Origin of the sequence: Amycolatopsis sp. FDAARGOS 1241, from assembly GCF_016889705.1 — a bacterium.
Taxonomy (GTDB): Bacteria; Actinomycetota; Actinomycetes; order Mycobacteriales; family Pseudonocardiaceae; genus Amycolatopsis.
The window spans coordinates 2591977-3053349 of record NZ_CP069526.1; the positions used below are offsets into that span (position 1 = coordinate 2591977).

Annotated in this window: 426 protein-coding genes, 1 tRNA gene, 3 rRNA genes, 26 pseudogenes and 1 riboswitch (2 of these 457 cut by a window edge); of the genes and pseudogenes, 274 read left to right on the top strand and 182 right to left on the bottom strand. The window is 70.9% G+C overall.

All coding sequences use genetic code 11. The features are described 5' to 3' along the window. From I6J71_RS12865 to I6J71_RS12875, 3 genes are all read left to right on the top strand, one after another. Positions 1-389: the 3' portion of a TetR/AcrR family transcriptional regulator gene (locus I6J71_RS12865; RefSeq protein ID WP_204094928.1), read on the top strand. The gene continues 241 nt to the left of window position 1, outside the view; 389 of the gene's 630 nt are visible here — the last part of the coding sequence; its start codon lies off the left edge, out of view; the stop codon is at positions 387-389. Between the two features lie 436 nt (positions 390-825). Continuing rightward, positions 826-1215 carry a DUF488 domain-containing protein gene (locus I6J71_RS12870; protein ID WP_239154742.1) on the top strand — a complete coding sequence of 130 codons (390 nt, stop codon included), beginning with the start codon at positions 826-828 and terminating at the stop codon, positions 1213-1215. A 61-nt stretch (positions 1216-1276) separates the two neighbouring features. Continuing rightward, positions 1277-1903 carry a TetR/AcrR family transcriptional regulator gene (locus I6J71_RS12875; protein ID WP_239154744.1) on the top strand — a complete coding sequence of 209 codons (627 nt, stop codon included), beginning with the start codon at positions 1277-1279 and terminating at the stop codon, positions 1901-1903. Between the two features lie 207 nt (positions 1904-2110). Here I6J71_RS12875 and msrA read toward each other — a convergent pair whose 3' ends face one another. After that, positions 2111-2656 carry a peptide-methionine (S)-S-oxide reductase MsrA gene (msrA, locus tag I6J71_RS12880; RefSeq protein ID WP_204097021.1) on the bottom strand — a complete coding sequence of 182 codons (546 nt, stop codon included), beginning with the start codon at positions 2654-2656 and terminating at the stop codon, positions 2111-2113. Positions 2657-2923: 267 nt separating this feature from the next. Next, positions 2924-4321, bottom strand: a complete 1398-nt coding sequence (locus tag I6J71_RS12885; RefSeq protein ID WP_204094929.1) for a PLP-dependent aminotransferase family protein — start codon at positions 4319-4321, stop codon at positions 2924-2926. A 73-nt stretch (positions 4322-4394) separates the two neighbouring features. Between I6J71_RS12885 and I6J71_RS12890 the strand changes: the two genes are divergently transcribed. The 4 genes from I6J71_RS12890 to I6J71_RS12905 all read left to right on the top strand — a co-directional run bounded on the left by I6J71_RS12890 (position 4395) and on the right by I6J71_RS12905 (position 7492). After that, a complete protein-coding gene (locus I6J71_RS12890; protein ID WP_204094930.1) occupies positions 4395-4898 on the top strand; it encodes a GNAT family N-acetyltransferase in 504 nt (167 codons plus the stop codon). Continuing rightward, positions 4885-5355 (top strand): pyridoxamine 5'-phosphate oxidase family protein, encoded by a 471-nt coding sequence (locus tag I6J71_RS12895; protein WP_204094931.1) that lies wholly within the window; start codon positions 4885-4887, stop codon positions 5353-5355. The genes I6J71_RS12890 and I6J71_RS12895 overlap by 14 nt, the downstream gene beginning before the upstream one ends. After that, positions 5355-6293 carry an NADP-dependent oxidoreductase gene (locus tag I6J71_RS12900; protein WP_204094932.1) on the top strand — a complete coding sequence of 313 codons (939 nt, stop codon included), beginning with the start codon at positions 5355-5357 and terminating at the stop codon, positions 6291-6293. The genes I6J71_RS12895 and I6J71_RS12900 overlap by 1 nt, the downstream gene beginning before the upstream one ends. Positions 6294-6676: 383 nt before the next feature. Beyond that, positions 6677-7492 carry a class I SAM-dependent methyltransferase gene (locus I6J71_RS12905; RefSeq protein ID WP_204094933.1) on the top strand — a complete coding sequence of 272 codons (816 nt, stop codon included), beginning with the start codon at positions 6677-6679 and terminating at the stop codon, positions 7490-7492. A 197-nt stretch (positions 7493-7689) separates the two neighbouring features. On the opposite strand, the gene I6J71_RS48100 is transcribed toward I6J71_RS12905, so the two are convergent. Beyond that, entirely contained in the window at positions 7690-7905 is a 216-nt protein-coding gene (locus I6J71_RS48100) for a hypothetical protein (protein ID WP_239154746.1), read from the bottom strand. Between the two features lie 398 nt (positions 7906-8303). Here I6J71_RS48100 and I6J71_RS48105 point away from each other — a divergent pair, with 398 nt between their 5' ends. Beyond that, positions 8304-9206 (top strand): hypothetical protein, encoded by a 903-nt coding sequence (locus I6J71_RS48105; protein WP_239154748.1) that lies wholly within the window; start codon positions 8304-8306, stop codon positions 9204-9206. Positions 9207-9317: 111 nt separating this feature from the next. Then, positions 9318-10148: an alpha/beta fold hydrolase gene (locus tag I6J71_RS12915; RefSeq protein ID WP_204094934.1), complete on the top strand. Its 831-nt coding sequence runs from the start codon at positions 9318-9320 to the stop codon at positions 10146-10148. A 211-nt stretch (positions 10149-10359) separates the two neighbouring features. On the opposite strand, the gene I6J71_RS12920 is transcribed toward I6J71_RS12915, so the two are convergent. Further along, positions 10360-10908 carry an NAD(P)-dependent oxidoreductase gene (locus I6J71_RS12920; protein WP_239154750.1) on the bottom strand — a complete coding sequence of 183 codons (549 nt, stop codon included), beginning with the start codon at positions 10906-10908 and terminating at the stop codon, positions 10360-10362. Beyond that, positions 10905-11816 (bottom strand): EamA family transporter, encoded by a 912-nt coding sequence (locus tag I6J71_RS12925; RefSeq protein ID WP_239154753.1) that lies wholly within the window; start codon positions 11814-11816, stop codon positions 10905-10907. Before I6J71_RS12925 ends, I6J71_RS12920 begins: the two co-directional genes overlap by 4 nt. 94 nt (positions 11817-11910) lie before the next feature. Here I6J71_RS12925 and I6J71_RS50640 point away from each other — a divergent pair, with 94 nt between their 5' ends. From I6J71_RS50640 to I6J71_RS12945, 5 genes and pseudogenes are all read left to right on the top strand, one after another. Continuing rightward, complete coding sequence (locus I6J71_RS50640; protein ID WP_370542129.1) at positions 11911-12453, top strand: LysR family transcriptional regulator; 543 nt, start codon at positions 11911-11913, stop codon at positions 12451-12453. Next, positions 12450-12665 (top strand): LysR substrate-binding domain-containing protein, encoded by a 216-nt coding sequence (locus tag I6J71_RS50645; RefSeq protein ID WP_370542130.1) that lies wholly within the window; start codon positions 12450-12452, stop codon positions 12663-12665. Before I6J71_RS50640 ends, I6J71_RS50645 begins: the two co-directional genes overlap by 4 nt. 203 nt (positions 12666-12868) lie before the next feature. Next, positions 12869-14410: an amidase gene (locus I6J71_RS12935; RefSeq protein ID WP_204094936.1), complete on the top strand. Its 1542-nt coding sequence runs from the start codon at positions 12869-12871 to the stop codon at positions 14408-14410. Between the two features lie 127 nt (positions 14411-14537). Beyond that, on the top strand, positions 14538-14924 hold the full coding sequence (locus tag I6J71_RS12940; RefSeq protein WP_239155345.1) for an acyl-CoA dehydrogenase family protein: 387 nt from the start codon (positions 14538-14540) through the stop codon (positions 14922-14924). Beyond that, positions 14924-15254 (top strand): annotated as a pseudogene (locus I6J71_RS12945) (CoA transferase); the annotation flags it as partial. The gene I6J71_RS12940 and the pseudogene I6J71_RS12945, both read left to right, overlap by 1 nt. Before the next feature lie 159 nt (positions 15255-15413). Here the strand turns inward: I6J71_RS12945 and I6J71_RS48110 are convergent. The 3 genes and pseudogenes from I6J71_RS48110 to I6J71_RS12965 form a co-directional block, all read right to left on the bottom strand. Continuing rightward, positions 15414-16247: pseudogene (locus I6J71_RS48110) on the bottom strand (thiamine pyrophosphate-binding protein); the annotation flags it as partial. A 69-nt stretch (positions 16248-16316) separates the two neighbouring features. Beyond that, positions 16317-17030, bottom strand: a complete 714-nt coding sequence (locus I6J71_RS12960) for a flavodoxin family protein (RefSeq protein WP_204094937.1) — start codon at positions 17028-17030, stop codon at positions 16317-16319. A 117-nt stretch (positions 17031-17147) separates the two neighbouring features. Further along, entirely contained in the window at positions 17148-17441 is a 294-nt protein-coding gene (locus I6J71_RS12965; protein WP_204094938.1) for a hypothetical protein, read from the bottom strand. Positions 17442-17776: 335 nt separating this feature from the next. Here I6J71_RS12965 and I6J71_RS12970 point away from each other — a divergent pair, with 335 nt between their 5' ends. The 3 genes from I6J71_RS12970 (at position 17777) to I6J71_RS12980 (ending at position 20651) form a co-directional block, all read left to right on the top strand. Further along, positions 17777-18691, top strand: a complete 915-nt coding sequence (locus I6J71_RS12970) for an ABC transporter substrate-binding protein (protein WP_239154755.1) — start codon at positions 17777-17779, stop codon at positions 18689-18691. Positions 18692-18827: 136 nt separating this feature from the next. Further along, positions 18828-20150: an NtaA/DmoA family FMN-dependent monooxygenase gene (locus I6J71_RS12975; RefSeq protein WP_204094939.1), complete on the top strand. Its 1323-nt coding sequence runs from the start codon at positions 18828-18830 to the stop codon at positions 20148-20150. Between the two features lie 255 nt (positions 20151-20405). Continuing rightward, positions 20406-20651 (top strand): hypothetical protein, encoded by a 246-nt coding sequence (locus I6J71_RS12980; RefSeq protein ID WP_204094940.1) that lies wholly within the window; start codon positions 20406-20408, stop codon positions 20649-20651. An 875-nt stretch (positions 20652-21526) separates the two neighbouring features. On the opposite strand, the gene I6J71_RS12985 is transcribed toward I6J71_RS12980, so the two are convergent. From I6J71_RS12985 to I6J71_RS13010, 6 genes are all read right to left on the bottom strand, one after another. Beyond that, positions 21527-22255, bottom strand: coding sequence for a GntR family transcriptional regulator (locus I6J71_RS12985; RefSeq protein ID WP_204094941.1), 729 nt, complete (start codon positions 22253-22255; stop codon positions 21527-21529). Between the two features lie 70 nt (positions 22256-22325). Next, complete coding sequence (locus I6J71_RS12990) at positions 22326-24626, bottom strand: xanthine dehydrogenase family protein molybdopterin-binding subunit (protein WP_204094942.1); 2301 nt, start codon at positions 24624-24626, stop codon at positions 22326-22328. Then, entirely contained in the window at positions 24626-25108 is a 483-nt protein-coding gene (locus I6J71_RS12995) for a (2Fe-2S)-binding protein (protein WP_204094943.1), read from the bottom strand. Before I6J71_RS12995 ends, I6J71_RS12990 begins: the two co-directional genes overlap by 1 nt. Next, the gene (locus I6J71_RS13000) at positions 25105-25896 is read right to left on the bottom strand and encodes a xanthine dehydrogenase family protein subunit M (RefSeq protein ID WP_204094944.1); all 792 of its coding nucleotides are present in this window, start codon (positions 25894-25896) and stop codon (positions 25105-25107) included. The genes I6J71_RS12995 and I6J71_RS13000 overlap by 4 nt, the downstream gene beginning before the upstream one ends. Beyond that, positions 25896-26357: a CoxG family protein gene (locus I6J71_RS13005; protein WP_204094945.1), complete on the bottom strand. Its 462-nt coding sequence runs from the start codon at positions 26355-26357 to the stop codon at positions 25896-25898. Before I6J71_RS13005 ends, I6J71_RS13000 begins: the two co-directional genes overlap by 1 nt. Positions 26358-26422: 65 nt before the next feature. Continuing rightward, on the bottom strand, positions 26423-27445 hold the full coding sequence (locus tag I6J71_RS13010) for an LLM class flavin-dependent oxidoreductase (protein ID WP_204094946.1): 1023 nt from the start codon (positions 27443-27445) through the stop codon (positions 26423-26425). 426 nt (positions 27446-27871) lie between these two features. Here I6J71_RS13010 and I6J71_RS13015 point away from each other — a divergent pair, with 426 nt between their 5' ends. The 4 genes from I6J71_RS13015 to I6J71_RS50650 all read left to right on the top strand — a co-directional run bounded on the left by I6J71_RS13015 (position 27872) and on the right by I6J71_RS50650 (position 31383). Beyond that, complete coding sequence (locus tag I6J71_RS13015) at positions 27872-28720, top strand: ABC transporter permease (protein WP_204094947.1); 849 nt, start codon at positions 27872-27874, stop codon at positions 28718-28720. Positions 28721-28763: 43 nt separating this feature from the next. Continuing rightward, positions 28764-29804, top strand: coding sequence for an ABC transporter substrate-binding protein (locus I6J71_RS13020; RefSeq protein ID WP_204094948.1), 1041 nt, complete (start codon positions 28764-28766; stop codon positions 29802-29804). Next, the gene (locus tag I6J71_RS13025) at positions 29801-30619 is read left to right on the top strand and encodes an ABC transporter ATP-binding protein (protein ID WP_204094949.1); all 819 of its coding nucleotides are present in this window, start codon (positions 29801-29803) and stop codon (positions 30617-30619) included. Before I6J71_RS13020 ends, I6J71_RS13025 begins: the two co-directional genes overlap by 4 nt. 365 nt (positions 30620-30984) lie before the next feature. Then, positions 30985-31383, top strand: coding sequence for an acyl-CoA dehydrogenase family protein (locus I6J71_RS50650; protein WP_204094950.1), 399 nt, complete (start codon positions 30985-30987; stop codon positions 31381-31383). 45 nt (positions 31384-31428) lie between these two features. Here the strand turns inward: I6J71_RS50650 and I6J71_RS13035 are convergent, their stop codons facing one another. Beyond that, the gene (locus I6J71_RS13035) at positions 31429-37179 is read right to left on the bottom strand and encodes an RHS repeat-associated core domain-containing protein (protein ID WP_204094951.1); all 5751 of its coding nucleotides are present in this window, start codon (positions 37177-37179) and stop codon (positions 31429-31431) included. A 220-nt stretch (positions 37180-37399) separates the two neighbouring features. Between I6J71_RS13035 and I6J71_RS13040 the strand changes: the two genes are divergently transcribed. After that, the gene (locus tag I6J71_RS13040; protein WP_204094952.1) at positions 37400-38362 is read left to right on the top strand and encodes a teichoic acid biosynthesis protein C; all 963 of its coding nucleotides are present in this window, start codon (positions 37400-37402) and stop codon (positions 38360-38362) included. A 24-nt stretch (positions 38363-38386) separates the two neighbouring features. Here I6J71_RS13040 and I6J71_RS48115 read toward each other — a convergent pair whose 3' ends face one another. The 3 genes from I6J71_RS48115 to I6J71_RS13050 all read right to left on the bottom strand — a co-directional run bounded on the left by I6J71_RS48115 (position 38387) and on the right by I6J71_RS13050 (position 40012). Beyond that, on the bottom strand, positions 38387-38677 hold the full coding sequence (locus I6J71_RS48115) for a dihydrofolate reductase family protein (protein ID WP_239154757.1): 291 nt from the start codon (positions 38675-38677) through the stop codon (positions 38387-38389). Between the two features lie 76 nt (positions 38678-38753). Then, positions 38754-38900: a hypothetical protein gene (locus I6J71_RS48120; RefSeq protein ID WP_239154760.1), complete on the bottom strand. Its 147-nt coding sequence runs from the start codon at positions 38898-38900 to the stop codon at positions 38754-38756. 62 nt (positions 38901-38962) lie between these two features. Further along, the gene (locus I6J71_RS13050) at positions 38963-40012 is read right to left on the bottom strand and encodes a bile acid:sodium symporter family protein (protein WP_204094953.1); all 1050 of its coding nucleotides are present in this window, start codon (positions 40010-40012) and stop codon (positions 38963-38965) included. 97 nt (positions 40013-40109) lie between these two features. Between I6J71_RS13050 and I6J71_RS13055 the strand changes: the two genes are divergently transcribed. Continuing rightward, positions 40110-40958 carry a LysR substrate-binding domain-containing protein gene (locus I6J71_RS13055; protein ID WP_204094954.1) on the top strand — a complete coding sequence of 283 codons (849 nt, stop codon included), beginning with the start codon at positions 40110-40112 and terminating at the stop codon, positions 40956-40958. Positions 40959-41005: 47 nt separating this feature from the next. Here I6J71_RS13055 and shbA read toward each other — a convergent pair whose 3' ends face one another. After that, the gene (gene shbA / locus I6J71_RS13060) at positions 41006-41566 is read right to left on the bottom strand and encodes an RNA polymerase sigma factor ShbA (RefSeq protein ID WP_204097024.1); all 561 of its coding nucleotides are present in this window, start codon (positions 41564-41566) and stop codon (positions 41006-41008) included. 209 nt (positions 41567-41775) lie between these two features. Next, positions 41776-42267 (bottom strand): annotated as a pseudogene (locus I6J71_RS13065) (hypothetical protein); the annotation flags it as partial. A gap of 210 nt (positions 42268-42477) precedes the next feature. On the opposite strand from I6J71_RS13065, the gene I6J71_RS13070 reads away from it, so the two are divergent. Further along, the gene (locus I6J71_RS13070) at positions 42478-42747 is read left to right on the top strand and encodes a WhiB family transcriptional regulator (protein ID WP_204094955.1); all 270 of its coding nucleotides are present in this window, start codon (positions 42478-42480) and stop codon (positions 42745-42747) included. Between the two features lie 292 nt (positions 42748-43039). On the opposite strand, the gene I6J71_RS13075 is transcribed toward I6J71_RS13070, so the two are convergent. Genes I6J71_RS13075 through I6J71_RS13085 form a run of 3 tightly spaced genes read right to left on the bottom strand, consistent with a single transcriptional unit; the run spans position 43040 to position 46245 of the window. Next, positions 43040-44050 (bottom strand): RNA polymerase subunit sigma-70, encoded by a 1011-nt coding sequence (locus tag I6J71_RS13075; protein ID WP_239154762.1) that lies wholly within the window; start codon positions 44048-44050, stop codon positions 43040-43042. Then, positions 44047-45603: an MDR family MFS transporter gene (locus I6J71_RS13080; protein ID WP_239154764.1), complete on the bottom strand. Its 1557-nt coding sequence runs from the start codon at positions 45601-45603 to the stop codon at positions 44047-44049. Before I6J71_RS13080 ends, I6J71_RS13075 begins: the two co-directional genes overlap by 4 nt. A gap of 33 nt (positions 45604-45636) precedes the next feature. Next, a complete protein-coding gene (locus I6J71_RS13085) occupies positions 45637-46245 on the bottom strand; it encodes a TetR/AcrR family transcriptional regulator (RefSeq protein WP_204094956.1) in 609 nt (202 codons plus the stop codon). A 100-nt stretch (positions 46246-46345) separates the two neighbouring features. On the opposite strand from I6J71_RS13085, the gene I6J71_RS13090 reads away from it, so the two are divergent. Both I6J71_RS13090 and I6J71_RS13095 read left to right on the top strand, forming a co-directional pair. Beyond that, positions 46346-47089 carry an SDR family NAD(P)-dependent oxidoreductase gene (locus I6J71_RS13090; protein ID WP_204094957.1) on the top strand — a complete coding sequence of 248 codons (744 nt, stop codon included), beginning with the start codon at positions 46346-46348 and terminating at the stop codon, positions 47087-47089. Positions 47090-47295: 206 nt separating this feature from the next. Next, complete coding sequence (locus I6J71_RS13095) at positions 47296-48531, top strand: LCP family protein (RefSeq protein ID WP_204094958.1); 1236 nt, start codon at positions 47296-47298, stop codon at positions 48529-48531. Positions 48532-48546: 15 nt separating this feature from the next. Here I6J71_RS13095 and I6J71_RS13100 read toward each other — a convergent pair. From I6J71_RS13100 to I6J71_RS13110, 3 genes and pseudogenes are all read right to left on the bottom strand, one after another. Further along, positions 48547-49531 (bottom strand): annotated as a pseudogene (locus I6J71_RS13100) (acyl-CoA dehydrogenase family protein); the annotation flags it as partial. 205 nt (positions 49532-49736) lie between these two features. Beyond that, positions 49737-49835 (bottom strand): annotated as a pseudogene (locus I6J71_RS13105) (LysR family transcriptional regulator); the annotation flags it as partial. 9 nt (positions 49836-49844) lie between these two features. After that, the gene (locus I6J71_RS13110; RefSeq protein WP_204094959.1) at positions 49845-50375 is read right to left on the bottom strand and encodes a TetR/AcrR family transcriptional regulator; all 531 of its coding nucleotides are present in this window, start codon (positions 50373-50375) and stop codon (positions 49845-49847) included. Positions 50376-50434: 59 nt separating this feature from the next. Here I6J71_RS13110 and I6J71_RS13115 point away from each other — a divergent pair, with 59 nt between their 5' ends. Further along, a complete protein-coding gene (locus tag I6J71_RS13115; RefSeq protein WP_204094960.1) occupies positions 50435-50836 on the top strand; it encodes an ester cyclase in 402 nt (133 codons plus the stop codon). Here I6J71_RS13115 and I6J71_RS13120 read toward each other — a convergent pair. From I6J71_RS13120 to I6J71_RS13170, 11 genes are all read right to left on the bottom strand, one after another. Then, positions 50799-52172, bottom strand: coding sequence for a HAMP domain-containing sensor histidine kinase (locus I6J71_RS13120; RefSeq protein WP_204094961.1), 1374 nt, complete (start codon positions 52170-52172; stop codon positions 50799-50801). The genes I6J71_RS13115 and I6J71_RS13120 overlap by 38 nt on opposite strands. After that, positions 52169-52855, bottom strand: a complete 687-nt coding sequence (locus tag I6J71_RS13125) for a response regulator transcription factor (RefSeq protein WP_204094962.1) — start codon at positions 52853-52855, stop codon at positions 52169-52171. The genes I6J71_RS13120 and I6J71_RS13125 overlap by 4 nt, the downstream gene beginning before the upstream one ends. A 244-nt stretch (positions 52856-53099) precedes the next feature. Beyond that, complete coding sequence (locus I6J71_RS13130) at positions 53100-53288, bottom strand: hypothetical protein (RefSeq protein ID WP_204094963.1); 189 nt, start codon at positions 53286-53288, stop codon at positions 53100-53102. Then, positions 53285-53713: a hypothetical protein gene (locus I6J71_RS13135; protein ID WP_204094964.1), complete on the bottom strand. Its 429-nt coding sequence runs from the start codon at positions 53711-53713 to the stop codon at positions 53285-53287. Before I6J71_RS13135 ends, I6J71_RS13130 begins: the two co-directional genes overlap by 4 nt. Before the next feature lie 106 nt (positions 53714-53819). Next, entirely contained in the window at positions 53820-54971 is a 1152-nt protein-coding gene (locus tag I6J71_RS13140) for a M20 family metallopeptidase (RefSeq protein WP_204094965.1), read from the bottom strand. Next, positions 54968-55966, bottom strand: a complete 999-nt coding sequence (locus I6J71_RS13145; protein ID WP_204094966.1) for a ketopantoate reductase family protein — start codon at positions 55964-55966, stop codon at positions 54968-54970. The genes I6J71_RS13140 and I6J71_RS13145 overlap by 4 nt, the downstream gene beginning before the upstream one ends. Then, on the bottom strand, positions 55959-56771 hold the full coding sequence (locus I6J71_RS13150; protein ID WP_204094967.1) for an SDR family NAD(P)-dependent oxidoreductase: 813 nt from the start codon (positions 56769-56771) through the stop codon (positions 55959-55961). The genes I6J71_RS13145 and I6J71_RS13150 overlap by 8 nt, the downstream gene beginning before the upstream one ends. Then, positions 56772-58079, bottom strand: a complete 1308-nt coding sequence (locus I6J71_RS13155; protein ID WP_204094968.1) for an MFS transporter — start codon at positions 58077-58079, stop codon at positions 56772-56774. It abuts the gene before it with no gap. After that, complete coding sequence (locus I6J71_RS13160) at positions 58076-58972, bottom strand: polysaccharide deacetylase (protein ID WP_204094969.1); 897 nt, start codon at positions 58970-58972, stop codon at positions 58076-58078. Before I6J71_RS13160 ends, I6J71_RS13155 begins: the two co-directional genes overlap by 4 nt. Beyond that, positions 58969-59979, bottom strand: a complete 1011-nt coding sequence (locus tag I6J71_RS13165; protein WP_204094970.1) for an Lrp/AsnC family transcriptional regulator — start codon at positions 59977-59979, stop codon at positions 58969-58971. Before I6J71_RS13165 ends, I6J71_RS13160 begins: the two co-directional genes overlap by 4 nt. Positions 59980-60034: 55 nt before the next feature. Then, on the bottom strand, positions 60035-60586 hold the full coding sequence (locus I6J71_RS13170) for a TetR/AcrR family transcriptional regulator (RefSeq protein WP_204094971.1): 552 nt from the start codon (positions 60584-60586) through the stop codon (positions 60035-60037). A 51-nt stretch (positions 60587-60637) separates the two neighbouring features. Between I6J71_RS13170 and I6J71_RS13175 the strand changes: the two genes are divergently transcribed. The 3 genes from I6J71_RS13175 (at position 60638) to I6J71_RS50655 (ending at position 61804) form a co-directional block, all read left to right on the top strand. Continuing rightward, positions 60638-61078, top strand: a complete 441-nt coding sequence (locus tag I6J71_RS13175) for an SRPBCC family protein (protein ID WP_204094972.1) — start codon at positions 60638-60640, stop codon at positions 61076-61078. Between the two features lie 71 nt (positions 61079-61149). After that, positions 61150-61524, top strand: a complete 375-nt coding sequence (locus tag I6J71_RS13180; protein WP_204094973.1) for a helix-turn-helix domain-containing protein — start codon at positions 61150-61152, stop codon at positions 61522-61524. Between the two features lie 10 nt (positions 61525-61534). After that, entirely contained in the window at positions 61535-61804 is a 270-nt protein-coding gene (locus tag I6J71_RS50655) for a LytTR family DNA-binding domain-containing protein (RefSeq protein ID WP_204094974.1), read from the top strand. Between the two features lie 8 nt (positions 61805-61812). On the opposite strand, the gene I6J71_RS13190 is transcribed toward I6J71_RS50655, so the two are convergent. From I6J71_RS13190 to I6J71_RS13195, 3 genes are read right to left on the bottom strand one after another with little or no spacing between them, the layout of a single operon-like run. Continuing rightward, a complete protein-coding gene (locus I6J71_RS13190) occupies positions 61813-62460 on the bottom strand; it encodes a response regulator transcription factor (protein WP_204094975.1) in 648 nt (215 codons plus the stop codon). Continuing rightward, complete coding sequence (locus I6J71_RS50660; RefSeq protein WP_370542131.1) at positions 62457-62750, bottom strand: ATP-binding protein; 294 nt, start codon at positions 62748-62750, stop codon at positions 62457-62459. Before I6J71_RS50660 ends, I6J71_RS13190 begins: the two co-directional genes overlap by 4 nt. Before the next feature lie 3 nt (positions 62751-62753). Next, a complete protein-coding gene (locus tag I6J71_RS13195) occupies positions 62754-63659 on the bottom strand; it encodes a sensor histidine kinase (protein WP_370542132.1) in 906 nt (301 codons plus the stop codon). 159 nt (positions 63660-63818) lie between these two features. Here I6J71_RS13195 and I6J71_RS13200 point away from each other — a divergent pair, with 159 nt between their 5' ends. Together I6J71_RS13200 and I6J71_RS13205 are read left to right on the top strand one after the other, a co-directional pair. Further along, the gene (locus I6J71_RS13200; RefSeq protein ID WP_204094976.1) at positions 63819-65297 is read left to right on the top strand and encodes a glycosyltransferase family 39 protein; all 1479 of its coding nucleotides are present in this window, start codon (positions 63819-63821) and stop codon (positions 65295-65297) included. Next, entirely contained in the window at positions 65294-65917 is a 624-nt protein-coding gene (locus I6J71_RS13205; protein WP_204094977.1) for a GPP34 family phosphoprotein, read from the top strand. The genes I6J71_RS13200 and I6J71_RS13205 overlap by 4 nt, the downstream gene beginning before the upstream one ends. A 1-nt stretch (position 65918) precedes the next feature. On the opposite strand, the gene I6J71_RS13210 is transcribed toward I6J71_RS13205, so the two are convergent. After that, positions 65919-66515: a TetR/AcrR family transcriptional regulator gene (locus I6J71_RS13210; protein ID WP_239154766.1), complete on the bottom strand. Its 597-nt coding sequence runs from the start codon at positions 66513-66515 to the stop codon at positions 65919-65921. 104 nt (positions 66516-66619) lie between these two features. On the opposite strand from I6J71_RS13210, the pseudogene I6J71_RS13215 reads away from it, so the two are divergent. The 5 genes and pseudogenes from I6J71_RS13215 to I6J71_RS13230 all read left to right on the top strand — a co-directional run bounded on the left by I6J71_RS13215 (position 66620) and on the right by I6J71_RS13230 (position 69756). Next, a pseudogene (locus tag I6J71_RS13215) lies at positions 66620-67014 on the top strand (PH domain-containing protein). A 48-nt stretch (positions 67015-67062) separates the two neighbouring features. Then, positions 67063-67362 carry a hypothetical protein gene (locus tag I6J71_RS48130; RefSeq protein ID WP_239154768.1) on the top strand — a complete coding sequence of 100 codons (300 nt, stop codon included), beginning with the start codon at positions 67063-67065 and terminating at the stop codon, positions 67360-67362. A 452-nt stretch (positions 67363-67814) separates the two neighbouring features. After that, complete coding sequence (locus tag I6J71_RS48135; protein WP_239154770.1) at positions 67815-68219, top strand: PH domain-containing protein; 405 nt, start codon at positions 67815-67817, stop codon at positions 68217-68219. 9 nt (positions 68220-68228) lie between these two features. Continuing rightward, positions 68229-69002, top strand: coding sequence for an isocitrate lyase/phosphoenolpyruvate mutase family protein (locus I6J71_RS13225; protein WP_204094978.1), 774 nt, complete (start codon positions 68229-68231; stop codon positions 69000-69002). A 91-nt stretch (positions 69003-69093) separates the two neighbouring features. Next, positions 69094-69756 carry an HAD family hydrolase gene (locus I6J71_RS13230; RefSeq protein WP_239154771.1) on the top strand — a complete coding sequence of 221 codons (663 nt, stop codon included), beginning with the start codon at positions 69094-69096 and terminating at the stop codon, positions 69754-69756. A gap of 244 nt (positions 69757-70000) precedes the next feature. Here the strand turns inward: I6J71_RS13230 and I6J71_RS13235 are convergent, their stop codons facing one another. After that, on the bottom strand, positions 70001-70393 hold the full coding sequence (locus I6J71_RS13235) for a hypothetical protein (protein WP_204094980.1): 393 nt from the start codon (positions 70391-70393) through the stop codon (positions 70001-70003). A gap of 84 nt (positions 70394-70477) precedes the next feature. On the opposite strand from I6J71_RS13235, the gene I6J71_RS13240 reads away from it, so the two are divergent. Continuing rightward, positions 70478-71146, top strand: coding sequence for a hypothetical protein (locus tag I6J71_RS13240; RefSeq protein WP_239154774.1), 669 nt, complete (start codon positions 70478-70480; stop codon positions 71144-71146). 66 nt (positions 71147-71212) lie between these two features. On the opposite strand, the gene I6J71_RS13245 is transcribed toward I6J71_RS13240, so the two are convergent. After that, entirely contained in the window at positions 71213-72130 is a 918-nt protein-coding gene (locus I6J71_RS13245; RefSeq protein WP_204097029.1) for a ferritin-like domain-containing protein, read from the bottom strand. A 134-nt stretch (positions 72131-72264) separates the two neighbouring features. Between I6J71_RS13245 and rimP the strand changes: the two genes are divergently transcribed. The 6 genes from rimP (at position 72265) to rbfA (ending at position 78334) form a co-directional block, all read left to right on the top strand. Then, entirely contained in the window at positions 72265-72813 is a 549-nt protein-coding gene (rimP, locus tag I6J71_RS13250; protein ID WP_204094981.1) for a ribosome maturation factor RimP, read from the top strand. Further along, on the top strand, positions 72810-73856 hold the full coding sequence (gene nusA / locus I6J71_RS13255) for a transcription termination factor NusA (protein ID WP_204094982.1): 1047 nt from the start codon (positions 72810-72812) through the stop codon (positions 73854-73856). The genes rimP and nusA overlap by 4 nt, the downstream gene beginning before the upstream one ends. Before the next feature lie 89 nt (positions 73857-73945). Continuing rightward, positions 73946-74221: a YlxR family protein gene (locus I6J71_RS13260; protein WP_239154776.1), complete on the top strand. Its 276-nt coding sequence runs from the start codon at positions 73946-73948 to the stop codon at positions 74219-74221. A gap of 121 nt (positions 74222-74342) precedes the next feature. Further along, positions 74343-77312, top strand: coding sequence for a translation initiation factor IF-2 (gene infB, locus I6J71_RS13265; protein WP_204094984.1), 2970 nt, complete (start codon positions 74343-74345; stop codon positions 77310-77312). Between the two features lie 190 nt (positions 77313-77502). Further along, a complete protein-coding gene (locus I6J71_RS13270) occupies positions 77503-77796 on the top strand; it encodes a DUF503 domain-containing protein (RefSeq protein ID WP_204094985.1) in 294 nt (97 codons plus the stop codon). 31 nt (positions 77797-77827) lie between these two features. Beyond that, on the top strand, positions 77828-78334 hold the full coding sequence (gene rbfA / locus I6J71_RS13275; protein ID WP_204094986.1) for a 30S ribosome-binding factor RbfA: 507 nt from the start codon (positions 77828-77830) through the stop codon (positions 78332-78334). A 358-nt stretch (positions 78335-78692) separates the two neighbouring features. On the opposite strand, the gene I6J71_RS13280 is transcribed toward rbfA, so the two are convergent. Further along, a complete protein-coding gene (locus tag I6J71_RS13280; RefSeq protein ID WP_204094987.1) occupies positions 78693-78908 on the bottom strand; it encodes a MarR family transcriptional regulator in 216 nt (71 codons plus the stop codon). Positions 78909-79029: 121 nt separating this feature from the next. Between I6J71_RS13280 and I6J71_RS13285 the strand changes: the two genes are divergently transcribed. Together I6J71_RS13285 and I6J71_RS13290 are read left to right on the top strand one after the other, a co-directional pair. Then, positions 79030-79386 (top strand): amidohydrolase family protein, encoded by a 357-nt coding sequence (locus tag I6J71_RS13285; RefSeq protein WP_204094988.1) that lies wholly within the window; start codon positions 79030-79032, stop codon positions 79384-79386. Positions 79387-79552: 166 nt separating this feature from the next. Beyond that, positions 79553-79999, top strand: a complete 447-nt coding sequence (locus tag I6J71_RS13290) for an amidohydrolase family protein (RefSeq protein WP_204094989.1) — start codon at positions 79553-79555, stop codon at positions 79997-79999. Positions 80000-80061: 62 nt separating this feature from the next. On the opposite strand, the gene I6J71_RS13295 is transcribed toward I6J71_RS13290, so the two are convergent. Beyond that, a complete protein-coding gene (locus tag I6J71_RS13295) occupies positions 80062-81099 on the bottom strand; it encodes a TRM11 family methyltransferase (RefSeq protein ID WP_204094990.1) in 1038 nt (345 codons plus the stop codon). A 25-nt stretch (positions 81100-81124) separates the two neighbouring features. Here I6J71_RS13295 and I6J71_RS13300 point away from each other — a divergent pair, with 25 nt between their 5' ends. The 13 genes from I6J71_RS13300 to I6J71_RS13360 all read left to right on the top strand — a co-directional run bounded on the left by I6J71_RS13300 (position 81125) and on the right by I6J71_RS13360 (position 94819). Then, complete coding sequence (locus I6J71_RS13300; protein ID WP_204094991.1) at positions 81125-82147, top strand: bifunctional oligoribonuclease/PAP phosphatase NrnA; 1023 nt, start codon at positions 81125-81127, stop codon at positions 82145-82147. A 356-nt stretch (positions 82148-82503) separates the two neighbouring features. Continuing rightward, entirely contained in the window at positions 82504-83835 is a 1332-nt protein-coding gene (locus tag I6J71_RS13305; RefSeq protein ID WP_239154778.1) for an MATE family efflux transporter, read from the top strand. Between the two features lie 43 nt (positions 83836-83878). Continuing rightward, a complete protein-coding gene (locus I6J71_RS13310; protein WP_204094992.1) occupies positions 83879-84688 on the top strand; it encodes a PhzF family phenazine biosynthesis protein in 810 nt (269 codons plus the stop codon). Between the two features lie 119 nt (positions 84689-84807). Beyond that, positions 84808-86136, top strand: a complete 1329-nt coding sequence (locus tag I6J71_RS13315) for a nitrate/nitrite transporter (protein ID WP_204097031.1) — start codon at positions 84808-84810, stop codon at positions 86134-86136. Positions 86137-86254: 118 nt separating this feature from the next. Next, on the top strand, positions 86255-87097 hold the full coding sequence (gene truB / locus I6J71_RS13320; protein WP_370542208.1) for a tRNA pseudouridine(55) synthase TruB: 843 nt from the start codon (positions 86255-86257) through the stop codon (positions 87095-87097). A 48-nt stretch (positions 87098-87145) separates the two neighbouring features. After that, positions 87146-88114 (top strand): bifunctional riboflavin kinase/FAD synthetase, encoded by a 969-nt coding sequence (locus I6J71_RS13325; protein ID WP_204097032.1) that lies wholly within the window; start codon positions 87146-87148, stop codon positions 88112-88114. Between the two features lie 127 nt (positions 88115-88241). Next, positions 88242-88715 (top strand): helix-turn-helix transcriptional regulator, encoded by a 474-nt coding sequence (locus I6J71_RS13330; protein WP_204094994.1) that lies wholly within the window; start codon positions 88242-88244, stop codon positions 88713-88715. Positions 88716-88718: 3 nt separating this feature from the next. Next, on the top strand, positions 88719-89222 hold the full coding sequence (gene thpR, locus I6J71_RS13335) for an RNA 2',3'-cyclic phosphodiesterase (protein ID WP_204094995.1): 504 nt from the start codon (positions 88719-88721) through the stop codon (positions 89220-89222). A gap of 129 nt (positions 89223-89351) precedes the next feature. Beyond that, a complete protein-coding gene (gene rpsO / locus I6J71_RS13340; RefSeq protein WP_204094996.1) occupies positions 89352-89621 on the top strand; it encodes a 30S ribosomal protein S15 in 270 nt (89 codons plus the stop codon). Between the two features lie 253 nt (positions 89622-89874). Continuing rightward, a complete protein-coding gene (locus I6J71_RS13345) occupies positions 89875-92172 on the top strand; it encodes a polyribonucleotide nucleotidyltransferase (protein WP_204094997.1) in 2298 nt (765 codons plus the stop codon). 93 nt (positions 92173-92265) lie between these two features. Beyond that, a complete protein-coding gene (locus I6J71_RS13350; protein WP_204097033.1) occupies positions 92266-93630 on the top strand; it encodes a pitrilysin family protein in 1365 nt (454 codons plus the stop codon). Continuing rightward, the gene (dapB, locus tag I6J71_RS13355; protein WP_204094998.1) at positions 93627-94376 is read left to right on the top strand and encodes a 4-hydroxy-tetrahydrodipicolinate reductase; all 750 of its coding nucleotides are present in this window, start codon (positions 93627-93629) and stop codon (positions 94374-94376) included. Before I6J71_RS13350 ends, dapB begins: the two co-directional genes overlap by 4 nt. Beyond that, the gene (locus I6J71_RS13360) at positions 94373-94819 is read left to right on the top strand and encodes a tetratricopeptide repeat protein (RefSeq protein ID WP_204094999.1); all 447 of its coding nucleotides are present in this window, start codon (positions 94373-94375) and stop codon (positions 94817-94819) included. Before dapB ends, I6J71_RS13360 begins: the two co-directional genes overlap by 4 nt. A 96-nt stretch (positions 94820-94915) precedes the next feature. On the opposite strand, the gene I6J71_RS13365 is transcribed toward I6J71_RS13360, so the two are convergent. Next, complete coding sequence (locus tag I6J71_RS13365; protein WP_204095000.1) at positions 94916-95242, bottom strand: hypothetical protein; 327 nt, start codon at positions 95240-95242, stop codon at positions 94916-94918. 5 nt (positions 95243-95247) lie between these two features. Next, positions 95248-95763 (bottom strand): hypothetical protein, encoded by a 516-nt coding sequence (locus I6J71_RS13370; protein WP_204095001.1) that lies wholly within the window; start codon positions 95761-95763, stop codon positions 95248-95250. A 151-nt stretch (positions 95764-95914) separates the two neighbouring features. On the opposite strand from I6J71_RS13370, the gene I6J71_RS13375 reads away from it, so the two are divergent. Beyond that, entirely contained in the window at positions 95915-96391 is a 477-nt protein-coding gene (locus tag I6J71_RS13375; RefSeq protein ID WP_204095002.1) for a GtrA family protein, read from the top strand. On the opposite strand, the gene I6J71_RS13380 is transcribed toward I6J71_RS13375, so the two are convergent. Further along, positions 96381-96941, bottom strand: coding sequence for a GNAT family N-acetyltransferase (locus I6J71_RS13380; RefSeq protein ID WP_204095003.1), 561 nt, complete (start codon positions 96939-96941; stop codon positions 96381-96383). The two genes, I6J71_RS13375 and I6J71_RS13380, sit on opposite strands and share 11 nt — an antisense overlap. A gap of 61 nt (positions 96942-97002) precedes the next feature. Here I6J71_RS13380 and I6J71_RS13385 point away from each other — a divergent pair, with 61 nt between their 5' ends. Beyond that, complete coding sequence (locus tag I6J71_RS13385) at positions 97003-98217, top strand: winged helix-turn-helix domain-containing protein (RefSeq protein WP_204095004.1); 1215 nt, start codon at positions 97003-97005, stop codon at positions 98215-98217. Positions 98218-98618: 401 nt separating this feature from the next. Here the strand turns inward: I6J71_RS13385 and I6J71_RS13390 are convergent, their stop codons facing one another. Together I6J71_RS13390 and I6J71_RS13395 are read right to left on the bottom strand one after the other, a co-directional pair. Next, a complete protein-coding gene (locus tag I6J71_RS13390) occupies positions 98619-99692 on the bottom strand; it encodes a DUF4097 family beta strand repeat-containing protein (RefSeq protein WP_204095005.1) in 1074 nt (357 codons plus the stop codon). 18 nt (positions 99693-99710) lie between these two features. Continuing rightward, positions 99711-100217: a toxin-antitoxin system HicB family antitoxin gene (locus I6J71_RS13395; protein ID WP_204095006.1), complete on the bottom strand. Its 507-nt coding sequence runs from the start codon at positions 100215-100217 to the stop codon at positions 99711-99713. A 110-nt stretch (positions 100218-100327) separates the two neighbouring features. Between I6J71_RS13395 and thyX the strand changes: the two genes are divergently transcribed. The 9 genes and pseudogenes from thyX to I6J71_RS13440 all read left to right on the top strand — a co-directional run bounded on the left by thyX (position 100328) and on the right by I6J71_RS13440 (position 110859). After that, positions 100328-101080: an FAD-dependent thymidylate synthase gene (gene thyX / locus I6J71_RS13400; RefSeq protein ID WP_204095007.1), complete on the top strand. Its 753-nt coding sequence runs from the start codon at positions 100328-100330 to the stop codon at positions 101078-101080. Further along, complete coding sequence (locus I6J71_RS13405; RefSeq protein WP_204095008.1) at positions 101080-101478, top strand: ACT domain-containing protein; 399 nt, start codon at positions 101080-101082, stop codon at positions 101476-101478. The genes thyX and I6J71_RS13405 overlap by 1 nt, the downstream gene beginning before the upstream one ends. Positions 101479-101596: 118 nt before the next feature. Beyond that, on the top strand, positions 101597-102838 hold the full coding sequence (locus I6J71_RS13410) for an Nramp family divalent metal transporter (protein ID WP_204095009.1): 1242 nt from the start codon (positions 101597-101599) through the stop codon (positions 102836-102838). Positions 102839-102912: 74 nt separating this feature from the next. Further along, positions 102913-103221, top strand: a pseudogene (locus I6J71_RS13415) (serine/threonine protein kinase); the annotation flags it as partial. Positions 103222-103531: 310 nt separating this feature from the next. Further along, positions 103532-104908, top strand: coding sequence for an IS110 family transposase (locus tag I6J71_RS13420; protein ID WP_204094591.1), 1377 nt, complete (start codon positions 103532-103534; stop codon positions 104906-104908). A 19-nt stretch (positions 104909-104927) separates the two neighbouring features. Next, positions 104928-106136: pseudogene (locus I6J71_RS13425) on the top strand (protein kinase); the annotation flags it as partial. Between the two features lie 103 nt (positions 106137-106239). Next, on the top strand, positions 106240-107253 hold the full coding sequence (dapA, locus tag I6J71_RS13430) for a 4-hydroxy-tetrahydrodipicolinate synthase (protein WP_204095011.1): 1014 nt from the start codon (positions 106240-106242) through the stop codon (positions 107251-107253). Beyond that, complete coding sequence (locus tag I6J71_RS13435) at positions 107250-108947, top strand: ribonuclease J (RefSeq protein ID WP_204095012.1); 1698 nt, start codon at positions 107250-107252, stop codon at positions 108945-108947. Before dapA ends, I6J71_RS13435 begins: the two co-directional genes overlap by 4 nt. Positions 108948-109296: 349 nt before the next feature. Beyond that, positions 109297-110859: a substrate-binding domain-containing protein gene (locus I6J71_RS13440; protein WP_239154781.1), complete on the top strand. Its 1563-nt coding sequence runs from the start codon at positions 109297-109299 to the stop codon at positions 110857-110859. On the opposite strand, the gene I6J71_RS13445 is transcribed toward I6J71_RS13440, so the two are convergent. The 3 genes from I6J71_RS13445 to I6J71_RS13455 are packed head-to-tail and all read right to left on the bottom strand — an operon-like array spanning position 110856 to position 113332. Continuing rightward, positions 110856-111800, bottom strand: a complete 945-nt coding sequence (locus tag I6J71_RS13445) for a DMT family transporter (protein WP_204095014.1) — start codon at positions 111798-111800, stop codon at positions 110856-110858. The two genes, I6J71_RS13440 and I6J71_RS13445, sit on opposite strands and share 4 nt — an antisense overlap. Before the next feature lie 42 nt (positions 111801-111842). Continuing rightward, entirely contained in the window at positions 111843-112463 is a 621-nt protein-coding gene (wrbA, locus tag I6J71_RS13450; protein WP_204095015.1) for an NAD(P)H:quinone oxidoreductase, read from the bottom strand. 29 nt (positions 112464-112492) lie between these two features. Further along, entirely contained in the window at positions 112493-113332 is an 840-nt protein-coding gene (locus I6J71_RS13455; RefSeq protein ID WP_204095016.1) for a 1-acyl-sn-glycerol-3-phosphate acyltransferase, read from the bottom strand. Positions 113333-113805: 473 nt separating this feature from the next. Here I6J71_RS13455 and I6J71_RS13460 point away from each other — a divergent pair, with 473 nt between their 5' ends. Both I6J71_RS13460 and I6J71_RS13465 read left to right on the top strand, forming a co-directional pair. Continuing rightward, positions 113806-116337, top strand: a complete 2532-nt coding sequence (locus I6J71_RS13460) for a DNA translocase FtsK (RefSeq protein ID WP_204095017.1) — start codon at positions 113806-113808, stop codon at positions 116335-116337. A gap of 36 nt (positions 116338-116373) precedes the next feature. Next, positions 116374-116811: a hypothetical protein gene (locus I6J71_RS13465; RefSeq protein ID WP_204095018.1), complete on the top strand. Its 438-nt coding sequence runs from the start codon at positions 116374-116376 to the stop codon at positions 116809-116811. Here the strand turns inward: I6J71_RS13465 and I6J71_RS13470 are convergent. Further along, positions 116792-117373: an amino-acid N-acetyltransferase gene (locus I6J71_RS13470; protein WP_204095019.1), complete on the bottom strand. Its 582-nt coding sequence runs from the start codon at positions 117371-117373 to the stop codon at positions 116792-116794. The genes I6J71_RS13465 and I6J71_RS13470 overlap by 20 nt on opposite strands. 168 nt (positions 117374-117541) lie before the next feature. On the opposite strand from I6J71_RS13470, the gene I6J71_RS13475 reads away from it, so the two are divergent. The 9 genes from I6J71_RS13475 to atzF all read left to right on the top strand — a co-directional run bounded on the left by I6J71_RS13475 (position 117542) and on the right by atzF (position 128020). Continuing rightward, complete coding sequence (locus tag I6J71_RS13475; RefSeq protein ID WP_204095020.1) at positions 117542-119590, top strand: acyltransferase family protein; 2049 nt, start codon at positions 117542-117544, stop codon at positions 119588-119590. A 711-nt stretch (positions 119591-120301) separates the two neighbouring features. Beyond that, entirely contained in the window at positions 120302-120568 is a 267-nt protein-coding gene (locus I6J71_RS13480) for a hypothetical protein (protein WP_204095021.1), read from the top strand. Continuing rightward, positions 120549-121997: a 30S ribosomal protein S12 methylthiotransferase RimO gene (gene rimO / locus I6J71_RS13485; RefSeq protein WP_204095022.1), complete on the top strand. Its 1449-nt coding sequence runs from the start codon at positions 120549-120551 to the stop codon at positions 121995-121997. The genes I6J71_RS13480 and rimO overlap by 20 nt, the downstream gene beginning before the upstream one ends. Next, on the top strand, positions 121994-122677 hold the full coding sequence (gene pgsA / locus I6J71_RS13490) for a CDP-diacylglycerol--glycerol-3-phosphate 3-phosphatidyltransferase (protein ID WP_239154783.1): 684 nt from the start codon (positions 121994-121996) through the stop codon (positions 122675-122677). Before rimO ends, pgsA begins: the two co-directional genes overlap by 4 nt. After that, the gene (locus I6J71_RS13495) at positions 122677-123153 is read left to right on the top strand and encodes a CinA family protein (RefSeq protein WP_204095024.1); all 477 of its coding nucleotides are present in this window, start codon (positions 122677-122679) and stop codon (positions 123151-123153) included. Before pgsA ends, I6J71_RS13495 begins: the two co-directional genes overlap by 1 nt. Before the next feature lie 100 nt (positions 123154-123253). Then, positions 123254-123724, top strand: coding sequence for a helix-turn-helix domain-containing protein (locus tag I6J71_RS13500; protein WP_204095025.1), 471 nt, complete (start codon positions 123254-123256; stop codon positions 123722-123724). A 332-nt stretch (positions 123725-124056) separates the two neighbouring features. Then, positions 124057-124902 (top strand): PspA/IM30 family protein, encoded by an 846-nt coding sequence (locus I6J71_RS13505; protein ID WP_204095026.1) that lies wholly within the window; start codon positions 124057-124059, stop codon positions 124900-124902. Between the two features lie 35 nt (positions 124903-124937). Beyond that, positions 124938-125924 (top strand): hypothetical protein, encoded by a 987-nt coding sequence (locus I6J71_RS13510; RefSeq protein WP_204095027.1) that lies wholly within the window; start codon positions 124938-124940, stop codon positions 125922-125924. Between the two features lie 353 nt (positions 125925-126277). Continuing rightward, the gene (gene atzF, locus I6J71_RS13515) at positions 126278-128020 is read left to right on the top strand and encodes an allophanate hydrolase (protein WP_204095028.1); all 1743 of its coding nucleotides are present in this window, start codon (positions 126278-126280) and stop codon (positions 128018-128020) included. Here atzF and I6J71_RS13520 read toward each other — a convergent pair. From I6J71_RS13520 to I6J71_RS13535, 4 genes are all read right to left on the bottom strand, one after another. Continuing rightward, positions 127989-129020 carry a quinone-dependent dihydroorotate dehydrogenase gene (locus I6J71_RS13520; protein ID WP_204095029.1) on the bottom strand — a complete coding sequence of 344 codons (1032 nt, stop codon included), beginning with the start codon at positions 129018-129020 and terminating at the stop codon, positions 127989-127991. The genes atzF and I6J71_RS13520 overlap by 32 nt on opposite strands. A 174-nt stretch (positions 129021-129194) precedes the next feature. Next, on the bottom strand, positions 129195-129761 hold the full coding sequence (locus I6J71_RS13525; protein ID WP_204095030.1) for a GNAT family N-acetyltransferase: 567 nt from the start codon (positions 129759-129761) through the stop codon (positions 129195-129197). A gap of 489 nt (positions 129762-130250) precedes the next feature. Continuing rightward, entirely contained in the window at positions 130251-131054 is an 804-nt protein-coding gene (locus I6J71_RS13530; protein ID WP_204095031.1) for an Fpg/Nei family DNA glycosylase, read from the bottom strand. Positions 131055-131057: 3 nt separating this feature from the next. After that, positions 131058-131945, bottom strand: coding sequence for a ParA family protein (locus I6J71_RS13535; RefSeq protein ID WP_204095032.1), 888 nt, complete (start codon positions 131943-131945; stop codon positions 131058-131060). Positions 131946-132062: 117 nt separating this feature from the next. On the opposite strand from I6J71_RS13535, the gene I6J71_RS13540 reads away from it, so the two are divergent. The 3 genes from I6J71_RS13540 to I6J71_RS13550 all read left to right on the top strand — a co-directional run bounded on the left by I6J71_RS13540 (position 132063) and on the right by I6J71_RS13550 (position 134703). Beyond that, positions 132063-132803, top strand: a complete 741-nt coding sequence (locus I6J71_RS13540) for a methyltransferase domain-containing protein (RefSeq protein ID WP_204095033.1) — start codon at positions 132063-132065, stop codon at positions 132801-132803. Positions 132804-132884: 81 nt separating this feature from the next. After that, a complete protein-coding gene (locus tag I6J71_RS13545; RefSeq protein ID WP_204097034.1) occupies positions 132885-134102 on the top strand; it encodes a DNA polymerase IV in 1218 nt (405 codons plus the stop codon). A 196-nt stretch (positions 134103-134298) separates the two neighbouring features. Beyond that, complete coding sequence (locus I6J71_RS13550; RefSeq protein WP_204095034.1) at positions 134299-134703, top strand: DUF3040 domain-containing protein; 405 nt, start codon at positions 134299-134301, stop codon at positions 134701-134703. 916 nt (positions 134704-135619) lie between these two features. Here the strand turns inward: I6J71_RS13550 and I6J71_RS13555 are convergent. From I6J71_RS13555 to I6J71_RS13565, 3 genes are read right to left on the bottom strand one after another with little or no spacing between them, the layout of a single operon-like run. Beyond that, positions 135620-138196, bottom strand: a complete 2577-nt coding sequence (locus I6J71_RS13555) for a DUF3488 and transglutaminase-like domain-containing protein (RefSeq protein ID WP_204095035.1) — start codon at positions 138194-138196, stop codon at positions 135620-135622. After that, positions 138193-139464, bottom strand: a complete 1272-nt coding sequence (locus tag I6J71_RS13560) for a DUF58 domain-containing protein (RefSeq protein WP_204095036.1) — start codon at positions 139462-139464, stop codon at positions 138193-138195. The genes I6J71_RS13555 and I6J71_RS13560 overlap by 4 nt, the downstream gene beginning before the upstream one ends. A 33-nt stretch (positions 139465-139497) precedes the next feature. Then, positions 139498-140574 (bottom strand): MoxR family ATPase, encoded by a 1077-nt coding sequence (locus I6J71_RS13565; protein WP_204095037.1) that lies wholly within the window; start codon positions 140572-140574, stop codon positions 139498-139500. 269 nt (positions 140575-140843) lie between these two features. Here I6J71_RS13565 and I6J71_RS13570 point away from each other — a divergent pair, with 269 nt between their 5' ends. From I6J71_RS13570 to I6J71_RS13585, 4 genes are read left to right on the top strand one after another with little or no spacing between them, the layout of a single operon-like run. Beyond that, complete coding sequence (locus I6J71_RS13570) at positions 140844-141224, top strand: hypothetical protein (protein ID WP_239154785.1); 381 nt, start codon at positions 140844-140846, stop codon at positions 141222-141224. Beyond that, entirely contained in the window at positions 141217-141765 is a 549-nt protein-coding gene (locus I6J71_RS13575; protein ID WP_239154787.1) for a DUF3558 family protein, read from the top strand. The genes I6J71_RS13570 and I6J71_RS13575 overlap by 8 nt, the downstream gene beginning before the upstream one ends. 29 nt (positions 141766-141794) lie before the next feature. Further along, positions 141795-142361, top strand: coding sequence for a PPE domain-containing protein (locus I6J71_RS13580; RefSeq protein WP_204095038.1), 567 nt, complete (start codon positions 141795-141797; stop codon positions 142359-142361). Then, positions 142358-143065 (top strand): ESX secretion-associated protein EspG, encoded by a 708-nt coding sequence (locus I6J71_RS13585; protein ID WP_204095039.1) that lies wholly within the window; start codon positions 142358-142360, stop codon positions 143063-143065. The genes I6J71_RS13580 and I6J71_RS13585 overlap by 4 nt, the downstream gene beginning before the upstream one ends. Before the next feature lie 22 nt (positions 143066-143087). Here the strand turns inward: I6J71_RS13585 and I6J71_RS13590 are convergent, their stop codons facing one another. Further along, complete coding sequence (locus I6J71_RS13590) at positions 143088-143576, bottom strand: Lrp/AsnC family transcriptional regulator (RefSeq protein WP_239154789.1); 489 nt, start codon at positions 143574-143576, stop codon at positions 143088-143090. Between the two features lie 527 nt (positions 143577-144103). Between I6J71_RS13590 and I6J71_RS13595 the strand changes: the two genes are divergently transcribed. The 15 genes from I6J71_RS13595 (at position 144104) to I6J71_RS13665 (ending at position 162011) form a co-directional block, all read left to right on the top strand. After that, positions 144104-144451 carry a hypothetical protein gene (locus I6J71_RS13595; protein WP_204095040.1) on the top strand — a complete coding sequence of 116 codons (348 nt, stop codon included), beginning with the start codon at positions 144104-144106 and terminating at the stop codon, positions 144449-144451. Between the two features lie 95 nt (positions 144452-144546). Continuing rightward, positions 144547-145656 carry a lysylphosphatidylglycerol synthase transmembrane domain-containing protein gene (locus I6J71_RS13600; RefSeq protein WP_204095041.1) on the top strand — a complete coding sequence of 370 codons (1110 nt, stop codon included), beginning with the start codon at positions 144547-144549 and terminating at the stop codon, positions 145654-145656. A gap of 465 nt (positions 145657-146121) precedes the next feature. Then, entirely contained in the window at positions 146122-146553 is a 432-nt protein-coding gene (gene mraZ / locus I6J71_RS13605) for a division/cell wall cluster transcriptional repressor MraZ (RefSeq protein ID WP_204095042.1), read from the top strand. Positions 146554-146765: 212 nt separating this feature from the next. Next, complete coding sequence (gene rsmH / locus I6J71_RS13610) at positions 146766-147722, top strand: 16S rRNA (cytosine(1402)-N(4))-methyltransferase RsmH (protein ID WP_204095043.1); 957 nt, start codon at positions 146766-146768, stop codon at positions 147720-147722. Next, a complete protein-coding gene (locus I6J71_RS13615; protein WP_204095044.1) occupies positions 147719-148423 on the top strand; it encodes a hypothetical protein in 705 nt (234 codons plus the stop codon). The genes rsmH and I6J71_RS13615 overlap by 4 nt, the downstream gene beginning before the upstream one ends. Further along, entirely contained in the window at positions 148423-150336 is a 1914-nt protein-coding gene (locus I6J71_RS13620; RefSeq protein WP_204095045.1) for a penicillin-binding protein 2, read from the top strand. Before I6J71_RS13615 ends, I6J71_RS13620 begins: the two co-directional genes overlap by 1 nt. Before the next feature lie 299 nt (positions 150337-150635). Continuing rightward, on the top strand, positions 150636-152195 hold the full coding sequence (locus I6J71_RS13625) for a UDP-N-acetylmuramoyl-L-alanyl-D-glutamate--2,6-diaminopimelate ligase (RefSeq protein ID WP_204097038.1): 1560 nt from the start codon (positions 150636-150638) through the stop codon (positions 152193-152195). Continuing rightward, positions 152192-153715, top strand: a complete 1524-nt coding sequence (gene murF, locus I6J71_RS13630) for a UDP-N-acetylmuramoyl-tripeptide--D-alanyl-D-alanine ligase (protein ID WP_204095046.1) — start codon at positions 152192-152194, stop codon at positions 153713-153715. The genes I6J71_RS13625 and murF overlap by 4 nt, the downstream gene beginning before the upstream one ends. Continuing rightward, entirely contained in the window at positions 153712-154794 is a 1083-nt protein-coding gene (gene mraY / locus I6J71_RS13635; RefSeq protein ID WP_204095047.1) for a phospho-N-acetylmuramoyl-pentapeptide-transferase, read from the top strand. The genes murF and mraY overlap by 4 nt, the downstream gene beginning before the upstream one ends. A 31-nt stretch (positions 154795-154825) precedes the next feature. After that, on the top strand, positions 154826-156229 hold the full coding sequence (murD, locus tag I6J71_RS13640) for a UDP-N-acetylmuramoyl-L-alanine--D-glutamate ligase (protein ID WP_239155350.1): 1404 nt from the start codon (positions 154826-154828) through the stop codon (positions 156227-156229). Continuing rightward, on the top strand, positions 156216-157724 hold the full coding sequence (gene ftsW / locus I6J71_RS13645) for a putative lipid II flippase FtsW (RefSeq protein WP_204095049.1): 1509 nt from the start codon (positions 156216-156218) through the stop codon (positions 157722-157724). Before murD ends, ftsW begins: the two co-directional genes overlap by 14 nt. Further along, entirely contained in the window at positions 157721-158845 is a 1125-nt protein-coding gene (gene murG / locus I6J71_RS13650) for an undecaprenyldiphospho-muramoylpentapeptide beta-N-acetylglucosaminyltransferase (protein ID WP_204095050.1), read from the top strand. The genes ftsW and murG overlap by 4 nt, the downstream gene beginning before the upstream one ends. Before the next feature lie 52 nt (positions 158846-158897). Continuing rightward, on the top strand, positions 158898-160259 hold the full coding sequence (gene murC, locus I6J71_RS13655; RefSeq protein WP_370542209.1) for a UDP-N-acetylmuramate--L-alanine ligase: 1362 nt from the start codon (positions 158898-158900) through the stop codon (positions 160257-160259). Beyond that, a complete protein-coding gene (locus I6J71_RS13660) occupies positions 160256-161098 on the top strand; it encodes a cell division protein FtsQ/DivIB (protein ID WP_204095052.1) in 843 nt (280 codons plus the stop codon). The genes murC and I6J71_RS13660 overlap by 4 nt, the downstream gene beginning before the upstream one ends. 79 nt (positions 161099-161177) lie before the next feature. Beyond that, complete coding sequence (locus I6J71_RS13665; RefSeq protein WP_204095053.1) at positions 161178-162011, top strand: NAD(P)H-binding protein; 834 nt, start codon at positions 161178-161180, stop codon at positions 162009-162011. A gap of 1 nt (position 162012) precedes the next feature. On the opposite strand, the gene I6J71_RS13670 is transcribed toward I6J71_RS13665, so the two are convergent. Further along, the gene (locus tag I6J71_RS13670; protein ID WP_239154790.1) at positions 162013-163227 is read right to left on the bottom strand and encodes an MFS transporter; all 1215 of its coding nucleotides are present in this window, start codon (positions 163225-163227) and stop codon (positions 162013-162015) included. Positions 163228-163454: 227 nt separating this feature from the next. Further along, the gene (locus I6J71_RS13675; RefSeq protein WP_204095054.1) at positions 163455-163889 is read right to left on the bottom strand and encodes an OsmC family peroxiredoxin; all 435 of its coding nucleotides are present in this window, start codon (positions 163887-163889) and stop codon (positions 163455-163457) included. Between the two features lie 124 nt (positions 163890-164013). On the opposite strand from I6J71_RS13675, the gene I6J71_RS13680 reads away from it, so the two are divergent. Next, positions 164014-164523: a DinB family protein gene (locus I6J71_RS13680; protein ID WP_204095055.1), complete on the top strand. Its 510-nt coding sequence runs from the start codon at positions 164014-164016 to the stop codon at positions 164521-164523. On the opposite strand, the gene I6J71_RS13685 is transcribed toward I6J71_RS13680, so the two are convergent. Further along, on the bottom strand, positions 164510-164650 hold the full coding sequence (locus I6J71_RS13685) for a hypothetical protein (RefSeq protein WP_370542133.1): 141 nt from the start codon (positions 164648-164650) through the stop codon (positions 164510-164512). The genes I6J71_RS13680 and I6J71_RS13685 overlap by 14 nt on opposite strands. Positions 164651-165010: 360 nt before the next feature. On the opposite strand from I6J71_RS13685, the gene ftsZ reads away from it, so the two are divergent. From ftsZ to I6J71_RS13720, 7 genes are all read left to right on the top strand, one after another. Then, positions 165011-166321 (top strand): cell division protein FtsZ, encoded by a 1311-nt coding sequence (gene ftsZ, locus I6J71_RS13690; protein WP_204095056.1) that lies wholly within the window; start codon positions 165011-165013, stop codon positions 166319-166321. A gap of 78 nt (positions 166322-166399) precedes the next feature. After that, complete coding sequence (gene pgeF, locus I6J71_RS13695; protein ID WP_204095057.1) at positions 166400-167107, top strand: peptidoglycan editing factor PgeF; 708 nt, start codon at positions 166400-166402, stop codon at positions 167105-167107. Further along, positions 167104-167835, top strand: coding sequence for a YggS family pyridoxal phosphate-dependent enzyme (locus tag I6J71_RS13700; protein ID WP_204095058.1), 732 nt, complete (start codon positions 167104-167106; stop codon positions 167833-167835). Before pgeF ends, I6J71_RS13700 begins: the two co-directional genes overlap by 4 nt. An 81-nt stretch (positions 167836-167916) precedes the next feature. Further along, positions 167917-168510: a cell division protein SepF gene (locus I6J71_RS13705; protein WP_204095059.1), complete on the top strand. Its 594-nt coding sequence runs from the start codon at positions 167917-167919 to the stop codon at positions 168508-168510. A gap of 114 nt (positions 168511-168624) precedes the next feature. After that, positions 168625-168900 carry a YggT family protein gene (locus I6J71_RS13710; RefSeq protein ID WP_204097040.1) on the top strand — a complete coding sequence of 92 codons (276 nt, stop codon included), beginning with the start codon at positions 168625-168627 and terminating at the stop codon, positions 168898-168900. A 52-nt stretch (positions 168901-168952) separates the two neighbouring features. Continuing rightward, positions 168953-169801, top strand: a complete 849-nt coding sequence (locus tag I6J71_RS13715; RefSeq protein ID WP_204095060.1) for a DivIVA domain-containing protein — start codon at positions 168953-168955, stop codon at positions 169799-169801. Positions 169802-171348: 1547 nt separating this feature from the next. Continuing rightward, positions 171349-172032: a hypothetical protein gene (locus tag I6J71_RS13720; RefSeq protein ID WP_204095061.1), complete on the top strand. Its 684-nt coding sequence runs from the start codon at positions 171349-171351 to the stop codon at positions 172030-172032. On the opposite strand, the gene I6J71_RS13725 is transcribed toward I6J71_RS13720, so the two are convergent. Beyond that, a complete protein-coding gene (locus I6J71_RS13725; RefSeq protein ID WP_204095062.1) occupies positions 172029-172772 on the bottom strand; it encodes a helix-turn-helix transcriptional regulator in 744 nt (247 codons plus the stop codon). The genes I6J71_RS13720 and I6J71_RS13725 overlap by 4 nt on opposite strands. Before the next feature lie 65 nt (positions 172773-172837). Here I6J71_RS13725 and I6J71_RS13730 point away from each other — a divergent pair, with 65 nt between their 5' ends. The 5 genes from I6J71_RS13730 to I6J71_RS13750 all read left to right on the top strand — a co-directional run bounded on the left by I6J71_RS13730 (position 172838) and on the right by I6J71_RS13750 (position 181691). Continuing rightward, positions 172838-174139 carry an MFS transporter gene (locus I6J71_RS13730; protein WP_204095063.1) on the top strand — a complete coding sequence of 434 codons (1302 nt, stop codon included), beginning with the start codon at positions 172838-172840 and terminating at the stop codon, positions 174137-174139. Positions 174140-174423: 284 nt separating this feature from the next. After that, positions 174424-177594, top strand: coding sequence for an isoleucine--tRNA ligase (gene ileS / locus I6J71_RS13735; RefSeq protein ID WP_204095064.1), 3171 nt, complete (start codon positions 174424-174426; stop codon positions 177592-177594). 136 nt (positions 177595-177730) lie between these two features. Further along, on the top strand, positions 177731-179377 hold the full coding sequence (locus I6J71_RS13740; RefSeq protein ID WP_204095065.1) for a penicillin-binding transpeptidase domain-containing protein: 1647 nt from the start codon (positions 177731-177733) through the stop codon (positions 179375-179377). Between the two features lie 43 nt (positions 179378-179420). Next, positions 179421-180107 (top strand): helix-turn-helix transcriptional regulator, encoded by a 687-nt coding sequence (locus I6J71_RS13745; RefSeq protein WP_204095066.1) that lies wholly within the window; start codon positions 179421-179423, stop codon positions 180105-180107. 105 nt (positions 180108-180212) lie between these two features. Then, positions 180213-181691 (top strand): potassium/proton antiporter, encoded by a 1479-nt coding sequence (locus I6J71_RS13750; protein ID WP_204095067.1) that lies wholly within the window; start codon positions 180213-180215, stop codon positions 181689-181691. A 10-nt stretch (positions 181692-181701) separates the two neighbouring features. On the opposite strand, the gene I6J71_RS13755 is transcribed toward I6J71_RS13750, so the two are convergent. Continuing rightward, the gene (locus I6J71_RS13755; protein ID WP_204095068.1) at positions 181702-183192 is read right to left on the bottom strand and encodes a PLP-dependent aminotransferase family protein; all 1491 of its coding nucleotides are present in this window, start codon (positions 183190-183192) and stop codon (positions 181702-181704) included. Here I6J71_RS13755 and I6J71_RS13760 point away from each other — a divergent pair. The 5 genes from I6J71_RS13760 (at position 183167) to I6J71_RS13780 (ending at position 188464) form a co-directional block, all read left to right on the top strand. Next, positions 183167-184378, top strand: a complete 1212-nt coding sequence (locus I6J71_RS13760) for a Tm-1-like ATP-binding domain-containing protein (RefSeq protein ID WP_204095069.1) — start codon at positions 183167-183169, stop codon at positions 184376-184378. The genes I6J71_RS13755 and I6J71_RS13760 overlap by 26 nt on opposite strands. A gap of 1 nt (position 184379) precedes the next feature. Then, positions 184380-185201: a phosphoenolpyruvate hydrolase family protein gene (locus I6J71_RS13765; protein WP_204095070.1), complete on the top strand. Its 822-nt coding sequence runs from the start codon at positions 184380-184382 to the stop codon at positions 185199-185201. A gap of 79 nt (positions 185202-185280) precedes the next feature. Further along, a riboswitch (SAM riboswitch) is annotated at positions 185281-185395 on the top strand. Between the two features lie 39 nt (positions 185396-185434). Next, a complete protein-coding gene (locus tag I6J71_RS13770; RefSeq protein WP_204095071.1) occupies positions 185435-186778 on the top strand; it encodes an aminotransferase class V-fold PLP-dependent enzyme in 1344 nt (447 codons plus the stop codon). 91 nt (positions 186779-186869) lie between these two features. Beyond that, entirely contained in the window at positions 186870-187538 is a 669-nt protein-coding gene (gene lspA / locus I6J71_RS13775) for a signal peptidase II (RefSeq protein ID WP_239154791.1), read from the top strand. Continuing rightward, positions 187535-188464: an RluA family pseudouridine synthase gene (locus I6J71_RS13780; protein ID WP_204095073.1), complete on the top strand. Its 930-nt coding sequence runs from the start codon at positions 187535-187537 to the stop codon at positions 188462-188464. The genes lspA and I6J71_RS13780 overlap by 4 nt, the downstream gene beginning before the upstream one ends. On the opposite strand, the gene I6J71_RS13785 is transcribed toward I6J71_RS13780, so the two are convergent. Next, positions 188461-189588 carry an AsnC family protein gene (locus tag I6J71_RS13785; RefSeq protein WP_204095074.1) on the bottom strand — a complete coding sequence of 376 codons (1128 nt, stop codon included), beginning with the start codon at positions 189586-189588 and terminating at the stop codon, positions 188461-188463. The two genes, I6J71_RS13780 and I6J71_RS13785, sit on opposite strands and share 4 nt — an antisense overlap. Before the next feature lie 269 nt (positions 189589-189857). On the opposite strand from I6J71_RS13785, the gene I6J71_RS13790 reads away from it, so the two are divergent. From I6J71_RS13790 to I6J71_RS13810, 5 genes are all read left to right on the top strand, one after another. After that, complete coding sequence (locus I6J71_RS13790; RefSeq protein WP_204095075.1) at positions 189858-193181, top strand: DUF885 family protein; 3324 nt, start codon at positions 189858-189860, stop codon at positions 193179-193181. Continuing rightward, on the top strand, positions 193178-194383 hold the full coding sequence (gene fahA, locus I6J71_RS13795; protein ID WP_204095076.1) for a fumarylacetoacetase: 1206 nt from the start codon (positions 193178-193180) through the stop codon (positions 194381-194383). Before I6J71_RS13790 ends, fahA begins: the two co-directional genes overlap by 4 nt. 64 nt (positions 194384-194447) lie before the next feature. After that, entirely contained in the window at positions 194448-195488 is a 1041-nt protein-coding gene (locus tag I6J71_RS13800; protein WP_204095077.1) for an LLM class F420-dependent oxidoreductase, read from the top strand. A gap of 210 nt (positions 195489-195698) precedes the next feature. Then, a complete protein-coding gene (locus tag I6J71_RS13805) occupies positions 195699-196673 on the top strand; it encodes a Ppx/GppA phosphatase family protein (protein ID WP_204095078.1) in 975 nt (324 codons plus the stop codon). 41 nt (positions 196674-196714) lie between these two features. Next, the gene (locus I6J71_RS13810) at positions 196715-196894 is read left to right on the top strand and encodes a hypothetical protein (protein ID WP_204095079.1); all 180 of its coding nucleotides are present in this window, start codon (positions 196715-196717) and stop codon (positions 196892-196894) included. A gap of 30 nt (positions 196895-196924) precedes the next feature. Here the strand turns inward: I6J71_RS13810 and I6J71_RS13815 are convergent, their stop codons facing one another. From I6J71_RS13815 to I6J71_RS13825, 3 genes are read right to left on the bottom strand one after another with little or no spacing between them, the layout of a single operon-like run. Then, positions 196925-199306, bottom strand: coding sequence for a glycoside hydrolase family 65 protein (locus I6J71_RS13815; RefSeq protein WP_204095080.1), 2382 nt, complete (start codon positions 199304-199306; stop codon positions 196925-196927). Next, positions 199303-200034, bottom strand: a complete 732-nt coding sequence (locus I6J71_RS13820; RefSeq protein WP_204095081.1) for an HAD family phosphatase — start codon at positions 200032-200034, stop codon at positions 199303-199305. Before I6J71_RS13820 ends, I6J71_RS13815 begins: the two co-directional genes overlap by 4 nt. Positions 200035-200043: 9 nt before the next feature. Beyond that, a complete protein-coding gene (locus I6J71_RS13825; protein WP_204097041.1) occupies positions 200044-200412 on the bottom strand; it encodes a helix-turn-helix transcriptional regulator in 369 nt (122 codons plus the stop codon). Positions 200413-200589: 177 nt separating this feature from the next. On the opposite strand from I6J71_RS13825, the gene I6J71_RS13830 reads away from it, so the two are divergent. Then, positions 200590-201078 carry an SRPBCC family protein gene (locus tag I6J71_RS13830; protein WP_204095082.1) on the top strand — a complete coding sequence of 163 codons (489 nt, stop codon included), beginning with the start codon at positions 200590-200592 and terminating at the stop codon, positions 201076-201078. Between the two features lie 3 nt (positions 201079-201081). Here I6J71_RS13830 and I6J71_RS13835 read toward each other — a convergent pair whose 3' ends face one another. Beyond that, a complete protein-coding gene (locus tag I6J71_RS13835) occupies positions 201082-202230 on the bottom strand; it encodes an ROK family protein (RefSeq protein ID WP_204097042.1) in 1149 nt (382 codons plus the stop codon). Positions 202231-202619: 389 nt separating this feature from the next. On the opposite strand from I6J71_RS13835, the pseudogene I6J71_RS13840 reads away from it, so the two are divergent. Both I6J71_RS13840 and I6J71_RS13845 read left to right on the top strand, forming a co-directional pair. Next, positions 202620-204235 (top strand): annotated as a pseudogene (locus I6J71_RS13840) (molybdopterin cofactor-binding domain-containing protein); the annotation flags it as partial. Next, positions 204227-204781, top strand: a pseudogene (locus tag I6J71_RS13845) (PucR family transcriptional regulator); the annotation flags it as partial. The pseudogenes I6J71_RS13840 and I6J71_RS13845, both read left to right, overlap by 9 nt. Before the next feature lie 101 nt (positions 204782-204882). On the opposite strand, the gene mgrA reads toward I6J71_RS13845, so the two are convergent. Then, positions 204883-205911: an L-glyceraldehyde 3-phosphate reductase gene (gene mgrA, locus I6J71_RS13850; protein ID WP_204095083.1), complete on the bottom strand. Its 1029-nt coding sequence runs from the start codon at positions 205909-205911 to the stop codon at positions 204883-204885. A gap of 11 nt (positions 205912-205922) precedes the next feature. After that, positions 205923-206546 carry a maleylpyruvate isomerase N-terminal domain-containing protein gene (locus I6J71_RS13855; protein ID WP_204095084.1) on the bottom strand — a complete coding sequence of 208 codons (624 nt, stop codon included), beginning with the start codon at positions 206544-206546 and terminating at the stop codon, positions 205923-205925. Between the two features lie 63 nt (positions 206547-206609). On the opposite strand from I6J71_RS13855, the gene I6J71_RS13860 reads away from it, so the two are divergent. Genes I6J71_RS13860 through I6J71_RS13870 form a run of 3 tightly spaced genes read left to right on the top strand, consistent with a single transcriptional unit; the run spans position 206610 to position 209349 of the window. Next, on the top strand, positions 206610-207077 hold the full coding sequence (locus I6J71_RS13860) for a MarR family winged helix-turn-helix transcriptional regulator (protein WP_204095085.1): 468 nt from the start codon (positions 206610-206612) through the stop codon (positions 207075-207077). Positions 207078-207097: 20 nt separating this feature from the next. Beyond that, the gene (locus I6J71_RS13865) at positions 207098-207979 is read left to right on the top strand and encodes a MoxR family ATPase (RefSeq protein WP_204095086.1); all 882 of its coding nucleotides are present in this window, start codon (positions 207098-207100) and stop codon (positions 207977-207979) included. After that, positions 207976-209349 (top strand): VWA domain-containing protein, encoded by a 1374-nt coding sequence (locus tag I6J71_RS13870; protein WP_204095087.1) that lies wholly within the window; start codon positions 207976-207978, stop codon positions 209347-209349. The genes I6J71_RS13865 and I6J71_RS13870 overlap by 4 nt, the downstream gene beginning before the upstream one ends. On the opposite strand, the gene add is transcribed toward I6J71_RS13870, so the two are convergent. Beyond that, complete coding sequence (gene add / locus I6J71_RS13875; RefSeq protein WP_204095088.1) at positions 209327-210304, bottom strand: adenosine deaminase; 978 nt, start codon at positions 210302-210304, stop codon at positions 209327-209329. The two genes, I6J71_RS13870 and add, sit on opposite strands and share 23 nt — an antisense overlap. A gap of 136 nt (positions 210305-210440) precedes the next feature. On the opposite strand from add, the gene I6J71_RS13880 reads away from it, so the two are divergent. After that, the gene (locus I6J71_RS13880; protein WP_204095089.1) at positions 210441-210659 is read left to right on the top strand and encodes an antitoxin; all 219 of its coding nucleotides are present in this window, start codon (positions 210441-210443) and stop codon (positions 210657-210659) included. 1068 nt (positions 210660-211727) lie between these two features. Here I6J71_RS13880 and recQ read toward each other — a convergent pair. Further along, positions 211728-213566 carry a DNA helicase RecQ gene (gene recQ, locus I6J71_RS13885; protein ID WP_204095090.1) on the bottom strand — a complete coding sequence of 613 codons (1839 nt, stop codon included), beginning with the start codon at positions 213564-213566 and terminating at the stop codon, positions 211728-211730. 158 nt (positions 213567-213724) lie between these two features. Between recQ and I6J71_RS13890 the strand changes: the two genes are divergently transcribed. Beyond that, positions 213725-214150, top strand: coding sequence for a DUF6314 family protein (locus I6J71_RS13890; RefSeq protein ID WP_204095091.1), 426 nt, complete (start codon positions 213725-213727; stop codon positions 214148-214150). Between the two features lie 16 nt (positions 214151-214166). Next, the gene (locus I6J71_RS13895; protein ID WP_204095092.1) at positions 214167-214550 is read left to right on the top strand and encodes a VOC family protein; all 384 of its coding nucleotides are present in this window, start codon (positions 214167-214169) and stop codon (positions 214548-214550) included. A gap of 2 nt (positions 214551-214552) precedes the next feature. Here I6J71_RS13895 and I6J71_RS13900 read toward each other — a convergent pair whose 3' ends face one another. Continuing rightward, positions 214553-214708 (bottom strand): hypothetical protein, encoded by a 156-nt coding sequence (locus I6J71_RS13900; RefSeq protein ID WP_204095093.1) that lies wholly within the window; start codon positions 214706-214708, stop codon positions 214553-214555. Positions 214709-214887: 179 nt separating this feature from the next. On the opposite strand from I6J71_RS13900, the gene I6J71_RS13905 reads away from it, so the two are divergent. The 3 genes from I6J71_RS13905 (at position 214888) to I6J71_RS13915 (ending at position 216492) form a co-directional block, all read left to right on the top strand. Continuing rightward, on the top strand, positions 214888-215481 hold the full coding sequence (locus I6J71_RS13905; protein ID WP_204095094.1) for a hypothetical protein: 594 nt from the start codon (positions 214888-214890) through the stop codon (positions 215479-215481). A gap of 1 nt (position 215482) precedes the next feature. Then, positions 215483-215863 (top strand): hypothetical protein, encoded by a 381-nt coding sequence (locus tag I6J71_RS13910; RefSeq protein WP_239154794.1) that lies wholly within the window; start codon positions 215483-215485, stop codon positions 215861-215863. Between the two features lie 122 nt (positions 215864-215985). Further along, complete coding sequence (locus tag I6J71_RS13915) at positions 215986-216492, top strand: DUF664 domain-containing protein (protein WP_204095095.1); 507 nt, start codon at positions 215986-215988, stop codon at positions 216490-216492. 13 nt (positions 216493-216505) lie between these two features. Here the strand turns inward: I6J71_RS13915 and soxR are convergent, their stop codons facing one another. Continuing rightward, entirely contained in the window at positions 216506-216976 is a 471-nt protein-coding gene (soxR, locus tag I6J71_RS13920) for a redox-sensitive transcriptional activator SoxR (protein ID WP_204095096.1), read from the bottom strand. A 96-nt stretch (positions 216977-217072) separates the two neighbouring features. Between soxR and I6J71_RS13925 the strand changes: the two genes are divergently transcribed. Next, positions 217073-217654, top strand: a complete 582-nt coding sequence (locus I6J71_RS13925) for an NADPH-dependent FMN reductase (protein WP_204095097.1) — start codon at positions 217073-217075, stop codon at positions 217652-217654. Positions 217655-217975: 321 nt separating this feature from the next. On the opposite strand, the gene I6J71_RS13930 is transcribed toward I6J71_RS13925, so the two are convergent. Then, a complete protein-coding gene (locus tag I6J71_RS13930) occupies positions 217976-218290 on the bottom strand; it encodes a hypothetical protein (protein ID WP_239154796.1) in 315 nt (104 codons plus the stop codon). A 294-nt stretch (positions 218291-218584) separates the two neighbouring features. Between I6J71_RS13930 and I6J71_RS13935 the strand changes: the two genes are divergently transcribed. Continuing rightward, entirely contained in the window at positions 218585-219979 is a 1395-nt protein-coding gene (locus I6J71_RS13935) for a pyridoxal-dependent decarboxylase (protein ID WP_204095098.1), read from the top strand. On the opposite strand, the gene I6J71_RS13940 is transcribed toward I6J71_RS13935, so the two are convergent. Both I6J71_RS13940 and I6J71_RS13945 read right to left on the bottom strand, forming a co-directional pair. Further along, the gene (locus tag I6J71_RS13940; protein WP_204095099.1) at positions 219957-220931 is read right to left on the bottom strand and encodes a pirin family protein; all 975 of its coding nucleotides are present in this window, start codon (positions 220929-220931) and stop codon (positions 219957-219959) included. The two genes, I6J71_RS13935 and I6J71_RS13940, sit on opposite strands and share 23 nt — an antisense overlap. Positions 220932-220998: 67 nt before the next feature. Further along, positions 220999-221454: a hypothetical protein gene (locus I6J71_RS13945; protein ID WP_204095100.1), complete on the bottom strand. Its 456-nt coding sequence runs from the start codon at positions 221452-221454 to the stop codon at positions 220999-221001. A 63-nt stretch (positions 221455-221517) separates the two neighbouring features. Here I6J71_RS13945 and I6J71_RS13950 point away from each other — a divergent pair, with 63 nt between their 5' ends. Then, positions 221518-222345 (top strand): alpha/beta fold hydrolase, encoded by an 828-nt coding sequence (locus tag I6J71_RS13950; protein ID WP_204095101.1) that lies wholly within the window; start codon positions 221518-221520, stop codon positions 222343-222345. Positions 222346-222357: 12 nt separating this feature from the next. Here the strand turns inward: I6J71_RS13950 and I6J71_RS13955 are convergent, their stop codons facing one another. The 8 genes from I6J71_RS13955 to I6J71_RS13990 all read right to left on the bottom strand — a co-directional run bounded on the left by I6J71_RS13955 (position 222358) and on the right by I6J71_RS13990 (position 229380). Then, positions 222358-223404 (bottom strand): Ku protein, encoded by a 1047-nt coding sequence (locus I6J71_RS13955; RefSeq protein WP_204095102.1) that lies wholly within the window; start codon positions 223402-223404, stop codon positions 222358-222360. Between the two features lie 53 nt (positions 223405-223457). Next, positions 223458-223877 (bottom strand): DUF6292 family protein, encoded by a 420-nt coding sequence (locus I6J71_RS13960; protein ID WP_204095103.1) that lies wholly within the window; start codon positions 223875-223877, stop codon positions 223458-223460. 253 nt (positions 223878-224130) lie between these two features. Then, a complete protein-coding gene (locus tag I6J71_RS13965; RefSeq protein WP_239154798.1) occupies positions 224131-224514 on the bottom strand; it encodes a response regulator transcription factor in 384 nt (127 codons plus the stop codon). Next, complete coding sequence (locus I6J71_RS13970; RefSeq protein WP_204095104.1) at positions 224511-225938, bottom strand: PAS domain-containing sensor histidine kinase; 1428 nt, start codon at positions 225936-225938, stop codon at positions 224511-224513. The genes I6J71_RS13965 and I6J71_RS13970 overlap by 4 nt, the downstream gene beginning before the upstream one ends. A 43-nt stretch (positions 225939-225981) precedes the next feature. Further along, entirely contained in the window at positions 225982-226371 is a 390-nt protein-coding gene (locus tag I6J71_RS13975; protein ID WP_204095105.1) for an ATP-binding protein, read from the bottom strand. 70 nt (positions 226372-226441) lie between these two features. Then, complete coding sequence (locus tag I6J71_RS13980; protein ID WP_204095106.1) at positions 226442-227089, bottom strand: response regulator transcription factor; 648 nt, start codon at positions 227087-227089, stop codon at positions 226442-226444. Positions 227090-227164: 75 nt separating this feature from the next. Continuing rightward, a complete protein-coding gene (locus I6J71_RS13985; protein ID WP_204095107.1) occupies positions 227165-228238 on the bottom strand; it encodes a glutamate--cysteine ligase in 1074 nt (357 codons plus the stop codon). Beyond that, a complete protein-coding gene (locus I6J71_RS13990; RefSeq protein WP_204095108.1) occupies positions 228235-229380 on the bottom strand; it encodes an amidohydrolase in 1146 nt (381 codons plus the stop codon). The genes I6J71_RS13985 and I6J71_RS13990 overlap by 4 nt, the downstream gene beginning before the upstream one ends. A gap of 123 nt (positions 229381-229503) precedes the next feature. Between I6J71_RS13990 and I6J71_RS48140 the strand changes: the two genes are divergently transcribed. Together I6J71_RS48140 and I6J71_RS48145 are read left to right on the top strand one after the other, a co-directional pair. Then, positions 229504-230037 (top strand): hypothetical protein, encoded by a 534-nt coding sequence (locus tag I6J71_RS48140; RefSeq protein WP_239154800.1) that lies wholly within the window; start codon positions 229504-229506, stop codon positions 230035-230037. A gap of 81 nt (positions 230038-230118) precedes the next feature. After that, positions 230119-230421 (top strand): hypothetical protein, encoded by a 303-nt coding sequence (locus tag I6J71_RS48145; RefSeq protein WP_239155655.1) that lies wholly within the window; start codon positions 230119-230121, stop codon positions 230419-230421. A 251-nt stretch (positions 230422-230672) separates the two neighbouring features. Here the strand turns inward: I6J71_RS48145 and I6J71_RS14005 are convergent, their stop codons facing one another. Then, positions 230673-230918, bottom strand: coding sequence for an SDR family oxidoreductase (locus I6J71_RS14005; RefSeq protein ID WP_204095109.1), 246 nt, complete (start codon positions 230916-230918; stop codon positions 230673-230675). Positions 230919-231030: 112 nt separating this feature from the next. On the opposite strand from I6J71_RS14005, the gene I6J71_RS14010 reads away from it, so the two are divergent. After that, complete coding sequence (locus tag I6J71_RS14010) at positions 231031-231261, top strand: hypothetical protein (protein ID WP_204095110.1); 231 nt, start codon at positions 231031-231033, stop codon at positions 231259-231261. A 49-nt stretch (positions 231262-231310) separates the two neighbouring features. Beyond that, positions 231311-231712 (top strand): hypothetical protein, encoded by a 402-nt coding sequence (locus I6J71_RS50665; protein WP_370542210.1) that lies wholly within the window; start codon positions 231311-231313, stop codon positions 231710-231712. On the opposite strand, the gene I6J71_RS14020 is transcribed toward I6J71_RS50665, so the two are convergent. Beyond that, positions 231652-232143, bottom strand: coding sequence for an N-acetyltransferase (locus I6J71_RS14020; RefSeq protein ID WP_204095112.1), 492 nt, complete (start codon positions 232141-232143; stop codon positions 231652-231654). The two genes, I6J71_RS50665 and I6J71_RS14020, sit on opposite strands and share 61 nt — an antisense overlap. A 74-nt stretch (positions 232144-232217) precedes the next feature. Then, entirely contained in the window at positions 232218-232658 is a 441-nt protein-coding gene (locus tag I6J71_RS14025) for an Lrp/AsnC family transcriptional regulator (protein ID WP_204095113.1), read from the bottom strand. 161 nt (positions 232659-232819) lie between these two features. Between I6J71_RS14025 and I6J71_RS14030 the strand changes: the two genes are divergently transcribed. Together I6J71_RS14030 and I6J71_RS14035 are read left to right on the top strand one after the other, a co-directional pair. Continuing rightward, positions 232820-236278 carry an indolepyruvate ferredoxin oxidoreductase family protein gene (locus I6J71_RS14030; RefSeq protein ID WP_204095114.1) on the top strand — a complete coding sequence of 1153 codons (3459 nt, stop codon included), beginning with the start codon at positions 232820-232822 and terminating at the stop codon, positions 236276-236278. A gap of 1012 nt (positions 236279-237290) precedes the next feature. Next, the gene (locus I6J71_RS14035; RefSeq protein ID WP_204095115.1) at positions 237291-237707 is read left to right on the top strand and encodes a hypothetical protein; all 417 of its coding nucleotides are present in this window, start codon (positions 237291-237293) and stop codon (positions 237705-237707) included. A 48-nt stretch (positions 237708-237755) separates the two neighbouring features. Here the strand turns inward: I6J71_RS14035 and I6J71_RS14040 are convergent, their stop codons facing one another. Beyond that, positions 237756-238994: an MFS transporter gene (locus I6J71_RS14040; RefSeq protein WP_239155354.1), complete on the bottom strand. Its 1239-nt coding sequence runs from the start codon at positions 238992-238994 to the stop codon at positions 237756-237758. A gap of 109 nt (positions 238995-239103) precedes the next feature. Then, on the bottom strand, positions 239104-240033 hold the full coding sequence (locus tag I6J71_RS14045; protein ID WP_204095117.1) for a dihydrodipicolinate synthase family protein: 930 nt from the start codon (positions 240031-240033) through the stop codon (positions 239104-239106). A gap of 106 nt (positions 240034-240139) precedes the next feature. On the opposite strand from I6J71_RS14045, the gene I6J71_RS14050 reads away from it, so the two are divergent. The 4 genes from I6J71_RS14050 (at position 240140) to I6J71_RS14065 (ending at position 242869) form a co-directional block, all read left to right on the top strand. Further along, positions 240140-241150, top strand: a complete 1011-nt coding sequence (locus I6J71_RS14050) for a LacI family DNA-binding transcriptional regulator (RefSeq protein WP_204095118.1) — start codon at positions 240140-240142, stop codon at positions 241148-241150. Between the two features lie 99 nt (positions 241151-241249). Further along, positions 241250-241948, top strand: a complete 699-nt coding sequence (locus tag I6J71_RS14055) for a phosphatase PAP2 family protein (RefSeq protein ID WP_204095119.1) — start codon at positions 241250-241252, stop codon at positions 241946-241948. A gap of 202 nt (positions 241949-242150) precedes the next feature. Then, the gene (locus I6J71_RS14060; protein WP_204095120.1) at positions 242151-242639 is read left to right on the top strand and encodes a Mur ligase domain-containing protein; all 489 of its coding nucleotides are present in this window, start codon (positions 242151-242153) and stop codon (positions 242637-242639) included. Between the two features lie 26 nt (positions 242640-242665). After that, positions 242666-242869: a hypothetical protein gene (locus I6J71_RS14065; protein WP_204095121.1), complete on the top strand. Its 204-nt coding sequence runs from the start codon at positions 242666-242668 to the stop codon at positions 242867-242869. 624 nt (positions 242870-243493) lie between these two features. On the opposite strand, the gene I6J71_RS14070 is transcribed toward I6J71_RS14065, so the two are convergent. The 5 genes from I6J71_RS14070 to I6J71_RS14090 are packed head-to-tail and all read right to left on the bottom strand — an operon-like array spanning position 243494 to position 248215. Next, entirely contained in the window at positions 243494-243862 is a 369-nt protein-coding gene (locus I6J71_RS14070; protein WP_204095122.1) for a DUF5313 family protein, read from the bottom strand. Positions 243863-243883: 21 nt separating this feature from the next. Further along, positions 243884-245827, bottom strand: a complete 1944-nt coding sequence (locus tag I6J71_RS14075; RefSeq protein WP_204095123.1) for an aconitate hydratase — start codon at positions 245825-245827, stop codon at positions 243884-243886. 20 nt (positions 245828-245847) lie between these two features. Next, positions 245848-246711: a non-homologous end-joining DNA ligase gene (gene ligD, locus I6J71_RS14080; protein ID WP_204095124.1), complete on the bottom strand. Its 864-nt coding sequence runs from the start codon at positions 246709-246711 to the stop codon at positions 245848-245850. Continuing rightward, positions 246708-247652 (bottom strand): non-homologous end-joining DNA ligase, encoded by a 945-nt coding sequence (gene ligD, locus I6J71_RS14085; RefSeq protein WP_204095125.1) that lies wholly within the window; start codon positions 247650-247652, stop codon positions 246708-246710. Before ligD (I6J71_RS14085) ends, ligD (I6J71_RS14080) begins: the two co-directional genes overlap by 4 nt. Beyond that, entirely contained in the window at positions 247649-248215 is a 567-nt protein-coding gene (locus I6J71_RS14090) for a DNA polymerase ligase N-terminal domain-containing protein (RefSeq protein WP_204095126.1), read from the bottom strand. The genes ligD (I6J71_RS14085) and I6J71_RS14090 overlap by 4 nt, the downstream gene beginning before the upstream one ends. Positions 248216-248344: 129 nt before the next feature. Here I6J71_RS14090 and I6J71_RS14095 point away from each other — a divergent pair, with 129 nt between their 5' ends. Next, on the top strand, positions 248345-249535 hold the full coding sequence (locus tag I6J71_RS14095; protein WP_204095127.1) for a zinc-dependent alcohol dehydrogenase: 1191 nt from the start codon (positions 248345-248347) through the stop codon (positions 249533-249535). A gap of 16 nt (positions 249536-249551) precedes the next feature. Beyond that, positions 249552-250145, top strand: a complete 594-nt coding sequence (locus I6J71_RS14100) for a hypothetical protein (RefSeq protein WP_239154802.1) — start codon at positions 249552-249554, stop codon at positions 250143-250145. 310 nt (positions 250146-250455) lie between these two features. Here I6J71_RS14100 and I6J71_RS14105 read toward each other — a convergent pair whose 3' ends face one another. From I6J71_RS14105 to I6J71_RS14115, 3 genes are all read right to left on the bottom strand, one after another. Further along, positions 250456-250923, bottom strand: coding sequence for a GNAT family N-acetyltransferase (locus tag I6J71_RS14105; protein ID WP_204095128.1), 468 nt, complete (start codon positions 250921-250923; stop codon positions 250456-250458). A 628-nt stretch (positions 250924-251551) separates the two neighbouring features. After that, on the bottom strand, positions 251552-251713 hold the full coding sequence (locus I6J71_RS14110; protein WP_204095129.1) for a hypothetical protein: 162 nt from the start codon (positions 251711-251713) through the stop codon (positions 251552-251554). 117 nt (positions 251714-251830) lie between these two features. Next, entirely contained in the window at positions 251831-252472 is a 642-nt protein-coding gene (locus I6J71_RS14115; RefSeq protein WP_204095130.1) for a cyclodeaminase/cyclohydrolase family protein, read from the bottom strand. Positions 252473-252979: 507 nt separating this feature from the next. On the opposite strand from I6J71_RS14115, the pseudogene I6J71_RS50670 reads away from it, so the two are divergent. The 7 genes and pseudogenes from I6J71_RS50670 to folP all read left to right on the top strand — a co-directional run. After that, positions 252980-253093, top strand: a pseudogene (locus I6J71_RS50670) (hypothetical protein); the annotation flags it as partial. A 5-nt stretch (positions 253094-253098) separates the two neighbouring features. Then, positions 253099-253551: a hypothetical protein gene (locus I6J71_RS14120; RefSeq protein WP_239154804.1), complete on the top strand. Its 453-nt coding sequence runs from the start codon at positions 253099-253101 to the stop codon at positions 253549-253551. A 366-nt stretch (positions 253552-253917) separates the two neighbouring features. Continuing rightward, positions 253918-255351, top strand: coding sequence for an aminomethyl transferase family protein (locus I6J71_RS14125; RefSeq protein WP_204095132.1), 1434 nt, complete (start codon positions 253918-253920; stop codon positions 255349-255351). A 35-nt stretch (positions 255352-255386) separates the two neighbouring features. Beyond that, positions 255387-256250 carry a methylenetetrahydrofolate reductase gene (locus I6J71_RS14130; RefSeq protein WP_204095133.1) on the top strand — a complete coding sequence of 288 codons (864 nt, stop codon included), beginning with the start codon at positions 255387-255389 and terminating at the stop codon, positions 256248-256250. Positions 256251-256460: 210 nt separating this feature from the next. Further along, positions 256461-257309: a bifunctional 5,10-methylenetetrahydrofolate dehydrogenase/5,10-methenyltetrahydrofolate cyclohydrolase gene (locus I6J71_RS14135; RefSeq protein ID WP_204095134.1), complete on the top strand. Its 849-nt coding sequence runs from the start codon at positions 256461-256463 to the stop codon at positions 257307-257309. Positions 257310-257328: 19 nt separating this feature from the next. After that, positions 257329-258219 (top strand): formyltetrahydrofolate deformylase, encoded by an 891-nt coding sequence (gene purU, locus I6J71_RS14140; RefSeq protein ID WP_204097045.1) that lies wholly within the window; start codon positions 257329-257331, stop codon positions 258217-258219. Between the two features lie 88 nt (positions 258220-258307). Beyond that, positions 258308-259108 (top strand): dihydropteroate synthase, encoded by an 801-nt coding sequence (folP, locus tag I6J71_RS14145; RefSeq protein WP_204097046.1) that lies wholly within the window; start codon positions 258308-258310, stop codon positions 259106-259108. A 467-nt stretch (positions 259109-259575) separates the two neighbouring features. Here folP and I6J71_RS14150 read toward each other — a convergent pair. Both I6J71_RS14150 and I6J71_RS14155 read right to left on the bottom strand, forming a co-directional pair. Continuing rightward, positions 259576-260385, bottom strand: a pseudogene (locus tag I6J71_RS14150) (IS5 family transposase). A gap of 70 nt (positions 260386-260455) precedes the next feature. Next, complete coding sequence (locus I6J71_RS14155) at positions 260456-261295, bottom strand: dioxygenase (RefSeq protein ID WP_204095135.1); 840 nt, start codon at positions 261293-261295, stop codon at positions 260456-260458. A 169-nt stretch (positions 261296-261464) separates the two neighbouring features. On the opposite strand from I6J71_RS14155, the gene I6J71_RS14160 reads away from it, so the two are divergent. Further along, entirely contained in the window at positions 261465-262994 is a 1530-nt protein-coding gene (locus I6J71_RS14160) for a 4-hydroxyphenylacetate 3-hydroxylase family protein (protein WP_204095136.1), read from the top strand. Between the two features lie 95 nt (positions 262995-263089). On the opposite strand, the gene I6J71_RS14165 is transcribed toward I6J71_RS14160, so the two are convergent. From I6J71_RS14165 to I6J71_RS14180, 4 genes are all read right to left on the bottom strand, one after another. Beyond that, positions 263090-265249 carry a LuxR C-terminal-related transcriptional regulator gene (locus I6J71_RS14165; RefSeq protein WP_204095137.1) on the bottom strand — a complete coding sequence of 720 codons (2160 nt, stop codon included), beginning with the start codon at positions 265247-265249 and terminating at the stop codon, positions 263090-263092. Further along, on the bottom strand, positions 265246-265806 hold the full coding sequence (locus tag I6J71_RS14170; protein WP_204095138.1) for a flavin reductase family protein: 561 nt from the start codon (positions 265804-265806) through the stop codon (positions 265246-265248). Before I6J71_RS14170 ends, I6J71_RS14165 begins: the two co-directional genes overlap by 4 nt. An 83-nt stretch (positions 265807-265889) precedes the next feature. Then, entirely contained in the window at positions 265890-268817 is a 2928-nt protein-coding gene (locus I6J71_RS14175; protein ID WP_239154806.1) for a BTAD domain-containing putative transcriptional regulator, read from the bottom strand. Between the two features lie 225 nt (positions 268818-269042). After that, a complete protein-coding gene (locus I6J71_RS14180; protein ID WP_204095139.1) occupies positions 269043-269708 on the bottom strand; it encodes an FAD synthetase family protein in 666 nt (221 codons plus the stop codon). 327 nt (positions 269709-270035) lie between these two features. Here I6J71_RS14180 and I6J71_RS14185 point away from each other — a divergent pair, with 327 nt between their 5' ends. The 7 genes from I6J71_RS14185 to I6J71_RS14215 all read left to right on the top strand — a co-directional run bounded on the left by I6J71_RS14185 (position 270036) and on the right by I6J71_RS14215 (position 277927). Next, positions 270036-270782: an SDR family NAD(P)-dependent oxidoreductase gene (locus I6J71_RS14185; protein ID WP_239154808.1), complete on the top strand. Its 747-nt coding sequence runs from the start codon at positions 270036-270038 to the stop codon at positions 270780-270782. Further along, positions 270782-270988 (top strand): tautomerase family protein, encoded by a 207-nt coding sequence (locus I6J71_RS14190; protein WP_204095141.1) that lies wholly within the window; start codon positions 270782-270784, stop codon positions 270986-270988. Before I6J71_RS14185 ends, I6J71_RS14190 begins: the two co-directional genes overlap by 1 nt. Continuing rightward, positions 270985-272064 carry a maleylacetate reductase gene (locus I6J71_RS14195; RefSeq protein WP_204095142.1) on the top strand — a complete coding sequence of 360 codons (1080 nt, stop codon included), beginning with the start codon at positions 270985-270987 and terminating at the stop codon, positions 272062-272064. The genes I6J71_RS14190 and I6J71_RS14195 overlap by 4 nt, the downstream gene beginning before the upstream one ends. A gap of 287 nt (positions 272065-272351) precedes the next feature. Further along, positions 272352-272894 (top strand): DUF421 domain-containing protein, encoded by a 543-nt coding sequence (locus I6J71_RS14200; protein WP_204095143.1) that lies wholly within the window; start codon positions 272352-272354, stop codon positions 272892-272894. Continuing rightward, positions 272891-273139, top strand: a complete 249-nt coding sequence (locus I6J71_RS14205) for a hypothetical protein (RefSeq protein ID WP_204095144.1) — start codon at positions 272891-272893, stop codon at positions 273137-273139. The genes I6J71_RS14200 and I6J71_RS14205 overlap by 4 nt, the downstream gene beginning before the upstream one ends. 1463 nt (positions 273140-274602) lie before the next feature. Next, a complete protein-coding gene (locus tag I6J71_RS14210; RefSeq protein ID WP_204095145.1) occupies positions 274603-275538 on the top strand; it encodes a hypothetical protein in 936 nt (311 codons plus the stop codon). A 748-nt stretch (positions 275539-276286) separates the two neighbouring features. After that, the gene (locus tag I6J71_RS14215) at positions 276287-277927 is read left to right on the top strand and encodes a protease pro-enzyme activation domain-containing protein (RefSeq protein ID WP_239154811.1); all 1641 of its coding nucleotides are present in this window, start codon (positions 276287-276289) and stop codon (positions 277925-277927) included. Here I6J71_RS14215 and I6J71_RS14220 read toward each other — a convergent pair. The 3 genes from I6J71_RS14220 to I6J71_RS14230 all read right to left on the bottom strand — a co-directional run bounded on the left by I6J71_RS14220 (position 277917) and on the right by I6J71_RS14230 (position 280129). Next, positions 277917-278210, bottom strand: a complete 294-nt coding sequence (locus tag I6J71_RS14220) for a hypothetical protein (protein ID WP_204095146.1) — start codon at positions 278208-278210, stop codon at positions 277917-277919. The two genes, I6J71_RS14215 and I6J71_RS14220, sit on opposite strands and share 11 nt — an antisense overlap. A 66-nt stretch (positions 278211-278276) precedes the next feature. Then, on the bottom strand, positions 278277-279509 hold the full coding sequence (locus tag I6J71_RS14225) for a helix-turn-helix transcriptional regulator (RefSeq protein WP_204095147.1): 1233 nt from the start codon (positions 279507-279509) through the stop codon (positions 278277-278279). 260 nt (positions 279510-279769) lie between these two features. Further along, positions 279770-280129, bottom strand: a complete 360-nt coding sequence (locus I6J71_RS14230) for a GntR family transcriptional regulator (RefSeq protein WP_204095148.1) — start codon at positions 280127-280129, stop codon at positions 279770-279772. Between the two features lie 180 nt (positions 280130-280309). On the opposite strand from I6J71_RS14230, the gene I6J71_RS14235 reads away from it, so the two are divergent. The 7 genes from I6J71_RS14235 to mobF all read left to right on the top strand — a co-directional run bounded on the left by I6J71_RS14235 (position 280310) and on the right by mobF (position 290768). After that, on the top strand, positions 280310-280567 hold the full coding sequence (locus I6J71_RS14235) for a helix-turn-helix domain-containing protein (protein ID WP_204095149.1): 258 nt from the start codon (positions 280310-280312) through the stop codon (positions 280565-280567). After that, the gene (locus I6J71_RS14240; protein WP_204095150.1) at positions 280567-282672 is read left to right on the top strand and encodes a type IV secretory system conjugative DNA transfer family protein; all 2106 of its coding nucleotides are present in this window, start codon (positions 280567-280569) and stop codon (positions 282670-282672) included. Before I6J71_RS14235 ends, I6J71_RS14240 begins: the two co-directional genes overlap by 1 nt. Beyond that, a complete protein-coding gene (locus tag I6J71_RS14245; RefSeq protein WP_204095151.1) occupies positions 282669-283052 on the top strand; it encodes an SsgA family sporulation/cell division regulator in 384 nt (127 codons plus the stop codon). The genes I6J71_RS14240 and I6J71_RS14245 overlap by 4 nt, the downstream gene beginning before the upstream one ends. Further along, entirely contained in the window at positions 283052-284287 is a 1236-nt protein-coding gene (locus tag I6J71_RS14250) for an RNA polymerase sigma factor (protein WP_204095152.1), read from the top strand. The genes I6J71_RS14245 and I6J71_RS14250 overlap by 1 nt, the downstream gene beginning before the upstream one ends. A gap of 88 nt (positions 284288-284375) precedes the next feature. Further along, entirely contained in the window at positions 284376-285194 is an 819-nt protein-coding gene (locus I6J71_RS14255) for a hypothetical protein (protein ID WP_204095153.1), read from the top strand. Beyond that, positions 285191-286096, top strand: coding sequence for a hypothetical protein (locus tag I6J71_RS14260; RefSeq protein ID WP_204095154.1), 906 nt, complete (start codon positions 285191-285193; stop codon positions 286094-286096). The genes I6J71_RS14255 and I6J71_RS14260 overlap by 4 nt, the downstream gene beginning before the upstream one ends. Positions 286097-286316: 220 nt before the next feature. Then, the gene (gene mobF / locus I6J71_RS14265; protein ID WP_204095155.1) at positions 286317-290768 is read left to right on the top strand and encodes a MobF family relaxase; all 4452 of its coding nucleotides are present in this window, start codon (positions 286317-286319) and stop codon (positions 290766-290768) included. A 4-nt stretch (positions 290769-290772) separates the two neighbouring features. Here the strand turns inward: mobF and I6J71_RS14270 are convergent, their stop codons facing one another. Then, positions 290773-291195 carry a hypothetical protein gene (locus I6J71_RS14270; protein WP_204095156.1) on the bottom strand — a complete coding sequence of 141 codons (423 nt, stop codon included), beginning with the start codon at positions 291193-291195 and terminating at the stop codon, positions 290773-290775. A gap of 498 nt (positions 291196-291693) precedes the next feature. On the opposite strand from I6J71_RS14270, the gene I6J71_RS14275 reads away from it, so the two are divergent. Together I6J71_RS14275 and I6J71_RS14280 are read left to right on the top strand one after the other, a co-directional pair. Beyond that, entirely contained in the window at positions 291694-291867 is a 174-nt protein-coding gene (locus tag I6J71_RS14275; protein ID WP_204097049.1) for an AlpA family transcriptional regulator, read from the top strand. Then, the gene (locus I6J71_RS14280) at positions 291867-293309 is read left to right on the top strand and encodes an integrase (protein ID WP_204095157.1); all 1443 of its coding nucleotides are present in this window, start codon (positions 291867-291869) and stop codon (positions 293307-293309) included. Before I6J71_RS14275 ends, I6J71_RS14280 begins: the two co-directional genes overlap by 1 nt. Before the next feature lie 184 nt (positions 293310-293493). Here the strand turns inward: I6J71_RS14280 and I6J71_RS14285 are convergent, their stop codons facing one another. From I6J71_RS14285 to I6J71_RS14295, 3 genes are all read right to left on the bottom strand, one after another. Then, positions 293494-294525: a hypothetical protein gene (locus I6J71_RS14285; protein WP_204095158.1), complete on the bottom strand. Its 1032-nt coding sequence runs from the start codon at positions 294523-294525 to the stop codon at positions 293494-293496. 523 nt (positions 294526-295048) lie between these two features. Then, positions 295049-295516: a GNAT family N-acetyltransferase gene (locus I6J71_RS14290; RefSeq protein ID WP_204095128.1), complete on the bottom strand. Its 468-nt coding sequence runs from the start codon at positions 295514-295516 to the stop codon at positions 295049-295051. Positions 295517-295931: 415 nt separating this feature from the next. Next, positions 295932-296008 (bottom strand) — tRNA-Leu (locus I6J71_RS14295). 172 nt (positions 296009-296180) lie between these two features. Between I6J71_RS14295 and I6J71_RS14300 the strand changes: the two genes are divergently transcribed. The 6 genes from I6J71_RS14300 to I6J71_RS14325 all read left to right on the top strand — a co-directional run bounded on the left by I6J71_RS14300 (position 296181) and on the right by I6J71_RS14325 (position 302296). Next, positions 296181-296792 (top strand): ANTAR domain-containing response regulator, encoded by a 612-nt coding sequence (locus tag I6J71_RS14300; RefSeq protein ID WP_204095159.1) that lies wholly within the window; start codon positions 296181-296183, stop codon positions 296790-296792. A 451-nt stretch (positions 296793-297243) separates the two neighbouring features. Next, positions 297244-298422, top strand: a complete 1179-nt coding sequence (locus I6J71_RS14305) for a branched-chain amino acid ABC transporter substrate-binding protein (RefSeq protein WP_204097050.1) — start codon at positions 297244-297246, stop codon at positions 298420-298422. A gap of 92 nt (positions 298423-298514) precedes the next feature. Next, complete coding sequence (locus I6J71_RS14310; RefSeq protein WP_204095160.1) at positions 298515-299525, top strand: branched-chain amino acid ABC transporter permease; 1011 nt, start codon at positions 298515-298517, stop codon at positions 299523-299525. Continuing rightward, positions 299522-300670: a branched-chain amino acid ABC transporter permease gene (locus I6J71_RS14315; protein WP_204095161.1), complete on the top strand. Its 1149-nt coding sequence runs from the start codon at positions 299522-299524 to the stop codon at positions 300668-300670. Before I6J71_RS14310 ends, I6J71_RS14315 begins: the two co-directional genes overlap by 4 nt. Further along, positions 300667-301596, top strand: coding sequence for an ABC transporter ATP-binding protein (locus tag I6J71_RS14320; protein ID WP_204095162.1), 930 nt, complete (start codon positions 300667-300669; stop codon positions 301594-301596). Before I6J71_RS14315 ends, I6J71_RS14320 begins: the two co-directional genes overlap by 4 nt. Then, positions 301583-302296 (top strand): ABC transporter ATP-binding protein, encoded by a 714-nt coding sequence (locus I6J71_RS14325; RefSeq protein ID WP_204095163.1) that lies wholly within the window; start codon positions 301583-301585, stop codon positions 302294-302296. The genes I6J71_RS14320 and I6J71_RS14325 overlap by 14 nt, the downstream gene beginning before the upstream one ends. A gap of 220 nt (positions 302297-302516) precedes the next feature. On the opposite strand, the gene I6J71_RS14330 is transcribed toward I6J71_RS14325, so the two are convergent. After that, the gene (locus I6J71_RS14330) at positions 302517-302954 is read right to left on the bottom strand and encodes a PaaI family thioesterase (protein ID WP_204095164.1); all 438 of its coding nucleotides are present in this window, start codon (positions 302952-302954) and stop codon (positions 302517-302519) included. A 62-nt stretch (positions 302955-303016) separates the two neighbouring features. On the opposite strand from I6J71_RS14330, the gene polA reads away from it, so the two are divergent. Then, positions 303017-305752 carry a DNA polymerase I gene (polA, locus tag I6J71_RS14335; protein WP_204095165.1) on the top strand — a complete coding sequence of 912 codons (2736 nt, stop codon included), beginning with the start codon at positions 303017-303019 and terminating at the stop codon, positions 305750-305752. Between the two features lie 196 nt (positions 305753-305948). Further along, positions 305949-306503 (top strand): EF-hand domain-containing protein, encoded by a 555-nt coding sequence (locus tag I6J71_RS14340; RefSeq protein WP_204095166.1) that lies wholly within the window; start codon positions 305949-305951, stop codon positions 306501-306503. A 746-nt stretch (positions 306504-307249) separates the two neighbouring features. Here I6J71_RS14340 and I6J71_RS14345 read toward each other — a convergent pair. The 6 genes from I6J71_RS14345 to I6J71_RS14370 form a co-directional block, all read right to left on the bottom strand. Continuing rightward, the gene (locus tag I6J71_RS14345; RefSeq protein WP_204097051.1) at positions 307250-308077 is read right to left on the bottom strand and encodes a DUF72 domain-containing protein; all 828 of its coding nucleotides are present in this window, start codon (positions 308075-308077) and stop codon (positions 307250-307252) included. Between the two features lie 315 nt (positions 308078-308392). Next, complete coding sequence (locus I6J71_RS14350; RefSeq protein WP_204095167.1) at positions 308393-308965, bottom strand: TetR/AcrR family transcriptional regulator; 573 nt, start codon at positions 308963-308965, stop codon at positions 308393-308395. Continuing rightward, on the bottom strand, positions 308962-310887 hold the full coding sequence (locus I6J71_RS14355) for a YhgE/Pip domain-containing protein (protein WP_204095168.1): 1926 nt from the start codon (positions 310885-310887) through the stop codon (positions 308962-308964). The genes I6J71_RS14350 and I6J71_RS14355 overlap by 4 nt, the downstream gene beginning before the upstream one ends. Next, positions 310884-311600, bottom strand: coding sequence for an ABC transporter ATP-binding protein (locus I6J71_RS14360; protein ID WP_204095169.1), 717 nt, complete (start codon positions 311598-311600; stop codon positions 310884-310886). The genes I6J71_RS14355 and I6J71_RS14360 overlap by 4 nt, the downstream gene beginning before the upstream one ends. A 131-nt stretch (positions 311601-311731) precedes the next feature. Further along, on the bottom strand, positions 311732-312643 hold the full coding sequence (locus I6J71_RS14365; RefSeq protein ID WP_204095170.1) for a GNAT family N-acetyltransferase: 912 nt from the start codon (positions 312641-312643) through the stop codon (positions 311732-311734). A 19-nt stretch (positions 312644-312662) separates the two neighbouring features. Next, positions 312663-313517, bottom strand: coding sequence for a class I SAM-dependent methyltransferase (locus I6J71_RS14370; RefSeq protein ID WP_204095171.1), 855 nt, complete (start codon positions 313515-313517; stop codon positions 312663-312665). Positions 313518-313819: 302 nt separating this feature from the next. Here I6J71_RS14370 and rpsA point away from each other — a divergent pair, with 302 nt between their 5' ends. Continuing rightward, on the top strand, positions 313820-315310 hold the full coding sequence (gene rpsA, locus I6J71_RS14375) for a 30S ribosomal protein S1 (protein WP_204095172.1): 1491 nt from the start codon (positions 313820-313822) through the stop codon (positions 315308-315310). 165 nt (positions 315311-315475) lie between these two features. Here rpsA and I6J71_RS14380 read toward each other — a convergent pair whose 3' ends face one another. Further along, positions 315476-316111, bottom strand: a complete 636-nt coding sequence (locus tag I6J71_RS14380; protein ID WP_204095173.1) for a TetR/AcrR family transcriptional regulator — start codon at positions 316109-316111, stop codon at positions 315476-315478. Between the two features lie 211 nt (positions 316112-316322). Here I6J71_RS14380 and I6J71_RS14385 point away from each other — a divergent pair, with 211 nt between their 5' ends. Then, a complete protein-coding gene (locus tag I6J71_RS14385) occupies positions 316323-316763 on the top strand; it encodes an OsmC family protein (protein ID WP_204095174.1) in 441 nt (146 codons plus the stop codon). Positions 316764-316775: 12 nt separating this feature from the next. Continuing rightward, positions 316776-317774 (top strand): GlxA family transcriptional regulator, encoded by a 999-nt coding sequence (locus I6J71_RS14390; protein ID WP_204095175.1) that lies wholly within the window; start codon positions 316776-316778, stop codon positions 317772-317774. Positions 317775-317847: 73 nt separating this feature from the next. On the opposite strand, the gene I6J71_RS14395 is transcribed toward I6J71_RS14390, so the two are convergent. After that, complete coding sequence (locus I6J71_RS14395; RefSeq protein WP_204095176.1) at positions 317848-318063, bottom strand: hypothetical protein; 216 nt, start codon at positions 318061-318063, stop codon at positions 317848-317850. Between the two features lie 205 nt (positions 318064-318268). On the opposite strand from I6J71_RS14395, the gene coaE reads away from it, so the two are divergent. Continuing rightward, positions 318269-319456, top strand: a complete 1188-nt coding sequence (coaE, locus tag I6J71_RS14400) for a dephospho-CoA kinase (RefSeq protein WP_204095177.1) — start codon at positions 318269-318271, stop codon at positions 319454-319456. Positions 319457-319644: 188 nt separating this feature from the next. Further along, complete coding sequence (thrS, locus tag I6J71_RS14405) at positions 319645-320841, top strand: threonine--tRNA ligase (RefSeq protein WP_204095178.1); 1197 nt, start codon at positions 319645-319647, stop codon at positions 320839-320841. A 13-nt stretch (positions 320842-320854) separates the two neighbouring features. Here thrS and I6J71_RS14410 read toward each other — a convergent pair whose 3' ends face one another. The 6 genes from I6J71_RS14410 to I6J71_RS14435 all read right to left on the bottom strand — a co-directional run bounded on the left by I6J71_RS14410 (position 320855) and on the right by I6J71_RS14435 (position 326096). Then, positions 320855-321430 (bottom strand): HD domain-containing protein, encoded by a 576-nt coding sequence (locus I6J71_RS14410; RefSeq protein ID WP_204095179.1) that lies wholly within the window; start codon positions 321428-321430, stop codon positions 320855-320857. 22 nt (positions 321431-321452) lie between these two features. Continuing rightward, the gene (locus I6J71_RS14415; protein ID WP_204095180.1) at positions 321453-322079 is read right to left on the bottom strand and encodes a response regulator transcription factor; all 627 of its coding nucleotides are present in this window, start codon (positions 322077-322079) and stop codon (positions 321453-321455) included. Further along, complete coding sequence (locus tag I6J71_RS14420; protein ID WP_204095181.1) at positions 322076-323407, bottom strand: sensor histidine kinase; 1332 nt, start codon at positions 323405-323407, stop codon at positions 322076-322078. Before I6J71_RS14420 ends, I6J71_RS14415 begins: the two co-directional genes overlap by 4 nt. Then, entirely contained in the window at positions 323404-324513 is a 1110-nt protein-coding gene (locus I6J71_RS14425) for an ABC transporter permease (RefSeq protein WP_204095182.1), read from the bottom strand. The genes I6J71_RS14420 and I6J71_RS14425 overlap by 4 nt, the downstream gene beginning before the upstream one ends. A 24-nt stretch (positions 324514-324537) precedes the next feature. Continuing rightward, complete coding sequence (locus tag I6J71_RS14430; protein WP_204095183.1) at positions 324538-325443, bottom strand: ABC transporter ATP-binding protein; 906 nt, start codon at positions 325441-325443, stop codon at positions 324538-324540. A 134-nt stretch (positions 325444-325577) separates the two neighbouring features. Beyond that, on the bottom strand, positions 325578-326096 hold the full coding sequence (locus I6J71_RS14435) for a DUF402 domain-containing protein (protein ID WP_204095184.1): 519 nt from the start codon (positions 326094-326096) through the stop codon (positions 325578-325580). Between the two features lie 824 nt (positions 326097-326920). Here I6J71_RS14435 and uvrB point away from each other — a divergent pair. Beyond that, positions 326921-329080 carry an excinuclease ABC subunit UvrB gene (gene uvrB, locus I6J71_RS14440; protein ID WP_304503274.1) on the top strand — a complete coding sequence of 720 codons (2160 nt, stop codon included), beginning with the start codon at positions 326921-326923 and terminating at the stop codon, positions 329078-329080. A gap of 934 nt (positions 329081-330014) precedes the next feature. Beyond that, complete coding sequence (locus I6J71_RS14445; protein ID WP_239154813.1) at positions 330015-330377, top strand: MmcQ/YjbR family DNA-binding protein; 363 nt, start codon at positions 330015-330017, stop codon at positions 330375-330377. Positions 330378-330581: 204 nt separating this feature from the next. Here the strand turns inward: I6J71_RS14445 and I6J71_RS14450 are convergent, their stop codons facing one another. The 5 genes and pseudogenes from I6J71_RS14450 to I6J71_RS14470 all read right to left on the bottom strand — a co-directional run bounded on the left by I6J71_RS14450 (position 330582) and on the right by I6J71_RS14470 (position 337409). Beyond that, positions 330582-330971: a VOC family protein gene (locus tag I6J71_RS14450; RefSeq protein ID WP_204095185.1), complete on the bottom strand. Its 390-nt coding sequence runs from the start codon at positions 330969-330971 to the stop codon at positions 330582-330584. 307 nt (positions 330972-331278) lie between these two features. After that, positions 331279-332682, bottom strand: a pseudogene (locus I6J71_RS14455) (S28 family serine protease). Between the two features lie 102 nt (positions 332683-332784). Continuing rightward, a complete protein-coding gene (locus I6J71_RS14460) occupies positions 332785-333537 on the bottom strand; it encodes an enoyl-CoA hydratase/isomerase family protein (protein WP_204095186.1) in 753 nt (250 codons plus the stop codon). A 57-nt stretch (positions 333538-333594) separates the two neighbouring features. After that, complete coding sequence (locus I6J71_RS14465) at positions 333595-334533, bottom strand: ABC transporter permease (protein ID WP_204095187.1); 939 nt, start codon at positions 334531-334533, stop codon at positions 333595-333597. Next, positions 334530-337409, bottom strand: coding sequence for an alpha/beta fold hydrolase (locus I6J71_RS14470; protein ID WP_204095188.1), 2880 nt, complete (start codon positions 337407-337409; stop codon positions 334530-334532). The genes I6J71_RS14465 and I6J71_RS14470 overlap by 4 nt, the downstream gene beginning before the upstream one ends. A gap of 313 nt (positions 337410-337722) precedes the next feature. On the opposite strand from I6J71_RS14470, the gene I6J71_RS14475 reads away from it, so the two are divergent. Continuing rightward, positions 337723-338688 (top strand): TerC family protein, encoded by a 966-nt coding sequence (locus tag I6J71_RS14475; protein ID WP_204095189.1) that lies wholly within the window; start codon positions 337723-337725, stop codon positions 338686-338688. A 38-nt stretch (positions 338689-338726) separates the two neighbouring features. After that, on the top strand, positions 338727-340691 hold the full coding sequence (locus I6J71_RS14480) for a S9 family peptidase (RefSeq protein WP_204095190.1): 1965 nt from the start codon (positions 338727-338729) through the stop codon (positions 340689-340691). A 7-nt stretch (positions 340692-340698) separates the two neighbouring features. On the opposite strand, the gene I6J71_RS14485 is transcribed toward I6J71_RS14480, so the two are convergent. The 6 genes and pseudogenes from I6J71_RS14485 to I6J71_RS14505 form a co-directional block, all read right to left on the bottom strand. Continuing rightward, on the bottom strand, positions 340699-341355 hold the full coding sequence (locus tag I6J71_RS14485) for an RES family NAD+ phosphorylase (protein ID WP_204095191.1): 657 nt from the start codon (positions 341353-341355) through the stop codon (positions 340699-340701). A gap of 50 nt (positions 341356-341405) precedes the next feature. Continuing rightward, a complete protein-coding gene (locus I6J71_RS14490; RefSeq protein WP_204095192.1) occupies positions 341406-341987 on the bottom strand; it encodes a DNA-binding protein in 582 nt (193 codons plus the stop codon). 452 nt (positions 341988-342439) lie between these two features. Continuing rightward, positions 342440-342588 (bottom strand): annotated as a pseudogene (locus I6J71_RS48160) (IS481 family transposase); the annotation flags it as partial. Positions 342589-342647: 59 nt separating this feature from the next. Next, on the bottom strand, positions 342648-342815 hold the full coding sequence (locus I6J71_RS14495; RefSeq protein ID WP_204095193.1) for a hypothetical protein: 168 nt from the start codon (positions 342813-342815) through the stop codon (positions 342648-342650). Between the two features lie 236 nt (positions 342816-343051). Next, positions 343052-343318: a hypothetical protein gene (locus I6J71_RS14500; RefSeq protein ID WP_204095194.1), complete on the bottom strand. Its 267-nt coding sequence runs from the start codon at positions 343316-343318 to the stop codon at positions 343052-343054. A 485-nt stretch (positions 343319-343803) separates the two neighbouring features. Continuing rightward, positions 343804-344781, bottom strand: coding sequence for a LacI family DNA-binding transcriptional regulator (locus I6J71_RS14505; RefSeq protein WP_204095195.1), 978 nt, complete (start codon positions 344779-344781; stop codon positions 343804-343806). Between the two features lie 93 nt (positions 344782-344874). Here I6J71_RS14505 and I6J71_RS14510 point away from each other — a divergent pair, with 93 nt between their 5' ends. After that, positions 344875-346371 carry an FGGY-family carbohydrate kinase gene (locus I6J71_RS14510; protein WP_204095196.1) on the top strand — a complete coding sequence of 499 codons (1497 nt, stop codon included), beginning with the start codon at positions 344875-344877 and terminating at the stop codon, positions 346369-346371. Between the two features lie 28 nt (positions 346372-346399). Here I6J71_RS14510 and I6J71_RS14515 read toward each other — a convergent pair whose 3' ends face one another. Continuing rightward, positions 346400-347065, bottom strand: a complete 666-nt coding sequence (locus I6J71_RS14515; protein ID WP_370542134.1) for a helix-turn-helix domain-containing protein — start codon at positions 347063-347065, stop codon at positions 346400-346402. Positions 347066-347104: 39 nt separating this feature from the next. Between I6J71_RS14515 and I6J71_RS14520 the strand changes: the two are divergent. The 3 genes and pseudogenes from I6J71_RS14520 to I6J71_RS14530 all read left to right on the top strand — a co-directional run bounded on the left by I6J71_RS14520 (position 347105) and on the right by I6J71_RS14530 (position 349235). Then, positions 347105-347498 (top strand): annotated as a pseudogene (locus I6J71_RS14520) (NUDIX domain-containing protein). A gap of 208 nt (positions 347499-347706) precedes the next feature. Next, a complete protein-coding gene (locus I6J71_RS14525) occupies positions 347707-348201 on the top strand; it encodes an MmpS family transport accessory protein (protein WP_204095197.1) in 495 nt (164 codons plus the stop codon). Between the two features lie 227 nt (positions 348202-348428). After that, a complete protein-coding gene (locus I6J71_RS14530) occupies positions 348429-349235 on the top strand; it encodes an ABC transporter permease (protein ID WP_204095198.1) in 807 nt (268 codons plus the stop codon). Here I6J71_RS14530 and I6J71_RS14535 read toward each other — a convergent pair. After that, the gene (locus tag I6J71_RS14535) at positions 349211-349897 is read right to left on the bottom strand and encodes a histidine phosphatase family protein (RefSeq protein ID WP_204095199.1); all 687 of its coding nucleotides are present in this window, start codon (positions 349895-349897) and stop codon (positions 349211-349213) included. The two genes, I6J71_RS14530 and I6J71_RS14535, sit on opposite strands and share 25 nt — an antisense overlap. A 28-nt stretch (positions 349898-349925) precedes the next feature. Further along, the gene (locus I6J71_RS14540) at positions 349926-351812 is read right to left on the bottom strand and encodes a Na+/H+ antiporter (RefSeq protein WP_204095200.1); all 1887 of its coding nucleotides are present in this window, start codon (positions 351810-351812) and stop codon (positions 349926-349928) included. Positions 351813-351882: 70 nt separating this feature from the next. On the opposite strand from I6J71_RS14540, the gene I6J71_RS14545 reads away from it, so the two are divergent. Beyond that, a complete protein-coding gene (locus I6J71_RS14545) occupies positions 351883-353304 on the top strand; it encodes a carboxylesterase/lipase family protein (RefSeq protein WP_204095201.1) in 1422 nt (473 codons plus the stop codon). A gap of 7 nt (positions 353305-353311) precedes the next feature. Here the strand turns inward: I6J71_RS14545 and I6J71_RS14550 are convergent, their stop codons facing one another. The 3 genes from I6J71_RS14550 to I6J71_RS14560 are packed head-to-tail and all read right to left on the bottom strand — an operon-like array spanning position 353312 to position 355649. After that, positions 353312-353692, bottom strand: coding sequence for a YchJ family protein (locus tag I6J71_RS14550; protein ID WP_204095202.1), 381 nt, complete (start codon positions 353690-353692; stop codon positions 353312-353314). Further along, entirely contained in the window at positions 353679-354149 is a 471-nt protein-coding gene (gene rnhA, locus I6J71_RS14555) for a ribonuclease HI (protein WP_204095203.1), read from the bottom strand. The genes I6J71_RS14550 and rnhA overlap by 14 nt, the downstream gene beginning before the upstream one ends. Before the next feature lie 21 nt (positions 354150-354170). Further along, complete coding sequence (locus tag I6J71_RS14560; protein ID WP_204095204.1) at positions 354171-355649, bottom strand: glycosyltransferase family 39 protein; 1479 nt, start codon at positions 355647-355649, stop codon at positions 354171-354173. 164 nt (positions 355650-355813) lie between these two features. Between I6J71_RS14560 and I6J71_RS14565 the strand changes: the two genes are divergently transcribed. Next, positions 355814-356611 carry a DUF1684 domain-containing protein gene (locus tag I6J71_RS14565; RefSeq protein WP_204095205.1) on the top strand — a complete coding sequence of 266 codons (798 nt, stop codon included), beginning with the start codon at positions 355814-355816 and terminating at the stop codon, positions 356609-356611. A gap of 15 nt (positions 356612-356626) precedes the next feature. On the opposite strand, the gene I6J71_RS14570 is transcribed toward I6J71_RS14565, so the two are convergent. From I6J71_RS14570 to I6J71_RS50685, 4 genes and pseudogenes are all read right to left on the bottom strand, one after another. After that, positions 356627-357406, bottom strand: a complete 780-nt coding sequence (locus tag I6J71_RS14570) for an enoyl-CoA hydratase (protein WP_204095206.1) — start codon at positions 357404-357406, stop codon at positions 356627-356629. A 33-nt stretch (positions 357407-357439) separates the two neighbouring features. Then, positions 357440-357907 carry a 4-hydroxyphenylacetate 3-hydroxylase C-terminal domain-containing protein gene (locus I6J71_RS50675; RefSeq protein WP_370542211.1) on the bottom strand — a complete coding sequence of 156 codons (468 nt, stop codon included), beginning with the start codon at positions 357905-357907 and terminating at the stop codon, positions 357440-357442. 35 nt (positions 357908-357942) lie between these two features. Further along, entirely contained in the window at positions 357943-358185 is a 243-nt protein-coding gene (locus tag I6J71_RS50680; RefSeq protein ID WP_370542212.1) for a hypothetical protein, read from the bottom strand. A gap of 64 nt (positions 358186-358249) precedes the next feature. Next, positions 358250-358840 (bottom strand): annotated as a pseudogene (locus I6J71_RS50685) (4-hydroxyphenylacetate 3-hydroxylase N-terminal domain-containing protein); the annotation flags it as partial. Between the two features lie 246 nt (positions 358841-359086). Between I6J71_RS50685 and I6J71_RS14580 the strand changes: the two are divergent. After that, positions 359087-359842, top strand: coding sequence for a 3-hydroxyacyl-CoA dehydrogenase (locus I6J71_RS14580; protein WP_204095208.1), 756 nt, complete (start codon positions 359087-359089; stop codon positions 359840-359842). A 43-nt stretch (positions 359843-359885) separates the two neighbouring features. Further along, the gene (locus I6J71_RS14585) at positions 359886-360566 is read left to right on the top strand and encodes a TetR/AcrR family transcriptional regulator (protein WP_204095209.1); all 681 of its coding nucleotides are present in this window, start codon (positions 359886-359888) and stop codon (positions 360564-360566) included. Positions 360567-360570: 4 nt separating this feature from the next. On the opposite strand, the gene I6J71_RS14590 is transcribed toward I6J71_RS14585, so the two are convergent. Continuing rightward, positions 360571-361209, bottom strand: coding sequence for a TetR/AcrR family transcriptional regulator (locus I6J71_RS14590; protein WP_204095210.1), 639 nt, complete (start codon positions 361207-361209; stop codon positions 360571-360573). Between the two features lie 212 nt (positions 361210-361421). On the opposite strand from I6J71_RS14590, the gene I6J71_RS14595 reads away from it, so the two are divergent. The 5 genes and pseudogenes from I6J71_RS14595 to I6J71_RS14615 all read left to right on the top strand — a co-directional run bounded on the left by I6J71_RS14595 (position 361422) and on the right by I6J71_RS14615 (position 365342). Then, the gene (locus I6J71_RS14595) at positions 361422-362933 is read left to right on the top strand and encodes an acyl-CoA synthetase (RefSeq protein ID WP_204095211.1); all 1512 of its coding nucleotides are present in this window, start codon (positions 361422-361424) and stop codon (positions 362931-362933) included. An 81-nt stretch (positions 362934-363014) separates the two neighbouring features. Next, positions 363015-363500: an alcohol dehydrogenase catalytic domain-containing protein gene (locus tag I6J71_RS14600; protein WP_204095212.1), complete on the top strand. Its 486-nt coding sequence runs from the start codon at positions 363015-363017 to the stop codon at positions 363498-363500. Then, positions 363470-363637, top strand: a pseudogene (locus tag I6J71_RS14605) (aldehyde dehydrogenase family protein); the annotation flags it as partial. The gene I6J71_RS14600 and the pseudogene I6J71_RS14605, both read left to right, overlap by 31 nt. 120 nt (positions 363638-363757) lie before the next feature. Continuing rightward, positions 363758-364894 (top strand): cytochrome P450, encoded by a 1137-nt coding sequence (locus I6J71_RS14610; RefSeq protein WP_239154815.1) that lies wholly within the window; start codon positions 363758-363760, stop codon positions 364892-364894. 40 nt (positions 364895-364934) lie between these two features. Further along, on the top strand, positions 364935-365342 hold the full coding sequence (locus I6J71_RS14615; protein ID WP_204095213.1) for an SCP2 sterol-binding domain-containing protein: 408 nt from the start codon (positions 364935-364937) through the stop codon (positions 365340-365342). Positions 365343-365550: 208 nt separating this feature from the next. On the opposite strand, the gene I6J71_RS14620 is transcribed toward I6J71_RS14615, so the two are convergent. Continuing rightward, the gene (locus tag I6J71_RS14620) at positions 365551-366228 is read right to left on the bottom strand and encodes an MBL fold metallo-hydrolase (protein WP_204095214.1); all 678 of its coding nucleotides are present in this window, start codon (positions 366226-366228) and stop codon (positions 365551-365553) included. Positions 366229-366464: 236 nt separating this feature from the next. On the opposite strand from I6J71_RS14620, the gene I6J71_RS14625 reads away from it, so the two are divergent. Beyond that, entirely contained in the window at positions 366465-367223 is a 759-nt protein-coding gene (locus I6J71_RS14625) for a hypothetical protein (RefSeq protein ID WP_204095215.1), read from the top strand. Continuing rightward, positions 367216-370077: an excinuclease ABC subunit UvrA gene (gene uvrA, locus I6J71_RS14630; protein ID WP_204095216.1), complete on the top strand. Its 2862-nt coding sequence runs from the start codon at positions 367216-367218 to the stop codon at positions 370075-370077. Before I6J71_RS14625 ends, uvrA begins: the two co-directional genes overlap by 8 nt. A gap of 65 nt (positions 370078-370142) precedes the next feature. Here uvrA and I6J71_RS14635 read toward each other — a convergent pair whose 3' ends face one another. After that, positions 370143-370832, bottom strand: coding sequence for a fibronectin type III domain-containing protein (locus tag I6J71_RS14635; protein ID WP_370542135.1), 690 nt, complete (start codon positions 370830-370832; stop codon positions 370143-370145). 339 nt (positions 370833-371171) lie between these two features. Between I6J71_RS14635 and I6J71_RS14640 the strand changes: the two genes are divergently transcribed. Genes I6J71_RS14640 through I6J71_RS14650 form a run of 3 tightly spaced genes read left to right on the top strand, consistent with a single transcriptional unit; the run spans position 371172 to position 372870 of the window. Further along, complete coding sequence (locus I6J71_RS14640) at positions 371172-371717, top strand: sigma-70 family RNA polymerase sigma factor (RefSeq protein ID WP_204095217.1); 546 nt, start codon at positions 371172-371174, stop codon at positions 371715-371717. Then, positions 371714-372424, top strand: a complete 711-nt coding sequence (locus I6J71_RS14645; RefSeq protein WP_204095218.1) for a zf-HC2 domain-containing protein — start codon at positions 371714-371716, stop codon at positions 372422-372424. Before I6J71_RS14640 ends, I6J71_RS14645 begins: the two co-directional genes overlap by 4 nt. A gap of 2 nt (positions 372425-372426) precedes the next feature. Then, positions 372427-372870: an SRPBCC family protein gene (locus I6J71_RS14650; protein ID WP_204095219.1), complete on the top strand. Its 444-nt coding sequence runs from the start codon at positions 372427-372429 to the stop codon at positions 372868-372870. Here the strand turns inward: I6J71_RS14650 and I6J71_RS50690 are convergent. Both I6J71_RS50690 and I6J71_RS50695 read right to left on the bottom strand, forming a co-directional pair. Beyond that, positions 372858-373541, bottom strand: coding sequence for an MFS transporter (locus I6J71_RS50690; RefSeq protein WP_370542136.1), 684 nt, complete (start codon positions 373539-373541; stop codon positions 372858-372860). The two genes, I6J71_RS14650 and I6J71_RS50690, sit on opposite strands and share 13 nt — an antisense overlap. After that, positions 373463-374266, bottom strand: coding sequence for an MFS transporter (locus I6J71_RS50695; RefSeq protein WP_370542137.1), 804 nt, complete (start codon positions 374264-374266; stop codon positions 373463-373465). The genes I6J71_RS50690 and I6J71_RS50695 overlap by 79 nt, the downstream gene beginning before the upstream one ends. A 115-nt stretch (positions 374267-374381) precedes the next feature. Here I6J71_RS50695 and I6J71_RS14660 point away from each other — a divergent pair. After that, positions 374382-374772 (top strand): annotated as a pseudogene (locus I6J71_RS14660) (winged helix-turn-helix transcriptional regulator). A 117-nt stretch (positions 374773-374889) separates the two neighbouring features. Here the strand turns inward: I6J71_RS14660 and I6J71_RS14665 are convergent. Continuing rightward, a complete protein-coding gene (locus I6J71_RS14665; protein WP_204095220.1) occupies positions 374890-376260 on the bottom strand; it encodes a cation:dicarboxylate symporter family transporter in 1371 nt (456 codons plus the stop codon). A 179-nt stretch (positions 376261-376439) separates the two neighbouring features. Between I6J71_RS14665 and I6J71_RS14670 the strand changes: the two genes are divergently transcribed. From I6J71_RS14670 to I6J71_RS14680, 3 genes are all read left to right on the top strand, one after another. Next, positions 376440-378044 (top strand): sensor histidine kinase, encoded by a 1605-nt coding sequence (locus tag I6J71_RS14670; RefSeq protein ID WP_204095221.1) that lies wholly within the window; start codon positions 376440-376442, stop codon positions 378042-378044. Beyond that, positions 378041-378709: a response regulator gene (locus I6J71_RS14675; protein WP_204095222.1), complete on the top strand. Its 669-nt coding sequence runs from the start codon at positions 378041-378043 to the stop codon at positions 378707-378709. Before I6J71_RS14670 ends, I6J71_RS14675 begins: the two co-directional genes overlap by 4 nt. Positions 378710-378785: 76 nt before the next feature. After that, positions 378786-379214 (top strand): hypothetical protein, encoded by a 429-nt coding sequence (locus tag I6J71_RS14680; protein ID WP_204095223.1) that lies wholly within the window; start codon positions 378786-378788, stop codon positions 379212-379214. Positions 379215-379244: 30 nt separating this feature from the next. Here the strand turns inward: I6J71_RS14680 and I6J71_RS14685 are convergent. The 6 genes and pseudogenes from I6J71_RS14685 to I6J71_RS14705 form a co-directional block, all read right to left on the bottom strand. Further along, positions 379245-380632 (bottom strand): annotated as a pseudogene (locus tag I6J71_RS14685) (beta-N-acetylhexosaminidase). A 94-nt stretch (positions 380633-380726) separates the two neighbouring features. Next, positions 380727-381221, bottom strand: a pseudogene (locus tag I6J71_RS49730) (lactonase family protein); the annotation flags it as partial. Positions 381222-381294: 73 nt separating this feature from the next. Beyond that, positions 381295-381624 (bottom strand): annotated as a pseudogene (locus tag I6J71_RS49735) (beta-propeller fold lactonase family protein); the annotation flags it as partial. Between the two features lie 132 nt (positions 381625-381756). Beyond that, positions 381757-383147, bottom strand: a pseudogene (locus tag I6J71_RS14695) (GntP family permease). Beyond that, the gene (locus I6J71_RS14700) at positions 383144-384739 is read right to left on the bottom strand and encodes an amidohydrolase family protein (protein ID WP_204095224.1); all 1596 of its coding nucleotides are present in this window, start codon (positions 384737-384739) and stop codon (positions 383144-383146) included. The pseudogene I6J71_RS14695 and the gene I6J71_RS14700 overlap by 4 nt, the downstream one beginning before the upstream one ends. Then, positions 384739-386043 carry an amino acid deaminase gene (locus I6J71_RS14705; protein WP_204095225.1) on the bottom strand — a complete coding sequence of 435 codons (1305 nt, stop codon included), beginning with the start codon at positions 386041-386043 and terminating at the stop codon, positions 384739-384741. The genes I6J71_RS14700 and I6J71_RS14705 overlap by 1 nt, the downstream gene beginning before the upstream one ends. Positions 386044-386169: 126 nt before the next feature. On the opposite strand from I6J71_RS14705, the gene I6J71_RS14710 reads away from it, so the two are divergent. The 3 genes from I6J71_RS14710 to I6J71_RS14720 are packed head-to-tail and all read left to right on the top strand — an operon-like array spanning position 386170 to position 388282. After that, a complete protein-coding gene (locus tag I6J71_RS14710; RefSeq protein WP_204095226.1) occupies positions 386170-387144 on the top strand; it encodes a sugar kinase in 975 nt (324 codons plus the stop codon). Then, complete coding sequence (locus I6J71_RS14715; RefSeq protein WP_204095227.1) at positions 387141-387899, top strand: IclR family transcriptional regulator; 759 nt, start codon at positions 387141-387143, stop codon at positions 387897-387899. The genes I6J71_RS14710 and I6J71_RS14715 overlap by 4 nt, the downstream gene beginning before the upstream one ends. Continuing rightward, complete coding sequence (locus tag I6J71_RS14720; protein WP_204097056.1) at positions 387899-388282, top strand: RidA family protein; 384 nt, start codon at positions 387899-387901, stop codon at positions 388280-388282. Before I6J71_RS14715 ends, I6J71_RS14720 begins: the two co-directional genes overlap by 1 nt. A 46-nt stretch (positions 388283-388328) precedes the next feature. Here I6J71_RS14720 and I6J71_RS14725 read toward each other — a convergent pair whose 3' ends face one another. The 3 genes from I6J71_RS14725 to I6J71_RS14735 all read right to left on the bottom strand — a co-directional run bounded on the left by I6J71_RS14725 (position 388329) and on the right by I6J71_RS14735 (position 390483). Next, positions 388329-389333, bottom strand: coding sequence for a 1-aminocyclopropane-1-carboxylate deaminase (locus I6J71_RS14725; protein ID WP_204095228.1), 1005 nt, complete (start codon positions 389331-389333; stop codon positions 388329-388331). Beyond that, positions 389330-390004 carry a GntR family transcriptional regulator gene (locus I6J71_RS14730; RefSeq protein WP_370542138.1) on the bottom strand — a complete coding sequence of 225 codons (675 nt, stop codon included), beginning with the start codon at positions 390002-390004 and terminating at the stop codon, positions 389330-389332. Before I6J71_RS14730 ends, I6J71_RS14725 begins: the two co-directional genes overlap by 4 nt. Before the next feature lie 119 nt (positions 390005-390123). Beyond that, on the bottom strand, positions 390124-390483 hold the full coding sequence (locus tag I6J71_RS14735) for a DUF1844 domain-containing protein (protein WP_204095230.1): 360 nt from the start codon (positions 390481-390483) through the stop codon (positions 390124-390126). 202 nt (positions 390484-390685) lie between these two features. Between I6J71_RS14735 and infC the strand changes: the two genes are divergently transcribed. The 6 genes from infC (at position 390686) to pheT (ending at position 396641) form a co-directional block, all read left to right on the top strand. After that, entirely contained in the window at positions 390686-391315 is a 630-nt protein-coding gene (gene infC, locus I6J71_RS14740) for a translation initiation factor IF-3 (protein WP_204095231.1), read from the top strand. A 79-nt stretch (positions 391316-391394) separates the two neighbouring features. Further along, positions 391395-391589, top strand: a complete 195-nt coding sequence (gene rpmI / locus I6J71_RS14745; RefSeq protein WP_204095232.1) for a 50S ribosomal protein L35 — start codon at positions 391395-391397, stop codon at positions 391587-391589. Positions 391590-391661: 72 nt separating this feature from the next. Further along, positions 391662-392039: a 50S ribosomal protein L20 gene (gene rplT, locus I6J71_RS14750; protein ID WP_009079612.1), complete on the top strand. Its 378-nt coding sequence runs from the start codon at positions 391662-391664 to the stop codon at positions 392037-392039. Positions 392040-392197: 158 nt separating this feature from the next. Continuing rightward, a complete protein-coding gene (locus I6J71_RS14755; RefSeq protein WP_239154818.1) occupies positions 392198-392848 on the top strand; it encodes an RNA methyltransferase in 651 nt (216 codons plus the stop codon). Positions 392849-393021: 173 nt separating this feature from the next. Continuing rightward, on the top strand, positions 393022-394077 hold the full coding sequence (gene pheS, locus I6J71_RS14760; RefSeq protein ID WP_204095233.1) for a phenylalanine--tRNA ligase subunit alpha: 1056 nt from the start codon (positions 393022-393024) through the stop codon (positions 394075-394077). Continuing rightward, positions 394077-396641, top strand: a complete 2565-nt coding sequence (gene pheT / locus I6J71_RS14765) for a phenylalanine--tRNA ligase subunit beta (RefSeq protein WP_204095234.1) — start codon at positions 394077-394079, stop codon at positions 396639-396641. Before pheS ends, pheT begins: the two co-directional genes overlap by 1 nt. A gap of 113 nt (positions 396642-396754) precedes the next feature. Here the strand turns inward: pheT and I6J71_RS14770 are convergent, their stop codons facing one another. The 4 genes from I6J71_RS14770 to I6J71_RS14785 all read right to left on the bottom strand — a co-directional run bounded on the left by I6J71_RS14770 (position 396755) and on the right by I6J71_RS14785 (position 399751). After that, positions 396755-397090, bottom strand: coding sequence for a hypothetical protein (locus I6J71_RS14770; RefSeq protein WP_204095235.1), 336 nt, complete (start codon positions 397088-397090; stop codon positions 396755-396757). A gap of 36 nt (positions 397091-397126) precedes the next feature. Next, positions 397127-397459 carry a hypothetical protein gene (locus I6J71_RS14775; protein WP_204095236.1) on the bottom strand — a complete coding sequence of 111 codons (333 nt, stop codon included), beginning with the start codon at positions 397457-397459 and terminating at the stop codon, positions 397127-397129. Positions 397460-398071: 612 nt separating this feature from the next. Further along, the gene (locus I6J71_RS14780; protein ID WP_204095237.1) at positions 398072-398968 is read right to left on the bottom strand and encodes an alpha/beta fold hydrolase; all 897 of its coding nucleotides are present in this window, start codon (positions 398966-398968) and stop codon (positions 398072-398074) included. A 93-nt stretch (positions 398969-399061) separates the two neighbouring features. After that, positions 399062-399751 (bottom strand): DNA alkylation repair protein, encoded by a 690-nt coding sequence (locus tag I6J71_RS14785; RefSeq protein WP_204095238.1) that lies wholly within the window; start codon positions 399749-399751, stop codon positions 399062-399064. A 457-nt stretch (positions 399752-400208) separates the two neighbouring features. On the opposite strand from I6J71_RS14785, the gene I6J71_RS50700 reads away from it, so the two are divergent. The 16 genes and pseudogenes from I6J71_RS50700 (at position 400209) to rrf (ending at position 418009) form a co-directional block, all read left to right on the top strand. Continuing rightward, positions 400209-401024 (top strand): alpha/beta fold hydrolase, encoded by an 816-nt coding sequence (locus I6J71_RS50700; protein ID WP_370542139.1) that lies wholly within the window; start codon positions 400209-400211, stop codon positions 401022-401024. Next, positions 401012-401182, top strand: a pseudogene (locus I6J71_RS50705) (alpha/beta hydrolase); the annotation flags it as partial. The gene I6J71_RS50700 and the pseudogene I6J71_RS50705, both read left to right, overlap by 13 nt. Before the next feature lie 405 nt (positions 401183-401587). After that, entirely contained in the window at positions 401588-402073 is a 486-nt protein-coding gene (locus tag I6J71_RS14795) for a helix-turn-helix domain containing protein (protein ID WP_204097058.1), read from the top strand. Between the two features lie 284 nt (positions 402074-402357). After that, positions 402358-403386, top strand: coding sequence for an N-acetyl-gamma-glutamyl-phosphate reductase (gene argC, locus I6J71_RS14800; RefSeq protein WP_204095239.1), 1029 nt, complete (start codon positions 402358-402360; stop codon positions 403384-403386). After that, entirely contained in the window at positions 403383-404543 is a 1161-nt protein-coding gene (gene argJ / locus I6J71_RS14805) for a bifunctional glutamate N-acetyltransferase/amino-acid acetyltransferase ArgJ (RefSeq protein WP_204095240.1), read from the top strand. Before argC ends, argJ begins: the two co-directional genes overlap by 4 nt. Then, positions 404540-405463 carry an acetylglutamate kinase gene (gene argB, locus I6J71_RS14810; protein WP_204095241.1) on the top strand — a complete coding sequence of 308 codons (924 nt, stop codon included), beginning with the start codon at positions 404540-404542 and terminating at the stop codon, positions 405461-405463. Before argJ ends, argB begins: the two co-directional genes overlap by 4 nt. Beyond that, on the top strand, positions 405460-406665 hold the full coding sequence (locus I6J71_RS14815; RefSeq protein ID WP_204095242.1) for an acetylornithine transaminase: 1206 nt from the start codon (positions 405460-405462) through the stop codon (positions 406663-406665). The genes argB and I6J71_RS14815 overlap by 4 nt, the downstream gene beginning before the upstream one ends. After that, the gene (argF, locus tag I6J71_RS14820; protein WP_204095243.1) at positions 406665-407591 is read left to right on the top strand and encodes an ornithine carbamoyltransferase; all 927 of its coding nucleotides are present in this window, start codon (positions 406665-406667) and stop codon (positions 407589-407591) included. Before I6J71_RS14815 ends, argF begins: the two co-directional genes overlap by 1 nt. After that, the gene (locus tag I6J71_RS14825) at positions 407588-408085 is read left to right on the top strand and encodes an arginine repressor (protein ID WP_204095244.1); all 498 of its coding nucleotides are present in this window, start codon (positions 407588-407590) and stop codon (positions 408083-408085) included. Before argF ends, I6J71_RS14825 begins: the two co-directional genes overlap by 4 nt. Next, positions 408082-409044 carry an argininosuccinate synthase domain-containing protein gene (locus I6J71_RS14830; protein ID WP_204095245.1) on the top strand — a complete coding sequence of 321 codons (963 nt, stop codon included), beginning with the start codon at positions 408082-408084 and terminating at the stop codon, positions 409042-409044. Before I6J71_RS14825 ends, I6J71_RS14830 begins: the two co-directional genes overlap by 4 nt. 25 nt (positions 409045-409069) lie before the next feature. Further along, complete coding sequence (gene argH / locus I6J71_RS14835) at positions 409070-410485, top strand: argininosuccinate lyase (protein ID WP_204095246.1); 1416 nt, start codon at positions 409070-409072, stop codon at positions 410483-410485. Positions 410486-410569: 84 nt separating this feature from the next. Beyond that, complete coding sequence (locus I6J71_RS14840) at positions 410570-411199, top strand: DNA-3-methyladenine glycosylase (protein WP_204095247.1); 630 nt, start codon at positions 410570-410572, stop codon at positions 411197-411199. 32 nt (positions 411200-411231) lie between these two features. Further along, positions 411232-412500, top strand: coding sequence for a tyrosine--tRNA ligase (tyrS, locus tag I6J71_RS14845; protein ID WP_204095248.1), 1269 nt, complete (start codon positions 411232-411234; stop codon positions 412498-412500). Positions 412501-412854: 354 nt separating this feature from the next. After that, positions 412855-414374 (top strand): 16S ribosomal RNA (locus I6J71_RS14850). 324 nt (positions 414375-414698) lie between these two features. Further along, positions 414699-417811, top strand: a 23S ribosomal RNA gene (locus I6J71_RS14855). Between the two features lie 81 nt (positions 417812-417892). After that, positions 417893-418009, top strand: a 5S ribosomal RNA gene (gene rrf, locus I6J71_RS14860). The 16S, 23S and 5S rRNA genes sit together here, the layout of an rRNA operon. Positions 418010-418216: 207 nt before the next feature. Here the strand turns inward: rrf and I6J71_RS14865 are convergent. Next, a complete protein-coding gene (locus I6J71_RS14865) occupies positions 418217-420841 on the bottom strand; it encodes a hypothetical protein (protein ID WP_239154820.1) in 2625 nt (874 codons plus the stop codon). Here I6J71_RS14865 and I6J71_RS14870 point away from each other — a divergent pair. The 9 genes from I6J71_RS14870 (at position 420806) to I6J71_RS14910 (ending at position 429653) form a co-directional block, all read left to right on the top strand. After that, positions 420806-421345, top strand: a complete 540-nt coding sequence (locus tag I6J71_RS14870) for a tetratricopeptide repeat protein (RefSeq protein WP_239154822.1) — start codon at positions 420806-420808, stop codon at positions 421343-421345. The two genes, I6J71_RS14865 and I6J71_RS14870, sit on opposite strands and share 36 nt — an antisense overlap. Beyond that, positions 421338-422324 carry an HAD-IIA family hydrolase gene (locus I6J71_RS14875; RefSeq protein WP_204095250.1) on the top strand — a complete coding sequence of 329 codons (987 nt, stop codon included), beginning with the start codon at positions 421338-421340 and terminating at the stop codon, positions 422322-422324. Before I6J71_RS14870 ends, I6J71_RS14875 begins: the two co-directional genes overlap by 8 nt. A gap of 16 nt (positions 422325-422340) precedes the next feature. Next, entirely contained in the window at positions 422341-422547 is a 207-nt protein-coding gene (locus tag I6J71_RS14880; protein ID WP_239154825.1) for a hypothetical protein, read from the top strand. Between the two features lie 5 nt (positions 422548-422552). Further along, on the top strand, positions 422553-423431 hold the full coding sequence (locus I6J71_RS14885) for a TlyA family RNA methyltransferase (RefSeq protein WP_204095251.1): 879 nt from the start codon (positions 422553-422555) through the stop codon (positions 423429-423431). Continuing rightward, entirely contained in the window at positions 423428-424354 is a 927-nt protein-coding gene (locus I6J71_RS14890) for an NAD kinase (RefSeq protein WP_204095252.1), read from the top strand. The genes I6J71_RS14885 and I6J71_RS14890 overlap by 4 nt, the downstream gene beginning before the upstream one ends. 134 nt (positions 424355-424488) lie before the next feature. After that, a complete protein-coding gene (recN, locus tag I6J71_RS14895; protein WP_204095253.1) occupies positions 424489-426270 on the top strand; it encodes a DNA repair protein RecN in 1782 nt (593 codons plus the stop codon). A 9-nt stretch (positions 426271-426279) separates the two neighbouring features. After that, on the top strand, positions 426280-427425 hold the full coding sequence (locus I6J71_RS14900) for a DUF1266 domain-containing protein (protein ID WP_204095254.1): 1146 nt from the start codon (positions 426280-426282) through the stop codon (positions 427423-427425). A 96-nt stretch (positions 427426-427521) separates the two neighbouring features. Further along, the gene (steA, locus tag I6J71_RS14905; RefSeq protein ID WP_204095255.1) at positions 427522-428706 is read left to right on the top strand and encodes a putative cytokinetic ring protein SteA; all 1185 of its coding nucleotides are present in this window, start codon (positions 427522-427524) and stop codon (positions 428704-428706) included. After that, the gene (locus I6J71_RS14910) at positions 428703-429653 is read left to right on the top strand and encodes a copper transporter (protein WP_204095256.1); all 951 of its coding nucleotides are present in this window, start codon (positions 428703-428705) and stop codon (positions 429651-429653) included. The genes steA and I6J71_RS14910 overlap by 4 nt, the downstream gene beginning before the upstream one ends. Before the next feature lie 74 nt (positions 429654-429727). On the opposite strand, the gene I6J71_RS14915 is transcribed toward I6J71_RS14910, so the two are convergent. Further along, on the bottom strand, positions 429728-431503 hold the full coding sequence (locus tag I6J71_RS14915; protein ID WP_204095257.1) for a glycosyl hydrolase family 18 protein: 1776 nt from the start codon (positions 431501-431503) through the stop codon (positions 429728-429730). Here I6J71_RS14915 and I6J71_RS50710 point away from each other — a divergent pair. The 7 genes from I6J71_RS50710 to I6J71_RS50715 all read left to right on the top strand — a co-directional run bounded on the left by I6J71_RS50710 (position 431454) and on the right by I6J71_RS50715 (position 438382). Continuing rightward, positions 431454-432083 (top strand): NUMOD4 domain-containing protein, encoded by a 630-nt coding sequence (locus tag I6J71_RS50710; protein ID WP_370542140.1) that lies wholly within the window; start codon positions 431454-431456, stop codon positions 432081-432083. The genes I6J71_RS14915 and I6J71_RS50710 overlap by 50 nt on opposite strands. Beyond that, positions 432083-432661: a hypothetical protein gene (locus I6J71_RS14925; RefSeq protein WP_204095259.1), complete on the top strand. Its 579-nt coding sequence runs from the start codon at positions 432083-432085 to the stop codon at positions 432659-432661. The genes I6J71_RS50710 and I6J71_RS14925 overlap by 1 nt, the downstream gene beginning before the upstream one ends. Positions 432662-433666: 1005 nt before the next feature. Continuing rightward, positions 433667-434413, top strand: coding sequence for a hypothetical protein (locus I6J71_RS14930; protein ID WP_204095260.1), 747 nt, complete (start codon positions 433667-433669; stop codon positions 434411-434413). An 11-nt stretch (positions 434414-434424) separates the two neighbouring features. Further along, positions 434425-434778: a hypothetical protein gene (locus I6J71_RS14935; RefSeq protein WP_204095261.1), complete on the top strand. Its 354-nt coding sequence runs from the start codon at positions 434425-434427 to the stop codon at positions 434776-434778. 134 nt (positions 434779-434912) lie between these two features. Then, entirely contained in the window at positions 434913-435077 is a 165-nt protein-coding gene (locus tag I6J71_RS14940) for a hypothetical protein (RefSeq protein WP_204095262.1), read from the top strand. 2 nt (positions 435078-435079) lie between these two features. Then, positions 435080-435934, top strand: coding sequence for a hypothetical protein (locus tag I6J71_RS14945; protein ID WP_204095263.1), 855 nt, complete (start codon positions 435080-435082; stop codon positions 435932-435934). A gap of 1689 nt (positions 435935-437623) precedes the next feature. Next, complete coding sequence (locus tag I6J71_RS50715) at positions 437624-438382, top strand: DeoR family transcriptional regulator (protein ID WP_370542141.1); 759 nt, start codon at positions 437624-437626, stop codon at positions 438380-438382. A gap of 1076 nt (positions 438383-439458) precedes the next feature. Here the strand turns inward: I6J71_RS50715 and I6J71_RS14955 are convergent. The 4 genes from I6J71_RS14955 to I6J71_RS14970 all read right to left on the bottom strand — a co-directional run bounded on the left by I6J71_RS14955 (position 439459) and on the right by I6J71_RS14970 (position 443035). Beyond that, on the bottom strand, positions 439459-439647 hold the full coding sequence (locus tag I6J71_RS14955) for a hypothetical protein (protein ID WP_204095265.1): 189 nt from the start codon (positions 439645-439647) through the stop codon (positions 439459-439461). A gap of 23 nt (positions 439648-439670) precedes the next feature. Beyond that, positions 439671-441359, bottom strand: coding sequence for a recombinase family protein (locus I6J71_RS14960; protein ID WP_204095266.1), 1689 nt, complete (start codon positions 441357-441359; stop codon positions 439671-439673). A 3-nt stretch (positions 441360-441362) separates the two neighbouring features. After that, positions 441363-441560, bottom strand: coding sequence for a hypothetical protein (locus tag I6J71_RS14965; protein WP_204095267.1), 198 nt, complete (start codon positions 441558-441560; stop codon positions 441363-441365). A 209-nt stretch (positions 441561-441769) separates the two neighbouring features. Beyond that, positions 441770-443035 (bottom strand): alginate lyase family protein, encoded by a 1266-nt coding sequence (locus I6J71_RS14970; protein WP_204095268.1) that lies wholly within the window; start codon positions 443033-443035, stop codon positions 441770-441772. 82 nt (positions 443036-443117) lie between these two features. Here I6J71_RS14970 and I6J71_RS14975 point away from each other — a divergent pair, with 82 nt between their 5' ends. Then, entirely contained in the window at positions 443118-443486 is a 369-nt protein-coding gene (locus I6J71_RS14975; protein ID WP_204095269.1) for a hypothetical protein, read from the top strand. A gap of 121 nt (positions 443487-443607) precedes the next feature. After that, positions 443608-444768, top strand: coding sequence for an acyltransferase (locus tag I6J71_RS14980; RefSeq protein ID WP_204095270.1), 1161 nt, complete (start codon positions 443608-443610; stop codon positions 444766-444768). Here the strand turns inward: I6J71_RS14980 and I6J71_RS48165 are convergent. Further along, positions 444721-445145 (bottom strand): annotated as a pseudogene (locus tag I6J71_RS48165) (aspartate/glutamate racemase family protein); the annotation flags it as partial. The gene I6J71_RS14980 and the pseudogene I6J71_RS48165 sit on opposite strands and share 48 nt — an antisense overlap. On the opposite strand from I6J71_RS48165, the pseudogene I6J71_RS14985 reads away from it, so the two are divergent. Together I6J71_RS14985 and I6J71_RS49740 are read left to right on the top strand one after the other, a co-directional pair. Then, positions 445127-445509: pseudogene (locus I6J71_RS14985) on the top strand (GntR family transcriptional regulator); the annotation flags it as partial. The pseudogenes I6J71_RS48165 and I6J71_RS14985 overlap by 19 nt on opposite strands. A gap of 53 nt (positions 445510-445562) precedes the next feature. Then, a complete protein-coding gene (locus I6J71_RS49740) occupies positions 445563-445688 on the top strand; it encodes a hypothetical protein (protein ID WP_255570871.1) in 126 nt (41 codons plus the stop codon). Positions 445689-445746: 58 nt separating this feature from the next. Here I6J71_RS49740 and aroA read toward each other — a convergent pair whose 3' ends face one another. Beyond that, on the bottom strand, positions 445747-447045 hold the full coding sequence (aroA, locus tag I6J71_RS14990) for a 3-phosphoshikimate 1-carboxyvinyltransferase (RefSeq protein ID WP_204095271.1): 1299 nt from the start codon (positions 447043-447045) through the stop codon (positions 445747-445749). Positions 447046-447140: 95 nt separating this feature from the next. Here aroA and I6J71_RS14995 point away from each other — a divergent pair, with 95 nt between their 5' ends. From I6J71_RS14995 to I6J71_RS15035, 9 genes are all read left to right on the top strand, one after another. Further along, positions 447141-448841, top strand: a complete 1701-nt coding sequence (locus tag I6J71_RS14995; protein WP_204095272.1) for a CTP synthase — start codon at positions 447141-447143, stop codon at positions 448839-448841. Next, positions 448838-449470, top strand: a complete 633-nt coding sequence (locus I6J71_RS15000) for an NUDIX domain-containing protein (protein WP_204095273.1) — start codon at positions 448838-448840, stop codon at positions 449468-449470. The genes I6J71_RS14995 and I6J71_RS15000 overlap by 4 nt, the downstream gene beginning before the upstream one ends. Before the next feature lie 99 nt (positions 449471-449569). Next, positions 449570-450472, top strand: coding sequence for a site-specific tyrosine recombinase XerD (xerD, locus tag I6J71_RS15005; RefSeq protein ID WP_204097061.1), 903 nt, complete (start codon positions 449570-449572; stop codon positions 450470-450472). 124 nt (positions 450473-450596) lie between these two features. Further along, positions 450597-451613 carry a ParA family protein gene (locus tag I6J71_RS15010; RefSeq protein WP_204095274.1) on the top strand — a complete coding sequence of 339 codons (1017 nt, stop codon included), beginning with the start codon at positions 450597-450599 and terminating at the stop codon, positions 451611-451613. Further along, positions 451610-452011 carry a cobyrinic acid a,c-diamide synthase gene (locus I6J71_RS15015; protein WP_204095275.1) on the top strand — a complete coding sequence of 134 codons (402 nt, stop codon included), beginning with the start codon at positions 451610-451612 and terminating at the stop codon, positions 452009-452011. Before I6J71_RS15010 ends, I6J71_RS15015 begins: the two co-directional genes overlap by 4 nt. Then, positions 452011-452937: a ScpA family protein gene (locus I6J71_RS15020; protein ID WP_204095276.1), complete on the top strand. Its 927-nt coding sequence runs from the start codon at positions 452011-452013 to the stop codon at positions 452935-452937. The genes I6J71_RS15015 and I6J71_RS15020 overlap by 1 nt, the downstream gene beginning before the upstream one ends. A gap of 401 nt (positions 452938-453338) precedes the next feature. Next, positions 453339-454193, top strand: coding sequence for an SMC-Scp complex subunit ScpB (gene scpB, locus I6J71_RS15025; protein WP_370542213.1), 855 nt, complete (start codon positions 453339-453341; stop codon positions 454191-454193). After that, positions 454183-454935 carry a pseudouridine synthase gene (locus tag I6J71_RS15030; protein ID WP_204095277.1) on the top strand — a complete coding sequence of 251 codons (753 nt, stop codon included), beginning with the start codon at positions 454183-454185 and terminating at the stop codon, positions 454933-454935. Before scpB ends, I6J71_RS15030 begins: the two co-directional genes overlap by 11 nt. A gap of 103 nt (positions 454936-455038) precedes the next feature. Next, positions 455039-456934: a Xaa-Pro dipeptidyl-peptidase gene (locus tag I6J71_RS15035; protein WP_204095278.1), complete on the top strand. Its 1896-nt coding sequence runs from the start codon at positions 455039-455041 to the stop codon at positions 456932-456934. A 40-nt stretch (positions 456935-456974) separates the two neighbouring features. Here I6J71_RS15035 and I6J71_RS15040 read toward each other — a convergent pair whose 3' ends face one another. From I6J71_RS15040 to I6J71_RS15050, 4 genes are read right to left on the bottom strand one after another with little or no spacing between them, the layout of a single operon-like run. Further along, the gene (locus I6J71_RS15040) at positions 456975-458165 is read right to left on the bottom strand and encodes a cation:proton antiporter (protein WP_204095279.1); all 1191 of its coding nucleotides are present in this window, start codon (positions 458163-458165) and stop codon (positions 456975-456977) included. Beyond that, complete coding sequence (locus I6J71_RS15045; RefSeq protein WP_204095280.1) at positions 458165-458647, bottom strand: cation:proton antiporter regulatory subunit; 483 nt, start codon at positions 458645-458647, stop codon at positions 458165-458167. Before I6J71_RS15045 ends, I6J71_RS15040 begins: the two co-directional genes overlap by 1 nt. A gap of 36 nt (positions 458648-458683) precedes the next feature. Further along, on the bottom strand, positions 458684-458791 hold the full coding sequence (locus I6J71_RS50720; protein ID WP_370542142.1) for a hypothetical protein: 108 nt from the start codon (positions 458789-458791) through the stop codon (positions 458684-458686). After that, positions 458785-459063: a hypothetical protein gene (locus tag I6J71_RS15050; RefSeq protein ID WP_239154826.1), complete on the bottom strand. Its 279-nt coding sequence runs from the start codon at positions 459061-459063 to the stop codon at positions 458785-458787. Before I6J71_RS15050 ends, I6J71_RS50720 begins: the two co-directional genes overlap by 7 nt. An 89-nt stretch (positions 459064-459152) precedes the next feature. On the opposite strand from I6J71_RS15050, the pseudogene I6J71_RS15055 reads away from it, so the two are divergent. From I6J71_RS15055 to der, 4 genes and pseudogenes are all read left to right on the top strand, one after another. Then, a pseudogene (locus I6J71_RS15055) lies at positions 459153-459705 on the top strand (WHG domain-containing protein). Positions 459706-459813: 108 nt separating this feature from the next. After that, a complete protein-coding gene (cmk, locus tag I6J71_RS15060) occupies positions 459814-460536 on the top strand; it encodes a (d)CMP kinase (protein WP_204097062.1) in 723 nt (240 codons plus the stop codon). Then, positions 460533-461222 (top strand): 1-acyl-sn-glycerol-3-phosphate acyltransferase, encoded by a 690-nt coding sequence (locus tag I6J71_RS15065; protein ID WP_204095281.1) that lies wholly within the window; start codon positions 460533-460535, stop codon positions 461220-461222. Before cmk ends, I6J71_RS15065 begins: the two co-directional genes overlap by 4 nt. Further along, on the top strand, positions 461209-461373 hold the 5' portion of the coding sequence (der, locus tag I6J71_RS15070; RefSeq protein ID WP_204095282.1) for a ribosome biogenesis GTPase Der. Its footprint extends 1308 nt past the window's final position; 165 of the gene's 1473 nt are visible here — the first part of the coding sequence; its start codon is at positions 461209-461211; its stop codon lies beyond the right edge, outside the window. Before I6J71_RS15065 ends, der begins: the two co-directional genes overlap by 14 nt.

Below are 461373 nucleotides of genomic sequence, written 5' to 3' on the forward strand. Positions count from 1 at the left end.
GCCCCGGCCGCCGGCTGATGACGGCTGCAAGCCCCGCTGACCTGTACCGGTGGCGCGATGGTGTGGTGACCGGCTATCGCGCCACCCGGATCCCCGCCGGTTATCCGCTGGGCATCGTCGTCCACGAGCTGACCGGGAGCGCCGGGCCGGCCGGCGAGGCTCTGGCGGCGAGCCTCGGACCTTGGCAGTCTGCGCTCGGGGACGCCTTCGGGCGGCTGCGTGATCGCGGCGAGCTCGCGCCCGGCTCGCAGCCGGCGGAGCTGGCTACCGCCGTCATGGGGGCGCTCGTCGGTGCGATGGCCCGCTCTCGGAAGGCGAGCAGGTCGGACGACGTGCTGGAGCCATTCGACATGATGCTCCGCCATGTTCTGGCCGCGCGCGGCCGCTGATTGACCGGAATGCGCTTGGAAGAGTACCGAGGAATCGTGGTTCCTCTTCCTTTCCGGCGCTCAGTGGGAATTGTGTGGCAACGGGTTGTGGCCTGGCAGGCCGTCGGCGGCAGCACCGCGATCGTCGATGGGGGAGTGAGGACGGAGCCCGGCTGCGGACCACACGGCTTCGTCGCGAGGGAGCCGGTGGGACAGCCATTGCCCATGCGACCGGCCACGGAACTCCGGCACACAGCTGATCCGGAGATCGCTGGTCTACGGGTGGATGGTCTTGCGGTCTTCGCGCAGCGCCCGTGGTTCCCGCCCCATGCGTGCCGCAACGGGACGGCCGCGATTTCACCGGCCGGAGTCACACGGTTGCGCCTGGGTCTCGGACGGTCCCTCTTGGGGCGAACAATCGGAATTCCTGCCTTGCCGGCTGGCTATTCTTCGGAAAATGGGCGAAACTGTGCCCATGCTCTCCTTTCAGGTGCGGGTGGCGCGCGTCTACGAGCCCGCGGGACCCGCCGACGGCACCCGGGTTCTCGTCGATCGGCTCTGGCCCCGGGGTGTGCGTAAGGGGGCGCTCGAGTTTTCCGAGTGGTGCAAGGAGGTCGCGCCATCGCCGGAGCTGCGGACCTGGTACGGGCATGCTCCGGAGCGGTTCGACGAGTTCGCCGCGCGATACCGCGTCGAACTGGAGGCGCCGGCCCGGGCCGCCGTCGTCGCCCGGCTCAAGAGCATCGCCCGGGCCGGGAACCTGACGCTGCTCACCGCGAGCAAGGACGTGTCGATCAGCCAGGCCGCCGTTCTGGCCAGGGTGGTCGGCGGTGACGGCGGCGGATGACGAACCTCCCGCGGCGCTGTCGCGTCCGTCGTTGCAGGTGCGCGTGCGGTAACCTGTTGCCGTGGTAGAACCGGAGCGCACAGTGAGGGCTACCCGGCGGACGGCGCGGGGTGAGGCGACGCGGGCCCGGATCCTGCAAGCAGCGGTCGATTTGATGTCCGTCAAGGGGGTGGCCGCGACCACGCTCGACGACGTGCGCGCCGCCAGCGGCACGAGCAAGTCGCAACTTTATCACCACTTCGATGACAAGGACGCCTTGGTCCAGGAAGTCATCGGCCGCAAGGCGCAGGACCTGCTCGGCTGGCACGAGGGCCAGCTCAAACGGCTGAACTCGATTCGCGGCCTCGAACGGTGGCGGGACGCGATCGTCCAGCACAATGCGCTGCGCAACGGCGCGTACGGTTGCCCGCTCGGCTCGCTGGCGAGTGAGCTGTCCGATCGGAACGAACGAGCGCGTTCAGCGCTCGCCGAGCACTTCGAGAGCTGGGAAGGCCTGATCGCGGAGGGCCTGGAGCGGATGCGAGTCGCCGGCAAACTGCGGCGGGACGCCGACCCCCAGCGGCTCGCGATCGGGCTGATCGGTGCCCTTCAAGGCGGGTACCTGCTCGCGCAAACCAAACAGGACGTGGCGCCCATGAAAGTCGCACTGGACATGGCGATTGACTGCATCAGGGCGTTCCAGGCCTGACTTCGGCTCCGATCGGGCCAGCGCTACCAACTGGACTTGACGGACCACCCATCATCCGGCGCAAGCTGACTCTTGCGACCGCGTCGCTTCCCGGGGTCCCGTCGTCGTGACGTGAAGCTGGCCGGCAGGCGCAGCCACCCGGTCGGGTGGCCCGCGTCGTTGAGCAGCTGCGAGCGGGCGCAGAACCGCTCGAGCACCTTCTTCGTGTCACCCAGCCAGGTCGGTCCAGGCAGGATCGGGAAGTCCGCGGCCGGCGCCTTGTCGTACAGCGGCGGCCACTCGTCGTCCGCCCAGCCGTGCTCGGTCATCGGGGAGTTTCCATCCGGGGCGGGGGAAGTGGCAGGTGTAGCCGTGGGGGTGCTTGTGCAGGTAGTCCCGGTATTCGGGTGCGGTCTCCCAGAAGTCGCCGGCGGGGGTGAGTTCGGTGACGACCTTGCCGGGCCACAGGCCTGAGGCGTTGACGTCGGCGATGGTGTCTTCGGCGATGTGTTTTTGCTGGTCGGTGGTGTAGAAGATCGCTGAGCGGTAGCTGGTGCCGATGTTCTTGCCCTGGCGGTTCTTGGTGGAGGGGTCGTGGATTTGGAAGAAGAACTCGAGCAGGGTGCGGAAGTCGGTCTGGTCGGGGTCGTAGAGGATCTCGATGGATTCGGCGTGGGTGCCGTGGTTGCGGTAGGTGGCGTGGGGGATGTCGCCGCCGCTGTAGCCGACGCGGGTGGATACGACGCCGGGCTGGTGGCGGAACAGTTCCTCCATGCCCCAGAAGCAGCCGCCGGCGAGGATCGCCTTTTCGGTCGTCACGTCGTCTCCTCTGCAAGCAGTCAGCGGTTGCCAATGCGCACCTGGGCGTCTGGTGCAGTGTAACTGGACTATATAGTCCCTATCAACGTTTCCGGCCCTGTTCGAAGCCAGTCGCGGGCGCTCCAGCGCCGACGGCTCCGTCGGGACCGGTTCCGCCGGGGGGCGGAGTTTTGGCGACGCAGCAACGGCTGACTGCTTTGCCGGCCGGTTTCGGTGCCCCCATCAGGCCGATCCGAGTGGTCCGTCGGTGACGGTGGCGAGCAAGGCAATGGCCTCGTCGATGGCGTGTGGCGCGATGTTGCCGTAGCCGATCACTACACCGCGCGGGTTCGCGTCAGGGTTGAGCTGGTAGCGGGTGATGGAGTCGAACGCGATCCCGAGGGCTCGGGCGCGCGCGGTCAACTGATCGGGGTGGGTGTCGTCGAGTTGGGTGGCGAGGGTCTGGACACCGGCAGGTGTCCCGGTGAGCTGCAGGGGCACGCCATGGCGGGTGATGGCCTGTTCAAGTGCTTGCCGAGCGGTTCGGTAGCGGGTCCGGGCGGCGCGGATGTGCCGGTCGTAATCGCCGGCTTCGACGAGATGGGCGAGAGCGAGCTGATCGAGAGTCGGACTGCCGTGATCGGCGAGGAACTTGTTCGGCAGCAGCTCGGCGTGCAGCCCGGCCGGGGTGACCAGCCAGCCCAAACGGACCGCGGGGGCCAGACTCTTGCTGGTGGATCCGAGGTAGACGACACGGTCGGGCGCACGGCCTTGCAGGCAGCCCACAGCGCGTCGATCGAAGCGGAACTCCCCGTCGTAGTCGTCCTCGACGACGATCGCGCCGCATCGCCCGGCCCATGCCAGCACCGCCTCCCGGCGGGCGGGCGCCATGATCGCACCGGTGGGGAACTGGTGAGCCGGGGTGGTCAGTACCGCGTCGACGCCCTGTTCGGGTAGCCGATCCACGAGGATGCCGTCGGCATCGACCGGGACGGGCAGGACAGCCAGACCAGCCTGGCGCAGGATCGGTGCACGGTGAGGCAATCCAGGGTCCTCGAGTGCGACGGTCCGGGCACCTCGGGCATGGAGGGTCTGGGCGAGCAGGTGGAGACCTTGAGTAAAGCCGGCACAGATCAACAGCCGCTGTGGGTCGGCGTCCACGCCGCGGACCCGGCGGAGGTATGCGGCCAGCACTTGGCGCAGTTGGGGATGCCCGGCGGGGTCGGGGTACGCCAGATCGGAATCCGCCGCGGCACCCAATGCGGCCGTCCACGCGCGCCGCCAGAGTGAACGAGGGAACGCCGACAGCGCCGGAATGCCCGGACGCATGTCCCATCGAGCCGGGGGCTCGGCCGGCTGGAGTGCAGCAGGCACACCGGCCGCCGGCGGCAGCGGCAGGTCGGACACGCAGGTGCCAGAGCCTGGCCGGCTGACCAGATAGCCCTCGGCAGTCAACTGCGTGTAGACCTCGACGACCAGACGCCGCGAGACTCCAAGGTCGCCGGCCAATACACGGCTGGCCGGCAACCGCTGGCCGGCCGCGAGCCGACCACCACGCACCGCGTCGCGCAGGGCGCTTTCGAGCTGAACCCGACGAGGCCGTCCGGGCTGCAGCGGTTCGATCGGCAGTAAGAGTTCCATTCCAGAAGTGGTACCCGTTTCTTTCCGGTATTTGGACTCCATCACGGGTCCACATTGGAGCTAGTGTAGTTGCATGGAAGCAACCGCGGCGCGCGCAGGTAGCTCGCCGGTGCAAGTCCGTGAGCTGGAACACCCGGAAGCCGATGATCAGGTTGTGGCGCTGCTGGCACATCTGCGGCCAGACACCGCCGATCGGGCCGGAGCCGTCGCGGCGTCGGTGGCGCAAGGAGTTCGATATCTGGGTGCGTTCGACGAAGCCGGGAGGCTCGCGGGTCTGGCCGGTTGGCGAGTCATGTCGACCACAAGGGGACGGGTTCTCTACGTCGACGACCTCGTGAGTGATCCGAGGATGCGACGCAGGGGCGCAGGTCGCGCGTTGCTCGCTTGGCTCGAGCGGGCGGGTGCCGCCAGAGGCTGTCGAACACTCGAGCTGGACTCGGGTGTGACGCGAAACGACGCCCATCGATTCTACGCCCAGGCCGGCCTGTCCATCAGCGCTTTTCACTTCTCCAGGCCGCTCGCGGGCGGTTGGGGCATATTCGAAATTGAGAGGAGCGGGGAGCATGATCGACGCTGATATGCGGTTGATTGTGGAGGCTGCGAAGCTTACTTTTGTTGCGACGGTTCGGCCGGATGGCTCGCCCAGCTTGTCGCCGAAGGCGTCGGCGCGGGTGTATGACGATGAGCACATCGCGTTCATGAACATCGCCTCGCCCGGGACGGTCGCGAACCTGACCGCGGACCCGCGTGTGGAGATGAATGCGGTGGACATCTTCCGGCGTCGGGGCTATCGGTTCACCGGAACGGCGACGATTCATGGTGGTGAAACGCCGGTTTACCAGTGGCTGCACGGCTGGCTGGGTGAGGTGAACGGGCCGGGTTACCCCGCGCACGAGGCGGTTTTGGTCCATGTCGATCGTGTCGAGCCGATCATGTCGCCCGCGTATGCCTTCGGTGGTGCCGAGGAAACCGCTCTGATGGCCGAGTGGTCCACCAAATACGGGGTTGTTCCCGGTGAAACGGAGAAAATGTGATGCGTGCCGCGGGAGTGCGTGAAATCGGTGGCGGGGTCGAGGTGCTGGAGCTGTCCGAGCCGGATGGTCCGGGTCCGGGCGAGGTGGTGATCGAGGTTGCGGCGGCGGGTGTCGGCAACTGGGACGACATCGTCCGAGCTGGTGCGTGGAATGTCGGGTTGAGACCGCCGATGGCACTGGGGGTGGAAGTCGCGGGCACGGTGATCGCGGTCGGTTCCCGGGTCAGGGACTTGCGGGTCGGCGACGCGGTGCTCGGTCATCCGCTTCCCCTGCGTCACCAGGGTTGCTGGGCGGAGCGTGTGGTCGTCGACGCGGGGCTGGTGGTGGTGAAGCCTCGGGGGGTGTCGTGGGAGACGGCGGCGGCGTTTTCGGTGCCTGCGCTGACTGCGGAGCAGGTTCTTGCCGAGTCGCTCACGGTCGCCGAGGACGAGACGCTGCTGGTCCACGGTGGCGGTAGCACGACCGGGGGGTTGGTGGTGCAGCTGGCCGCCGGGCGGGGGGTCCGGGTGGTCGCTACGGCCGGGCCGTCGAGCGCGGGGCGGGTCGCGCGGGCCGGGGCGGCCGAGGTCGTCGACTACCACGACAGCCGGTGGCCCGATCGGGTCCGTGAACTGACCGGCGGCGTCGGGGTCGACGCCGCCGTCAACGCGGTCCCCGCAGGTAGCGCCGAGGCCATGGTGGCTGTGCGGGAGGGGGGCCGGATGGCGACCATCACCGGCGACCCGCCGGCGGCCGAGCGTGGTATCAGCGTTGCCGACGTCTACGTGCGCCCGGACCCCGCCCAGCTCGCGCAGCTTTGCGGGCTGCTGGCCGAGGGCCGGCTGACCCTGTCGGTCGGCACCGTACTGCCGCTGGCCGAGGCGGCGACCGCGCTCGAGCGCGCTGTTTCGGGCAACAAGGGCGGTCCGGTCGTGCTCCACGTCGGGACCGGGGCGTAGCGGGAACTGAGCCCATCCGGTCCTCGGGCATCGGTGGCCGGCGCGGGCGCGCGACACGATGCGCGCCCGGCGCCGGCCCGCTCGCTTCCCGGCCGCCCGGCGGAGTGAAACCATCCGTATGAGAATGACCAATGCCGGGAAGACCGGAAATTCGCACGTCCATTCCTCTGCTCGTTCCGGACCGTCTACCTGCTTGTCGGCTACCCACGCCGGCTCGTCCTCGACCAGCGTCCGGCGATCGGTCAGCTCCTTGAACCAGTTCCCGCGCCACACGCGGAACCTGCTCCCGACGATCCCACCGCCTGACCATGCTCCATCCGCTGGTGACACGATCGTTCCCAGCACGCCGATCACGGGATTGTGGACCAGTGAAAAATGATCTTGTGTCTGAACCGGACGATTACGCGCTGGGCCGGTCCGCAGCCGAGACCGAGCGGCTGCGCTTGCAAGCCGAGATCTACGGGTCGCACACCGCGTTCCTGCTGACCCGGGCCGGTATCGCGCCCAGGATGCGGGTGCTCGATGTCGGTTGTGGCGCGGGCGACGTGACCATGCAGCTGGCCCGGCTGGTCGGGCCGGACGGCGAGGTGATCGGTGTTGATGTCGACCCGGCCGTGCTTGCGGTGGCCCAAGCCCGGGTGGCCGATGCGGGGCTGGCCAACGTGTCATTCATCGAGGCGCGGCTGCCGGCTGTGCCGCTGGACGAGCAGGTGGACGCGTTGGTCGGTCGACTGATCCTCACCCATCTCAAGGAACCGGCGCCGACCGTGCGTGTGCTCGCCAAACTGGTCCGCTCCGGCGGGATCGTGACCTTCCAGGATTTTGTCAGCACTCGCACTCGAACCGTACCTCCGTGCCCGATCGCGACCCGGACCATCGACTTGATCGCGGCAGCGGCAGGCGCGGTCACCATGAACATCAACTTCGGAGAGCGCATCCCTTCGATCCTGAGCGATGCCGGCCTGGCGGTCGTGGGCGCGGCCGCAGCCACCGCGGCCGGTCCCGCGGACTCACTGACGCCGCGCTATATCGCGGAACTCGCTCGCAGCATGCTGCCCGTGATCACCGCGCACGGCCTGGCCACCGAGGACGAGGTGGACGTCGGCACCCTCGCGAAGCGAATAGCCGAGGAGATGACCGAAGCGGGCGCCATGTTTTGGCTGCCGGACCTTGCTGCCGCGTGGGCACGCGTCCCGTAGTGGCGCCTGCGAGCACGGCCCGGCCAGCCGACGCTCCACAGGATCGTGGTCCTCAAAAGGGAACACCGCTGTGGCCGGTTGAGACGCTGCGCGCGGGAATCGCCTGCGCAGCGGGGCGCAGATCCGGACCGGGTCGTGGACTCGCTGATCAGCCGGCGGGTCGACTCCCGACGTGATGACGGCTCGCTGCGCAGGGATCAGGGAGGGTCTGTTCGGCCGGTGAGCTCGGCGCGCGCCTGGGCAAACAGCGTCGTGCGGTCGTTCCCGAACGTCACCTCCGCCGCCGAGAGCGTGCGGCCCACGGCGGCGAGGGAGTCGGCCTCCGTCGCGCCGAAGATCGCCGGGAACGCCATGGCCTGCTGCACCGCATTGTCGTGGCGGCCGTCCGGGGTCCGGACCAGCTTGTGTGGCACCGCCGGATCGGACAGCAGGCGGTGCCGGGCCGGGCGTCAGTCGTCGAGCGGCGGGGGCAGCGCGCGGCCGGCGTCGAGGGCGCGCAGGCCGTCGGCGATCCAGTCGACGGTGTCCAGCCCGTGTGCTCGAACGCCCGGCGTGCCACCCAGCGGGCCGGCGCCCGCCGGGCCCCGGGTGGGGCCGCCAGCACGTCGGCGACCAGGTCGCGGTCCTTCTTCGCGAACTCCCGCAGGAAACCCCGCGGCAGCGCGAGGATTCGCTCGTCCGGGAGCACCCCGCCCCATTCCCCATTACCCGCTCGTGCTCGGCCTTCGCGCGCGCTCGTTTCTCGGCTCGTCGGCCTGCTTCCTCGGCCTCGGCCAGCTCCTCGGGCGTCGGCGGGGGAGGCAGCTTCCGCGTGACGTCGTGCCAGTACACGGCGATCGCGACTGGTCTGCCGGTCGATCGCGTCGGGTGCCGGCGGCGCGGGCCAGAACTGCAGCAGGTAGCGGTCCCGCTCGGGCTCGCCGTCGAGCCGGGTGTCGCGTTCGCGGCCGGCGTCCATCTCTTCCGCGCCTTCGCCGGGCGGCTCGGTCTCGTGCACCTCGAGCGTGAACCCGACGTTGCCGGTGTGCAGCCCGGTGCGCAAGAAGAGGGTCCCACGCACGGCGGCGCCACACAGCCCGTTCCGCTGCCCGGCGAGGCACGCCGACACGTGGCCGTCAACGGGCTACCCGCCCTCGGTGTGGACGTAACACTGTCCATAGTAGACGTAGAGATCGCCTTGCATCACGCTTCGCATGCCGGCCATGATGGCAGGGGACACCGACAGTTTTCGTTCATCACCCTCGTCCGCTATCCCGCCGGCGCCGATGGGCAGGATCGCCGGGACAGGCACGTGCTGGGCGAGAGAGGCCACAGATGCCCGAGATCGGCGCTCGAGACAGCCTGTGCGGAGCCCGTCGGCTCGCGCAGCGGTACCGGATCCGGGCGAACCGGTGTGGTCGACCCCGACCTGCTCGACGCGGTGGTCAGCACCGTGCGGGCGGCAGCGCAGACGACGATCGCCCCTGAGGTGAAATCCCATTACTTCCCTCTGCGAGTCGGACACCGCGGGGCGGCCGGGTCACCGGTGTGGATCCGGCCGGTCACACCAGGTGGTGGCGCACGTCGACCGGGTGTGGGTCTGCGCCTGAACGCGTCGGCCGCCAGGGTGGAGCAATCGGAACACAGCCCGGACCACCGTCGCGATGAGCAAGGGGCACGAGTGCCATTGTGCGCAAGGATCGTGCCAGTCGTTCATTTGGTGAAGACCGCCTGAGTAAATTCGGGAACCGTATTCGGGCAAAGTCAGAAGAAGGCGCGCGGAAATCGGCACTCCGGGTACTCTCCACCGCGGTCGAATCGCCGTGAGTTCTCGAGGAGTGAAGAAATGCGCACACGTACCGGGCTGACCCAGGCCGCGTCGGTGACGGCTGTGCTGGCGGCCGCCGCGGTGTTCGCCGCCGTGCCGTCGTCGGCGGCGTCGCGGGAGCCGGCGCGGAAGGACAAGGGAACATCCAAGCCGACGATCGTGCTGGTGCACGGGGCGTTCGCGGATTCGTCGAGCTGGAACGGGGCGATCGAGCGGCTGCAGCGGCGTGGCTACTCGGTGATCGCGGCGGCCAACCCGCTGCGCGGGGTCGCGTCGGACGGGGCGTACGTCAAGACAGTCGTGGACAGCGTGGACGGCCCGGTGGTGCTGGTCGGGCACTCCTACGGCGGCTCGGTGATCAGCGCCGCCGCGGTGGACGACCCGAAGGTGAAGGCGCTGGTCTACATCGCGGGCTTCATCCCGGACCAGGGCGAGTCGGCGGCCGCGCTCTCGGCGAAGTTCCCGGGCAGCACGCTCGGCGACACGCTCCGGGAAGTCGCCCTGCCGGGCGGGGAAACCGACCTCTACGTGAAGCAGGACTTGTTCCGGCAGCAGTTCGCCGCCGACGTCCCGCTGCCCCAGGCCCGGCTGATGGCCGCCGGGCAGCGCCCGATCACCGCCGAGGCGCTCAACGAGGCTTCCGGCGTGCCCGGGTGGCGGGGCGTTCCCGTGTGGAGCTTGATCCCGACGGCGGACAAGAACATCCCGGCGGCCGCCCAGGAGTGGATGGCCGAACGCGCCCGCGCCCACACCGTCGTGGTCCCGGAGGCGTCGCACGCGGTGCTGGTCTCGCGGCCGGACGAGGTCGCCGACATCATCCTCAGGGCCGCCGAAGCCGTCGTCGACTGACACCCGGTGCGTCCGGTTTGATCGCTGCCCACGGCACACCCACCGTCTACTTGCGACAGAGATGAACAGCTCATCCGACCGCCGGATCATCTTGTGGGGTGCGGTCGTGCGGGTGACGGCGCTGAAAAGTCTCGAGCGACGGTGAATGACGTTCGCCTCGAGGGTTTTCGAGTTCGTCCAGAGCGGCGATCGCGAGGTCGGGCGCGGTGATTCACGAGTCGCCGTTCTCGTCCGTGAGGAGCGTGGTCCGGCCGCGCCGGTAAGCGCCGGTGCGTGCGCCCGGCTCGAGCACCGCGGGTGGGCTCAAGTACGTCCAGCCCCCGTAGCGGTGGTCCCGGCAGGCGTGGAACTGATCGAGGCTCGCCTGGGCGATGGTCTTCCAGGCTTCGGGAATGCGGTTCGGGTCGTCGAGCACGATCCGGTCGGGATCGTCGGGACAGCGCAGTGGTGCTGAGCCGCCGATCACCAGCACGCGGGTGCCGGACCGGGCCGTGGCGTCGAGGAAGCCTCGGCTGAGCGGCGCGAGCCGGTGCTCCTCCCCGGCGGCGAGTCGGATGGTCAAGACGTCGGCGTCGGCGCAGGCGAGCACCGGGCCGAGGCTCCCCGCTTCGGCAACGTCCAGAGCGCGCACGGTGGGCCGGCCACTGCTCGCGGCCTGCGGGCGCCGGGAGAGCGCGGTGACGACGTGTCCGCGGGTGAGGGCCTCCGTCACGATGGCGCTGCCGGCGATGCCGGTCGCGCCGAAGACGGCGATTCTCATGACAGGGTGTTTTTCTTCTTCTTCGAGGCCAGCTGGCCGGCGACCATCGCGGTGAGCGCGAAGGCGAAGCCGGCGAGTCGGACGAGCGTGAGCGCCTCTCCGGCGATGGCGGCACCGAGAATCGCCGCGACGAGCGGCGACAACAGCCCGAGCAGTGCGGTGCCGGTGACGGGCAGGCGACGGATGCCGGCGAACCAGAACCCGTAGGTCAGCAGCCCGCCGATCAGGCCGAGCCACAGGTATCCGGCCACGGCCTGCCCGTCGATGCCCTCGGGGACGCCGTCGATGGCCAGCGCCGGGACGAGGAGCACGAGGCCGGCGGTGGTGAGCTGCCGGCCCGCCAAGCCGAACGCGCTGACGCCTTCGGGGCGCCCCCAGCGTTTCGTGAGAACGACACCGGTGGCCATCGACGCCGCCCCGCCCAGGCCGGCGAGAACACCGAGGGGGTCGAGGCCCGCGTCGGGACCGAGCACGACCAGCGCGACGCCGAGCACGCCGACGACGCCCCACGCCACTCGCCACGGCGAGAGCCGTTCGTGGAGGATCGCGACGGCGAGGAAAGCGACCACGATCGGCTGAGCCGCGCCCAGGGTCGCCGCGACGCCGCCGGGCAGGTGCTGGGCGGCGAGGAACAGCAGCGGGAAGAACGCCCCCGTGTTCAGCACTCCCAGCACCGCGCTCTTCGACCACCACGAACCGCTCGGCAGGCGGCGTGCCAGCAGAAGGGCGATCACCCCGGCGGGCAACGACCGCATCAGCGCTGCGAACAAGGGGTGCCCTGGCGGCAGCAGGTGGGTGGTCACGAAGTAGGTCGTGCCCCCGACGGCGGGCGCGATCGCCGTCAGCGTGGTCCACCCGACTCGCGAGGCCGTCGCAGCCTCGGGCGCGGGAGTGGTGGTAGTGCTCACCCAGCCATCGTCAGGCGGAAGCATTGATGAGTCGAACACATGGTTTTGCCTCGAAGGATGAACAGTCATCATTGATCGGAACGACCTGCAACAGATGCGCTACGTCGTGGCGGTGGCCGAGGAGCGCAGCTTCACCCGCGCCGCCGACCGCTGCTTCGTCGTCCAATCCGCCCTCAGCCATCAGATCAAGGCACTCGAGACCGAACTGGGTGTCACCCTGTTCGCCCGCACCAGCCGTCGCGTCGAGCTGACCACCGCAGGCGGGGCGTTCCTCTCGGCCGCACGGACGAGCCTGGAAGCGGCGGAACGCCCAGTCGCGGACGCGGCCGCGGCGACGGGGGAGGTCCGCGGCACCCTGACCATCGGCATGATCCCCACCGTCACGGCCATCGACATCCCCGCCGCGCTGGGCGAATTCCACCGGACTCACCCCGCCGTGCAGATCGGGCTCCGCGGCGGGGGCAGCGACGAGTTCATCGCCGCCATTACCGACGGCAGCATCGACGTCGCCGTGCTCGGACTCCCCGAAGCCACGTCGCTCAAGGGAGTCACCACCCGCGAGCTGGCACGCGAACGGCTCGTCGCCGTCGTCTCCGCCGACCACCCCCTCGCCGCGCGCTCCAGCTGCGGCTCGTGAACCTGGCCGACGAGACCTTCGTCGACTTCCCGGCCGGAACGCCCGGACGCGCACCCTCCGACCGCGCATTCGAGGCCGCGGGCGGTCACCGCAAGGTCGTGTTCGAGGCAATGAGCATCGAACTCATGCTCGGCCTCGTCAGGCACAACTTGGTGATCACCCTGCTTTCGCCGGCCGCCGTCCCGGCGACGCACGCCGCGCCATTCCCGTGACCGACGGTCCCACCCGGATCGAGTACTTGGCCTGGAGCGACTTCAACCCCGTACCGGCCGCACGGGCGTTCGTCGGACTGGTGACGCCGCCGGGACCCCGGTCCTGACCGCAGGGGGCGTTCCGCCGAATGGATCGCCCCGCGTTGACGTGCCGGCCGGTCCTCCCTAGGTTCGACGCACTCGCCCACCCGAAGGGAGCGATCATGGCTATTCCCGTGCCCGACGCGGCCAGGCTCGCCGCTCTGTCCCAGCACTACGGATTCGGCTTGACCGAGGCCGAGATCGACGAATTCATCCCGGCAGTCCAGGCGACACTGGTGGCATCGGAGGAAGTCGAGCGGCTGCACGCCAGGACGGCGCCCGCGATGCCGGAACGCGAGTCGTCGGTGCCGGCGGACAATCCGCTCAACGCCTGGTCGGTGCGGACCAAGATCAGTGAGACCACCGAGGGCCCGCTGGCAGGCCGGACGGTCGCGGTGAAGGACAACATCGCCGTGGCCGGAGTGCCCATGATCAACGGATCGGCGTCGATGGACGGTTTCGTGCCGAGGCGCGATGCCACGGTCGTCCGCCGGTTGCTCGCGGCGGGTGCCACGATCACCGGCAAGTCGACGTGCGAAGACCTGTGCTTCTCCGGGGCCAGTTTCACGTCGTGGCCCTCGCCGGTGCGCAACCCGTGGGATCGTTCGCGCAACGCGGGCGGCTCTTCGAGCGGTAGCGCCGCGTTGGTGGCGAACGGTGACGTCGACCTGGCGGTGGGCGGCGACCAGGGCGGCTCGGTGCGGATCCCGGCGTCGTTCACCGGGATCGTGGGGCACAAGCCGACCTACGGCCTGGTGCCCTACACGGGCGCCTTCCCGATCGAGCAGACCATCGACCACCTCGGCCCGATGACGCGCACGGTGGGCGACGCGGCGCTGATGCTGGGCGTGCTGGCCGGCGTCGACGGGTACGACTCCCGTCAGCCGACCGGCCTCGATCCGGTCGACTACCTCGCCGCCCTGCGCGAGAGCCCGGCCGGCCTGCGCGTCGGCGTGGTGCGTGAAGGGTTCGGCACGCCGGTGTCGCTGGCCGGCGTCGACGACTCGGTCCGGGCCGCGGTGGAGGTGCTGCGGTCGGCCGGGGTGACCGCGGAGGAGGTCTCGGTGCCGTGGCACACCGACGCCATGGCGGTGTGGAACGTGATCGCGACCGAGGGCGCCGCCTACCAGATGGTCGACGGCAACGCCTACGGAATGGGCACCTGGGGCCAGTACGATCCCGAGCTCATCGCGCACTACGCCCAGGGCCGGATCGCACGCGGCGGGGAACTGTCCAAGACGGTGCAACTCGTCGGCCTTTCGGGGCGCTACACCTTCGAACTCGGCGGCGGGAAGTACTACGCCATGGCGCGCAATCTCTCCTACGAACTGCGAGCTGCCTACGACGCGGCACTGGCCGAGTACGACGTCCTCGTGATGCCGACGCTGCCCTACGTCGCGCGGGAGTTGCCGTCTCCCGGCATCTCCCTCGCCGAATACCTGGACACGGCGTTGTCGATGATCGGCAACACGGCGCCCTTCGACGTGACCGGGCACCCCGCTTGCAGTGTCCCGGCCGGGCTCGTGGACGGCCTGCCCGCCGGGATGATGATCATCGGCAAGCGCTTCGACGACGCCACCGTCCTGCGCGTCGCCCACGCCTACGAGCAGGCGGTGGGCGGTTTCCCCGCCCCGGCGGGCGCCGGAGCCGGCGTCACTTCCTGAGCCGTACCCACGGTTTCGATCCGGTGCTCGAGCGAATCTGTCGCTCGAGCGCCGGGTTGTCATGCCGGCCGCGAAAGCGGTCCGCTACGGCCGTCCTGATCGGCGCCGAACCCGCACTGTGCCGTGGATGGACCAGCTCGGTCTTCGGCTCCGCCACCGTTTCGCCGGGGCCGAGCAGCGCCTGCAAAACAGGCTCACCGAGTGGACTGGGATCAATCGCGGCTCGATAGTGATGGGCATGTACACCGGCAATCTCGACGTCCCCGGCGACGTGCTCGCGGATGTCCCGAACACGGCGCCGTCGGCGGCGAAGCTGTCCTGCACCGAACTGGCCGGCAAGGCCGCGGACCTCGCCGGGCAGGTGCACGGCGGCAGCGGGTCCCTGAAAGAGGCCCCGGTCGAGCGCAGCCACTGCGACGTGCGGCTGATGCGGCTCGACGAAGGCACCGGCGAAATCCAGCGCTGGAACCTCGGCGGCGGGCTCGTGCGGGCCGAGAAGGAGGAGCAGCCGTGATGCGCCCGCTCGACGGGGTCACCGCCGTCGCCATCGAGCAGGCCGTCGCCGCTCCGCTGGCCACCCGCAACCTCGCCGACCTCGGCGCGCGCGTGATCAAGGTCGAGCGCATCGAGGGCGGCGACTTCGCGCGCGGCTACGACCACGTCGTCCACGGCACGGTCGCGCACTTCGTGTGGCTCAACCGCGGCAAGGAGTCGATCGCGCCTCGTCGCGAACGCGGACGTGTTCCTGCAGAACCTCGCCCAGGGCGCCGCGGACCGCCTCGGCCTCGGTGCGGACGCATTGCGCGCCGGTCACCAGGAACTCGTCGTGGTGAACCTCTCCGGCGGGGTCCGCGAGGCGGCGCTGCCGATCGCGCCACGCCGCGTACTTGGCCGTCGCCGCCGTGAGGTGGTCGCGAGCCGGTTTGGGATCCAGCCGCGGCAAGAGGGCCGACAGCGTCGCCCGCGCGTCGCCGACGAGGCCGTGGTCCGCGTGGACGCGCCGGCCGATGTGCTCGCCGTCGGCGTCGATCTGCACCACGACCTTGTCCTTCGGGTACCACTCGCGGTACGGGAAGTCCGTGCCCACCATCAGCAGGACGTCGCCGTGGTCGAGCGCGTGCCGGGCCGCGGGGTTGCCGAGCAGGCCGGTCTGCCCGACTTGGTACGGGTTGCCGTCTTCGAGCCCTTCCTTGCCCTTGAGGGTCAGCACCACCGGCGCCCCCAGGGCTTCGGCCGTGGCGAGCACCTCGCCGCGGGCGTCGCGGGCACCCGCTCCGACGAGCATGGTCACGGTCGCGGCGTCATTGAGCACGTCGGAGACCTCCGCCAGCACCGGAGCCGGCGGGACCACCCGCGGGCGCTGGGTCACGAACCGCGGCTCGCGGGTCCCGTGCGGGAGGTCGCGTCCTCCGACGTCACCCGGCACCGTGAGCACCGCGACACCGCCGCGCGCGTAGGCCGTGTTGACGGCCAGTTCCAGCAGGTACGGCAGCTGCGCGGGGGTGGTGACGGTCCGGGAGAACACGGCGACGTCGCGGAAAGCGGCGTCGTTGTCGACTTCCTGGGAGTAGTCGCTGCCGAGTTCGACGCTGGGCACCTGACCGCAGATCGCGAGGACGGGCGCGTGGGATTTCTTGGCGTCGTAGAGCCCGTTGAGCAGGTGCATCGACCCGGGGCCGACCGTGCCCAGGCACACCCCGATCCGGCTCGTCAGCTGCGCCTGGGCGAGGGCGGCGAATGCCCCGGCTTCCTCGTGCCGGACCCCGATCCACCGCAGGCGCGGTTCGCGGCGCACGTGTCGGTGATCGGGTTGAGGGCGTCGCCGACCACACCCCACATCGCGGACACGCCGTGGTCGGCCAGGCTCTTCACCAGCATCGTGGCGACGGTCGTCATCGCGGGCCTGTCACCGGTACTCGGGGTTGGGGTTGGCGAAGTCGAACCGCTCGCCTTCGTCCCAGGCGGCCCGTTGGTTGCCGTGCGCGGGAACGCCGCCGGCGTCCTTGAGCAGCTTCGCGAGGTGCATCAGGTTCCACGTCATGAAGGTCGTGTTGCGGTTCGTGAAGTCGTTCTCGGGTCCGCCGGAGCCCGCGTCCAGGTAGGACGGTCCCGGCCCGATCTCGCCGAGCCACCCGGCGTCGGCCTGCGGCGGAATCGTGTAGCCGAGGTGCTGGAGGCTGTAGAGCACGTTCATCGCGCAGTGCTTCACGCCGTCCTCGTTGCCGGTGATCAGACACCCGCCCACCCGGCCGTAGTAGGCGTACTGGCCGGCGTCGTTGAGCAGGTGCGAGCAGGCGTACAGCCGCTCGATGACCTTCTTCGTCTCCGACGAGTTGTCGCCGAGCCAGATCGGTCCACACAGGACGAGGATGTCGGCGGCGAGCACCTTCTCGTACAGGGCGGGCCACTCGTCGCTGTCCCAGCCGTGGTCCGTCATGTCCGGGTACACGCCGACGGCGATGTCGTGGTCGATCGTCCGGATCACCTCGACCTCGACGCCCTCGCGGGCCATGAGGCCGGCACTGACGCGGATGAGACCTTCGGTGTTGCTCGGTTCCGGGGAGCGCTTCAAGGTGCCGTTGAAGAACACGGCGCGCAGTCCGTCGAAGCGGAGGCTCACGTCTTCTCCCTCGTGGCCAGGCCGAGATCCACCCGGCGCGGGCGCGCTCGTGGCGGCGCTGACCCGAACCCTAGGCAAGTTCCGCGACGGTCGCCATCAACGAAGAGTTACGGCGGCTCACGGGATTGCGGTGGCGCGGGTCGGCTGTTGCGGCTGCTCCTGCTTCGCCGCCCGCGGTACGACGCTGAACCCCAGCTTTTCGAGCACCTTCACCGCCCCGGACCGGCCGCCTTCGAAGTCGGCGGGGGCCAGGCGCTCGCCGGTCGCGAACTCGTATGCGGTGCCCGGCACGGCGTTGTGCGGGTAGCGGCGGTCGCGCCACACGAACTCGTAGGCCCGCGACGCCCCGAACCCGTGCGCGGCGAAGAAGCCGTTCGGGCCGAGCCGGTCGTACTCCACCAGCGCGCGCACGACATCAGCGTGGCTCACTCGGGTCCAGGACACCACCTGCTGGGCCCTCCTCGGCCGGCGATCCGGTCGTCGCAGCCACCCTCACCTCGCGTGGCCGGTCATCGCATCGGGGAGTACCCCGCGCCCGGGCACCGGTTGCCCGGCGAGACGCGCCGCCGGTGAACGTGGCCGACGAGGCGCAGGGCCGGCGAGCAGGTCGGCCGGACCTCTGCCTCAATGCAACCTGCGCGGGCGCCAGGGGATTCCCGGAGGCCGGTGATTCTCGCCATCTGGGTTTTTGTCGGTGTTCCCGGTTAGGGTGCCACCCGGTAGATCTCGGTGAGGAGTGTGGGGACGTGAGCTGGAGCCGGAACATCCGAGTGGCCGCGGCGGTGGCGGTGGCCGCGCTGGGTTTGGCGGCGTGCGGGGGCGGTGATCAACCGGCTGCGCAGAGCAAGGGTGGCGCGCCGATCGTCGTGGCGTCGTTCAACTTCACCGACAGCCAGGTCCTGGCGGAGATCTACGCCGGTGCGCTGGAGGCGAAGGGCTACCCGGTCACGCGCAAGCTGAACCTGGGCTCGCGCGAGCTGATCTACCCGTCGCTGAAAAAGGGTGAGCTGCAGTTCGTGCCGGAGTACCAGGGCGCGGCGATCGCGACCGGCTTCGGCAAGGACGCGGTGAAGGACGCCGCCGGGGAGCACGCGCAGCTGGCGCAGCTGTTCAAGCCGGAGGGCATCGGCCTGCTGAACTACTCGCCGGCCGAGGACAAGGACGTGTACGTCGTGAAGGCCGACCTCGCGAAGGCGAAGGGGCTCACGAAGATCAGCGACCTGAAGAAGCTGGACAAAGTGGTCATGGCGGGCGGACCGGAGTGCGAGACCCGGCTGCCGTGCTTCAAGGGTTTCACCGACGTCTACAAGCTGACGAACGCGACGTTCAAGACCGTGCAGGAGATCGGGCCGCGCGTACAGCAGCTCGACTCCGGCGGCGCGACCGTGATCCCGGTCGACTCGGTCAGCCCCGTCGCCGGCGACTCGAAGTACGTGGTGCTGCAGGACGATCTCGGCATCGAGCCCACGGAGAACGTGGTGCCGGCCGTGAGCCAGAAGGTGCTCGACGAGCGCGGCGCGGACTTCGCGAACGTCGTCAACGCCGTGAGCGCGAAGCTGAACACGGACAACCTGCGCGCGCTGAACTCCCGTGTGGACGCCGACGGCGACCCGGCCGCCGATGTCGCGAAGGACTGGCTGCAGCAGCAGGGGCTGGCCTGAGCCGCCGGGCTCGCTCCGCCTGACCGAACCGACCTCGCCGGCTTCGCTGACGCGGTGTGTGCGGCGAGGTCGGCGCGGCGGCGGACTGGCCGCGGAGCGTTCTCGGGAAAACACTGGCGTGAGAGGGGCGGATGCCATGACTGCGGGAGAGCTGCACTTCAACGCGTTCGTGTGGCCCAACGGGTACCACGAATCGGCGTGGCGGGTCGTCGAGGACGACGTGCGCGGAGTGCTCGGGTTGCCGTACTACGCGGACATCGCGCGCACGGCCGAGCGCGGGCTGATGGACACCGTGTTCCTGGCCGACAACATCGCGATCGCGGAGTACCGCACCACGTACCTGCCGCAGACGCAATTCGACCCGATCTCGGTGCTGTCGGCGCTCGCCGGGGTGACCAGCCACATCGGACTGATCGGCACGGGGTCCACCACGTACAACAAGCCGTGGGAGCTCGCGCGCCGGTGGGCGACACTCGATCACCTCAGCGGCGGCCGGGCCGGCTGGAACATCGTCACCACGGTCACGCCGCTGGCCGCGGCGAACTACGGCGAGGCGGCCCACCCCGATCACGCCGACCGGTACGCGCGCGCCCACGAGTTCGTCGACGTCGTCACGCGGGCGTGGGACAGCTGGGAAGACGATGCCGTCGTCGGCGACCGCGAGCGCGGCGTGTGGGCCGAGCGCGGCAAGCTCCACGCGCCGCGCTTCCACGGCGAGTTCTACGACGTCGAGGGGATCCTGCCCTTCCCGCGCTCACCGCAAGGGTGGCCCGTGCTGGTCCAGGCGGGACAGTCGCCGGCCGGGATCGGGCTCGCCGCGCGCTACGCCGAGCTGGTGTTCTCCGGCCCGCCGTCGCTGGAAGCCGCCGTCGCGTTCCGCACCGACCTGCACACGCAGGCCGCGGCCGCCGGGCGCGACCCCGCCCATGTCCTCGTGCTGCCGGCGCTGATGGTCACCCTCGGCGGCACCGAGGCCGAAGCGCAGGCGAAGGCGCGGCGCCTCGAAGACCTGGCCAGCCCGGACTTCCGCTGGCAGAACATCCTGTACACGGCCGGCCTCGACCCCGACGGTTTCGACCCGGACGCCCCGCTCCCCGCCGAGCTGTGGACCGGCCGCGCCGCGCCGTCGAGCCGCGCGGAGCAGCTCTACGCCGCCTCCCGGGCCCGCCCGCAGGCCTCCCTGCGCGACATCACCGAGGGCCTCAAGAGCGGCGCCGGCCAGTACCACTTCGTCGGCACCCCCGACCAGCTCGCCGACCACATCCTCACCTGGCAGGACGCCGGCGCCGTCGACGGCTTCACCATCATGGGCTCCACGCTGCCGTATGAGCTCACCACCTTCGTCGACCACGTGATCCCCGTGCTGCAGCGCAAGGGCCGCTTCCGCACCGAATACACCGGCTCCACGCTCCGCGACCACCTCGGCCTGCCCCACCCCGCGGGCGGCCCGCGCAAGTAGCCGCCACGACTCATTCGGGCCGCTTCGGGTCGGGGCGGCCAGTGGCGCAGTGCGACGGGCGCCTTGAGGTGGGAGGTGCGCTGGCGCGGTGTCGAAACCGGTGTCGGCCTGGCTGGTGCCTCGGCGGTCGGGTGGGCGGAAGCCAGGTGACTCGGCTGGTCGGGCTTCTTCGGCGCCACGGCGGGCGGCGCCGGTCAGCCGGTGTCGTGCGGTGGCAGGTGCGGCTCGAAGCGGAACCGGTACCCGCGGCTTGGCTTGGCGCTGGAGTTCTCGGTGATTTGGTTCGGCCGGTCGAAGCAGGCGGCGCGGCTGATCGAGGACTTTCAGGTCGGGGCGGCGGGCGGAGCCGCTCGGGTGGGCACCGCGCGGCGGGAAGTTCGCCGCCACGTGGTGAACCCGGTGGCGCTCGGCATCAGTGCCCTTGGTGGTTCGGCGGGCGGAACCAAGCTGATCGGGGTACTTCAGTGGGCCGGGGACGGGCAGGGCCGATCAGCCGCATGATGTGCGGCGGCCGTGGTTCGCCGCCACGGGCCGAACGCGGTGGTGAGCGGCGTGGCTTGACGCCGGGTTCTTGGTGGTCCGGTAGGCGGAATCCAGGCGGCGATTGGTCGAGGAACTTCACGTCGGGGTGCGAGCAGGGCAGGTCGAGTGCGTGTCGTGCAGCGGAGGTGGTTTGCCGCCGCGTGGCGGAATAGGTGCTGCGCGGCGGCTCGCCGCGGGCGTCGTTGGTGGTCCGGTGGGCGGAAGAAGGCGGCTCGACTGATCGGCGAACTTCCGCGAGCCGCCGTGGGCGCGGCCGGCCGGCCGAAGGTCGTGCGGCGGGTGTGGTTCACCGCCGCGGGCTGAACGCGGTCACGTACGGCGTGGTTTGGGGTGGGTGTCGTTGGTGCGGTGGGCGGAAGAAGGCGACCGCCCCGGGGCGATCGGCGGCATGTGCGGCGGGGGTGGCCTGCCACCGCAGGCTGAACCCGCTGACGGGCGGCGTGGTTTGGCGCGGGTGTCCTGCGTGGTCCGGTGGGCGGGGAGTTGCCGGCTCGGCCGGCCGGGGAAACCTCAGACTGGGCCGGCAGGGCCGGTCGGGTGCCGTGCGGCGGGGGAGTTCGCTGGTGCACGTCGAAAACGGTGCTGGGTCGGCGTGGGTGTCCTCTGTGGGTGTCGGCGGGCGGAAGCAGGCCGCGCGGCTGATCGAGGAACTTCAGGCCGAAGCGGCGAGCAGGAGCCGGTCGAGTGGGGTCGTGCGCCGGGTGAAGTTTGCCGCCGCCGCGGGGAAACCGGTGCGCGGACGGCACGGCACCAGCACGGTGGGAGTCCACAGTGGTCGGTCGCGTGCGTGCTGCGAGCGCGGGCCGCCGAGGCGCCGATTGCCGGCGGTGGAGTCAGGCCGTTTCCGGCGATGACTCATCACCGGAATTGTCGCTGGCGGCGCCGAAGGCTTCGATGCCTTCGCGGACGCCGTCGAGGTGTGCGGCGATCCAGGCTTCCGCGCCCGGCAGGTCGCCGTCGGCGACGCGGTCGATGAGTTCGGCGTGTTTGCTCGCCGGGCGGTGGCTGAAGCGGAAGCTGAGCAGGTAGCGCCCGACCGTGCTGCGCAGCTGTTCGATCATCTGCACCAGCATCGGGTTGCGTTCGGCGTCGTAGAGGCCGCGGTAGAACCGCACACGCAGGTCGAGGAACTCGGCGCCTTCGGGTTCGGCGTCGAGCTGCTCGGCGAGCGCGCGCAGCGAGGTGATGCGCTCGCCGTCCATCCGGGGCATCGACAGGCGCAGCGCGTAGGTCTCCAGCAGCGCGCGCAGCCGGTAGATCTCGTCGATCTGCGCGTTGTCCAGGCTGCGGACCCGTGCACCCTGGTACGGGTGGAAGGTCACGAACCCCTCGGTCTCCAGTTGCAGCAGGGCACTGCGCACCGGCACCCGGGAAACCCCGATCGCGGACGCGATCGACTCCTGGCGGATCCGCTCGCCGGGCGCGAACGCGCCGGTGAGGATCAGTTCCTTGATGACCTGGTAGACCATCTGCCCGACCGTGCGGTAGCCGCCCGAAAGCTGCTGCACCACCGCGGTCACCCGGTGGTCGGCGCTGAGGTTGCGGCCCTTCTTCGGGGGCATCTGGCGGTTCCACCCCTTCGTCCGGCTGCCCTTTCCTGATCCGATTCAGCGTACCGCAGGCGTTTTGCGCTCAGTCGTCGTCGATCTCCGGGAGATCGTTCATCAGCCGCCACACGCGTTCCGGCGTCAGCGGGAGCCGGTCCGGCCAGCGGCCGACGGCGCGGGCCACCGCCGACGCCACGGCACTGCCCATCGGGTTCAGCGCGCCCTCGCCGGCACCTTTGGCGCCGTAGGGCCCGATCCCGTCGTGGCGTTCGGCGAGCATGGTGTCGATCCGCCGCGGCATGTCGCCGATCCGCGGCACCCGGTACTCGACGATGTTCGGGTTGAGCAGCTGTGGCCCGTCGTAGACGAGTTCCTCGTACAGCGCGCCGCCGAGCCCCTGCGTGGCGGCACCGAGGTCCTGTCCTTCAACAGCCTGGGGATTGATCGCGAAGCCGACGTCGGCGATCGTGGCCAGCTGCTCCACCGTGACCACGCCGGTGTCGGGATCCACCGACACGCCCACCCCGACCATGCCGATCTCCCAGAACGGCGGCATCTCGGCGGTCGCGCCCTCCCGTCGGACGAGGCCGACACCCGTCACCTCACCGGCGTTCGCGCCGAACCAGCGGCTGATGATCTCGCCGTAGCCGAGCGTGGTCTGGTCCAGCGACCGCATCGTGCCGTCGGCGGCGGACCAGTCGCCCGGGTTCGTGCCGGTGACCTCGGCCGCCATGTCGCGCAGCTTGCCGAGCGCGTCGGCGCAGGCCCGCTGCACGGCGATGCCCGCGAGCGTCGTCGTGCGGCTCGCCCCGGTCGTGCGCTCGTACGGACCGGCGGAGCCCGCCTGGATCACCTCGACCACGCCGAGCTCGACACCCAGCTCCTCCGCCGCGATCTGCGCGAGCGCCGATCGGCTGCCCTGGCCCATTTCGGTGGAGCCCGACGCCACCACGACCGAACCGTCGGTCTGGATCCGGACCTGCGCCGTCGACACGGGGAACGCCCCGGCGTCCGAGGCGGTGCAGCCCACCCCGACGCCGTAGCCGGATTCGGCGCGTTCGCCTTCGCGCAGCGACGTTTCGAGCATCGCCAGGTCCGCGATCAGGTCGGCGTCCACGCCGCGTTTGCCGCGCACGATCTCCTCACCCGGCTTGGCGAGGTTGCGCCGCCGCAGCGCGAACGGGTCGATGCCCAGTTCAGCGGCGGCGCGGTCCAGGTTCAGCTCACCCGCGAACGCGCCCTGCGGCGTGCCGAAACCGCGGTAGGACGACGCGGGGGAGATGTTCGTGTACAGCGACCGTCCGCGCACCCGGAGGTTCGGCACGCGGTACGGCCCGAAGCAGCGGTTGACGGCCTTGGCGAGCACGAGCGGGCTGTTGTCGGCGTACGCGCCGGAGTCGAGCACGATGTCGAACTCGCGAAAGACGAGCGTGCCGTCGGCGGTGAACCCGCTGCGCACGCTCACCTCGGCCGAATCGGCGCGGGTGGTGTAGATGGCGCCTTCGACGTCGAGCACGACCTTCACCGGACGGCCGGTGAGCCACGAGCCGACGGCCGCGAGCGGTTCCACCTTGGTGTAGGACTTCGAGCCGTAGCCTCCGCCGAGGTAGGGCGCCGTCACAGTCACCTTCGTCAGGGGCAGGCCGAAGATCCGCGCGAGGTCCGCGCGCACCATGAACGGGTGCTGCGCCGAGCTCGTCACGTGCAGCCGCCCGTTCTCGAACGAGGCCACGGCGTTGTACGGCTCCATGGCGTACGCGTAGAGCATCGGGAACCGCGCGGTACTCGCCACGACGACGCTCGCCTGCTCCTGCGCGGCGGTCACGTCTCCCCACTCCAGCGAGGCCTCGTGCGCGACGTTGTCCGTGGCCGGTGTGCCTTCACCGGTCTCGCCGGCGCCGGCGGCCATGGCGGCGAACGATTCGTCGGGGGTCGACGGCGGGCGCAGCTCGTGCACCAGCGGCGCGCCGTCGGCGAGCGCCTCGGCCGCGGACAGCACGGCGGGCAGCTCGGTGTAGGACACCTTCACGAGCTCGGCACCGTCGGCCGCGGCGGCCGGCGTTTCGCCGAGCACGAGGGCGACCGGCTCGCCGTAGTAGCGCGCTTTCCCGGTGGCGAGGACGCAGTGGTCGGCCACGATGTGCCCGAACCGTGCGAACAGGCCCGCCAGGTCCTCGGCCACGACGACCGCGGCGACGCCGGGACTGGCGAGCGCCGCCTCCCGGTCGACGGCGTCGATCAGCGCGTGCGCGCGGTCCGAACGCACGACCTTCGCGTGCAGTGTGCCGGGCGAGACGACGTCCACGGTGTAGACCGCGGCACCCGTCACCTTCTCGTAGAGGTCCCGGCGCTTGACCGACGAGCCGACGACGCGGTGGTCGCTCATCACTCGCCCCTTTCGCCCGCGGCCACCGACAACACCGCGTCCACAATGGGCCGGTAACCGGTGCACCGGCAGATGTTGCCTTCGAGGTGGTGCACCACCTCCTCCTCCGTCGGGTTCGGGTTTGTGTCCAGCAGCGCCTTCGCCATCAGCAGGAAGCCAGGCGTGCAGAACCCGCACTGCAGCGCGAAGTTCTCGACGAACGCGGTCTGCAGCGGATGCAGCCCGTCGGGGCCGGCGAGACCCTCCACGGTTTGCACGTGCTTGCCGTCGGCGTCGGCGGCCAGGTAGGTGCAGGAGCTCACGGGCGTCCCGTCCACCAGCACGGTGCAGACCCCGCACACCTGCAGTTCGCAACTCACCTTGGTACCCGTCAGGCCGAGCTCCTCCCGCAGCAGCTCGGCAAGCGTGGTGCGGTTGTCGACGCGGCGGACCACCGCAGACCCGTTCACGACGGCCTTCAGCTCACGTGCTCGTGGGTTCATCGTGTCCTCTCCTCGCACGCGGTCGCGGCGCGCCGGGCGTAGACGGCGGTCACGTGCCGCTTGTAGCGGACGGAACCGGCCAGGTCGGGGATCATCTCGATGCCTTCGGCGAGCGTGTCGAAGTCCGGCGCGCCGGGCCCGTCGTGGTCCACCACCACCGGTCGCTCGCCGACGGCGCCGACGGCCAGCCGCAGGCCGGTCGCGGTGCGCACCGCGGCCACGCCGACGGTCGGGCGCTCCGCGGTCTGCAGCTTCAGGTACGCGCCTTTCGGCGCGGGCAGCGGGATCGAGACCTCGGTGAGGAGCTCGTCCGCCTCGCGGTCGGCCCAGTAGGCGCCGATCAGGAACCCGGCCACCGCCACGGACCGCGGGCCGCGCGGGGACACCAGGGTCACGGTCGCGTCGAGCGCCGCCAGGACTGTGGTCACGTCGGACTTCGGCTCGGCGAAGCACAAGTTGCCGCCGATCGAGCCCTGTGCCCGCACGCGGGCGTTGCCCACGTGGTGGGCGACCGTGGCGAGCAGCGGCACCTCGGCCGTCACCAGTGGGTCCGCGGCGACCTCGGCGTGGGTGGTGCTCGCGCCGATGACCAGCCGGCCGGCTTCGCGGCGCACACCCCGCAGCGTGGCTACCCGCTTCACGTCCACCAGGACCGCGGGGCGCAGGAGCCCCATCTTCATGGCCAGCAGCAGTTCCGTGCCGCCGCAGTACGGCACCGCGTCCTCGCCGAGCAGGGCCACCACATCGGCGACCGTGTCCGGCCGCTCCAGCTCGAAGGGCGGCAGCATCAGCGCCCGCCCAGCTCGGCGACGGCGTGCCCGGTGAACTCGTCAAGGATCTTCGCCGCCTTCTGCCGGATCATGCCCGAGCCCAGCGTCGCCACCTTGCCCACCACTTCGTAGGTGCCCGTCACGCTCACCGTCGTGGCGCCGTCGTCGCCGGTGACCAGCTGCAGCGTCGCGTCGATGCCGAGCCGCGACGAGACCTGCCGGTCCTCACCCGCGGCCCGCACCCGGATCCGGCGGGGTTCCTCGACCTCGCTCACGGCCACGTCGAGGTCGGCACGCAGCCGGAACGGGCCGAGCCGGTCCATCAGCACCGCCTGGTAGCTTTCGAGCGGGCTGAGTTCCTTGACGTCGTCGAGGATGCCGACCCAGCCGGCCAGCCGCGCGACGTCGGTCAGGACGCGCCAGCACGCCGGCGGGTCCGCGGGCACGGTGAACTCACGCGCGAAGGAAGTCGTGGGCACGGCTCACACCTCTCGGGTCGGCGGTGTCTTGCGGGCGGGAAACGTCCTGCGGCACGGGAATTCGGTCACCGGAACTCGGGCAGCACGTGCGTGGACCACAGGGTCATCTGCTCGATCAGCTCGTCCAGCGAGGCGTAGAGCAGCTTGAGCTCGAAGTGCGCGACCCCGGCGTCGACGAACTCGGCGACCCGGTGCCGGACGTCGTCCACCGAACCGAAGATGTGCCGGTCGAGCGCGAACTGCATGTCGTCGACGTCGCGTTCGTAGGTCATGCTGCTCTGGCGGACCGTGGGCAGCGCGCGGGTCAGCGCGACCTCACGGTCCTCGGCGATCGTCGCCAGCTTCTCGACGGCGATCACGATCTTTTCCCCGTCGCGGCCGGCCTCGTCCGCGGTGCGCCGCACGACGTCGCGGCCCCGTGCCATCTCGGCCGGTGAGAGCCAGCCGGGGATCCAGCCGTCGCCGAGCCGTCCGGTGCGCGCGGCCGCGCGGTCGGTCCAGCCGCCGACCCACACCGGCGGGTGCGGCGACTGCCGCGGTTTCGGGAAGACCTCGGCGTCGGTGAACTTGATCGTCCGGCCGGTGTAGGAAGCGAGCGGCTCGGTCCAGATCGTCTTCATGACCTCGATGTACTCGTCGGTGAGCTTTCCCCGGTCGGAGAAGGGAACCTGGAACACGTCGAACTCGCTGGACGACTCGGTCGCCTTCGAGCCGAGGCCCACACCGACGATGAGCCGGCCGCCGGTGAGGTGGTCGAGGGTGGCCGTCTGCTTGGCGGCGTAGATCGGGTTGCGCGTCGGCATGACCAGGCAGGCCACGCCGAGCTTCACGTCGGTCGTCTTCGCGGCCAGGTAGGCCAGGGTGGTGAGGGACTCGTAGAAGTCCGCGGTCTGGTCGTCGGCGAGGGCCTCGGCCGAACCCGACGAGATGTGGTGGCGGTGCATCTCGGAGCTCCACACCACGTGGTCGTGCACCCACACCGAATCGAAGCTGAGCTGCTCTGCGGCCTGGGCGACGCGGACCACGTTGGCCACGCTCGCCAGGGGGCCGGAGTTGGGAACGCGGACACCGAACTCGATGCGAGTCATCAAGGCTCCCGTTAGTGGATTCTGGATTCAATCACTGTAAGCCGGTGCGACGGCGGGCAGCAAGGGTGAACATCCTTCGACAGCAAGGATTACTTCGTCTATACCAGTCGCATCCGCCGCTGTTCTCGATCATTTCGAGCCGTCGAGGAGGAGCACTTTCGTGCAGGTGAACGCCGGAGCGGCCGCCTGTATCCGGTTGCCGAATCGTCGGGCGAACACTTCCTGCGGCCCTCCGAAAACCTTTGCCAGACAAGATCTTTATCCGCGTCGGCGGGTTAACCACCCGCCGAATTCCGCCGCGCGAACGTCACAGGGCCGTTGCATACGTACCTTGACTCAAGTGGATTCAGTATCCATCATGGTTGCCTCACGCACCTCAGCACACACACCACCCTCGAAAGACAGGGGTAGCTGATGGCATCTCGGGTGACGAACGAATCCCCACCGGACCTCGCTGCGCAGGACGACGACGAGTGGGACGAATCCGAAGTGGAGGCCCACGACCGGCGCCGGCGCCTGCTCACGCGGGGCCTGCCGATCGTGTCCGTGGTCGTCTTCCTCGTGCTCTGGCAGATCGTCGGCAACCAGATCGACCCGATCCTGCTGGCCACTCCGGTCAACGTGCTCAAGGCGTTCTGGGAGCTGGTCGTCGGCGGGCAGCTCGGGCCGGCGTTCGGCACGGCGATGGGCGACCTCGCCGTGGGCTACGGACTGGCCGTGGTGGTCGGGATCGCCGTCGGCGTCGTGATGGGCCGCAGCCCCGTGGTCGAGCGGGTCCTCAACCCGTACGTCAACTTCTTCCAGGCCACGCCGCTGATCGCGCTCGTCCCGCTGGTGGTGATCTGGTTCGGGGTCGCGTTCGAAGCCCGTGTCGCCGTCACGTTCATGCTGGCGGTCTGGTCGATCATCATCAACACCGCGAGCGGGGTCAAGGAGACCCCGCGGATGCTCATCGACGTCACGCGCGTCTACAAGTTCAACCGCTGGCAGACCGTGTCGAAGGTGGCGCTGCCGAACGCCGTGCCGAGCATCTTCGCCGGGCTGCGGATCGCGCTGGGCAAAGCGCTCATCGGCATGGTGATCGCGCAGATGGAGATCAGCGTGACCGGGCTCGGGGGACTGGTCACCGACTACGGCAACGCGTTCAAGACCGCTTACCTGCTCGCCGGTGTGTTCACGGCTTCGCTCGTCGGCGTGATCGCCGCGGCGGTGCTGGAGATCGTGCGCCGCGTGCTGTTCTCGTGGACCCAGGGCGAGGACCTCGGTCGCGGCTGAGCCCGCGACATCCCCAGTTCCCCTTTCCCCCAAGGAGTTTGACGTGCCGATCGCCTTCTCGCGCCCACCGCGGCGCCTGCGCGCCGCAATGCTCGCCACCTGTGCCGTCGCGCTCGCCGCCGCCGGCTGCGCCGGTCACGGTTCCTCGCCGGCCGGCAGCAGCAGCGGCGGGCTGTCCGGCTCTCGCTTCACGCTGATGCTGCAGAGCACGGCCAACGCCAACAAGGTCGTCGAAGTCCACGCGGTGAACGAGCTGAAGAAGCAGGGCGTCGACGCGTCCGTGAAGTGGAACGACAGCAGCCCGAACATCGCCATCACCCAGCTCAAGACCGGGGACATCGACGCCTACTCCGAAGCGGTCACCGGTGGGGTGAGCGCGGTCGAGGCCGGTGTGCAGCTCAAGGACTTCGCGCTCGCGCAGCCCCGCCAGGACTACGTGTTCCTGTCGAAGGACATCGCCGGTCTCGCCGATCTGCGGGGGAAGAAGATCGGCGTGCAGGACACCACGGGGGTCAACTACGCACAGGCGCTGCTGCTCGTGCAGAAGGCAGGACTGACGCCGAAGGACGTGAGCATCATCGCCGTCGGCGGGCAGAGCTCGCGGCTGCCCGCGCTGGTGGCCGGGCGCGTCGACGTGACGATGCTGAGCCACGCGGCCCAGCTGCAGCTCGAGCCCAAGGGGTTCAAGACGGTCATGGACCTCACCAAGGAAGCGCCGAACCTCTACGACGACAACGTCTTCGCCACGCCCGGCTGGCTGGCGAAGAACGAGCCGCTCGCCGTCGCGTTCAACAAGGCGCTGCTCGACTCCTACGTGTGGTTCAACGACCCCGCGAACACCGACGCGGTGGTGAACGAGGCGCTGCAGATCCAGCCGGCGGCCGACCGAGCGCAGACCGCGCAGCTGTTCACGATGCTGCGCCAGGCCAACGCCTATCCCGTCGGCACCATCCTCGACCCCGGCCTGCTGGACCAGCAGCAGAAGCTGTACCTCCAGGCGGGCGCGCTCAAGGCGACGGCGCCGGTGACCCAGTGGGCCGACGCGTCCTACGCCCGGAAAGCGAAGGGGAGCGGGCAGAAATGACGCACGCGACAACGGGCGCGACCGTCGTCGTGTCCCGGGTGGGCAAGCGCTACTCGCGCCGCCGCGGCTCGGCGAACGTGACCTTGCGCAACGTCAACCTCCAAATCGCCTCCGGTGAGTTCGTCAGCCTGGTCGGCGCGTCCGGCTGCGGGAAGACGACGCTGATCAGGATGATCGCCGGGCTCGCTCCGTACAGCTCGGGCTCCATCACGGTGGACGGCGCTGTGGTGCGGGGCGTGCCGAAGCGGCTCGGGTTCGTGTTCCAGGACGCGGCGCTGATGCCGTGGCGCACTTTGCGCGACAACGTGGTGATGGGGCTGAACGAGACCGGCGCCGACCTCGACCGCCGCACGGTTCAGGCGAAGGTGGCGGAGAAGCTCGCGCTCGTGGGGCTCACCGAATACGCCGGCTACTACCCGCGCCAGCTCTCCGGCGGCATGAAGCAGCGCGCCGGTCTCGCCCGCGCGCTGGTGAGCGAACCCGATCTGCTGCTGATGGACGAACCGTTCGGCGCGCTCGACGCCTTCACCCGCCTGCGGCTGCAGGAGGAGCTCGCCGCGATCGTCGCGGGGTCGAACACCACCACGGTGTTCGTGACCCACGACGTGGACGAGGCCGTGTTCCTGTCGGACCGGATCGTGGTGCTGACGCCCTCGCCCGGGACCGTGAAGGAGATCGTCTCGGTTGACCTGCCGAAGCCCCGCCTGCGCCGCCAGGGCCTGCTCGACAACCGCCGAGCCGCCGAACTCCGCGACCACGTTCTGCGGCTGGTGATCGAGGACAACGTGCCCACGCGGCCTCTCGCCAAGGCCTGACGCGGCTCCGCAGTGCTCCCGGACGGCCGGTACTCGGGCGCCGGCCGCCTGGCTACGTCACGGCCGACTCCGCTTCATGCGGCTGGCTCCGTCGCGCGGATTTCGGCCCTCCGCCGACTCGGACGTCGGCGAACGGCAGTGGCCGGCTGGTGCCGCTCTGGCCGGGAGCCCAGGCGCAGACGAGGCCCCCGTGCCCGCGACCGGCCGCACGGCACCGCCGCTCGCCGGAAAACCGTCCGCACCGATCCGCAGCGCTGTCGCGCAAGGACACCCCGGCGCGACCATCGGCGAGCGGACGCGCGAGATGGGCCGACGCGCCATCGGGTGCCGCGAGATCTTTTCGACACGCCTGTACCCGACCGGCAGTGCCTCGGCGACGAAGGCCGCCACTGCCCCGAGTCGATGAAGATGTTCGACCTCTCCCGCATCGTCCCGGCCGCCGCTGCGACGGACGCTGCACGCGCGCGTACGGGTTCGCGCGCGACTACGCCCGCCAGCGCACGCAGTTCGGTAAGCCGATCATCGAGTACCAGGCCGTCGCGTTCCCTCGGCCCGACGTGGCGACCCGCAACGAAGCCTCGTGCTGCTTCGCGCCGCGCGCCGGCCCGCCTCGTCGCCCGACGGCGAGCGACCACGCGGCCGAGCTACGGGCGCCAGAGACCGCCGTGACCGCCACCGGGACTGCGGTCCAGACCCGGTGGCGGGTGGGCTGCTCCCGCGAGTACCCGTCGAACAGTGGATGCGCGACCCGAAACTCGAAGTGATCGGAGAGAACAACTCCGACATCACGCGGCTGGTGCTCACCGCGATCAGTACTTCCCTTGTTTCGTGTCCCAGAAGTACTCGCTGGCCAGGTTCGTCTTGATCTTGTTCGCGTTGTTCGCATAACGAGGGTCGTTGTTCAGGACGTTCTCGATGTCGTCGAGCGCGTTTTGGGTTTGCGTCTTCTTCGGGTGGTCGTCGGGGAGGTTGTTGACGTGGTCCAGCATCTGATCCCAGGTGCGGTTCTTGTTCGCCTTGCCAACGACGTCGCCCAGCGTGTAGTCGGTGCGAGGCGGCTTGTTCAGGTCGAAGTTGTTTTCGTGGTGCAGCACGTTGTGGTACTCGATGACGGACTTCTGGGTGTTGCCTTGGTTGTACCCGAGCTGGTCCTGCTTGATGTGCCCCATTTCGTGGTACAGCGTCTTGTCGCCTTCCCCGGCCTTGATGTTGATGGTGCCGGAGTGGTGGTTGTAGCCACCCCCGCCTTGCAAGCCGAGGATGTCGTGGCCCGTGCTGTCACCGAACGGCTTGCCGGTATCGGGGTTCACGTCTGCGAGCTGTTCCGGCTTGTAACCCATGAACTCGCCGACCGTCTTGCCGCCGTCTTCAGGTCCGAAGCCGTGCGCGACACCAGGAGGCAGATCCTCGATCTTCGTGTTCAGCGTGATGCGGGGGTCGTCCGGGATGTTCAGGGTCTTCTGCGGCCCGTTGATACCCAGCTCGTTCTTGTAGCTCTCGTACTTGTCCTCGAACGGGCGGTCGTCCTTGTCCGGACGGTTGTGCCCAGGGTGGTCCTGGCCCGGGGGTTTGTAGGGCGTGCCGGTGTGCCCGCCCTGGTTGCCGCCCGAGTGGGACTGACCGCCTTCGGCATCGTGGTGGCCGGTGCTGTCGTGGCCGGTGCCGTCGTGGCTCGTGTTGTCGTGACCGTCGTGGTTGTTGCCGGTGGTGTCTCCGTGGTCGTGGGACGGCGTGTCGTCACCGTGGTGCGTGGTGGTGTCGTTGCCGTGGTGGTCGTTCGGCGTCGTGTCGGTGTGGTGGTCGCCCGAAGTGCTCGGGCCGTCGCCACCGCTGTGCGCGTGCCCCGGCGGCGGGGGCGGCGGAGGCGGAGGCGGTGCCCCGTCTCCACCACCGTGCGGCCGCCCGGGTGGGGGCGGTGGAGGAGGCGGTGGTGCGCCGTCGTTTCCTCCGGGCACGTTCGACCCGCCCTTCGCCGGCGGCGGAGGCGGCGGAGGGGGCGGTGGTGCGCTGTCCCCACTGCCCGCGTGCGGGCGCGCCGGGGGCGGTGGCGGCGGCGGAGGTGGTGGTGCGCCGTCGTTTCCTCCGGGCACGTTCGAGCCGCCCTTCGCCGGGGGCGGTGGCGGCGGCGGAGGCGGAGGCGGTGCGCTGTCGCCGCTTCCGGACGGCTTCGTGTCGCCGCCGAGGCCGCGCGTGGGCGGCGGTGGCGGAGGTGGTGGCGGCGGGGGAGCCGCGTCGCCGGAGCCGGGCAGTTTCGAGCCGATGTTCGGCGGGGGAGGTGGTGGCGGAGGAGGAGGCGGTGCCGAAGCCGGGTTGGGTGTCGGGTTGGAGTTCTGGACGTGCGTGGCGTCGCTGCCGGCGTTGGTGCGCGGCGGGGGCGGCGGAGCAGGCGTCGGAGGAGGGGTGTCGGTGTCGTCGGGCTTGCTCTGCGAACAGCCGAGCCCGAGCGGGTCGGCCTCGGACAAGGGGTTGGGCACGTAGGCGATCGGGTTCGGCGCGGGCGAGAGCCCGAGCGGGTCCTGGCTGAGGTAGCGGCCTGTGCCCGGGTCGTAGTAGCGGAAGACGTTGTAGTGGAAGCCGGTCTCGTCGTCGGCGTACTGGCCTGGGAAGCGCAGCGGCGTCGACACGGTGCCGGGTCGGCTCGGTTTCACGCGGCCCCACAGCGACGTCGTGCCGTGCCAGGCCACGACCCCGTGGGCGTCGATCATGTCGACCGGCGTCCCGATCTGGTCGGTGACGAACGAGAAGAACCGCACCCCGGTGCCGAGGTGCTCGGTCTGCGTGACCGGACGGGTGCTGTCGGGGTAGTGATCCCACGTGAGGACGAGCTGCCGGCCTTGCGCGTCGCGGTGCACCTGCTCCACGAGCAGCTGACCGCTCCAGGCGAAGGTGACCTCTTCGGCCACGCTGCCGTCGGGTGCCAGGCGCTGCTTGGCAACGCGCCGGCCGAGCGGGTCGTAGCGGTAGCGCCATTCTGTGCCGTCGGGTGTCCGCACGCCGGTGAGGCGGTCGAGCGGTCCCCACCGGTAGGTCGAGGTCCGGCCATTCTCGTGGCGGGCGGTCAGCCGGCCCTGCGCGTCGTAGGAGTACCGGACCGCGCCCGCGGCCGCCAGCGTGTTGCCGGTGTACCGCCGCGGCCCGATCTCGGCGGCCGGCAGCTGCGCGGTGACGATGTTGCCGGCCGCGTCGTAGCGGTAGCTCTCGGTCCCGCTCGGCGCGGCGACGTCGGTGACCCGGCCGGCTTGGTCGAGCCGGAAGCGCACCGGCCCGGAGAGGGCATCGTCGATCCCGACGACCCGGCCGTCGGCGGCGTACTGGTACCCGCGCTGCTGGATCACGCGGGCGGTGTCGCGCGCCGTCACAACCTGCCGGGTGAGCTGGTGCTCGCCGTCGAAGGTCTGGGCGAGCGTGGTGCCGGTGCCTGTCGTGCGCTCGACTTCCCGGCCGGCTTCGTCGTGCCGGAACGTCACCAGCTGCCCGGCGACGGACAGGGTCGCCGGAGTGCCGTCGGGTGCGTAGGTCCACGCACTGTCCACACCAGACGGCGTGAGGCGCTGCACGCGCGCCTCGTCGTACGCGTAAGTGACCGCACGGCCGTCGATGGATTCCCGCACGACACGGCCGGACTCGTCGCGCTCGATCTCCACGACGCTGTCGCCTTCGGTGGCGCGCACGAGGAAGCCGACAGGGTCGTAGACGTACGTGGTCACCCCGGCCGGTGTCCGGCGTTCGACCACGTTGCCCAGCGCATCGTAGACGTAGGTCGTGGCCGCGCCCAGCCCGTCGACGGACTTCACGAGCTGGCCGGCGTCGTCGTATTCGAACCGCAGGACCCGGCCGTCGAAGTCCGTCTCGGACACCGTGCGCCCGGCGGCGTCGTAGGTGTAGGACCAGCTCAGGCCCGCGGGGTTCGTCACGCGGGTGAGCCGCAGTTCGGTGTCGTACTCGTACGAGGTCCGGGCGCCGGTAGGCTCGATCTTCGCCACGGTGAGGTCGAAGGGGCCGTATTCGTACCGGACGCCCGCGTGCTCGACGACGTTGCCCTCGGCGTCGTAGCGCCATTCTTCCTGCCGGCCCGTCGGGCCGATCCGGCTGGCGCGCCGCCCCTCGACCGTCCAGCCGAGGCGAGTGCGGCCACCGGACGCGTCCGTGACGACGCGCGGGCGGCCGAACAGGTCCCGCTCCACCGGGTCTTGAGCCGGTGCCGGCGCGACCTCGGCTGTCCACTGCCGGTCCTGCTGGAACTCCGTGCCGGCGGTGGCGCGCACGGCGAACAGGTCGGGTGCCTCCCCGGTCGGGAACACCCGCCGGTAGGTGCGGTCGCCACTGGTGACGGTGAGCGTGAGCGAACCGTCGGCCCCGGACTCGACTTCGGCGCGGCTGCCGTCCGGGCGGACCACCGCCGTCAGCAGGCCTTCGCCGGTGTATTCGAACTCCGTGGTGCGGCCCAGCCCGTCGGTGCGGGAGAGCAGGCGGTCGTAGCGGTCCCAAGTGGACACCGTCGTCTCACCGAGTGGACCGACCTCGCGCACGACCTGGTCGGCCTCGTTGAGGTGGAACTGGGTGCGGTGCCCGACAGAGTCGGTGTACGTGGTGATCCGGCGCTCACGGTCGTAGTCGAACTGGCCGTCGTAGAAGCCGCGGTCGCCGACGGTGCGCACGCAGCGGCCCTCGGCGTCGTAGACGTAGCGGTACCAGACTCCGTTGCGGTCCTGCCAGCCGGTGATCCGGCCCTCGGCGTCGTAGTCGTACGTCTCGGCCAAGCCGGACGAGTTGATCACCCGGGTCAGGCGGCCCAGCTCGTCGTAGCCGAAGCTGCGGGCGAGCACGGTGAGGTTTCGCGTTTCGTCGAGCACTCGCAACGCCGTGATCCGGCCGGCGTCGGTGTCGAGCTCGACCAGGTACCCGGTGGAGTGCTTCAGCAGCTTCGGTGCGCCGAGCGGGTCGTATTCGACCACGACCCGTTCTCCGCCGCGCCCGGTCAGCTCCGCGACCGGGAGGACGTCACCGCCGCGGCCGGACAGCCGGCCGAACCGCAGTTCGGTGCCCCGCAAGGGATCGGTGACCGTGTAGGTGCCGTCGTCCGCGACCGCCAGGGGCCGGCGAGGTCCTTCCGCGGGCTGCACCGGTGAGCCAGGTGCGGGGAGCGGGTAGACGAGGATGGTGCCGTCGGCCGAGTAGAAGGTGGCGTTGCGCGCATCCAGTTCGAGGCGCTGGTCCACGGTGGACGTCCACGTGGGACCGAACCACCGGCCCGCCCGGTACGACGAGAGGTGCAGCCGCTCCAGCACGAGTGGGTCCGGCAGGCGCAGGTCGACCTGCTCCAGCACGACAGTGCCGCGCACCACGTCGACCGGGTCGGATTTGCAGACCAGGTTGTCCTTGCTCACCGCGGTGTCACGCGGGTTGCCCGGCTTGGGCGACGGCGGCGGAGTGCCCGGCGTGCCCTTGGGCGTACCGCCGGGTGGAGGTGCATCGGCCGACGAAGGAGCCGGGTCCGGATCGGTCTTGGGCGGTGGGGGCGGATCGCTCTTCGGAGGCGGCGGGGTGTCGCCGCCTCCTGTGCCGGAGACGTGGGTGGCATCGTCGCCGCCCGATTTGGCGGGCGGGGGCGGGGTGCCGCCACCGCCGTGGCTGCCCCCGCCACCGGCGCTGGAGGAGTGCGTGGAGTCATCACCCCCCGACTTGGCCGGTGGTGGCGCACCGTCGCCCCCGCCCTTCGGGGTGCCCCCACCACCACCGACGGGCTTGGGCGGGTCCTTCGGCATGCCGCCGACGTCGCCACCCTTGCCCGCCGACGAGACCTTGCCACCCTTGAGGCCCTTCAACGCCTTACCGGCGTCCTCGAACAGCGTCCCGGCCTTCTTCAACAACGGGATCAGCGCCTTGAGCGCCTTCACCAGCTTCGTCACGATCGAGGTGATCTGCGAAGCGGTCTTGGCGACCGCGCTGACCACCTGAGGCACCACCCACGCCAACCCGACACCGAGGGTGAACACCACCTGCAACGCCCAACTGATCAAATGCCCGACCAGCTCCGAAATGATGTCGCGCACCAGCGTCCGCACCGCCGCCACGACCTCACCCGCGGTCTTCACCCCGGACGACGCGCCCTCACAGCCCTTCTGCGCCGCCTGCAACGTCGTGCCCAGATCCTGCGCCCGCTGCCGATACGCATCCGACGCATCCCCCGACCAGGCCTGCAGATCCGAACTCACCGCGCTGTTCAGATCATCCGCAACGCTGCCCAGCTCCTTGGCGACATTCGCCCACGTCTCCGACTGCGCCTTGATCTGATCCGCATTCCCCGTCAACCCGTTGAGCGCGTCCTTGAGCGGGCCGACGTGCTCCATCAACCACGACACACCCGCAGCCAGAATCGCCCCGAACGGATCCATCGCCACCGAGAGCGCATCCAGCGCGGTGCCGACCGCACCCATCGCCACCGACGCCCAGTCCCCCGACTCGATCGCCGACGACAGATCGTTCGCCGTCTCCAACAGGGAAATGCCCGAATACGCCTTCGTCGAATCGACCGTCGGCGCGATCAAGGGGTTGGTCATGGGGCCAAACTAGCAGCGTCGAACGACCGGTCCGCACCGACGATGCACGGTTGCCCCGTTGTCCCGGCTGTGGGCGACGAGCGGGCACATCGTCCGGAAATCCGAAGATCGGGTGAACCGTTTTGAAGTAGCGGGGCGCACAACTGCGGTTGTACGCCCGTTGTACGCCCGCGGTGCACCGTGGCCTCCCTGACCGCGTCAGCAGGGAAAGGGGATCACGATGCACGAACTGTCACGCCGGGCCGCGCTGCGGGCCGGGGGCGGGCTGGTGGCCGCGACGGCGCTGCTGGGAGCCGGAGTGGCGCGAGCGGGCACGGCCTTGGCGGCGACGGGCACGGTCCCGGGTTCGCAGTACTTCGACCTCACCCAGCCGTCCTACGACCTGTTCCGCGGCAAGATGCTGCACGAATCGCACCACGTGATGCAGGGGTTCACGTTCGACAACGTCAACCGGCGGCTCTTCGTCGTGCAGGCGCAGAACGGGACGTCCGGCGACGACCTGTGCGTGAACCAGCTCAGCTTCGACGGCCGGCTGCTCGGGGCGATGCACCTGAACGGGGCCGGGCACGGGGTGTCGATCGGCGTGGAGGCCGTCGGGAGTGCTTCGTACATCTGGCTGGAGTGCGACTCGGACTCCACCGGCACCGACGGGCGCGGCACGGCGCTGGCCCGCTTCAAGTTCGTCGACGGCGGCACGCCGTCGGTGAAGAAGTTCCTCACGGGCAGCAAGACGATCACGTGCGCCACCGACCCGATCAACAACCGCCTCTTGGTGCGCCGCAGTGAGAACGGGGCGTTCTGGTTCAGTCTGTATTCGCTCGCGGACGCCGCGGCCGGCAACTTCACCCGGCCGCTGGCCCACTTCCCACAGCCCGCGCTGACCGACCACACCGTGACGTTCCAGGGGTACGCGGTTTACGGCCAGTACCTCTACACCCTGGACGGCACCGGCCACGACGACCCCGCGGACATCGACTCCTACGTCACGTGCGTGGACATGAACACGGGCACCGTGAAGAGCCGCGCGTTCACCAAAGCGGGCAGCACCCTGGTGTACCGCGAACCCGAGGGCATGACGATCTACCGCACGGTGGCCGGCGAGACCCGGCTGTTCCTCGGTTTCGGCTCCCGCGACGGCGTGGACCGCTACGCCAACATCTTCTACAAGAACGTCCTCATCTGACGTCCGATGTGGACGGTACGCGTGTCAGACGTTCGCGACGCGCCCGGCGTGGCTCAGCTCGACGGGCTCGAGCCGCACCGGGTCGCCACCGGGGCGGGAGAACAGGCGGACGCCGTCGCCGAGGAACACCGGGGCCACGTGCACGAGCACCTCGTCGAGCTCACCGGCGTCGAGGCAGCTGCGGGCGGTGGTGGCGCCGAGTACCGCGACGTACTCGTCGCCGGCGGCGGCTTTCGCCGTGGCCGGCGCCGAGGCGAGGCCGGCGCGGAACGTGAAGCCGGGCCGCGCCGTCGCCGGGTCGGCAGAGGTGAGCACGACGATCGTCCCGCGCCGGCGGCCCCGTACACCTCGCCTTCGGCCGTGGTGGCCGGCGCGTAAGTGCGCCCGCCCATCAGCACCGCCCCGAGGCGCGGCAGCAGCCGCTCGACGGCGGAATTCGGCACCCCGTCACCTGCCCCGAGCAGCCGGACATGTCATCGCCGGGACGGGCGATGAAGCTGTCGAGCGACATCGTCGCGTGGTACAGGACCGTGCTCATGGAACCTCCCGATGGATTCGCGGACGCCCGTACCGACTCCGGCACCAGCGAAAACTCATCGGTCAGCCCGCGGGGACCAGCTCACCCTGCTCGTCGGTGTCTTCGTCCGAGGCCGCCGCGTGGCGCGCGTAGCGGCGGGCCATCGCGGCGCACACGATCAGCTGGATCTGGTGGAACAGCATCAGCGGCAGCACGATCAGGCCCACCTGCCCGTGGCCGAACAGCACGGTCGCCATCGGCAGGCCGCTGGCCAAGCTCTTCTTGGACCCGCAGAACACGATCGTGATCCGGTCGGCGCGGTCGAAGCCGAGCAGCCGCGCGCCGACGCTCGTGGCCGTGAGGACGGCCGCCAGCAGCACCACGCACACGCCCAGCAGCACGAACAGCGGCCCGAGGTCCAGCTTGTGCCAGATGCCCTCGGTCATGCCCTCGCTGAACGCCGTGTAGACGACCAGCAGGATCGACCCGCGGTCCACGAGCTTCAGCGGGGCCGAGTGCCGGCTCACCCAGCCGCCGATCCAGCGGCGCGCGAGCTGCCCGGCGACGAACGGCACCAGCAGCTGCAGCACGATGTCCAGCACCGCCGAGCCGCTCACGCCCGGCCCGTCCGTGGACAGCAGGAGGGCGACGAGCAGCGGGGTCAGCACGATGCCGAGCAGGTTCGACACCGACGCGCTGCAGATGGCCGCGGCCACGTTGCCCTTCGCGATCGACGTGAAGGCGATCGACGACTGCACCGTCGAGGGCAGCAGGCACAGGAACAACACGCCCGTGTAAAGCGGCGAGGTCAGCAAACCGGGCGAGAGGAACGAAGCGGCGAGGCCCAGCAACGGAAACAGCACGAATGTGGCGGACAGCACAGTCACGTGCAGCCGCCAGTGCCGCAGCCCGTCGAGCGCCTCCTTGCTCGAAAGCCGTGCGCCGTAGAGGAAGAACAGCACGCCGACGGCGATGTTCGACGCGATCCCGAACCCGGTCGCGGTCGCGCCGGAGGCGGGCAGCAGCGAGGCTACGCCCACGGTGCACAGGATCGCGGCGATGAACGGGTCGATCCGCAGCTTCGCCAGCAAGGCGGAGACGGGGCGGGTCAAGGGTGCGAGCACAGTCGTCATGGAGCTCCTTTCTCCGCCATTCTCCGGTGGGACGTGTTCATTCGGAACCCCGATGACCGTACTCACTGTCATTGTGGACGCCGATAAGATGTGACGCATGCTGGATTCGCGGCTCTGCCGGTCGTTCCTCGCGGTGGCCGAAACCCGCAGCTTCACCGCGGCGGCCCGCCGTTTGGGTGTGGGCCAGCCCACAGTGAGCCAGCACATCCGCCGGCTCGAACGGGAAGCGGGCGGCCTGCTGTTCCAACGCGACACCCACGCCGTGGACCTCACCGCGCGCGGGCAGGCGATGCTGGGCTTCGCGCAGACCATTGTGGACACCGAGGATCGCGCGGCCCGCCACTTCCGCGGCACGCAGGTGCGCGGGCGCGTCCGCTTCGGCGTCTCCGAGGACTTCGTGCTCGACGAGCTGCCGGAGCTCCTCGCGCGGCTCCGGCGCAGTCACCCGTTGGTGGACGTGGAGCTGCACGTCGAACTGTCCGATGTGCTCGCCCGCCGCCTCGCCGAGGGCCGCCTCGACCTCGTGCTCGGCAAGCGCCGCCCCGGCGCCGGCGGCGACGGCCGGGTGCTTCGCCGCGAACCGCTGGTGTGGATCGGCTCGACGGCCACCGTGCTCGAACCCGGCCAGCCCGTGCCGCTCGTGCAGTACCCGATGCCGTCGGTCACCCGGCAGCTCGCCGTGGAGGCCCTCGAACGCGCCGGCCTCGAGTGGCGCGCGGCGTGCCTCACGTCCAGCCTCACCGGCCTGCGCGCCGCGGCGGCCGCCGGCCTGGGCATCACGGTCCACGCCCGCAGCCTCGTCCCGCCCGGCCTCATCGCGCTCTCCGCCGACCTCGGCCTCCCCGACCCCGGTGACGTCGAAATCGTCCTCCTCGCCCGCGACGCGGCCACCGGCCCGGTGGAAACCCTGGCCGAGTTCGTGGTCGCGAAACTGGGCGGCGCGTGATCAGTTCATCGAAGTGGGTGATACGCGGCCGGTCCTGAAGCGGCCGCTCAGGCCGGCTCGCCGGACAGGAGGGTGCGCAGCCGGAGCAGGGCGCGGTGCTGGGCGACGCGCACGGCGCCCGGGGACGAACCCACGGCGTCCGCCGTTTCCTCCGCCGTGAGGCCGACCACGACGCGCAGCAGCACGATCTCCCGCTGGCGTTCCGGCAGCCGCGACAGCAGGTGGCCGAGGCGGCCGGCGAGTTCGCCGAAGCGGGCGCGTTGCTCGGGCCCGTGCGCGGGGTCGGCGGCGTCCGGCGGTTCGGCCACCGGATCGGTCCGGTTGCGCGCCGCGGCGCGGTGGGCGTCGGCGACCTTGTGCTGGGCGATGCCGTCGACGAAGGCGAGGAAGGGCCGGCCCCGGTCGTGGTGGGCGGCGGGCAGGGCGGAGATGATCGCGACGCACACTTCCTGGGCCACCTCGTCGGCCGAGGAGTAGGAGCGGTCGAGCCCGCCGATGCGGCCGCGGCAGTACCGGGCGACCAGGGGGCGGATGGCTTCGAGCAGCCGCGCGGCGGCCCGTGGATCGCCGGCGACAGCGGCGGCGACGGGGCGTCGACGGCCCGCCAGTGAGCCGCGAAATGATCCGCCAGTTCCTTCACGGCGGCGAGCGCGGTTTCGCCGTCGAGACCGCGGCGCAGGGCGTCGGCCAAGCTGCCGTCGGCCTCCAGCAGCAAGGTCACGAGGGCCTCCTCCTCATCGACCGACAACCGGCGTTTCAGCCGCTCCCGGGCGTGGCGCAGGTTCGACCGCACGGTGTTCGCGGGCATGCCGAGGGCCTCGCCGATGGCCACCGGGGTGAACCCGTCGAGCGACCAGGCCAGCACGGTTCGCTGCGTGTCCGGCAGCGTCGCGAGCAGCTCGACCCCCAGAGCGTTCTGCTCGACGAGTGCGGTCAGCCGGTCGCCCGGCGGGTCGCCGGCCCGGTCCGCGAACCAGGCCTGCTCACCGGCGAGCCGGGCCGCCACCAGCCGCGGCCGCGCCCGCGGATCGCCCGGCAGCGGCCACGTGCCGGCTTCGCCGGCGAGCGCTTCGAGGGCCGCGTCGCGCGCCGCCCCGGGTTCCAGCCCGGTCTTGCAGAGGAAGGCCACGAGCTGTGGGTATTCGGCGCGAAAGAACCCGTCGAACCCCTCCACCCCCGAGCTCCCTCCCGCGCCGGAACCAGCCGTCGCAGGAACAGGTGCGGTGCGCGTCGCGCCAGGTGTAACGATTCGGTTTCGGCACCGTGTGTAGCCCCGCGTGTGCGGGGTACTTCCCCCTGGGTGCGCCACAAAAAATCGAGTGTGACCTGGGACCTTCTCCGATGGGAACAACCGCCGTCGGTGGTAGGTTGGATATTCGGTTGCCCGCGGGCCCCACAGGGGCTGGCGGGAGCGGCCGAAAGCCCACCGAGCGCCACACCAGTTGTGCTGAGTCGTGCGCGCGCGGAGAAGTCGGTTGACCGAGAAAAGACAATGTTCGACAGGAGGTGAAACGCGAAAATGGAACTCACGACCACCGGCTGGCTGTCCCGAGCAGCCTGTCAGGACGAGGACCCGGAACTGTTCTTCCCGATTTCGGACGTCGGCCCCGGAGCCCGGCAGGTCGCCCAGGCCAAGGCTGTCTGCGCGCGCTGCCCGGTTCGCGAAGCGTGCCTTTCCTACGCCCTCGACAACGGCCTGGACAACGGCATCTTCGGGGGGACCACCGAGCTGGAACGCCGGAAGCTGGTCCGCGCCCGCCCTGCCGCCGAACGGCATCGAGCCGCCTGACCGCGAGCCGGTGGCCATTCCCGGAGCCGAAGGCGAGACTTTCCCGGAAAACCCACTGGGGACCGGCTTGTGCCCGGGTGGTGACCTGATCAAGGTCACCACCCGGGCATTTTGGTTTTCCCACCACCCCGGTTCCGGTCCACACGCGGCGAATGGGGACCCGCGGTGCGGATCAGCGGGATCGCCGGGCGGCGTGATCTTCGTCGTCGCGCCGGGTCACCTCGTGCGCACCAAGCGTTTTCACGACCGACCGGTTCCGTGCGGGACGGGACCGTTCACCGCGCGAAACGCGTCAATCCGCCAGCACTTCCGGCAACCCGTACGGCGCGAACGACGGCGTTTCGAACGCCGCCATCGCCGTCACCACGCCGTCCTGCAGCGTGAGCACGCTGATGCCGAATCGCCGGAACGCGTCGTCCCCCGGCCGCCGGACCCAGGTGGCCACCGCAGGCTGGCGGTTGGCGCGCACCGGCGTCATCCGGAACCAGCCGGTGAAGTGCGGCGAGGCCGGGTCCATGCTCGTGCGCAGTGCGGCGATGATCCGGTCCCGGCTGTCGAACCACAACGTGTACGGCGGCATGACCGCGCGGGCGTCAGCGCGCAGCAGCTCGGCCACCGCACCTGCGTCGCCGGCCTCGTAGGCGGCGATGAAGCGGCGCAGCAGAGCCGCTTCGTCCGCGGACGGTGCGGCGACGGCCCACTCGGCTCGCCGCGACGGCAGGCGCGTGCGCAGGGTTTCCCGGGCCCGCTGCAGCGCGCTGTTGGCCGACGCCACCGACGTCTCGAGCAACGCCGCGGCGTCCTTGGCGGACCAGTCGAGCACGTCGCGCAGGATGAGGGCGGCGCGCTGGCGCGGCGGCAGGTGCTGAATGGTCGCGAGGAACGCGAGCTCGATCGTCTCCCGCTCGACGACCTCGGCACCGGTGTCGTCCGGGGCAGCGGCGTCCAGCAGCAGATCGGGGATCGGGCCGAGGAACGGCAGATCGAGCGCCGCCGGGAACCCGCCCGGGTCGCCGGCGGCCTGGAGCTCGTCGGGCAGCACGCGGCGGGGGCGGCGGGCCAGCGCGTCGAGGCACACGTTGGTGGCGATGCGGTACAGCCACGTCCGCAGGCTCGCCCGGCCCTCGAACCCGGCCCGGCCCCGCCACGCCCGCAGGAACACCTCCTGCGTCAGGTCTTCGGCCTCCTCGAGCGAACCGCTCATCCGGTAGCAGTGCACCCGGATCTCGCGGCGGTGCCGCTCGAGGAGGTCTCCGAAGCCGGTCCCGGAATCGACGCTGTCCACGCCGGAACCGTAGCTCAAGCGGACTCCTCCGCGAGGCGTTCGAGCCCGCTCTGCGTCTTGAGCGGCAGGTGCTTGAGGAACGCCACCGCGACCACCACGAGCAGCGCGATCGGCGCCGCGATGAGGAACAGGTCGCTGGTCGCCGTGCCGTAGGCCTCGCGGATCACGTTCGCGATCGGCGCGGGCAGGTCGGCGAGGTTCGGGACCTTCTCGCTGCCGCCGCCGCTCATGTCGGGCAGCGGGCCGAGGCCCTCGGTGATCAGCGTGGTGACGCGGTTGGCCAGCACCGCGCCGAGCGCGCTCACGCCGATCGACCCGCCGAGGCTGCGGAAGAACGACAGTGTCGAGGTCGCGGCGCCCAGGTCGTGGGCGGGCACGTCGTTCTGCGTCACCAGGACCAGGTTCTGCATGAGCATGCCGACGCCGACACCGAGCACCAGCATGAACAGGCTCAGCTCCAGCACGCTCGTGTGCGCGTCGATGAGACCCAGCAGGCCGAGGCCCGCGGCCAGCAGCACCGAGCCCAGCAGCAGGTGGCCCTTCCAGCGCCCGGTCCGGCTGATCACCTGGCCCGACACCGTCGAGGACACCAGCAGCCCGAAGATCATCGGCAGGCTCATCAGGCCGGCGACGGTCGGCGACTTGCCGAGCGAGAGCTGGAAGTACTGCGACAGGAACACCGTGCCGCCGAACATCGCGACCCCTACGAGGAAGCTCGCGATCGTCGTCAGCGACACCGTGCGGTTGCGGAACAGGCCCAGCGGGATGATCGGCTCGCGCACCTTCGTCTCGACGAACACCGCCAGCGCCAGCACGACGACCCCGGCCGGCACCAGCACGCCGGTCTGCCACGAACCCCACGCGAACGACGAACCGGCGAGCGACGACCACACCAGCAACGTCGACACGCCCAGCATGATCAGGAACGCCCCGAGCCAGTCCACGTGCGCCTCGCGCCGGATCGTCGGCAGCTGCAGCGTGCGCTGCAGCAGCAGGATCGCGGCGAGCGCGAACGGCACGCCGAGGAAGAAACACCAGCGCCACCCGAGCCACGAGGTGTCCACGAGCACGCCGCCGATGAGCGGCCCCGCGACCGTGCCGATGGCGAACACGGCGCCGAAGATGCCCGAGAACTTGCCGAGCTCCCGCGGCGACACGATCGCCGCCATGATCACCTGCGCCAGCGCCGTGAGGCCGCCACCGCCGATGCCCTGCGCGATGCGGCTGACGATGAGCAGCTCGATGTTCGGCGCGAAGCCGGCCACGAGCGACCCGACCACGAACAGGCCGAGCGAAAGCTGGATCAGCAGCTTCTTGTTGTAGAGGTCGGAGAGCTTGCCCCACAACGGAACCGTCGCCGTCATCGCGAGCAGCTCCGTGGTCACCACCCAGGTGTAGGAGGCCTGCGTGCCGCCGAGCTCGGACACGATGCGCGGCAAGGCGTTCGCGACGACGGTCGAGGCCAGGATGGCGACGAAGATGCCCATCATCAGCCCCGACATGGCCTGCAGCACCTGCTGCCTGCTCATCGCGGCCGGGGCGGCGGGCGCCTCGGTTTCGGACACGGTCATGGAGATCCCCTCAGAAGTGCGGTGATGGGTGGGTCAGTGCGGGTCGGCGAGCCCGGCGGCCAGCGTGGCCACCGCTTCGTCGACCAGATCGAGCAGCGGGCGCGAGCCCCCGAGCTCGCGCCAGAGCATCAACGAGGCGTTGAGGGCGCTGCCGAACGCCGAAAGCACCAGCGACGGGTACAGGTCCTTCGCCGGGTCGGTCCCGCTGCGCTTCGCGATGGCGGCGATGGTCGGCTCGACGGCGTCCGAGCTGAGCGACATGGCGCGCAGCGTGAGCCCTGGGTTGTCCTTGATGATCCGGATGCGCGTGAGCCACTCGTCGCGGTTTTCGTCGATCTCCGCCAGGTCCTCGCGCACGCTCGCGAGCAGCGCCTCGAGCGTGCTCAGCGTGGGTGCCGCCCCGGCAAGCCGGTCGACCATCCGCAGGCTGCGTTCCGCGTGGTCGGCGTGCGCGATCACCACCGAGTCCTCTTTGGACGCGAAGTAGTTGAAGAACGTCCGCGCCGAAACCCCCGCCTCCGCGGCGATGTCCTCCACCGTCACGTGGTCCAGACCGCGTTCGCCGACGAGCCGCACCGCTGTTGTGGCGAGCGTGCGGTGCGTTTCGAGCTTCTTGCGCTCGCGCAGACCGGGGGAGGGCACGTGTTCGAGGATAGTGCGAAACTTTCACAATCTGCAAAGTTGCAGTTTGTGAAACGGGCCACCCGCGGCGCGCCTCGGCCGGGCTGGCAGACTGCCGCGGGTGAGCGGAACGGTGCTGGTGCTGGGCGGACGCAGCGAGATCGGGACGGCGGTCGCGCAGCGGCTCGCCGCGGGCGGCGCGCGGCGGTTCGTGCTGGCCGCGCGCCCGGGCGCGGACCTGGCCGAGCAGGTGGCGACGCTGCGCTCGGCGGGCGCCGAGGTGGTCGAGACCGCCGGCTTCGACGCCGACGACCTGGCCGCCCACCGGCCGTTCCTCGACCGCGTGGCCGCCGAGCACGGCCCGCTCGACGTGGTCGTGCTCGCCTTCGGCATCCTCGGCGACCAGGCCCGCGCGGAGGCGGATGCGGCGCACGCCACCGCGATCGTCCACACCGACTACGTCGCTCAGGTGGCCGTGCTCACCCACACGGCGGAACTCCTGCGCGCGCAGGGTTCGGGCAGCCTCGTGGTCTTCTCGTCCGTCGCCGGCGTACGCGTGCGGCGCGCCAACTACGTGTACGGCTCGGCGAAGGCCGGCCTCGACGGGTTCGCTTGCGGACTGGCCGACGCGCTGCACGGCAGCGGCGTCCACCTGCTGCTCGTGCGGCCCGGCTTCGTGATCGGCCGGATGACCGAGGGCATGGCACCCGCGCCGTTCTCGAGCACGCCGGACCAGGTGGCCGACGCGACGGTCGCGGCGCTGCGGCGGCGGCGCGCCGTCGTCTGGGTGCCGGGAGTGCTCCGTCCGGTCTTCGCGGTGCTGCGCCTCCTGCCACGCGCGGTGTGGCGGCGGATGCCGCGCTGATCCGGTGGCCCGTGCGGCGCGTGTGCGCTTCGGCACACCGCGTCGCGAAACTCCGTGGCACAGCTCACTTCCGGCCCACCGGGGCACGGCCGAACGGGCATCATCACATCTTTGCGACAGGATTCTCAGCTGATTCCCAGCTAACGCGGTGATCCTCGAACGTGGGGGTAGGGAACAGTCCTCCCGGGGAAGCAAGGGGATCAGTCGTGCTGCTCACCTCCCGCGGTCGCCGCATCGGCGGCCGCGTCGCGCTCGGTGTGGTGTCGACGCTGGTATTCGGCGCCACCGGGTTCGCGTGGTCCCAGCTGCACCGGCTCGACGCCGGCATCGTCACGGCCGACGTGATCCCGCCCGCGGCGCAGGTGCCTGAGACGACAACCGGACAACCGCTGCAAGTCGCCCAGAACATCCTCCTGGTCGGCCTCGACTCGCGCACCGACGCCAACGGGAACCCGTTGCCGCAGAACGTGCTCGATTCGTTGCACGCCGGCAGCGGCGACGACGGCGGCGACACCACCGACACCATGATCGTGGTGCACGTCCCCGCCGGCGGCGCGGCCGCCACGGCGATCTCGATCCCGCGCGATTCCTATGTGGACGTCCCCGGCTACGGCAAGCACAAGATCAACTCCGCCTACAGCCGCGCGCGAGCCTCGGCCCGCTCCGAGTTGTCGGGGAAGGGCCTGGGCGGCCCGCAGCTCGAGGTGGCCGCCGACGCCGAAGGCGCGAAGTCCGCGATCGCGACCGTCGAAAAGCTCACCGGGCTCACGATCAACCACTACGCCGCGGTGAACCTCGCGGGCTTCGCCGCGCTGAGCCAGGCCGTCGGCGGTGTGCAGGTGTGCCTCAAAGGGCCGGTGCACGACTCGTACTCCGGCGCGAACTTCCCGGCCGGCGAGCAGACGCTCTCGGGCTCACAGGCGCTCGCGTTCGTGCGCCAGCGCCACGGCTTGCCCAACGGTGACCTCGACCGCATCGCGCGCCAGCAGGCGTTCCTCGCCGGCATGGCGAAGAACGTGCTCGGGTCGGGTGCACTCACCAGCCCGGACAAGCTCTCGGCGCTCGTCGACGCGCTGCAGGGTTCGGTCGTGCTCGACAAGGGCTGGGACATCGTGAGCTTCACCCAGCAGCTGCACGGCATCAGCTCCGGCGCCATCGGGTTCGTCACGATCCCGGTGCTGAGCCTGTCGCTGGCGACTCCGGCCGACGGCGACGCGGTGAAGGTCGACCCGCAGCAGGTCAAGACGTTCGTGCAGGACCAGCTGAACTCCTCGGCGGTGTCCGCGTCCGGTGGGTCGGGGGAGCCGAGCACACCACCCGGCAGGCACGGCGGGGTGCGCCCCATCGCCGTGACGAAGCCGCTCGCGCCGCCTTCGGACCCACCCGCCGGTGGCACACCGCAGCAGCCGGTGGCGACGAACGCCACCGGCTGTGTGAACTGAGCCCGGCCCGGGTCGGACGAAGGCGCTCTGGCCCGTGATCGCCTTGCCGACGATGAGCGTGTTCGTCTCGCGGGTGCCCTCGAAGGAGTAGATGGCCTCCGCGTCGGCGAAGAACCGCGCGACGTCGTGGTCGAGCACGATGCCGTTGCCGCCGAAGATCTCGCGGGCCCAGGCGACGACCTCCCGCATGTGCGAGGTGACGAGCGCCTTGGCGAGCGACGAGTGCTCATCCTTGAACACGCCGGCGTCCCGCAGGCGGGCCGGCTGCACGAGCCTGCCCCAGCTCGCAGTGATGGCGCCGAGCCTCTTCACCAGCAGGTCCTGCACCAGCTGGGAGTGCGCGATCGGGCGGCCGGACTGCTTGCGCTCCTTCGCGTAGTCCAACGCCAGCTCGTAGGCGCCGATCATCACGCCCAGCGCCTGCCACGCGACCCCGCCGCGCGTGGCGCGCAGGATCTCCCCGACGTCGCGGAAGGAGCCGATCCCCTGCAGGCGGTTCGCCTCCGGCACACGCACGTCGGTGAGGGTGATCTCGGCGTTCTCGACGGTGCGGAACGCGATCTTGTTCTCGATCTTCACCGGCGAGAAGCCCCCTTCTCGACGACGAAGCCCTGCACGTTGTTGTCGTCGACATCGCGCGCCCAGACCACGACGCAGTCGGCGAAGGTCGCGTTGCCGATCCAGCGCTTGGCGCCGGTGAGGACCCAGGTTTCACCCGCTCGTCCGGTGAGTCCGTTGTGGACACCGAAGAAGGTTGCGACCGAAGCGTCGACTAGCTCATCTCCATCGCCATCATGCCGGTGAGCAGGTGGCTGGTGGCGCCGCGGTGCTCGCCGTACCCCTCGTAGGGCAGGCCCGCGAGGCCGCTTTCGCGGAACTTGGTGACGAGCTCCCTCGGGAACGTGCCGGCGGCCCAGTTCTCGTTCACCAGCGGCTTGACCTCGTCGCGCAGGAAGGTGCGCGCCTTGAGCAGCAGCTTGCGTTCGTCGTCGCCCAGCAGGGTCTCGTAGTCGTGGAAGTCGGCGACAAGCCGGTCTTCGAGGGTGGTGGTCGTTTCATCTCCTCCTCACGAGCCGAGCTGTCCAAAAGCGGACACGACGGCGAGCTGCTTGTGGTCGCTCGCCTCGGCGAGTGCCGAGTACGTGGAGGAGCCGTAAGCCTTTTCAACGGCTTCAACGAGCCGTTCGGTCGCTTCGGGGCTCTGTGCTCAGTGGCGACGCGGCCATGTGCACCTTCCGCGCGGCGGCCGAGAAGTTGAGTTCTGCGGCGACGGCCGCGAAGTAGCGCAGGTGCAGCAGTTCCACGGCCTCAGCCTAACCGGCGCTGCCGCGGGTGATCACCCGAAGCAGCCGTTCGGTGCGCGGACCGTCCGCGCCGGAGAGGGCGATTCCCGTTGTGAGCACGAGCAAATCCAGCGGTTCGACGTCTTCGGCGAGGTCGGTGCGGGCGGCCAGAGCCGCGGCCGTGGCGGTCATCACGCCGTGCCAGTGTCCGAAGAGCTCTTCGCGCTCGCCGGGATCGTCCGTTATGGACAGTGCGAGGTCGCGCTTGTCCCGGACGTGGTCGAGGAAGCTGCTCAGCCAGGTGAACAGCGCCGCGTCGGGATCGTCGTGCGTCAGCAGGGCTTCGCCTTCGGCGCGCAGGTGCTCGACTTCTTCCGCGTAGACGGCGGCGAGCAGGTCGCGGCGGCGCGGGAAGTGGCGGTACATCGTGGCGTTCCCGATGCCGGCCCGCTTGGCGACGCGGTCGAGCGGCGCGTCGGTGCCCGCCTCGGCGAACACGTCGCGGGCCGCGCGCACCAGCTGGGCCCGGTTGCCGCGGGCGTCGGCGCGCTGCCTGGTCACCGTGCCTCCTGCCGTTCGTGGTTGCTAAGTGGGGATATCCCCGCTTATCGTATCGGGTCATGACCAGCGAACTCACCCCGGCCGAGGTGCACCGGCGGATCGTCGAGGCGGCGTTCACCGAGGAAGGCCTGCAGTACCTCGACCCGGACGTCGTCGACCACCGCGGTGGTGCCGGGGGAGACCACGTCGGCATCGCCGCGTGGCGCGAGAAGTGGGCGGCGATCGGCCGCGGCGAGTTCCTGGCCGACGTGCGGGACCTGTCGGTGCGCGTGGAGCAGAACGTGAGCGACGGTGAGTTCTCCGTGAACCGCTACACGAGCAGCGGCACGCAGCTCTCGACCGGCCGGCGCTACGCCGTGACCAGCATGGACATGATCCGGGTGCGCGCGGGTCGGATCGTCGAGCACTGGGCGCTGATGGACGTCACGGCGCGGGCGGCGCAGCTGCGAGGGGAAGCGTGATCGTGAACGCGGCCCCGCCCTCGGGCGCCGGGCCGGCGGTGAGCGCGCCGCCCATGCGCGTGACCAGGCCGTGGACCAGGGCGAGCCCGATACCGGAGCCGACGGGACGGTGGCCGCGGTAGCGCTTGTTCAGCACGCCGCGCTCGAAGGCCACCGCGTAGTCCTCCGGCGCGAGGCCGGGGCCGCCGTCGCGCACGGCGAGGTACGCGTGCCCTTGCGCGACGGTCAGGCCGAACACCATCGGGGCGCCCGCGGGGGTGACGCGCAGGGCGTTCTCGGCCAGGCCGTCGACGACCTGCTGCAGGCGCCGGGCGTCGGCGGTGACGAGCACGGGCGCGGCGGGCACCTCGACGTAGAGGGGCACGTTCTCCCGTTCGCAGCGCAGCTGCCACACCTGCGCGCGGTCACGCACCAGCGCGGAGAGGTCGAGTGCCGCGAGGTCGAGGCGGAACTCGTCGGCGCCGAGGCGGGCGAGTTCGAGCAGGTCCGTGACCAGGCGTTCCAAGCGTTGCGCCTCGCGGTGGATGGTCGCGCCGGCGTGGCGCGCGCCCGGGCCCTCGGCGACGCCGTCGGCGATCGCTTCGGCGAAGCCGGTCACCGCGGTCAGCGGTGTGCGCAGCTCGTGGGACACCGACAGCAGGAACTCGCGCTGGCGGGCTTCGCTGTGGGCGAGCGCGTCGGCGAGTTCGTTGAGCGAGCCCGCGACCTCGGCGACTTCGACGGGGCCCTCGACGGGAACCCGCACGTCGCGCCGCCCGGCCCGCAGGCTGCCCGCCGCGGCGGCGGCCTTGCGCAGGGGCCGCCCGAGCAACCGGCCCGACGCGTAGCCGGCGACGGCCGCGACGACGAGCCCGATGCCGAGCGCCAGCGCGATGTTGCGCACCAGCGCCCGTTGGGTCGCTTCGCCGCTGCGCGCGGGCTGGACCAACGCGAACGCGGCGGCGCGCGGCCCGACGGCGCGGACTTCGACGAGGTACTGCTGGCCGTCGATCGTCACGCGGCCCGAGTGGTCCTGGCCGGACGCGAGCCCGGCGCGTTCCGCGGCGCGCGTCGTGGTCGCGTCGCCGAGGTCCTGGCCTCCGGCCCGCCGCACGACCACGGAGATGCCCTGGCCGCGCACGACGTCGGCGACCTTGCCCACGCCGAGGCGGTTGCCGATGCCGGTGTCGTCGAGCTGGGTCGCGACCACGTCGGCCTGGTCCTTCAGCGACTGCTGCAGCACGGAGTCGGCGGTGGAGCGCACGAGCCGCGACGCCACCAGCCCCGCGACGATCACCGCGATCCCCGCCACCGCCAGGCACACGACCGTGATGCGCAGCGCGAGCGTGCCCCTCATCCGGCGTCCGCCGCGTAGCCGATGCCGCGGACCGTCCTGATCGGACTGTGCGCGCCGAGCTTCGCGCGCAGCTGCGCCACGTGCACGTCGACAGTCCGCGTGCCCGCGGCGGCCGCGTAGCCCCACACAGCGGACAGCAGCTGGTCGCGCGAGAGCACTCGGCCGGGGTGGCGGACGAGGTAGGTGAGCAGGTCGAACTCCGTGGAGGTGAGCGTGATCTCCGCATCCCCGGCCCACACGCGGCGGCTCGTGACGTCGACGCGCGCGCCGCCGCACTCGAACGTCTCGCTGGCCGGGGTGCCGCCCGACGCGCGGCGCAGCACAGTGCGCACGCGCGCCGCGAGCTCACGGGGGCTGAAGGGTTTGGTGAGGTAGTCGTCGGCGCCGATCTCGAGGCCGAGGAGGCGGTCGAGCTCGTCGTCGCGTGCCGTCACGAACAGCACGGGCGTCCAGTCACCGGCGGCGCGCATGGCTTTGCAGATCTCGATGCCGTCCATTCCGGACAGTCCGATGTCGAGCACCACGGCCACCGGCTTGAGCCGCCGGACGGTCGCCAGCGCGGCCGCGCCGTCCGCCTCCACGTGCACCCCGAACCCGTCGCGCCGCAGATACATCGCCGCGAGCTCGGCGATCGCGGCCTCGTCCTCCACCACGAGGACGAGGCCGCGCCCAGCTGACCCCATTCGTTCTCCTCCGGCCACCGACATCGGGTGAGACGCTACGCGGCTCCCGCCGGGCCATCGCCTTGCGCGCCCGCCGCCGGACGGCCGGCAGCGTGCAGCCGGCGGCAAGCCGTGTTGCCGGCCGTACGGCTTGGCGCGGGCGGGCGCCGTGCGAGTCTGCGTCGTATGTGTCCGAGGGCCGCGGAGGCGCTGCTCGCGGGACCTGGGCGGCCGTGCCGGCCTCGAGGCCGACACGGATCCCGGCTCAGGGGGAGCCGTCACCCGCCATGTCGGATTCGATGCTGTCCAGGGTCGACTGGATGCCGTTGAGTTCGGAGGTGGCCTGAGGACCGCCGTCGGCCGGGGCGGCGGAGCCATGACCGTCGCAGGCGGTGCACGCGAGCGCCACGAGCGCGGCCGCTGCGGTCGCGGCCGCGAACCGGGCCGCCTTCACTTCGTCCCCGCGGGGTTGCAGTGGGCGGCGGCGAAGTCGTCGAGCTTCTTCTTGGCGTCCGCGAGCTGGCTGATCCGGCTTTGCCGCTTGTCGGCGCGCTTCTGCAGGCGGTCGGCCGCCGCGGTGTGGCCCTTGGCCCGCTGGTCGGCCGAGCGCGCCTTCAGGTTCGCGACGGAGCCGGCCACTTCGGCCCCGCCGTTGATGCGCTCGGTCAGGCTCTGCGCCCGCTTCTGCAGCTTGGGCACCCACTCGCCGCACACCTGCTGCGATTCCTCGGGGCTGAGCGTGATCGGGGCCACCGCCGGCGACGACGGCGCGGGCGGCGCACTGGTGTCCGCCGAAGCCAGCGGCGTCACGACCAGCAGCCCGGCCGCCACGCCGCCGCCCGCCATCGCCAGCCGCCGGGTCCAGGTGGTTCCTCGCATCGTTCGTACTCCCTCTCGTGACCGGTTCTCCGGGTACGGCGAGTACTTTCGCGGCCCGGTGTACGAGGGGTGTGGGCCGAATGTTCGGGCTTCGTAAAGCCGGGACTCAGCTCGTGCCGAGCTTGTGCAGCACCGCCGCCGCCAGTGCGGTGCGTTCCAGCATCCCGTTGATGCTGATGTGCTCGTGACGCGCGTGCGCCCCGTCGCCCACGGCGCCGAAACCGTCGAGGACCGGGTGGCCCAGCGCGGCCACGAAGTTGCCGTCGCTGGCGCCACCGACGGAGGTTTCCGCCAGCGAAACACCGAGCTCGGCCGCGAGGTCCCGCGCGAGCGAGTAGAGCTCGACGATGGCTTCCGACCGCTCCATCACCGGCCGGTTCCAGCCGCCCTCGACCTTCACCGTGGCGCGGGGGTCGTGCGCCGCCAGCGCAGCCAGGCCGGCGTCGATGCGCGCGGCTTCGGCGGCGCTGGCCACGCGCACGTCGATCTCGCCGCGGGCGGAGCCGGCGATGACGTTCTGGCGGCTGCCGCCGGAGATGACGCCGACGTTCACAGTCGTACCGGCGTCCAGGTCGGTCAGCGCGTGCAGAGCCAGGATCGCGCGGGCCAGCTCGTCGATCGCGCTCGCGCCCTTGGTGGGGTCGAGCCCGGCGTGGGCTTCGACGCCCGTCGCGTGCACCTGGAACAGCCCGACACCCTTGCGGGAGGTCTTCACCGCACCGTCGGCGCTCGCCTCGAACACCAGCGTCGCCCGCGTGCCCCCGGCCGCTTCTTCGATCACCGGACGCGAGGCCGGGCTGCCGAGCTCCTCGTCTCCGTTGAGGACCAGGCGCACGGCCGGGCGCGCCAGTCCGGCGGCGTCCAGCGCGCGCAGCGCCCACACCGCGTGGACCAGGCCCGATTTCATGTCGAAGATCCCCGGCCCCGTCGCGCGGTCGCCGTCGACGGTGAACGGCCAGTCCGCGAGCGTGCCCAGCGGCCACACCGTGTCGTAGTGGCACAGCAAGAGCACCGGCTGCGCGCCGGCGCCCGGGTAGTCGTAGACCTTGATGTCGCCGTACCGGCCGCCGTCGAACTCGCGCACCGCGGCCGGCGCACCGAGCCGCGATCGCAGCCAGCCGTCCACCCAGGACAGTCCGCGCGTGAGGCTTTCCTTGTCGTCACTGGGTGTTTCGATGCCGACGTACTCGGCGAGGTCGGCGAGCAGGTCGTCGCGGTGCGCGCGCACCCACTCGTGCAGCTCGCGGATCCCGGTCACAGGTGTGCCTCCAGTTCGGTGAGGTGGTCCTCGGACATCGGGGTGCCCGATTCGACGTCGGCCAGGCGCTTGAGCACGGCCTTCAGCAGCGGCACCTCGACGCCGCGGCGGGCGGCTTCGTCGAGCACCGGGCCGTAGTGGTGGTAGACCTCGACGGGCCGGTGCCGCACGGCGATGTCGCGCCAGATCCCGCTGCGGTCCTTGGGCTGCGTGCGCAGCCACGCCACGAGCCGATCGGTCGCCTCCTCACGCCCGGCGGCGCCCGGCAGGTAGGCGGCCGGGTCGAACTGGTCGAACGCCTCCAGCGCCCGCGGACCCGCCGCCGCGAACACCTCCGCCGCGAGCGCGTGCATCAGCGGCCGGTGCCGGTCGATCAGGTCGGCCATCGGCGCGTCGACCAGCGCTGTGGTCGTGAGCATCGCCCCGAAGCCGAGCTTCGCCCACAGGTAGCCCTTGACGTTGGCGGTCGCCTTCGCCGGGCCCCAGGCCTGCAGGTCGGCCACGACCTCCTCCACGCGGTCGCTGATCCGCCCGTCGGGTTCGCCGACGACCAGGGCGCCCGCCCCGCCGTCGCGGACCACGCCGGGCTCGGCGACGTCGGCGAAGAGGTTCACGAACGCGCCCACGGTGCGCTCCGCGCCCACGAACGACGCGATCAGCTCCTCGTTCAGCCCATTCTGCAGCGAAACCACGAACCCGTCGCGCGCCAGCCGCGGCTCCAGCCACTGCATCGCCTGCTCGGTGGCCTGTGCCTTCACCGCGAGCAGCACCCGGCCCAGCTGCGGCGGCGCCTCGTCGGGGACGTACGCGGGCAGGTCCACCCGCTCCGCGCCAGGTGGCCGCACGAGCGTCAGGCCCCGCGCAGTGATCGCGGCGACGTGCTGCGGGTCGGCGTCCACGACCACGACCGGATGGCCCGCCTTGGCGAGGTGGAACGCGAGCGTCCCGCCGATCGCGCCGCCACCGACGACCGTGTATGAGCGGCGGTCAGACATGAGCACCTCCCGTGTGCACCGAACCCTTCTGGACCGCGGTTTCGCCCGACCAGTGCAACGGCAGGCCCGCCGCGCCGGCGGTCGACCCGCCGTCGACGCGCAGGATCGACCCGGTGATCCAGCCCGCTTCCGGCCCGGCCAGCCAGAACACGGCGTCGGCGATCTCGCCCGGGGCGCCCCGGCGCCCGAGCGGGTTCACCGACACCGCCGCGGCATACGCCTCGGTCACGGGGTTCGCCTCGCTGTCCACCGTCACGAACCCGGGGCTCACGGCGTTGACGCGGATCCCGTGCGGCCCGAGTTCCACGGCGCACGCCTTGGTCGCCATCTCCAGCGCGGCCTTCGACGTGGCGTAGTGCGAAGCTCCCGGCCGCGCGCGAGTAGCCGCGCCCGAGGAGATGTTCACGACCGAGCCGGTCGTCCCCGCTGCCACGTGCTTGCGGCCGAACGCGACGGTCGTGAGCACCGCGGCCCGCACGTTCACGTCCTGCACGCGGTCCCAGCCGGCCGCAGTCAGGTCCAGCAACCGCGTCGCCGGGTAGATGCCCGCGGCGTTCACGAGGACGTCGACCGGGCCCTTCGGGCCGGCCCGGTCGACCAACCCTTCCGCGTACTGGGCGTCGGCGAGGTCGCCCGGCAGCTCGGTCACGGTCGCCCCGTGCTCGGAGCGCAGCCGTTCGGCCACAGTGGACAGTTCGGACGGTCGCAGGTCGGACAGGGCCACCCGGTCGCCCGCGGCGGCGAACCGGGCCGCGATCGCGGCCCCGATCCCGCCCGCGGCACCGGTGACGAGCACGGTGCGCATCTAGAGCTGCTTCCCCTTCGTCTCGGGCATGGTGAGGTACACCGCGACACCGATCAGCGCGGCGACGGCGACGTAGATCCACACGAGGTCGCCGTGGTGGTTGGCGTTGAGCCAGGTCGTGACGTACGGCGCGGTGCCGCCGAACACGGCGACGGCCAGCGCGTACGGGAGGCCGATACCGGTGGTGCGCACCTCGGGCGGGAACTGCTCGGCCATGATCACCGCGCAGTTGGCCGAGTAACCGACGATCAGCACGAGGCCGATCAGCTCGATCACGAACACGCTCCAGAACCCGTTGGCCAGGAAGTGGAACGCGGGCCAGGCGAACACCACGAACCCGGCGGCGAACGCCGTCATCGTCGCCTTGCGGCCGATCCGGTCCGACAGCAGCCCGCCGAACGGCAGCAGGCAGATGAACACGAGCATCGCCAGCGTGTTGGCCAGCAACGCGGTCTTGAGCGGGATGCCGGTGGCCAGATGCGCGTACGCCGGCATGTAGCTGACCCACACGTAGTAGATCAGCGTGCCCGCGATCGTCACGCCGGCCACGCGCAGCGCGGCACCCGGGTGGTCGCGGAACATCGCGACAACGGGGTTGCGCCGCGGCTTCGCGCTGATCTTGCCGAACGCCTCCGTCTCGTGCACCGAGCGCCGCAGCCACAGTCCGACGAGCCCGAGGAGCCCCGCGATGCCGAACGCCAGGCGCCAGCCCCACCCGTGCAGGTCGGCATCGGACAGCGTCGAGTTGAGGATCGTGCCGAGCAGCGCGGCGATGAGCGAGCCCGCGCCGACGGAGACCTGCTGCCACGACCCGGCGAACGCCCGGCGACCGGGTGCGGCCGATTCGATCAGGAACGCCGACGACGAACCGAACTCGCCGCCCGCGGAGAAGCCCTGCACGAGCCGGGCGAGCAGCAGCACGATCGGGGCGCCCACGCCGATCTGGCTGTAGGTCGGGCACACGGCGATGACGATCGACGCGGCCGCCATGAGCGAGATGGTGAGCGTGAGGCCCTTCTTGCGGCCGCGCCGGTCGGCGTACGCGCCGAGCACCGCACCGCCGATCGGGCGCATCACGAAGCCGACCGCGAACACGGCCAAAGTGGACAGCAGTGCGGTGGTCTCGTTGCCCCCGGCGAAGAACTGGCCGGCGAAGATGGGGGAGAACGTGGCGTAGACGGCCCAGTCGACCCACTCGACGGTGTTGCCGATGGCGCCGGCGACGATCGCCTTGCGCTGCTCACCGGTCAGCCGGTGGGTCGCGACGGTGGTGCCTGCAGTGTTCTCAGCGGACGGAACGGTGGTCACGGCTGCGCCTCCCCGGCGGTGAGGACGTGGTCGACGATCTGGGCGTGGGTGGCGAACCACACGCCGTCGTGGCCACTGATGTGCTCGAGCAGCTCGGTGAGGATCGCGACGCGTGAGCGGTGCCCGATGATGTGCGGGTGCATGGTGAGCTGGAAGATGCCGCCCTCGGCGTACGCGGCGTCGAACTCGTCGCGCCAGATCGAAAGCACCCCGCGCGGCGGCGTGTAGGGCCGCAGCGAGGCGAAGCGGTCCATCATGAAGTACGGCGCGTCGTCGCGGATCCACTCCACGGGCAGCTCGACGATCCCGGTCGGCTCGCCGTTCTCCAGCAGCTCGTAGCAGTCGTCGTCGGCCATCAGCGACGAGTCGTACTTCAGGCCGAGTTCACGCGTGATGGCCAGCGTGTGCGCGGAGAAGTCCCACGACGGCGTGCGGATGCCGACGGGCCGGGTGCCCGCCAGCCGCTCCAGCACGTCGGCGGCGCGGAAGGCGAGGTCTCGCTCCTGGGTCTCCGTGAGCGCGGTGTTGCGTTCGTGGATCCAGCCGTGCAGCGCCACTTCGTGGCCGGCGTCCGCATAGGTCTTGACCTCGCCGTCGTGCAACAGAGCCGACACGGCGGGGACGAAGAAGGACGCGGGCGCGTTGAACCGCTCCAGCAGCCGCAGCAACCGGGGGACGCCGACGCGCGCGCCGTACTCGCCTTGCGCGAGCTTGCCGGGCAGCACCTCGCCGTCGCGCAGGGCCGGCGTTTCGTGGTCGGAGTCGAACGACAGCGCGACAGCTGCTTTCGCATCACCGGGCCACGACTTCGGGCGCAGCGCTCGGCCGGCGCGGACGTGCTCGACGTGGCCGCGCCACGTCGCCTCGTCCCAGAGCCACGGTTGGTCCGTCATGCTTCCTCCAGGGTTGCGGCTGCCGCGGGGGTGGGCGCCCACGCGCGTTTGAGGGTCGAGACCTGCAGGGTCACGTCGGCTTCCCGCAGGCCCGGGAGGGCGCCGACGACGTCGGTGGTGTGGCGGTAGAGCTCGCCGTAGTGGCGCAACACGATCTGGCCGACGAGGTTGAACCGGCCGGTGGTCGCGCTCAGGTACTTCGTCCCGGGGTGCCCGGCGAGCTGCTGGCCGGCGCGGTCCAGTTCGGCCGGGACGACCGAGAGCCACAGCATGAATTCGAGCGCGTAGCCGAACATCGCGGGTTCGGCCAGGGTGCGAAAGCGCAGGCAGCCGCGGCGCACGAGGGAGTCGACCCGGCGCGCGACGGTCGATTCGCTCATGCCGACGTGGCGCGACACCTCTTTGAACGAGACCCGGCCGTCTTCCCCGAGCACCGCGCTGATCGCCAGGTCGAGCTCGTCGAGGTGCTCGGGCGGGCGTTCCCAATGCTGCTCCTCGAACGGCCGCACGTCGCCGCCGCGCAGCTCGGCCACCGCGTCGGCGGTGAGCTCGCCCGAATCCCAGTCGTGGTTGGAGGTGAACGTGCGCATCACGGCGAAGGTCTCGGCGTCGCGCACGTTGCCCGCCGCGGGGAAGTCGCCCTGGAGGCGGGCGACGTCGCGGTAGGTCGGGAGCACGAACTCCGCCGAGCAGTCGGCGCTGCCCGCGAGCACGGTGGCGTAGCGGACCTCCGGCCGCGCGGCCAGCTCCTCGGCGACGGCGGCGGCCGTGCCCGGCCGGCAGCGCAGGCGCGCCAGCACCGGCACGCCGAGGCCACAGCGCAGCACGTCGACAACGCCGATCACCCGCAGCTGCCCGCTTTCGGTGAGCTGGCCGGCGCGGCGCAGCACCGTCGACTCACTCGAGCCCACGTGCCGCGCGATGGCGCCCCACGACGCCCGCCCGTTGAGCTGGAGCGCGGCGACGATCCGCCGGTCCAGATCGCTCACTTTGACCTCGTCCTGCATGAGGCGAATCTTCGGTGCAGGAATCCGTCAAGTCAAGGGGTCTGCTTGCAAGAAATCAGCGACCGGGGTCGGCTTGCAGGGCGAGGAACCGCTCCATCGCCGCGTCGACGGCCTTCCGGTCGCCGGTGGTCACGAGGTCGAGCAGCAGCCCGCGCGCGACCGCGAGGCCCAGCCGGGCCTGGGCCGGCCGGTCCTGCTCGGGCACGCCGAAGCGGGCGAGCAGTGCCTCGAGGGGGACGAGCCAGTCGGCGATCACGCCGTCGAGGAATTCGGCGGTGCCGGGGGTGTCGCCGAGGGCCTGGCCGTAGAGCTGGAAGAAGAGTTTTTCGTTGTGGCGCAGGGATTCATCGGTGAGGTGGCGCCAGAAAACCCGGGCCGCCTGGGTCGGCGGCAGGTCAGGGTCGATGTGGTCCAGCACGCTGCGCTGCCTGCGTTCGACCTCGCGCGCGACCTCGGTGAGCAGGCCCTCTTTCGAGCCGAAGTGGTAGATGAGCATCCGGTGGCTCGTGCCGATCGCGGCCGCGACCGCGCGGAGGCTCTGGGCCGCGCCGAGGCGGGCGATGTGGTCGACCGCCGCGCCGAGGAGGTTTTCCCTTGAATCGACCATGTACCAGATGGTACATGTACCACGTGGTACAGAGACTCCGAGGAGACCGCCATGCAGCACATCTCGGTGCGGGCCCGCACGCCCGCCACCCCGGCCACCGTCTACGCCCTCCTGTGCGACGGCGCGAGCTGGCCGCGCTGGTCGCCACTCGGCTCGTTCGAACTCGCGCGGCCGGGCGCGCAGGAACGCGAGGGGCTCGGCGCGTTGCGCCTGTTCCGCACCGGCCGCACCCGCTCGTGCGAGGAAGTCATCGCCCTGGAACCCGACCGCCGGTTCGGCTACGCACTTCGCAGCGGGCTGCCGCTGCGCGACTACCGCGCCTACGTCGACCTGACCCCCGTCGCCGGCGGCACGGAGATCCACTGGCACTCCACGTTCACCGGCAAGGTGCCGGGCACGGGCTGGTTCTACCGGCTCGTGCTGCACCGGTTCATCGAGCGCGTGGTGGCCGGCCTCGTGGCGGAGACGACCCGGGTGGCGCGAGCGAGCTAGGGACAGCGCCGCGCTGGGGGTGCGGCGCTGCCTCGGCTGTTACTCTCTTCCGGAGAGTGAGGAGATCTCCCGTGACGCAGGGCAACCCGTACGACCGCGACTGCCCGACCCGCCAGCTGCTCGACCGCATCGGCGACCAGTGGACGGTCCTCATCGTCGGCACCCTCCGCGACGGCCCGCTGCGCTTCACGCAGATCGGCAAGCGCGTCGAGGGCATCTCTCAGAAGGTCCTGACGCAAACCCTGCGCAGCCTCGTCCGCGATGGCATCCTCACCCGCACCGCCTACCCGGTCATCCCGCCGAAGGTGGAGTACGAACTCACCCCGCTCGGCCACGACCTCGCCGAACCCCTCGACATGCTCGACCTCTGGGCGCGCCGCCACATGGACCAGGTCACGGCCGCCCGCGAAGCGTTCGACGTGCAGCAATCGGCCGCGTCGGCCTGAGGTACCCCGGATGCATGAGCGCGACCCGCTGGCGTGGGGTGGCTCCGGCCAGCACGGGAACCGAGAGGTGCTCCAGCTGTCTGAACGCCCGAGTTCGGGGGAGACCGGCCCAGCTCTCGCTGCGGCCAAGTCGGAGCCGGCGCCGGTTTTCGTCACCGCCTTTCCCGACAAGGCGGTCGATGCTTTCGAAATCGGCGCAGTCGACTACGTGCTCAAGCCCTGTCGGCAGCGCAGGCTCGACCGCGCGATCGCTCGGATCAGGAACAAACGCGCCGACTGACCCGCGACTCAGCTGACCAGCCCCGCCTCGTGGGCCAGCAAGCCGGCCTGGGTGCGGTTGCTGCAGTCCAGCTTGACGAGCATCCGGGACACGTAGCTCTTCACCGTCGCCTCCGCGAGGTGCAGTCGGGCGGCGATGTCCGCATTGGACAGTCCCTCGCCGAGGCAGGTGAGGACGTCGCGTTCGCGCTCGGTGAGGGGTTCCGTGCGGCGGCGGGCTTCGTCGGTGCGGGCGTGGCCGCCCGACGACAGGGCGACGAGGCGGCGCGTCGCGGACGGGGACAGCACCGTGTGCCCGTCCGCGGCGACGCGGACCAAACCGATGAGATCCTCCGGCGGCGTCGATTTCACGAGGAAACCGGTGGCGCCCGCGCGCAGCGCGCGGATCACGTACGTGTCGGCGTCGAACGTCGTGAGGGCGACCACCGCGGGCGGGTCTGGCAGGGCGGTGATGCGCGCGGTGGCCGTGAGCCCGTCGACACCGGGCATGCGCAGGTCCATCAGCACCACGTCGGGGCGGTGCCGGACGACGGCTTCCACCGCTTCGGCGCCGTCGGCGGCCTGGGCGAGCACCTCGATGTCGCCGGCGGAGCCGAGGATCGTGCGCAGGTGCGCGCAGACCATCGGTTCGTCGTCGGCCACGACCACCGTGATCACCGCGGGACACCTTCCGTCGTCGGGACGTAGGCGGGGAGTAGCGCACCGAGGCGGAACCCGCCGCCGGGTTCCGGGCCCGCTTCGAAGCGCCCGCCGACGAGTTCGACGCGCTGGCGCAGCCCGCTCAGCCCCGCGCCGGAACCACTGCCGGCCAGCGCCGGGTCGGGCGGGCGGGCACCGCGCGTATTGGTGACGCACACGTCGAGCCCGTCGGCGTGGTAGCGCAGCGACACCGCGGCCGAGGAACCCGGCGCGTGCTTGCGGACGTTCGTCAGCGCCTCCTGCACCACGCGTTACGCCGTGCGCGCCACTGTCGGCGACACGCCCTCCGGGTTGCCGGTCACCGAAAGCTCCGTCGCCACGCCGATCGCCACCGACTCCGCCACGAGGTCCGCCGGATCACTCGTCGGCGCGGGCGAGGCGACGGGCGCCTCCGCGGCCGAGCCGTCGCGCAGCACGCCGACGAGGTCCCGAAGCTCGTCCAGCGCGTGCGCGCCTTCGCGCCGGATGTCCTCGGCCGCCGCACGCACGGCCGGATCCGCCGACACGACGCCGAGCGCGCCCACCATCAGGCTCAGCCGGTGGGTGACGACGTCGTGCATCTCGCCCGCGAGCCGACGGCGTTCCTCGGCGATGGCGCGTTCGGCGAGCAGGTGCTGCTCGCGTTCGGCGCGCTCCGCCCGATCGCGCAGCGAACGCAGCAGCTGCCGCCGCGCCTCGAAGTACAGCGACACCGCCACCGGCAGAGCGGTGCTCAGCAACCCGAACGGTGTCGTGTTCCACGCCGGGTCCCACGGCCGCGTCGCCAGCAGTGCCAGCACCCCGCCGAGCCACAGCAGCCGCCGCCGGTCCATCAGCTTCGCCAGCTGCGTCAGCACCACCGGCGTGATGGTGGGCACGGTCATCAGCGTCGGCTTGTCCGCGGGCATCAGCAGGCCGGGCCAGAACAGGTCCGACGCCAGCATCGCCAGCGAGGCCACCACGAGCAGCCCGGCGACCGCGCCGGGGAAGCGGAACAGGAGCAGCAGCGAGAAGTCGCACACGAGCTCGAGCGCCAGCCCGGCGTACGGGCCGAGCGCACCCGTCGTCGGCGCGGCCAGGTTGAGGAACGCGTCGAGGCCGGCGAAGACGATCGCCGTGCCCAGCAGCCAGGCGAGCTCCACCGGCCGCGGCCAGAGCGTTCGCCGGACTTCGGTCACGGCGGCCACGGTAACGGGTGCGCGGGCGCCGCGGGCCGGATTCGCACCGGCCGGGCGACGCGACCGCAACGAAAGTTGCGGTCCGGACCACCGGAGGTCACCCGCACTGACCACCTCCCGTGGTTTCGCCGGCGGGGCCCGCCGCGGTGCACTCGGATCATGACGAGTGCAGGAGTGACCGCGCCCGAAGCGCCGCCCGTCGTGGCGGCGGGACCCGCGCCGTTCGCGCGCGTCCCGGTGCTGACCGTCACCGCGCTGGTGACCGCGTTGCTCATCGCGACCGGCACGCGGTACGCGCACGGCTTCGACGAGCTGTACTTCCTGGTGGCGGGTCGAGATCATCCGGCCTGGGGGTATTTCGACCAGCCACCGCTCGTGCCCCTCCTCGCGGGCACGCTCGACCGGCTGTTCCCCGGTTCGCTGCTCGCGTTCCGGGTGCCGATGGCGCTCGCGGCCGGCGCCGGCGCGGTGGTCACGGCGCTGATCGCGCGCGAGCTCGGCGGCCGCCGAGCGGCCCAGCTGATGGCCGCCGGGGCATACGCGACCTCCGGGCTGGTCATCGTCGGCCACTGGGTCGCGACGTACGCGCTGGACCCGTTCCTGTGGACGGGCGTCGTGTTCCTCCTGGTCCGCTGGACCCGGACGCGCCGCGACGGCCTGCTCGTCTGGGCCGGCGTCGTCACCGCGGTGTCCCTCGAGGTGAAATTCCTGATCCCGGCGCTGTGGGCCGCCGTGCTGGTGTCCGCGGCGGTGCTCGGGCCGCGGCGCTTGCTCAGCCGCCCGAAACTGTGGCTGGGCGCCCTGATCGCGGTGGTCGCGACGATCCCCGCGTTCGCCTGGCAGGCGAGGAACGGCTGGCCGTACGCCCACATGGCCGACGTCGTCGCGGCCGAGTTCCCCGGTTACCTCGCCTTCGTGCGCGACGGGCTGTTCGGCGCGGGGATGGGGCTCGGCGTACTCGCGCTGCTCTACGGTGTCTGGCGCCTGCTTCGGTCACCGGAGCTGCGGTCGTACCGCTACCTCGCCGTCGCGCTGCTGCTGGTCACGGTGGTGGTGCTGATGATGCACGGGCGGGCGTACTACCTGATGAGCCTGTACGCGTTGCCCTTCGCCGCGGCCGCCGTCGAACTGACCCGGCGGGACCTCGTGCGATGGTGGCGGATCCCGGTGACGATCGCGTTCGCGCTCTCGGCCGCGGTCACCGTCGCCGGTCTGCCGGTGTGGCCGGCGTCGATGAAGGCGACGTCGTTCGGGCCGCTGCCACTGGGCACCGTCTTCCAGGGCGGAGAAACGGCCGAGGTCCAGGTCGCGGACGCAGTAGGCCGGACGTACGCGGCGCTGCCACCCGCGATGAAGGGGCAGACGGCGGTGTACGCGGAGATCTACCCGTTCGCCGCTGCGGTCGAGTACTACGGGCCCCGGTACGGGATCACGGACGTCTACAGTGCACACTGCGGTTACCGGTACTTCGACCGGCCGCCGGATTCGGCGCGGGACGTGCTGTTCACGGGCTTCGACCCGGCGCTGCTGAAGCCGTACTTCTCCTCGGTGACCGAGGTGGTGCCAGGGCTCGTGTGGCTGTACACCGGGCGGAAGCAGCCGTGGCCCGACATCTGGCCGGCGGTGAGGACGCAGTGACCCTTTCCTTGCCCGCACGGGCTTATCTGCTCGCGTGCGATTCCGGCAAGGGCCGGGTCCGCGACCGGCGCCGCACGGCGCTGCTCGTGCGCGCCGCCGCGATCACGGACCTGCTTCTGCGGGGTCGCGCCGAGGAGAGCGGCGGCCGCGTTGCCGTGACCGGCCTCGGTCCGACGGGTGACCTGCTCCTCGACGACGTTCTTGCCGACCTCGCCGAGCGCGGCGCGGCCGGCTGGCGCGCGCTGCTCAGGCGCGACGGCGGGGACACGTTGAGGTCGCTGGAACTCCAGCTCGCCGCTTCGGGCGTGCTGCAGCAGGCGGTGACTTCGGTGCTGCGGCGCAAGGTGCTGCAGCCCGCCGAGGCGCGGCTCGCCGAGCAGGCCCGCGCGAGCGTGGCCCACGCCTTGCACGCCCCGCTGTCCGAAGTGGACGCCGCGGACGCGGCGCTCACCGCCCTCGCCGCGGCCGCGGGGGTCGGGATCAGCCGGGCCGAGGCCGGCCGGACCTCCGCGCGGCTCGCGGAGCCGGCTGAGGCCGGCGGCGCCGCCGGCCCGCCGTTGCGGCGCGCGGTGCGGCAGCTGCGAGCCCGCCGGGCGGCGCCGGCGTCCGGCGGGAGCTGAGTCAGCGGGTGAAGAGCCGGCCGAGGTGGTAGTCGACGGTGGCCACCGCGTCGTCCGCCGAACGGTGACCCAGGAGGACGTCGGAGCCTTGCGAGTCGGCCAGTGCCCACAGGATGGCCGACTCGTGACCCGCGTCGACGTCTGCCGCGACATCACCCGCCTCCTGTGCCTGACGGATCAGCCCGGCGAAGAACTCGTGCAGCTGCGGCACGCCCTCGGCATAGACCTCCGCCAGCCGGGCGTCGGCGACGGCGCGGGTGAAGAACGCGACGCCGATCAGCCAGTCGGCGGCGCTGCGCTCGTCGCGCGGCAGCATTTCCAGCAGGCAGGCGCGCAGGATCCGCTTCGGGGTCCGCTCGCCGCCGGCGATGACCTGCGCGCGGATGCGTTCTTCGCGCTGCCGGTTGCGGTGCTCGAGCGTGAACAGCAGCATCTCGTCCTTCGACGCGAAGTAGTGCTGCACCGAGCCCATCGACACCCCCGCCTCGGCGGCGACGTGGCGCAGGCTCACGCCTTCCAGGCCGTGGCGCGCGATCAGCCGTTGCAACGCGTCGGCGATCTGCGCGCGCCGCTGGTCGTGGTCCACTTGCTTGGGCAACCGGCCGCCTTCCCGTTTTGCAAGCTCTGTCCGACTCCGTTTACGATGCAGTCGCATTGTAAACGACTTTCCAGGGGAACGCTGGGGGAACACCGACGGCCGTGCTGCGGCTCCGGCCGCCGCGCCACCCGCTCGACCGGCGCGCGATCGGCTGGTGGCGGCTGCAGGGCGTGCTGTGGTCCGCTGGTGCGCTGGTGGTGCTGGGCGTGCTGCTCGTGCCGTGGCTGGTGGTGCTCGGCTCGGTGTTCGCGGTGCTCGGGGCCGTGTGGGTGCTCGTGCTCCCGGTGTGGTGGTTCCGCGTGCACCGCTGCGAAACCACCGACACCACCGACACCACGGTCTCCGCGCGGTCCGGCTTCTTCTGGCAAGAGTGGCGGGTGGCACCGCTGTCGCGGCACGCCGTGCGATCAAGATCCGCGGCCTGGCCGCCGGCGTCGCGGCCGACGTCGCCGAGCAGCTCACCGAAACCACCCTGGCGACACCCGGGGACGCGATGTGACGGGGGAGCGGCTCGACCGCCGCGCGCTCGGCGTCAACCGCGCTGACCATGACCGGTGTGGCCGTGGCCGGGGGCACGCCGACGACGATCGGCGTGGTCGACGGCGGGGCGCCGCTCGGGCTGGTGCTCGCGTGGTTCGCCGCAGCGGGGCTGCTGCTCGTCGGCGGCGTGCCGGCCGACCTGCTGCGGTGGCGGGCGACGACCTACTCGCTCACGGCCGACCGGCTCGAGATCACCTTCTCGCTGTTGGCGCACTCGAAAAGTCCCTGGCCCGCGACCGCATCCGCAGCGTCGACCTCACGGCGTCGCCGGTGCACCGGGCGCTCGGCGTCGCGGTGCCGAGCGTAGGGACCGGCCGCCACGAAAGCGGCGCACGGGGCCGGATCAAGCTCGACCCGCTCGCCCGCGACGACGCCGAACGGCTGCGTGCCGAACTCCTGCGCCACGCCGTGGCGGACCCCGCCGACGCGGCCGTGCTGGCGAAGCTCGACTGGGCCTGGCCGCGCGGTACGCGCCGCTGTCGTTCGCGGCGCCCGTGCTCGGGCTCGCCGCCTTCGGTGCGGTGGTGCAGGTTTCCGAGTGGTTCGGGGTCCAAAGGGGACTGTTCCACGTCGTGCACGAGATCTTCTCAGCGCTGCCGCTGGTTGTGATGATCCTCGTGCTGCTCGCGGCCGCCGTCATGATCGGCGCGGTCGGCGCGCGCCGGTGGCGCCGACCGCCGCGGCGCACTTGCCGGCGCACACCCCGCGGCGGCGCGCGGACGACGGCTGCGCTGGTGGCCGCTGGGCGCCCCGGTGCCGGTGGGCGCGCTCGTGGTGCTCGGACTGCTACTGACGGACGTGCTGCTCGTGATCGGGCTCGCGCTCGCCGTCGTCACGCTGCCGGTGGCGGTCGCGCTCGGGCTCGACGCGTACCGCGGCCTCGGCCATTTGCTTACCGGCCGCTACCTCGTCACCCGCAGTGGCGCCGTGCGGCGCAGCACCGTCGCGATCGAGCGCGACGGCGTGCTCGGCTGGACGGTGAAGCAGCCGGTCTTCCAGCGGCGCCGCGGCCCGGCGACGTTCACCGCGACCACCGCGGCGGGCGCGGGTCCGTACTCGATCCGCGACGCCTCGGCGGACGAAGGCCTCGACCTCGCCGCCACCGCGACGCCCGGCGTGCCGGCGCCCTTCGTTTCGGTGGAGGCCGAAGCGTCGCGGGCGTAGGTTGCGCCCATGACGCCGTTCGTCGCCCTGCACGTGCCCGGGAAACCCTTGCTACTGCCCAACGTCTGGGAGTTCGGCCTCGCGGCCGCCCTCGCCGCGGACGGCTGTCCGGCGGTCGGCACGACGAGCCTGGGCGTGTCGGCCGCGCACGGTTTCCCGGACGGCGCACCGGGTTCGCGGGACGTGACGGTGGCGCTCGCCCGCGCTCTGGCGCCGCTGGAGGTCATGGTCAGCGTCGACCTCGCCGACGGCTTCAGCGCGGACCCCGCGGCGGTGGCCGACCTCGTCGTGGAACTCGCGTCCATGGGCGTCGTCGGCGTCAACCTCGAGGACGGCCGCGCCGACGGAACCCTGGCCCCCGTGGACGTCCAGTGCCGCCTGATCGCGGCCGTGCGCGCCGCCGCGCCGGCCGTGTTCCTCAACGCGCGCACCGACACCCACTGGCTCGGCACTGGTCCGCTGTCCGCCACGCTCACCCGACTGCGCGCCTACGCGGACGCCGGTGCCGACGGCGTGTTCGTCCCCGGGCTCGCCGATCCCGCGGAGACCGCGGAGTCGGTGGCGGCGGTGGACGTGCCGCTCAACGTCCTGTTCCTCCCGGGCCGCACCACGCTGGCCGGCCTCGCCTCTCTGGGGGTGGCGAGGGTGAGCCTCGGCTCGACACCCTACCGCGTGGCGCTGGCCGCCGCCCTGGCGACGGTGGCCGCGGCCCGGGACGGGGCACCGCTGCCCGTGACCCCGCCTTCGTACGGAGAGGTGGCCGGGTTGCTGCCGACTCCGTAGCAATGGGCAGGTGGAGGTTCAGCCGCGTGCCCGCCGGGGTACCAGTGAGGGATCGGTCCGCAGACCCCGGGAGACAACCATCGCCACCGCAGTGCTGTTCGACGTCGACGGCACCCTCGTCGATTCGAACTACCTCCACGTCCACGCCTGGCGCCAGGCGTTCCACGAAGCGGGCCGGGCGGTCGACTCCTGGCGCGTCCACCGGGCCATCGGCATGGGCTCGGGCAAACTGCTGCAAACCCTGCTGGGCGAGCGGGACGCCGAGCGGATCGGCGCGGTGGTGAAGAACCGCCACAGCGATTTCTACCGCGAACAGGCCGAATTGCTGCGGCCGTTCGACCGGGCGCCGGACCTGATCCGCGCCCTGGCCGGCCAGGGGATCCGCGTCGTACTGGCGACCTCGGCCGGCCCGGACGAGATCGGCCTGCTGCGCCGGGTCCTCGACGTCGACGACGCCGTCTGGGGGATCGTCGCCGGCCACGACGTCGAGGCCACCAAACCCGACCCGGAGCCGGTTCTCGCGGCGCTGGACCGCGCCGGCACGGAACCGGAGAACACCCTCTTCGTCGGAGACTCCGTGTGGGACGTCCGGTCCGCGACCGCCGCCGGCCTGCGCACCGTCGCGCTGCTCTCCGGCGGAGTCAGCGCCGCGGAACTCACGGGGGCGGGCGCCGTCGCGGTCTACGAAGACCCCGCCGCCCTGCTCGGCGACGTGGACCAGAGCCCGCTGGGCGAACTCCTGCGGGCAGCGTGATTCGGCGTCCGGCAGCCCGGCACAGGCACCCGACCGGTGCAGGGACCGGATGACGGCGCGTTCGCCGGCGAACGCCGACCTTCTCGCGCGGCGCGGTTCGCCGTCGACCACGCGGGAGCCGGGGGACCGGGCCGCGCGCCGAACGGACGAGGCCGGGTGACGCGGCGCGCCTTCGGAGCCGATCGCCGTCCCGGATTGACCGCATCGCCACCAAGCGACCGACAGTGACACGCGCCGCGCTGTCCTACGGGCAATCGGGAGTTTCGGTGACGCTTTCCGCGCCGGTCGCGTCCACGGCCTGCCGCTGCGCCTCGCCGGAGACGCCCGCGCTTTCGACCTCGCCCCGGTGTGACTCGCCCACACGGGCGCCGCCGCGACGCTGGACTACGTGAACGGCCGTGATCTCGACGCGGTGCGCGGCCACGACGTCGGGCCCGCCGACTCGCTCCGGAAAAGCCCTCAGCCTCCCGCACCGCAGCAACCCGATCGTGTCGCTCGACATGGACCCCGCCAAGATCTCGGCCGTCGGCATCGCCGCCAAGCGACCGACAGTGACACGCGCCGCGGGCGCCTCCGCGTGGGGTTCCGCCCCCGGAACACACCCGAGGACATCGACCGGCTGCTCGAAGCGCACCACGTCGGACACCGCTGACGACGGCGAACACCCGTCTCCGCGCATTCGGGTGAAGCCGCCGGGAGCGGTGAACTACCGTATGTGCCCGTGGTTGGTCCGCATTTCACCCCCGGTCCCTCGGACACGGCACCGCTCGCCGCGGTGCCCGCGCAGCCGGGGTCACCGCCTGGTCCCGGCCGGAACGACCGGGACCCCAAGGCACTCGCGCTGCGCGGCGCGGGCCTGCTCGTCATCGCCGTCGTCGCGGGGCTCGTCTGGTACCTCATCCGGCACGACAGCACGCCCGAACCGGTGGCGCAGGAGCCGGCGAAGACCAGTCCGTTCGACTACCAGCTGGTGGAAGGCCCGAACAAGACCAGCGACTGCGCCGCGAAGTCCTACGACGACACCAAGAAGTTCTTCCAGGGCAACCCCTGCACTTCGCTCGCCCGCGCGCTCTACACGGTGCAGTACGGCGACGCCAAGGCGCTCGTCTCCGTCGTCAAGGTGAGCATGCCGACGGCGGCGCAGGCGAGCCAGCTCAAGCAGCTCACCGACCAAGACGGCACGGGCAACGTCTCCGACCTGGTCCGCGACGGCACGTACAAGGCCAAGGGCGCCCCGAAGGTCAGCTCCGACCAGGCCGAGTACGAATCCGCGGTCACGGGCACCGACGTCACCATCGTCCTCACCGACTTCTACGACCGGCACAAGGACGACGCCCTGCTCAAGCGCATCGCCTCCGACGCGCTCGAGCTCTCCGAAAAGCTCCGCTGACCGAAGCCGGTACCCGCACGAAGAAGGGCCGTTCCCGGGAACGGCCCTTCTTCGTGCGCTGAAAAATCAGGTCGGCTGCCCCGGCATCGCGAGCGCCGTCGGCTTTTCACCGGCCTCCTGGCGCCACGGCGTGCCCCGCCGTGCCGCGGCGATGAGGGCCTGCAGGGCCATCCGGCGCAGCGGCTCGTCGTCCGTGTGGGTCACCAAGCCGAGCCACGCCGCCGAGCAGTCCTGCTCGGCGCTCGCCACCAGCGCCGAGGCCGACGCGGTGTCCGTGACCGGCTTCGGTGGCACGTACGCCGCCTCGGGGGCGACCGGTGTGCCGCCCGCGGCCTCGACCACCTGGGTGAGCACGTCCCGCCGCGCGGTGTGCTCGGCGCGCCCCGCCTTGAGCGCGTCGCCGTACTCGCCCGGCAGGAACGCTGTGACCGTGCCGTACACCCACAGCGCGGCGTGCTCGGCCGCCAGCGCTTTCTGCAGGGAGTCGACGGCGTCGGCCGCGCCGGTCCCCGCCGGGGCGGCGACGTGCTGGGCGTCGTCGCCGGGCCCGATGCTCGGCGCGAGCCGCTGCAGGCTCGCGCAGCCCGCCGCGACGGCCGCCGCCAGCCCCGCGCGGTAGGCCGGCAGCGTCGGCACGAGGTCTTCGGCCTGCTTGCGGGCTGTGGCCAGGCGCTCCTTGAAGCCGGCGAGGTTCGAGGCCGGCGCCGCGGGCGCGGTGGAGGTCTTCGGCCGGTTCAGCCGGTCCACCTCTGTTTTCAGGGCGGCGGCCTGCGCGGCGCGCGCGTCGGCGACCTGCGCGGCGACCGGGTCGCCGAGGGCGCGGGCCGCGGCGGCGTCCGCGTCGGCGGCGGACAGCAGCGGCGCCAGCGGATCGGGGCTTTCGTCGTAACCCCCGGAGCAGGCGGCGAGGGGGAGGGCCACTGCGGACACGGCACCCAGGCGCAGGACGGCGCGCCGGGACAGGTCGAACGGTCTTGCGGTCACGTCGGCCCATCCTGCCAGGCCCGCCCGCGGCACCGCCGCTCGCGCGTCCTCGTGGGGGCGCAGGATAAGCTGGTCCACCACCGACCACAGTCGTGACCAGCCCGCGTCACCTCGGCCGAACAGGAGTGCTCCACGTGCCCAACGAACTCGCCAGCCGGCTTCAGCCGATAGTGGCCGAAGCCGTCTCCGCCGCGGGTTTCGACCTCGACTCCTTCGAGGTGCAGCAGGCCGGCCGTCGGCAGCTGGTCAAGGTCGTCGTCGACTCGGACGACGGAGTCGGGCTGGACGAAGTCGCCGAGATCAGCCGCAAGGTGTCGGCCGCGCTCGACGACAACGAGCACGTGCTGGCGAGCGCGTACACGCTCGAGGTCACCTCACCGGGCCTCGACCGGCCGCTCGCGCAGCCCCGGCACTGGCGGCGCGCGAAGTTCCGGCTGGTCCGCATCACCCCCAAGGAAGGTGCGGAGTACGTCGCCCGGGTGGGCCACGCGGGCGAGGAGCGCGTGACCGTGCTCGCGGGGGGCAAGCTGAAGGACGTGCACTACCAGGCGGTGGCCAAGGCCGTGGTGGAGATCGAGTTCAAGCAGCCGCCCGCCGACGAGCTCAGACTGCTGGAAGAGGACGCGTCCGGCAAGAGCGGCACCCAGGCCGGCCAGACCGAAGCGGAGGAGGAGTCGAAGTGAACGTGGACATCGCCGCGCTGCGCGCGATCGAACGGGACAAGGACATCCCCTTCGACACGGTGATCGAGGCCATCGAGACGGCCCTGCTCACCGCCTACAAGCACACCGAGGGGCACCAGCCCCACGCCCGCATCGACATCGACCGCAAGACCGGCCTGGTCCGCGTCCTGGCGCACACCCTCACCCCCGAGGGCGAGGTCGACGAGGAGTGGGACGACACGCCCGAGGGCTTCGGCCGGATCGCGGCCACGACCGCCCGTCAGGTCATCCTGCAGCGGTTGCGCGACGCCGAGCACGAGAAGACCTTCGGCGAGTTCTCCGCCAAGGAGGGCGAGATCGTGGCCGGCGTGGTGCAGCGCGACGCGCGCGCCAACGCCCGCGGCATGGTCGTGGTCCAGGTGGGCGACACGGAGGGCGTGCTGCCGGTCGGCGAGCAGGTGGCGGGGGAGTCCTACGAGCACGGCACCCGCATCAAGGCGTTCGTCGTCGGCGTGTCGCGCAGCAACCGCGGCCCGCAGATCATGCTGTCGCGCACGCACCCGAACCTCGTGCGCAAGCTCTTCGCGCTCGAGGTGCCGGAGATCGCCGACGGCACGGTCGAGATCGCCGCGATCGCGCGCGAAGCGGGGCACCGCACCAAGATCGCGGTCCGCTCCACCGTCCCCGGCGTGAACGCCAAGGGCGCGTGCATCGGCCCCATGGGCGCGCGCGTGCGCAACGTGATGAGCGAGCTGGCCGGCGAGAAGATCGACATCATCGACTACTCAGAGGATCCGGCCCGCTTCGTCGGGAATGCATTGTCGCCGGCGAAGGTTGTTTCGGTACGTGTCGTGGACGAGCGGGCGAAGACAGCCCGCGTCGTCGTGCCCGACTTCCAGCTGTCCCTCGCCATCGGCAAGGAGGGGCAGAACGCCCGTCTCGCGGCCCGGCTCACGGGCTGGCGGATCGACATCCGCAGCGACGCCGCGCCCGCCGAACCGGAGGGTGATCAAGACCACGCCGGCCAGGCGCGGCCCGCCGCGACAACCGGTTCGGCTGAGTGAAGGTCGAAGCGCTAGACTCATCATTGGTTCAGGGCCCCGAGCGGGCGAGTGGCGACACGACCGACCCCCAGCGTCATCGGCAGTTCCCGGTGCGCACGTGTGTCGGTTGCCGGCAGCGGGCCCTGATCGGTGAACTGCTGCGAGTGGTCGTGGTGGACGGGCGGCTGGTCGTCGACGAACGTCGGCGGCTGCCGGGTCGGGGAGCGTGGCTGCACCCCGCACCGGGCTGTCTGGCCAAGGCCGAGCGGAAGCGGGCGTTCCCCCGGGCTCTTCGAGCCCAGGGCGCGCTCGACGCCGCCGGGCTCCGCGAGCACCCGGCGTTCGCCACGGAGATCGGTTCCGGGAACCACCCGGAACCGCAGTGAAACAAGGAAGCAGGTCGACCCGTCATGAGTCAGCCGTGAAGCTGAAGCCATGAACGCGCGACGATAAGGACGAGGTCAGCGGGTCTCTTCACCGCCTGGCCTCCCCTAGATGAGGAGAGCTGTGCCAGGCAAGGCCCGCGTACACGAGCTCGCGAAGGAGCTCGGCATCACCAGCAAGGAAGTTCTCGCCAAGCTGAAGGAGCAGGGCGAGTTCGTGAAGTCCGCGTCATCCACCGTCGAGGCGCCCGTCGCCCGCCGCCTGCGTGACGCGTACCCCGCCAAGGGCGGGAAGAAGTCCGGCCCGACCCCCGGCCCGCGGCCCACGCCGCCCGCCGGCAACTCGAACGCTGCCCCGAGCGCCCCGCAGGCCCCCAAGCCCGCGTCGGCCGCCCCGCAGCACAACCAGCAGCAGGCCCCGGCCGCCAGGCCCGCGCCTGCCGCTGCGCAGTCCAACGGACCGCGTCCGGCGACCCCGGGTGCCCGTCCCGGCCCGCGTCCCGGCCCCCGGCCGGCGCCGCAGCAGCCGCAGCAGCAGGTTCCGGCGGCCAAGGCCGAGCCCGCGGCACCGAAGCCCGCTCCGAAGCAGGACGCCGCGTCGTCCGGCTCCGGTTCGGTCGTGCCGCCGAAGCCGCAGGGCCCCAAGCCCGGCGGTCCCAAGCCCGGCCCGCGCACGCCGCGTGTCGGCAACAACCCCTTCGGCGTCGGCTCCGGCGCTCCGACCCCGCGTCCGCCGGCCCCGCGCCCCGGCCCGGGTCAGGGCGGCGACAACCGGCCGCCGCGTCCCGGCGGTGCCGGTGGCGGCGGTGACCGGCCCGCGCCGCGGCCCGGTGGTGGCGCCGGTGGCAACCGGCCCAGCCCGGGCAACATGCCCCCGCGCCCGAACCCCGGCATGATGCCGGGCCGCACCCCGCGTCCGGCCGGTCCGGGCGGCGGTGCCCGTGGCGGCCCCGGTGGCGGCGGTCGTCCCGGTGGTGGCGGCGGTGGCCGTCCCGGTGGGGGCGGCGGCGGCTTCCGCGGTGGCGGCGGCGGTGGCGGTGGCTTCCGTGGCGGCCCCGGTGGCGGCGGCGGTGGCGGCGGCTTCCGGCCCGGTGGCGGTGCCCCGGCCGGCGGTGGCGGCGGCTTCCGCGGTGGCGGCGGTGGTCGTGGCGGCCCCGGTGGCCGTGGCGGTACCGCGGGTGCCTTCGGGCGTCCGGGTGGTCCCTCGCGCAAGGGCCGCAAGTCGAAGCGGCAGAAGCGCCAGGAGTACATGGACAACATGCAGGCGCCCAGCGTCGGTGGCGTCCGCCTGCCCAAGGGCAGTGGCGAGACGATCCGGCTGCCGCGCGGTGCCTCGCTGACCGACTTCGCCGAGAAGATCGACGCCAACCCGGCTTCGCTGGTGCAGGTGCTCTTCCACCTCGGCGAGATGGTCACGGCGACGCAGTCCGTGTCCGACGACATCCTCGAGCTGCTCGGCGGCGAGATGAACTACAACGTTCAGGTCGTCTCGCCCGAGGAGGAGGACCGCGAGCTGCTGGAGACCTTCGACATCACCTACGGCGAAGACGCCGGTGACGAGGAGGACCTCCAGATCCGGCCGCCGGTCGTGACCGTCATGGGTCACGTCGACCACGGTAAGACGCGACTGCTCGACACGATCCGCAAGACCAAGGTCCGCGAGAGCGAGGCCGGTGGCATCACCCAGCACATCGGTGCCTACCAGGTCGAGACGGAGCTCGAGGGCAACCCGCGCCTGATCACCTTCATCGACACCCCGGGTCACGAGGCGTTCACCGCCATGCGTGCCCGTGGTGCGAACTCGACGGACATCGCGGTGATCGTGGTGGCCGCCGACGACGGGGTCATGCCGCAGACGGTCGAGGCGATCAACCACGCCCAGGCCGCCAAGGCGCCGATCGTGGTCGCGGTCAACAAGATCGACAAGGAAGGCGCGAACCCGCAGAAGATCCGCCAGCAGCTCACCGAGTACGGGCTGGTCGCCGAGGAGTACGGCGGCGAGACGATGTTCGTGGACATCTCCGCGCGGGAGAACATCAACATCGACGGCCTGCTGGAAGCGATCCTGCTGACCGCCGACGCCACGCTGGACCTCCGGGCCAACCCGGACATGGAGGCCCAGGGTGTCGCGATCGAGGCGCACCTCGACCGCGGCCGCGGCCCGGTGGCCACGGTCCTGGTCCAGCGCGGCACGCTGCGCGTCGGCGACTCGGTCGTGGCGGGTGACGCCTACGGCCGCGTGCGCCGGATGGTCGACGAGTACAACGAGGACGTCACGGAGGCCCTGCCTTCGCGGCCCGTCCAGGTCATCGGGTTCACCTCGGTGCCGGGCGCGGGCGACACGTTCCTGGTGGTCGACGAGGACCGCGTCGCCCGGCAGATCGCCGAGCGCCGCTCCGCCCGGACGCGCAACGCGCTCAACGCCGCGCGCCGCAAGCGGGTCAGCCTCGAGGACCTCGACTCCGCCTTGAAGGAGACGAGCAGCCTCAACCTGATCATCAAGGGTGACAACTCGGGTACCGTCGAAGCGCTCGAGGCGGCCCTGCTCCAGCTGGACGTCGGTGACGACGTCGAGCTGCACGTGGTGCACCGCGGTGTCGGTGGCGTGACCGAATCGGACATCGACCTGGCGACTGCGTCCGACGCGATCGTGCTCGGCTTCAACGTCCGGGCCCAGGGCAAGGCGACCGAGCGGGCCACCCGCGAGGGCGTCGACGTCCGGTACTACACGGTCATCTACCAGGCGATCGAAGAGATCGAGCAGGCTCTCAAGGGCATGCTCAAGCCGGAGTACGAAGAGGTCGAGCTGGGCCGCGCCGAGGTCCGCGAGGTCTTCAAGTCCTCCAAGATCGGCACGATCGCCGGTTGCCTGGTCGTGTCCGGCGTGATCCGGCGCAACGCCAGGGCGCGCCTGCTCCGCGACGGCACCGTCGTGGCCGAGAACCTGCCCATCAGCTCGCTGCGGCGGTTCAAGGACGACGTGGTCGAGGTCCGTGAAGGGTACGAGTGCGGTCTGACGCTGGGCTCGTACAGCGACATCAAGGTCGACGACGTGATCGAGACCTACGAACAGCGGGAGAAGCCCCGCGCCTGACGGCTGATGGGAGAGGGGCGTGCTCGCAGGCTGCGCTCGCCCCTCTCCCACCGTCACGGTGTCTTCTGGGGGCCGAAGCCCCAGACCTCCCCGGGGGGTGCGCCCGGCATGTGCCGTCCGGGGTCGGCGGTGGTCGCGTTTCGCCTCGGCGGGACGCTGTTCGCAGGTGGTTCGAGTCTTGAAGGAGACTATGTACGTCGGAGCTCTTGAGCTCGACATCCTGCTCGACGACGTGCACTCGTTGAAGCAGAAGCGGTCCGTGATCAAACCGGTGGTGGCGGAGGTGCGCAAGCGCTTCGCCGTATCGGTGGCCGAAGCCGGTCACCTCGACCTCCACCGGCGAGCCCTCATCGGGGTGGCCGTCGTCGCCGCGGGTGGCGAGCACGTCCGGGACGTGCTCGACTCCTGTGAGCGGTTCGTGGCCTCGCGACCGGAGTTCGCCCTGCTGTCGGCGCACCGCCGGCTACTGGGACCGGACGATTAGACCGGAGAACATTTCAGAAGGGGACGTTCCCATGGCCGATCCTGCTCGGGCTCGCAAGCTCGCCAAGCGGATCTCTCAGATCGTCGCGTCGGCGATCGAGCACGACGTCAAGGACCCGCGGCTGGGTTCGGTGACCATCACCGATACCAAGATCACCGCGGACCTGCACGACGCCACGGTGTACTACACGGTGCTGGGCGAGAACCTCGACTCGGCGCCGGACTTCGCGGGCGCCGCGGCGGCCCTCGAGTCGGCGCGGGGAGTCCTGCGCACCAAGGTCGGGCAGGGCACCGGCGTCCGCTACACCCCGACCCTCACCTTCGTCGCCGACAGCATCCCCGACGACGCCCGGCGCATCGAGGAGCTGCTCGCGAAGGCCCGTGAGGCCGACGCGGAGGTCGCCCGCCAGGCGACGGGCGCCCAGCACGCCGGCGAAGCCGATCCGTACAAGGCCCCGCGCCCGGACGAAGACACTGCCGAGGACACTGATGAGGACGCTGTCGACGACGAGCTGACCGAAGAGGAGACCCGAGGCTGAACTCGTCCGGCTGGGGCAAGACCAAACGCGACCCGATGCGCTGCTCCGTGGCGCCGCGCCGTTCGTCGCCACCCGCGCCGGGCGCGCCACCTCGGTGGGTGCGCCGTCCGCGGTTGCCCCGCCCACCAGCCCGCCGGCCCTGAACGCGAGACGCGTTCGGGGCCGGCGTTATTTGTGCCCTGCTCGGCCGGCCGGGTCGCGGTGACCGCGTCGGCCGAGGCCAGCAGTACCCGGACCGCTTGGGGGCGCAGGTCTTGCGGCAGCAGGTCCCACGCCGCGCGCTGGTTGGCGCGCAGGCGGCCCCGCGCGCGGTCCCAGTGCGCCCGGCCCGGGCGGTGAGGGCTCGACGACGCGGCGGTCATCGTGGGCGTGGGGGGCGGTGGACCAGGCCGGCGGTTTCGAGGGACTTCACCGAGCGCGTCACGGTCGGCTGGGCCATTCGGGCTTCCGTGGCCAGTTCGCCGATGGTCATGGCGCCGAGCCGGGCCAGGGGGGTGACGAGCTGGGCCTGGGAGTCGCTGAGGGCGGACGCGGAGGCGGCCTGGGCGTCGAGGCGGGCGCGGTTGGTGCGCATCGCCGCGTAGAGGGCGTTGCACGCGTCGGCGAAGTGGTCGACCTCGGATGCAGTTACCCGGAAAGATTAGATCACCCAAGTCCATAGCATGTTGAATTCACGAACCGGGAGGAGACAGCCGATGGTCCGGAAGGTCGCCCTCGAAAAGCACTTCGGCACGAGCGACCCCGACATCGTGGAGCAGCCGCGCGAGCACTTCACCGAGCGCACGCGGCCGCCACACCGGCGGCAGCCGCTCGACGTCCAGGGCGAGCGCCTGCGGCTGATGGACGAAGCCGGCATTGAGCTGGTCGTGCTCTCCCTGCTGGCGCCCGGGATCCAGGGGCTGCCGCAGCGCGCGCAGGCGCTCGACTGGGCGCGGCGCACCAACGACGTCGCCGCGCGCCACGTCGAGCTGCGCCCCGATCGGTTCGCCGCGTTTGCGGCACTTCCGTTGCAGGATCCGGAAGCCGCGGCGACCGAGCTGCGCAGGCGGTGACGGAGCTGGGGTTCAAGGGCGCGCTCGTCAACGGATTCTCCGAAGTGGACGGTGACCGCAGCGCCTATCTCGACGAACCGCAGTACCGGCCGTTCTGGGCGGTGGTCGAGGAACTCGGCGTGCCGGTGTACCCGCCCCGCGTGGCTCGCTGCCACGCGACAGCCGGATGCTCGAGGGCCACCCGTGGCTCTACGGCTCGGCGTGGGGCTTCTCCGTCGAGACCGGCACGCACGCGTTGCGGCTCATGGCCGGTGGCCTGTTCGACGAACACCCGGGCGTGCAGGTGATCCTCGGGCACCTGAGCGAGCTGGTGCCGTTCAACATCTGGCGCACGGACCACCGGCTGAAGGTGAAGCCGGCCGGCATCCCGGCACGCAAACCGCTGCGCGAATACCTGCGCTCGAACTTCCACCTGACCACGAGCGGCAACTTCTCCACGCCCGCGCTGCGGTTCACCCTCGACGAGGTCGGTGCCGACCGCGTGCTGTTCTCCGCCGACTGCCCGTTCGAGTCCATGGGGGAGGCCGCCGGGTGGTTCGACGCGCTGGACCTCGACCGGGAGGCGCACGAGAAGATCGCCGCCGGCAACGCGCGGAGGCTCCTCGGCCTCTGACCCCCCGAAGCAAAACACCGCTGAGCAAGCGACACCGTGGCGACCCGGGCCACAGTGGACGCTCAAGCCGGCTTTGCTGCCACCACCAGGTCGCGCACGATGGCCTGGTCCACGCGGTGCGCGAACTCCTCGTAGGGGCCGCCCTCGCGCACGTCGAGGCCGGCCCGCGCGAGCACCGCGACGAGGTCTTCACGCGGGAGCACGTTGGTGTTCCAGGAGATCCCGAGCGCGCCACCCGGCCGCAGCACGCGGGTCCACACGGGAACGGCCGCCGCCAGCAGGTCGCGCGGGCTGCGCGCCAGGCCCGCTTCGCGGTGGCTGCCGTGCTGCACGCCGTAGGGCGCGTCGGTGACGATCACGTCGACGGACCCGGGCTTGAGGAGTTCGTCGGTGGTGAGGGTGTCGGCGTTGAAGTACGTGAGCCGGCGCGTGCGGCCGGCCTTGTAGTCGTCCTTGTCGAAGGAGTACTCGACGTCGAGGCGCCGCCCGAGCCGGAGCTTGTTGCGCCGCAGCTGTCCCGAATCGGCCGTGTGCTTCACGCGCTTGGTGCGCAACCAGGTCTTGATGAACTGCTCGTACGCCTCGAAGTCCTTGCCGTCCACGTCGAGGCCGGTGGCGTCGAAGCCGTACATCACGGCCTGGTTCAGCGTGGTACCCCGGCCGCACAGCGGGTCGAGCAGCCGCAGCGGGCGCTCGAGCCACGCGGCCGGCGCATCGGTGGCCAGCAGCGTGATGTTGAGCAGCAGCTTGGTGAACTGCTCGTTGGTCTTGCCCGCGTACTTCTGGATCGTGAGCAGGTCGGAGTCCGTCTTCGCCAGTGGCCGCACGGTGATCGGGCGCAACACGCCGTCGCCGAGCTCGAACAGCGCGTACAGCGAAGACAGGTTGGCCAGGAGCGCGACTTCCGCTTCGGACAGCGGCTCGGGGCTCGCGAACTTGACGTAGCCGACGCCGCCGAGCTCGACCTCCTCGGCCGCCGACAGCTCGCCGGCGGACCCGGCCGCGCCGAACACCGCCAGCTCGGCGCGCAGCAGCGAAGGGGCGGACGCGGCGTAGACCCGGTTGGCGGACGGGTGAACGAGAATCACGTACTCAGGCATCCCGCAGAGCGTAGCGTGACGCACTGTGACAGCTACTTTGGCGCAGGACATCGAAGCCGCCGCGGCCCTGCTGGCCGAGGCCACCGACGTGACGCTGCTCGGGCACGTGCGCCCCGACGCCGACGCGCTGGGCAGCGCGCTGGCCCTCGGCCACGTGCTGCACCGGCGCGGGGCCCGGGTGCGGGTCTCCTTCGGCGAGCCCGACGAGGCCCCGGAAACACTGGCCTGGCTCGACGTCGACGGGCTCCTGACCAAACCCGGGGACCTGCCCGAGACCGAGCAGCTGCTGATCGCGCTCGACACCCCGGCGCCGTCCCGGCTGGGCCGGCTGGCCGGGCGCGTGCCCGCTGCGCGCGCGGCCGGCGGGTCGGTGCTCGTGGTCGACCACCACGCCACGAACGAGTTCTACGGCACCCACCACGTGGTCGACGAGGCCACCGAGGCGACCGCGGTGCTCGTCGCGCAGATCATCGAGGCGATGGGCGTCGAGCTCGACGAACCCGCCGCGCGGTGCCTGTATGCCGGGATCGTCACGGACACCAGCGGGTTCCGCCGCGCGCGGCCGGAGACGCACCTGATCGCCGCACGCCTGCTCGCGGCGGGGGTGAACCCGTCGGAGGTGGCGCGCCGGATCGTGGACGACCACCCGTTCGCGTGGCTGCCGATGCTCTCGGCCGTGCTGGCGGAAGCACGGCTGGAGCCCGAGGCCGCCCAGGGATTCGGGTTCGTGCACGCCGTGGTGCGCCTGACCGTCGCCGCGACCGTGCGCAGCGAAGAGGTCGAGTCGGTGATCGACGTCGTCCGCTCGACGCGGGAGGCCGGCGTCGCGGCCGTGCTCAAGGAGTTCGGCCCCGCGGCGCACAGTTCGGTGTGGACGGTGTCGTTGCGCTCCGCCGGCCGCGTCGACGTCTCGGCCGCGGCCGCGGAGTTCGGCGGCGGGGGCCACCGGATGGCGGCGGGTTGCACGATGGAGGGCACGGCGGACGAGGTGCTGGCGCGCTTGCGCGACGCGCTGGGCCGGGCACCGTTGCTGGCGGGCGGCGCGTGACCGACGTCGTCCGGCTCGACGACGGGTTCTCCCGGACTTCACCGGCGAGAGGTGCTCGGCGCCGCGTTCCTCCTCCTGCCGGCGGCGCAGGAGAACGTGGGTGTGCACAGTCGGTAACGGCCCGGGCCGCTCACTCGGCCGTGGACCCGGCCCGGGTGTCCACTGTGGACGAAGTCCGCCCGGTTGCGCGGTCGTGGAACCTGGGCGCCATTTGCGCGGCCGGAGCTGACGGCCGGCTTCGGCACGCTCGCCCGGTCGGCGCCCCGCAGGCGGCCGGGTGGCGCTCGTCGCTCCGCAGCCGCGGGCCGGTGGTCGTCGGCGCCTGAATTGTCGGGGCCGGTGGTTACGCTGCCGGGGTGCCCGAAGAAGCCGTGCTGACGCCGGACGACCGGATTCCCGCCCGCCGCGTGCTCGGGCTCGCCGTGCCCGCGCTCGGGGTGCTGGCCGCCGAGCCGCTGTACGTGCTCGTCGACACGGCGGTGGTCGGGCACCTGGGTGCGTTGCCGCTGGCCGGGCTCGCGCTCGGCGGGGTGGTGCTGTCGCAGATCTCGACGCAGCTGACGTTCCTGTCCTACGGCACCACGTCGCGCACCGCGCGGCTCCACGGAGCCGGCCGGCGGGAGGACGCCGTGCGCGAGGGGGTCCAGGCCACGTGGCTCGCCGTGCTGGTGGGCGTCGTGCTGCTCGTCGCGGGGCAGCTGCTGGCCGGGCCGATCGCCCGCGCGCTGTCGGGCAGCGACGAGATCGCGGCGTCGGCCGTGTCGTGGCTGCGGATCGCGCTGTTCGGGGCGCCGCTGATCCTCGTGACCATGGCCGGCAACGGCTGGATGCGCGGCGTGCAGGACGCAGCGCGGCCGCTGCGGTACGTCCTGGCGGGCAACGGCATCTCGGCGGTCCTGTGCCCGCTGCTGGTCTACGTCGCGGGCCTCGGCCTGGAGGGTTCGGCGATCGCCAACGTCGTGGCCCAAGTGATCTCGGCGTCGCTGTTCCTCGCGGCGCTGGTGCGCGAACGGGCCGGGTTGCGGCCCGATTTCGGCGTGATGCGCGCGCAGCTGGGCCTGGGCCGTGACCTCGTGCTGCGCAGCCTCGCCTTCCAAGCCTGCTTCGTGTCGGCGGCCGCCGTCGCGGCGCGGACCTCGACCGAGGCCGTGGGCGCGCACCAGGTGGTGCTGCAGCTGTGGACGTTCCTCTCGCTCGTGCTCGACTCAGTCGCGATCGCCGCGCAGTCGCTCGTCGGCGCCGCCCTGGGCGGGGGCGCGGCTCGCCAGGCCCGTGGCGTCGCGGCGCAGATCACCGGCTACGGATTGGTACTGGGGTGCTTCCTGTGCGTGCTGTTCGCCGCGCTGTGGAGCACGCTGCCCCACGCGTTCACCTCCGACCCGGGGGTGCTCGCCGAGATCCCGCACGCCTGGTGGTTCTTCGTGGCCCTCCAGCCGATCGCGGGCGTCGTCTTCGCGCTCGACGGTGTGCTCCTCGGCGCCGGCGACGCCGCTTTCCTGCGCACTGCCACGCTGGTGTCCGCGGGCCTGGGGTTCCTGCCGCTGGTCTGGCTGTCGCTCGCCTTCGGCTGGGGCCTGCTCGGGATCTGGACGGGCCTGTCGCTGTTCATGGTCTTCCGCTTGGCCGCCGTGCTGATCCGCTGGCGCTCCGGCCACTGGGCCGTGGTCGGTGCCGTCCGCGGCGGGTGAAATCCCTTCGCCCCCTGCCGGGCCGCGGTGCCAGGGTGGGGCCATGCGCTTCAGCCAGATCGACGTCTTCACCGACGAGCTCACCCGCGGCAACGCCCTCGCCGTGGTCCACGACGCCGAAGGGCTGTCCGACGAGCGGATGGCCGCGTTCGCGCGGTGGACCAACCTCAGCGAGACCACCTTCCTGCTCCCGCCCGCCGATCCCGCCGCCGACTACCGGGTGCGGATCTTCACCGTAGAGCGGGAGCTGCCGTTCGCCGGACACCCGACGCTCGGGTCGGCGCGGGCGTGGCTGGAGGCGGGCGGCGAGCCGAAGGGCGAGGACCTCGTGCAGGAGTGCGGGGTGGGCCTCGTCCCGGTCCGGCGCGGCGAGGGCCGGCTCGCCTTCGCGGCTCCGCCGCTGCGGCGCCAGGGCCCGGTCGACGACGCGGACCTCGAGGCGATCCTGCGGGCGTTGCACCTCACCCGAGCGGACCTCGTCGACGCGCAGTGGGCCGACAACGGACCCGGGTGGGTCGCGCTCCTGCTCAAGGACGCCGAGGCCGTGCTGGGTGTCGAGCGAGACGTCGTCGCGCTGGGGGAGTACAAGGTCGGCTTGGTCGGGCCCGGCGGGGACGCGGACTTCGAGGTCCGGGCGTTCACCGGCGTCGCCGAGGACCCGGTCACCGGCAGCCTCAACGCGGCGATCGGGCAGTGGCTCATCGGGACCGGGCGCGCGCCCGAGGCGTACGTGGCCGCGCAGGGCACCCGGCTCGGCCGGCGGGGACGCGTTCACGTGCACAGTGCGGGCGGCGACGTGTGGGTCGGCGGCGACACCGTGGTGGGGATCAGCGGTCGAGTGACGTTGCGGTGATCGGGTGATGTGGTGAACACCACCGAGGTAACGGCTATGTTTCGGGCTTGCTGAGGCGATACAACGATCGAGGCGGCAGCGTCGTCGTCTTCCCCGACGATCGCTACCTCCAGGAGGAAATGTTGTCGCCCGCCGGCCGCGCTCCTGTCCGGTCCTGGCTCATCTGGCTCACCGCCGTCTTCGTCTACCTGCTTGCCGTGTTCCACCGCACCTCGTTCGGGGTCGCGGGCCTGGCGGCCGCCGACCGCTTCGGCGTCGGCGCCGCGGCGCTCGGTACGTTCACCGTGCTGCAGGTCGGGGTCTACGCCGCCATGCAGATCCCCACCGGCGTCCTCGTCGACCGTTACGGCCCGCGCCGCGTGCTGACCGCCGCCGTGCTGATCCTCGGCACCGGCCAGCTGCTGCTGGGCGTCGCCGGCACCTACGGCGTCGGCCTCCTCGCGCGCGGCGTGCTCGGCCTCGGCGACGCGCTGACGTTCGTCAGCGTGCTGCGCCTGATCGCCGCCCACTTCCCGGCGCGTCAGTACGCGCTGATCGCGTCCTTCACCTCCGCCATCGGCTACGTCGGCAACCTCGCCGCCACCGTGCCGCTGACGCTGCTGCTCGACGGACCTGGGTGGACGCTCACCTTCGTGGCCGTCGGTGCCCTCACGCTGCTGTACGCGGTGCCAGTGGTGCTGCGCGTGCGCGACACTCCGCTGGGCGTCCCCGAACCCGAGCGCGTCCCCGTCCACCCGGCGCTGCTCGCGCGCCGGATCCGGGCCGCGTGGCGCGTGCCCGGCACGCGGCTGGGGTTCTGGACGCACTTCAGCACGATGTTCGCGCCCAACGTGCTCACCCTGCTGTGGGGTGTCCCGTTCCTCGTGCAGGGCCAGGGCGTTCCGGCGGCGACGGCGAGCGCGATGCTCACGGTCTTCGTGTTCGGCTCGCTGGCCGGCGGCCCGGTGCTGGGCACGGTGATCAGCCGCCACCCGGAGCTTCGGATGCCGATCGTCGGCGGCTACCTCGGCACCGCCGCCGTCACGTGGGGCGTGCTGCTCGGCTGGAGCGGCCACATCCCGCTCGGCGTGCTCGTGCCCGCGTTCGCTCTGCTGTCGCTCGGCGGTCCGGTGTCGATGATCGGTTTCGCCCTGGCCCGCGACTACAACCCGATCGAACGCGTCGGCACGGCGACCGGTTTGGTGAACGTCGCCGGGTTCGTCGCGACCACGCTCACCTCGCTCGTGGTTGGTGTCCTCCTGCAGTGGACGGGCGGGAACTTTCGCCTGGCGCTGCTGAGTGTCGTGGTGGTGCTCACGCTGGGCACGTCGCGGATGCTCGTGTGGTGGCGCCGCGCCCGCGCCCACGTGTTCGCCGCAGAAGCGCGCGGCGAGGACGTGCCCGTGCGGCTCACTCGCCGGCGCTGGGATGGTGAAGTGCTGCCCGAACAAGCGACCGTCGCGGCCTGACGGGCGCCCGCCGGTCGGAACCGGACGTCTCGATAGGGTTCGCCCCGTGTCTCGCCCGAAAGAACCGCGCCGCCCCGCTCCGCCGCCCGGTCTGCTGATCATCGACAAACCGGCCGGCATGACGTCGCACGACGTCGTCGCGAGGGCGCGCCGGATCATGGGCACGCGCAAGGTCGGTCACGCGGGCACGCTCGATCCGATGGCCACGGGCGTGCTGGTGCTCGGCATCGAACGCGCGACCAAGCTGCTCGGCCACCTCGCGCTCGACCGCAAGACCTACCTCGCGACCCTGTCGCTGGGCCGCTCGACCACGACCGACGACGCCGAGGGCGAGGTGCTCGCCGACGCCGATCCCACCGCTCTGGCGAAGATCACCGACGAGCAGCTCGCCGGCGGCGTCACCGCGCTCACCGGCGACATCCAGCAGGTGCCGAGCGCGGTCAGCGCCGTGAAGATCGACGGCAAGCGCGCCTACGCGCGGGTCCGCGCCGGGGAGGACGTGGTGCTCCCGCCGCGGCCGGTCACCGTCTACCGCTTCGACGTGCTGGCCGTGCGCCGCGAGGACGACCGGATCGAGCTCGACGCCGTGGTCGAGTGTTCCTCGGGGACGTATGTGCGCGCGCTGGCCCGTGACCTCGGCGCCGGTCTCGGCGTGGGCGGGCACCTGCTCGCGCTGCGGCGCACCACGGTGGGGCCGTTCACGCTCGCCCGGGCCCGCACGCTCGACCAGCTGGAGGAGCAGCCCGAGCTGTCGCTGGACCTCGACGCCGCCGTCGCCGCGGCCTTCCCGCGCCGCGACGTCGACGCCGCCGCCGCGCAAGCCGTGCGCCACGGCCGCGCCATCCCGGCGGCGGGCATCGAGGGGACCTACGGCCTCTTCGCGCCCGACGGCCGCGTGCTCGCCCTGGCGGCCGACGCCGAGGGTGTGGCCCGGTCGGTGGTGGTCCTGCTGCCCGCATAGGGTGGGAGCCGGTTGGGCGAGAGACCGGCGCGGGGAGAGTTGACGACAGTGCAGCGGTGGCGTGGCCTCGGGGACCTCCCGGGCGGCTGGGGACGGTGCGTGGTCACCATCGGCGTGTTCGACGGCGTGCACCGCGGGCACCAGGTGCTGATCTCCCGCACGGTGCGGGCGGCGGCCGAGCGCGGCGTGCCGAGTGTGGTGCTCACGTTCGACCCGCACCCGTCCGAAGTGCTGCGCCCCGGCAGCCACCCGGCGCAGCTGACCACGTTGCGGCGCAAGGCCGAGCTCGTCGAGGAACTCGGGGTCGACGTGTTCGCCGTGCTGCCCTTCACCCTCGAGCTCTCGCGCCTCACGCCGCACGAGTTCGTGCACGAGGTGCTCGTGGACCGGCTGCACGCCGCGGCCGTGCTCGTGGGCGACAACTTCACCTTCGGCGCCAAGGCGGCGGGTGACGTGAAGCTGCTGCGCCAGCTCGGCAGCCGCTTCGGGTTCGTGGCCTACGGCGCCGAGCTGCAGGGCCGGTCGCTGGCCGAGGGCGACCGCAGCGCCAACGACATCACCTTCTCCTCCACGTACGTGCGCTCGTGCATCGACGCCGGTGACGTGGTGGCGGCCGCCGACGCGCTGGGCCGCCCGCACCGGCTGGAGGGCATCGTCGTGCGCGGCGACGGCCGGGGCCACGACCTCGGCTACCCGACCGCGAACCTGTCGACGCCCCGGTTCGCCGCCGTGCCCGCCGACGGCGTCTACACGGCGTGGTTCTCCCGCCTGACCGACCCGGGCCGGCGGCTGCGGGCGGCCGTGTCGGTGGGCACGAACCCGACGTTCTCCGGCCGCGAGCGCACCGTCGAGGCCTTCGTGCTCGACGTCGACGAGGACTTCTACGGCCAGCACGTCGCGCTGGACTTCGTCACGCGGCTGCGTGACCAGGAGCGGTTCAGCCGTCCCGACGAGCTGGTGAAGCGGATCGACGACGACGTGGCGCGCACTCGCGCCGCGCTCATCGCCGAAAGCTGACGTTCCCCCGGACGGGCTCCGGCCGCGGGCCGATCGGGCGGCTCGGACCGGTGCGGCGCGGGTCCGGTGGCAAGATGCTCACGGGCGGCCGCAGCGGCCGAAGCGGGGACCGAGGAGAGCGGAACAGGTGGAGGACCACAAGATCGTCCAGCGGAACATCGCGCTGCAGCGCGAGTGGTACGGCGAACCGCTGGGCGACCGGGTGCGCAGACTCGTCGTGGCCTTCGACATCTCGCAGGCGCACCTCGCCGAGGTCCTCGGGATCAGCTCGCCGATGCTCAGCCAGGTGATGAGCGGCCGGCGCGCGAAGATCGGCAACCCCGTGGTGCTGGCGCGCATGATCATGCTCGAACGCAAGATCCTCGTCCCCGAGGTCGCGGCGGGCAACCGCGAAGCGATGCAGGCGGCGCTGGAAGAGGTGCGCGACTCGCGCCCCACTGTGGGCCGCGACAACATCCCCGTCGGTTCCGAAGAGCGGCTCGTGCTGTCCGCGCTGCGCGAGGTGGCCGAGGACGAGGACCTCATCGAGGCCGCCAAGCGCCTCGACGACGATTTCCCGCTGCTCGCCGAGCTGCTGCGCCGCGCCGGCGCGAGCCAGTAGGCCATGCGGCTGTTCACGGCACTGCGCCTGCCCGCCGACGTCGTGGCCGAGGTGGCCGCGGCGCTGGGGGACCCCGAACCCGGTTCCGGGCTGCGGTGGTCACTGCCGGAGGACTGGCACGTCACGCTGGCGTATTACGGCGAAGCCGACGAGGACGACCGGGCCGCCTTCCTGGCGTCCGCCCTCGCCGGGCGGCCCGCGCTCGACGTCCGGCTCGGCGGTCCGGGAACTTTCCCGGGCGTGCTGTGGTTGGACGTGGTGGGTGAGGGGTTGCCGCAGCTCGCCGAAGCCGCCGGCGCCGATGCCGAGGAGCGGCCGTATCGGGCGCACCTCACGGTGGGGCGGTTCCCGCGCGAGCGGCGCCGCGCCGCCGAAGCGTGGACGCGGCGGCTGGCCGGGTTCGCGAGCCGGAGCTGGCCGGCCGACGAGGTGGCCCTGATGGGGACCGCCGCGACCGCCGGCCCGCGTTACCGGGTGCTGCGGACGTTCCCGCTGAACCGCGCCTGAGGGCACCGATCTCACGGCTGGTAACCTCGACGATCGGGTCCGGCTGCAGTCCGTGGCGGCCGAGACCGACTACCCGGCCGCGCAGCGCGGCCCGGGCCCCACGGCACTGATTCACGAGGAGCAACACCAGTGGCGCTGACCACCGAAGAGAAGAAGTCGATCCTGGCCGAGTACGGCGTGCACGACTCGGACACCGGATCCCCCGAGGCCCAGGTCGCTCTGCTGACCAAGCGGATCGTCGGCCTCACCGAGCACCTCAAGGCTCACAAGCACGACCACCACTCCCGTCGCGGGCTCCTGCTGCTGGTCGGCCGTCGCCGCCGGCTGCTGAACTACGTGATGAAGGTGGACATCGAGCGGTACCGGTCGCTGATCCAGCGACTCGGCCTGCGCCGATAGCGTGACCCGAGGGGGAGTGACCGACCGGTCGCTCCCCCTCGGTGCCAGAAGCACAAAAGAAGAGCACCACGCGGCGCGAGCGCGCTGGAGGATCCGTCCGCCGGTCCTCGGTAGTGGTTCCCGGGTGAGAAGACCGCGAAGTCCCGGGAGCTTCGATCGAAGACCGGCCTCACTCCTCGAGCGTCCACGGGCGAACCGGGTCCCAGGGTGGGAGACTCGCGCCGTACGAAGCACAAAAGAGGAGACACACCCTATGACGGACTCCACCGGAGTCACCGTGCACGAGACCGAAGCCGTGATCGACAACGGCCGGTTCGGCACCCGCACCGTGCGTTTCGAGACCGGTCGCCTGGCCAAGCAGGCCGCCGGCTCCGTCGTCGCCTACCTCGACGAAGAGACCATGCTGCTCTCGGCCACCACGGCGTCGAAGCACCCGAAGGAGCACTTCGACTTCTTCCCGCTCACCGTGGACGTCGAGGAGCGGATGTACGCCGTGGGCCGCATCCCCGGCGCGTTCTTCCGCCGCGAGGGCCGCCCGTCGACCGACGCGATCCTCACCGCCCGCCTGATCGACCGCCCGCTGCGCCCGTCGTTCGCCGACGGCCTGCGCAACGAGATCCAGGTCGTCATCACCGTCCAGAGCCTCAACCCGGACGACCCGTACGACGTGCTGGCGATCAACGCCGCGTCGGCTTCCACGCAGATCGCGGGCCTGCCGTTCTCCGGCCCGGTCGGCGGCGTGCGCGTCGCCCTGATCGAGGACCAGTGGGTCGCGTTCCCGACCTGGTCGCAGCTGGAGAAGGCGACGTTCAACATGGTCGTCGCCGGGCGCATCGTGGGCGACGGTGCCGATGACGTCGCGATCATGATGGTCGAGGCCGAGGGCACCGAGCACACGCTCGACCTGATCGCCGCGGGCTCCAAGGCCCCCGACGAGGTCTCGGTCGCCGAGGGCCTCGAGGCCGCCAAGCCGTTCATCCGCGTCCTGTGCGAGGCGCAGCAGCGCCTGGCCGCCGAGGCCGCGAAGCCGACCGGTGAGTTCCCGCTGTACCCGGCCTACCAGCCGGACATCTACGAAGCCGTCGCGGCCATCGCCGCCGACGACCTGGCGAAGGCGCTGACCATCGCCGGCAAGCAGGACCGCGACAAGGCGACCGACGAGGTCAAGGCCGTGGTGCTGGAGAAGCTGGGCCTGGGCGAGGGCGAGGCCTTCGAAGGCCGCGACGGCGAGGTCGGCGGCGCGTTCAAGGCGCTGACCAAGAAGATCATGCGCACCCGCGTGCTCACCGAGAAGATCCGCATGGACGGGCGCGGGCTCACCGACATCCGGTCGCTCTCGGCCGAGGTCGCCGTGATCCCGCGGGCCCACGGCTCGGCGCTGTTCGAGCGCGGGGAGACCCAGATCCTGGGCGTCACCACGCTGAACATGCTGCGCATGGAGCAGCAGATCGACTCGCTGTCGCCGGAGACGACGAAGCGGTACTTGCACCACTACAACTTCCCGCCGTTCTCCACCGGCGAGACCGGCCGCGTCGGCTCGCCGAAGCGGCGCGAGATCGGCCACGGCATGCTCGCCGAGCGCGCCCTGGTGCCGGTGCTGCCGAAGCGCGACGAGTTCCCGTACGCGATCCGCCAGGTCTCGGAGGCGCTGGGCTCCAACGGATCCACGTCCATGGGCTCGGTCTGCGCGTCGACCATGGGCCTGTTCAACGCGGGCGTGCCGCTGAAGGCGCCGGTCGCGGGCATCGCGATGGGCCTGGTGTCCGACGAGGTCGACGGCGAGACCCGCTACGTCGCGCTCACCGACATCCTCGGCGCGGAGGACGCGCTGGGCGACATGGACTTCAAGGTCGCCGGCACCAAGGACATCATCACCGCGTTGCAGCTCGACACGAAGCTCGACGGCATCCCGTCGGAGGTCCTCGCGGCGGCACTCAAGCAGGCGAAGGACGCTCGCCTCACCATCCTGGAGGTCATCGCCGAGGCGATCGACGGCCCGGACGAGATGAGCCCGTACGCCCCGCGCGTCACCTCCGTGAAGATCCCGGTCGACAAGATCGGCGAGGTCATCGGCCCGAAGGGCAAAATGATCAACTCGATCACCGAGGAGACCGGCGCCGACATCTCCATCGAGGACGACGGCACGATCTACGTGGGCGCGGCCGACGGCCCGTCGGCGGAGGCGGCGATCAGCAAGATCAACGCCATCGCCAACCCGCAGCTGCCGAAGGTGGGCGAGCGCTTCCTCGGCACCGTGGTGAAGACGGCCGCGTTCGGCGCGTTCGTCTCGCTGCTGCCGGGCAAGGACGGCCTGGTCCACATCTCCAAGCTGGGCAACGGCAAGCGGATCGCCAAGGTCGAGGACGTGGTCAACGTGGGCGACAAGCTCCGCGTCGAGATCGCCGACATCGACAACCGCGGCAAGATCAGCCTGATCGTGGTCAAGGAGGACGACGCAGCGGACGCCAAGCCCGCCGAGGGCGCTGACAAGGCCGACGCTGACAAGGCCGACGCTGACAAGGCCGACGCCGACAAGGCCGACGCCAAGTAGGACACACTCCTCCTCCTGCACCAGAACACCCGTCGAAGGCCTCCTTGCCGCTCCCGGCGAGGAGGCCTTCGCGGCATCGTGAGTAAGGAACCCATGGCACGGCAGGTTTCCGGGCACGAGCAGCCCGTCGGCAGCACCCGCACGCTCGAGTCCACTCCGGACGGTGCGGTCGTCAAGCGCAGCGTGCTGCCCGGCGGCCTGCGGGTGATCACGGAGTTCGTCCCGGCGTCGCGTTCGGCCACGGTGGGGCTGTGGGTCGGCGTCGGTTCGCGCGACGAGCCGCTCGCGGTCGCGGGCGCCGCGCACTACCTGGAGCACTTGCTGTTCAAGGGCACCAGCAACCGCGACGCCACGCAGATCGCCGAGGAGATCGACGCCGTCGGCGGTGAGTTCAACGCATTCACGGCCAAGGAGCACACTTGCTACTACGCACAGGTGCTCGACGCGGACCTGCCGCTGGCGATGGACCTCGTGACCGACGTGGTGTTCGAGGCGCTGTGCACCGACCGCGACATGGACACCGAGCGCAGCGTGGTGCTCGAAGAGATCGCGATGCGCGACGACGACCCCGAGGACCTGCTGCACGAGACGTTCGTGGGCGCGATCCTCGGTGACCACCCGCTGGGCAGGCCGGTGCTGGGCACCGAGAAGTCCATCACCGAGATGTCGCCGGTGGCGTTGCGCGGGTTCTACAAGCGTCGCTACGCGCTGCCGCGCATGGTGCTCGCCGTCGCCGGCAACGTCGAGCACAACCAGGTGCTGCGGCTGGTGCGCCGGGCGCTGGGGGATCGGCTCAACGGCGCGGGCACGCCGGTGCCGCCGCGCTCGGGCCGCGCCCGGATCGTCGCGCAGCCGAAGCTGGCGCTGCACACCGACGACACCGAGCAGGCCCACGTGATGCTCGGGCTGAAGTCCCTGCCGCGCCACGACGAACGCCGGTTCGCGCTGTCCGTGCTGAACGCGGCGCTGGGCGGGGGCATGAGCTCCCGGCTGTTCCAGGAGATCCGGGAACGGCGCGGGCTCGCGTACCAGGTGTACTCGTCGGTGGCCAGCTACGCCGACACCGGACACATGGCGGTGTACGCCGGCTGCCAGCCGGAGCGGCTCGGGCAGGTCGCGGGCGTGATCCGCGAGGTGCTCGGCACCGTCGCGGCCGAAGGCCTGACCGACACCGAAGTCGCGCGCGCCAAGGGGCAGCTGCGCGGCGGGCTGGTGCTGGGGCTCGAGGACACGTCGTCGCGCATGTCGCGCATCGGCAAGAACGAGCTCAACTACGGCCGGTACCTGGGGGTCGACGACACCGTGGCCCGCATCGACGCGGTGACCACCGAAGAGGTGTGTGCGCTCGCTCGCACTCTGCTGCGCCGCCCCGGTGGGGTGTCGGCCGCGGCGGTGGTGGGGCCGTACGCTCACGCCGACGACCTGCCGGACGATCTGCACGAGGTGATCGCGTCATGACCGATTCCCCGATCCGCGTCGGCGTGCTGGGCGCGCGCGGCCGCATGGGTGCGACGGTGGTCCAGGCCGTCGAGGGCGCCGCGGACCTGAAGCTCGTGGCCGCGCTCGATGCCGGCGACGACCTGGCGGACCTGACCCAAGCCCAGGTGGTCGTGGACTTCACCCACCCCGACGCCGTGATGGACAACCTGCGCTTCCTGATCGAGCACGACCTGCACGCCGTGGTCGGCACGACCGGATTCAGCGAAGAGCGGCTCACCCAGGTGCGTTCGCTACTGGCGCCGAAGCCGTCGCTGGGCGTGCTGATCGCCCCGAACTTCGCGCTGGGCGCGGTGCTGGCGATGCGCTTCGCGGCGCAGGCGGCCCGCTTCTACGCGTCGGCGGAGATCATCGAGCTGCACCACAACCGCAAGGCCGACGCGCCGTCGGGCACCGCCGCGCACACCGCGCGGATGATCGGCGAAGCGCGCGCGGCCGCCGGGCTGAAGCCGGGTCCCGACGCCACGACGTCCGAATTGGACGGTGCCCGCGGCGCCCGCGTCGAGCAGGTGCCCGTGCACTCCGTACGGCTGCCCGGGCTGGTGGCGCACGAGGAGATCCTGTTCGGCGGCGAGGGGGAGACCCTGACCATCCGGCACGACTCGCTCGACCGGACGTCGTTCATGCCCGGCGTGCTGCTCGGCGTGCGCTCGGTGGTGTCGCGCCCCGGCCTCACGGTCGGCCTGGAGAACGTGCTCGACCTGTGAGAGCCCGCAACGTCGCGCTGCTGCTGACGGCGGCGCTGGTCGTGTACCTGGTCCTGCTGGCGGAGCGGGCGGTGCAGCTGTTCGCCACCGGGACGCCCGCGGGTGTCGCGCTGGGCGTGGGCGTGTTCCTGCTGCCGCTGCTGGGGGTGTGGGTCGTGGTCGTCACGTGGCGCTCGGGCCTGCAGATCCAGCGCCTGTCCCGCCGGCTCGACGCGGAGGGCGGCCTGCCCGACGTCTCGGACCTCCCGCGCCGCCCGTCGGGCCGCGTCGACCGCGCCGCCGCCGACGCCTGGTTCGACCAGCGCCGGGCGGAGGTCGAGGCGAACCAGGGCGACTGGCGCGCCTGGTACCGCCTGGCCTACGCCTACGACATCGCGGGCGACCGCCGCCGGGCCCGCGCCACGATGCGCAAGGCCGTCGACCTGGAGGCGGGGGACCGCTGAAAAACGGGAGTGCCGCGGCGTAGGGGTTGCCCTTCCTCGGCACCTGTGCCGTTCAGATCGGCGCCGCGGCGCGCATCCGGTGGGTGCTTCGCGAGGTCAGGGCACGGCGTTGGTGTCTTGGACGACCCGGTACCCGGTGTCCTGGGTGCTCGGCCTGAGGCGCTGAACGCCCTTTGCCCGCAACGTCACGGGCGCGGTGATCGCAGTGCCGAGTTCTGGCAGCGCGCACCCGTACACGACGACCTTCGTCAGCTTCAGGTCGAGCGCTTGCGCGCAGCCGCTGAGCCGGGTGGAACCGGTGTTGAGGCGGACCGGCTCGCGCAGGCAGCGCACTGTGACAGTGACCTGCCCCGAACCCGTCTCCCTGACGTCGTGGATCTGCAGTTCCACGGTGCCGTCACCGTCGCCGGGAGGCTCGGTCACGTGGCTCAGTGGAGCCAGCCCGTGAACAGCGCCGGTGCGGCCGCGAGCACGCTGAACCGCACCCAGCGCCCGGCGAGGCCCGCCGCCACGAACGTGACCAGCCGCATCCGCACCATGCCGGCGAGCACGCTCGTCGCCATGAAGGGCGGGAGGCCGACGAGCGAGCTGACGCCGTACGTGCCCGCCATCCAGTGCGGGTGGCGCCGGCAGCGTTCGCGCAGGGCTTCGACCTTGGCGCGGATCACCTTGGTGCGCCGGTGCCAGCGATCGCGGCGGGCGCTGGGCTCGTGTTCGCGGTGGAGGCGGTCGTGGAGGAACCGCGGCAGTTTGATGGAGCCGCGCGCGGCGAGGAAGTACAGCAGCTTCCCGGCGATCTGCCCGGCGGCCACGGCGGCGCCGAGCCACAGCCAGTGCGGGTTGTGCTGGCTGGCGCACAGGCCGACCACGAACAGTTCCGCGTTCACGACGGGCACGATCGCGGAGCCGAACGCGACGCCGAGCGTCACGAGCAACCAGCCCATCGTGCCTCCCCCGTAGTGATCCTCGTCATTCGAGGTTAGCAGTCGTCACGAAAAGGTCACGGGGGTTAACCCCCCTATTCCCGCGGAAGCCGACTCCAGAAGATCACCTGGCCGCTGCCGTGCGGACACCTGCGGCTGGCACGATTCGCGCGTGACCGACGTGCCCTTCGCCGATCGCTTCGCGGGATTCTGCGCGGCCGTCGTCCGGATCCTGCCGTTCGGGCTGGCGCGGCTCGTCGCGCCGAGTTTCCTCGGGTTCGTGCTCATCAACGGGCTCACCTTCAGCGTCGACCTGGGGCTGCTGACGCTGTTCCGCGGCGGGTTCGGCTGGCCGGTGTGGCTGGCGATCAGCCTGTCGTACGCGCTGGCGTTCGCCTTGAGCTTCGTGCTCAACCGCGCGTTCAACTTCCGCTCGCACGCCCCCGTGGGCAAGCAGGCGGTGCTCTACGCGGTGGCGATCGGGGTCAACTACGCGGCGTTCCTGCTGGGGGTCGGCGCCGGGTTGTCCACGCTGGGCCTGGAGTACCACCTCTCGCGGCTCATCGCGGGAGCGTGCGAGGGCGTGTTCATGTACTCGGTGATGCGCTGGGTCGTCTTCGCGAAGCGCGGGGAACCCGTCAGCGCGTGAGCTCCAGCCGGAGCGTGCCGGTGAGCCGGACCTCACGCAGCGTGCCACGGCCGGTGTCGAGGGTGCGGACCGTCCCGTCGGGCGCCCAGCCCGCACGCCGGTAGAACCCGAGCGTCGCGTGGTCCGACTGCGCGACCCACGTGACACCGCGCTCGAGCCCGTCGGCGCGCAGGTCGGTGGCGGCGGTGCCGAGCAGGCGGCCGGCGTGGCCGCGGCGGCCCCAGCGGGGTTCGACGACGAGCGTCGCGATCAGGCCGGTGGCGGCCGCGTCTTCGGGAGCGCTGCCGTCGGCCGAGGCGATCTCTTCGGCGGGTGCGGGGCCGGCGACGCAGTAGCCCACGGTGAAGTCACCTTCGGTCGCGAGGTACACGCGGGTGCCGGGGAACGTGATCGTCTCGGTCCACGTGCCTTCGAGGTCGGCTCCGTCGAGCGCGTCGATGGCCTCGGCGCCGAGCAGGTCGGTGTAGGCCGCCCGCCAGGTCAGCCGTTGAATGCGGGCGATCTCCGCGGCGTCGGACGGGGTCGCGGGGCGGACTTCGGCGGCACTCACGGGGGCAATCTACCGCCGCCGCCCGAGAACTGTCGGGGGTGCCTGGCACGATGGGCCCACCATGCAGACGATCAGCCTTACCGTGGCCCGCCGCACCGCGCTGGCCGCTCAGGGGTTCGCCGACGCGCGCCCCGCCACGGCGCCGAACCGCCGGCACCTGGCGAAGGTGCTCTCGCGCGTCCAGCTGCTGCAGCTGGACTCCGTGAACGTGGCCGTGCGCGCGCACTACATGCCCGTGTTCTCGCGCCTGGGTTCCTACGACCGGGCGCTGGTCGACGACGCCGCCTGGGCCCACACCGCGCGCAAGCCACGGCTGCTCGTGGAGTCGTGGGCGCACGAAGCGAGCCTGCTGCCGGTGGAGGATTGGCCGCTGTTGCGCTCGGGCGCCAAGCGCGACGGCTGGTGGCGCAACTACACGCGCGTGGTCGAGACCGTGCCGGGCCTGATCGACGACGTGCTCGCGATCGTCAAGGAACACGGCCCGATCGGGGCGGGCGCGATCGAGAAGGCGCTCGAGGCGGAGGTCGCCGGGCGCGGGCCAGGGGCATGGTGGGAGCGCTCGGTGGTCAAGAAGGCCTGCGAGTACCTCTTCGGCCTCGGCCGGTTGTCCACGGGCACGCGGCGGTCGTTCGAGCGGCTCTACGACCTCACCGAACGCGTGGTGCCACCGGAGATCCTGGCCCGCCACGTGTCCGCCGAGGACGGTGCGCGGGGGCTGATCGACCGCTCCGCGCGCGCCCTGGGCATCGCCACGGAGACCGACCTGCGCGACTACTACCGCCTGGGCCCGGACGTCGCGCACCAGGCCGTGGCCGACCTCGTCGAGGAGGGCGTGCTGGAGCCCGTGCGGGTCCAGGACTGGCGCGGCGTCGCCTACCGCCATGCCGCGGCCCGCACGCCCCGCGCGATCACCGGCCGGGCGCTCCTGTCCCCCTTCGATCCGCTCATCTGGGAACGCGCCCGCACCGAACGCCTCTTCGGCTTCCGCTACCGCATCGAGATCTACGTGCCGGAACCCAAACGCGTATACGGCTACTACGTGTTTCCCTTCCTCCTCGACGGCGCCCTCGCGGGCCGCGTCGACCTCAAGTCCGACCGCGCGGCCGGGGTGCTGCGGGTGCAGGGCGCCTTCGCCGAAGAAGGCGCCGACGCGCCGCGGGTCGCCGCGGAGCTTTCGGGGGAGCTCGCGCACATGGCGGAATGGCTCGGCCTGTCCGGCGTGGCGGTCGGCCCGCGGGGCGACCTGGCGAGGGAGCTGGCGCGCGCGGTGGGCTGATGTGTCGCGGCGGACGGATTGCCGCGCGAGGATCCCCGCGACGCGGCGCGTCGAGCGTACGAGCGAGGCGTTGAGGCACGACGAAAGGGCCGGAGCCGATGGCACGCTGAGCTTTGCGGGCGGGATCGCGGCTCGGCAGGACGATTGCCGGTGCGTTGCGAGGACGGCGGCTGCGCGTTGGCCCGGTACTTCGCGCGAGCAGCCGGAGGTGCTGCCGGGCGGTGGTGCTGCCGCGAGCCGCAGCCCGGGTACGGATTGCGTGCCGAGCCGTGAGCACCAGAAAGCCTTGTGGCCGAAAAAGTCGCCGTCACCGATCGGCGGCCGGCCTGATCGGTGACGGCGATCGGTAACGAAGCGGCGGGCCGGACCCGGATGCCTCGGGCCGGCCCGCCGCCTCCCCCTTAGGAGGCCGCGCGGGTCACCACCGCGTTCCCCGTGCCGGTGCGGGCTCGGACGCGCAGCGCGGCACCCGCTTCGGGTGGCGTGCCGGACACGTCCAGTTCGCTGTGCACCCGGCCCGCGGCGGATGCCAGTTCGACTTCGGCGGTGACGCCGCGGCGGATGCCCACGCGCACTTCGCCGGAGCCGGTGATCAGTTCGAGCGAGCCCGAGCCCGCTTCGGCGACGGAGAGGTCGCCGCTGCCGGTGCGGGCCATGACTTCGCCTTCGACGGAGCCGAGCCATACGCTGCCGGTGCCCGTCGCGAGGGTCGCGGAGCCGGAGACCGACGCGGCCTCGACCGAGCCGCTGCCGGTGCGCAGCTGGAGACCGGCCGCGGTCGGGCCGAGCTTCACGCGGCCGGTGCCGGTGCGCACGATCGCTGCGCCGTCGGCCCGTTCGAGCGTGACCTCGCCGGAGCCGGTGAGGATGTCGGCGCGGCCCGCGGCACCGGTGACCGTGACGTCGGCCGCCCCGGCGCGGACCTCGACGTGCGAGCCCTTCGGGGCGTGCACGGTGACGGCCACCGGCACGTTGCGCAGCTGCCACGCCTTCGCCGCCCGCACCACGAGCCGGTTGGCGGTCTTCTCGATGCGCGCCTGGCGCACCGCGTCGACGGGGGAGCTGTCGGTCGGCATCCCGAACTGGTCGCCGAAGCGCTCGCCGACCCACGACAGCAGGCTGTTCACGCCGCTCATCCACGACGGCTGCTCACCCAGGTCGTGCCTCAGCTCCACGCTCGCGCCGGACTCGCGGTCCAGTGCCAGCTCCACGCGCCCGATCGTGACGCCCACGTCGAGCTCCAGCGGTCCGTCCGCGTCGAACTCCTGGTACCGCACCAGCGGGTCGTCCCCACTCGGTCCGTCCGAAGTGGACTCTTCGGCCGCGGCTTCCCCGGCCGCGCCCGCGAACGCCTCGCCGGTCGTGCTTCCGGCCGCCCCCGCTGCCGCCTCCTCCGCGGCAGCCGCCACGGCTTCCTCGGCCGCTGTGTCCGAAGTGGACTCCGGCGTCGTCTTCTCTTCGTGCTCTTCACCCATGACCTGCGGAGTCCCCTTCTAGCCTTCGACCCAGCCGTGCAGCTTGGTCTCGGAGCGGCCGCCTTGGTGGTGCCGCTGCTGGTGGTGCGCCTGGCCGAGCGCCCCCTGCACGGCCTGCGAGACGAACGTGTTGAGCGAAACCCCCTGCGCGGCCGCCGCCTGCTCGGCCTGGCTCTTGATCTGCTCGACGAGCCGCAGCGTGATGCGCGAGATGTCCCCGCTGTCGATCGGTGGTACCGGCGCGTTGCGCGGCGGCTCGGGCCGCGCCGGGCCGGCCGGCTCCGCCGCACCCGTGACGACGACTCGCACATCGCGGCCGTCGAGCCGGACATCGACGACCTGGCCGGGCAACGCGGCGGTCACCTCGGCGGCCAGGTCGGCCAGCGCGTTCATCAACGTGAGCCGCGCGGCGGGTTCGAGCGCGGAGGAGAGCAGGGCGGCCGCGCGCCGGGTCTGCTCGTCCCCGGCGGAGGCCGTGTTCGCGAGATCTTCGCGGAGGTTCGCGATGTACGGCGTCAGGTCCATGACGTCACTATGACGTCATCGGTGACGTCAGTCAAGGCGGTGGTGGTGTCACGGTTGCGTCACGACCCCAGCGGTTAGAGTGCTGCGGGAGTCCGAGAGAGGGAGTTCTGTTGGCCGGGACCGTGGCACCGAGGGTGCAGCTGATCGCGAAGACGGAGTTCTTCCCGCCGGAGGACGTGCCGTGGTCCACGGACGCCGACGGAGGCGAGGCGCTCGCCGAGTTCGCCGGCCGCGCGTGCTACCAGTCGTGGAAGAAGTCCAACCCGGCGACGGCCACCAACGCGGGCTACCTCGACCACATCATCGAGGTCGGCCACCTGTCCGTGCTGGAACACGGTTCGGTCAGCTTCTACCTCACCGGCATTTCGCGCTCGCTCACCCACGAGCTGATCCGCCACCGCCACTTCTCGTACTCCCAGCTCTCGCAGCGCTACGTCCCCGAGCGCGACGCCGAGTTCGTCGAGCCGGACGTGATCGCGCAAGACCCGGTGCTGCACGAGAAGTTCGTCAAGGCCACGCGGGCGAGCGTCGACGCCTACACCGAGCTGCTCGCCGGGCTCGAGGAGCAATTCGCCGACGCGCCGAGCGCCACGCTGCGCCGCAAGCAAGCCCGCCAGGCGGCCCGCGCGGTGCTGCCGAACGCCACCGAGACGCGCATCGTCGTCACCGGCAACTACCGCGCGTGGCGCCACTTCGTCGCCATGCGCGCCACCGAGCACGCCGACGTCGAGATCCGTTCGCTCGCCGTCGAGTGCCTGCGCCAGTTGCAGAAGGCCGCCGTCAACGTGTTCGCCGACTTCACCATTTCGACCTTGCCCGACGGCACCGAGGTCGCCTCCAGTCCGAAGGTGCTCGAAGGCTGATGAAACGACTCGCGATCGACGTCCGCCCGGGCGACTACTCGGTGGTGCGGCTGCCCGTCGACGCCGCGGTGCCGCCCGGCCTCCTCGACCCGGCGGGCCCCGCGCTCGTCTCCGTCACCCGCACGCCGGAGGAGCTCTCGGTCATCTGCCCGACCGGCCGCGAGCCCGCGGGCGGCACCGTCGAGCACGGCTGGCGCCTGATGAGCGTGCGCGGCCCCCTGGAGTTCACCCTGACCGGTGTGATTTCGGCCCTGGCCTCGGAACTCGCCGCGGCCGGCGTCGCGCTCTTCTCACTGTCCACTTTCGACACCGACCACATCCTCGTGCCCGCCGCCGAGCTTGGCCGCGCCGTCACGGCTTTCCGTGACGCGGGGCACGAGGTAGGGCCGCTCGACTGAGCTTTGTCAGACGGTCACGCTCAGTGGCCGCGGTCCGATGAGTGGACACACCTTGCCCTGGAAAGTTCGGCGTGCCTAAACTTCGAGTTGGGTAGCCCGACAGGCGAGGGGTGACGTGATGGCGGTGGCGGAAGCGGTCCGGCCCCGGCGGCTCGCTCGCCTGCGTGCGGGCTCGGCGTTGCTCGGCCCGGCGTTCGTGGCGGCGATCGCGTACGTGGATCCCGGGAACGTCGCGGCGAACATCAGCGCGGGGGCGCGGTTCGGCTACCTGCTGGTGTGGGTGATCGTCGCGGCGAACCTGATGGCCGTGCTGGTGCAGTACCTGTCGGCGAAGCTCGGGCTGGTCACCGGGCGTTCGCTGCCCGAGGCGCTGCGCGAACGGCTGCCGCGGTCGGCGCGGCTCGCGTACTGGGCGCAGGCCGAGTTCGTGGCCGTGGCCACCGACCTGGCCGAGGTCGTCGGCGGCGCGATCGCGCTGTACCTGCTGTTCGACCTCCCGCTCCTGATCGGCGGCCTGATCACCGGCGCGGTGTCGCTGTCCCTGCTGGTCGTGCAGGACCGTGGCGGCCAGCGGACGTTCGAGCGCGTCGTGACGGGTCTGCTCGCCGTGATCGCGATCGGGTTCCTCGCGAGCCTGTTCGTCGAACCGCCCTCGCCGTCGGGCATCGCGAGCGGGCTCGTGCCGCGGTTCAGCGGCGCGGACAGCGTGCTGATCGCGGCCGCGATGCTCGGCGCCACCGTGATGCCGCACGCGGTGTACCTGCACTCCGGCCTCGTCCGCGATCGCCACGGCACGCCCGCGCCGGACAAGCGCCGTCGTTTGCTGCGCGCGACGCGCTACGACGTCGGGCTGGCGATGCTGCTCGCCGGCGCCGTCAACCTCGGCATGCTGCTGCTCGCCGCGACGAACCTGCAGAGCATCACCGGCGTCGACTCCATCGAGGGCGCGCACACCGCCGTCGCCGCGACGCTCGGCCCGGTGGTCGCGCTGCTGTTCGCGGTCGGGCTGCTGGCCTCGGGCCTCGCGTCCACTTCGGTCGGTGCCTACGCGGGGGCCATGATCATGCAGGGCCTGCTGCGCAAGAAGTTCCCGATCCTCCTGCGCCGGCTCGTCACGCTCACGCCGGCGATCGTGGTCCTCGCCCTGGGCGCGGATCCGAGCGCGGCGCTGGTGGTGTCGCAGGTCGTGCTGTCGTTCGGGATCCCGTTCGCGCTCGTGCCGCTCATCCGGCTCACGTCCGACGCGAGCGTCATGGGCGAAGACGTCAACCGGCGCACGACGACCGTCCTGGCCTGGTGTATCGCGGCCGTGATCATCACACTCAACGTGGCGCTCATCTACCTCACCGTCACCGGCTGAACACGGCGGAACCGGCTCCGGCGCCCTGCGGTCCGACTAGCATCTGCGCGAACCCGACCGAGGAGCCCGACCCCGTGACCGACGAACAGACGCGCCCGCACGACCCGACCCGTCCCGCGTCCGGGCCGCGGCTCGTCGCCGGCCGCTACCAGCTGCTGGGCGAGCTCGGCCGCGGCGGCATGGGGACCGTGTGGCGCGCGCAGGACCAGGTGATCGGCCGCCAGGTCGCGATCAAGGAGCTGCGGCTGCCCGGCTTCGATTCGAACACCGCGGAAGGCCAGTCGGCGTTTTCCGGGTTCTCCGAACGCGTGCTGCGCGAGGTGCGCGCGGGCGGGCGGCTCAACGATCCGGCCGTGGTCACCGTCTTCGACGTCGTCACCGACATTCAAGCTGGGTGTGCGGCGTTGAGCCTGTCTCGTCGGCCGGCGGGAGGGATCGGGGTCGTCCGGCACCCGCCTGTGAACGTTGTTTGACCGAGTGGAGCGCTGCGCGACTCCTTGCCTGTTGACCATGCTGGCGGGCGGGGCCACTGCCGGAGTTCGAGATGCCCTGTTAGGAACCCGGTGACCATGTCCTGATCGAGGCGGATGTGGATCCCTGTTAGCGAATGTCTGGTGCGGCTCGGACTCCCACGGCGGTGCGGCGGCCGGATCCGAATTCACGCGAGCAAGGGAGCCGGCATTGATCGTTCGGATGGGCATCGACCTCGCGGTCCGCGCGCAGCACCAAGCCAGCATGGCCGACGAGCAGGGACGCGTGCTCTGGTCCGGGCACCGTTTCCGCACCCGCAGCGAGGAACTGGATCGGTTGTGGGCACGGCTGCCCGACGGCGTCACGGCTGCGGAGGTGACGGTCGTGATGGAGCCGACCCGCAACGCGTGGGTTCCGTTGGCCGCGTGGTTTCGCCGACGGGGCGCGACGGTGGTGCTGGTGTCCGCAGAGCGGTCGGCGGATCTGCGCGCCTACTACGCCAAACACACCAAGAGCGACCGGATGGACTCGGTCCTGCTGGCCCGGCTGCCGTTGCTGCACCCCGAAGGACTCCATCCCGAGCGGGGCACGGGGCCGGGCGATCCGCTGCGGCGCGCGACGAAACTGCACTCCACGCTGGTCCAGCGCCGCACCGCCGGCCTCGCCCGGCTCGATGCGCTGCTGGAGATCCTGGGACCGGACTGGCATGCCGCCCTCAGCGGCGATCTGGCGAACAAGACTCCGCTGCGGTTCCTCGCCGCCGGCTACGCCGACCCACACGCCGTCCGTCGCCTCGGCCGTGCGCGGTTGGCCCGATTCTTCTACCGGCACTCCCGCGGCGCCTGGGGCGACCCGGAAGCCGACAGGGTCCTGGCCGCAGCCGCCGCGACCACCGAATTGTGGGGCGAGGAACTGGCCTTTGCCGAGCTGGCCGACGACATCGCCGTCGAAGCCCGCCTCGCGCTGGCGATCACCGATGAAATCAAAGATGTCGACGAACGTATCGCCGTCCTGGTCGCCGAACGTGACCCCGAAGGGATCATCACCTCCGCGCCCGGCGTCGGACCCGTGACCGGGGCAGTCATTCTCGGACGGCTCGGCAACGTCAACCGGTTCTCGTCCTTGGCAGCAGTCCGCGGTTTCAGCGGCCTTATTCCGTCGCTGAACGCGTCCGGCGTCTCCGGCAGCCACGGCGGCCCGACCAAACGCGGCGACGCCCTGCTCCGCGAAGCATTGTTCATGGCCGCCAGCCAGGCGCGCCGCCACGACCCCACCTTGGCCGCGAAGTATCACCGGCTGATGGTCGAAGCCGGCAAGCACCACAACTCTGCGCTCTGCCACATCGCAACCACCCTGCTGACCCGCATCGCATCATGCTGGAAAAACCACACGCCCTACCAGCTGCGCGACGTCAACGGCACACCCGTCACCGCGATCCAAGCCGGCGACATCATCGCCCAGCGATACACCGTTCCGGAAGACATTCGCCGATCACACAGGACAACCGGAGTGGGGACGGGCCAGCGAAACAAGAAGTCGCCAAGCGCTCCATCGACCGGCCCGTCCAACACCCACGCTAAACCCCACCAAGCGGCTTGACATCCCTTAGGAACGCAACGGCACCACGTTCATCGTCATGGAGCTGGTCGAGGCCCCGACGCTGGCCGACCTCGTGCGCCGGCACGGCCCGATGCCCGCCGCGCACGTGGCGGCGATCGGGGAGCGGGTGCTCGCGGCGCTGCAGGCCGCGCACACGGCGGGCATCGTGCACCGGGACGTGAAGCCGGCCAACATCATGGTCGCGCCGGACGGCCGTGTGAAGCTCACCGACTTCGGCATCGCGCACGCGATCGACGACCCGCGGCTGACCACGAGCGGTGTCATCGTCGGCTCGCCCGCGTTCATGGCACCCGAACGCGTGGAAGGCCGGGAAGCCATGCCGGAGTCGGACCTGTGGTCCCTCGGCGCCACGCTCTTCTTCGCCGTCGAGGGTCTCGTCGCGTTCGAACGGCCCACCACGGCCGCGACGCTGCACGCGATCATGACCGAGACGCCGTACCTCACCCGCGGCCACGGTCCGCTCGCCGCGGCGATCCTCGGCCTGCTCGTGGCCAAACCGGAGGCCCGCCTCACGGCGACGCAGGCGCGTTCGCTGCTCTCGACCGCGACCGGGTTGCCGCCCACGCCGCCTCCGGGGAGCGTCACGTTGCCGGCTGGCGCTGCGGGCTCACGGCCGACGCGGGTGGCCGCGCCGCCGCAGCGTTCCCGCCGCGGCCGGTGGCTCTCCGCCGCGGCCGTGCTCGTCGCCGGCGCGCTGGCCGGCGGCTTCTTCCTCGGCAAACCGGCGTGGACGCCGAAGACCGACCCGCAGCTGCAACCGACTGTCACCTACGGCACCGACGGCTTCCTCAAGGCGGACATCGGCACCTACTACCGCTGCTTCAACGCCGCGGTGCAGCAAGGCGTCGTGATCAGCGACGACAACAGCGCCGCGTGCGACAAGAGCCACACCCTCGAGGTCTACGACATCGGCGACGTGCTGCCCGTCGAGAGCTACAGCGACGACGAGGTCCGGCTGGCGCCGTACCCCGGGCTCGACTCGGTCACCCGGCTCGCCGAAGCGCGCTGCGCGGCGTCGTTCCACTCGGCGGTGGTGCCCGAACCGCAGCGCGACCAGCTCACCTACCAGGCGCTCGTGCCCACGCAGCGGGAGTGGGAGCTGGCGCCGGCCAAGGAGGGAGAGGGCCCCAGCCGCGAGTTCTACTGCGTGCTCGCCAAACCCGGAAACGCCCAGATCCCGGCGCAGATCACCACTAAGATCAAGTAGCCCCCGCGAGAAGTTCCGCCCGGCCCGCGCCCGGCCGGGAAATTCTCCGATGTTCACCAGGTCGGGCCCGGGTTCACCCATTCGACGAGGTACCGTCAACACCATGTCCACTCCACCTACCGCAGCGCCCGGACGCCCGTTCGGCCGCGTGCTCACCGCGATGGCCACGCCCTTCGACCGCGACGGTGCGCTGGACGTGAAGCGGGCCCAGGAGCTCGCCGTCCACCTCGTGGAGCTGGGCAACGACGGCCTGGTCGTGAACGGCACCACCGGCGAGAGCCCCACCACGAGCGACGAGGAGAAGGCGACGCTGGTGCGCGCCGTCGTCGAGGCGGTCGGCGACCGCGCCACCGTCGTGGCGGGCGCCGGCACCAACAACACGGCCCACAGCGTCGAGCAGGCTCGCGCCGCCGCCGAGGCGGGCGCCCACGGCCTGCTCGTGGTCACGCCGTACTACTCGCGGCCCAGCCAGGCCGGCCTGTACGCGCACTTCACCACGGTCGCGGACGCCACCGAGCTGCCGGTACTGCTCTACGACATCCCGCCGCGCTCGATCGTGCCCATCGAGGTCGACACACTGCTGCGGCTGGCCGAGCACCCGCGGATCGCCGCGGTGAAGGACGCCAAGGGCGACCTCATCGCCGGCTCCGAGGTCATCGCCAACACCCAGCTCGCGTACTACTCCGGCGACGACGGCTTGAACCTGCCGTGGATCGCGGTCGGCGGCGTCGGTGTGGTCAGCGTGATCGGCCACGTGGTGGCCGGGCGGATCCGAGCGATGATCGACGCCTACGAGAGCGGCGACACCTCCACCGCGCGCACCAACCACCGCGGCATGCTCCCGGTGATGCGCGCGATGTCGCGCGTCGGCGGGGTCGCGTTCAGCAAGGCCGCCCTGAGGCTGCGCGGCTTCGACATCGGCGACCCGCGGTTGCCCGTCGTGCCCGCGACGGAGGAGCAGAGTGCCCTGATCGCCGCCGATCTCGCCCAGGGCGGCGTGCCGCTGGGCGACAACGCCGCACAGGACTGGCATGGTGCACGGGTGGCACAAGCGGATTCCCAAGCGGCCTACGTCGCCCCCACCTCACACACCAGCGTTGGGACCCTGCCCCGGTGAGCTCACTACCCCCCGGACCCGGACCCACCGCCCTCCCGCCCGTCCTGCCCGAAGGAGCCCTGCGCGTGGTCGCGCTGGGCGGCATCGGCGAGGTCGGGCGCAACATGACCGTCTTCGAATTCGACGGACGGCTGCTGATCGTCGACTGCGGCGTGCTCTTCCCGGAGGACGACCAGCCGGGCGTGGACTTGATCCTGCCCGACTTCCGCGCGATCGAGGAACGCCTCGACGACATCGACGGACTGGTGCTCACCCACGGGCACGAGGACCACATCGGCGCCGTGCCGTTCCTGCTGCGCCTGCGGCCCGACGTGCCGATCTACGGCTCGCGCTTCACCAACGCGCTGCTCGCCGCCAAGGCCAGGGAGCACCGGCAGCGGCCGAACCTCATCGAGGTGCGCGAAGGGGAGCGGCGCAAGGTCGGCGTGTTCGACCTCGAGTTCTTCGCCGTGAACCACTCGATCCCGGATGCGCTCGCGGTCGCCATCCGCACGCCCGCCGGCGTCGTGCTGCACACCGGTGACATCAAGCTCGACCAGCTGCCCCTCGACGGCCGGCTCACCGACCTGGCGGGCTTCTCGCGCCTCGGCGACGAGGGCGTGGACCTGTTCTGCGTCGACTCGACCAACGCCGAGGTGCCGGGCTTCGTGATGCCCGAGACCGACATCGGCCCGGTCCTCGACGACGTGATCCGCAAGGTCGACCAGCGCGTGATCGTGGCGTGCTTCGCGAGCCATGTGCACCGCGTGCAGCAGGTGCTGGTCGCGGCCGAACGGCACGGCCGCCGCGTGGCGTTCGTGGGCCGTTCGATGGTCCGCAACATGGGTATCGCCGCCGAGCTCGGCCTGCTGAACGTGCCCGAGGGCCTGCTCGTGGACCTCGACCAGGCCAGCACGCTGCCCGAGAGCAAGGTTCTGTTCGTCTCCACGGGCTCGCAGGGCGAGCCGCTCTCGGCGTTGTCGCGCATGGCGCGCGGCGAGCACCGGCAGATCTCGATCCGCGCCGGCGACACCGTGGTGCTCGCCAGCTCGATGATCCCCGGCAACGAAACCGCCGTGTTCGGTGTGGTCAACGGCCTGACCCGGCTCGGCGCCAACGTGGTGCACCAGGGCAACGCCAAGGTCCACGTGTCCGGGCACGCGTCGGCCGGTGAGCTGCTGTACCTGTACAACGCCGTCCGCCCGAGCAACGTCATGCCCGTGCACGGCGAGTGGAAGCACCTGCGCGCCAACGGTGAGCTGGCCATCCGCACCGGGGTGTCGGCGCAGAACGTGGTGATCGCCGAGGACGGCGTGGTCGTGGACCTCGTCGACGGCAAGGCGTCGCGGACCGGCCGGGTCGAGGTCGGGCACGTGTACGTCGACGGTCTGTCGGTCGGCGACGTCGGCGAATCGACGCTGTCCGACCGCCTGGTGCTCGGCGAGGGCGGGTTCATCGCGATCACGGTGGCCGTCGACTCCAGCACGGGCCGCGCGATGAGCAGCCCGACGGTGTCGGGGCGCGGGTTCTCCGACGACCCGAAGGCACTCGACACGGTGGTGCCGCTCGTCGAGATGGAGCTGGCCCGCACCGAGGCCGAAGGCATCACCGACACGCACCGCATCGCGCAGGCGGTGCGCCGGGTCGTCGGCCGCTGGGTCGCCGACACCTACCGCCGCCGGCCGATGATCGTGCCGACGGTCATCCCGGTCTGAATTTTCACGGGAAACGCCGCCGTTGCCCGCGGGCGACGGCGGCGTTTCCGATCAGCGCGTGATCGCGGCGATCAACAGCGCGAAGGCGACGACGGCGCCCTGGCGCACGAGTGCGTTGCGGGCCCGCCGCTGCTCGGCCCTGGTCGGATGCTTCACGGCTACCCCCGTTCTCGTGGTCGCTTCCCATCGTCGCGCGCGCAACGGGCGAGCACATCCCGCGTGAGACTGGTCCCGGCTCCCTCTCCAGGACGAGTCCCGCGTTACTCCCATCGTCCTACGACGGTGAGCCACATCGGCGTTAACCTGCGGTTCTAGCAGGGAGGACGCGCCGATGGGGCGTCATTCGAGCGTGCGAACCCGGAGCAGGAGCCGGCTGCTGGCGCCGCTGGCGGTCTGCGTGCTGCTCGTGCTCGGGGGCGGCGTGTGGGCCGCGGCCGCGTTGACCGGGCGGTCCGGGTGCCCGGCCTCGCCGGTGCTCGTGACCGCGTCCCCCGATGTCGCGCCCGCGATTTCCCAGGTGGCCCAGGGGATCTCGCCCGGGTGCCGGAAGTACGAGGTCCAGCCGCGCGACACGGCCCAGGCGGCGGTGGAGTTCTCCGCGCCTGGCGGCGGCGCGAGGCCGCAAGTGTGGGTGCCGGACTCGACGACGGCGTTGCAGGGGACGCGGCAGCGCGGTGCGACCGACGTGCCCGAGTCCGGGCCGTCGGTGGCCGGCTCGCCCGTGGTGCTCGCCGTGACCGAGGGTGTCGCACGGAACCTCGGCTGGCCCGGGCGCACGCTGACCTGGCCGGACGTCCTCGACGCGCCGGGTGTCGTGCTCGGCCTGCCGGATCCGGCGCGCGACCCCGTCGGTACCGCGGCTCTGCTCGGTCTGCGCGACACAGTCGGCTCGGTCCCGGACCCGTCGGGCGCGTTCGCCGCGGCGCTGCGCAAGTTCTCCGTGGACGCCCCGGGTGCCACGGCGTACCCGGCCGCGGAGAGCTTCGTCGTGCGGCACAACGCGGACAGTCCGGCCGCGCCCCTGGTCGCGGTGTACTCGCCGGCCGCGCCCGCGCTGGACTACCCGTTCGCGCGGCTCAGCGGCGCCACATCGGAGCAGAACGACGCCGTCGACGCCCTGCAGCAGGCGGTGCTCGGCAGCGCGGGGACAGCCGCCGTCGAGCGTGCGGGGCTGCGCGCGCCGGGACAGGCGCTGACCGGGCACGAGGGCGATCCGCACGTGGTCGCGGCCGTGCAGCCCGATGCGCCGCTGCCGTCGGCGGCCACGCTGAAGGCCGTGCTCAGCCAGTGGGCGGGCGTGAACCTGAACGCGCGGGCCGAGGTGCTGCTGGACGTGTCCGGGTCGATGCAGGCGCGCGTGCCGGGTACGCGCCTGTCGCGGATGCAGGTCACCGTGGGCGCCGCCGAGCAGGCGATGCACCTGTTCCGGCCGGCGACGCAACTGCGGGTCTGGGAGTTCGCCACGCAGCTCGACGGCGCCAAGGACTACCGCGAGGTGCTGCCGATGGCGCCCGTCTCCGAGCACCTCACCAACGGGGACCTCGAGCGGCTCTCCGCCGTGCGCGCGATCCCGAACGCGGGGACCGGCCTGTACGACACCCTGCTCGATGTCTACGGTCTCGCCCGCAGCGGTTGGCAGCCCGGCGTGCTCAACGTCGTGATCGTCATGACCGACGGCCACAACGAGGACATGCAGTCCGTCGGCCGTGACGCGCTCCTGTCCGGACTGGCCCGCCTCGCCGACCCGGCGCACCCGATCCCGGTCATCGCCATCGGCATCGGCACCGACGCGGACGAAGCCGAGCTGTCGGCCATCACCGCCGTGACCGGTGGCGCCGCCTACGTGACGCGCGACCCGACCAAGATCGGCGAGGTCTTCTACGCGGCGCTCGCCAAGATCGCCACGAGCTAGGTGACGCCCTTCGAGAACCGCTGCACGACGTAGGCCCCACCCAGCAGGATCGCCGCGCCGAGCGCCTGCGGCCACGTCAGCGCTTCGCCGAGCAGGGCCCACGCGAAGGCCGTGGCCGCGACGGGTTCGAGGAGGCCGAGGACGCTGGCGACGGACGCGGGCAGGTGGCGCAGCGAGCTGATGCCCAGCAGGTAGGAGAACACCGTCGACAGCAGCACGAGCCCGGTGAGCAGCAGCCAGATCGGTGGCGTCCACGGGCCGAACGCCACCGCCGTGCCCAGCACGAGCCAGTGGATCGTCCACGGTGGACTCACCACGGATACGATCACCGCGCCGATCACCATGCCCCACGTGACCAGGCCGAGGGGATCGCGGTCGGCGACGGCGCGTTCACCGATGAGGAAGTAGCCGGCCGAGCAGACGGCGGCGCCGAGACCGGCGAGGAGGCCCACGGCGTCGAGGGTGAGGCCCTGCCAGACCTGGCCGATCAGCGCGAGGCCGACCATGGCGAGCCCGATGCCGAGCCACAGGGCACGGGGCAGGTGCATCCGGCGCACGACGCGCACCCACAGCGCGATGAGCACCGGCGAGACGAACTCCAGCAGGATCGCGATGCCGACGGGGACCCGGTCGGCGGCGATGAAGTACATCAGCTGCGTACCCGCGACGCCGAGGAGCCCGTACGCCAGCAGCATCGGCCACTCGCCGCGGCGCACCCGGAGCGCCCGCGGGGCGAACAGCGCCGTGCCGAGCAGCAACACGACGCCGGCGAAACCGATGCGGAACGTCGCCACCTGCTCGGGCGTCAGGCCGGCACCCATGGCCGGTTTGCCGAGGGTGCCCGACGTGCTGAACAGCACCGCGGCGAGCAACACGAACGCCACCCCGCGGCCGCGGTGTGAGATCCGGGGTGGTGCGACGACGGGCAGTTCGGTGGTCACGGTCGACGACAGTACGGACCGAGCGTCACCACCGAAACCGATTTAGCGGTTATCGTCGGCCTTCAGGCCGGTGGCCACGTGGGTGGTGATCGTCGCGAGGCGCTTGCCCTGCAGGCGCAGGGTGCCCAGGGCGAGGTCGTCGGGCGCGGCGGACTTGCGCGACACGAACGAGCCGCCGTACGGGTTTCCGGACTCCTTGAGGTGCGGGTCGGCGTAGCCGAGCGGCAGGACGATCGCGCCCCAGTGGTAGAAGATGTTGTTCATGGCCAGCACGGTCGCTTCGAGCCCGCCGTGCGCGGTCGAGGCCGTGGTGAACGACGTCGCCACCTTGTCGGCCAGCTTTCCCTGCGCCCACAGGCCGCCCGTGGTGTCCAAGAAGGACTTCAGCTGCGCCGCGGCACCGCCGAAGCGCGTCGGGCTGCCCACGGCGAGGCCGTCGGCCCACTCGAGGTCGGCGAGCGTGGCGTACTCGTGGTGCGGTCCGGAATCCACCCACGCCTGCCAGCGCGGATTGCTCGCGACGGCTTCGGGCGGCGCGGTCTCGCGCACGGTCCGGACGCGGACGTCGGCACCGGTTTCCCGGGCGCCCTCGGCCAGCGCGGAGGCGAGGGCGGCGGTGTTGCCGGTGGCGCTGTAGTAGACGACGAGGATGCGTGTGCTCACGCCCCGCGACTCTAGGGGAAGCAGCGGCTTCAGGGCTGTGGCGTCCGAGGAGTGGGCGGGGCCGGCTTCCAGGGGCTGACGGTGTCCGTCGGCCGCGTCGGGTCGTAGAACCGCGGGCGTTCGAGCTCGTCGCGGCGCAGCGGCACCATACCGTCGGTGATCGCCTGCATGATCTTCGCGTGCGCCCGCACACCGGCGCCCGGCCGCTCCGGCTCGATGTCCGACAGATCCACCGGCGCCCCGAAGTGCACCTTGAACCTGGGCCGGCGCAGCGGCGCGCTCAGGCCCGACCGCGCGAGCGGCACCAGGTCGGCGGGGCCAGTCACGGTTTCGGTGCCCCAGTACACGGCCTCGTGCGCGCCCCACTGGCTGATCGGGATCACGGGCACACCCGCGGCCAGCGCCAGCCGCGCCGCGCCCGTCTTGCCGCGCTCCGGCCACAGCCCAGGGTCGTGGCTGATCCGGCCCTCCGGGTAGACGATGATCGGCTCCCGCGTGGCCCGCAGCGCCTCCACGGCCTCCGAGAACTGGCCCACGGCCGTGGCCGCGTGCTTGCGGTCCACGCGCAGGTGCCCGCTCACGCGCAGCGCCGGCCCGATCACGGGCGCGTCCAGGATGCCCCCGGCGAGCATGAACCGCGGGTTGATGCCGATCCTCTTGCACGCCGCCATCAGCACGAACGCGTCGAACACGCCGATGTGGTTCGCCGCCATCAGCAGCGGCCGCCCCCGCAGCTCCCGCGGCACCGACCCGGACACCGTGAGCCGCCCGACGAAGTTGACCAGGCCCCGGTCGATGTTCAGCATCGTCCGCCAGATCGCCGGGGCGCGGCGCGCGGCCGGGATGTCGTCCTGTTGCAGCGCGAACATGCGCAGAGCATGTCACGCGGTCGATCACGGGGGACGAAGTGGTAAGCCGCGCGACGCGGCTGTCGGCGCATGCGGAAGCAGCATCGGGGTGCAGCTCGTCCGTGCACACTCGTCGTCCTCGAGCACGGCGCCCGGGTCGACCGGACCGCGCATGTGCGTAGCGGCGGCGAGTCGCTGCGACACGGCCGAAGAGGCGATCCGGTTCGCCGACCCACGGTCCCGGGTGGTGGTTGACGAGCAGGTGATCAGCCAGGCAGCCACCGTGGTCAGGTGGCCCTCTTGCAGAGGTTGGTGTTCCGGGCCTGGCGGGCAGGTGGCGAATCGCCGAGTTGAGCACGGGCCGCCCGCACCGGTCGTGCCGAGGCCTGACTCGCGTTCGTGGTCGTTCCCGTGGGGTGTGAGCGAGACGATTGTTTCCCCTGCGCTGCGAGTGGCGCATGTGACTATCGGTCCCGGGCCGTTACCGTGGAGGCATGGCTGGGTCGGCGACGAGGAAACGCAGCACGGCGGGAAGCGGCGCGAAGGGGCCGGCGCGTGGTTCGCGCACCCCGGCGAAGCCGCGGTCGTCCGGGGCGCGCTCGGCGTCGGGGTCCCGGGGAAGAAGCACTGGGGCGCGCAAACCCGCGCCGCGGCGGAAGTCGTCCGGGGCGTTCGGGCGGGGTGTGCGCGGGACGTGGAACCTGGTCGCCAAGGGGGTCGGCTCGCTGGCCCGCACGGTCGGGCGCACGCGGGAGCTGGAACCCGAACACCGTCGCGATGGGCTCGCCCTGGGGCTGATCGCGCTCGCGATCGTGGCTGCCGTGGGCGTGTGGTGGCGGGCCGCCGGGCCGATCGGCCAGGCGGTGGAGGTCGCGACGCGCACGGTGCTGGGCGCCGGGGCCGTCACGCTGCCGCTGGTGCTGGTGGTCGTCGCGGTCGCGCTGATGCGGTCGGAGCCCCGGCCGGAGACCCGCCCGCGCATGGTGATCGGCACGCTCCTGGTCGTGCTGTCCGTGCTCGGGATGCTGCACATCTTCACGGCCCTGCCCGGCACGAACGACGGCCGCATGTACGCAGGCGGCGTCATCGGGGCGTTGTCGGGCGGGCTGCTCACCAAGGGCGTCACCACGTGGGTCGCCGTGCCGCTGCTGATCCTCGCGCTGCTGTTCGGCGTGCTCGTGTTCACCGGCACGCCCGTGCGGGAGATCCCGCATCGCCTGCGCACCTGGGGCCTCGACGAGGACGAGCTCGCCGACATCGAGGCCGAACGCGAAGCGTCCGAAGCCGACGCCGCTGCCGACGACATCACCGAAGCCGACCCGAAGCCGGTGCGCCTGCGCAAGCCGTCGCGCCGCCGCCAGGCCAGCGCCGACGCCGAGGGCGAACAGCTCGATCTCGACGCCATGCTGGCCGAGCCGCCCACGCCGGTGCGCCCGCCGAAGCCCAAGCCCGCCGCCGAGGTCCCGGAGAAGAAGCCGAAGAAGGCGCCGGAGCCGCCGCTCGCCGTGACCCGGACCGTCGAGGGGGACTACCACCTCCCGCCGCCAGACCTGCTGAAGATCGGCGACGCGCCGAAGTCCCGCAGCAAGGCCAACGACGCCATGATCGAGGCGATCACCGGTGTGCTGGAGCAGTTCAGCATCGACGCCCAGGTCACCGGCTTCACCCGCGGCCCCACGGTGACGCGCTACGAGGTCGAGCTCGGCCCGGGCGTGAAGGTCGAGAAGATCACGGCGCTCACGAAGAACATCGCGTACGCCGTGGCCACCGACAACGTCCGGCTGCTCGCGCCGATCCCAGGAAAGTCGGCCGTCGGCATCGAGGTGCCGAACTCCGACCGCGAGATGGTGCGCCTCGGCGACGTGTTGCGCGCGCCGTCGACGGTCAAGGACAACCACCCGATGGTCATCGGCCTCGGCAAGGACATCGAGGGCCACTTCGTCACGGCGAACCTCACGAAGATGCCCCACCTGCTGGTCGCCGGTTCGACCGGTTCCGGTAAGTCGAGCTTCGTCAACTCGATGCTGGTGTCACTGCTCGCGCGCGCCACGCCGGACGAGTGCCGGATGATCCTCGTCGACCCGAAGATGGTCGAGCTCACGCCGTACGAGGGCATCCCGCACCTGATCACGCCCATCATCACCCAGCCGAAGAAGGCGGCCGCCGCGCTGGCCTGGCTGGTGGAGGAGATGGAGCAGCGTTACCAGGACATGCAGGCCAACAAGGTCCGCCACATCGACGACTACAACAAGAAGGTCCGTTCGGGCGAGATCACGGCGCCGCCGGGCAGCGAACGCGAGTACCGCCCGTACCCGTACATCATGGCGATCGTCGACGAGCTGGCCGACCTCATGATGACCGCGCCGCGTGACGTCGAGGACGCGATCGTCCGCATCACGCAGAAGGCACGCGCCGCGGGCATCCACCTGGTGCTGGCCACGCAGCGGCCGTCCGTCGACGTCGTCACCGGCCTGATCAAGACGAACGTGCCGTCGCGGCTGGCGTTCGCCACGTCGTCGCTCACGGACTCGCGGGTCATCCTCGACCAGCCCGGCGCCGAGAAGCTCATCGGCATGGGCGACGCGCTCTACCTGCCGATGGGCGCGGGCAAGCCGGTGCGCATCCAGGGCGCGTTCGTCGGCGACGAAGAGATCGCAGCCGTCGTCGCGTTCGCCAAGGAGCAGGCGCAGCCGGACTACACCGACGGCGTCACGGCCGCCAAGGCCGGCGACAAGAAGGAGATCGACCCGGACATCGGCGACGACCTCGACGTGCTGCTGCAGGCCGCCGAGCTCGTGGTCACCTCGCAGTTCGGCTCGACGTCGATGCTGCAGCGCAAGCTCCGCGTCGGCTTCGCCAAGGCCGGCCGCCTGATGGACCTGCTCGAAAGCCGTGGCGTCGTGGGTCCCTCGGAGGGCTCGAAGGCGCGCGACGTGCTCATCAAGCCGGAGGAGCTCGAGGGCGTCCTGTTCATGATCCGCGGCGGTGACGCCCCTTCGAGCGGCGGCGACGACGAGGACTTCTGATGCAACCCCGGACGGTGATCTTTCCGTCCCGGGTCCATGGACGCTCGCAAGTTCGCCCTGACCATCGGATCGGCCGCGGTCCTCGCCGTGGGCGCCGGGAGCTCGGCCGCTCTGGCGCACACGCTGCACGCGCCCGAGGTGCCGCCCCGGCCGGCGTCCGGGACCGTGGCCGCCGATCCCGGGCGGGACGTCACGCTGGCCGCGGGCCAGGAGGCGCAGCTGTCCACGAAGGACCTGACCGTCCGCTACACGCGGCTCGTCGAGGACTCGCGTTGCCCGGCGCACGTGGAGTGCGTGTGGTCCGGCGACGCCGTGGTTGCGGTGCAGCTCAGCCAGCCGGGCCGAGGGGAACAGACCACGAGCGTCCTGCACACCGCCGGCCGCGGCCCCCGCACGGCGACTTACGCGGCGGCGACCGTCTCGCTCGTCGACGTGAGCCCCCGTGGCGACCGGATCACGCTCCGGGTCGGTTAGCCCCCGTCCGGGTGTCACCCGGCTCGGCGGAATCCCGCTGGAACTCCAGCAGCATGCGCGAGTTGCCGAGCGTGTTGGGCTTCACGTACGGCAGGTTCAGGAACTCCGCGACACCCGGGTCCAGCGAGTGGCGCATCTCCTCGTAGACCTCGTGCGAGACGGGCGTGCCGTCGATCTCGACGAAGCCGTGGCGGGCGAAGAACTCCGTCTCGAAGGTGAGCACGAAGAGGCGCTTGAGCCCGAGATCGCGGGCCTCGTCGACGAGCCGCCCGACCAGTGTGTGCCCGATGCCGCGCCCGCGCGCCGCCTTGTTCACCACGACCGTGCGCAGTTCGGCGATGTCCTCCCACAGCACGTGGAGCGCCGCGGCGCCCAGCACGTCCTCGTCGCCGTCGGCCGTCTCGTCGACCACCACCCAGAACTCCTGCACGGCCTCGTACAGCGTGACCAGGTCTTTTTCGAGCAGAACGCGCCCGGCGTCGGCGTCGACGAGGGCCTTGATCTTGCGGACGTCGGCTATGCGGGCGCGGCGGACGGCGGGTCGGGCGGAGTCGTACGGCACACGGTCCAAGATATCGATTGCCCCGGTCGCAGCCTCCGACGGCTCGATCGAGGTACCCCGGATGCGTGAGTGAGGGAGCCGTCACGTATAGCTTGTGCAAGTACTTTGAGCCACGAGTAGCCGCTGAACACACCGGGGCCCGCGCTTGCCCCGACTGGGAGGAAGTGCATGTCCGGGACCACCGTGGTCGCACCCGAACGACCCGGTCAGCCTCCGGCGCCTTCTGCGGCGCAGGCCCGTTTCCGGCCGGAACTGCAGGGCGTGCGCGCGCTCGCTTCGCTGCTGGTCGTCGTGTACCACGTCTGGCTCGACCGCATCTCCGGCGGCGTCGACGTGTTCTTCCTCGTCTCGGGGTTTCTCATCTCCGGCCAGCTCTACCGCGCCCTGCTGCGCGGGAAGATCGAGCTGCGCCCGATGTGGGGCCGGATGATCAAGCGGCTCTTCCCGGCCGCGATGACGGTGCTGCTCGTCGTGGTGGTCGCCTCGGCGCTGCTGCTGCCGCAGGACCGCTGGTTCCAGACCATCCGTGAGGTCTTCGCGTCGGCCCTGTTCTACGAGAACTGGCAGCTGGCCGCCGACTCCGTCGACTACTTCGCCCAGCACAACAGCGCGAGCCTGGTGCAGCACTTCTGGTCGCTGTCCATCCAGGGCCAATTCTACCTGCTGTGGCCGCTGCTCTTCGTCGCGCTCGGCTTCTTCGCGCGCAACCGCGGCTGGTCGCTGCGCCGCATCGTGAACACGCTGCTCGTCACGCTGTTCGTGGCCTCGCTGGCGTACTCGGTGTACCTCACCGCTGCCGACCAGCCGCTGGCCTACTTCCACGGCCTCACCCGCGTGTGGGAGTTCGCGCTCGGCGGCCTGATGGCGATGTTCCTCGACGCCTTCACGCTGCCGCGCGGCCTGCGCGTGGTCCTCGGCTGGGTCGGCGTGGCCGGCCTGGTGCTGTGCGGCATCGTGCTGCGGGTCGACAGCGTGTTCCCGGGCTGGATCGCGCTGTGGCCGACGCTCTCGGCCGGGCTGGTGCTGGTGGCCGGGCAGACCGGCACCGTCTTCGGCGCCGACCGCTGGCTGAGCTCGAAGCCGCTGGGCTACTTGGGCAACCTGAGCTTCTCGCTGTACCTGTGGCACTGGCCGGTGCTGGTGTTCTACCTGGTGGTGCGCGACCGCGTGGCCGTCGGCCTGCTCGGCGGCGCGGTGGTCGTCGGGGCGTCGTTCGTGCTCTCGATCCTCACCTACCACTTCATCGAGAACCCGATCCGGCTGTCGAAGATCGGCACCGTGAAGCGGTGGGGCGCCTACCGGTTCGGCATCATCGCGCTCGCGCCGGTGCTCATCGCGGCCGGTTTGTGGGGCGGGTACACGTCGGCGCAGGCGAACTACTCGATCGCGCTCGACGACGCCGACCACCCCGGCGCCGCCGCCCAAGCGCCCGGTTTCGTCTACCGCGGCTCGCCGGCGCCGTCGATCGTGCCGCCGACGCTCAAGCTGCCCGAGGACTGGGCCGGCATCACCGACGACAAGTGCACCACGTCGCCGCGCAACGAAGAGCTGAAGGTGTGCACCGAGAACCCGGCGGGCCCGCCGAAGAAGCGCGTGGTCCTCGTCGGCGACTCGCACATCCAGCAGTACCTGGCCGCGTTCCTGCCGATGGTCCGGACCGAGGGCTGGGCGGTCACGTCGATGCTCAAGGGCGCGTGCCCGTTCTCGACGACGGCCGACCTGATGCCGGGCGACCAGGGCTGCATGGACTGGAACAAAGCCGCGGCCGACGAAATCGTCTCGATGCACCCCGACGCGGTCGTGACACTCGCGAGCGTGAACACCAAGGCGGGCATCAGCGAAACGACACCGGCGGGCTTCGTGAACCAGTGGTCCGAAATGGACAAGGCCGGCATCCCGGTGATCGCCCTGCGCGACAACCCGCGGTTCGCGTTCAACATGGCCGCCTGCGTCGCCCAGCGCAGTCCGACCGATCCGGCGTGCACGCCGGACCGCGCCGACGTCCAGCCGGCCGTGGCGCCCTACACGACCGCGGCGGGCGTGCCGGGCAACGTGTCGTTCCTGGACTTCACCGACTACTTCTGCGACAAGACCACGTGCCCGGCCGTGATCGGCAACGTGCTGGTCTACATGGACGACAACCACCTGACCGCCACGTACCTCACGACGCTCGCGCCGATCGCGGACAAGCAGGTGAAGGCCGCCCTGAAGTGGTGATCGCCCCGGTGCGGTGAGCACCGATGTGCTGCCCCACCGGGAGATCGACAGGGAAGCGCGGGAGCCGACGCGCTCGGGGTGCGACGCGTTCGGGGCCGCGCAGGCCGAAGCGGCGCCGGCCGGACGACGGTGCCGGCGGGCGCGGACGGGGACGCCCGGGCTGCTCGTCCCGGGCAGTCCGTGGCAGTGGATGCGCCCGGGCGGCTCGTCGCAGTTCGGCCAGGTAGTGATCGCCGCGATGTACGCGCTGGCCGGTGACCCGCGACCGGGCACGAACCCCGCGACCCACCCCACCGGATCCGGCGTACCGAGCCGCGACGCGCGTGGTGCCGTGACGGGGGTTCGCGCCGCTGGCCCGCCCGCGCAGCTTGGGAGCCGGGCCAGCCGGCCGGTCTGGACCAGTCGGCGGTCCCGCAGCGCCGTTCGTGCGGCCGGGGCTGCAGCCCGGGCAATCAGTGCCGATTCCGGTGCCCCTGGCCGATCTGCGCCGCCCGGTCAGCCCCGACCCGGTACCGCGTCGGGGCTCACCGGGCGGCGCCGTCGGGGCAGCCGGCGCCGTCGGGGCAGTCCGGGCCGATCCCGATGCCGGCTCCGGTGCCGCCGGGCCAACCCGCCCCCACCGCCGCGGCCGGTCCCCGCCGCCCAGTCCGGTCCGTCGGCCGCGCGGCAGGACCCGTCCTCGCCGCGCCACCGCGCCCGGCTGACCCACCCGTGCGCGTCGAACGCGTCCGGGGTGGTGCGTTCCTCGCGGGCTCGGCCTGGGCCCGGCTCGAACAGGCGATCGCGGCGCAAGCCCCGCGCCTCGCCGGTCCGGACGTCGACCTCGAAGCCGGGAACGATGCCGAGCCGACGTTGCTGACCCTCGCGGGCCGCCCCCGGCCGGGTGAGGCCCGCGAGGCCACCGCACTGGGTGACGCCGTCGCCGACCGGCCCGAGTGCGGCGGCTACCCTGAACGTCGTGCCTTCTCCCACCACTGAGCCAGCCCGCAGCCGTCGAGTCTCCCTCGTGACCCTGGGCTGCGCCCGCAACGAGGTCGACTCCGAGGAGCTGGCCGGCCGCCTCGCCGCCGGGGGCTGGGAGCTGGCCGCGGACCCCGAGGACTCCGACGTCGTCGTGGTGAACACATGCGGGTTCGTGGAGTCGGCGAAGAAGGACTCGGTCGACACGCTGCTCGCGGCGGCCGACACCGGCCGCAAGGTCGTGGCCGTGGGCTGCATGGCCGAGCGGTACGGCACCGAACTGGCCGACAGCCTGCCCGAGGCGGACGCCGTGCTGGGGTTCGACCACTACGCGGAGCTGTCCGACCGCCTCGACGACGTCGTGGCCGGCCGCGGCGTCGCGTCGCACACGCCGTCCGACCGGCGCAAGCTCCTGCCGATCAGCCCGGTGCAGCGGCCCGCGGCCGCGGAGGCCGTCGAGGTCCCGGGTCACGCGCAGCACGGCTGGGGTCCGCGCGTGCTGCGCACGCGCCTCGACGACTCGCCCGTCGCGGCGTTGAAAATCGCGTCCGGCTGCGACCGGCGTTGCTCGTTCTGCGCCATCCCGTCCTTCCGCGGTTCGTTCGTGTCGCGCAGGCCGGACGAGATCGTCGCCGAGGCCCGGTGGCTCGCCGAGAACGGCGTGAAGGAACTGTTCCTCGTCAGCGAGAACTCCACGTCGTACGGCAAGGACTTCGGCCGCGACGGCACGCGGGCACTGGAGCTGCTGCTGCCGCGGCTGGCCGGGATCGAGGGCATCGAGCGCGTGCGCGTGTCCTACCTGCAGCCCGCCGAGACGCGGCCGCAGCTGGTGAAGGCGATCGCGACCACGCCGGGTGTCGCCGACTACTTCGACCTGTCGTTCCAGCACTCGAGCGAGCAGGTGCTGCGCCGCATGCGCCGCTTCGGCTCCACCGACTCGTTCCTGGCGCTCACCGAGCAGATCCGCGAGTATGCGCCCGAGGCCGGCATCCGCACCAACGTGATCGTCGGCTTCCCGGGGGAGACCGAGGACGACCTCGCGGAGCTGGAGCGGTTCCTCACCGGCGCGCGGCTCGATGCCGTCGGCGTGTTCGGCTACTCCGACGAGGACGGCACGGAGGCGGAGACCTTCGACGGCAAGCTCGACCCCGCCGTGGTCGCCGAGCGGGTCGGTCGGGTCTCGGCGCTGGTCGAGGAGCTGACCGCGCAGCGCGCCGAGGACCGCATCGGCACGTTCGTCGACGTCCTCGTGGAACAGGTGGCCGGGGACGGCGACGACGCCGTCGGCCGCGCCGCCCACCAGGCACCCGAGGTGGACGGCGAGTGCGTGATCCTCGAAGACCCGGACCGCTCCGCCGTCGAGGTGGGCGACCTGGTGCGCTGCGAGGTCGTCGACTCCGCCGGGGTCGACCTGATCGTCCGTCCGGTGCCGGACGCGGACCGGTGAGTGCGGCGCCCAGCGACGCCGGCGAGGGTATGACCCGCGCCGCGGGCTCGGACGCGAGGAAAGCGTCCGCCGAACCGGTCCCGACGCCGGAGGCTGTCGTGCCGGAGCCGACCCCTGTTCCGACCTGGAACGTCGCGAACATCCTCACCCTCTCGCGGCTCGTGCTGGTGCCGCTGTTCGTCGTGGCGCTGTTCATCGGCGACGGGGCCGACACGACCTGGCGGGCGATCGCGACGGGCCTGTTCGTCGTCGCCTCGGCGACCGACCACGTCGACGGCTGGGTCGCCCGCAAGTACGGCCTGATCACCGACTTCGGCAAGATCGCCGACCCGATCGCGGACAAGGCGCTCATCGGCGCCGCCCTCGTCGGCCTGAGCGTGCTGGGCGAGCTGCCGTGGTGGGTCACGATCGTGATCGCGGTGCGCGAGATCGGCGTCACGCTCCTGCGCTTCTGGGTGATCCGCCACGGCGTGATCCCCGCGAGCCGCGGGGGCAAGGCCAAGACGATGACGCAGATCCTGGCCATCGTGGTCTACCTGCTGCCGCTGCCGGCGGGCGCGGACCCGGTGCGCTGGGCGCTGATGGGGCTCGCGGTGCTGCTGACCGTGGTCACCGGCGTCGATTACCTGGTCCGTGCGGTGCGCCTGCGCGCCGCCGGCCGCCGGGCGACGGGAGCCTGATGCCGGACCTGGACAGTGCCGCCGCCGGACTGGTGGCCGCGTTGAAGAAACGCGGGGAGACTCTGGCCGCCGCGGAATCGCTGACCGCGGGGCTCGTCTGCGCGACAGTGGCCCGCGTCCCGGGTGCGAGCGCGGTGCTGCGCGGCGGGTTCGTGGTGTACGCCACGGAGCTCAAGCACGACCTCGCGGGGGTGGACGAGCAACTCCTGGCCGAGCACGGTGCGGTGCACCCCGAGGTGGCGGCCCAGCTCGCGGACGGCGCGCGGGCGCGCTGCGGGGCCACGTGGGGCCTCGGGCTGACCGGCGTCGCGGGTCCGGACTGGCAGGACGGCGTGCCGCCGGGGACCGTGCACATCGGCCTTTCCGGGCCGTCGACGCGGGTCGTGCGCACCATTTCGGAGACCGGTGACCGGGACATGATCAGGACGGTTTCCGTCGGCGCGGCGTTTTCGCTGCTGGGGGAACATCTACACTGAAAGAGGCGTTCGCCCTTGGCGGACGTACGTGTCAAGTCCTGCGCTCGGGGCGCCGCTCTGGGTAACGTAGGAGGCACCAGTTCGGGAAGGGAGGCGCGTGATGACCGTGCTGTTGCGTGAGGCGATCGGTGATCGGCTCCGTCATGCCCGCACCAACCAGCGTCGAACGCTGCGTGACATCTCCCGCGCCGCCAGGGTGAGCCTCGGGTACCTCTCCGAGGTCGAGCGCGGTCAGAAGGAAGCTTCCAGCGAGCTGCTGGCCTCCATCTGCGAGGCTCTCGATCTTCCGCTCGGCGAATTGCTGCACAAGGTCGCGGCCGACGTGTCCGCCCTCGAATCGGTCGAGGTGGCCCCGGTCGGCGAGCCGGTGGTCGACGGCGCCCCGAGGGAGACCGTCCCCGCGGAGCACGAAGCCACCGCATCGGCGAGCGGGTTCGAAGGGGGCCGCCTGGTCTCGGAGCTGGTCGGCGACGACCTGTCCGACCTTCGGCTTTCGCCTGCTCCGCGGATGAACACCCAGTTGCGGACCACGATCGGCGCGCCGAAGCTCGCGTCGACGATCGCCGCATAATCAGCGCTGCGTACGCGTACGGCCCCGGGTGGTGACCCCGGGGCCGTACGCGTTTTTCCCGCATCCGGCCAAAAACCGGGCGGACGCCCAGCCGGACGTTACTGTGGGTGCCGACGGTTTCCGCCGTTCCTGTGGTCGGATCGGTGACGTGCGGCAGAGTACGTGATCGATCAGGGTCGTCCCTGAATTCCCCCGGGGTCGCCTGGAACGGCAGGGCCTGACCTGACACGATGGAACCCAACGCCGGGGTCGGGACGTTGTGCACTAGGGGAGCTACGCCCCACCTCGAGGTAACTCAGGGCCCGTGGGACGCAAGAAGGCAGGCGGAGGAGATGGCCAACCCGTTCGTGAAGTTCTGGAAGTACATGATGGCGGCGTTCTCGTCGAAGATCGACGAGCACGCCGACCCGAAGGTACAGATCCAGCAGGCCATCGAGGAGGCACAGCGCAACCACCAGGCGCTGACGCAGCAGGCCGCCTCCGTGATCGGCAACCAGCGCCAGCTGGAGATGAAGCTCAACCGGCAGCTCGGCGAGGTCGAGAAGCTGCAGGCGTCGACCCGGCAGGCCCTGGTGCTCGCCGACGAGGCGCGGGGCAAGGGTGACGAGCAGAAGGCGACCGAGTTCGAGACCGCTGCGGAGAGCTTCGCCGCGCAGCTCGTCACGGCCGAGCAGAGCATCGAGGACCTGAAAACCCTGCACGACCAGTCGTTGCAGGCGGCGGCGCAGGCGAAGAAGGCCGTGGAGCGCAACGCCACGATGCTGCAGCAGAAGCTGGCCGAGCGCACCAAGCTGCTCTCGCAGCTGGAGCAGGCGAAGATGCAGGAGCAGGTCTCCGCTTCGCTGAACCAGATGAGCCAGCTGGCCGCCCCCGGCAACACGCCGTCGCTGGAAGAGGTCCGCGACAAGATCGAGAAGCGCTACACCACGGCGTTGGGCCAGGCCGAGCTCGCGCAGAACTCGGTGCAGGGCCGCATGCTCGAGGTGCAGGAGTCGGCCACCCAGATGGCGGGCCACTCGCGGCTCGAGCAGATCCGCGCGTCGATGCGCGGCGACTCGGTCGCGCAGGTCACCGACGGTGGCGCCGCGAAGCCGGCGGGCACCACGGCCGGCAGCGCCGACATCCAGCGTGAGATCCAGGCCCGAGTGCAGGCCGAGCAGGGCAAGAACCCGGCCTGACTGCCGGGTTCAGGAACGACTCCGGGGGACGGGCGATGGCCGGTGGCAACGGGCGGCGGGACTTCAACGAGTTCAACGCCAAGCTCGAAAAGCACATCGAGAAGCTGCCGGAATACGCCCAGAAGGCCCAGGAGAAGCTGCAGCGGTACTTCCCGCCGGCTGCCGGTGAGGCCGGCGGCGGGAAGCCCGCCGCGCAGCAAAGACCGGCTTACCAGCGCCCGCCGGCGATGCGGCGACCGACCGTGCCGACCACGTTCTCGCAGGTCGCGGGCCAGGTTCCGGCCGTCGCCGAGGTCCGCGCCAAGTGGCAGCGCTGGAACGAACCCGCGGCCAGGCACCAGCGGCGCATCAACCGCACCTCGCGGGCGCTCACGTTGTGGCTGCTCATCACGATCCTCCTCGGTGTGCTCACCGTGCTGTCAGGCACGGGTCTGCTCGGCAACGGGCAGCCCGAGGTCTTCCAGACGGTGCTCTCGGGCTTCGGCACGATCGTCTTCGGCACCTTCAGCGTGCGCACCGGCCTGAAGCTGCGCGAGCTCAAGAAACACCAACTCCCGGCGGCGGCCACCGCGCCCGCGCCGCCCCTGCCCCCGGCCGGCTCGGCGGCCCGCGAGCCGATGGAACGCCTCGCCGAATCCGAAGCCTCTCTGGGGGAGCTGCTGCGGCAGCTCTCCGTCCCCACTTCGCTCGGCACCACGGCCGTCCCGGAGATCTCGGTGGCCGACGCGCGCACCACCGCCCTCGAGGCCGCCGCCGCGCTGCGCGGTCTGGCCTCCCGCATCCAGGCCATCGAACGCGGCCGCAACTCCGCCCCGGCCCGCGAACGCGCCGCGCTGGACGCCGCGATCGCGAAGATGCGTGAACAACTCGACGACGGTATCGAGGCCTACGGCAGCCTGGTTGCGGCGGCGGGCCGCGCCGTCGCCGCGAGCAGCGACGGCATGGGTACCTCCAAGCAGTCCCTCACCGACGCGACCGACCACCTCGCCGGCCTGGCTCTCGCGCTGCGCGAGCTGTCGTAGCGGCAACCGGGTCGGCGGCGGTTCTGCCGCGGCGAACTGTGCGGTTTCGGCGCGTGTGCGTATTCCCGTGCGCCGGCGTGGTGGCGCACCGCGCCCGGAAACGAGCCGATCGGCGCAGTTTGACTTTCCGGTCGGCCTAGTCCGCGCGGGGCTCGCGAACGTTCGGTAAGTGGCCGGTGATACCGAAACAATCGCGTAATCGGAAACACCTGGTTACGGAAACGCGTGCGGTTTAACGTTTTTCTCATGCAGTCAGTGGTGGCACCCGCCAGAATCGGCGCCGTGGACTGAGGTTCCGCGGCGCCGGACGTACACAGTGGACTTTCTCGATCCCGCCGAGGAAAGGACGCCCCGTGACCACGCTCCCGCCTGAACCGGAACCCGCGCCCGTTTCCCCGCCCAGCGCGCACCGCCGGGTGGTGGCAGCGTTCGAACGCCTCGCGCACGTCGAGCGGCCCGATCTGTGGATCAGCCTCCGCACGCTGGAGGAGGTGCTCGTCGACGCCAAGGCGGTCGACGAGCGCGTGCGAGCGGGGGAGGACCTGCCGCTGGCGGGGACCGTCCTCGCGGTCAAGGACCTCATCGACGTCGCCGGGCTCCCCACCACCGCGGGGTGCCCGGGTTTTTCGCGGGTGCCCGTGACCAGCGCCACGGCGGTCACGCGGCTCACCGGCGCGGGGGCCGTGGTGCTCGGCAAGACGAACCTCGACCAGTTCGGGTCCGGCCTGGCCGGCACGCGCAGTCCATACGGTGCCGTCGTCTCGGCCACCGACCCGCAGAAGGTCGCGGGCGGGTCCAGCAGCGGTTCCGCCGTGGCCGTCGCGCTCGGGATCGCCGACCTCGCGCTCGGCACCGACACCGCCGGCTCCGGCCGCGTGCCGGCGGCGCTGAACGCCGTGATCGGCCTCAAGCCGACGCTCGGGCTCGTGCCGAAGACGGGCGTGTTCCCGGCGTCGGCGTCCTTCGACTGCGTGTCGGTGTTCGCGAGCAGTCTGGCGCTCGGGCAGCGCGCGCTCGCTGTGCTGACGGGTCCCGACGGGATGGACCCGTCCATGCGGGAGTGGCCCGCCGACGTACCGCTCGGCGTGGGGGAGCGCCCGCGCGTCGCGATCCCGGACGAGGCCGGGCTCGTGCCGCTGTCGGCGCCGGCGAAGCGCGCGTTCCTGGCGGCTGTGGCGTCGCTGGAGGCCGCCGGTGCCCGCATCGAACCGCTCGATCTCAGCGTGTTCTTCGAAGCCGGACAGCTGCTCTACGGCAGTGCCCTCGTCGCCGAGCGCTACGCGTCGGCGGGGGAGATCCTCGCCGCCGGGCCGGAGGGAGCCGACCCGACCGTGTCGGGCATCGTCGCGGCCGCGGGCACGCACCTCGCGCACGAGTTCGCCGACGCGCAGAGCCGCGTCACGCAGCTGCGCGCGGCCGCCCGCGAACTGCTCGGCGAGCACGACGCGCTGGTGCTGCCGACCGTGTCCGACCACCCCGACCTGAGCGAGGCGCTGGCCGACCCCGCCGGCGTGAGCGCGCGGCTCGCCACGTACACGGCGTTCGCCAACGTGCTCGACCTCGCTGCCGTCACGGTTCCGGTGCGGCCGGGTGACCGGCGGCCGTTCGGCGTCACGATCGCCACGCGGGCCTTCCACGACCAGGTCGCGATCGAGCTCGCCGGGCTGCTCACGGGGGAACCGACGGAGCCGTACCCGCCCGAAGGCGTGGACCTCGTCGTGTTCGGGGCGCACCTGCGGGGCCAGCCGCTCAACGATCTGCTGCACGGCGCGCGGTTCGTGGCGCCGGTCCGGACCGCCGAGCGCTACCGCATGGTGCTGCTGGACACCGCACCCGCCCAGCCCGGGGTGGTCGCCGGTCGCACGGCGCTGGACGGCGAGCGCTGGCGCCTGTCGCCCGCGGCTTTCGGCCGGTTCGCCGCGACACTGGCGGATCCGTTCGTGCTCGGGTACGTGACGCTGGAGGACGGCAGCACTCCGCTCGCGGTGCTGGTCCACCCGGACGCGGCCGACGGCGCACCGAACCTCGACGGGTTCGAGTCGTGGCGCGGTTACCTGCGGTTCGTCAGCACGGCCGGCCTGCGATCCCCCGGCTGACGCGGCGCACCAGGCCCGGGCCGTGCAGGGCGAAGCCGGTGTAGAGCTGCACGAGGCTCGCGCCGGCGTCGAGCATCCGCCGCGCGTCATCGGGCCCGAGGATGCCGCCTACGCCGATGATCGGCAGCTTGCCTTCGGTGCACTCGTGCACGAATTTCACCACCTCGAGCGACCGCGCGGCGAGCGGGCGGCCCGACAGGCCGCCGATTTCGGCCGCCAGGTGCGCGTCGGCGGGGGCGATGCCTTCGCGTGACAGCGTCGTGTTGGTGGCGATGATCCCGGCGACGCCGTGCCCGAGGCACACCTCGACCAGCTCGGCGAGCGCCTCTTCGGTGAGGTCCGGCGCGACCTTCACCAGCAGCGGCGTCGACCCGCCCAGCTCGGCTGACGTCCGCCCCAGCTCGGCCAGCAGTTCGGCCAGCGCGGCCTTGTCCTGCAACGCGCGCAGCCCCGGCGTGTTCGGTGAGCTGACGTTGATCGCGAAGTAGTCGGCGTACGGGTGCAGCGCGCGCAACGAGAAGCGGTAGTCCTCGACGGCCTCGTCCAGCGGCGTCACCTTGGACTTGCCGATGCTGATCCCCAGCGGCACCCCGGGTTTGCCGTGCGCGGCGAGCCGCCGGGCGAGCGCCTCGGCGCCGTCGTTGTTGAAGCCCATGCGGTTGATCACGCCGTCGCTGCCCGGCAGGCTGAACAGGCGCGGCTTCGGGTTTCCCGGCTGTGCGTGCCGCGTGACCGTGCCGACCTCGACGAACCCGAACCCGAGCGCAGGCCACGCCTTGAGTGCCAGCCCGTTCTTGTCCATGCCCGCGGCCAGCCCCACGCGGTTCGGGAACCGCAGCCCGAGCACGGTCACGGGGTCGTCCGTGCGGTACACCCGCGACACCGGTCCCAGCGCGGGCGCCACCCGGCCCAGCAGCCGGACCGTGCGCTCGTGCACGACCTCCGGGTCGTGGTAGGCCAGCCGGTACATCGCGGGACGGGCGATCTTGTCGAACAGCACGCGCCCATGCTGCCTCATCGCTGATCGCGCGGCGCCCGGAACCCGCCCCGCTTGTGGCGCCGGTCGCGATCGTCGTGTCGTGAGGGTGCCGGTCCGCGCCGCGAGCACGGGGCACTGGACGGGGCCAGCGCATCAGCCGGACCCCGTGCGGCCCCTTGCCCGGACCGCGTCCGGTCAGCCGGCGGCGCCTTCCTTCCACTCGTCTTCCAGCATGGCGTAGACCAGTTCGTCGGTCCACTCGCCCTTGACGATCTCGTTCTCCTTCAGGTGCGCTTCCTTGCGCATGCCGAGGCGCTCCATGAGGGCCATCGACGCGGAGTTGCGGCCGTCGCAGCGGCCGATGATGCGGTGCAGCCCCAGTTCTTCGAAGCCCAGGCGCAGGAGTTCCTTGGTGGCCTCCAGCGCGAGGCCCTTCCCGTGGTGGTCGGGGTGGAAGACGAACCCGAGCTCGCCCTGGCGGTGCTCCGCGCTGAGGTATTCGAGGTTCAGGTCACCGATCAGCTGGCCCGTCTCGGCGAGCTCGACCGCGACGGCGAGGAACTGGCCCTCCTGGGTCACCGTCGAGCTGTGGACGCGCTTGGCGAGCGCGGCCGCCGATTCGGCGCGGCTGCGCGGCCCCCAGTACAGGTAGCGGGCGACGTCGGCCCGGGACTGGAACGAGTTCAGGGCGTCGAGGTCCTCGAGCCTGAACGGGCGAAGGAGCAGCCGTTCCGTGGTGATCGGGTAGTCCGGCCTGAGCATGCCGTTCAGGCTAGCCAGATACGGCCGTTCGGGGTACGGAGCCCCTCCGGCCGATCGCCGGGCGGTCGTCCACCTGAGCCCGGCGGCGAGATTTCGTGGATAAGAGCTCCCGGGGCGGCTCTCGGACGCCGTCAAACGTCCGAGCCCGAGCCGGACCGGTGCTCGGAAGCCCCGGGAGCACGGTGACTGCCTGGTATTCGTCAGCAGGCAACACGCGAAGCAGGCGATGAGCCGAAGGTGGCTCAGGTTGTATCGCTGCTCAAAGTCCCTACGCGCGCCATCCGCTAGCGGACAGCCACCTCACGAGTCCTGTTGGAATACAACTTAGGACCACCTCCTTTCTCGTGTACTGCCACGCTAACCGCGAACCTCGGCGCCCGGCAACATCATTTGGGCGAACTCACGCTGCCCTGCCAGGGATGTCCGAATCCGTTCGCCCGGTGCGAACACGGCGTCTCCGCTGAGACGCGGGGTGAGTACGCAGCGGGTTCAGTCCACCGGGCGCGGGCCGGGCTGGCAGCGCGGGCAGAACCACGTCGGCCGCCGGTACACGCCCTCGCCCTGCTCGTGCACCTCGACGCGGCCGCCGCAGCGGAAGCAGCCCTGGCGGGTGCGCTCGTACACCCAGTTGCGCCGGCCGCGCGCGAGGTCCCCGGTGGTCACCTGCTCGTGCCGCCACGCGTTGGCCCGCAGCAGCTTGCGCGCGAGCGCCACGACCTTCTGTGTGTCCACTTCGGACACAGTTGTCCAGGGCGAAACCTTGAGCAGGAAGCAGATCTCCACCTTGTAGAGGTTGCCGATCCCGGCCATGATCCGCTGGTCCAGCAGTGCGTCGCCGAGCTCGCGGTCCGGCTGCGCGGCCAGCGCCGCCGCGGCCCGCTCGGCGTGCTCTTCGGTCCACTGTGGATCGAGCAGGTCCGGGCCGAGGTGGGCGACGAGGTCGTGCTCGGCCGCGGTGGGCACGAGCTTCAGGTCGTGCAGGCGGAACCCGACGGCCTGCACGTCTCGGGTTGCCAGGATGACCCGCGCGTGGTGGGCGGGGGTGCGCCACCGCCCGCCGGCGGGGTAGATGTCCCAGCTGCCGTCCATGCGCAGGTGGCTGTGCAGCGTCAAGTCACCCGAGAACCGGGTGAACAGGTGCTTGCCGACGGTGCCGGCGCCGAGGACCTCGCGGCCCGCGAGGTCCACAGTGGCCAGCGCGGGGTGGCGAAACTCGCCGCGCACCAGCGTTTTCCCGGCGAGCGCCTTGTCGAGCAACTTGCCGGCGAGGAAGACGGTGTCGCCCTCGGGCACGGCTCAGCCCGCGTTTTCGGACACTTCGGCGTCGGCCACGATCGCCGGCGTCCCGGCGGTGGTCTCGGGCAGGTCCTCCTCCTCGCCGCGTACGCGGTGGCGCCCGGCGCGGTTGGACCGCAGGATCTTGGCGAGCACCATGTTGAACGTCAGCGCGATCTCCTGCGCGCCCGGAGAGTGCCACTCGTGAATCGGGCTGCATGCGCCCTGCGCCTGCTGCACGGCCAGCCGGTCGGGGATCGCGGTGGGCATCACGAGCGAGCCGAAGTTCTCGCGCAGTTCGGCGACGCGGAACTGGTGCTCGTAGGAACGCACGCGCAGCTTGTTCACCAGCACTCCGATCGGGCGCAGGCCCGGGTTGCTCTCCTCGCGGATGCGCTCGATCGCCTCCAGTGCGCGCTGGGCGCCGGCCACGGCGTACATCGTGGGCTCCGTCACGATCAGGGCGCTGTCGGCGGCCACGAGCGCCGACTTCGTCAGCCGGCCGAGTGAAGGCGGGCAGTCGATCACGACGAGCTCGTACGGCTCCTCGCGCAGCGGGTGGCTGTGCAGCTCGTCGAGCGCGCGCGAGAGGTTCTCCAGGCGCCGCCCATCGGAGTCGGGTTCATTGAGCTGCTCCAGCTCCTCGGCACCGACCAGCACGTCGACCTCGTCACTCCAGACGCTGGGCGCGATGGCGCGTTCGAGCACCGGGCGCGCCGGGGTCTCCAGCACGTCGGCGAGTGTCGCGTCCGTGTACGGCGGGTCGAGCGAGGTGGTGGCGTTGCCCTGCGGGTCGAGGTCGGCCACGAGCGTGCGGGTACCCCTACGCAGAGCGGCCGACGCGATACCGAGCGCGACCGTCGTTTTACCGACGCCACCCTTGAGGCTGAGAACGGCGACCGTGTGCACTCGAGACAGCCTACGGGCCGCCCGCGCGTCGGGTCTCGACGAAGGTGCCGAACGCCTCTCCCGGGCGGCCCCGGGTCACGGCGGGTGACCGGCGGGCGGGCACTACCCTGTCCGACTATGAAGACGGACACCGTGGCCGCCCGGGGTTCGGGCGCCGTTCGCCGGGCGCTCGAGGGACAGCTGCGGGCGGCCCGCGCCCGGGGCGTTGAGCAGCCCTCCGTCGTCGACGTCGGCGGCGGCAGCGGCGGCTGGGCGGTGCCCTTCGCGGCGGCGGGCTGCCTCGTGACGGTGGTCGAGCCGAACCCCAACGCGCTGGCGACCCTGCGCCGCCGCGCCGAGGAGGAGGGCGTGTCGCACCGCATCACGGTGATCGCCGACGACTCCGACGCGCTCAGCACCCGCGTCGAGGCCGGCTCGGCCGACCTCGTGCTGGCCCACGGCCTGCTCGAGGTCGTCGACGACCCGGCTGTGGCGCTCGGCGCGCTGGCCGCTGCCGTCGCGCCCGGCGGTGCGCTGTCGGTGCTCGTGGCCAACCGCAACGCGGCCGTGCTGCACCGCGCGCTGGCCGGGCGGATCGCCGACGCGCAGCGGCTGCTCGACGAGGCCGACGGCGTGGTGCCGGGCGGGCGCGACACCGTGCTGCGCCGGTTCGACAGCGCCGGCCTGACCGACCTGCTCGTGGCCGCGGGCCTCGAGGTGACCCTGCTGCAGGGCGACCGGGTGATCTCCGACGTCGTGCCGGGCGAGGTGCGCGAGGACGAGCTGGCGGAGTTCGAGCTGGCGGCCGCGTCGGTGCCGGCGTTGCGCGACGTCGCCGGGCGGCTGCACGCGATGGCCCGGCCGGTCTCGCCGGCTTGACCGGCTCGTGCCGGAAATTGTCGGTGGCTCCCGGTAGCGTCCGCGGACGTGGGGAGCAGAAACGCCGAACTGCCCAGCGGGATGGCCCGCTACCGCGTCACCACGGGTGCCGAGACGCTGCCGGACGACACCGGCTGCGGGATCCTGCACGTGGACATGGACGCGTTCTTCGTGTCGTGCGAGCTGCGGACGCGGCCTGAACTCGCCGACAAGCCCGTCGTCGTGTCCGGCGGCGGGCCGCGGTCGGTGGTGGCGGCGGCGAACTACCCGGCGCGCAAATACGGCGTGCACTCGGCGATGCCGTTCTCCACGGCGAAGCGGCTGTGCCCGCACCTGATCTGCATCCAGCCCACGTCCGGGCTGTACGGCGAGGTGTCGCACCAGGTGATGGACATCTTCCGCGAGCTCACGCCGCTGGTCGAGCCGCTGAGCCTCGACGAAGCGTTCCTGGACGTCAGCGGCGCGCTGCGGCGGTTGGGGTCCACTCCGGCGCGACTGGGGGCGCGGATCCGGGAGCGGGTGGCGGCGGAGCACGGGATCACCTGCTCCGTGGGGGTCGCGAAGGTCAAGTTCGTCGCGAAGCTCGCGTCGGGCATGGCGAAGCCCGACGGGATGGTCGTGGTGCCCGCGGCCGAGACGCTGGCGTTCCTGCACCCGTTGCCCGTGTCGGCGCTGTGGGGCGTGGGGAAGCGCACGGAGGAGCAGCTGCGGCAGCAGGCGCTGCACACGATCGCCGACGTCGCGGCCGCCCCGCCGGCGCGGCTGCGGCGCTCGCTCGGCAAGGCGATGGGGGAGCACCTGTGGGCGCTGGCCCACGGCCACGACGACCGCGCGGTGGTGCCCGAGTCGCCGGAGAAGTCGATCGGGGCGGAGCGGACGTTCGACGTCGACCTTCACAGCCGGGCCGAGCTGGGGCTGGAGCTGCTCCGGCTGGCCGAGCGGGTCGGGGCGACGCTGCGGGCGCGCAGTCTGCGTGGGCGGACGGTGTCGATCAAGGTCCGGTTCGCCGACTTCACGACGATCACCCGGGCGCGCACGCTGTTCGCGGCCACCGACGTCGCGCGGGACATCCACCGCACGGCCGTCGAGCTGCTGGCCGAACACGCGCCGACGGGCGCCGTGCGGCTGATCGGCGTGCGCGTCGAGGGCCTCGACACGGGTGACGGGGGCGAGCAGCTGCAGTTCGCGTCCGACGAGCCGCGCTGGCGCGACGCGGAAGTGGCCGCCGACGTGGCGAGGTCCCGCTTCGGGTCCGCCGCGGTGCGCCCGGCCTCGTTGCTGACACCCCGCGAGCCGTGACGAGGGGTCGGTGACCCAGTGTCAACCCACGTCAGTCGTGATTTCCCCCAATTCGATCCCTTCTGGATGCGGGATCGGGTAGTCGGACGAGCGCGGGGCTCGTATCCTGGACAGTGCCACCCCGCCTGGGGATGGCTGTTGGGTCCAGAACGTTGCGCGGCCCGGCGCCCGCGACAGCTGTGCCGGAGGAGGAAAGATGCCACTCTCCGAGCATGAGCAGCGGCTGCTCGATCAGATCGAGCGCGAGCTCTATGCCGAGGACCCCAAGTTCGCATCCACGGTGCGTGGCACCCGGTTGCGCCGCCCCGCCCGCCGACGGCGTATCCAGGGCATCGCCCTGTTCGTGGTGGGTGTCGCACTGCTCGTGCTCGGCGTGGTGGTGCCCGTGCTCCGGGTCGCTGACATCCCGTTGATCAGCGTGCTGGGATTCCTCGTGATGTTCTTCGGGGTGATGCTGGCTGTCACGTCCCTGCGCCACGGCGGCGACGCCGGCGGGGGCGGCAAGGACTCCGGCCGCGGAGGCGGCAAGGGGTCGGGCCGCAAGAGCTCGTTCACGCAGCGCATGGAGGAACGGTTCCGCCAGCGCTTCGAAGAACAGTAGCTCCGTTCGCCGATTTTGAGATCCGCGCTTCGCCCGGCTGTGGCGGAGCGCGGTTTCTCGTGCGCCTGATCGGGTGATGGGCGGTGCTGCTGGTGTGCGCCGAGCTCGACGGCCTTGCCGACCTTGTCCGGGCGTCGCGGTCGGGTCGGGCGCTGCGGTTGGGCGACCCACAGGCCGGCCGAGTTGTGGATGTTCGCACCCGGAACGACACGATCACCCGGTTTTGTCGCTGCGGGGCGATAAAAAGGACATGGCACGCCTCCTCAGAGTGGGCGCGGCTGTCGTCCGGGCCGGCGGGCGGGCACAGGTTCGTGGTACGCCGACTGAATGAGCCGGAGCGCCTGGTTCCGCACGGCGCCGCGGTGGTGAGCGTCGAGAACGCGGCACCGGCGCGGTGGCACGAAGCGGGCCGAGGCCGTGATCAGCCCGGCCGGTCGATGATCGTCGGCATCTCCGTGGGCATCCGCAGCCGACGCTGATCGGGACGGACGTGGAACCCAGGGCGATGCGGCCGGTGCGCACCCGGCCGGAGATCTCGCGGCGCAGGCCGCCCGAACAGGCTGCCCGCTCCGCGGACATGGCCCTGCCACGCCGGCCAAGCCCGCGACGAGTCGCCCGATGCTCGGTTTCGTTCCCCTACTCCTCAAGGACCAGCTGGTGCAGCCAATCTCGGAAACCGTCGGGTGGGGGCTGTCTTCCGGGGTCGGCGGGCGGGCACAGGTTCGTGGTACGCCGACTGCATGAGCCGGAGCGCCTGATTCCGCACGGCGCCGCGGTGGCTGATTCCGCACGGCCCGCGGTGGTGAGCGTCGAGAACGAGGCACCGGCGCGGTGGCACGAAGCCAACCGAGGCCGTGATCAGCCCCAGCCGGTGAGCGCGGGGCGCGCAAGACACCGGGCCGGGGCGAGCACCTCCTCAGGAACGCCGCCGCAGCACGGACTTCGGGAAGAGCCGGCCCCGCAGTGAGATCGGGGCCGTGGCGCGCAGGCTTCGGCGCAGCTGGTCGAATGCGGGCGCGAGGTCGGGGTCCGGGGCCGGGATTCCGCTGTACCACGTCTTCTCGACGGCCCCGATGACCGTGCGGAGGCTTTCGCGGCCGGGGTCGTCGAGGTGGTGGCGTTCGGCGATCTTCTGGCCCGCCACGCGGATCGTGTCGCTGTCGGAGAGGGGCAGGCCGCGGTCGGCGCACTCGGCGCGCAGTTCGCGCCACGCGGCGTCGGCGGAGCCGGGCGCGCGGGTGACGATCGCCTGGAGGTGGCGGCGGCGCGTGAAGTCGCGCAGGGCGGCCGGGCCGCCGACGCCGACGAGCGCGACCACCACCAGCAGCGCGAACCACCACGCCACCAGACCGGCCAGGAAGCCCAGCGCGGCCACGAACAGCACACCCGCGGCGAGGGGCAGCCAAAGAGCGGCCCGACTGGTGCGGACCACCGCCGGGGCCGGGGTGCGCACCAGCACGTCGCCGTCCGGGACGGCGCCCGGCGGGACGCCCGGGACCACCCCGTCCGGCGGGGAAGGACGGCGCCGCAACAGATACGCCGCCGCGATCGCCGCGGCGCCGAGGACCGCGAGCACCGCCGCGAGGATCACGAGCCAGCCGTCCTGCGGCTGCGCGGCGGCCGGCGTCGTCGGCGTGGCCTCGTTCTGGCCCTTGTCCAGCGGCGAGTCCGTGGTCGGCGCGGCGGAGTGCGGCGCGGTCGGCAGGTCGTCGGTCGCGTCGGGCTGGTGGGAACCCTGGCTGTTCTGCTGCAGGTACGACGGGACGATGCCGCGGCCGTCGGCGAGCGGCGTCGGGTCGAAGGTCACCCAGCCCCGGTCGCCGAAGTACGCCTCGACCCACGCGTGCGCGTCCTGCGAGGAGATCGACTGGTAGTCGCCCTTCGAAACACCGGGCGTGAAGCCGATCGCGACCCGCGAGGGGATGTTCGCGACCCGCAGCATCACGGCCATCGCCGATGCGTACTGCTCGCAGTAGCCCCGCTTGCCGTTGAGGATGAAGTCGGCCAGCGCGTCGGGGTCCCGCGCGTCGGCGGTCTTCGTGTCGTACACGAAACCGTTCTGCGCACTGAAGAACTGCCACAACGCGGTCGCCCGGTCGAAGTTGTCGGTCTTGCCCGTGATGATCTGGTTCGTCTTCGCGACCACCCGCGGGTCCACGCGGCCGATCTGCCGGTAGAAGGCCGGCACCTCGTCGGACTTGGGGTCCGTGGCCCGCAGCTCGACGGCCGTGGGTTCCTTCAGAGAGGCCACTTCCGTGTAAACCGGCGCGGGTTCGCTCTTCGTCGTGAACACCGACCCGCTCACGCGGTCGTAGAGCCACTGCGGCGACAACCCGCGCAACGCGCGGGGCGCGCCGTAGACCGGCAACCAGTTGTCGACCCACCGGGTGGGCTGGATCTGGATCTGCCGCGACACGCCGGTGCCGTCGTCGCCGGGCGCGGCGGGCAGCGTGCTGTTGGCGAGCACCCCCGTCTGCGCCTGGCCGCCGCCGCGCAGGCCCCAGCCCTGGTTCGGCGTGTAGGTGTCCAAGGTGAACGCGCGCAGGTACCGACGGTCGTTGCCGAGCCCGCGGACCTGGAACAGCTCGGTGTTCTGGCCTTGGTCGAGCAGGCCGCGCAGCTGCGTGAACGGCGCGACGCCGAACCCGCCGGTGCCGTCGCCGCCCGAGCCCGGGCCCGAGCCGAACGGGATCTTCCCAACGGTGCCCACCCACGTGATCCCGCCGCCGAGCAGCCCGAGCACGAGCGCGGCGCAGACCACCGCGACGGGCGCCTGCACCGTACGCGCCCAGCCGCCCGAACCGGGTGCTTCGCGGTTGCGCCAGCGCCGGTGCCGGTGGTTTCCGTCGAGCGCGAGCAGGCACGCGAACGCCGCCGCGCCGAGCAGGAACGTCCACCACGGCAGCATTTCGTCCGACAGCGCCGCCGGCACCGCGTACACGCACAGCAGCACCAGACCGGTGGCGGCAGGCGCCGCGGCCGCGACGGCCAGCGTGTCCACGAGGACCGCGACCAGCCCGATCGCGATGGTCACCAGGCACAGGATCGGCTGCGTGCCCTCGACCGGCGGCAGGCCCGTGCGGATCTGCTCGGCCGACGCCGCGAGCGTCGCCTGCAGTTCCCCGAAGGCCATCGGCCCCGGGATGATCTTGAGGATGCCCTGCGTGGTGAACGCGCCCGTCACCAGGAACAGCAGCACCACCAGCTGGCTGAGCCCGACCACGACGGTCGGCGCCCGCAGCGAGCGCAGCGCCAGCCCGGTCGAGGCGATCAGGACGACCGCCACGAACAGGTAACCGAACCACGCCCACCCGTCGACCACGCTCGTGAGCGACGTCGCCGCGCACAGCGTCGCGAGGCCCGCGGCGATCGGCGGCAGGATCCCGCTCGACCACACCGGTGGCTGCGCGGCCGGCTGCGGCGTCGGCGTGTGGGGGATCGGCGGCGGTGCCTGCGGGGCGGGCGCCGGCGGCCGGGGCGCGGTCGCGGTCATCGCGGGCCGCCGATCAGGGCGACGCGGTGGGCGCCCGTGCGGCACAGTTCGGCCCACGCCTGGGGCATCGGGGTCTGCGGGCCGACGACGACCACGCCCCAGCCGGTCGCGCGCAGCAGCTCGGCGGCGTCCTGCGTCGCGGCGGTCTGGTGGTCGCTCGAGCCGGTCCCGGCCCAGCTGGGGGTGTCCAGCAGGACGGCGAGGCTGCGCACCCCGCGCGGGCGGTAGCGGGCCAGTTCGTGCACCGACTCCGCGCTGACCGTGCCGAGCACCGCGATGAGCTCCTGTCCTTCGGCCGGGTCGTGGCCCAGCGTCACGTCGCGCTGGTGCGCCGGCTGCAGGGCGGCCAGCGCGTCGAGCACGACGTTGTCGTAGCCTTCCCCGCCGTCACCCGGGGCGTCGGCCAGCGTGATGCCGTGCTCGGTGACCAGGCGGACGCGGTGGCCGGAGCGGCGCAGGTGCAGCGCGACCGACGCCGCGAACGACACCGCCCACTCGAGGCTCGCCGCCGGGCCCGTGCCGTGGTGCGCGGCCGCGCGGTGGTCGAGCAGCACGGTCGTGCCGCCGCGCCACGGCCGTTCCTCCACGCGCACCATGACCTCGTCGCGGCGGGCGGTGGAGCGCCAGTGGACCTTCCGCATGTCGTCGCCGGTGCGGTAGTGGCGCACGATCACGTCGGGCTCGCCCTGTCCCGCGTGCAGGCGGACGGTGCCGTCGTCACCCGCGCCGACTCCGGCGCCGCCGGGCAGGCCCCACAGGCCGGCGACACGGGGCACCACCACGAGCCGCGAGTGGCCGATCAGCTCGCGTTCGAACTCGCACAGCCCGAACGGGTCGGTGATCGTCGCGCGCAGCGGGCCCACCTGCTGGATCCCGCGCAGCATCGGCTGCAGCGGGTACCGCAGCAGCACGCGCCGGTCGTGCGGCAGCCGTTCGACCACGAACCGCGGGCGGGAGCCCAGCGCGTACGGCACGCCGTCCTCGAGCAGCACCTCACCGCCGGGGAGCCGGCCGCTGCGCCACAGTTCGAGGTGCACCTCGCCGCTCGTGCCGACGGCCACGCGCTCCGGCCGCAGGGCCCGCGCGGCGCCGAGGCGCAGCCTGGTCGCCGAGATGAAGGCGGCGACAAGCAGCGGCAGCGCGACCACGAACACGGAGACGCGCAGGAGGTCGCGCTCGTTGAGCACCAGCGAGCACACGGCCGCGGCGATCCCCGCGGCCAGGAGGCAGCGGCCGCGGGTGGTCAGGCCGGACAGTGCACGCAGCATGCGGTTCTCGAATTCGCGTAGTGGGATCGACGGCTAGCGGGAGCCGGCCGAGCCCTGGGGGACGGGGACGCGGTGCAGCACCGCGCGAACCACGTCGGTCGCCGACCGGCGGGCGGCGTGCGCTTCGGTGGTGAGCACGAGCCGGTGCGCCAGCACGGGCCCGGCGACCGTGTGCAGGTCGTCCGGCACCACGTATTCACGGCCCGCCAGCGCTGCCTGCGCCCGCGCCGCACGGACCAGGTGCAGCGTCGCGCGCGGCGAAGCGCCGAGCCGGATCTCCGGCACCTGCCGGGTCGCGGCCACCAGGTCCACGGCGTAGCGGCGGACCTCGGGCGCGATGTGCACGGCGCGCACGGTCTCGATCAGCCGCTGCACGGTCGCGCCGTCGGACACCGGCGCCAGCTCGGCCAGCGGGTTGTGCCCGGCGTGCTCGTCGACCATCGCGAGCTCGGCCTGCTGGTCGGGGTAGCCGATCGACACGCGCGCGGTGAAGCGGTCGCGCTGCGCCTCGGGCAGGGCGTAGGTGCCCTCCATCTCGATGGGGTTCTGCGTCGCGATGACCATGAACGGCTTGCCCAGCGCGTACGTGCTCGTGTCGACGGTGACCTGGTGCTCTTCCATGCACTCCAGGAGCGCCGACTGCGTCTTCGGCGAGGCGCGGTTGATCTCGTCGCCCACCACGATGTTCGCGAACACCGGGCCGGGCCGGAACTCGAACTCGCCCGTCTGCCGGTTGTAGATCGACACGCCCGTGACGTCGCTCGGCAGCAGGTCCGGGGTGAACTGCACGCGGCTCACGGTGCAGTCGATCGACCGCGCGAGCGCCTTGGCCAGTGAGGTCTTGCCGACGCCCGGCACGTCCTCGACGAGCAGGTGACCCTCGGCGAGGAGGGTCACCAGCGCGATCCGGATGACGTCGGGCTTGCCGACCAGCACGCGTTCGACGTTGGCGGCGATGCGGCGGGCCGTCTCGTGCAGCTCGTCGAGGGACACCCTGGGGGCGTACCCGTTCTGTCGCCCGATCGGGGCATCCGCCGCCGGGTAAGGCGGCTGCCCGGCCCCGCCGCCCTGCTGTCCGGCAGGGGTGGCGGGCTGGATTCTCGACGTCACTCGACCTCCTGGTGGCGCATGGCTGTGGGGCTTGCACCGGCTCCGCCGGGTCGCTCGCTGTCCGCGCAGCGATCAGCCTTCCACCCAGTGTGTCAAACTCGGGCGAACTCGGCGGCGGAACCCCGCGAACGGATCGCGGCGACTCTCCGGTATTACCGGACCTACGCCGATCGGGTGGCGGGGCGCCATTTCGGGTGCTCCCGCTGACGGTCCGCTCTCACGTATGCTCCGAGCCGAGGTCGCTCGACTACGGAGAGGCGTAACCGCTCATGAGCGAGGCTGGGGCCGCACCGCTGCCCGACGTGCCGGGCCTGACGAGTTCCGGTGCCGGCTCCCGCGGCTTCGCGGTGGCGCCTGAGCTGGCGACCGCCACCTACGCGAAGCTGGGCGAACTGCAGGACGTGGTGGGCGAGATGGTCCGCGAAGCCGGCGTCCTGGGGCGGTCCGTTCCGCTCGGCGGTGGGTACGCCGGCGAAGTCGGCGCGTTCATGGCGAAGTACGGCCTGGGCCGCGACGGCTCGGCGGTCGCGCAGCTGACCGCGTTCGGCAAGGAGCTCGAGGACCTCAAGGAACGGATCGCCGGCGCGCTGAAAAAGTACGAGCGCCAGGACGAGTCCGCTGCGGGCGGCGTGGACTGCGCCGGTGCCTGACCCCGTGCGCTCGGCCAAGCTCCTCGCGCTCGTCCCCGCGCTCTGCGTGCTCGCCGCGTGCGGCCGCGCGCCCGTGACCCAGCGGGCTCTGCCCGTCGCCGACGGCGCTCCCGAACCCGCGCCGGCGAGCACCTCCGCCGCCTCGCTCGCCGGTCTGGACCCGTGCGCGCTGCTGTCGCCGGCGGACCGGTCGACGGCCGGGCTGACCCTGCTCGGCAAGCCGAAGACGATCGGTGCGGCGCGCGCGTGCGACTGGACCGTGCCCGCGACGTTCGGCGTCACCGTGACCCTCGACGGGAACGCCGGGCTCGCCAACCTCGACGTCTCCCGGGGTACGCGCACGAAGAAGAAGGTCGGCGCGCACCAGGCCGTGCAAGTGGCGGACAAGAAGAACGCCGCCGGCACGTGCGCGGTGCTGCTGGGCGTGGGCGACTCCGCGAGCGTGCAGGTCGACGTGAGCAACGCGAGCTTCTCCGACACGACGCTCGCGTGCAGCCGGGCGGCGACCGTCGCCGCGCTCGTCGAGCCGAAGCTGCCCTGATCCGCGATTCCGCCAACGGAAGGTGTGCCGTGTCCGCAGCTGTGCCCGAACCGACGGCCCGTTACGAGTCCTACAGTCACGTCGCGCTGGCCGCACTTGTCGAGCAGGACAACGACCCGGTCGCCGCCGGCCAGGCGGGCGCGCGGTGGGCCGAGCTGGCACGCCGGTTCGACGATTCGACGGCCTCGCTGGTCGCGCTGTCCTCCGGCAGCCGCGAGCTGTGGGAAGGCGACGCGGGCGACGCGATGCGTGCCGTCCTCGCCAAGGCGACGGGCTGGCTCGGCGAATCGGCCGCGGTGTCGGCGAAGGTCGGCGACTCGGTGGCGGCGCAGGCCGACGTCGCGGCACGGGCCCGGGCCGAGATGCCGCCGCCGGTCGAGTTCGACCCCGCCGCGATGATCCGGTCCGCCGCCGCGAGCGGGAGCGTGCTGCAGCTCGCGGGGCTGTCGATCGAGCTGGACGCGCGCCGGGCGGCGGCCGAGGCGGCGCGGCAGAAGGCGATCGACGTCGTGCGGACGCGCGACGAGGCGCTGCGTGGGCTCGTGCCGGGTGTGTCCTTCCCGGCGGCTCCGGCCCTCGGTTCGGGGCCGGCTTGATCCGGCTCTCCGCGTCGGCGTTCGACGTGGTGTGGACCGATCTCGGGCTCGGCCGCGTCCCGGTGCCGCTGGCGGTGCCGAGCGTGGGCGCGACGGCGGAGGAACGCGCGGCGATCCGCGCTGAGGTCTACCGCGGGCTGGGCGAACGCGGCCTCTTCGACGGCCGCCTGGCGCCGGAGCTCGAGGACCGGTTGCGCGTGCTCGACGCCGCTTCCCGGTATGTGGGTTGTGAAGCGCTCGCGGACATGACCGCCGACCGCCCGTTCCGCGCGGTGGCCGCGGTGCGCGGGTGCTCCGGCGTGCTGGCGGTGCAGCCGGAGCGGACGGTGGGGCTGAGCGGGATTCGCGAGGGCGAGCTCGCGTCGGCGATCGTCGACGTGCTGCCCCGGCTGTCCGCCGGCCCGGGGTACGGCGTGACCCTGCCGTCCGGCGGCTGGGATTCGCCGACGGAGGTGGTGAGGCGGCAGGCCGAGGAGGTCGCCGCGATCCAGGCGCGCCCGGTGTTCGCCGCGGGCCAGTTCAGTGTCTACGAGCGGGGGAGCGGTGGCCGCGTCGAGCGGCGCGGCGGGCTGACGTGGTTCGACACGGACGCGGGCGCGTACTCCGCCGCGGTGTCCGGCGGGCGCGGCGGGCAGGAATGGGTGACCGTGGCTCCGGTCGACGGCCCACGGCTCGCGGAACGGGTGCTGGCGCTCTTCGGCTGAGCGGGCCCGGCCGGATGGGTTTTCACGCCAGCTCGAGCAGGCTGGTCACCCTCACCTCGAGGTCGTGCAGCACCAGCCGGCTGCGCAACGCGCGCACGCCGTGCTCACGCTTGAGGCGGTCGACGACCGTTTCGAACTCCACGGGGTCCACGCACGCGAGCCGCAGCCGGTAGTCGTACTCGCCGCTCATCCGTGCCCCCGACACGATCTGCGGCACCCGGTGCAGCTCACGTTCGAACTCGGTGCGGTCGACGTCTTCGCGCAGGCGGACGTCGCTGACCATGGTCAGCCCGCGGCCCAGTGCGGCCGGGTCCAGATCGGCCCGGAAGCCGCGGATCACGCCGGCGGCCCGGAGCCGGCGCACGCGGTCCGCGACGGTGTTCGCGGACAGGCGCACCTCTTTGCTGAGCTCGTTGTACGTGCGGCGCGCGTCGTCTTCCAGGAGCCGGACGAGCGCGCGGTCGATGGCGTCCACGAGCGTGGTTGCGGAGTCCTCGGCTCCTGCCGGCAAGAGCCGAGGAAAACTCGGTTGACAGGGAGAGAAGTGCCGAGATTTTCGAGCCATCCTCGACCTTGCTCCTGGAATCGTCGAGGTCATGGAAGTCCTGCTGCCGCCCGTCCTGCCCGTGCTGACCGTTCTGCTCGTGACCGTGGTCCAACGCCGCTACGGCCACCGGCTCGGCGGGCGGCTGACCGGGTTCCCGACGACGACCTTCCCGTTCCTGATCGTCCTCGTGACGAGCGACGGCGCCGGTGGCGTGGCGCAGGCGGCGCGGGGGATGATCGCCGGTCAGCTCGTGGTGGCGGCTTTCTGCCTCGGCTACGGCCGGCTCGGCCGGCAGCTGCGGAACCCGGCCGCGGCGGTCACGATCGCGCTGGCCGTCGCCGCCGGGGCGTTCTCCATCGCGACGGAGCTGCGGTCACCGTGGACGGCGGCGGGGCTGACCGGCGCGCTGGTCCTCGCGGGGTTGGGGGCGTGGCCGCCCACGTCCGGGCCCGAGCTGGCGGGCCGGGCGCCGCGCTGGTCGGGAGGCGCCGGTGCGCGTGGGTGCCGCCGCGGCCGTCGTGACGGCGCTGGCCGTGCTCGCCCGGCTGCTGGGCCCGCAGCCGGCGGGCCTGCTGTCGTGCACGCCGGTCGTGCTGTCGATCCTCACCCCGACGATGGACCGCGGTTCGGGATTCGCGGCCGCGGAAACGCTGGTGTGCTCGGCGTTGCGCTCGTTGCCGGCGACGCTGGCGTTCGCCGTGGTCACCGCGTTGTGCGTGATGCCGCTCGGGCCCGTGGCGGCATTCGGCCTCGCCGGCGCGGCGCTGTTCATCACCGACCACCTCGTCGGCCGGCTGCTGGCCGCGCGCGAGCCCGCGGCGGCCGGGCAACCCCGCTGACCGGAAGCTTCGGCGTGATACTTCACGCACGGCACGCGGAATGCCAGGCCGCACACTGGGGTTGTCGCCAGTAGTCGTAGCGGGAGGAGTCCGACGTGACGAGCGTCGAGATGGCGGACACCGAGTCCGGAGCGGTCGAGCACCGCCCCCGGGCGCGCCGTCGCCTGCCCTGGCGCCCCGTCCTCCACTGGGCTGTCGTCGCCGCCGCGCTCGGTTACCTCGTCTGGCGAGTGCCGGACCTCGCCGCGCAGTTCGAGCGGCTGGACCATGTGCAGTGGGCGTGGGTCGCGGCGGCCGGGCTCTCCGGGCTGGCCGCGCTGGGCGTCTACGGCGAACTGCACCGGCAACTGTTGCTCGTCGGCGGGGCGCACGTGCCGGCGTCGGCCGTGCAGGGCATCACCTTCGCGCAGAACGCGGTCTCGACGACCGTCCCGGTGGTGGGTGGTGCCGGGTCGCTCGGCTACGCCATCAACCAGTTGCGCCGTCGCGGCGTCGACAGCGCCCTCGCCGCCTGGGCGGTGCTGCTCGCCGGCGTGATCACCACCGTGCTGCTCATCGTGCTCGGCTGGCTCGGCCTCGCCTGGGCCGGCCGGGTCCCCATCCGGCTCGCCGTGCCCGCGGCACTCGTCGTCGCGGCGGGCTCCGCCGGCGTGTGGGCGGTCCTGACACATCCCGCGGTCTTGCAGCGCGGGCTGACCTCGCTGCTGCGGGTGTTCGGGCGCACCCCGGGCACGTGCCGCACCTGCCGCAAGACGTGGCTGGAGAAGGCCGACGCCGCGGCGTTGCAGCTGTCGGAACGCGTCGCGCGCCTGCGTCCCGGCGGCACCCGCTGGAGCATCCTGCTGATCCTCGCGCTCGGCAGCTGGGGATTCGACTTCTTCGCGCTCATCGCCAGCGCCGAAGGCACCGGCACGCACATCCGCTGGGCCGTTCTCGCGGTGGGCTTCCTGGTCGTCCAGGCCAGCATCGCCCTCCAGATCCTTCCCGGCGGCGCCGGCCTCGCCGAAGCCGGCCTGCTCGGCGTGCTCGTCGCAGCGGGCGTCCCCGCCGCGCCGGCCGCCGCGACCGTCCTCATCTACCGCGCGATCAGCTGGGCGGGCCTGTCGCTGGTCGGCTGGGTCGTCTACGCCCTCCAGCCCCACGCGACACCGTCGCACCGCCACGCGCCCGCCGCACCCGCCGCGGTCGCCCGGTCGCGGGCCTGACGCCTCCTCTTCGAGCAGCGCAATCACCCGGCCGCGCCGCTGCCCCGGAACACCGCGGACGTGAGGGCAGGGCTGATGCTCCGTGGTTCACTACCTCGCGCCACGGCCCCACAGCCCCCCACGGGAAGCCCCCACGGGTCCCCACCGGAAGCCCCGCCTGCCCCCACCGGGGCTCCCCCGGGGGTTCCCGGGTCTTCACGCTGCCGCTCAGCGGACGTTCGGCACCCTCGCCAGGTTGCGCCGTGACCCCGGCGCGGGGGATCTTGACCACGGCCCCCCACCCACCCCCCACCACACCCCACACTGCTGACCTGCGCAAACGCGCGACACGACTGAGTTAACGCGGCGCAGGTCGCGTTGACTGTGGTGAAAAGTGGGGTACGGTGGTGGCCAGTGGGGCGGAAGGGAGCCCCGTGGCCGGAGCCGGGTGGTTCACCAGCCGGGGCCGGTAGGGAGGTGGAGGCCGTGTTCCTCGGCACCCACACCCCGAAGCTGGACGACAAAGGGCGGCTCGCGCTGCCCGCGAAGTTCCGCGACGCCTTGGCCGGCGGGCTGATGGTCACCAAGGGGCAGGACCACTGCCTCTTCGTCTTCCCCCGTGCCGAGTTCGAGCAGATGGCGCGCAAGGTCGCCGATGCCCCGTTCACGAACGAGGCGGTCCGGGCCTACCAGCGCTACCTGTTCGCCGGAACGGACGAGCAACGCCCGGACGGGCAGGGGCGCATCACCATCGCGTCCGAGCTCCGGCGCTACGCCGGGCTGAACAAGGAGTGCGTGGTGATCGGCGCGATCACCAGGCTGGAGATCTGGGACGCCCAGGCGTGGCAGGGCTACCTGGAAGAACACGAGGACAGCTACGCGAAGGCTCGAGAGGAAGTTCTACCGGGCGTCTTCTAGGAGACGCGGCCACCGGAGCACCTGCGTCGTCGGGGGACGCGGGTCCGCCGCGGCCGTGCTGCCGGAACCGCCTCCGCGGATGCCGTGAGGCCTCTGTCCGCTCTGGGGCCCTGGCGCACCTTCCCCGGTGCCAGGACCCGCCAGCGGGCGGGCAGGGACCTGACGGCATCCGCCGCATCTTCCCCGGGAGCACCTAGCGAAAGGGGGAGGGCATGGCGACCGAGCACGAGCACGTTCCGGTGCTGCTGGACCGCATCGTCGAGCTGTTCACCCCCGCCCTCGCCGACCGTGACGCCGTCCTGGTCGACGCGACCGTCGGCCTCGGCGGCCATTCCGACGCGCTCCTGGAGACCTTCCCGCGGCTGCGCCTCGTCGCGCTGGACCGCGACCCCGCCGCGCTCGAGCGCTCCGGCGAGCGGCTCGCGCGGCACGGTGACCGGGTCGACCTCGTCCACACCGTCTACGACGGACTCCCCGAGGCGCTGGCCGGGCTCGGACTGTCCCGTGTGGACGGCATCCTGTTCGACCTCGGCGTCTCCTCGATGCAGCTGGACCGCGCCGAGCGCGGCTTCGCGTACTCGAAGGACGCGCCGCTGGACATGCGGATGGACCCGACCACCGGGTTCACCGCGGCCGACGTGCTCAACACCTACGCGCCCGGCGAACTGATCCGGATCCTGCGCGACTACGGCGAAGAGCGCTTCGCGCAGCGGATCGTCAAGGCGGTCGTCGCCGAGCGCGAGAAGGAGCCGTTCACGCGCAGCGCGCGGCTCGTCGAACTGCTCTACGACGCGGTGCCGGCGGCGAGCCGGCGCACCGGCGGGCACCCGGCCAAGCGCACGTTCCAGGCGCTGCGGATCGAGGTCAACGGCGAGCTGGAGGTGCTGCGCCGGGCGATCCCGGCCGCGCTCTCGTCGCTCGCGATGGACGGCCGCATCGTCGTGGAGTCCTACCAGTCGCTCGAGGACCGCCTGGTGAAGCAGGCGCTCGCCGAGCTGGCGAAGTCCCGGACCCCCGAAGGGCTTCCGGTCGAGCTGCCCGGCCACGGGCCTGAGCTGAAGCTCCTGACCCGGGGAGCCGAGAAGGCGAGCGAAAGAGAGATCGAGCAGAACCCCAGGGCCGCCTCCGTGCGGCTGCGGGCAGCACAGAGGATCGGAGAGCCGCGATGACCGCACCCACGAAGTCCCGCCGCCGTTCCGGCGCGTCGGCGACCCGCCGGAGCGCAGCCGCGGGCACGGCTCTCGAGCAGGAGCCGAAGACCACGACCGCGCAGCCGGAAGCCACTCCGCGCCGATCCTCGCGCGGTCGCACCACCGCGGCGGAGCGGGCGTATGCGCGCCGCGCGCAGCGGGCCGACCTGCTGCAGCAGCGCGAGCCGAGGAAGCAGGCCGCGCCCGCAGCCGGACGCGTCGAGGACACGGTGAAGCCGAAGCGGCTGCGGCTGCGCTGGCCGCGTTCGCGCGCCTCGTTCGTGCTGCTCATGATGGGTCTGCTCGCCGTGGGGGTGGCGTCCACGCTGTGGCTCACCACGCAGGCGATCGCCGACTCCTACCGGCTCGAGCAGCTGCGCGAGACCAACGCCGGGCTGGCCGAAGCGAAGGACCGGCTCGAGCGCGACGTCGCCAAGGCGCAGTCGCCCGCGTCGCTCGCGCCCGCCGCGAAGCAGCTGGGCATGGTGCCCGGCGGTGATCCGGCCCGCATCGTCGTGGGTCCCGACGGCAAGACCACGGTGGTCGGTGAGCCGACGAAGGCGAAGGCGCCGGCGGGATCCGGCAACGCCGAGACCCCGGCGCCCCCGGCCGGGCAGCCGGCCGGTCAGAACGAGGGTGGCATCGAAGGCGACCTGCCGAGCACGCCGGCGGGGCAGTGATGGCGGCTTCGGGGGCGAGCCGGGCGGCGGGCAGCGCCCGGCGCACGTACGCCGCGGGCACGCGCCGCGCGGTGGCCAAGCGCGGCAACGGCGGGCAGCGCGGCCGGTTCTCGGCGGTGCGCATCCTGCTGGTGGCGCTCATGGTGGTCGCGGGCGTGAAGCTCGTGCAGGTGCAGTGGTTCGAGGCACCGACGCTCTCGGCCGCGGCCGAGCGGCAGCGCAGCCTGACGATCGACATCCCGGCGCAGCGCGGGTCCATTGTGGACCGCAACGGCAACAAGCTGGCGTTCAGCGTCGAGACCCGCACGCTGTCGGTGAACCTGCGCACGCTGCACAAGCAGATGGACGACTACGCGAAGAAGAACCCGGGCAAGGGGACGAACTTCGAAACCGAGGTCACCGCCGCGGCCAAGTACATCGCCTCGAAGGTGCCGCACCTGACCAACGAGCAGGAGCTGCTGCAGAAGCTGCACAAGCCGCAGTCGTTCACGTACCTGGTCGACAACGTCGAGCCGTCGGTCGCCGACGACATCGTGAAGCAGTTCCCGTGGGTCGCAGTGGAGAACCGCGCGATGCGCGAGTACCCGGGTGACACGCTGGCGTCGAACATCGTCGGGCTCGCCAACTGGCGGATGGACGACCCCGATGTCTCGAAGCACAACCTGCACGGCGTGGTCGGGCTGGAGCAGTCGCGCGACAACGACCTCGCGGGTACGCCGGGCCGCGAGATCGTGAACACCCAGAACGGCAACGACAACCTGTACCTGCCCGGCTCCGAGCACGTGCTGCAGGCCGCCATCCCGGGTTCGGACGTCGAGCTGACCATCGACTCGGACCTGCAGTACGAGCTGCAGCGGCAGCTGGGCGACTACGTCGCGCAGTCGCACGCCAAGGGCGGCCAGGCCGTGATCATGGACGCGAAGACCGGCGAGATCTACGCACTGGCCGACGACAAGACGTTCAACCCGAACGACCCGTCGACGATCCAGGACGAGCTGCTCAACGACCGGGCGGTCACCACGCCGTACGAACCGGGTTCGGTGAACAAGATCGTCACCGCCACGGCGGCGATCGACGAGGGTATCGCCACGCCCGAGTCGACGCTGCAGGTGCCCGGCGAGATCAAGATCGCCGACCGCACGGTGCACGACGCGTGGGTGCACGGCACGCAGACCTTCACGACCACCGGCGTGTTCGCCAAATCGTCCAACGTGGGCACGCTGGAGATCGCGCAGAAGGTCGGTCCGGACCGCTACTCGGAGCTGCTGAAGAAGTTCGGCATCGGGCAGCGCACGGGCCTCGGCCTGCCGGGTGAGAGCCCGGGTTACGTGCCGCCGCGCAGCCAGTGGTCCGCGAGCACGTTCGGCAACCTGCCGATCGGGCAGGGCTTGTCGATGACCGTGGTGCAGATGGCCGGGATGTACCAGGCGATCGCCAACGACGGCGTGCGCGTGCCGCCGCGCATCGTGAAGGCGAAGAAGAACCCGGACGGTACGGTCGTGCCCGAGCCGGCGCCGAAGCCCGTGCGCGTGGTCAGCGCGCAGACCGCGAAGACGGTGCGCGACATGCTGCGTGCGGTGGTCCAGAACGCCAAGAGCCCGAACGCCGGCACGGCGCCGTCGGCCGCGCTGGAGGGTTACCAGATCTCGGGCAAGACGGGCACCGGCCAGCAGGTCGACCCGCGCACGAAGGCCTACAGCCAGAGCCTGGCCAACATCACCTTCGCCGGGATCCTGCCCGCCGACCACCCGCGGTTCGTCGTCGGCATCCGCCTCGACGCGCCGGACACGACACTGCCCGCGGGGCACTCGGCGGGGCCGCTGTTCCACTCCATCGCGTCGTACCTGACGCAGCGGTACCAGATCCCCCTATCGGACGGGCCGTCGCCGATCGTGCCGCTCGTCCTCCCGTGACAGTCCCGCGACACTCCGACAACCCGATCGCAACGCTCCCGTGACGGGCCGCCTCGCACCCCGCGAGGCGGCCCGTTCCGCGTATTCGGCCGTCTTTCCGCCCGCGATAGTCCACTTCGGCTGGTGGTGCCCGCGGGAAACGCTTGTGCCGTAACGACCTTGCGCGGGCCGCATAGCACACGCGCCGACGTACGGCGCGTTCGCCGTACCGCCTTGGGTCACCCGAACGCGCTCTCGGTAACCTCTCGGACGTGTCCGTGTCCTCGTCCCAGCCCCAGAGCGGGCCGGCTGCCTCGTCGCTGCCGGAAAGCCCGGCGAAGGCGGTCGCCGCACCGCCCCGCCCGGCCCGGATCGACCCGGTCCCGCTGGCCACTCTGCTCGCCCGTGCGGGCGCCCGGCTCATCGCCGAGTCCCCCGAGGCCGCCGACCTCACCGTCACCGGGACCACGCTGCGTGCGCAGCACGTGCTGCCGGGCGACCTGTTCGCCGGGTTGCCCGGCGCGCGCGCCCACGGCGCCGATTTCAGCGACCAGGCCGTGGCCGCCGGCGCGGCCGCCGTGCTCACCGACGCCGCGGGCGCCGAGCGGCCCGCGCTGCGCGACGCCGGCATCCCCGTCCTCGTGCACCCCGACCCGCGCGCCGCGCTGGGCGAGATCGCCGCGTGGATCTACGGCGAGCCGTCGCTGCACCTGTCCGTGCTGGGGGTCACCGGCACGTCGGGCAAGACCACGACCTCGTACCTGGTCGACTCGGGGCTGCGCGCCGCCGGGCTGACGACGGGACTGATCGGCACGGTCGAGACCCGGATCGCGGGCGAGCGGCTCGTCAGCGGCTTCACCACGCCGGAGGCGCCGGACCTGCAGGCGCTGCTCGCGGTGATGCTCGAGCGCGGCGTGACCCACGTGCCGATGGAGGTGTCGAGCCACGCGCTGGCGCTCGGCCGCGTCAACGGCACGCGGTTCGCGGTGGGCGCGTTCACGAACCTGTCGCAGGACCACCTCGATTTCCACCACGACATGGAGGAGTACTTCGCCGCCAAGTCGCTGCTGTTCGACGGCCGCTCGACCACCGAGGTCGTGGTCGTGGACAGCGCGTGGGGCCGGGCTCTGCTCACCCCGCAGACGGTGACCGTGTCGATCGAACCGGGCACCGACGCCGCGTGGCGCGCCTCCGACATCGAGCCGACGCCGGCGGGGGAGCAGACCTTCACGCTGCACGGCCCGGACGGTCTCGCGCTCGCCGCGAAGATCCCGTTGCCGGGCACGTTCAACGTCGCCAACGCCGTGCTCGCCGCCGCGATCCTCGGCAGCGCCGGGGTCGCGCCCGCCGACATCGTGACGGGCCTGGCGGCCGTCGAGGTGCCGGGCCGGATGGAGCGCGTGTACCTGGGCCAGGACTTCACCGCCGTCGTCGACTACGCGCACAAACCCGCGGCCGTCGCGCAGGGGCTCGACGCGCTGCGCGCGCGCACCGAGGGCCGGATCATCACCGTCCTCGGCTGCGGTGGCGATCGCGACACGGCCAAGCGCCCGATGATGGGCGAGGAGGCCGTGCGCCGCAGCGACGTGCTGATCGTGACCGACGACAACCCGCGCTCCGAGGACCCGGCCGCGATCCGTGCCGCGATGCTCCAGGGCGCGAGGGGCGTGGGACCCTCCCACGGCGGCGAGGTCGTGGAGATCGGCGACCGCCGCGAGGCCATCACCCACGCCGTGTCGCTCGCCCGCGCGGGGGACATCGTGTTCATCGCCGGCAAGGGCCACGAGACCGGTCAGGAGGCCCAGGGTGTCGTGCACCCGTTCTCCGACCGCGACGAGCTCGAGGCCGCCATCCGCAAGCATCTCGAGGTGAGTGCGTGATCGAGCTCAGCCTGGCCGAGATCGCCGACGTCGTCGGTGGCCGGCTGCACCGGAGCGACGGCTCCGCGGCCGTCACCGGCAGTGTCGAGTTCGACACGCGCAAAGCCGGGCCCGGCAGCCTGTTCGTCGCCCTGCCCGGCGAGCGCGTCGACGGGCACGACTTCGCCGCGCAGGCGGTCGCGTCCGGCGCCGTCGCGGTGCTGGCCGGCCGCGAGGTCGACGCCCCCGCGATCGTCGTGCCGCCACTGCCGGCGGGCCAGGCCCACGAGCGGTCGGTCGCGCTGGCCGGTGACAAGGACGGATCCGGCGCCGCCGTGCTGGCCGCGCTCGCGAAGCTGGCGCGGTTCGTCGTCGGCCGCCTCGCGGCCGAAGGCCTGACGGTCGTGGCCCTCACCGGCTCGTCGGGCAAGACCTCGACCAAGGACGTGATCGCGCAGCTGCTGGAGCCGATGGGCCCCACGGTCGCGCCGCCCGGCTCGTTCAACAGCGAGCTGGGCCACCCGTGGACCGCGCTGCGCGCCGGCCCCGACACGAAGTACCTCGTGCTGGAGATGTCCGCGCGCGGGCCGGGGCACATCGCCGAGGCCGCGGCGGTCACACCGCCGCGCATCGGGGCCGTGCTCAACGTCGGCAGCGCGCACGTCGGCGAGTTCGGCTCGCGGGAAGCCATCGCGAAAGCCAAGGGCGAGCTCGTCGAAGCGCTCCCGGACGCCGACGCGGGCGGCGTCGCCGTGCTGAACTTCGACGACCCGCTGGTCGCCGCCATGGCGAGCCGCACCACCGCGCGCGTGGTCGGGGTCGGGGAGAGCGCGTCGGCGCAGGTCCGCGCGGTCGACATCCGCCTGGACGACGAGGCCCGCGCGTCGTTCCGGCTGCTCACACCCGCCGGCGAAGCGCAGGTCACGCTGCCGCTGCACGGCGAGCACCACGTGGGCAACGCCCTGTCGGCCGCCGCGATCGCGCTGGAGCTGGGCGCGACGCCGGACGAGGTCGCGCAGCGGCTGTCCGCCCTCGAGCGCCGCTCGGCCCACCGCATGGCCGTCACCACCCGCCCGGACGGCGTCACGGTCCTCAACGACGCCTACAACGCCAACCCCGAGTCGGTGCGAGCCGCTCTGAAGGCGCTCGCATCGATGCGCCGGACCGGTCGCCGGGCGTGGGCCGTGCTCGGCGTGATGGGCGAACTCGGCGCCGACTCCGTGAGCGAGCACGACTCGATCGGCCGCCTGGTAGTACGCCTCAACATCGACAAGCTGGTCGTCGTCGGCGACGAGGCCGCGCCGATGCACCAGGGCGCCTCCCAGGAGGGTTCCTGGAACGAGGAGTCGCTGCAGGTACCCGATGGCGAGGCCGCCGTGGCCCTGCTGCATGATCAGCTCCGTCCCGGGGACGTCGTGCTGGTCAAGGCCTCCAACGCCGCCGGGCTCTGGCGGGTGGCCGAGGCGCTGCTCACCGGCGCCGAAGAAGTCTCAGAATCCCCCTCCCCGTCCTCTGAACGCTCGAACGGTGGTCACGCGTGATCAACATCCTGATCGCGGCCGCGGCGGGCCTGCTGGTCTCCATCCTGCTCACGCCCTACCTGATCCGGGTCTTCTCCCGGCAGGGCTTCGGGCAGGAGATCCGCGAAGAAGGCCCGCAGGGTCACAAGTCCAAGCGCGGCACCCCGACCATGGGTGGCGTGGCGATCATCATCGCGATGGTCGTCGGCTACTTCGTCGCGCACCTGATCAGCTGGCTCGGCGGCTCCCACAGTTCGGCGCCGTCGGCCTCCGGCCTGCTGGTGCTGATGCTGGCCGTGGGGCTGGGCGTCGTCGGGTTCCTCGACGACTTCATCAAGATCCGCAAGCAGCGCAACCTTGGCCTGAACAAGACGGCCAAGCTCGTCGGCCAGCTCGTGGTCACGGTCCTGTTCGCGGTGCTGTCGCTGCAGTTCGCCGACGAGCACGGGCTGACGCCGGCGTCGCAGAGCCTGTCGTACGTGCGCGACCTCACGCTGATCACGTTCCCGTCGGTCGTGTTCGTGATCTTCTGCTACGTGGTCATCTCCGGGTGGTCGAACGCGGTGAACTTCACCGACGGCCTCGACGGCCTGGCCGGTGGCGCGGCGGCAATGGTGCTCGCGACCTACGTGGTCATCTCGTTCTGGCAGGCGCGCCTGTCCTGCGCCGACGGCCCCGCGGCCGCCTGCTACGACGTCCGCGACCCGCTCGACCTCGCGGTGGTGGCCGCCGCCGCGACGGGTGCGTGCGTCGGCTTCCTCTGGTGGAACGCCGCGCCCGCCAAGATCTTCATGGGCGACACCGGTTCGCTCGCCCTCGGCGGGCTCGTCGCCGGCCTGTCGATGACCACCCGCACCGAACTGCTCGCCATCGTGATCGGCGGCCTGTTCATGGTCGAGATGATCTCGGTGGTCACCCAGATCGCGGTGTTCCGCACGACCCGGCGAAGGCTCTTCCGGATGGCGCCCTTCCACCACCACTTCGAGCTCGCCGGGTGGGCGGAAACCACGGTGATCATCCGGTTCTGGCTGCTGTCGGCGATCTGCTGCATGTTCGGGCTGGGGCTGTTCTACAGCGAGCAGCTCGGCGTCGGGAGCTGAGGCCTTGACCGGCAGGGAAGACAGGGCACTCGTGCTCGAGGGCCGCAGCGTCCTCGTCGCCGGCGCCGGGGTCACGGGCAAGTCGGTGGTCCCGGTCCTGCGGGAGCTGGGCGCGCACGTCACGGTCACCGACGGCAACGCCGATCGACTGGCGCAGCTGCAGGGGCTGGGGGCCGAGCTGGTTCCGGAGCTGAGCGAGCCGCCGCCCGGCACCGCGCTCGTGGTCACGAGCCCCGGCTGGCGCCCCACGTCGCCGCTGCTGGCGGCGGCGGCCGCGGCCGGCATCGAGGTGATCGGCGACGTCGAACTGGCCTGGCGCGTCGGGCAGCTGCGCGAACGGCCGCCGTCGTGGCTGGCGATCACCGGTACCAACGGCAAGACCACCACCGTCGGCATGCTCGAGTCGATGCTGCGCGCCGGCGGCGTCGACGCGGTGGCCTGCGGCAACGTCGGCTACGCGGTGCTCGACGCGGTGCGGGCCGGCCACGCGGTGCTGGCCGTGGAGCTGTCCAGCTTCCAGCTGCACTGGTCCTCGACCGTCGCGCCCGACGCGTCGGTGGTGCTCAACCTCGCCGAGGACCACATCGACTGGCACGGCTCGATGGTGGAGTACGCGGCGGCCAAGGGACGCGTCCACGAGCGCTCGCGCGTGGTCGTGCACAACGCCGACGACCCGTGGTCCACCCGCATCGCCGAGGAGCACGCGCCCGGGGGCGCCCGCCGCGTCGGGTTCCGCCTCGACACGCCGTACGCCGGTGAGCTGGGCCTGGTCGAGGACCTCCTCGTGGACCGTGCTTTCGTCGCCGATCCGGCGACCAGCGCGGAGGAACTGGCGACGGTCGCCGACGTCCGCCCCGCCGGTCCGCACAACATCGCCAACGCGCTGGCGGCCGCCGCGCTCGCGCGCGCCCACGGCGTCGGGCCCGAAGCCGTGCTGCGCGGGCTGCGCGAATACCGGCCCGCGCCGCACCGCGCGCAGGAGATCGCCGAGGTCTCCGGCGTGCGCTACGTCAACGACTCGAAGGCCACCAATCCCCACGCCGCGGCCGGTTCGCTGCACTCGCACGAGAGCATCGTGTGGATCGCCGGCGGGCAGCTCAAGGGCGCTTCCGTCGACGAACTCGTGGCGTCGATCGCCGGCCGGCTGCGCGGAGTTGTGCTACTCGGAGTCGATTCACCCGTGATCGCTGCCGCTGTCGCGCGACACGCGCCGGATGTCCCCGTGAACCGCCTCCGTCCGGGTGACCATGAACCCATGACTGCGGCGGTGGATGCGGCCAGCGCGATGGCTCGACCTGGTGACGTGGTGCTGCTCGCACCCGCCGCCGCCTCGTTGGACATGTTCCGCGACTACGGCGAGCGCGGCGACGCGTTCGCCGCGGCGGTGCGGGTCCTGGCGGGTGGCGCGGCGGGGGCGGCGGATGACGGTAGTTGACGAGAAGCAGACCCAGGACCGGCCGGAGCGGCCGCCGAGGTCTCGGCGGGAACGCAAGGTAAGCCCGTTCGTGGCGTTCCGCACGGCGCTCACGGCGTGGCTCTCGCGGCCGCTGGCGTCGTTCCACTTGGTGCTCGCCCTCACCGGGGTGCTCACGGTGATCGGCATCGTGATGGTGCTGTCCGCGTCGTCTGTCGCGTCCTACGACCCGACCACCGGCAGCGGCGTGTACTCCCTGTTCTACCGGCAGCTCCTGTTCGTGGCGATCGGCTCGGTGGTGTTCTGGGTCGGCCTGCGGATCAAGCTCGAGCGCATCCGGCGCATGTCGGCGACCATGGTCGTGATCTGCCTCGGCCTGCTGATGCTGGTGCTCACGCCGCTGGGTTCGACCGTGAACGGCTCGCAGGGCTGGTTCAAACTGGGCGTGTTCACGTTCCAGCCGGTGGAGGCCGCGAAGGTCGCCCTGGCGTTCTGGGGCGCGCACATTCTCGTGATCAAGTACAACGTGATCCACCAGTGGCGCCACCTGCTCGTGCCGGTCGTCCCGGTCGCGCTCGTGATGTTCGCCCTGGTCATGCTGCAGCCCGACCTGGGCGGCACGATCACGCTCGCGGTGGTGCTGCTGGCGCTGCTGTGGTTCGCCGGCGCGCCGAAGCGGCTCTTCGGGGTGATCTTGGCGGGTGGTCTCGCCGGCGTCCTGGTGCTGGCGATCATCGCGCCCTACCGGCTCACCCGCGTGCTGTCGTTCCTGTCGCCGGACGCCGATCTCAGCTCCGCCGGTTACCAGGCCAACCAGGCGAAGCTCGCGCTCGCCGACGGCGGCCTGTTCGGCAAGGGCCTCGGCCAGGGCGCGTCCAACTGGGGTTACCTGCCCAACGTGCAGAACGACTTCATCTTCGCCCTCGTCGGCGAGGAGCTCGGGTTCGTGGGCTGCGTCGTCGTGCTCGCCCTGTTCGCCGGGGTTGCCGTTGTGGGCTTGCGGATCGCGACGCGCAACATCGACCCGTGGATCCGGATCGTGGCGGGCACGCTGACGATGTTCCTGGTCGCGCAGGCGGCCATCAACATCGGGTACGTCGTCGGCCTCCTGCCCGTCACAGGTGTCACGCTGCCGTTGATCTCCTACGGCGGAACGTCGTTGCTCATCACGATGCTCATCATGGGGGTGCTCGCCAACGCCGCCCGGCACGAACCGGAGGCGGTGGCCGCACTGCGCTCGCAAGGCCCGGGTAAATTCGGACGCCTGCTGAGGTTGCCCGCGCCCGACCCGTACCGTCCGCCCACGACCCGCAAGGGCCAGGCCGGCCGGGGGACCGGCGCGGGGGCCAAGGCGGCCCGGCCCGCGCCACGCGCGGCCCGGCCCGCACCGGCGCAAGAGCGCCGCAGGTCGGTCCGGCAACCGGTGCGGCGCAGCAGCGCCGCCCGGACGAGCTCGGCGCGGACAACAGCGAACCGCGGTGCCAGGGGCACCGCGAACCGGAGAGGTCATTGGTGAGTAAGCCCGTCAAGGGAGCCGAGCGATCCCCCTCAGGCAAGGTGCCCGTGGTGGTCGTCGCCGGAGGTGGCACGGCAGGACACATCGAACCCGCGCTCGCCCTGGCCGACGCTGTCGTGCGGCTGCGCCCCGACGCGAAGGTGATCGCGCTCGGCACGGAGCGCGGCCTGGAGAACAAGCTGGTGCCCGCCCGCGGTTACCCGCTGGAGCTCATCCCGCCGGTGCCGCTGCCGCGCAAGCCGACGCCCGAGCTGCTGCGCCTGCCGCTGAAGGTCCGCGATTCCGTGCGCCGTACCCGCGACGTGCTCGATCGCGTCGGTGCCGACGTGGTGGTCGGCTTCGGTGGTTACGTCGCGCTGCCGGCGTACCTGGCCGCGCGCGGCCGCACGCCGATCGTGGTGCACGAGGCGAACAAGTCGCCGGGCCTGGCCAACAAGGTGGGGGCGCGGTTCGCCGCGCGCGTGGCCGTGGCCGTGCCGGGCACGCCGCTGCCGAAGGCCGAGGTCGTCGGGATCCCGCTGCGCCGGTCGATCACGTCGCTCGACCGCGCCGCGCTGCGCGCCGAGGCCCGCAAGCACTTCGACCTCGACCCCGACGCCCCCACGCTGCTGGTGTTCGGCGGCTCGCAGGGCGCGCAGTCGATCAACACCGCCGTGTCGGGCGCCGCAAAGGAGCTGGCCGAGGCCGGCGTCGGCGTGCTGCACGCCCACGGCCCGAAGAACACGCTCGTTGTCCAGGAGTTCCCCGGCAAGCCGGCGTACGTGCCGGTGCCGTACCTCGAGCGCATGGACCTCGCGTACGCCGCTGCGGACGTGGTGCTGTGCCGCTCCGGTGCGATGACCGCCGCCGAGGTGTCCGCCGTCGGGCTGCCCGCCGTGTTCGTGCCGCTGCCGCACGGCAACGGCGAGCAGGCCGTCAACGCGCAGCCGGCCGTCGATGCCGGCGCCGCCTACCTGGTGCCCGACGCCGAGCTCACCCCGGCCAAGGTGGCCGAGCTCGTGGTGCCGCTGGTGACCGACGCCGACCGGGTCGCGAAGATGAGCGCGGCCGCCGTGGGCATGGGACACCGCGAGGCCGACGAGACGCTCGCCAAGATCGTGCTGGAGGCCGCCGGTGCTTGAGCTGCCCGAACCACTGCGCCGCGCGCACCTGATCGGCATCGGGGGTGCCGGGATGTCCGGCATCGCGCGCATCCTCCTCGCCCGCGGGGCGGCCGTGTCCGGTTCGGACGCCAAGGAGTCGCGGGCGCTGCTGTCGCTGCGCGCCCAGGGCGCCGAGCTGTTCGTGGGCCAGCGCGCGGAGAACCTCGACGCGCTCGCCGAGGCGCCGTCGGCCGTCGTGGTGTCCACGGCGATCAAGGAGTCCAACCCGGAGTTCGCCGCGGCCCGTGCGCGGAACATCCCGGTGCTGCACCGCGCCCAGGCGCTGGCCGGGCTGATGGCGGGGCACCGCGTGGCCTGCATCGCCGGCACGCACGGCAAGACGTCGACCACGTCGATGCTCACCGTGGCGCTGCAGCACTGCCGGCTCGACCCGTCGTTCGCGATCGGCGGTGACCTCAACGAGTCGGGCGCCAACGCCCACCACGGCGAGGGCGGGATCTTCGTCGCGGAGGCCGACGAGAGCGACGGCTCCTTCCTCACGTACTCGCCGTCGGTCGCCGTGGTGACCAACGTCGAGCCCGACCACCTGGACCACCACGGCACCGCCGAGGCGTACGTGAAGGTGTTCACGGAGTTCGTCGGGCGCCTGCAGCCGGGTGGCCTGCTCGTGGTGTGCGCCGACGACCCGGGTGCCGCCGCGCTGGGCGACCAGGCCGCGGCCGGCGGGGTGCGCGTGCGCCGTTACGGCCGCACGGCCACCGGCGAGGAAGACGTGCGCGTGCTCGACTACAAGCCCGCGCCGGACGGCGGTGTAGTGCGCATCGCTCTCGGCGGTTCCGGCGGGGCTGACGAGCTCGACCTGCGCGTCGCGGTGCCAGGGGAGCACATGGCGCTCAACGCGGTCGCGGCGCTGCTCGCCGGCGTCGAGCTGGGTGCGCCGGTCGACGGGCTGGCCGAGGGGCTGGCCGCGTTCGGCGGCGTGCGCCGCCGGTTCGAGTTCAAGGGCCGCTCCGGCGACGTGCGCGTCTACGACGACTACGCCCACCACCCCACCGAGGTGGCGGCGCAGCTCAAGGCCGTGCGCACGGCCGCCGGCGCGGGCCGGGTGCTCGTGGTGTTCCAGCCGCACCTGTACTCGCGCACGCAGAGCTTCGCCGCGGAGTTCGCCGAGGCGCTCTCGCTGGCCGACGCGGTCGTGGTGCTCGACGTGTACGGCGCCCGCGAGGAGCCGGTGCCGGGCGTGACCGGCGCGCTGATCGCCGACCGCGTGACGAGCCCCGTGCACTACCAGCCGGCGTTCGACGTCGCAGCCGGCCTCGTGGCCGGCCTCGTAAAGCCGGGTGACCTCGTGGTGACCATGGGCGCGGGTGACGTGACGCAGCTGGGTCCGGAGATCCTGGCCGAGCTCGACCGGCGGACCGCGGGCGCATGACGTCGACCAGGGAGCGCCGCCGCTCGTCCTCGGCCGAGGACGAGCGGGACCGGGCTGCCCTGGCACGGGCTCGGCGGGGGCGGCGCTCGGAGGAGGAGCGCCGCCGCACCCGGTCGAGCCGCACGACGCGCACGTCGGCCCTGCGCGGGCGGCCGATGCGGAAGAAGGAGATCCGGCGCCGCTGGGTCGCGCTGCTGTCGGTGGTCACGATCGTGGCGCTGGGGTACCTCCTGTTCTTCAGCTCGCTGCTCGGGGTGAAGGAAGTGTCGGTGCTGGGCGCGAAAACCGTGTCCGCCGACCAGCTCCGCGGTGTCGCGGCCGTGCCGGTCGGCAAACCGATGCTGCTGCTGGACGTCGACGGCATCCGCGACCGCGTGGCCCGGGTGCCGGACGTCGCGACCGTGGACGTGTCCCGCTCGTGGCCCAACACCGTCGAGATCTCGGTGACCGAACGCACGGCCATCGCCTTCTTCGACAGCGGCCCCGGTGGTGACGGCGTTCACCTCGTCGACGGCGGCGGTGTGGTCTTCAAGACCGTCACCGCGCGCCCGGTAGGGCTCCCGGAGCTCAAGCTCCCGAAGGTCTCGGTCGACGACCCGGTGACCCGCGCGGTCACCGCGGTGCTCGGTGTGATCCCCGCGGAGCTGCGCAAACAGGTTACCTCGGCCACGGCGCAGACCCCGGCCAGCGTGCAGTTCACCTTGACCGACGGCAAGATCGTCCGCTGGGGCGATGCCGACAAGACCGACCGCAAGGCGAAGGTCCTGGCCGCCCTGCTCACCCAGAAGGGCAAGGTCTACGACGTGTCGGCACCCGAGCTGCCGACGATCTCGTCCTGACGTTCTTCCTGGCGCGCACTTCTCCGTATACTGTACGCTGTTTTATCTCCGTACGCCATACGAGGAAAGTGGGGGTGACATGACGGTCCTGGTGACGGGCGCGACCGGCAACGTCGGGCGGCTCGTGGTCGACGAGTTGCTGGCGCGGGGCGTGCCGGTGCGGGCGCTGACCAAGGATCCGGCGCGCGCGAAGCTGCCCGACGGCGTCGACGTGGTCGTCGGGTCGCTCGCACGGCCCGCGACGCTGCCGGCGGCGCTGGCGGGGATCGAGCAGGTGTACCTGGCGCCGATGGCGCGCACGGTCGCGCGGTTCTGCGAACTGGCCGCCGACGCCGGGGTGCGGCGGGTGGTGGCGCTGTCGGGCAGCAGCGTCGGGGACGAGACCGCGGGGTCGAGCGGCCCGGAGTTCGCGGCGGTCGAGGCGGCGGTGCAGCAGGCGGGGTTCGAACGGACGTTCCTGCGCCCGGGCGTGTTCATGATGAACTCGCTCGGCTGGGCGCATTCCGTGCGCACACACGGGGAAATCCGCTCGGCGCATGCGAAGGCGACGCAGACACCGATCGATCTCGCCGACATCGCGGCCGTCGCCGCGCACGTGTTCACGACGGACGGGCACAGCGGGCGCACGTATGTCCTCAGTGGACCGGAAGCGCTCACGCTGGAAGAGATGGCGGCGACCATCGCGCGGGCGCTGGGGAAGGACGTGCCGTTCGTCGAGCTCACGCGCGGGCAGCAGCACGCCGAGTGGGTCGACCTGGGAATGCCCGCCGAGATCGCCGGCTGGCTGCTCGACGGGTTCGCGGCCGCGGAAGCGGACCCGCAGGAGCCGACGGGCGTCACGGAGGAGCTGCTCGGCCGCCGTGGCGTGACCTACGCGGAGTGGGCGGCGGCGCACACGCGCGCGTTCTCCTGAGTCAGTGGTCGGCCGCGCGTCGTTCGGTGGTCCACCACAGCAGCGTGATCAGCGGGATCGCGGCGCCGAACACCGACACGGCCGGCCACCCGCCCAGGTGGTAGGCGACCGAGCCGATCTCCGACCCGAGCGCGCCGCCCACGAAGAACGTGGCGAGGTAGATGCTGTTCACACGGGCGCGGGCGGTGGGGTCGAGCGCGTAGATCACGTGCTGGCCCGACACCATCGTCGTCTGCACCGCCATGTCGAGGGCGACGGCGGCCACGGCCAGCAGGATCACGCTGTGCGACCCGAACCCGCCGATCGCGAACGAGGCCGCGCACAGCAGGAACGCCGCGCCGGTGGCCACGCGGCCGTGGCCGTGGTCGGCCCAGCGCCCGGCCAGTGGCGCGATCGCGGCCCCGGCCGCACCGACGAGCGCGAAGAGACCGACGCCCAGTTGTGAGTAGTGGAACGGCGCGGAGGTGAGCACGAACGCGATCGTCGTCCAGAACGCGCTGAACACCCCGAACATGGCGGCCTGGTACAGCGCGCGGCGGCGCAGCGCCGGGTGGTCGCGGGCGAGCCGCAGCGTCGAGCGCAGCAGTTCTCCATAGTGGACGGAGGTTTTCGGAGCTCGGCGTGGGAGACCGAACCGCAGCGCCACGGCGAGCACGGCCATCAGCCCGGCCGAGATCAGGAAGACGACGCGCCAGCTCGTGACTCCGGCGAGCAGGCTCGCCGCGACGCGCGAGAGCAGGATGCCGAACAGCAGCCCGCTCATCACGCGCCCCACGATGCGCCCGCGCGCGTGGTCGGGGGACAGGTCCGCGGTGAGCGGGATGAGGATCTGCACCACCACCGACGTCGACCCGGCGATCAGCGACGCGATCAGCAGCACGGAAAACTGCGGCGCGAGGCCCGTCGCGACGAGCCCCGCGCACGTGATGGCCAGCAGCAGTGAGACGAGGCTGCGGTTCTCCACGCGGTCGCCCAGCGGGACGATCAGCAGCATGCCCGCCGCGTAACCGATCTGGGTGGCGGTGACCACACCGCCCGCGGCGGCCTCGCCCACGCCGAACGCCTCGCGCAGCTCGTTGAGCAACGGCTGGGCGTAGTAGAGGTTCGCGACCGTGAGTCCACATGAGACGGCCAGCAACAGCACGAGCCACGCGGGTGGCGTCTGTTGCTGCTGCTGTGCGGCGGGTGACGGGGTCACGGCTTCGGGCTGGGCCACGGACACCTCGTTCTCGGAAACCGGATGAACCGGTACCCGAGTCTAACAGCCGGTCACCGCGGGTCCGCCCGGTTCGGGGGTGATCTGCGCGACCCCCGATCCGGGGACGACCCGCCGCCTTTCACCCGTGCTGTCCGGCTTTTCCGGAGCCCGATCCATCCACGGTGGACAGTTTGAAGGCCGCCTCGGGGCGATCCGGAGCGGCCTTCGGTGGAGCGCGCCGGGGCTCAGGCGAGCGCCGCGTCCAGGGTGATCGTGGTCCCGGCGAGGGCCTTGGAGACCGGGCAGGTCTTCTCGGCCGTCTCGGCGAACTCCGCGAACTGCTCGGGCGTGACGCCGTCGAGCTTGGCGCGCAGGGTGATGGCGATGCCGCTGATCTCGAAGCCGCCGCCCTGGGCCGGGCCGAGGGTGACCTCCGCGGAGACGTCGATGAAGTCCGCCTCGAGCTTCTGGGCTTCCAGCACGCCGGACAGGTTCATCGCGAGGCACGAGGAGTGGGCGGCGGCGATGAGCTCTTCCGGGCTGGTCTGGCCGTCGGGGCTGCCGGCGCGGGTCGGGAACGACACGTCGAACGTGCCGGCGTTGGACGAGTCGAGCGTGACCTCGCCCTTGCCCTTCTGCAATCCGCCGGTCCAGTGGGTGGTGGCGTCACGGCTGGGCACAACTGCCTCCTAGAGGTGGTTCTTCCGCGGTTTTCGGAACGTCTGAATCTCAACGTAGTGCGCAATTAAGTTGTGTGCAAGCTAGTGTGAAAAAAAGTTTGCCCGGTGCGGCAGGCTGCACTCCGTGACCACTCAGCCCGTACGCCCCGACCCGCCGATGAACGCCGACGAGCGCACCCAGCTCACCGGCTTCCTCGACTTCCTGCGTGCGAGTGTCGCCTGGAAGTGCAGCGGCCTCACCGACGAACAGGCCCGCCGCACGCACGTGCCCAGCGAGCTGACCACGATCGCCGGGCTGCTCTCGCACCTCACGCTCGTCGAGGCCTACTGGTTCCGCGTGGTCCTCGACGGCCGGCCCGACGAGTGGGACGAAGCGCTGGCACTCGACCGCGACGCCGAGTTCCGCGTCGCGCTCGAGACCCCGATCGAGCAGCTCATCGCCGCCTACGAGGCCGAGACCGCACGCTGCCGCGAGGTCGTGCAAGCGCGCGAGTTCACCGACACCGTGCTGTTCAAGGGCGCGCGGCCGCTCACCGTGCGCTGGGTCGTCACGCACATGATCGAGGAGACCGCCCGCCACCTCGGGCACCTCGACCTGCTGCGCGAGCTGACCGACGGGCTCACCGGCGAGTGAGCCGCTTCGGCGGCAGCGGCACGAACCCGCTCGTGCGCTCCACGTAGGCCGCGTAGCCGGGCCGGTTGCGGGTGAGGCTCTTCTCCGGCTTCGGCTTGCCGGTGCCGTGCGCGAGCGGGTAGGTCATGGCGATCGGCGACAGGATCGTCGCCGAACCCGGTAGCCATCAGCGTCGAACAGGCCGGTGGTTCGCCCACCGGGAAGCCGTCGGACGACGTCGTCCTCGTGATGCCCATGCCCGCGTGAGGTGGCTGCATAGCAGACGGGTGGATCACCGCGAGCTCGGGTTCCCGCGTTTGCGCACTTGTTCGCGTTGTGGCAAAACACCTTTGCCGCACACGGCGTGGCTACTGGATTAGTGCCTGCCCGGTGCCTACCGTCCTGCTCTAACGCCGGTGGTTGACATAACTCTCATTCTCGACTTGAGGGTGAGGGTTGCGGCCCCGGCGCGCAGTACGAGCACATCACGATCAGGAAGGCGGACCCGATGACGCCCCCGCACAACTACCTTGCGGTGATCAAGGTCGTCGGCATCGGCGGCGGCGGCGTGAACGCCGTGAACAGGATGATCGAGGTCGGCCTCAAGGGTGTCGAGTTCATCGCGGTGAACACCGACGCGCAGGCACTGCTCATGTCCGACGCCGACGTCAAGCTCGACATCGGCCGGGAACTGACCCGCGGCCTCGGTGCCGGCGCCGCCCCCGAGGTGGGGCAGAAGGCCGCCGAGGACCACCGCGAGGAGATCGAAGAGGTCATCAAGGGCGCCGACATGGTGTTCGTGACCGCCGGCGAGGGCGGTGGCACCGGCACCGGTGGCGCCCCCGTGGTCGCGCAGATCGCCCGCAAGCTGGGCGCGCTGACGATCGGCGTGGTGACCCGCCCGTTCACCTTCGAGGGCAAGCGCCGCGGCAAGCAGGCCGAGGACGGCATCCAGCAGCTGCGCAACGAGTGCGACACGCTGATCGTGATCCCGAACGACCGGCTGCTGCAGCTCGGCGACATCGGGGTGTCCCTGATGGACGCGTTCCGCTCGGCCGACGAGGTGCTGCTCTCCGGTGTCCAGGGCATCACCGACCTGATCACCACACCCGGTCTGATCAACCTCGACTTCGCCGACGTCAAGAGCGTCATGTCCGGCGCGGGTTCCGCGCTCATGGGCATCGGCTCGGCGCGGGGCGAGGGCCGCGCGATCCAGGCGGCGGAGAAGGCGATCAACTCGCCGCTGCTGGAGGCGTCGATGGACGGCGCCCACGGCGCGCTGCTGTCGATCGCGGGTGGTTCGGACCTCGGCCTGTTCGAGATCAACGAGGCCGCGTCGCTGGTTCAGGAGTCGGCGCACCCCGACGCGAACATCATCTTCGGCACGATCATCGACGACTCCCTCGGCGACGAGGTCCGCGTCACGGTGATCGCGGCCGGCTTCGACGCCGGCGCGCCCACGCACAAGAAGCTCGACCCGCCGGCCTTCGGCTCGCGCTCGGGCGGCGGCACGGCGTCGGCCTCGGCCGGGCACGTGGGCGGCGCGCAGCCGCCCGCCGGTCCGCCGTCGGGTGGCGCCACGCCGGTACCGCCGGCGGGCAGCGGTGGGTATCCGGTGGCGCCGCCGCGCGCGCAGCCGCCGCTGCCGCAGCCGGGTGGCACCCCGCCGGGCGGGCTGCCCCAGCCGGGCGGCGGTTCGCGCGGCTACTCGCCGATCGGCTCCGGGCCGGCGTCCGGCAGCCTGCCGAGCCGCCCGGCGACGGTGCACGACGACCCGACCGACGACGAGGTCGACGTCCCGCCGTTCATGCGCCGCTAGCGCTCGTTTCGTCGCGAAGGCCACCCCGCGCCGCCCTCGGCCGGGGTGGCCTTCGGCGTTCTTTGGAAGGATGGCGGGGTGCGAGTACGACGAGTCGTGACGACCAGGGCGGGCGGGGCTTCCCGGCCGCCGTACGAGAGCTTCAACCTCGGGGACCACGTCGGCGACGACGAGGGCGACGTGTACGCCAACCGCAAGCGGCTGGCGACCGAGCTCGGGCTCGCCGAGGACCGCCTGGCGTGGATGGAACAGGTGCACGGCCGCACGGCCACCGTCGTGGACGGCACCGAGACCAAGGCGGCGGAGGCCACCGACGCCCTCGTCACGGCGTCGCCGGGGGTGGCGCTCGTGGTGCTGGTCGCCGACTGCGTGCCGCTGCTGATGGCCGACCCTGAGGCGGGTGTGGTGGCCGCGGTGCACGCCGGCCGCGTGGGCGCGCGCATCGGCGTGGTCCCGGCCGCGGTGGCGGCGATGCGCGACCTGGGCGCCGAACCGGCCCGCACGGAGGTGCTGCTCGGCCCGGCCATCTGCGGCGCCTGCTACGAAGTCCCGGCCGACCTGGCCGCGGACGTCGAGAAGCACGTGCCCGGCAGCGCCTGCAAGACCCGCCGGGGCACCGCGGGTCTCGACCTGCGCGCGGGGCTGTACCGCCAGCTCGCCGAGCTCGGCGTCGGCCGGATCGGCGTGGACCCGCGCTGCACAGCCGAGGACAAGACGCTCTTCAGCTACCGCCGCGACGGGACCACCGGCCGGATCGCCGGCATCACGTGGCTGGAGGCCGAGTGAGCGAGGCGCGCCGCGAGGAGCTCAAAGCGTCGCTCGCCGCCGTCGAGGATCGGATCACCGCCGCCTGCGAGGCCGCCGGGCGAGCGCGCGAAGACGTGCGCCTGCTGGGCGTCACGAAGACCTTCCCGGCGCCCGACGCGGCGCTGCTGGTCGAACTGGGACTGCGGAACCTCGCCGAGAACCGGGACCAGGAGGCCGGGCCGAAGGCCGCCGAGGTGGCCGAGCTGAGCCCCGGTGCGCCGCCGCGCTGGCACATGGTCGGGAGCCTGCAGCGCAACAAGGCGCGGTCGGTGGTCCGCTGGGCGGCGGAGGTCCAGTCGGTCGACTCCGCGCGCCTGGCCGATGCGCTGGGCCGTGCGGCGGGCAACGCGCGGGAAGCGGGGGAGCGCACGGATCCGCTCGACGTGCTGATCCAGGTGAGCCTCGACGGCGACCCGGCGCGGGGCGGCATCCCCGTCGCCGACGTCCCGGCGCTGGCCGAGCACATAACTCGCGTGGGTGAGCTGCGGTTGCGCGGTGTGATGGCCGTCGCGCCGCTGGCCGAGGATCCGGGCAGCGCTTTTGCCCTGCTTGCCCAGGTCTCGCACCGACTTCGGGAAGATCACCCGAATGCCGCAGAAGTCTCCGCCGGGATGAGCCATGATCTCGAACAGGCGATCACGCACGGCTCGACCTGTGTGCGTGTCGGAACCGCGTTGCTCGGTGGGCGCGGTTTAGCCTCGCCGTAGGGAGTCCAAGCCGGTCGTCACGTTTTGTGTTCGGCCGGGTGGGGTAGCACGGTGCGGGAGCGGCTAGGGCTAGGGAGAGGCATGAGCGCGCTGCAGAAGCTGAAGGCCTACTTCGGGATGGTGCCCGCAGACGAAGACGGCTACGACGTCGAGGACGACGACTACCGTCGTGACTACGACGACGAGTACGACTACGAAGAGCCGCCGGCCCGGTCGCGTTCACGGTACCGCGACGCCGCGGACACGTACGACGAGCCTGTCGCCCGGGCTCGCTCACGCCCGGTGACCGCTTCGGAGCCGGCGACGCACGGGGCGCTGGCCGTGGACCGGCAGCCCGAGCCCGTCGCCCGGCTGCGGCCGGTCACGGAGCCCGTGCGCCCGCCGTCGCGCGACCCGCTGAGCCGGATCACCACCCTGCACCCGACGAGCTACGTCGAAGCGCGGGCGATCGGCGAGCACTACCGCGAAGGCATCCCCGTGATCATCAACCTCACGGAGATGGAGAACGCGGACGCCAAGCGGCTCGTCGACTTCGCCGCAGGGCTCGCGTTCGCGCTCCGGGGGTCGATGGACAAGGTCACCAACAAGGTGTTCCTTCTCTCACCGCCGGATGTGGACGTGACGGCCGAGGACCGCCGGCGGATCGCCGAGGGCGGGCTTTTCCTGCGCGGCTGAAGCCGCTGGACCGCTGGGCGCAGCCAGACGTGATTTTGTCGACTCGGCGGCACGCCGGGCACGCTGGCTGCGACTTCGCGGGGCGCCCCCCGCTAGAGTGGTCGCGTGAACGCTGTGTGGCTGGTGATCTGGTACGTGCTGTTCGCCTTCTGGCTTCTGCTGACGGCGCGTATTGTGATCGAGCTCGTGCGCACCTTCGCGCGCGAGTGGCGTCCCGCCGGAGGGGTTGCGGTGACGCTCGAGACCATCTACACAGTGACCGACCCGCCGGTTCGTCTGTTCAGGCGAATCATCCCGATGGTTCGGATCGGCGGGATGGGACTGGACTTATCGATTATGGTGCTGCTGTTGGTTGTGTTCTTCGCGATGCAACTGGCAACTCCCAGGTGATCGGGGAAACTTGGGTGGATCCTGCAGGCCATGGAGTGCGTGAGGTGATCTGATGTCGTTGACCCCCGCTGACGTGCATAACGTCGCGTTCAGCAAGCCGCCCATCGGCAAGAGGGGCTACAACGAGGACGAGGTGGACGCGTTCCTCGACCTGGTGGAGACCGAGCTTGCCCGCCTGATCGAGGACAACAACGAGCTGCGCCAGCAGGTCGAGCAGCTCGACGCCGAGCTCGAGTCGACCCGGAGCGAGCTCGAGAACGCGAAGGTGAGCGGTCCTCCACCGGTGCGGGACGAGCCGTCCCGCCGGCTGGCCCCCGTGCCGCCGCCCGCCTCGGCCATGGAGCAGACGCAGGCCCACTCGATGGTCGGCGACAGCGGCGAGCCGAATGTGCAGGCCGCGAAGGTCCTGGGCCTGGCCCAGGAGATGGCCGACCGGCTGACCGCCGAGGCGAAGACCGAGTCCGACGGCATGCTGGCGGAGGCGCGGACGAAGTCCGAGCAGCTCCTGTCCGACGCCCGGGCGAAGTCCGACTCCATGGTCAACGAGGCGCGCACCCGCGCCGAGACCATGCTGAACGACGCGCGCACGCGCGCCGAGACGCTCGAGCGCCAGGCACGCGACAAGGCGACCACGCTGGAACGCGAGTCGCAGCGCAAGTACACCGAGACCATGAACAACCTGAACGCCGAGAAGGGCGCTCTGGGCAAGAAGATCGAGGAACTGCGCACCATCGAGCGCGAGTACCGCACCCGCCTGCGGGGCTTCCTCGAGTCCCAGCTGCGCGAACTCGACGACCGCGGCTCCGCGGCCCCGGCCTCGGCGTCGTCCGGCTCCAGCCAGTCCACCGGCTCCAGCAGCGGCCAGGGCTACTCGTTCGGCCCGCGCGCCGAAGCCGGCTGAGCTTCTCCCCGCGCGTGACGCCCCGCCCGATCCCGACCCAGGATCCGGCGGGGCTTCGCCGTGCCCACCCCTCACCGGCATCGGCGGGCGCAGTTTCGGCGTTGTCGGGCTCCGGCTGTGGCTGGAGCTGTGGTTTTGATCTGTCGTGAGGCTGGCGAGGACCCGAGTTGTGCGGCCTGCTGGCGTGGTTTCGGTGCGTCGTCGCAGCTCTGGCAGCGGCTGGAGCTGTGCGCTCAGTCTGCTCGCTGCGGCTGGCAGGGGCCGCGAGTTGATCGGCCCGCTGGCTTGGTCTCGGCGCTGTCCGGCTCCGGCGGCGGCTCTGGGTGGGGCCGCAGGTCGTGCGGCCTGCTGACTTGGTGTCGGCGCAGTCCGGCTTCGGCGGCGGCTGGAGCCGTGCTCTTGGTGGCCTCGCTCAGGCTGGCCCGGCGCCGCGAGTTGATCGGCCTGCTGGCGTGGGTTCGGCGTTGCCGGGCTCCGGTAGCGCCTGGAGCTGTGGTTTCGGCCTGTGGTGAGGCTGGCGGGACCCGAGTTGCGCGGCCTGCTGTCCAGCTTCGGTACCGTCCAGCTCTGGCGGCGGCTGGAGCTGTGTCTTTGGTCTGGCTGCGGCGGCAGGAGCGGCGAGTTGACCGGGCCCGCTGGCTTGGTTTCGGCGCTGTCGGGTATCGGCAGTGGCTGGAGCTGCGGTTTCGGTCTGTGGTCGGGCCGGCTGAGGTTGACAGCGTGCGTGACGGCGGACCCGTGTCGCCGAGCCTATTGAGTTGGCGGTGGGTGTCTTGCTCGGCCACCTGTCGGAGTGTGTCTTCGGGGCCTGCGCCGGTTGCGGTTCCTCAAGGCCACGCCACTGTGTGGCGTTGACCGGGCATTCTCCATTTCTGTAACCGGGTGATCGCAAATCGTGGTGATAGTTTCGTGATCCGCCGTGATGTGCAGCGGCTATCGGTGATCGAATGCGCACGGAATGCAGTGGCGCGTTTTGGCAAGTGGCTGTTCGTGCTTCGCGAGTGCCCCTTCGGGCCGATCTCGATCAGCAGTTTTCCGGCCTCGTCCAGGCGATTTCCTGGTGCGGGCGGAGGCGAGTGCGGCCATCGGTAGCCCGCACGGTTACGCGAGGGTCGCCCGGCGTCGCCGTGAAGCCCCGATCGCCTGCCGATCGCCGGGCGGCGCTTCCCGCGCGGCGGGCGTGGACCGGGTCCCGATGAGCGGGCACACGGGCCTCCAGGGAGCGGCCTGCGCGCAGCGGGTCGCCGTCGGCGGGCGTCCCCCCACGGTGACCCGCCGCGCGGACTCACCCGTCCCACCCGTGCGCGCCGGTCGGCATCGAGTGCCTTGCCCGCTGCTGCGCCGGGTCGCCGTCGGCGGACGCGCGGCCGCCGGCCCGGTGCCACCTCGCCCATGGGTAACCGTGCGTGATCTCGAAGGGTCCCACGCGAGGCCGCCTGGCCTGGGTGGTCTTGACGTCGCCGGGTGGACACGGACGGGAGCCGGTGGGGTACCCGGCGTGGGCGGGTCGTGCCGGGGGACGCGGGTTTCGCGTGCTGTAATTCAGCGTGCTCTACATCGTCCTCGTTCTGGTGCTGGCGGCGCTCGCGCTGCTCGTCACGGCGCTCATCACCGCCGGCTCGCTCTGGGCCTGGGTGTCGATCGGCCTGTCGGTGCTGGCCGGGTTGCTGCTGCTCGCCGACTGGCTGCGCAGGCGCAACCGCCCGGAGCCCGCGCCCACGAAGCCGGCCGCCGAGGAGAGCGCGGAAAAGGAGAACGCGGAGAAGAAGGACGTCAAGGGCGGTGACGGCGAGCAGACCGCCCTGCTGCCCTCGACCGGGCAGCTCGGTGCCCCGGCCGACCTCCCCGAGCCGGCCGGCGAGCCGGAGCCACAGGCTGAACCGGCATCGGAGCAGGCCGAAGCCGCGACCGCCGAACCTGCAACAGCGGCCCAAACCACCACAGAACCGGCCGCCGAAACCGCAGCAGCCGAGGAGACGGCCGACCCCGGCCGCGATGTCCCGCCGGCCGAGGAGGAGACGAGCGCGGACGACCTCGCGGTCGTCAAGGAGCTCGGGGTCGAGGTCGTCGTGGTGGACGAGTACCCGCGTTACCACCTGGTCGACTGTCCGTGGCTCTCCGGTCGCGACGCGATTCCCCTCGGCGTCGGCGAGGCGCGCCAGCTCGGGTTCACGCCGTGCGGCCGCTGCGGCCCCGACGCCGTGCTCGCCCGAGCCCACCGCAGGCGTTAGATCCCCAGCACGTCGCCCAGCACCGAGCGCCCCGACGGCGTCAGCCGCACCGCGCGGTGGGCGTCCGTGCGGCGGCGGAGCCAGCCGGCGTCGAGCAGCCGCCCCAGCACGGCCGCTCCGAGCGCACCCGCCAGGTGGTGGCGCTGCTCGCTCCAGTCCAAGCAGAAGCGCAGCAGCGGGCGCCGCGCCGAAGAAGCCGCGGAAACGTCCACGCCCAGTTCGCCGAAGACCTCCGAAGCCGCCGGCCCCAGCGCGTACGGGTGATCGGGCAGCTGCGCGGAAAGCGCGTCACCCGGGCGCCGCGCCGTCGTCGGGTCACCGTCCACAGTGACCAGTGCGTGCCGCACCACGAGCGCCGCCGTGATCGCCACGCCGAGCTGCCCCGCGACGTGGTCGTAGCACGTCCGCGCCGAGCGCAGCGCCTGCGCGCGGGTGCCCTCCCGCAGGGACCGCACCGGCCGCGCGGGGGAGAACCGGGCCAGCGTCTCCAGCAGTTCCGGCGCCGCGCCCGTCAGGCGGTAGAAGCGGTGCCGCCCGGAGCGTTCGGCGGTCACGAGTCCCGCGGCCAGCAGCTTGGCCAGGTGCGCGCTCACGCCCTGCGCCGACAGCCCCGCCTCCCCGGCCAGCACGGACGCCGCCAGCGCCCGCCCGTCACCCAGCGCGAGCAGCACCCGCACGCGCGCCGGGTCCGCGAACAGGGCCGCGGTGCGGGCGATGTCGACGTCTCCTCCGGTCGCCATGTTCCCAGGGTGCACCCGGCACACTTCCACCGCGACGGAAGCGTCCGCGAGGTCCACTGGCGGACATGCGACCGGCTCTGCTGATCACCCTGTGCACCGGGATGTTCCTGGTGCAGCTCGACGTCACCGTCGTCACCGTGGCCCTGCCCGCGCTCGGCGAGCACCTGCACGCCGGAGTCGGCGCGTTGCAGTGGGTCGTCGACGGCTACTCCGTAGTCCTCGCCGCGCTGCTGCTCACGGGCGGCGCGCTCGGCGACGTCCTCGGGCACCGCGGCGTGGTGCTCACCGGGTTCGCGGTGTTCGGCGCCGCCTCCGCTGCGTGCGGGCTCGCGCAGTCGGCTCCGTGGCTGGTCGCCGCCCGTGCCGTGCAGGGCGTCGGCGCGGCGCTGCTGCTGCCCGGCACGCTCGCCGTGATCAACCGGGAGTGTCCCGACCGCCGTACGCGCGCCCGGGCCCTCGGGATCTGGGCCGGGGTGTCAGCGCTGGCGCTGCCCGCCGGGCCGTTGCTGGGCGGCGCGCTCGTCGCCGTCGCCGGGTGGCGGCCGGTGTTCCTGATCAACGCGCCGATCGTCGCTGCGGCGACGATCGCCATCCGGAAGCTGGTCGCGCCCGGCGTCCGCAAACCGGGGTGCGTGGATCTTCCCGGCGCCGCGACGGCCGCGCTCGGCCTCGGCTCCGGCGTCTACGCCGTCATCGGCCGGCAACCCGTGGCCGTCATCCCGGCCGTCCTCGCCGCCGCGGCGTTCGTCCTGATCGAACACCGGTCGGCAGACCCGATGCTGCCGCTGGGCCTCCTGCGTTCGCGCCGGACTGCCGGAGCCAATGCGATCTCCGCGGCGATGAACTTCGCCGGCCTCGGCTCGATCCTGGTCTTCACTCTGTACCTGCAGCGCGTGCTGAACTTCCCGCCACCGGTCGCGGGGCTCGCGATGCTCCCGCTGTTCCTGACGCCGGCCCTGCTCGGTCCCCTCAGCGGTCGGCTCGCCGCGAAGTTCGGCACGCGCCCGCCCATCGTCGCCGGGCTCCTCCTCGGGGCGGTGGGCCTGTTCGCTCTCCTGCGCGCCGGCACCACGGGTTACGCCACTGTCCTGCCGGCCCTGCTCGGCCTCGGCGCCGGCCTGGGGTTGCTCACCGCCGCCGTCGTCACCGCTGCCGTCGACGGGGTACCGGCGGAACGCGCGGGCATCGCCGGCGGCGTGAACAACGCGGCGCGCCAGGCCGCGGGCGCGCTCGGGGTCGCCGTTTTCGGTGCTGTGGCAGGGGATCCGGCGCACGCCGGCACGTTCGTCCACGGGCTGCACCTGCTCGGCGCGGCCGCCGGCGCGCTGTGGCTCGCGGCGGCCGTGCTCGCCGTTCGCACGACCTGAGGCCGGGGCACCCGGAACCTCGCTTGCGCACCCCGGCTAATCTGGTACCAGCAAGGTGTCGATCCGGCCATCACCGGGGAGCCTCCGGAAGAACGGGGCGCGTGCGCCCCCAGTAGAACCGGACGGGACGGCCCGTCACAGCCGACGAACGAGTGGCCTGGCAGGGAACCACGCCGGGCAAGCGGGGTGGTACCGCGTGACGCGCGAGCGTCTCGTCCCCGTGTGGGTGACCGGCAAGCGCCGGTCGTCCGTACGCGAGCGACGAACGCAAGGAGCGCACCCCGATGTACCCCCAGGCCCAGCTGGACGGAGACGGCACCGTCCCGGCCCAGCCGTCGTTCCCCGCGCTGGAGCAGCGCGTCCTCGAGTACTGGGAGACCGACCGGACGTTCCAGGCCTCGATCGACGCGCGCCCGGCCGGCGAGAACGGCGACAACGAGTACGTGTTCTACGACGGCCCGCCGTTCGCCAACGGCCTGCCGCACTACGGGCACCTGCTCACGGGGTACGTGAAGGACATCGTCCCGCGCTACCAGACGCTGAAGGGCAAGCACGTCGACCGCCGGTTCGGGTGGGACACCCATGGCCTGCCCGCCGAGCTCGAGGCGATGCGCCAGCTCGGCATCACGGAGAAGCAAGAGATCGAGGCGATGGGGGTCGCCAAGTTCAACGAGGCCTCCCGCGAGTCCGTGCTGCGCTACACCAAGGAGTGGGAGGAGTACGTCACCCGGCAGGCGCGCTGGGTCGACTTCGACCACGACTACAAGACGCTCGACCTGTCCTACATGGAGTCGGTCATCTGGGCGTTCAAGCAGCTGTGGGACAAGGGCCTCGTGTACGAGGGCTACCGCGTGCTGCCCTACTGCTGGCGCGACGAGACGCCGCTGTCCAACCACGAGCTGCGGATGGACGACGACGTCTACCGCACGCGCCAGGACCCGGCCGTGACCGTCGGCTTCCGCCTGGAGGGCAACGGGAACGAGCTCGACGGCACGTATCTGCTCATCTGGACGACGACGCCGTGGACGCTGCCGTCGAACCTCGCCACCGCCGTGCACCCGGAGGTGCGCTACGTCGTGGTGGAGAGCGAGAACTTCCCCGGCAAGCGGTTCCTGCTCGCGCAGGACCGGGTCGCGGCTTACGCGCGTGAGCTCGGCGAGGAGCCGGCCGTCGTCGCGCACTACACCGGCGAGCAGCTGCTCGGGAACCGTTACGCCCCACCGTTCCCGTACTTCCTCGGCCGCGAGAACGCGCACCGGATCCTGTCGGCCGACTACGTCACCACCGAAGACGGCACCGGCGTGGTCCACATCGCGCCCGCCTACGGTGAGGAGGACAAGGTCGTCACCGACGCGGCGGGCATCACGCCGGCCACGCCGGTCGACGCGCGCGGGCGGTTCGACGCGACCGTGCCCGACTACGAGGGCCAGCAGGTGTTCGAGGCCAACCCGCACATCGTCCGCGACCTCAAGAACGGCACGGGTTCCGCGGCACAGCAGGGCGCGGTCCTGCTGCGCCACGAGACCTACGAGCACCCGTACCCGCACTGCTGGCGCTGCCGCAACCCGCTGATCTACCGCGCGGTGTCGTCGTGGTTCGTCGCGGTGACGCAGTTCAAGGACCGCATGGTCGAGCTCAACCAGCAGATCACCTGGTACCCGGACAACGTCAAGGACGGCCAGTTCGGCAAGTGGCTGGAGAACGCCCGCGACTGGTCGGTCTCCCGCAACCGGTACTGGGGCTCGCCGATCCCGGTGTGGCAGTCGGACGACCCGGCCTACCCGCGCACCGACGTCTACGGCTCGCTCGACGAGCTGGAGCGCGACTTCGGTGTGCGGCTGGACAACCTGCACCGCCCGTACATCGACGAGCTGACCCGGCCGAACCCGGACGACCCGACCGGGAACTCGGTCATGCGCCGCGTCGAGGACGTGCTCGACGTGTGGTTCGACTCGGGCTCGATGCCCTACGCCCAGGTGCACTATCCGTTCGAGAACCGCGAGTGGTTCGAGCACCACTACCCGAGTGACTTCATCGTGGAGTACATCGGGCAGACGCGCGGCTGGTTCTACCTGCTGCACGTGCTCGCGACGGCGCTGTTCGACCGGCCGGCGTTCCGCACCTGCATCAGCCACGGCATCGTGCTCGGCTCCGACGGGCAGAAGATGTCGAAGTCGCTGCGGAACTACCCGGACGTCAACGAGGTGTTCGAGCGCGACGGGTCCGACGCCATGCGGTGGTACCTCATGGCGAGCCCGATCCTGCGCGGCGGCAACCTCGTCGTCACCGACCGCGGCATTCGCGACGCGGTGCGCCAGGCTGTGCTGCCGCTGTGGAACTCGTACTACTTCCTCGCGCTGTACGCGAACGCCGAGGGCGTGGACGGCCGGTGGCGCACGGACTCGACGCACCTGCTCGACCGGTACGTGCTCGCGAAGACCCACGAGCTCGTCACCGATGTCGAGTACGCGCTGGACAACTACGACATCGCCGGCGCGTGCCAGACCGTGCGCGATTTCCTCGAGGTCCTCACGAACTGGTACGTGCGCCGCTCGCGCGACCGGTTCTGGGCGGGTGACCGGGACGCCATCGACACCCTGCACACGGTGCTCGAGGTGACCTGCCGGGTCGTCGCGCCCTTGCTGCCGCTCACCACGGAGACGGTGTGGCGCGGCCTCACCGGCGGCCGTTCGGTGCACCTGACCGACTGGCCGAGCACGCTCGACCTGCCGGCCGACGCCGCGCTGGTCACGGCGATGGACCGCGTGCGGCAGGTGGCGTCGACGGCGCTGTCGCTGCGCAAGGCCAACAAGCTGCGCGTGCGGCTGCCGCTGCAGAAGCTGCTGGTCGCGGCGGAGGACGTGGAGGCACTGCGCGAGTTCACCGACATCCTGCGGGACGAGGTGAACGTCAAGTCGGTGGAGCTGACCACCGATGTCGCGGCGCACGGCTCGTTCGAGGTCGCCGTGAACGCGCGGGCGGCCGGGCCGCGGCTCGGCAAGGCCGTGCAGCAGGTGATCAAGGCCGTCAAGGCCGGCGACTGGACGACGAACGAGTCCGGCGCCGTCGTGGCGGCCGGGGTCGAGCTGCTCGAGAGTGAGTACGAGCGGCGCCTGGTGGCCAAGGGCGGCGGTGCGGCGGCCGAGCTGCCGGGCGGCACGGGGCTCGTGCAGCTCGACACCGAGGTCACCGCCGAGCTGGCCGACGAGGGGGTGGCGCGCGATCTCGTGCGCGTGGTGCAGCAGGCCCGCCGCGAAGCCGGCCTCGACGTGTCGGACCGGATCGTGCTCACGATCGACGCGCCGGAGGGCGTCGTGGCCGCGGTGGAGAAGTTCGAGGAGTTCGTGGCCTCGGAGACGCTGGCCACCTCGGTGACCTACGGCGACGCGCCCGACGGGTTCGAAGGCACCGTCGGCGAGGGCGTCAAGGTCCGCGTGGCGGTCGAGAAGGCCTGACGAACCGGCCTTCCCGGCGTTGATCACGAATCGGCGTCGGGAAGGCTGCTTTCTCACCTGTAACACCCCTTGTCCGTCAGCGATGGGCAAGCTGGGCCGGGTGCGCGCACGTCGCACGGTCTGGGGGAGATACGCGGTGAGTCCTGCCGGTAAGAGAGCCGTCCTGATCGGCGGCGCGGTCGCGATCGTCGCGATCGTCGTGGCAGCGGTCGTGATCCTGACCGGCGGTTCGCCGGCACCCGAGGCGGCGGCGCAGCCGTCCGATTCCGCGGCGGCCGCGGCGGGACCGGTCGCACCCGATCCGACCTCGGCCGCGCAGCTCTACCTCAAGGACTTCGCCGGCAACCAGACCGACGACGCCGGCCTGCTGACCGACGACCCGCACGCGGCGGCCCCGGCGCTGCGCGACGCGTGGTACACGCTCAAGCCGCACGACGTGCAGGCCAAGGTCGACAAGGTCGATCCCGTGGCCGCGGGCGCGGCGAAGACGACCGCGAGCTACACGCTCACGTGGGATCTCGGTCCTGGTCACGTGTGGTCCTACAGCGGCGCGTTCGACGTCGTCAAAGCCGGTGTCGACTGGCGTGTGCACTGGACGCCCGCCGTGCTGTACCCGAAATTGCAGGCCGGGCAGCGGCTCGTGATCTCGACCGCCGCGGCCGACCAGCCCGCCGTCGTCGATCGCGAGGGCAAGGCGCTGGTCATGACCGGTCCGGGCGGGGTGAACGTGGTGCCCGGCTCGAAGTTCCCGCTGCTGGCCTCCGCGCTGACCGCCGAGGTCACCTCGTCGGCGTCCGACGCCTTCGCGGTGCAACGGGTCGACTCGTCGGGCAAGGTGCTCGAGACGGTCTTCGGCAAGGTCGACACCGGGCAGCCGCCGGTGAAGTCGACGCTGAGCACCGCCGTGCAAGGGGCGGCGCAGTTCGCCGTGGACACGTACAAGGGCAAGGCCGTGATCGTGGCCATCCAGCCGTCCACGGGCGGGCTGCTCGCAGTCGCCCAGAACGCCGCGGCGGGGACGAGCCCCACCGCGCTGAACGGCCTGTACGCGCCGGGCTCGACGTTCAAGATCGCCACGGCGACGGCCGCGCTCGAAGCCGGTGTCGTCACTAAGGACTCGCAGGTGGCGTGCCCGCTCACGGCGCGGATCGGCACGCGGACCATTTCCAACGAGGGCTTCGACCTCGGCACGACGACCGTGCACCGGGCGTTCGCGAAGTCGTGCAACACGACGTTCGGCCAGCTCGCTTCGCAGCTGCCGCCCGATGCGCTGGAGAAAGCCGCGAGCCAGTACGGGCTCAATGCCGACTTCGACATCCCCGGCCTGACCACCGAGATGGGCAAGGTCGTCGCCGCGAGCGGCGGTGACGAGCAGGTCGAGGACGGCATCGGCCAGGGCACCGTGCAGGTCAGCCCGTTCGGCGAAGCGCTGATGGCCGCGACGGTGGCTGCCGGCAAGGCCGTGACCCCGAAGCTGTGGCAGGGCTCCGACGGCACCGAGACCACGGTGAACGACGGTTACCGCGCGCCGTCCGCGAGCGTGCTGGCTTCGCTGCGCACGATGATGCGCGAGGTCGTCACCGGCGGCACCGCGACCGGCCTCGCGCGATCCGGCACCGTCTACGGCAAGACCGGCACGGCGCAGTTCGGCAGCGGGGCCGAGGCCCACGGCTGGTTCGTCGGCTACCGCGGTGACGTCGCGTTCTCGGTGTTCCTGGAGGACAGCAACGACTCCGGTCCGGCCGTCACGCTGGGCGCCAAGTTCCTGTCCGAGGTGAAGTAGCGCTTCGGCGGCGGCCGAAGCATCGGGCTCCTACGGTGGGGGTATGGAAACCGTCGCGCTGGCCGAGGTGGCCGCGGTGCTCGCCGAGCCGAGCCGGGCGACGATGTGCCTGGCGCTGCTCGACGGGCGCGCGTGGACGATCGGCGAACTGGCCGCGGCGGCGCGGATCGCCGTGTCCACGGCGAGCGAGCACGTCACGAAGCTGCACGAAGCGGGGTTCGTCGCGCGTGTGAAGCAGGGCCGCCACGCCTACGTCCGCATCGCCGACCCGCGGGTGGCCGAACTGATCGAGCACCTGGCGCAGCACGCCGAGCACCGCGAGCCGGTGGGGCTGAAGGCATCGCTGCGGACGCAGCGGCTGAGCTTCGCCCGCAGCTGCTACGACCACCTGGCCGGGACCGTCGGCGTCGCGTTGCGCGAGGGCTTGATCGCGAACGGCATCGTGGACACCGCGGACGGGTTGACGCTGACGGCGGCGGGGCGTGAGGTGCTCGAAGGGCTCGGTGTCGACGTGCCCGTGCGCAGCCGGCGGCCGCTGTTGCGCGACTGTCTGGATTGGACGGAGCGGCGCGATCACCTCGCGGGCGCGGTGCCCGCGGCGATCCTGGCGCGGGCCGTCGACGCGGGCTGGGTCACACGTGATCGCCAGCGCGCGGTGCGCCTGCGGCCCGCGGCCGGCGAGCCGTTCGCCGCGCTCGGTGTCGATCTCGCGACGCTCGGTGCCGGATGAGTGTCCTAACACACCACTTCGTCCGGGTTGTCCGGTGGTACACGGACGAGTGACGAAGTCCGCCTCTCTATCCTGGAAGCCCACGGCGACCGGGAGGGGGCGGACATGGACCAGCTTCCGGTGGTGCTCGGCGTGGGCGGTGTCGTGCTGCTCGCGTCGGTGCTCGCCGTGCGCGTGTCGACCCGCCTCGGCCTCCCGTCGCTGCTGCTGTACCTCGGCATCGGCGTGGCGCTCGGCGAATCGGGCATCGGGATCCGCTTCGACAACTCGAGCCTGACGCAGGCGCTCGGGCTCGCCGCGCTCGTCATGATCCTCACCGAAGGCGGGCTCACCACGCGCTGGGCCGCCGTGAAACCCGCGCTGGGCCCCGGAATCCTGCTGTCCACAGTGGGCGTGATCGTGAGCATCGTGGTCACCGGCACGGCGCTGCATTGGCTGCTCGGCCTCGATTGGCGGATCGGACTGCTGTGGGGCGCCGTGCTCGCGTCGACCGACGCGGCGGCGGTGTTCTCGGTGTTGCGCACGGTCGTGGTGCGGCCGAAGCTCGCCGGTGCACTGGAGCTGGAGTCCGGGCTCAACGACGCGCCCGCGTACATCGCGGTGGTCGCACTCGCGTCGGTCGCCACATTGGACTGGACCCTGCCGCTGTTGGTCGTTTACGAACTCGCCGCGGGCCTCGCACTGGGTTTGCTGTTCGGGTGGCTGGGCGCGATGGCGCTGCGCCGGGCGGCGTTGCCGGCCACGGGGCTGTACCCGCTCGCGACGGTGGCCGTGTGCATCCTCGCGTACTCCTGCGGCCAGCTGGCGCACGCGTCCGGCCTGATGGCCACCTACGTCGCCGGGCTGGTGCTGGGCAACTCGCGGCTGCCGCACCGCTCCGACACGCTCTCGTTCGCCGAGGGGCTCGGCTGGCTCGCGCAGATCGGGCTCTTCGTGCTGCTCGGGCTCTACGCGTCGCCCGGCCGGATCCTCGAGGCGCTCGTCCCCGGGCTCGTCGCGGGCGCGGTGGTGCTGCTGCTCGCCCGCCCGCTGTCCGTGGTCCTCTCACTGCTGCCGTTCCGGCTGCCGTGGCGGGAGCAGACGTTCCTGTCGTGGGCCGGGCTGCGCGGGGCGGTGCCGATCGTGCTGGCGCTGATCCCGCTGTCGCAAGGCGTGCCGGGGGCGGAGCGGCTGGTCGACGCCGTGTTCGTGCTGGTCATCGTGCTGACGCTGCTGCAAGGTGCCACGCTCGGGCCGTTCGCGCGGCTGCTGGGTCTTGCGAAGCCCTCCGAAGCGCACGAGATCGAGGTCGACGCCGCGCCACTGGACGAGCTCGGCGCCGAGCTGCTGCAGGTGCGCATCCAGAAGGGTTCGAAGCTGCACGGCGTCTACGTGTCCGAGCTCCGCTTGCCCGCCGGCGCGACGGTGAGCCTCGTGGTCCGCGGCGGCCTCGGGTTCACGCCGCAGAAGACCAGCCGCCTGCAGGAGGACGACCAGCTGCTCGTGGTGACCACGGCCGGGGTGCGCGAAGCGACCGAGCGGCGGATCCGCGCCGTCGACCGGGCCGGGCGCCTCGCGCGCTGGCGCGGTGAGCTGGGGCGGTGACGCAACCGGGTCACCGCAGGGCGGCGAGGACAGGTTCGAGCTTCTCCGGCGGGTGCCACAGCGGTAGCCGCAGGTGGGTCCGGAAGCCGTCGTAGGCGGAGAACGCGGGCCCGGGCGCCAGTTTCACGCCCGCGGCGAGGGCGCGCTGCGCCAGTCGCACGGCGTCCTCGCCGGTGTCGGCCCACAGCCCGGTGCCCCCGGCCGGCCGCGTCCAGCGCCAGCGCGGGAACAGCCGGCCGAGTACGTCCACAGTGGACCCCAGTCGATCCGTGAGCAGTGTGCGGCGTGCTGCCCGGGCTTGCGTGATCTTGCGCAGCAGCCCCGCCGCGACGAGCTGGTCGACGACCGAGCAGCCGAGGTCGATCGCCTTGCGCGCCTCGGTGAGCCGCGTGATCGTCGGCGCGTCCGCGCGAAGCCAGCCGATGCGCAGCCCGCCCCAGAACAGCTTCGACGCGGTGCCGATGCTCACCAGCAGCTCCGGTGGCACGTGCGCGGCCAGCCCCGGCGCCGGAACCGGGCCGCTGAACACCAGGTCGGCGCTGCTGCGGTCCTCGACCGTGCGCAGCCCGGCGGCGGTCACCAGCTTCGCGAGCTCGGCCCTGGCGGCGGCGGGCATCCGCTCGCCGGTCGGGTTGTGCACCGACGGCTGGCAGTAGAGCAGCGCGGGGGAGCGGCGCAGTGCCGCCCGCAGGTGGCCGTGGTCGATCCCGTCCGCCGTCCAGCGGATGCCCCGCAGGCGCGTGCCGGCGCCCGCGAACGCCTCGAGCGCACCCCGGTAGCTCGGCTCTTCGACCACGACGAGGTCGCCGGGCGTGACCAGTGTGTGCGCTACGAGCCAGACGGCCTGCTGGGCGCCGGCGGTCACGAGGACCTGCTCCGGGGTGGTGGGCACGCCGTCGTCGGTGAGCAGCCGCGCGATCATGGCGCGCAGCCGCGGGATGCCGGCGGGGAAGTAGCCGTCGGTGCCGAGGTAGGGCTCGAGGTCGGCGGGGCCGAGCGCGGCGAGTGCGCCGGCCGTCAGACCGGTCCCGGGGAGGGCCCCGCTGGACAGGTCCGCCGGGGCGGGTTCGGCGCCGGTGAACGACACCAGCCGCCCGCCCGCCACGCCCGGGCCACCGGGCTGCCGGCGCCGGACGCGCGAGCCCGAGCCGGGCTCGGCCGTGAGCCGACCGCCCGCGGCGAGCTGCTCGTACGCCGTGGTCACGGTGCCGCGCGCCACGCCGAGCGCACGGGCGAGCGGCCGTTGCGCGGGCAGCACTGCGGCTTCCGGCAGCACGGCGGAGTCGACCAGCTCGGCCAGCGTGGTGGCGAGCGCGGCCGGCAGCGTCGGGCCGCAGCCGCGCCACGCGCCGAGCAGCCGGGCCAGTTCCGCCGCCGCGACCCGGTGCACGTGGACCACCTCCACCTGCCAGTTTGGACCACTTCGGCGGAAGCGGCCCATCGGTTGCGGGCCCGGCTGGGCCACCATGGCCGGCATGGCCACGGTCTGCCTCGTCGGCACCCTCGACACGAAACGCGCCGAATACGACTGGCTCCGCACCCGGCTCGAGGTCGACGGCGTGCACACGCTGCTGGTCGACGCCGGGTCCTCGGGTTCCGAGGGTGCGGACGTGCCTGCCGAGGAGGTCGCGCGCGCCGCCGGGGCGAAACTGGAGTCGCTGCGCGGCGACCGGGGCCGGGCCGTGGAGACGATGGCGCGTGGCGCGGCGGTGGTCGTGCGGCGGCTGTTCGACGAGGGGCGGGTCGACGGCGTGCTCGCGGTCGGCGGCTCCGGTGGCTCGTCGATCGCCGCGGCGGTGATGCGGGAGCTGCCGGTGGGCGTGCCGAAGCTGCTCGTGTCGACGATGGCGTCCGGCGACGTGCGCCCGTACGTGGGTGAAACCGACGTGACGCTGATGTACTCCGTGGTCGACATCGCGGGTCTCAACGCCGTGTCGACGACAGTGTTCGGCAACGCGGTGGCCGCGATCGCCGCCATGGCGCGCCGCCGCGACGAAGGCGTTCCGGTGCCGGAGCGGCCGGTGGTCGCGGTGACGATGTTCGGCGTCACCACCCCCGCGGCCGACGAAGCCCGCGCCGAGCTGGCGGGGCTGGGTTATGAGGTGCTCGTGTTCCACGCGACCGGCTCCGGCGGGCGGGCGATGGAGAAGCTCGTGACCGACGGCCTCGTCGCCGGTGTGCTCGACCTGACCACCACGGAGCTGGCCGACGAGCTCGTCGGCGGCGTGCTGTCCGCCGGCCCGCACCGACTCGAGGCCGCAGGGCGCGCGGGCGTTCCGCAAGTGGTCAGCGTGGGGGCGCTCGACATGGTCAACTTCGGGCCGGCCGACACCGTCCCGGAGCGGTTCGCTGAGCGGAACCTGTTGGTGCACAACCCGACTGTCACGCTCATGCGCACGACGCCCGAGGAGACCGCGCAGCTGGGCACGCTGCTCGGGCGCAAACTCCGGGCCGCTCGCGGACCGGTGTCGGTGCTCCTGCCTCTCGGCGGAGTGTCCGCAGTGGACGTTCCCGGCGGGCCGTTCCACGACCCGGCCGCCGACGCCGCGCTGTTCACCGGCCTGACCGAAGAGCTCGCCGGGTCCGCGGTTTCCGTGCAGCGGCGCGAAGAGGCCATCAACGACCCCGGGTTCGGGGCGGCCGCAGCGCGCGAGCTGCACCGGCTCATCGGCGAGAGGAAGTCCTGACGTGGACCGCGCGGAGGCGCTGGCCCGGCTCACCGCCGCGGTGGCCGGAGGACGACCGGTGATCGGTGGCGGCGCGGGCACCGGCCTGTCCGCCAAGGCGGCCGAGGCCGGCGGCATCGATCTGCTGATCATCTACAACTCCGGGCGCTACCGCATGGCCGGGCGCGGTTCACTCGCGGGGCTGCTGGCCTACGGCGACGCCAACGGCATCGTGGTCGACATGGCGCGCGAGGTGCTCCCCGTCGTGCGGGACACGCCGGTGCTGGCCGGTGTCAACGGCACCGATCCGTTCCGGCTCATGGGCCCGTTCCTCCACGAGCTGAAGCGCCTGGGGTTCGCCGGGGTGCAGAACTTCCCTACGGTGGGCCTGATCGACGGCGTCTTCCGGCAGAACCTCGAGGAGACCGGCATGGGGTACGGCCTGGAAGTCGACCTCGTCGCGCTCGCCCGCGAACGCGACTTGCTGACCGCGCCCTACGTGTTCGACCCGGGGCAGGCCGAGGACATGACCCGCGCGGGCGCGGACGTGCTCGTGCCGCACCTCGGGCTGACCACGAGCGGCACGATCGGCGCGCGCACCGCCGTGTCGCTCGACGAGGCCGCCGCCCGCGTGCAGGAGATGCACGACGCCGCCAAGCGGGTGAATCCCGACGTGCTCGTGCTGTGCCACGGCGGCCCGATCGCCGAACCCGCGGACGCCCAGTACGTGCTCGACCACACCGACGGGGTGGTCGGCTTCTTCGGCGCTTCCTCGATCGAACGGCTCCCGACGGAGCGCGCGATCCGCGAGCAGACGGAGGCCTTCCGCGCGGTGCGGCGGTGATCGTCTCCGTGTGAGCGCCGTCTCAGCTCACCGGACACCTCTGGCGTCCCGCCGCTTCGTTCGGTTACCTTCTGAGTCAGGTCATGAGTGCCAGCGTCAAGCCCCGGCTAGCTGGCCGGCAACCCTCCTACCGCGGTGGGGTGCCCCGGGTGAGGACCAGGCCGGTCGCGCAGCGCGACGGGCAAGCGCGGGCCCCTCGCCGGGGGTCCCCGGAACGCCGAGGAGGCACCGTCATGACTCTCGCCCTCGATCGCACCGCTGAATCCACCGAAACCGTTGGTGCGCAAGGGATCCCCGCGGTCGCCGGTGCCGCGCTGCGGGTGCCGCTGGTGACCGGGGACGAGATCGGGTACGCCAACCTCGACCACGCGGCGAGCGCGCCGTGTCTCGACGCGGTGCGCACGGCCGTCGACGAGTTCCTGCCGTGGTACGCCAGCGTGCACCGCGGCGCGGGGTTCGCTTCGCAGGTCTCGACGCGGCTTTACGAGCGCACGCGCGACATCCTGAGCCGGTTCGTCGACGCCCGCGGCACCGACACAGTGGTGTTCACCCGCAACACCACGGATTCCTTCAACCTGCTGGCGCGGTCGTTGCCGCGCAAGACTTCCGTCGTCGTCTTCGACACCGAGCACCACGCCGCGCTGTTGCCGTGGCGCGGTCCGAACGTGCACCGCGTGAGCCTGCCGCGCACGCGCCTCGCCGCGGTGTCCGTTGTGGACGAAGCGCTCGCGGCGTGCCCGGAGGGCCCGCGGCTCGTGGTCGTGGCCGGAGCGTCCAACGTGACCGGTGAGCTGCTGCCGGTGGCCGAGATCGCCGCCGTGGCCCGGAAGCACGGTGCCCGGGTGGCGCTGGACGCCGCGCAGCTCGCCCCGCACCGCCGTGTTTCCCTGCGGGAGCTCGACGTGGACTACGTGGCGCTCTCGGGCCACAAGTTGTACGCACCCTTCGGAGCCGGCGCGCTGATCGGCCGCGGCGACTGGCTGCGCGCGGCGGAGCCGTACCTGGCCGGCGGCGGTGCGACGAAGCTCGTGACCGAAGACGCCGTCGTGTGGAACACCGGCGCGGAGCGGCACGAGGCCGGCTCGCCCAACACCGTCGGGGTGTACGCGCTCGGCGTCGCGTGCGAGCAGCTGGCGGCGAACTGGGCCGCGGTGGGTGAGCACGAGGCGGCGCTGCTGGAGCGGCTGCTCAAGGGCCTGGCCGGCATCCCCGGCTGTGCCGAGCTGCGCCTGTTCGACGCCCCGGTGGACCGCGTGGGCACGGTGAGCTTCGTCGTCGATGGCTTCGAACCCGGCTGGCTCGCCGCGGTGCTCTCGGCCGAGTACGGCATCGGCGTGCGCGACGGCGCGTTCTGCGCCCACGTCGCCACCAAGCGCCTCATCGGCACGACCGGGCGCGAAGGGCAGCAGGCGGTGCGCGTGAGCCTCGGCCTCGGCAGCACCGAGGAGCACGTCGACCGGCTCGTGCTGGCGCTGCGCCAGCTCGTCGCGCGCGGCCCGCGCTGGGAGTACGCCAAGGTCGACGGCCGGTGGGCGCCGGTCGGCGACCCGCGCGAGCTGCCGCCCTTCTGCGCCTGAGTCCGCACTGGTCGGCACGCCCCGGCACTCGTGGAGTGCGTGAACGGGCGTCGGGGAGAGTGCCGGTCGCCGGGACGTGGACAATGGAGCCGTGAGCACCGAGCCCTCCTCGTCCGAACCCGGCCTGTCCGAGGCCGCCACCCAGCCCGCCGAAGCACCCGAACCGGCGGCGGCCGGTGACGCGACCCCGGCCGAAACCCCGCTCGAGCAGGCGGGCGAGTCGGCGCCGCTGCTGCCGAAGCGCCGGGTCGGGCTGGTGTTCGCGGTCGCGGTCGTGATCTGGGTGATCGACCTCGTGTCGAAGAACCTCGTGGCGGCCAATCTCGAGGGCAAGGAGCCGGTGCGCATCCTCGGCGGCCTCATCTACCTGCAGGTGATCCGCAACGCCGGCGCCGCGTTCTCCATGGCCACCGGCATGACATGGGTGCTCGCGCTGATCGCGGCGGCCGTGGTGGTCGCCATCGTGTGGCTTTCCCGCCGGCTGCGGTCCGTCGGCTGGGCGATCGGCCTGGGCCTCGTGCTCGCCGGCGCGCTCGGCAACCTCACCGACCGCATCTTCCGCGCGCCCGGCCCGCTGCGCGGCCACGTCATCGACTTCATCTCCGCCTTCGCGCCCAACGGCGAGGGCTTCGCGATCTTCAACATCGCCGACTCCGCGATCTGCGTCGGCGGTGCGCTCATCGTCCTGCTCTCGCTGCTGGGCAGGGACTACGACGGCACCACGACCCGGAGCAAGAAGAAGGCCGGGGAAGCTGCGTGAGCGCCCGGATGCTGCCCGTCCCGGACGGGCTCGACGGCATGCGCGTGGACGCCGGGCTGGCCAAGCTGCTGGGCCTTTCGCGCACCGTGGTGGCGGAGCTGGCCGAGTCCGGCGACGTGCTGCTCGACGGCAGGCCCGCGGGCAAGTCCGACCGCCTGGCCGCCGGTGGCCTGCTCGAAGTGACGCTGCCCGACCCGGCGGCGCCGGTGCAGGTCGTGGCCGAGCCGGTGGAGGGTATGAAGATCCTCCACGACGACGACGACATCGTCGTGATCTCGAAGCCGGTGGGTGTCGCCGTGCACCCGAGCCCGGGCTGGACCGGCCCGACGGTCGTCGGCGGGCTCGCGGCGGCGGGCCTGCGCATCGCGACGTCCGGCGCGGCCGAGCGCCAGGGTGTGGTGCACCGCCTCGACGCCGGCACCACGGGTGTGATGGTCGTGGCCAAGAGCGAGCACGCGTACACGGTGCTCAAGCGGGCGTTCAAGGAACGCACCGTCGACAAGGGCTACCACGCCGTGGTCCAGGGCCACCCGGACCCGATGCGCGGCACCATCGACGCACCCATCGACCGCCACCCGCGCCACGACTACAAGTTCGCCGTGGTCGCCGGCGGGCGCCCGAGCGTGACGCACTACGAGGTGGTGGAGGCGTTCCGGGCCGCGTCGCTGGCGCACGTGAAGCTCGAGACCGGCCGCACGCACCAGATCCGCGTGCACTTCTCCGCGTTGCGGCACCCGTGCGTCGGCGACCTGACCTACGGTGCCGACCCGGTGCTGGCCCGCCACCTCGGCCTCTCCCGGCAGTGGCTGCACGCCCGCACGCTCGGCTTCGCGCACCCGGCCGACGGCCGCTGGGTCGAGTTCGAAGCCGAGTACCCCGACGACCTGGCCCACGCGCTCGAGGTCCTGCGCGAGGAGAGCTACTAGCCCTCGACCGTCCAGGTCAGCGACCGCTCGTCCGGCTCGGGCCGCGGGCTCCAGCGCACCGAGACGACGCGGACCGCCTCCGGGAGGACGTACACGGTGTGGCCGCCGAGCGTCTCGCCCGGCCGCACGCCGATCTTGTGCGGCGGCCGGGAAGTCAGCGACACGGGCGCCTTGGCGACGGTCGTGCCGTCGGCCGTGACGAGCTCCAGGTAGTTGTCGGGCAGCGACGCGAACGGGATGGCGCCGCGGTTGGTGATCTCGGTGTGCACCACGACCGCCCGCTCGCCTTCTTCGAGCCGGTAGCCGGCGGCGCCGAAGAGGAAATCGGCCGGGTCCTGCACCTCGAGCAGCTGGATGGTGAGCTGCTCGCCTTCGAGGCCCTGCGCCGGGAGCGGCTCGCCGATCCGGCCGTGCTTGCCCTCGGCCGGGCCACCGCGGCGCTGCCCGTCGCCGCGCGCCCAGGACGCGGTCTGCGGCACGCCCCACGTGCTGAGCACCGGGTCCGGCGCCGGGCCGGGCTGCGCTGCGAACTGTCCGGACGGCACGCCGTACGGACCCGAGGGCGCTCCATACGGTCCCGAAGGCACGCCGCGCACCGTCCCGGACGGTCCACCGTGGACGGACGGAGCCCCACCGGAGGGCACCGGTTGTCCGGCCGGCCCTGGCGCCGAGCCCGCCCCCGGGGGCGGTCCGGAGGGCAGCCCTGTCCGGGCTTGCGGCCCGGGCCCCGCCGGCATCGCGTGCTGCGCCTGGAGCATCGGCCCGCTCGGCGGCATCCCCGCCGGAAACACTTGCCCCGCCGGCACACCGGGCTGCGGGCCGTGCGGCGCACCCGGCTGCGTCGGGGGACCGGGGCGACCGCCCGGCCCCACGACCGGCATCCCGCCCGAAGGCGGCGCCTCCTGCCACGAAGCCGGCGCCCCCGCGATCGCCGCCCGCAGCCCCGCTGGATCGCTCTCCACGCCGACCAGCAGCGGCAATCCGCTGCCGGACAACGAGACCAGCCGGTACGCGACCTCGCGCGGATCCATGCCCACCTTCGCCGCGAGGTCGTGCACGGCCGTCGTCCCTGCCTCGGCGAGGGCGGCGAGCAGGCGAACATCCACGGGATCGGTCACGGCCACCCGTTGAACGCTACCGGCCGCGCCCACCCCGGCGGGCCGGCCCCGCGCTCGCGTCGCCCGGTCCGGTGGGTGGCGCGCGGTCCGCGGACCCCGCGTGGGTGAGTCACCGCGAAACCGCGGGAGCGGCCGCGGCGCCGCGTGACCGGAACGGTTCGATCCGGCCGTTCACCATGTGTGAACGGGACGCTCGTGCCGGAACGACACCCCGAGCCCCGGTCTCCATTAGGGTCGGCAGCGCATGGCACCACGAACCCCGGGAGTCCGCACCCATGACCGTCGTCACCGATCTGGCCGACGAGCTCGTCGACGAGCTGTTCGGCTTCGAGCCGCTCTCCGCCGCGATCCTGGGCATCAAGCCCGACGCGCCGGGGCTCGGCGATCCGAGCGCCGCCGCCGAAGCCGCTTACCGCGGACGGCTCGCGGGGTTGCTGGAGCGGGCGCGGGCGGTCCCGGCCGACGACCTCGACGCCACCGACCGCGTCACGCGCGAGGTCGTGATCAACTCCATCGAGGGCAAGCTCGACTTCATCGACACCCGGTTCGCCGAGTTCACCGTGACCGACCTGTTCGTCGCGCCCGCGGCCGGGCTGCTGTCCGCCCTGCCGATGGTCCCCGTGCTGCCGGGCACCGCCGACGTGCACCTCGGCCGGCTCGCCGAGATCCCGGACTACCTGCGGTCCGTCGCGCGCCGGCACCGCGAGGGCATCGAGGCCGGGCTGGTGCCGGTCGAACGGCTGGTGAGGGGTGCGATCGCGCACCTGGACCGCTACCTCGCCGAGCCGGCGGGCGACCCGCTGCTGCGCCAGCCCGCGCCCGACGACGCGTTCGCGGCCCGGCGCGAGGAGCTGTTGCGCGACGTCGTGCGCCCGGGTTTCAAGGAGTACCGCGACTTCCTCGAGGCCGAGGTGCTCCCGCACGGCCGGCCCGATGACCGGGCCGGTGTCTCGTGGCTGCCCTGCGGTGACGAGATCTACGCGCGCCTGGCGCGCCTGCACACGACCACGCCGCGCACGCCGCAGGAACTGCACGACACGGGCCTGGAGGTGATCGCGGGCCAGGCCGAGCAGTACCGGGCGCTGGGCGAGCGCGTGTTCGGCACGCGCGAGCTGCCGGAGATCTTCGAGCGGCTGCGCACTGACCCGAAGCTGCGCTGGACGAGCGCTGAGGAGCTGCTCGACACCGCGCGTTCGGCCATCGAGCGCGCGGCCGCCGAGTCGCCGAAGTGGTTCGGGCACATCCCGGAGCAGCCGTGGACCGTCGAGGCCGTGCCGGAGGACTCCGCGCCCGGCGCACCGCCCGCGTACTTCATGCCGCCGGCGGCCGACGGGTCCCGCCCGGGCACGTACTTCGCCAACACCTACGAGGCCACCGAGCGCTTCCGCCACACGGCCGAGGCCACCGCGTTCCACGAGGCCATCCCGGGCCACCACTTCCAGCTGAGCACGGCGCTCGGGCTGACCGAGCTGCCGCTGCTGCGCCGGCTGGGCGACTTCAACGCCTACGTCGAGGGCTGGGGCCTCTACACCGAGCGCCTGGCCGACGAGATGGGCCTCTACTCCGACGACGTGTCGCTGCTCGGCATGCTCACGCTGGAGTCGATGCGCGCCGGGCGGCTCGTCGTCGACACCGGGCTGCACGCGCTGGGCTGGACGCGGCAGCAGGCGATCGACTACCTCGTCGAGTACACGCCGATGGGCCGGCTCGAGATCGAGTCCGAGGTGGACCGCTACCTCGGCTACCCCGGCCAGGCGCTCGCGTACATGGTGGGGCGCCTGGAGATCCAACGGATCCGCCGCGCCGCCGAAACCCGGCTCGGCAGCCGCTTCGACGTCCGGGCGTTCCACGACGTGGTGCTCTCCGGCGGTGCGCTCCCGCTGTCGGTGCTCGACTCGGTCGTCGGCGCGTGGGTCGAGGGCCACGGCGACACCGTCGCGGGCCTGGCCGAGGACCTGCTCGAGCTCGAGTTCGAACGTGAGCCGATCGAGCGCACGATGTACGGCCTGCCGGGCGACCACGGTGTGCTCGCCGACCCCAGCCTCGCCGCAGCCGAGAATTTCCGCGCGCGCTTCGCCGATCTCGCGGACCGCGCCGAGGCGATCGACCGCAGCGGGCTTTCGGCCACCGACGCCGTGACCCGCGACGTGGTGATCGCCCGCGCCCGCGGCGTGGTCGACACGCTCGACTCGCGGCTGGCCGGGTTCGCCGTGAGCGACGGCTTCAGCTCGCCCGCGCTGTACCTGATCACGAACCTGTCGGCGCTGGTGCCGGAGGACGAGGAGCGGGCCCGCGGCTACCTGAGCCGGCTGGCGGCCATCGGCGGGTACCTCGACGCCGTGATCGAGGCCCAGCGCGCCACCGTGGCCGACGGGTTCGCGCCGCCGGACTTCCTGGTTCGCGTCGGCATCGGGTACGTCGAGCGTTATCTCGCCGCGGCGGACGCCGATCCGCTGCGGGTCACGCCGGCCGTCGAGGTGGCGGGGTTCGCCGACGAGCGCGACCGGCTGCTGGCCGAGGTCGTGCGGCCGGCGTTCGGACGCTACCGCGCGTTCCTGGCCGACGAGGTGCTGCCGGTCGCCAAGCCGGAGTCGCAGCCGGGCATCGGGCACCTGCCGGGCGGGCAGGAGAAATACCAGGGCCTGATCCGCGCCGAGACGACCACGGAGCGCACCGCGCAGGACCTGCACGACACGGGCCTCGCCATCGCCGAGCAGCTCGCGGTGGAGTACCGCGAGCTGGGCGCGAAGGTGTTCGGCACCGAGGACCTGGCCGAGATCTTCGAGCACCTGCGCAACGATCCGGCGCTGCGCTGGCACGACGGCGAGGAACTGCTCGCCGGCGCGCGATCGGCGATCGAGCGGGCGGAAGCCGTGGCGCCGCAGTGGTTCTCACGCGTCCCGGCGGCGAAGTGCGTGGTGGCGCCCGTGCCGGCGGCCGACGCGGCGAGCGGCACGATCGCTTATTACTTGCCGGCTGCGCTGGACGGTTCGCGGCCGGGCACTTACTACGCCAACACTTACGAGGCGAGTTCACGCCCGCGCTTCACCAGCGAGGGGATCGCGTTCCACGAAGCCGTGCCGGGGCACCACTTCCAGCTGTCGTTCGCGCAGGAGCTCACTGAGCTGCCCCTGCTGCGCCGGCTCGTGCCGTTCAACGCCTACATCGAGGGCTGGGGCCTCTACTCCGAACGGCTCGCCGACGAAATGGGCCTGTACTCCGACGACGTCACGCGCCTGGGCATGCTGACGCAGGACTCGATGCGCGCCGCCCGGCTCGTGGTCGACACCGGGCTGCACGCGCTGGGCTGGAGCCGGCAGCAGGCCGTGGACTACGTGGTGGCCAACACGCCGATGGCGCGGATCGAGATCGAGGCGGAGATCGACCGCTACGTCGCGAACCCGGGCCAGGCGCTCGGTTACATGGTGGGGCGCCTGGAGATCCAGCGCGTGCGCGCTGCCGCCGAGGAGGCGTTGGGCGAGGCTTTCGACATCCGCGAGTTCCACGACGTCGTGCTGGGCAACGGGAACCTTCCGCTGTCCACACTGGACACACTCGTGGCGGAGTGGGTCGCGCGCAAGCAGGAGGACGCACGGTGACCTGGCTCGACCTGCCCGAGGACACGGGGTTCGGGCCGGCCAACCTGCCCTTCGGCGTGTTCTCCCGCGGCGGTGCGCCCGAACGCCGCGCCGGCGTCGCGGTGGGTGAGCACGTGCTCGACCTGTCCGCTGCCGCGGAGGAGGCCGCGGCGCCGTTCGCGCAGCTGCTCACCGCCGGAGTGCTGAACCCGCTGCTGGCAGCCGGACCGGCGACGTGGCACGACGTGCGCGAGCAGGTGCGTGAGTGGCTCACCGAGCAGCGTTACGCCGACCAGGTGCGTCCCCACCTCGTGCCGCTCGCGGAGATCACGAGCCACCTGCCGATCGAGGTCGCGGACTACGTCGACTTCTACTCGAGCGAGCAGCACGCGATCAACGCGGGGAAGATCCTGCGCGGGCCGGATGAGGAGCTGGCACCGAACTGGAAGTACCTCCCGATCGGCTACCACGGGCGGGCCGGCACCGTCGTGGTGTCGGGGACGCCGATCGTGCGCCCGGCCGGGCAGCGGAAACCGCGCTCGGCCGCCGAACCGTCGTTCGGGCCGTCGCAACGGCTCGACGTCGAGGCGGAGGTCGGATTCGTGGTCGGCACGCCGTCGACGCTGGGCACTCCGGTGCCGGTCGAGGACTTCGCGAAACACGTGTTCGGCGTGTGCCTGGTGAACGACTGGTCCGCGCGCGACATCCAGGGCTGGGAGGCGCAACCGCTGGGGCCGTTCCTCGCGAAGTCCTTCGCCACGTCGGTGGCCCCGTGGATCGTGCCGCTGGCGGCGCTGGAGCACGCGCGGGTGCCCCAGCCGGCGCAGGACCCCGTGCCGTTCGAGTACCTGCGTACCACCGAGCCGTGGGGGCTGGACCTGACGTTGGAGATCCGCGTCAACGGCCACTTGGTATCGAGCCCGCCGTTCGCGACGCACTACTGGACCGCGCCACAGCAGCTCGCGCACCTGACCGTCAACGGCGCGAGCCTGCGCACCGGCGACCTGTTCGCCTCAGGCACGGTGACCGGGCCGGAGAAGGACCAGCGCGGGTCGCTGCTGGAGTTGAGCTGGGGCGGTCGTGAGCCGTTCGCGCTGGGTGACGGCGAGACGCGGACGTTCCTCGAGGACGGCGACGAGGTCGTGATCAGCGCGACCGCACCCGGACCCGCGGGCAGCCGGATCGGGTTCGGGGAGGTGCGCGGGCGGGTGGTGCCCCGGTAGGGTAAGCGAACGCTTAGCCGGGTACGGGACGCTGTGGTCCCGTGCGGCAGATCGAGGGAGCACGATGAGGGTCGGGACGGGCATCAACTACTCGGGCGGGTTCGCCGACAGCGTCGCGGACATCGTCCAGCTGGAGAAGGTGGGGCTCGACATCGCGTTCGTCCCGGAGGCCTACAGCTTCGATGCGGTGAGCCAGCTCGGGTACCTGGCGGCGAAGACCGAGCGCGTGCAGCTGGCGTCGGGGATCTTCCAGATCTACACGCGCACGCCGAGCCTGACCGCGATGACGGCGGCGGGGCTTGACTTCGTGTCCGACGGGCGCTTCACGTTGGGCCTGGGCGCTTCGGGACCCCAGGTGATCGAGGGCTTCCACGGCGTCAAGTACGACGCTCCGCTGGCCCGCACCCGCGAGATCATCGAGATCTGCCGCCAGGTGTGGCGCCGCGAACGCCTGGTGCACGAGGGCAAGCACTACCCCATCCCGTTGCCGGCGGATCAGGGCAGCGGCCTGGGCAAGCCGCTCAAGCTGATCAACCACCCGGTGCGCGAACGCATCCCGATCCTGCTCGCGGCGTTGGGGCCGAAGAACGTCGCGCTGACCGCGGAGCTCGCCGAAGGCTGGGAGCCGATCTTCTTCCACCCGGAGAAGGCGGCCGATGTATGGGGCGAGGCGTTGGCCGAGGGCAAGGCGAAGCGCGACCCGGCGCTGGGTGAGCTGGACGTGTTCGCGGGCCCGGCGCTCGCGATCGGTGACGACGTGGAGCCCCTGCTCGACCACCTGCGCCCGCACCTGGCGCTCTACATCGGGGGTATGGGCGCGCGCGGCAAGAACTTCTACAGCACGCTCGCCGCCCGCTACGGCTTCGAGGCCGAGGCGAAGGAGATTCAGGACCTTTACCTCGACGGCAAGAAGGACGAAGCCGCCGCGGCGGTACCCGTTGAGCTGCTGCGGGCGATTTCGCTCGTCGGACCCGAAGCCCACGTCGCCGAGCGGGTGGCCGCGTTCAAGGAAGCGGGGGTGACCACGCTGGTGGTCAACCCGCTCCAGGCCGGGCGGGAAGCGCGGATCCAGGCGGTCGCGAAATTGAAGGAAATCATCGGCTGACCAGCGCTCGAAGCGCCGACGGGCAGGACGAATCGGACTCGTTCAGGCGTTCGGTTTATCATGTTGTGATTACGGGTGTGAAAAAGTCGCACCTCGGGATCGGTGCTGTGGTGGGAAAACCGTAAATCCCGCCCGGGTGGGTCACACCAGGTGTAGGAACGGTGGTCCGGGGGAACACGACGGCGAAGCGAAAGCGAGGTAGGCCTGACTGTGCGCAGATTCTCGGGGCCGGCTGTGGGTGTGCTGGATGTGGGTTCGTTCAGCGCTCGGCTCGTGGTGCTCGAGCCCGGCGGTACGCCGCTCGAGCCCGCGCTGAGCCACCAGAGCCGGCTGCGGCTGGACCGTGAACTCGACGACGAGTGCCGGTTGGGCGACCGGGGGATCGCCGCCATCTCGGCGGCGGTCGCCGAGGGGATGGCCGTGGCCGCTCGCCACGGTGTGCACGATGTGTTCCCCTTTGCGACGTCCTCGATCCGGGATGCGGCCAATGCGGATGAGGTGGTGCGCACGGTTCGCCGTGACACGGGTGTCGAGCTGCAGTTCTTGTCGGGGCGCCGCGAAGCCGAGCTGACCTATGTGGGCGCTCGGCGCTGGTATGGTGCGGCCGCCGGTCCGCTGCTGGTTCTCGACATCGGTGGTGGGACGGTGGAGTTGTCGGCCGGACGCGGTTCCCAGGCCGAGTTCGCGCGGTCGCTGCCGTTGGGGGCCCGGTCGGTCACCCGTGACTGGCTGCCCACGGATCCGCCGGTGCGGTCGAAGAAGGTGCGGGCCCTGCGTGAGTACGTGCTGGCGCAGGTGCGCGGCGCGCTGGGTGACGTGACCGCCGAGATCGCCGATCATCGCGTGGTCGGCTGTTCGAAGGTGCTGCGCCAGCTGGCACGCCTCGCCGGTGACCGTCCGGGGCGGGGCCGGGAGCTGCACCTGGACGACCTGCGCGTGTGGATCCCGCGCCTGGCCGCCATGCCGACGGCCAAGCGCGCGAAGCTGCCGGGCATCTCGCGTCAGCGCGCCCGGCAGGCCCTCGGCGGCGCCGTGGTCGCCGAAGCCCTGCTGACCATCACCGGCGGGACCATGGCCATCTGCCCGTGGTCGACCCGCGACGGTCTGTTGCTGAGCATGCTCGACGCACTGGCCCTCGACGTCCCGGCCGGCCCGGCCGGCGCCGGTTCGCGTCCGGCCGCGTGACACTCCTGGTGCGGCGCTGGGCGAAAGGGTATTCCGGAGTCATGACACGTGAGCACTTCCCGCGCGACGACCACGTCGACGACGAAGACGACCTCGCCGGCCTGCCCGACCCGCAGAAGCTGCGCTCCGAGGTCGCGACCGCCCCGGGCCCCGATCTGACGCCGAGCCACACGAAGGACGTCGACGCGCCGCCGGGCACGGAGGCTCCCGCGGACAGCTGACCGGCGTGAAGCCGGTCAGCCGCGCCGGGGTCACTTCTGCTGCGTCACGAACTGCCGCTGCCGTGAGGAGTCGCGGCGCTGCGGGGCGCGGCCGTAGGGCTGCACCGGCGGTTCGCCCGCGTCGATGTCCGGGATCGGGAGCGTCACGGGTACCTTCGTGACGGTGAACCGCTCGCCGTGGTGGATGAGGTCCAGCTTGGCGCCCTCGAGCACGTGGTAGGTGGCCTCGCCGTGGTGGACGGCGACCTGGAACCGCGTGCCGCGGAACGCGAGGCGGAACGTGATGCCGCCGAGTTGCCGGGGCAGCCGCGGGGCGAAGGACAGCTGGCCGCCGTGGTCGCGCAGGCCGCCGAGCCCGGCGACGGTGCCCTGCCAGGCGCCGGCGAGCGAGGCCATGTGCAGGCCGTTGCGGACGTTGTTGTGCACGTCGTGCAGGTCCGTCATGGCGGCTTCGGCCAGGTAGTCGTACGCGAGGTCCAGATGTCCCACCTCGGCCGCGATCACCGCTTGCGTGCCGGCCGAGAGCGACGAGTCGCGCACCGTCCGGGCCTCGTAGTAGGCGAAGTCGCGCGCCTTCTCCTCGGGGCTGAACGAGTCGCCGCACAGGTGCAGCGCCAGCACGAGGTCCGCCTGCTTCACGACCTGCTTGCGGTACAGGTCGAAGTACGGGTAGTTCAGCAGCAATGGGTAGAACGCGGGGTCGGTGCCCTTGTAGTCCCACTCGTCGTGCTCGAGGAAGCCCTCCGACTGCGGGTGCACACCGAGTTCCTGGTTGTAGGGCAGGAACATCGCTTCGGCCGCCGCGCGCCAGCTGTCGAGCTCGGCGACGTCGACCTCGAGCCGCTCGATCACGTCCGGGAACTTTTCGCACACCTGCGCCGCGCCGAGCAGGTTCCGCCGCGCCATCAGGTTGGTGTAGACGTTGTTGTCCGCCACCGCCGAGTATTCGTCCGGACCGGTCACCCCGTCGATGCGGAAGTGCCCGTGGCGGTCGAAGTGCCCGAGCGAAGCCCACAACCGCGCCGTTTCCACCAGCAGCTCGGCTCCGCAGCCGCTTTCGAACTCGTCGTCGCCGGTCGCGTTGACGTAACGCAGCACGGCGTCGGAGATGTCGGCGCTCACGTGGAAAGCCGCCGTGCCCGCCGGCCAGTAGGCCGAGCACTCCGCGCCGGTGATGGACCGCCACGGGAACGCCGCGCCGCGCAGTCCCAGCTGCTTCGCGCGTTCCTTGGCCTTGTCCATTGTGGAGTGCCGCCAGCTCAGCGCATCCCTTGCGGCATCGGGGATCGTGTACGTGAGCACGGGCAGCACGAAGGTTTCCGTGTCCCAGAAGGCGTGCCCGTCGTACCCGGGACCGGTGAGGCCCTTGCCGGCGATCGCGCGCTGCTCACCGCGGGCACCGGCCTGCAGCAGGTGGAACAGCGAGAACCGCACGGCCTGCTGCAGCTCGGGGTCGCCGTCGATCTCGATGTCCGAAGTGGCCCAGAAATCGTCGAGGTATTGACGCTGCTCGGCGATCAGGCCCTTCCAGCCGGTCTGGCGCGCACCGGCGAGCGCGGCCTCGACCTGCGCGCGCAGGGCGGGCACGGACCGCTGCGCGGACCAGCCGTAGGCGAGGAACTTCGTGATCCGCAGCCGCCCGCCCTTCGGCACGTCGACCGCGACGGTCAGGCGCGCGAGGTCGTCCTCGGAGTGGATGCGCGTGCGGATACCGTCGTCGACCTCGATCTTGTGGTCCATCGCGGCGGCCATGCGCAGCCCCGAGTTGCGGGTCTGGTGCACCAGCACGGCCTGGTAGTTGGCTGCGCGGTGGAACTGCGACACCAGCGGCGTGTCGAGCGCCGCGGCGACCCGCGGGTCACGCGTGTCGGACTCGATCGGCTCGTTGGCCAGCAGGTCGGACTGGACCACGAGCTGCAGGTCCTCGTCGAGCGGCTCGACCTCGTAGCGGATCGCCGCGATCGCACGCTGGGTGAACGACACGAGCCGTTCGGTCTTCACGCGCACGCGGCGGCCGGTGGGGGAGGACCATTCGGTGGAACGGCGCAGGGTGCCGCTGCGGAAGTCGAGTACCCGGTCGTGCTCGTCGGCGGTGCCGTAGCGCATGTCGAGCGGCTCGTCCTCGACGAGCAGGCGCAGCACCTTGCCGTCGGTCACGTTGACAACCGTCTGCCCCTCCTCGGGGTAGCCGTAGCCACCTTCGGCGTAGGGCAGTTCGTGCTGCTCGTAGAAGCCGTTGAGGTACGTGCCGGGCAGCCCGCGAGGTTCGGCCTCCTCGAGCGTGCCGCGCAGTCCGATGTGGCCGTTGGACAACGCGAAGGCCGACTCCGTGCGCTGCAGCGCGTCGACGTCGAGGCCACGCCACCGCAGCTCCCACGGCGAGCACTCGTAACCGAAACCCGTCTCGGTCATTCCTTCTCCAGCAGTTCGGCGAGGTCGTCGACCACGACGTCGGCGCCGTGGGCTCGGAGTTCGTCGGCCTGGTCGGCGCGGTTGACGCCCACCACGTACCCGAAGTTCCCGGCGTGCCCGGCCTGTACGCCGGACAGCGCGTCCTCGAACACGGCCGCCTGCGCCGGCTCGACGTCGAGCGCCTTCGCGCCCGCCAGGAACGAGTCGGGCGCGGGCTTGCCGTTGAGGTGGTCGCGGCGGATCACGATCCCGTCGACGCGCGCCTCGACGAACTTCGACAGGTCCGCCGCGTCGAGCACCTTCGCGCCGTTCGCGGACGACGTGACCACGGCGATCCGCAGCCCGGCGGCTTTGACCGCTTCGAGGTAGCGCACCGAGCCGGGGTAGGGGTTCACCCCGCGTTCGTCGATGATCTTGAGGACCAGCTCGTTCTTGCGGTTGCCGACGCCGTTGACGGTGGGCTCGTTCACCCCGTCGTCCGGCGATCCTTCCGGCAGTTCGATGTCGCGGGAGCGAAGGAACTCACGCACGCCGTCGGCGCGCGGGCGGCCGTCCACGTAGGCCGCGTAGTCGTGCTCGGTGAACTCGCGGAACGTTTCGCCGTCCCGGCTGCGGAGAAATTCGTCGAACGTCCGTTTCCACGCCTCGCGGTGCAGCACGGCCGTTCCGGTCAGCACGCCGTCGAGGTCGAACAGACAGGCGGTGATGGTGTCCGGCAGTCCGATCATGGTTGCAACCTACCGGTCAGGGTCGTGTCCTGCGGCACCCGCCGGGTGGGGGCGCACGCGGTGGATGAGCTCGTGCACTGTGGCGTCGGCGAGCCGGTAACGCACCACGCGGCCGTCGCGGTGCGCGGTCACCAAACCGTGGGCGCGAAGCAACCGCAGCGCCTGCGAAACCGCGGTGTCGGTCATGCCCGTGGCCGCCGCGAGGTCCGTGACGCTGATTTCCCGCGCGTAGTGGATCGACACGAGCAACGCCAGCCGCGACGGGTCGGCGACAACCGCGAACCGCCCCGCCCACTCGTCGATCACCGCCCGATCGCCCAGCCCGGCGATCGCCGCGGCCACGCGTTCGGGGTCGATCAACCTGCGGTCGCCCTCGATGCTCACAACGCCCGATGATTCCATCCGAGGCGCCGGCCGACCACTGCGGCCGACGGGATCCGCGCGCGGGAAAGTTCAGCCGCGGTGTCGAACCGCCGCCGCCGCGTTCGTCGAGTGGGTGCACAGGGCTTCACACCGGAGGAAGCCCGAGACGAGCAGACGAGGAGTGTGCGCATCATGGCCGAGGAGAACGTGAGTGCCACCCTGACCATCGCCGTGTCCCCCGCCGCGGTGTTCGCGATCCTGGCGGATCCGGCGACCCACTCGGCGATCGACGGCACCGGCTGGGTCCGGGAACCCGTCGACCGGTCGCTGCTGACCGAGGTGGGGCAGCTGTTCCGGATGGACATGCACTACGCCAGGGGTTACCGGGTGGTCAACAAGGTTCACGTGCTCGAACCGTCGCGCGCCATCGGCTGGTTCACGGGGCAGGAGAAAGAAGACGGCGAGCTGGAGTTCGGCGGCTGGACCTGGCGCTACGACCTCACGCCGCTCGGTCCCTCCGGCACCGAGGTGACGCTCTCCTACGACTGGTCGGTGGTCCCGCAGTTCATCCGCGATCGCGGTATCCGGTTCCCGCCGTTCCCCCCGGACCACCTCGTCAACTCGCTGCACCACTTGGCCGAGCTGGCCGAGGCATCCCGGCTCGAGGCGAAGTCGCGATGAAGTTCAGGCGGCCCCGACCCGCCGTTCGAACACCAGCCGCTCCGCGGCCCGCAGCCCGACGCTCATCGCGCCCGTCAGGACACCGTCGTCGCCGAGTTCGCCTTGGACGACGGTCGGGACGAGCGGGGTGAAGGAGCGCAGCGCGCGGTCGATGGGGTCGAGCAGGAGGTCGGCGGCGGTGCCGATGCCGCCGCCGAGGACGATGAGTTCGGGGTCGACCACAGCGGCGACCGAGGCGACCGTGTAGGCGAGGCGGTCGGCCTCCGTCTGCACGGCGCGCTGGGCCAGTTCGTCGCCCTCACGGGCCAGGCGGAAGACCTCGCGGGCCGACTTCGCCGTGCCGAGGCCGAGTTCGCGGGCGCCGCGCACGACCGACTGGGCTGCCGTGGCTTCTTCGAGATGGCCGCGGGCCGGGACCTCGCCGCCCGACTGCGTGCGGCCGTAGGGCAGGTAGCCGATCTCGCCGGCCGCGCCCGTGGCGCCGCGGAAGACCCGGCCGTCGACCATGAGGCCCATCCCGATGCCGGTGCCGATCATGATGCAGCCGACCACGGACGCGCCGCGCGCGGCGCCGCTTTCCCACTCGCCGACGGCGGTGAGGTTCGCGTCGTTCTCCACCACGAGGTCGGGGCCCAGCGCGGCTTCGAGGTCGTCCAGCAGGCCGGGCCGGCCCCAGCCCGGCAGGTTCGGCGCGTGCCGGAAACAGCGCTTCACGGGGTCGGCGACGCCGGGGGAGCCGAGCACCCGCACCACGATGTCGGCGTCGGTCAGCCCGGCCTCGGCCACGAGCTCGCTCGCCAGCCTGCCGACGGCGGCGACGAGCGCGCTGCCGGAGCGGGCCGTGTTGCGCGTGTCGCGGCGGGCGACCATCGTGCGCCCGAGGTCGGACACGGCGCCGCGGAGGTGTTCACGCCCGATGTCCACGCCGAGGACGTAGCCGGCGGTGGGGTCGGCCTCGTAGAGCACGGCGGAGCGGCCGGTGCCGGTGGACGTGTGTCCGGTCGCGCGCGCGAGGCCCGCGGCCTCCAGCGCCAGCAGCGCCTGGCTCACGGTTGGTTTGGAGAGCCCGGTGTCCTTCGCGACCTGCGGCCGCGTCGCCGCTCCGCCGCGCCGCAGCAGGTCGAGCACCGCCCGCTGGTTGATCCTGCGCATCCCGGCCGGCGTGCCGACCTGCGGAGTCCCCACGTGCCGCCCGCTCCTTCTCGTCCCGGTGTCCGTCCTGCCAAGGTATCCGGCTTCCGGAGCCCTTCGGCAGGAGACCTTCTTTTCACCCGTTCGATGACCAGCGGCAGGGCGTCCCGGAGACGATACGGGGTGCCCGCCCGATCCCCGGGAGGCACGCGGGCGGCGCAGCCCGAGTTTCGTCGCTCGGACGCCCCTGAACACCCGATCCGACCAGCTTCGGCTGTGTCCCGGCGCACATTCGAGGCCGGCCGGCTGCCACCTCGTCACAGACATCGTTTGACACGACTACTGCGTGTTGCGTCCGTTCTGTCGTGTCCATACCGTGACGCGCCAAACCCGCCCCGAAGGGATTCCCCATGGCCAGTCCCACCACAGACACCGACGCGCCGGACGACGAGGGGCGGGTCGGCCGCCGCCGCGTCCTCACCTACCTCGTCGCCGCGCCGACGCTCACGGTCGCCGCGAAGCTGACGTTCGACACGCTCGTGCCGGACCAGGCCGAAGCTGTCGTGCCAACGCTGCCGCAGCTCGCGGAGATCCTCGACCTCGGCGACGTGCTCACGCTCTCGTGCGCGCCGACGCAGGGCATGCTCGTGCTCGAGGTGACCACCGACGGGCGCGTGCGGCTGCAGCTGCCGCGCTGCGAGGTGGGCCAGGGCATCACCAAAGCCACCGCCATGCTGGTCGCCGAAGAGCTGGACCTGCCGCTCGACGAGGTCGACGTCGTGCTGTCCGACGCTCGCTCCGAACTGCTGTTCAACCACTCACCGGTGGCTCGAACACGTTGCGCTCGCTGTATGACCCCGTCCGCGCCGCCGCCACGGCCCGCGCCCGCCTGGTCTCCGCCGCGAGCGCCGAGTGGAACGTGCCCGGTTCGCGGCTGTCCACCCGCGACGATCTCGTCCACGCCCCGACGGGCGAACGGCGTCCTACGGCGTGCTCGCCGGCCCGGCCGCGCGGGCCGACCTGCCGGCCACGCCCGTGCAGCCGAAGGCCGAGACCGCGCACACGGTGGTAGGCACGCCGACCTCGCGCAAGGACGCGCGCGCCATGGTCACCGGGAAGCAGGTCTACACGCTCGATCTCGACATCCCGGGCGCGATGCCCGTGATGGTGCGCCGCCCGCCGACGATCAACGGCACGGTGAAGAAGGTCACCAACGAGGCCGCCGTGCGCGCGATGCCCGGCATCAGCGACCTCGCCGTCGTCCCGACCGGTGTCGCGGTGATGTCCGAGACCTTCGGCCAGGCACTCGACGGCAAGAACGCCCTCGACGTGACGTGGAACGCCGGCACGGTCGACGGGGAGAGCAACGAGACGATCAGGGAGAAGCTGCAGGGCGCGGCACTGCCCTTCGCGGTGCCACCACTGCTGACGCAACACGTGGACGGCGAGTTCGACTTCGCGTTCGTCAGCCACGCGCCGATGGAGTCCAACTCTGCGGTCGCCGACGTCCGGGAGGACAGCGCCACCATCTGGGCGGGGCTGAAGTCGCCGATCGTCGCGAAGCAGACCATCGCGCAGGAGCTGGGGCTGCCGGAGAACAAGGTCACCGTGCACGTGGTCCAGGGCGGCGGTTCCTTCGGGCGCCGGCTGTTCTTCGACGCCGCGCTGGAGGCCGCGCACATCTCCAAGGCGATGAAGAAGCCCGTGCGGCTCATGGCCGCATCGACGACATGCGCCACGGCCGCGCCCGCGCCGCGAGCCACCACAAGATCCGCGCGACGTTCGCGCTCGGCCAGGTGCTCACGTTCGAGCACCGCGTGGTCAGCGTCGAGACCGACTGGGCCCACGGCCTCCGCGAGATCCTCACCGCGTTCGCGGCGAAGCTGCCCGTGGGCGGGCAACTTGAGCTTCGCGCAGACGGTGTTCCTGCTGACGGTGAAATCGCCCTACAACTTCGGGGTCACCACGCAGCTGCTCAACGAGGTGCCGCTCAAGTTCGACACCTCGGCGTGGCGCAGTCGTGTCGCTGCGGGACCCCTCGGCGAGCAAAGTGATCCTCGACCTGCTGCGCGAGAACCCGGTGCGGCGCGTCGGCACGAACCCGGTGTTCTCGGGCCTGGGCAACACCGCGCCGGCGCTGCACTTCGCTCGCGTGGCGCTGTCCAGCATGGCGCCGGGGGCGACGGGGCTCGTGCAGTTCACGGAGTCGCCGCTCGCCGGCCTGGTCGCGAGCGCGCCGGACGCGCCGGTGCAGCTTGCCCACCACGTGCTGCGCCCGATCCTCGACCTGCCCGGCGACGATCGCAACGTGCTGCTCCTGACGCTGCGCGCCTGGTTCGACTGCCAGGGTTCCACGAAGCTCACGTCGGAACGGATGTTCTGCCACCCCAACACGATCCGCCACCGGCTGCGCCGCATCACCGACGAGCTCGGGCGGTCGCTCACGAACCCCGCGGACATCGCGGAGCTCGGCGCGGCGCTGCGGGCGCTGCACCTGTTCCCGGAGACCGCGCACCTCCCGGCGCCGAGATCGGTCGGCGCACGCGAGAGCACTGTCCACAGTGGCCGGTGAACGCACGCGGTCGATGAACGCGCAACGGCCGGTGACACGAGTGCGCGCCACCGGCCGCTGTGCTGTCAGCCGTCGCTGTGTTGTCGACTGCTGCCGGGAAGTCAGCCGTCGCTGGACTGCTTCCACAGGTTGATCGCCGACTCGGTCGCGTAGCGGTCGATCTCGGCGAGCTCCTCGGCGGTGAACTCGAGGTTGTCCAACGCCGCGACGTTGGTCTCCAGCTGCTTGACGCTGCTCGCGCCGATCACGAGCGACGTCATGCGCGGGTCGCGCAGGGCCCAGGCTAGGGCGAGCTGCGCGAGCGACTGGCCGCGGCGCGCGGCGATCTCGCCGAGGGCGCGGACCTTCGCGAGGCGGTCCTCGGTGATCGAGTTCGGGTCGAGCGACTTGCCCTGCGCCGCGCGGGAGTCTGCGGGCACGCCGTTGAGGTAGCGGTCCGTGAGCAGACCCTGGGCGAGCGGCGAGAACGCGATGCAGCCGGCGCCGACCTCCTCGAGGGTGTCGAGCAGGTGGTCGTCCTCGGTCCAGCGGTTGAGCATCGAGTACGACGGCTGGTGGATCAGCAGCGGCGTGCCCAGCTCGCGCAGCAGGCGCGCGGCCTCGGCGGTGCGGTCGGAGTTGTACGACGAGATCCCGACGTAGAGCGCCTTGCCCGAGCGCACGGCGCGGTCGAGCGCACCCACGGTCTCCTCGAGCGGCGTCTGGGGGTCGAACCGGTGGGAGTAGAAGATGTCGACGTAGTCCAGGCCCATGCGCGCGAGTGAGTCGTCGAGCGACGCGAGCAGGTACTTGCGCGAACCCCACTCACCGTAGGGGCCCGGCCACATGTCCCAGCCGGCCTTCGTCGAGATCACCAGCTCGTTCCGGTACGGCTTGAAGTCCGTCGCGAGCACCCGGCCGAAGTTCGACTCGGCCGAGCCGTAGGGCGGGCCGTAGTTGTTGGCCAGGTCGAAGTGCGTGATGCCGAGGTCGAAGGCGCGCCGCAGGATTTCGCGCTGCACCTGCAGCGGGCGGTCGTCGCCGAAGTTGTGCCACAGGCCCAGAGAGATCGCGGGCAGCTTCAGCCCGCTGCGCCCGCAGCGCCGGTAGGGGATCGAGTCGTATCGGTCGGATGCCGCAACGTAGGTCACGTAGGCAGATGCTAGCTCGCGCCGAGCCGGGCGGCTCCAGCGCCGCGCAGCTGCGGCACGGTCGCGTGCCGGCCCGCCGCCAGCATCATCAGCGCGGCGACCGGGCCTTGGACGAGCGCGCCCTCCCCGCCCGCCCAGTCGGCGTCGGTCGCCACCAGCCGTAGTCCCGCGAGCCGGCGCCGTGCGTAGAACGGGTAGTTGCGCTCCCACACGCGCTCCAGCGCCCGACGGCGGCGGCCGTCGGCACCGGCCGGTCCAGGCCCAGGGCCAGGGCGATGTCCTGGCCGTGGATCGCGATGTCGAGCAGCCGGTCGGCCGCGTTCGTGCCGACCGGGCGCCGCCGGGAGCCGATGCTCGCGCGCAGACGCGACGAGCTGCCCGGGCGGCACGTCGGCGACCCGGATCGCGGAGTCCCGGATCATCCGGTCGAGCCCGCCGGGGGCCCGGATGAGCTCGACGACGACCGTGCCGAAGCCCGCCGACGCCGCGAACGCGAGGTGCGCGGCGACGTCGCGCACCCGCCACCCGGTGCACAACGACGGTGCGTCCCAGCTCTTCGCGGGCAGCTGCGCCGGCTGGTCGGCGAGCGTTCGCCGCTCGATGTCCACAAGCTGCCAGATCCGCGTGTCGGCCACGGCCCCCCGAATATGGTCGGGAAGCCTGAATATCACGCTTCCTGAACAGTAGGAGGCGAACCGGTGCCCGACAAGCCCCTGCCGGCACTGCCCGATCGCAACACCGCCGCCGCGCTGCACCACGCGTACCTGCACCTCGCCGCCGGCATCAACGCGGCGACGCGCGCGTGCGACCCGCGCACGCGAGCCGCGCGCGCCACCGTGTTCATCCACCTGGAGCCCGGCGGCATCCGGCTCACGCGGCTGGCCGAGAAGGCCCTGATGACGTCGCAGGCCATGGGGGAGCTGGTCGACGACCTGGAGCGGCTCGGCTACCTGCGCCGCGAGCCGGACCCGGCCGACCGTCGCGCCAAGCTGATCCGGTTCACCAACCGGGGCAGCGAGGCGCTGGGGGGTCGCCTTCGGCGCGATCCGCGACGTCGAACGGCAGCTCGCGCAGCGGCTCGGGGAGGAGACGGTGGCCGAGCTCAACCGGATCCTGGCCCGGATCGTGGAGACGGAGTGAGCCCCGGCCAGTACAGTGCGAGGTGAGCAACCGCTTAGGAGGTCACGTGGGCACCGGGTTCTTCGCGTCCGTCGACGACGTGTCGGCCAAGCTGGCCGAGGTCGGGTACCTCGCCTCGACGGCAGTCGCGACCACCGTGTTCCTCGCCGACCGGCTCGGCAAACCGCTGCTCGTCGAGGGGCCCGCCGGCGTGGGGAAGACGGAGCTGGCCAAGGCCGTGGCAGCCGTCAGCGGCTCGCGGCTCGTGCGCCTGCAGTGCTACGAGGGCATCGACGAGGCCCGCGCGCTGTACGAGTGGAACCACGCGAAGCAGCTGCTGCGCATCACCGCCGGCCGCGACGAGACGTGGGAGGAGGCGCGCACCGACATCTTCGGCGAGGAGTTCCTGCTGCGCCGCCCGCTGCTGCAGGCCATCTCCGGCGCCGAGCCCACCGTGCTGCTGGTCGACGAGACCGACAAGGCCGACGTCGAGGTCGAGGGCCTGCTGCTGGAGGTGCTCGGCGACTTCCAGGTCACCGTTCCCGAGCTGGGCACGATCACGGCGACGCGTGCGCCGTTCGTGGTGCTCACCTCCAACGCCACGCGGGAGCTGTCGGAGGCGCTGCGGCGGCGCTGCCTGTTCCTGCACATCGACTTCCCCGACCAGGAGCTCGAACGCGAGATCGTGCGGCTGCGCGTGCCGGGCGTCGACGCGGCGCTCGCCGACTCCGTGGTGCGCGTGATCGCCGCCCTGCGGGCCATGGACCTGCGGAAGCTGCCGTCGGTCGCGGAGACCATCGACTGGGCGCGCACGCTGCTGGAGCTCGGCGCCGGCACGCTCGACGAGCAGGTCGTGCGCGAGAGCCTCGGCGTGGTGCTCAAGCACCAGGACGACATCGCGAAGGCCGGCGCGGGCCTCAAGCTCGACCAGGTGCTGGACGCGTCGTGACCACGCCCGCCGGCGTCACCGAGCGGCTCACGGCGTTCGTGCAGGCGCTGCGGGACCACGGCGTGCCGGCCGGGCCGAGCGAGACCGTCGACGCGGCGGCCGCGCTGGAAGTCCTCGGCTTCGACGACCGCGAGCTGGTCCGCGAGGGGCTCGCGGCCGCGCTCGTGCGGCGCGGCGGGCAACGGGCCGTGTTCGACGCGGCGTTCGACCTGTATTTCCCGGCCGGCGTGGGTGTGCCGGAGCTGGCGCGCGAGGACCGGCCGCGCGATGTCGAGGAGCTGCGCGAGGCGCTGGCCGAGGCGCTGGCCGCCGGTGACGAGCAGGCGCTGGCGCAGCTCGCGGGGATCGCCGTGGAGATGCTCGGCGAGTACGGCTCGGGCTCGGGCCCCGGTGGCGGGTTCTCCGCGCACCAGACGCTGGACCGGCTGCAGCCGCAAACGCTGATCGTGCGTGTGCTGGCGGCCATCCGCGCCGGCGGAGGCGGCGAGGAGTTCGCCGACCGCCTCGCGCGCGACGAGGTCCGCCGTCGCGTCGAGGACTTCCGCGGCCGGGTGCGCACGGAGGCCCGCCGGCGCGCGGCGGAGGTGCGGGGCCGCGACCGCGTCGCCCGGCACGCCATCGCGCCGGCCGCCGACCGTGTGGATTTCCTCATCGCCAGCCGGGCGCAGCTCGCCGAGCTTCGCCGGACCGTGCAGCCGCTGTCGCGCAAGCTCGCGACGCGGCTTGCCGCGCGGCGCAAACGCACCACGCGCGGCCAGATCGACCTGCGGCGCACGCTGCGGCGCTCGCTCTCGACGGGTGGCGTGCCGGTGCGCCCGGCGTTCCGGCACCGGCGCCCGTCGCGACCGGAGATCGTGCTGCTGTGCGACCTGTCGGGTTCGGTGGCGGGTTTCGCCAACTTCACGATGCTGCTGGTGCAGGCGTTGCGCGACCAGTTCAGCAAGGTGCGGGTGTTCGCGTTCGTGGACAGCACCGACGAGGTCACGCACCTCGTCACCAGCGGCGCGGCCGATCCGGAGCGCCTCGGCTCGCGCATCCTGGAGGAGGCGGCCGTGGTGCGCTGGGACGGGCACAGCGACTACGGCGGCGCACTGCGGCAGTTCAGGGACAAGTGGCCCGACGCCGTCGGCCCGCGTACGTCCGTGCTCGTCCTCGGCGACGCGCGCACCAACGGGGGCGATCCGAACCTCGACGCCGTCCGCGCGATCCGCGACCGCGCGCGCCACGTCTACTGGCTCAACCCGGAGCGCCGCGCCCTGTGGTCCACGGGCGACTCGGCGGCGCTCGCGTACGCCGATCTGGTGCCGATGCACGAATGTCGCAACGTGCAGCAGCTGGGCACGCTCGTCACCCGCTTGCTCCCTTCGTGAGCCAGTCCGCGATTTCCCGTCTCAGAGCGGTTTTCGTGGCGTCCGGCGCGAAGGAGGCGGTGACGGCGTTCGCCGCCAGAGCGGCGAGCATCGTGTCGTCGTAGCCGAAAACGGCGCGGGCCGTGGTGAACTCGTCGGTGAGCGTGGTGTGCGTAACCGAGGGGACGTCGGTGTTGAGCGTGACGGCGAGGCCGGCGTCGACGAGCCGGGGGAGCGGATGCTCTGCCATCGCGGGCACCAGGCCGAGGGTGACGTTCGACGTCGGGCAGACCTCCAGAGCGATGCCGCGTTCGCGGACTTCCGCGACCAGCGCGGGGTCTTCGAGGATGCGGATGCCGTGCCCGAGGCGCTCGCTGCGGCCGGGGTCGAGGGCTTCGCGGATGCTGGCCGGTCCCGCGTTTTCGCCCGCGTGGTGAACGAGGTGGAGGCCCGCGGCCCGGGCCCGCTCGAAGACGGTGGCGAACGGGGCGAGCGAGTGACGCTCCTCGCCGGCCATGCCGAGGCCGATCACCTCTTCGTGGTCGAGGGCGAGCCGGAGGGTGCGTTCGGCGCGTTCGAGGGGTTTGCGGCGGGAGTGGTCGAGCAGCAGGCGCCATTCGAGCTCCGGCGGACCCTGCCTGAGTCCTTTGAGGACGGATTCGAGGGGCAGTGCGGGGTCGCCGAGCCGCTCCGCGTGGGACGCGGCGGTGAAGGTGACCTCGACGTACCGCGTCCCCTGGGCGGCTTCGTCCTCGCAGAATTCGCGTGCGATGCGTTCGAAGTCATCGGACGTCTGCAGGCACGCGCGGACGAGCGAATTGTGGTCGGCGAAGTCGCGGAAGCCGGTGAACCTCCCGGGGCGCGCGGGGACGGGGACCTTGTTGGCGTCCGCGAGGTCGCGCAGCGTGGCGGGGCGGATCGTGCTTTCGAGGTGCACGTGGAGGTGTGCTTTCGGCAGGACTGCGAGGTCGCGCATGGGGTGATGATGCCCGCTTTCCCACGGCCGGTCGCGCGGATTTCCCGGCCCGGCCGCCGCCGATGTTCCGCACTGGGGAACTCGGGGTACTCGGTGGCTCGTTGAGGGGATTGACGGGCGAGACGTGGGAGGACTCATGGCGTTCATGAAGCGGATGGCTGTCCTGGCCGCCGCCGCCGGCGCGGCGAGAGCCTATGCGAAGAAGAACCCCGAGAAGGTCAACGACATGGTCGGCAAGGCCGGCCGCTTCGTCGACGAGAAGACCAAGGGGACGTACCACTCGCACATCGACGGCGCGACGAAGAAGGTCGCCGACGTGACCAAACCGAAGCCCAAGCCGAACCCGGCGAGTTGACGGTTCGCTGAGGTTCGTCGGTAGCAGGTGAGCTGAGGGTTGCCGGGGCAGTGTTGCGGCTCGCCTGTGGTTCCTTCGCGGGCAGATTCCCTTGGGGCATCGGTCGGGACGGTGTTTTGAGTGCCCCTCAGCTGTTCGGGGCGATCGCCCCACGACGGCATGGTTCACGGTGACTGAGAGGCATTTACCCACCGCCTCTCACCTGCGGGATTATTGGCCGGAAGGTACGACTTCAGCCGATCTACGGGCCCGCAGGGAGCGATTGCCAACAGAAACCGATCTACGGAATTCGATGTGCGCCCAGGCCTGGCCCTGCACCTCGATCACCGCGGTGACACTCAAAGATCGGGGTGCCCTCGTTGCCTACGCTCGACGATGTTGCGCGCCAGCGCAACGAGTCGTGGGCGTCCTTGCGTTCGGCGACTTGCCCGGCCATCGAGCGGCTCGTCGCGCCGGCGCGCGACATTGCGCCCGGGGCTCGCCCTGCGACCCGAAGCCGATTGTGGTAGTGACGGTCTGAATCACCTTGTCAAGGCTGGAAAGCGTGCCTTGACAAGGTGATTCAGACCGCGTGAAGCCTTCGGATCGAGGTGCAGGGCGGAGTCTGGGCGCAGGTCTCGTCGCCGTGTCCGCGGCGGTTGGCGAGTCGGCGCGGCGGCTTGGGTTGTGGCCGACTTTCGCGGCGTAGCGCGATTGCAGAACGAGGGAAGTCTAGGTGTCGGTCGGTCAGTCGTAGCTGCGGCGATCGCCGTCAGCGCAGAGGCTTGAGTGGGACAGGCTTTCGCGGCGGAGTGCGATTGGATCAACCGCGCGAAGTCTGGGCGCAGGTCAGCCAGCCGTGTCGGCGGCGGTTGGCGAGTCTGCGCGGCGGCTTGGTTGTGGCCGACTTTCGCGGCGTAGTGCGATTGAACCGCGGGAAATCTGGGCGCAGGTCGGCCAGCCGTGTCCGCGACCATCGCCCAGCAGGCACAGCAGCCCAGCCGAGGGCCGGCTTCCGTGGACTGCATGGAAGCATGAACAGGGAACCCGCCCCGACTAGACCGGGCGATCGCCGTCACAGGCCGCCCCTCAACCCTCTGCCAGCGCCGCCAAAACCTCTTCCCCGTATTTCGCCAACTTCGCCTCGCCGACGCCGTTCACGGTCCCCAGCTGATCCAGCGACGTCGGCTGCTCGGCGGCGATCTGCCGCAACGTTGCGTCGTGGAAGATCACGTACGCGGGTACTCCCTGGGCCTTCGCGGTGGTGGCGCGCCAGGTGCGGAGCCGTTCGAACACGGGCGCGGCCGCGGGGGAGAGCTCGACCGGGGCGGTGGCGGTGTTGCGGCGGGAGGTGCGGGCCGCGCGGGCGGGGCGGTCCGGTTCGCGGCGGAGGGAGACCTGGCGGGAGCCGTTGAGCACCGAGGTGCTGCCTTCGGTCAGGACGAGAGAGCCGTAGTCGCCCTCGACGGCGAGGAGGTTCTGGGCGAGGAGCTGGCGGACGACGGCGCGCCACTCCTGGTCGCGCAGTTCGGTGCCGATGCCGAAGGTCTTGAGCGTGTCGTGCTGGAACTGGGTGACCTTGGGCGTCGTCTTGCCGAGGAGGATGTCGACGATCTGGCCGGCGCCGAACTTCTGGCGGCGCTCGTTGCGCAGGCGCACGACCGTGGACAGCAACTTCTGGGCGGGAATGGTGCCGTCCCAGCTTTCGGGCGGGGCGAGGCACGTGTCGCAGTTGCCGCACGGCTGGCCGGTCTGGCCGAAGTAGGCGAGGATCTGCGTGCGGCGGCACTCGACGGTCTCGCACAGCGCCAGCATGGCGTTCAGGTGCGTGGCCTGCCGGCGCCGGTGCGCGTGGTCGCCCTCGCCGTTTTCGATCATCTTCCGTTGCTGCATCACGTCTTGCAGCCCGTAGGCCAGCCACGCAGTGGACGGCAGGCCGTCGCGGCCGGCGCGGCCCGTTTCCTGGTAGTAACCCTCCACGGACTTCGGCAGGTCGAGGTGCGCGACGAACCGCACATCCGGTTTGTCGATGCCCATGCCGAACGCGATGGTGGCCACCACGACCAGCCCGTCCTCGCGCAGGAACCGCGCCTGGTTCTGCGCGCGGGTGCGCTTGTCGAGCCCTGCGTGGTACGGCAGTGCGGTGATCCCGTTCTGCACCAGGAACTCCGCCGTCTTCTCCACCGACGCGCGCGACAGGCAGTACACGATCCCCGCGTCGCCCTGGTGCTCGGTGCGGATCAGCTCCAGCAGCTGCTTCTGCGGCGAGTTCTTCGGCACGATGCGGTACTGGATGTTCGGCCGGTCGAAGCTCGCGACGAAGTGGCGCGCGCCGCCGAGCCCCAGCCGTGCCGAGATCTCCTCGTGCGTCGCCTCGGTGGCCGTGGCGGTGAGCGCGATGCGCGGCACGTCGGGCCAGCGCTCGTGCAGCGACGACAGCATGAGGTAGTCGGGCCGGAAGTCGTGGCCCCACTGCGACACGCAGTGCGCCTCGTCGATCGCGAACAGCGCGATCTTCCCGCGGTCGAGCAGCCGCACGGTCGACTCGACCGAAAGCCGTTCCGGTGCCAGGTACAGCAGGTCGAGCTCGCCCGCGACGAACGCCTCCTCCACCCGCTGGCGCTCGCCGAAATCCTGCGTGGAGTTGAGGAACCCCGCGCGCACGCCGAGGTTGCGCAACGCGTCGACCTGGTCCTGCATCAACGCGATCAGCGGCGAGATCACCACGCCGACCCCGGGCCGCACCAGCGCCGGGATCTGGTAGCAGAGCGACTTCCCGCCGCCGGTGGGCATGAGCACGAGCGCGTCGCCGCCGGAAATCACGTGCTCGACGATCTCCGCTTGGTCGCCGCGGAACGCGTCGTAGCCGAACACGCGGTGCAGGGTTTCGAGAGCGGGGGAACGCCCGTCCGGGTCGGGGTGAGCCACCCGGCCGATTCTAGGCCGCGGGGCCGACAGCGCGGGCCCACCCCGCGCGCCTCGGCGCGTTTCCGGCCTGAGTGTCCCGCTCGCGCCGCCGGTGTCACGGGGTGTGATCCCCGCCCCGCCGGCGCGTGGCGGCGCACCCGCGGGCGCAGAATGGCGGGGTGGACTTCGCGATCACCGACCTCGCCGCGCACTTCACCGGCACCTGGCGGTTCTCGCGCGACATCGTGGCCACCGACGGCGAGCCGATGGGCCAGGTCAGCGGCACGGTCACGTTCACCCCGGGCGACGGCGCGCTCGTCTACCACGAGACGGGCGAACTGCACCTGCCCGGCTACACCGGTCCCGTCACGCGCACGCTGCTCTACCACCCCGACGGGGCCCGCGCCGCCGTGCACTTCGACCACGGCGGGTTCTTCCACGACGTCGACCTCACCACCGGACGCTGGAGCACCGACCACCCCTGCCGCGACGACCTCTACCACGGTGAGTACCGGCTGTTCGACGCCGACCACTGGCTCCAGAAGTGGGCCGTCGCCGGCCCGACGAAGGACCACGTGATCACCACCCGCTTCACCCGCGCCTGACCCCGGAAGGGCGCCGATGCGCATCGACCGCCTCGACCACCTCGTGCTCACCGTCGCCGACGTGGGCGCCGCCGTGGAGTTCTACACGCGGGTGCCGGGCATGGCCGAAGTGACGTTCAAGGGCGGGCGCACAGCGCCGGCGTTCGGGCGCAGCAAGATCACCCTCCACGAGGCCGGCCACGAGTTCGAACCCAAGGCGCTGCACCCCACACCGGGCAGCGCCGACCTGTGCTTCATCACCGAAGACCCGCTCGACGACGTGGTCGCGCAGCTGCGCGCTGCGGGCGTGGCCGTCGAGGAGGGGCCGGTCGAACGGACCGGCGCCACCGGGCCGATCCTGAGCGGCTACTTCCGTGATCCCGACCGGAACCTCATCGAGGTCAGCAACTCCCTCGCTTGAGCTCAGCGCCGCCGGTTGCGCACGATCAGCAGCAGCACCGCGAGCGCGGCGACGATGCACGCCACGGTGAGCAGCGTGCCTGCCCACGCGGGGATGGGCACGCCCGCGATGTTATCGAACCCGGGCAGGACGCGGAGTGCGCCGGAGTCGATCCGCACGGTGTCCTCCCGTCCGCGGGGTGTCACGCCGCTTGCCGAAAACCGTACCTCATCCGGCGGTACCGGCACGGCCACTCGGCCCAAAGCCCCGCGGCGGCGGCGTTTCCGGCGTTTCGTCCACCGGCGGGCGGGCATTCAGCACGCGCGGGGGGCGGCAGATCCGTGAAGGAGTTCGTGCGATGCCCACTTGGCTCATCGTCGTCATCGTCGTGGCCGCCGTCGTGGTGGTCGGCGCCGTCGCGTGGCTGGTCGTGCAGGAGGTGCGCCGCAAGCGGCTGCAGCGGCAGTTCGGTCCCGAGTACGCCCGCGCGGTGCGGGAGAACGAAAGTCCCCGTGCGGCACAACGGGAGCTCGCCGAACGCGAGCGGCGCCACCGCGACCTCGACATCCGTCCGCTCTCCGTGTCGGCGCGCGAGCGCTACGCCCAGCACTGGACGCTGATCCAGGAGAAGTTCGTCGACCGGCCCGCGGGCGCCCTCGACGAGGCCGACGACCTGCTGGTCGCCGTGATGGCCGAGCGCGGCTATCCGACCGAAGGGTACGACCAGCAGCTGTCCGATCTGTCCGTGCGGCACTCCCGCACCCTCGAGCACTACCGCGCGGCGCACGAAACCCACCGGCGCCACGCCGAAACGGCACTGTCCACTGAGGAACTGCGTGCGGCGATGGTGCACTACCGAACCGTGTTCGAGGACCTGCTGACCGACGGCGCCGAAGATCGCCACCCGGAACCCGCCCGCCGTGGCGGCCCGGAGCGCACCGAGGAGAGCTGACATGACCGACCACCTCACCACCGCGGACGTCGCCGGCGTCGCCCGAAGCAATCGGTCCGAAGTGGACGATACCGCCGCGGGCTCCGGACCCGGCTCCGCTCCGGGCGGGCCCGAAGCCCCGCCGCTGTTCGAACGCGATGACGTGACGCGCTTGCGCACCCGCTGGCAGGAGGTGCAGACCGGCTTCGTCGACGACCCGCGCCGCGCGGTGCACGAGGCCGACGAGCTCGTCGCGGCCGTGATCAGCTCCCTCTCCGAAACGTTCGCCCGGCACAAGGGCGAACTGGAAGCCCAGTGGCGCGAGGGGGAACCGGCGACGGAGGAGCTGCGCATCGCGCTGCGCCGCTACCGGTCGTTCTTCGACCAGCTGCTCGGGACGTGAGCGGCGGATTGTCGGTTTCCGCCTGCTCCCCGGTCGAGCCGCGAAGGAATTCGGACGCAGCGCGCCGTTTGCGTGCGGCATGATCGGGGTAGCAGGCAGAGACAACCCGAGGAGGACAACGGATGAACGTGGCCGATCTGCTCGTGGACGGCTTCGGCCGGATCCAGGAGGTCGTGCACCAGTCGGTCGACGGGCTCACCGGCGACCAGCTCACGGCGCGCCCCGGGCCGGACGCCAACTCCATCGCCTGGCTGGTGTGGCACCTCACGCGGGTGCAGGACGACCACGTGGCCGACGTCGCGGGCACCGAGCAGATCTGGACCGCGCACGACTGGCACCGCCGTTTCGGCCTGCCGTTCCCGCCCGCCGACACCGGCTACGCGCACAGCAGCGCGGACGTCGCGGCCGTGCAGGTCGACGACCCGAAGCTGCTCACCGGTTACTACGACGCCGTGCACGAGCACACCGTCGCGTGGGTCGGCGGCCTCGGCGGTTCGGCGCTCGACCGCGTCGTCGACGACGGCTGGGACCCGCCCGTGACGCTCGGGGTGCGCCTGATCAGCGTGCTCTCCGACGACCTGCAGCACGCCGGGCAGGCCGCCTACGTCCGCGGGCTCCTGCTCGGCTGAGGTCGCCGCTGTTTCAGTCGTCGTACCCGTCCGCGCGGTGGTCCGGAAGCCGTTGTGGCCCGGGTCCTCGGCGGCCGAGCTGGTCACCGGGGTTCGCGAGCCGGCACTTCGTGAGCGACATGCAGCCGCAGCCGATGCAATCGGTGAGCTGGTCGCGCAGCTGCTCCAGCCGGCGGATGCGCTCGTCGAGGTCCTCGCGCCAGCGGTGGGAGATGCGGGCCCAGTCGGCGCGGGTGGGTGTGCGGTCGTCGGGCAGCAGGCCGAGGACCTCGCGGATCTGCGACAGCGGCATGCCGACCCGCTGCGACATCCGGATGAACGTGACGCGCCGCAAGGTGTCCCGGCGGTAGCGGCGCTGGTTGCCCGCCGTGCGGCGGCTCCGGATCAGGTTCTCGTCCTCGTAGAACCGCAAGGCCGAGGCCGGCACGCCGCTACGGCGCGCCAGCTCGCCCACGGTCAGCTCGGGCAGCTCCGTCTTCGCCATGCGGCGAGAGTAGCTTGACTTCAAGGGAGCTTGAAGTTCGAGACTCGGTCCCGTGCGGGGCACCCGGTCCCGCCGGGAACTTCGAGGAGAACAACCGTGTCGTCAGCTCCCGTCCGGGTGGCCGTGATCGTCGGCAGTGTCCGGGAAGGACGGTTCGCGCCCACCGTCACGCGCTGGTTCACCGGCGAAGCCACCGCGCACGGCGGGTTCGAGGTGGACGTGGTCGACGTCGCCGACCTGCCGCTGCCGATGGCCTTCCCGGCCTTCGGCACCGAACCCCGGCCGGAGGTCGGGCAGCTCGCCGCCCGGCTGGCGGCGGCCGGGGCGTTCGTGGTGATCACCCCCGAGTACAACCACAGCTACCCGGCTTCGCTGAAGAACGCCGTCGACTGGTTCCGCGCGGAGTGGCAGGCGAAACCGGTCGCCTTCGTCGCCTACGGCGGGCTTTCCGGCGGGCTGCGCGCGGTGGAACACCTGCGGCCGGTCTTCGCCGAGCTGCACGCCGTGACCATCCGCGAAACCGTGAGCTTCCACGGGGCCCACGGCCGGTTCGACTCGTCCGGTGCGCCGGTGGATCCGGAGGGTACCGGACAGGCGGCGAAGAAGCTGCTCGACCAGCTGGAGTGGTGGGCCCGGTCGCTGACCGAGGCACGGGCAGTCCGGGTCTATCCCGCGTGAGTGTCCATTGACGACTTGCGGTCGTCGGCGTGGTCCGGCCGTAGATCGTCGGGGCTGGGTGGATTGTTGCGGTGGCGGTGGGGGTCGTGTGGCTCGTCGCGCCTGGCGGCGCGATGTTGCGCTGGGGTTTGCCCGCACCCCGGATCCGAGGATGGTGACGGGGCTGCGGATCGGGGTGCAGCGCGGGGTCCGGGTGGACGTTCGGTGGGCGTCCGTGGCGGTGTCGTGGGTGGTGGTGGGATCGCCTGCCGGGGTGCGGGCTGGATCGGGGGTGTTGTCGGGGCTGTTTCGTAGGTGGGTCGGGCGCCTCGGTGCCGGGCTTCAGAAGGTGCACGTGGTGGGGCCGAAGGTGAAGTCCGGGGTGGTGACGGTGATGCCGCGGGCGTCCGTGGGGTGGTCGGTGGCTGAGAGGGCCGCGACGGTGGTGCAGACGATTTGGTCCAGGCCCAGTTGGATGGTTTTCACGGAGTACGGCACGGTCACCGTGGCGGGGGTGGTGGAGGTGTCGACGGTGGCGGAGGCCGTGCCGGTGGGCAGGAGGGAGCAGAGGCCGCTCTTCTGCTCGACCGGGGTGGGGCCGAGGAAGAGTTCGGCGAGGGCCAGCTCGGGGGTGACGGGGCTGCCCCAGTGGCGCACGACCGGGGTGAGCCGGCCGTCGACGGCGAAGTAGAGGGTGAGCTGGCGGTCGGCGTCCGGGCCGGCGGCCTGAGGAGCGGGGCCGGCGGGGATGACGGGGGTGGGCTGGATGCCGCACGCCGTCGTGAGCAGGGCCAGGCTTCCCGGCGATCGGCCTGCGACGCGGGCCGCCGCGCGGCCTTACCAATCCGACCATAAGCAGGCGGACACCCCACCGGACGTTACTGAGTGTGCCAACGGTTTCCGTCGTGACTGGGGTCGGATCGGTAACGAGCAGCACAGTAGGGTCGGGCTGTGTACGCGAAGCTGGCCGAAGACCTGGCCGACCTGCCCGCCCTCCTCGACGCAGCCCGGGAACAGGCGGGTGAGCTGCTGGCCGGCCTCGCCGACCGGCCGGTGGCCGTGCCGCCGCCCACGGGGTTCGCCCCCTCGGCGGTGCCAGAGGACGGCGTCGGCGCGAAAGCGGCGCTGGCCGAGTTCGCCCGCCGCTGGGCTCCCGGGTTCGCGGCGAGCGCCGGGCCGCGGTACCTGGGCTTCGTGACGGGCGGAGCGACGCCCGCGGCGGTCGCGGGCGACTGGCTCACGGCCGCGGCCGACCAGAACCCCGTGTCGTCACTGGACTCTTCGGCCTCCGACCTCGAGCGCGAGACGGCCGCGTGGCTCGCGCAGCTGTTCGGGCTGGGGCCGGAGTTCAGCGGGGCCTTCGTGTCCGGGGCGACGATGTCCAATCTGGTCGGTCTGGCGATCGGCCGCGAGTGGGTCGGCGAACAGCTCGGGATCACGGTCGCCGACGCCGGTGTGGCGGCACTGGGCCCGGTCGCGGTCGTGAGCGGTGCGCCGCATTCGAGTGTGCTCAAGGCGATGGCGGTACTGGGGCTGGGGCGCTCGGCGGTGAAGCGCGTGGCGCTGCAGCCCGAGCGCGAAGCCGCGGATCTCGCCGACCTCGAACAGCAGCTGGCCGACCTGGGCGGTCGGCCGGCGATCGTCGTCGCGAACGCGGGCACGGTCGACACCGTCGACTTCGACGACCTGCGCGCGATCGCCGCGCTCAAGGCGAAGTACCCGTTCTGGCTGCACGTCGACGCGGCGTTCGGCGGGTTCGCCGCGCTGTCGCCCGAGCACGCCGCGCTCGTCGACGGGCTCGCGCTCGCCGACTCCGTCTGCGTGGACCTGCACAAGTGGCTCAACGTGCCCTACGACTCCGCGATCCAGTTCAGCCGCCGCCTCGACCTGCAGGTGCGCGTGTTCCAGAACGCCGCCGCGTATCTCGGCCACCCGGGCGAGAACCCGGCCTTCGTGCACCGCACGCCCGAATCGTCGCGGCGGCTGCGGGCGCTCGCGGCGTGGTGCACGCTCGCCGCGTACGGGCGCTCGGGACACCGGGAGATCGTCGAACGCTGCGTGGCCCACGCGCGTGACCTCGGCGAGCGGCTCTCCGCGACGTCGCAGTGGCGGCTGCTCGCGCCCGTGCGCCTCAACGTCGTGTGCTTCACCCTCGCCGAAAACCCGACGCAGGACCGGATCGACGCCGTGGTGCGCGCCGTCGCGGCCGGGGGCGAGACCTTCGTGACGCCGACGGTCTACGCGGGCGTGCCGGCGCTGCGGGCGGCGTTCAGCAACTGGCGCACCGCGCGCGAAGACGTCGACCGGGTCTTCGCCGCGCTCGTCACGGGTTCCGGCGCGGCTTGATCCGCACGTTCGGCAGCACGGGCGCGGGCAGCCGCGCCGGTGCGCCGGGCACCTCGGGGATCGCGCCGAACTGCGGCGACTCCGCCTGCCACGCCTCGCGGTAGGCCACGATCTCCTCGTGTGTGCGCCCGACGAAGTTCCACCACATCACGATCTCCTCGCCGAACGGCGGCCCGCCGAGCAGCATCGCGCGGGCCGGGCCGTCGCCGGAGTTGATGAGCTCCAGCGTTGCGCGGCCGGTGCCGAGGTACCCGAGGTCGGCCGCCGGCAGCGGCGTGCCGGCGAAGGTGACGCTGCCGGTGTCCACGAGCAGGCCGTGTTCGAACTCCGGGTCGACGTCCAGGGAAACGGTGGCACCGGGCTCGAGCACCAACTCGGCACCGAGTAGCGGCGTGAAGGTCTTGACCGGCGAGGTCTCGCCGGCCAGCGAGCCGAGGAAGACGCGTGCGGTGGCTCCGCCGAGGTCGGTCGCCGGCGGGGCGTAGTGCTGGAAGTCGCGGCCGGCGTGGCGGTGCGCGTCGGGCAGGGCGACCCACAGCTGCACGCCGTGCAGGGACTTCGTCTCCGGCGTCGACACCTCCGAATGACAGATGCCGTGGCCGCCGGTCATGAGGTTCAGCTCGCCGGGCCGGATCACCGCGTGCGAGCCGAGGCTGTCGCGGTGCTCGATCTCGCCGGCGAAGAGCCAGCTCACCGTCTGCAGCCCGGTGTGCGGGTGCGACCCGACGGACATGCCGCCGGTGACGGCGGGGTCGGCCGGGCCGTAGTGGTCGGCGAAGCACCAGGCGCCGATGAGCGAACGCTTGCGCTGCGGCAGCGTGCGGCGCACCTTCATCGCGCGCGGCCCGCCTAGGGGCACGTCGCGCGCCGTGAGCACCTCGACCCCGGCGAGCCCGGTCGGCGCGGGGTCCCCGCAGTCCAGGACGGGTGGCTCGGTCTCGACGTTGCTCATCGTGGTGCCTTCCGCTCGGGCGATGTCCTCACCGGAAACCTTAGTCCGAAGGGGATCGTGCGGCGGTTCAGTCCTTCGAGTCCGGCGTCGCCTCGTGGCCCGGCAGCCCCGCCGTGCGGTTCTCGCGTTTGAGCCGCGCCTCGGCGAGGTGCGGGATGCCACGCGTGAGCTCGCGGACGCGCATCTCGTGGTCGCGGAAGGGGGAGTAGTAGGTCGCGTCGTACTCCTCCACCACCTGGAACGTCCACCGGCCGTGCAGCACGTTGCGGCCGAGGAGCTGCTCGGCGAGCCGGTCGGCGTGCTCGCGGTGGCCGGCCGCGCGCAGCTGGTCGATGCCGTGCGCGAGCTTCTCGTCGGCGGAGCCCGTGAGCTGGTGGAACGCGTAGAGGTGGCCGCGCGCGACCTCCACGGTCTCCAGGGCCTCGGTGATCTTGCCCACCGCCGCCAGTGTCGCGCGGTCGGGTTCGAGGAGCTCGGCCGCGGCGTCGTCGAGCCGGAGGTCGGGTTTCGAGTCTGGGTCCATACCGGGCGAGATACCCCGCGAATCGCCCTCCGTCACGCCCGCGGGCCGCTAGAGTCGCGCCGCATGGGGACCTCTCACGACGTGAAAGTGGCCAACGGGCGCGTGCTGCGCGCGCACGACAGCGGCCGGGGTGAAAGCCTCACCGTGCTCTGGCACCACGGCACCCCGCAGACGGGCGCGCTGCTGGAGCCCGTCCTGGCGGCCGCGGACGCGCGCGGCATCCGCGTGGTGTCCTACGGCCGGCCTGGCTACGGCGGGTCGACGGTCACCCCCGGACGCACGGTCGGTGCCGCGGCCGAGGACGTCCGATGCGTCGCCGACGCACTCGGGCTCGACCGGTTCGCGGTCGCCGGCGCTTCGGGCGGCGGGTCGCACGCGCTTGCCTGCGCCGCGCTGCTGCCGGACCGCGTCACGGCGGCCGCGACGCTGGCCGCGGTCGCGCCGTACACCGAGGAATTCGACTGGTTCGCCGGCATGGCCGACCCGGCCTCCCTGCGCGCGGCGCGCGAGGGCCGCGAAGCGCGGCTGGCCCACGCCGCGACGCACGACTTCAACCCGGCGAGTTTCGTGGCCCCCGACTGGGCCGCGTTGGAGGGCGCGTGGGGACCGCTCGGTACCGACGCGGGCGCGGCCGGAGCCGCCGGTCCCGACGGCGAAGTGGACGACGACGTCGCGTACGTCTCCCCGTGGGGCTTCGCACTCGCGGACGTGCGCACGCCGGTGCTGCTCGGGCAGGGCAGCGCCGACCGCGTGATCCCCGAGGCGCACGTCCACCACCTGTTCGCCCACCTGCCCGACGCGCAGCTGTGGCTGCGCCCGCGCGACGGCCACATCTCGATCCTCACCGCGCTGCCGGTGGTGTTCGACTGGCTGCTGGACGCCGCGCGCTGAATCCCGGGGGCCTCACGAGGCTGCGAGGGCCTGCTCCAGCTCCGCGCGCTTCATCTTGGAGCGGCCCTTGATCTCCCGTTCCTTCGCCAGCTCGTCGAGCTCGGCCTTCGTGAGATCGGCGAGCTTGGGCCCGGCGTCCTTCTTGCCACTGTCTTTCTTGGCAGTGTGCTTCTCGGCACTGTCCTTCTTGGCAGTGTCCTTCTTGGCAGTGTGCTTCTCGGCACTGTCCTTCTTGGCACTGTCCCTCTTGCCGCTGTCTTGCTGGCCACGCCGCTTGCCGCTGCCCTTCACGCTGCGCTGCAACGCCTCGAACAGGTCCACGACCTTCGTCGGCTCGGCGGCCTCGGCCGCGGGCGTGATCTCGTTGCCCTTGCGTTTGGCGTCGATCAGCTCGTGGACGCGGTCGGTGTAGGTGTCGCGGTAGTCCTCGGGCCGCCAGTCCTCGGTCATCGCGTCGATGAGGTTCACGGCCATGTCGAACTCCTTGCCGCGTGCGGCGGCCTTGTCCGGCAGGTCGGGCAGCTCCTTGTCCTTCTGCCGCAGGTCCGCGGCGAAGTGCAGGGTGTCGAGCAGCATCACCCCGTCCCCGGCGCGCACGAGCGCCAGGTACTCGCGCCCGCGCAGCACGAACTTCGCGACACCCGCCTTGTCCGTCTCCGCCATCGCGGCCAGCAGCAGCGAGTACGGCTTGTCGTAGTCGGAGTTCGCGGGCGCGAGCCAGTAGGTGCGGTCGAAGAACATCGGGTCGATGTCGGCGAGGTCGGCGAACGCCTCCACGTCGAGCGATTTGCTGCGCCCGGGCGCGATGTCGTCCAGCTCCTGCTGCTCGACCAGCACGTAGTCGCCGTCGCCGAGGTCGTAGCCCTTGACGATGTCGGCGAAGTCGACCTCGTCACCGGTCCGCTCGTTCACCCGGCGGTAGCGGATGCGATCGCTCGTGCCACGCTCGAACTGCCGGAAGTGCACGGTGTGGTCCTCGATCGCGCTGTAGAGCCGCACCGGCACCGTCACCAGGCCGAGCGTGAGGGAACCACTCCAGACGGGTCGTTTCGGGGCCATGGCGCACTCCTCTCGTGACCCTTCGGGTACCCGGTTTCCGCCCGCGTGACGCGTCAGGCCAGCCGGCCGAGCAGCTCCTCGTGGTTGCCGGCGCGGCGCAGCTTGCGCGGGTCGGGGCGGCCGAACGAGTGGTCGCTGTCGCGCAGCGCGGTCAGGAACCGCGCGACGGCCTCGGGTTCGGCGAGCACGTCGTCGTGCTCCAGGTAGGCCAGCACGATCAGGTCCTCACCACACGACGCCTCGATCGCGGCGGACCACCTGTGCACCTCGTCCCACAGCAGCGCCAGGTCGCGGTCGGGGAAGCGCTCGAGGCGCCGGTCCAGCGCCACGTAGGCCGACACCGGGACGTCGAGGTCCACCGTGCAGGACTCCAGCCCGACTCCGGCCGCCGCCGCGACCCGGGCGAGGTAACCGCGCAACGCGCGATCGAATCCGTGGTCCACACCGAGGTCCGCATCCACGAAGCTGGTCACCGGGCACCTGCACTTTCGCCGGGAGGAGGGGATCGCCCTGAGAGGCGAGCACGGGCTACCCACTCCGGCGACGGCCTACACGTGGTTCACCCCGCGAACGTCGGCTTTCCGCGGGAAATCAGCCAAGGGGCGCCGTTCGGCCGTACGCCCGCGCCGCCGAACGGTACGGCGGCTGCTCCGTGGCTCGGCGCCCAGGCGTTCGCAGGGGTGCGCCGTTCGCCGACGATTCCGTGGTCAGGCTTCTCGGCGCGCGTCAGCCGCGGCCCCGCCCGGCGAGCCGGCGCACGGCGGCCACGATCTCGCGGTTCGGCACCCCCTTGGTGAGGTACTCGACCGCGCCGGCGGTCTCCATCGCCGTCATGGACGCCCGGTCGGAGTAGGCGGAAAAGGCGAGCACGGCGGTCCCCGGGCAGCGGGCGACGATCTCCTCGGCCGCGCGCGCCCCGCCGCCGCCCGGCATGCGGACGTCGAGGACGGCGACGGCGGGCCGGTGGTGCTCGGCCAGGGTGATGGCTTCGTCGGCGTCGCGGCCCACGGCGACGACCTCGATGTCCGGCTGCTCATCGAGGACTTCGCGCAAGGCGTCGCGGATCATGGCGTCGTCGTCGCTGATGACGACGCGCAGCGGGCCGCTCACGGCTGCGCGTCCGGGACGACAGGCAGCCAGAACTCGACGGTCGTCCCCTCGCCGGGAGTGCTCCGCAGGGAGAACCAGCCGTGGGCCGACTCGGCGCGCTCGCGCATCTCGATGAGCCCGAAGTGGTCGCGGCCGGGGTCGGCGCCGGTGACGACGGTGCCGACCCCGTCGTCGGTGACGCGGAACAGCGTACCTCTGTCTACTGTGGACATGGAAACCTCCACTCGCGACGCGCGGGCGTGCTTGTGCACGTTGGTGAGTGCTTCCTGGCAGATCCGGTAGGCCGTCACCGCCGCCTCGGGCGTGGGCTCGGCCGTGAGCCCGTCCTCGAGCGCGTACTCGAGGCCCCACGGGGCCACGACCTCCTCCAAGTGTGCGGCCAGCGCCAGGGCGAGGCCGTGCCGTTCCAGGTCCGGCGGCCGCAGCCGGGAGACGAGCGCGCGCAGCCGGACGACGGCGGCGCGCACCGATTCGTCGAGCACCTCGACGCTTTCGCGCTGCTCCTCGGGCAGCCGTTCGGCCAGCAGCTGCAACCGCATCCCGACGGCGACCATCGCCTGGATCGAGTCGTCGTGCACGTCCCACGCGATGCGGCGGCGCTCCACCTCCTGCGCGTCCACGAGGTGGCTCACGAGGCGGCGACGCTGCGTCAGCGCCTGCGCAGTGGTGCGGCGTTCGGTCATGTCGCGGGTGACCTTGCCGAAGCCCCGGTGGTTGCCGTTGTCGTCGAACAGCGCGGTGATCACGACGTTGGCCCAGAACCGCGATCCGTCCTTGCGCAGCCGCCAGCCCTCGTCCTCCAAGCGGCCTTCGGCCAGGGCGACTTCGAGCTCCCAGGCGGGCTTGCCGGCGGCGATGTCTTCGGCGGGGTAGAAGACGGAGAAGTGGCTGCCGATGATCTCCTCGGCTCGGTAGCCCTTGATCCGCTCGGCGCCGGCGTTCCAGCTGACGATGTGGCCGCCGGTGTCGAGCATGAAGATGCCGTAGTCCACGACGTCCTGCACCAGCAGGCGGAACCGTTCCTCGCTCTCCCGCAACGCTTGTTCCGCTGCGCGGCGCCCCGTCATGTCGCGGGTGACCTTGCCGAAGCCCCGGTGGTTGCCGTTGTCGTCGAACAGCGCGGTGATCACGACGTTGGCCCAGAACCGCGATCCGTCCTTGCGCAGCCGCCAGCCCTCGTCCTCCAAGCGGCCTTCGGCCAGGGCGACTTCGAGCTCCCAGGCGGGCTTGCCGGCGGCGATGTCTTCGGCGGGGTAGAAGACGGAGAAGTGGCTGCCGATGATCTCCTCGGCTCGGTAGCCCTTGATCCGCTCGGCGCCGGCGTTCCAGCTGACGATGTGGCCGCCGGTGTCGAGCATGAAGATCGCGTAGTCCACGACACCTCTGACCAGCAGGCCGAGGTCGTCCGCCGAGGGTTCGTCCATGACCCAACTCTGCCCCAGCCACGACGGCCGGGCAGCTCCCGGCTCACTGTCCGGCGGTACCGGCCAGGTCACACCACACGACCTTCCCGCCGGCCGTGGGCGTGACGCCCCACGCGAGCGAGAGGAGTTCCACCAGCCGCAGGCCCCACCCGCCGTCCGCGCCGGAGCTGCGCTTCGCGGGCACCGCCGGGCTCTCGTCGGCGACCTCGATCCGCACGACGGAACCGGCGTGGCTCAGCCGCACCGACGCGGTGCCCGTGCCGTGCAGCACCGCATTGGTGGCGAGTTCGCTCACGACCAGCACGGCGTCGTCGGCCAGGGTCGGCAAGCCCCACCGGGCGAGGGTCGCCCGGGTGAAGTCGCGCGCCGCCGCGAGCCCGGCCACCGTTTCGGGCAGCGGGCACTCGGCCGACGTGAGCGCAGAGACCTCCACGCGTCCACCCTGGACGAAACGGGCTGGGCGCGGCAGACGCAGATCACTTCGCCGCACTGACGCAGGTGCATCAATCCAGCAGTCCGTCGCGCCGCGCGAACGCCACTGCTTCGAGCTTCGACCGCGCGCCGAGCTTCTCGAGCACGCGCTGCACGTGGTTGCGCGTGGTGTTGCGGGTGACGCCGAGGCGGTCGCCGATCTCCTCCGTGCTCGCCCCTTCGGCCAGCAGCTGCAGGGTTTCCTGTTCGCGCGCGGTCAGCGTCGCGCCGCCGCGGGTGCGGCCGGAGAGCCGTTCGAGCACTCCGGGCAGCAGGCCCGCGTCGAACACCACCTCACCCGCCGCGACACGCTGCACGGCCGACTCAAGCACGTTCAGCGGCGCGGACTTCAGCAGGAGGCCCCGGCCACCGGCTTCCGCCACCCGGGCGGCGACGGCGGGCGTGGCGTCCCCGGTCAGCACGAGCACGCGGGAGCCCAGCGCGGCGAGCTCGCCGATCGCGGCCACGCCGTCGCCGTCGGGCAGCCGCCGGTCGAGCACCACGACGTCGGGCCTCAGCCGTGCCGCGTCGGTGGTCGCGGACTCCCGTGAACGGGAGCGGCCGACGACCGTGAGCCCGGGGGAGCGCTCCAGCGCCAGCTCCAGGGCCTGGGCCACCATGTCGTGATCCTCGACGAGGAGCACCCGCACCGGGGCGGTGGACGGGGGCTCGACAGGCATGGCACTGCCCTTCTGGGGACGGGGAGCTGACCACTCATCGTAACCGCAGGTCCGCCGGGCCACCGGCCGGGCGGATCACCCCGGCACGGCGAACTCGTCGACGACGTCCGCGGCGTCCTCCCGCACGGCGAACCGGCGGCGTTGCCGGTCGGCACCACCGCCGTCGCGGGCCAGGCGGGCGAGGCCTTCGCGGACGAAGGCGGTGTCGCCGGCGGCGTCCAGCGCGGGCGCGCAGAACTCCGCCAGCCGCGTCAGGACTTCGAGGGCAGGCCGCAATTCGCCGGTGGCCGGGTCGGGGCAGCAGCCGGTGACGCCCTCGCGCGCGGCGCGCCAGAGCTGCCCGCGCAGCACCTCGTTGGACAGGTTCGGCGGCTCGCCGCAGCCGAGCACCGTGGCCACCAGCCCGCGGCAGAGCACGGCCAGCAGCGCCGCTTCCTCCGGGGTGGCGGCGACGTCCGCGACGCGGAACTCCACGGTCGGCTGGTTCTCCGACAGGCGGACGTCCCAGTAGATCATCCCGCGGTCGAGGATCGCGCCCGCGCGCAGCCACGCCTCGACGATTCCCTCGTACTCGGCGTGGGAGGCGAACCGCGGCGGTGGCCCGGCCGAGGGCCACTGCGACCACTGGCGGTGGCGCCAGCTGCAGTACCCGGTGTCGAGCCCGCCGGCGATCGCGGAATTGGCCGTCACCGTCAACAGGGCCGGCAGCCACGGCCGGACGTGCCCGATCACGCGCGTGCCGGTCTCCGGGTCCGGCACACCGACGTGTATGTGGCAGCCGCAGGTGAGCGTGGTGCGCGCGGTGGCACCGAAGTGCGCCGCCATCAGCCGGTACCGCGGCTTCGGGGTGATCGCGGGCCGCTCGCGGGCGGCGACGGGCGGGGTGGCGCAGGGCAGGATCCGCAACCCGCGCCGGGCGGCGGCGCGGGCGAGCGCGGCGCGCATCGACTGCAGCTGCTCCACGGCTTCGGTGCGGGTCCGGCACACCTCGGTGGCGGATTCCGCTTGCGCGCGGGTGAGCTCGTGCTGGAGGTCGCCGTCCGTGTCGTCCGCGGAGTCCAGCACGGCGTCCGCCGCGTGCGAAGGCCGGCCCCGCTCGTCGACGACGAGGAACTCCTCCTCGATCCCGAAGGTCAGCACTTCCGTCACGAGCCCTCCTGACCGCTGCGTTCGGCGCGGGCCCGGTCGGCGAAGCAGTCCCAGGCCTGCCGTACCAGCGCGGGGTGGGCGAGCAGGTCGACGGCCGTGCGGCCCAGCGCGGCGGCCGCCGCGTGCAGCACGGCCCGGGCGCGGGGTGAGGCCGTCGCCGCGGCGAACCCGCGCGAGTTCCCGGCGTGGGCGGGGTCGGCGATCGCGACGAGCGGGTGGATGGCGGGCACCTTGAGGCTCACGTCGCCGATGCCGGACAAGCCGCGCGCGGTGCCGAGGTCGGGCGGGGTCGTGAGGATGCCGCGGGCGGCCAGGTGTGCCGCGAAGCGGTTCGACAGCACGGGGTTGTCGCGGAAGTGCGAGCTGCCGGGGCCGAGGTGCTCGATGTCGGCCTTGGTGCCGGTGGCGATCGCGGCGCCCTCGGCGCAGGCGGTCACGTCGGCGAGGAGTTTCGCCAGCGCCGCGGTCGTGGGGGCGGACAGGCCGAACCGCGCTTGCGCGAGGGCGGGCACCGACTCGGTGGACTCGCCGCCGCGCGTGATGATCCCCTGCGCGCGCGAGCCGGCCGGCAGCCGCGCCTGCAGGGCCGCGACCGCGGTGAAGACCTGCACGAGCCCGGCCACCGCGTCGGCCGGTGGGTGCTCGGCGCGGCCGTGCACGGTGATCCGCACCTCGGCCCGGGCGGCGAGCGGAGCCCACGACCACGAGTGGGCACCGGGACGGAAGAGCAGCGCAGCGTCGACGTCGTCGAACACGCCGGCCGCGGTGAGCGCGGGAATCCCGTCGCGGGGACAGCCGGCGACGAGGATCGAACCGGGTTCGCCGTCGGTGACGCGGCGGGTCGCCAGCGCCGCGCCGAGCCCGGCGGCCGCGGTCAACCCGGCCCCGGGCCGTCCGTCGTACTCCAGCAGCAGCGCCACCCCAGGGCGGCCCTCGCCGTGGCGGGCGGTGATCGCGCCCGCGAGCCCGGCGACCCGGTTCGCGACCGCGAAACCGGCCTCTTCGAGCGGCTCGGTCAGCAGGTGGGCGGCCGATTCCTCGTCCCGCCCGGCGCACACGTCACCGGCGAGCGACCACAGCCGGTCGTCCAGCTGCTCGATCTCACGGTCGACCCGCTCGTGCCGGGTTTCGTCGGCCTCCATGCGCCACACATACCCAACCGGCGGTCATTCGATCCACGCTGGAGTGGGTAATTCGGCCGTGTGCGCGCCGCGTCCGGTGGGGAATCGTCGAAATCCACAGCAGACGAGTCGGACGGAGCAGGCATGACAGCGGGAAGCTACCGGGTACCGCCGGCCGAGGTGTCGTCGATCGTGCAGAACGTGGAGGGCCTTTCGGCGTCGGCGTTGTCCGCCACGCGCGACCCGGAGTCGCTGGTGATCGACGCGCTCTCGTTCGCCGGGATCGGCGGCGTCGCCGCCGCGGCCAACTCGACGCTGCCGTCGCAGCTGGTGTCCTCGCTCGGCAAGTTCGTGAACCTGATCGGCGAGGTCAGCGGCAAGGTCCAGTCCGCCGTGCGGGGCTACACCGACGCCGACACCGCGGTGGCACAGGGCCTGGGCGGTGACACGCAGGCGTCGGGTGGCGGCGCCGCGGCACCGGCCGCCGCCCCGCGGCAACTGGACAACCGCGTCGTCGACTCGATCATGCGCTCCGAGGGTGCGACCGGCGAGCAGGGCGGAGTGCCGAGGCGTACGGCTTCCGCCGGAACATGCACAACGGCTACGACCAGATCATCGCGGCGCGGAACCAGTACGGCATCGGCAGCCCCCAGGAGCACGCCGTCGTCGCGAACCTGATGACCGAGCACGCGCGCACCGCCGGCGCCTTCGACTTCACCGATCCGGGCACGCAGGCCGCCATCATGTCCCGGCGCCCACATGCGCGGCGCGGGCGGCGTCCGCGCGATCCTCAACCACATGGGCGGCGCCGACGTCGTGCGCAGCGCCGCCGCCCTCGACCCGGCCGCCGTACGGCACATCCAGGGGTTCACGCCCGAGCAGTTCCAGCAGGACTTCCGCGACGCCCGCCTCGACTACGACCGCCAGGTCTACGGCAGCACCACCACGCAGGGCGGGCACACCCAGAACTGGTGGGACCGCTACGGCAACGGCCCCACCCAGCGCTACGACCGGGAGCAGCAGGAGTTCCTGAACCTGTCCCGGCAGCCGGGCGCGCAGTAGCTCACTCCGCCGGCGGCTCCCGCCGCAACGCGGTGATCCGCCGCATAGCACGCCGGCCCAGACCTGTCCGGGCAGCGTGCCGCCGGGGTGGTAGGCCGCGCACACGTCCACGGTGATCGCGAACGCGGGCGGCACCGGCAGGCCGAGCGAGCGCATCCGGTTGAGGCTGCGGGCTTTCCCGCCCACGAGGTCACGGCCCAGCGGGCGCGTGCCGTCCAGTGGGAGCACCGTCTCGGCGGGCGCTGTGGTGGTCACCCGGTGGTCCTTTCCGCGCTGGGCAGGTGCGCGCGAGCGGCGGTGAGACCGCCTTCGACCGGCAGGTCGACGCCGTTGACCCACGAGGCCGCCGGGTTGAGGAACCGTACCTCCGCGGCGACCTCGCCGGGTTCGGCGTGCCGTCCGGCCAGCGCGCCCGCTCGGTCGATCGAGTCGGCGCCCATCGACGCGCGGAAGTCGGCCAGGGTCGGCGTGCGCACGGGCCCGGGGCTCACGCTCACCGCGCGCTCCACGCGATGAGCGCGGCCTTCGACGGGTCGTAGGCCGCGCGTCCGACAGCGGGAATTCGGCGAGCCACGCGGCGAGCTCATCGTGGCTGTCCACAGTGCACAGATGGTCGAGCGCTTCGGCCGGCAAGGTGTTGTGGTGCGCGGCGATCGACGCCACCGTCACGACCGCACCGCCTTCGGCCAGCCGCGGCAGCAGCGCCTCGGTGAGCAGCCGGGTGCCGACGACGTTCACGGCGAGCACCGTGGTCGCGGGCGCGGTCTCGGGCACGCCGGCGACGTTCGCGATGCCGGCCAGCGGCTCGGTCACCGTCTCGGCGGCTTCCGCGCCGAGTGAGATCGGCGCGGACCAGGTGTACCGCATCGACCCCTCGGGCGAGGTCGCGATGGTGGCCGACGACTTCGAGCGGCCCGATGGGCCGGCCTTCAGCCGCAACGGCGAGCGGCTGTACGTCGTGGACACGAAACGCGGGCACCTGCGCGCGTTCGGCGCACGCCGCGCGGCACGCTCACCGGGGGCGAGGAGATCGCGCGCTGCCGCGAGGGCAACTTCGACGGCATCCGCCTCGACGACCAGGGCCGCATCTGGGCGGCGGCGTCGACTGCTTCGCGCCCGATGGCACGCTCCTGGGCGGGCTCAAGATCCCCGAGCCGGTCGCGAACCCAGTGTTCGGCGGGCTCAAGCGCAACATTCTCCACGTCTGCGCCACGACGTCGCTCTACTCGATCATGCTGAACGTGACGGGCGCCTGAGCCCCCGCTCCATCTTCAGCGCGAGCCGCGCGTAGCGGACCGTGCCCGCGTCGAGGAAACCCTTCCGCCGGTAGAGCGCGATGGCCGCGGTGTTGTCCTCGAACACCTGCAGCCGCACGGACCTCGCATCGTGGCGTGAAGCCCATCCCAGCACGGCCTCGATCAGCGCGTCGCCGACGCCGTGGCCGCGGGCGAACGACGCCACGTACATCGAGTGAAGGTCCACCACACCGTGCTGGTCGGGGAGGGTGCCGCTGGCCATGCCGGCATCGCGGCCGTCGACCGAAGCCAGCACGTTGAACGGCCAGTCGGTGAGCCGCTGCCGCCAGCGCAGCTCGGTGTCACCCTCGCCCTGCCACTCGGCCAGGCGCGCGCCGAACGCATGCGGAGATTCCTCCAGCGCGACGAGCCGCAGCGCCCGCCAGTCGCGCCAGTCGTCCGCTGTCAGCTCCCGGATCTCCGCCATGACCCCACGATCGCCACGGACGGTCCCGCCGCGCAAGGTGATTTCCGGGTAGCGGTCTATACCGCCGGCCGGCGTCAAGCCGGCCCGGTCGCACTTCCGAGCGTGATGAACGTCTTCGTGCCCACCACCCCGCCGGAGACCCGGATGGCGTCGATGACCTCACGAAGGTGCGTGACGTCCCGGGCACGGATGTGGCAGAGCGCGTCGGGGTCGCCGGCGACGGGGTAGACGGCCTGGACCTCCGGCAGGTCGCGGGCGAGGCGCTCCATGTCGGGCGGGCGGGTGCGGCCGGTGTAGCGCAGCTCGGTGAACGCTTCGATGTTCCAGCCCAGTTTGGTGTAATCGATCTTCGCGGTGAAGCCCGTGATCACGCCCGTCGCCTGGAGCCGGTCGACGCGGCGTTTGACCGCGGGCAGCGACAACCCGACCTCCGCGGCCATGTCGGCGTAGGAGCGTCTACCGTCCTGGCGCAGGAACTCAACGAGCCGCAGGTCTATCTCGTCGACTCCGGCCATGTCGCCTCCGCGCAAGAAATTGAGGTCGTGTGTACTACCACGTTACATAGTTGCGTCGTCGCGGCCACACCGCGCACGGATCTTGTGCCGTGAGAGGCTCACGGTTTCTCCTGTGTCTCACCCACGCGTCCCACGCCACCCGCTCGCCGAGAGGAGCATCGGTGCTCACCGAACCGGTTTCGCTGGACGACAAGTACGTCGCCGATCACGGGCGGGCGCTGATCTCGGGGGTGCAGGCGCTCGTGCGGCTCACCCTGGAGCAGCGCCGCCTCGACGAGGCCCGCGGCCTCGACACGCGCGTGTTCGTCTCGGGTTACCAGGGTTCCCCGCTCGGCGGGCTCGACCAAGAGCTCGCCCGCGCGAAGCGGTTCCTCGACCCGGCCGGTGTCGTGTTCAAGCCGGGTGTGAACGAGGAGCTCGCCGCTACCGCGGTCGCCGGCACGCAGCTGCTCGGCAACGTCCCCGGCCGGCGCCACGCGGGCGTCACCGGCTTCTGGTACGGCAAGAACCCCGGCCTCGACCGCGCCGCCGACGCCATCCGCCACGGCACCCTCGCCGGCACCGCGTCGCTCGGCGGCGCCGTGGCGTGGATCGGCGACGACCCGGCGTGCAAGTCCTCGACCGTGCCCAGCTCGTGCGAGCCGATGGCGCAGAGCCTCGCCATGCCGCTGCTCGCACCCGGCAGCGTCGCCGAGATCGTCGAGTTCGGCCTGCACGCGGTGGCGATGTCGCGCGCGAGCGGGCTGTGGACGGGCTTGAAGATCGTCGCGGACATCGCCGACGCGTCCGCCACCATCGACATGGCCGCGCTGCGCCACGGCATCCCGCTGCCGCCCGAGACCATCCGGCCCACGGGCCGTGCGCTCGTCGGCGCTCCCGCGCTCGACGCCGAGCACGACATGTTCACCCGCCGTCTCGACCTCGCCCGCGCGTATGCCCGCACCACGGGTCTGAACCGGGTCACCTTCACCGCCCGCGCGGCCAAACTCGGCGTGCTCGCGTCGGGCACCGGCTACGCCGTGGTGCAGCGCGCGCTGCAGGACCTCGGGCTCGACGAAGCCGCGATGGAGGCCGCCGGTCTGCGGCTCATCCGCCTGGCCATGCCGTACCCCGTGGACGCGGACGCGCTCGCCGAGCTCACCGAGGGCCTCACCGAGGTGCTCGTGGTCGAGGACAAGGTGCCATTCCTCGAAGGCCACCTCAAGGAGGCGCTCTACCGCCGCCCGGGCGCGCCGAACATCGTCGGCCGCCACGACGAGACCGGCCGGCCGCTCCTCACCGCCCGTGGCCAGCTCGGTGCCGAGGACGTCGCCCGCGCACTGGTCGAGCGCGTCGAAGCGGTGGTGGGCCCGGACCGGCTGCCGCGGACCGCGACCGTGCACCTCGACGCGATCACGCCGCCGCGGCCCGCGCGCATCGCGCTGCCGACGGCGACCGCGCCGCGCACGCCGTTCTTCTGCTCGGGCTGCCCGCACAACGTCTCCACGCGCACCGGCGACGACACGCTCGTCGGCGTCGGTATCGGCTGCCACGCGATGGTCGCGATCGACGGCGCCGGGCGCGGCAACACCATCGGACTCACGCAGATGGGCGGCGAGGGCGCGCAGTGGCTCGGTCTCGCCCCGTTCACCGACGACCGGCACTTCGTGCAGAACCTCGGCGACGGCACCTTCCACCACTCCGGTTCGCTCGCCATCCGCGCGGCCGTCGCCGGTGGCGTGACCATGACGTACAAGCTGCTCTACAACGACGCCGTGGCGATGACCGGCGGCCAGCGAGCCGAGGGCCGGCTGGACGTCCCGGCCATCACGCGCCTGCTGGCCGTGGAGGGCGTGCGGCGGATCGTGATCACGACCGAGAGCCCCGCCGACTACCGCGGCATCGCGCTCGACCCGATCGCGTCCGTACGTCACCGCGACGACTTCGCTTCCGTGGAGGCCGAGCTCGCGGGCGTCGAGGGCGTCACGGTGCTGATCCACGACGACCGGTGCGCGGCCGAGGAACGCCGCCTGCGCAAGCGCGGGCAGTTGCCCTCGCCCGCCGAGCGCGTCGTCGTCAACGAGCGCGTGTGCGAGGGCTGCGGCGACTGCGGTGACGTGTCGACGTGTCTTTCGGTGCGCCCGGTCGAGACGGAGTTCGGCCAGAAGACGCGCATCCACCAGTCGTCGTGCAACAGCGATTTCACGTGCCTGAAGGGCGACTGCCCGTCGTTCCTGCTCGTGACGCCCGGGCCGAAGCCACGCCGTGCGGTGCCGGAACTGCCGGTGGCGCTGGCGGAACCGGCGTCCCGGCTGTCCGAAGTGGACACCGTGCTGATGCGGATGCCCGGCATCGGCGGCACCGGCGTGGTCACCATCTCGGCCGTGCTGCAGATGGCCGCTCACCTCGACGGCCGCTTCGCCGCCGGGCTCGAGCAGACCGGGCTGGCGCAGAAGGGCGGCCCGGTGGTGTCCGACGTCCGGATCTCCAAGACGCCGGTCGCCGGGTCGCTGCGGGCCTCGCGCGGCACCGCGGACGTGCTGGTGGGTTTCGACCTGCTCGGCGCGGCCGACGCGGCGAACCTCGCCACCGCGCGCGCCGGCCACACCGTCGCGGTGATCAACACGTCTCTCGTGCCGACGGCGGCGATGGTCACCCACCGGGTCGTGCTGCCCGGGTCACCGGACGACGCGCTCGAGCGCATCGGCGGCGCCACCCGCGACGTGTTCTCCGTGGACGCTACCGAACTGGCCGAGGCGTTGTTCGGCGACCACATGCCGGCCAACATGCTGCTCATCGGAGCCGCCTACCAGCACGGCGCCGTCCCGATCTCGGCTGACGCCATCGAAGCGGCGATCCGCCTCAACGGCACCGCGGTGGAGAAGACGCTGGCCGCGTTCCGCTGGGGCCGCGCCGCGGTGCTCGACCCGGCCGCGGTCCGCGCGGCGGCTCTCCCGCCGGCCTTGGCGCCCGTGCCGGTCGACGCCGTCGCCGCGGCTCTCTCGGCCGGTGACCTGGAAACGGTGCTGGCCCCCCGCGTCGCCGACCTGATCGGCTTCCAGGACGAAGCCCTCGCCCGCCGTTACGCCGCCGAGGTGCGCTCGCTGGCCGCTGCCGCCGCCGACCGCACCGACGCGGACACCGGCGCCCGCATCGCCGCCGCATACGCCCGCGGCTTGCACAAACTGCTGGCCTACAAGGACGAGTACGAGGTCGCCCGCCTGCACCTCGACCCGGCCGAACAGGCCCGCCGCGAAGCCGAATTCGGTCCCGACGCGGACGTCGCCGTGCTGCTGCACCCGCCCGTGCTGCGTGCCCTGGGCGTGAAGCGCAAGATCCGCCTGCGCGGCCGCACCGCGGACGTCGCCTTCCGGGCGCTCCGCGGCGCCCGCCGGCTCCGCGGCACTCGCGCCGACGTGTTCGGCTACGCCGCGGTGCGCCGCGTCGAGCGCGCGTTGCCGGGGGAGTACCAGCACCTGGTCGAGCGCGGACTGGCCCACCTGTCGCCGAAGACCGCCGAGGCGTTCGTGGAGCTGGCCGCGTTGCCCGACGTGGTGCGCGGCTACGAGGACATCAAGCTGGCCAACGTGGAGAAGTTCCGCACCCGCGCCGCCGAGCTGTTGGCGACGATCACCTCCTGAACACTGCGGTGTCTGTCTTGCGGGCAACCGCTCACGCCGGCGTGAGCGGTCCCCGCGGGCCATCGGTGGGGTTCGAGAGGACCACTCGCGCATCTCTTGCGGGGTGAAGGCTCCGGTCGCACCCGCCTGATCCCACGATGGATCAGGTCGGGACGCGTGAGCGGCACCAAGGGGCGCCCGTGTGGGTTGCTCAGCGCGGCGGGTCCGCTCCCACCCGGCTCAACGGCACGAAGGGGCCACTCGCAGCGATCCGACGGTGTGACTGGCCCCCTCTCGCGGTGTGAGTGGCGCCGGAGGTCCACTCGTGCGCGGCCAGATCATGCGGCAGGGCCCGATACTGACCGGTTCGGGTTCCATGAGGCGTGGACCGTCGTCCGACGGGGAGTGCGCAATGGCGGCACATCTCGCGGTGGTCGTGTCGTGCGAGTCGAGGCGTGCGAGGCCGGCACCAGGGCCGCGGCCGGTCAAGGCCGGAGAGTGCCCCACGTCGGTGACAAGCGTCTGCTCTCTCACTCACCTCGTCCGCACGCGACCCTCCACAAAGGACCGCACTCGGCGAAACCCAGGATCTGGTGACGCCCCAGCCCGGCACGGGCACGCCGGACGAAACCCGGCGCGCAGCCGTCGAGGAGTCCGCCGGGGACTCCGAGGTCTCGCCGCTTCCGTCGGCGCCCTGCGCCGGCGCGGCACCGGCTCCGCCGCATTGGCCCACTCACCGCGGACAGCGCCACCGCGCCGGCCGGTTCGCCAGCTCCGCAGCGCCCGGACCTGCCGGCCGAGTCAGAACGCCCCTCGCCGACCTCGTCCTCGCCGACGTCCTCCGCGTCAGCCACGGCCGAGTGGTGGTGACACCGGCCTGATGAAGGCAATTCATTTTTCCCGTCCGAATTCGCGGCAACCCTAATTCGAGCCTAAATGGCTGGTTTCGAAGTGCGCGGCGCAGAACTTCCGTTGTACGTTCTCCTCGCGGTGAGATGATCTTGCCGCACGAACTGGAGGGAACAACAGAATCATGGGGAAGCGGATTTCGCGCCTCGGTGCGCTGGTGGCCGCGGTCGCGGCGGTGGGGACGCTCGTCGGCGGTGCCGGGGTCGCGGGCGCGGCGCCGGCCGACGCGTGCACCGACCCGCACCAGGCGTCCGGGCTCATCGGCAAGTGGGGCCCGGTCAGCAAGTCGAGCTGCGCCATCTTCGGCCACGCCGGTTTCCGCGCCGGTTACGGCTGGAACGTGCAGGAAGGCACCAACCAGTTCGCCTGCGTCGAGGGCTGGGGCTTCGACGCGAAGCACCCGAAGGGCGGCTGGTTCAGCCTCGGTTGCGGCAAGAGCGGCAAGACGACGGTGCCGTGGGGCAACGTCGCCGCCAACCCGCAGGTGCGAGCGAAGAGCATGGGCGGCAGCCTCGCCGTCATCATCGACTGGCGCCAGTGAAGTGACTCCGGTGCCCGCCGGAAATGGTCGGCGGGCACCGGAACCACTTCATTCCAGCGCGACGATATCGCGGCCCGTCCGGTCGGGTGCGATCGCCGAAAAAACGATTCCCGCCAACGGTCCGATGATGCCCAGTGCCAGGGCCAGCGGAATCCCGCCCGCGATCGTCAGTGCGAACAGCGGATACACGCCCGCACCCAATCCGCGGCCGACGTAGTAGCTGCTGTTCGCCCCCGTCGACCGGATGCGCGTGGGGTAGTACTCCGACATCCACACGCCCAGCACGCCGAAGCCACCGCAGGCCGCGGCCGCCCACATGAGCGCCCAGAACGTGGTGTCGCCCCAGAACGACGTGGTCACGTGGTCGCTGCCGGCCAGCACCTGCCACAGGAACCACGCGAACCCGGCGACCCCGAACACGCATGCGGCCAGGAACGCGTACTTGCGCCGCACCGCATCGGACAGCACCCCGGTCGCGGAGTAGGCGGCGATGGTGAACACGTAGCCGATCAGCACGATCCCGCTCGCCGTGCCCAGCGGCAGGTGCTGCACCTTCAGCAGGTAGGTCGACAGGTACACGCCGACCGAGTTCGTCGTGAGGAACATGGCCGTGGACAGCACCATGAAGATCACGCTGCCGTAGAGCACCTTCGAGCGGAAGACGTCCACGACCGGCACGCGCGTGCGGCGCAGCTCCGGCGGCACGGTGCCCTCGCGCAGCTGTCGCTGGTACTCGAGCCAGTGGCGTGACTCCGGTAGGAGCTTGACCGCCGCGAGCCCGATCACCACGCTCACCGCGCCGATCACGACGTACCCGGTGCGCCACCCGAGGTCGGTGCCGAACAACGTGAGGCACAGGTAGAGCACGCCGACCGTGACGATCTCGCCGAGGAAGTACATCGACTGGATCAGCCCGCCCATCGTCCCGCGGCGGGTCGTCTTCCAGCACTCGGTGAACATCGAGAAGGACAGTCCGAACAGGCCGCCCATGCCGAGCCCGGCGAGCAGCCGGGTGATCAGGAACGTCCCGTAGTTCGGCGCGAGCCCGCCGAGCACCGCGGCGACGCCGAACGCGAGCACGGACACCGCGTACGTACGGCGGCGTCCCAGCGTGTCGCCGAGCCACCCGAACAGGAATCCGCCGGCGATCGACGCGAAGCCCTGGAACGTCGCGACGCTGACCAGCGCCACCGTGGACACGTGCAGCGAACCGGACAGGTAGGTGAGCGGATAGCCGACGAGGTTGATCTCGGCGCCGTCGAACAGCGAGCCGAGGAACGCGAACACGAGGATCAAACGCAGGTCCCGGCGGGGGTGGGCGCCGGAGGCGAGTCTTTCTGCCCCTGCTGACACAGCGGTCATTGGTGTGCCTTCCGAAGCGGCGGGGGAACGCGGGTCAGAGCACCTTGCCGAGCCCGGCGTGGGCGAGGGCGGCGGCGATCTCGTCGTCGGCCTCCGGGGCCAGCGGCAGCAGCGGCGAGCGCACGTAGGCGTTGGGGATGACGCCGCGCTGCACCAGGCCCATCTTCAGCGCGACGCTGCCTTCCATGTGCGATCCGCGGTGGTACACGGCCTTGGTGAGGGGCAGCAGGCGGTCGTGCACCGCGCGCGCGGCCGGGTAGTCGCGGCGCTTGCCGGCCTGCAGCAGCTCCCACATGCCCTCCGGCGCGAGTGCGCCGTAGCCGACCAGCGCGCCGTCGACGTCGAACATCGTGTGCAGCAGATACTCGTCGTGGCAGGTCAGGATCTGCAGGTCCGGGAACTCGCTGCGCAGCACGGGGACCTCGGTGTCCCAGCGGCGCATGTTGCGCACGCCGTTCTTGATCGCGAACACGGAATCGAGCTCGGCGATCTTGAGCTGTTCGGTGAGGTTGTAGCTGGCCTTCGTCACGTCCGGGTACTGGAACAGGATCTGCGGCAGGCCGGAGATCTCGCCCACGATGCGGTAGCGGTCGGCGGCGGCGCCCGGCTGGAAACCGAAGCGCAGCCAGCTGTGCGCGGGGTAGAGCAGCAACGCGGCCGCGCCGGCCTCGCCGTAGCGCCTGGCTTCCTCGCCCGCGACGCGGCTGCCGTCGCTGATCACGCCGGTGATGATCGGCTGTTTGCCCTCGACGGCCCCGACCAGGGTTTTCACGACGTCGGCTCGCTCGGCTTCGGTCATGCTCGCGCCTTCGCCGGCGTGCCCGTTGCACACGATCCCCTTCACGCCGGGCAGGCCGGCGAGCCAGTAGCCGTGCACCGCCAGGGCTTCGTGGTCGACGTCGCCGTTCTCGGTGAACGGGGTGACGCACGCCGGGACGAGGCCGCGCAGATCAAGAGACTTCATGACACTCCCTGGGGTTCGACACAGTGGAACAGAACGCTGTGCAATCGATAGGGGAATCGGTTGCACAACGGTAGGCTGCGAGTTGCACAGGAGTCAAGGGAGCAAGATGAGCGAGAGTGTGCCGCGGCCGACGATCAGCGACGTCGCGCTGGCCGCGGGCGTCAGCAAATCGACGGTGTCACGCGCGCTCAACCCGGAGCACCGGTTCTTCCGCAGCCCGTCGGCGGCGCGGATCCGGGAGATCGCCGAAGGCGTGGGCTACGAGCCCAATCCCGTCGCCGCCAATCTGCGGCGTCAGCAGACCAACACCGTCGGCGTGCTGGTGCCGCGGCTCACCGACACGGTGATGGCGATGTTCTACGAGGAGGTCGCCACCGCCTGCACGCGCCGCGGCTACCACGCGCTGGTCGCCACGTCGCACGACGAGCCGGAGCTCGAACGGGAGAACGGCCGGATGCTGCTCGGCCGGCGGGTCGACGGCCTCATCCTGACCACCGCCCGCACCGAAGGCGGCTTCTGCGAGGAACTGCTCGACCGCGGCGTCCCGCACGTGCTCGCCGTTCGCACGTTCGGCGCGAGTGCCGCCGCCACCGGCGACGACCGACTCGGCGGGTACCTGGCCACCCGCCACCTCGTGGACCTGGGCCACCGCCGGATCGCGCTCGTCGCCGGTCCGGCGTACGCGTCGAGTGCGCTGGGCCGCCGCGCCGGCTACGAGGACGCGCTGCGCGAAGCCGGCCTGCCCGTGGACCCGGCGCTCGTGCTGCCGTCGACGTTCAGCATGGAAAGCGGCGAGGCGGCGGGCCGTGCGCTGCTGGCCCTCGACCCACGCCCGACCGCGGTGTTCGCCGTCAATGACAACACCGCCGTCGGCCTGCTCTCGGCGGTGCAGCGGGCCGGCGTGCGGGTGCCGGACGAGCTGTCGGTGGTGGGGTACAACGACATCCCGCTGGCCGCGCGCCTGCCGGTGCCACTGACCACGATCCGGGTGCCGTTCACGGAGATCGCGGGCGCGGCGGTGGACCTGCTGATCGACGCGGTGGCGGGGGTTTCCCCGTCGACGCGCCGCTTCGCCCCGACGCTCATCCCGCGGGGGACGACGCTGCGGGCCGGGTGAGGCGTCCACGGAGGGCCGTGCGGAACCAGTGCGCAGTTGTTGCAGACCCATGACACTTCCCGCGCCCGCCGGGGACGCGGCGTCGGCATTCTGGAACGGGTGAACAACCGTGTGCTCAGCATCGCCTGGCGGCTGGTGGCCGCCGTCGTCCTCGCCGTCGCGACGGGGGTGACGTACCTCGTGCTGGTCCGCACCGAAGCGGGCCAAGAGGCCGACCAGCGGATCCTCGAGACGTTCGATCCCTCGTTCACCCGCGCGTCCGGGGAGGTGCCGCTGCCGCTGGAGGTGCCGGTGCCCGTGCTGTTCACGATCGCGCTCGCGCTCGTCGCGGTCATCGGCCTGGTGCGGCGCGCGTACTTGCGCACGGTGGCGGCGGTCGGGCTCATGGCGGTGACGGCGGGGGCCGCGCAGCTGCTCAAGGCCGCTCTCGACCGGCCGAACCTCGCCGAGCGTATCCACTCCACCAGCAACAGCTTCCCGAGCGGCCACGTTTCGGTGGCCGCGCTGAGCGTGTTCGCACTGCTGCTGGTCGTGCCGCGGCCCGCGCGGTTCGCGGTGGCGCCGCTGGGGCTGGCCTGGATCGTCGCGGTCGGGGTTTCGACGCTCACCGTCGGCTGGCACCGCCCGAGCGACTGCCTCGGCGGGTTCCTCCTCGCGGCGACCGGGTACGCGCTGGCGTCGGCCTGCGTCGTGGCTCGCCCGCAGCACCCGGCCGACGCGATTGCCGTCGTCTTCGGCGTGCCTGCCACCCAGCCGATGCCGTACGTCGACCGCCGCCAGTTCTCCGCACCGCGCTGACCGGTTCGTCGCTGACGTATTCGGCGCCCGACTGTGACCGTGTGGCGACAGAGAGTTTCGAGCTGCCAGGACAGGGCGGCCGCACCCTCGAGACCGGGGGACCGCACGAGGGGTCCCACGGACACAAGGGGTAACGCGATGAACGAGCTGACCGTGCGGGGCCTGGGCCACGTGTACCTGATCGGCATCGGCGGGGGTGGGGATGTCGGGCCTGGCGGAGATCCTGCTGCGCCACGGCGTGCCGGTGAGCGGCAGCGAACTCGGCGACCGGCCGGCGCCGGCGAAACTGGCCGAGCTCGGTGCGGCGATCCACCGCCGGCACTCGCCGGGCAACCTGTGGAACGCCGACACGGTCGTCCGCTCCACCGCGATCCCGGCCGGCCACGTCGAGCTGATCGCGGCCGGCGACCGGGGCCTGCCCGTGCTGTGCCGGTCCGAAGCCCTGGCGGCCGTGCTGGCCGGCCGGCGCACGATCGCCGTCGCGGGGACACACGGCAAGACCACCACGACCGCGATGGTCACCGTCGCGCTGCGGGCCGGCGGCGCCGACCCGTCGTACGTGATCGACGGCGACGTTCGCACGCTCGGATCCGGCGCGCTCGGTTCGGGTGAGCACTTCGTGGTCGAGGCCGACGAGAGCGACCGCTCGTTCTTCGCGTACGCGCCCGAGGTCGCCGTGGTCAGACGCTGACCGAGCGGCTCGACCACGGGCAGGACGTGCCGGGTTCGGTGTGGCTGGTGCTCGTGCTCAACCCGGTGATCGCCGTGCTCGTCGCGCTCGTCGCGGTGTTCCCGGTGCGGCGTCCGTGGGCGAAGGGGCTCGCGGTGTTCGTCCAGGTGGTGGGCGCGGTGAGCGCGCTCGTCAGCGTCACCACCGGCTACTACCAAGCTCTGTTCGCCATCGTGCCGGCGTGCGGCTGATCGTGCTGGTCGCGTCGAGCGCGCAGCGCCCGGCCCACGCGTGAGGAGTCGTCCCGTGAACCGTGTGTCCCTTGTGCGCCTGGCCGGGGTGGCCGCCGCGGTCGTGCTCCTCGGGTCCGGGTGCGCCGGGCCGCCGCCCGAGCAGTGCGATGAGAATTTCTGCACGATGCCCGCGTACTGGCCGAGCACCGCAACGCAGATCGAAAACGGCTTCATGGCGGTGTTCAGCGCCCTCGGCGTGGTGCCGATCGTGCCGCCAACGGCCCCGCGCGGCGCACGATCGGCCAGAAGCGTCAGCCGAGTCGGCCCACGGCCGCCGGCCGCGGCGCGACGCCCAGTTCCCCGGCGGCCGCGGTGACGGCCTCTGGTATCGGTGAGCTCGACGTGGCCTGATGTGCATCGATTCGCGAGGTCCCATCGGCCGTGCCACGTCAAGATCACATCGGTGCGCGGCCGGGCCGGGCTTCGAACTCGTCCGAGTCGTTGATTTCCTCGACCGGAGGGACCGGGATCGCGCCCGACCCGCGGTCGCCGACCTCGTTCGGCTTGTGACGGCCCGCACTAGGGACTCAGCCGGCCTTTCCAGGAATCCGCGCTCAGCCGTGGCAGAGTGGCTGCCCGTGATCACGGCCAGGTGGATGCCCCGCCGCGGCGTTTGCGGACGGCCTTGCCCGTGCCCGGCGGGAAACCGTGTTTGCCGAGACGGACTTCGGCGAGCTCGTCGGCGCTGGTGACGGTCAGGAACAGGCCCAAGAGCAGCGCCATGAGCAGCGCGAGGAGGATCACGCCGACCGGCAGCGGCGTGAGGAAGAACAGGAGCAGGAACACCGCCACCAGCCACGGCAGCACCTCGATGAACACGCGGAACGTGAACCGCAGCAGCCATGTCGGGGCGGTGGCGTCGTGGAGGACCCAGGGGCGGTACTCGTCGGGCAGGCGGGCGCCGTAGACGTAGCGCAGCCACCGGATCGGACCCGGTCGTGGGCTGACCATGGTTACCTCCGGGGAACGCGGTCACTCCAGCTTCGACGCGATGAGCGGGATCTGTCCACCCGCCAGCACCGCCGCGACCTGGCGGGGCGAGAAGTGGTGGGTCACCTCGTACTCCTCGTCGCGGGTGGTGTTGCGGACCGTGATCGACGAGCCGTGCTCGAGCTGCGAACGGAGGTCCTCCACCACCAGCACGTCGCCCTCGGCCACCCGGTCGTAGTCGTCTGCGGAAGTGAACTCCAGCGCCGGCACGCCGAAGTTCGCGAGGTTCTGCCAGTGGATCCGCGCGAACGACTTCGCCAGCACCGCCCGCATCCCGAGGTGCCGCGTCGTGATCGCGGCGTGCTCACGCGACGAGCCCTGCCCGTAGTTCTCCCCGCCGACCACCACGTGGGCGGGGCCGTCCGCGGCTCGCTCGGGGTACTCCGGGTCGATCCGCGTGAACGTGAACTTCGCCAGCTCCGGGATGTTCGACCGGAACGGCAGCGCCCGCGCGCCCGCGGGCGAGATCTCGTCGGTCGACACGTCGTCGCCCACCTTGAGCAGCACCGGCGCCTCGAGCCGGTCGGGCAGGGGATCGAGGTCGGGCAAGCCGGCGATGTTCGGGCCCTTCACCAGCTCACCGTCCCCGCGCGACGGAGGCACGAAGGACCGCGCATCCACAGTGGATCGTGCAGGCAACGAGATCGACGGCCACGACAGGCCTTCCCGCGAAGCGTGGTCCCGCGGATCCGTCAGCACCCCCGTCAACGCCGACACCGCCGCCGTCTCCGGCGAGCACAGCCACACGGAGTCGTCGGGGGTGCCGGAGCGGCCGGGGAAGTTGCGCGGGAAGGTGCGCAGCGAGTTGGCTCCCGGTGCGGGCGCCTGCCCCATCCCGATGCAGCCCAGGCAGCCCGCCTGGTGCACCCGCGCGCCCGCGGCGACGAGGTCGGTGGTGTACCCGGCCCGCGTCAGATCCACGAGAATCTGCCGCGAAGTCGGGTTGACGTCGAAACTCACGCCATCAGCCGTCTGCTGCCCGCGCACGACCGCCGCCGCGATGGCGAAGTCCCGGAACCCCGGGTTCGCCGAAGAGCCGATCACCACCTGGGAAACCGGCGTCCCCTCGACCTCGCGCACCGGCACCACGTTTCCCGGCGACGACGGCTTCGCCACCAGCGGCTCCACAGTGGACAAGTCGATTTCTTCCGCGTGGTCGTACGTCGCGCCGTCCTCGGCCGCCAGTGCGCGGAAGTCCGCCTCCCGGTCCTCGGCGCGCAGGAACTCGCGCACCGCGTCGTCCGAGGGGAACACCGTCGCGGTCGCGCCGAGCTCGGCGCCCATGTTGGCGATCACGTGCCGGTCCATCGCCGTGAGCCCGGCCAGCCCCGGGCCGTGGTACTCGATGATCCGCCCGCGGCCGCCCGACACGCCGTGGCGCCGCAGCATCTCCAGCACCACGTCCTTCGCCGACACCCACTCCGGCAACGAGCCCGTGAGCCGCACACCCCAGATCTCCGGCATCCGCACCCGCAGCGGCTCACCCGCGATCGCCAGCGCGACCTCCAGCCCGCCGACGCCGATCGCGAGCATCCCGAGTGAACCCGCCGCGCACGTGTGCGAGTCCGACCCGATCAGCACCTTGCCGGGCACGCCGAAGCGCTGCATGTGCGTGGGGTGCGAAACGCCGTTGCCGGCCTTCGAGAACCACAGCCCGAACCGCCGGCAGGCCGAGCGCAGGTACTCGTGGTCCTCGGCGTTCTTCTCGTCGGCTTGCAGCAGGTTGTGGTCCACGTACTGCACGCTCACCTCGGTGCGCGCCCGCTCCAGCCCGAGGGCCTCGAGCTCCTGCATCACGAGCGTGCCGGTCGCGTCCTGCGTCAGCGTCTGTTCCACGTGCAGGCCGATCTCCGTGCCCGGTTCGAGCTCCCCTTCCACGAGGTGATCGCTCAGCAGCCGGCCCGCCAGCGTCCTCTCACGGCTCATCGGAACCGAGTACCCACAGGTCAGGACCCGAAACGCGCCAGCGCCGCCTCCGCCGACCCCGCGTGCTTCGCGAGGTCCCGCCACGGGTCGGCCTTGCGCGCGAGCCGCTGCCGCAGCTTGGCCGGCGGCCAGCCGTCCGGTTCGGCCTTGCCCAGCTCCCGCCAGTCGAGCGGGGTCGCGGCCGCGGCGCCCGGCCGTGCGCGCAGGGAGTACGGCGCGACGAACGTCTGTGCGTAGCCGTTGCGGTTGGCGTCGAGGAAGATCCGGTCGCCGCGGTTGTCCTTGCGCTGCTCGGTGGTCAAGTGGTCCGGATCGTCCCCGGCGACGCGGTCGGCGAGCACCCGCGCGAGCTTCAGTACCACGTCGACGTCCGACCGGGCATCCAGCGCAGCGACGACGTGGAAGCCGCGCCCACCCGTTGCCTGCACGAAGGCAGCGAGACCCGCCCGCTCGTAGTGGTCCCGCACCTTCCGGGCCGTCGCCCGCAGCCGGGACACCGGTGTGCCCTCCGGTGGGTCGAGGTCGAGCACGAGCCGGTCCGGCTGCTCCGGGGCCTCCACAGTGGACAGCCACACGTGGAACTCGATCGTCCCCTGGTCGGCGAGGTATTCGAGGGACTCGGCGTCGTCGCACACCACGTACTGGTCCGAGCCGCCGCCGCGCCGCGGCAAGCGTTCGGTGCGCAGCCAGTCCGGGAAGTGCTCGCCCGGGTGCTTCTGGAACCAGCCCTGCCCTTCGATGCCGTCGGGGTAGCGCCGCAGCGTCAGCGGCCGGCCGCGCAGGTGCGGCAGCATCACGTCCGCCATCGCGCGGTAGTGCTCGACCACGTCGCCTTTCGTCAGGCCGTCGTCGGGGTAGAACACCTTGTCCGGATGAGAGGTCACGCTTGCTCCCGAATCACGTCGGCCGCCTTCTTGTCGTCGCGCAGGCCCAGGAACCGCGGGTGCCGCAGCCGCCCGTCGCGCGTCCACTCCGAAAACCCGACCTGTGCCACCAGCTCCGGCCGGACCCAGTGCGCGCCCTGCTCCCGCACGGGGTCGGCGAACGGCGAGGTACCAGTCTCGCGTTCGGCCAGCAGCCGGTGCAGCGACGCGAGCAACCGCTCGTCGAACCCGGTGCCGACTTTGCCGGCGTAGCGAAACCGATCGTTGTCGTGGTAGCCCAGCAGCAGCGCGCCGAAGCCGTGCCGCGCGCCCTGCGGGTCCGTGAAGCCGCCGATCACGAATTCCTGGCCGTGCGCGCACTTGAACTTCAGCCAGTCCGCCGACCTTCCCGAGCGGTACGGGGCGTCCGCGCGCTTCGCGATCACCCCCTCCCACCCGCGGCGGCAGGCCTCCTCGAAGAACTTCTCACCGTCGGTGTTGCGGTGGGCCGACAGCCGCAGCGGGTCCGTGAATTCGAACGCATCCTTCAGCAGCGCCTTGCGCTCCCGCAGCGGCAACGGCGTGGCGTCCTGCCCGTCGAAGTGCAGCAGGTCGAACAGGTAGTAGTAGACGCGCACACCCGTCGCCCGCGCGCGAGCCGGATCGGTGAGGTGGATCCGGGGTTGCAGCGCGGCGAAGCTCGTGTTGTCCCCGTCGAACGCCACGATCTCCCCGTCGGCCACGAACCGGTCGCCACCCTGCTCGGCCAGCGCTTCGACGAGTTCCGGGTACGCGTTGTCCATCACCTTGTGGTTGCGCGAGTACAGCGTCGGCGTGCCACCGTCGCGCACGCACAGCGCCCGTACGCCGTCGAGTTTCCGCTCGAACAACCAGCCCTCGGCGGAGAACCGCCGGTCCGTGAGGGTCGCGAGGGTCGGTTCGCGCCAAGCCGGTGCGCTCATCCGAGCTCCCGGTTGGTCCGCCCGCTCAGCACCGACTCCGGCTGCGTCTTCGCGGGCTTGCGCCGCCGGTCGGCGCCCTCGTCGTCCTTCTTGATCACCAGCCACTCCTCGTGGTCACCGGAGCGCTTGCGGATCAGGGAGAAGCGGCCGGTGAGCTTGTCGCCGTGCAGGACGACCTTGAGGTGCCCGTCGGCGAGCGCCCGCCCGGCGGGCTCTTCGGTGAGCACGTCGAAGGTGCCCGTGTCCCACACGATCACGGTGCCGCCGCCGTACTCGCCGGGCGGGATGGTGCCCTCGAAGTCCGCGTAGTCGAGCGGGTGGTCTTCCGTGCGGATGGCGAGCCGCCGGTCGCGCGGGTCAAGTGACGGCCCCTTGGGCACGGACCACGACACCAGTACGCCGTCGATTTCCAGCCGGAAGTCGAAGTGCAGGGTGCTCGCGTCGTGCCGCTGCACCACGAACACCGGGTCCCCGCGCCGGGCACGCCGGTGGCCGCGCGGTTCCGGCGTCGTGGCCGGGTCGCGCTTCGAGCGGTACTGGGCCAGGCGGTCCTTCCCCGGCATCGCGCCTCCTCACTGTCCGTGCGGCCTGGATGCCCGGCCGGCCTCGGTGCGAAACCCCAGTTCAGCGCCACCGCGGGTTTGCCGGCAGCCCGGCCGGGAAACCGGGGAGCGGGGACAGGAAGGAGATCCATGAAGGCAGTGACCTGGCACGGCAAGCGCGACGTGCGCGTCGACACCGTGCCCGACCCGAAGATCGAAGAGCCGACGGACGCGATCGTGCGGATCACCTCCAGCGGGATCTGCGGCTCCGACCTGCACCTGTACGAGGTGCTCGGCGCGTTCATGACGGAGGGCGACATCCTGGGCCACGAGCCGATGGGCGTGGTCGAGGAGGTCGGCGCGGGGGTGAGCGGGATCAAACCCGGTGACCGCGTGGTGATTCCCTTCAACGTCTCGTGCGGGCACTGCTGGATGTGCGAGCGCGGCCTGCAGTCGCAGTGCGAGACCACCCAGGTGAAGAGCCAGGGCAAAGGTGCCTCGCTGCTCGGATACACCAAGCTGTACGGCCAGGTGCCCGGCGGGCAGGCCGAGTACCTGCGCGTGCCTCAGGCGCAGTACGGACCGATCAAGGTCCCGGACGGCCCGCCCGACGAGCGGTTCGTCTACCTGTCCGACGTCGTGCCGACCGCCTGGCAGGCCGTGGAGTACGCCGACGTCCCCGTCGGCGGTTCCGTCGCCGTGTTCGGGCTGGGCCCCATCGGGCAGATGTGCTGCCGGATCGCGACGCACCGCGGGGCGGGTGAGGTCATCGGCGTCGACCTCGTGCCGGAGCGGCTCGCACGGGCCCGCGCGCACGGCGCCACCACGCTCGATACCCGCGACCACCCGGACATCGCCGCCTCGATCCGGCAGTTGACCGGCGGCCGCGGCGCCGATTCGGTGATCGACGCCGTCGGCATGGAAGCCCACGGCGCCCCGATCGGCCGCGTCGCGCAGAACCTCGTGGCGATGCTGCCGCAGCAGATCGGCGCGAAGATCACCGAGAAGGCCGGCATCGACCGCCTGAGCGTGCTGTACGCGGCCATCGACAGCGTCCGGCGCGGCGGCACGATCTCGCTGTCCGGCGTGTACGGCGGCGTGGTCGACCCCATGCCGATGATGGACCTGTTCGACAAGCAGATCCAGCTCCGCATGGGCCAGGCCAACGTGCGCCACTGGATCGACGACCTCCTTCCGCTGCTCAGCGACGACACCGATCCGCTGGGCGTCGAGGGGTTCGCCACGCACAAGCTGCCGTTGGCGGACGCGCCGCGGGCCTACGAGATCTTCCAGAAGAAGCGAGAGGGCGCGCAGAAGATCCTGCTGCAGCCGGCCGTCTGAGCAGGAAGGAGCGCGCATGACCCGGACGGCCGAGGTCCGTGTCCAGGCGCGGCGCCGGTACCGCAGGGCCCGCGACTACCTGGCGGCGGCGATGATTCACCTCAAGGACAACGTCCTGCTCGACCGACCGCTGCGCCGGAAGCTCCTCAAACCGCGGCCGCTGGGTCACTGGGGGACGTGTCCGTGCCTCCCGCTCGTCTACAGCGGACTGAACCGGCTGGTGGCCGGAACCGGATGGCGGACGTTGCTGGTCGCGGGCCCGGGCCACGGCGCGCCGGCGATCCACGCCAACCTTTGGCTCGAAGGCACGCACGCGCGGTTCGACCCGGCGCTGAGCCTCGATGCGGCCGGCTTGGCCGAGCTCGTCCGGCGCTCCTCGTGGCCCGGCGGTTTCCCGAGCCACCTCTCGCCCGAGGTGCCGGGTGTGATCCACGGTGGCGAGCTCGGTTACGCGCTCGCCACGGCGTTCGGGGCCGCGTTCGACGACCCCGGTCTGCTGGTCGCGTGCGTCGTCGGTGACGGCGAGGCGAACACGGGGCCGACGGCCGCCGCGTGGCACAGCCCCAAGTTCGCCGGCCCGCGCGACGGCCGGGTGCAGCCCAGGATCTGACGCTGCTGGCCACCGATGCCGACTTCCGGCACGGCGGCGGACCTGAGGTCCGCGGGCCGCTGCTGTCCCTGGTCATGGTGATGGCGGGCCGGGGCGCGCTCCTGGCCGACCTCAGCGGCGCCGGGGTGCCCGAGCTGAGCCGACGACTGGCGTGCTGAAACCGGCCAGTATCGGGAGTCGTCGCCGTGGGTTTGTTGCGAACGGCGGTTTCGGCCCGTCCTGTTGACCGGGGGGCGCCGGGTGTGCTGACGGATCGTGAGGCCGTCTTCGACGGGCGGCGACGCGACCGCCGGTCGTCGCGGTCGGCGGATCAGGTCAGCGCGCACCGCAGGACGATCTCGCCGTCGTCGATCTCACCGGTCGGCTCGAAGCCGAAACCGCGGTAGAACGGCCACGGTTCGCCCTTTCCCGGTTGGTAACTGGTGAACAGCTCGGTGCCACCGTCCGCCCTGACCAGTTCGATGACCTTGGCAAGCGCGGCACGCCCGTAGCCGCGGCGCTGGAACTGCGCCCCGACGAGCAGCCGCCACAGGAAGTACGAGCCGGCCACGCCGCGCGTACCCGGCGGCACCGCCCAGTTCAACATGACGAACCCGACGGGCTCGTCGTCCGCGTACACAGCGCGATACCAGGGCGACAAGTGGGGCTTCTTGTGCGCCTCCTTCAGCGACTTCTTCACCGAGGCGACGAACTTCTTCTGGTCCGGCCGGACCCGCACGGCGCACACCGCCTCGCGGTTGGCGTCGGTGATCTCACGCAGTTCGACGTGTGCGGTCACCCGGCCATTATCGGTCCGAACACGGCGATGCCGAGGCCTCTCGGCCGAGGAAGATGTCAACGCGAGCCGCCGCAGCAGGCCGGGTTCGACGGGTCACGGCCGGACAAACGCGGAGCGGCCCCTGGTCAGGGTCGCTTTTCACACGCCGGTGGAGTGCCCCCGGAGGGGCGACTTCGGCGCTCTTACGCCGGGTTTCCGTCGCCGAGGAATCGCCAGGTTCTCCGACCAGCTGGGACGGTGTCCGGGGTCGGCGGCGAGCAGAACGCGGGGGCTGTTTGCTGACGCCGCCAGTCACGCGGACGCCCACGCCTTCATCCTGAACGATGATCTCCTCGTGCCCGCGTTCCATCGCACCCGTGGGTGCGACTTTGTCCCCGGCGCGTAGGGTTCGGCGGCCGATTTCGCCGCTGAGGGTCGCCCGTGTCGTGCGGCAGCGCCGTGGCGGCGGCCGTGGACGGTAGGGTGGCCCGGCCCGTGTACTCGTCGCCGGTGAGGCCGCCAGGCCGCACCAGCCGGCTCGCTCATGGGAAGGCGCCGGGCACGAGGAGATGACCGTCTTGTGGCCGTCGGGTGGCACCCGGTTCTGCGTGCGCCGGAGCATGCCCGTGACAGCGCCAGGCACTCGGTGTCACGGCCAGGCTTGGTCGCCGCTCACGGTGGCGTCCCGATGCGGCCGGTCGATGGTGGCCGGCAGCGTGCGCCGGGGTGTGGTCGCGGGCAGGAGCGCCTGCTCGTAGGTGACGTCGAGCTTTTCGGCGATCCGGTTGCTCGGCCGGACGCCGGTAGGCATGGGCGCCGTAGTCGTCGCCGACGGTACGAGACAGCGGAGTCCGCCACGATGACGCCCTCGGCCAAGCTTCGGCCCTGAGGGTGTGGGGCGTCTTGCGCTCGTCGATGATCTGAGCGGTCATGGGCGCACCTTCCGAATCGGTGTTGATTCCGAGGTGGTGGGGGCGGGCTCGCCGGCGACGCGCGCGGCGGCGGCCCGGGCGACGGCGGCCCGTTCGGCGGCCCGCGTCGGGCGCGGGTCGCCGCGTCGGGCGCGGAGGTTCTCCCCGACCAGCGCGGCCGCGGAGGTCGCGACGGCGCTGCCGAGCTGGACCGCGGTGAGGGCGTCCGAATGGAGCCTGGGGTTGCCGGCTTCGGCGAGCAGCTCGCCGAGCTCGGTCACCTCCGCGGCGACCACGGCGAGGGCGAGGGGAATATCCGCCGCGGCGTCAAGCGCCGCCCGGATCGCCGCCTTACGGGCCGCGGGATCAGGCCCCTCGGGCGGCTTCGTCACGTCGAGGTAACGCTGGTAAGCCCGTACGTCGTCGTCCGCGAGCCGCTGCGCGGTGCGGCGCAGCTCGTCCGCCCTGGTGGCCACTGCGGCTGGGTCGAGATCGCCGGCGGCGGCGGAGTATCGGGCGACCATCGCCGCGAGGCCGGCGGCCAGTGCGGCTGTCAGTCCCGCGACGGCACCGCCGCCGGGGGTCGGGGTGTCCGAGGCCACGGCCTCGGCGATCGCGCCGAAGGCCGTGCCCGCGAGTGCGGTTTCGGTTCCGGTCATGGCTGGTCCTCCGTCGGTGCGCAAGCGAGGTCGTGCTGATCGTCGCGCCGATCGTGCTCTGCTGAATGGGCCTCGACGATGGGCTTGGCCAGGCAGTTCGCGGTCGCGTCGCTGATCGCCGGCTTGCACCGATGGCGAGTGCGGCACGCCCGAAAGATCGGAACCCACGGCTCTCCTCAGAGAGCACGAACGCGAAGGTCGAGGACGACGATGACGCCCGGCGTCGTCGGCGGCAACGGTGTCTAACAGGCAGGGTCACGCCGTTCGTGGCCACTTCTCCCCACGGTCACGCACGGCGTGCACCGACCCGTGGCGAGACTCGTGACATGGCTGTCCGCACCGGCCACGCCGATTCTGACCACGACGCGGATGAGAGCGCAGCGAAGAGCCGGGGTGATGGCCGCTTCACACGTTATTTCTCTTCCGCTAACGGGCTTACCGCTAGCGTCGGCGGGGCTGGACGTCAAGGAAGAGGCAATGGTGCTGAATCACGATGAGAGCTCCGTCATGGATGCAGTTCTGGCAACGTTGGAGAACACGACCGACGAGCAAGCCGAGGTCGTTCTTTCGGATCTCGGCCGAAGCGCGCACGACTTCGCCCGTGAGGTCGATCTGACGGAGGCGGATTGGGCGGCCGCGCCCGGCTTCCTGGCTTGGACCGACCAGATCTGCACGCCCAGGCTCAGGAGTTCATCGTCCTCTCCGATGTCTTCGGAATCACCATTTTCGTCGACTCCACCAACCATCCACGTGGTTCGCAGGCGGCGCAGAACAGCGTCGTCAGACTCTTTTACCAGGACGGTCGGCCGGTGTGCCTACGGTGCCGTCATCTCCGCCGGCTGTCCGGGGCGCCGCTGCTGTTCCATGCGATGGTCGTCGACGGGAAGGCGCACCTGTCCCCGGTGCAGCGTTCGACGTCTGGCACGCTGCGGCATCGGGCTGCTGCGGCTCGGCTTGTCCTCGGCCTGACAGGAATGTGCGGGCTGGTCCGAATCGGTGACACGGGCGACATGACGGTGCGGAGCATCATTCCGGCGCCGCCCACTTTGTCCCGGCCGGTGGTACGGACGGTGACCTGACGGTCGCAACAGGACGGTCCGTCATGCGTCCCGGTCGCCTACCCGTGCGGATCGCCGTCCGTGGTGCGGGGCGGTGACGACGACGCGCTTTCCGAGCCGACGATTCCCTGGCACACCAGGGATCCTGTGTTCGGTGACAAACATTCACCGGCCCACAGGTCGCGTCGGAGTATCAGAAACCACGGCGAGCACGAGCACGTCGACTACGCGTTGGTTCTCGAACACAAAGGCACACAACGGCATCGGGCCGCGCGAGATTTCCGGTGACACCGTCTTGCTTTGACTGTGGGACCTGCTCGGTCATTGGAGGGGAGTCGGCCGCTGCAGCCTCGTCCTGACTGGTCCCCATCCTCAGTGGGGTCTTCGGTGCGTGCAACCAGCGCACCACCTCCTGCTGAAGCTCATGCCTACACCAATCGGGAGAACGATAATATGTCCGACCCCACGAACTTTGTCAGCCTGGCCGACGCGATCCGCAAGTCCGGAGACCCGTTGACGATGTTGCGTACCTCCCCGACCGGCCCGTTCGCATTTCCGCGGGTTCCGCGGGAGGTCGCGAACTGGCGGGACGAGCAGGAGGCGTGGCATTCGAGCTGCGCGCTGATCGACATGTCCTACCACCAGACAGATCTGTTCCTCCGCGGAACCGGGGTGCTCGATCTGCTGATGCAGGTCGGGGTGAATCGATTCGCCGGCTTCCCGGTCGGTTCGGCGAAGCAGCTCGTCTGTGCCGCGCCGAGTGGACTGCACGTCACTGACGGAATCATCATGCGTCTCGAGGAGGACCATTTCCGGCTCGTCGGGGCACAGCCGGTCTCCAACTGGGTCCAATACCACGCGGAGACGGGCGGCTGGGATGTCGAGGTGCATCGCGACGAGAACGCGATGTTCCGTGTCGACAATCGGGATTACTACGGTCTTCAGGTCCAGGGGCCGACTGCTCCTGCGCTGATGGCGGAGGTCGTCGACGGCCGAATGCCGGAGATCGGGTTCTTCCGGATGGGGAACGTGACCATCCGCGGAGCAGCTGTCAGGGCGCTGCGGCACGGCATGGCCGGCCAGGCAGGATTCGAGCTCTCCGGGCCGTGGGCGGACTTCGAGCGGGTGCGGGACGCGCTCATCGAGGTCGGTGCGAACCACGGTCTCGTACAAGTGGGCGGCGTTGTGATGTACAACCTGCCCATCGAGTCCGGCTGGTACCCGTTCCCGCTACCGGCGATCTACAGCGGTGGTGACACGAAGGGCTACCGTGAGTGGCTTCCCGTCATGACGATGGAGGGCATGGGCTCCCTGGGAGGTTCCTACCAGGTCGAGAGCATCGAGGACTACTACGTCAACGCGGTCGAGATCGGTTACGGCAAGCTGATCGACCCGGGCCGCTCGTTCAACGGCAGCGATTATCTGCACGAGGCCCTGAAGTCCCCGCGCCGGAAGAAGGTCACGCTCGAGTTCGACGTCGACGACGTCATGGCGGTCCATCGATCCAGCCTGTTCGAGGAACCGCCCGCGAAGTACCTGGACTACCCGTACGCCGGCTACTCGACCTTCCCCGCGGACAGCGTCCGGCGAGGAGGGCGGCAGATCGGGTTGTCCCACTGGACGGGTTTCTCGGTGCACACCAGGAAGGTCCTGTCACTGGCGCTGGTGGAGATCGAGCACAGCGCCCCGGGCACGGAGGTGACGGTGCTGTGGGGGGAGCCCGACTCACAGCGTCCGACGGTCGAAAACCACGTGGTACGCGAGATCCGCGCCACCGTGGCACCCGCCCCGTACTACTCCAAGATCATTGCCAAGGGCTGACGGCCGGTGATCTCTCTTCCGTGCAGGAGAACGCTATGACCGGCTCTCCACTGGAGAACAGCACCGTCGTCGCCCACCGGATCGGCGAACTGGTCGCGGCGGCGGCATGCGAGGTGATTCCGCTCAAGGGGGCCGACCAGAAGGTCCTGGGTGTTCCCCGAGCTACGCCGTTGACCATCACCTGTTCGCCGAAGTTCGGCCTGGAGCGGACCCTGGAGCACGTCGCCTCGGCGTCGGCACAAGGGTTTCGGGTAGTCCCGCACCTGGCGGCTCGGATGGTCCGGGACGAGGGGGCGTTGCGGGGTTTCGTCTCCAGAGTTGTCGACCTCGGAGTGGACGAGCTGTTCGTGATCGGCGGCGACGCCGAGGAGCCGGTCGGCACGTTCACCTCCGCCGGCGAAGTGCTGGAGGCTCTGACCCACTTCGACCACGGCCTGCGGCGGATCGGGGTCGGTTGCTACCCAGAAGGCCACCCGAAGATCGACGATGGCGACTTGATCGAGGCGTTGCGGGCCAAGCAGGAATGGGCGGACTACATGGTCAGTCAGTTGTGCTTCGACGCCGCATCCTTGCTGGGCTGGATCGACAAGGTCCGCTCAGCCGGTGTGCGGTTACCGCTGCGGATCGGTCTCGCCGCACCCATCAAGACCGCTCGTCTCCTCGAGCTGTCCATGAAAATCGGGGTGGGGCAGTCGGTCCGATATCTGCAGAAGCAGCACGGGATGATGAGGAGTCTGCTGCTGGGGCGGTCGTACGCGCCGGAGCGTCTGCTGACCGCGATGGGAGATCACCTCACCGATGCGGCGGCCGGCATCGAGGGCTTGCACATGTTCACGTTCAATCAGCTCGACGTGACTGTGGACTGGCAACGCAGGCTGACCGCCCGCTCCAGGGCGTAACCGCATTGTCGAACGGTTGCCCGTCGAGTGGTGGGAGTCGGTGGGCTCCGGTGGGAGCCCACCGACACCGCCTCGCTTCGGTGACGCACCGAAATGGATTTCAGCAGTCGCGAGTCGCTTCGGACGCAGCTCGCACGAAAGTGGGACGGGAGGCGCCCAGTGACGGCTCAAGTCATCGACGGCCGCAAGATCGCGGCGGCGCTGCGGGAGGTGGTCGCCGAGGAGCGAGACGCGGCGAAGGCTCGCGGCGGGCGGTTCGGATTGGCGACGCTGTCGATCGGCGAGGACCCGGCAGCCTCAGCGTACCTGCGGCGCATCGATCGCACCGCGGAGCAGCTGCGGGTCCCGCACCGTTCGGTGAGACTGGCCGGATCGGCTCGGGCCGAGGAGGTCCTCGCCGCGATCCGGGAGCTGAACGGCGATTCGTCTGTCTCGGGAATCCTGGTCCTGAGGCCACTGCCGGAACATCTGGACGAGGCGGATGTGTTCGCGGCACTCGATCCGATCAAGGACGTGGAGGCGGTGCACCCGGAGAACGCGGGTTTGCTCGCGCTGGGGACGCCGCGGTACATCCCGTCGACGGCCGCGGCCGTGTACCACCTTCTGGATTCCTGGCTCGCGGAGGTCGGCGAAGAGCCTTCGGCGTTTTACCGCAGCTCGCGGATCGTGGTGGTGGGCAGATCGAACAACGTCGGAAAGCCTGCCGTATCACTCGCCTACGCCAAGCAGTCGGCGGTGACCTCTGTGGACGAATGGGCGAGCGTCAGTGGCCGGCTGGGCTCCCACACCCGGCGTGGCGACGTGCTGATCGTCGCGGCAGGGGTGCCCGGCCTGATCCGGGCCGAGCACGTGCGTGCCGGTGCAGTCGTCGTCGACGTCGGGATCAACCTCGTCGAGGGGGAGGACGGCAGACCGGGCATCGTCGGTGACGTGGCCTGGGACGAGGTCGTCGGTCGCGCCCGGGCGATTACTCCGGTCCCGGGCGGCGTCGGACCGGTGACCGACGTCTGGCTGATCCGCAACACCATTCTGGCCGCCCGAAAGGGGATGGCTACGTGACGATGTGGAGGTGCGCACGATGAAGGGCGCTACAGATGCCGGGGTGGCCGACGTGGACCACAGCCTGGTACTCACGCTCGCTTGTCCAGACCGGCCGGGGATCGTGTTGGAGGTGGCACGTTTTCTCGCCGAGCAGGGCTGCAGCATTCTCGAGAGCCAGCAGTTCGGGGACGCGCGGACGTCGCGCTTCTTCATGCGCGTCCAGTTCGAGGCGGTGCACGGCGGGGTGCCCGATGTGCCGGCGCTGCGGCAGGCGTTTGCCGCCGTGGGTAACCGGTTGATGATGACCTGGCAGCTGACTCGCGCGGCGCAGCGGGCCCGCGTTCTGATCATGGTGAGCCGCTACGGACACTGTCTGAATGACCTGCTCTACCGATCGTCCATCGGGGATCTGCCCATCGAGGTTGCCGGTGTGGTCTCCAACCACCCGGACCTCGCCGTACTCACCGACAATTACGAGGTTCCGTTCCACCACGTACCCGTGACGCCTGAGACCCGCTCGGCGGCTGAGAGGCGGGTGCTGGAGTTGGTCGACGACCTGGACATCGATCTCGTGGTCCTGGCCCGCTACATGCAGATCCTCTCCGACGAGCTGTGTCGTAAACTCGACGGCCGAGCGATCAACATCCACCACTCGATGCTGCCGAGCTTCAAGGGGGCTCGGCCCTATCACCAGGCATTCGAGCGTGGCGTCAAGCTGGTCGGCGCGACGGCGCACTACGTCACCGCCGACCTCGACGAGGGGCCGATCATCGAGCAGGAGGTGGCTCGGATCGACCATTCGATGTCTGCCGCACAGGTGACGGCTTTGGGGCGAGACAACGAATGTCTCGCGCTCGCTCGAGCAGTGGGGTTGCATGCCGAGAACCGGGTGCTGCTCGACGGTGCCCGGACGATCGTCTTTCGATGAGGTCGCAGTGATCGCTACTCGGCCCGGTCATGTCCGAGAACTCGAGCGGGCCGTCGCCGCCGCGCCCGGTGGTCACCGTTGTCTGGTGATGGGGGTGGTGAACGTGACCCCGGACTCGTTCTCCGACGGAGGGCGGTATCTCAGTGTCGACGCTGCGGTCGAGCACGGATTGCGGTTGGCGGAGCAGGGCGCCGACCTCGTGGATGTCGGCGGCGAATCGACCCGGCCTGGAGCCGGTCGAACACCGGCAGCCGCAGAGCGGGCGCGGGTGCTCCCGGTCGTCCGAGAACTGGCGGCGGCCGGCGTCGCGGTCAGCATCGACACGATGCGGGCCACGGTGGCCGAGGCTGCAGTCGATGCCGGTGCAGTGCTGGTCAACGACGTCAGCGGCGGGTTGGCCGACCCGGACATGGTTCGCTGCGTCGCGGAACTGGGAACGCCGTACATCGCGATGCACTGGCGAGCGCACAGCGCCCGGATGCAGGAGCACAGCCGCTATCGCGATGTTGTCGTCGACGTGCTGGGGGAGTTGAGGAACCGAGTGGACGCCCTCGTCACCCAGGGTCTCTGTCCGGATCGGGTGATCGTGGATCCCGGGCTCGGGTTCGCGAAGACCGCCGACCAGACCTGGCAGTTGCTGCGGCGGCTCGAGGAGTTGTTCGTGCTGGGCCGGCACATCCTGGTAGGAGCCTCGCGGAAGTCGTTTCTGACGGCCGTCGCGCCCGGCTCTGCCGCAGATGCAGCGTTGCGCGAGGCGGCCACGACGGCGGTGACCACGGCGGTGGCGGCGCGCGGCGGGTTCGCCGTCCGAGTACACGACGTGCCGAGCTCGGTGGTTGCGGCGAGAGTGGGCGAGCTGCTCCGGCCAAGGACTCGAACGGCGAGGTGACCGAGTCGTACTCAGTGATTGCTCCCTCAAGCCTGGCCACTCGCCGAGGCCGATGACCGGCACGCGTGACGGAACGACCCATCGCCCTGCTGGGCTGTGTCGGACCCTTGCTGCCCAACGCAGCCTCCCGAGGCCCGACCGGAGGAGGTAGAGAGCGGGTGGCCCTTCTTCCGGGGAGCAGGCGTACACGTGGAGGGTGCCTGCACGCGGTGAAGCCACTGCCCAATTCGATCAGCTCACGCCAGCCGATGAAGGCTGTCGACGGACCGACGTCGTCACCTTCAGCGCCTCCTCAGGTAGCGATGTCTCCCAGCGCTCGACGCAGCTGAGCGGTCGGCGCGCCAGGGCTGTGGGGTGGACGGATCGAAGCGCCCGATTCGTCGTCGACTGGATATTCCAGTCATGACGACGCACCGGGCGCCCGGGTCTTGCCGCCCGGGGTGGCCGGGCTCGGAGCCTGAGAACTCCTAACTCAATGCGGGGTTGCCTGGTCGGCGCCGGCAGGTGATGCCGCGGGTGAGACTCAGGAACGCCGCGTGGATGTCGTCGCGGACCTCCCAGCGGATGCGCAGACGCCGGAACCAGTGCAGCAGGGCGACGCTGTGCTCGACGACCCAGCGGTGCACGCCCGACCCGCAACCGTGTTCGACGCCACGCCGGGCGAACGGGGGCGTGTGGCCTTGTCCGGTACCAGTCTGCGGTCCTTGTCGTGATCGTGGGCGCGGTCGGCGTAGATCGTGTCCGGTCGCCCGCGGGGTCGCCCGCGCCGGCCCCGTACCGGCGGGATCGTCTCGATCAACGACATGAGCCGAGTGACGTCGTTGCGGTTACCGCCGGTCAGCACGTCTGCCAGCGGGATACCGTGCGCTTCGGTGATCGGGTGGTGTTTCGAGCGTGTTCGGGCACGGTCAACCCGGGCTCGGTCCGGTTTCAGGTCACCTTGCCGGGCTCGCACGTGAGAGCCATCGATCACCGTCCGTGACCAGTCGAGTGTGTCGGCGGTTTGTGCACGGCAGTCGGAAGCGATCCGTGCAGGCGTTGCCCGACTCCCGTGTCATTCCCGTCCCGCAGGCGTCGCCAGCAGCACTCCCCGGACCGAAGCCTGGTTCCTGCGGCAGAAACTCCCAGGGAATCCCGGTGGAGAGCACAAACAGGATGCCGCGGGGCACCGTGCGATCGTCCAGGCGCTTGCGACCAGGATGATCGGCACGTCGTGGGACGACCGGCAACGGCTGGATGCGTGCCCACAACTCATCGGACACGATCCACGGCGGCAGCTGACCCTTCCTCACGTCTCGACCAACAGACAGGTGATCAGGCTAGTCCACGATCGTTTGTCAGGAGCTCTTAGCGCAGGCGATCCAGCACGAAAGTGTGTTCGACGAGATCGAACGGACCGTCTGGCCCCTCTCGGAGGTCACGTCGGTACAGCAGCGACCGCTTGGTGCCGAACACCGGGTCGTCGGCAAGGTACGGGTCGTCTTCGCGGAACAGCATCGTCGTCACGGTCGAGAATCCCGGTGCCGCAATCCGGACGTGGATGTGTCCGGGACGCATCACCGGCCGGCCGGTGGCGCGCATCAGCTCGCCGACGGGTCCGTCGTCGGGAATCGGGTAGGGGGCCGGCGCGATGCTGCGGATCCTGACCGTCCCGTCCGGGCCTGTGCGGAACAGCCCGCGCATCGCGGCAGCGTCCAGGCCCGGTACGTCGGAGTCGTAGTGGCCGTGGCTGTCGGCGTGCCACACGTCGAATTCGGCTCCGGGTACCGGGGCGCCGGTGGTGTCGACCACGGTGGCGTGGAACAGCAGTGGTGTGCCGGGCAGTCCGTTGGAGATGTCGGCGCCATCGGAGAACTCAGGCCGTACCGCCCGGTAGAAGGGTCCCTGGACGCTGTTTTCGGTCGTGCCGGTGCTACGTCGGTGGTTGACCGTGTCGACGAGCATGGTCACCCCGAGCACGTCGGAGAGCAGGATGAACTCCTGCCGCGTGTCGTCGGATTTCTGTCCGGTCCGGGTCAGGAAGCCGATCGCGTGCGCCCATTCGGACTCGGTGAGGTCCACGTCGCGGACGAAGTCGTGCAGATGCCGCACCAAGCTGGACAGCACCGTGCGGATTCGCGAGTCGGGCGCGTCCGCCAGTGTGCGCAGCACCGCTTCGGTGATGCTCTTCTCGTCCAGGTCCAGCATTGCTGCCTCCTCGCGCTTGTGCCGGAAAGGTATCCGGGCCGCCGTTAGCAGCGGCGAAATCCGGTGTTAACCCGGATTCACCCGGCGGGACCAGGTTTTCCTCACCCCGTTCGGCGGCACGGTCGGTATCGGCGCATCGAGACGCGCCACCGAACGGAAGGAGCGACCTGTGCTGCGAACCGGTAAGGAATACCTGGAGGCACTGGACGACGGCCGCGTGGTGTGGGTGGGAGACGAAAAGGTCGACAACGTAGCCACCCATCCGAAGACACGCGACTACGCGAAGCGCATCGCGGACTTCTACGACCTGCATCACCGGGACGACCTGCGCGATGTCATGACCTTCGTCGACGACGACGGTGAGCGTCGTTCGATGACCTGGTTCCGCCACACCACGAAGGACGAGCTGAAGCAGAAGCGTCTTTACCTGGAGACGGTGATCCGCGAGCTCGACGGCGGCGCCGTGCCGAGGACGCCGGACGTCAACAACTACGTGCTGCTCACCTACAAAGACGATCCCGTGCCGTGGAGCGAGCAGTCGCAGGGCACCGGCGGGCGTGACCTGACCGTGGGAATCCACGAGTTCTGGGACCTGATGGTCGACGGCGACCTCAACGCCGCGCCGGCGTTCGTCGACCCGCAGACGGATCGGTCCCGTGAGTCGGCTCAGGCCGAGTCGCCGGCGCTGCGGATCGTGGAGACCCGCGAGGACGGCATCGTCGTGCGGGGTGTGAAGGCCATCGCGACGGGTGCGGCGTTCGCCGACTACATTCACATCGGGGTGTTCTTCCGGCCGGGCATCACCAGCGAACAGGTCATCTTCGGCGCGGTCCGCGCGAACACCCCTGGTGTCACGCTGGTCTGCCGGGAAAGCACGGTGAAGGAAGGGCAGTACGAAGAGCACCCGCTGGCCGCCAAGGGCGACGAGCTGGACACGACGATCCTCTTCGACGACGTGTTCATCCCGTGGAACCAGGTCTTCCACATCGGAAACCCGAAGCACGCTTCGCTCTACCCGCAGCGGGTCTTCGACTGGCTGCACTACCAGGCGCTCGTGCGCCAGACGATCCGCGCCGAGGTCATGGTCGGCCTGGCCCTGCTGATCACCGAGCACGTGGGGACCTACCAGCTGCCGCCGGTCAAGGCTCGGCTGGCTCAGCTCGTCGGCTTCCACCAGACGCTGCGCGCCCACGTGCTCGCCTGTGAGGAAGACGGGTTCACCACACCTGGTGGTCTGTACAAGCCGAGCGTGCTGCTGTTCGACTTCGGCCGGGCCTACTACTTGGAAAACGTGCCCCGGATGGTCAATGAGCTGGTCGATCTGGCCGGGCGCTCGTCGCTGATCTTCCCCACCGAGAAGCAGTGGAACCAGCCGGAGTTGCGCCGGTGGCTCGAGCCGTTGCAGACGGGTCCGATCGGGCGGCCGCATGACCGGCTCAAGATCAGCCGGGTCATCCGGGACCTGTACCTCTCGGACTGGGGTGACCGGATCAGCGTGTTCGAGAACTTCAACGGAACCCCGTTGCTGGCTGTGCGAATGCTGACCATGGCTCGTGCCGAGATGGCACCGGGGGGTCCGCTGGCCGACCTCGCGCGCAAGATCGCTGGTATCGAGCCGGCAACCCCGAAGGACGATGCGAAGACGGAGTACGCCGGGCAAGCCGCCTACGCACGCCAGCAGGACGCGCGGGCCCATTGACCACAAGACCGCGGTTCGGGACGGCCGGTGTCCACTACCCGGCCGTTTCGGGCCGCCACCAAGCCGGAGGATGAGAGACGGTCACGCCCGCACTGTCATCGCCTTGGTGGTGCCGGCGCCGGCCGCGCTGCGCCGGTGTGCGCGGCACGGCCGGCGACCGTGCTCAGGGCGGCTCCCCGGCTCACGGCATCGGCGCGGTCATGGGCCCCCAGCTTGCGGAACACCGACCGGACATGGGTTTTCACGGTGTTGTGCGAGACGTGCAATTCGGCGGCGATCTCGCGCAGGGTCAGCGGCCCGGACAGGGCACGGAGCACCGCGCGTTCCCGGTCGGACAGCACCGCCGGGCGAAGGTCGGGAAACCCGCGAGGCCATTGCTCCTCGATCAACCCGGCGAGCACCGGGCCGTACCGGAGCCCAGTGAGTGCGGCACGCGCCTGAGCGTGTGCTTTCCGCCGGTGCCTCGCGTCGCCGGAAGCCGACGTGGATTGCGCGTGGAGGAGAGCCGAAAACGCCTCCGCATGGGGAGCGGCGGGTACCAGAGTCGCCGCAGGGGGCGGAATCCTGCCGCGGTCCGCGCCCGCCCTGGCAGCCAGGCACGCTGGTGCGACGACGGGAGCCACACACCGCGTCGGATCGAGCTGGTGCAAGGCGACTGCCTGTGTAGCCGAGGCCAGCGCGGCCGTGGTGTCGCCGGTGAGCAGCAATCCGGCGGTGCGCGCGTCCAGCGCCCGCACCGCGCCATCCCGATAGCCGAGCCGGTCCGCTTCGCGAGCCGTCGCGGCGAGCTGGTCGACGACGTCGGCTGCCTGCCCCTCCCACACCCCCACGGCGCCGAGCGCGGCGTGAGCCATGAGCAGCCACCAGGGACGCTCTCCCGCCGGTGGGTTGACGGTGATCACCCGCGTGGCATCCCGCTGTGCGGTGGCCAAGTCGCCCCGGTGCAGTGCCAGCCACGCGCGCACGGCAAGCGCCGGGCCGTCGTCCGTACCGGCGAGCCGAGTCGCCGCACGGACGGGGCGCCCGCAAGCGAGCTCGGCCGCAGCGGCGACTGCGTGAGCCTCGGCGCGCACCGACGGTACCTCGTCGAGCCGTGCGAGCAGGGTCCGCGGATGTGCTGCCGGCCAGCTCTCGATCGCTGTCCGCACAGCGACGTCGGGTAGCCCGGCCAGTCGGGCGTGCTCATAGGCGGCGTCCGGATCGCCTTCCTGCCGCAGGCGCTCTGCCGCGCGGGCGTGCAGGACCGCGACGGCATCGGGATGTTCCTCCGCCAGCACGGAGCCGAGCACGAGCCGCAGCACCGGGTGGCATCGCAGGCCCGCCCCGGTCCGCCGCAGCAGCAGCGAAGACGCGGCCAGCGCGGTCAGCGTCTCACCGGCCGCAGGGAGCGCCGTCACTTCCGCACAACGACCGGGGGTCAGCTCCGCCAGGACGCTGCTGTACAGCAGTAGCCGGCGTTGGCGTGAGGTGACGCGTTCGAGCACCTCGGAACGGAAGAATTCCTCGACCGAGGGCACGGGATGTGGCAGAAGAACGCCGGGCGGCTGGTTCCGCAGGGCCATGCCGGCCAGCCGCAGACCGGTCGCCCAGCCCGCATATCCCCGCCACGCCGCTGCTGCTTCTGTCCGGTCGACCGGGCGGCCGGCTGCGGCTGACAGCAGCTGCTGTGTCTCCGCCAAGTCGAGCCGCAAGTCCTCCTCGGTGAATTCGGCGAGGCGCCCGGCCGCGCGAAGCGCGGCGATCGGCCCGCTCGGCGGGCGAGCCGTCGCCAGCACCACGCGGACGGTGTCCGGGGCCCGGCGGACGAACTCGTTCAGCGCTGCCCTGGTCGCCGGGTCCTCGATGACGTCCACCCCGTCGAGCACGAGCACCAGCGACCCGGCCGAAGCCAGTGCGTTGAGTAGTTCGGGGATGATCTCGGTGAACAGGGTCGTCTCGTCGTCGAGCAGTGCCGCCGGCGGTGCCGGAACCTCGGCGCAGTGGGCTCGTACCGATTCGAGCACCGCGGACCACACGCCCGCCGGGGTGTCGTCGTGGCTGCTGAGGCTCACCCAGGCACACCGCTGGGAGGCGACCCACTGCGCCAGGAGCACGGTTTTCCCGGCGCCGCGCGGCGCGGCCACCAGGATCACTTGTTCGCTCACCACGTTCAGCCGGGCCAGCAGGCGCGTGCGGCGCACGTCGTCCGGATGCGGGGCGGGTGGCCGCAGCCGGGTCCGGACGACGACGGCCGAACGCGTTCGGGGTGCGCTCACATCGCCGACGCGAAGTGCCAGCCCCCGGCCGTCCCGCTGTGGGTCGCCGGGCCCGAGAGGCTGCCGAAAGCGCTGGCGAAGTAGACCAGTGGGTTGGTGCCGGGGATGTGATCGCATTTCAGCACGTCGCCCACCACGATCGTGTGGTCGCCGCCCGGCAACGTGTCCGCGACGGCACAGACGAAGTGCGCGATCGCGTCGGCGAGCACCGGGACGTCACTGTCCGCCCGCAGATCGATTCCCGCGAACTTGTCTTTCCGGCGCGTCGCGAAGTGCTTCGCGATGTGTTCGTGGTCTTCGCCGAGGACGTTGACGGCGAAAGACCCCGACTCGACGATTGCTTTGCAGGTCGGAAGATTCGAGCCGATGCACACGAGCAGCTGCAGCGGGTCCATCGACAATGAGGCGACCGCGCTCGCGGTCATCCCGGCCGGCCCGTCCGCGGTGCGGGTGGTGATCACGGCTACCCCCGTGCTGAACCGGGAAATGGCCTGGCGGAAACGGTAAACCCCGTCGTCCGTATCAGCAGGCACGGCAAGATGCTTCACGCTGTCCATTGCTACCTCCGTGGGAGCACGCGGGTGACGCTGGCCATAACCACCGTGCCACCGACCCCGTTATCACCCGGGAAATCAGTGCGTCAGCTCCGCAGCCGGGTGACCAGGCGGTGCACTTCCGCCGACGGCGGAACGGCCAGCTCGTGCATGGTCGCCACGTAGCGTTGGTACAGCGCGAGCACGTCGTCGTCGTTGCCGCTGGCCTGGGCGAGAGTGATCCGCAGCAGCCAGGCCTGCTCGCGGTACGGATCGAGGCGCAGAACCGTGTCCACGTTGGCGACCGCCTCCCGGTACCGGCCGAGCCGGAACGCAACCCTGGTCACGTCCAGCCGGGCCCGGAGGATGCGCTCGTCGAGTTCGGCGCGCCGCGCCTCCACCCACGCACCGGACAGGCTACCGAGGTATCTGCCTCGCTCGGTCCGGGCCAGCGCTACGGTCAACGTGTCCAGCCTGGCTTCCCCGTTCTGGTGATCGGCCTGCGCGAACGCCTCCAGGACCTCGGCCGCGCTGCTGCTCACCAGGTCGAGGCCTGGTAGGCAGAACCGGTCTTCCCGCAGGACGGGCGACAGTTCGTCCGGCAGCACCTCACGCAGGCGATACAGCGCCTGCCGCAAGTAGCTGCGCCCAGCCGCTTCGTTGTTCGAGTCGAACAGTGCGCCGAGCAGTTCCTGCCGGCTCGCCTCGTGGTCTGGGGTGGCCAGCAGGTAGGCGAGCAGTTCGATGCTCTTGCGCAGCCGGGGCGTCACCGTCGCGCCGTCCACCCGCAGCTCCGGCTCGCCCAGATCCTCGAGCACCAGCCGCGGAGCCCGGCCGGCCGCGGTGATCCGGCGGCCGTTCGCGAGCGACGCAGTCAGCTCGTGCCAGCGTGACAACCGGTTCGATTCGGTGTCCGCGCCGCGTACGGCCACGGCCGGTACGTCCGCCAGCGCGCTGAGCAGCAGATGCACCGAACCCCGTTCCTCCGCGACACTGATCGCCAGTGCCGCCGACTCGTCGGAATCGTCCTCCGAGCCCAGTCGCCACAGGACTTCAGCCAGGTAACACGTCACTGTCGGGATCTCGAGCATGCGGTCCGCGGCGAGCATGCTCTGCAGGCACTGTTGCAGCACCTCACGGGCCTCGTCGTCGCGGTGCCGCAGCAGGAAGGCGAGCCCTCGCCAGAGAAATGCCAGTTCGCGAGTGAATGCGTGCGTGTTCGAGCCGCTCGCCTCCGCCTCGTCCAGTGCGCGATGCGCGGCTTCCGGGTCGTGATGAAGGCGCAAGCACAACTTCGCCTCCATCAGGTTCAGCAGCACCCGGTAGATCTGCGACCCGGTCGCCGCCACGAGTTCGTGGCCGCGCCGCAAGGCCTGCCACGCGTCCTCGGCGCGTCCGAGGTCGATCATGAGCTCCACGGCGTCCAGCGCGTGCAGCCACAGCGGCTGAGGTGCGTCGCGGTGCGCCTCGTAGCGCGCCATCGCCTGTTCGATCCGGCCCGTCGCGCGGAGGCCGGCGATGACCCAAGGGGCACCGAGAACGCTGCGCCAAGGACCATGGGCACCGGGGTCGTCCAATCCGGCCAGCCGGCCGCGCATGAAGGCCAGCCGCATGAGCATCCCGTCCAGCGGTCCCGACGGGGTGGTCGCGAAAGCGGGGAACGGGGGTGGTGGTTCGTCGCGGCTCAGGGCGAGCACGGTGAGTGCGATGTCCCTGGCTCGCCCCGGCGGCAGCAAACCGGATACGTACTCGGCGTCCGCGATCCGGCCCGCATGCCACAGGCACCACACCAGCAGTACCAGAGCCTCACCCGAGCCGTTGTGCTCGTCGGCTGCCAGCTCGGTGATCCAGCCGCGACCGTGCCGGTCATACAGCTCGACCCCACGCCCGGCTTGTTCCAGGGCGAAAGCGACGTGCAGCACGATCCCGCCGATCCGCGGGGAAAGCGAACGTTCGGACACCTGCAGTTCGTCGAGCCAGCGCGCCGCCGGACCGAAGTCCATCCGCTCGATCAGGCGCGGTAACAGCTCTGCCGCCAGGACCCACGCCTCGTCGACCGCACCGACACCGAGCAGGGCGTCCACGGCCTCCTCCTGCTCGCCCCGGCGGACCAGCAGCCGGGCATGCCGCAGTCGGACCCGCTTCACCTCGCCGGGATCCTGCTCGGCGAGCAGTTCGCGCAGGTGGTCCCGTAGCTGTGGGCTGACGATCAACGTTCGATCGTCGGGCCAGCTGGCGGGAAGATGACGGTGGCGCAGCGCCGCCATGATCCGGGGTGCGTCTTCGAGCTGGAGCGCGACCGCATCGTCGACGGTGACCTCATCCAGCAGGCTGGTGTACACCAGGAACCGTCGCTCCTGTTCGGACAGTCCGGACAGGACGTGCGTGGTGAGGTAGTCACGAAGCCGGTGCGGTGCGGCGGCGACGGCTCCATCGGCGAAGAGAATTCCCGCCACCCAGCCCCCGGTGACGCGAATGGCCTCAGCCGCGTCCGACGCCGATCGCCCGGCCAGGCGCAACGCTTCCCCTGCCTCGTCGAGGTCGAAGGCGAGGTCCGGACCCGTGAGCTCGGCGACCCGGGCCAGTTCTCCGGTTGAACCGGTGTCCAGCGGCAGGGCGGTCCGGGAGATGAGGATGATCCGGACGTCCGCAGGTGCGTAACGAGCGAGTGCGGACAACACCGCGAGCGCCTCGTCGCTGCCGGAGATCCGCTCGGCGTTGTCACAGACGAGCACGATTCTGGTGCCGTGCAAGCTTTCGGCGAGCAGGCCCGCCGCCTCGCCGATCAGGATACCTGCAGCGAGGGCGTCGGTCGCCGCGCCACTCGCCTCGGGGGTGTGCGGCGCGAGGGCTGCCTCGATGTACAGCAGGAGGCGTCCTGCCGCTGATTCGGTACCGTCGAGCGACACCCACGCGACGGGTTGGTCGAGGTCACGCAGCGCCATGGCAACGGCGGTGGTCTTGCCCGATCCTGCTGCCGCATACACGGTGAGCACATTCGCCCGCGCGAGCAGGTCGCGAATGCGGTGGGTCACCCGACCCCGCCGGACCAGGCGGTCACCGAGAACCGGCGGCGCCAGCTTCCGCCGGATGACGGTACGCGATCCGGGCTCCGGCGGCACGCCGGCATCGGAAGGCGCCACGCGACGCACCTCCCAACGCTCTGCCGACTTGTGTGGCTCGTCCGCAACGCAGTGTCCCCCGCGCGACACCGGTGAGCAACGTGGGTTTTCGCGCGGATTAACAGGGGCCGGGCCACCTCAGCTTCGGTGGAGGAAGGCCACCTCGACCGGGCGCGCCTCGCGCCGCCGCTGCGATTCGATGACACCATCGGCGAGAACGGTCACCTGGGTCGTCGAGCCGTCGACGACCGCCGTATAGCGACCTGGGCTGGGAATCGCCAGAGCGGGATCGAACACCAGACGGCCGTCACCGATCACGCGGGCGGGCAGCGTGTGCGGCCGGCCGAGCAGCCGTGCGGCCCGCTCGACGTCACCGTCGGCGACGAGATCACGGATGCGGGACGAGGACACGATGTCCTCCTCGACTGTCACCATCTCCGCGACCGTGGTGGTGAACCGCCGATCCGCCCGCAGGGTTTCCGCATCGCCCGTGCCACGTGCGCCGAACCGGAAATCGGCCCCGATCGCCACCCGGACCGCTCCGAGTCGTCCGACCAGCACCTCGTCGACGAACGTGGCCGCGTCCACGGCCGCCCACTCGCGGTCGAACGGGATGACCACGACTTCCCGCACACCCAGCGCGGCGAGCCTCTTTCGCTTGCCGGTCGCGTCAGTCAGCAGTCGCGGCCCATCGCCTGGTCGCACTACCGACCGCGGGTGCGGATGGAAGGTCAGCACGGTCTCGCAGCCCGCGATCACCCGCGCATGACCCAGGTGGACACCGTCGAAGGTGCCGACCGCCACCGTGCGGCGGCCCGGCCGCCGCACCGGTAGCGCGTCAACGAGCCGGGGCGGTGAGCTGTGCGGTGTTCCGAGCACTCCAGGACCATCCATGATTCCTCCCCGTTCGGGGTTTGAGCCACCCGATGGTGCCCAACCGTGTGTTAGCGACGCGAGAGCCGGCCAGTCCGGTGCGGGGCACTACGTGAACGGCTCTGTTAGGCCGACTTGTCAGCCCACGCCGGATCGCGTTGCAGTGGAAGCACCGTTGCGGCAGAGCCGCCGGGGGACAAGCAGAAGGAGACCCGAATGGTGCCACGCAGCGAGTGGACGGGGCGGCGCACGGCGCTGGTGACCGGGGCCGGCAGCGGTATCGGGTACGTCGCGGCGCAGCTACTCGTCGAGGAGGGCGCCGCTGTCGCACTGCTCGCGCGGGACGAGACTGCCGTGAAGGACGCCGCGGTACGTCTGGGCGACGACACGCTGGCCGTACCCGCCGATGTGCGCGACAGCGAGTCCGTCGCCGCCGCAGCCGGCAAGGCGCACGCCTGGCACGGCCGGCTCGACATCGTCGTCACCTGCGCTGGACCCCAGATCGCGTCGGCGCCACTTGCCGACACCGACCACGGAGTGCTCGGGGCAGCGCTCGACACGAAACTTCGCCGTTTCGTTCGGGTCGCCCGAGCCGTTCTGCCCAAGATGACCGGTGGCGCGATCGTCGATGTTGCGGGAGCTACCGTGCACCTTCTGGTTCCGGGTGCCGCGGTCACCGGTATCACCAACGCGGCGGTCGTGGCTTTGACGAGCTACCTGGCGGCTGAAGCCGCGCAGCGCGGCGTCCGGGTCAATGCGGTGTCACCGGGGATGACTCTGACCGAAGGCCGGCTCGCGCGGCACGAGGCGATGGCCGAAGAACGAGGTCTGACTGCCGACGCGGTGCGCACCGACATGGTCGATGCGCCCGGAATTCACCTGAGCCGTTGGGCGCGCACCGAGGAGATCGCCTCCGCGGTCGCGTTCCTCGCCTCTGCCGACGCGTCCTACCTCACCGGTCAGGTGCTGCGCGTCGACGGTGGCCTGACGAAGCAGGTGGCCTGATGCCGTTCATCCAGATCACGATCGCCGAGGGACACGACGTGTCCGTGAAACGAGACCTGCTGGCCGCCGTGTCCGCGGCGGCCGCCGATGCCACCGGAACGCCGGAGAGCGCCTTCAGGGGCTGGCTCGTCGAGGTGCCGGACACCGCGGTCATGGTCGGTGGCACGATCCTGCACGACACCCGACACCCGCGAGCCACGCCATGACGGCCGAGTTCGAGTACGTCGGCCTGCCGTACCGCATCGTCTTCGGCCGGGGGCTGCTGGCAAGGGTCAACGCGGAGGTTGCCCGGCTGCGCCGGTCCCGCGTGCTGCTTCTGACCGGCGGTGGTCTCGCGGAGCTCGGCGACCGGGTCGAGAACCTGCTCGGCCCACTGTGCGCCGCCCGGTTCGACGGCGCCGCTCTGCACACCCCGGTCAGCGTGACCGAGGAGGCACTGAGGCACTTGCGAGCAAGCGACGCCGACTGCGTGGTCGCGGTCGGCGGGGGCTCGACGACAGGCCTGTCGAAGGCGCTGGCCGCGCGGACTGGCGTCGACCAGATCATTCTCCCGACGACCTACGCGGGCTCCGAGGTCACCCCGGTGCTGGGCGAGACCGCGGGCGGGAAGAAGACCACCCGGTCAACGCCGTCGGTTCTGCCCGAAACGGTGATCTACGACGTCGAGTTGTCCCGCGGGCTGCCCGTGCCGATCGCGGTCACCAGCGCGGTCAACGCGCTTGCGCACGCGATCGAGGCGCTGTATTCGGCCCAGGCCAACCCGATCGTCGACGGATGGGCGCTGGACGCGATCTCGGGCATCGGGAAGGGACTGAGACACGTCATCGGCGAGCCCACCAACGTCGAGGTGCGGTCGGACCTGCTCCGGGGCGCATGGCTGGCCGGAATGTGCCTGGCGTCGGTCGGAATGGGCCTTCACCACAAACTGTGCCATGTGCTGGGTGGCAGCTTCGGCCTACCGCATGCGATCACGCACACCGTGATCCTCCCGCATGTGATGCGCTACAACTCATCGGCCACGTCGGAAGTGATGTGGCGGATAGGCGGGGCCCTGGACGTGCCCGATGCACCGGCCGGCGTGTTCGACCTGATCAAGCAGGCAGATGGTCCGACGAGCCTGCGTGAGCTCGGGTTCGACTTCGGAAGCCTCAGTGAGGTGGCGGACCAGGTGATCGCCTCGCCGTATCCGAATCCGAAGCCGCTGACCAGGGAGGGGATCTTGGGGCTACTCACCCAAGCCTGGTACGGCGTTCGACCGGCCAGGGGAACGCGCGGCCATTGAGGATGAACCAGTGGTAGGTAGCCGTTGCTTCGGCGCGATTACGCCGACTCATTCCGTCATCTCGCCGAAGGGGTCTGGTCTCGCCCATTCCCGAACTGGTCCCGGAGCTCGGCGATCCGGTCCGCTGGTGCTGATTCGCCCCACCACTCCCGGCTGCTCCAGGCGGCCGGCTGCAGTGACCAGTAGCACGCGGGGCAGGTCGACAATCCGGAGCTGTTGTCGCGCGTCCGCCACTGTTGGTACGGCGTGGTGACGGGCAGCCCTCGCAGTGACAACGGAGGCAACCCATGCCCGCATTGTCTGAAATCTGGGCGATTACCCCAGGAGGAGTGATCGCGGTCGCGCTCACGACGGTCGTGATGTACGGGGTCTTCCTTGTGCTGGTACGAGTCATGGGGCGGCGCAGTTTGGCTGCCATGGCGCCTCATGATGTCGCCGGCATCATGGCCTTCGGCGCAGTGCTCGGCAGGACCGCACTACTGAGTGTGCCGACTCTCGCCGGCGGTGTTGTCGCCATGGTGACCTTGTTCGTGCTGCAGCGGTTGCTGGCACTTGCGCAGAAGACTCGGCCGTTCGGCGCGTCGCTGCGGCACGAGCCGGTTCTGCTCATGGCTGGGTCGGATGTCCGTCACGCTGACTTGCTCCGCGCCCGGGTGACACACGACGAACTGCGCCAGCGCCTTCGGCTGGCCGGTATAACGCGCCTTGACGACGTCGCCTGGGTCGTACTCGAGGCGAACGGTCAGATGAGCGTGGCCCGACGGGGCTCCACGCCAGATCCATTCCTGGTCGAAGACATTCCTGGATACACCGAAGAGAGGTTTCCATGAACGACGGTGGTGCGCCCGACACCTCGACCGGTGCGACGGCACATCCCGTGTCGGCGTCGGCGTTCCCGATCGTGCCGCCGACCTCCGGTGTGACCAGCGGGGCGCGCTCCTGGTTATTCCGATGGTGGTCGACCATCCGCTGCCACGGGCGTGTTTCGATCGTCGGACTGTGCGGCTCGGGCGATCGACACGACCACCCGCTCGCGCGCTGGGTCGATGCGCAGTTTCCGGAGGGTGTCGGCTGAGCGGGGTCGTTGGTGGGCAGCCTGTCCGTGTCGGCACCGGTACCGCGTACGTCGAGGCTGTGTCGTTCGGCCGAGGGCCGAGACGGCCTGGAGCAAACGCTGACCGACTTCGGCCGGAAGCGACTCACTGACCGCTGTGTCGCCGTCATCAGCGAGGCGCGGCCCGACAGCGGGTCGAACGTGCTCGTCGAGTCCGCTTCCCAGTCCCGGTGGGTCGAACACCTGCGCCGGGCCCCGCCCACGCCCGCCACGGTCAGGTCGGTCAGATCCGCGCGGGCATCCGACCGCATCGATTTTCGTCGAGGTCGGCGGCGAACTCGCCCTCGCGTTTCACCAGCTGGGCCGCGTTCTGTCGGTCGACACGGTGCAGATCAGAGAAGGTCGGATCACTGCGTATCGCGGGTCGTCAGCAACGCGCGACGTGACGACGAGGGAACGCTCGCGGGCAGATTACCCAGTAAGGACTGTCGTGCGAGCCATCACTGTTCGGGACCAGGACGTTGAGCGTGCCCGGCCGCGTGGCCACCGGCCAGACCATCCTGGTCCACGGCGCCGCGGGCGGCGTGGGCTCGATCGCGGTGCAGCTCGCCCAAGTGGTGGTGTAGGCGCGCCCGGCGACCTCGGTCACCGAGAGCTCGATCGTTCGGCAAGCGGTGGCCGAGGCCACGATCGGCACGGCCCGGGCACCGTGCTCCCCGTTGGCGATGCGTTCCGGCGAGTACTGCACACCACAGCGTTCGATCGGCTGCTGTCGTGTCCAGCCGCGTTCGCGCCGAGCGGCGTGGAGTTCCGCACCAACGCCGGCGAGGAAGGCGCGCGACGCGTCGGCGAAACCGCTGCCACGGGGGTCCATCCCGGACGCAGATCGCGACGGACGCGGTGTCGCAGCCACCTTCGAGCGCGACGACACCGCGGTTGACGAACCCGAGGACCCACCGGCGGACCATGGAGACGGAGACCCCGGCTCGCACTGCGCCTTCGGTAAGTGCCCTGGAAACCAGCTCCGTACGGCACCGGCACGGAGTCGCACAACCGGGTCGGCGTGTTCCAGGACCAGTGCTTCGCGCTGGTCGGAGTTCAGACCGGGCGCGGTATCACCACAACGCGATGCCAGAGAGCTTCCGGCGGTGGCCGAACTGACGGAGCCGATCACCGACGCGATGACCTACACGCAGGGGTCGCCCGCCCTCGGGCGCCCCATTCCTGTGTAGATGTTGCCCGTGCCCCCGGTGAGATTCGAACTCACACTGGACGGGTTTTGAATCCAGCCCTGAAATGGCCCCTGACCTGCATAGCGTCTGGTCTCTCGGGCGCGTGGGCCGCCCATAGACCGTGCCCGCCCGCGAAGCAGGCGTAGCGCTCGGGCGCTCCAGCGCGACTGAGCCTGCGTGATGGAGGAGTCCTCTGAGCCAGGGCAGCCCAGTGCCGGAGACGGAAGCGTCGAGTCGGCAGCTAACGTCGGAATGTCGGATCGCGGCTACGCCGTGACGCTGATTATCCGGGCGTCGAATGATCATCATCTGCCACCGCCGCTTGACCTTCCCGAAGGCATCACAGCGACGGTCGATGGACCGGAGGTCGTACTGGAGGTGCCGGTGCGCGCACCGGATGCCACAACGGCGCTAGGCGCTGCCGAGGACGCTGCACTGGACTTGATGATGACCCTTGCCTCAACGTTCAGCGGCTACGAGTTCGTAAGAGACGCACGGCGGCAAGTGCGTCGCACGGACGCGGTCTATCAATCAGACGGACCGCCGCCCCCGTTTGATGTGGTCGGTGGTGGGGTGACTGAGGCCGGAGCCGAATTGTACGACCCCGATGGCGAGGCCCGTCGGGCCGGAAGGGTGCTGAACATGCACCTCGCCGCGGTCGTAACGCATCCACCGGCTGAAGACGTTCGCCGGTTCGCGGGGCGGAAAGCCTGGTCGGCGCGGCTGCGTAACGGCCTGCGGCTGTTTCACGCGGCGCAGAACGCAAGGGACGAGATTGTCAAGTTCGCCCTCATCGCGGCCGCGCTGGAAGTGCTCGTGGACGCCGACGAGACGTCACTGCTAGAGCGGCTTGGCGCTGAGAAGCGGCAACTCCTCGGTACGCGGTTGGACGCGTTGCTGGCGGACTTCGATCTCACGAAGCCAGAGCGCGAGCGACTTCGAGACCGGCTGCAGAGCACCCGGGCAAAGGGTAGTTTTCAGGCAACTCGCGACTATCTCGGCATGCACGATGTTGAGATCGAAGACGGTGATCTCCGGTGGTGGGTGAAGCAACGCGGGCGGTATCTCCACACTGGGACGTTCGTCGATGAGCCCGAACGCCGGCATCGGCTGGAGCACGCAGTGAGCGCCTGCCTGACCGCAGAACTCGATCGCTATGCACCAGGTGCTTCGCCCCGCGAGAGTTAGGTAGACCTCTGACCTGCGAAACAGTGGATCCACGACTCCTCCGCGGTCTTAACTCCTGCCGTATCTGGCGCGGCCTGCGCTTCACCAACGGGCCATTGACCGCCACCTGCGACGGCAGGCACGACCCGAAGGTCAACAATGCGACGAGGCTGGCCGCCACGACCACGCGCGCAAGGGGAACCTCAGTCGACCGATCACCTCTCAGGCCCAACAGTCCGTCACTATGTGCTAACAGCAAGTGGATAGCCGAGTCGACGCCGGTAATGTCAACGAGGCCCTCCACCAGCCCATCCAGCTGGTGTCAGAGGGATGGTCAGCAAAGTTGCGCGAGCCCTTGGATCTGGTGTTCGATAATCCGGTTGTTGAAGCTGTCCTGGTTGCGCATGGGCTCGATCAACCGGTCACTCGGACGGTGCGCGGCACCCGCTACTACGCAGCCGGATCGACTTCGACAGGAACGCTTGGCTAATATTTCACGGGGGCGCTAGTTGGCGACACGAGCGTTCTCGACGTCCCCGTTACATTCACATGAGCAACGCTTCGCGGCGAGGACCGAAGAAGATTGACGAAAATGACGTCAATAGACACTTTGGCGTGCTGAATCCGTACACACGCGAGATCCCGCGATCGCTTTCGTACAGGGTCTGGTAAGCAACCACCGGAACCGCGGCCGCAATGGCAACCACTCAGGAGCGATCAGGCCGGCCTCGCCCCACCGGACCCGGCCGCCGGCAGCAGCAGCCCACGGTTGACCGCCCTGCGACAGCAAGCGGACTATCCGAGAATGACCGAGCAAAATTTCGTGGCGGTGCCGGGCAGTTCACGCGCCGCGCTGGCGGATGCACAGGTCGTCGGACCACTGGGGGCCGAACAGCGGATCACCGCTACCCTGGTCCTGCGGCGACGGTCCACACTTCCGACCGAACTCGTCGAAGGGCCGGGAACCCTGACCCGGCAGGAACTTGCCGACCGGCACGGCGCCGACCCGGCGGATATCGATGCGGTCACGGCGGCGCTCACCGCGGCCGGGCTGGAGATCGTGCGGACCGAGCCCGGTTCGCGACGGATCGTCGTGGCCGGGTCGGCGTCGGCGATGACCGCCGCGTTCGGTGTCGAGCTGAACGTGGTGCGCAGCAACGATCCGGTCGCGGACGGGATGATCGAGCACCGGGCGAGGTCCGGCGAGCTGAGCGTACCCGCCGCACTTGACGGGATCGTGGTCGCGGTGCTGGGTCTCGACAACCGTCCGCAGGCCCGCCCGCATATGCGGGTGCAGGGACTGCACGCACACGCGGGGGCGCAGAAGTCGTACACCCCGGACAAGCTCGCCGCGGTGTACAAGTTCCCTGCCGGGACCGACGGCGACGGCGAGACCCTCGCGATCCTGGAACTCGGCGGCGGATTCACCACCAAGGACGTGAACACCTATTTCCAGGACCTGGGCATCGACACCCCCTCGGTGACCGAAGTTCTCGTCGATGGCGGAGAGAATTCTCCGTCGGGCGACCCGAATTCGGCCGACGGCGAGGTGTTGCTGGATATCGAGGTGGCCGGTGCGCTCGCGCCGAAGGCCAAGCAAGTGGTCTATTTCGCGCCGAACACCGACCAGGGATTCGTCGACGCGCTGAGCGCCGCCGTGCACGCCGACCCGACACCGACCGCAGTCAGCATCAGCTGGGGTGCCAGCGAGGACCAGTGGACATCACAGGCGCGCATCGCATTCGATGACGCGCTCGCCGACGCGGCGGCGCTGGGGGTCACGGTCACCGCGGCGGCCGGCGACAACGGCAGCTCGGACGGGCAGGCGGACGGCAGTCCGCACGCGGACTTCCCGGCGTCCAGCCCGCACGTGCTGGCCTGCGGCGGCACCAACCTGAACGCCGATGCCCGCGGCACGGTGAGCTCGGAAACGGTGTGGAACAACGGAGACGGCGGCGGAGCGACCGGTGGCGGGGTGAGTGATTCCTTCGAGCGACCGGCGTATCAGACCGGCGCGGGCGTGCCGAAACCTCCGCGCGGCGGGAAGAACGACGGGCGCGGGGTGCCGGATGTGGCCGGCGACGCCGACCCGGCCAGCGGGTACGAGGTACTGGTGGACGGCAGGAGGATGGTGATCGGCGGTACCAGCGCGGTGTCCCCGCTGTGGGCGGCGCTGGTGTGCCGGCTGGTCCAGTCGCTCGAGCGACCGTTGGGGCTGATCCAGACCGAGTTGTACGCCGGCGTGACGCCCGGTCAGGTACAGCCGGGGTTCCGGGACATCACCGAAGGCGACAACGGCGACTACCGGGCCGGGCCCGGCTGGGACGCCTGCACCGGGCTCGGCGTCCCGGACGGCGAAGCGCTGCTGGCCGCTTTGTCGCACCGCGGATCGGACGGAGTCAGGGGGTAAAGCTGGGCGGCGTCGCTATGTCCGGGCAATTGGTGTCTCGTGGTGCCGTCAGCCGGAATGAAGTGGGTACGGTCGACGCGTGATCGCTGGTGAGCAGCCGGACATGGACGATATTGAGGCGCACTTCGTCGCGCTTCTTGACAGGCGAATGAGCCGTGACGCTGTCGACCGGTGGGCTGGTCAGTGGCTTTTGGATGACGGTCACGGCGGCGAAGACGATGCTGGTCGGCCTGGCCGAGACTGCCGTCCAGTCGATTACTGGAAACTGAGGACTGGTGGACATAGAACGACCAGTTGCGTGACAGCGGCGGGGCCACCGGACTTTAGGTGGTCCCACCGCCCCGCGAACTCACGCCGGTCGCTGGATCTCGCGCAACTCGTTGAGGAAGTCGCCGGCGGCGGCCTCGCCTGAGTATCGCTCACGTAGCACGGTCGATAGGTCCTGAGAGACCATGGTCAGCGACGGCAACGACTTGCGTCCGTTGGTCAGCGCCCGACGTCCATACACCACAGCTCCGTCGAGATCTCCCTCGCGAGCCGCAGCTACGCCGAGTGTGATCTGAGCTTCAGCGATGCGCATCGGCCAACGATCCTGGTCTTGGAAGCCGGAGCTGACGCGGATGACTTCATCGGATAGTTCGCGCGCGAGGCGGTCCTCGCCGACGTGGCGGTAACAGTCCATCGCGTAAAAGTCGTACTTGGACGGATCGACGACGAAGTGGTTGTCGATGTTTGCGGGATATTCGAGCTTGTCGAGCGCTACGCGGCCGCGCTCGAGTGTCGTGTTCATCTCGGCGTGCATGCCCATCCGGGCGTACGCCTTCGCCTGCTGTGCAATCAGCTGGACCGACACGCTGTGTGTCCCGGAGACCTGCTCGCCAGCCCGACCAGCTGCCAGTACGCCGCGATAGTCGCCCGCGGTGAGCGCGAACCAGGCCGTCATCTCGTGCGCCCAACCCATGATGCCGGGGCTGCCGACCTCCTTGCCCAGGCTCAACGCGGCCTGTCGAGTCGCCTCGGCTGCTCGTCGGTCGCCCAGGTCGTACTCGAGGCAGCCAACAAGGAGGGCGAGCCAGCCGGCGAGTTCGAGGGTGTCGCGGCGCTGGCGGAAGTTGAGTCGCTGTTCCTGCATCTCCACCAGTCGGCGAAGCCACTGGCGCCCTTCGGTGATCAGCTCGAACGGGGGTTGGCGGGCGTACTCCGAGCACAGGCGGTCAACGGTGATCCGGACCGCCTCAAGGGTTGCGTCGTTTACGTCAGACGCCTGAAGTCGGCTGACGATTTCGAGCGTGTCCATGCCCGTTGCAGTCAGCAGCTCGACGGAGTTGCTGGGCGCCTGCTCAGGGGGGAAGAGCGCTTGGGTTGCCGTGTTGAGAGTGGCGGCGATGAGCGGGGCGTAATGGCCGCCGGGCTTGTTCTCGCCGAGTTCCCATGCCTTCCACCGGCGGAGTAGGTGATCCGCGTCGGGAAGTGTCTTGTCGGAGTGGCGGCGCATCTGCTCGGCTGCCTCAGCCTGCGACCAGCCGCGGGCCTCACGCATGCTGCGAATGCGTCGGGCCCAGCTCGGTTGAGCGTCGCTCATGCTTGTCCCTTCGGCGTGCTGTGGGCGCCTTTCAAGATTCCAGTGTGGCACTCCGCGTCCGGTGCTGAGCAGTGATGCACTGGTGATGTTGGTACATCACCACCTCACCATCTCGTCACCAATCGTGACACTGTGATCGACGCTTTGTAACCGCGATCTTGGTTTACATGGAAACCAGCAACCGCAGAGCAACGACCGCAAGTCGTGCAACTAGCGATAGGTGGTGCTCCTGCAACGTCTGTGACTGGACTAGGCGGTCGTCAGCGCCTCTCGTCAATCTTGGCCTCGATTGCCTTGAGTCGGTCCGTGATCTCCTGCAGGGAGCGGAGCACTTCCGGCCACGGGCCGACGTCGCGACCGGCGATGTTGAGATCTGCGGGGTCGAGGTCGGGTCGGACGATCGAGCCGGCGCCGTGGCGTGTCACGACAATTCCCTGCTCGCGCAGCCGTCCAACGGCGCTCTGAGCCGTCCCGACGGCGACTCCGTACTCATTGGCCAACGCCTTGTAGCTCGGCAAAGCAGCGCCGGGCGCGTATCGCCCTTCACGGATCGCGTTGAGCAGCGCGTCCGCAACTTGCACGTACGGCGGTCTGGGGCGGCTCAGGTCGGGTTGTCCCATGTCAACCACGGTACAGGCGAGTCACTCAACAATCTCAGTCAACCAAGTGTGTTGACACAGTTGACTGACTTAACTAACCTCGCAACTGTTGCAGGTTTCGCCACCTCTTCCCAACAGCAAGAAGCCCCGACCGGTGTTGCAGCACCAGCCGGGGCGCACATCGAAACCCTTGGAGAAACGATGCAGGTTGAGCGTACCCGGCTGTACCGGGTTCGAGCGGTCGCGGACGAACTCGACGTCTCGGTGGCCACGATCTACAGGGCGGTGGAGTCGGGCGTGCTGCGTGCGATCCGGCTGGGCACCGGCAAGGGCGCGGTTCGGATCTGGGGCCACGCGATCGAGGACTACCTGGCGGCGTGCGAGTCGGCCGCGGTGACGCGCGCAGACCACGACCAGCAGGACCAGTGCGAGGCCGTCTCCGCGGGGGGTGCGGCCTGATGCGGACGTTCAAGGCGTTTCTGATTTCGGCGGTGCTGATCGCTTCGGGCGTGCTCGCGAGTGAGTGGCACGTGAAGGTGGCGGCGATCTGGCCGTGGCTGGTGACCGTCGGCGTGGCTGCGGGAGTGCTGGGCTTGGCCGAGTTGATGAAGGGCAACGCGGCCCGGGTGGTGACGGTGGCGGCCGGGCTGGTGGGGCTGTCGCTGTGGTTCCTCGGTTGGGTGCCGGCGGAGACGCCGGGCTACGGCGTGTGGCCGTGGGGCCTGATCCTTGGCAGCCCGGTGTTGCTGGTCGCGGCGTTCCTGGGCGTGCGCGGCCGGGGTGGTTCGCGTGGCCTGATCGGCCGCTGGTCGCGGCGTTCGCGCCGCAACGGTGGTGTGGCGTCGCGTTGGCAGATCTGGCGGGTCGCGTCGAAGCACGCGATGCGCCGCAAGGCGAAGGTCCTCAAGCCGAGCCTGCGCAAGGAGATGTGGTGGACCCGCCGGCAGACGCCGGTGCTGCAGTACGCCACGCCGATCGCCCGCGTCGGGCGTCAGCGGATCTGGTCGCCGGTGGAGGACGTGACGCTGCGCTTCGGTGGTCCGCGTTCGGGCAAGACGGGGGAGCTGGCGTGCCGGATTCTGGACGCGCCGGGAGCGGTGATCGCGACCTCCACGCGGACGGACCTGATCGACCTCACGTCGAAGCTGCGCGAGCAGCGCAACGGCCCGACGTTCGTGTTCAATCCCTCTGCGCTCGGCAAGTTGGAGTCGACGATCACGTTCGACCCGCTGACCGGGTGCGAGAACCCGGTGACGGCCACGCACCGCGCCGCGGACATGCTCCCGGCTGACGGCGGGGACTCCGAGCGGGAGCACTGGATCGCTCAGGCCCGTCGTGCGCTGGCCACGCTGATGCACGCCGCGGCTCTCGGTGAGCTGACCATGAGCGATGTAGCCGCGTGGGTCGCGGACCCGGCGGAGTCGGCCGATGAGGTGCTGCGCCTGCTGCGCCGTTCGCCGGAGGCGTCGTTCGAGGCGGCGGCCCAGCAGTTCCTGACCACGAACGACCGCACCCGTTCGTCGATCACGACGACGATCATGCCTGCGCTGGCGTGGCTGACCGACCCGAACGCGAAGGCCGCTGCGACCGGTGGGGCGTTCGATGTGGCCGAGCTGCTCGACTCGCGCGCCACGGTCTACATGCTCGGCGCCGAGGAGGGGCACACGGCGCCGCTGTTGGCCGCGCTGACCTCGCACCTGGCGCGGGAGGCCCGGCGCATCGCGTCGGAGTCGCTCGGTGGGCGGCTGGACCCGGCGCTGACGCTGGTCCTTGATGAGGCCGCATTGGTGGCTCCCGTGCCGCTGGACAAGTGGACCGCGGACATGGGTGGCCGCAACGTGACCATCCACATGGGCGCGCAGTCACGGGCGCAGCTGCGCCAGCGCTGGGGCGACACCGGCTGCGCGGCGATCATGACGAACTCGGCGACCGTGCTGATCCTCGCCGGCGCCCGCGACGGCGACGACTTGCAGGCGTACTCGCTGCTCACGGCGGACCGCCACGAGATGGTCGAGTCCGAGGACGCCGACGGCCACATCACGGGCCGGACGCCTCAGCGGGTGCCGGTGCTCTCGCCCGGGCAGATCGCGCAGCTGCCGGAGCTGCACGCGGTGGTCGTGCGCCGGGGGATGCCCGCGGCGATCGGGCAGCTGCAAATGGCGTGGAAGCGCGGCGACGTGAAAGCCGTGGAGCGCCGCGAACGCTGGGATGAGTTCTCCGGACGCTGGGAGCAGCGCCGCGACGAGTGGGCCGTGCGGTTCGCCGCGTTCGTCGACCTGCTCGCCGACAAGGTCGAACCCTGGCTGGCCCGACTCGAGGACTGGCACGCCGCCCGCAAGGCCGCCAAGGCCAACGTCGCGATCCCCGCCCAGGACCACACCGAGCCGGTGCTCGCGAAGGTTGTCCGGCTCGACGTCGCCGACTCCGCGCCGGTGGTCGTCCGGCGCGGCGACGCGCCGGAGGAGGAGCCGCTGGCGGTGCTGGACGCCGAGCTGGAGGCCGAGGCCGGCGAGTGGACCGAGACCGGCGCAGACGCCACCGACGAGCGTGGTGAGCAGCGATGAGCACCTTGACCACGCGACTTCCCGCCCTGCTCCAGACCGGCCACGCCACAATCTCGGCCAGCTACGACGCGAGCGAGCCCTACGCGATCGCGTTCGGGTTCGACGCAGTACAGCCCGGCCTGGAGTGGATGGTCAGCCGAGAACTGCTGGCCGACGCCCTGATCTACGGCACGGCCGGCGAGGGCGACCTGAAGGTCACCGCCCGCGGCGACCTGGTCGTGCTCGGCCTGTCCAGCCCCGACGGCACCGGAACTGTGGTGCTGCGCCGCGATGACGTCGACACCCTCGTGGTCGCGACCCACCGGATCGTGCCGCCCGGCCAGGAGTCCGAGCACCTGGACTGGTCCGACACTGCGGACTTCCCGGGGGTGAGCCAGTGATGAGCACTGCCGCCAACGAGCGGTTGAACGCACGCGGCTACGCGACCGGGCTGGGCGCGCTCAGTGAGACCGAGGCACGGACGCTGATCACGCGTGTGGCCGCCGGGGACCGGGATGCGTGGGGGCAGCTGTACGAGCACGGACGATCGTCCGTGGCCGCGTACCTGTCGCGACGGATGCCGGAACAGGCTGATGTCGACGACGTCGTGCACGACACGTTCGTGCGACTGCCGGAGATGGCGAAGGACTTCATGCCGGACGATGTTGGCGAGGTCGGCGCCTGGTTGTGTGGCCGGGTCGCTCGGTACACGTTGACCGACTACGGGCACCGGCGGTTCCGGCACCGCGCGGCAGCTGCAGAGACCTTCCTTGCTTCGCAGATCGCGCCGCCGGAGTCAGTGGAGGAACGGGAGTCCCGGCCGCTGTCGGATCGGATGCTGCACGCGCTGGCGCAGTTGCCGGACGCGCAGCGCAAGAGCATGCAGTTGCGGTATCTCGACAACCTGTCGAGGGCCGATGCCGCGCGGGAGGCCGGGTGCAGCCCCAACACCGTGGCGGACCAGTGCGTGAAGGCGCGTAAGCAGCTGCGTGCGCAACTGGCGGATCTGGCGCCGACGGCTCGCTCGTGGCTGGACGCGCTCAGCAAAAAGGAAGCGGTACACGAGGCGTTCGCCGCGGTGGGCGAGGACGACGTGCCCAAGGTGATGGCTTGGCTGCAGGACAACGGTGTCCAAGTGACGCACTCCTACGTGTGCGGCATCCGTAAAGGCCGGTACGGAGCGGCCCCGGCTGGGGTCGCCGCCGATGCCGGGCAGCCGACGCGGCCCAAGCCATCGGTGAAGCGCGACCGTGCGCGCTCGGTTGCGCAGCAGCACCAGGACTCCCACGGTCGCCTGCCGACGAGCGAGCAATTGGCTGAGCTCGCTGGGGTGAGCTCGACCACCGCACAGAAAGCGCTGAGCGACATCCGCGCCGAGCTTGCTGGGGTCGAGCCGCTGGCTGCGGTTCCCGCACCGCGTGCGGCCGAGCCAGAACGGCCCGTGGACCGGGCAGCGGCGTCCCGGCGGCAGACGGACGCGGCGCTGACCGCAGCAGCGTCGGCGGTGCAGCAGCTGCGAGCAGCACCCGAGTTGCGGGCCGACGAGACCGAGCGCGAGCGGTCGCAGCAGGTCGCCAGTTGGCAGGCCGACGACGCCGCTTCCGCAGACCGGGACGCGCTGGACCTCGCGTCGTGATGGCCGACGGTCCGGGCTGGGCGGCCAACGTGCCGTCCGGCTTCGGCCGGCCTCTGGACTTCATTTCTACGACCTTCGGGGAGAACCAATGAACGAGATCCTGACCTGTGTCCTGTGTGGACGCCGGGGTGTTCGGGACTTCGAGCCCGCCGACGCGCTGTCGCGGCGATGCGTCAACCGCGATGCCTGCCAGCGTCGCGTCGACGAGGCGGCGATGGAGCGGCCGTTCCTGCCCGGCTCCGCCGAGAGCGCTGCCGCAGCGGAGCCGGATGCGGCGCTGGCGGGGATCGCCCGTGAGGTCGAGGGGTTGCGCAAGGCCACCGAGACGATCCCGACGTTGTTCAAGCAGGTGGAAGACCTGGCCCGGGTGGTGCAGGACCTGGCCGCCAACATCGCGGCCCGCCCGGCCGAGGGCAACGCGGCGATGTCGTGGCTGGTCATGCCCGACGACCTGCAGCTGACCCGCGAGGTGCTCGACGAGCTGTGCGGGTGGCTGCGGGAGGTGTTCCTGCGCTACGCCGACGCCGCCGGCGCCCTGCCCGAGTGCTGGTTGTGGCACCCGGACGTGGTCGAGGAGCTGCTGTGGCTGATGCGCGTGTGGATCGCCGCCTATCAGGACGAGGACGCGTCGGCAGGCCGGGCCGGGGACTGGCACGACCGCTACCGCCCGGGCGTGGTGAAGCGGATCAAGCAGGCCACCGGCAACTGCTCGCTCGAGAACCACCAGGACGGAGGCAGCCATTACCGCCCCGCGCCGACGGTGCCGCTGACGGACGCAGTTGACCAGGTGGCCGCCTGGTGGGCCACGGCCCGCGAGGTCGCCGCGCCGGAGCCGACCGCGGAGCAGCTGTCGGCCGCGCACGTCGCCCAGGCCGAGCAGCGCCGCAACGGGAGTGGTCGCCGATGAGCCGGGCAGGATGGTCAAAGCTGGCGCTGCTGGTGCCCGGGCTGCTGGTGGCGCTGGGCGCGGCCGCCGCGACGGCGCACGGCCTGTTCGAGGTCGCCTCCGCGTCCGGGGTGCCGGCCGGTATCGCGTGGATCTACCCGCTGATCACCGACGGGCTGGCGATCGTGGCCTACGCGTCGACGTCGCGGCTCAGCGATGCGGGCAGCCGCTACGCGTGGGCTGTCGTGATCCTCGCCGCGGGACTATCGGGCGTCGCGCAGGCCGTGTTCCTCGCCGGTGGCTTCACCGCCACACCGACCGACGGGGCGCCAGCGACACCGGCGCCGGAGGTGCTGCGGTTCGGGGTCGGAGCGTGGCCGGCCATCGCGGCGGCGATCGTGGCGCACCTGTTGTTCATGCTCGCCACCGACCACTCGTCGGATGCGGTGGACGCGACCGACACAGCGGCGAGCGGGACGGTCCCGGCGGAAGCCGATCGGCTCGCGGCGTCCACTCCGGTCGTCGCGCCGAAGCCCGTTCAGCCGTCCGGCGTCCAGTCGCCGTCCGTTCAGCCCGGGCCTGTACAGCCGAGGGAGTTGGACGCGGCTTCGCGGTCCGCGTCGGATGGACGTACAGCCGCGCAGCCCGGGTCCGTACAGCCGGAGCCATCTCGCGAGCCCGCGGCCGAGGAGCCCAAGCGGGAGCGCCCGGTCTCGACGCCGTCGTCGCCGAAGCGCGACCGTGCGCGGGCAGCCGCGCGCAGGCACCAGGCCACCCACGGCACCCTCCCGACCGTCGATCACCTCATGGAAATCGCCGACGTCTCCCGAGGCACAGCCGGAACCGCCCTCCAAGAACTCCGCGAGCAACCCGCACCACTGCAACTCATCACCGAACTCAGCAACACCAAGGCCAACTCATGATCACCAACTCACCCAACACAGCAGAACCACCAAGCAAGCCACCAACTCAGACCAAGACCACCAAGAGCCACTCACCCAGCAACAACTCACCAAACCAAAAACGAGATGCACACCTCGGCATCACGATCCGATGGGCCGCTGCGCCGTGGCCGGCGCGCGGGAACGCCACTGCCGTTGTTGATCTCCACCGACCGCTAGTTGATCTTGTGAGGGGGTTCTGATGCTGTCGATCGGGCGGGGTTACTCGGTCAAGTACCTGACCGATGAGGTCGCGAAGGGCCGGGAGAACTACTACACCGACGCCGTGGCCGAGGGGGAGCCTCCGGGCCGCTGGTACGGCGCCGGGGCGGAGAAACTGGGCCTGACGGGGCTGGTCAACGAGCAGGACATGCGGGCGGTCTACGAGCAGTTCGTGGACCCGCGGGACGAGCTGTTCAAGGATCCGACCCGGTGGGCCGAGGCGTCCACTCTGGGCCACACCGGGCGGAACTATCCGACGCCGGACGGGCTGTACGCCGCTGCGTTGGACGCGGAGCCGCACGCGACGGCTGAACGGCGCGAGCAGTTGAGGTTGGAGGCGAACAAGAGCGCGCGGCAGAACGTGGCCTTTTTGGACGCCACGTTCAGCGTCCAGAAGTCCGTCACGGTCTTGCACACCGCGTTCGAGGCGCAGCAGGTGAAGGCTGAACGGACGGCTGAACGCCTCTCGGACGCGCTCACCTCGGCGGCCGGCTCGGGGGTGGATCCGGCCGAGGTGGCCGAGCTGGCGCGCCAGCGCGACGACGCGCGCGCCGTGGCGGACTCGTGGCGGGCGCACCGCGGCGCGGTTGAGGACGCGATCTGGGCCGGGAACCGCGCGGCGCTGGACTACCTGTCCGAGCACGCCGGCTACTCGCGGATCGGGCACCACGGCGGTGCCGCCGGGCGGTTCGTCGACGCCCACGACTTCGTGGTCGCGTCGTTCTTTCAACACGACTCCCGCGACCACGACCCGCAGCTGCACATCCACAACGCAATCCTCAACCGCGTGCAGGGCTCCGACGGCAAGTGGCGGACGCTGGACTCGAAGGCGATCTACAAGTTCCGCGGTGCCGCCGCCGCGGTCGGCGAGCGCACCACCGAGGAACACATCGCGCGCGCCCTGGGCGTGCGCTTCGCCGCCCGGCCGGACGGGAAGGCCCGCGAGGTCGTGGGAATCGATCAGCGGGTGATGGACCTGTTCAGCTCGCGCCGCCGCGCGATCACCCGCAAGACCGCAAAGCTGGTCGAGGCGTTCGAGACGCGGTTCGGACGCGAGCCGAACTCCCTGGAGCTGGACCGCTTGCAGCAGCAGGCCACGTTCGCCACCCGCAAAGCCAAGTCCCACGACGGCGAAACCGCCGAGGAGCGGCTGGAACGCTGGGACCGGGAGCTGCGTGCCGAGGTCGCAGACGGCCTGGCCGGCGTCGCCCGTGACGTGCTCAACCAGCCCCGGGGACCGCGCGAGGCGACGACGTGGTCGCCAGAGGAGGTGCTCAAGACCGCGCTGGCCGATGTGCAGTCGACCAAAGCCGGATGGACGGCACCGGACCTGACTCGGGCGATCTCCGACGCGTTGCCGGATCAGCTGGGCGACCTTGACGGCGCGCAAATGACGCGGCTGTTGGACACCCTCACCGCGGAGGGAGTGAAGCTGGCGACCCCGTTGACGACCTCCCGGCCGGGGGTTGCGGTGCTCCCGGACGAGCTGAAGCTCGCCGACGGGCGCTCTGCTTACGAGGCACCGGCCGGGCAGCTATACGCGACGCCGGATCACGTGCACACCGAACGTGCACTGCTGGCTTCGACGGCCCGCGGTGGGGCGCCGGCGCTCGACGTGTCCGCAGTGGACGGCTTCGTCTCGGCGCTGGCTGAGCACAACGTCGTCCTCGGCGCCGACCAGGCCGCCGCCGTGCGCGGTGTCCTCTCCTCCGGTGCGGCCGTCGAGTCGCTGGTCGGCCCGGCCGGCACGGGGAAGTCGTTTGTGGTCGGCGCGGTGGCGAAGGCCTGGCAAGACCCCGGTCTGTGGGGCGGGCAGGCGCGGAAGGTGGTGGGCCTGGCGGCGAGCCAGGTCGCCACCGACGTGCTCGCCGAGGAGGGACTGACCGCGCGGAACATCGCACGGTGGCTGAACGCTCAGGCCAAGCTTGCCGAAGGGTCGACACACCCGGAGCACGAGGCGTGGCGGCTGACCGCGGGGGACCTGGTGGTGGTCGACGAGTCGGCGATGGCCAACACCGCGGACCTGGCGAAGATCCACCGCTACGTCGAGCAGGCCGGGGCGAAGCTGCTGCTGACTGGTGATCACCGCCAGCTGGCCGCGGTCGGCGCGGGCGGTGGCATGGAGCTGATGGCCGACGCGGGCGCGGCATACGAGCTGACCGAGGTCCGCCGGTTCGCCGCCGACTGGGAGCGTGCGGCGTCGCTGCGGCTGCGCGACGGTGACGAGTCGGTGCTGTCGGACTACCACAAGCAGGGCCGGATCGTGGACGCCGGAACCCGCGAGCAGGCCGAGAGGGCCGCGGGCAAGGCGTGGCTGGCCGACACGCTGGCCGGGAAGCACTCGATCCTGATCGTGGACACCAACGAGCAGGCCGCGCAGCTGTGCGCCGAGCTGCGCAACGAACTCGTGCGCCTGGGCAAGGTGACCGAGACCGGCGTGCCGCTGGGCAAGCAGGGCACCTACGCCGGCGTCGGGGACCTGATCCAGGCCCGCAAGAACGGCTGGGAACTGGCCGGGTTCGAGGGCAACGGCGAAGTGCCGATCAACCGCAAGCGCTACCGAGTGCTCGACACCCGCGAGGACGGTGGCCTGGTCGTGGCGCGGGTCCTGGGCCGTGAGGATGGCATGGGGGAGGTGCTGGGGGAGCGGATCACACTGCCGGGCTCCTACGTCGGCGAGCACGTCGCGCTCGGCTACGCCTCGACCGTCCACAGCGCCCAGGGCCTCACCGTCGACACCAGCCACGCCGTGGTGACCGAGGCGACCGGGCAGGAAGCCCTCTACGTCGGGCTGACCCGCGGCCGGCACGGCAACACTGCCCACGTCACCACCGTGGCCGTCCCGAAGGACGCACCCGAAGGCGCGGCGCTGGCGGCGGTGCGGCGCAAGCCCACTGCGGTGCTCGCCGGGGCATTCGAGGGCAGCGTGCCCCAGAGGTCGGCGTTGCAGGAGGCGACCGAGGCCGCGGCCGAGGCCGAGGCGATCCGCACCCCGGCCGAGCTGCTCGCCGACGCGACAGAGCTGGCGACAGCGGGCCGCACCGCGCGGTGGCTGGACGATCTGGTGGAGGGTGGGATGCTCACGGAGAACGAGCGGGAACGGATCGCTGCCGAGGACGGCGCGCCGACGTTGGCGCGGTTGCTGCGTCGGGCGGAGCTGGCCGGCCACGACCCGCGGCAGGTCCTCGGCGACGCGGTGAGCGCCCGTGATTTCGCCGGGGCTCGTGAGCTGTCGAATGTGATCTACCGGCGGATCACGAGGTCGGTGCGGCTGGAACCGGTCGGTGACTCCTACGCCGATTGGCTTCCCAAGGTCGACGACCCGCAGTGGTCGGCCTACCTGCAGTCGCTGGCCGCCACCGCTGACCAGCGGCGTCGGGACCTCGGCGAGCGGCTGGCCGAGGAACCGCAGCAGTGGGCGCTGGAGGCGTTCGGGCCGGTGCCCGAACAGCCCGAGGCCCGGGACGAGTGGATCCGGCGGGCAGCGGTGGTGGCCGCGCACCGCGAGCTGACCGGCCACGACGACGCCGCGGCCGCGTTGGGTGCGGCACCGAAGACCGGGCAGGTCCAGGAGTACGCGTCTTGGCGCGCCGCGTGGCGGGCACTGGGCCGCCCGGAGGAAGGAGCAGACGAGGAAGAGATGTCCGACGGCCGCCTGCTGGTCCGCGTGCGGGCCTGGGAGCGAGAGAAGGCGTGGGGACCGGAGTTCGTCGGCAACGAACTGGCTGGCACACGCCAGGCCCAGCAGCGGCACAGCCACGAGGCGACGATGCGCCGCGCCGAAGCCGACGCGGCGACCGACGAGACCGAGCGCGCCCGGCTACTGCAGGAAGCCACCGAGGCCGAGGCGCTGGCCGAGGTGCTTAGCCAGCGCGCGACCGAGCTGGCGACTGCGGACGAGGCGCGGGCAATGTGGCTGGCGCACACCGCGGAGACCCGCGCCGCCGCCGACCGGGCCCGAGCACAGCTCAACGCCCGCGCCGTCGAGCGTGAGCCGGAGCAAAAGGTCACCGCTGACGAGTGGCTCGACGCGCACCGCGAGCACATGGCCGTCGAGGACGCCCACCGAGACGTCACCGGCGAGCACGACCTCACCGATGTAGCCGAGCAGCAGGCCGCAGACCTGGCAGCACTGGCTGAAGGTGATGAGGTCGCGCGCGGGGCCACCGAGACCGAGGTGGCAGACGTGCGCGAGGTCGCGGCCGAAGAACCGACGGTGGTCGACTCGGACGACGTGCGCGTGCCGTCGGCACCCGAGACCGCGGAGACGATCGAGCACGCTCAGCGAGCGTTGCGGGAGATTCAGGCGCGCGAGGCCGCCGACGCCCAACGGGCTGCCGAGGAAGCACAGGCCGCGGAGATGTACCGCCGCCACACCGCGGACACAGCCGAACTGGCGGCAGCCGACGACGATGCGGCGGTGGCGTCGTGACCGGTCAGCTGTGCGGCCACGGGGGAGCGGGAACCGCGATCGGAGGCTTCCCGTTGCCCCACCACGCCCACTCGAACGTCCAGTACACCTGCTCCAGCCAGCCCGGACGTTTCGTCAGCCAGTACGGCACCGGGCGACGACCCAGCAGCTTCGCCGTCGCCAGCGACTCCTCCACGATCGTTTCCTCGATCGCCGAGCCGAACCGCTGCGTGACCGGGGCGTCCGCCATGAACCACTTTCCAGTGGCCGGCCGAACCGTCGCGGTCGCCAACCAGCGGCACGTCTGCACCACGCCGAAGTGCGACCAGGTCTGCTCGCGCTCGTATAGCTGCTCAGCAGCAAGCCACAACCGCGCGAACTCCACCTTCGACACCCCGCGCACGTTCCCCGCCGGGATCTTGTCGAAATCGCGTCCCGTCAACTCCATAGCACCGATGATGACAGCCAGCACCGACAAGAACCGCCACCGAGCAGAGCAGATGCGGACCAAAAAGGTGATGCTTTCGGGCCCGGAGAGGCGAAAAGAAAAAGACATGTCCTCGCCGGACGGGCAGGTCTCCAGGATGGTCGAGAAGAGCAGGACGGTTGCGTTCGTGTGTGCCTGTCGTCCATCCCGCCGACCTCCCGAAGGGCTATCAGGCCTGTCAAGAGGGCAGACCGCAGGCACGCTCACCACAGCAGGAAGGTGCCCCCTTGACAGACCCGATCGGGCTGGCGCCAGGTCGACGGGATGGACGAAGAGGCCCCCACTTGTAGGTGGTCAAAAGACCACTCTCGGCGCTGACCGGAATGGGCGAGAGTAGCCCGGTTTCACGCTGAATTCGAATTACCGCGGACGATCACGAATAGGTCCGGGGATCTTGGCTGACCAAAATCCGACCCGAAAGGTCCTTTTCTTATGCGTACCAACGACGGGCCCGGCGCGATGTTGACACTTGAAGAAGTGTGCGCCGAGCTGCGAATCAACCGATCAACGTTCAATGGCTGGCGAGCGAAGAAATGCGCCCCGCCGTGCCTGAAATTGCCCAACGGGAAGTTGCGGTTCAGGCGATCCGAGCTGGACCGCTGGCTGCGCTCGTGCGCGGAGGTGACTGCGTGATGGAAACGACGTTCGATGTCCGTATCTGGGACGTGCGTGTGAAGACCGGTCGCCCCCGCAAAGGCGGGAAGCCTGGACGGAAGTCCTACGTCGTGCGCTGGGTAGTCGCCGGCCACGAGTTCCCGAAGACGTACGCGACTTCAGCGCTGGCGGAGAGCTTCCGCTCCAAGCTGGTCGTGGCTCAGCGCAACGGAGAGGCGTTCCGCGTCGTCGATGGACTTCCCGTCTCGATGGCACGAGCCGAGAACGATCAGTCGTGGTTCACATTCGCGCAAGAGTACGCGGACATGAAGTGGTCCCACGCCGCCGCGAAGTCCCGCGCGGGCAACGCTGATGCGCTCGCCACGGCGACGTTGGCCCTTCTCGCGAGCTCCCGCGGCAAGCCTGAGGACAAGGTGCTGCGCCGGGCGATGACCGGCTGGGCGTACAACACCTACAGACGGGACACGAGCAGGCCGGCCGACGTGGAGGCCGCGCTGGAGTGGCTCGGCTCGCACACCGTCAAGATGTCACGGCTCGACGACCTGACGATGCTCCGGGGCGTGCTCGACCGCCTCGCGCTGAAGATGGACGGCACGGCCGCCGCGGCGAAAACCGTCTACCGGAAGCGCGCTGTCGTGTTCAACGCACTGGAGTTCGCGGTCGAGAAGCGGCTGCTCCTGAAGAACCGGTTGCCCGAGGTGAAGTGGACTGCACCGAAGCGCGTGCGGGCGATCGACACGCGCGTCGTCGTCAACACGCGTCAAGGACCGCAGCTGCTGGCAGCGGTAGCCGAGCAGAAGGTGATGCGGGTGCCGGCAGGCTCATCCGAGCCGGTGATCGTGACGCGCCGCTCGTCCGGGCCGCGACTGGTTGCATGCTTCGGGGCGATGTACTACTCCGCGCTCCGGCCAGAGGAGGCGGTCATGCTTCGAGACGTCGACCTCAAGCTGCCGCGGAAGGGCTGGGGCGAGCTCCTGCTGTCCGAGACTGCGCCGATCGCTGGCGCGGCATGGACGGACAGCGGCGAGCGCCGCGACCGCCGTCAGCTCAAGCAGCGCGCCAAGGGCGAGGTGCGACCCGTGCCGTGCCCGCCGCCGCTGACCGCGATGCTGCACCGCCACGTCGAGCAGTACGGCGTCGCCGACGACGGCCGCCTGTTCCGGAGCCTCGACGGCGGTGACGTCGCAGAGTCGACGCTCGCACGGGTCTGGGACAAGGCCCGCCAAGCAGCCCTGTCCGAGGAGGAGTACCGATCGCCGCTGGCGCGCCGGCCGTACGACCTGCGGCACGCGTGCGTGTCGACTTGGCTGGCGGCCGGCGTACAGTCCGCCCAGGTAGCTGCCTGGGCGGGGCACTCAGTGGCTGTGCTGCACGAGGTGTACGCGAAGGTGCTGGCAGGGCTGGAAGAGGTATCGCTGGCGAAGATCGCCACAATCCTCGGTCTGGTCGAGGAAGAGTAGGCCCCGGCCCCCTCCGCCGCGACGAATGTGGACAGCGAATAGACCAAGTGTAGCCGTACTTTGCCGGTCGCCGTCGCGCGCCACGGCGGACAAAGATCGGCCCCTGACCGGGTTGCGCCTGGTCAGGGGCCGGTTTCTGAGTCATCGCCGGTCAACCCCGAGGTCGTCCAGCAGTTGCTAGCGGTCATTCCGGCCCGAGACCAGCGCAATCTACAGCCGTAAAGTGTCCGACGTCTTGCCCTAGTCCGACGAGTTCGACGTCGCGGAATCGCGAAAGTGGCTCAGACCGGAGCTGGTGCCAAAGATGCCCGTTCGTTGTTGTTCCTACTATATGGAGGCCCTCGCTGGTTGTCGCCGCGGCCACGCTATTAAAGGTTCCGACATCAAACTCGACCGCTGGAAGACCTAAATAAGTCGAAAGTTCCAGGTCTTTCCATTTCGTCCAACTTGTTCCTGTAGCAGTTCCTGTTTGTGTGGCGAGCCACACGTGGCCATCCCCGGTGACGCACAAGAAGTGCAATCCTGAGGGGGAGGAATTGACGGCGACGTCTATTATGCCACCATGTGCGGTGAGGTCGCCCGCGGCTGCTGGGTCGTCAACGAGAGTGAACGGATCCCACGTGCCGCCTTGACCATGCGACCAGTGCATTCGTCCATCAGCGCTGGCCCCTACGAGTTGGACGACACGGCTGTCAATTTTCGAACTACCACTGACGTCCACTGACCGGAAGCTGACCGTCGGTTTGACTCGATTTGGCGCACCGAATACCTGGCCGCCTGCAGGAGATTCGTCTCTAAACTCTGCAAATAAGCTACCGTTATCGGTCACTGCAGCAAGATCGAGATCAACATAACCTTGTTGACCTTTCTCTGGCCAACTCCGGTTCACTGCTGCTGCGACACGACGTGGTCTCGAAAAGGTCGGCTGTTGGTTTTGGTTACCTGTAAACCAAGTTCCAAAATGCTCGTCGCGCCACAATAAGAGTGGCAGTCCTGCGCTGGTGGCCAAGAACACGTACAGACCTTCGAGTGGAGCAATATCCGTTGGCGTACGACGTGCGCAAGCCACATCTACCGCGCCATTGAGGGCTGGATCGACGCCTGCTTGGGTCAAGACATTGTCGAATGGTTTTGTCCACCCGAAAGGGCTCCGAATTGTGTGAAATACTCCCCCATTAGATGTGCGTCCGACGACGTGCAAGTAGTTATCAGGCATTTCGAGCTCCTCCTTTGGCCAGATTGTGGACGAGCAAGGGGAATTACTGCCGATGACTTTAGCCGCTTGCCGGGTCATCGCCATCGACGGTGTGAACCCCAGGGAATCTCTTCTGTGGCTAACGTGGCCAGCCTAGGTGAGGTTGCGAGACAGGCTGGCTCGCCCAATTCAGGTGAACTGCCCTATCCTTACAGCAGGGCACGCAGCGTCACTAGTTCGCAAATGCGAATCAGGCCGACACGGGTCCTTGTCCGTCATCGACCGAGCAAGTTCAGCTCTTGGTCCATCGGCTCGAGCGTCACTGAGGGGCTTTTCGCCCCTCCGCTAGGTTCAGGATCCAGACTCCGCTGCGACGCACCTGCTGCGCGCGTGATCAAGCGGTGGCCTTGCCAGGTGGTCATCGGTTGGCGCTCGCAGCTGGGTCTCGAACTGATTGACGAGACGGTCTATCGGTCGCGCTGACGGATCGTGAGGCCGTCTTCGACGGGCGGCGACGCGACCGCCGGTCGTCGCGGTCGGCGGATCAGGTCAGCGCGCACCGCAGGACGATCTCGCCGTCGTCGATCTCACCGGTCGGCTCGAAGCCGAAACCGCGGTAGAACGGCCACGGTTCGCCCTTTCCCGGTTGGTAACTGGTGAACAGCTCGGTGCCACCGTCCGCCCTGACCAGTTCGATGACCTTGGCAAGCGCGGCACGCCCGTAGCCGCGGCGCTGGAACTGCGCCCCGACGAGCAGCCGCCACAGGAAGTACGAGCCGGCCACGCCGCGCGTACCCGGCGGCACCGCCCAGTTCAACATGACGAACCCGACGGGCTCGTCGTCCGCGTACACAGCGCGATACCAGGGCGACAAGTGGGGCTTCTTGTGCGCCTCCTTCAGCGACTTCTTCACCGAGGCGACGAACTTCTTCTGGTCCGGCCGGACCCGCACGGCGCACACCGCCTCGCGGTTGGCGTCGGTGATCTCACGCAGTTCGACGTGTGCGGTCACCCGGCCATAATCAGTCCGGACCCGCCAGTCTTACCACGCGACATTTTTACATCAGTGGGTAGGTGAACGTACGACGTATCGGTTGCACTCCCGCTCTTCGGTCTCGCAGCAACGACGGTGGCGAGCACAGCTGAGCCGATAGTGATGACCAGCATGGCTCTGTCGCCGTCGAGTTGCCAGCAGGCGACCGCAGCGATACCGACGGTTAGGTCTCCCAGGGCGCCGCAAGCGCCTTCTAGTCGCGGCCGGGCGTGGACTGCGCTTCCTTGAGCGCACGGGCTGAGGAAGATGTGGACCGTGAATAGACCGCGCGTAGCCGTACTTTGCCGGTCGCCGTCGCGCGCCATCGGTTGACACAAGATCGACCCCTGACCGGTTTTCGCCTGGTCAGGGGCAGATTTGTGCTGGTGGGCCGTGGTGCCCCCGGTGAGATTCGAACTCACACTGGACGGGTTTTGAATCCGTTGCCTCTGCCAGTTGGGCTACGGGGGCGTAGCCGGACGAACTCTACGGGATCAGTCGCGCACGGGGTGGACCGGGGAGGGGTGTCGTGGGCGCCACTTCGTGGTGAACGCCATCTTGGGATCTGGATCGGTCCCGGTAGGCTGACCTTTCGCGGATTACCGCGAGTCAACCGTCCCGCCGAGCCTTCAGGAGGACCCCGGTGACCGAACAGGCTACCGAGGCCAACGGTGCCGCCACCGTGCCGCAGCGTCGGGTTCTCGTCGCCGAGGACGAGGCGCTCATCAGGCTCGACCTGGTCGAGATGCTGCGTGAAGAGGGCTACGAAGTGGTCGGCGAGGCGGGTGACGGCGAGGAAGCCGTCAGCCTCGCCACCGACCTCAAGCCCGACCTTGTCATCCTCGACGTCAAGATGCCGAAGCTCGACGGCATCGAGGCCGCGGCCAAGATCACGAGCGACCGGATCGCACCGGTCGTCATCCTGACCGCGTTCAGCCAGCGCGACCTCGTCGAGCGGGCCCGCGATGCGGGCACCATGGCCTACCTGGTCAAGCCGTTCGCGAAGCGCGACCTCGTGCCGGCGATCGAGCTGGCCGTGAGCCGCTTCTCCGAGCTGCAAGCGCTCGAAGCCGAGGTCGCCGGCCTCACCGATCGCCTCGAGACGCGCAAGGTCATCGACCGCGCCAAGGGCCTGCTGATGAGCCGGCAGGGCCTGTCCGAACCGGACGCGTTCCGCTGGATACAGCGCACGGCGATGGACCGGCGCACCACGATGAAGGCGGTCGCCGAAGCCGTGGTGGAGAGCATCGGCTAGGCCATTCACTCGAAGGGGTGCCACCGCGGGCGTGACCAGGGGGTCGCGCCCGTTTTGGTGTGTTGTGCCGTCGCTCTGCGCGGTCTCAAAGGGCAAGTTTGCTACCTTCGAGTCTGGTCATGTCTCGTTACCTCTTCACCGAACGAGCCGAGTCAAGGAGACTGCCAACAGAAATAAGGCCGCAAGTCAAGTGCTCCGATTGAGGCTTACTCGCACACTCACTGTCATCACCCGGTTGTCAAATTACGACGATCGGGTGGAAAGCGTCCATTACTGCCGGTGACGACCGTCACGATGTGGATACAAGACACTGGGTAACTCTGTGCAACACCTCACGGGGCGGCTACTTTCAGCGGCCAGTCAGGTCCCACGCAGGGACGAACCGCTCAGGCGAGCGGTTGGTTGGCATTTGGAGGAACGAGTGCAGAGAGCACGACTCACGAAGATCTTCGTGCTGGCGGCTGCGGGGGCCATCTCCCTGAGCGCGTGCGCGGCGCGTAACGACAGTGGTTCGAGCGGTGGCAACACCAGCGCGCCGCAGGCGGCCGCCCCGTCGGCCGCAGCGAACGCCGCCGACCCGGCGGGTGACGGCAAGGCGCAGTGTTCGCCGACCTCCATCGCGTACGCCGGCACGATCAACGGCGCGAACGCGGCCCTGGGCATCAACATCCTCAACGGTGCGAAGCTCGCGGTCGACCAGCACAACAAGGCGAACCCGAACTGCCAGGTCAAGCTGGAGCAGTTCGACACGGAGGGCACGCCCGACAAGGCGCCCGGCATCGTGACCCAGATCGTCAACACCCCGTCGATCATCGGCGTGGTGGGCCTCCCGTTCTCGGGTGAGTCCAAGGCGGCGGGCAACATCTTCAACGGCGCGGGCCTCGTGACCGTCACGCCGTCGGCCACCGCACCCGCGCTGAGCACCAACGGCTGGAAGACCTTCTTCCGCGGCCTCGGCAACGACAACAGCCAGGGCCCGGCCGCCGCGAAGTTCATGACCGGTGAGCTCGGCGCCAAGAAGGTCTGCGTCATCGAGGACGACTCCGAGTACGGCACCGGTCTCGCCGCGACGACCAAGCAGGGCCTCGGCAGCGCCCTGGCGTGCGAGGACAAGGTCAAGACGAAGCAGACCGACTTCTCGGCCGTGGTCAACAAGGTCAAGGCCGCGGCGCCCGACGCGGTGTTCTACTCCGGCTACTACCAGGAAGCCGCTCCGTTCGCGCAGCAGCTGAACGACGCCGGTGTCACCGCGAAGTTCGTGGGCCCGGACGGTGTGAAGGACGACGAGTTCGTGAAGGGCGCCGGCGACGCCGCCGCCAACGCGTACTTCACCTGCCCGTGCGTGCCGGCCGACCAGTTCACGAAGTTCACCGACGCGTACAAGGCCGCGACCGGCAAGGACCCGGGCACCTACTCGCCCGAGGCCTACGACCTGGCCACGATCCTGCTGAAGGGCATCGACTCCGGCAAGACCACGCGCCCGGCGCTGCTCGACTTCGTCAAGAACTACGACGGCCAGGGCCTCACGAAGCACTTCAAGTGGAACGCCCAGGGTGAGCTCTCGGCGACCACCGTGTGGACCTACAAGGTCGAGAACGGGAAGATCGTCCGCAACACCGAGATCAAGTAGCCCAGAATCCCTTCCGGTAACCGGGGTGCGTGTCCGGCGGCTCGATCCCGCCGGACCCGCACCCCGGACCCACATGGAGAACTAGTGTGTCGATGACCCATGACCTGAGCTCGCTCGTCCTGGCACAGGGCGACAGCTGGATCACCTTCGACGTGAGCGGATTCCTGGACCAGTTCTGGGCCAACACGATCGACGGTCTTGCTTACGGCAGTATCTACGCGCTCGTGGCGCTGGGCTACACCCTCGTCTACGGCGTCCTCAAGCTCATCAACTTCGCCCACTCCGAGGTGTTCATCTACGGCGCCTACGCGACGTGGTTCACCTTCTTCGGCCTGGGCTTCCGGCCCGGCAGCACCCCCGAGCTCCCGGTGTTCGAACTGATCGGGTTCCTGCTCATCGCCCTCCTGGCCTCGATGGCGGTGTCAGGCGGTACAGCCGTGCTGCTCGAACGCGTCGCCTACCGTCCACTGAGGAAACGCGGCGCACCGAAACTGGTCTTCCTGATCACCGCGATCGGCGCGTCGTTCGTGCTGCAGCAGATCCTGTTCATCTGGCGCGGCGGCAACGCGGAGCAGGGCATCCGCCTGCTGCGCAACGAACCGGTGTTCAACATCTTCGGCGCCGCCGTCACCAACGTCACGATCATCACCATCATCGCGTCGATCCTGCTGATGATCGCCACGGACCAGTTCGTCAACCGGACCAAGTTCGGCCGGGGCATCCGCGCGGTCGCGCAGGACCCGGACACCGCCACGCTCATGGGCGTGAACAAGGAACGCGTCATCACGCTCACGTTCCTCATCGGTGGCCTGCTCGCCGGCGCAGCCGCGCTGTTCTACATGATGAAGATCCCGCAGGGCGCTTCGTACCAGGGCGGGTTCATCCTCGGCATCAAGGCGTTCACCGCCGCGGTGCTGGGCGGCATCGGCAACCTGCGCGGCGCGCTGCTCGGCGGCCTGATCCTGGGGGTCGTCGAGAACTACGGCCAGACGCTGTTCGGCGGGGAGTGGCGCGACGTCGTCGCGTTCGTGCTCCTCGTGCTGATCCTGATGGTCCGCCCGACGGGTATCCTCGGTGAATCGCTCGGAAAGGCACGGGTATGACGGTGACCTCGACAGCACCGGCCGCACCCGCTCCGGCCAAGCGCAAGCGGCCGATCTCGGACTGGTGGAACAACCTGCCGCGGGTGCAGCAGTGGCTCGTGCTCGTGCCGCTGGTGGCGCTCGTCTACCTGCTGCCCGTGCTCAACCCGCCGATCATCACCACGCAGCCGGGTTACGACTTCCCGATCGCGATGTTCGAGGTGTCCCGCTACGCGCTGGTCGCCATCGGCCTCAACATCGTCGTCGGCCAGGCCGGCCTGCTGGACCTCGGGTACGTGGGCTTCTTCGCCGTCGGCGCGTACGTGATGGCGCTGTTCACAAGCCCCGACTCGTCGCTGCACAAGCTGCCGTTCCTCGTCGTGCTCCCCATCGCGATGGTGGTCACGATGATCTTCGGTGTCATCCTCGGGACACCGACGCTGCGGCTACGCGGTGACTACCTCGCGATCGTGACGCTGGGGTTCGGCGAGATCGTCCGGCTGCTGGCCGACAACGTCGACCCGCTGCGTGGCAACCGCGGTTTCCAGGGGGTCGGGCACCCGCCGGGCACGAACGCCGACGGCACGCCGCTGTTCAACAACACGAACGGCATACCGTGGTACTGGCTCTGCGTCACGATCATCATCATCGTCCTGTTCCTGGTCGGGAACCTGGAGCGCAGCCGGGTCGGCCGCGCCTGGGTCGCGATCCGCGACGACGAGGACGCGGCCGAGATCATGGGCCTGCCGACCTACAAGTTCAAGATCTGGGCGTTCGTGTCCGGTGCGGCCGTCGGTGGTCTCTCCGGTGCGCTCTACGCCGGGCAGCTCGGCTTCGTGAACAACCAGAAGTTCGACGTCGTCACGTCCATGCTGTTCCTCGCCGCGGTGATCCTCGGCGGTGCGGGCAACAAGGTCGGCGTGCTGCTGGGCGCGATCGTGGTGGCGTACGTGCCGCTGCGGTTCCAGGCGATCGCCGAGTACAAGTACCTGATCTTCGGCCTGGCGCTGATCATCCTGATGATCTTTCGCCCGCAGGGCCTGCTGGGTGCGCGGCAGCGGCTGCTCACCTACGGCAGGCAGGCGTACCAGCGCCTGCTCGGCAAGGGCGAGCAGATCTCGAGCGACGGTTCGCTGGCCCCTGAGACCACGGGAGAGAAGGCATGACCGCCCCTGGCAACGGCACCGGACCGGAGGTCCCGGCCGAGGGCGGCCTCGTGGCCGAGGTCGCCCAGATGAGCGCGGAGGAGCTCGCCGAGCACGAGGCGGAGGTCGCCGAGGTCGTCGCACCGGACCGTGACATCGCGGTTTCGGTCGGCCAGACGCTGCTGAAAGTGGACGACGTCACCGTGCGCTTCGGTGGCCTCGTCGCGCTCGACTCGGTGTCGTTCGACATCCGCCGCGGCGAGATCCTGGGCCTGATCGGCCCGAACGGCGCCGGCAAGACGACGTGCTTCAACGCGATGACCGGCGTCTACCGGCCCACGTCGGGCCGGGTGCTGCTCGAGGACAAGCCACTGGGCAAGGCCTCGCGCCACGCCATCACGCAGCTCGGCATCGCGCGCACGTTCCAGAACATCCGGCTCTTCTCGGAGATGACGGCGCTGGAGAACGTGGTGGTCGGCACCGACGCCCGCCACAAGACCAGCCTGGTCGGCGCCCTGCTCCGCACTCCGCGCCACCACCGCGAGGAGAAGCAGGCGATCGAGAAGGGCATGGCGCTGCTGGAGTTCGTCGGCATCGCCGACCGGGCGGCCGACCGCGCGAAGAACCTGCCCTACGGCTACCAGCGGCGCCTGGAGATCGCACGGGCGCTCGCAACCGAGCCGAAGCTGCTGTGCCTCGACGAGCCGGCCGCCGGGTTCAACCCGGCGGAGAAGGAAGAGCTCATGGGGCTGATCCGGACTATCCGCGACGACGGCTTCACCGTCCTGCTGATCGAACACGACATGAAGCTGGTCATGGGCGTGACCGACCGGATCGTGGTGCTGGAGTTCGGCAAGAAGATCGCCGAGGGTGTGCCTGCCGAGATCCGGCAGAACCCCGCGGTGATCGCCGCCTACCTGGGGGTGCCCGACGATGACGTTGCTTGAGCTCGACAACGTGTCCGTCCACTACGGACGGATCCAGGCCGTGTCGGGGCTGTCCATCACGGTCAACCAGGGTGAAGTCGTCACGTTGATCGGGGCCAACGGCGCGGGCAAGTCCACCACGATGCGGGCCATCTCCGGGATCCGGCCGATCTCGGGCGGCACGATCCGCTTCGACGGCGAGGACATCTCGCGCCTGCGCGGTGACCTGCGGGTGGTCCGCGGGATCTCCCAGTCGCCCGAGGGCCGGGGGATCTTCCCAGGCATGACGGTGCTGGAGAACCTGGACATGGGCGCGTACGCCCGCAAGGACCGGAAGAACCTGCGGCCGGACTTCGAACGCGTCTTCGAGCTCTTCCCGCGGCTCGCGGAACGCAAGAGCCAGGTCGGTGGCACGATGTCCGGTGGTGAGCAGCAGATGCTGGCGATCGGCCGCGCGCTGATGGCGAAGCCGCGGCTGCTGCTGCTCGACGAGCCGTCGATGGGCCTCGCGCCGCAGTTCATCCAGCAGATCTTCCGGATCATCACGGAGATCAACCGGCAGGGCACGACCGTGCTGCTGGTGGAACAGAACGCGCAGCAGGCGCTGTCGCGGGCCCACCGGGCGTACGTGCTCGAGACCGGGCAGATCACCAAGTCGGGCACCGGCAAGGAGCTACTGGCCGACACCAGCATCAAGGAGGCCTACCTCGGCGTGGGGTAGGGCAGGGGAGCCTCGCGAACCGGCCCCGCGTGCTTCGGCGCACGGGGCCGGTTCTTTGCGGCAGCTCGGGCGGACACGGCCCCGCATTCCGCACAACGGCCGGCGCACCAGTGTGAGACTGCGTCGGCTGCTGGACTGAGCGATGTCACGGGGCCCCGGGCCGAGTGAAATCGGGAGGGAGGAAGCCGGCTCTCACCGCGGCCGGCGGAGCCGGGGCGGACTACACCGGCGGCCGGTCCCGCACGACGCACGTCAGGCGGGCGGTGCAGGTGCGCCGGCCCTCGTCGTCGGTCAGCACGATCTCCGCGGTGATGGTGCCGCGCCCGACGTGCAGCGGCGTGGCGACCGCGGTGACGGTGCCCGAGCGCACGGCGCGGTGGTGCGTGCACGAGAGCTCGAGGCCCATCGAGGCGCGGTCCGGCCCCGCGTTGAGCCCGGCGACCATCGAGCCGAGTGCTTCGGCGATCGTCGCGTTGGCGCCGCCGTGCAGCAGGCCGTAGGGCTGGAGGTTGCCCTCGACGGGGATGGTGCCGACGACGCGCTCGGGCGTGGCCTCGATGATCTTCAGCCCGATCTTGTCGTTGAGCTGCTGGTCGGCAGCCGCTGGGTCGACCCCCACGAAAGTGCCCAGCTCGATTTCGCCGGCCTGCTCGGTCACGCAACGCTCCTCAACCTATGCGACACGCAAGAGTGTCGGGCCCTCACTTTAGACTCGGCTCCGTGAGCCCGAGTGAGAACCGAACCGTAGCGAACACCACAACCGCCACCACCACGGCCGAGCGGCCGAAACTGCTGCTCATCGACGGCCATTCGATGGCCTACCGCGCCTTCTTCGCCCTGCCCGCGGAGAACTTCAAGACCAAGACCGGGCAGGTCACCAACGCGGTGTTCGGCTTCACCTCGATGCTCATCAACCTGCTGCGCGACGAGGAGCCGACCCACCTCGCGGTTGCCTTCGACCTTTCGCGCAAGACCTTCCGGTCGGAGACCTACGCCGACTACAAGGCCAACCGCAGCACCACGCCCGACGAGTTCCGCGGCCAGGTCGACCTGGTCAAGGAGGTGCTCGACGTGCTGGGCATCCCGTCGCTCACGAAGGAGAACTTCGAGGCCGACGACATCATCGCCACCCTCACCACCCAGGCGGAGAGCTTCGACGTGCTCATCTGCACCGGCGACCGCGACGCGCTGCAGCTGGTCAACGACCACGTCACGGTGCTTTACCCGAAGCGCGGCGTGTCCGACCTGGTGCGGTTCACCCCGGATGCCGTCGAGGAGAAGTACGGGCTCACACCGAGCCAGTACCCCGACTTCGCGGCGCTGCGCGGCGACCCGTCGGACAACCTGCCGGGCATCCCCGGGGTGGGGGAGAAGACGGCCGCGAAGTGGATCCGGCAGTTCGGCACGCTGGCCGACCTCATCGACCGCGTCGACGAGGTCAAGGGGAAAGTCGGCGACGCGCTGCGCGAGCACCTCACCTCGGTCGCTCTCAACCGGCAGCTCACCGAACTGGTGCGCGACGTGCCGCTGGACACGGTCCCCGACCAGCTCGAGCTGCGGCCGTGGAACCGCGAGGCCGTGCACCACCTGTTCGACGAGCTGGAGTTCCGGGTGCTGCGCGACCGGCTCTTCGCCACGCTGAGCAGCGCCGAGCCGGAGGCCGACGAGGGCTTCGAGGTCTCGGGCGGCGCGGTCGAGCCGGGCAGGCTGGGCGAGTGGCTCGCCGCGCACGCCGGCGAGGGCGCGCCGGTGGCGCTGGCGTTCCGAGCCACCGGCGCGTCGATCCGCTCGGACCTGCGGGCGCTGGCGTTCGCGGCGCCCGACGGCGAAGGCGCCTACGTCGACGTCACGGCGATGGACGAGGCCGACGACGCGGCGCTGGCCGCGTGGCTCGCCGACGAGAAGGTCCGCAAGATCGGCCATGACCTGAAGGTCGCGCTGCACGCGGTGCGGGCCCGCGGCTGGACGCTCGCGGGCCTGGTGATGGACACCGCGCTCGCGGCCTACCTCGCGCGCCCGGGCCAGCGGACGTTCGAGCTCGACGACCTCGCGCTGCGCTACCTGCACCGCGAGCTGCGCTCGGAGACCGGCGAGGGCGACGGTCAGCTGTCGCTGCTCGACGGCGGCGCCGACGGGCTCGAGCAGCAGGAGATGCAGCAGGAGCTGGTCAAGGCGCGCGCGATCTTCGAACTCGCCGACGCGCTGGGCGAGGAGCTCGGGCAGCTGGGCGGGGCCCGCCTGCTCACCGAGCTGGAGCTGCCACTGCTCGAGGTCATCACGGAGCTGGAGGCGGCGGGCATCGCTGTCGACGTCGAGCAGCTGACCGAGCTGGAGGCCCACTACCTCAGCCGGGTCACGCAGGCGGCCGAAGAGGCGTACAAGGTGATCGGCAAGCAGATCAACCTGGGTTCGCCGAAGCAGCTGCAGGTCGTGCTGTTCGAAGAGCTGGGCATGCCGAAGACCAAGCGCACCAAGACCGGCTACACCACGGACGCCGAGGCGCTGCAGAGCCTGTTCGAGAAGACCGAGCACCCGTTCCTGCAGCACATGCTGGAACACCGCGACGCCACCCGGCTGCGGACCACCGTCGAAGGCCTCATCAAGTCGATCGCCGACGACGGGCGCATCCACACCACGCTCCAGCAGACGATCGCGGCCACGGGGCGCCTGTCGTCGGTCGACCCGAACCTGCAGAACATCCCGGTGCGCACGGAAGAAGGCCGGCGCATCCGCGACGCGTTCGTCGTCGGCGAGGGTTACGCCGAGCTGATGACCGCGGACTACAGCCAGATCGAGATGCGGATCATGGCGCACCTGTCGCAGGACGACGGCTTGATCGAGGCGTTCAACAGCGGTGAGGATCTGCACACGTTCGTCGCGTCGCGCGCGTTTTCCGTGCCGGGCGAGGAGATCACCCCCGAACAGCGCTACCGCGTGAAGGCGATGTCGTACGGCCTGGCCTACGGGCTGTCGGCCTACGGGCTGTCGCAGCAGCTGCGCATCTCGACCGAAGACGCGAAGGCGCAGATGGAGGCGTACTTCAACCGCTTCGGCGGGGTACGCGACTACCTCCAGTCGGTCGTGGGCGAAGCCGGGAAGACCGGCTACACCGAAACGATCTTCGGCCGCCGCCGTTACCTGCCGGACCTCAACAGCGACAACCGGCAGCGCCGCGAGATGGCGGAGCGCATGGCGCTCAACGCGCCCATCCAGGGCAGTGCGGCCGACATCATCAAGGTCGCGATGCTCAACGTGCACCGCGCGCTGGTGGAGGCGAAGCTGCGCAGCCGGGTGCTGCTGCAGGTGCACGACGAACTCGTGCTCGAGGTCGCCGAGGGTGAGCGCGCGGAGGTCGAGAAGCTCGTGCGCGAAGGCATGGGTTCGGCCTACGACCTCGCGGTGCCGCTGGAGGTTTCGGTGGGGTACGGCCGTTCGTGGAACGAAGCCGCGCACTGACGGATCGCGTTCGCCGGAACGGCCCCTTCCCCCGCCGGGAGGGAGCCGTTCCGGTCACTTCGCGTCATTGCGGAAATCACCGGGTCGTGGCCGTGGCAGACCCGGGTGCCGGTGCAGGTGATCTTCAGGCGCGACAACGCTGAGCTTCGCCCACGAGGTCCCCGGCCAAGGGGGACCCGCGAAAGGACGGCGAGCGATGGCGAGCGAACTGCAGAGACGCAAGATCACCACCGTGTTCGGCGCGATGGACGACGACGGCGACGGATTCCTCACCGAGTCCGACTTCCAGGCCCTCACCGATCGCTGGACGAAAGCCCGCGGCCTGGCCCCGGATTCGCCGGCGGCGACGCGGCTGACCGAGATCATGATGGGCTGGTGGACGACGCTGCTCGCCGCGTCCGACATCGACCGCGACGACAAGGTGACCGTCGACGAGGTCCTGCTCGTGGTGGACCAGCTGGGGGACATGCCCGACGCGATGCGCGGGACGGCGTCGGCGATGTTCGAGGCCATCGACGAGAACGGCGACGGGCGCATCTCCCGCGAGGAGTACCGCCGGCTGATCGAGACGTGGAACGGCTCGGCGACCGACACCGACACGGTGTTCCCGGTGCTGGACCTCGACGGCGACTGTTACGTGTCGGCCGGCGAGTTCACCGAGCACTGGATCGAGTTTTGGGCGGGAGACGACGCGGCCGCGCCGGGCACGTGGGTGTTCGGGCGGTTCGAACTTCCGCCGGCAGCCCGCTGACGGCCCGCGCGCCCCGGCCGCCGGTACCGGTGGCCGGGCCGCGCGGTCGGGTCGGGCAGACCTGATGCACCAGGCATCCATTCGGATGGCACAACCGCCGGCTTCCGGCTGCACCGGGCTGCCCCCGCGTGGCGCGCCGCGCTCGAAGCGCCTGCGCCCGCTCGTCGCCACGCAGGCCCGAAGTTCCTGCCGCTGTCCGCCGCCGACCAAATGAAGCACGGCCGGAGCCCCGCGAACCATGGCCACCGTCACGACGATCGCCACCGACCTCGACAGCGCTTTCTTCGGCCCGGCGGAGGCGGAGCCCGGGTGGAAGCTGCGGTCCGTCGCCTGGCCGCGCGGGAGACCGATCCCGCGCTCTCCCCATGCCGATGCGCGGGCGGCAGCGACCGGGTGACTGTGCTGGGAGGTGGGCCGCTTTTCGCTGCGGGTCAAGGCTTCCGCAGCTCGGCGGGGGCAACCTCGGCCGTGTGTGGATCCAGCAACCGGAGGCGCGCGCGTTCTCCGCCGGTGCGCGCGTGGCGCCCGCCGTCTGCCGCGCCCCAGTGGCACGAGCGTCACGAGCGGCACGAGCAGGCTCACCACCGGCCCTGGTGTGCTTCGACGTGCCCGACCTCATGCCCGCTGCCATGAGCGGCGCGCGGAGCTTCGACGACCGGACAGCTCGACGTGCTGCCCGGTCGGCTGGCGGACGTCCGCTGCGTCACTTGGGCGTCCGGTGTGGACAGTGCGGGGTGGAAGCCGGCTCAGAACAACGTCGGCGGTCCCACCGGCATCGGCTCGGCGAGCACCTCGACCTCCGGCACCCGGGTTCGCACCTCGTCGTGGAAGCGCCGCGCGAGCGCGAGCGCGTCGGCGTTGTCCGGCGTGTGGATGAACACCGTCGGCGACCGGCCCTCGCGCAGCCACCCGGCCACCGCGTCGGCCCACGGACCCCAGCCCGCGGCCGTCTGCCCGGCGTCGTCGCGCCCGAGATAACGGACCACGGGGTGACCGGTCAGCGCGCGCAGCCGGCGCGGCATCCGCGGCTTCTTCACCCACGCCTCCTGCTCGGCCTCGCTGCCCGGCGGCTTCGCGAACAACACCGTCGTGTCGAAGGTGATCCACTCGGCACCGGCCCTGCCGAGGACGCGCTCCAGCCACTGGGCCGCCCGCGCGTCCTCGAAGAACGCGCGATGCCGCACCTCGATCGCGTACCGGTGCTCGCGTGGCAACCGCTGCAGGAACCCCGCGAGCGTGCCGAGGTGCTCGGGCGAGAACGACGGCGGCAGCTGGATCCAGACGGTGTGGAGGCGCTCGGCCAATGGCTCCACCGCCGTCAGGAAGGCCTTGAGCGGCAGGTCGGCGTCGCCGAGACCCCGTTCGTGCGTGATGGTCTTCGGCAGCTTGAGCACGAAGCGGAAGTCCGCCGGCGTCTGCTCGGCCCAGGTCTCGACCGTGGCTCGGGAGGGCGTCGCGTAGAACGTCGTGTTGCCCTCGACCGCGTTGCACCACGTGGCGTACGCCCGCAGTCGTTCGTGTGGCGCCAAGGGATGCGGCAGGTACCGCCCCTGCCAGGGCCCGTGCGTCCACATCGCGCAGCCGACGTGGAGTTTCATGCGAGCGAGCGTAGCGGGTCCGCCCCAGCGCGGCGGGGCACCGCTCGGCGTCCGCGGGGCCCGCGGCGTGATTCACCCGGGTCACCCGCCCACTCAGCGGTACCCGCGTCACCGCTGCCTCACTTAGCGTGACAGGGCAGGTGTCGATCGATAGCGGAGGACCGAGAGATGATCAAGCGCCTCTTCCAGTTCGTCATGCGCCACGGCTGCTGCTCGGCGTGCACCGGCAAGGGCTGCGGCTGCTGCGCCAACTGCGGCTGACCACCCGGCGAGAACGGGGGCTCGGTCGCTTCAGCCGCGGCCGAGGCCCCGGATCAGCACCATCACGGACTCGCGCACTTCGGCGCGGGTGCGCGCTGGCTGGAAGACCTGCCAGTCGAGCGCGACGACCAGCATCGTGCCGAACAGGCCCGCCGCGGCGGTCTCGATGGCGACGCCGTCGGGCAGGCGGCCCGCGCGGGCGAGCCGCTGCAACTGGCCCTTCACGAGCGAGATGATCTCTTCGCGCAGCAGCGCCAGCGTGTCGTGCCACTGGCCCGGTGTGCGCCACAGCTCGCTCACCACGATCTGCGAGAACCCCGGGTACTCGGCGATGAACTCGAGCGTCGTGTCGACCTGTGCCTCGATCACGGTGAGCGGGTCGTCGTCGGTCACGGCCGCGCGCAGGCGCCTGGCGAGCAAGTCGACGCCGAAGCGCAACAGGCTGTCGACCAGCCCGTCTTTGGACCCGAAGTTGTAGTACACCGTGCCTTTGGCGACGCCCGCCTCGGTCGCGATCTCGTCCACCGTCAGCCCCACGAGGCCCCTGCTGGCCGAAAGCCGCAGGGTCGCGTCGAAAAGCTTCCGCTTGGTCGACTCCCTCACAGGCTCAGCTCGGGTTTCAGCGCGGACACCGACCACACCCGGTGCTTGCGAGCGGCGAGCGTCGACAGCACGATCCCGCCGGCGAGGTAGGCCAGCAGCACCCCGACGTCTCCCAGGATCTGCAGCGACGCGCCCGTGTAGAGCAGGTGCCGGAAGCCGTCGATCGCATACCCCATCGGCAGCACCACGTGCAGCGGGTAGAGCGCGTCGGGGATCGTCTGCCACGGGAACGTGCCGCCCGCGCTCACCAGCTGCAGCACCAGCAGCACGAGCCCGAGGAACTTGCCCACCGCGCCGAAGAACGCGTTGAGCGCGTGCACCACCGACGTGAACGCCAGCGACACGAGGACGGCGAACCCGATCGCGCCCAGCGGGTGCGCGGGGTGGATGCCCACCAGCCACGTGACGGCCGCGAACAGCACGATCACCTGCGCGATACCCAGCACGGCCGACGACAACCAGCCGCCGAGCGCCACCCGCAGCGGTGCCGCGCCCGCGGTGAGCGCCCGCGTCGACAGCGGCCGGATCAGCAGGAACAGCACGAACGCACCGATCCACGTCGCCAGCGAGATGAAGAACGGGGCCAGGCCCGCGCCGTACGTGCCGGCGGAGGCGACGCCGTTCGACGTCACCGCGACCGGGTCGGCGATGGTGTTCGCCGTGGCGGTGCGGGTCGGGTCGTCGGGGTTGGGGATCTGCGTGAGGCCGGCCGCCAGCCCGTCGCGCAGCTGGGCCGCACCGCTCGCGAGCTGGTCGGTACCCGTGACGGCCGTCTTCTCGCCGTCGTTCAGCTTCGCCGCGCCGTCACGCAGCCGGTCGGCACCGTCGGACGCCTGCGCGATCCCGCTCGACAGCTGGGGCGCGGCCGTGGCCAGCCGGCGCGCGCCGTCCGAGACCTGCCGCGCGCCGCTCGCCAGCTTCGCGAGGTCACCGTTGGCGGACTGGATCTTCGCGTTCGCCTGGTCGACGGGGGAGCGCAGCTGGTCGAGCCGCGCGAGGATGTCGTTCACCTGGCTGTCGGACAGGCCCGCGTCGTGCAGGTCGGTGTTCAGCTGCATGCGGTAGCCGTCGAGGCGGCCTTGGATGTCCGACGACGCGGCGGCCGCGACCGAGGCCGCGTCGGCCACCTGCTGGTTGCCGTCGGCGACCTGGCCCGCGCCGCTCGCGAGCTGCTGCGTCTGGCTCGGGAGCAGTGCGGTGCTCGACTCGAGCGTGCCGAGGCCCGTGGCGAGCGAGCTCGATCCGGTCGCCAGCTGACTCGCGCCGTCGGCGAGCTGGTGCTGGCCGGTCTGCAGCTGAGCGGCGCCGTCGGCGAGCTCCTTGGCGCCGTTGGCCGCGTCGGACACCTTGCCGTAGATCGTGGAGAAGCCGACGAGGAAGCGGTCGGCCGCCTCGCCGCCGACCTTTTCGGCGATCGTCTTGCGCACCTGGTCGGCCACCTGCTTCGCGATCGTGCCCGCGAGGTAGTTGTTGGCGTCGTTGGTGGTCAGCGTGATCGTCGCCTGCTGGGGGGTGAAGGTGCCCGACGAGAGCAGCGCGGCCGAGAAGTCGCGCGGGATCCCGATGGCGAAGGAGTACTTGTCGTCGCGCACGCCGTTTCGAGCGTCCTGTTCGGACACGTCGTGCCACTGGAAGGTACCGGACTTCAGGAGCTCGTCGGTCACCTCGCGGCCGACATTGCGCGTCGCACCCGTCGTGTCCTTGGCCCCGGCGTCGGAGGTGAACACGGCGGCCGGCAGCTTGTCGAGACGGCCGTACGGGTCGTAGTTCGCGTACAGGTAGAAGGACGCGTAGAGCAGCGGCACGAGCACGAGCGCGCCGAGGGCCAGCTTGGGCAGCGTGCCGGCCGACAGCCGGCGCAGCTCGTTGTGCGCGATGCGGAACGCGTTGAGACCGCCGGCGCGCTTGTCGGGGGAGGTCATGCCGGGTCTCCTTCGGCGCTGAGTTCTTCCGCGCGGGGTTCTTCGGCGCCGTTTTCTTCGGCGCTGCTTTCTTCTGGGCCGGCGAGCAGGCGCACCGGTCCGGGCTGGTCGGTCGACCCGATGCGGGCCGGCGGGTGGGGCAGGGCGGCGGCCGGCGTCGTCGCGGTCAGCACCGCGACGGCCAGGCCGCGCTTCGCGTGGTCTTCGGCGACCGCCGTCCACGACTCGACGTGGCTCGTGTGCCGGTCGGGGGTGTCGAGCACGAGCACGCGCACACCGGTGCGCTCGGCGGCCAGCTCGGCGAGCAGCCGCGTGCGCAGCGCGGGTTCCAGGTTCTCGAACCGCGTGCCGGCGAAGGGCGCGGCGTCGTGCTCGGTGAGCCAGCGCAGCACGTCGTCCTTGCCCGCGGGCCGGTGCGCCAGCGCGAGCTCCTCGCCGGCGACCACGCGCAGGGCGAGCGCCTCGTCGGGCTCGCTCACACCGGGGGCGTCGACCACAGCGACGAGGTCCCGCAGCAGGCCGGGGACGTCGGCGGTCACGGTGCCGGTGGACGGCTTGACGCGCCCGGCGAGGGCCAGCGCGAGCGCGGTGATCCCGACGCCCGGCTCGCCGTGGACCAGCGTCACGCAACCGTCCTCGACCGCGAGCGAGGTGGGTGGCAACAGTGTGCCGTGGGGTCCCTCCAGGGACACCCGGTCGGCTCGTACCTGCACGGCGAACTCTCCAACGTGGGTGCACCCGGCACTTTTGAACTGACCGGTCAGTGCAAAAAGTAGCTCAGTTGATCACCGACGGGCAAGGCGAGTGGTCGCACGTCACACGACCGGGCGGCCGTGTGCGCGGTTCACCGCAGTGAGGACGCCGGGTGGGCTTCCCAGGAGGTCCACAGTGGACGGTAACCCTGCCGGTGCCAGAACACCGACGAGAGCGGGTTCATCGGGTTGTAGTAGAGGTACGCACCGACCACGCCCGGGCGCAGCAGTTCGCGGTGCACGTGGGCCATGAGCGCGCGGCCGACCCCGCTGCCGCGGTACCGCGGAGCGGTCACGACGTTGTTCACGTATGCCCAGAGCCCCGGTGGCAGCAGCTCGGCGGCGTCGGTGTCCGGCGCCGAGTCCACCCACGCGCACTGCGCGAGCGCCACGGCCTCGCCGCCGGCCTCGGCCAGCCAGGTGACCGGTTCGTCGAGCGCGCGGCGCAGCGCCGGGGCGAGCAGCTCGGCGGTCTGCTCGCGGCGGCGGTGCGCGACCAGCCCCGTGTAGTCGAACGTCGCCGCGCAGAGGGTCAGCACCTCGTCGAAGTCGGCGGGGCCCGCGAGGCGCACAGTGACACCGTCGCGGGCCGGCTCCGCAGGCGACGGCGGCGGTGTCGTGCGCACGGCCAGTGCGGACATCGGGGCGAGCCCATGGTCGAGGAACGCGCGGATCGCCTCGGCGTCACGGCTCGGCCAGTTCACCACGCACGCCGAATCGGCGCCGGGCGGCTCACCGTCCACGAGCGCCCGCAGCTCGCCGAGCAGGAGGTCGAACCCCTCGGTGCCCGGGGTGTCCGCGTCGGGGAACAATTGCCACACCTGCGCGGCCGACCACAGCAGGGGCGGGTCACCCGGGCCGTGCCGGTAGCGCTGCACCACACCGGACACGCGCACGCCGGCGGCCGTCACCGCGGACACGCGCTCGCCCGCGGCGGCCGGCGCGGGCGGCGGCAGCAGCGGGTCGAGCGCGGCGAAGCGCGCCGCCGGTTCGGTCGTGGCCACGAAGGCGCAGCGTAGCCGCTCAGGCGCGACGCGTGCGGAAGATCGCCGTGCCGGGGAAGAGCTTGCCGCGCAACGGGCTCCACTGGCCCCACGTCCGGGTGTGCCCCTCCGGCCACTCCGGCTCGAGCAGGTCCTCGAGCGCGAACCCGGTCGCGGCGAGCGCGCGCACGTAGTCGCCGACCGTGCGGTGGTACTCGACGTAGGTGGCTGTGCCGTCGTCGTCGACCTCCACGTAGGGCGTGCGGTCGAAGTACGGCTGTGTGACCGTGAGCCCCTGCGGACCCGGATCGTCGGGGAAGATCCAGCGCATCGGGTGGGTCACCGAGAACACCCACGGCGAACCGGGCCGCAGCACGCGGTGCACCTCGGCGAAGACCGTGGCCACCGACGGCACGAACGGCAGTGCGCCGAACGCGGAGCACGCGGCGTCGAAACTGGCCGGCGCGAACGGCAGATGCTCCGCGTTGGCCTGCACGAGCGGCACGGCGACACCGGTGCGCTCGTTGCCCTCGCGCGCGTGGCGCAGCATCCCGCCCGACAGGTCGGTCGCGACGGCGTCGGCGCCCGCCGCGGCTAGCCAGCGCGAGCACGCCGCCTGGCCGCAGCCGACCTCGAGCACGCGCCGACCGCGGACGTCGCCGAGCAGGCGCGCGTCGGCCTCGCGCACGCCCTCCGGGCACCAGACAAACTCGGCGTCGCCGAGGAAACCGCCGTGGGTGGCCTGGTAGTCGTCGGCATCGGCGTCCCACCACGCGAGGTTGGCGGCCACCGCCTCCGCGCCGCGCACCGCGCGGTACGCGACGCCGGACGTGCCGAGCCGCTGCTCGGCGCGCGCGTGGCGGTCCGCCTCGGGCGCGGCCGAAGACTCGGGCATAGCGGGGCCTCCCGGGAATGTGGGCACCGGCGGAAACGTCGCCAGAAGGGTACCGGGAGCAGTGGGGACCCTGATTGTGTGCCCTACCGGAGCCCGCGTACGATGACTGTTAGCGCAGTGGGTTCGCGCTGCCCGGGTCGTCACTGCCGGGGCCGCGCACCGTTTGCGGGTCGTGCCGCGGTCGTTCCCTGGTGGACGTTTGCCCGACGTTGGTTCGTGGGGTTCGTTGCATGTCTCGTCTTGCAGCCTGCTGCGTCGCCAACTGCACACCTACGATCCCATCCACCGGAGCAACCCGCCTAATGACCACCGACACCGCCACCGCCCCGACCGCCCCCGCCGGCCCGCAGCAGGTCGCCATCAACGATATCGGGTCGGAGGAAGACTTCCTCGCGGCGATCGACAAGACGATCAAGTACTTCAACGATGGCGACATCGTCGAGGGCACGATCGTCAAGGTCGACCGCGACGAGGTCCTGCTCGACATCGGGTACAAGACCGAGGGTGTCATCCCCTCGCGTGAGCTGAGCATCAAGCACGATGTCGACCCGGCTGAGGTTGTCTCCGTGGGCGATGAGGTCGAAGCCCTCGTTCTCCAGAAGGAGGACAAGGAAGGCCGCCTGATCCTGTCCAAGAAGCGCGCCCAGTACGAGCGCGCCTGGGGCACGATCGAGGAGCTCAAGGAGAAGGACGAGCCCGTCAAGGGCACCGTCATCGAGGTCGTCAAGGGCGGCCTGATCCTCGACATCGGCCTCCGCGGCTTCCTGCCCGCCTCGCTCGTCGAGATGCGCCGCGTGCGCGACCTGCAGCCGTACGTCGGCCGCGAGCTCGAGGCGAAGATCATCGAGCTGGACAAGAACCGCAACAACGTGGTCCTGTCCCGCCGCGCCTACCTCGAGCAGACGCAGTCCGAGGTCCGCAGCGAGTTCCTCAACAACCTCGCCAAGGGCCAGGTCCGCAAGGGCGTCGTCTCGTCCATCGTCAACTTCGGTGCCTTCGTGGACCTGGGTGGCGTCGACGGCCTCGTGCACGTCTCCGAGCTGTCCTGGAAGCACATCGACCACCCGTCCGAGGTCGTCGAGGTCGGCCAGGAGGTCACGGTCGAGGTCCTGGACGTCGACATGGACCGCGAGCGCGTCTCACTGTCGCTGAAGGCGACCCAGGAAGACCCGTGGCGCCAGTTCGCCCGCACCCACGCGATCGGCCAGATCGTGCCGGGCAAGGTCACCAAGCTCGTCCCGTTCGGTGCGTTCGTGCGCGTCGAGGAGGGCATCGAGGGCCTGGTGCACATCTCCGAGCTGGCCGAGCGCCACGTGGAGATCCCGGAGCAGGTCGTCCAGGTCAACGGCGACGTCTTGGTCAAGGTCATCGACATCGACCTCGAGCGCCGCCGGATCTCGCTGTCACTGAAGCAGGCCAACGAGGGCGTCACGCCGGACACCGAGTTCGACCCGACCCAGTACGGCATGGCCGCCGAGTACGACGCCGAGGGCAACTACATCTACCCCGAAGGCTTCGACCCGGACACCCAGGAGTGGCAGGAAGGCTTCGACAAGCAGCGCGAGGAGTGGGAGCGGCAGTACGCCGAGGCCCACGCGCGCTACGAGGCCCACATGGCGCAGGTCAAGAAGGCCGCCGAGGCCGACGCGGAAGCCGCTGCCGACGCCGCGACCGGCGTCGAGGGTGGCGACCAGTCCTACACCTCCGCTCCGGCCGAGACCAAGAGCGGCGGCACGCTGGCCAGCGACGAGCAGCTCGCGGCTCTGCGCGAGAAGCTCTCCGGTGGTGCGTGAACCTCGCTGCTTCCGGTGCTGACTGAGCACTGAGCACGAACACCGCGGCCCCGGTCCAGTTCGGACCGGGGCCGCGGTGTTTTCGTTTCGGGGCGGCGGTTTCGCGCTGACGGCGGCTCGGGGAGGCCCAGACCGTGCGGGGATCAGCGCACCGGCGGGCCGGTGTCAGTTGTGGAGGCCGAGGCCGGAGATCATCGACAGCACACCCGTGCGGTACACGGCTTCGTGGGCGTCGTCGGTCGGTTCGATGAACCAGTCGTTGAGCGGGGTCTGCGAGCGGATGGTGAGCTCGACGCTGACGAGCCCGTGCATCGACGTCCACAGCAGGTAGCCGTACTGCCGCGCGTCGGCGGCCGGGTCGCTGCTGATGCGGCGGATCTTGCCGACGAACATGGCGAACGTGGTGCGCAGGACGGCCGTGCGCAGGGCCGGGTCGGGGTCGTAGCCGTGGACCGACCGTTCGAACATCATCGCGTAGCGCGCCGGGCTCTCGAGCGCGAAGCGGCGGTACGCGAGCGCGACGTCGAGCAGGTCGGCGACGCCGTCTTCGGATTCGGGCGGGACGTCGAGGAGCTGCTCGCGCAGCAGGTCGAACGCGCGCTCGTACAGCGCGTCGAGCAACCCGGTGCGGCCGCCGAAGCGTGTGTAGACGGTGATGGTCGACGTGCCGGCCGCTTCGGCCACGCCGCGCACGGTCAGGCCGCCGACACCGCGGTCGGTGAGCACCGCCAGTGCGGCGTCGAGAAACCGTGCGCGGTTGTGCTGCTCGGCCGGCTGCGTCGACAGATGGCGGGTGGCCACGTCCCTTACCCCCTTCGCCCGTGCCGCGCAGGACAGGTCCGCGTCTCGCCTGGTGAAGATACGATATTCGGGCGCGGTTGGGAACTTCGCCGGGCGGCCGGATCTGTGGGATCTTCGTCTTGTGGACCTCGCCACGGCGTGGCATGGCTTCGTCCACAAACGACGTTCGGTCAAGTGGAACGATCGAGCAAGCGAGCAGGAGGCACACCGGATGACCCAACCGGAACCGGGCACCGTCGTCGTCAGCGAGGCGGGCACCGGCCGCTACACGCAGCACGTCACCGCGGGCGGGTACGAGTTCGTCGTCGACGAGCCCGTGTCCATGGGCGGTGACGGCAGCGGTCCCACGCCGTACGACTTCCTGCTCGGCGCACTGGGTTCGTGCACCGCGATCACGCTGCGCATGTACGCCGACCGCAAGAACATTCCGCTGGCCAACGTGAACATCCGCTTGAAGCACGACCGCATCCACGCGCGCGACTGCGAACGCTGCGACACCGAGGTCGGCATGGTCAGCCGCATCACGCGCGAGATCGAACTCGAGGGCGACCTCGACGACGAGCAGCGCGCGAAGCTGCTCGCGATCGCGGACAAGTGCCCCGTGCACCGTACGCTGGAGAACCAGATCGACGTGCAGACGAAACTGGTCTGAAGGAGCGTGCGGATGGGTCGGGGTGCGCGGTCCGAGCGGGTCGTGGTCGTGGTGTACGACTCGGTGCGGCTGCTCGACGTCACCGGGCCGCTCGAGGTCTTCGGCATGGCCAACGAGCACGGCGCGAGCTACGAACTGCTGACCGCTTCGCCCGGCGGCACCGACGTCCGAACCACGACCGGCACCCGCCTCGGCGCTGACGTCGCGCTCGAGGAGGCCGACGTCAAGGGCGGCACGCTCATCGTCCCCGGAGGTCCGGACTGGCAGCGCACGGTGACCGACGAGCACCTGCTCGGGGAGGTTCGCCGCCTGTCGCACCAGGCCCGTCGCACGGCGTCGGTCTGCGCGGGCGCCTTCACCCTCGCGGCCGCGGGCCTGCTGGAGGGCCGCCGCGCGGCCACGCACTGGGAGCTCGCAGACCAGCTCGCCCGCCGCTACCCGGGCGTCGAGGTCGACTGCGAGGCGATTTTCGTGCGCGACGGCTCGGTGATCTCCTCGGCGGGCGTCACCTCGGGCATCGACCTGTCGCTGGCTCTCGTCGAGGAGGACCTCGGTTCGGCCGCCGCGCGGCTCGTCGCCAAACACCTCGTGGTGTTCCTGCAACGTCCCGGCGGTCAGTCGCAGTTCAGCGTGCGGCTCGCGGCGCAGCCCTCGCGCAACGACCTGCTGCGCCGGATCATGGACCGCATCACCGCCGACCCGGCGGCGGAGCACAGCCTCTCGCTCCTGGCCGACGACGCGGGCGTCAGCGTCCGCCACCTCACGCGGCTCTTCCGCGAACAGCTGGGCACCTCGGTGGCGCGTTTCGTCGAAAGCACCCGGCTCGAAGCCGCCCGGCAGCTGCTGGAAAGTGGTACGGACCCGCTGGACGTGGTCGCCCGCCGCACGGGCTTCGGTTCCGCGGAAACCCTGCGGCGGGTCTTCGCGCGCGAAGTGGGCATCCCGCCCAGCGCCTACCGCGCGCGCTTCCGCACGACAGGTACTCCGGCTCTGGCCGGGGCCGGCCACTAGCCGGCATCACACCTCGAGGGAGCTTGTTCGATCCTCGGCGCGCCGGAGCGACTTCATCGCCGGGACGGCGACCTCAGGAAGCCGACACCGCCGGCACCCAGATGCGTTCGAGGGCCGCGGCTCGGGCACGGCGGCGGAGGCCGGCGAAGCTGTGCTGGGCGGGCACGAGCAGTGCGCTGAGCCAGGTCCGCCGGTATTCGGCGAGGGCGTCGGCCACCTGGCGGTAGGCAACGCAGTGCACCAGGCCCGGCGTTCCGAGCCGGTGCTTACCGACGTGCTTGTCCGCCATCGTTCCTCCGTGTGGGCTACCCGTCCGCCGCGCACGGTACGCACTCGCCTCGGCAATTCGGCGTAGCCGGGACGGCGTGTCACCCGGAGCAGTGGGAAAAGTCCTTGCGTTTCGACGGTGGGTGTGCGTGCACTCGTGCGAGTGCACGTGCAGGCCTCTCATGTCCCCTGATCGGGTGGCGGCCGGGCCTGGTTAGGGTGGCCCCATGCTGCGAGTGGGCCTGACGGGCGGGATCGGCGCGGGGAAATCGACGGTGGCGAGCCGGTTCGCCGAGCACGGGGCCGTCCTCGTGGACTCCGACCGGATCGCGCGCGAGGTCGTGGAGCCGGGCACGCCCGGGCTGGCGGCGATCGTGGAGGCGTTCGGGGCGGACGTGCTCGCTCCTGACGGCTCGCTGGACCGGCCGGCGCTCGCCGCGAAGGCGTTCGCGGACGAGGAGTCGCGCAAGCGCCTCAACGGGATCGTCCACCCGCTCGTCGGCAAGCGCACGGCCGAGCTGATGGCCCAGGCGGCCGACGACGCGGTGATCGTGCACGACATCCCGCTGCTCGTCGAAGGCAACCTCGCCCCCGCCTACCACCTGGTGGTGATCGTCGACGCGCCCGTGGAGGTGCGCGTGCGCCGGCTCGTCGAGGCGCGCGGCATGGCGGAGGCCGACGCGCGGGCGCGGATCCGCGCGCAGGCCAGCGAAGAGCAGCGTCGCGCGGTCGCCGACGTCTGGCTCGACAACGGCGGCGCGCAGGACGCCGTGCTCGCCGAGGTCGACGCGTTGTGGGCCGACCGGCTCGTGCCGTACGAGGCGAACCTGCGGCTGCGCAAACCGCGCCCGCCGATGTCACCGGTGATCGCGCCGTACGACGCGAGCTGGCCGCTGCAGGCCGAGCGCCGCCTGGCGCGGTTGCGGCAGGTCGCGGGCGAGCGGCTGGTGCGCGCAGACCACATCGGCTCGACGTCCGTGCCCGGGCTGCCCGCCAGGGACGTCCTCGACCTGCAGCTGACCGTCTCCACGCTCGCCGACGCCGACGCGCTGTCGGACGCCCTGGCCGACGCCGGCTTCCCCCGCCTCGACGGCGACTGGTGGGACGACCCGCAGGACGGCTCCGCCGTTCCGTGGCCCAAGCGCTTCCACGTCGGCGCGGACCCGAAGCGCGCGGTGAACCTGCACGTCCGCTCCACCGAGACGCCGGCGTGGCGGCTCGCCCTGCTGTTCCGCGACTGGATCCGTGCGCACCCGGCCGAGCGCGACGCGTACGCGGCGGTGAAGACGGAGCTGGCGCGCGAGCACGAGGCCGACGGGACCGTCGTGCAGTACGCCGAGGCCAAGCAGAGCTGGGTCAACGCCGCCTTCGCACGCGCGGAGGCCTGGGCCGCGGACACGTCCTGGCGGCCGTGAAAACCACGTGCCCGAGCGCGGTGCCCGCTGTTACCGTCACGGGCATGCAGCGCTCACTCGGCACGACGACGCCGGACACCGTCCCGGCGCGCTGAGAACTGAGCGAAAGCCCCGGGGTGGCCACCCCGGGGCTTTCGTCGTACGACTGGGTGCCCGGGCCGCCGCCTCGCCGTCCCGAGGAGGAACCCGTGCCCGACCACCGCAGGATCGGTCGTGAACTCGGCCTGTTCGGCAGCGACCCGCTCATGGGCGCCGGTCTGCCGTACCTGCTGCCCGACGGCGCCGTCGTACGCCACGAGCTGGAGGAGTACGTCCGCGCCGTCGAACGGCGCGCGGGCTACCGGCACGTGTGCTCGCCGGTGCTCGGCAAACGCGAGCTGTACGAGATCTCCGGCCACTGGGCCCACTACCGCGACGACATGTTCCCGCCCATGGCCGTCGGCGGCGAGCAGTTCGTGCTGCGCCCCAGCCTGTGCCCGCACCACGCGCTGATCTACCGCTCCCGCGGGCACAGCTACCGCGAACTGCCGCTGCGGATCGCCGAGCTGGGCGGGATGTACCGCGCCGAGCTTTCGGGTGTGCTCGGCGGGCTCGGCCGCGTGCGCGGGATCCAGCTGAACGACGCCCACGTCTTCTGCCGGCTCGACCAGGTCGCGGGCGAGGCCCGCGCGGCGCTCGAGCTGATCCGCCGGGTCCACGCCGACCTCGGCCTGCGGCCCGCGCGCTACCGCTTGTCGCTGGCCGGGGACGGCGACTACGCCGGCTCACCCGAGCACTGGGCCCGCGCGCAGGCGCTGCTCGTCGAGGCACTCGACGGGTTCGACTACGACGTGGCGCCCGGCGAAGCGGCGTTCTACGGGCCGAAGATCGACGTCCAGGTCGCCGACAGTGCCAGCCGCTCGGTGAGCCTGTCGACGGTCCAGGTCGACTTCCACCAGCCCGAGCGGTTCGATCTCGCCTTCATCGGCCCCGACGGCGCCGGGCACCGCCCGGTGATGGTGCACCGCAGCCTGCTCGGCAGCGTCGAACGCGCGATGGCGCAGCTGCTCGAGGAGCACGGTGGTGCGCTGCCGCCGTGGCTCGCGCCGGTGCAGGTCGTGGTGCTGCCGGTCTCGGCCGCCGAGCAGCCGGCGGCCGAAGCCGTGCTGCGCTGCTGCGCCGAAGCCGGGTTGCGGTCCGAGCTGTCGGCGGACGGCAGCCTCGGCGCGCGCATTCGCCGCGCGCGGTTCGTGCCGTACCAGCTCGTGGTCGGCCCACGAGAAGCCGAGGCGGACGTGGTCGCTGCGCGGCTGCGCAATGGCCGGCACCTGGATCCGTTGCCGGCCAAGGAGTTCGCCGCCGCGGCGGCCGGCCGGGTGGCAGCTCGCGGGGCGGTGCTGTGGTGAGTCCGGGGCCGGCTCAGCCGAGCGGGTTGGCGGCGAGCCTCGTCCCGATCCCGCTCGCCACCGCCTGTCCCGCCGCGCTGGCCGGTTTGCGGGCCGCCTGGTCTTCGAAGCACGTCAGGAACTGCGCGCCGAAGTCCAGGCGCGGGTAGCGCGACAGCACCCCGGCCCGCGCTTCGGCCGGGAACTCCTCCGGCCGGCGTCCCGAGACGTCCCAGCTCGTGGCAACCTGGAGCAGGTGGGATTCGGCGTCGGCGCCGGCCGTGACGTCGGGGCGCATGTGCAGGACGATGATCTCCTCGGCACGCGCGGCGCGCTCCGCGGGCCAGCCCGCCGCGATGCCGAAGACCCAGGCCAGGTGGCCGCCCGCGTCCTCGAACGCCAGGCGGTGGTTGTCGAATTCGCGCATGAGCCCGAGGTCGTGCAGCAGGGCCGCCACGTAGTAGAGCTCGTCGTCGAATGCGATGCCGTGGGCGGCGGCGTAGTGGGTGCCCCACAAGTACGCGCGGACGGAGTGGTTGAGCAGCGCGGGTGAGCAGTAGCGCGTGGCCACGGTCAGCGCCGCCGCCGCGGCAGGCGTCTCGGGGAACATGCCGCTCAGCCAACCACAACCGTCATGAACCGAGCAGGCCCCGTTCGAAGGCGACGGCCACCGCGGCGGCGCGGTCCTTCACGCCGAGCTTCGCGTACGCGTGGATCAGGTGCGTCTTCACCGTCGCTTCGCTGATGAAGAGCTTCTTCGCGGCGTCCTTGTTCGTGCAGCCGCGCGCGACGAGCGTGAGCACCTCGATTTCCCGGTGCGACAACGGTTCCTTCGCCGGCGCGCGCATCTGCCCCATGAGCCGGCTCGCGACGGCGGGGGAGAGCACCGCCTCACCGCGCGACGCCGCGCGCACGGCGCGGAAGAGTTCTTCGCGCGGCGCGTCCTTGAGCAGGTACCCGGTGGCGCCGGCCTCGATGGCGGGCAGCACGTCGGAGTCGGTGTCGTACGTCGTCAGCACCAGCACACGGGCCGGGTTACCGAGGCGCGCGAGCTCGGTGATGGCGCTGACACCGTCGGCGGCCGGCATGCGCAGGTCCATCAGCACCACATCGGGTCTGAGCGACTCGGCGAGGGTGACCGCTTCGGCGCCGTTCGCAGCTTCGCCGAGTACCTCGAAGCCGTGTTCGCCGGTGAAGATGCCGCGCAGCCCGTCGCGGACGATGGGGTGGTCGTCGGCGATGAGCAGCGTGACGGTCATGCGGACGCCCCCTCGTTCTCGATCCCGTCCAGTGTGGCAGCCGGGACGGCGGGCAGGTTCACCGAGATCGCCGTGCCGCCACCGGGTTCCGACTCCACGTGCAGCGTGCCCGCGAGCCGCTGCACACGGCTGCGCATGCCCGGCAGCCCGAAGCCGCCTTCGCCCGGCGCGGGGTCGTCGGGGCCGAACCCGACGCCGTCGTCGCGCACGTCGAGCGAGACCTCGTCGCCCATGTACGACAACGTGAGCCCGGCCCGTCCGGCCCGCGCATGTTTGGCCACATTGGACAGTGCTTCCTGGGTGATCCGCAGCAGCGTCGCCTCGAGCTCGGGGTGCAGGGGCACCGGCGTGCCGGTGGCCGTGAACCCGGCCGGCACGCCGGTGCGTTCGCTCCACAGCCGCGCGACCTCGGCGAGCGCGTCGGGCAGCGTCGCGGCTTCGAGCGGTTCCGGGCGCAACGCGTGGACCGACCGCCGTGCGGCCGTGAGGTTCTCGCGCGCGAGCGCGGTGGCGGTGTCGAGGTGCCGCCGCCACTCGGCTGGGTCGTCCTGCGCCTGCGCCGCCGCTTCGAGCTGGGTGATGATGCCGGTGAAGCCCTGCGCGAGCGTGTCGTGGATTTCCTCGCTCAGCCGCTGCCGTTCGTCGAGCACGCCGGCTTCCCGCGCCTGGGTGAGCAGCTGCCGCTGCAGGCCGCGGTTCTCGGCCTCCGCGGCGGCGAGCTGGTCGAGCATGCGCTTGCGTTCGGCGCTCTCGCGCCCGACGGCCGCGAACACCGCGCCGCCGCCACCGATCCCGGCGGTCTGCACGACCACGAGCGTCACCCAGATCGCCGGCGCTGTGGCGAGTGCGTGGATCGGCCCGCCGTTCGCGACGGTGTTGATCAGCAGCGACGTGATGGCCACGCCGAGGATCGCCGCCGCCACCGGGCGCATCCGCATGGCCGCGAAGAACCCGTGCACCATGAAGATCAGGAAGTAGGTCTCCCTGGCCTCGAGCACCGAGCCGAAGCTCACGATCCCGGCGAAGGTGAGCGCGGCGAACGCACCGTGCTCGCGCACCCGCGCGCTCGGCACGAGGGTGGTCAGCACGAGCCACCCCGCGGCGCCCGCCGCGATCGCGAGCGTGGTGAGCCGGTGCGCGGTCGTCTGGTCCGCGCGCAGCGCGCTCAGCAGGGTGGGAACGGCCAGCAGCACGTACGGCACCGTCGTTTCCGCGCGCGAGAACCACCAGTGCCACCGCGGGGGCGGATCCGCGTGCCGCTTCGCCACGGGTGGCAGCAGCGAGCCCCGCCAGTCCACCTTCACGTCCCGCGGGGCGCCCAGTCTCATGCCTTCAGGTCCTTCTGCTGCGGCCAGAGCACCGACCAGCTTTGGGTGCGGCCGGTGAGCAGCCAGATCGGCAGGTGCTCGCTCGCGTTGGGCACACGCAGGTGGTTTTCCACCCTGCCGATGATCCGCGCGGAACGGAAGTGCGGCGTCAGTTTCGCCGGATCCGCCCCCACGAAGAGCACCGCGTCGGCGGAATCGGGCGGCCGGCCGAAGTACCAGAGGCCGCGGCTGCCGCTGTAGGCCTCCGGCAGGCCGAACTCCGGGCCGTAGCGGTCGAGCGCGCCGCCGGCCCAGTAGCCGGCCGTGACGAGCGCGGTGCGGGTGCGTTCTCCGGGTGGCAGCAGCCGGTAGACCCCGGCGACGGCCTCCGCGAGGTCCGGCCAGCCGACCTCTTCGGTGGCGTACGCCGGATGCGGGGCTTCGGGGTGCTCGACGAGCCACTGCACGGGCCACACGGGTAGCGCGTAGGGCAGGCTGTACAGCGCCGACAGGACGAACACCGGCCACGTGGGCACCCACCGCCACCACAGCGCGGGCCGCCGGTCCTGCAGGTGCACGGCCGCGGCGGCCCACAGGATCGGGAACGTCCCGGCGGCGTAGTAGAACCGGCCGTTGGCCACGAGGAACAGCGCGACGACGCCGACCGCCGTCCTCAGCGCACCGACCGAGAACAGCGCGAGCGCGCCGAGCAGCACCACGGCCGCGAACCAGCCGAGGTTCACCGGCAGCGCCATGCCCAGCGCGATCCTGCCCGCCCCCACGACGAGCAGGATCGCGACCGCGACGGCGGCCAGGTTCACCAGCAGCTGCGCGGCCAGCAGCCGGCCGGGCGGCACGGGGCTCGCCGACAGGCGCTTGAGCACACCCTTCTCGCGGTAGGTGGCCACGGCGGCCGGGAACAGCATCACCGCGAGCATCCCGATCAGGATCGCCACCGCCATCGGCGCGATCAGCGTCGGCAGCGCGGCGTGCCCGCCGAGTTCGGCGCTCGGCTGGTTCGTGCCCGGCATCAGGCCGAACACGAGCACGAGCGCGAGCGGGATGCCGAGCGCCGTGATGGGCGCACCCGGGTCGCGCAGGAACAGCTTCGCCTCGACGGCGGTCATCTTCCCCAGCATTTCCTTGCCCCTTCAGCCCATCTTCTTGCCGGTCAGCGCGACGAACGCATCGTCGAGGCCGGCTTGGTCCACCCGCAGGTCCCCGGCGATGACCTGGCGGCGGGCGAGGAACGACGTGACGGTCTGCAGCGCGGCGCCGCGGCCCGTCACCACGAGCTGGGAGCCGTGGCGCTCGACCTCGAGCACGTCGGGCAGGCCCGAGAGCTCGCCGAGATCGACCGGCGCCGAGGGGCGGAACCGGATGCGCTGCTCGGCGCCGATCCGGCGGACCAGGCCCGCGGGCGTGTCGACGGCCGCGACGCGCCCCGCGTCGATCACGGCGATCCGGTCGCAGAGCCGCTCGGCTTCCTCCATGAAGTGCGTGACCAGCACGACCGTCACGCCTTCCGCGCGCACGGCCTCGACGAGGTCCCAGGTATCGCGGCGGGCCTGCGGGTCCAAGCCCGTGGTGAGCTCGTCGAGCACCGCGACCTCGGGGCTGCCGACGAGCGCGAGCGCGATCGACAGGCGCTGCTGCCGGCCCCCCGACAGCTTGTTGTACGGCGTCGCACGCTGGTCCGTGAGCCCCAGCAGGCCGAGCAGCCGCTCGGGGTCCGCGGGCTTGCGGTAGAAGGACGAGTACAGCTCAAGCGCCTCGCCCACTCGCAGCCGGTCGGGCAGCCGGCTCTCCTGCAGCTGCACACCCACGCGCTGGCGCAGCTCGGCGCGGTCGCGGCGCGAGTCGAGCCCGAGCACCGAGCACGTGCCGGCGTCGGGCACCCGCAGGCCCTCGACGCACTCGACCGTCGTCGTCTTGCCCGCGCCGTTCGGGCCGACGATCCCGAAGATCTCGCCCCGCTCCACGGTGAACGACACGTCGTCCACCGCCACTTTCTCGCCGTAGGTCTTGTGGAGGTGCTGGACCTCGATCACCGGCATGGCCGCCGTCCCCTCTCGATCACCACGTTTCGTCGTGAACGAGAGTTCCGTGCGCAGGGGGTGCGGCGGATCGCCGGAACGGCCACACCCGCCATCCACCAGGAGGCGGCGGGCATCCACCGATCGGTGGATGGTTACCGGCGGCGGCGCCAGGTCACGGTGATGTCCTTTGTGGACAGCCAAGCGGTGAGGTCGTAGCCGTGGGCGGACAGGCCGTCCACGGTGGCGTAGGCGGTTTCCAGCGCGTACGTGCCTTCGGCGGGGGGCAGCAGCCCGGCCGCGACGGCGGCCAGCAGCTCGTCGATGTCGATCAGGCGCACGGAGAACTTGTCCTTGAGCACGAGGTCGAGGTAGAGGTCGGTGGCGAACCAGCGGGAGCCTTCGCGGCGCACGCGGACCACGTCGAGGTAGAAGTCCTGGTCGCGTTCGTGGCCGGGGGTGAACCAGAAGTCGGTGATGCGCAGTCCGAGGTCCGGCAGCAGCCACGACTCGAGGTAGTGGAACTGCTCGCGCCCGGGGGTCGGCCGCGCGAGGTAGAGGCCGAACGGCTCCTGGCGGAACTCTTCCACCTGCCGCACGACGCCCTTGTTGTCCACGTTGACGCCGGCGGCCGGGTCGAAGCTCTCCACCTTCGGCGGGTGCACGTCGGTCATCCGCCCATCCTGCCGGGCGGGCCGCGGCGCGGGAGAGTGTTCGCGGTCCGTGTCGGCGAAATCCACCCGGTTGCCGAAATCGTCACGGGTCTGGCACGTGCGTCCCGTGCGCCGGAAGGGCCCGTTACGGCTCGCCGGGTTCGAAACCGTCTTGAGGGACACGATGTTCGGGATCCTCCGGCCGTGCCGGCACCGGCTGTCCGCGCGCCCGCGCACCGGCTGGCCGGCGCACCTGTGTGGGCTGTGCCTGGCGTTGCGCGACGAGCACGGGCCGCTCGCGCGCGTCGTCACGAACCACGACGGGCTGGTCGTGTCCGCGCTCGTGGGGGCGCAGTCCCCGGTTCCGGGCCGGCGACGAGCCGCGGGGCCGTACGCGGCTCGCGGCGGCGGTGTCGCTCCTGCTCGCCTCGGCGAAGGTCACCGACCACGTGGCCGACGGCGACGGCGCATTCGGCCGGGAGCCCGTCGCCTCGACCGCCCGGGCGGGTCGTGGCGCGGTGGGCGCGGCGGGGTACGCAGACGGGTTCGACAGCGCGGTGCTGGTGGCCGCGGTCGCGCGGCAGAGCGCGCTGGAGGAGGCGGTGGGGCCCCGGGGTTTCCGTGCTGGTGGTGAGCGAGCGGGCCGAGCCGGCGGCGCCGGCGGCGTTCGCGCAGACAGCCGTGCTCGCGGAGCCGCCCCGGGACCGTCGCGCCGCTCACGGAGGGCGGGCGTTCGGGAAGAAGTGCGGGCCCGGCGTGCGCCGCGACGGCTGCCGAACCGCTCCCGCGCAGGTCAGCGGAGACGTAGCTGAAAACTGTCGGGGGGTCGGCCTACTCTGGAGGACGTGGCTTTCGCAACCGAACACCCCGTCCTCGCGCAGTCCGACTTCCGGCCCGTCTCCGAGGTGCCCCGCACCGGCGGCCGGTTCGAAGTGGTCAGCGAGTACCAGCCCGCCGGTGACCAGCCGGCGGCCATCGACGACCTCGAACGCCGCATCAAGGCGGGCGAGAAGGACGTCGTGCTGCTGGGCGCCACGGGCACGGGCAAGTCGGCCACCACCGCGTGGCTGATCGAGCGCGTGCAGCGGCCCACGCTGGTCATGGCGCCGAACAAGACGCTGGCCGCGCAGCTCGCCAATGAGCTGCGCGAGCTGTTCCCGAACAACGCTGTCGAGTACTTCGTCAGCTATTACGACTATTACCAGCCCGAGGCGTACATCGCGCAGACGGACACCTACATCGAGAAGGACTCGTCGATCAACGACGACGTCGAGCGGCTGCGCCACTCGGCCACGATGAACCTGCTCTCGCGCCGCGACGTGATCGTGGTGGCCAGCGTGTCCTGCATCTACGGCCTCGGTACGCCGCAGTCCTACCTCGACCGCTCCACGAAGCTGGAGGTCGGCGGCACGGTCGACCGCGACGTGCTGCTGCGGGCGCTGGTCGACGTGCAGTACACGCGCAACGACATCGCGTTCGCGCGTGGCACGTTCCGCGTGCGCGGCGACACGGTCGAGATCATCCCGGCGTACGAGGAGCTGGCGATCCGCGTCGAGTTCTTCGGCGACGAGATCGACAAGCTGTACTACCTGCACCCGCTCACCGGCGACATCGTGCGCGAGGTCGACGAGGTGCGGATCTTCCCGGCCACGCACTACGTCGCGGGGCCGGAACGCATGGAGAAGGCGATCAAGGGCATCGAGGAGGAACTCGAAGAGCGCCTCGCCGACCTGGAGAAGCAGGGCAAGCTGCTCGAAGCGCAGCGGCTGCGCATGCGCACCGCCTACGACATCGAGATGATGCGCCAGGTCGGATTCTGCTCCGGCATCGAGAACTACTCGCGCCACATCGACGGCCGCGAGGCCGGGTCCGCGCCGGCGACGCTGATCGACTACTTCCCGGACGACTTCCTGCTCGTCATCGACGAGTCGCACCAGACGGTGCCGCAGATCGGCGGCATGTTCGAGGGTGACATGTCGCGCAAGCGCAACCTCGTCGACTACGGCTTCCGCCTGCCGAGCGCGGTCGACAACCGGCCGCTCACGTGGGAGGAGTTCTCCGACCGCATCGGGCAGACGGTGTACCTGTCGGCAACGCCGGGCCCGTACGAGATGGGGCAGACCGGCGGCGAGTTCGTGGAGCAGGTCATCCGGCCGACCGGCCTGGTCGACCCGAAGGTGGTCGTGAAGCCCACCGAGGGCCAGATCGACGACCTGGTGCACGAGATCCGCGAGCGGGCCGAGAAGGACGAGCGCGTGCTGGTCACCACGCTCACCAAGAAGATGGCAGAGGACCTCACCGACTACCTGCTGGAGCTGGGCATCCGCGTGCGGTACCTGCACTCCGAGGTCGACACGCTGCGCCGCGTGGAGTTGCTGCGGCAGCTGCGGGCGGGTGACTTCGACGTGCTGGTCGGCATCAACCTGCTGCGCGAGGGGCTCGACCTGCCCGAGGTGTCGCTGGTGGCGATCCTCGACGCGGACAAGGAAGGGTTCCTGCGCAGCGGCACGTCGCTGATCCAGACCATCGGCCGCGCGGCGCGCAACGTGTCCGGTGAGGTCCACATGTACGCGGACAAGATCACCGAGTCGATGCAGCACGCCATCGACGAGACGGATCGCCGTCGCGCCAAGCAGATCGCGTACAACGAGGAGCGCGGCGTCGACCCGCAGCCGCTGCGCAAGAAGATCGCCGACATCCTCGACCGCGTCTACAGCGAAGCCGACGACTCCGCGGAGTCCGTCGCCGTGGGCGGCTCGGGCCGCAACTCGTCCCGCGGCAAGAAACCGGAACAGGGCGACCGCGTCCGCAGCTCCGGCATGCTCGTCGACAAGGACGTGTCGGCGATGCCGCGCGCCGAGCTGGCCGACCTCATCCAGCAGATGACCGACCAGATGATGCAAGCCGCCCGAGACCTGCAGTTCGAACTGGCGGCCCGCCTCCGCGACGAGGTGGCGGACCTCAAGAAGGAACTGCGCGGCATGGACGCGGCCGGCATCCGCTGACGCTCGCGGGCTCCCTCGCCGCTCCGCCGCGGCGGGGGAGCCGGTCGCGGACGCGGGCAGCGCGCGGCGAGCGCCCGCGACGGCGAGCACCCGGCCGGGGCCGGGGGAGAGTTCGCGGACTGAGGTGCTTGGTTTGGTCGGCCGGGTCGCAGCGGCGGGGTCCGGCCGGAGCCGGGGAGAGTGCGCGGGTTGGGTTGCTCGGGTTGGTCGGTCGGGTCGCGGCGGCGAGGGCCCCGGTCGGGGCCGAGGAGGTTTCGCGGGTTGGGGTGCTTGGCTTGGCCAGCCGGGTCGCGGCGGCGAGGGGCTTGGCGGTGCCGCGGAGCTCTGCTGCGTTTGGTTAGTCGGGTCGCGGCGGCGGGGGTCCGGCCGGAGCCGGGGAGAGTGCGCGGGTTGGGTTGCTCGGGTCGGTCGGGTCGCGACGGCGAGGCCCCGGTCGGAGCCGGGGAAGTTTCGCGGGTTGCGGCACTTGGTTGGGTTGGCCCGTTCGCGGCGGCGAGGGTCCGGCTGGGGCCGGGGAGGTTTCGCGGCCTGGGGTGCTTGGTTTGGTTGGTCGGGTCGTGGTGGTGAGGGTCCGGCTGGGGTCGGGGAGAGTGCGCGGGTTGGGTTGCTCGGGTTGGTCGGTCGGGTCGCGGCGGCGAGGGTCCGGCTGGGGCTGGGGAGAGCTCGCGGGTTGGAGTTCTTGGCTTGGCCAGCCGGGTCGCGGCGGCGAGGGCCTCGGCGGTGCAGCGGAGCTCTGCCGCCTGTCGAGCGGAGCCGGGCTCAGCGGTGGCCAGTGGAGCGGACCTGGGTGAGGCCGGCCGCAGGCGTCGAGGTGGGCCGGGCGCTGAGGCGAGAGGTGTTCGGCTGCCGGTGGTGGGGCAGCGGTGGATTCGGCCGGCAGGCCGGCGGCGCGGCTGGATGTAGCCCGTTGGCGGTGTGGAGCGGAGGTGAGCCGGTGGCGCGGTTGGACGACGTGATCGCCCACTGCCTGGACAAGCCCGGGGCGGTGGAGACGTATCCGTTCGGTGAGCAAGTGCTCGTCGCGAAGGTGGCGGGGAAGGCGTTCGCTTTCCTGGGCCTGGAGCGGCCCGGGTCGGTGGGGCTCAAGTGCGGCGGCACGCGCGAGGAAGCCGCCGAGCTGCGTGGGCGGTACCCGGAGTCCGTGACGGTCATGGACTACCTCGGGCGCTACGGCTGGAACAGCATCGATCTCGGGGCGCCCGCGAGCGCCGCCGTGCCCGCGCCCGAGCTCCTCGAACTGGTCGACGCCTCATACGACGCCGTGCTCGCGAAAGTTCCCCACGTCCGGCGTCCCTGACCCGACCCGCGCGCCAGCGCCCGGCGTTCGCGGTTGAGGCCTGCTGTCGCACCCGGATGGGGGTGGCTGAGTGGCGCGAGTGGCCTCGGCCTGGACCGCTGCCGGCAGTCGGCCGCAGAGACACGTCCGTCCGGTGCTCGGGGGCTGTGGCCGCCGCCGGTGGTGAGGGACAGGTCGCGGCGGGTCGGGTGCGAACCGCGCGGATCAGCTGGGGGCGGGGGCGTTCTCGTCCGGCTGGAGGACGCCGAAGATGTTGCCGTCGGTGTCCTTGCAGTACGCGAGCCAGCCGACACCCGGCACAGAGTCCTTCGCCAGCGCCATGGTGCCACCGGCTTTGGCGACGGCGTCGATGGTCGCGTCGACGTCGTCGACGGCGATCGTGTTGACGAAGCCGTGCACGGGGGCATCTTCGGCGGGGGCCGGGCCGCGGCGGGGAAGGAGGCCACCGTCGATGCCGTCGCCGTCGCCGGTGTCGACGACCCAGTAGGGGATGTCGCCCCACTGCTCGATCTTCCAGCCGAACACGGCGGTGTAGAACGCGACGGCCCGCGCGGGGTCGCCGGCGTGGATCTCGAAGTGGACGGGCCGGGGCATGGCTGCCTCCTCAGACCGGACCGACAAGGGCGAGCCGAGACTACGCCCCGCACCGCCCCCCGAGGTCACCCGAGCCGCTGCCCGGCGCGGCGCGGCGATCGCGTACTCGTGCCCTCCGGCGAGCAGGGCCCACGGCCACCGGGCCGGCCCGATGGCCGTGGGCGGATCGCGACCGGGCTCTACGGCGAGCGGCCCGAGGGCGGCCAAGCCGGCGCCGGCGCGGCGGCCGCGCCGTTCGCGGCCGCGGCCACGCGCTCAGCGGTCCGCGTGCGGCCTGCCCATCGGACGCCGAAGATCAACAAAGGACCTACAGTCGCGGGCGGTCTGTCATGAGGGGGTCCGCGTCGAAGGCCGGGAAGCCGCCCGGCGCGGCCGGGGCGGCGAGAGAGCGCGCCGGCGAAGCGGGCAGCCCCGCCCACCGCCGGATGGTCGCCGTCGCTTCGGCGGCCTGCGCGGCCGGCAGCTGGGTGATGGTCGCGCCGTGGTTGCCGCCCGGGACGAAGTAGCGGTAGGAGTCCTTCGAGCCGAAGCCGAGCTCGAACGGTTCCGCGCCCCACGGGTCGTCGGACCCGTAGACGAACAGCAGCTGCCGGCCCTGCGTGCGGACCCAGAAGTCGATGTCCGGCATCGCGAGGAAGTCGAACCGCGGGATGCGCACCGACGCCGGCACGAACGTCTGCGGCACGTCCGCGCCCGGGTAGCGCAGCAGGTCGCGCAGGTAGCTGTCGTACGCCTCGGGCGAACCCAGCTGCGCGGCCGCCTGGTAGTAGTACGGCACGAAGCCCTCGAGCTCCTGGTCGGAGTAGGTGTTCAGGCTCTCGACCTGCTCGAACCACGCCCACACGTCCGCCGCCGGTGCACCGGCGGGCGGGATCGACGCGCAGGCCGACGCCGGCTGGTACTGCCAGAACGCGAAGTACGAGTCGATCACCGCGATCTCCAGCGACTCGTCGATCGAGCCGACCGTGGTGAACGTGTACCCCTTGCGCTTGGCGTCGTCCGCCGCCAGCGCACCGAGCTCGTCGCGTCGCTTCAACGCGTCGCGCTGCAACGCCTTCAGTGAAGCGCGGCACGCGGGGTCGCCGACGTTCGCGAGGAAGCGGTTGTAGCGGTCGACCGGGTCGATCACGTCATTGGGCGCGACGTACGGGATCGTGCCGTCGACGTCGTCCGGGAAGAAGCGCCGGAACTACGTCGCGGTCATCCCGCCCTTGCTGGCGCCCGTCGCGAGCCACTTCCCGGGGTAGATCTTCTTGAACGCCTCAACGGCGTCGTGCTCGTCGGCCGCCGCCTGCCATATCGTGAGATCGCGCGCCCAGTTCTCCGGCTCCGGCCGCGACGGCGTGAAGTACCGGTACTCCATCGACAGCTGGTTGCCGTCGACGATCCGCGTCGGCTCCGAGCGGTTCGGCGACAGCGATACGTTGTAGCCGCTGGTGAACGCGACGGTCGGCGCGGCGAAATCGCGGTGCAGCAGGGTGAACCGCTGCTGGAACGTCCGCCCGCCCGGGCGGCGGTGGTCGACCGGCTGCGTGAACGCCAGCTCGAAGAACCGGTACCCCGCGGGCGCCGCGTCCTCCTTCACGACCGTCAGGCCCGGGATCGACGCCAGCGCGCCGGTGATGTCATCCGGCCCGGCCGCGCTCGCGACGGGCGCGACGCTCACGACCGTCACTACGGCCGCGGACAAGACGGTGAGCAGCCTGCGCACGTGGTTCCCCTCGACGGCCCGAGATCAACTTCCGGATCTTCACAGACCCGGCCGGGCTCGGCAAGGCACGCCATCCGGTCGGGCGCCGACTTACGGAGGGACTCAGGGCTTGAGCACACGGTCCACATAGGACTTGATGGTCGCCAGCGTCGCGTCGGAGCGCCACATCCGCTCGACGTGGCCGTCGTCGGCGGCGCGGTTCTCGGCGATCCGCTCGTGGTAGGGCTGGCGCAGCTGCGCCTTCGTGTGCGCGAACGCCTCGGCCGGCAGTTCACCGAGGCGCGCGGCGAGCTCGCGGGCGCGCCCGAGCACGTCGGCGGGGGCCGCCACCTCGTCGACCAGCCCACGGGCCTGTGCGTCGTCGACGGTCAGCGTGGCGCCGCTGTAGATCAGCGCCGGCAGCGGCGTCGTGCCGTACGCGCAGCGCAGGATTTCCAGCGCTGCCAGCGGGAACGGGACACCGACGAGCAGCTCCGGCACGCCGATCCGGCCCTCGCCCGCGGCCGCGACGCGGTGGTCGCACGCCGCGGCGAGCACCAGCCCGCCCGCGATCGCGTGCCCGTTGACCGCCGCCACGAGCGGCCGGGGGAAGCCGAAGAGCGCGAGGAACGCGTCGGACAGCGCGGGCAGGAACTCGCTGACGTAACTCGCGCCGCCGGCGTCGATGCTCAGCAGGTCGACGCCCGCGCAGAACAGCGTGCCCGATCCGGTGAGCACGGCGGCCTTCGCGTTCTCGGCCGCCTCTTCGAGCTGGTACACGAGCTCCCGGCAGGTGGCGGTGTCGAGGGCGTTGCCGCGGCCGTGCTCGAGCGTCAGCACGGCGACGTCGCCGTCGAATGCGAGGTGGGTCGTCACGCGACGAGACGTTACCGCCGTCCGGCCGTCCTCGCGGGCGGAGGCCGGACGCGCAGGTCAGCTCGTGATGTCCTTCGTCGCGAAGCGGCGCCCGGCCAGCAGCAGGAACACCGTGGTGTAGATGAGCGACGAGAGCACCCCGCTCGCCATGTCCGACCAGTCGATGTCAGTGGAGATCAGGTCGATCCAGGCGAACGAGAAGTGCGTGGGCAGGTAGTTGCGCAGGCCCTCGAGCGCGGTGATCTGGTCGAGGATCTGCGACAGGATCGCCACCAGCACCGTGCCGCCGACCGCGCCCAGCGGAGCGTCGGTCGACACGCTCAGCAGCAGCGCCAGCCCGGCCACCCACGCCAGCTGCACGATGATGTACACAGTGGACAGCAGGAGCGCGATCATGCTGTCGCCGAAGGACACCGCGTCGCCCGTGGGGCTGATCGCGTCGCCCGCGCCGTACCAGATCACCCCCACCAGCAGCGACACGAGCGGCAGCAGCACGAGCGCCGCGGCGGACAGCAGGCCCGACACGATCGCCTTCTGCCGCAGCAGCCGGTGCCGCGGCACCGGGATCGCCAGGAGGTACTTCAGGCTCGACCACGACGACTCGCTGGCGATCGTGTCGCCGAAGAACAACGCCACGATCATCGGCAGCAGGAACGTGCCGGACACGAACAGCGCGAGCACCACGAAGTTGGGCGCGCTCGCCGTCGCCAGGTCCACGAACCCGCCAGAGCGCCGGTTGGGGTTCGACTGCCCGATCTCGAACGCCACCACGAGGATGAACGGCAGGATCGCCACGAACCCGAGCACGAGCTGCGTGCGGCGGCGTTTGAACTGCCGCTTCAGCTCCACGCCGAGGCGCAGCGTGCGCTCGGCGCGGTAGCCGGCGACGGCGCCGTCCGGGCCCACCTCGGCCCGCTCGGCCGTGGCCAGTTCGCTCAGCTCCCGCAGGGCGGCAGGGTCGGTGTGGACCCCGCCGGAACCGTTGGCCTCGTTCATGAGTCCTCTCCGACCAGCTGCAGGAACGCGTCTTCGAGCCGGCGCCGCGGCCCGGCCTGCTCCACCGCGACGCCCGCGCGCACGAGCGCCGCCACCGCCTCGGCGCGCGGCAGCCCGTCGAGGTTCGCGTGCACGAGGTCGCCTTCCACGTCGACGTGCGTGACGCCGCCGACGCCCTTGAGCGCCGCCGCGGCCGCCGCCGGGTCGCCGACGCGGAATGTGGCCTCGCCGCTCGAGGCCGCCAGCTCGCTGACCTCGCCGGAGGCCACGAGCGTGCCGCGGTGCATCACCACGACGTGCGAACAGGTCTGCTCGACCTCGGCCAGCAGGTGGCTCGAGACGACGACGGTGCGCCCGGTGGCGGCGTAGCGCTGCAGGACCTCGCGCATCTGGTGGATCTGGGGCGGGTCGAGCCCGTTGGTCGGTTCGTCGAGCACCATCAGCTCGGGCAGCCCGAGCATCGCCTGCGCGATCGCGAGCCGCTGTCGCATGCCCTGGCTGTAGGTCTTCACGCGCCGGTTCACCGCGTCGCCGAGGCCCGCGATCTCCAGCGCCTCCGTGAAGTGCGCCTTCTCGACCGGCCGCCCGGTGGAAGCCCAGTACAGCTCGAGGTTCGCCTTGCCCGACAGGTGCGGCAAGAACCCGGACCCCTCGACGAACGACCCGATGCGCGACAGCACGGGCGCGCCCGGCGCGATCCGGTGGCCGAACACGCGGATCTCGCCCGCGGTCGGCGTGATCAGGCCCATCAACATGCGCAGCGTGGTCGTCTTGCCGGCGCCGTTGGGCCCGAGCAGACCCAGCACCTGGCCCGGTTCCACGTGGAAGGACAGGTCCTTCACCGCAACGAACCCACCCGCGTACTGCTTGCGCAGCCCCTTGATCACGAGCGGGGTGTCCGCCAGCTCGGGGTCGACGTCGTGCGCCCGGCGCCGGCGGATCGCGGCGACGGCCAGCGCGGCGATGCCGACGAGCAGCGTCACGCCGATGCCGACCAGCCGGCCGACCGGCGCCGGCGTGCCGACCGAGGTCCCGGGCACGATCGGCACGGCGAGCGATGAACCGGACACCAGGCCGATGCGGAACACGCCCGGCGCGGTCGGCGTCGAGAAGGACTGGTCGGTAGTGCCCACGACGAGGCGCAGCGAGTGGCCGGCCTCGATCGGCCGCACGATGCCCGGCAGCGTCACCGTCACGTCGACCGGGGTGCCGTTCGCGGGCAGGTTTTCGACGCGGAACGGGGCGACGGCGTTGGCCGGCAGCACGCGCGTGCCGTCGGGGCCCACGTCGTAGAGCTTCGCGAAGAGCACGGCGTCCGGCAGCGGGTGCGCGGGATCGGCCGCGACCTGCAGGTGCACGGTGCTGGAGCCGGCGATGAGCAACTGGCTGTCGAACGGCGCAGTGCGGAACTGCGCCGACTGCCCCGGCGGATCGGTGCTGAACAGCGGCGCGAGCCGCGACGAGCCGGCCGCGACCCCGTTGAGCCCGGGGAGGCCGCTCACGGCCGCGGGGTTTGCGCCGGCGGGCCGCACCGCCGGCTGCGGCGGGCCCTGCAATGCGACCTGGCGCCGCTCGGTCCCGGCACCGGAGAGGCCGGGGTAGGCGTCGGTGCTGACCGTGCGCACGGACGGCGCGCCGTTGGCCCGCAGGGTGCCCTGCACGTCGTAGCTGAAGCCGGTGCCCGGATCGCCGTCGCCGGTCACGGCGGACCACAGGAAGTCGGCGATCTTGGTGCGCAGCTGCGGGCCCGGGGTGCCGCCGTCGTGGCCGCCGGTGTACCAGATCGTGCGCACTTTGCCGCCCGCCGCGCTGATCTGCCGCGCGGTGGCGTCGGACTGGTCGAGGCCGAACAGCGTGTCGCTCTCACCCTGCACGAGCAGCGTCGGCACGGTAATCTTGCTCGTCACCGACGCCGGGGAAACACGCTTCAGCAGCGCGACGGTCTGCGCGCTGACCTTCCCGGTGGTGGCCAGTTCCGTGTAGGCCTGGCAGACCTGCGCGGTGAAGCGGCCGCACGGGTCCGCGGCCGGCAGCTGCGCCGGGCGCTGCTGCGGGGCGGTCGCCTGGGTCTCGGTGCCCCCGCCCGCGCCGGCGCCCGTACCGCCGACCGAACCGCCGTTGTCGCCGGTCTCCTGCCCGGCCTCCGGTGCTTCAGCCGACGGCGAGCCGGCCGCGGACGCACCCGAACCGGCGGAGAAGAAGATGCCCGCCCAGCTCTTCTTGAACACCCCGTCGGGCGCGAACTCGCCCGCCGCCGGGGTCTTCGCAGCGGGCGGGGTGGTCGCGCCGGCGTTGGGGATCAGTCCCTGCGCCAGGTCGTTGTACGTAATCACCGGCGCGACGGCGGCCACGCGCTTGTCGGTGCCCGCGAGCAGCAGCGACAGCGCACCGCCGTAGGACGCGCCGGTCACGGCGAGCTCCGGGGCGCCGTCGGCGCGCGTGGCGACGTCGTGGCTCGCGAGCAGGTGGTCGATCAGCCGGCTCGCGTCGGCGACCTCGGCGTCGGGGTCGTTGAGCCCGATCTTGCCGCCGCTGCGGCCGAAGCCACGCGCCGACCAGGTCAGCACCACGAACCCGCGCTCGGCGAGTTCGCGCGCCTGGGGGTCCACGCTGGACTTGTCGCCGCCGAACCCGTGGGCCAGCAGCACAGCGGGGGCGGGCGTTTTCTCGGGGTAGTAGGTGGTGGTGTCGATGCGGACCTGGCCGGCCGAGCCGGGCGCAGCCGGCACGGCGAGGAAGGCGTCCTGGGTCCGGACCGGCGCGGGGTCCGAGCCGCGCGTGGTCCAGACGGCCACGGCCGCGGCGACGACCACCACGACCGCGGCCAGCGCGGTGAGCCTTGAACCGCGCGTGCGCGGGAACGGGATGCGGGGCACGTGCTGACGTTATGGGAGCTTTCCTGAGAACGTCGCGCGGGGCTCACACGGATCAGACATCCTTTTCAGCCGGACACGCGTGATCGACTCGTACGGTGACGCAGTTAACACGGCCGGTGCGGTGACGCGGGCAACCCCCACTGGCGCTCGCGCCGCGTAACCGGCACACTGGACGCGCTGTGAGGGGAGTATTCCTCCGCGGCGGTGTCGTCAGCACGGTGGCCTGGCCCCCGGCACCGTCGGCCGGTTGCGAAACCGGCGGAAGAGACCTCCGGTTAGTTGCTGCTGCGCACTATCCGGAGGTTCTGCTGTGATGACCGTTCCCCTGTGGTTGTGGATCGCCACGGTCGGCGGCCTGCTCGCCCTGATCGCCCTCGACCTGGTGATCGTCGACCACAAGCCCCACGCGATCAAAGCGGGTGAGGCCGCGCGCTGGGTGATCTTCTACATCGCCTGCGCGATCGCGTTCGGCATCGGCGTGTGGGTGTTCGCCGGGCACGACCCGGGCGTGCAATTTTTCACCGGCTACATCACCGAGTACTCGCTGAGCGTCGACAACCTGTTCATCTTCATGATCATCATGGCGTCGTTCAAGGTGCCGGCGATCCACCAGCACCGCGTGCTGCTCGTCGGAATCCTGCTCGCGCTCGCCATGCGCAGCGTGTTCATCGCCGTCGGTGCGGCGCTCATCGCCCAGTTCGTGTGGGTGTTCTTCATCTTCGGCGGGGTGCTGATCTGGACCGCGATCAGCATGCTGCGCAAGAAGGACGAGGAAGAGGAGTACCACGAGAACGCGGTGACCCGCTGGGTCCGCAAGATCGCCCCCGTCACCGACGACTTCCACGGCCACAAGTACGTCGTGAAGTTGAACGGCAAGCGGATGATCACGCCGATGCTGGTCGTCATCGTCGCGATCGGCTCGGCCGACCTGCTGTTCGCCGTCGACTCCATCCCGGCGATCTTCGGCATCACGCAGGAAGCGTTCCTCGTGTTCACCGCCAACGCGTTCGCGCTGATGGGCCTGCGGCAGCTGTACTTCCTGCTCGGTGGCCTGGTGAACAAGCTCGTGTACCTGTCCTACGGCCTGGCGGTGATCCTCGCCTTCATCGGGGCGAAGCTGTTCGTGCACGCGCTGCACGAGTACCACGTGGCCCCCGACTGGCTGGACATCAACAACTGGGTGTCCCTGGGTGTGATCGTCGTGGTGCTGGCGATCACCACGGTCGCCAGCCTGCTCAAGGCGAAGCGGGACGAACGGGCGGAAGTCGCCGCGAAATAAGTCTTTCGCTTTGCTAATGATCCGGTACGGTCGTCGGCATGCGACCAGCCGACATCGAAGCCCTCGTCGTTCCCGGTCACCCCGCACTCCGGGGCGATCTGCTGCTCACCGCGGTCACCCACCCCGACCTCGGCTCCAACTCCAACCACGGCTCGATCCGCCGCGTGGAGCTCGGGGGAGGGGGAGACGGGACGCCATGGACGCACGGCCCGCACGACGCGGCACCGGCGATCTCGCCCGACGGTCGCTGGGTCGCGTTCCTGCGGACCGGCGACGGCGAGGGCCCGGACGGCAAGCCCCAGGTCCACGTGATGGCCGCGGCGGGCGGCGAAGCGAAGCGGCTCACGAAGCTGCAGCTGGGCGCCGCGGCGCCGGTGTGGGCGCCGGACTCGCGGCGGCTCGCGTTCACCGCGCGCGTGCCCGAGGCCGGGCGCTACGGCACCGAGGACGCCGACGGCGAGACGCCGGAGCCGACCGCCGAGGCGCCGCGCCGGATCACGCGCTTCGACTACCGCATCGACGACGTCGGCTTCCTGCGCGACCGGCCCAAGCGGCTGTTCGTGCTCGACGCCGTTGGCGCGCTCGACGCGGCCGAGCTGCCCGAGCTCGAACCCGTCTCACCGGACAGCTACGACGTCGGCGATCCCGTGTGGACACCCGACGGCGAGCGCGTGGTCGTCACCGTGCCCCAGGACTGGGACCGCGTGGAGACCGACTACAACGACCTGGTCGCGTTTCCGGCCGGCGGTGGTGAACCGGAGCTGCTCGTGGTGTGCCACGGCCACGCCGAGCAGCCCGTGTTCGGCCCGGACGGCACGCTGTTCTTCTACGGCTCGTCCTACGAGGACGGACACCGCGAAGCCTGCAACACGGGTCTGTACGCCGCCACGATCGAGGCCGGCGGCCCCGTGAAGGCGCGCCGGCTGACCGACATCGAGACCGTCGACATCGAGAGCGGCTCCGGTCACGCCGTGCCGATGGATGGCGAGGTGCTCGTGGCCGTCCGCAACCGCGGCGCGGTGGAGCTGCGCGCGGTGCCGGCGGCGGCCGACGCCGCCGCGCTCTCGGACCTGCGGGTGCTGCACGACGGCCACGTCGTGGTCCGCGGGTTCGCCGCCGACGGCGCCACGGTCGTCGCGGTGGTCGCGACACCCGAGACGGCCGGCGAGGTGGTGGTACTCGACGCGATTGGCCCGCGCGTGCTCACCGACTACTCGAAGGCGTTGCGCGACAAGGGGTTGCGCACGGTCGAGGAGCTCACCACGACCGCGCCGGACGGCTACCCCGTGCACGGCTGGCTCGTGCTGCCCGAAGGCGAGGGCCCACACCCGGTGCTGCGCGTGGTCCACGGCGGGCCGTTCGCTCAGCAGGACTGGGCGGTGTTCGACGAAGCCCAGGTGTACGCGGCGGCCGGCTACGCCGTGGTGCTCGGCAACCCGCGCGGTTCGGCGGGGTACGGGCAGAGCCACGGCCGCGCGATCACGTTCGGCTTCGGCACGGTCGACGTCGACGACGTGCTCGCGTTGCTCGACAAGGCGCTCGAGCGGCGCGACCTCGACTCGTCGCGCGTCGGCATCATGGGCGGCTCGTACGGCGGCTTCATGACGAGCTGGGTCGCTTCGCACCACCCGGAGCGGTTCAAGGCGGCGTGGAGCGAGCGGGCCGTGAACGCGTGGGACTCGATGCTCGGCAGCTCCGACATCGGCTACTTCTTCGTGGACGCCTACATCGGCACCGACCCGGAGGTGCTGCGCGACCGCAGCCCGCTGACCTACGCCGCGGACATCAGCATCCCGTTCGCCGTCGTTCACTCCGAACAGGACTGGCGCTGCCCGCTGGAGCAGGCGCAGCGGATGTTCGTGGCGTTGCGCCGCGCCGGCGCCGACGCGGAGTTCCTGCTGTTCCCGGGCGAGGGCCACGAGCTGTCGCGCTCGGGCCGGCCGCGTCACCGGGTGCAGCGCTTCGACGCGGTGCTGGACTGGTGGTCGCGGCACCTGGCCTGACGCGGGTTCAGTTCAGGAGCGTGTAGTTCAGCTCCTCGCAGACCCGGCCGAGCGGGACGTCGAGCCCCGGGTGATCCAGCGGCAGCAGGACATCCGGGGCGATCGGCAGCGCGGTGCCCGCCGGCGGGTCCCACAGGCACAGGGCGGGGAACCCCGAGTCCATGGACGAGCGGTACCAGAGGCCGTCGAGGTCGGGCAGCGCCGTGCGGATGGCCCGCGCCCACGCCTGCGTGATCTTCTTCGGCCCGCTGGAGATCTCCTGCGACGCGCCCACCCGCGTCGGCCACAGGCCGGTGAGGTCGAGCAGCCGCAGTGTGCGCATCGGGCGCACGACGACGAGCCGCGGCCCGCGCGTCTTGCGGTCGACGGTCGAACTGGTCTGGAACACCTCGGCGACGCTCGTGCGCACGGTCAGCCCGAAATAGAGCACGCCGTTGGCCGGATCGGTCACCGGCCGGCCGCCGCGCCCGGGCGGCTGCTGGTCGAAACGCCCGTGAGGCAACGGTCCCGTGTAGCGGAACGAGTTCCACTGCTGCGGGTGGTTTCCGTGCGCGGTGAAGATGCGGACCAGCCTGGTCTCGGGCTGCACCGCCACCACGTCGTGGGCGCGATCGAGCTCGTTGACCAGCACGGACCGCGCGGGCGGCAGCGGGAGCCGGGCCATGCGTCGGGGGTCGTCCGTCCTGTGTCGGTGATCTTCGTGGGCTGCTCAGCTTAGAACGGCGAGCCCAGCATGGCGACGAGGCGCGCCACGTGTTCGGGGTCGCCGCCGGCGAGAAGCCACTGGCGCGGCGTCGCGGGCTGGTCGCCGATCAGCAGGTCGTCCTGCGGGGTGTTCATGAACGCGGCGACGACGAGCGCCGGCTGGTCCTCGGGGACCGCGCGCAGCACCACCTCGAGGCCGGGCAGCACACCGCTCCCGGCGAACTGCCACGACGGCAGCCGCCAGCCCTGGTCCTTCCAGCCCGTGAGCCGGCCTTCCTTGAGGCGGTGGCGGATCCGGCTGTCGTCGACGTTCAGGGCCTTGGCGGCCTGCGTGACGGTGAGCGCGGAATCGGCGAGCACGGCGTGGGCCGCGACGGTGCGCGCGCGGAAGTCCGGCTCGTCCTCCCCGTGGGGGGTGAGGTCGAGGCCGACGTCCGTGAGCGCCGCCTGCTGGTCGGGCGAGAAGTAGTGCGAGGGGTCCGGGTTCGGCGGTGACAGCCTGCGCGCCGCGTCCTCCACGAGCGTGAGGAACTCGGTGGCGTCGGCCTTGAGCCCCGCTTTGGCGAGGACGTTCTCCAGCGCGGCTGACATGCGCCCAGACTAGCTCGTGTGTGCGGCTTCGTGCGGATCCTCGCCGCACCTGTGGGTGAATTCACCAGTGATCGACACGTACTGCACACAGTTCGACACTTTGTGTAGGAGTTTTCGCCTCAGTGTGCCCGGCTCGTGGCGTGGTTGTCCAGGCTTTCGTGCGCTTGACACCTGCCCGTGGTGCCCCTTACTTTCGGTTTGGTAATCGATTTCCCGCCTCGGGCTGTTTGCGGGCTCCGGTGGCCTGCGGGCCAACCGGTGCTGGGGGGACAGGGGGTGGGACGTGCCTGGCGGGCCGGTACTGCCGGCCCACCAGGCACGTCGTCCTTTCGGAACGTTCTTTCGGCGCCGGCGGTGCGGCTGAAATTCCAGCGAGACGCATTTCTGCGGCGCCGGCCGCACCCATTCGGCGCCGGATTCGTGGCGGCGTGGCCTCTTCGACCGGCGGGCGGCTAGCTGGATGAGGCCATGAAGTGGGTGACGCCGGTGTGAAGCCGGGTCGCTGGTGGTTGTCAGTGACGTTCCAGACGGCCGCAGCTGTGGTGCGTTGCTGTTCGCCGGTCCAGGCGCGGGCGTAGAGAAACTCTTCGGCCAGGGTCCGGAGCCGCGCCGAAGGATCCGGTGCTCTCGACTCCGATCGTGACTACTTCGCCGTGTTCCTCAACCCATGCCAGAAGTCGGCGTAGCCGCGGTCATTGGCGGGGACCTCCCGATGGCCCAATAGGCGGCCCTGGCCATCGGTCGCACCGCGTAGTGGGTGTTCTTGTGGGTGTCGACGCCGCCGATCACGGCAACAGCTGCTGGCTCGATAGCCGTCTGGGTGGTCATGCCGGATGTGCTCCTCCGCCGGGGCTGATCTGACGGATGGAGCGAACCGGCCGGGCGGGCGACAAGCCTGTGACGGGGGCTTCTCGCAAGCTCCTATCAGGTCAGTTCCGCCTGGCCGGTGCGCACCACGGCGCTGCAGCGAAGCCGGCCGACGAATCGAACGCAGGACACCACCATCGGTCGGTCATACCTTGGCCGGGGTCAGACCGGCCCCGACGCAGCGCCAGCACAAGTCTTCACAGAGTTTCCCGTTGTGGCGTCGGGTGTAGGGCGCCGTGCAGGGCGTCGCGAAGTCGTGGGCGCGGTGGCACGCGCCGTTGCTCCATCACGACCGTCACCTCCGCAGCCGTGACGCCGTCGGGCAGCCGTGCCCACAACCGATCCAGTTCCTCGCTGCGGGTGCGGAAACGGTGCCCGGACCAGAGCACGCGTCCCTGCTCGTCGGCCATGCTGGCTTGGTGCTGCGCGCGGACCGCGAGGTCGATGCCCATCCGAACGATCAATGCCGGCTCCCTTGCTCGCGTGAATTCGGATCCGGCCGCCGCACCGCCGTGGGAGTCCGAGCCGCACCAGACATTCGCTAACAGGGATCCACATCCGCCTCGATCAGGACATGGTCACCGGGTTCCTAACAGGGCATCTCGAACTCCGGCAGTGGCCCCGCCCGCCAGCATGGTCAACAGGCAAGGAGTCGCGCAGCGCTCCACTCGGTCAAACAACGTTCACAGGCGGGTGCCGGACGACCCCGATCCCTCCCGCCGGCCGACGAGACAGGCTCAACGCCGCACACCCAGCTTGAATGTCGGTGACCAGGCGGTGGATGCGGGTGAGCCGGCGGCGACCCTCGACAGACAGCGGGGCATTACGGTGGTGTATGGACGCGTCTTTCTGCTCGACGGACGAGTTGGCCGCACCCATCATCCTGCCGCCGAAAGACCCGTGCCCATCCTCAGGCCGGCCGATACCAACGTTTCGGCCGGCCTGAGGACTAGCGGCGTGAGCTCTGCCGCTCGATCAACCGCGCTTCCAGGGTCGTCGTCGTCGGATGGCGGGTACTGTCGGCGATGCGGGCGAGCAGGAGTTGCGCGGCGACGCGGCCGACTTCGTACGCGGGCTGCGCGACGACCGTCAGGGGCGGGTCGATCAGCGTCGTCCAGGGAGCGTCGTCGAAGGAGACGATGCCGATGTCGCGGCCGGGGCGCAGGCGCCGGGCCGACAGGGCTTCCAGGACGCCGATGGTCATCGTGCTGTTGGCGACCAGCAGCGCGTCGGGTGGTTCCGGCAGGTCGAGCAGCTCCATGGCGGCCACGCGCGCCCCTTCGGCGCGGTAGCCGGTGCGGCGGAACACGGCATTCTCCTCGCCGACGGCGTCGAGGTACCCCGCGAGCCGGTCGTCGGCCGTGCGGACGCCGGCGGGGCCGGACAGGCAGCCGATGCGCCGGTAGCCCTCGGCGATGAGGTGGCGGGTCGCGCCGCGGGCGCCGCGGCGGGTGTCGACGAGGACCTGGTCGCCGTCCGGGCCGGTGAGCGGCCGGTCGACCGCGACGACGGGCGTGCCCTGCCGGCGCAGGCGGTCGACGTTCGTGGAGCGGCCGGTGGGCGAGAGCACGACGCCGGCGACGCGTTCCTGGAGCGCGACGTCGATGTAGCGGCGCTCCTTGTCCTCGTTCTCGTCGGAGTTGCACAGCACCACCGAGTACCCGGAAACCTGCGCGAGGTCCTCGACCCCGCGCGCGATCGCGGTGAAGAACGGGTTCTCGACGTCGGAGATGATCAGGGCCAGCACCGCCGTCTCCTGACGGCGCAGATTCCGGGCCAGGCCGTTGGGGTGGTAGCCGAGTTCTTCGGCAGCCACCAGAACCCGCGCGGCGAGCTCAGGGTCCACTGTGGACTTGCCGTTGAGGGCCCGGGAGACCGTCGCGGTGGAGACGCCGGCGCGCGCGGCGACGTCGCTGATGGTGGCCACCGTGACCTCCTCGTCCAGGCTTGCTTGACACCTTCGTACCCGAAGAATAGCGTCCCGAGTAATCGTTTACCGTCCGCTTGCCGGGGGAGACTCGTGGATCCGGGACTGCTGGTCGGCACCGACATCGGCACCTCAAGCTCCAAGGGCGTGCTCGTCGGTGCGGACGGCACGATACTGGCGCGCGCCGGACGCGCGCACACCACCTCCCGGCCGCGGCCCGGCTGGTTCGAGCACGACGCCGAGCACGTGTGGTGGGCCGGCTTCACCGCGCTGGTCCGCGAGCTCACCGCCGTGGCGGGCGACCGGCCGCTCGCCGGGCTCGCCGTGAGCGGCATCGGGCCCGTGCTGCTGCCCGCCGACGCCGCCGGCCGGCCCCTGCGGCCCGCGATCCTCTACGGCGTCGACACGCGTGCGAGCGCGGAGATCACCGAGCTGACCGGGGAACTCGGCGAAGAGTCCATTGTGGAACGATCCGGCAGCGCGCTGTCCAGCCAGGCGGTCGGACCCAAGTGGCGCTGGCTGTACCGCCACGAACCGGAGGTTGCCCAGCGTGCCGAACTGTTCCTCATGGCGAGCTCGTACCTCGCGCTTCGGCTGACCGGCGAGTACGTGCTCGACCACCACTCGGCGAGCCAGTGCGACCCGATGTACGACCTGCGGGCCGGGACGTGGGCCGAGGATTGGGCGCGCCTCGTGGCTCCTCGCGTCACGCTGCCGCGGCTCGCGTGGCCGACGGAGGTCGCCGGTACCGTGACCGCGGCCGCGGCCGCGGAAACCGGTCTGCCGCAAGGACTTCCCGTCACGTGCGGCACGGTCGACGCCTGGGCCGAAGCCGCGAGCGCGGGCGTGCGGGCGCCCGGTGACACGATGGTCATGTACGGCACCACGATGTTCCTGATCCAGACCGTGGCGCGCCCGCGGCCGGTGCCGGGCCTGTGGGCCACCAACGGCGCGTTCCCGGGCACGTACTCGCTGGCCGCGGGAATGGCGACGTCGGGGGCGATCACCGACTGGCTGCGCGAGCTCGTCGGTGGCGAGTTCGCCGACCTCGTGGCCGCGGCGGGCGACGTGCCGGCCGGGAGCCGCGGGCTGCTGATGCTGCCGTACTTCGCGGGCGAACGGACGCCCGTGCCGGACCCGGCCGCGCGCGGTGTGCTCGCCGGGCTGACGATCTCCCACGGCAAAGCCGACCTCTACCGGGCGGCGCTCGAAGGCACGGCCTACGGCGTGCGCCACAACCTCGAGACGATGGGCCCGGCCGAAGGCCGCCGACTTGTGGCGGTCGGCGGCGGCACGCAGGGTCGCGTGTGGACGCAGATCGTCAGCGACGTGACGCGCGCCGACCAGCACGTGCCGACCGAGACGATCGGCGCGGCGTTCGGCGACGCGCTCCTGGCCGCGATCGCCGTGGGTATGGCACCGGACATCGGCGCCTGGAACCCGATCGCCGAGGTCGTCCGCCCGGATCCGGCGCGCGCCGACGTGTACGACGAGTTCTACGCCCGCTATCGCGCGCTGTACCCGGCGACGGTGGACGTCGCGCACTTCCTGGCCGGACAGCAGCAGCGGGCGGCGGATCACGAGGGGTGACCGCGGTTGCCGGCGCCCGGTCGGCGATTCAGGAGAAGAACGCGCTTGGCGTGAGGCCGGTGAGCGTGCGGCACTCGCGGCTGAGGTGGGCCTGGTCGGCGTACCCGGCGCGCGCGGCGAGCTCGGCCAGCCCGGGCGTTCGCCGGGCGAGGCCGATGGCTCGCTGGAACCGCAGCACGCGCAGGTAGGTCGCCGGTCCGTAGCCGACGGCCACCGTGAACCGCCGCCGCAGCTGGCGTTCGCCGACGGCCGACGCCGGAGCGCCCACGCGCGCCGGGGCCTCTCGCAGGTAAGCCAGCAGTTCGGCGACCGCTTCGTCCGGTTCGGCGGGCTGCTCGCGCACGACGTCGGCGAGGGTGCGCCGCCCGCCGAGCACCGCGTCGGCGAGGAGCGCGCCGCGGTGGCCCCACAGGTCCGCGAGCGGGATGCGGCGGTCGCGCAGTTCGTCGGCAGCCACGCCGAGGACGGGCGGTGCCGCGCCCGGGTGGAAGCGGAGACCGCGCAGAGCCGCGCCCGGCGTGCTGACCGACGACCACGGCCCGGTGTCCGGCCCCGCGACGAACACCTCGCCGTCTCCCGCGACGAGGTCGACGCAGCCGTCGGGCACGATCCGCTTCGGGCCCGCCTCGACCGACTCCCACAGGCAGCGGACGACGGCGCGCACCGGCTCGGGTGCCGTCATCTCCGAGTACACGCCCCGATTGTCCCCGCCCGGTACGACAGAACGCGAGTCATGACGCCGATCGACGCACTGGCCTGGGTCCACATCCGCGACCGGCGGCTGCTGTCGGTGCGCACGCGGGGCAAGGAGAAGTTCTCCTTGCCGGGCGGCAGGCGCGAGCCCGGGGAGAGCGACGTCGCCGGTCTGTGCCGGGAGATCCGCGAGGAGCTGGGCGTCGAACTCGACCCGCTGAGCTTTCCTCGCGCTGCTCGACGAGCGGGCCGACGGGTTCGCCGACGGCCGCCGCGTCCGCGTGACCTGCTACATGGCCGAACACAGGGGCGAACCGGTGGCGTCGGCAGAGATCGCCGAAGCCGCGTGGCTCGGCAGCGGTGATGGCGCTGCGTGCCCGCCCGCCGGGCAGCGGGTCCTGCGGCTGCTGGCCGAGCAAGGGCTCGTCGACTGAGACCCGAGATGACTCTCCGTGACCGCGTATCGCAACGGTGTTATCGGCATCGTGCGTGGTGACCACACCCGGTGAGCGGTCCACTGGGCCGCCCGAAAGGGTGAAGTTTCATCAATTTTTTCGGATTGGCTAACGCCGCGTGACGTTGGGGCGAGAACCCTGATGTCGTACTCGATGGAAGTGCGCTCGAACGAGAGAAGACCTCTCCATGGGTGTTCCTGCCACGACTCCGCCGGCACCGCGGCCGGGCCGGCTCAAGCCGCTCGGCAGTGTGGTGGTCGTGGTCGGCGTCGTCGCCGTCGCGCTCGCGGTGGCCGCGTACGTCATGCCCAAGGCGGCCCCCGGGGCCGGTGACCCTGCCGCACCGGCCCCGGCCCCGGCCCCGGCCGAGGTCGCGCCCGCCGAGCCCGCGGCCGTCCAGGACGTCACCCGCACCATCGTCTACTCGCTCTTCGGCGCCGCGGGCGCCCGCAATCTCACCTACGTCGGCGCCGACTCGGGGCTCGAACAGCAGGCCGCGGTCACGACCCCGTGGTCGGTGACGGTCACGCGCACCGCGCCCGCGAGCGAGGCCGAGTTCGCCAGCCTGGCCGCCCAGAGCGCCGCCGCCGGCGACCTGACCTGCCGCATCACCGTGGACGGCGCGGTGGTCGCGGAGAAGTCGGTCTCGCGGGAGGGCGCGCAGCTCAGCTGCAGCGCCTGACCCGCGCTTGACCCGACGGCATTTCCGCCGGAGCTGACCCTGCCTGGACAGCGCGCCGGCGCCTCCGCCGGGAAGCCCGCCTGACGTCGTCGGTGCTCGCTCACCTCAGCGCCGCATCGACCGGGGCGGCGCTCGTCAGCCACCTGGTCCCGACTGCCCTCAGCGTGTCCGCCGCAGCCACACAGCGCGCACCTCCGCGGCGGCCGGACCTGAGGCAGGATCGCAGCGTGAACGGTGCGATCGAATTCGGGCCCGCGCTGGTCGTCGTCCTGGCGTTGCTGACGCTGGCGGGCGCCGCGGTGATGAGGTTCGGGGAGCTGGGGCAGGGCCGCGCCGTGGTGTGGGCCGCGGTGCGGGCGGTGGGCCAGCTGGCTCTGGTGTCGCTGGTGATCACGGTGATCCTGCGATCCGGGTGGTTGACCGGGCTGTTCGTGCTGCTGATGTTCGGCATCGCGGCCGTCACGGCGGCGGCGCGGATCGGCGTGCCGCGGCGGCTGGGCTGGGTGGCGCTGGCGCTCGCGGCGGGGGTGGCACCGGTGCTCGCGCTGGTGCTGCTGTCGGGCGTGGTGCCGCCGCGGCCGATCACGGTGGTGCCGATCGCCGGGATCGTGATCGGCGGGACGATGACGGCCACCTCGCTGGCCGCGCGCCGGGCGCTCGACGAGCTGGTGCAGCGCCACGGCGAGTACGAAGCCGCGCTGGCGCTGGGATTCCTGCCGCGGCTGGCGGCGCTCGAGATCTGCCGCCCGTCGGCCGGGCAGGCGCTGATCCCGGCGCTCGACCAGACGCGCACGGTCGGCCTGGTGACGCTGCCGGGTGCCTACGTCGGTCTGCTGCTGGGTGGTGCCGGCCCGATCCAAGCCGGCGTCGCGCAGGCGCTGGTGCTGATCGGGCTGCTGGCGGCGGAAGCGATCGCGGTGCTGACGACCGTCCAGCTCGTCGCGGCGGGGTTCATCCGCCGCGACGAGCAGGTGCGCCGGCGCCGGGTGTTCACGTGGACGCCGAGGCGTCAGCCGAGCGGCGCGGCCAGGTGAGCGGTGTCGTTGAACCGCCGCACGATCCAGCGGTCGCCGAGCACCACGAGGTGGGACACGGAACCGTTGTCGGCGCCCAGGAACGCGAAGCGGTCGACGGCGCGGCTCGCCTGGGCGAGCACCTCGCCGATCACGCCGCCGTGGGTGAACACCGCCACGCGCCGGTCCGGGTTCGCCTCCGCGATACGGGTGATCGCCGCGCGCACGCGCCGGCCGAACGCCTCGTCGGACTCCGCACCGGGGATGACCTCCCAGCGCTGCTCTTCCCACAGCCGGTCGACGATCGGGTGGCCTTCGGTCGTGTGCTGGCGGAAGAGGCCGTTCTCCCACTCGCCGAGGTTGATCTCGCGCAGGTCCGGCTCGACGGTCGGGGTGAGGCCGAGTTTCTCCGCGAGCGGCGCGGCCGTCTGCACCGTGCGGCGCAGGGTGGTGACGTAGAGGGCGTCGATGCGCTCACCCGCGAGCCGCTCGCCCACGCGCGCGGCGTGATCGCGGCCGTCGGGCGCGAGGTCGGGATCGGCCTGGCCGGCGACGAGGTCGAACGGCGCGCTGGCACGGGCGGGCGCGGATTCGCCGTGGCGCACCAGGAAGATCTCGGTGGCTCCGGGCGGTGGGCTGAAACGGTGCTGGCGGTACTCGACTTCCTGCTCGGGCGTGCTCATGCCGCCGACCCTAGCCGGGCGAGGGGGCTCAGCCCAATTGCTTGTCCACGAAGCACCAGCGCCACGTTTCACCGGGTTCGAAGCTGCGCATCACGGGGTGGCGCTCGTCGTGGAAGTGGCGCGTCGCGTGCTTGCGCGGCGACGAGTCGCAGCACGCGACGTTGCCGCACTTGAGGCACATGCGCAGGTGCACCCAGGTGGTGCCTTCCGCGATGCACGCCGCGCAGACGTCCTGCGAGCTCGGGTCGACGTCCCGCCACGGGTGCGCGAGGTGCTTGCACGAGCGCGCCGTGACGGCCGGTGTGCTCAGCTCCCGCTCCACGACCGGCGCTTCCTCCTCGGTGCGGTCGAGCAGTGACTCCTCGATGTCGAGGTGCGCCAGCACGCGCCGCAGCACCGTGTCGTCGGCCATGCCGTTGTCGCGGGCCAGCAGGAACTGCTCGCGGTCGACCTCCAGCAGCTGCAACCGCAGGCGCCGGTACGCGTCGCTCGGGGTTTCGGCGAGCGCGCTCTGGCGGCCGAGCTGTTCCCACGCGGAATCGGCGCGGTACTGCAGGCGATCGCGCAGGCGCTCGACGACGTCCGGCGGGTCGTCCGGGGTGGTGATCTCGTCGAGCCTCGCGAGCGCGGCGTTGGTCATGTCGTTGACCACCGCGGCTTCCTGCAGCGCGTCCTCGGCGGGGTCGGGGCGCGGCAGGCGCAGCCGTCGGATGAGGGTCGGCAGCGTCATGCCCTGCACCACGAGCGTGCCGGCCACGACCGTGAACGCCGCCAGCACCAGCACAGCGCGCTGCGGGGTGTCGGCCGGCAGCACGAACGCCGCGGCGAGCGTGACCACCCCCCGCATCCCCGCCCACGCGATCACGGTCGAGTAGCGCCACGGCCAGATCTTCGCCTTCGTGGTGAAGCGGGCGGTGATGCGTTTGTAGACGCCGATGCCCAGCAGCCACAGCACACGCGTGAGGATCGTCGCGCCGAGCACCGCGGCGCAGATGCCCACGAGCGCCCCCACCGACAGCCCGGACTTGCCGACCTCCGTGATGATCCCGCGCAGCTGTAGGCCGATCAGCAGGAAGACCAGGTTCTCGAGCAGGAACTGCACGGTCTGCCAGTTGAGCCGCGAAGCCAGCCGCGTCGAGCCCGAGAGGATGCGCGGCGACTCGTGGCCCAGCATGAGCCCGCAGACGACCACGGCGAGCACCCCGGAACCGTGCAGCTCCTCGGCCACGAGGTAGGCCACGAACGGCACGACGAACGACAGCGCGGTGTCCGTCACGGGCTCCTCGAGCCGCTTGCGCAACACGGTCGCGAGCAGGCCGATCGCGAGCCCGACCACGATCCCGCCGATCGCGGCGAGCACGAAGTCGAACCCGACCTGCCACATGCTGACCGCGCCGGCCAGCGCCGCGATGGCGGTCCGCAGCGTGACGAGCGCGGCCGCATCGTTGAACAGGCTCTCGCCCTCCAGCAGCCGCACGAGCTTGCGGGGCATGCCGACCCGGCGCGCGACCACGCTCGCCGCCACCGCGTCCGGCGGCGCGACCACCGCGCCGAGCGCGATCGCCGCGGCCAGCGGCAGCCCGGGGATCACGGCCCACGCGACCGCGCCGACCCCGAGCGCGGTGAACACGACCAGGCCCACCGACAGCGTCGCGATCGGCCCGCGCAGCTTGCGGAACGCGACCAGCGACGTCTGGATCGACGCCGAGTACAGCAGTGGGGGCAGCAGCCCGATCAGCACGACCTCGGGGTCGAGCTGGTAGTCCGGCAAGCCGGGGACGAACGACGCCGCGACTCCCACGGCGACCAGACACAGGGGCGCCGACCAGTCCAGACGCCGCGCGATGACCGTGACGAGGAGAACCGTCACGACCAGGGCCACCAACTCCGCCGCGATGTGCACGAGGGTAATCATCACCCGGACGCGTCCGCGCGTGCTCGCGGGACACCACACCGGGCCCGGCCCGGTCACTAGGGTTGCCCGCGTGACGACGGTGCAGATCCAGGCCGGTGCGGTGCGTGGCGAAGTCCGTGGCGCAGTGGCGTTGTTCCTCGGCGTGCCCTACGCCGAACCGCCGGTGGGCGCGCTGCGCTTCCGCCCGCCGCAGCCGGTTTCGCATTGGACCGGCGTCCGCGAGGCGACGCGGTTCGCGGCGCGCGCTCCGCAGCCGGAGGTCACCGGGCGCGGGTTCACCGGCGACGAGGACTGCTTGTACGTCAACGTGTACGCGCCTGCCGCCCCCGGTCGGTACCCGGTGCTGGTGTGGATCCACGGCGGCGGCGGAGTGCTGGGCTCGCCGCACCAGTTCGACGCGTCGGCGTACGCGCGGCGCGGGGTCGTGGTGGTCACCGTCGGGTACCGCCTCGGCGTGCTCGGGATGCTGCGGCTGCCGGGCGTCTCCGACGGCAACCTCTCGCTGCACGACCAGGTGCTCGCGCTGGAGTGGGTGCGGGCCAACGTGGCCGCGTTCGGCGGCGATCCGGATCGGGTGACGCTGGCCGGGCAGTCGAACGGCGGGCGCACGGTGGGCACGATCCTCGCGGTGCCGCGAGCGCGCGGATTGTTCCGCCAGGCGATCGTGCAGAGCGGCACAGGGGTGGGCTCGGTCGTGCACACACCCGCCGAGAGCGAGGCCGTGGCCGGTGCGGTGCTCGCCGACCTCGGCGTGGCGCCGGCGGAGCTCGCGACGCTGCCGGTGATGCGGATCCTCGAGGCGCAGCAACGCGTCGCGGCCGCCTCCGGCACGCTCGTGACCTACCGCGTCGTCGTCGACGACGACCTGCTGCCGCGCGTTCCCGGCAACGCCGTGGCCGCAGGCTCCGCGCGCGACGTCCGGCTGCTCACCGGGACGACGGCCGACGAGCAGGACCTGTTCTCGTGGCTGCAGAGCGGCAGCGCCAAGCTGCTCGGTACTGGCTCGACCATGCTGGACGAGGAGCGCATCGAGAAGGGCGTTTCGGCCTACCGGGCGCTGCTGCCGGAGTGGCCCGAAGACCAGCTGCGCAACCGCGTGCGGACGGCCGGCGACTGGTGGCTGCCCGCGATCCGGCTGGCCGAGACGCAGCACGCCGCGGGCGGCACCGCGTGGATGTACCGCCTCGACTGGCGGATCGCGCCGCGCGGGCGCGGTCTCGGTGCCGTCCACGGGCTCGACCTGCCGCTGGTCTTCGACGACATCGGCAACAAGAACTGGCGGTTCCTCTTCGCACTGGCCAAGCCGGACCCCGCCCGGCTGCAGGCGATGGCGACGCAGATGTTCGACACGTGGGTGCGGTTCGTGACGACCGGCGACCCGGGCTGGGCGCCCTACGAACCGGTCGAGCGGATCACGCGCCTGTTCGACGACGTGAGCACCACCGTGTCCGATCCGGACGCCGGGCAACGCCGGCTCTGGGACTCGCTCTGAGGTCCGGTCAGAGGGCGCTGACGTAGAACCACTTGCCGCCTTCGCGCACGAAGCGGCTGTTCTCCTGCAGCGTGTCGGCGTGGCCGCGGTAGCTGTAGTGCGCGCGGAACTCGACGGTGCCCTCGTTCTGCAGCAGCCCGCCGCCGGTACCGCCGAGGATCTCGAGGCCGGTCCACTCCTGCCCGGCCTCGAGGCGCAGCCGCTTCGGGCGCGTGTCGGGGTGCCAGGTGCCGAGCAGGTACTCGGGGTTCCCGACGGCGAAGGCGCTGTAGCGCGAGCGCATGAGCAGCTCGGCGGTGGGCGCGCTCTGGCGGCCCTCGTGGAAGCGGCCGCAGCACTCGGCGTAGGGCTGGGGCAGTCCGCAGGGACAGCGGTCAGCCGCGGGCACGTTTGACCCCGGACTGCGCGGCTTCCTGCGCGCCCTTCACGGCCAGCCGGTCGGCGCGCTCGTTCTCGGGCAGTCCGGCGTGGCCCTTGACCCACAGCCACTCGACCTCGTGGCGCTCGCCGGCGGCGTCGAGGCGCTGCCACAGGTCCGCGTTTTTCACCGGCTGCTTCGCCTGGGTCTGCCAGCCGTTCTTCTTCCAGCGCGGCAGCCATTGCGTGACGCCGTTGCGCACGTAGGTGCTGTCGGTGTAGATCTTCACGACCGACGGGCGCTTGAGGCTCTCCAGTGCCTGGATCGGCGCCATCAGCTCCATGCGGTTGTTGGTGGTCACCGTCTTCTCGCCGCCGTAGAGCTCGCGCTCGTGGCGGCCGTAGCGCAGGAAGGCGCCCCAGCCGCCGGGGCCGGGGTTGCCGCTGCACGCTCCGTCGGTGTAGATCTCCACGGCCTGTTCGGTCACGCGGTGACCCTACCGACCTGGTCAGTAGAAGTGGCGGAGGCTCGGCCAGAGCACCGACCACGGCGCGGTGGTGCCGGTGCAAAGGGAGACGGGTGTGCCCTGCTCGTCGTTGTCGGCGCCGGTGTCCTGCGTTGCGACCACGCGGCAGCCGGTGAACGCGCGGGCCGGCCGGTCGAACTCGCCGACCAGCACCACGGGGCCGTCGAGCCGGTCGGGCGGCGGGCCCCAGTCGGCGTAGGACATGTGGCCGGAGTACGGCGCGGGCAGGCCGGAGCCCGCGCCGAAGTGCTCGACGGCGCCGGCTTCGCCGTAGTTGCTGGTGAAGATGACGGCGTCGGCCCGGTCGTCGCCGGGGATCTGTCGCCACACGCCGGCGACGGTCGTGACGAACCCCGGCCAGCCGACCTGCTCGCCCTGCTCCTTGTTGAGCACGAGCACGGGGCCGAGCGCCGCCGTGGGCAGGATCGGCAACCCGATCGCCAGCGAGACGATCGCGCCGAGGGCCGCGGCCACGAGCCACCACCGCCGCGCGCGGCGGCGCGCGAACCAGTCGAGCGCGGGCTGCACCCCCGCGGCGGTGAGCACCATCAGCAGCGGCAGCGAGTAGTACGGCTTGCCGCCGGCGAGGAGCAGGAGCACGCACAGGACGGGGTAGGCGAGGGCGATGGCGCGCAGCCGCGGCGTCTTCCACAGCCGCACGATCCCGGCCAGCCACACCGGCACCAGCACCGGCGAGAGGTACACGAGCTGCAGCGGCACGAACGTCAGCCGGTTCGCCGTGCCGTCGTCGTCGCTGATCCCGCCGGCGACGGTGAACATCGGGAAGCCGTGGCGCGCCTCCCAGCCGAGCACCGGCGACACCAGCGCCAGCGCGAGCGCGACCCCCGCGAACAGCCACCAGGTGCGGAAGATCCGCCGCGGGCCCGCGATGAGGACGGCGATCCCGAGCGCGGCGAGCAGCAGCGGCACCAGCCACTTGTTCAACAGTGCGACGCCGGTGGTCGCGCCGACGGCGAGCCACCACCGGTTGTCGCCGGAGCGCAGGAGCTTGATCGCGAACAGGCCCAGGACCGACCAGACCAGCATGTCGATCGTGGTCGTCGACAGCAGGTGCGAGACCACGAGGACGTAGCCGGACAGCGCGGTCACCACGGAAGTCACGACCTGCGCCGCGTATCCGGCGTCGAGCTCCCGTGCGACGAGCGCCAGCACCACCACGGTCGCCACCCCGGCCGCCGTCGCGACCACCCGCAGGCCGGCCGGCGTTTCGCCGAACAGGCTGGTCGCGAGCCGCGCCAGCACGGGTGTCAGCGGCGGCTGGTCGACGTAGCCCCAGGCCAGGCGTTTGCCGGCCGCGAGGTAGTAGAACTCGTCGCGGTGGAAGCCGTAGGCCTCGGACAGCACCGTGAGCACCACGGCTTGCGCGAGTGCCACGACGGCGACCCCGCCGCTCGCGAACGGCGTTCTTCGCGCGGTGGTCTCGGTGGCGGTTTCCCCCATTGCGCGCCCCTCCCCAGAGAAGGCGCATGGTACTGCGGGCAGGGCGCCCAGGGCACCGGAAACTTCCTCACGACTGTGTTGCATTCGGATCGTGGGACGCGGGAAACATCATCCGCGCCGCGGCGTTGACCAAGGGAGAAGGGCTTCGCGACGGAAGGACGGGCATGACGGCGACCACGCAGGACTTCACCCGGGCCTGGGAAGACTGGAAGGCCGACCGCGAAAAGGAGCTGGCCGCACCCCACGGCTGGCTGGCGATCGTCTCCCTCGACTGGCTGGACGAGCAGCCGAGGGAGTACCCGGGCGTGCCCGGGAAGTGGTGGCAGGACGCGGAAGCCGCGTACGTGGACCCGACCGGGGCCGACCTCGAGTACGAGGGTGAACCCGTCACCGGCGTCCGGCGGTTCGAGCTGGTCAACAGCGGGCCGACGGTGCGCGTCGTCGCCGGAGCGGTGGAGATCGAGGTGGCGCGGCGGACCGGCTACCTGCTGCGCGTGCACGACCCGGAGGCGCCCGTGCTGAAGAACTTCCGGGGAATCCCGGCGTATGCCCCCAAGGAGCGGTGGTCGCTCGAAGGCCGGTTCGAACCGTTCGCCGAGCCGCGGCCGGTCACGGTCGGTGCGGTGGTCGAAGGACTGTCGCACGTGTACACCGCGCCCGGTGTCGTCCGGTTCACCCACGACGGCACCGAGCACACGCTGACCGTGTTCGGCAAGCCCGACGGCGCGCTGATGGTGCTGTTCGCCGACGCCACCAGCGGGGTCACCACCTACGCCGCCAACCGCTCGCTGCAGCTGGGCAAACCCGACGACCAGGGGCGCGTCCGCTTGGACTTCACGCGCGCCGTGAACCTGCCGTGCGCGTTCATCGACTTCGCGACGTGCCCGCTCCCGCCCGAGGGCAACCGGCTCCCGTTCGCCGTGGAAGCGGGGGAGAAGCTGCCCTACGAGCGGCAGGGCTGACGCCGGCCCGGTCCGTCACTCGCCGCGGAACTCCGGGCGGCGCTTCGCCCGGAACGCGGCCACGCCCTCGGCGAAGTCCTTTGTGCCGAACAGCGCGGACTGGCCTTCGCGCTCCACGGCGAACGCGCCGTCCAGTTGAGCGAGCGACGCGGCCGCCAAGGCCCGTTTCGTCTGCGCGTACGCGGCGGTCGGGCCCTCGGCCAGCTTGGTCGTGAGCCGGCTGATCTCGGCGTCGAACTCGTCGTCCGGCACGACGTGCGAGATCAGGCCCCAGTCGAGGGCCTGCGGCGCCGGCACGCGCTCGGCGAGCAACGCCATCCGGGCGGCCCGCGCGCGGCCGACCGCGGCCGGCACCAGCGCGGTGGACCCGCCGTCCGGCATCAGACCGACGTTCGCGAACGCCAGCAGGAAGTAGGCCGACTCACGGGCGACGGTGAGGTCCGCGGCCAGCGCGAACGAGCACCCGACGCCGACCGCGGGCCCGTTCACCGCAGCCAGCACCGGTTTCGGGATCGCGCGCAGCAGCCCGGTGAGCCGGTTGGCCGCGTCGATCGTGCCGGTGTCCGGGTCGGCTTCGAGGTCGCGACCGGCCAGATCGGCGCCGGCGCAGAAGGCGCGCCCGGCGCCCGTCAGCACGACGACGCGGACGCCGGCGTCGGTCACGGCCGCCTCGACGGCGTCGGCCGCGCGGGTGACCATCGCGGTGGTCAGGGCGTTGAGCTGGTCGGGCCGGTCGAAGGTGATGCGCAGCGCGGCACCGTCGTGGTCGATCCGCACCGGCGGTTCAGTGGACACGGTCGGGGTCCTCCTCGGCGAGTGGGGTGTGGGTCAGGCGAGTCCGGCGTGCCGGCTGGCGTACGCCCGGGCGCGCGCCGGGTCGTAGGTGCGGGCGATCTGCAGCTTCTCCGCCTCCAGTGACCCTTCCGCGTGCGTGGCAAGCACGGCCTGGTAGCCACCGTAGTCGCGGGCGGTGAGGCCGGCGATCAGGTTCAGCAACCGCAGCCGCGGCTCGGCCGGCACCGCAGCCGCGTAGTGCTGCTCCAGCACCGCCCGGATTTCCGGGTTCGCCCAGTCCTCGCCACCCGGGCCGGTCGCGAGCAGGCCGCCCGCCAGATCGATCAGCTTCGCCGCTGCGTCGTGGAACCCGTGCGCGAAGCTGTACTTCGCCGTGTTCACCGCGACGGGGTCGGGCTGCTGGATGCCGTGCTCTCCCGGGCGCGACCGCAGCGCCGCCAGTTCGGCCAGCCCGCGCACGGTTTCGGCGTAGGCGATGAGCTGCGCGATCTTGTCCTTCACATGGCCGGCGCGGGCGATCCCGTTGTACTCCGCGATCAGCGACCGCCGAGCCGACGAGAAGATCGAGCAGCGGCAGCTTGTAGTCGATCGCCGTGAACCGGTGGGTAGTCCACGAACGCGACGGCCGGCGGTCCGGCGAGCTCGGGCCGCCGGTTGAGGAACACGCGGTCCTTCGGCACGCGCACGTCGTCGAAGACCGTGAGGCTTTCGAGCATCTTGTGCTGCGACGAAAGCGGGAAGTCGAACGGGTCGCGCTCGCCCGCGAGGCAGGGCGACACGTAGATGCTCAGCCCCGGGCGTGTCCACGGGGATCGCGAAGGACACCGCGTAGTCCGCGTCGTGCGGGCCCATCGCGCGCGTCGGCAGCACGACGAGTTCGTCGGCGTTCGCCGAGTGCGAGGTGTGGCGCTTCGCGCCGCGCACGGTGATCGAGCCGGCGTCCTCGTCGACGATTCGCAGGTACAGGTCCGGATCTTCCTGCTGGTGCGGCGCGAGCGCGCGGTCACCCTTCGCGTCCGTCTGCGCGACGGCGAGCGCCAGATCGTCGCGGCACACGCGCTCGTGGAACGCCTCGGCGCGTGCCAGCTCCTCGCCTTCGAGCGTGCGCAGCAGCGCGAACATCGCGTCGCTGCCCACCTCCTTCAGCACGATGATCCCACCGCCCAGCCGCGAAACGGCCTCGATCAGCTCGCCGCGCGCTCGCAGCTCTTCGGCCGAGCGCGGCACGCGGTAGAACGCCGAGTACGGTTCGGCGCCGCCGGCTACCGCCAGCTCCGGCTGCGACCGCGCGATGTCGTAGCAGTTCGCCGAGTGGTCGACGGCCGGCGTCAGCTCCGGGTGGTCGGCCGCGCTGTCGATCCGCTGCCCGCGGCAGACCACGCGGCGGCCGTCGCGCAACCCACCCCGGTACTCCTTCGCCGTGCGCAAACCCATGTGTCGTCTGCTTTCTCGTGGGAAACGGTGGTCACTTCGCGGCGTCCGCTGCGGACAGTGAGCCGGCGTTGCGCTCCCAGCACGCACTGGTCGAGGCAGGGCTCCCCGGGCGCCGTCTGAGTTATCTAACGATCGCTAAGTGCGCTTGCCGATGTCAAGCCCACCGGCGAGAGATGGGTCACTGCATATCTAACGATCGCTAAGCTACGGTCACGGCGCCGAGCCGAACGACGAGGAGGATTTCGGATGGACATCACGAACGCGGTCGCGCTGGTCACCGGCGGTGCGTCGGGGCTGGGCCTGGCCACCGCGCGGGAGCTGCACGAGCGCGGCGCGAAGGTGGTCGTGGTCGATCTGCCCACTTCGGACGGTGCCGCGATCGCCGAAGAGCTCGACGGGCTGTTCGCCCCGGCCGACGTGACCGATGAGGACGCGGTGCGGGCTGCCGTCGACACCGCCGCGTCGCTGGGCGACCTGCGGATCGTGGTCAACTGCGCCGGCATCGGCAACGCGATCAAGACCGTGGGCAAGAACGGCGCGTTCCCGCTGGCGGCGTTCACGAAGGTGGTGTCGGTCAACCTCATCGGCACGTTCAACGTGATCCGCCTCGCCGCTGAGCGCATCGCGCAGACCGGCGCGGTGGGGGAGGAGCGCGGTGTGGTGGTCAACACCGCCTCGGTGGCGGCCTTCGACGGCCAGGTCGGGCAGGCGGCCTACTCGGCGTCGAAGGGCGGGATCGTCGGCATGACCCTGCCGATCGCGCGTGACCTGGCGAGCCTGAAGATCCGCGTGATGACGATCGCGCCGGGCCTGTTCCACACGCCGCTGTTCGCGATGCTGCCGGACGAGGCCGTCGAGTCGCTGGGTGCCCAGGTGCCGCACCCTGCGCGGCTGGGCGACCCCGCGGAATACGCGGCGCTGGCCTGCCACATCGTGGAGAACCCGATGCTCAACGGCGAGACCATCCGGCTCGACGGCGCGATCCGCATGGCCCCGCGCTGAGCCTAGACTCGGCGGACAACGTTGCGGACTCGATGGGTGGATCATGGCGCGTGCGCGGACGGCGGTGGCCCCGGCTGCTGAGGAGCCCGCCGGCTCCGGGGCCGGCGGAGAGTGGCGGCGGTACGACGAGCTGGAGCTGACGCCGTTGCTCGCCGCCGCCCTCGACGCGTTCTACGAGCACGGTTTCCACGGCACGAGCGTGCGCGACATCGTCCGGCGGGTCGGGCAGACCGTGCCCTCGCTGTACTACCACCACGAGAGCAAGGAAGGCGCGTTCGCCGCGCTGCTCGACCTCGGCACGGGGGAGGCGGTCCGGCGCGTCGTCGCCGCGGCCGCCGACGCCGCGACTCCGCGCGACAAACTCTCGAACGTGATCGAGGCCGTGGTGCTGCACATGACGCACCGCACGCGCCTGGCCGCGCTGGATCCGGAGCTACGGCACCTCTCGCCGGAGAGCCGCAAGCGCTACGCCGCCCGGCGCAAGGAGATCGAGACGGTGCTGACCGCCGTCCTCGAAGAAGGGGTGCGCGAAGGCGTGTTCACGGTGACGCACCGCGACGAGACGGTGCGGGCCCTGCTGGGCATGTGCCAGTCGATCGCGCGCTGGTACCAGCCCGGCGGCCCGCTGCGGCCCGAGGAACTCGCCGGCCGTTACGTGGAACTCGCCCTGCACACGGTTGACGCGAAGGAGCCCCGCCGGTCGAGGGCTCAGCGCAAGCGCTGACGCATCAGGGGCGCGGCGCCGGCTCCAGGTAGAGCGTGCGCCAGATGACCTCGGTCATCGAGTCGGCCAGCGCCCAGTCCTCCGACGCCGCGGTGAAGCGCAGCGTCTGGTGGCAAGTGCGTTCCACCATCCAGGTGAGTGCGGAAGCCGTGGGGCGCACCGGCATCGGGGTGATCGTGCCCGCGGCCTGCCCGCGTTCGATGATCGCGGCGATGGCGTCGACGATGCCCTCCATGATGCCGCGGTAGAGCTCGTCGACCTCGGCGTCGTAGGCGGCCATCTCGATCACGGCGTAGAGCACCGAGCGGTGGCGGCGGTAGCGCGCGATGATCTCCGTGATCGACGCGCGCAGGTCCTCGGGGTCGCGCGCGTCCGCCGCGTCCCACCAGCTCCGCGCGGCCTCGGTGAGGTCGGCGAACACGTGCTGCGCGAACAGCCGCAGCAGCTGGCCCTTGTCCTCGAAGTAGACGTAGAACGTGGCGCGCGAGACGCCGGCTTCGGACGCCAGCCGGTCGACGCTCAGCTCGGTGAACGTGAGCCCCTCGCCCATGAGGCGCTCGGTGGCCTCCAGCAATTGGCGGCCGAGCGACTCCCGGCGCTGCTGCTTGCGAGCGGTCTGCGGCTTGCGGGTCACCGACGGCATCCGGCCTCCTCGTCTTGTCTCCCAACCCTACCGGCTCGGCGCGCGCTCGTACTGGACAACAACTCTAGACAGACTGTCTTGACATGGTGTGAGCTGGACCATACGCTGCAGTGGACGAACGCTACACAGCTCTCCCGAGGTCACAGCCGACCGGTTCGGGCGCGTACAGCGCGCCCGGTCGAAGCCCGTCCGGTTCCCGTCCAGGAGCGCCCATGTACCCCGGTGTCCACGCCGAGCAGTTCCCCGACAAGCCCGCCGCGATCGTGGCCGGCGGCGAGGTGCTCACGTACGGGCAGCTCGAGGAGCGGTCGGCGCGGCTGGCGCGCCACCTGCACGACGCGGGCCTGCGCCGCGGCGACCACATCGCGTTGCTCTCGGCGAACGACCCGAAGGTGTTCGAGGTCTACTGGGCCGCGCTGCGCTCGGGCCTGTACGTCACGGCCGTGAACCGGCACCTCGCGGCGGCCGAGGTCGCCTACGTCGTCGACGACTGCGGCGCCCAGGTGCTGATCGTGTCGGCCGGCCTCGCCGACGTCGCCGAAGCGGTAGTCGCGGATACCCAGAACGTGCGAATTCGCCTGGCATACCGGGGATCCGTGCCTGGCTACGAGTCCTACGAGGACGCTTTGGCGAGTTCGTCGCCCGAACCGCTGCCGGAGCAGCCGCGCGGCGTGGACATGCTCTACTCGTCCGGCACCACCGGCAGGCCCAAGGGGATCAAGCCGCCGCTGGCGGACCGCCGCGTCGACGAGCCCGGTGACGGGTACACCGCGGCTTTCGGTCCGCTGTACGGGTTCGGGCCCGACACCGTGTACCTCTCGCCCGCGCCGGTGTACCACGCGGCGCCGTTGCGCTTCGGCGGAGTCGTGCAGGCGCTGGGCGGCACGGTGGTGCTGATGGAGAAGTTCGACGCCGAGCAAGCGCTTTCCGCGATCGAGACCCACCGCGTGACGCACAGCCAGTGGGTGCCGACGATGTTCGTGCGCATGCTGAAGCTGCCCGGCGAAACCCGCGCCGAGTACGACCTGTCGAGCCAGCGCGTGGCGGTGCACGCGGCGGCGCCGTGCCCGGTCGACGTCAAGCGCGCCATGATCGACTGGTGGGGCCCGATCCTGCACGAGTACTACTCGTCCACCGAGGGCAGCGGCATCACGTTCATCGACAGCGAGCAGCGGCTGGCCGAGCCCGGCTCGGTGGGACGCGCCGGGATCGGCGTCATCCGGATCTGCGGCGAGCACAGCGAGGAGCTGCCGGCGGGGGAGTTCGGCACCGTCTACTTCGAACGTGACACCGTGCCGTTCTCCTACCACAACGACCCGGCCAGGACCGCCGAGGCGCAGCACCCGGAGCACCCGACGTGGACCACCACGGGCGACATCGGCTACGTCGACGAGGACGGTTACCTCTTCCTCACCGACCGCAAGGCGTTCAGGATCATCTCCGGCGGTGTGAACATCTACCCGCAGGAGATCGAGAACGCACTGACCCTGCACCCGAAGGTGCTCGACGTCGCCGTGGTCGGCGTACCCGGCCCGGAGATGGGTGAGTCGGTGCAGGCGTTCGTCGAACCGGCGGGTGCGCTCAGGCCCGGGCTCGGCGAAGAGCTGCGCGATTACCTGCGCGAGCGCATCGCGCACTACAAGGTGCCGAAGGGGTTCACGTTCGTCGACAGCCTCCCGCACACCCCCACCGGGAAGCTCGTCAAGGGCGAGCTCACCCGCTGACGACAGACCACTTAGGACCAACCATCCCGACCGTGCACCTCACCGATTCAGCAGCTCGCCGATTCAGCGAGGAGCGGGACCATGCAGATCAAGGCCGCGGTGCTGCGCGCCGCCGACGGGCCCTACCGCATCGAGGACGTCGAGCTGCCCGCCCCGCGCGCGGGCCAGGTTCTCGTGCGGATCGCGGGCGCCGGTCTGTGCCACACCGACCTGCTGCCGCGCGTGCCGGGGTTCCTGGCCGCCCCGCCGATCATCACCGGGCACGAAGGTTCGGGTGTCGTGGAGGCAGTCGGTCCCGACGTGACCGACCTCGTGCCGGGTGACCACGTCGTGCTGTCGTTCGACTCCTGCGGCCACTGCGCCAACTGCCTCGCGGGGCACCCCGCGTACTGCGAGACGTTCTTCCCGCGCAACCTCACCGGGCACGACCCCGACGGTGAGCAGCCGGTGCTCGACGACGGCGGCGCCGCGATCGCCGCCCGCTGGTTCGGCCAGTCGTCGTTCGCGTCGCACTCGGTCGTCGCGGCGCGCAACGCGGTGAAGTGGAGGCCGGCAGCGTCGGCGTGAACTTCTACGACCTCGACGTGAACGCGCCGTTCGGCGGCGTGAAGGCCAGTGGCGTCGGGCGTGAGCTCGGCCCGGAGGGGCTGGCCGCCTACCAGCAGCTCAAGTCCATCTACCTGGGACAGGAGATTCCCGCATGACCGCGATCGTGGCCCCGCAGCGCGAGTACGACGAGATCGACCTGTCGTCGCGGGTCTTCTGGGCGACCCGCGCGGCCGACCGCGAGCGTTCCTTCGCCGAGTTGAGGGCGGCGCGCCCCAGTGTCCTGGCACCGCCCGGTCGAGGACGCGCTGCTGGAGGACCCCGAGGACCCGGGCTACTGGGCCGTGGTCCGCCACGCCGCCATCGTCGAGGTGAGCCGCCGCAGCGACGTGTTCGTCTCGGGCCAGGGGGTGATGTTCGAGAACATCCCGGAGGAGATGCTCGAGGCGTCGCGGTCGTTCCTCGCGATGGACCCGCCGAGGCACACGAAGATCCGCAAGCTCGTGAGCGCCGCGTTCACGCCGAAGCAGGTCCGCCGCATCGAGGAGCAGATCAAGGCGAACGCGCGCGACATCGTGCGTGAACTCGTGGCCGCGGGCAGCGGGGCGGATTTCGTGAAGCAGTGCTCGGGCCGGCTGCCGATCCGCACGCTGTCGGACATGGTCGGGATCCCGGAGGCCGACCGCGAGCGAGTGGCACACGCGGCCGACGCGTCGGTCTCGTGGGCCGACCCGGTGTACCTGGCCGGTCGCGACCCGATCGAAATGATCTTCGAAGCCCAGATGACGCCGCACGCGGTGGCGTTCGAGATGGCCGAGCACCGGCGCGCGCACCCGGACGAAGACCTCATGACCAACCTCGTGCAGGCCGAGGTGGACGGTGAGCGCCTCACCGACGAGGAGATCGCGGCGTTCTTCGTGCTGCTGTCGGTGGCGGGCAACGACACCACGCGCCAGACGACGAGCCACACGCTGAAAGCGCTCACCGACTTCCCCGAGCAGCGCGAGTGGCTGATGGCCGACTTCGAGGGCCGCATCGGCTCCGCGGTCGAGGAGTTCGTGCGCTGGGGGTCGCCGGTCATGACGTTCCGGCGCACCGCCGTCACCGGCTTCGAGCTCGGCGGGCAGCGGATCAGCACCGGCGACAAGGTCGTGATGTTCTACGCGTCGGGCAACTTCGACGCGGACGTGTTCGCCGAACCGAGCCGGTTCGACGTGAGCCGCAGCCCCAACCCGCACGTGGCCTTCGGCGGCGGGGGCACGCACTTCTGCCTCGGCAACCAGGTCGCGAAGACGCAGCTGCGCGTCCTGTTCGGCGAGCTGCTGCACGCGCTGCCCGGCATCACCGCCGGCGAACCCGACTACCTGGCCGGCAACTTCGTGCACGCCGTGCGCGCGATGCCCTGCCACATCTGAGCCGCAGTTCCCGTCCTCCCGAACAGATCGGAGACCGGCCATGCCCGCGTTCAGCAAGCCCGAAGAGATCTACCACTACATCGGCGGCATCTTCGAAACCGCGTTCGCCGACGCCGACCTCGCCGACAAGCTCGCCGGCACGGGAGTGGTGCTGAAGATGGTCTGCAGCAACCCCGAACCGGCGTTGCTCATCGACACTCAGAACCGCCGCGTGGTCGGCAACGCCTTCGACGCCCCCGCCGACGCGACCATGACGATGGACAGCGAGATCGCCAACGGCTACTGGCAGGGCAAGGTGAACCTCACGTTCGCCATGGCCCGCGGGAAGGTCAAAGTGGATGGCCCCGTCGCGAAGCTGATCAAGCTCGCGCCGCTGTCGAAGAAGCTCTTCCCCGTCTACGTCGAACGGCTGCGCGCCGACGGGCGCGAGGATCTGCTCGTCGGCTGAGCCACGGGCGGCAGCCTCACGCTCACATCCGCACCATCGGCACCAAGGACACCAGGGACACCAAGGACACCACACGCACCAGCGGCCACGTCCTCGTCTTCACCGGCCCGACGTCCACCGGCGCATCAAGGATCGCCGCCAGGCCGTCCTGGAAAGGCCCCTTCCCGGGGCGGTCGGAACAGCCCCGGCCGCCCGGGAAGGTCTCAGCTCACCAGCCGCGTTCGCGCCACTCGGCGAGTTTCGGCCGTTCCGCGCCCAGCGTCGAATCGTCGCCGTGGCCCGGGTAGAACCACGTGTCGTCCGGCAGTTCGCCGAAGATGCGCGATTCCACGTCGGCCAGCAGTGACGCGAAGTCCTCGGGCGACGTCGTGCGGCCGACGCCACCGGGAAACAGCGAGTCGCCCGTGAAGAGGTGGGGGTGGCCGGTGGGGTCGCGGTACAGCAGGGCGATGGAGCCCGGCGTGTGGCCGCGCAGGTGGATCACCTCGAGGGTGACCTGGCCCACCTGCAGGGTGTCCCCGTGCTCGACCAGGAAGTCCGGCGGCACGGGCAGCGGCGCCGCGTCCAGCGGGTGCGCCGCGGTGTTCGAGCCGTTCGCGCCCGCCACGGCGCCCAGGGCCTGCCAGTGGTCCTGGTGCTGGTGCGTGGTCACGACGGTGCGCAGCGCCGGCCGGTCGGGGCCGTGGCCGATGAGGTCGGAGATGCGCTCCGGGTCGTTGGCGGCGTCGATCAGCAGCGCCTCGTTGTCGGCGCGGCAAACCAGCAGATACGCGTTGTTGTCCATCGGCCCCACGGAGAGCTTGGTGATGGTCAGCGCGTCCAGCGTGCGGCGGGCGGCGTCGCCGCCCGGTTCGACGTGCCCGGTGTAGGTGTCGGCGATGTTCACGTCCACACGGTAGCCGGGGCTGCGCGGTCTGTCCCACCCCGACACGTGGGCTCGGCGTGCCCAGCCGGGCGACTCCGGGCAACGGGACCCACGGACGAACCTCGGCGTGATCCAGGCGCAGGACCACCACGGGTTCCACTACCTCGACGGTTCGTGGTGGACGCTGCCGGTCCAGTTGTTCGTGCTCGGCGCCGGCGCGGGGGTGTGCCCGCGGCGTCGGCGCACCGATTCGAGTGATGATCTGGCTCGTCCGGGTGTTGATGGTCGTCGTGTTGATGGTCGTCCCCGCCGTGGCCCAGTTCGGACTCTTCGACCAGAGCCGCACGCCGATCCGGGTCGGCGGCGTCTTCTTCGGGCTCGGGCTGCAGCGCACGCACCTGTTCGCGATGGGCATCGCGCTGCGGCTGTGGCTTCGCCGGAGTCGCCGGAGTCGGCGGAGTCGCCGACGTCTCACCTCGTGGCACGCCGTAGTGCTCGTCGCGGCCTGTATCGTGGTAGCGGACCTGCACGTCTTCCCCTTCCACCGGGCGATGGCCCACGACCCCGCGCGCCGGCCGTCCACGATCGGCTTCGCCGTGTTGCTGCTGGTGATCCGCCTCGCGGCGCGCGTTCCGACCGGCGGTTGCCGGGCCTCGCGCGGGTCGCCCCGGCGATCACCCGGCTCGCGGGGATCTCGTATGGTCTCTACCTGGTGCACCGGGAACTGGGCTACGTCCTGGCGCGCGCCTTGCTGGACCTCGGTGTCCCGGCCCGGCTGGGCGATCACCGCGAGGGTGGAACGGCCGCTGCACCGGCGCCTGACCGCTGCGGTGGGGCGCCGGGCGGCGAAAGCCGGCCCGGAAGCGGACCGGGACCCGGAAAAGCCCAGGTCGAAAGCATGGAGCCCGTTTCTGTCGGTGGCCCGTCCTAGCATGGACGCGGCCGCCCGTGCAGGGACTTTCCACCGGGCCGGCCTCCGAGCCGACATTGATGTGAAGGGACGTGGGCGTGGCTGATCGCCTCGTTGTTCGCGGTGCCCGCGAGCACAACCTCCGCGGTGTGGATCTCGACCTGCCCCGCGACAGCCTGATCGTGTTCACGGGCCTGTCCGGATCGGGCAAGTCGAGCCTCGCCTTCGACACCATCTTCGCCGAGGGCCAGCGCCGCTACGTCGAGTCGCTGTCGGCCTACGCGCGGCAGTTCCTGGGACAGATGGACAAGCCCGACGTCGACTTCATCGAGGGCCTCTCGCCCGCGGTGTCGATCGACCAGAAGTCGACCTCGCGCAACCCGCGCTCGACGGTGGGCACGATCACCGAGGTCTACGACTACCTGCGGCTGCTCTACGCCCGTGCGGGCAAGGCGCACTGCCCGAAGTGCGGTGAGCTGATCAGCAAGCAGACGCCGCAGCAGATCGTCGACCAGGTGCTCGACATGGAGGAGGGCACGCGTTTCCAGGTGCTCGCGCCGGTCGTGCGCGGGCGCAAGGGCGAGTACCTCGACCTGTTCCAGAACCTGCAGCAGCAGGGTTACGCGCGCGTGGTCGTCGACGGCAAGGTGCATCCGCTCACCGACCCGCCGAAGCTGAAGAAGCAGGAGAAGCACCAGATCGGCGTGGTCATCGACCGCCTGACGGTGAAGACGAGCTCGCGCCAGCGGCTCACCGACTCGGTCGAGACGGCGCTGCGGCTGGCCGACGGCCTCGTCGAGCTCGAGTTCGTCGACCTGCCCGAGCACGACCCGCACCGCGTGCGCGGCTTCTCCGAGAACCTCGCCTGCCCCAACGGGCACCCGCTGGCGATCGAGGACCTCGAACCGCGGTCGTTCTCGTTCAACTCGCCCTACGGCGCGTGCCCCGAGTGCACCGGCATCGGCATCCGCAAGGAGGTCGACCCGGAGCTCGTGGTGCCCGACGACGAGCTGTCCCTGGGCGAGGGCGCCATCGCGCCGTGGGCGGGCGGGCAGAGCGCCGACTACTTCATCCGGCTGCTCGAATCGCTGTCGGAGGCCATCGGCTTCCGCATGGACACGCCGTGGCGGCAGCTGCCGGCGAAGGTGCAGAAGGCGGTGCTGCACGGCGTCGACGAACAGGTCCACGTGCGCTACCGCAACCGCTACGGCCGGCAGCGCTCGTACTACGCCAACTTCGAGGGCGTGATCCCGTTCCTCGAGCGGCGCCAGGAGCAGACGGAGTCCGAGTACATGCGCGAGCGGTACGAGGGCTACATGCGGGAGGTGCCGTGCCCGACGTGCCAGGGCACCCGGCTCAAGCCCGAGATCCTCGCGGTCACGCTGGAGCACGCGACCCAGGGCGAGCGGTCGATCGCCGAGGTGTGCGCGCTGTCGATCGACGAGGCGTCGAAGTTCCTCGACGAACTGGTGCTCGGGCCGCGCGAGGCGATGATCGCCGGCGCGGTGCTCAAGGAGATCCAGGCGCGGCTGCGGTTCCTGCTCGACGTCGGCCTCACCTACCTGTCGCTCGACCGCGCGTCGGGCACCCTGTCCGGTGGCGAGGCGCAGCGCATCCGGCTCGCCACGCAGATCGGTTCGGGCCTGGTCGGTGTGCTGTACGTGCTCGACGAGCCGTCGATCGGCCTGCACCAGCGCGACAACCACCGCCTGATCGAGACCCTCACCCGGCTGCGCGACCTCGGCAACACGCTGATCGTCGTGGAGCACGACGAGGACACGATCCGGGCGAGCGACTGGGTCGTCGACATCGGCCCGGGTGCCGGCGAGCACGGCGGCCACATCGTCCACAGTGGACCGTACAAGAAGATGCTCAAGAGCAAGGAGTCGCTCACCGGGGCCTACCTGTCGGGCCGCCGCTCGATCGACGTGCCGGCGATCCGGCGCCCGGTCGACAAGAAGCGGCAGCTGACGGTCGTGGGCGCGCGCGAGCACAACCTGCGCGGGATCGACGTGTCGTTCCCGCTGGGCTGCCTCGTGTCCGTCACGGGCGTGTCCGGTTCGGGCAAGTCCACGCTGGTCAACGACATCCTCGCCCAGGTGCTGGCCAACAAGCTCAACGGTGCGCGCCAGGTACCGGGCCGGCACACGCGCGTCAACGGGCTGGCCGGCGTCGACAAGCTGGTGCGCGTCGACCAGTCGCCGATCGGCCGCACGCCGCGGTCGAACCCGGCGACCTACACGGGCGTGTGGGACCACATCCGGAAGCTGTTCGCCGCGACCACCGAGGCGAAGGTGCGCGGTTATCAGCAGGGCCGGTTCTCGTTCAACGTCAAGGGCGGCCGCTGCGAGGCGTGCGCCGGCGACGGCACGATCAAGATCGAGATGAACTTCCTGCCCGACGTCTACGTCCCGTGCGAGGTCTGCAAGGGCGCCCGCTACAACCGCGAGACCCTCGAGGTCCACTACAAGGGCAAGACGGTCGCCGACGTCCTCGACATGCCGATCGAGGAGGCCGCGGAGTTCTTCGAGCCGATCAAGGCGATCCACCGCCACCTGGCCACGCTCGTCGACGTCGGCCTCGGCTACGTGCGGCTCGGCCAGCCCGCGCCCACGCTGTCCGGCGGTGAGGCCCAGCGCGTGAAGCTCGCCAGCGAGCTGCAGAAGCGCTCGACCGGCAAGACCGTCTACATCCTCGACGAGCCGACCACGGGCCTGCACTTCGAGGACATCAGCAAGCTGATCGGCGTGATCAACGGCCTGGTCGACAAGGGCAACACGGTGATCGTCATCGAGCACAACCTCGACGTCATCAAGACCTCCGACTGGATCATCGACATGGGCCCGGAGGGTGGCTCGGGCGGCGGCGTCGTCGTGGCCGAAGGCACGCCTGAGCACGTCGCTTCGGTGGAGGAGAGCTACACCGGCGAGTTCCTCCGCCACGTCCTCAACCCGGCCTGACCCCAACACCTGACCGCACGGCGCGGCGGCCCCGGCTCGAGCCGAGCAGGGGCCGCCGCGCCGTCTCAGTCCTTGCCGGTTGTGCGGTGCACGACCGGGGACGCCGGGCCGTAGTAGAGCGCGCGGACGCGGAACGAACTGCCCTGCTCGCCGGGCAGCAGTGAGAGCGCGCAGGTCGTCACGTCGGGATCGGTGACTTCGACGGGCACGAAGTCCGCGGCGCCGGGTTTGCGCAGCTCCACGAGGAAGCCGGTTTCGTCCGTCGAGCGGTCGGTCCAGGTGAACTGCACGGCCGCGTCCTCCGCGCTGACAGCCTTCACCGCGGCCGGGGCGGCGGTGTCGCCCGAGGTGTGCACCGAAGCCGCCGCGCCGGGCGGAGCAGGCGAGGCCGGCGCGCCGGCACTCACCACCACGGACACGGGGCCGAAGAACTCCCGCACGCGGTAGTAGAACGGCGTCTGCGGGATCAGGTCCGGGTGCCGGTAGGTGGTCTGCGCGGGCGGCAGGTACCGCAGCGCGGTCCACGGGCCCTCGGTGGCGTTGGCGTACTCCAGCAGGTGCCCGCCCGCGCCGGGACCGGTGGCGGGCCAGCGCAGGTCGATGTCGGTGGGTGTGGTGAGCGTCGCGGTCAAGTCCGGTGAGCCGGGTGCCGGAGCGGCCGGGGCGGCGGCACAGCCGGCGGCGCACAGAGCAGCAGCGAGGGCGGCGCAGAGGGCAGCGGGCCTGGCGGGCTCGAGGCGGGTTTTGACGGGCACGGCGAGGCCTTCCGGGACGGTCCAGGCGGCGGCGGTGCCGCGTCAGCTTAGGAACCGCGCGAGGTGATCGACAAGAGATCTCCCGGTCACCGGGACCACCCATCCGGGCTTGCGCCGGCGACGAATTCCGGGCGGAACTTTCTGAATTCACGGTGAACCACCGTCGCCCGGCATCCGTGTCAGAGGTGTCGGGACCTCTCACCACGACGGACTCTCCAGGAAGGGGGCGATCTCCCGGTGGATGCGACGGCGGTGCTGGGCGTACGGCGACGACCGGCCTTCGAGCTGTGTCGTGCAGTACTGTCCACGCCGACCCAGAACACCGTCGGGAGGTCGAGGGTGGCGATCGGACGCGGGCAGCCGAAGAAGGCCGCTGCCGAGCGGCTCGTGGAGCAGCTCTACGCGGAGCACGGCCGGAGCCTCATGGCGTACGCGACGCGCCTGACGGGCGATCGCGCTGCCGCCGAGGACGTGGTGCAGGAGACGCTCGTGCGGGCGTGGAAGCACGCCGGGGACCTGACCGAAGACCGCAAGGGCTCGGTCCGCGGCTGGTTGCTCACCGTCGTGCGCAACCTGGTCACGGACCGGGCGCGCGCCCGCTCGTCGCGGCCCACCGAGGTCGCCGAAGGGCCGGAAACCCTGGCGGCGCCAGTGGAACGCGACCACGCCCAGGAGGTGGTCGACTCGATGACCGTGCTGGGCGCCCTCGAAGGGCTGTCGCAAGAGCATCGCGACGTGCTCGTGGAGATCTACTATCGAGGGAGATCGGTGGCGGAAGCGGCGGAGTTGCTGGGGGTCGCACCCGGCACCGTGAAATCCCGGTCGTACTACGCGCTGCGCGCCCTGCGCGCGGCGATGGTGAGCGGAACGGAGGCGGTGAGATGAGCGCGGTCGAGCAGGAGCACGCGCAGCTCGGTGCCTACGTCCTCGGCGCGCTGGAGCCGGCGGAGGCGGCGGAGTTCGAACGCCACCTGGTCACGTGCGCGCAGTGCCGGTTCGAGCTCAAGGACTTCAGCGCCTTGCGGGAGGCGCTCGACGAGGTGCCGCCCGAGGCGTTCCTCGACGGCCCGCCCGAGGGCGGTGACCTGCTGCTGCAGCGCACCCTGCGGCGGATCCGGACCGAGCAGGAGCAGGCCGCCCCGGTCCAAGCACCACGACGCACCGGGCAGCGCCGGGGCCTCGTGCTCGTCGCCGCGGCGGTCGTCGCCGTGGTCGCGCTCGGCGGCGGGGTCGTCATCGGCCGCCAGACCGCGCCCGAAACGAGCACCCAGCAGGTCGCCGTGCCCGGCACTCGCGACGTGTCGGCCACCAACGCGGCGACGGGCGCCAGCCTCACCGCGTCGGTGGTCCCCGCGCCGGGCTGGGTCAGGGTGCACGTGTCGGTGAAGGGCATCCCCGCCGGTGAGCGGTGCAAGCTCGTGGTCACCGCCAAGGACGGCGCGCAGTGGGACGCCGGCAGCTGGCTCGTGTCGGAGAAGTGGAGCACCCAGGGCTTCGGCCTCGACGGTTCGGCCGTCGTCGCGCCGGCGGACGTCGCCTCGGTCGGCATCGTCACGCTCGACGGCCGCGACCTGGTGTCGGCGAAGGTGTAGGCGTGGCGGGCGCCGAATACCGGTTCCGGAGCACGTGGTGGCTCCCCGCCGCGCCCGCACCGCGCGTCTTCGACGCCGTCGTGGACCTCGAGGCGTATCCGCGGTGGTGGTCCGACGTACGCTCGGTCCGCCGGGTCGACGACGACACCGCCGAGGTCGTCTGCCAGTCGAACCTGCCCTACCGCATCGCGATCGCGATGCACCGCGAGGAGCAGGATCTCGATTCGGGGCACCTGCGGGTCGGGCTCAGCGGCGACCTCGAAGGGTTCCTCGCCGGCGCGCTGCACGTCGTCGGCCCGGGCACCCGGCTGGAGATCACGCAGCACGTGCGGGCCCGCAAACCGCTGCTGCGCCGCCTCGACGTGGTGGCCCGGCCGTTCTTCCGCGCGAACCACGCGTGGATGATGCGCCGCGGCCACCGCGGTCTGATCACCTACCTCGCCTGATCCGCCACGCACAGCTCCGGCGCCGCGGCGGGGCGCGGCGGGCGCGACAGCACCAGCGCCGCGACCACGGCGGCGAGGAGCACGAAGCCCGCGCTCAGCCCGTACGCGAGCCGGTAGCCCGAAGCCAGCGCTTCGCGAGCCGTCGTCCCTTCGGCGACCAGGCCCGCCGTTCGCGTCGCGGCGGCGGTGGCCAGCACGGCCGTGCCGATCGCCGCGCCGACCTGCTGCGTGGTCGTGATCAGGCCGGACGCGACCCCGGAGTCGGCGGGGTCCGCGCCCGACATCGCGAGCCCCATCACCGCCGGGATCGCGGCTCCGGCGCCGGAACCCATGAGAACCAGGGCCGGAAGCGCGTGGACGAAGTAGCTGCCCTGCGCGGGCACGGCCGTGAGCAAGCCGAAGGCGGCCACGACCACCGCGAGCCCGGCGACGAGCACCACGCTCGCAGAGAACCGGACGCTCAACTTCGCCGAGAGCCCCAGCGAGAACACCGCGATCATCACCGGCGCGGGCAGGAACGCGAGTCCGGTGCCGAGCGCCCCGAGCCCCAGCACCCGTTGCAGGTACAGGGCCGTCACGAACTGGAAACCCATCATCCCGGCGACCATGAGCACCATCGTGAGGTTCGCGCCGCTGATCGCGGGGATCCGGAAGAGCCGCAGCGGCAGCAACGGCGTGCGTGCCGCACCACGAACGCGGCCGGCAGCAGCACCCCACCCGCGAGCGGCAGCAGTTCGCCGGTCTGCACGATCCCGTACACGAGCAGCATCACGCCGGCAGTCACGAGCACCGCGCCCAGCGCGTCGAGTCCGCTGCGCAAGCCGCGGCCGCGGTCCGCGTCGACGACCAGCGGTCCCAGCACGAGCGCGGCGACCCCGATCGGCAGGTTGACGTAGAAGGTCCAGTGCCAGTCGAGCGCCTGCGTGAGCACTCCGCCCGCGATGAGCCCGATCGACGCGCCCGACGCCTGCGTGAAGCTGAAGACGCCGATCGCGCGGGCCTGCGCGCGTGGCTCCGGGTACATCGTCACGATCATGCCGAGCACCACGGCCGACGCGAGCGCGCCGCCGATGCCCTGCACGAACCGCGCCACCACGAGCACTCCCGCGTCGGCCGAGAGCCCGGCGGCCAGCGACGACGCGGTGAAGACCACCAGCCCGACGAGGAACACCCGCCGCCGGCCGACGAGGTCGCCGAGCCGGCCGGGCAACAGGAGCAGCCCGCCGAACGCGACCAGGTAAGCGTTGACCACCCACGCCAGGCCGGCGGACGGGAAGCCCAGCTCGGCCTGGATCGAGGGCAGGGCCACCGCGACGACGGTCCCGTCGAGCACCACCATGAGCGAGGCCGCGCACAGCACCACGAGTGCGACGGCGCGGCGACGGACTTCCGGCATTTCGGTCCCTCCAGAACGGCTCCGCAAAGAGAACCCCCTGGTCGTCTCCAGGGCATCTCTTTGTTACCGGGACCATCGTGTGTGCCCATGCGAGGGCGCGGAAGGAGGCACTTTCATGTCCCAGGGGAACACCGCTGTGACCGACCAGGTCAGCACGATCGACCCGGCGAATCGAGGTGTGCACGGTGCTCGAGGTGCTCAACCGGGTCAGCGGCAAGTGGGCGATCGGCATCCTGCTGGAGGCCTCGCGCGGCCCGGTGCGCTTCACGGAACTGGAACGCTCCGTGGCCGGGATCAGCCGCCGGATGCTCACGCTGACCCTGCGCAACCTCGAACGCGACGGGCTGCTGGAGCGCACCGTCTACCCGACGGTGCCGCCGCGCGTCGAGTACCAGGCGACGCCGATGGCGCGCGAGCTGTACGAGACGTTGTCCGGGCTCGTCGGCTGGGCGGAGCGCCATCGCGAGGAGATCGCCGTCGCGCGCGAGGTCTACGACAACCGGTAGACAGCCGTGTGCCGTGGTCGTGAACACGGGGACGCTCACGACCACGGCACACGGGGAGTTCGCACCCTGGCGGGGGAGTGGGCCAGAGGGCGGGAGCCCTCGGGTGCGAACGGGCTTCTAACCGCCCGTGGTGACGGGCACGGGCGCCGAGCGCTCCTCGGCGGGCGGTTCAGGGGTTTTGGTCTCGTCGAGCAGCGTGGCTTCGTCGAACGGTGCCGATCCCGCGAACACCTGGCGGGACTTGTCGCGGTCGAACTCCTTCATCCACGATCCGATGAGGACGGTCGCCACGGCGTTGCCGGCGAAGTTCGTCAGCGCGCGGGCCTCGGACATGAACCGGTCGATGCCGAGGATGAACCCGACCCCGTCGACCAGCTCCGGCCGGTGCGACTGCAGCCCGCTGGCCAGCGTCGCGATGCCGGCGCCGCTCACGCCCGCCGCGCCCTTCGACGCGATGATCATGAACAGCAGCAACGTGATCTGCTCGCCCAGCGCGAGCGGCTCGTCCTGCGCCGTGGCGATGAACAGCGTCGCCATGGTCAGGTAGATCGCGGTGCCGTCGAGGTTGAACGAGTAGCCGGTGGGCACGGTGATGCCGACGACGGGCTTGCTGACGCCCAAGTGCTCCATCTTCGCGATCAGCCGCGGCAGCGCCGACTCCGACGAAGACGTCGAGAGGATCAGCAGGAACTCGCGGCCCAGGTACTTGAGCAGGCTGAAGATGTTCACGCGCGCGCCGAGCCACAGCACCGTGCCCAGGATGCCGAACACGAACACCAGGCACGTGACGTAGAAGCCGAGCATGATCACCAGCAGGCTGCGCAGCGCGCCCCAGCCGGTGGCGCCGACCACGGCCGCGATCGCGCCGAACGCGCCGACCGGGGCGGCCCACATGATCATCGACAGGATCCGGAACACCAGGCGCTGCACGTGTTCGATGCCGCGCAGGATCGGCTCGCCGCGCTTGCCCAGCTTCTGCAGCGCGAACCCGGTGAGCAGCGCGATCAGCAGCGTCTGCAGGACCTGGCCCTCGGTGAACGCCGAGACGAACGAGGTCGGGATGATGCCGAGCACGAAGTCGACGCCGCCTTCGGCGCCCTTGGCCTGGTCGTGGACCTTCGACACGTCGGCGGGGTTGAGGTGCAGCCCGGTGCCGGGGTGCAGGATGTTGCCGACGACGAGACCGATGGCGAGCGCGAACGTCGACATCACGATGAAGTAGACCAGCGCCGTCACACCGACCTTGCCGACCTTCGCAGCCTTTGCGACCGAGCCGATGCCCAGCACGATGGTGCAGAAGATGATCGGCGAGATCATCATCTTGATCAGGTTGACGAACCCGGTGCCCAGCGGTGCGAGCTGCTTGCCGAACGACGGCCAGATCAGGCCGACCAGCACGCCGAGCACCACGGCGACGATCACGGTGAGGTACAGGTAACGCGTCCGGTCGCGCTTGGGCGCGGCCGCGTCGGGGGTCGGTGTCGGCACCGTTGCCTCCAGCTCGGGGTGGGCGGAACGCCGGTCACTATGCGGGGCGCGTATGACCAGCGTCACCGTTGTGTTCATTGAGTTCGCGTGCGTTGTCCGGTCCGGTTCGGACGGTGGTACGCGGGGGCCGTGGCGCCTCCGGTGTGTTGCCCGGCGGGCCGGTGTGCTGGTATGGGCACGTGCCTGCCCCGTCGCGGATCCGCTCGAGCCGCTGGAGCCTTGCCCGCCAGCTGCTGGTGCTCCAGCTGGCGGTGCTGCTCGTGCTCGTCGCGGGCGGGCTCACGATCGCCTACCTCGACGCCCGCCGCACGGTGACCGACCGGGCGCGCGAGCAGTCGCTGGCGGTCGCGCACGCGATCGCCGACGCGCCGGGCGTGGCCCGCGCGGTGTCCACACCGGACCCGTCGGCGACGCTGGAGCCGTACGCGCTGCAGGTTCAGGCCGACGCCGACGTCGACTTCGTGACGATCATGACCCCGCGAGGGATCCGGTACACGCACCCGAACCCGGCGCTGATCGGGCAACCGTTCCTCGGCCACATCGAGGCTGCCCAGCGCGGCGGGCTGGTCACCGAGACCTACACGGGCTCGCTCGGGCCCTCGGTCCGCGCGGTCGTGCCGGTCTTCGACGCGAACCAGCGCGTGGTGGCACTCGTGGCGGTCGGCATCACGATCGCCGCGATCTCGGCCGAGTTGCAGGACCGTGTGTGGCCGCTCGCCGGCGTCGCCGGGGCGGTGCTGCTCGTCGGTGCGTGCGGCGGGTGGCTCGTGAGCGCACGGCTCAAACGGCAGACGCGGGGGATCGCGCCGGGGGAGCTGAGCAACCTGTTCGAGTACCACGAGGCCGTGCTGCACTCCGTGCGCGAAGGCGTGCTGCTGGTCGGGCGCGACGGCCGCGTCGGGCTGTGCAACGACGGCGCCCGCGCGCTGCTGGGCCTCAGGAGTGACCCGGCCGGCCGGCCGCTCGCCGAACTCGGCTTGCCGGAAGAGCTCGTGGCCGCCTTCGTCTCGGCCGAGACGCGCACCGAGGAGCTGCACCTCACCGACGCGCGTGTGCTGGTGGTCAGCACCACCGTCGTGCGCTCGGGCGGGCGGGCGCAGGGCACCGTCGTGATCCTGCGCGACCACACGGAACTCCAGGCGCTCACGGGTGAGCTCACCACGGCCCGCAGCCTCGCGGAGGCGCTGCGATCGCAGGCGCACGAAGCCGCGAACCGGCTCCACACCGTCGTTTCGCTCGTGGAGCTCGGCCGCCCGGAGGACGCCGTCGAGTTCGCGACGGCCGAGCTCGCGCTGGCGCAGGAGCTCACCGACCGGGTGATGAGCGCGGTGTCCGAGCCGGTGCTCGCCGCGCTGCTGCTGGGCAAGGCCGCGGAGGCGAACGAACGTGGGGTCGAGTTCACGATCACGCCCGACACGGTGATCGAAGACCTCGGCGTGGCCCTCGCCGGGCGCGACCTCGTCACGATCCTGGGCAACCTCATCGACAACGGCATCGACGCGGCCGTGCGCGGCGCGAGCGGGCGGCCCGGGGTGGTCGTCACGGCGTTCACCGACGAAGCCGGGCTGCTGCTGCGGGTCGCCGACAACGGGCCCGGGGTACCGGAGGAGGCTGTGGAGGACATGTTCCGCCGCGGCTGGTCGACGAAGGCGGCCGAGGGCCACGGCCTCGGCCTCGCACTGGTGGTCCAGGCGGTGCGGCGCTACAGCGGCAGCGTCGAGGTCCGCCGGGACGCCGGCGCGGTGTTCACGGTCCGGTTGCCGAGGCAGGAGGTGCTGCGGTGATCCGCGTGCTCGTGGTGGAGGACGAGCCGGTGGCCGCCGAGGCCCACCGGCTCTACGTCGAGCGGCTGCCCGGCTTCACCGTCGCCGGCGTGGTCCACTCCGGTGGTGACGCGCTGCGCTTCTGCGAGCGCGAAGCCGTCGACCTCGTGCTGCTCGACTTCTACCTGCCCGACACCCACGGCCTCGCCGTTTGCCGCTCGCTGCGCGCGGCCGGGCTGCCGATCGACGTGATCGCCGTGACGTCGGCGCGCGACCTCGCGCTGGTCAAGGCGGCGGTGTCGGTGGGGGTGGTGCAGTACCTGCTGAAACCGTTCACGTTCGCGTCGCTGCGGGAGAAGCTGGCGAGCTACGCGGAGTTCCACCGGGCGTCCGGTGAGGTCACCGGCCAGGCCGAGATCGACCGCGCGCTCGCCACCCTGCGCACCAGCGAGCACACCGCGCTGCCGAAGGGGATGAGCGGCGAGACGCTCGAAGCGATCACCACGGCGCTGGCCGGCGCCGACGAAGGTCTCTCGGCCGCCGCGGCCGCCAGTGCGATCGGCGCGTCGCGCGTCACCGCCCGCCGGTACCTGGAGTACCTGGCCGACAACGGCCTGGTCCACCGCGAACCCCGTTACGGCCAGGTCGGCAGGCCCGAGGTCTGGTACCGCTATGGCCCCGTATAACGCCCTATACCGCTCGGGTCGGGCCCGCGCCCGGCACGGTACGGTCACCGCGAACCGACGCTGAGGAGACCCCCGGGTGCCTGCCGACCCACGTCCACGGCTGCGGCTGTGGCACCTCACCGAATCCCGCTTCTCGCCACGCTCCCCGGACTTCACCACCCGCACGACCGCGTTCACCGTGCGCCGCCCCCTCGACGGCGACGCGCGCGACACCGTCACGTGCCCCTGGTGCGGCACCGAACTCCGGCTGCGCGTCTCGTCGCCGGAACGCTTCCGCCGCTCGCTGCGACAGTGGGCGCTCGGGTGCGCGGCCGCGCTGCTGACGGTCGCCGCCGGCGCCGTGGTCGTCGTCGCGACGCCGCTCCCGGTGGCGGGCGTGGTGCTGCTGGTGGGCGGGTTCCTGGCCGTGGTCATCACGGCCGCGGGCTGGTGGTGGGGCACCGGCGTGCGCCCGGACGGCTCGCCGGAGCCGCACCACATCCGGCCCGACCGGTCTCGCCGCTGAGCTTCCGGCACCCGCCGCGGGGTGTGCGGATCAGCTCGGCCGGCCCGGCACCCCCGGCCGGGTCTGCCGCGGGTGCGGCCCGTGGAGGGGCCGGTATTCGACACCGAGCGCGTCGAGCCGCGGGAGGTGGTGCTCGCGCAGGCGGGGCAGGAACTCCGCGAAGTCGCGCGGGCCGGTGCTCCAGGCGACCTCGGCGAATGCGCTGAGCCGCGGGCAAGCGGCGTAGTCCACGCGCCGCGGTGTCGAGGTGCTCGGACCACACCTGGGCCTGCACGCCGCGCAGCCGGGGGCCGGCCAGTGCCGGTTCGTGGGCGTGGACGTCTTCGAGCGTGCGCAGGTAGCCGACGGGAATGGGCTCGTCCGGGTGGTCGGACTGGCGGTGGTCGAGGTACACGCGGTCTTCGGGACACAGCACGACGTCGTGGCCGAGCGAAGCGGCCAAGGAGCCTCGTGCTTCGCTCTGCCACGCGCTGATCACCATCGGCGGCAGGCCCTCGATGTCCAGCACCTCGTCCCAGCCGAGCGCCCGCCGGCCGCGTGACGCGAGGTGGGCCGCCATCTCCCGCACGAACCGGCCGTGGGCCTCGGTCGCGCCGGTGACCTCTTCGCCGCCGAGCCCGATCACCGGCGAGGGGAAAACGTCCACCACGTGGTGGAACACCGCGCGGAAGAAGTCCACAGTGGACTCCGACGGGTCGAGCAGCGACGTGCTGATGCCCCACGACGTCGACACTTCCCACTCCGCGCTCGGGTCCGGGCCGAGTTCGGGGTAGGCGGCGATGGCCGCGCAGACGTGGCCGGGGACGTCGATCTCGGGCACGACCGTGTCGGCGCGGGCAGCGGCGTACGCGACGATCTCGCGCAGGTCGTCGGTCGAGTAGAACCCGAAGTGCGGGCGGCCGTCGCGTTCGGGGCCGTCGTGGCGCCCGGCCATCGACGAGCGCCGCCAGCCGCCGACCGACGTCAGCTTCGGGAACCGCGGCACCTCGAGGCGCCAGCCCTGGTCGTCCGTGAGGTGCAGGTTCAGCACGTTGAGCTTGTGCGCTGCCAGCAGGTCGACGAACCGCAGCACTTCCGCCTTCGTGCGGAAGTGCCGTGCGACGTCGAGCAGACAGCCGCGCCAGCCCAGCCGCGGGTTGTCCTCCACGACCCCGCAGGGCAGCCGCTGCCCGGCGCGGATCGGCGCGGCGCGGAACGCGTCCTGGCCGGCGAGCTGCCGCAGGGTCTGGCGGCCGTAGACCTCGCCTGCCGTGCCGGCGACGCACAGCGTGACACCGGTCGGCGTGATCGTGAGCCGGTAGCCCTCCGCGCGGGCAGCTCCGGCGCGGGCCGCACGGTGACCGGCGCCGGCCACGGGCACGTGCCGGCCCCTCGGTCACCGAGACCGGGCGGGGGAGCAGGGTGTCGAATCCGGGCATGCTCAGCCTTCACCGCGCCGGACATCCCGGCGACGATGCCACCGGTGTCCACACTGGACACGATCTTCAGTCCGGTGCCACGGCCGGTGACGGTGAAGGTGGCGATGGTGTTGGGGCCGCGGACGGTCGCATAGACGAACTTAGCGTCCTTCCGGACCGCGATCTCGCCGGGGAACAGGTCACCCGTGGCTCCGGCGGGCACGGCCGCGACGACCGCGAGCGGCGTCAGCTTGCCTGGGGCGGCGTCCCACGACAGCAAAGTGAGCTCTGGCCGCAGCTCCTGGGCGAGGTAGGCGTAGCGGCCGTTCGAGTGGAAGGTCCGGTGGCGTGGCCCGGCGCCTGCGGGGAGCGTGAGCTGCTGGTGCAGCGCGAGTTTCCCCGTTGCGGTGTCCAGTGTGTACACGTCGATGGAGTCGGCGCCGAGGTCTACCGACAGCACCCACCCGCCGGCCGGGTCGTTCGCGACCTGGTGCGCGTGCGCGTCGCGTTCGGCTCCGACGTGCTGCTGCAGGTCCGTGGCCGCGCCCAGCTCGCCACCGTCGAGGATCGCAGGATGACGACGCTGGGGGGCGTAGTTGGCCGCGAGCACGTACTTCTGGAATGCTGTGCACCGACAGGTGTGTCGGCGCGCTGCCCTTCGAGGACACGGAGCCGAGCAGCCGCGGGTTCTCGGCGTCGCTCACGTCGAGCGCCGAGATCGCCCCCTCCGGGTCGCTTTCGTTCGTGACGTAGAGCGTGCGGCCGTCGCGGCCGCGGTCGAACCACGACGCGTCGGGCACCGTGCGCACCGGGGTCAGCACGCTGCTCCTGCGGTTCACGACGTCGAGGCCGTGGCCGGCGGGTGGGGTGCTGGTGTAGCTGCCGACGTAGACGGTGGTGCCGGCCGCGCGCGGACGGCCGGGTGCGGCCGCGGCGAGCTGCCCTCCGACCACGGTGGCGAGGCCGGCGGCGCCCGCGGCGCCGAGGAACGTGCGACGGGAGAGTCCAGCCATCGAGGTTTCTCCCAACGGTGAGGGGACCGGTTCTCTGGACGGCGGCGTTCTCGGCAGTGGCCGGGTTGTGCAGCCCGGTGTGGCTCCAGGGCAGTGTGGCTCGAAGCCGGTGTGGCTCGAAGGTGGTGTGGTTCAGACCACTGCCACGATCAATGCTGCCACGGCGAAGCCGCTCACGGAAAGGACTGTTTCCAGCGCGGTCCACGTTTGCAGCGTCTGGGGCACGGAAAGCCCGAAGTAGCGCGAGACGATCCAGAAACCGCCGTCGTTCACGTGCGAGGCGATGATGGACCCGGCGGAGATCGCGACGACCACGAGCGCGAGCTGCGCCTGCGAATAGTGCAGCTCCACCACCGACGGCGCGACGATGCCGCTCGTCGTCACGATCGCGACCGTCGCCGAGCCCTGCGCGATGCGCATGCCGCAGCTGATCACGTACGCCGCGAGGATCACCGGCAGGCCGGCGTCGCCGAGCGAACCCGCCACGGCCTTGCCGATGCCCGTCGCGGCGAGCACGGCGCCGAAGAACGACCCGGCGCCCACCACCAGCAGGATCATCGCGACCGGCCGCAGCGCGTTGGCCGACAGCTGCGCGAGGTCCGCGCCCGTCATGCCGCGGCGGTGGCCCAGCAGCCACGACGCGAGCAGCGTCGCGATCGTCAGCGCGATGGCCGGGGTGCCGAGGAACGCCGCGATGCCCGCGGCCCCGGAGTTCTTCGGCAGCACGATGCTGCCGAACGTGCCCATGAGGATCAGCACGAGCGGATCGCGATGATGCCCGCCACGAGGGCCAGCGACGGGGGGTTCTGCTCATCTTCGTCGTCGTCGCCGGCCAGCTTCGCGAACTCCTCGGCCAGCGGCACGTCCACGCGCTTGCCGATCCACGTCGAGTACAGGATCCCGCCGACGAACCACGCCGGGATGCCGCAGACCGCGCCCATCAGGATGAGCCAGCCGAGGTCCACGTGCAGCAGGCCGGCGGCCGCGACGGGCCCGGGGTGCGGCGGGATGAACGCGTGGGTGATCGACAGGCCCGCCAGCAGCGGCATCGCGTACAGCACGATCGAACGGCCGCCGTGCTTGGCCGCGGCGTAGACCAGCGGCGCCAGCACGAAGATGCCGATGTCGAAGAACACCGGGATGCCGAAGATCAGGCCGGACAGGCCCATCGCGAGCGGCGCGCGTTTCTCTCCGAAGGTGCGCAGCAGCGCGGACGTGAGCACGCGCGCGCCGCCGGAGCGCTCGAGGATCGACCCGAGCAGCGTGCCGAGGCCGATGATCGCCGTGATGTGCCCGAGGATGCTGCCGAACCCCTTTTCCAGCAAGGAATCCGACGTCTTCTGCGCGGTGCCGACCAGGGTGGCCACCGGCAGCCCGGCGGCCAGCGCGGTCAGCACGCCCACCACGATCAGGGCGATGAACGGCTCGACCTTGACCTTGATGATGAGCACGAGCAGCACCGCGATGGACACCGCGGCGAGCGTGAGCAGACCGCCGGTCGTGGTCTGCAGCCAGTGGATCATCGGCCCCTCCCGGGGGAGCGAAGGGAATGCCCGGCGAGGGCGCCGGTGGGGAGACCGTCCTCGAGCGCGGCGACGCCGTTCACGAAGACGTGGGAGATGCCCGTGGCGGGCCGGCGCGGGTGGTCGAACGTCGCGGTGTCGCCGACCGTCTCGGGATCGAACAGCACCAAATCGGCCGCGTACCCGGGGCGCACGAACCCCCGATCGGGGAGCCGCAGCCGCCGCGCCGGGCGGCCGGTGAGGTGCGCGACGCAGTCGGCCAGCTCGAGCACGCCCAGCTCGCGGACGTAGCGGGCGAGGTAACGGGGGAACGTGCCCCACGCGCGCGGGTGCGGCCGGTCGCCGACGAGCAGCCCGTCGGACCCGCCGGTGTGGGTGCGGTGGCGCATGATCGCCTGCACGTTCCCCTCGTGCCCCACGTGCATCAGGCACGAGGTGCCGAGGCGCTCGTCCACCAGCGCGTCGAAGTACAGCTCGGCCGGGGCTTTCCCGGCCGTCCGCGCGGACTCGGCGACGCTGTGGCCCGCGAGCGCGGCGTTCTCGGGTCGGCGCACGCCGTTGATCTCGATCGCCGACCAGTCGACGGGCACGCCGTGCGCACCGTCCGAACCGGACTCCTCGAGCTCGGCGCGGATCCGCTCGCGGGTGTCCGCATCGGACAGTCGCGCCAAGGTCGCGTCCGGCCCGCCCTCGGTGACCCAGCTGGGCAGCAGCGCCGAGAGGTAGGTCGCGCCGGGCAGGTAGGGGTAGGTGTCGAGGGTGATGTCGCCGCCCGCGTCGAGCGCGTCGTCGAGCAGCTTCAGCAACTCCGGCGCGCGGCCCTTGTTGACCGAGAAGTTCATCGTCGCGTGCGCGAGGTGCAGCGGACAGCCGGAGCGGCGCGACACGTCGACCATCTCGGCGAACGCCTCCAGCGCGCCGCTGCCGTAGCTGCGGTGGTGCGGGCTGTAGTAGCCGCCGTGCTCGCCGACCACGCGGCACAGCTCCACGAGCTCGGCCGTGTCCGCGTACATCCCGGGCGCGTAGGTCAGCCCCGACGACAGGCCGAACGCGCCTTCGGCCAGCCCCGTCGCGACGAGCTCCTTCATGCGGGTGAGCTCGGCGGGTTTCGCCGGCCGGTCCGCCCAGCCGACGGCGAGCATGCGGACCGTGCCCTGCGGCACGAGGTAGGCCGCGTTCACGGCGATGCCGCGGTCGAGCCGATCGAGGTACTCGCCGACCGAGCGCCAGCTCCAGTCGAACCCGGCCGGATCGTCGTTCCAGCCCGCGAGCTGCCCGCGCAGCGTCTCCAGCACGGTGTCGTCGACCGGCGCGTAGGAAAGGCCGTCCTGCCCGAGGACCTCGGTGGTGACGCCCTGGGAAACCTTGGCGAGGTGGTCCGGGTTCGCGAGCAGCTGCAGATCGGAGTGCGAGTGCATGTCGATGAACCCGGGCGCCAGCACCAGCCCGTCGGCGTCGAGCACTCGCCCGCCCGTGAGCGAGCCGGGTCCGGCGACATCGGTGATGCGGCCGTCCTCGAGTCCGACGTCGTGGCGGGTGATCGGGCCGCCGGTGCCGTCCGCGACCTGCGCGCCGCGGATGACGAGAGTCATCAGAACCACGTCCGCACGAAGTCGACGACGGTCTCGCCGTCGGTGTCCACCACCGGCAGCAGGGGCCACTTGTCGAACGTCGTGCACGGGTGCGACAGGCCGAGCCGCACCCAGTCGCCCACCTCGACGGGCGAGTCCACCGGCAGCGCGAGGAACGCGTGCTGGTCGTTGAGCTTCGTGACGGTGTGCCCGGCGAGTTGCGTGACCACGCCGTCCTTGCGCAGCAGCTGCGGTTCGGGCATGCCCTCGTCGTAGGGCAGGTCGCGCTTTCCCGCGGTCAGGAGCGCGAGCTCGGCCGTCGGCTGCGACGTGACCTGCGCCCACGCGTGCAAGGCGGCGTGGAACGGCTCGACGCCCGCCAGGCGCGGGTGGGCGCCGAGCGGCGAGATCTCGCGGTAGAAGCCGTCGTCGTGCGTGACGTACGCCCCGCTGCGCAGAATCGGCAGCACGTCCAGGCCCCCGGGCCACGGTTTCGTGAGCTCTTCGGCGACGCGGTCGAAGTACGCGCTGCCGCCGGCCGTCACGTACACCCGGCCTTCGGCGAGAAATCCCTTGTCCGCGAACGCGATCGCCGAATCACGCAGGGTGTCCACATAGGAGCTGATCTTCGCCAGTGCGGAGTCGTCGGTGTCGTGCGACAGCGCGCCCTCGTAGCCGCCCGTGCCGCGCAGCCGCAGTGCCGGGCTCTTCGCGACCGCCTCGGCCACGGCCAGCGCCGTCTCCGGCTCGCGCACCCCGGTGCGCCCGCCCGCACCGCCGAGTTCCACCAGCACGTCGACCGGCCGCGCCGATCCGGCCAGTGCCTCGCTCATCAGCTCGGCCCCGCGCACCGAGTCGACCCAGCAGACGAACTCGAAGGTGGGGTCCGCGGCCAGCTCACCGGCGAGCCACCGCAGGCCGGCGGGGTCCACGAGCTGGTTGGCCAGCAGGATCCGCGACACCCCGAAGGCTCGGTAGATCCGCAGGTGGCCCGCGTTCGCGGCGGTGACGCCCCACGCGCCGTGCTCGATCTGGCGCAGGAACAGCTCGGGCGCCATCGTCGTCTTGCCGTGCGGCGCGAGCGCGATGCCGTGGCCGGAGCACCAAGCGGCCATCGTGGCGAGGTTGTGCTCCACCGCGGCGGCGTCGAGCACCACGAACGGGCCGAAGAAGCCGTCGGCGAACAGGTTCGCGCGGCGGGCGGCGGCCTCGTCGAGCGTGAGGCCGGCGAGTGCGGGCGCGATCGAGCGGAACCGCCAGTCGATCTTCTCGGCGCGGCCCGCGCGGACGGCGGCGGTCAGAGTGGCGTGCTCGGGACTGTTCATCAGGGGACCTCACCAGCAAGGACCTTGGTTGCGTATGGTGCAACGGACGTTGCGCAAAATGCGCGCCTTAGGTGTAGCATCCGGTTCGCCAGCGGTCAACGGGGTGACGGAACGGGGAGAAAGTCAGTGACCAGCCCGCCCGAGGTGCTCTGCATCGGCGAGTCGATGGCCCTGTTCGTGCCGGCCGAACCCGGCCCGCCCGAGCGGGTGCGCAGCTGGCTGCGCACGATCGGCGGGGCCGAGTCGAACGTCGCCTGCCACCTGCCGGCGCTGGGCGTGCCGAGCGCGTGGGTGAGCGCGGTCGGCGACGACCCGTTCGGCCGCGCGCTGGTGCACGAGATCGGCGCGGCGGGCGTCGACGTGAGCGGCGTGGAGGTCGACCGGACGCGCCCGACCGGCTTGTACGTCAAGGAAAGCGGCGCGCAGGGCAGCCCCGTGCGCTACTACCGCGCGGGCTCGGCCGCTTCCGCGCTGGGCCCGGACCTGGTCGACCGGCTGCGGCTCGACGGCGTGCGCGTGCTGCACTTGTCCGGGATCACGCCCGCGCTGTCGGACAGCTGCCTCGCGCTCGTGCGCGCGTTGCTCACCGCCCCGCGCGGCGACCGGCTCGTGTCCTTCGACGTCAACCACCGCCCGGTGCTGGGACAGGACCTGGCCGTGCTCGCAGAGCTGGCGGGCCTCGCCGACCTGGTGCTCACCGGCGACGACGAAGCCGAACGCGTCTGGGGGACCGGCGACCCGGCGCGGCTGCGCGAGCTGCTGCCCGGCCCGCGCGTGCTCGTCGTCAAGCACGGCGAACGCGGTGCGACCCTCGTCGAGCGCGACGCGCCGCCGCTGTTCGAACCCGCGCTGCGCGTGGACGTGGTCGAACCGGTGGGCGCGGGCGACGCGTTCGCGGCCGGCTTCCTGGCCGCGACGCTGCGCGGCGCGGACCCGGTGACCCGTCTGCGCCGCGGCCACCTGCAGGCCGCCGCGACGCTGCTGACCCACGACGACGTCGGCGCGCCCCTGCCCGAGCCCGTGGTGACTACTCTGCTGCGGGCGGACGCCGAAACGTGGCGCGCGGCCCACCTGACGGGAGAAGGCGTGGTGGTGACGTGAGCCAGAGCCTGGACCGGGCGCTGACCGTGCTGGGCGGGCTCGCCCGCGGCGCGAAGACGCTCGACGAGCTCGCCGAGGAGATCGGCGTGCACAAGACCACCGTGTTGCGCCTGCTGCGGACCCTGGAGGCGCACCACTTCGTGCGGCGTGAGGGACCTCGCCACTACCGCCTCGGCAGCGCGCTGTTCGACCTCGCGAACCAGGCGCTGGAAGGGCACGACGTGCGGCGCAGCTCCCACGACGCGCTCGCGGCGCTCAACGACCGCACCGGCCACACCGTGCACCTCGCGTCCTACGAGGACGGTGAGGTCGTCTACATCGACAAGTTCGAGGGTCACCACTCGGTGCGGATGTACTCGCGCATAGGCAAACGCGCGCCATTGCACTGCACGGCCGTCGGCAAGGTGCTCGTGGCGGCGATGCCCGCCGCGCGGCGCGAGGAGATCGCGCGGTCGATCGAGTACCCCGTGCTCACGCCGAACACGATCACCTCGCCTGAGGCCTACCTCGAAGAGCTGGCGCAGGTCATCGAGCGCGGGTACGCCGTGGACAACGCCGAGCACGAGGACTTCATCCACTGCGTCGCGGCGCCGGTGCGCGGCGCGGGTTCCGCGGTGCTGGCCGCGGCGTCGATGTCGGTGCCGAAGGTGCTGCTGGACTTCGACGGCCTGCTCGAGCTCGTGCCGCAGCTGCTGGCGGCCACGGAGGAAGCTTCCGTCCACAGTGGATGGGCGGGGAACGGAAAGGGGCAATGATGGGCAAGACGGCGATCACGACGCAGAACGCGCCGAAGCCGCCGGCGAAGTTCTCGCAAGCCGTCCGCAAGGGGAACATCCTGCAGGTCGCGGGCACGGTCGCGTTCGACCCGGCCACCGGCGCGATCGTCGGCGACGACATCGCGGCGCAGACCCGGCAGGTGTTCAAGAACATCGAGGCGCTGCTCGCCGAGGCCGGCTCGAGCTGGGCCGACGCGGTCATGGTACGCGTGTACCTCACCGACACGAGCCACTTCGGGCCGTTCAACGAGATCTACAACGAGCTGATCGGCGAGGCCCCGCATTCGGCCCGCACGACCGTCTACGTGGGACTGCCCGCCGGTCTGCTCGTGGAGATCGACGTGCTCTGCGTGCTCGACTGACGCGTTCCCGGGCCCCGGCATCCCTTGCCGGGGCCCGGAAGCGTGGTCAGCCCAGGACGCTCGTGTACCCGTTGATCGCCGGCTGGCCGCCGAGGTGCGCGTAGAGCACGTTCGACTCGCGCGGGATCTCCCCGCGGCGCACCAGGTCGATCAGCGCGGCCATCGACTTCCCCTCGTACACCGGGTCCGTGATCACCCCCTCCAGCCGGGCGGCGGTGCGGATCGCGTCCAGCGTGGTCTCGTCGGGGATGCCGTAGGTGCCGGCGTGGTAGCGCTCGTCGAGCTCCACGTCGGAGTCCTCGATCGCCCGCGCGCCGATGAGACCGGCCGTCCCCTTGGCGATGCGGGTGATCTGCTCGCGCGTCTCGGCGGGCTTGGCCGAGGCGTCCACGCCGAGGATCCGCCGCGGCCGCTCGCCCAGCGCGGCGCCCGCGACCATGCCGGCCTGGGTACTGCCGGTGACCGAGCAGACGATCACGGTGTCGAAGAAGACGCCGAGTTCGCGCTCCTGCTGTGCCAGCTCGGCGACCCAGCCCGCGAAGCCGAGCCCGCCGAGCCGGTGGTCGGACGCGCCGGCCGGGATGGCGTAGGGCTTTCCGCCGGCAGCGGTGACCTCCGCGAGCACGTTCTCCCAGCTCTCCTTGAACCCGATGCCGAACCCGGCCTCGACGAGCCGCACGTCGGCGCCCATGATCCGCGACAGCTGGATGTTGCCGACCTTGTCGTGCAGCGGGTCGTGCCAGTCGACCCAGCTCTCCTGCACCAGCACGGCCTTCAGGCCCGCGCACGCTGCGGCCGCCGCGACCTGGCGGGTGTGGTTGGACTGCACGCCGCCGATCGACACGAGCGTGTCGGCGCCCTGCGCGAGCGCGTCGGCCACGAGGTACTCGAGCTTGCGCGTCTTGTTGCCGCCGAAGGCGAGCCCGGAGTTGAGGTCTTCGCGCTTGGCCCACACGGTCGCCCCGCCGAGGTGCTCGGTGAGGCGGTCGAGGCGGTGGACCGGCGACGGGCCGATCAGGAGCGGGAACCGGGGGAAGTCGGCGAGCGTCACGGTGTCTCCAGGGTGTCCGCGGTGGCGAGGGTGTCGAGCGTGGCTTCGAGGTCGGACCAGATCTTCGAGGTGACGGCGGCGGCGGACTCGGCGTCGCCGGCTTCCACCGCGTCGATCAGCTCGGTGTGCCGCTTGACCGAGCGGTGGGCCGGCAGGGAGCTGAACCGCGCGTACTCGAGGCGGCGCAGCACAGGCGTGTAGCGGTCGAGGGTCGCGGCGACGGCGTGGTTGCCGCACGCGCGCACGGGCACGTCGTGCAGTTCGTCGTCGGCCGCGATCGCCGCGGCCACGGCACCCGAGCCGACCGCGGCGGCGAAGCGTTCGTTGGCCGCGCGCATCGCGGCGACCTGCTCGGTGCCGAGCCGCGGGAGCGCCTGGCGGACGGCGAACTCGTGCAGCGCCCGCACGAGCTGCACCGCGTCGCGCACCTCGTCGCTCGCGATCGCGGCGACGCGCGTGTAGCTCTGCGGTTTCGACTCGACGAGCCCGTCGCCGGTCAGCCGCAGCAGCGCCTGCCGCACGGGGGCGCGGGACAGTCCGAGCTCCTCGGCGAGGTCGGCGTCGCGCAGCGGGGTCCCGGGCGCGAGTGTGCCGTCGATGATGGCCTGGCGGATGCGGTCGTAGGCCTCGTCGCGCAGCAGCGGCCGGGTGATCTTCGGAAGCGGACTCACATCTAACATGTTAGATATTGAAGGCAGGCGAGAGCAATCCCGGAAACGGCGAAGGCCCGTCCGCGGCGGTGCGAACGGGCCGGTGGCGGTGCACTTTCCGGGCTCGGCGGAGCCGGAACTCAGTAGACCGGGCCGGTGTACTTCTCGCCCGGGCCCTGGCCGGGCCCGTCGGGCACGGCGGAGGCTTCGCGGAACGCCTTCTGCAGCGACTGCAAACCGTCGCGCAACGGGCCGGCGTGCAGGCCCAGGTACTCCACGGACGACGTGACGAGCCCCGCCAGCGCCGTGATCAGGCGACGGGCCTCGTCGAGGTCGCGGTGCGGCGAGGCCTCGGGGTCGGGGTCGGCGAGGCCGAGGCGCTCCGCGGCGGCCGACATCAGCATCACGGCGGCACGGCTGATCACCTCGACGCTCGGGATGTCCTCGAGGTCGCGCACGTCCGGGGAATAGGAAGGCTCTTGCGAAGGTTGCTCTGACACGTCTGGTACCCTTCCACGAGCGACCAGTCCTCGAGCGATCGGGGGCGGCAAGTGGAGCCCCGCTCCCACCCGCGTCACCGCCTCAGGTGTCCGGGTCCGGTCTCGCCGACGTGGTGGATGAGTCTATCCGTCACCCCGGCGAAGCGTTCGGTCAGCACGACCGGGCGCGATCGGAGACAGAGCGGGCCCCGTAATCGGCTGGATGCCGGTGACGGGGCCTGAGTCATGTGGGCACCAGGTCGAGAAGAGAAGTAGTCACTCGGACCAAGGAGGGCCCATCAGCTCCGAGACACGCATCAACGAACGCATCCGGGTGCCGGAGGTCCGGCTTGTCGGACCCAACGGTGAACAGGTCGGCATCGTCCGGATCGAAGATGCGCTGCGGCTGGCCCAGGAACACGACCTCGATCTGGTCGAGGTCGCCCCACAGGCACGTCCGCCCGTGGCGAAGCTCATGGACTTCGGCAAGTTCAAGTACGAGAGCGCGCAGAAAGCCCGTGAGTCCCGCCGCAACCAGCAGATGACGGTCATCAAGGAACAGAAGCTGCGTCCGAAGATCGACCAGCACGACTACGAGACCAAGAAGGGTCACGTGTCGCGGTTCCTGGCGGCCGGCAACAAGGTCAAGGTCACGATCATGTTCCGCGGTCGCGAGCAGTCCCGGCCGGAACTCGGTTTCCGGCTGTTGCAGAAGCTCGCCGACGACGTCACCGAGCTGGGCTTCGTCGAATCGTCGCCCAAGCAGGACGGTCGCAACATGATCATGGTGCTGGCCCCGCACAAGAACGTGAAGCCGAAGGTCGCGAAGGCCGAGCCGGCTCCCGAGGCGTAACGCCTCCAGCAGCGCCCAGCACAGTCAGCGGCACACCGGGGCACCGGTGTGCCGCCGCACGGAAGAGGACAGAATCACCATGCCGAAGATGAAGACGCACAGCGGTACGTCCAAGCGCATCCGCGTGACGGGCACGGGCAAGCTGCGCCGCCAGAAGGCCGGCCGCCGCCACCTGATGGAGAAGAAGTCCAGCCGCGTCACCCGGCGCCTCGAGGGCACCACGGAGCTCGCCAAGACCGAAGCCGGCCGCGTCAAGCGGCTGCTCGGCATGTGAGCCTGAGCCGCTCTCCGCACTCGTACTAACCACCCGGGGTCACCTCGCCCCCCGAACCGACAGGATGGACCAGTGGCACGCGTCAAGCGGGCGGTCAACGCCCAGAAGAAGCGTCGCGCGACTCTCGAACTGGCCAGCGGCTACCGCGGCCAGCGCTCGCGGCTGTACCGCAAGGCCAAGGAGCAGACGCTCCACTCGCTCAACTACGCCTACCGCGACCGCCGCGCGCGCAAGGGTGACTTCCGCCAGCTGTGGATCACCCGCATCAACGCGGCCGCTCGCGCCAACGGCGTGACCTACAACCGGTTCATCCAGGGCCTCAAGGCCGCCGGCGTCGAGGTCGACCGCAAGATCCTCGCGGACCTCGCGGTCAACGACGCCGCCGCCTTCACCGCGCTCGCCGAGCTCGCCAAGGCGAACGTCACCACCGGCGAAGCGAAGTCGGCCTGACCGGCAATCCTCCGCGACCCGGGGCGGATCCGTTCACCGAACGGACCCCCCGGGTCGTTGCTGCGCGCAAGCTGACGCGGCGCGCGGAACGCGACAAGACCGGCCGCTTCCTGGCCGAAGGGGTCAACGCCGTCGAGGCGGCGCTCGCCCACGGGCACGTGTACGAATTGTTCGTCACCGAACGCGCGGCGGCGGCCCACGGTGCTCTCGTGTCCGCGGCCTCGGCCGCCGGGGTCCCGGTGTCGGCCATCACCGACCGCGCCGCCGACGGCCTGTCGGAAACCGTGACGCCGCAGGGGATCGTGGCCGTCTGCGCCCTCGTCGACCGTCCACTGGAGACGGTGCTGGCCGGGGCGCGCCTCGTGGTCGTCCTCGTGGACGTGGCCGAGCCCGGCAACGCCGGCACGGTGATCCGCGTGGCCGACGCCGCGGGCGCGGACGCCGTCGTCCTCGCGGGTGACACCGTCGACCCGCACAACGGCAAGAGCGTCCGAGCCGCCGCCGGCAGTACCTTCCACGTGCCGCTGGCCCGCACGCGCGACGTCCCCGCAGCGCTGTCGGCGCTCCGGGAGGCGGGCCTGCGCAGCCTCGCCGCCCACGGCTACGCCACGACCTCCCTCGAGACCGTCACGTTCGGTGATCCGATCGCCTGGATCTTCGGCAACGAAGCCCACGGCCTGCCGGAGTCCGTGCTGGACTCCGTGGACTCGGCGGTGCGCATTCCCTTGTACGGCAAGGCCGAAAGCCTCAACCTCGCCGCGGCGGCCGCCGTGTGCGTCTACACCGCCGCGATGGCCGCCCACCGCTGACGCGGGCCGCCCTCGCCGCAAGTCCGCAGGTGATCCGGCGCGGCCGCTCCGGAAGCGGAGGGTGAGCGGCCGGGGCCCGGGGCCGATCCCCTAGACTTGGCTGCCCGATGTGCACGTGCGGCTGCCTGCCCGTGCGCTGCCGACCAACCAGTCCCAGCGGACGCCGAGGAGTCATGTCCGGAGCCACAGAAAAGCCGGTCGACGTGCTCGCACCGGAAACCCTGCGCGCGGCGATCAAGGCGGCCGAAGAGGCCTTCGCCGGTGCCGCCGACCTGGAGGCCCTCGCCGCCGTCAAACCGGCCCACCTCGGTGACCAGTCGCCGCTGCTGCTCGCCCGCCGGGAGATCGGCTCGCTGCCCAAGCAGGAGAAGGCCGAAGCGGGCAAGCGGGTGAACGAAGCCCGGCAGGCTGCGCAGGCCGCGTTCGACGAGCGCCGCGCGGTGCTGCAAGCGGAGCGGGACGAGCGCGTGCTGCTCGAGGAAGCCGTTGACGTCACCCTGCCGTGGGACCAGATCCCGCGCGGTGCCCGGCACCCGATCGCCACCGTCTCCGAGCGCATCGCCGACGTGTTCGTGGCCATGGGCTACGAGGTCGCCGAGGGGCCCGAGCTCGAGGCCGAGTGGTTCAACTTCGACGCGCTGAACTTCGGCAAGGACCACCCGGCGCGCCAGCTGCAGGACACGTTCTACGTGGGCGAAAAGGACTCCGGCCTCGTGCTGCGCACGCACACCTCGCCCGTGCAGGCCCGCAGCCTGCTGCACCGCGACCTGCCGGTGTACGTCGTGTGCCCCGGCCGCACCTACCGCACCGACGAGCTCGACTCCACGCACACGCCGGTGTTCACCCAGGTCGAGGGCCTCGCCGTCGACAAGGGCATCACCATGGCCCACCTCAAGGGCACGCTCGACGCGTTCGCCCGCGCGATGTTCGGCGAACGCTCCAAGACGCGGCTGCGCCCGCACTTCTTCCCCTTCACCGAGCCGTCCGCCGAGGTGGACGTGTGGTTCGAGGAGAAGAAGGGCGGCCCCGGCTGGGTCGAGTGGGGCGGCTGCGGCATGGTCAACCCCAACGTGCTGCGCGCCTGCGGTGTCGACCCCGAGGTGTACTCGGGCTTCGCGTTCGGCATGGGCATCGAGCGGACCCTGCAGTTCCGCAACGGCATCCCGGACATGCGCGACATGGTCGAGGGCGATGTCCGCTTCACCCTTCCCTTCGGAACGGAGGCGTAGTGCGAGTCCCGGTGAGCTGGCTGACCGAGCACCTCGACGTGGGTGACGAGGTCACGCCGCAGGACCTGGCCGACGCCTTCGTGCGGATCGGGATCGAGGTCGACGAGCTGAGTAAGCTCGGCCCGGTGACCGGTCCGCTCGTGGTCGGGCGCGTCGCGGAGATCGAAGAACTGACGGGGTTCAAGAAGCCCGTGCGGTTCTGCCGCGTCGAGGTCGGCGAAGAGCCCGACGAGGCTTCCCCGGAAGGCTCCGGCGAGGACGAAGGCGAGGACGACGAGGCCCCGATCGAGAACGAGGGTCCCCACGGCATCAAGACCCGCGGCATCGTCTGCGGCGCGCGCAACTTCGCCGAGGGCGACCTCGTCGTGGTCGCGCTGCCGGGCGTCGTGCTGCCGGGCGATTTCGCGATCGCCGCGCGCAAGACGTACGGCAAGGTCAGCGACGGCATGATCTGCTCCGCCAAGGAGCTCGGCCTCGGCGACGACCACACCGGCATCCTCGTGCTCCCCCCGGGCACCGCGAGCCCGGGCGACGACGCCAAGGAACTGCTGGGCCTGAACGACACCGTCATCGAGGTCACGCCGACCCCGGACCGCGGCTACGCGCTGTCGATCCGCGGCCTGGCGCGCGAGCTGTCCAACGCGCTCGACGTCCCGTTCGGCGACCCGGCCGTGCTCGAGCTCCCCGAGGCCGAGGGCGACGCGTGGCCTGTGCGGGTGGAGGACCCGCAGGGCTGTCCGCGGTTCGTGCTGCGCCGCGTGAAGGGGCTCGACGCGACCGCGCCGACGCCGTGGTGGATGCGCCGCCGCCTGATGCTTGCGGGCATCCGCTCGATCTCGCTGGCCGTCGACGTCACCAACTACGTGATGCTCGAGCTCGGTCACCCACTGCATGCGTTCGCGACCAGCGCGATCCAGGGCGACCTGGTGGTGCGCCGCGCGAAGCCGGGCGAGAAACTGACCACTTTGGACGACGCCGTGCGTACGCTCGACGCCGACGACATCGTCATCGCCGACGACTCGGGGGTGATCTCGCTGGCGGGCACCATGGGCGGCGCCAGCACGGAGATCACCCCGGAGAGCACCGATGTGCTGCTCGAGGCTGCGCACTGGAACCCGGCGTCGATCAGCCGCACGGCGCGGCGCCACAAGCTCTTCTCCGAGGCCGCGAAGCGCTTCGAGCGGTTCACCGACCCGGCACTGTGCGCGGCCGCGGTCGAGCTGGCCGCGCGCCTGCTGCGCCAGTACGGCGAGGGCGCGATCCAGCCGGGCCGCACCGACGAGGGCGGCGTCGAGCCGCACCCGCCGGTGACCATGCCGATCAACCTGCCCGACCAGGTGGCCGGCGTGCGGTACGAGCGCGGCGTCACCGTCCGCCGGCTCGCACAGATCGGCTGCAAGGTGCAGGTGAGCACCACCGACGCGGGCGTCTCCGTCGTCACCGCGACGCCGCCGAGCTGGCGCGCCGACCTCGTGCAGCCGGCGGACCTCGTCGAAGAAGTGCTGCGCCTGGAGGGCTACGACAGCATCCCGTCGGTGCTGCCCGCCGCGCCTGCGGGCCGTGGCCTCACCGAATCGCAGAAGCGCCGCCGCGGCATCGCGCGCGCCCTGGCCGAGGCCGGCTACGTGGAGGTGCTGCCCTTCCCGTTCGTCGGCGACTCGGTGTGGGATGCCTTCGGCCTGCCCGAGGACGACGTGCGCCGCTCGACGGTCCGCGTGCGCAACCCGCTCGAAGCCGACCACGACCGGATGTCGACGACGCTCCTGCCGGGGCTGCTCGACACGTTGCAGCGCAACGTGTCCCGCGGCATGAAGGACGTGTCGCTCTTCCACATCGGTCAGGTCGTGCTGCCGAAGCCGCACCAGTTGAAGGTGCCGGACCTGGGCGTCGAGCACCGGCCCAGCGACGAGGAGCTCGCCGTACTCGAGGCTGCGGTGCCCGCGCAGCCGCTGCACGTCGCCGTGGTGCTCACCGGCCTGCGCCGCCGCGCGGGCTGGTGGGGCAAGGGCGAGCCGGCCGGCTGGGCCGACGCGGTCGAGGCCGCGCGGCTCGTGGCCGAGGCCGCCGGGGTGGAGCTGACGGTGCAGTCGTCCGACCTGCCGCCGTGGCACCCGGGCCGCTGCGCGCAGCTGCGCGTCGGCGACTGGCCGGTGGGCCACGCGGGTGAGCTGCACCCGAAGGTCGTCGAGGCACTGGGGCTGCCGCCGCGCACGGTCGCCATGGAGCTCGACCTCGACGCGATCCCGCTCCCGGACTCACGTCCGGCGCCGACCGTTTCGGCCTACCCGCCGGTGCTGCTCGACGTCGCGCTGGTCGCCGGCGCCGACGTCCCGTCCGCCGATCTCGCCGAGGTTTTGCGCACGGGCGCCGGAGACCTCCTCGAAGACATCACGCTCTTCGACGTCTACACCGGCACCCAGGTCGGCGACGGCAAGCGTTCCCTGGCCTACAAGCTCCGCTTCCGGGCCCCGGACCGCACACTGACCGTCGACGAGGCGACCAAGGCCCGCGACGCCGCCGTCTCCGCCGCCGGGGAACGCTTCGGTGCGACCATCCGCGCCTGACCCATTCCCTGCGTGGTCGGGCTTCTCGGGCCCCAAGTACCGCGCGCCTGAATAACGGTGGGCCGGAACCTCCGCAACGCAGCGGAGGTTCCGGCCCACCGTCGTTCTCGGGGCTAACAGAGCCTGATCTCGTCGACCGAGGGCATCTTGCCCTGGCGCCATTCGGTGAACCCGGTGCCGGGTAGCACCGACTTGCACGATCCGTCGAAGTCGAGCTTCCAGATCACGCGCACCCGGTACGCTCGGCTGCAGTTGTTCTTCACCTCGGCGTAGGACCGGAACCCGGTGATCTTCAGGTCCTCCCACTGCCGGACGGAAAAGCACGACGGCGCGGCTTCGGCCGGCGCGACCTTGGCGGTTTCGGCGGCGAAAGCCGGGGCGGCGGTGGTCAGGCTGATCGCGCCCAGCGTCGCGGCGAGTGCGGCCGTCCAGCGCCAGATTGTGGTCACAAGTGGTTCCCTTCAGGCGTTCGCGGAATGGGGGGACTAGCACAGCCGTAGTTCCGAAACGGAGGGGTGTGGGCCCAGTCGTCCTTCGGTCCACGCCGATTCCGGGTCGAGAATCCGGCAGTCGCCGTCGCGGGCCCACGACCAGATCATCCGCACGGTGAAGGTCTGGAAGCACAGGTTCGTCATCTTCGCCCAGGAGTTCCACTCCTTGTTCTTGATGTCCTGCGTCTCCCACTGCTCGAGGCGGACGCAGGCGGGAGCGACGGTGGCGGGCGAGGTGGCCTCGGCCTGTGTCCCGGCGGGCACCGCGGTCACCAGGATCGGCAGCGCGGCCACCACGGCGACCCGGGCGAACCGTTTCGAAGTCACGCGTTCTTTCACGGCACATTCCCTTCTGGTCGTGCGCGCACGCCGAAAACACTTCGTGGCATGGGTTTTCCCCGATCGCAGGTTCGCGTTCCGAAGGTGCGGCTTGAGTCGGATGTCGTTGTTTCGGAGGATCTCATCGCAACACGGACGTGACATCGGTACAAGGTGTGTCACCCCGCTCGATCCGGTGAAGCGCCGGCTCACGGCCCGGGGGACGACTCCGGTGCGGAAGGCGTCGAACAGCCGCTCCAGGCGCGCGCGGTGATCGGCCGCGACGGTGCCGAGCGGCTCGCCGTCGAGCAGGTGACGCTCGGTTTCCGTCAGCGCGTGCCGTAGCCGGCGATGAAAAGGCCCAAGAGCAGCAGCCCGTCACCCTCGAAGGCTTGATCGAGCTCTTCAGTGAGGGTCTGCTGGAGCTCGGTGGCAACCTCCCTGGCGCGCGCGGGCCGAGGACGCCGCCACAGCCGCCGAGCCCGGCCCCGGTGAGCACGAGCACGCGGGCCGGCGCCGGAACGCTCGCGTCGCCGCCATCGTGCGCGGGACGCCAGGGGCCGGTCCGCGGCGCCGCGCCCGCCGAACGCGGGGGAGCCGTGTTCGCGGCCGCGACGGCGGCTACTTCGTGCGGCTCAGCCAGCCGGTGATGCGCTCGTTCAGGTCCTTGGGCTGTTCGACCAGCATGAAGTGGCCGACGCCCTCGATCAGGGCGGAGTCCGAGCCCGGGCCGCCGTACTCGCGCACCCGCTGCACTTGCTGCGCCGTCATGCCGTGGCAGCCGTCGGTGGTGCCGTGCAGGTACAGCGTCGGCTGCGGCGCGGCGCCACCCCACGCGGCGGCTTGTTCGGCGAGCCACTCGGGCGTGCCGAAGCGGGTCGGGTCGAACTGGCCCCAGTAGTAGCCCAGCGCCGCGTGCAGGTGGTCGGGATCGGCCAGCGCGGTGCGCAGGTGGCCGAGGTCCTCGTCCGCCTCGTAGCCGGGGGACCAGTCGCCCCAGATGTCGCGGATGAAGGCGAAGTCGTCCTGCCGGATGCGGTCCTCGATGACCCGTTGCATCTGGAAGTACCAGAAGTAGAAGCTCCTCTTGATCTGGGCGTACGTGCCGAGGTTCTCGCCGAAGATCTCGAACGGCGGGATGTTGAGGATCACCGCGCGCCCGAACAGTTCGGGGGCGCGCCCGAGTGCACCCCACCCGCCGACCGCACCCCAGTCGTGGGCGACCAGTAACGCGTCCGGCCCACCGCCGAGCGCCTGTCCGAGCGCGATCTGGTCCGCGACCATCACGCTCGTGTGCATGAAGTGCCGTAGCGGCGGCAGTTCCGTCGGCGCGAACCCGCGCGCGAACGGCGCGACCGCGTGGAACCCGGCGTCGGCCAGAGCCGGCAGCAGGTACCGGTAGGTGAACGGCGTATCCGGGAACCCGTGCATGCACAGTGCCAGCGGCCCATCGCCGGCCTCGAGGTACTCGAACGTGAGCCCGTTCGCGGTGACGTGGCCCCGCGCGAAGTCGGCCATCATCGTCTCCCTCCCGCCGAACCGACTCTAGGACCGCGCCCGCGCCGCACTCCAGACCCGGATTTTCACCGCGCCACAGCCACTTCGTGCGGGTCAGACCAGATTCTTCAGCGCCTCCCGTGTGGACAGTGGCGACAGGCCCGGGTGGTTGCGGACGAAGGAGCGCACCCAGTCCGGATCAGTTCTCGCGTGGTCGCGCAGGGCCCAGCCGATGCCTTTGCGCAGGAAGAAGTCCGGGTCGGACTCGTTGGCCTCGACGGCCGTGGTCAACAGGTCGCGGTCGACCTCCGCTTTGGCTGTCACCTGGCAGATCACCGCGGTGCGCCGGCGCCAGCGGTCCGCGTCGGACGCCCACCGCAGCACCACGGGCGTGACCTCCACGCGGTGCGCCCGCAGGATCGGCCCGACCCGGCGGATCGCGACCTCGTCCACGTAGTCCCACCACGCGCCGGTCACGATGAGCTCGTCGTAGAGCGGAAGGAGGTCCGGGTCCTGCCACCGGCGATACGCGCGGTGGCCCGAGAGGTCGATCGCCGCGTAGCGCTCTTCGCGGTAGGCAGCTTCCCGCCACAGAGCCAGGACGGTGGTTGAAAAACTCACCCGATCGGGCAGCACGTGAGTGGCCAAGACCTCCTTCATGAGCGCGCTCCGCCCGGGTTTCGCCACCCCGCGAAACGGCATCACCGACTTCGTGTACGCCTGCATCGCGGGCGCTTTCGCCGGGTCGGCGCGCGCGGCGAGTCCGGTTCGGACGGCCGAGATCAACGCGTGGTCCGCACCCATCCGCGGTCACCTCCAAGGGCCTGGCCAGCGGCGGAAGGCGGCTGGCGCAACTCGTGTCGTTCGAGGAGATTGTTCCGGGTTGTCGGTAGCTTCACGAATTCCGGTAACCCGCAAACGAGAAGGACCACCGTGAAGAAAATCCTCGCCGCGCTGGCGGCCGAGGGTGTCACGGTCGGCACGTTGGCCGCCGCGCCCGCCGCCACGGCGGTGCCGGCGACGGGGCAGGCGGTCTACACCCCGCCGCCGATCAGCTGGGAACCGTGTCAGTCCGCGAGTCTCAGGAACGCCGGCGCCGACTGCGGTTTCCTCGTGGTCCCGCTGGACCACGACCAGCCCTCGGGGGCGAAGGTGCAGGTCGCCGTCTCGCGGATCGAGCACAAGTCCGCGCAGTACCAGGGCGTGATGCTGGTGAACCCGGGCGGCCCCGGGCTCGGGCGCTCGGCGCTTCGGCGAGTACGTGCCGAACCACGCCGGCGAGGCCTACGACTGGATCGGGTTCGACCCGCGCGGCGTCGGCTCCAGCAAACCGGCCGTGATGTGCGACGGGAGCTACTTCTCCTCCGCCTGCCCGCCGTACGTGCCCGCCACCCCGCAGCTCGAGCGCACCTGGCTTGCGAAGACCGAGGGTTACGCGAAGGCGTGCGCGAAGAACGGCGCGATCCTCGACCACCTCAAGACCACGGACGTCGCGCAGGACACGGACAGCCTCCGCGTGGCGCTGGGGGAGAGGCGGATCAACTACTACGGCTTCTCCTGCAGCACTTACCTCTGCCAGGTCTACAGCACGTTGTACCCGGGACACGTGCGCCGCATGGTGCTCGACGGCAACGTCGACCCGCGGAAGGTTCGGTACCAGGCCGACCTCGACCAGGACGTGGCGTTCGACCGCAACATCAAGATCACTGCGAGTGGCTCGCGAAGTACGACACGGTCTACCACCTCGGCAACACCGGTGCCGCCGTGGAGAAGCGGTGGTACGACCAGCAGAAGAAGCTGGAGCGCGCGCCCGCGGGCGGCGTCATCGGTGGCGACGAGTGGACCGACTGGCCGACGCTCGCGAAGCTCTACGACAACACCAACCCGCCCGGTGACGACAACGGATGCGCCGTGTACAGCGCCGTCCAATGCGCGGACATGCAGTGGCCGGCGAACTGGCACCGCCGGCGCCTCGACAATTAGAAAACCTACTTCCGCGCGCCGTTCGAGACGTGGGGGAACGCGTGGTTCACCGCGCCTTGCCGGAACTGGCCCGCGAAGGCGGGCAACCCGGTGAAGGTCGACGGTGGCGGGGTCGGCGGCATCCTGCTCGTCAGCGAGGAGCTCGATGCCGCGATGCCGTCCGAGGGCAACCTTGAAGCCCGCAAGCTCTTCCCGAAGTCGAGCCTGATCAGCGCCCCGGGAGGTACGACGCACGCCGGCTCGCTGTCCGGGGTCGCCTGCGTGGACGACAAGGTCGCCGACTACCTCGCCACGGGAGCGCAGCCGAAGCGCACGCCGGGCAACCACTCCGCCGCTCAGTGGAATCCGGTGCCGCAGCCGGTGCCCGCGAGCGCGCCGGACGAACTCGGCAGAAGAGCGACGCACCCGTCGCGGCCGGCGCGCTCGCGCGGCCGCCGCACCTCTGATCCGTTCCTCCCGGTGCCCCGGTCTGGTCCGCCAGGCCGGGGCACCCGTCTGTGCTCTTTCACCGATCTGCGCTCCTCCACGGATCTCCCTCGGTCGCTGTTCATGATCACCCGGACACGCTACGACCCGGGTCCGACAATTCCGGAGAGGAGTCGCCCGGAAGCGGTCCGTGATCGGATTCTGTCGGGGGCAGGCGCTACCTTCCCTGCCATGACGATCATCGAAGAGCACCGGACCGAGGTCCGGGTGGGAAACGTCCAGTACCAGATCGCCGTCGTCGCCAACCCGGGCGCAAGGGCGGAGCAGGGCCGCGTGACGGTCACCGTGGGCGGTGAAGGTCCCGAAGGCGAGCCCGTCGCGCACGGCAGGCTGGATCTCGACACCGCCGCCGTGCCCACGGTTGCCGACCTGCTGGCCGGCAGCCTCCACGCGTTCGCGGGCACGGGCGGGCCACGCCGAAGATCCGGCGAGCGGCCCGCGCAGCAAGGAAAACCGTGGTCCGCCGAGCTGGACGCGGAACTCGAATCCGCCTGGCTCGCGGGCGAGCCGGTGGCCGAGCTGGCCCGCCGCTTCGCGCGCACGGCGGGCGGGATTCGCGCCCGCTTGCCCCGGGTCGGCTGCGACCCCGAACGGCCGGGACACCACCTGCCCGCGCCACCGAGCCTGCGCGGACCGGCCGAGGGAGCAGGGGAGTAGGTGCAGGCTCCGGGTCCGTGGTCGCAGACCCGGCACACCTCGCGCCTGCTGAGGGAGGTCGATTGCCGATGAGCGGCACTGATGCCCGGGTTCGCCGCGATCGTGCCCGAGGGCCGGGTGACCACGGCCGGGCCCCGGTTGTGATCGAGGAGTCGAGGCGGTGCGCACTGCCGCGCGAAAGTACTGGCCGCGGTGGCTCAGGGCTTCGAGGTACCCCGGAGGGCGGGATGGCGGCCGCCACAACCCGTTTGTTTGAGCTTGCACCGTCGTGCATAATCATGCGTATGACGGTGAAGATCGCGGTGGCCGGAGCAAGCGGGTACGGGGGCGGCGAACTGCTGCGCCTGTTGCTGACCCATCCCGAAGTCGAGATCGGCGCGCTGACGGCGGCGAGCAGCGCGGGGACGAAGCTGGGCGCGCTCCACCCGCACCTCGCGCCGCTGGCCGACCGCGTGCTCGCCGAGACCACGGCGGAGACGCTGGCGGGTCACGATGTCGTGTTCCTCGCGCTGCCCCACGGCCATTCGGCCGAGATCGCGGCGCAGCTGGGCCCGGACGTGCTCGTGGTGGACCTCGCTGCGGACCACCGGCTCGCCGACGCCGCCGACTGGCAGCGCTGGTACGGCGGCGAGCACGCCGGCCAGTGGCCCTACGGCTTGCCCGAGCTGCCCGGCGCGCGCGAGAAGCTCGTCGGCACCAAGCGCGTCGCCGTCCCCGGGTGCTTCCCGACGGGCGGTTCGCTGGCCCTCGCGCCGGCGCTGGCCGCGGGCCTGGTCGAGCCCAACGTCACCGTCGTGTCCGTCACCGGCACGTCCGGGGCGGGCAAGAGCCTCAAGCCGAACCTGCTCGCGTCGGAGGTCATGGGCAACGCCAGCCCGTACGGGGTCGCGGGCGCACACCGGCACACGCCGGAGTTCGCGCAGAACCTGTCCGCTGTGGCGGGCACGCCGGTGAAGGTGTCGTTCACCCCGGTCCTCGCGCCGATGCCACGCGGGATCCTCACCACCGCGAGCGCGCAGGTGGTCGGCGACGTCGACGAGGCGGCGGTGCGTGAGGTCTACGAGAAGGCCTATGACGCAGAGCCGTTCGTGCAGGTCCTGCCCACCGGACAGTGGCCGGCGACCGCCGCCGTCGTCGGTTCGAACAACGTGCAGCTGCAGGTCGGGGTCGACGCCGACGCGGGCCGTCTCGTGGTCGTCACCGCGATCGACAACCTCACCAAGGGCACCGCGGGCGGTGCGGTCCAGTCGATGAACCTGGCGCTCGGTTTTCCCGAGGCCACCGGACTTTCCACCGTGGGAGTGGCCCCGTGACCGTCACCGGACCGAAGGGGTTCCGCGCCGCCGGCGTCGCCGCCGGCATCAAGGCCTCCGGCGCGCTGGACCTCACGCTCGTCGTGAACGACGGCCCGCTCGACGTCGCCGCGGGTGTCTTCACGCGCAACGCCGTGAAGGCCGCGCCCGTGCTGTGGTCGCAGGAAGTGCTGAAGCAGCAGAAGCTCAAGGCTGTCGTCCTCAACTCGGGCGGCGCCAACGCGGCGACCGGGCCCGGCGGGTTCCAGGACACGCACGCGACCGCCGAGAAGGTCGCCGAGGTGCTGGCCGTCGGCGCGATCGAGGTCGCCGTGTGCTCCACCGGGCTGATCGGCGAGCGGCTGCCGATGGCCGCCGTGCTGTCCGGTGTGGACAGTGCGGCCAAGGCGCTCGACGCGAGTCCGGAAGCGAGCCTCGCCGCCGCCACGGGCGTGATGACCACCGACACGAAACCGAAGCAAGCGTTTGCCAGGCACGACACCGGCTGGAGCGTCGGGGGGTTCGCCAAGGGCGCGGGCATGCTCGCGCCGGACCTCGCCACGATGCTGTCGGTCCTGACCACGGACGCCATGGTGGACAAGGAAACGCTCGACCGCGCCCTGCGCGCGGCCACGCGCGTCACCTACGACCGGCTCGACGTCGACGGCGGCACGTCCACCAACGACACGGTGCTCGTCCTCGCGTCCGGTGCCAGCGGCGCCGAGCCGACGGAGGCCGAGCTCACCGAAGTGCTCACCGCCGTCGCCCACGACCTCGTGCTCCAGCTGCGCGCCGACTCCGAGGGCGCGACCAAGGACGTCGACGTCACGGTGAAGGGGGCGGCGTCGGAGGCCGACGCGGTGATCGTCGCGCGCACGATCGCCGAGGACAACCTCGTGAAGACCGCGTTCTTCGGCTCCGACCCCAACTGGGGCCGCATCGCCATGGCCACCGGCCGCTCGGCCGCGCGCGTCGAGCCGGACAAGCTGTCGATCACGATCAACGGCGTCACCCTGTTCGCCGCCGGCACGACCGGCGAGGACCGCACGGCGGCCGACCTGTCCGGCCGCGCGATCGACCTCGTCGTGGACCTGGGCCTCGGCGACGGCACCGCCACGGTCTACACCACCGACCTGTCCCACGCTTACGTCGAAGAGAACAGCGCCTACTCCTCATGACCGGCACGGAGGATCTGATTTCCGCGGACGAGCGGCTCGCGACGGCGGCCGAGAAGGCCGGAGTCCTGATCGAGGCGCTGCCGTGGCTGCAGCGCTTCCACGGTGCCACCGTGGTGGTGAAGTACGGCGGCAACGCGATGATCGACGACACCCTCAAGGCGGCGTTCGCGCAGGACATGGTGTTCCTGCGCCTGGCAGGCCTGCACCCCGTGGTTGTCCACGGCGGGGGCCCGCAGATCACCGCGATGCTCACCCGCCTCGGCGTCGAGGGCGAGTTCAAGGGCGGCCTCCGGGTGACCACGCCGGAGACGATGGACATCGTCCGCATGGTGCTGGTCGGGCAGGTCAGCCGGGAACTCGTCGGCCTGATCAACGCGCACGGCCCGTACGCGGTCGGCATCTCGGGCGAGGACGCACGCCTGTTCACCGCCGAGCGCAAGCAGGCCACTGTGGACGGTGAGCAGGTCGACATCGGCCTCGTCGGCGAAGTCACCGCGGTGAACCCCGACGCGGTGCTCGACATCGTGAACGCCGGCCGCATCCCCGTGGTGTCGACGGTCGCCCCCGACGTCGACGGCGTGGTGCACAACGTCAACGCCGACACGGCCGCGGGCGCGCTCGCGGCGGCGCTGGACGCGGAGAAGCTCGTGGTGCTCACCGACGTCGAAGGCCTCTACGCCAACTGGCCGGACCGCTCGTCGCTGATCGACCGCATCCAGGTCGACCGCCTCGAGAAGCTGCTGCCGGGCCTGGCCAGCGGCATGATCCCGAAGATGGAGGCCTGCGTGCGCGCGGTCCGCGGCGGCGTGCGCCGCGCCCACGTGATCGACGGCCGCCTCGCCCACTCCGTGCTCCTCGAGGTCTTCACCTCCCGCGGCATCGGAACCATGGTTTTCCCGGAAGAAACGGAGCTCGCGTGACCATCCCCACCTCGAACGAGGCGGGCCGGCAGCACTGGCAGTCGGCCCTGATGGACAACTACGGCACCCCCGGGCTCACCCTGGTGCGTGGTGAGGGCGCGAAGGTGTGGGACGCCGACGGCACCGAGTACCTCGACCTCGTCGGCGGCATCGCCGTGAACGCGCTCGGCCACGCCCACCCCGAGGTCGTGCGCGCCGTCTCCGAGCAGATCGCGACGCTCGGCCACACGTCCAACCTGTACGTGAACCCGGTCGCGCTCGAGCTCGCCGAGCTGCTGCTCGACGTCGCCGGCCTGACCGGGCACGGCAAGGTGCTGTTCGTCAACTCCGGCGCCGAGGCCAACGAGGCCGCGCTGAAGATCAGCCGCCTGACCGGCCGCACCAAGATCGTGGCCACCGAGAAGGCGTTCCACGGCCGCACGATGGGCTCGCTGTCGTTGACCGGGCAGCCCGGCAAGCGCGAGCCGTTCGCGCCGCTGGTCCCCGGCATCACGCACGTGCCCTACGGCGACGTCGAAGCGCTGCGCGCGGCTGTGGACACCGACACCGCCGCGGTGTTCCTCGAACCGGTGCTCGGCGAGGCCGGCGTGATCCCCGCGCCCGACGGCTACCTGCAGGCGGCGCGCGAGATCACCAAGGCGACGGGCACCCTGTTCGTGCTCGACGAGGTGCAGACCGGCGTCGGCCGGCTCGGTACCTGGTTCGCCTTCCAGCAGACGGGCGTCGTCCCCGACGTCATCACTCTCGCTAAAGGACTCGGCGGCGGGCTGCCCATCGGCGCGGTGATCGGTGTCGGCGAGGCGGGTGAGCTGATGAAGCCGGGGCAGCACGGCACGACGTTCGGCGGCAACCCGGTGTGCTGCGCGGCCGGGCTCGCGGTGCTGCGCACCATCGCGCGCGACAACCTGCTCGACCACGTCTCGTCGCTGGGCAAGGACATCGCCGCCGGTGTCGAGGCGCTGGGACACCCGCTCGTCACCGGTGTCCGCGGCGCGGGCCTGCTGCTCGGCATCACGCTGCGCGACAACGTGTCGGCCGCTGTCGCGAAGAGCGCGCAGGACGCCGGGTACCTCGTCAACCCGGTCGCGCCCGACACCATCCGGCTCGCCCCGCCGCTCGTGCTCGAGGCCGACCAGGCCCGCGGCTTCGTCTCCGCCCTTCCGGCCGCGCTCGACTCCACCACCACGAAGGATCCGAACTGATGCCTCGCCACTTCCTCCGCGACGACGACGTCAGCCCCGCCGAGCAGGCCGCGCTCCTGGACCTCGCCGACCGGCTCAAGGCCGACCCGCTCGGCACCAAGACGCTGGCGGGCAAAACGGTCGCGGCGATCTTCGAGAAGAACTCCACCCGTACGCGGTTCTCGTTCGAGGTCGGCATCAGCCAGCTCGGCGGGCACCCGGTGATCGTCGACGGCCGATCGATGCAGCTGGGCCGCGAGGAGACCATCGAAGACACCTCGCGCGTGCTGTCGCGCTATGTCGACGCCGTCGTGTGGCGGACCTTCGCGCAGAAGCGCATCGACGCCATGGCGTCGGTCGCGTCGGTGCCGATCGTCAACGCGCTCACCGACGAGTTCCACCCGTGTCAGGTCCTCACCGATCTGATGACCATCCGCGAACGCAAGGGCAAGCTCGCCGGGCTCACGCTCGTGTACCTCGGCGACGGGGCCAACAACATGGCCCACTCGCTGCTGCTCGGCGGCGTCACCGCGGGCATGCACGTGCGCGTCGTCTCGCCGGAAGGCTTCCAGCCCGACCAGCAGGTGATGCTCGACGCGAAGCACCGCGGCACCGAGACGGGTGGCAGCGCGGTGGTCGTGACCGATCCGTACGACGCCGTGGCCGGCGCGGACGTGCTGGTCACCGACACGTGGACGTCGATGGGCCAGGAGAACGACGGGCGCGACCGCGTCGGCCCGTTCCGGGCGCTGCAGGTGAACGCCGAACTGCTCAAGCGCGCCGCCGACGAGGCCGTTGTGCTGCACTGCCTGCCCGCCCACCGCGGCTGGGAGATCACCGACGAGGTGCTCGACGGCCCAGCCAGCGCGGTGTGGGACGAGGCCGAGAACCGCCTGCACGCGCAGAAGGCACTGCTCGTCTGGCTCTTCGAGCAGAGCGGGCGATGACCGGCAGCCGGGTCGGGCGGCAGGCCCGCATCACCGAGCTGGTGTCCACGATGGCCATCCGCAGCCAGACCGAGCTGGCCAAGCTGCTCGCCGCGGAGGGGATCGAGGTCACGCAGGCGACCCTGTCGCGCGACCTCGACGAGCTCGGCGCCGTGAAGCTGCGCGGCGCCGACTCGGGGGCCCCGGTGTACGTGATCCCCGAGGACGGCAGCCCTGTGCGCGGGGTGCAGGGCGGTACGTCGCGCCTGTCCCGGTTGCTCGCGGAACTGCTGGTGTCGGCCGACGCGTCGGGCAACCTCACGGTGCTGCGGACCCCGCCCGGCGCGGCCCAGTTCCTCGCCAGCGCCATCGACCGCGCCGCTCTCGAAGAGGTCGTCGGCTCCATCGCCGGCGACGACACGGTCGCGGTGATCGCCCGGGAACCGTTGAGCGGCAAGGACTTGGCCGACCGGTTCACCGCGCTCGCCCGGGGCTCGGGCGAGGAGGAGCCGTGACGGTCGTCGTCGCCTACGCGGGCGGGCCCGCCGGCTCGGCGGCGATCACCCGGCGCGCACGGGAGGCCGACGTGGTCGCGGTCTCCGTCGACCTCGGCGCGGGCGACGTGGACTTCGCCGCACTGCGCGAACGAGCTCTGGGCTGCGGTGCGGCGGAGGCGATCGTGGTCGACGCGCGGACCGAGTTCGCGGACGAGCACTGCCTGCCCGCGCTGCAGGCCAACGCGGTGCTGTTCGACCGGTACCCGCTCGTCGGTTCGCTGGCGCGGCCGCTGATCGAGAAGCACCTGGCGCTGATCGCGGACGGTGCCGAAGTCCACCGGCCGAGGGAGACCCGCGGCTTGCTGTCACCCGACCGCACGCTGTGGGGCCGGGCCGTCGACACCGCGGACGCGGACCCGTGGCACCGGCCCGTCTACTCCTACACCGAGGACGTCGCGGCCAACATCGACGCGCCGGACGAGGTCGTCGTCACCTTCGACCGGGGCGTCCCGGTGGCCGTCGACGGCGAGACGGTGAGCGTCGCCGAGGCCGTCCTGCGGCTGGGGCACCGCGCGGGCGCCCACGGTGTCGGCCGTTTCGACCTGGCCACCGACGGGCGTGAGGTCTACGAGGCCCCGGGTGCGTGGGCGCTGATCACCGCGCACCGGGAGCTGGAGAACTTGACGCTCGACGCCGACCTCGCGCGCTTCAAGCAGTCCGTGGACCGCCGCTGGACGGAGCTCGTCCACGACGGTCTCTGGGCTTCGCCGCTGCGCGAACCGCTGGACGCGTTCGTGCGCCACGCGCAGGAACACGTGTGCGGCGACGTCCGCATGGTGTTCCACGGCGGCGCGGCCGTCGTGACGGGCCGGCGCGGCGAGGCCGGGCCCGCCCGGCACCTGCGTCCCGTCGGCCGGCGGTACCGTCCCCTGACCGGGCGGGAACACCCGGATCACCCGAACCACCGCGCGTCCTGAGACGCCGGAACGAGAAAGGCAGAACGTGAGCGGCAAAGACCAGCCGGTGCAGCTGTGGGGCGGCCGGTTCGCCAGCGGACCGGCCGAGGCGATGGCGGCGCTGAGCGCCTCGACCCACTTCGACTGGCGCCTGGCGCCCTACGACATCGCCGGCTCGCGCGCCCACGCGCGGGTGCTGCGCAAGGCGGGGCTGCTCACGGACGAGGAGCTCGCCGGCATGCTCGAGGCACTCGACGTGCTGGCGGCCGACGTCGCGTCCGGCGCGTTCATCCCGACCGTGGCCGACGAGGACGTGCACACCGCGCTGGAGCGCGGCCTGCTCGAACGCGCCGGCCAGGAGCTCGGCGGCAAGCTGCGCGCGGGCCGGTCGCGCAACGACCAGGTGGCGACGCTGTTCCGCATGTGGCTGCGCGACGCGGCGCGCCGTGTCGTCGCGGGGACGCTCGACGTCGTCGACGCGCTCGTGTCGCAGGCGCAGCGCCACCCCGAGGTGATCCTGCCCGGCCGCACGCACCTGCAGCACGCCCAGCCCGTGCTGCTCGCACACCACCTGCTGGCCCACGGCCAGGCCCTGCTGCGCGATGTCTCCCGCCTGCGCGACTGGGACGCCCGCACCGCCGAATCGCCGTACGGTTCGGGTGCGCTGGCGGGCTCGTCGCTCGGCCTCGACCCGGACGCCGTGGCCACGGAGCTGGGCTTCGACCGCAGCGTCGAGAACTCCATCGACGGCACGGCTTCGCGCGACTTCGTCGCCGAATTCGCCTTCTCCGTCGCGATGCTCGCGGTGAACCTGTCGCGGATCGCCGAAGAGGTGATCATCTGGAACACCGCCGAGTTCGGCTACGTGACCATCGACGACGCGTGGGCGACCGGCAGCTCGATCATGCCGCAGAAGAAGAACCCCGATGTCGCCGAGCTCACGCGCGGCAAGGCGGGCCGGCTGATCGGCAACCTCACCGGCCTGCTGGCGACGCTGAAGGCGCAGCCACTCGCCTACAACCGCGACCTTCAGGAGGACAAGGAGCCGGTGTTCGACTCGGTCGAGCAGCTGGAACTCCTGTTCCCGGCGATCGCGGGGATGCTCTCGACACTCACGTTCCACACCGATCGGCTCGCCGAACTGGCCCCGGCCGGGTTCACGCTCGCCACGGACATCGCGGAGTGGCTGGTGCGCCAGGGTGTGCCGTTCCGCGTGGCGCACGAGGCCGCGGGGGAGAGCGTCCGCGTGGCCGAGGGCCGCGGCGTGGGGCTCGACGAGCTGACCGACGAAGAGTTCAGGGCCATCAACCCGGCGCTCACGCCGGGCGTGCGCGAGGTACTCACCGTCGAGGGCTCGGTGCGTTCGCGCAACGCCCGCGGCGGCACGGCGCCCGAACGCGTCGCCGAGCAGCTCGACCGGCTGGTCGAGCGCGTGACGAGCGTGCGCCAGTGGCTCAAGTAGCACCGTGAGCGAGGCCGGGGAGGTCCACCTCCCCGGCCTGTGCCGGCCGCCCGGTTAGGCTGGGGCGGAACGAGGGGAGCACGCGTGGACCGGTTGTTCCGGCGCGAGGAACTGGCACTGGATCCGGTCGACCTGGCGCACCTGTTGCTCGGTGCGGTGCTCGAAGCCGACGCGCCCGACGGCACCGTGGGGGTCCGGCTTGTCGAGGTGGAGGCCTACCGCGGTCTCGACGACCCGGCGTCGCACTGCTACCGCGGCAAGACCCCGCGCAACGCAGTGATGTGGGGACCAGCCGGTCACCTGTACGTGTACTTCGTCTACGGCATGCACTTCTGCGCCAACATCGTCGGTACGGAAGACGGCCAGCCGGGCGCGGTGCTGCTGCGCGCCGGGGAAGTGGTGCAGGGGGCCGACATCGTGCGCGCCCGGCGCCCCCGCGCCCGCGGGAACGGCGAACTGGCCAAGGGACCCGCGATCCTCACTTCCGTGCTGGGCATCGACCGGGCGGAGAACGGCGTCGACCTCACCGATCCGTCCTCACCCGTCCGCCTGCGCACGGGTGAGCGGGTGCCGACGGAGCAGATCCGCAGCGGTCCGCGCGTCGGTGTCGCGATGGCGATGGACACCCCGTGGCGGTTCTGGATCGACGGCTCGCCCGCCGTGTCCACCTACCGTCGCGGCGGCAAACGGCGGCAGGTGCGACCCGCGGGTTAGTCGGTTGACCTGGTGCGGGAGGATCTACAGGTGTGAGTGAGCACATCCTTGACGAGCTGTCCTGGCGCGGCCTGATCGCGCAGTCCACCGACATCGACGCGCTGCGGCGAGAACTCGACCAGGGGCCCCTCACCCTCTATTGCGGCTTCGATCCGACCGCGCCCAGCCTGCACGCCGGCAACCTCGTCCCGTTGCTGATGCTCAAGCGCTTCCAGCGCGCCGGCCACCGGCCGATCGTGCTGGCGGGCGGCGCGACGGGCATGATCGGGGACCCGCGCGACACCGGGGAGCGCACGCTCAACACCCTCGACGTCGTCGCGGAGTGGGCCGGGCGCATCCGCGGGCAGCTCGAGCGGTTCGTGGAGTTCGACGACTCGCCGACCGGCGCGATCGTGGAGAACAACCTCAACTGGACCGGAAAGCAGAACGTGCTGGAGTTCCTGCGCGACGTGGGCAAGCACTTCTCGGTGAACGTGATGCTGAACCGGGAGACGGTGAAGCGCCGGCTCGAGTCCGACGGCATGTCCTACACCGAGTTCAGCTACCTGCTGCTGCAGTCGCAGGACTACCTGCAGCTCTACCGGCAGTACGGCTGCAAGCTGCAGGTCGGCGGCTCGGACCAGTGGGGCAACCTCGTGGGCGGGGTCGACCTGATCCGGCGGGTCGACAGCGGCGCGGCGCACGCGCTCACCGCGCCACTGGTCACCGACGCGGAGGGCCGCAAGTTCGGCAAGTCCACCGGCGGCGGGAACCTGTGGCTCGACCCGGAGATGACCTCGCCGTACGCCTGGTACCAGTACTTCGTGAACGTCGGGGACGCCGACGTCCTCCGCTACCTGCGCATGTTCACCTTCCTCACCCGGGAGGAGATCGACGCGCTCGCCGAGGACACCGAGCAGCGGCCGCACCTGCGTTCGGCGCAGAAGCGGCTCGCGGAGGAGTTCACGAACCTCGTTCACGGCGAGGACCAGACGAAACAGGTCATCGCGGCCAGCCAGGCGCTGTTCGGCCGGGGCGAGCTGGGCGAGCTCGACGCGAAGACGCTCGACGCAGCGATGGCCGAGGTGCCGACCGGGCACGCCACCGACGGGTCGACGATCGTCGACCTGCTGGTCGCCGGGGGATTGGTGGACAGCAAGGGCGCCGCGCGCCGCACCGTGAAGGAGGGCGGCGCGTACGTGAACAACGTGAAGATCGCCGACGAGGAGTGGAAGCCGGCCGCGTCCGACGCGCTCCACGGCCGCTGGCTCGTGGTCCGCAAGGGCAAGCGCAACGTCGCCGGCGTCAGCCTCGGCGGCTGATCGCGCCGGGTGGCCCGGAACAGGGCTCTGAGCTGCGGGAACGCGGTTAAGGGACCCCCCTGTTTCGGGCCGTTCCGGGGCGTGTAAAGTTCTTCAAGTCGCCAGGGAAACCGGGCGGCCACCGGGACACGAACCAAGCTCTCGCCTCAGGCGATTGAGTGGGTGTCCCACCACAAACTGCTAGGAATGACCGTTCGGTTGAGGTCGGCCCTGAAGGGCACGGGTTTGACTGAGGTGTGTTGCTTGAGAACTCAACAGTGTGCTAGTGAACTAAGCCAGTAGAGCTTATATTGAAACCCCCTCGTCGGGGTTTCCTTTGAGATTGATTGATGTAGTCATCGATCGGACTGTTCATTGTTGGAGAGTTTGATCCTGGCTCAGGACGAACGCTGGCGGCGTGCTTAACACATGCAAGTCGAACGCTGAAGCTACTTCGGTGGTGGATGAGTGGCGAACGGGTGAGTAACACGTGGGTAATCTGCCCTGCACTCTGGGATAAGCCTTGGAAACGGGGTCTAATACCGGATATCACTTCATCAGGCATCTGGTGGGGTTGAAAGTTCTGGCGGTGCAGGATGAACCCGCGGCCTATCAGCTTGTTGGTGGGGTAATGGCCTACCAAGGCGACGACGGGTAGCCGGCCTGAGAGGGTGACCGGCCACACTGGGACTGAGACACGGCCCAGACTCCTACGGGAGGCAGCAGTGGGGAATATTGCACAATGGGCGCAAGCCTGATGCAGCGACGCCGCGTGAGGGATGACGGCCTTCGGGTTGTAAACCTCTTTCGCCAGGGACGAAGCGCAAGTGACGGTACCTGGATAAGAAGCACCGGCTAACTACGTGCCAGCAGCCGCGGTAATACGTAGGGTGCGAGCGTTGTCCGGAATTATTGGGCGTAAAGAGCTCGTAGGCGGTTTGTCGCGTCGGCCGTGAAATCTCCACGCTTAACGTGGAGCGTGCGGTCGATACGGGCAGACTTGAGTTCGGTAGGGGAGACTGGAATTCCTGGTGTAGCGGTGAAATGCGCAGATATCAGGAGGAACACCGGTGGCGAAGGCGGGTCTCTGGGCCGATACTGACGCTGAGGAGCGAAAGCGTGGGGAGCGAACAGGATTAGATACCCTGGTAGTCCACGCTGTAAACGTTGGGCGCTAGGTGTGGGCGACATTCCACGTTGTCCGTGCCGTAGCTAACGCATTAAGCGCCCCGCCTGGGGAGTACGGCCGCAAGGCTAAAACTCAAAGGAATTGACGGGGGCCCGCACAAGCGGCGGAGCATGTGGATTAATTCGATGCAACGCGAAGAACCTTACCTGGGCTTGACATGCGCCAGACATCCCCAGAGATGGGGCTTCCCTTGTGGTTGGTGTACAGGTGGTGCATGGCTGTCGTCAGCTCGTGTCGTGAGATGTTGGGTTAAGTCCCGCAACGAGCGCAACCCTTATCCTACGTTGCCAGCGCGTGATGGCGGGGACTCGTGGGAGACTGCCGGGGTCAACTCGGAGGAAGGTGGGGATGACGTCAAGTCATCATGCCCCTTATGTCCAGGGCTTCACACATGCTACAATGGCTGGTACAGAGGGCTGCGATACCGCGAGGTGGAGCGAATCCCTTAAAGCCGGTCTCAGTTCGGATCGCAGTCTGCAACTCGACTGCGTGAAGTCGGAGTCGCTAGTAATCGCAGATCAGCAACGCTGCGGTGAATACGTTCCCGGGCCTTGTACACACCGCCCGTCACGTCATGAAAGTCGGTAACACCCGAAGCCCATGGCCCAACCCGTGAGGGAGGGAGTGGTCGAAGGTGGGACTGGCGATTGGGACGAAGTCGTAACAAGGTAGCCGTACCGGAAGGTGCGGCTGGATCACCTCCTTTCTAAGGAGCACAACACATCCACGCTCCCGGGATATCCGGGTTGAGAGTGTGGAGTGGCTGGGGCTTAGACCTCGAATGCAGGTCTGCTCTGGTTGCTCAAGGAATTGTGGAACTACTGGTTAAGGCTTGTTCTGGTAGGCAATGCCTGCGTGAGTACTGATCGCCTGGCGATCGTGGAAACCGTGGCCGGTGTCTGGAGGGCGGGTTGTTGGCTGGCACGCTGTTGGGTCCTGAGGCAACACGCCGAGGGGCTGAGCGCCTTGGGAACGTGTGTGTTTCTGGTGTGGTGTTTGAGAACTGTAGAGTGGATGCGAGCATCTTTGTGGTCAAGTTGTTAAGGGCACATGGTGGATGTCTTGGCTTCAGGAGCCGATGAAGGACGTGGGAGGCTGCGATATGCCTCGGGGAGCTGTCAACCGAGCTGTGATCCGAGGATTTCCGAATGGGGAAACCCAGCACCAGTGATGTGGTGTTACCTGCCGGTGAATATATAGCCGGTGTGGAGGGAACGCGGGGAAGTGAAACATCTCAGTACCCGTAGGAAGAGAAAACAACCGTGATTCCGTGAGTAGTGGCGAGCGAAAGCGGATGAGGCTAAACCGTGCGTATGTCAAGCTGTCAGGCGTTGTGCGTGCGGTGTTGTGGGACCCACCTTGAAGAGACTGACATTTCTTCGGATGTACGCAGTGGTTAGTGGAACGTCTTGGGATGGGCGACCGGAGTGGGTGAGAGTCCCGTACGCGAAAACTGCTGTTGTAGGTCTTGGTGGTGTTCCCGAGTAGCAGCGAGCTCGTGGAATTTGCTGTGAATCTGCCGGGACCACCCGGTAAGCCTAAATACTTCCTGGAGACCGATAGCGGACGAGTACCGTGAGGGAAAGATGAAAAGTACCCCGGGAGGGGAGTGAAAGAGTACCTGAAACCGTGTGCCTACAAGCCGTCAGAGCCTTTGGGTGATGGCGTGCCTTTTGAAGAATGAGCCTGCGAGTTAGTGCTGCGTGGCGAGGTTAACCCGTGTGGGGTAGCCGTAGCGAAAGCGAGTCTGAATAGGGCGTCGTAGTCGCGTGGTCTAGACCCGAAGCGGAGTGATCTACCCATGGCCAGGGTGAAGCGTCGGTAAGACGTCGTGGAGGCCCGAACCCACCAGGGTTGAAAACCTGGGGGATGAGCTGTGGGTAGGGGTGAAAGGCCAATCAAACTCCGTGATAGCTGGTTCTCCCCGAAATGCATTTAGGTGCAGCGTCACGTGTTTCTCTGCGGGGGTAGAGCTACTGGATGGTCTAGGGGCCTTACCGGGTTACCGAAATCAACCAAACTCCGAATACCGTAGTGTGAGAGCGTGGCAGTGAGACGGCGGGGGATAAGCTTCGTCGTCGAGAGGGAAACAGCCCAGAACACCAGCTAAGGCCCCTAAGTGTGTGCTCAGTGGGAAAGGATGTGGGATTGCCCAGACAACCAGGAGGTTGGCTTAGAAGCAGCCACCCTTGAAAGAGTGCGTAATAGCTCACTGGTCAAGTGGTCCTGCGCCGACAATGTAGCGGGGCTTAAGCACACCGCCGAAGCTGTGTCATTCACACAATACATCCGCTTTCTCCTTCGGGGGATTGTGTAGTGGTGTGGATGGGTAGGGGAGCGTCCTGCATCCAGGGAAGCGGCCGTGTGAGCGAGTCGTGGAGGGTGTGGGAGTGAGAATGCAGGCATGAGTAGCGAATGCAGAGTGAGAAACTCTGCCGCCGGATGACCAAGGGTTCCTGGGCCAGGCTAATCCGCCCAGGGTAAGTCGGGACCTAAGGCGAGGCCGACAGGCGTAGTCGATGGACAACGGGTTGATATTCCCGTACCCGAGCATGTGCGCCCATGACGAGGCAGTTGATACTAACCACCCGAAGCCGGCGTGGAAGTCTTCGGACGGATATGTCGTGTGGAGCGTGGGATCTGATGTTGTAGTAGTCAAGCGATGGGGTGACGCAGGAAGGTAGCTCCGCCAGGCGATGGTTGTCCTGGTGTAAGCGTGTAGGCCGTCATGTAGGTAAATCCGCATGGCAATGGGCTGAGACGTGATGCGTAGCCGTTTGAGGCGAAGAGGGTGATCCTATGCTGCCGAGAAAAGCCTCTAGTGAGTGCATGCACGGCCCGTACCCCAAACCAACACAGGTGGTCAGGTAGAGAATACTGAGGCGATCGGGTGAACTGTGGTTAAGGAACTCGGCAAAATGCCCCCGTAACTTCGGGAGAAGGGGGGCCAAACACCTTGAAGTCCTTCGCGGGCTAGGGGTGGGTGGCCGCAGAGACCAGCGGAAAGCGACTGTTTACTAAAAACACAGGTCCATGCGAAGTCGCAAGACGATGTATATGGACTGACGCCTGCCCGGTGCTGGAACGTTAAGAGGACCGGTTAGCGCTTCGGCGCGAAGCTGAGAATTTAAGCGCCAGTAAACGGCGGTGGTAACTATAACCATCCTAAGGTAGCGAAATTCCTTGTCGGGTAAGTTCCGACCTGCACGAATGGCGTAACGACTTTCCGGCTGTCTCAACCACAGGCCCGGCGAAATTGCACTACGAGTAAAGATGCTCGTTACGCGCGGCAGGACGGAAAGACCCCGGGACCTTTACTATAGTTTGGTATTGGTTTTCGGTTCGGTTTGTGTAGGATAGGTGGGAGACTGTGAAGCGGTGACGCTAGTTGCTGTGGAGTCGTTGTTGAAATACCACTCTGGTCGAATTGGGAATCTGAACCTCGGGCCATGATCTGGTTCAGGGACAGTGCCTGATGGGTAGTTTAACTGGGGCGGTTGCCTCCTAAAGGGTAACGGAGGCGCCCAAAGGTTCCCTCAGCCTGGTTGGCAATCAGGTGTTGAGTGCAAGTGCACAAGGGAGCTTGACTGTGAGACAGACATGTCGAGCAGGGACGAAAGTCGGGACTAGTGATCCGGCACCTCCTGGTGGAAGGGGTGTCGCTCAACGGATAAAAGGTACCCCGGGGATAACAGGCTGATCTTGCCCAAGAGTCCATATCGACGGCATGGTTTGGCACCTCGATGTCGGCTCGTCGCATCCTGGGGCCGGAGTAGGTCCCAAGGGTTGGGCTGTTCGCCCATTAAAGCGGCACGCGAGCTGGGTTTAGAACGTCGTGAGACAGTTCGGTCCCTATCCGCCGCGCGCGTAGGATACTTGAGGAAGGCTGTCCCTAGTACGAGAGGACCGGGACGGACGAACCTCTGGTGTGCCAGTTGTTCCGCCAGGGGCATGGCTGGTTGGCCACGTTCGGAAGGGATAACCGCTGAAGGCATCTAAGCGGGAAGCCTGTTCCAAGATGAGGTATCCCACCCCGTTGTGGGTTAAGGCCCCCAAGAGACGATTGGGTTGATAGGCCAGAGATGGAAGCACAGTAATGTGTTGTTGAGTTGACTGGTACTAATAGGCCGAGGACTTGCCCACGAAGATGTTACGCATCCACTCTACAGCTCTGAAACACCACACCGTGTGGAAACAAACATGGTGTGTGTTGTTTCGTAGTGTTTCGGTGGTTATAGCGCCAGGGAAACGCCCGGTCCCATTCCGAACCCGGAAGCTAAGCCTGGTAGCGCCGATGGTACTGCAACCGAAGGGTTGTGGGAGAGTAGGACGCCGCCGAACGTTACTCAGCAGTGGGCCCCGGTAGAGAACCTCGAGTTCTCCCGGGGCCCACTTGCTGTGCGCGGTTCTCCGTTCGAGCACGGACGCGCGCGCGGGGTGCTTCGAACGGCCCCGTAGGATGGTCAGTCGGCCCCGGTGGGGCCAGTGAGATTTTCAGAGTGTTCAGCGATGGCAGGAGGCCAGGTGTCCGAGTTCGGTCGACGTGACTCAGAGGATGATGGGTCCGGCCGGTCGGCTCGCCGCGACCACGGCTCCCGCGGCAACCGGTCGGACGCGCCCCGGGAAGACCGGCGCGGCGCGCGACAGGACCGCGGCGGACGCGACGGCGGCTACCAGGGACGTCCCCGCCGCGACGACCGCGGCGTGCGGGGCGGCGGATACCAGAACCGCCCGTCGCGGGACAACGACGGCGGCCAGCGCGGCGGCTTCGCCGGCAAGCGCGACGACCGCCCCAGCGCCGGCTTCGACAACCGCTCCGGCGGTCGACCCCAGGGCAAGTCGGCCTCCGGCCACCGCTGGGAAGACCGCGACTCCGCCGGCTCTCGTGGCGGCTACCGCAACGACCGCGACGGCGGCGGCTTCCGCAACGACCGCAACTCCGGCGGCGGATACCGCGACAACCGCCCGGGCGGTCCGCGTGACAACCGCGACCGCGAGGACCGCGGCTCCGGCGGCTTCCGCAGCGACCGCGGCAATTCCGGGTTCCGCAACGACCGGGACGACCGTGGCTCGCGCGACTCGCGAAGCGGCTACCGCGACAACCGTGGCGGCGGCTTCCGCAACGACCGCGACGGTGGCAACACCGGCTTCCGCAAGGATCGCACCCCCGCCGGCAGCTTCCGCGACGACAAGGGCGGCCGCGGCGGCTTCCGGGACGACCGCGGCTCCGGCGGCTACCGCGGCGGCAGCAGTGGCTACCGCAACGACCGGGACGACCGCGGTGGCAACCGCGACAACCGGGGCTTCCGCTCCGACGGCGCGCACCGCGCTGGTTCCGCCGACAACCGCGACAACCGCACCGGCTTCCGCAGCGACCGGGACAAGCCCGGCTTCCGCGACCGAGAAGGCGGCTTCCGCGCTGATCGCGATAGGGGCGGCTACCGGGATCGTGACGGTGGCGGTAGCCGCAACGATCGTGACAAGAGTGGTTACCGCGATCGCGATGGCGGCGGTTACCGCAACGATCGTGACAAGAGTGGTTACCGCGACCGCGATGGCGGCGGTTACCGCAACGATCGTGACAAGAGTGGTTACCGCGATCGCGATGGCGGCGGTTACCGCAACGATCGTGACAAGAGTGGTTACCGCGATCGCGATGGCGGCGGTTACCGCAACGATCGTGACAAGAGTGGTTACCGCGACCGCGACGGTGGCGGTTTCCGGCACGATCGCGACAAGGTCGGCTACCGCGATGGTGGCTTCCGCAGCGATCGAGAAAAGGGCGGCTACCGAGACGGTGGTTACCGTGGCGACCGGGACAAGGGCGGCGACCGCGACCGCGATGGCGGCGGTAGCCGGACCGACCGCGACGGCGGCTTCCGCAATGACCGCGGCTCGAGCGGTGGCTTCCGCAAGGACGACCGTGGCCCGGGATCGGGCTTCCGCAAGGATGATCGTGGTGGGTTCCGCGGGGACCGTCGTGATGACCGTGGCGGTTCCCGCGGTTCCGATCGCCGCGAAGGCAGTCAGCGCGATCGCGGGTCCTGGAACCGCGACGAGAACCGGCGCGACCGCGGTGGTTTCCGTGGCCGTCGCGATTCCGCGGATGCCGGGCCGCGCCGGGACTTCGACCGCGCACGCGACGAGCGGGCCGACACGCGGGGCTTCGGCTCGGAGGACTTCGACCTCACCGACGACGACGCGCTCGTCCCCGGCGGCACCACCCGCGACGACGACTTCGCCATCGCCGGCGCCGGCGCCGACGACCGCTTCACGGCCAACACCGTGGAAGCGGACGCTGCGGAAGAGGGCAGCGCTGATCTCGAAATCGGCGAGCGGCCCACTCGCTCCGGCGACCAGGAACGCTCCACCGGCACCGGCGACCGGCCCTCGGACGACGAGGCTGCGAACGAGCGGTCCTCTCGCGATGACGAGACGAACGAGGCCGACCGGTCCGCTCGCGACGACGTGACCGACGCCGGCGACGGGTTCGCAGGGGCCTCCCGCGACGCTCGCGACCGGTCCCGCAGCGACGCCCAGGACGTCGACAACGCCGTCGACGCCGGCGAGCGGTCCGATGGCGACGACCGCGATGGTGGCGAGCGGTCCCACCGCGACAGCCGAGACGGTGACGACGGGTCCGCCCGCGACGGTCATGACGGTGGCGAGCGGTCCGCTCGTGGTACTCGCGACAGCGACGAGCGGTCCCCCCGTGACGCTCGTGACGGTGGGGAGCGGTTCTCGCGCGATGGCGAGGGACGTGACAGCCGCGACCGGTCCGGCAGCGACGGTCGCAGCCGGAGCGAGCGGTCCCGTCGCGACGACCGCGACGGCGGCGAGCGGTCCCACCGCGACGAGCGCGATCGTCCGCGCCGTGACAGCCGTGACAGCCGTGACAGCCGTGACAGCCGTGGCTGGCGTGACAACCGTGACGAGCGACCCCTGTGGGGCAAGCGCACCCGCGCCGGCGGTGAGGAGCTGGACGACGCGGCGCTGGCCCGCGAGCTGCTCGAAGCGCCAGAGCTGCCGGAGGGCGTGGAGTACTCCGATCTCGACGAAGAGGTCCGCCGGGAGCTGCGGACCTTGCCGAAGGGCCTGGCGGAGACCGTCGGGAAGCACCTGGTCGCCGCGGGTGGGTTGATCGATGTCGACCCGGAGGCGGCGCTGGAGCACGCCAAGTACGCCAAGACGAAGGCCTCGCGGGTGCCGATCGTGCGGGAGGCGCTCGGGCTGACGGCCTACCACGCCGGCAACTGGCAGGAAGCGCTGTCGGAGCTGCGGGCCGTTCGGCGGATGACTCGCAGCGACGAGCACCTCGCCATCATCGCGGACGCCGAGCGCGCGCTGGGCCGTCCGGAGCGGGCGCTGGACCTGGCGAAGGAAGCCGACAAGCACCGGCTGTCGAAGGCGACGCAGGTGGAGCTGGCGATCGTCGCTGCGGGGGCACGGCGGGATCTCGGGCAGGTGGACGCTTCGGTGGTGTCGCTGCAGGGCCCGGACCTCGTGCCGTCGAAGCGGGACCCGTGGAGCGCGCGGCTGTTCTACGCGTACGCCGACAACCTGGCCGCCGCCGGGCGTAAGGACGAGGCCGTGCGCTGGTTCCTGAACGCGGCGGAAGCCGACAACGACGACGAGACCGACGCCGCCGAGCGGGCCGCGGAGCTCGCGGATGAGTGACGCGCTCGTGGCGGCCTACGACGCCGTCCTGTTCGACCTCGACGGCACCGTCTACCACGGCTCGCAGGTCATCCCGGGAGCGCCGGAGGCGGTCGCGGCGGTGCGGGAGCACGGGGCGGCCGTCCGGTACGTCACGAACAACGCCTCGAAGGCGCCGGTGGATGTCGTGGCGCACCTGCGCGGGCTCGGGCTCACGGCCGAGGCCGGCGAGGTGCACACGAGCGCCCAGGCTGCTGCCTCGGTGCTCGGAGAACGGTTGTCCGCCGACGCGCAGGTGCTGATCGTCGGCACGGATTCGCTGGCTGCTGAGGTGATCGCGCAGGGCCTCACGACCACGCGCAAGACCGGTCCCGGCGTGGCCGCCGTCGTGCAGGGGCACTCGCCGGACACGGCGTGGGCCGACCTCGCCGAGGCGTGCCTCGCCATCCGCGCGGGGGCGCTGTGGGTCGCCTGCAACGTCGACGCCACGCTGCCGACCGAACGCGGCCTGCTGCCCGGCAACGGCTCCATGGTCAACGCGCTGCGGTCGGCCACCGACACGGAGCCGGTCGTCGCCGGGAAGCCGCAGCCGCTGCTGTTCCAGACGGCCGCGCGGTCGGCGGAATCAAGCCGTCCGCTGGTCGTGGGCGACCGGCTGGACACCGACATCGCCGGCGCCGTCGCGGCGGGCGTCGACGTGCTCGCGGTGCTCTCCGGCGTCTCGACGGCGAAGGACCTCGTGCACGCCATCCCCGCCGAACGCCCCACGCACCTCGCCGCCGACTTGACGGCACTCACCCAGCGCGCCGACGAGCTGAAGATCGGTCCGCGGCCCGGCTGGGAGATCACCCCGGGCGCCGCGCTGACCGTCCGCGGGGACGGCGCCGCGCTCGACCTGCTCCGCGCGCTGTGCCACGCGGCGTGGGAGACGGGTGTGACCGAGGTGCGCGCGGACGGCGACGCGGCCGGGGCGGCGCTGACCGGGCTCGGCCTGGCCTGACTGGTAGTTTGGGACCGTGCACCCGAACGCCCCGCGGCCCGTGCCGGGCCCTCCGCCGGTACCCGGTCCCGGCCCGCAGCAGACCGATTCCCGCGCGGGGATCGACGAAGCCGTGGCGGGCCTGGACGACCTGAACTCGGTGCCGCTCGCCGAGCACGTCGACCGGTTCGAGGCCGTGCACACCGAGCTCACCGTGGCCCTGTCCAGCATCGACAGGGTCTGACCGGCGTGCCCAAACGGGCCCGCCTCGACGCGGAACTGGTTCGCCGCGGCCTGGCCCGCTCGCGGGAGCAGGCGTCGGCGCTGATCACCGGCGGCAAGGTCACCGTGCGCGGGATGGTCGCGACCAAACCCGCCACCGGCGTCGAAAACGACGCGCCCATCGTGGTCAAGGCCGACGACGACCCCGGCTGGGCCTCGCGCGGCGCGCACAAACTGCTGGGAGCGCTGGAAAAGTTCGGCCCCGAAGGACTGACCGTCGAGGGCCGCCGCTGCCTCGACGCCGGTGCTTCGACCGGCGGGTTCACCGACGTCCTCCTGCGCAACGGCGCCGCCACCGTCATCGCTGCCGACGTCGGCCGCGGCCTGCTCGACTGGCGGCTGCAGACAGACGACCGCGTGGTCGTGCTCGACCGCACCAACGTGCGCAACCTGACTCCCGATGTGCTCGGTGGCCAGGTCGACCTCGTCGTCGGCGACCTGTCGTTCATCTCGCTCAAGCTCGTGCTGCCCGCGCTCGTCGCGTGCGCGCGCGAGGGCGCCGACCTGGTGCCGATGGTCAAACCGCAGTTCGAGGTCGGCAAGGACCGGCTCGGCAGCGGTGGCGTCGTCCGCGATCCGGAGCTGCGCGTGGAGTCCGTGGTCGGCGTGCTCGCCGAGGCCGCAAAGCTCGGGCTCGCGCTGCGCGGGGTCGTCGCGAGCCCGCTGCCGGGGCCCTCGGGCAACGTCGAGTACTTCGTGTGGCTGCACCGCCGAGAGATCGGCCGCCAAGAGATCCATCGGCAGGAGGTTCTCCGTCAGGACGCGGGCGAACCCGGCACCGCCGATGGCACTGTGGACGACGTCGAGCGGCTCGTGCGAACCGCTGTCGAGGAAGGACCACAGTGACCACCGAACGCGAAGTGCTCCTCGTGGTGCACCCGGACCGGGAGACCACCCGGGAGGCCGCCCGCGAGGTGTCGGCGCGGTTCACGAAGGCCGGGATCCGGCTGCGCGTGACCGACGAGGACGTGCAGCGTCTCATCGACCCCGACGGCTGCATGGCCATGCCCTGCTCCGTCGTCGCCCCGCAGGACGACCCGGCGCGCGGGGCGGAGCTGGTCTTCGTCCTCGGCGGCGACGGCACGCTGCTGCGCGCGGCCGAGCTGGCACGCCCGGCCGGCGTGCCCGTGCTGGGCGTGAACCTGGGCCGCGTGGGGTTCCTCGCCGAAGCCGACTCCGATGCGCTCGCCGATGCGGTGCAGCGCGTGGTCGACCGCGAATACCACGTCGAGGAGCGGATGACGATCGACGTCACCGTGACCAACGGTGGCGCCGAGCTGTACCGCACGTGGGCGCTGAACGAGGCGAGCGTCGAGAAGTTCTCGCGCGAGCGCGTGCTCGACGCTCTCATCGAGGTCGACGGCCGCCCGGTCTCCTCGTTCGGCTGCGACGGTGTCCTGTGCGCGACGCCCACGGGCTCCACCGCGTACGCGTTCTCCGCCGGCGGCCCGATCATGTGGCCGGACGTCGAAGCGCTGCTCGTGGTGCCCAGCAACGCCCACGCCCTGTTCGCCCGCCCCCTCGTCGTCTCACCCGATTCGGTGATCACCGTCGGCATCGACCCGGCGGGCCACAGCGCGGTCCTGACGTGCGACGGCCTGCGCAGCTTCGACATGCCGCCGGGCTCCCTCGTGCGCGTCGTCTGCGGTCAGCGCCCAGTGCGCCTGGTCCGCCTCTGGGAGGGCGTCTTCACCGACCGGCTGGTCCACAAGTTCGGCCTTCCGGTCCGCAGCTGGCGCGAACGCCGCACCGGTGGCCGCTCCGTCTGACCCGGCTGCCCCTCGCGCGTGACTCACGACACGCCCGGCCGGGGCGTGTTCGCACAAGCGTTCGACCAGCGAAAAGGACCGTTAGCACCGGTCGAGCGCACGGAAGGTCGGTGGGGGCGGCTACCGTATGCGTCGTGCTGGCCGAGATGCGCATCCAGGGCCTCGGAGTCATCGAGGACGCCCTGCTGGAACTGCACCCGGGCTTCACCGTCGTCACCGGTGAGACGGGGGCCGGGAAGACCATGGTCGTCACCGGGCTGCACCTGCTCTCCGGCGGGCGGGCCGAGGCGTCCAAGGTCCGGAACGGAATGCTCAAGGCCTTCGTGGAGGGCCGGTTCACCCTCGACAAGGCCGACGCCGCGAGCCGCATCGTCATCGACGCGGGCGCGGACATCGACGAGGACGGCAGCGTGATCGCGTTGCGCACGGTGGCTGTCGACGGACGCTCGAGAGCGCACCTGGGCGGCCGGTCCGTGCCGGTCGGCGTGCTGGCGGACCTGTCCGAGCAGGTGATCGCCGTGCACGGGCAGAACGACCAGCTGCGGCTGCTGCGCCCGAGCGAGCAACGAGCCGTGATCGACCGGTTCGCGGGCACCGCCGTGTCCGGGCCGCTGACGGCCTACCGCGAGGTGCGGGAGGAGTGGCTCGCGATCATCGCCGAGCTCACCGAGCGGTCCACCCGCTCGCGCGAGATGGCCCAGCAGGCCGACCTGCTCAAACACGGCCTCACGGAGATCGACGCCGTCGCGCCGGAACCGGGCGAGGACGTGGAGCTCACCGAGCAGATCAAGCGGCTGATGGCGGTCGACGAGCTGCGCGCTTCGGCGACCGAGGCGCATGTCGCGGTGTCCGGTTCGCCCGACGGCGACCCCGACGCGCCGGGCGCGCTCGGGCTCGTCGGCGAAGCGGTCCGCCGCCTGGTCTCGGCCGAGGACCCGGCGTTGCGCGACCTCGTGCCGCGGCTGGAGGAGGCGTCGGTGCTGCTCACCGACGTCGGCGCGGAGCTGGGCGGCTACGTCGAAGGCCTCGACGCCGATCCGGGGCTGCTGGAGAAGGTGCTCGCGCGCCAGGCCGACCTCAAGCGCCTCACCCGCAAGTACGCGGCCGACATCGACGGGGTGCTGGCGTGGGCGGACGACGCTAGCCGCAGGCTCGAGTCGATGGACACGTCCGAGGAGGCGCTCGCCGAGCTGGCGCGCCGCCGCGACGAGCTGGCCACGCAGCTGGCCGGTCACGCCACCGAGGTGTCGGCCGCGCGCGGCAAGGCCGCGGCCGAGCTGGCGTCGGCGATCACGAACGAGCTGTCCGGTCTCGCGATGGGGCAGGCGGAGCTGGAGATCACCGTCGAGCAGCGGCCCGCCGAGCACGGCGATCGCCAGGCCCTGACGATCGACGGCCACGCGGTCCACGCGGGTCCCGACGGCATCGACGAGGTCGAGCTGTTGCTTCGCGCGCACAACGGCGCCCCGCCGCTGCCGGTGCACAAGGCGGCCTCCGGCGGTGAGCTCTCGCGCGTGATGCTGGCCATCGAGGTCGTCCTCGCCCACGCCGACACGGTGCAGACGCTGGTCTTCGACGAGGTCGACGCCGGCGTCGGCGGCCGCGCCGCGGTCGAGATCGGGCGCCGGCTGGCCCGGCTCGCGCGGACCCACCAGGTGCTCGTGGTGACGCACCTGCCGCAGGTCGCCGCCTTCGCCGACCAGCACCTCGTGGTGGACAAGGGCACCAGCGGTGGCGTCACGCGAAGCGGCGTGAAGCTGCTGGAGCAGAGCGACCGCGTGAAGGAACTCGCGCGCATGCTCGCCGGCATGGACGGCACGGAGACCGGCCGCGCCCACGCCGAAGAGCTGCTCGCCGCGGCGGAGAAGGACAAGGCGGCCGCGGCACCCAAGCGCAAGCGCGCCAAGAAGGGCTGATCCCACGCCATGATCTGGGCCGCGGTGGCCGACGTCGAGGCGGAGCTCGCCCGCGCGCGGCGCGACGGCGATCTCGACCGGTTCCTCGGTCTCCTCGGCGACGAAGAGCTGTTCGTGCCCATCCACCGGGAGGACGCGGAGAAGCTGGCCGACGAGCGCGCCTGGTCGTCGGCGAAACCGTGCTGCGCCGAGCACGCGCTGCAGGTGTTCACGCGTGGCGCGCTACCGGACCTCGGGTCCGAGGTGGTGTTCCTCAGCGGCGATCTCGACTGGGCGCTGCACGGCCTCGGCGCCGACGAGCAAGTGATCTTCAACCGCGGCACGCTCGGCGAGTGGCACGTGCCCGCGTCGGCCGCGCTGCCGTGGCTCGACGCGAACCCGCACCGCGTCACGGCCGTCGAGCAGCAGGTCGAGCGGCTCAACACCGCGCGCTACGGCCACTTCGACGGCCCGCTCGCCCACGCGCTCGCGTGCGGTGCCCACCAGGCCGTGCTCACCGCTGAGCCGTGGAACGTGCTCGACGCGCGCTACCACGACTACGTCGCCGAAGTGCGCGGCCTGCGCGACTGGTGGGGCGTGTCGGACGCGGCCGGCTGGCGCACCGCGATGGCCGGCCTGGTCGGCGACGGCTACGCACTCACCCCGGGCAACCTGGTGCTGGTCCTGCGCGCCCGGTACGGCGGCGACCTCGACCCGCTGTCGTGGGCCGAGCTCGTGCTGCGCTGGTGCGCGGACAACGGCGCGCAGGACCAAGCGGCGGAGCTCACCGGCGTCGTGCGCCGCGTCGTGCGGTACGAGCAGCGCTTCCGCGCGGACGGGCTGCTGCGTCCGGGCCACGGGGTCGCCACGACCGTCGGCTGGGACGTCGCCCGCGCGGTCGCGATGGCGCGCTGGGGGCTGGCCGTCGGCCACTGCGACGCGCTCACCGCCGAGCTGATGGTCCTCGAGGCCGGCGCGATGGCGCGCCGCTACCACCAGTCATGGGCCCAGCTGTCCGCGAGCTACGTGATGGGCCGTGTCCTCGCCCTGGACGACGAGGGTTTCGGTGAGGAGTACCAGTCGGCGGCACGGGTCCACCACCTGCTGCTTCAAGATCAGGCGAGCCCCTGGACGAACCTCGATTTCGCGGCCGCGGAACCCACCAGCCAACCCTGAACGGCGGCTTGCGGCGACACCGCTCACCACAATGAGTCACGTCCGCATCGGCGCGTCGGCGTTCGTCCCACGCTCAAATTTGTCACCATCAGCCACATGAAGCTCACCGGTCTGCTCGCGCGAAACCACGAAGCCCTCCCCGGCATCACCGGCGTCGCGCGGGTCGACCGCCGCACGCGGGAACTGCTGCGCCGCGTCAGCGCCGGCGACGTGGTGGTTCTCGACCAGCTCGACCTCGACCGGGCGACGGCCGACGCGCTGGTCGACGCCGAGGTCGCCGCGGTGCTGAACGCGTCGCCGTCGATCTCCGGCCGCTTCCCGAATCTGGGCCCGGAGATCCTCGTCGACGCTGGGATCCCGCTCATCGACTCGGTCGGCGGCGAGCTGCTGCGCACCGTCAAGGACGGCACGAAGCTGCGCGTCCACGAAGGCGGCGTGTTCATCGGGGAGCGGCAGATCGCCTCCGGCGTCGAGCAGACGGCCGAGAGCGTCGCCGACCAGATGATCGAGGCCAAGGCCGGGATGTCGACGCAGCTGGAGGCGTTCTCGGCCAACACCATCGAGTTCCTGCGCCGCGAGCGCACGCTGATCCTCGACGGTGTCGGCGTGCCCGAGCTGCGGGTGCCCATGCGTGACCGGCACGTGCTGGTCGTCGCGGGCGGCACCGGCCACGCCGAAGACCTCAAGCGGCTCAAGAAGTACCTCAGGGAGCACCGGCCGGTGGTCGTCGGCGTCGACGCGGGTGCCGACACCCTGCGCGCACACGGCTACCCGCCGGACGTGATCGTGGGTGACCCGACCGGCATCGGCACCGCGACGCTGCGCAGTGGCGGCGAGGTCGTGGTGCCCGCCCAGCCCGACGGCCACGCGCCCGGCGTCGAGCGCATCCAGGACCTCGGCATCGGCGCGGTCACGTTCCCGGCGACCGGCAACGCCGAAGACCTCGCCCTGCTGCTGGCCGACGCACACGGCGCGAGCCTCGTGGTCACCGTCGGGTTCCAGGCCACGCTGCGGGAGTTCCTCGACCACGGCCGGTCGGGTTCCAACCCGTCGACGTTCCTCACCCGGCTCAAGCTCGGCACGAAGCTCGTCGACGGCAAGGCCGTCGCGACCCTGCACCGCAGCCGGGTGTCGCTCGGCGCGGTCGCGCTGCTCATCCTCGCCGCCGTCGTCGTGGTGGTCGCCGCGCTGCTCGTCTCCGACGTCGGCTCCGTCTACCTGGACTGGATCCAGCACAGCTGGACCACGTTCACCACCTGGGTGAAGGGGCTCTTCACGTGATTTCCCTGCGCTACCACATCGTTTCCATCACCGCGTGCTTCCTCGCGCTGGCCGTCGGCGTGGTACTGGGGTCTACCGCGCTCAACGGCTCGCTGCTCTCGGGCCTGGCGGACCAGAAGAAGGACCTCGGCACGCAGGTCTCCGACCTCGAAGCGCAGCGCAACGCACTCAACGCGCGCTTGGCCGACGCCGACGCGTTCGCGGGTTCGATGGGCCCGAAGGTCGTGGCCGGCACGCTCGACAAGCGCACGGTGGTGCTCGTGACCACTGAGGACGCGCGCCCGGCCGACCGCGACGCGCTCAAGCAGCTCGTGCAGCAGTCCGGCGCTTCCGTGACGGGGGAGCTGCAGCTGACCGACGCGTTCACCGACCCGGAGAAGGCCGACCAGCTGCGCGACGTGGTCACGCGCCTGCAGCCGGCCGGTTCGCGCTTCCCGACCGCGGGTGACTCCGGCACGCTCGCCGGCGCGCTGCTCGGTTCGGTGCTGCTGCTCGACAAGAGCACCGCCAAACCGCAGTCCACGGGTGACGAGCTGGCCGCGGCGCTGAGCGGGCTCACCGACGGCGGCTTCGTGAAGCCCAGCCAGGGTGTGCAGCCCGCGCAGCTGGCCATCGTGCTCACCGGCGCGCAGCAGACGGGCGAAGGCGCGGGGGACCGCGCCGCGACGATCGCGCGGTTCGCGACTCAACTCGATCGCTCCGGTGCGGGCACCGTGCTCGCCGGCGACCCGGGTTCGGCCGACGGTTCCGGCCCGCTCGGCGTGGTGCGCGCCGACACCTCCGCCACCTCGATCCTGTCCACTGTGGACAACGTTGACTCCGCCGCGGGGCGCGTCGCGACGCTGCTGGCCCTGCGCGAGCAGCTCGACGGCGGTTCGGGCCGCTACGGCATCGCCGGCAACGCCCAGGCACCCGCGCCGGGCGTCGGCTCCTCGGCCGGGAACTGACCGCACCGCACATCGGCGGCGGGCCGGGGTCTCTTCGAGGGTGAGAGATCCGCGACCCGCCGTCGATTTCGTGCTCAGCAGGCGCCGTTGTCGGTCCAGACGCCCTGGCTGCCACCCGGGGTGTCGCCCTGTGTCCACCACTTCGCGGTCCACTTGTGCCCGTTGTAGGAAACGGTCGCCCCGCCGCTGTAGGCCTGCGACGCGGACCACGCGGCCGGGCACCCGCCGCCCGGCGACGTGGTCGGGCCACCGCTCGACGTGCAGGCTCCGTTGTCCGTCCACACACCCTGGCTGCCGCCGGGGGTGTCGCCCTGTGTCCACCACTTGGCCGTCCACTGGTGCCCGTTGTACGACACCACCGCGCCGCCCGAGTACGCCTGGGTGGAACTCCACGCCGGGGCCGAACACGAGGCGCCACCGGGAGTCGTCGGCGTAGTCGAGCTCGTCGGAGTGGTGGGAGTCGTCGGTGTGGCCGGAGTGGTGGGTGTGGTCGGCAGCGGGGCACTGCAGCCCGCCGTGGCGGCCGCCAGCCCGTTGACGACGTCCTTGAACAGCGTCGCGTTCGGGTCGAGGTCGTAGAGGGAGAACATCATCGCGCCGGCGAGTCCGTTGCAGTGGACGTAGTCCGTGCGCGCCTTGATCGACTGCGCGGATGAGCCACCGTAGAAGTTCGTGCCGTCGTAGAACCACGCCGACTGCGTGGCCGGGTCGAAGAACGTGTCCGCCGGGTTGTCGACGATGCCGCTCAGTTCCTTGTACATCGCGATGCCGGGAACGTTGCCGCTCAAGGTCTTCCCGGCCGACGGCCCGGTCGCGGACTGGTACAGGCCGTGGTTCGGGCCGGCGGGCACACCCGTCCAGCCGCGGTAGTAGAACGGGATGCCGAGCGTGAGCTTGTTCGCCGGGAAGCCGCCAGGAATGCCGTACGCTGGAGAACCCTTGGTGTAGGCCTTGATCACCGCGTCCGTCGTGTACTTCTCGGTGCCCGGCGGGATCGTGCCGGACGGGTCGGCCGGCGAGCCGTAGAGGGGGTCCTGGAAGTTCGTCGGCCCGGTCCCGTCCCACGCACCGTGCATGTCGTAGGTCATCGCGTCGGCGAAGTCGAGGTAGGTGCCGATCTTGTCGGTCTGCAGCTTCGCGATCTTGTCCTGCCCGCCCGGGAGCGCGGCCGAGAGCGAGTAGTGCTTGCCGCCCAGTGCGTCGAGCTCGGAGCGGAACTCGGCGAGCAGCGCGGTGAAGTTGGCCGTGTCGTTCGCGCTCACGTGGTTGCCGAGGTGACCGGTGTCCGAACCGGGGTACTCCCAGTCGATGTCGAAGCCGTCGAAGATCCCGGCCGCGGTGCCCGGGCCGCCATAGCCGCCCTGCACGGGGAGGTTGCCCTTGATGAACATGTCGATGCACGAGCTCACGAACTTCTTGCGCGACGCGTCGGTGGCGGCCACGTCGGAGAAGTACTTCGAGTACGTCCAGCCGCCGAGCGAGAGCACGACCTTGAGGTTCGGGTGGCGCGCCTTGAGCTCTTGCAGCTGGTGGAAGTTCCCGACGATCGGCATGCCGAACGCGTCGGCCGAGCCGTCGACGCTGATGTCGGAGCCGAACGACTTCTGGTAGTCGGCGAACGCGTCGCCCGCGCCGTCGCCGGCGTTCGGGTTGTTCTCCCCGGCGGGGTCGGGGTCGCCGGCCTTGGTGGCCTCGAAGCAGGTGAGGTTGGCCGGATCGATGTTCTCGAAGTCGTAGATCAGGTAGTCGAGGTTGCCCGCGAGCGCGTCGACGTTCTTGGGGTAGTAGGCGTTCTGGTAGATGCTCCACTGGTCGCAGAAGGGCGGGCACTCTGACAGGAGGAGTAGCACCGTGGACCTGGAGACCTGGAAGCCCGTACCGGGCTATGAGGGCCAGTACGAAGTGAGCGACATAGGCCGAGTCCGGAGCCTGGACCGGGTGGATCCCCGGGGCCAACGGCGGAAGGGTCAGGTGAGTAGGCCGGGAATCGATTCCCGGGGATACCGGGTCGTGGCGCTGTCCAAGAACGGGGTTAAGACCCGGTTTTCTGTCCACCGGTTGGTGGCTCTCGCGTTCCACGGATCGGCCCCCGAGGGCAAGCCCAACGCATGTCACAAGGACGGGGACAGCCTGAACAACTGTGCCGAAAACCTGTACTGGGGATCTCAGTTCGAAAACATGCAGGACCGATTGCGGCATGGGACCTATAGCAATGGCACGGAGACCCGCACCCACTGCCCACGTCAACACCCTCTCCAGGCTCCGAACCTGGTGGCAAGTGCTGCCCGAAACGGATATAGGGCCTGCCGATCCTGCGCCCAAACTCGGGCTCACATTCAAGGTGCCAAGCGTAGGGGTAAGGACCTTAGTGACCAGTTCCAAGTGATCTCGGACAAGAAGTACGCGCAGATCATGGGCGGTGTCCAGTGATGGTCTTCAAGAAGCCCCGTGACTGGGCCCTGGACCTCGCCCTAGCCCTTACCGCCGGTATCGCGCTCCTGGCAGTGATGATGGTTGCCGTGGTTCTGGCTACCGGGGCCCCGTGTGTGGCCGATGCCCCGGAGAGGCCCCAGGAGCCCAAGATCACGGCACCCGGTCCCAAGGTCCAGGACTGCCAGACCCGGGAACTGGCCAAGGCCCGGGACATCACGGGTGAGCATGAGGTCCGGGTGGACTGGGTTACGCCTGAGGCTGCCAATCGTGAGCTTCAGGGCGAGGCTGCTGGGTGGACTGAACCGGGCCGAGTCGTCATAGTCACGGACACCCCGTGCGAGTACGTGGCGGCGGTTGCGGCTCATGAGTTTGGGCATGTGGCTCAGAACCGGAGCGCCGGAAGCATCCCCCAGGCCTATTGGAGGTATGGGGCCAAGGAGATGGAGCGCGTTGCGCAGTGTTTCGCCACGGCTTTCGATCTCCACACGTATGAGGCCTACGGGGTCACGGTCTGGACCGATTGCACGGGCTACGAGAAGGCTGCCGCTAGCGAACTCCTGAAGTGGGTCCGATGACCGGCTAGAAGGCCCTGAGATCCACGCTGAGAGGCCCTTGTCCCTGACCCGGGATGGAGGGCCTTCCTCATGCCTCCAGTTCCTCACAGGCAAGCTCACGGGCAAGCTCAGGGCCGGGTGTCTATGCCCTGGTCAAGAGCCCTGAATCACACCCTGTGTGGTTGCTGTCGGGGACCTCGGGGCCCGGCTGATTTACTTCAGGAACCAGGCCGACAGGGGGCCAAAGATAAAAGGAATCGAGCATGAGCGAACGAATCGGAGGGTCTGCTCTGAGTGATCACCCCAGTTCGTGAGCGTGACCTCTCGACACGCCATCCTTGGGGCGCGTGTAGGTCCCAACCCGTTTGCTAATCTCTGTGGAGTGAGCCGATAGCCCGGGCAGAGAACAGGGCGACCGTATCGGGGATTGAGCCGGGGAGACCGGTCCAAACCACAAACCGCGTGCATTCGGATACACGGTGTGGATCTTGTACAACGGTTTGGTCACTTGGTCACTAATCCTGTCGTTTTCACGACACCAAAACGGGGTCTCGCGGTAGTACTTGGTGAAGGGGAAAAAACTCCGAGGTTCCGTGCTGCCTTCATCGGGCCCCGTGACCAGCAAGAATGTGGGTAAACGAGTCCATGACCAGGCCTGATTACACAGGGTGTAGTCCTTGTGACAAGCATGTAAGGGTTCTGGCCTACTAGTAGGAAAGGGCTCAGCAAGGGCTCAGCCTAAGCCCTCCACTCCTCACACCCATCACTCAAGTTGTGGCAGTCATCCAGGCTGCCATTTTCATTTGTCGAAAGGAGAGACATGTGTCTCCATACCGAGACTCCGTGAGCCTGGTCAGGGCTGTCCTGGACCTGTACGGGGGCCATGACAGTAGGTCTGCCCGAGAGACCCTAGCTCGAAAACTGGGGGTCTCGTATCACACGGTCCGGCGCTGGGTCTACGGAGACCGCAGGCCCGACTTCAAATCCACAATGAAGCTCTTTCAAATGATCGAGGACAACTGATCAATGGCCAACGCATCCGAAATCGCAGACCTGATTGCTCTGGGCATGAAACCTCCGGCCGGAACCCAGGATGTTTCCGAGCATGTGGGGATTGTCAAGACCTGGGACCCGCTCTCCGGTGTGAACACGGTTGAGGTCAATGGGACGACCCTGAGCAACCTGTCCTCACTCCAGAACGGCATGGGTAATGCCTTCTTCCCGGGTGACGTGGTCGCAATCCGGCGAGTCCAGACCAAGTACTACATTCTCGGTCGGATTGCGGCCCCGAATGGCCTGACCGGGTCTCAGCCCCAGTCCCTGACCGAGGACGGAGGTACCATCTCCGGCTCTCAGAACGTGTGGAAGGACCTTGACGCGGGTCCGGGTGTCAGTCCTCGGATCACGGTTCGAATCGGTAACGCGGCTCTGATCCGGTTTGGTATCGGAACCCTTGCTACGAACAACTCCGAGATTGACTGCACGATTGCTTGGTCCGGGGCGTCAACCACGAACCCAGATGACAACTTCACCGGGTTCTACTTCACCTCTGGGAGTAACAATAATCAGAACGGAGGGCCGACCATGATTCAGTCCCCGTCCAAGGACATGATGGTCTACCGGAACACAGGGATTCGGGAACTCCCGGGTGGGGGCTATGAGTTCTTCGTTCCCGGGGTTTACACCTTCTTCCTGAAGTACCAGTGGCGTGCTTACAACAACGGCAACGGGGCCCAGGTAATCAACCCGTGGCTCACGGTCATCCCCTTCTAAGGAGGCAAGCAATGAAGTTTGAAGAACGAGGACAGGCCCTCTACGACCAAGTGACTGAGGCCTTCGATCTCCGGCCGGATGAGCTTTCGATCCTGGAGCTTGCGTGCTTCGAGCTGGACACCGTGGACCGGCTACAGAAGGCCGTGGACGAACTCCCCAGTCTCCGCACCAAGGGGAGTATGGGCCAGGATGTCAGTGCCCCGGAACTGGGGGAGCTGAGACAGCATTCCCTGGCGTTTGCCAACCTCATATCCCGGCTCAAGATCTCGGACGAGGATTCAGACGAGATGCCCAAGAAATCCCCGTTTGAGGTGGCCCAGATGGGCGGTAGGGCCCGGGCCAAGGGCTTTCGGAGGAAGTTTTGAGGCGTAAGAAAACAGTCCTCCCGGTCCCGACTCTCAATCTCGGGTCCCGGGACGCGGAGACCGCCGTCAAGATTGGGGCCAACATCCTCGGTTTCCAGCATCGTCGGGGCTACGGCACCCGAACCCGGGCCCGAGTGGCTGAATGGGTACTGAAGGAATTCCAGACCAAGGGCCATGCCGAGATCCCGGCATTCGTCCTTGAGGCCTACTCAGGCCAAACCGTCAATGGCGAGGACTTTACCTACTTCGCTCCTAGCCTTGACGCCACTGAAATTGAAATCCACGAAAAGGAGAACTGAACATGAGCAACAACAACATCACGAACCAGGTCGAGCGCTTCGGTATCTACTCGGGTGAGGCCGTGGCCAAGGCTGAGGAGCGAGAGGCCTGGTTCCGACAGGCTCAGGGCACGCCCCCGGCTCTGGCTCCGGCTCTCAAGGCCATCTCTGAGGCCAAGGACGAAACGGCCATGATCAAGGCCGTGGACAAGTACCGGGAGCTTCAGCTTGTCCAGAAGCTCGAAGGTCACGCTCCCTGGCAGCAGGCGAACACGGCCATTGATCGAATGGTTAACCAGGCCGTGATTACCGAGGTTCCCCGGTACCGGTCCGAACTCTCCGACCAGATCCGGCCCCGGGTTGCCAAGCTTGTGGAACTGGTTTCGACCATGACCACGAACACGGCCCGGGGTGACGACGCGGTCACCAACACCGAGAAGCGGGTCTACCTCGAAGCTGAAGACCTGGTGAACGAGATCCGGGAACGGGTTCTTGTCCTGGGTCTCACGCTCGGCTTCGGCACTGTGGCCGGACACGTGGCGGAGGACCATCACACCTGGGTCGCGTACATGACGAACCTGGGCACGGACGCTGAGGACTTCGCTCTCTCGTTCCAGATCAACGGCTTTAACGGCCGGACTGTGGCCCAGTGGCACGAGTTCACCAAGCGGGTCCGGGAACTCGGTCACGAGGTCGAGTTCGGCACCGTGGACGAGATCCAGGAACGAGTCACGGCCTGGAATGGTCTGAACGAAACCCGCTACTGGAACGGGACTCACCTCCTGTCCAAGTCCGATCAGCCCAAGGCCAAGCCTGTCCCGGCTCGGAAGATCCAGGCCGCGATTCAGGCCCAGATGTTCCGGGAAATGGGGAACTGACCATGACTGACCCCATTGCGGACGCATTCGATCAGGCCTTCGCCAAGCGCGCCAAGGCTGAAGCTGACCTCTTCGGGATCCCGGAGTCCGAAACTGTAGCCGAGGCTGAGCCCGTGGATCCTGGGCCTCCGGGTGTTCCTCGGAACCCGGGTGCCGTGGGTGCTGGAGACAACATCCGATCCAAGGATCCGATCACGGCCGCGCTTGAGCGATTGGGGCTTTAGTGGTCTGGTCAGACGAAGAATTCCTTCGCAGACTCCGGGCCGAGTCCAAGAAGTACCGGACTCAACGTAATGCGGCCCGGGCTGAACGGGACAAGGCCCTGACCGAGGCCGAACGTCTTCGGGATGAGGTTCGGAGGCTTCAGGTCCTCCTGGACTTGTACGGGCCCAAGTCATGAGCCGTCGGCGCTTGGAGGTTGGCCTTGTCCTCACTCAAGAGGACGTGGATCTGATCTTCAAGGATCGACGATACGCGCGGAATGTGCGCAGGGACCGGAACAGGCTCCGGGACCGTGTGAACGAACTGGAGCTAGAAGTTCTCAATCTGGAACGGGAACTTGACGAGGTTGAGGAAGAGCTAGATGAGGCTCTAGGCCTTGCTCCCCGTACGGAAGATGACAGATAACCAAATACCCATGTAGCTGAGCCGTAGCGGGCCTGAATCCGAATCCAAGGGTAATCACACCCCAGGATAGTTCTGTGCCCGCTACGGCCCACTCAGGGCCATTTAGGCCCATTCTCGAAGGAGTGAATCCTTGACGTACGAACCGAAGACACACAAGTCACACCGGGTCATCAATTGGCTCTTGGGCCTCGGGCTCTCGATTGAAGGCCTCTGGGCCCTGGCCGTGATTCTCCAGGTGGTGGCCCGATGAGCATTCGCCTGAACTTCGACCCGATCCAGGTTCCGGCTGAGGTCCCCATCCTCGGCCACCGATGCAAGGCTAAGCACCGGACTGCCCTTGCCTGGGCCAGGTGTGCATTCCCTGGACATCGGCCGATACAGGGCCGTACAGGGAGGCTCTTGGTCGTGCACCCGTGCCGCTTGCTCTCAGCCGTGATCGTGGACTCCGAGGCTGAGGCAGAGAAGGTACTCAACTGGGGATGCTGCGGGGCCTGTGATCCCTCGAACCACGTCGTGTTCGCGGTCACCCGAAAACCACTCCCCGACAAATTGATCCCTGGAGCTGAAGTCTTGCCCACCTTTGAAGATGAAGAGTAATTGTGGATTCGACGAATAGGACCCCAGGAGCCGGCTCCTGGGTGTCCGAGAAAAGGAATTGAGGAATCATGTGCGTCAACAATCATGATCCGAATTTGATGGAGACCCGGCCCAGCGGAGCCCGAGTCTGTACCGCCTGCCGAGAAATGTACTCGGTGCAGCGCCGAATCCGTGGCGCTCAAATCAAGTCCCTGTCCACCCCCCGCGAAAGCGAGAACAACCATGCCCGCAACAACCGGTGACCTTGGCCTGGATTACTTCCGGTCCCTACTCCCCTCGATTGCAATCCGATACCTTGACGGGGATGAACGACACCCTCACGGAGCGTGGGCCACGCTCAGGGCTCTAGCCCGATATTGCCATACCGCCGGACTGGACAAATTCGAGTTCCGGGAACTAATCGAGTGGTCCGAGTTCGGGGCATCCTCGCTCTTTGGCCGAGGTCGTCTCAAGACCCAATGTGAGATGGCTTGGGACAAGACCCTTGACGATGAGACCGAGGTTGCGGACCGGGACGGTATCCGGGTCCTTGTGGCTCGCCTTGGGGAACGAGTGGCCGTACACACCTGGCCCGGACGAACGGGTAGCACGGATCGAGTGGTGGCCCTGGCAATCGTGGCCCGCTGCCATGAGCTAGGGACCTATTCCCCGGTCCTGTCCAGCCGTTGGCTTGCGGAACGGGTGACCCTGGGCCATGCAACCGTGTCCCGATCCTTGAGGCGTCTAGCCGAGGATGAGTTCCTCGTCGGCAAGCCCAAGAGGACTTCGGAGCACAACTACCAATACCGGGTTAATCTGAACTGGGCCCCGGCTCAGGGACAAACTGAGGCAAGTAGTTTAGTACCATCTACTTGGCTCACCTTGTCCCTCAATACTGTGAGTGTGGGGCATGATGCCTTTGCCCCGAAGTCCCTGGGTTATCGGGCCGGACGAATCTGGGTAGCCACTCAGCACCCGGTTTCAGCCCAAGAGATAGCCACCGAATACCGGGTCTCTGCCAAGACTGCTAGGCGAGACCTTCAAGGCCTGGTTGATTCGGGTTTGGCTGAGAAGATCCGGGATGGTCGGGTAACGCGGTATCGAATGCTAGATGCCAGTACCGAGAAGTTGGACGAAATTGCCGAGTTCTTCGGGACTACGGGTTGGCATTCTCGGCAACGGGAAACTCACGACAGGCAACGGGATGCCCGGGCTTATCATTATCAGACCGGGGGCCAGGCATGAGCGACGGGAACAAGTGCTCATGGGTCGAGTACGGGGACACGATTCCTTGTGGTGAATCCTCGGAAGGTTGGCACGGGGGCAGTCATCTCTGTCACAAACACATGAGCGTGCGTCTAGCGAGTAAGGGTACAGCATTGCGCCAAGGTAGTCGGTTCTATTGGCCCGAACAACTTCCGGGGTTCTGCTACGTCCTCGAATTGGTAGACGGTACGTTCAAGATTGGGTTCAGCTGGACTGAGAAGAACCTGAAGAACAGGCTCAGAAGTCATGAGAGAAACTATCCCGGGCATACGGTCCGTAGAATTCTCCCAGGTGGCCCGTTCACTGAAGCTCGGCTACATGAGCGGTTCTGGGAGTACCGGGTTCCCGGGAAGTCCGAGGAGTTCTATCCTTGCCAAGACCTGGAGGACCTCCTCAATGATCCGGCAGACGGGGGCTACACGCCCGAGAATCCTGTAGAGGATTTGTTGACAGAGCCCCAGGAGTAAGGGACATGGGACAGGGACAAACTGAGGCAAGTAGTTTAGTACCATCTACTTGTATCATCTTGTCCCTTTCCCTGATCCATTGAGACCCAAGCCTTGGGTAGCGGAGAGTCTGAGCCCTCCCGGTCTTCCTCTTTCCGGGAGGGTCAGATCTCGGAGTGATTGAAGCCCGAGAATCCAAGGCCATACCAATCTGGGGACTCAGGACCGCCGGCCCTTGGATAGTCCCAGGTCAATGGCAAGAGGTCTTCAACCAATGTGCGAATGATCGAGGTCTTCACACGTGTGGATCAAGGCCTTGGTCAGGGCCAGGGGGTGTACCCCTCTACCCCTACCTCACTCCTTGTACGCGGGGTTTGCTTGCCACGTCTTGCTTGCTTGTCCTCAGAAGTTCATTTTTTACAGGAATGTAGTAGTTCCAGGGCAAGGGCTGAGCGGCCCTGAGCCGGTTCCGGGCTTCTTGGTCCAGTCATCCGGCCCAGGCTCTCAGGGACCATCTCAGCCCCGGGAATGGGCCTTCTAGGGGCCTGGGCTGAGACGAGAGAACCCCGGTCCATAGTCCAAGGACCGGGGTTCCTGCCGTTCAGGCTGTCAGGGCTTGATACAGCGCTCCATCACAGGCTCCGGTACCAACTCCCGGAACTCTCGTTCAAGGGCCCGAGCGAGGCTCTCAGAGGCGAATACGCGGGCATAGTGCTTGGCCCTGCTCATGCCCTCGGTGAACACCCAGTTCCGGAAGGCGTGGGTCTGCTCCGGTGTCGGAGTCTCAGTGCTGATCATGGTCCCCTCCTTGGTCCAGGGCTTCACCGTACGTCCGAGGATCCATGATCGGTATAGAACGGGTGGGGTTCAGGTGCTCGGTTCAGGGCGAAGACCTCTCGGATGATCTCGTAGGGGAGTTCGTGGAACCCGTATCCGGGATCAATGCCGAATGACGTCCGGAACTTCTCGTACAAGTACGTATTCCCTGCCCCAGCCATTTCACTCATCCAAGCCCCACCCTCCCCGTATCCGGCCCAGAACTGGCCAGGGCTTGGGTTCCGGGGCTCAACCAGGATCCGGGGACTGTGACTCTTGGGGTACACGGTCACGGTGACGTGTTTCCGGATCTGTTCCCGACGCTCGAACAGGGTCCAGTTCTCCCAAGCGTCGAGAGCCCCGGCCATAGCCTGGAACTCGTCCGGCTCTCCGTTCGATTCCCTCTGGCGTAGGAACTCGGCCAGGCGTAGGACCTCGGTTGCCGGGGGAGTGGGTTCCTGGTCCAGGGCAGCCCGTGCCGCTCGTTCCTCGGCCTCAGCGTCCTTGAGGGCCTGAACGTATCCCCGGGCCATCTTCGCTACCTCGGCCGGAGGAAGCCCGGACCGGGCCCCCTCCGAGTACCAGGATTCGAGGTCTTCCCGGGCCTTGGTCACGGCCTGAATTGCAGCGTCAAGGCGTCGAGTGTCGACCTCGGGAACCTCTCGCCGGATCTCAGCCAGGATCTCCCGGGCTACCAGATCCACAACCGTAGCCGACACCCAGATATCGGCCTCGAAGACTCGTATCCCCGTGTGTTTGCAGTTGTAGCCGGGGACCGTGTCCTTGGGTTTGCGTAGGGTGAGCTTCTGGCCACACACCCCGCATTCGGCCAGGGATGACAAGAGCGAGGACGGGAGTTGCTGCCCGGTTCGGGTTCTCCGGCTCTCGAAGAGTTCGCCAAGTCGGTGGAATGTGACCGTGTCCAGGATCGGGGGCCAGGCTGCCGGGTGCCATTGGTCCTTGTGCTTACGCATCCCGATCAAAGCCGGGTTCTTGAGAATCTTCCGGATTACGTTCGCGTTCCAGTTCCGGCCCGGGAATCGAACTAGCCAGTCCTCAGCCGTGGCCGTAAGGCTTCTGGTTGGGGGTTCGGCTAGGAGGCCCTTCGCCAATTCTCGGATTGCCTGGGCCTGTTCCTCGTCGTGAACCTGAATCACGGGCTCACCCAAGAGCCGGGGTGGACGCTTGAATCCGAATGGCACAGGTCCGGCTGAAGCCCTGGCCCCACCCTCCGAAGCAATGGCTCCGGCAATCCCGCGCTTGACTCGTCGGGAGATACGTACGGCTTCAGCGTCCGCCTGGAGGACCTCGATACCGGCAATGAATCGGTCACTCTCGTCCGTGAGGTCGAATATCCGGCCCTTGGCACAGAGGAGGGTTCCGTGTTCGATGCACGCTTCTGAGAACCGTTGCCATCCGACTTGCTCACGAGTGCCCCGGCTGATCTCGGGCAGGATGGCGATATCAAGGGCCGGGACCCGTTCAATGAACTTGGCCCACTCGGTTCGGACTTGTCCGGCCCGGAGCCCGAAGATCGAGGCAGACTTCGTCTCGGTGAACACGTCCTCATCGGCCAGGGTCGCTCCCTGAGCCTCGGCATCCTTCCGGGCCTGGGTGAGCTGAGAGGACACGGACCGGCCCCCTTGGCTTGGGTCGGCCGAGATCCGCAGATAGGCACCCGCACGCTTGGTCATGGATCACATGATAGGCTGTGCGTCTAGTTGCTCGTAGTAGGCGACGCGCAGGCCGCCCGGCGCGGCGGCTTGCGCGATCGCCGCCGGGGTGACCGCCGCGCCTTCCGCCGCCGGGCCGGCCAGCGTCGTGAGACCGCCGACGATCACGGCCGCGGCGGCGGCCGAGAGCCACGCGGCTCTTCTGGATACCTTGTGCTGCATGGGTTCTCCCTCGCGCAGGCGAACGGCCCTCCGCGCACGCGGGGTGCGCGGAGGGGGCACGCGACGTGTGGATCACTGCCTGAGCGGTACCGGCCCGGTCTGAATGTGAACCAGGCAACGGGGAGAGTCAATACTTTGGACTAGACCAATTTCTGGTCGCGGGCGCAATGGGGTGTTTCGTCCGGAAAAGCCCGCCGAAGGTCGGTCCGTCACTTGAGCGGCGGGTCGAGCGGGAAGCAGGTGACGCGCACCGGCCACGTGTCTCCGCCGGCGGGCAGTGGCATCAGCGTGAGCGCGTTGGCCGCGTCGGTGTCGTGGGCTTCTTCGGCGGCCGCGTGGAAGATGTCCGCGGCGATCGACTGGTCGAACACGCCGATCTGCGGGTACGGCCACGACGGTGCGCCGTTCAGCGCCGCGGGGATGAGCCGGTCGACGACCTTGCGCAGCGTCGCGCCGTTGCTCGCCCGGTAGCCCCAGACATCGACGCCGAGGGTGTGCCCGACCTCCGCCATCCGGCCCCACGCCGTGAGGTTGAAGTTGACGTAGTGCCACGAGATCGTGCGCGTGAGCTCGAGGGGCTGGTTGCCGTTGGCGTCGAACTGCACGGGGAACCGCTTGTGCATCGCGTCGAGCACGATCTGCCGCGCCTGGTTCGTCTTGCCGAGGTAGGCGGTGATGGTCGCGTTCTGCACGTCGAGGAACGTGCCGTGGTTGTTGGTGGCGGCCAGCTCCAGTTTCGCCTGCGGGCTGGTCTGCATCCAGGTGAGGTACCGGCCGAGCCAGTCGCGGACCCCGGAGCGGTCGCGGCCGGTCCAGCCCGGCGCGCCGGCGTCGAGCAGCGCGAACGCGTCGACGACCTGCGTGAACGACTGCGTCGAGTCGATGATCCCCGTGCCGCTGATGGTGTTCTTGCACGGCACGATCTGCGAGTAGGTCATGTTCGGGTTCATGCGGGTGGCCGGGTCGAGGAACCACGTGCGGATGTCGAGAGCCGCGCGCTGCGCGTACTTCGCGTCGCCCGTGTAGTACCAGGCGGTGCTGAGGTAGTAGATCGCGTCCCACGCCACCATGCGGTAGGTGTGGTCGGTGATCGCGTCGGCCTCGGGGTTGCGCTCGCCGTCGCGGTTCACGTACGGGCAGCCCTGCGGGTTGTCGGGCGTCTTCGGCTGGCTCGCCCACTGGTAGGGCGCCTGGCTCTGGTAGTCGTGCTTGTCACCGCTGGGAGGCGTGGTGGGCTTGTCCAGCACGGACCACGGACCGGCGGTGAGCGCCTCGTCCGCCTTGCCCAGCACCGTTTTCAGCGCGGCGCGCTGGGCCGCGGTGGCGTGCCCGCCGCGCAGCGCGCCGCGGATCTGCGCCAGCTTCTTGCCGTCCGTCACGATCGTGTGCGGCACCGGCTGCGCCGCCGCCGTACCGCTCACCGGGACCACCGCGAGCACTGAGCCGAGCACCGTGAGCGCGGTCGCGCCGAGCACGCGTAACTGCCTTCGCACTGTTTCGCCCTTCGACTTCCGGGGACGCCTGGGATCCCCACGGCAACCGGGCGGCGGTGCGGCTGTGGCGACGGGAATTGTGCTGGGCCACCGGCTGCGGTGTCAATCAGGGGACGGCCCCGGCGGCCTCCGGCGGCTGTCAGAACCCGACCCCATTGAAGGTGCCGAGCAGATCACGCGTGCCTGGGTCGAGCTCGCGAACCGGGCGGCGGGCCCCACGACGTTCCTGGAACGCTCCGTCAACGGCCAGCCCGGTCTGGTGATCGAGCACAACGGCAGCACGGTGACGGTGCTCGCGTTCGATCTCGCGGATGACCGGATCAAGCGGATCCGGGTGATCCGCAACCCGGAGAAACTCCGGCCTTGGACGGCGAACCTCGCTGGTATGTACCACCTGGCGCCGCTCGAATCCCAGCCGGCCGACCCGACGTGATTGTCGTTACTGCGCTCTTCCTGCGGAAAAGGCGGTTCTCAGCCGGTTCATGGCAGTTTCACAGGTGATCGGGCAAGTGTGGGGGTGTGATCCACTGTGAACCCCGGGGCCGCGCCCGGCGATGACGACCACCGAGATACCGCGTCCAGCCCAGGGGGAGCCGGAGCGCGCCGCGCGGCGGGGGCACCTGCGCCAGCTCGGCCTGTACCGGCTGATGACCTTCGTCCTCGTGATCTTCATGCACGTGCTGGGCGCGACGACCTTCCCGCAGGACATCGTTTCCGATGCGCTCGAGACGCCGCTGCACCTGACGCGCGAGGCGTTCTTCGCGCTGACCACGTTCGTGCTCGTGTTCCAGTACCGCGGCCGCCCGCTGCGGGCCGGGGCGTTCTGGCGCAAGCGGGTGCCGCTCGTCGCGGTGCCGTACGTGGCCTGGTCGGTGATCTACTGGGCCTACTCGCTGCTCACGGCTGAGCAGCCCGTCGGGTCGGCCGCCGCCGCGCTGCGGGCACTGGTGATCGAGATCGCGACCGGCACGGCGTGGTATCACCTGTACTTCCTGCTCGTGACGCTGCAGGTGTACCTGCTGTTCCCGCTGCTGCTCAAGCTCCTGCGGGTGATCCGCGCGCACCCGTGGGTCGTGCTCGGCGTCTCCGGCGCGCTGCAGGTCGCCGTGACGGTGTTCCTGAGCTACCCGCCCGCCGGCGTCGAGTACTCGACCGTCAGCCGGTTCTTCACCACACTGCTGCCGTACCAGTTCTACTCGGTGCTCGGCGCCGTGGCGGCCGTGCACTTCGAGGCCGTGCACGCGTGGGTGCGCCGCCACCGGTGGGTCGTGGGCGGCGCACTCGTGGTGTCCCTCGCCTTTGCCGAGGCCGGCTACTTCCTCAGTGTCCACAACGGAGAGTGGCCCGAGCTGGCGAGCGACGCGTTCCGGCCCTACCTCATCCCGTGGTGCGTCGCCGCGATCGCCGGGCTCTACCTCGCCGGCACGCGCTGGGCCGAATCGAGCCGGCGCGGGAGCCGGGTCGTGTCGTGGGCGGTGGACCGGTCGTTCGCGATCTTCCTGGCGCACCCGATCGCGCTGGCTCTGCTGGCGCCGTTGATCGCGTTCGTCGGTGACGGCGCCGGCGCGCCGTGGACGACCGTGGCCGTGTTCCCGGCGACGCTGGCGCTCACCTTCCTGATCGTCGAGGTACTGCGGCGCCTGCCCTGGAGCCGCGCGCTGACCGGCCGGCCACCACTGGAGCTCAAGCGGGTCGCTGCCGCTGCCGCTGCTTAGGCAACAGCCGCGGCTCGCGGTCAGCCCTGGCGCCCCGAGGGATTCGGCGAGCCGGACGGCCGCGGCCACGCCGTCGGCCACGGGCACGTCGAGCGTGGCCGCCCGGCGCCGGCCGAGGCGGTCATGCCGGCGCAGCCGAGCACAAGGACCTCCGCGCCGGCGTCGCGTACACGCCGGGCGGCCGTGAGCATCGCCGATTCGGTGCGGCCCCGCCGCCACCACGGCGTCGAACGGTTCCTCCGTGCTGCGCAACAGGTCAAGCACGGCCGCGGCCGACAGAAAGCTGTCGAGCCAACTCTCCGTCGACTCCGGGCCCCACGCCGGCGTACGGGCGAGATCTCCGTGCCGGGGGTCGCCGATCCTGCCCGGGCGCTTGCGGCCCGGCGACCGTCCGGCCGAGCGGGAGCTCGCCGACGGCGACGGAGTGTCGCGCGTGCCCGTGCGCGAGGCGATCCGCAGCCCCGAGGCCGAGGGGTTCGTGGTCGTGGAGTCGCCACGGCGGGTGGTGGTGCGGACGCCCACGCGAGTCGACGTCGTCTCGCGCGAGCGTCCGGGGTGACGCCGCCCGGCGACGGTGCTGAACAGCCGCTTCCACGACGAGGTCGTGGCCATCGCCGCCAACTCCCTGCTCACCACGCTGCCGGCACCGTTCGAAGGCCGGCTGACCAGCCAGAAAGAGCACTGGTCCGACTGCGCGAGGAGCACCACCGGCTCGTGGACGACATCGCGTCGGGTGACGCTCGAGGCCCTGTTCGGCTGACGTGAGGCCACCCTGGCTTCCAGGGGGCCGGCCGATGCACTCGCGCGCCCAAGACCTGGTCACCGGCCCCGTGCTCGTCGAACCCGGCGGACGGGTGTTCTCGCGCGAGTTCCGTCGGCTGCCGGGCGGCTATCTGCGCGTGAACACGGCCTCGCCTTGACGAGCCTGCTGAAGGCTCTCCTCCCGACCCGAGATTGTCGCCCTGTGAGATCGGGCGGTTACCGGCCCGAGCCGAGCATCCCGGTCCACGTGTCGACGAACCCGGGGAAGGTCTTGCCGACCGTGGCCGGGTTCTCGACGCGGACGCCTTCGACGCGCAGGGCCAGCACCGCGGCGGCCATCACCAGGCGGTGGTCGTCGTAGGTGTGGAACACGCCGCCGTGCAGCGGGGCCGGGGTGATGCGCAGGCCGTCGTCGGTTTCGGAGACGTCGGCGCCCAGCGCGGACAGCTCGGTCGCCAGCGCGGTGATGCGGTCGGTCTCGTGGCCGCGCAGGTGGGCGACGCCGGAGATGACCGACGGGCCGTCGGCGAAGCAGAGCAGAGCCGCGACCACCGGGGTCAGCTCGCCGACCTCGTGCAGGTCGAGCTCCACACCCGGGATGCGCGGGCCGCCGGTCACGGCGAGGCCGTCGTCGTCCAGCCCGACGGTGGCACCGAGCGCGGGCAGGAGGCTGCGCAGCCAGTCGCCGGGCTGGGTGGTGGTGCGCGGCCAGCCCGCGACGCGCACCGTGCCGCCCGCGGCCACCGCCGCGGCGACGAACGGCGCGGCCGTCGACAGATCCGGCTCCACCACGTACTCGGGGCAGGAGAGCTTCGACGGCGCGACGTGGAACTCCGCACCCTCACGCTCGACGGTCGCGCCGAAGCGGCGCAGCATGTCGAGCGTCATCGCGATGTGCGGCTCGCTCGGCGGTGCGTCGCCGACGAGGCGGACGGTCACGCCGCGGTCGAACGCGGGCCCGGCCAGCAGCAGGGCCGAGAGGAACTGGCTCGACGCCGACGAGTCGAGGTCCACCGCGCCGCCGCGCACGCCACCGGCGCCGTGGACGGTGAAGGGCGGGGCGCCGCGGCCGTCGTCGTCGATGCGCACGCCGAGGCGGCGCAGCGCGGCCAGCAGCGGGCCGATCGGGCGGCGGCGGATGGCCTCGTCGCCGTCGAAGAGCACGGTGCCCTCACCCAGCGCGGCGAGCGCGGGCGTGAAGCGCGCGACCGTGCCGGCGTTGCCGAGCACGACCTGGACCGGCTCGCCGTGGCTGCTGCCGGTCGAACCGAGCGGGTGCACGAGGAATCCGTCGGCCGTCTGCTCGGACCGCCCGCCCAGCGACGCCAGCGCGCCGAGCATGAGGCGGGTGTCGCGGGAGTCGAGCGGCACGCGCACGCGCGTCGGCGCGCTCGCGAGAGCGGCCAGCACGTAGGCGCGGTTCGTGATCGACTTCGAGCCCGGCACGCGCACTCGCGCGTCCAGTGCCGCGGCCGCGACCGGCGCGGCCCAGTGGTCATCGTGCGCTTCCGTCACGCACCGAAGCCTAGCGTGGCGGTCCGCGTCATCGCGCCGCGCCGGGCACGGGCGCGAGCGCGCGGATCCGCGCGCGTGCGATATGCTGGCGGCCCGTGGGACTTCAGTCGCGGGCTACCAAGTTTGTCTTTGTCACCGGAGGCGTCGCCTCCTCTCTGGGTAAGGGACTCACGGCCTCCAGCCTCGGTCAGCTCCTTACCGCGCGCGGGCTTCGCGTCACGATGCAGAAGCTCGACCCGTACCTCAACGTCGACCCCGGGACGATGAACCCGTTCCAGCACGGCGAGGTGTTCGTCACCGACGACGGCGCCGAGACCGACCTGGACATCGGGCACTACGAGCGCTTCCTCGACCGGGACCTCGACGGCAAGGCCAACGTCACGACGGGCCAGGTCTACTCCGAGGTCATCGCCAAGGAACGGCGCGGCGAGTACCTCGGCGACACCGTGCAGGTGATCCCGCACATCACCGACGAGATCAAGTCGCGCATCACCGCCGCGGCCGGTCCCGACGAGCACGGGAACGCGCCGGACGTGGTGATCACCGAGGTCGGCGGCACGGTCGGCGACATCGAGTCGCTGCCGTTCCTCGAGGCGTGCCGCCAGGTGCGCCACGACGTCGGCCGGGACCACTGCTTCTTCCTGCACGTGTCGCTCGTGCCCTACCTCGCGCCGTCGGGCGAGCTCAAGACCAAGCCGACGCAGCACTCCGTCGCCGCGCTGCGCAACATCGGCATCCAGCCCGACGCGCTGGTCTGCCGCGCCGACCGGGAGCTGCCGGAGGACCTCAAGCGCAAGATCGGCCTGATGTGCGACGTCGATTCCGAGGCCGTCATCGCGTGCCCGGACGCGCGCTCCATCTACGACATCCCGAAGGTGCTGCACGGCGAGGCGCTCGACGCGTACGTGGTGCGCCGCCTCGGTCTGCCGTTCCGCGACGTCGACTGGACGGTGTGGGGGGACCTGCTCGACCGTGTGCACAACCCGAGCGAGATCGTGCGCGTCGCCGTGGTCGGCAAGTACATCGACCTGCCCGACGCGTACCTGTCGGTGACCGAGGCCCTGCGCGCGGGCGGGTTCGCCCACCGCGCCAAGGTCGAGATCGTGTGGGTGGCCTCCGACGACGCGCAGACCGCGTCGGGCGCCGCGTCCGTGCTGTCCGATGTGGACGGTGTGCTCATCCCGGGCGGGTTCGGCATCCGCGGCATCGAGGGCAAGGTCGGCGCCATCGAGTACGCCCGCACGCGCGGCGTGCCGCTGCTGGGCCTGTGCCTCGGCCTGCAGTGCATGGTCATCGAGGGCGCGCGGCACCTGGCGGGCATCGAGGACGCGAACTCGGCCGAGTTCGACGAGAACACGAAGCACCCGGTGATCTCGACGATGGCCGACCAGCGCGACGTCGTCGCCGGCGAACGCGACATGGGCGGCACGATGCGTCTCGGCGCGTACCCGGCGAAGCTCAAGCCGGGCTCGCAGGTCGCGAAGGCCTACGGCACCACCGAGGTGTCCGAGCGCCACCGCCACCGCTACGAGGTGAACAACGCCTACCGCAATCAGCTCTCCGACGCCGGCCTGGTGTTCTCGGGCACCTCGCCCGACGACCGCCTGGTCGAGTTCGTGGAGCTGCCCGCCGACGTGCACCCCTTCTTTGTCGGCACGCAGGCGCACCCCGAGCTCAAGAGCCGCCCGACCCGGCCGCACCCGCTCTTCAGCGCGTTCGTGAAGGCCGTGGTGGACCGCAAGGTCGCCGAGCGGCTGCCGGTGGAACTCGCCGAAGCACCCGTGGCGGCCCGGTGACCGAGCCCGGCAAGCACGAGTTCACGGTCGCCGGCTCGCGGGTCGTCCACATCGGACGCGTCGTCGGCCTGCGAGTCGACGACGTGGTGATGCCCGGCGGCGAGACGGCCGCCCGCGAGGTCGTCGAGCACCTCGGCGCCGTCGCGATCCTCGCGCTCGACGCCGGTGACGCCATCACGCTCGTCCACCAGTACCGGCACCCGCTCGGGCACCGCCTGTGGGAGCTGCCTGCGGGCCTGATCGACAAGCCGGGGGAGGACCCCGTCGACGCCGCCAAGCGCGAACTCGTGGAGGAGGTCGGGCTGGCGGCGCGCGAGTGGGCGACGCTCGTGGACGTCGCCGCGTCGCCCGGCTTCACCGACGAGGTCGTGCGCGTGTTCCTCGCGCGCGATCTGTCCGAAGTGGACCGCGACGTGCTCGGTGAGGAGGAAGCCGACCTCGTGGTGAAGAAGTTCTCGCTCGCCGACGCGGTCGAGATGGCGCTCGCGGGCGAACTGGTCAACGGCGCGACCGTGTCCGGTGTGCTGGCCGCCCACGCCGTGCTCACCGGGGCCGCGAAAACGCGCCCCGCCGACGCGCCGTGGCGCGACCGGCCGACCCGGTTCGCGCAGCGGCGCGCCCAGGGCTGAGCCCGTCGTCCGCGCCTGCCGCGCGTCGGCGGGCGCGGACGCGCGGCAGGCCTAGAGTGTGACCCCGTGACGGGCACGGGCAGGACCGCGGTGGTGGACGTGATCGCCGCGTACCTCGACCACCTCGTGGTGGAGCGCGGCACCGCCCGCAACACCCTCGACAGCTACGCCCGCGATCTGCGCCGCTACGCCGCCCACCTCGAAGCGGCGGGTGTCACCGAGTTCCCGGCCGTGACGCCGGCGCACGTCACGTCGTTCGGCGCCGCGCTGCGCGAAGGAGACGAGGAGCACCGGCCGCTGGCGGCGTCGTCGGCCGCGCGGGCGCTGGTCGCCGTGCGCGGGCTGCACAAGTTCGCGCACGCCGACGGTCTCACGGAGCACGACCCCGCGCGCGAGGTCCGACCGCCGGCCGCGGCGAAGCGGCTGCCCAAGGCACTGCCGGTGACCGACGTGCTGAAGCTCCTGGAAACCCCGCCGCCCGACGGCGAGCGGCCCCTGCGCGACCGGGCGCTGCTCGAACTCCTCTACTCCACGGGCGCCCGCATCTCCGAAGCCGTCGGTCTCGACGTGGACGACGTGGACGACGCCGAGCGCACCGTGCTGCTCGACGGCAAGGGCGGCAAGCAGCGCCTCGTGCCCATCGGCCGGCCCGCCGTGGAGGCGCTGCACGCGTACCTCGTGCGCGCGCGCCCGGTGCTCGCCGCGCACGGCCGCGGCACCGCGGCGATGTTCCTCAACGCCCGCGGCAGCCGCCTGTCGCGCCAGAGCGCGTGGCAGGTGCTCAAGGACACCGCCGAACGGGCGGGCATCACGGCCGACGTCTCGCCCCACACCCTCCGCCACTCCTTCGCCACCCACCTCCTCGAGGGCGGCGCGGACGTCCGCGTCGTCCAGGAGCTCCTCGGCCACGCCTCGGTGACGACGACCCAGGTGTACACGCTCGTCACGGTGAACACGCTGCGGGAGGTCTACGCCACCGCGCACCCGCGAGCCCTGGGCTGAACGCCCGAATGCGTTCCCCCGGCCGTGGTGACTCGGCGAACCCCGCCCGGCGCGGCGCTTTGCCGGGGCTCGGACTCCGCGCATAGGCTGCCGGGGACCTCGCCGAACAAGGAGCTTTCCCGCTATGTCGACACCGACACCGACACCGAACCAGCCGGAGCGTCCGGCCGCGTCCGCCGGGTCGGCCGCGGCGAGCCTCTCCCAGGCGACGATCGCCACGCCCGCGGACCACGACGGGGACGAGCCCTCCGGCGGCGCGCGGCTCAGCCGTGCCGAGAGGGCGCGGGCGCGGGCCAAGGAACGCGAGGAGAGCGGCATCGGGCCGACGGGCCGGCCGTTGCGCGAGATCCCGGAGCCGCCGCCGCTGGACCACCACGGTCCGGCCCAGGTGCTGGCGATGTGCAACCAGAAGGGCGGCGTCGGCAAGACCACGTCGACGATCAACCTGGGTGCGGCGCTCGCCGAGTGCGGGCGCCGGGTGCTGCTGGTCGACTTCGACCCGCAGGGTGCGCTGTCCGTGGGCCTGGGCATCCAGCCGCACGAGCTGGACCAGACGGTCTACAACGTGATCATGGAGCGGTCCGTCGGCATCGAGGACGTGCTGCGCAAAACCCGCGTCGACGGCGTTGACCTGCTGCCGAGCAACATCGACCTGTCCGCGGCGGAGGTTCAGCTCGTCGCAGAGGTAGGGCGCGAACACACGTTGTTACGGGTCCTTCGTCCGGTGCTGAACGACTACGACTATGTTCTTGTCGACTGCCAGCCCTCGCTCGGCCTGTTGACGGTGAACGCATTGACCGCCGCGGACGGTGTGATCATCCCCCTGGAGTGCGAGTTCTTCAGTCTGCGAGGCGTCGCGCTCCTGATCGACACGATCGAGAAGGTGCAGGAACGCCTCAACCCCAAACTTGACATCACGGGGATTCTCGCCACGATGTACGACCCGAGAACCCTGCACTCGAAGGAGGTCATGGCTCGCGTGGTGGAGGCATTCGGCGACACCGTGTTCGACACGGTGATCAACCGCACCGTGCGGTTCCCCGAGACGACGGTCGCGGGTGAGCCGATCACGACCTGGGCCCCCAAATCCGCCGGCGCGGCAGCCTATCGCGCGCTGGCTCGCGAGGTGATCGCTCGGTGAGCAGGCGCGCTTCCCTGCCCGGAGCGTCGGAGCTCTTCCGCCTCACCTCCAGCCCCACCAGCACGGCACTCGACCGTCCGGCGGCCCCCGCGCCGGCCGAGCCGCTCCCGAAGAAGCGCGCGGACGCCGACCAGCTGAGCCGCGCCGCGGCGCCCAGCGGGTCCGGCCGCACGAAGCACGACGCGAAGATCACCGTGTACGTCTCGGGCGAAGAACTCCTCGCGATGGAACAGACCCGGCTGAACCTGCGGGCGAAGCACGACCTCGTGGTCGACCGCGGCCGCCTGGTCCGCGAGGCCGTGGCCGTGCTGATTGCCGACTTCGACCAGCGCGGCGACGACTCCGTGCTGGTCCAGCGATTGCGGGCGAACGAGGACGAAGGCGGAACCGAGGGCTGATGGACGGACCGGCATCGGCCGACCAGCCGGAGCCGGAACCCACGGCCCCGGACCCCGAGGTGCCCGTCGAGCACGAAACGGTGCACGGCGGGACGATCCCCGAGGGCTACGCCGAAGAGCTGAGCACCTCGAAGTTCAAGGTGCGCCTGAAGAACTTCGAGGGTCCGTTCGACCTGCTGCTGCAACTCATCTCGCAGCACCAGCTCGACGTCACCGAGGTCGCGCTGCACCAGGTCACCGACGACTTCATCGAGTACACCCGCGCGCTCGGCACGGACTGGAACCTCGACGAGACCACGGAGTTCCTGGTCATCGCGGCGACCCTCCTCGACCTCAAGGCAGCCCGGCTGCTGCCCGCGGCCGAGGTCGAGAACGAGGACGACCTCGCGCTGCTCGAGGCCCGCGACCTGCTTTTCGCGCGGGTGCTGCAGTACCGCGCGTACAAGCAGGTGGCCGCCCTGTTCGGCGAGCTGGAGCAGGGCGCGCTGCGGCGCTACCCGCGGTCGGTGGCGCTCGAGGAGCGCTTCGTGGGCCTGCTGCCCGAGGTGATGCTGGGTGTCACGCCGCAGCGCTTCGCGGAGATCGCGGTGGCCGTGTTCCGGCCGAAGCCGCCGCCGACCGTGTCGATCGCGCACCTGCACATGGGCCGGGTGTCCGTGCGCGAGCACGCCGCCCTGCTGCGGGTGAAGCTCGCGGAATCGGGGCAGGCCACCTTCAAGGAGCTCGTCCTCGACTGCGAGCACACCGTGGAGATCGTCGCGCGCTTCCTGGCTTTGCTGGAGCTGTACCGCGAGTCGTCGGTGCAGTTCGACCAGGAGGAAGCGCTGGCCGAGCTGCACGTTCGCTGGACCGGCGGCAGCGTCGAAGAGGCCTCGGCCGCCGCGGCCCACGACCGCGCGGCGGCCGGAGAAGAGGAGTACGGGTGAGCACCGAAGACGACCACGCCGGCGTGGAGGCGATCGACCTCGACCGCGAGATGAACCCGGCCGCGCCGGCACCCGGGGCCGAGACCGAGTCGCAGGGCGAGGTTGCGGCTGCCGGGGCTCCGGACGTCGCCGAAGCGCCTGCGACGGCGGTCGGCGAAAACGAGCCGGCGAGCACCGAACCGGAGCCGGCTGACGGACCGAGCGCCGAGCAGCCCGAGAACTCAGCCGCCCCGGCCGCGAATGCCGAGGCGTCCGGGACTTCGGACGGCGAGCTCGCCGAAGCCGAGCGGCCTGAGGCAGACGGCGACGCAGCCGCGGACGAGGACCAGCCGGCGGATGCCGGGGCGACTGAGGCCGGGCAGCCGGAGACCGTAGCCGCCGGCGCTGCGGATGCCGAGCAACTGGAGCCGGCGACGGCCGAGGCAGAGCAGCTTCAGGAGCCGGACACCACGGCTGGCGGCGCCGAGCAGCCGGCGTCGCCGGACCCCGCGGACGCCGAGCAGTCGGAAGCCCCGGATGGTGAAGCCGCCGATGCCAAGCGGGCTGACGCGCCGGATGGCGCAGCCGCCGATGCCGAGCGGGCTGACGTGCCAGAGGGCCAAGCCGCCGATGCCGGGCACCCGGAGCCGCCGGAATCTCCGGCGCCGCAGGAACCGGGCGACGACCCCCGGTCCGACCTCGTCGCGGCCGGGGACGTCAGCGATCTGCCCGACGTCACCTCCGACGAAGCTCTCGAAGCCGCCCTCGAGGCGCTGCTGCTCGTGGTCGATTCGCCCGCCAGTGAGGAGACGCTGGCGCAGACGGTGGAGCAACCGGTGGCGCGCGTCACCGTCGCGCTCCGGACCATGGCGCAGAAGTTCACCGAGCGGGCCAGCGGGATCGACCTGCGGCGCGTCGGGGAGGGGTGGCGGTTCTACACTAGGGACACGTACGCCCCGTTCGTGGAGAAGCTCCTGCTCGACGGCCAGCGGTCGAAGCTGACCCGGGCCGCGCTGGAGAGCCTCGCCGTGATCGCGTACCGGCAGCCGGTGACCCGGGCCAGGGTCGCCGCGGTGCGCGGGGTCAACGTCGACGGCGTGATCCGGACCCTGCTGGCCCGTGGCCTCATCGAGGAGATGGGCACCGACCCGGAGACGACGGGCACGCTGTACGTGACGACCGAGCTGTTCCTGGAGCGACTGGGGCTGTCGTCGCTGAACGACCTGCCCCCGATCGCTCCGCTGCTACCCGAAGTGGACACCATCGATGACATCTAGCGAGCACCCCGACGGCGTCCGGCTGCAGAAGGTCCTGTCGCAAGCCGGCGTCGCGTCGCGGCGCGCGGCCGAGGACCTGATCGTGGCCGGCCGGGTGGAGGTGAACGGCGAGGTCGTCACCGAGCTCGGCCGGCGCGTCGACCCGCTCGAGTCGGTGATCCACGTCGACGGCACGCGGGTGAACCTCCGCGACGATCTCGTGTACCTCGCCTTCAACAAACCCAAGGGCGTCCACTCGACGATGTCGGACGACCGTGGCCGCCCCTGCGTGGGCGACTACCTGCGCGGCCGCTGGGAGGAGACGCCCGGCGTCGTGCACGTCGGCCGGCTCGACGAGAACACCGAGGGCCTGCTGCTGCTCACCAACGACGGCGACCTCGGCCACCGGCTCATGCACCCGTCCTACCGCGTGCTCAAGACCTACTTCGCCGAGGTCGAGGGCCTCGTGCCGCGCGGGCTCGGCAAGGAGCTGCGCGCCGGCTGGGAGCTGCCCGACGGCATCGTCAAGGTCGACCAGTTCCGCGTGAAGGACATGCACTCCGGCAAGAGCATGATCGAACTCGTGATCCACGAGGGCCGCAAGCACATCGTGCGCCGCCTGATGGCCGCCACCGGGCACCCGGTGCGCAAGCTCGTGCGCACCGCGGTCGGCGACGTGCAGCTCGGCAACCAGCGCCCCGGCACGATCCGCCGTCTCAACCGCGGCGAGGTCGGCGCGCTGTACCGCAACGTCGAGCTCTGATCCGTTCGGGGGGTTCGCGCTCCGGTCCCCACTTTCCGCCCTGGTGCCGTGCGTCCGCGTCCTCCTAGCTTGATCGACATCCCGATTGAGCTGGAGGACTGGAATGCGTGTGCTCAGAGGGCTCTGCGCGGCGGCGGTCGTCGCCGCGGGGCTCGTGGTGCCGGTGCAGCAGGCGGCCGCGAGACCCGCCGGCACCGAACCGGTGTACGACTTCGCCGGAGCGATCCGCGAAACGGTGTGGGTGGACGTCGGCCGCGACGGTGACGGCGACGGCAAGCCCGACCGCGTCGCAGCGGACATCGTGCGGCCGGCGGAACCGGCGGCGCAGGGCCGCAAGATCCCCGTGATCATGGACGCGAGCCCGTACTACTCCTCGCTCGGGCGCGGCAACGAGAGCGAGTTCAAGACCTACGACCAGCAGGGCCGCCCGGTCGGGTTCCCGCTGTTCTACGACAACTACTTCGTGCCGCGCGGCTACGCGGTCGTGCTCGTGGACCTCGCCGGCACCAACCGGTCCACCGGCTGCGTCGACGTCGGCGGCATGTCCGACGTGCAGTCGGCCAAGAAGGTCGTCGACTGGCTGAACGGCCGTGCCACGGGCTACAGCGCGAAATCCGGTGGCAGCGAGGTCACGGCGAGCTGGAGTGACGGCGGCGTCGGCATGATCGGCAAGTCCTACGACGGCACGATCGCCAACGGCGTGGCCGCCACCGGCGTCGCCGGGCTGAAGACGATCGTCCCGATCTCGGCGATCAGCTCGTGGTACGACTACTACCGCTCCGACGGTGCGTCGTTCGGCTTCGACCCCGACGGGCTGGCGCGGACCGTGGAGACGCGCAACGGCGGCCAAGACTGCTCGGCGGAGAACGCGAAGCTCGCGAAGGGCGCCACCGCGAACGGTGACTACGGTCCGTTCTGGGCGGAGCGCGACTACGTGGCGCAGGCGAAGAAGGTGCTCGCGAGCGTGTTCGTCTCGCACGGCGTGAACGACCTCAACGTCAAGACGATCAACTTCGGCCAGTGGTGGGACGCGCTCGCCAAAGCCGGGGTCCAGCGCAAGATCTGGCTCGCGCAGACCGGGCACGTCGACCCGTTCGACTACCGCCGCGCGGACTGGGTCGACACACTGCACCAGTGGTTCGACCACTACCTCATGGGCATCGACAACGGCATCGAGAAGCAGCCGATGGCGACGGTCGAGCGGCAGCCGGACCAGTGGGCCGACCAGTCCTCGTACCCGGCGGCAGGCGCGGAGGCGACGACGCTGCGCCCGCACGCGGGCTCGGTGGCCGGCGTCGGCACGCTGACCACGGCCGTTTCGTCAGGAATGGCTTCGTTCACGGACAACCCGAAGCTCGGCGAGGACGAGTGGGCGGCGGACCCGGCGGCGACGTCGGCCGGCCGCGTGCTCTACAGCACCGGCGCGCTTTCCGCGCCGCTGCAGGTTTCCGGGACCTCGTCGATCACCGTGACGGCCACACCCAGCACGTCGTCGGCGCGCGTGTCGGCGATGCTCGTGGACTACGGTCCCGCCACGATCCGCAACTACTCCGCCGGCGGCGAAGGCATCAAGACCGGCACCGCGGAGACGTGCTGGGGTGCGACCGCCCCCGGCGACGACGCCTGCTACAAGGTCACCAGCGCGGACACGGCGAACGTCGGCTACACCGTCATCAGCCGCGGCTGGGCCGACCTGGCGAACTACCGGTCGCTGAGCCACGAATCGCCGCTGACGCCCGGCAAGGCCTACTCGATGACGTTCCGCCTCGCGAGCACCGACCACGTCGTCCCCGCGGGCCACGCGCTGGCGTTGATCATCGGCGGCACGGACGGCGACTTCATCACCGGACCGGCGAACGCGCCGACACTGACGGTGGACCTGGCGAAGACTTCGGTGCGGGTGCCGCTCGTGGGCACCGCGCCCGCCGATCCGGGCGCGACCCTGCCGGGCACCGCGGTCACCTCGGTCCGCAACGACCCGCGACTCGACCTGCGGTGATCGTCCGGGTGGTCGCCTGGACACCGGGTGACCACCCGGCTCACGCCGGGGCTTCGCTGGCCTGCTCCCGCGGTTTCCGTTGCAGCGCCTTGGCGATCGGCTCCACGACGCGGGCGGCGGTGGGGCCGAGGATCGCCATCAGCAGCACGTACGCGGTCGCCAGCGCGGCCAGTTCGCCGTCGACCGCGCCGGCGGTGACTGCGAGACCGGCGATGACGATCGAGAACTCGCCGCGTGCCACCAGAGCCGCTCCCGCGCGGGCGCGGCCGAGCCTGCCGATCCCTTGTCTCCGTGCGGCCCACCAGCCGGTGCCGACCTTGGAGAGCGTGGTGATCACGGCGAGCGCGACGGCCCACCCGAGCACCGGCGGGATCGACGCCGGGTTCGTGTTGAGGCCGAACACCACGAAGAACACGGCCGCGAACAGGTCGCGCAGGGGCTCGAGCAGGCGCGTGGCGTTGTGGGCGGTGGAGCCGGACACGGCGATGCCGAGCAGGAAGGCCCCGACGGCGGCCGAGACCTGCAGCGCCGACGCGATGCCCGCGACGAGCAGCGCCGCACCGAGGATCTTGAGCAGGAACACCTCGCGGTCGTCGCTGTCGACGAGCGCGGAGACGTAGCGGCCGAACTTCAGGGCGATCACCAGGACCACGGTGATCACCAGCAGGGAGATGCCCACGGCCTCGAGACCGCCGAGGAAGCTGACGCCGCCGAGGATCGCCGTGAGGATCGGCAGGTAGAGGGCCATCACCAGGTCTTCGAACACCAGGATCGACAGCACCACGGGCGTTTCGCGGTTGCCCAGCCGGCCGAGGTCACCGAGGAGCTTGGCGACGATCCCGGACGACGAGATGTAGGTGACGCCCGCCATTACGATCGCGCCGATCGGGCCCCAGTCCAGCAGCAACGCGACGGCCACGCCGGGCAGCGCGTTGAGCACGATGTCGACGAGCCCGGCCGTCCACGAGCGGCGCAGGCCCGTGAACAGCTCCGCCGCTGAGTACTCGAGCCCCAGCAGCAGGAGCAGCAGCACGACGCCGATCTCGCTGGCCAGGTGCGTGAAGTCGCCGATGTCGGCGAGCGGGATCAGGCCACCGGAGCCGAAGCACAGGCCGCCGAGCAGGTAGAGCGGGATGGGGGAGAGGCCGATCCGGCCGGCGAGCCTCCCCAGCACGCCCAGCACGAAGAAGACCCCGCCCAGTTCGATCAGGGACAGCGCGGTGTGGGCCATCAGCCTTGCTTGAGGATCTTGGCGGCGGCGTCCAGGCCATCGGACGTCCCGACCGCGACGAGCAGGTCGCCCGCGGTGAAGGTGAAGTCCGGCGCCGGGGACGGGTGCACCTGGCCCGCCCGCGCCACCGCGACCACCGACACGCCGGTGCGGGTGCGCATCGCCGTGTCGCCGAGCGTGCGGCCGTCGAACAGGCCGTCCTCGGCGATCGGCAGCTGCCGGGTGTGGATGCCCGGCAGCTCGCGATGCTCCTCGGTGAGCTGCGCGACCAGCTGCGGCGCGCCGAGGAGGTTCGCGAGCGCACCCGCTTCGTCCGCGGAAAGCGGCAGAGAGGCCAGGCAGGCGTCGGGGTCGTCGGACTTGGAGACGATCAGCTCGATCTTGCCGTCCCGCTGCGTCACGACGCCGATGCGCCGTCCCGCACGGGTGGCGAAGTCCTTGCGGACACCGATTCCGGGCAAGGGGGTCACTTCGACGTTCACACCGGCCACGGTAACCCATTGTCCGTTTCGCGAGGCTCAGGCGAGTTCGCGCAGGACCGTCGCGACGATCATCACGGCCGCCGTCGCGCCGTGCACGCCGAACGCAATCGCCCGGTTTCCCTTGTGCCGCGAGATGATCAGCATGTCGACGATCGGGATGAAGGTCTCCGCGAGCAGGATTCAGCCGAGGACCTGCGGGCCACCTGCCAGCATCGCCGCGCCCGCCACCAGCCCGGACCCGATGTTGCGCGTGCCCTTGATGTGGAAGAACGCCGTCGTGCCGGTGGGATGGTGGCGAGGCCGAAGCCGGCGGCGCTCTTCTCCGGCGCGAGCAGGTAGCTCAGCCCGACGTAGATGATGCCGAGGGCGACGATGCCGGCGGTGACGTAGGCGGTGACGTAGGCGCTGACGATCACTCGGACCTCCGGGAATCTAGCGATAACAGCTAATCCGTCAACACGAGCTTATCTACGCTAGATTATATAGCAGTGCTAGGACCGGGTCCATGGACCGGCGACTGCGCCGGGAAGGCGACCGGACGGAACGGGAGCGGCGGATCGCCGCCGCCGCGCGGGAGCTCGCCGAGGCGGAGGGACTGGGAGGCGGTCACCACGCGCCGGGTCGCGGCGCTCATCGAGTACAGCCAGCCGGTGCTCTACAGCCACTTCGCGAGCAAGGCCGTGATCATGGCGGCCGACGCGCTGGAGGGGTTCGCGGAGTTCACCGAGCACCTGCGCCGCGTGCGGGAAGGCGGAGTCCGCGCGGTGGCCGAGGCCTACGTCGCCTTCGCCGAAGAGAAGCCGGCTCTCTACGACGCGATGTTCACGCTGGCCACCGAGCTGCCGTTCGCCGCGGAGGACACCTCGCCGGTGATGCACGAGGTGTTCGCGGCGCTGCTGGCGGTGATCGAGCCGGTGGCGGACGGCCAGGACCCGGGGCCGCTGACCGAGTTCTGGGGTGCGCTGCACGGCCTCGTCACCCTCGACCGCGGCCGCCGGCTGAGCACGGGGCACTGCCACGACCGCCTGGCTCTGCTCGTCGCGCGCTTCGGGGGCTGACCGCACCCGAGCCGCCTGACCGGGCGGGACGGGCGACGGGCAGAATGAACGCCGATCAACGCAGAGGACGACGCGAGGAGAGTTTCGGTGACGGGAGCCCTACGTGGTGTGGTCGCGCTGGACGGCCCGTCGGGAACCGGCAAGACCACGGTCGCGCGCAAGCTCGCCGACCGGCTCGGCGCGGGCTACCTCGACACCGGCGCGATGTACCGGCTCGTGACGCTCGCGGTGCTGCGGGCGGGCACCGACCCGGCCGACACCGAAGCGGTCGGCCACCTCGCGCACGACGTGCACTTCACCATCGGCACCAGCCCCGACCGCCCCGACGTGCGGCTCGAGGACGAAGACGTGGCCGCCGAGATCCGCGGGCCCGAGGTCACCCAGGCCGTCTCCGCCGTCTCCGCGGTGCCTCAGGTGCGTGAGCTGCTTGTGGCGCGCCAGCGCCGGATCATCGCCGACGTGCTCGCCGACACCGGCGGCATCGTGGTGGAAGGCCGCGACATCGGCACCGTCGTGGCGCCCGAATCGCCGCTCAAGGTCTACCTCACCGCGTCGGCCGACGTGCGGGCCGCGCGGCGCAGCGGCCAGGACACCGCCGCGGGGCGCCGGCTCACCGTCGAGGCCGCGCGCGAGTCCGTCGAGCGCCGCGACCGCCTCGACTCCACGCGCTCGACGTCGCCGCTGCGCGCGGCCGAGGACGCCGTGCCGGTCGACACGTCCGAGCTGACCATCGACCAGGTGATCGTCGCCCTGTCCGAGCTGGCCTGCCGCCGCGGCCTGCTCGACGACTGCCCGGCCGAGGCCGACGCCGGGGTCGAGGTGGCTCCGTGACCGGAGGCGCGCTGCCCGCGGGCGCGAACGGCCTCCTCCACGACGCCGGGCGCATCTTCGCCCGGTACCATCTGCGATCGGCCTTCCGGATTCGCGTGCACGGCCGCGACCGGATGCCCGCCACCGGCCCGGTCGTGGTGATCGCCAACCACAGTTCCATGATCGAGCCGCAGCTGATCTTCGGAATGCTGCCGCGCCGGTCGGCGTTCCTCGTCAAAGCCGAGATGTTCAAAGGCGCCGCCGGGTGGTTCCTGAGGGCGATCGGCCAGATCCCGCTCAAGCGGGGCGAGATCGACCGCAAGCCGCTGATGACGGCCGTCGGGGTGCTCAAGGCCGGCGGGGTCGTCGGCATCTTCCCCGAGGGCACGCGCGGGGCCGGCGACGTCGGTGCGGCCGAGCGGGGCGCGGCCTGGCTCGTGCGCTCCGCCGGGGCGACCGTGCTGCCGGTCGCGACGCGGGGCACGCTCAAACCCGCGGCGGGGAAGCGGCGGTGGCGACCGAGGGTGGACATCCTCGTGGGCGAGCCGTTCGCGCCGGCGGTCGGCCCAGGCCGGCGCGGCCTGGAAGAGGGCACCGAAGAGCTGCGCCTGCGGCTCGCGGAGCTCGTGAAGACTTTGGACGAGTGGCGTGCGGAGAATCGGCTCTCCGGCGCCGTAGGTGGAATGGGAAACGATGACAGGGTTTGAATCCTCGGTCGAAGGCGTGGGCGAGGTCGACGGGACCTGGTCCGACGAGACCGAGTTCGCCGCGCTCGACGCGCAGATCGAGGCCGAGGGCGCCGCCGAGGAGGCGAACCTCGCGCAGCCGGTGCTGGCCGTGGTCGGCCGCCCCAACGTG

Coding starts and splice junctions, on each gene's coding strand:
- I6J71_RS14945 (WP_204095263.1), top strand. CDS start 435,080: ATGAGCAACAACAACATCACGAACCAGGTCGAGCGCTTCGGTATCTAC.
- I6J71_RS14195 (WP_204095142.1), top strand. CDS start 270,985: ATGACGGCCGAGTTCGAGTACGTCGGCCTGCCGTACCGCATCGTCTTC.
- I6J71_RS14595 (WP_204095211.1), top strand. CDS start 361,422: ATGTACCCCGGTGTCCACGCCGAGCAGTTCCCCGACAAGCCCGCCGCG.
- I6J71_RS14475 (WP_204095189.1), top strand. CDS start 337,723: ATGACCGTTCCCCTGTGGTTGTGGATCGCCACGGTCGGCGGCCTGCTC.
- I6J71_RS13815 (WP_204095080.1), bottom strand. CDS start 199,306: ATGACCGAGACGGGTTTCGGTTACGAGTGCTCGCCGTGGGAGCTGCGG.
- I6J71_RS13745 (WP_204095066.1), top strand. CDS start 179,421: ATGGAAACCGTCGCGCTGGCCGAGGTGGCCGCGGTGCTCGCCGAGCCG.
- I6J71_RS12990 (WP_204094942.1), bottom strand. CDS start 24,626: ATGAGCGACCACCGCGTCGTCGGCTCGTCGGTCAAGCGCCGGGACCTC.
- I6J71_RS14070 (WP_204095122.1), bottom strand. CDS start 243,862: ATGGTCAGCCCACGACCGGGTCCGATCCGGTGGCTGCGCTACGTCTAC.
- I6J71_RS14415 (WP_204095180.1), bottom strand. CDS start 322,079: ATGACCGTCACGCTGCTCATCGCCGACGACCACCCCATCGTCCGCGAC.
- I6J71_RS14320 (WP_204095162.1), top strand. CDS start 300,667: ATGACCGCCCCTGGCAACGGCACCGGACCGGAGGTCCCGGCCGAGGGC.
- I6J71_RS13950 (WP_204095101.1), top strand. CDS start 221,518: ATGGGGACCTCTCACGACGTGAAAGTGGCCAACGGGCGCGTGCTGCGC.
- I6J71_RS14020 (WP_204095112.1), bottom strand. CDS start 232,143: ATGGCGGAGATCCGGGAGCTGACAGCGGACGACTGGCGCGACTGGCGG.
- I6J71_RS14795 (WP_204097058.1), top strand. CDS start 401,588: ATGACGATCATCGAAGAGCACCGGACCGAGGTCCGGGTGGGAAACGTC.
- I6J71_RS13505 (WP_204095026.1), top strand. CDS start 124,057: ATGGCCAACCCGTTCGTGAAGTTCTGGAAGTACATGATGGCGGCGTTC.
- I6J71_RS15035 (WP_204095278.1), top strand. CDS start 455,039: ATGCGTGTGCTCAGAGGGCTCTGCGCGGCGGCGGTCGTCGCCGCGGGG.
- I6J71_RS14435 (WP_204095184.1), bottom strand. CDS start 326,096: ATGACCGACGTGCACCCGCCGAAGGTGGAGAGCTTCGACCCGGCCGCC.
- I6J71_RS13345 (WP_204094997.1), top strand. CDS start 89,875: ATGACGGACTCCACCGGAGTCACCGTGCACGAGACCGAAGCCGTGATC.
- I6J71_RS13980 (WP_204095106.1), bottom strand. CDS start 227,089: ATGCCTGTCGAGCCCCCGTCCACCGCCCCGGTGCGGGTGCTCCTCGTC.
- I6J71_RS14960 (WP_204095266.1), bottom strand. CDS start 441,359: ATGACCAAGCGTGCGGGTGCCTATCTGCGGATCTCGGCCGACCCAAGC.
- I6J71_RS13010 (WP_204094946.1), bottom strand. CDS start 27,445: ATGACTCGCATCGAGTTCGGTGTCCGCGTTCCCAACTCCGGCCCCCTG.
- purU (WP_204097045.1), top strand. CDS start 257,329: ATGAAGGGCGCTACAGATGCCGGGGTGGCCGACGTGGACCACAGCCTG.
- I6J71_RS13115 (WP_204094960.1), top strand. CDS start 50,435: ATGACCAGCGAACTCACCCCGGCCGAGGTGCACCGGCGGATCGTCGAG.
- I6J71_RS13120 (WP_204094961.1), bottom strand. CDS start 52,172: ATGAGGGGCACGCTCGCGCTGCGCATCACGGTCGTGTGCCTGGCGGTG.
- I6J71_RS13455 (WP_204095016.1), bottom strand. CDS start 113,332: ATGTTCGCGCTGCAACAGGACGACATCCCGGCCGCGCGCCGCGCCCCG.
- I6J71_RS13500 (WP_204095025.1), top strand. CDS start 123,254: ATGACCGTGCTGTTGCGTGAGGCGATCGGTGATCGGCTCCGTCATGCC.
- I6J71_RS13350 (WP_204097033.1), top strand. CDS start 92,266: ATGGCACGGCAGGTTTCCGGGCACGAGCAGCCCGTCGGCAGCACCCGC.
- I6J71_RS14230 (WP_204095148.1), bottom strand. CDS start 280,129: ATGGGACAACCCGACCTGAGCCGCCCCAGACCGCCGTACGTGCAAGTT.
- argF (WP_204095243.1), top strand. CDS start 406,665: ATGCCTCGCCACTTCCTCCGCGACGACGACGTCAGCCCCGCCGAGCAG.
- I6J71_RS13545 (WP_204097034.1), top strand. CDS start 132,885: ATGGCCCGCTACCGCGTCACCACGGGTGCCGAGACGCTGCCGGACGAC.
- I6J71_RS14540 (WP_204095200.1), bottom strand. CDS start 351,812: ATGATTACCCTCGTGCACATCGCGGCGGAGTTGGTGGCCCTGGTCGTG.
- I6J71_RS13750 (WP_204095067.1), top strand. CDS start 180,213: ATGGACCAGCTTCCGGTGGTGCTCGGCGTGGGCGGTGTCGTGCTGCTC.
- msrA (WP_204097021.1), bottom strand. CDS start 2,656: ATGGAGGAACTGTTCCGCCACCAGCCCGGCGTCGTATCCACCCGCGTC.
- I6J71_RS13955 (WP_204095102.1), bottom strand. CDS start 223,404: ATGGCCCCGAAACGACCCGTCTGGAGTGGTTCCCTCACGCTCGGCCTG.
- I6J71_RS13835 (WP_204097042.1), bottom strand. CDS start 202,230: ATGCGCAGGATCAACCAGCGGGCGGTGCTCGACCTGCTGCGGCGCGGC.
- I6J71_RS14930 (WP_204095260.1), top strand. CDS start 433,667: ATGGCCAACGCATCCGAAATCGCAGACCTGATTGCTCTGGGCATGAAA.
- I6J71_RS14935 (WP_204095261.1), top strand. CDS start 434,425: ATGAAGTTTGAAGAACGAGGACAGGCCCTCTACGACCAAGTGACTGAG.
- I6J71_RS13035 (WP_204094951.1), bottom strand. CDS start 37,179: ATGACCAACCCCTTGATCGCGCCGACGGTCGATTCGACGAAGGCGTAT.
- I6J71_RS13620 (WP_204095045.1), top strand. CDS start 148,423: ATGGCGGCTTCGGGGGCGAGCCGGGCGGCGGGCAGCGCCCGGCGCACG.
- I6J71_RS14100 (WP_239154802.1), top strand. CDS start 249,552: ATGACCCGGACGGCCGAGGTCCGTGTCCAGGCGCGGCGCCGGTACCGC.
- I6J71_RS14965 (WP_204095267.1), bottom strand. CDS start 441,560: ATGCAGCACAAGGTATCCAGAAGAGCCGCGTGGCTCTCGGCCGCCGCC.
- I6J71_RS14090 (WP_204095126.1), bottom strand. CDS start 248,215: ATGCCGGGGAAGGACCGCCTGGCCCAGTACCGCTCGAAGCGCGACCCG.
- I6J71_RS14220 (WP_204095146.1), bottom strand. CDS start 278,210: ATGTCCACCAGTCCTCAGTTTCCAGTAATCGACTGGACGGCAGTCTCG.
- I6J71_RS14095 (WP_204095127.1), top strand. CDS start 248,345: ATGAAGGCAGTGACCTGGCACGGCAAGCGCGACGTGCGCGTCGACACC.
- I6J71_RS14170 (WP_204095138.1), bottom strand. CDS start 265,806: ATGGACAGCGTGAAGCATCTTGCCGTGCCTGCTGATACGGACGACGGG.
- I6J71_RS12985 (WP_204094941.1), bottom strand. CDS start 22,255: ATGCCCCCGAAGAAGGGCCGCAACCTCAGCGCCGACCACCGGGTGACC.
- I6J71_RS15030 (WP_204095277.1), top strand. CDS start 454,183: ATGACATCTAGCGAGCACCCCGACGGCGTCCGGCTGCAGAAGGTCCTG.
- I6J71_RS50640 (WP_370542129.1), top strand. CDS start 11,911: ATGCGCTACGTCGTGGCGGTGGCCGAGGAGCGCAGCTTCACCCGCGCC.
- I6J71_RS13880 (WP_204095089.1), top strand. CDS start 210,441: ATGGCGTTCATGAAGCGGATGGCTGTCCTGGCCGCCGCCGCCGGCGCG.
- I6J71_RS15040 (WP_204095279.1), bottom strand. CDS start 458,165: ATGGCCCACACCGCGCTGTCCCTGATCGAACTGGGCGGGGTCTTCTTC.
- I6J71_RS13800 (WP_204095077.1), top strand. CDS start 194,448: ATGAGGGTCGGGACGGGCATCAACTACTCGGGCGGGTTCGCCGACAGC.
- I6J71_RS13570 (WP_239154785.1), top strand. CDS start 140,844: ATGAGCGAGGCTGGGGCCGCACCGCTGCCCGACGTGCCGGGCCTGACG.
- rpsA (WP_204095172.1), top strand. CDS start 313,820: ATGACCACCGACACCGCCACCGCCCCGACCGCCCCCGCCGGCCCGCAG.
- I6J71_RS14260 (WP_204095154.1), top strand. CDS start 285,191: ATGAGCCGGGCAGGATGGTCAAAGCTGGCGCTGCTGGTGCCCGGGCTG.
- I6J71_RS13295 (WP_204094990.1), bottom strand. CDS start 81,099: ATGCCTGAGTACGTGATTCTCGTTCACCCGTCCGCCAACCGGGTCTAC.
- I6J71_RS13165 (WP_204094970.1), bottom strand. CDS start 59,979: ATGCAGGACGAGGTCAAAGTGAGCGATCTGGACCGGCGGATCGTCGCC.
- I6J71_RS49740 (WP_255570871.1), top strand. CDS start 445,563: ATGCACTCGCGCGCCCAAGACCTGGTCACCGGCCCCGTGCTCGTCGAA.
- I6J71_RS14600 (WP_204095212.1), top strand. CDS start 363,015: ATGCAGATCAAGGCCGCGGTGCTGCGCGCCGCCGACGGGCCCTACCGC.
- mobF (WP_204095155.1), top strand. CDS start 286,317: ATGCTGTCGATCGGGCGGGGTTACTCGGTCAAGTACCTGACCGATGAG.
- I6J71_RS14900 (WP_204095254.1), top strand. CDS start 426,280: ATGATCTGGGCCGCGGTGGCCGACGTCGAGGCGGAGCTCGCCCGCGCG.
- soxR (WP_204095096.1), bottom strand. CDS start 216,976: ATGGCGAAGACGGAGCTGCCCGAGCTGACCGTGGGCGAGCTGGCGCGC.
- I6J71_RS14700 (WP_204095224.1), bottom strand. CDS start 384,739: ATGACTCTCGTCATCCGCGGCGCGCAGGTCGCGGACGGCACCGGCGGC.
- infC (WP_204095231.1), top strand. CDS start 390,686: ATGCCGGTGACGGGGCCTGAGTCATGTGGGCACCAGGTCGAGAAGAGA.
- I6J71_RS14875 (WP_204095250.1), top strand. CDS start 421,338: ATGAGTGACGCGCTCGTGGCGGCCTACGACGCCGTCCTGTTCGACCTC.
- I6J71_RS13555 (WP_204095035.1), bottom strand. CDS start 138,196: ATGACCGCGACCGCGCCCCGGCCGCCGGCGCCCGCCCCGCAGGCACCG.
- truB (WP_370542208.1), top strand. CDS start 86,255: ATGACGTCGCACGACGTCGTCGCGAGGGCGCGCCGGATCATGGGCACG.
- I6J71_RS12870 (WP_239154742.1), top strand. CDS start 826: ATGGGCGAAACTGTGCCCATGCTCTCCTTTCAGGTGCGGGTGGCGCGC.
- I6J71_RS13770 (WP_204095071.1), top strand. CDS start 185,435: ATGACTCTCGCCCTCGATCGCACCGCTGAATCCACCGAAACCGTTGGT.
- I6J71_RS14395 (WP_204095176.1), bottom strand. CDS start 318,063: ATGGCGGACAAGCACGTCGGTAAGCACCGGCTCGGAACGCCGGGCCTG.
- I6J71_RS13705 (WP_204095059.1), top strand. CDS start 167,917: ATGAGCGCGCTGCAGAAGCTGAAGGCCTACTTCGGGATGGTGCCCGCA.
- I6J71_RS50715 (WP_370542141.1), top strand. CDS start 437,624: ATGGCTTGGGACAAGACCCTTGACGATGAGACCGAGGTTGCGGACCGG.
- I6J71_RS14315 (WP_204095161.1), top strand. CDS start 299,522: ATGACGGTGACCTCGACAGCACCGGCCGCACCCGCTCCGGCCAAGCGC.
- ligD (WP_204095125.1), bottom strand. CDS start 247,652: ATGAGCGCACCGGCTTGGCGCGAACCGACCCTCGCGACCCTCACGGAC.
- I6J71_RS13170 (WP_204094971.1), bottom strand. CDS start 60,586: ATGGTCGATTCAAGGGAAAACCTCCTCGGCGCGGCGGTCGACCACATC.
- I6J71_RS50695 (WP_370542137.1), bottom strand. CDS start 374,266: ATGCCGGAAGTCCGTCGCCGCGCCGTCGCACTCGTGGTGCTGTGCGCG.
- I6J71_RS15020 (WP_204095276.1), top strand. CDS start 452,011: ATGGACGGACCGGCATCGGCCGACCAGCCGGAGCCGGAACCCACGGCC.
- I6J71_RS14565 (WP_204095205.1), top strand. CDS start 355,814: ATGACGGCGACCACGCAGGACTTCACCCGGGCCTGGGAAGACTGGAAG.
- argC (WP_204095239.1), top strand. CDS start 402,358: ATGACGGTGAAGATCGCGGTGGCCGGAGCAAGCGGGTACGGGGGCGGC.
- I6J71_RS14345 (WP_204097051.1), bottom strand. CDS start 308,077: ATGTGGACGCACGGGCCCTGGCAGGGGCGGTACCTGCCGCATCCCTTG.
- thpR (WP_204094995.1), top strand. CDS start 88,719: ATGCGGCTGTTCACGGCACTGCGCCTGCCCGCCGACGTCGTGGCCGAG.
- dapB (WP_204094998.1), top strand. CDS start 93,627: ATGACCGATTCCCCGATCCGCGTCGGCGTGCTGGGCGCGCGCGGCCGC.
- I6J71_RS13685 (WP_370542133.1), bottom strand. CDS start 164,650: ATGACCTACCCGCTCGCGCACGGCACCGGCAAGCCGAAGCCGGAGAAG.
- I6J71_RS13315 (WP_204097031.1), top strand. CDS start 84,808: ATGTTGTCGCCCGCCGGCCGCGCTCCTGTCCGGTCCTGGCTCATCTGG.
- I6J71_RS13310 (WP_204094992.1), top strand. CDS start 83,879: ATGCGCTTCAGCCAGATCGACGTCTTCACCGACGAGCTCACCCGCGGC.
- I6J71_RS14720 (WP_204097056.1), top strand. CDS start 387,899: ATGGGCAAGACGGCGATCACGACGCAGAACGCGCCGAAGCCGCCGGCG.
- I6J71_RS14075 (WP_204095123.1), bottom strand. CDS start 245,827: ATGAGCCGTGAGAGGACGCTGGCGGGCCGGCTGCTGAGCGATCACCTC.
- pheS (WP_204095233.1), top strand. CDS start 393,022: ATGTCCGGAGCCACAGAAAAGCCGGTCGACGTGCTCGCACCGGAAACC.
- add (WP_204095088.1), bottom strand. CDS start 210,304: ATGCGCGACCTCGCAGTCCTGCCGAAAGCACACCTCCACGTGCACCTC.
- I6J71_RS13940 (WP_204095099.1), bottom strand. CDS start 220,931: ATGAGCAACGTCGAGACCGAGCCACCCGTCCTGGACTGCGGGGACCCC.
- I6J71_RS14250 (WP_204095152.1), top strand. CDS start 283,052: ATGAGCACTGCCGCCAACGAGCGGTTGAACGCACGCGGCTACGCGACC.
- I6J71_RS13615 (WP_204095044.1), top strand. CDS start 147,719: ATGACCGCACCCACGAAGTCCCGCCGCCGTTCCGGCGCGTCGGCGACC.
- I6J71_RS13055 (WP_204094954.1), top strand. CDS start 40,110: ATGCTGGATTCGCGGCTCTGCCGGTCGTTCCTCGCGGTGGCCGAAACC.
- I6J71_RS14010 (WP_204095110.1), top strand. CDS start 231,031: ATGGTCGAGCGCTTCGGCCGGCAAGGTGTTGTGGTGCGCGGCGATCGA.
- I6J71_RS12890 (WP_204094930.1), top strand. CDS start 4,395: ATGGAAGCAACCGCGGCGCGCGCAGGTAGCTCGCCGGTGCAAGTCCGT.
- I6J71_RS13070 (WP_204094955.1), top strand. CDS start 42,478: ATGGAACTCACGACCACCGGCTGGCTGTCCCGAGCAGCCTGTCAGGAC.
- I6J71_RS14240 (WP_204095150.1), top strand. CDS start 280,567: ATGCGGACGTTCAAGGCGTTTCTGATTTCGGCGGTGCTGATCGCTTCG.
- I6J71_RS13270 (WP_204094985.1), top strand. CDS start 77,503: ATGTACGTCGGAGCTCTTGAGCTCGACATCCTGCTCGACGACGTGCAC.
- rbfA (WP_204094986.1), top strand. CDS start 77,828: ATGGCCGATCCTGCTCGGGCTCGCAAGCTCGCCAAGCGGATCTCTCAG.
- I6J71_RS13160 (WP_204094969.1), bottom strand. CDS start 58,972: ATGACGGACCAACCGTGGCTCTGGGACGAGGCGACGTGGCGCGGCCAC.
- I6J71_RS13280 (WP_204094987.1), bottom strand. CDS start 78,908: ATGCGCACCAACCGCGCCCGCCTCGACGCCCAGGCCGCCTCCGCGTCC.
- I6J71_RS13025 (WP_204094949.1), top strand. CDS start 29,801: ATGACGCACGCGACAACGGGCGCGACCGTCGTCGTGTCCCGGGTGGGC.
- I6J71_RS14340 (WP_204095166.1), top strand. CDS start 305,949: ATGGCGAGCGAACTGCAGAGACGCAAGATCACCACCGTGTTCGGCGCG.
- I6J71_RS14560 (WP_204095204.1), bottom strand. CDS start 355,649: ATGGGGGAAACCGCCACCGAGACCACCGCGCGAAGAACGCCGTTCGCG.
- I6J71_RS14480 (WP_204095190.1), top strand. CDS start 338,727: ATGCGACCAGCCGACATCGAAGCCCTCGTCGTTCCCGGTCACCCCGCA.
- I6J71_RS12900 (WP_204094932.1), top strand. CDS start 5,355: ATGCGTGCCGCGGGAGTGCGTGAAATCGGTGGCGGGGTCGAGGTGCTG.
- I6J71_RS12895 (WP_204094931.1), top strand. CDS start 4,885: ATGATCGACGCTGATATGCGGTTGATTGTGGAGGCTGCGAAGCTTACT.
- I6J71_RS14410 (WP_204095179.1), bottom strand. CDS start 321,430: ATGTTCCCCGAGACGCCTGCCGCGGCGGCGGCGCTGACCGTGGCCACG.
- I6J71_RS14370 (WP_204095171.1), bottom strand. CDS start 313,517: ATGCCCGAGTCTTCGGCCGCGCCCGAGGCGGACCGCCACGCGCGCGCC.
- I6J71_RS13080 (WP_239154764.1), bottom strand. CDS start 45,603: ATGACCGTGTCCGAAACCGAGGCGCCCGCCGCCCCGGCCGCGATGAGC.
- I6J71_RS12935 (WP_204094936.1), top strand. CDS start 12,869: ATGGCTATTCCCGTGCCCGACGCGGCCAGGCTCGCCGCTCTGTCCCAG.
- I6J71_RS13905 (WP_204095094.1), top strand. CDS start 214,888: ATGCCCACTTGGCTCATCGTCGTCATCGTCGTGGCCGCCGTCGTGGTG.
- I6J71_RS13665 (WP_204095053.1), top strand. CDS start 161,178: ATGACGGTCCTGGTGACGGGCGCGACCGGCAACGTCGGGCGGCTCGTG.
- I6J71_RS13410 (WP_204095009.1), top strand. CDS start 101,597: ATGGCGGTGGCGGAAGCGGTCCGGCCCCGGCGGCTCGCTCGCCTGCGT.
- murC (WP_370542209.1), top strand. CDS start 158,898: ATGTCCGGCATCGCGCGCATCCTCCTCGCCCGCGGGGCGGCCGTGTCC.
- I6J71_RS13810 (WP_204095079.1), top strand. CDS start 196,715: ATGACACGTGAGCACTTCCCGCGCGACGACCACGTCGACGACGAAGAC.
- I6J71_RS14925 (WP_204095259.1), top strand. CDS start 432,083: ATGGTCTTCAAGAAGCCCCGTGACTGGGCCCTGGACCTCGCCCTAGCC.
- I6J71_RS14825 (WP_204095244.1), top strand. CDS start 407,588: ATGACCGGCAGCCGGGTCGGGCGGCAGGCCCGCATCACCGAGCTGGTG.
- ftsZ (WP_204095056.1), top strand. CDS start 165,011: ATGACGCCCCCGCACAACTACCTTGCGGTGATCAAGGTCGTCGGCATC.
- I6J71_RS14430 (WP_204095183.1), bottom strand. CDS start 325,443: ATGCCGGTGATCGAGGTCCAGCACCTCCACAAGACCTACGGCGAGAAA.
- I6J71_RS14425 (WP_204095182.1), bottom strand. CDS start 324,513: ATGACCGCCGTCGAGGCGAAGCTGTTCCTGCGCGACCCGGGTGCGCCC.
- I6J71_RS14780 (WP_204095237.1), bottom strand. CDS start 398,968: ATGGCCGACTTCGCGCGGGGCCACGTCACCGCGAACGGGCTCACGTTC.
- I6J71_RS14495 (WP_204095193.1), bottom strand. CDS start 342,815: ATGACCACCCAGACGGCTATCGAGCCAGCAGCTGTTGCCGTGATCGGC.
- I6J71_RS13730 (WP_204095063.1), top strand. CDS start 172,838: ATGCGACCGGCTCTGCTGATCACCCTGTGCACCGGGATGTTCCTGGTG.
- I6J71_RS14190 (WP_204095141.1), top strand. CDS start 270,782: ATGCCGTTCATCCAGATCACGATCGCCGAGGGACACGACGTGTCCGTG.
- ftsW (WP_204095049.1), top strand. CDS start 156,216: ATGACGGTAGTTGACGAGAAGCAGACCCAGGACCGGCCGGAGCGGCCG.
- I6J71_RS14310 (WP_204095160.1), top strand. CDS start 298,515: ATGACCCATGACCTGAGCTCGCTCGTCCTGGCACAGGGCGACAGCTGG.
- I6J71_RS13000 (WP_204094944.1), bottom strand. CDS start 25,896: ATGCTGCCGCCCTTCGAGCTGGAGCGGCCGGACACGGTCGCCGATGTG.
- I6J71_RS14625 (WP_204095215.1), top strand. CDS start 366,465: ATGATCTGGCTCGTCCGGGTGTTGATGGTCGTCGTGTTGATGGTCGTC.
- I6J71_RS14465 (WP_204095187.1), bottom strand. CDS start 334,533: ATGAACGAGGCCAACGGTTCCGGCGGGGTCCACACCGACCCTGCCGCC.
- I6J71_RS14205 (WP_204095144.1), top strand. CDS start 272,891: ATGAACGACGGTGGTGCGCCCGACACCTCGACCGGTGCGACGGCACAT.
- I6J71_RS48130 (WP_239154768.1), top strand. CDS start 67,063: ATGACCGGTGTGGCCGTGGCCGGGGGCACGCCGACGACGATCGGCGTG.
- I6J71_RS14270 (WP_204095156.1), bottom strand. CDS start 291,195: ATGGAGTTGACGGGACGCGATTTCGACAAGATCCCGGCGGGGAACGTG.
- I6J71_RS14275 (WP_204097049.1), top strand. CDS start 291,694: ATGTTGACACTTGAAGAAGTGTGCGCCGAGCTGCGAATCAACCGATCA.
- I6J71_RS12920 (WP_239154750.1), bottom strand. CDS start 10,908: ATGAGAATCGCCGTCTTCGGCGCGACCGGCATCGCCGGCAGCGCCATC.
- I6J71_RS50710 (WP_370542140.1), top strand. CDS start 431,454: ATGCTCCACTGGTCGCAGAAGGGCGGGCACTCTGACAGGAGGAGTAGC.
- I6J71_RS14535 (WP_204095199.1), bottom strand. CDS start 349,897: ATGAGCACGCCCGAGCAGGAAGTCGAGTACCGCCAGCACCGTTTCAGC.
- I6J71_RS14245 (WP_204095151.1), top strand. CDS start 282,669: ATGAGCACCTTGACCACGCGACTTCCCGCCCTGCTCCAGACCGGCCAC.
- I6J71_RS13050 (WP_204094953.1), bottom strand. CDS start 40,012: ATGACGACTGTGCTCGCACCCTTGACCCGCCCCGTCTCCGCCTTGCTG.
- I6J71_RS14200 (WP_204095143.1), top strand. CDS start 272,352: ATGCCCGCATTGTCTGAAATCTGGGCGATTACCCCAGGAGGAGTGATC.
- I6J71_RS13405 (WP_204095008.1), top strand. CDS start 101,080: ATGAAACGACTCGCGATCGACGTCCGCCCGGGCGACTACTCGGTGGTG.
- I6J71_RS13285 (WP_204094988.1), top strand. CDS start 79,030: ATGGTCCGGAAGGTCGCCCTCGAAAAGCACTTCGGCACGAGCGACCCC.
- I6J71_RS13370 (WP_204095001.1), bottom strand. CDS start 95,763: ATGGGCTGGTTGCTCGTGACGCTCGGCGTCGCGTTCGGCTCCGCGATC.
- I6J71_RS48145 (WP_239155655.1), top strand. CDS start 230,119: ATGCGCGGCGCGGGCGGCGTCCGCGCGATCCTCAACCACATGGGCGGC.
- dapA (WP_204095011.1), top strand. CDS start 106,240: ATGTCCACTCCACCTACCGCAGCGCCCGGACGCCCGTTCGGCCGCGTG.
- I6J71_RS13910 (WP_239154794.1), top strand. CDS start 215,483: ATGACCGACCACCTCACCACCGCGGACGTCGCCGGCGTCGCCCGAAGC.
- I6J71_RS13715 (WP_204095060.1), top strand. CDS start 168,953: ATGTCGTTGACCCCCGCTGACGTGCATAACGTCGCGTTCAGCAAGCCG.
- I6J71_RS12915 (WP_204094934.1), top strand. CDS start 9,318: ATGCGCACACGTACCGGGCTGACCCAGGCCGCGTCGGTGACGGCTGTG.
- I6J71_RS14450 (WP_204095185.1), bottom strand. CDS start 330,971: ATGCCCCGGCCCGTCCACTTCGAGATCCACGCCGGCGACCCCGCGCGG.
- I6J71_RS13970 (WP_204095104.1), bottom strand. CDS start 225,938: ATGGACGAACCCTCGGCGGACGACCTCGGCCTGCTGGTCAGAGGTGTC.
- I6J71_RS14025 (WP_204095113.1), bottom strand. CDS start 232,658: ATGGCCGGAGTCGACGAGATAGACCTGCGGCTCGTTGAGTTCCTGCGC.
- I6J71_RS14110 (WP_204095129.1), bottom strand. CDS start 251,713: ATGCCTACCGGCGTCCGGCCGAGCAACCGGATCGCCGAAAAGCTCGAC.
- folP (WP_204097046.1), top strand. CDS start 258,308: ATGGGGGTGGTGAACGTGACCCCGGACTCGTTCTCCGACGGAGGGCGG.
- I6J71_RS14035 (WP_204095115.1), top strand. CDS start 237,291: ATGGGGAAGCGGATTTCGCGCCTCGGTGCGCTGGTGGCCGCGGTCGCG.
- I6J71_RS48120 (WP_239154760.1), bottom strand. CDS start 38,900: ATGAGCACGGTCCTGTACCACGCGACGATGTCGCTCGACAGCTTCATC.
- I6J71_RS14420 (WP_204095181.1), bottom strand. CDS start 323,407: ATGAGACTGGGCGCCCCGCGGGACGTGAAGGTGGACTGGCGGGGCTCG.
- I6J71_RS12940 (WP_239155345.1), top strand. CDS start 14,538: ATGGACCAGCTCGGTCTTCGGCTCCGCCACCGTTTCGCCGGGGCCGAG.
- I6J71_RS14705 (WP_204095225.1), bottom strand. CDS start 386,043: ATGAACAGTCCCGAGCACGCCACTCTGACCGCCGCCGTCCGCGCGGGC.
- I6J71_RS13760 (WP_204095069.1), top strand. CDS start 183,167: ATGGCCACGGTCTGCCTCGTCGGCACCCTCGACACGAAACGCGCCGAA.
- I6J71_RS14980 (WP_204095270.1), top strand. CDS start 443,608: ATGACGACCACCGAGATACCGCGTCCAGCCCAGGGGGAGCCGGAGCGC.
- I6J71_RS14045 (WP_204095117.1), bottom strand. CDS start 240,033: ATGAAGTCTCTTGATCTGCGCGGCCTCGTCCCGGCGTGCGTCACCCCG.
- I6J71_RS14785 (WP_204095238.1), bottom strand. CDS start 399,751: ATGGGTGCGGACCACGCGTTGATCTCGGCCGTCCGAACCGGACTCGCC.
- I6J71_RS13225 (WP_204094978.1), top strand. CDS start 68,229: ATGACGCCGTTCGTCGCCCTGCACGTGCCCGGGAAACCCTTGCTACTG.
- I6J71_RS13660 (WP_204095052.1), top strand. CDS start 160,256: ATGACGTCGACCAGGGAGCGCCGCCGCTCGTCCTCGGCCGAGGACGAG.
- I6J71_RS13420 (WP_204094591.1), top strand. CDS start 103,532: ATGGGCATCGACCTCGCGGTCCGCGCGCAGCACCAAGCCAGCATGGCC.
- I6J71_RS14225 (WP_204095147.1), bottom strand. CDS start 279,509: ATGAGCGACGCTCAACCGAGCTGGGCCCGACGCATTCGCAGCATGCGT.
- I6J71_RS14580 (WP_204095208.1), top strand. CDS start 359,087: ATGGACATCACGAACGCGGTCGCGCTGGTCACCGGCGGTGCGTCGGGG.
- I6J71_RS13390 (WP_204095005.1), bottom strand. CDS start 99,692: ATGGGTGAAGAGCACGAAGAGAAGACGACGCCGGAGTCCACTTCGGAC.
- I6J71_RS13945 (WP_204095100.1), bottom strand. CDS start 221,454: ATGGACCCAGACTCGAAACCCGACCTCCGGCTCGACGACGCCGCGGCC.
- steA (WP_204095255.1), top strand. CDS start 427,522: ATGAAGCTCACCGGTCTGCTCGCGCGAAACCACGAAGCCCTCCCCGGC.
- I6J71_RS14390 (WP_204095175.1), top strand. CDS start 316,776: ATGGGTCGGGGTGCGCGGTCCGAGCGGGTCGTGGTCGTGGTGTACGAC.
- I6J71_RS13540 (WP_204095033.1), top strand. CDS start 132,063: ATGAAGACGGACACCGTGGCCGCCCGGGGTTCGGGCGCCGTTCGCCGG.
- I6J71_RS13475 (WP_204095020.1), top strand. CDS start 117,542: ATGTCCGGGACCACCGTGGTCGCACCCGAACGACCCGGTCAGCCTCCG.
- I6J71_RS13820 (WP_204095081.1), bottom strand. CDS start 200,034: ATGATCGGACTGCCGGACACCATCACCGCCTGTCTGTTCGACCTCGAC.
- I6J71_RS14355 (WP_204095168.1), bottom strand. CDS start 310,887: ATGACCTCCCCCGACAAGCGCGCCGGCGGTCTCAACGCGTTCCGCATC.
- I6J71_RS13790 (WP_204095075.1), top strand. CDS start 189,858: ATGACCGTCGTCACCGATCTGGCCGACGAGCTCGTCGACGAGCTGTTC.
- I6J71_RS13395 (WP_204095006.1), bottom strand. CDS start 100,217: ATGGACCTGACGCCGTACATCGCGAACCTCCGCGAAGATCTCGCGAAC.
- I6J71_RS14615 (WP_204095213.1), top strand. CDS start 364,935: ATGCCCGCGTTCAGCAAGCCCGAAGAGATCTACCACTACATCGGCGGC.
- I6J71_RS13495 (WP_204095024.1), top strand. CDS start 122,677: ATGCCGGACCTGGACAGTGCCGCCGCCGGACTGGTGGCCGCGTTGAAG.
- I6J71_RS13135 (WP_204094964.1), bottom strand. CDS start 53,713: ATGCGAGGAACCACCTGGACCCGGCGGCTGGCGATGGCGGGCGGCGGC.
- coaE (WP_204095177.1), top strand. CDS start 318,269: ATGCTGCGAGTGGGCCTGACGGGCGGGATCGGCGCGGGGAAATCGACG.
- I6J71_RS13830 (WP_204095082.1), top strand. CDS start 200,590: ATGGCCGAGGAGAACGTGAGTGCCACCCTGACCATCGCCGTGTCCCCC.
- I6J71_RS14280 (WP_204095157.1), top strand. CDS start 291,867: ATGGAAACGACGTTCGATGTCCGTATCTGGGACGTGCGTGTGAAGACC.
- I6J71_RS14485 (WP_204095191.1), bottom strand. CDS start 341,355: ATGGCCCGGCTCCCGCTGCCGCCCGCGCGGTCCGTGCTGGTCAACGAG.
- I6J71_RS13465 (WP_204095018.1), top strand. CDS start 116,374: ATGGACGCTCGCAAGTTCGCCCTGACCATCGGATCGGCCGCGGTCCTC.
- I6J71_RS12995 (WP_204094943.1), bottom strand. CDS start 25,108: ATGAACCCACGAGCACGTGAGCTGAAGGCCGTCGTGAACGGGTCTGCG.
- I6J71_RS13725 (WP_204095062.1), bottom strand. CDS start 172,772: ATGGCGACCGGAGGAGACGTCGACATCGCCCGCACCGCGGCCCTGTTC.
- I6J71_RS14325 (WP_204095163.1), top strand. CDS start 301,583: ATGACGTTGCTTGAGCTCGACAACGTGTCCGTCCACTACGGACGGATC.
- I6J71_RS13895 (WP_204095092.1), top strand. CDS start 214,167: ATGCGCATCGACCGCCTCGACCACCTCGTGCTCACCGTCGCCGACGTG.
- I6J71_RS50720 (WP_370542142.1), bottom strand. CDS start 458,791: ATGCTGATCATCTCGCGGCACAAGGGAAACCGGGCGATTGCGTTCGGC.
- I6J71_RS14130 (WP_204095133.1), top strand. CDS start 255,387: ATGACCGGCTCTCCACTGGAGAACAGCACCGTCGTCGCCCACCGGATC.
- I6J71_RS13200 (WP_204094976.1), top strand. CDS start 63,819: ATGACGAGTGCAGGAGTGACCGCGCCCGAAGCGCCGCCCGTCGTGGCG.
- I6J71_RS14585 (WP_204095209.1), top strand. CDS start 359,886: ATGGCGCGTGCGCGGACGGCGGTGGCCCCGGCTGCTGAGGAGCCCGCC.
- I6J71_RS13460 (WP_204095017.1), top strand. CDS start 113,806: ATGGCTGGGTCGGCGACGAGGAAACGCAGCACGGCGGGAAGCGGCGCG.
- argB (WP_204095241.1), top strand. CDS start 404,540: ATGACCGGCACGGAGGATCTGATTTCCGCGGACGAGCGGCTCGCGACG.
- ileS (WP_204095064.1), top strand. CDS start 174,424: ATGTACCCCCAGGCCCAGCTGGACGGAGACGGCACCGTCCCGGCCCAG.
- I6J71_RS13145 (WP_204094966.1), bottom strand. CDS start 55,966: ATGTCTGACCGCCGCTCATACACGGTCGTCGGTGGCGGCGCGATCGGC.
- I6J71_RS14115 (WP_204095130.1), bottom strand. CDS start 252,472: ATGACCGGAACCGAAACCGCACTCGCGGGCACGGCCTTCGGCGCGATC.
- rsmH (WP_204095043.1), top strand. CDS start 146,766: ATGGCGACCGAGCACGAGCACGTTCCGGTGCTGCTGGACCGCATCGTC.
- I6J71_RS14590 (WP_204095210.1), bottom strand. CDS start 361,209: ATGCCGTCGGTGACCCGCAAGCCGCAGACCGCTCGCAAGCAGCAGCGC.
- I6J71_RS13040 (WP_204094952.1), top strand. CDS start 37,400: ATGCACGAACTGTCACGCCGGGCCGCGCTGCGGGCCGGGGGCGGGCTG.
- I6J71_RS13175 (WP_204094972.1), top strand. CDS start 60,638: ATGCAGCACATCTCGGTGCGGGCCCGCACGCCCGCCACCCCGGCCACC.
- I6J71_RS50655 (WP_204094974.1), top strand. CDS start 61,535: ATGCATGAGCGCGACCCGCTGGCGTGGGGTGGCTCCGGCCAGCACGGG.
- I6J71_RS14060 (WP_204095120.1), top strand. CDS start 242,151: ATGTCGGGCCTGGCGGAGATCCTGCTGCGCCACGGCGTGCCGGTGAGC.
- I6J71_RS13385 (WP_204095004.1), top strand. CDS start 97,003: ATGCAGACGATCAGCCTTACCGTGGCCCGCCGCACCGCGCTGGCCGCT.
- I6J71_RS50665 (WP_370542210.1), top strand. CDS start 231,311: ATGGTGGCCGACGACTTCGAGCGGCCCGATGGGCCGGCCTTCAGCCGC.
- I6J71_RS13525 (WP_204095030.1), bottom strand. CDS start 129,761: ATGCTCAGGCCGGACTACCCGATCACCACGGAACGGCTGCTCCTTCGC.
- rpmI (WP_204095232.1), top strand. CDS start 391,395: ATGCCGAAGATGAAGACGCACAGCGGTACGTCCAAGCGCATCCGCGTG.
- I6J71_RS14385 (WP_204095174.1), top strand. CDS start 316,323: ATGACCCAACCGGAACCGGGCACCGTCGTCGTCAGCGAGGCGGGCACC.
- I6J71_RS13125 (WP_204094962.1), bottom strand. CDS start 52,855: ATGGGGTCAGCTGGGCGCGGCCTCGTCCTCGTGGTGGAGGACGAGGCC.
- I6J71_RS13550 (WP_204095034.1), top strand. CDS start 134,299: ATGCCACTCTCCGAGCATGAGCAGCGGCTGCTCGATCAGATCGAGCGC.
- I6J71_RS14285 (WP_204095158.1), bottom strand. CDS start 294,525: ATGCCTGATAACTACTTGCACGTCGTCGGACGCACATCTAATGGGGGA.
- I6J71_RS48140 (WP_239154800.1), top strand. CDS start 229,504: ATGACAGCGGGAAGCTACCGGGTACCGCCGGCCGAGGTGTCGTCGATC.
- I6J71_RS13560 (WP_204095036.1), bottom strand. CDS start 139,464: ATGCTGCGTGCACTGTCCGGCCTGACCACCCGCGGCCGCTGCCTCCTG.
- I6J71_RS14645 (WP_204095218.1), top strand. CDS start 371,714: ATGAGCGCGGTCGAGCAGGAGCACGCGCAGCTCGGTGCCTACGTCCTC.
- I6J71_RS13990 (WP_204095108.1), bottom strand. CDS start 229,380: ATGGAGGCCGACGAAACCCGGCACGAGCGGGTCGACCGTGAGATCGAG.
- I6J71_RS12885 (WP_204094929.1), bottom strand. CDS start 4,321: ATGGAACTCTTACTGCCGATCGAACCGCTGCAGCCCGGACGGCCTCGT.
- I6J71_RS14050 (WP_204095118.1), top strand. CDS start 240,140: ATGAGCGAGAGTGTGCCGCGGCCGACGATCAGCGACGTCGCGCTGGCC.
- I6J71_RS14155 (WP_204095135.1), bottom strand. CDS start 261,295: ATGCTGGACCTGGACGAGAAGAGCATCACCGAAGCGGTGCTGCGCACA.
- I6J71_RS14955 (WP_204095265.1), bottom strand. CDS start 439,647: ATGATCAGCACTGAGACTCCGACACCGGAGCAGACCCACGCCTTCCGG.
- I6J71_RS13290 (WP_204094989.1), top strand. CDS start 79,553: ATGCTCGAGGGCCACCCGTGGCTCTACGGCTCGGCGTGGGGCTTCTCC.
- I6J71_RS15010 (WP_204095274.1), top strand. CDS start 450,597: ATGTCGACACCGACACCGACACCGAACCAGCCGGAGCGTCCGGCCGCG.
- I6J71_RS13510 (WP_204095027.1), top strand. CDS start 124,938: ATGGCCGGTGGCAACGGGCGGCGGGACTTCAACGAGTTCAACGCCAAG.
- I6J71_RS14255 (WP_204095153.1), top strand. CDS start 284,376: ATGAACGAGATCCTGACCTGTGTCCTGTGTGGACGCCGGGGTGTTCGG.
- I6J71_RS13915 (WP_204095095.1), top strand. CDS start 215,986: ATGAACGTGGCCGATCTGCTCGTGGACGGCTTCGGCCGGATCCAGGAG.
- I6J71_RS13150 (WP_204094967.1), bottom strand. CDS start 56,771: ATGCGCACCGTGCTCGTCACCGGTGCCGCGGGCGGGATCGGGGCCGCG.
- I6J71_RS14525 (WP_204095197.1), top strand. CDS start 347,707: ATGGGTGTTCCTGCCACGACTCCGCCGGCACCGCGGCCGGGCCGGCTC.
- I6J71_RS14490 (WP_204095192.1), bottom strand. CDS start 341,987: ATGTCAGCCGCGCTGGAGAACGTCCTCGCCAAAGCGGGGCTCAAGGCC.
- I6J71_RS12975 (WP_204094939.1), top strand. CDS start 18,828: ATGACTGCGGGAGAGCTGCACTTCAACGCGTTCGTGTGGCCCAACGGG.
- I6J71_RS14235 (WP_204095149.1), top strand. CDS start 280,310: ATGCAGGTTGAGCGTACCCGGCTGTACCGGGTTCGAGCGGTCGCGGAC.
- I6J71_RS14210 (WP_204095145.1), top strand. CDS start 274,603: ATGTCGGATCGCGGCTACGCCGTGACGCTGATTATCCGGGCGTCGAAT.